The organism is Mycobacterium shigaense, from assembly GCF_002356315.1.
GTDB classification, from domain to species: domain Bacteria; phylum Actinomycetota; class Actinomycetes; order Mycobacteriales; family Mycobacteriaceae; genus Mycobacterium; species Mycobacterium shigaense.
In genome coordinates, this window is sequence record NZ_AP018164.1 from 3,504,198 (window position 1) to 3,965,570 (window position 461,373).

A 461,373-nucleotide genomic window follows, 5' to 3' on the forward strand; every position below is an offset into this window, starting at 1 on the left:
ATCACGACCGAGAACGGTGAACCGGTCAACCACGGCGTGCATTGCGTCCTGGTGCCGATCCGCGACGCCGACGGCAACGACCTGCCCGGGGTGACGACGTCGGACTGCCACTACAAGGGCGGTCTGCCCGGCGTCGACAACGGCCGCATAATGTTCGACCACGTCCGCGTTCCGCGGGTCAATCTGCTGAACAAGTACGGCGACGTCGACGTCGACGGCACCTACAGCTCGCCGGTCGAGAACCCCAACCGCCGGTTCTTCACGATGATCGGCACGCTGATCCGCGGCCGGATCACCGTCGGCGGCAGCGCCGGTAACGCCGCTCGCGTCGCACTCGACATCGCCACTCGATATGCGTTGCAGCGCAGGCAATTCACCGCACCCGACGACGATGGCGAAGTCCTGATCATGGACTACCTGGTGCATCAACGGCGCCTATTTCCCTTGATAGCAAGGTCATACGCGTTGCAGTTCGCCCAGAACGAACTGGTGTCCAAGTGTCACGATCTGCAGACGTCGGACTTCCCGGACGCCGAGGAACAACGCGAACTGGAATCGCGTGCCGCCGGGTTGAAGGCGGCCAACACCTGGCACGCCAGCCGCGCGATTCAGGAGGCGCGCGAGGCGTGTGGCGGCGCGGGCTACATGGCCGAGAACCGGCTGATTGCGCTGCGGGCCGACACCGACGTGTTCACCACCTTCGAGGGCGACAACCACGTGCTGACCCAGCTGGTCGCCAAGGAGCTGCTGACCGCCTACGCCGACGACATCAAGAGCATGAGCCCGGTTGACTGGGTTCGGTTCGCCGCCAACACCGTTGGCGAGCGGGTGATGAAACGCACCGCAGCCGAGCAGATCATGCAAACGATCGTCGACGCCCGCCAGGACAGCGAAGAGGAGGGCAGCCTGTTCAACCGGGGCACGCAGGTGAACATGTTCGAGGAGCGCGAGGAGTATCTGCTGTCGTCGGTGGCACGACGACTGCAGGGCAAGTCCAAGGAGATGTCGGCGTTCGACGCGTTTAACGCCGTGCAGGATCACGTGTTGCACGCGGCCAGCGCGCACATCGACCGGATCGTGCTGGAAGCCTTCGTCGCCGGCATCGACTCCTGTGACAACGCCGAAGCGCGTGAGCTCTTGGAGATCGTCTGCGATCTGTATGCGTTGTCGGTGATCGAAGAGGACAAGGCCTGGTATATCGAGCACGGCTACCTGTCCACGGGCCGCGCCAAGGCGGTCACCCGGGGGATCAACGATCGGTGCCGCGCGTTGCGCCCGCACGCCCGAACGCTGGTCGACGGATTCGGCATCCCGGAACCGCTCCGTTACGCCGAGATGCTGCACCCGGAGAATTTGCCGGGCTGACTCGCGCGGTTGCCGTGCTCAGCCGGCGGTGACCGAGGCCGCGCCGGACGGGGCGCCGAGCGGCCTGCGCACGTAGCGGACCCAGGTCAGCCCGGCGGCGAACACGTAGAAGGCCAGGAAGACCCAGAAGGCCGATGTCATCGTCCCCGTGGCAACGAAGGATTCGCGCAACGCCAGGTTGATCCCCACGCCGCCCAGCGTGCCGACGCCCGCGACGAAGCCGATGACGATGCCTGAGATCACCCGCGCCCAGTCCGAGCGCTCGGCTTCGTCCACGTCCAGGCGGTGGCTGCTGGCGGCGAACACCGTCGGGATCATCTTGTAGACCGATCCGTTGCCCAACCCGGCGAGAGTGAACAGCGCGATGAAGCAGGCCACGTAGCCGGCCATAGACCCGCCGCTGACCGGCCCCGCGTGCGGGTCCTCGACCGTGGCCACGCCGATCAGCATTCCGGCCGTGAGCACCATCGCGACGAAAACGGCGCACGTGACGCGACCGCCCCCGACGCGGTCAGCCAGCCGGCCGCCGTAGATGCGCGCCACCGCGGCCAGCAACGGCCCGATGAAGGCCAGTTCGGCGGCGTGCAGCGCGGCCGCCGAGACGCTTTGGCCGCCTGCGACAAAGGCGGTCTGCAGTATCTGGCCGAACGCGAACGCGAAGCCGATGAAGGAGCCGAAGCTGCCGAGATACAGCAGGGAGAGCAGCCAGGTGTCGCGGGTGGAGACCACCGCGGACAGGATCGAGCGCAGCCGCCCCGACTCCAGCCGGTGCTGGGCGACATTGTTCATGAACAGCGTGGCTCCCAGGCCGGCGATCGTCAGCAGCAGCAGGTAGAAGCCGCACACCCAGTACGGCTGCCGGTCGCCCGCCACGGCGATGACGACCAGCCCGACGATCTGGATCATCGGCACCCCGAGATTGCCGAGGCCGCCGGAAAGCCCCAGCGCCATTCCCTTGAGCCGGTGCGGATAGAAGGCGTTGGCGTTGCTCGCCGAGGCCGCGAAATTGCCGCCGCCCATTCCCGTCAGCGCCGCACACACCACGTAAGGCCACAGCGGCAGGCCAGGGTGCGCCAACAGCACCAGCGCCCCGAGCGTCGGCACCAGCAGCACGAACGCCGAGAACATGGCCAGGGTGCGCCCGCCGAAGACTGCGGTGGCCACTGCGTACGTCGGCCGCAGCAGCGCCCCGGCCAGCGTGGCTGTGATGCCGAGCAGCAGCTTGTCGCCCGCCGAAAAACCGTACACATCCCTGGGCATGAACAGCGCCATGACCGGCCACAGCGACCAGATCGAGTAACCCAGGTGCACGTTCACGACCGACCAGATCAGGTTGCGCCGCGCGATGGTCTTGCCGCCGGCTTCCCAGGCCACCAGATCCTCTGCATCCCAATGAGAAAGGTGACGCGAACTCACCGGAATGGATTCCTCTCGCTGCGCTGGCCGAACGTCTCAAAATACCGGAACATCGTGCGCCTATTGGTGCGGAATCGTGCCGAGCGCCTGCAACTTGCCGTCCGCACCGATCTGAAACTTCACGGTGCCGCTGCCCTTGGGGCAACAGGGTTCGTCGTTGCCGACCTGCCACCGATACTGGACCGTGACGGTGTCCTCGTTGGCAGGCAGCACGACGATGTACGCCTTCGGGTTCGGTGTCGCTGGTCCCAGCGGCCGGTCGTGGTCGAAGAACAGCAACTGCTGCGGCGTCGCCTCACCGGCGATGGTGGGGATGATCTGCACCCAGTGCAGCCGGCAATTCTTCGTGTGCCCCCGGGCGATCTCGACCCAACTCGATCCGGCCACCTCCACCGGAACGGAGGCGATGGCCTGTCGCACCGTGTCGGCCGTGGGCCCGTCGGACGCCTTGCACGAGTCGGGCTTCGACGCCTGCGGTGGCGCGGGCTTCGAGCCGCAAGCCGAGGCCAACAAAACCACCAAAATCACAAAGTGACGAAGCACTTTGTGAGCTTAGCGAATACTGTGAATGTCCCATTTGTTTCGTCCGAACCTTAGTTCTGATGGAGAATTCAATGCCGCCGCCGGGTAATCTGGCCCTAGTCGCGGATCGGTGTTGACCTGCGATTATTCGGGCCGATATCCGGCTCTGCTCACACTTCACAAATCGGTTTGGTGCGTGTGAGAGAAACCCGTAAAACGGCGGAAACACCGGATACCTAGTGCCGAAACATCCTTGTCGCACCATTTGACGCGTAGGCCCGTGCACGCTCGGAGGGAGGAAGCCAGGCGTGGCTCGCCAGTCTCATGACGATCGAAAAGCCGTCGTGAACAGCATGTGCGCCTATTGCGGCGTTGGTTGCGGCATGGTGTTGCAGGTCATAACCGACCCGGAGAGCGGTCGCCGTCACGTTGCGAAATCTGTTGGAAACAAAAGCCACCCGACCAACTTCGGTCGGCTCTGCACCAAGGGCACGACCACCGCGGACATGCTCACCGCACCCGGCCGGATGGATTCGGCCTACCTGCGGCCCGCACGCGGTGAATCCCTGGAACCGATCGACATGGATGCGGCGCTTGCCCAGACCGGCAGGCGGCTGCGCGCGATCGTCGACCAGCACGGTCCGGATGCCGTCGCCCTTTACGTATCCGGGCAGCTGTCGCTGGAAGCGCAGTATCTGGCGAACAAGCTGACCAAGGGATTCATCGGCACCAACCAGATCGAGTCCAACTCGCGGCTGTGCATGGCCAGCGCCGGCTCGGGTTACAAGCAGTCACTCGGCGCCGACGGCCCACCCGGCTCCTACCAAGACTTCGAACAGGCCGACGTCTTCTTCGTCATCGGCTCCAACATAGCGGATTGCCACCCGATTCTGTTCCTGAGGATGATGGATCGCGTCAAGGCGGGCGCCAAGCTGATCGTCGTGGACCCGCGCCGCACCGCCACCGCGGAGAAGGCCGACCTCTTCCTGCAGGTCTCCCCCGGCGCCGACCTCGCGTTGCTCAACGGGCTGCTGCACCTGATCATCGAAAACGGCCACACCGACGAAGAATTTATCGCCGAGTTCACCGAGGGCTGGGAGGTGATGCCGAGCTTCCTGCGACACTTCACCCCCGCCCGGGTCAGCAAGATGACCGGCATCGCCGTCGAGGACCTGCAGACCGCGGCCCGCTGGATCGGCGAAGCCGAGAACTTCATGAGCTGCTGGACAATGGGACTCAACCAGAGCACGCACGGCACCTGGAACACCAACGCGATCTGCAACCTGCACCTGGCCACCGGCGCGATCTGCAAGCCGGGCAGCGGTCCGTTCTCCCTCACCGGGCAGCCCAACGCGATGGGCGGCCGCGAAATGGGTTACATGGGGCCGGGTTTGCCGGGTCAACGCTCGGTGCTGTCGGCGGACGACCGCGAGTTCGTCGAGGAGCGGTGGGGCATCCCGCCCGGCTCGCTGCGCACCGATGTCGGGTCCGGCACCATCGACATGTTCTCCCGCATGGCCAACGGCGACATTAAGGCGTGCTGGATAATCTGCACCAATCCCGTTGCCAGCGTTGCGAATCGGAAGACCGTGCTGGCCGGCCTGGAGCGCGCCGAGCTGGTGATCGCCCAGGATGCGTTCCGCGAGACCGAGACCAACGAGTACGCCGACGTGTTGCTGCCGGCGGCCCTGTGGACGGAGTCCGAAGGGGTGATGATCAATTCCGAGCGCAACCTGACGCTGTTCCAGCCCGCGCTGCCGGTGCCGGGTCAGGCGATGCCGGACTGGCAGATCATCGCCCGGATCGCCTGCGAGATGGGATTTTCCGAGTCGTTCAGCTACGACTCCGCCGAGGACGTGTTCGAAGAGATCAAGCGCTTCGCCAACCCGAAGACCGGATACGACCTGCGCGGGGTCAGCTACGAGCGGCTGCGTCAGACACCGGTGCAGTGGCCCTGCCCGCCCGAGGGCGCCCACGACCGCAACCCGATCCGCTACCTCAACGACGGCGTCAGCCAGGATCGGTTGGTGCGCGACGACGGCAGCGTCCCGCGACTGGCGTTCCCCACCGCAACCGGGCGGGCGATGTTCTTCGCCCGGCCGCACCTGCTGCCCGACGAAATGCCGGACGACGACTACCCGTTCCTGCTCAACACCGGTCGCCTGCCGCACCAGTGGCACACGATGACCAAGACCGGCAAGGTGTCCAAGCTCAACAAGCTCAACCCCGGGCCGTTCGTCGAGATCCACCCCGACGACGCGGCCCGGCTGCAGATTTGCGAGGGCGACCCGGTCGAAATCGCTTCCCGCCGCGGGCGTGCCGTGCTGCCCGCGGTCATCAGCGACCGGGTTCGGCCCGGCGACTGCTTTGCGCCTTTCCACTGGAACGACGCCTTCGGCGAATACCTGTCGATCAATGCCGTGACCAACGACGCCGTCGACCCGATATCGCATCAACCCGAATTCAAGGCCTGCGCCGTCACGCTAACCAAAGTCATTGTCTCCCAGCATGACCCGGCCGCCGAGCCCGAGCGACCGGTCGCCGGCGACACGCCAGAGCCCGCGCCCACGGAGATTGCCCAAATCAGCGCGCCCCAAGTCGACCTCCTCGCCGAGATCCTCGGCGTGGCAAACGAACCGACCCCTCAGCTCGGCCCACTCGGCCGCAGCTATCTTGCCGGGGTGCTTGCCGGTCTGCGTTCGGACACCGGCCGTCGCACCGCGGGGGTGCCCTCCCTGCCGCTCAATGCCCCGCTCGACATCAACACCCGGCTCTGGGTGGACGGCCTGCTCGCGGGGATGTTCTCGCGCACCGAGGCGCCGGCGTCATTGCCGGTGGGCGCGCCCGCCGCAGCGGCCGTCGAGGCGCCGGTCACCCCACCCGGCGCGCCCGCGGCTGACGTGGCCACCGAGCGAGCGCCGGTGGTGGTGTTGTGGGCCTCGCAGACAGGCAACGCTGAGGAGTTGGCCGCCGACGTCGCCGCGCAACTCGCCGAGGCCGGGCTGCCCGTCGCCCTGCACGGGATGGACGACTTCTCGGTGGCCGAATTGTCCACCACGCATGAGCTTTTGGTGATCACCAGCACCACCGGCGACGGCGAGGCCCCGGACAACGGCGCCGGCCTGTGGCGGGCGCTGAGCGGGGAGGGCGCACCGCGGCTCACCGACACCCGCTATGCGGTACTCGCGCTGGGCGACTCCAACTACGACGACTTCTGCGGTTTCGGCCGCAAGCTCGACGAGCGGCTGGCCGAGCTGGGCGCGACCCGGCTCGCCGACCGGGTCGACTGCGAGCCCGAGTACGACGACCACGCCGCCGGATGGGTGAGCGACGTCAGCAAGGCGTTGACCCGGTCCCCCGAGCCCGTCAGCCCGGCCGGCGCCACGGCGACGCCGGCAGCGTCCGCCGTGGTCGCGGCACCGTCGCGCCCGAGCCGGGCCGCGTCGAGCACTTACAGCAAAAAGCACCCGCTCATCACCGGCATGATCCGCAACACCATGCTGAGCGGACCCAACTCCGCAAAAGACGTGCGGCAGATCGTGTTTGACCTTTCCGACGAGGCGGTCAGTTACGAGGCCGGCGACGCGCTGGGAGTGTGGCCGCGCAACAGCGACCAGCTGGTCGACGAATGGCTGTCGGTGACCGGGCTGGACGCGCACACCACGGTCGAGGTCGGCGAGCACGGCTTGATGTCGTTGCGCTCCGCGCTCACCGAGCGCATCGAGATCGCTCACATCAGCCGCGACCTGGTGCGGTTCGTGCAGGAGCGCACCGGCGACCAGAAACTCGCATCGCTGCTGAGGCCGGAAAACAAGGCTGAACTGAGCAATTGGACATGGGGTCGGCAGGCCGTCGACCTGCTCGCGCGGCTGCCTGTCTCCGCGTCGGCCCACGAGTGGCTGCGGGTCCTCAAACGCCTGCAGCCGCGGCTGTACTCGATCTCGTCGAGCCCCAAGGAGTGCCCGGCGGAAGTTCACCTCACGGTCTCGCCCGTGCGCTACAACTTCCAGGGCGTTCCGCGTCGTGGCGTGTGCTCCACCTACCTGGCCGACCGCTCCCCCGGCGATCGAGTCGCCGTCTACCTGCAGCCGTCGAGCAACTTCCGGCCGCCCAGCGACCCGGACACGCCGATGATCATGATCGGCCCGGGCACCGGGATCGCGCCATTCCGCGGATTCCTGCAGGAACGGCGCGCGCTGGGCCACAAGGGGCCCAACTGGCTGTTCTTCGGTGAGCAGCACGCCGCCACCGACTACTACTACCGCGACGAGTTCGAGCAGATGCGCGACGAGGGCTTCCTCACCGAGCTCGACCTCGCGTTCTCGCGAGACCAGCAGCAGAAGGTCTACGTGCAGCACCTGATGCGCAACCGCGGGGCGCAGCTGTGGAGCTGGTTGCAGGATGGCGCCCAGCTGTACGTCTGTGGCAACGCCGACCCCATGGCCAAGGACGTCGACCGGGTGCTCTGCGAGATCGCCGCCGAACACGGCAACCTCGACCAGGACGCGGCAAAGGGCTACGTCCAGTCGCTGAGCGCGGACAAGCGCTACCACCGCGACGTCTACTAGAGGCCGGGCGCCGCACCGGGAACTCGTAATTTGGCAGAAACATCGCCCACTCGCCGCTGAAACATGCCTGTCGCACCATTTCACGTAGTAAAGGGTGCATTCGAGGACGGACGTACGGTGGCGCAGGCGTTTGAGTGGACCGACGACGACGGCATTCAGGCCAGTTGCCCGGTGCACGGCGGACCGTTCGGCGAACAGCCGCTCGCAGACGACCGCGTCGACTGGGCGGGATTGCCGATCAACCTCGATTTCGCCTTCTCGCGTACCCATCGCGACAGGGTCTACATGCAGCACCTGCTGCGCAAGCGGCTGTCGCCATGGTCGCGGGGCGACGGCCAGCGGTGCAGCTGCGGCATCGCCGCCAACTACGACATATAAGAACGTATAAGCCGCGCACCCGGGACGCACACCTCCGGCGCGATTGTCAATAGCCCGTCTCACCGTCGCCCGCCCTCCCGTCCAGGTCGGTTGTCCGACAAGTAGATTCCAGACAACGACCTGCGTGGATGGGACACAGAGTGGTAGACGTTTCGATCATCGAAACATCGGGGCTGGGCGATCGCAGCTATCTGGTGAGCGACGGCGAGGTCGCGGTCGCCATCGACCCGCAGCGCGACATCGATCGGGTGCTGGAGCTTGCCGCCGACTTACGGATCACTCACGTGCTCGAGACCCACGTGCACAACGACTACGTCACAGGCGGCCTGGCGCTCGCTGACGCCGTCGGCGCCGAATATCTGTTACCCGCTGGCGAACACGTCGAATTCGCGCACCGTGCCGTCGGCGACGGCGAACGCATCGAGACCGGCCAGATAAACCTGGAGGTGCTGCTGACGCCGGGACACACGCGCCATCACGTCAGCTACGTGCTCCGCGACCGGTCGGGCGAGACGCTCGGGGTGTTCACCGGGGGATCGCTGCTGCACGGCAGCACCGGACGGACCGACTTGCTGGGCAAAGAGCACACCGAGGAACTGTCTCGGCTGCAATATCACTCCGTCCGCCGCCTCGCCGACGAGCTGCCCGCGTCGACTCCGATCTATCCCACGCACGGTTTCGGCAGCTTCTGCTCCGCGGCGCCCACCGACGGCGACAGCTCGACCATCGCGGATCAACGCCGGACCAACCCCGCGCTCACCCAGGACGAACAGCACTATGTCGAGGAGCTTCTCGCCGGCCTGGCCGCCTACCCCGCCTACTACGCGCATATGGGGGTGCTCAACAGAAAAGGCCCGGCGGCACCGAACCTCTCGCCGCCCGCACCGGTCGACGCGGGTGAGCTGCGCAGGCGGATCGACGCCGGGGAATGGGTCGTCGACTTGCGCAATCGCAAAGCCTTTGCGGCCGGGCATCTTTCGGGCAGTTACGGGTTCGAATTGTCGGACTCCTTCGTCAACTACCTCGGTTGGCTGTACACCTGGGGCGCTCCGCTGACCTTGATCGGTGACGATGCCGCGCAAATCGCCGACGCGCAGCGGGAGCTGTGCCGCATCGGCGTCGAGCACCTCACCGGCACCGCCAGCGGAGACATCCGCGACCTCGCCGACGGATCGGAGCTGCGCAGCTACCGTGTCGCCGAATTCGGCGAGCTTGCCGATGCGCTCGCCGGGGGCGGCGTCGTGGTCCTGGATGTCCGCCAACGCGGCGAATTCGACGACGGCCATGTGCGGGGCGCGCTCCACGTCGCGTTGCACGAATTGCCCGAGCGCATCGACGGCATTCCGGCCGATCGTGAGCTGTGGGTGCACTGCGCCAGCGGCTACCGCGCGTCGGTCGCCGCAGCGCTGCTCGATCGCCACGATCGTCGCGTCGTCCTCATCGACGACGGTTACGACAGCGCCGAAAAGCTCGGGATCACCACGTCGAAAAATTCTGACTGAACATAAACCGCTCGCCTCGCGCCGACCCGGGTAGGAACACACCATGAGCGCACCAACTGCTGACAGCATCACTTCGCCGGAACTTCGCACGCTGCTGGAGTCGCCGACGGCTCCGCGCGTACTCGACGTGCGCACCCCGGCGGAGTTCGAAACCGCACACATCGCGGGGTCCTACAACGTACCGCTCGACGTCGTCGACCGGCACAGCCCCGAGATCGTGGAACGCCTCGACCGGGACGACGAGGTGGTGCTGGTGTGCCGCTCGGGTCAGCGCGCCACCAAGGCCCAATCGGCGCTGCGAAACGCGGGCCTGACTCACGGGCGCGTGCTGGAAAAAGGGATCACCGATTGGGAGGGCCGGGGCTTCGCGGTCGACCGTGGCGCGCAGCGCTGGGACCTCGAACGTCAGGTGCGCCTGGTGGCCGGATCGATCGTGCTGTCCTCCGTGGCGGGCAGCGTCGTCATTCCCCGGCTCAAGTGGGTGGCCGCCGGCATCGGGGCGGGCCTGACCTATGCGGCCCTGTCCAACACCTGCGCAATGGCAACCGCGTTGTCCAAGCTGCCCTACAACCGCGGCGCGACGTCGGACACCGGCACCATCCTGTCCCAGCTCGGCCGTTCGCCCCGCGAGTAATCGTCCGTCAGGCGGTCTTCGACGCGCGTTCACCGCGATCAGCGTTACCGTGACGGGGTGCGCCACGCCGTCGGACGGAGATTGTGATGGGCGAAAGCCACACGCCCCGGATCCCACTGGCGATGTCCTCGCCGAGTCTGAATCGCGGCGTCGGCTTCACCCACGCGCAGCGCAAGGAGCTGGGCCTGACCGGCCGGTTGCCGTCGGCGGTGCTTACCCTGGACGAACAGGCCGATCGCGTGTGGCGCCAATTGCAGAGCATGGCAACTGATCTGGGCCGGAACCTGCTGTTGGAGCAGCTGCACTACCGGCACGAAATCTTGTACTACAAGGTGCTGACCGATCATCTGTCGGAACTGATGCCGGTGGTCTACACCCCCACGGTCGGGGAGGCCATCCAACGATTCTCCGACGAATACCGCGGCCAGCGCGGCCTGTTCCTCAGCATCGATGAGCCCGACGAGATCAAAGCGGCCTTCGAGACGTTCGGGCTCGGGCCCGACGACGTCGACCTGATCGTGTGCACCGACGCCGAGGCGATCCTGGGAATCGGCGACTGGGGCGTGGGCGGCATCCAGATCGCCGTCGGCAAGCTGGCGCTTTACACCGCCGGCGGCGGGATCAACCCCTGCCGCTGCATCGCGGTGTCGCTGGACGTCGGCACCGACAACGAACAGCTGCTGCAGGATCCGTTTTATCTGGGCAACCGGCATGCCCGGCGTCGCGGCGCCGAATACGACGCGTTCATCCGGCGCTACGTCGAGACCGCGCATGCGCTGTTTCCGCACGCGATCCTGCATTTCGAGGACTTCGGCCCGCTCAACGCACGCAAAATCCTGCGCACCTACGGTGAGGACTATTGCGTCTTCAACGACGACATCCAGGGCACCGGCGCGGTCGTCGTCGCCGCGCTGAACGGGGGGCTGCGCATCACCGGCGCCCGGCTGCGCGATCAGAGGACGATCGTCTTCGGGGCGGGGACCGCCGGGATGGGCGTGGCCGATCAGATCCGCGACGCCATGGTCGACGACGGAGCCACCATCGAGCAGGCCACGGCACAGATCTGGGCCATCGACAGGCAGGGCTTGCTGTTCGACGACATGGACGACCTGCGCGACTTTCAGGTTCCCTACGCGAAGAGCCGCCGGGAGTTGGGCCTGGCAGCCAGGGGGGTGGCCGGCGAGCGGGTCGAGCTGATCGACGCGATCAAGCTGGCCTCGCCCACCGTGCTGCTGGGCTGCTCGGCGGTGTCCGGCGCGTTCACCCGCGAAGTCGTCGAGGCGATGACCGCCTCGTGTGAGCATCCGATGATCTTTCCGCTGTCCAACCCGACCTCGCGGATGGAGGCCGTGCCCGCCGACCTGCTGGAGTGGTCGCGCGGCAAGGCGCTGATCGCCACCGGCACCCCGACGGCGCCGGTCAACTACGACGGGGCCACCTACACCATCGGTCAGGCCAACAACGTGCTGGTGTTTCCCGGGCTCGGGCTGGGAATCATCGTGGCCGGCGCCAACCGGTTGACCCCGGGCATGTTGCACGCGGCCGCCAAGAGTGTTGCGCGGCAAGCTAATCCGACGAACGCTGGCGACCCGTTGCTGCCCGATGTGGAAAACCTGTACGCGGTCTCCAAAGCGGTCGCCGAGGCCGTGTATCACGCCGCCGTGGCGGACGGGGTCGCCACCGAGCACCACGACGACGTCGGCCGGGCCGTCGCCGCCGCGAAATGGGCTCCGCCGTACGACTAGCCAGCCGTCAGCGGCCGGGCGGGACGGGCTGCCCGTACACCGCCACGACGACGGTGCGGTCGACGCTGTTGTCCGACCAGACCCCGATGGCGGTATTGGCGCAGTCGCGGATGATCGCCATGTCGTCGGGGTTGTAGTACCACTGGTTGACCAGTTCCAGGCTGCTGATCGCGATGGCCGGATTGATCGCGACGGTTTCGGCGGCCCGGCCGCGGAAACCGGCGGCGTTGGCCCGATCCTGTGGGCTCGATCCGTCGGAGCCGGTGTCGTCGTTGATATTCCGGTTGTTCATCATGTCTTCGGCGTGCCATTCGGCGGCCAGCGTCAGCGCGTTGTTGCGGATGACGTCGTTCGTGCAGCCCGCCTGGTGTTGCAGCGTGTACACGGCCGACACGACGGCGCTGTTGAGCCGCTTGTTGTCGGCGTACGCGGCGGGAGCCGCCAATGTCCCCGCGGCCGAAACGATCACGCCGACGCCCAGCAGGCGGGCGCCTATCGTGTGACGGTCCGCCATCACACCGGGTCGAAGTGCGAGACCAGCCATCGGCCGTTGACCTTGTCCAGCGTTGCCCGGATGACGGGTTGGGTGTCGGTGGGGACGCCGTCGCCGATCGTCACGGACTGGTTGACGTACAACAAGACCGCCGCGTGCTCGGTGGTCGCCGAAATCGGCGCTGCTGCACTCACTTTGGCTGCCGCGGAGATGTGCTTCTCCTTGGCGCCCGGAATCACCACTTCGCGGATCAGCGAGGTGTAAGCGTCCTTGAATTCGCCGGTGAGCCGGTCCCTGGCGGCGTTGAGTTCCTTGTCCACCGAGTCCGCCTTGTACGACAACAGGGCGGTCACGTCCTCGCTGGCGACCCGGACCGACTCGGTGCGCGCCGCGGCCAGATCCTTGGCCGAGTCGGTCACCCACTTGAAGTAGCCCGCCGCTAGGGCCAGCACCAAAGCCAATCCGGGCAAGATACCGCGGGCGAAGACACGCGACCACACGACGGGGCGCCGTTCCCGCGTGGTGTCGGTATCTTCGGTCTCCCCGGCGGCGTCGACGGCCTCCTCGTCGATGTCCGGCGCCTCGGTGGTGTCGAGGGTCTCGTTGAGCGTCGTCACGGCACGAACACCACGTTCGACACCTTGGCGTCGTCGCCGACGGCCTGGACCTCGATGCGCATGCGCCATTCCCGCGGCGACTCTTCGCCCCCGGCCGTCCGGGATTTCACCGCCACGGCCACCAGTACCTGGGCGGAGTCACCGCGCTGCGATTCCAACCCGGCGTCGGTAACCGTGCCTTCCGATTTCGACTGCGCCGCCTTGACGACCTCGATGAACGGCTTGGACCGGTGCTGGAAGTCGTCGCGGAACGCTCCGGTGGCCAGGTCGACGATCCGCTGCACGTCGGTGTCGACCTCGGTGTAGTTGATCGTGGTCAGGTTCACCGCGCCCTGGCGAGCCACCTGGATGAACAGGTTGCGCTGCGCCTGGGCCTGATGTGTCTGGTAGGCGCGGTAACCGAGCCAACCGGTCAATCCGGCGAGCAGTGCGACAATGGCGACGCTGGCGACCAGGGCCGACCGGGCTCGGGAAAGCCTTCTGAACCGGGGCCGGCGCCTGGCGGGCTCAACCTCGTCGGTCACATCGACGTCGTCCGTGCCGGCCGTGTCGTCGGCGTGGACCGCCTGGTCGACTTCGAGGACCTCGTCGGCCTCCGATATCGTTGCCGCACTGGGCTTTTCGTTGGTTTCAGGCTCGTCGGCCATATTTCTCCCTCGAACTCTCACGACGGTGGGACAAGTAGTGACTGCCAGTTCTTGGCGCGCGGATGCGCCAAGTCAGCCTCGGTGTAGCGACGCCCGTCCGGTCCGATGTAGTCACCGGTGGCGGGGTCGTAGGTCGACACGGCAAGCGGCGGCGCCGACGGCGCCGGCGCCGTCCCCCGCGGCGGTGGCAGTCGCGGATCTTGACCCGGGGGATACTGCGGTACGCCCTGGCCGCTGGTGGTGGCGTTGGGGTCGCCCTTCCAGTTGTAGCCCTCGTTGAGCGGCACGTAGTCCTCGTCGCTTTCGCACAGCTCGATGGTGGGGGCCCGTTTCCACGGCTTGGTCTCGCAAGGGATGTTGCGCGCTCCCCGGACATTCATGTCGGAATCCTGCGGAATCCGGCAATAAAGGTCAGCCGCTGGTCTGTCCGGCGCGTCCACGCTGGCCGGTGAACGACGTTGCTTAGGCGGCAGAAACCCGGTATCGCAGGGGGGCGGGTAATTCAGGTTGAGGTTGAAGTCCAGAAAAAAGCCCTTGTATTCCTGCTTGGTGTTCAGGTTCGGCACCAAGGCGGCAGCCATGACCGCTATGCCTTGCGGAAACAGCACCAGCAGTTGTTCGATGTCGTGGCGGTAGACCACGGCGATGTCACCCAGGCTGACGAGATTGGCGAACAGCACCGGCAGGGTGGGCGTCACGCGGTCGAACAGGGCACGCCCCTCCTCGAGCCCGGACGTGCCCTGCGTCAGCAGATCGCGAAGGGCGGCGTCCTGCGCCTTGAACTGCGCCATGACGGCCGAGGTCCGATTGGCCCACGTGCCAATCGCATCCGCCGTCTGCACCTGGGAGTTGAGTACCGCGGGTGACTGGTCGATCAGCGCGGCCAGTGGATCGACGGTCTTACCCCCGGCGATGGCCAGTGCCGTGGACCCGTCGACGATCCGGGACAGTTCGGGACCAAGACCACCGACCCCCCGGTTGCTCTCGTCGATGACCGTGCGCAGGTTGTCCCGCGGAATGGCTTGCAGCGCTTTATTTGTCAGGTCGAGCAGGTGCCCGATGTCGACCGGAACGTCGACGCGGCCGGCGGGGATGACATCGCCGGCCTGCAGGGCCCGGGAATGCTCTCCGTCCTTCCCCGGCTGCGGGGTCAATTCGATGTACTGCTCGCCGACCGCCGAGCGGCTGTGCACCGACGCCTGGACATCCGAGGGCACCTTGACCCCGGACCGCAACGCGAGCAGGGCACGCACCCCGGTGGCCGTGACCTCGATCGACTTGACCTGGCCCACGTCGGTGCCCCGGTAGGTGACGACCGAGGTCTGGTAGAGACCACCGGATTGGGGCAGGTCGACCGTGACGTTGTACTCGCCGATGCCGAACAGTGTCGCGGGCAGCTTCATAAAGTTGAATGCCATTGAGCCGCAAGAAACTACGGTCACCAGGGTCAGAATCGCCAACTGTATCCACGTCCTGCGATTTAGGCGCAGCATTCAGTATCCCCCGGCGTGGTACGGAAAGGTCAATGGGTTGCCTCCAGTGGAGGGGCTCGGCTGCATTCCGATGGTGCGGCCCCACAGGAGTTCGAGCTGGGTGAGGTTGCCCTCCCAACGCGATCCGGTGAAGATCCCGGTGTCTATGCGGCTCAACGTCAAATCGACGATCATGGTGAGGTTGGCGTAGTCGCCGCGAAACCAGTTGGTCACCGTTGATGTCGGCCAGGGATAGGTCGCGAGTCCGTCCAGGCCCTTGGTCAGTGCCGGTCCGGCATCGGCGAGTGATCGCAGCACCGGCGCGATATTGCGCAGGTTATTCACCAGGGATTGCTTGCTCTGGTGGATGGTGTCGGCCGCGATGGCGCTGAACTTGCCGAGCTGATCGATCGCATCGGCGATCTTGGTGCGATCTTCGGCCAGCACGGCCAATGCCTTGGGCACGGTCGTCAGTGCCTTGTCGACGACCTGATCCTTGGCGGCGAACTGGCCCGCCAAGGAGTTGAGATTCTCGGCGGCGGAGATGATGTCGTCGGTCTGGTCGTTGGTCTTTGCGATGAACACGTCCAGCTGGTTGAGCAGACTTCGCATGTCGTGCTCGCGGCCGGCGAAGGCCTTGGCGACAGCCTGATTGATCTCTTGCAGCTGCCCGATTCCGCCGCCGTTGAGCAGGATCGAGACCGAGGCCAGGGTCTGCTCGGTGGTCGGATACATGCTCGCGCGCGACAGCGGGATCACCGAGCCGTTCTTGAGTTCGCCGACCGGCGGCTCATCCTTGGGCGCGGCGAGTTCGATGTGCTGCGAACCCAGCAGGCTGGTCTGCCCGAGCTTGGCCGTCGAGTTCGCCGGCAGGTGGATATCGCCGTTGATGCGCATGGTGACCAGCGCGTGCCAGTCCTGCAGCTCGATCTTGGTGACGTTGCCGATGTTGACGTCGTCGACCCGAACCCGGGTGTTCTCCTGGATGGTCGTCACGTCGGGCATTTGCGCCTGGATCGTGTAGGCGCCCGGCCCCCCGCCGGCGGTACCGGGCATGGTGAACGAATTGAGGCCCTTCCAGCCGCAGGAAGTCAGCGCGGCAATGCCTGCCGCGCAGAGCATTACACCCAGCGCGCGCCTCATGGCTCCTCCACCGGGAGCAACAGGTTCCGCAGCACCTGCGTGGAGTCGATCAGCGAGTTGGGCGGCGGAGGCGGCGGCTGGGCCGGTGGCTGCCCCTCGACGGGTGACGGCGCGGGCGGCGGGGCGTCCGCCGGCGGGGGCGCATCCGGAGGTGGTGGCGGCGTATAACCGGGGCGCAGCCAGTCCTCGCTGTAGGTGATCTCGTTCGGCCGTGCCTGGGTGCCGACAAATGGGTTGATCCCCGCAGGTATGTAGTTGTAGATGCGGTTCTTGATGATCGGGTTGATGTACTGCAGGCACAACTTCGATACCCGGGCCAGCCGTGCTCGGGAGGCGGCCTCGATTGAGTTGCAAATGAACTGGGGAATGTCGGCGAAGTTGCTCAGCGCAATGATCCCGGACATCGCACCCTGAGCCGGCTGGTAGATGTTCAAGAAGTTCTGGAACACGGTGGGCGTGGTGTGCAGAATCTGTTTGATGTCGGCACGGCTGTCGTTCAGCGCGGTCGTGATGGACGCGAACCGATCGACCGTGACGCCCATGGCCTCACGGTTGTCGGACAGTAGGTCGCGGACGTCGTTGAGCGCCTGGTCCAAAGTCTTGACCGACGTGCCGATTTCGTTGGGCGTATTGGTCAGGATTTTCGTCACGCTGGCCAGGTTCTGATTGAATTCGGCCAACAGATCGCTGCTGGAGTACAGCGCCGACACCAGCAGCTGCAGATTGCGCACCGTACTGAAGATGTCGTCGGCGTGATCACCGAGTGCCGAAATCGCTTCGGAGAGTTTGAGGATGGAATCCCGAGCGGTGTCCCCGTTGCCGCGCAGGTTGTCGGCGGCCGAGTTGACGAATTCGCCGACCGAGTTCACCCCGCCCGGGCTGGTGGGCTGCAGCGCTTCGGTCAGCTTTTCCAGCTGCTTACGGAAGTCGTCCCATTCCACCGGCACCGCCGTGCGGTTCAACGGAATTGAGGCGCCCGGGCTCAATCTGGGCCCGCCCGAGTACGCGGGCACTAGTTGGATCGCCCGGGATGTCACCAGCGACGGCGACAGGATGGCCGCGCGCGCATCGGCCGGGACCGGCACATCCTTGTCGACCGAGAAGGTAACCTTGGAGCTGGTGGGTTGTGGTTCGATCTTGTCCACGACGCCGACCGCGACACCGAGCACTCGGATCTCGTCGCCGATGAACAAGCCGTTGGCCTCCGTGAAATAGGCCGAGTACGTGTTGCGTTCGACCCTGGCGAGCATCTTGTTGCCGATCAGCACCGACGAGATCGTCAGCGTGGCGGTCAGGCTGATGGTGACCAGGGTTTGCAGGGTGCGCCGGCTGATTGTCATTGCCCGTCCAATGTGTGCGGGAAGGGCGGTGGGACGGTCCGGATCGGCGGGGTCGAAGGAGGTGGCGACGGCGGCTGCGACCACAGCGGGACGGGCGCCTGTTCCGGCGGGACGGGCGGGCTTCCGGTCGGCGGGTCCACCACCTCCGAGGGCAACTTCTGGTTGGGGTCCAGGAACCGGTCGTACATATCCGCGTCGATGACCGGCCCGCCGATCTGGCCGGGAATCAGGTTGGCCACATAGGCCTTGAAGAACGGCCCCGAGCCCAATACCTCGCCAAACGACATTGCATATCGTTTGAACTTGGGCAGGGTCTTCTGGATGTCTTCCTTGCGGTTGTCGAGAATCTCGAGCACCCCGTTGAGCTTGTCGAGCGCAGGCTTCAGGGTCTTGCGGTTGTCGTCGACGAGTCCGGACACCTGCCGCGACACCGCGGTGATGTCGTTCATCAACGCGTCGATCGAGTCCCGCTCGTCGAGCAGCGCCGCGAGCAGCGCGTTGGAGTTCGCCACCAGGCCGGCGATCTGTTGACTGCGGTGGCCGAGCACCGCGGAGACCTTGTTGGCATTTCCCAGCAGGCTGCGCAGCTGCGCGTCCCGGCCGTTGAGGGTGTCCGAGAACCGGGCCACACCCTCCAGCGCCGGCTTGAGATTTGGCGGCGTCTCCTTGATGGTGTCGGCCAATGTGCTTAGTGCCGACGACAATTGGGTGGTATCCAGCCCACTGATCGTAGTCGTCAGATCTCCCAGCGCGTCCGGAAGCTCATAGGGCGACGTGGTGCGTTCCAGCGGAATGGTGCCGCTGAGTTTCCCGTCGCCGCGCGAGGTGAGCTCCAGCATCTTGCTGCCCAGGATGGTTTCCGTCTTGATCGCCGCTTCCGTGCGGTCGCCGAGCTGGATGCCCGTGCGGACCGTGAATCCCACCCGGACTTTGGTGCCCTCCAGACGGATGTCGGAGACCCTTCCGACGCCCATGCCGGAAACCCGAACGGTGCTGCCGACTTTGATGCCCCCCGCCTCGGCGAAATAGGCCGAGTAGTCCCTGGTGTTCTTGATGAACGGCAGCTTGTCGTACTGGAATGCGGCCAGCACGATGCACGTCACGATGACGGTGCCGACCACTCCCACCAAGACCGGGTTCTGTCGATTGAGCGCTTTGATGCTGATTCCCTTCATCGCGGGGTGCACCGTCCGCTCGGTTGGCCCAGCAGTTTGACGAAGATCGGGTTGCCCCCCTTGCCGTTCAACTTGAGCAGCACCTCGCAGAAGTAGAAGCCGAAGTAGTCGCCGGTCAAGCCTTGCCGGGCCAGGACCTGATAAACGTCGGGCAGCGTCTTGAGCAGGTTGTCGACATAGTCGCGATCGGAGAGCACCTGCGCGGACATCCGGTCTGCTTCGTGCACGACGTCTTTGATCGGGGGGCGCGCCTGGACGAGCAGGTCGGCGACCGAGCCGGTGGCGGCGTTGATGTAGGCCAGTCCGGTGGAGATGTCATTGCGGCGCTGCGCCAGGCCATCCACGAGTTGAGCCAATTTGTCCAGTCCGTCGGAAAATTCGTGATCCCGGGCGGCGAAGGTGTGCAACACGGTGTTCAGGTTGGTGATGAGCTCGCCGATCAACTCGCTGTGTCCGGCCAGGGTCGAGGTCAGCATCGACGTCTGGGACAGCACTGAGGCCAGGGTCCCGCCCTGGCCCTGGAAGATCTTCAGCAGTTGGCCGGACAGGGCATTGACCTGATCTGGATCCAATGCGCGGAACAGCGGGCGGAAACCCCCGATCAGTGCGTCGATGTCCAGTGCGGGCGATGTCCTGGCCAACGGGATCGTCGAGCCGGGAGGCAGCCGGCCCGGGGGGGCCGGGAGAGTCCTCGAGCGCGAGATAGCGGTCACCGATGAGGTTTTCGTAGCGCACGGCGGCCCGGGTCCCCTGGCTGAGGCGAACCCCCTTGTCCACCGCAAAGCCGACGGTCACGGTGCCGTCACGATGCAGGCTGAGGTCCCCTACCTTGCCGACCTCTACCCCCGCGATGCGGACGAAGTTGCCGGACTTCAGCCCGGAGATGTTCGTGAAGACCGCTTGATAGCCGGTCCGGTCCTCGAAGCGCAGTTGGCCGAATACGGCGATGAGGGTGAACGTGAATACCAGGCAGACCGCGGTGAACAGCGCAACGCGAACGACAGTGGGCCGGGAGCCGGGCCTTTTTCCATTGCTCATGACGGCGGCACTCCGCCGCGCCAGTTGTACCGCGGGGCTTCGGGCGGGTTCTTGGTGGTCGGGAAGTAGTTGGCCCACCAGGGATTACCGACCCACGGAGTGGTCCGGATCTCGTCGGGCGCCGCACCCCAACCGGTATCGGTCACCAGCGAACGCACCGGATAGTTCGCGCTCGGATCGGGCAGCGAGCCACAGCTGGGCCTCCCGCCGGGGCCGCCGGTCGCGTTGACCTTGGGCAGATGCTTCGGATACCGGTACGGGTCGTCTCCGAATAGCAGGGCAGCGTCCATGATGAACGAATAGCCGTTGCCGCCCAGCATGTCTCGGCCGCCGTGGTCCACGTACCACTGCGCGCCCTGGAACAAGCAGGTGAACGTCGGCGAATACTTGTTCAGCAATGCGGTGGTCGGGTCCAGTAGGTTGAACGAACGCACGATGTTGGATTCGTTTCTGCCGATGAGGTTGATGCCGGTCTGGCTGAAGCCCACGGTCGACAGCAACAGTGAATCGAGTGACCGCTGATCGTCGGTGAGGGTCTTGCTCGTCGTCGCCGCCGAGTCGAGGATCGACAAGATGTATTGTGCCGCAACGGAATAGATGGCGGTCGTCTTGCCGAACAGCCGCCAGTTCTTGTCGATCGTATCCTGGCGGGGGTTGACGGTCAGCAGGACATTGTTCGCGTCGGTGATCGCCTGCCCGATCCGCTCACCCTTGCCACGAACGGACTGCGCGAACGCCGATAGGATCGCGTTCAGCTTCGCGGGATCGATGGCGGCGACCACCGATTGCAGGTTCTCGAAGACCGTGTTGACCTCCACGGTGACGTTGCGCGAGTGCAGCACCGCCCCGGGTTTGAGTGCCGTCGCGCTGGGATGCTCGGGCACGATCAGATCGACGTACTTGGAGCCGAATGCCGTGGTGGACTTGATTTCGGCCTCGAGGTTCGCCGGCAGGTATTTGAACGGACCCGGATCCATCTTCAACCGCAGCTGAGCCGCCTTGGTGTCGGTGCCGATCGATGCGACCTGGCCGATCTGCACGCCCCGCAGCTTGACCTTGGCCCCCGGCTCCATCACCAGTCCAGCGCGATCGGACACCAGCGTCAGCGGGATGAACGGGGTGAAGCTGCCGGAGAACGAACCGGCGGTGAGTGCGATCACGGCCGCGACCAGGATGAACAGTGTCGGCGCCCACCAGATCGGGTCGATCTTGCTCCCGCGGGTTCGATTTCGCCGAAGCGGCCCGCTGTCTCGGTGATTGCTCATCCGATCAACCCGACAGGTTGAAGTTGCCGGACTGCCCGTAGACGGACAGCGAAATCATCAGGGCCGTGAAGGCCGTGACGATCATCGATGACCGCACCGAGCGTCCGACTGCTTCGCCCACACCCGCCGGGCCACCTGTCGCGGTGAAGCCGTAGTAGGTGTGCACCACCATCACGCCCGTCGCCATCACCAGCACCGCCAAAAACGACCACAACAAATCCGTGGGACGCAAAAAAGTGGAGAAGTAGTGTTCGTACACCCCGCGGGACTGGCCGTAGATGTACAACGTGCCGAACTTCGACGCGAAAAACGACATCAGCACGGCGACGGCATAAAGCGGGATGACGACCAGAACGCCGGCGATGATCCGGGTCGACGCGAGGTAGGTGATCGACCGGATTCCCATGACCTCGAGCGCATCTATCTCCTCGTTGATGCGCATGGCGCCCAATTGCGCTGTCGCGCCCGCACCGATCGTGGCGGCCAGTGCCACCCCTGCCGTGCAGGGCGCGATCATCCGGACGTTGAAGAACGCCGAAAGAAATCCGGTCAGCGCCTCGACCCCGACGTTGGACAACGTGTCGTAGCCCTGGACCGCGACGAGCGCGCCGGTCGTCAGGGTCAAAAAGCCGATGATGCCGACGGTGCCGCCGATGACCGCCAGCGCTCCCGTGCCCATCCCCATCTCGGCGATCAGCCGCAGCAGCTCGCCCGGATAGCGGCGAACCGCATCCCCTGTGGCGGCCAGCGACCGCCCGTAGAACGCGGTCTGCTCGCCCAGCTTCCGGGTGGCGTCCACCAGCCGCGGGCCTGCGGTGACCAACCAGCCGGGATCGCTTGCCGCATCAGTCATTTGGCGGTCACCTTCACTCCGAGCGCGGTGATCACGATGTTGATGAAGAACAAGGCCATGAAGGAGAACACCACGGTCTCGTTCACGGCATTTCCGACACCGGTGGGTCCGCCCCCCACCGACAGACCCTTGTAGCAGGCGATCAGGCCGGCGGACAGCCCGAACAGCGTTGCCTTGATGAGTGAGATGACGACCTGGGGCAGCCCGGTGAGCAGCGTCATCCCGGCGATGAAGGCGCCGGGTGTGACGTGCTGGACGAAGACCACGAAGATGTAGCTGCCGACCAGCCCGGTCACCGCGACCACCGAGTAAAGCAGCAACGCGACGAAGGTGGCGGCGATGATGCGCGGAACCACAAGGGCCTGAATCGGATTGACGCCGATCACCTTCATCGCGTCGATTTCCTCGCGGATGGTGCGGGCGCCCAGGTCGGCGCACATGGCGGTCGAACCGGCGCCGGCTACCGCCATCGCCGTGACGACGGGTCCCACTTGAGTCACCGAGGCCAGTGCCGCACCGGCACCGGAGAGATCGCCGGCCCCGATCTCGACCAGCAAGATGTTGAGCACGAACACGATCAGCACGGTGTAGGGAATCGACAGCATGATCGTCGGGAAGATAGAGACCCGTGCAACAAACCAGATCTGCTCGAGCACCTCGCGCCACGCCCACGGCCCCCGCACCGTGGCGATCAAGGCTTCGACGCTAAGCAGAAAGAACTCGCCCAGCGCATTCATGGGCTTTGCGATGGCGGTGCCGTTCATCGGGTCAGGCCTGACCGCAATCGGTTCATTCGACTCAAGCGGTCCCCCAATTTCGTCACACTTTTCAGTCATTCGTCCGTCGCCGACCGATATAGGTCAGCTTCGTATACCTGCCGACCGCGCCGCCTGCTTGCACACATAGAACATCGCAGCAATTTACGGCCAAACGTATGCCCGGCATCAGGGTTGCGATCACCCAGAAGAAATGTGGCCAGAAGCCTAGAATTGACGAGAAGTCAGCCGACGCGCACGCGAATCCGGCGGCTCTGGCCCCCGTTGACCTGCACGGATTTACACGTCGACCCTGACGCGGAGGCGCCGAAGGCCGCCGCATTCAGACCGAGGAAGATTCGGCCGGTGGTGCGCGAAGACGCCGGGGCCACGCTTCCGGCAAATTCCCATAAGGCTCATAAGTCACAAGTGTCACAAGGCGGCGGCACGCGAAACTGACCAATTCGCAGCTGCTGTGAATTACGCGCACGGCGCAGCAGAAATAGCACCCAGCTGAGTTTCTTTGCGCGCCCACGCCACCGTTCCGTTCGGCCATTGCCGTCGGACGTCACAGTTCGCCAGAAGCCTCGCCCAAAGCAAGCGTTGCGCTCAGGGCGAGCGTAAGCACCTCGCCGGAGAAGTGGTCTCCGGGCAGCCGTCAGCCGACGTTGGCGCCGCCCTCGGCGATCCGACGCACCGCCCGCAAGAACACGTCGATCTCATCGAACGTGTTGTAGAAGGCGAACGAGGGACGCACGGTCGCCTCCAGGCCGTAGCGGCGCAAGATCGGCTGCGCGCAATGGTGTCCGGCGCGCACCGCAATGCCTTCGGCGTTGAGGGCCTTACCGACCTCGAGTGGCTCGTGGCCGGCCAGCACGAAGGACAGCACGCTGGCCTTCTCATCCGCGGTACCGACCAGGCGGACACCCGGGATGTCGGCGAGGCGCGGAGTGGCGTAGTCGAGCAGCGCGTGCTCGTAGGCCGCAATGCGTTCGATGCCCACGCGTTCGACGTAGCGCAGCGCCTCCCCCAGCCCGACGGCGTCGGCGATGTTGCCGGTGCCGGCCTCGAACTTGTTGGGCAGCCCCTGATACAGCGACCGTTCCAGCGTGACATCGGCGATCATGTTGCCGCCGCCCTGCCACGGTGGCGTCTCGGCGAGCGCCTCCTCCGACCCGTACAGCACCCCGATTCCGGTGGGGCCGTAGATCTTGTGGCCGGAGAACACGAAAAAGTCGACGCCCAGTTCGGCGACGTCGATCGGCAGGTGCGGAATCGACTGTGCACCATCGATCAACACCCGCGCGCCGTACCGGTGGCCGAGCTGGACGATCTTCTCCACCGGCGTCACCGTGCCCAGTGCATTCGACACCTGCGTCGCCGCAACCAGTTTCGTCTTCGGGCCCAAGAGGTCCTCGAACTCCGAGAGCAACAGGTTGCCCGCCTCGTCAACCGGCGCGACCTTCAGAACAGCGCCGGTCCGTTGCGAAAGCAGTTGCCACGGAACGATATTGGCGTGATGCTCCAGGTGCGTGATGACGATCTCGTCGCCCGGGCCCAGGTGCTTGCCGCCCCACGCGTAGGCCACCAGGTTGATGGCCTCGGTGGTGCCGCGCACGAAGATGTTCTGCTCCGCCTTCTCGGCACCGATGAACCGCCGCACGGTCTCGCGGGCCTCTTCGTAGGCATCCGTGGCCCGCGCGGCCAGCTCGTGTGCCGCCCGGTGGATGTTGGAGTTCTCGTGTGCGTAGAAGTACGAGATGCGGTCGATCACCGACTGCGGCTTCTGGGTGGTCGCCGCGTTGTCGAACCAGATCAGCGGCTTTCCGTTGATCGTCTCCTTGAGGATCGGGAAGTCCTCGCGCACCGCGTTGACGTCGAACACCTCGTGGTCGTCGGTCAATTGCGGAACGGGGTCCGACGCCGTCAGGAAGTGGTAGGTGTAGTCCTCACCGGCCAGACCGTTGAGCGCCTCGGGACCTGCGGGTGGGGCGTCGGACCAGTTGAGGTCGACAACCGGCGGCGCCTCGGGCGACCAGCCGAGCCCGGAATACGGCGCCGAACCACGTGGCGCCGCCGGTGCCGTCGGCTTGGCCGGACTCGAGGCCCCGGCCAGCACGCCAGGCGTCGTCGAAACGATGCCCTGGGTGGGTACCGCGAACGCGCTGAGGTCGGCGATGCCCGGCGGTAGGTAGGGGTCGCCGATGCCGGCGGCCGCCTCCGCCGCCGACGGCCCGGACGTCGTGTCGGGCACGCTGCCCCGGGGAGCGACCGGCACCGCGTGGGGTGGCGGTTCCGGTTCCGGAGATGTCGGAGCGGGGACGTATATGTCGGTGACACCGAGCAACGGGACGGGCGCCGAATACAGATCGGCGCTGCCCACAGCGGTCTGCCCAGCCGAGGTGGCAGCCGTCGCGTCCGGCACGCCGCCGCGCGGCGCAACGGGTGCCGTCTGTGGCGGGCTATCCGGACCCGGCCGGATGCTGGCCGCATACAGCTGGCTGGCCAGCGCCGCGATTTCCGCGGCGTTCAAGGGCAGGTCGCTTTCGGCGTCTACCGACCGGTACTCACTTGTACTCATGGAACTGGTCCACAGCGACGTCGTCGAGCACGGCGAGAGCGTCGTCAGTGAGGACAGCCAAGGAGGTGTACAGAGTCACCAGGTACCGGGCGATCGCCTGCTGGTTGATGCCGGTAAACCGCACCGACAGACCCGGCGCCTGCTCGCCTACGAGGCCCGGCTGGAACAGGCCGACGACGCCCTGACGCTCCTCACCGGTGCGCACCAGGATGATTTTGGTCTTGCCGTCCTCGAGGGGCACCTTGTCTGATGGAATCAGCGGAATACCGCGCCAGGTGATGAACTGCGCGCCGAACAGGCTGACCACGACCGGCGGCACGCCGCGGTACGTGGCCTCGCGGCCGAAGGCGGCGATGCCCTGCGGGTGGGTCAGGAAAAAGCTCGGCGTCTTCCAGACCCGGGTGATCAGCGCATCCAGGTCGTCTGGCGTCGGGGCGCCGCCGAGAGTCTGGATCGTCTGCTCCGGGGTCACCTGCGCCAGCAACCCGTACTCCGGGCTGTTGATCAGCTCGAATTCCTGGCGCTCCTTGATGGTCTCGATGGTCAGGCGCAGCTGCTGGGTGACCTGGTCGTGCGGGCTGGAGTACAGGTCGGAGACCCGGGTGCTGACATCGAGCAGCGTGGAGATGTTTCGCAGCGTGTACTCGCGGGGGCTGGTCTCGTAGTCGACGAACGTCTCCGAGAGCGGCGTGTCGCGAGCGGCGCCTTCCTGAGCCGTGACGGCGACCTGCTCGGGGTTGACCACCCGGTTCACCCGGTAGATACCGGCCTCCACCGGCACGAAGCTGAGCAGATGCAGTAGCCACCGCGGGGTGATGGTCGACAGCTGCGGAACCGTCTTGGTCGCATTCGCTAGCTGCCTTGCACCGAGGTCGCCCAGTGCCTGAGACTCGTTCTGAGCCGAGGTCATGTTGATCCTTCCGTCGTCGAATATCTAGCGAGGGGCGTCGAACCGAAAGAGACAGGCCGATCGAGAGCACCGCGCTGGGCCGAGGCAAGTGTAAAACTCATCGTGAATTTTTCAACCACCGGGTCGTTGTTACTGGTCCGAGCGGTCCGGTCGGAATCATGCCCTATAGTGGGCGGCATGCACCACGCCGCACAGCCGCGCTTCGTTCCTTCGCGCTGCCTTGCCGTGGACTGTTGTCGCTGTTGTTGAATTCCTGACGCCCCAATTCTGACGTTGTAATCGTCGCGCTTTTTTTGCGCTGGCGGGCGGACAAGCCCGCGCGAACATTGGCGCGCCCCAGTCATTCCAGGAAGACAGCTATTTATGACCGTGTTATCCGTATCCAACCGTGCATTGGTACCGGTGACGACGCGTCGGCGCGTCGAGGCCCGTCCCGCGACCGATCTACCGACGATGACGCGGTACCGCGGCGGCACCTACTCGCACACCATCGACAAGATCGTGTTCGCCGACGGGAGCACCGCGCGGACCGATTTGATCAGGTTGCACCCCAACGTGGATGCCTACTCCCTGGACTTCGGCGGCATTGCCCCACACATTCCGTCGCGCTACCGGCCAGGCACCTGGTCCGCGCTGCCCCACCTGCGCGACCGGGACTACGAGGTCGAGGTGGACTGGATCCTTCGGCACTCGTTCCCATTGGTGACCACCGCCGAGCTGAGTCAAAGGTTGCGCGAGGCCGGCTATCCGCTCGGGCCGGCGAACATCAGCGACCACGAGGCAATAGCCGCCACCCAGGCCGCGATCTGGTATCTGACCAACGGCCTCGCCCTGGACACCCAGCCGCTGAATGTGCCTGTGGCAGAACACCGTAGCGCCGGAGGAGTGATCACCTTCGAGTTCGACGGCGAACCGCAACTCGGCGGCTACGCGGTGTGGACCGCCTCGGACAGCCCCACCACGTTGCGACTGCAAAAGTCCGCGGATGGGGTTGACTGGCGCGACGTGTCCGGTTCACAACTGACCACAGTCGCGGCCAGGGGTCGCTACCAGCGATCGCTCGGGGTGGGCAGCACCCTGTCGGCCAGCAGTCACGGGCACCACGGACGCGGCTATCGCCACTACCGGCTCATCGCGGAGGCCGAGGGCGGCACACCCCGAATCGGCCGCGTGCAGTTCTGGCTCACCGGCACCCGGCAGTACCGCAACACCGCCCGAGTCGTCCATCTGTACAACTACCTGCTGGCCGGCGCCCTCGAAGCCCACGTCGAAACCGAAGACTTCGGCCTCGACGACAGCCAGGCCACCGCCGCGGACGAACTCGTCGGACCATTCCGAGTGCATAGCCCACTGACGCTCGAGGTCACCGACGGTCACGCGCTGGTTGATGCCGACGGCTTCGCCATCGACGGGGTCCTCGAGCCGGGAGTTGATTTCTATCTCCGCCCCGCTCCGAGTACGACGTCGACAACGGTGACCGGGCGACCCCTGCACAGCTTCTCCGGCCGGGTCCTGACCGGTGTGGCGCCCGGCGCCCCCGACCAATTCACTCCCGTCGCCCTCGCGTTACCTTCTGACATTGCAATCCACTTCGAGATTCGCTGGAATGGCGACTGTGACCATTGCTGAAAACATCACCCAACTGATCGGCAACACCCCCCTGGTTCGGCTGAACCGGGTCACCGACGGAGCAGGCGCGGATGTCGTTGCCAAGCTGGAGTCGTTCAACCCCGCCAACAGCGTCAAAGACCGCCTGGGCGTGGCCTTGATCGACGCCGCCGAGGACGCGGGTCTGATTAGGCCGGACACCATCATTCTGGAGCCCACGAGCGGGAACACCGGCATCGCGCTGGCGGTGGTGGCCGCCGCGCGCGGGTACAAGCTGGTGCTGACCATGCCCGAGACGATGAGCGTCGAGCGGCGCAAGCTGTTGCGGGCCCTCGGCGCCGAACTCATCTTGACCCCCGGCGCGGAAGGCATGCCGGGCGCCATCGCCAAGGCCGAAGAGCTGGCCAAGACCGACCAGCGGTATTTCGTGCCGCAGCAATTCGAGAACCCAGCCAACCCGGCCATCCACCGCAGGACCACCGCCGAAGAGGTGTGGCGCGACACGGACGGCAAGATCGATTTCTTCGTCGCGGGCGTCGGCACCGGTGGGACCATTACCGGTGTCGCGCAGGTCATCAAGGAACGCAAGCCTTCGGTGCGGTTCGTCGCCGTGGAGCCGGCGGCATCGCCGGTGCTGTCCGGCGGGGAGAAGGGCCCGCACCCCATCCAGGGCATCGGCGCCGGGTTCGTCCCCCCGGTGCTTGACCTCGATCTGGTCGACGAAATCATCCCCGTCGGCAACGAAGATGCCATCAACTACTCCCGGCGGCTGGCCCGCGAAGAGGGGCTGCTGGCGGGCATCTCGTCGGGCGCGGCCGTTGTTGCCGCCCTGCAGGTGGCGCGCCGCCCGGAAAACGCCGGAAAGCTCATCGTGGTCGTGCTCCCCGACTTCGGCGAGCGGTACCTGAGCACGCCGCTGTTCGCGGACGTGGCCGACTAGCCATGCTGGCGGCGATACGGCAGGACATCCAGGCGGTCAAGGACAGTGATCCAGCCCGGCCGTCCACACTGCAGGTCATCGTCGCCTACCCCGGCGTGCACGCCATTTGGGGACATCGCATCAGCCACTGGCTGTGGAGCCGCGGCGCCAAGGTCGCCGCGCGCGGCCTGGCGGAACTCACCCGCATTCTGACCGGGGTGGAAATCCACCCCGGGGCAACCCTCGGCACCGGTTTGTTCATCGACCACGCCACCGGCGTGGTGATCGGCGAAACCGCGGAGGTGGGCGACGACGTCACGATCTTTCACGGGGTGACTCTCGGCGGCACCAGCTCCGATCCCGGAAAACGCCACCCCACCATCGGCGATCGCGTGATCATCGGCGCCGGCGCAAAGATATTGGGGCCCATCAAAATTGGCGACGACAGCCGGATCGGCGCCAACTCCGTCGTGGTCAAGGAAGTGCCGTCCGGCGCCGTCGTCGTCGGGGTGCCGGGGCAGATCATCAGCCGGGCCAAACCCGGCAGTCCGGACGACTCGCTGATGCCCGACCTCGTCGGTGTCAGCCTGCAGCAGCTGCTTACCCGGGTGGCCACACTCGAAGCGCAGTCCACCAACCACCAACAGAGCGGCCGCAACATCCGCCCGCCAGAGGCCGGGGTGTGGCACGGCGAGGACTTCTCGATCTGAGGATCGGGCCGGTAGACAAAGCGACGGCGGGGATCGCGGTTTAAATCACTTGTACCCCAAACCTTTTGCTACGCCCGTATGCACCTAGACTGAGCTGATGCAACAGTTCTCGCGGCGCCTGGTCGCTCGGCGCTGCCGCGCGGCGCACTGTTGCCATTGAGGTCCCGGCGCCCGTTCGGTGCGTCGTCCAATCTGCTTGCCTCTCATGCTCTTCAATGAGCTACCACTTATAGGCGTCGAAACGCCTACCGGAAACCATATTTCGAATCAGGAGATCGACATGACTGAAACCCTCGCGAGTCAGCCACACCTCAGCCCAGGACGCAAACCGGACATCCGGGCCCTGGACACCGCAATCGGCATCCTCGTCGGCTGGCGCCGGTACAGCGCGCACGCCGCCTTTCGGGAACTGATCTCGGTCAGCGAGCGGCACCGTGTCCCCGTCTTTGCCCTGGCCGGCGCCCTGGTCAGCCTCGCCAGCCGGGAGGACGACGTCCAGGGCGACATCGCCGCCCAACTCGCCGCCGAACGTGAGTGGGGCCTGACCTACCTGCTGTGAAGCTCGACCTGTGCAAACGAGTCGATCCAACGATGCGGTGGTCGCGGGGAATTGGGCTCTCCGGCCCGGGCCACCCCCAGCACCGACCAGCCGGCCGCGACCGCGGCGTCGAGTTCGTCGGGGTCGTCGGACAGGAACAGGATGTCCTTGGCGGGTAGGCCAATCGCGTGCGCGATCCTCAGGTAGGACGCGCTCTCCCGCTTGGCCCCTACCAAGGCCAGATCGAACCAGCCGCTGATCACGGAGGCAAGTTCTCCGCCGCGGGCATGGGCAAACCAATCCTGTTGGTTGCGCACCGAACCCGACGAGAAGACATGCAGCCCACGGCCGGCCATGTGCCAGGACAGCAACGCGGGCCGGACGTCGTCGAAGAATTCACCTTGCAGCGCTCCGTTGCGGAAACCTTCGGCACAGACCAAGCCCTGGGCCAACTTGAGCGGTTCTGCCTTGACATCGGAAGTCAGCCATTCGCAGAGGATTTCGGTGACCTCGGCGGCGTCGGCATCGGGTCGTTTCGCAAGTTTGCGAGTGTCGCTGATGACCGAATCGGCTGCACCGCCGCGGTTCTCGGCGAGCCACCGCGGAAGGTGCTGCCGGGTGTAGCCATACAGGCCATCGCGCACCGAACTCGTCGGGCTGGTGGTGCCCTCGATGTCGATGACGACGGCGGCGATCACGCTGTCAGCTGGTCAAGCGTCGGGAAATGTTCGCCGATCGGATCGCCGGTGAAATCGCCGATCCAACCGTCCTGCTCTTCGAAGAAGCGGATCGCGACGAAATCGGGTCGCGCCCCCATGTCGAACCAATGCCGGGTGCCCGCCGGGACCGAGAGCAGGTCGCCCCCATTGCACAGCACCGCAACGACTTCCGGCTCCAGGTGCAGATAGAAACAACCTCGCCCGGCGACGAAGAATCGCACTTCGTCCTCGGCATGCCGATGCTCGGAGCGAAATTTCTCGCGGGCGGCCCTCGCAGTGTCGAGCCATTCCGGATCGCCGGGAGCGGGCTGCAGCCGCGCGATGTCGATGTGTTGGTAGCGGCCCGTAAGATTGAGTTCCGCAACGTGGTCGCGATAGTGTGCCATGATCTCGGCCGTCGAGGTTTGCGCCCCGACGCCGGGGAGGGTAGGCCAGCGGTCGAACACGATACCGCGCTTGGCCAATTCCACCGCGATCAGCCCCGCGTCGTCGGTGCGTACTCGTATGTCGGCGGCGTCACTGTCGGCCATGACCTGGACCAGCGTCATGCTGATTCCAAAGCGTTTGTGTGAGAGTCGATTTCGCGACGGCCCGTCAGCGTCGCCAACTCGCAGAGGGCCTCCAGACACTCGGCGCGATCACGGGCTTGCGCGAGGTCGGCGCCCCAGGCGGTGATGCCGTGGCCGGCGATTAACAACACCGGCGCTGCGTCCGGATGGCCGGCCAGGTATTGCTGGACCTCGGCACCGATGCGGGCCGCGTCGGCGTGATTGATGAAGACCGGAATCTCGATGGTGTGGCTGGTCCCCAGGCCTTTGATGAGCTCATATCCGCTGAATCTCAATGCATCCGGCGCACCGACCGACTGAGCGGTCGCATGCGGCGGATGGACATGCACCACCGCCTGCGCGCCGGTGGCGCGATAGATGGCGGTGTGGATAGCGGTCTCTGCCGAGGGCCGGCAGGTTCCCGAGACCGATTGGGCATCGGCGATCGTTACCGTGACCACGTCGTCCGCGCTGAGCTCTCCCTTGGACAACCCGCTGCCGGTGATCACCGCGGTGTCACCGGTGCGCACCGAGATGTTGCCGGCTGTTCCCGGCATCCAGCCGCGGGTGTACAACCGGCGGGCGACATCGGCAATACGTTGCCCGACCGGGGTCTTCGCCGACGAGGGCGCCTGCGGACCGACGACGCCATTCTCGGTGACGACCGCGGTGACCAAATCGGGCGGGGTGACGTCGAAGGCTGGGTTGAAGACGGCGACGCCCTCGGGGGCGGTCGCGACACCACCGACATGCGTGACCTCCCCCGGCACGCGCTCTTCGACGACGATGTCGCGCCCGGTCCGCGTCGCCGGATCGCGCGTCGACTCGGGTGCGACCACGATGAAAGGAATAGCGTGCCTACGCGCCGCCACCGCCAGGCCGTAGGTGCCGATCTTGTTGGCCACGGAACCGTCGGCGGCGATGCGGTCCGCGCCGACGATCACACAGTCGACCTGACCCGTCGCCATGGCCCACGCCGCGGCCGAATCGATGGTCAGCCGATGCGGGATGCCGGCCTCGGCCAGTTCCCATGCCGTAAGCCTGGCCCCTTGCAACAGGGGACGGGTCTCGCCGACCACGACGTCGTCGATCAGCCCGCGTTCGTGCAGCACGCGCAGGGCGCCGATGGCGGTGCCGAATGCGGTGGTGGCCAATCTGCCGGTGTTGCAATGGGTGAGAATGCGCAGTGGCCGGTCAGGTCCCAGTCGCTGGATCAGGTCCGCGGCATGAGTGGCGGCGGCCCGGTTGACTCGCCCGTCGTCGTCCAACAACTGCCGGGCCTCCGTCAGCACCGCCTGCGTTCCCTCGGGCAGCCGCGACAGCGCGCGCCGTACACCCCAGGCGAGATTCACCGCGGTGGGGCGGGCCGCGGCGATTCGCTCGGCCTCGACCTGAACCTTTTCGGTGTCACCCGGATGGGCCAGCGCGGCGAGCACCACCGCGAATGCACCGGACACCCCGATCGCCGGGGCCCCGCGAATGGCCAGGGTCTGGATCGCCTCGATGACGTCGTCGACCGTGCTGAGCCGCAGCCGACGCAACTCGTGGGGCAACGCGCGCTGGTCGATCACGACCAGCGCGTCATCGTCCCAGGTGATCGAACTCTCCGCGAAGCGCTCCGACCGCAAGCCAACTGCAGCCACGGGCCATATCGTGGCCCGGCACCCGGTGTGAAAACTAGATTTTGGCTCGGCCAGACCGAATGAAGGGGGCTCGACTCGGGTGGCTCCGCCGGGTGGACTCGAACCACCGACGCGCATATTCGGAATGATTCGGCGTGCAGCACACACCATATCGGCGTACGCTTCCCGCGCGGAACGGTGGAAAGCTCGTTAAGGGGCACACGCTGAAATGACAACACTGGCCGACTTGCGCCAGTTGGTGCGGGAATCCGAACCGGCCGACTGGCATAAAATCGACGAAGGCGACAATCAGAAAAGCCGATTCGACCACACCACACTCGTGTACAAACCGGACATCGACTTGACCATCTGCTACGGGCTGCGCTTTGGCTCCCCGTCCCGGTCTGGCACCGAATTCGGATGGTCCGCAGTCTTTCCCGATAACTCGGTGCTCATCGCCAGCGCCGACGTTTTCTGGCGCGGATCACTAGTCGACCGCGTCGACTACGCCAACGTCGACGGCTGCCGCGCAATCCTGCCGATCGGCACTGGTGTCGACGGCCTCGACATCACGAGCTGGGACCGCGACGCCGCGCGGGTTCTCCACTGCCAAAAAAATGACGCTTTCGGCGCCTTCAGCGACTTCTACGATCAAGTGCCGTTCCGCGTCATTTGACAAGCGGCCTTTGTGGCAAACGCGTGATCGTGGCGGTCACTGTAATCCGGATGCTGGCACGCGCTCGGCGCGATTCGGAGAGCGGGATGAATCGCGCCATTGCCCGGCTCCCCCGGGTGGACTCGAACCACCAACCCTTCGGTTAACAGCCGAATGCTCTGCCAATTGAGCTACAGGGGATTAACCTGGTCCGACGCTCGTAGCGCGGATCGCTGGACGACTCTAGCGTACCGACGCCCCCGGACCCAACTTGCGGGCCAGCGCCGGCGAGATCGATCGGGGGCGCACGCACCCTGCCGAGTGAGGCAGGATGGAGCCATAGATCCCCGGGAGGAACGCTTTGATCCGATATGTCGTTGTGCTCGGACTGGGCTACGTGCTGGGCTCCAAGGCAGGACGTCGCCGCTACGAGCAGCTCGTCGGCACCTACCGCGCGCTGACCAGCAGCCCGGTGGCCAAGGCGATGATCGAGGGGGGACGGCGCAAGGTCGCCAATCGCATCTCGCCGGACGCGGGATTCGTGACGGTGGCCGAGATCGACGAGCAGACGGCCGTCGTCGAGCGTCCCGCCGATGTGACCCTCATACCGTCAGATCGTCGCCGCTAGCCTGCTCCAGCAGGCTGCGCCGGTAGGCCTCCATGGCGACCAGATCGCCGAACAGGGCGTGATACTCGTCCCCGTGGTCGATGGGTGACATGCGCTGCAGTTTGGACTTGACCTCGGCGATCTGGCGGCCCATCCACACCTCTTGCAGGCGGGCCATTACCCCGGCGATGTAGCGGGGCAGCCGCTCCTCGTCGACGGCGATGGCCTCGACGCCCAACTCGCTGATCAGGCTGCCCGTGAGCGCCGAGGTGGTCTGCTGGCGCACCGCCTCCAGCCACTGTGCGCCGCTGGAGCCGGCCCCGGTGCCACCCGCCGCATCGAGGGCCGCGCGCACGGCCGCGTACCCGGGATGGGTGAAGCTCTCCACGGTCAGCGAGTCGAACACCGGGCCCGCGAACGCCGGGTACTGCAGCGCCGCCTTGAGCGCCTCGCGCTGCGGCCACAGGGTGGGGTCACGCGGATCCGGGCGGGCGGCGGCGGGCTCGGCCTTCGCGGCGGGCGGCCGCGCGGCCCGGCGGGACGCGGTGGCCGCGACGGCGCCGCGAGCGGGAGCCTTCGGATTCTTCGCCGAGCTGCGCACCCGGTCGATGACCTGCGCGACATCGTCCCAGCCGACCCACCCGGCCAGCTGCCGTGCGTACTCGTCGCGCAGCGTCGGGTCTTTGATCTGGCTCACCATGGGCACACAGCGCCGAAGCGCGGCGACCCGGCCCTCGGCGCTGTCCAGGTCCATCTCGCCCAGCGCCGTGCGAATCGCGAACTCGAACAACGGGGTTCGGCGGGCAACCAGATCGCGCAGCGCACCGTCGCCGGATTTCAGCCGCAGATCGCAGGGATCCATGCCGTCGGGGGCCACCGCGACGAAGGACTGGCCCGCGAGATTCTGCTCGCCGTCGAAGGCCTTGAGCGCGGCGGCACGGCCGGCCTGATCGCCGTCGAACACATAGATCAGTTCGCCGCGAAAGAAGCTGTCGTCCATCATCAGCCGGCGCAGCATCGCCAGGTGCTCGTCGCCGAAGGCGGTGCCGCAGGACGCGACGGCGGTGGTGACCCCGGCCAGGTGCATCGCCATCACGTCGGTGTAGCCCTCGACGACGACCGCCTGATGACCCTTGGCGATATCCCGCTTGGCCAGGTCGATACCGAACATCACCGACGATTTCTTGTACAGCACCGTCTCGGGCGTGTTGATGTATTTGGCTTCCATCGGGTCGTCGTCGAACAACCGCCGGGCCCCGAACCCGATCACCTCGCCCGCCGACGTGCGGATGGGCCACAGCAGGCGCCGGTGGAAGCGGTCCATCGGTCCTCGTCGTCCTTCCCGGGACAAGCCCGCGGCCTCCAGCTCCTTGAACTCGAAACCCTTGCGCAGCAAGTGTTTTGTCAACGTCTCCCAGCCGGACGGCGCGAAGCCGCAGCCGAACCGCCGCGCGGCCTCGGCGTCGAAATTCCGCTCGGTCAGATACTGTCGCGCCGGCGCCGCCTCGTCGGAGTCCAGCGCCTGCGCGTAAAACTCCGCGGCGGCCGCGTTGGCCGCCACGAGCCGACTGCGGCTCCCCCGGTCGCGCTGGACGTTGGTGGCGGCGGCGCCGGTGTAGGTGATCGTGTGGCCGATGCGGTCGGCGAGCATCTCGACCGCCTCAACAAAGCTGACGTGTTCTATCTTCTGCACGAACGCGTACACGTCACCGCCTTCACCGCAGCCGAAGCAGTGGAAGTGGCCGTGGTTGGGTCGCACATGAAACGACGGGGACTTCTCGTTGTGGAAGGGACACAGGCCCTTCAGCGAGTCCGCGCCGGCGCGGCGCAGCTGCACGTAGTCGCCCACCACGTCCTCGATGCGGGCGCGTTCACGGATGGCGGCAACATCACGATCGGAGATGCGGCCAGCCATCGGGTCAGTCTAGGACGCCGGCGCCGGGCGCTCAGTCAAACCCGGGCCGAGCTGCTCAGCCGGCCGGGCCGATCACGCCGCAGGCCACCCGGTCCATCGCCATGTCGCTGTCCTGCGGGCCGTGCAGCATGAACGCCGTCCGGTTTCCCGCCAGCAGGTCGTCCCGGGTGAACGCGTCGGTGGTGGTCACCAGATAGGCGGATCCGTCCTTGCGGACATCGAGCGACGACAGATCGCCGCTCTCGGGCTTTCCGGTGTGCCCGGGCACCTGGTAATGCCCGCCCGCCGACAGGAAGTTGCCGGGTGCGCCGCCGGTCGGGGCGACCGAATTCGGTTCACACTTGCCGATCTCGTGTACGTGCATGCCGTGCAGGCCCGGCGCCAGGATGCCGGGCGTGTCCGTCTTGACGGTGACGGTCACGTACCCGTCGGTGAAGTCGAAGGTGGCCGTGGCCACTTGCCGGCCGTCCGGCGCCTTGAGGACGGCGGAGAGGGCTTGACCACTTGGCACCGGGCCCGCCGTCGTCGAGGGTGCGGCCGAGCCGCTGAGAACCGGCGGGGTGGTACCCGGCTGGGTGCTGGCGTGCTGCGGCGAGCTGCAGGCGGCCACGGCCAGGAGGGGCAACGACAACAACAAGGCGGCGCTTCTGGTCATGTCGGCAGCGTAACCCCGCAATGCGGCCACGAATACACCTACCGTCCCGCCGGGGAGTCGATTCGTTCCAGCCGGCCCTCGGTGTAGGAGGCGATCTGATCGACGACGACGCGGAGCCGGGCACCGTCGTCGGCGGCGGTGACGAACGCCGCGGCGAAGACGGGATCGAGGGTCTCGGGCGCCCCCGCAAGCAACCAGTGCGCGACCCGGTGGATGCGTTCACGCTGCCGGGCTTGCGTCTCGAGATGCCGCGGGTCGGACATGATGAACTGCAGCGCAAGGATTTTCAGCAGGGCAACCTCGGCGCGCACCAAGTCCGGCACTTGCAGGTCGGCTTGGTAGCGCACCAGCGGACCGGAGCCGGCGGCCGCGCGGGTGGTCGCGATCGCGGCCGTCGCGAACCGCCCGACCAGTTCACTGGTCAGCCGCTTGAGCGCGACCGACGCGGCGAGCGTGGCGTCGTACTTGCCGACGGCGGCCACCACCGGCAGCCCCGAAAGCCGGCGCGCGGCGGCCAGGAAATCGTCGGCGCGCACCCGGGAGAACTCGCTCTCCCCCAGTTTGGCCAGCGCGGCCGCCTCATCCTCGTCGGCCAGCACGCGCAGGTCGATGCGCTGCGAGACGACGCCGTCCTCGACGTCGTGCACCGAGTAGGCGATGTCGTCCGCCCAGTCCATCACCTGAGCCTCCAGGCACATCCGGTCTTCCGGTGCCCCGTCCCGGACCCACGCCGCAGGCTCGCGGTCTTCCTGGTAGAACCCGAACTTACGTCGCCCCTCGACGCGTGTCCACGGATATTTGGTGACCGCGTCCAGCGAGGCGCGAGTCAGGTTCAGCCCGGCGCTATTTCCCTGTGGGTCAATGACTTTCGGCTCGAGGCTGGTGAGGATCCGAAAATTCTGGGCGTTGCCCTCGAAACCGCCGTGCTCGTCGGCGAGTTCGTTGAGGGCACGCTCGCCGTTGTGACCGTAGGGCGGATGCCCGATGTCGTGTGCCAGCCCGGCCAACTCCACGAGGTCGAGGTCGCAGCCGAGCCCGACCGCCATGCCCCGCCCGATCTGCGCCACTTCCAGCGAATGCGTCAGCCGAGTGCGGGGGGTGTCCCCTTCCCGGGGCCCCACCACCTGCGTCTTGTCCGCCAGCCGGCGCAACGCGGCGCTGTGCAGCACACGCGCCCGGTCCCGGGCGAAGTCGCTGCGATGCTGACCATCCGCGCCCGGCAGACCCGCGGTCTTCGGCGGCTCCTGCACCCGCCGTTGACGGTCGAAGTCGTCGTAGGGGTCTTGCTGGTTCGTGGCCGCCTCCTTAGTCACCGCAGCACAGTCTGCCAGGCAACGCGAACAAGGGAGGTGGGTGTCCGCGGAGCTAGATTGACCTATGCGCATTGCCCGGCTGCTCGGCGTAATCCTGACGATGCTCACCGTTACCCTGCTGCCGGCACCGCCGGCCGGCGCCCAGCCACCGTTTCGGCTGCCCGATCAGATCACCGACAAGGCGGGCGCGCTGTCGACGTCCGGTCACGACGACGTGGCGTCGGCAATCGACAAGCTCTACAACGACCGCCACATCCGGCTGTGGGTGGTCTACGTCGACGACTTCTCCGGCCTGAGCGCGCTGAACTGGGCGCAGCAGACCATTCGCTCCAGCGATTTCGGTGATTACGACGCGCTGCTGGCGATCAGCACCACCGGGCACGCCTATGCCTTCTTGGTGCCGAACGGCATCAAGGGCGTCACCGAAACCCAGGTGGACAACCTGCGCCACAACCAGATTGAGCCCGACCTGCGCGACGGCGACTGGAGCGGCGCGGCGGTGGCCGCAGCCAACGGACTCAACTCGGCACCCAGCCCGCTCGGGCGGGTGTGGATGCTCGTCATGCTCGCCGTCGTCGTCATCGCGGTGGTGGTTTTGGTGCTGTTCGTGCGCTACCGCCGGCAACGACGGCGCGCTGCCGCGCTGGCCGCCGCTCGGCAAGTCGACCCGACCGACGCCACCGCGCTAGCCGCGGTGCCGCTGGAGGCCCTCGACGACCTGTCCCGCGCGCTGGTGGTGGAGGTGGACAACGCGGTGCGCACCAGCTCCAACGAGCTCACCCTGGCGATCGACGAATTCGGCGACCAACGCACCGTGCCGTTCACCCAGGCCGTGAACAACGCGAAAGCCGCGCTGTCTCAAGCCTTTACCGTGCGCCAGCAGCTCGATGACGCGATACCCGAGACGCCGGTGCAGCGCCGGGAGTTGCTCACCCAGGTGATCGTGTCGGCGGCGCGCGCCGACCGGGAACTGGAATCACAAGCCGAGGCGTTCGAGCAGCTACGGGAATTGGTGATCAACGCCCCGGAACACCTGCAGACGCTGACCCAGCAGGTCGTCGAGCTGACCGCCCGCATCGCGCCGGCCGAACGGCGGTTGGTCGAGCTGCACAACGAATTCGATCCCGCCGCACTGACTTCGGTATCCGGCAACATCACAGCGGCCAAAGAGCGATTGGCGTTCGCCGACCGCAACATCGACACGGCCCGCGCCCTAACCGACCAGGCGGTGAGCGGGCAGCAGACCCGTCTGGTCGATGCTGTCCGCGCGACCGAATCGGCACTCGGCCAGGCTCGGGCCCTGCTCGACGCAATCGACGGCGCGGCCGACGACATTCGCCATGCCATCGACGCCCTGCCGGCTGTCGCGGCCGACACTCAGGCGGGGATTCAGTGGGCCAATCAACAGTTGCAGAACACCACGTCGACGCACCGCAGCGAACTGGTTGCCGTGCGCCACGCGGCGACCGCCGCCCTTAATGCCTCCGGCGGCGCGGGTGCCGCCGACCCGCTGGACTCCTTTGCCCGGCTGACGAAGGCCGATGCCGAACTCCATCGAATCTCGGCCGCCCTGGACAGCGAGCGGGCGGACGCCGAGCGGCTGCAGCGGGCTTTGGAGGAGGCGTTGTTCACGGCCGAGGCGCGGGTGCACGGGGTCTCGGAGTACATCGACACCCGGCGGGGCGGCATCGGCCCAGAGGCGCGGACGCGGCTCGCCGAAGCCAGACGGCACCTGCAAGCTGCCCAGGAGCAGAAGACGTCCGACCCGGCCGAGGCCATCACCCACGCCAACGCGGCCTCGACGCTGGCCGCCAAGGCTCAGTCGTTGGCGAATGCCGATGTCGAATCGGCTCGGCGAGCCTACACGCGACGAAGCGGCAGCGACACCGGCGCGATGCTCGGGGGCATTATCTTCGGCGATCTGCTCAGCGCGGGAATGCGAGGCGGGTCCGGCGGCTGGACACCGGCGTCGTTCGGCGGCCGCTCCAGCGCGTCCGGCGGCGGCTACCTCGGTGGCGGCGGACGGTTCTAGGGGTTGCTCAGCCGGCCGCCGGAGAGTGCGGTACGACACCGCGCCGCGGCAACTTGGTGAATTGTCCCCACTCTTCCGAACTCAGCTCGCTGCCCGCTGCTTCCTGGGCCTCGTCGCCGTCTTGCGGCTTCGGCGCCCAGTGGTCGTAGTCGTCCGGCGGAACAGCCACGCCCCAAACGAGCGGAACTGACAAGGCACCAAGCAGGCCTGATTCACCCCGAACGGCTAACACAGCATCGTCTGGCAACGGCGAACCGAGAGGCAATAACATGACGCCCCCTTCCACGCCCGATCTCTGTATAGCCGAACTCGGCGGCGCAGAAATCACCGCCAAGCCCTCGGTGATCGTAAATCAGCGCTGAGGAAAAATTGTGGGGATTTCCTATTTTTCTTGTGTTCAATATCGTCGGTCGCCCGACGCCGTTAGTGAAGCGCTTCCACCCGCGCACGCCGCCAGTACGCGATTGAGCGATGTATGGTACTTTTGGTATCGTATTCGCGCCTTTTCCCAGCGAAAGTCTTTGCTGGGCAAGGTGTTCCGCGACTTAACGCTATCGGGAGAGCGTTACCGCCGGATCGCAGAATCTCTGGGGAAATCGCCTGCGTGGATGCCGTCGATGTGTTCAACACGTGTGTTCAATCGAGATTTACGATGCCGCGCGGCTCGGAATTCGACGCCGAGCGAAAAGGAAATTGGTCATTAGGCGGACGCGGCTCGCGATCCAACCGAAATAGAAAATCGGCGACGTCCGGTCAGGGCCCAGGCCGGTTGCGGGGCCGCCGCCACCCGGGGCAGCCGGATCGCCTTGCGGTGGAGCGCTATTCGGCGCCCACGGGGGCGCCCCGCGCTATCCGGCTTCGGTCCGCGGCACCACACGGGGCCGCGTTTGCACCACATGCTTCGCGTGCGGCCCGCCGCGGCCCGACACCGCTCCCGGTACGCCGGGTCTGGCGCCGGCGCCACGTGCCGACCCTGACATCACGGGCACACCCGCGGGCCCGGACGAGCCGGCCGGAACCGGAACACCCGGTGTCGCGCTCTCCAACCCGGTCATCGCGGCGGTCACGATCCGGGCCGGGATCGAACCCTGCCATGCCGGTGGCACCGAAATGGCCCCCACGAACCGCGCCGAGCCCAGCCCGGCCGAGATCGGGGAACCGAATCCCCCGCTGCCGCCGAGCGCCGACATCGCCGGGGCGGTCGACCCGACGAACGCCGGAGCAGCGGTCAGCACCCCCTCGGCTCCGGCCAGCGCCGTCGCGGGCGCGGCGCCGTGCGCCAGCGCCATCATCGGCGGTAAGACCCCACTCGCCGGATACACGCCGATCTGGGCCACGGACACCAGGGACGACACCGGAACCGACGAGACCAACGATCCCACCTCGGCGACCGCGGACTGCGCCATCGACACCAGCGACGAAAAGCTCGGGCCCAGCGCTGAGCCGACCGACGACAAGAAATTCGACAGCGGCGCCGTGAACAAACCCGCCAGGCTCGACGGTGCCGCGGTGATCGTCGGGAAGGCGGCGGCCACCGACGATGCCCCCGCGTGATAGCCGAACATTGCGGCGACGTCCTGCAGCCACATTTCGATGTACTCGAGCTCAGTGGCGAAGATGGCTGCGGTGTTCTGACCCAAGATGTTCGTCGCGATCAGCGTCATCAGCGTCGTCCGATTCGCCGCCACCGCGGCCGGATGCACCGTGGCCGCCAACGCCGTCTCGAATGCCGAGGCGGCCACCTGCGCCTGCATTGCCGCGCCCTCGGCGTGGCTGACCGCGGCGGCCAGCCACTGCAGGTAGGGCACGGCCGCCTGGGCCATCGCCTCTGCCGAGGGACCCGTCCAGTTACCGCTGGTCAAGCCGGAGATGACGTCGCTGAACGACGACGCCGAGGACGACAGATTCGACGCCAAGTCGGCCCAGGCCGCCGCGGCCGCAAACAGCGACCCGGCCCCGGCACCGCCAAACATCAGGCCGGAATTGATCTCCGGGGGTAAAAACATGAACTCCGGAACCATCACAAACCTCAGTACACCCAGCTCAGCAAACGAATCCGGTAACCACGAGCCCACCCCGACAGTCGCCCGCGGCGACCGGAACCGCCTAGATTACCTCGATCTTAAGGCGTAGGCGCCCCAAAATCCGCGCATTCGCGCAAATGCCCGCCGCGTCCGCCCCGCGGCGCTAGCTGCCCTTGAGCCGCACCGCCAGGTAGTCGGCGACGGCGTCGATCGCCACACGTTCCTGAGTCATGGCGTCGCGTTCGCGCACGGTGACGGCGTGGTCCTCGAGGGAGTCGAAGTCGACGGTCACGCAGTACGGCGTGCCGATCTCGTCCTGGCGCCGGTAGCGCCGCCCGATGGCGCCGGCATCGTCGAACTCGATGTTCCACGATTGCCGCAATTCGGCAGCCAGGTCGCGGGCCTTGGGGCTCAGGTCGGCGTGCCGCGACAACGGCAGGACGGCGGCCTTGACGGGCGCCAGCCGCGGGTCGAGCCGCAGCACCGTGCGCTTGTCCATGCCGCCCTTGGCGTTCGGCGCTTCGTCCTCGGTGTAGGCGTCGATCAAAAACGCCATGAACGACCGGGTCAGGCCCGCTGCCGGTTCGATGACGTACGGCGTGTACCGGGTGTCGGTCACCTGGTCGTAGAATGACAGATCGACACCGGAATGCTTTGCGTGCGTTGATAAGTCGAAGTCGGTCCGGTTGGCGACGCCCTCCAGCTCGCCCCACGGGTTGCCCTGGAAGCCGAACTTGTACTCGACGTCGACGGTGCGGTCGGAGTAGTGCGACAACTTCTCCTTGGCGTGCTCGTAGAGCCGCAGGTTCTCCGGGTTGATGCCCAGGTCGATGTACCACTGCCGCCGGGTGTCGATCCAATATTGGTGCCACTCTTTGGCGGTCGACGGCTCGACGAAGAACTCCATCTCCATCTGTTCGAACTCGCGGGTGCGGAAGATGAAGTTGCCCGGCGTGATCTCGTTGCGAAAGCTCTTGCCGATCTGGGCGATACCGAACGGCGGTTTGCGGCGTGCCGTGGTCACCACGTTCGCGAAGTTGATGAAGATACCCTGCGCCGTCTCGGGGCGCAGATAGTGCAGCCCCTCCTCGGTCTCGATCGGCCCGAGATAGGTCTTGAGCATCATGTTGAATTCGCGCGGTTCGGTCCACTGGCCAGGCTCGCCGGTGTCGGGGTCGCGGATATCGGCCAGGCCGTTGGGTGGCGGATGCCCGTGCTTGGCCTCGTATGCCTCGATGAGGTGGTCGGCGCGGTAGCGCTTGTGGGTGATCAGCGATTCGACCAGCGGGTCGTGGAACACCTCGACGTGGCCGGAGGCCACCCACACCTGCCGCGGCAGGATGATCGACGAATCGAGCCCGACGACGTCGTCGCGGCCGGTGACCACCGAGCGCCACCACTGCCGCTTGATGTTCTCCTTGAGCTCCACACCCAGCGGGCCGTAGTCCCAGGCCGACTTGGTGCCGCCGTAGATCTCGCCGGAGGGAAAGACGAAGCCCCGCCGTTTGGCCAGGTTGACGACGGTGTCGATGACGGACGCCACGGGGTGGTCCACTCCCTTTCCGATCGAGCTTTGCGATTGAGCTTTCCGATTGAGGCAGATGCGTGCGGCGGCGAAGTGCCGCACGAAAAACCTCAGTCATGGTATCGGCCCGCGACGGCCGTCTTTGACATGCATCATCATGCATGTGACAGTGGAGAAAGCTGATCGCTGTTGGTGACGGCGGCGCCACTACTAACCGGCACTTTCTCGAGGTGATGACTCTCGCATGGTGATGTCCTCCTCAACGCCGACCGTGGGCCATGGACACGGGGGGGCAGGTGCCGGGGGCCATGCCCGGTTCGTCGAATACCCGGAGCCACCGCAGCGGGAAATTCTCGACGCCGCCGGCGAACTGCTGCGGGCCCTGGCCGCACCCGTGCGCATCGCCATCGTGCTGCAGCTGCGCGAATCCCATCGCTGCGTCCACGAACTGGTGGACGCCCTGGGGGTACCGCAGCCGCTGGTCAGCCAGCATCTGAAGATCCTCAAGGCGGCCGGGGTGGTCACCGGGGAGCGCTCCGGCCGCGAGGTGCTCTACCGGCTCGCCGATCATCACCTTGCCCACATCGTCGTCGACGCCGTGGCCCACGCCGGTGAGGACGCGCAGTGACCCGCGCCGGCGACGACGCAAAGCCCAGCGATGCTGAGGAGCGGCGCGAATGACCGGTGCCGGCGACGACGCAAAGCCCAGCGATGCTGAGGAGCGGCGCGAATGACCGGTGCGACCGTCCGGTCCACTCGACAGCGGGCCGCGATTGCCAAGCTGTTGGAGACCCTGCAGGAGTTCCGCTCGGCCCAGGAGCTGCACGACGAGCTGCGCCGGCGCGGCGAGAACATCGGGCTGACCACCGTCTACCGGACGCTGCAGTCGATGGCGACGGCGGGACAGGTCGACACGCTGCGCACCGACACCGGCGAGTCGGTGTACCGCAGCTGCTCGGAGCACCACCACCACCATCTGGTGTGCCGCAGCTGTGGCTCGACGATCGAGGTGGGCGGCCATGAGGTCGAAGAGTGGGCCGAGCAAGTGGCCGCCCAGCACGGGTTCACCGACGTCAGTCACACCATCGAGATCTTCGGCACCTGCTCGGAGTGCCGGTCCTGAGCCGGCTCAGCCGACCAGCGCGCAGCGCAGCTGAGCGCCGGAATCGAGCACCAGCAGGATCAGCGTGCGCAGGGCGTCATCGGACAGGCCGGCCCCGGGAAAGTTGTATCGCTGCATGACATCTGCGGTCTTGGACGAGTTCTTACCCGGATTTCGTTGCGCCGCTCTATCGCTGACCTTCTCCACCAGCGTCACGTTGCCGAAGTTGCTGTCGCGGGCCTGTTTGGCCACCTGATCGCTGATCTTCTTGGTCAACGGCAGGTCCCACGCCACTATCTGGGTGAGTGACACCAGGTCCAGGCCCTCGGCGATGTTCACCACCCGCAACGAGGCGAAGGTGCCCTCGTGATGGACCGTTATCGCGCCGTCGGATTCGTGTTCGACGGGCAGAACATCACCAAAGATCGAGTCCAGCCGCTCCTGCAGTGATGACACTATGCGCTCCCGAACCTTCGGTTGCGGTCCGCATACTCAACGCAGGCCGCCCACAGATCGCGACGGTCATAGTCGGGCCACAGCTTGTCCTGAAAGATGTATTCGGCGTAGGCCGCCTGCCACAGCATGAAATTGCTGGTGCGCTGCTCCCCCGAGCTGCGCAGAAAGAGATCCACGTCCGGGATGTCGGGTCGCTGCAGGTGCTGTGCCACCGTCGCCTCGGTGATGCGCTCCGGGTTGAGCCGTCCGGCGGCGGCAAGACGGGCGATTTCCCTTGTGGCGTCGGCGATTTCGGCACGTCCGCCGTAGTTGACACAGTAGTTGACGGTGATGACGTCGTTGTGCTTGGTCATCTCCTCGGCGATCGCCAACTCGTTGATCACGCTGCGCCACAGGCGGGGCCGCGAACCGACCCAGCGGATGTTGACCCCGATCGTGTTGAGGTTCACCCGGCGCATCCGCACCACGTCGCGGTTGAAGCCCATCAGGAATCGGACCTCCTCGGGGGACCGCTTCCAGTTCTCGGTCGAGAAGGCATAGAGACTGAGCCACCTGATTCCGATTTCGATTGCACCACAGACGACGTCGATGACAACCGCCTCGCCGGCCTTGTGCCCGTCGGTGCGAGTCAGTCCCTGCCGGGTGGCCCAGCGGCCGTTGCCGTCCATCACGATGGCCACATGGTTGGGCAACCGATCCGCCGGGATCCGCGGCGCGGACGCCTTCGAAATGTGTTGCGGTGGACGGCTCGGACCGCCGCCGGGCGCGGGCGGCAGGTCGGGGAACGGCACCGGCCACGTCGACTTGTCGGGAAAGGTCGGGTAGTCGTCGGGCGCGGGTGGCAATTGCGGGAAGTCACGGTTTGTCACGTCGGCCCCACCGGCTTCGGTGCAGACGACTCTGCGGCCGAGGTGATCGGATCCGCCATCCCGTTAGCCACAGGCCTCATCCTGCCCGATCAGCGCGGCGCGCCGATCGGCGATGGTGCGATCGATCCGATAGTTGCGCTCCACCAGCGGTAAGGTTTTGAGCTGTCGTTCCAAATGCCATTGCAGGTGCGCGGCCACCAATCCGCTGACGTGGCTGCGGTGGGATTGCGGCGCCGCTTCGGCGGCCTCCCAATCGCCGTCGTGCAGCGCGGACATCAACTCCAGCACGCCCAGCGGCGGCGTCGTCGAACCGGCCGGGCGGCAATGCGGGCAGACACTGCCGCCGGCGGCGATGTGAAACGCGCGGTGCGGGCCGGGCGTGGCGCAGCGGGCGCATTCGATCAACGCCGGCGCCCACCCGGCGATGCCCATGGCACGCAGCAGATAGGCGTCCAGCAGCAGGTCGCGGGAACGGCGACCGTCGGCAACCGCCCGCAGCGCACCCACCGTGAGCCGATGCAGGGCCGGGGCGGGCGCCCGTTCTTCCCCGGCGAGGCGTTCCGCGGTTTCCAGCATCGCGCACCCGCAGGTGTAACGGCCGTAGTCGTTGACGATGTCGGTGGCGAACGCGTCGATGGAAACGACCTGCGTGACGATGTCGAGATTGCGGCCGGGGTGCAGCTGCACGTCGATGTGCGCGAACGGCTCCAGCCGGGCGCCGAATTTGCTGCGGGTGCGACGCACGCCCTTGGCGACCGCGCGAACCAGCCCGTGGTCACGGGTCAACAGGGTCACGATTCGGTCGGCTTCGCCGAGCTTGTGCTGGCGCAGCACAACCGCTCGGTCTCGATATAGCCGCATCTGAATAGTTTTGCACCCCGCCGCGACATCTCGGGGATCCGCGCCGATAGTCTCGTACCCCGTGATTGGCGCTTCCGGGTCTACTTTCGGGTCTCCTGCAGGGTCCCGTGGCCAGCGCCTGCCCACGCTCACTGACCTGCTCTATCAGCTGGCCACCCGCAGCGTGACGTCGGACACGCTGGTGCGGAATTCGCTGCGGGCGATCGACGAAAGCCAGCCGAATCTGAACGCGTTCCGGGTGGTGCTCACCGAGTCCGCCTTAGCCGATGCCGCGCGCGCCGACCGGCGGCGCGCCGCCGGGGACACCGCGCCGTTGCTGGGCATACCGATCGCCGTCAAAGACGACGTCGACATCGCCGGGGTGCCCACCGCGTTCGGCACCGACGGCCACATCCGCCCCGCGACCCAGGACGCCGAGGTGGTTCGCCGCCTGAAAGCCGCCGGCGCGGTGATCGTCGGCAAGACCAACACCTGCGAGCTCGGGCAATGGCCGTTCACCAGCGGGCCCGGATTCGGGCACACCCGCAACCCGTGGTCACGGCGCCACACGCCGGGCGGATCGTCGGGCGGCAGTGCGGCCGCGGTGGCGGCGGGCCTGGTCACGGCCGCGATCGGTTCGGACGGAGCCGGCAGCGTCCGCATCCCCGCGGCGTGGACCCACCTGGTGGGCATCAAGCCGCAGCGCGGCCGGATTTCCACCTGGCCGTTGCCGGAGGCGTTCAACGGCATCACGGTCAACGGCGTGCTGGCCCGCACGGTGGCCGATGCGGCGCTGGTGCTCGACGCCGCGTCCGGCAACGTCGAGGGTGACCGGCACAAGCCGCCCCCGATCACGGCGTTCGACTTCGTCGGGAAGGCGCCCGGCCCCCTGAACGTCGCGCTGTCGACGCGCTTTCCGTACACGTTCTTCCGGGCCAAGCTGCATCCCGAGATCCTGACCGCGCTGCGTGCCGTCGGGAAACAACTCGAACTGCTCGGCCACACGGTCGTGTCCGGCAACCCGGACTACGGCGTGCGGTTGGCGTGGGACTTTCTGGCCCGGTCCACCGCGGGTTTGCGGGACTGGAAGGAGCGGCTCGGCGACGACGTGGTCCTCGACCCGCGCACCGTGGGCAATCTGCGGATGGGCCATTTCCTGGGGGAGGCGATTCTGCGCAACACGCGGCTGCACGAGCCCACGCTGCAGCGCCGGGTGGGGTCGATCTTCGACATCGTCGACGTGGTGCTGGCGCCGACGACCGCTCAGCCGCCGCCGCTGGCCCGGTACTTCGACCGGTTCGGCAGCTTCGGCACCGACCGCGCGATGATCCGGACCTGCCCGGTGACGTGGCCGTGGAACGTGCTGGGCTGGCCGTCGATCAATGTGCCGGCCGGGTTCACCTCCGACGGGCTGCCGATCGGTGTCCAGCTGATGGGTCCGGCCAACAGCGAGGGCATGCTGATCTCGCTGGCCGCCGAGCTGGAAGCGGTCAGCGGCTGGGCGACCAAGCAGCCGAAGGTGTGGTGGGATCGCGACCACATCCGCCCGCACGACTAGGGACGTATTGCTTACCAATGGGTTTCGCGCCCCCGCCGGGCGGCACTAGCCGCGGGGTCGCCAAAGTAGCTTTTTGCCAATGGGTTTGGCGGTGTGGGACAGCACGTGGCTCACCGTCCCGATGTCGGCGCCTGCGTCAGGTATGTCGGCTACCCGTGGGCGCCTCGGCGAAACGTTCGTTTGCCGCCGAACGCCTCGGGTACCCGGCCCAGCAACCCCGACCAGCCCAAGCCCGAGGAGGCGCCAATGTTCACCCACCACAAGGATCTTCAGTTCGAGGTACGGGTCACCGAGCCCGACCCGCGCTTCGCGTCGCTGCTCATGGAGCAGTTCGGCGGAGCCAACGGCGAACTCACCGCGGCGCTACAGTATTTCACCCAGGCCTTCGTGCTGCGCCAGAAGAACCCAAAGATGTACGACCTGTTCATGGACATCGCGACCGAGGAGCTCAGCCATCTCGAAATGGTCGGATCGATGATCACCATGTTGCTCGACGGGCTCAACGACAACCTCAAGATTGCCAACCAGATGTGCGACTGGATGCCGGCCGTCGCCAGCACCGACGGGCGCGACAGCATCGTCCACCAGGTCGCCATCAACCCGATGTTCCTGGTCCTCAGCGGCGGCGGACCCGATGTCAAAGACTCCGCCGGAAACAACTGGACCGGCGCATTCATCGATGCCAACGGTGACCCGACCGTCGACCTGCGCAACAACGTCGCAGCCGAGTCCCGGGCGAAGGTTGTCTACGAATACCTCAAGCAATTCACCGACGACCCCGGCGTGCAAGACACGTTGACCTTCTTGATGACTCGCGAGGTGGCGCACTACCAACAGTTCACTGCCGCGCTCAACGAGCTTCCGGTCAACTTCCCGCCGGGGCAGCTGCCCGGCGACCCCCGCTTCCAGAACGTCGCGTTCAACATGTCCAATGGCGGCGAATCCGTCCGCGGCCCCTGGAACGAAGGCCAGGGACCGTGGCCGAAGGGCATGGAATGGGAGTACGTCGAAAAGCCCGAACAGCAATGGCTGGGCGGCGACACCCGCCAGAACAAGGGCGCCGAACAGAACCCCGGCGGCTCACCGGCCGTCGAGGCTGAAAAGCCGTTCACCCACGAACAGCATGTCCCCAAGGGCTGAGCGAAAAGACAAGGGAGGGCCGGCATTGCATGTCTGCAATGCCGGCCCTCGCCATGTTCTGGTCAGCTCGCCATGTTCTGGTCAGTGCGCCTGAGGATCCGGCGGGTTATCCGCGGCGCGACCAGTGACGGCATCGCGCAGATGGTCGATCGCCGCGACACCCATTCCCACAGTCTTGAGCACCGCGGGATTGGGCGGGGTGTCCGGATGCGGCCGGGTCGGCGCGATTTTCTTTGCCACTTCGAGCTTTTCGCCGATCTTCTCCAACTCCTCACGCCTGATTGCCGCCTCCACCTGTGGCCATACCACGTCCTGCTCGTAGGCGATGTGCGCACGCCCGGCCGCGATGAATTCCTGCAGCGCCTCGTGGTAGTCCGGATCGCCGGGCTTGCCGTCCTGCAGCCGTTGCAGCAGCCTTTTGCCGGCCTGCTCTTGGTCGATCGCCTTGTCGGCCAGCGCGTCCCCGTCGTCGAGCGCCTGCCGCACCGCCGGCCAGAAGAATTGCTCTTCGACTGCCTCGTGCTGCGATTCGGCGATGATGAGGTTGTTCACCGCGGTCTCCAAACCGCTGGCCACTGCTCCCGATCCCGACGGCGCCCCGTCGAGCGACTCGAACAAACCGAGCACACTTTTGTGATCCTGACGAAGAAACGTGATCGCGTCCATGTCTTTCCTTCCGATGGGCTGTTTCGGTTACCCATTGCCTACCCGCTGAGGGAAGGGGAAAACGGCGGCGCGCTAAAAGCCAAGTCGGCCAAGCTGTTTTGGGTCACTTTGCCAGTTTTTGGCGACCTTGACTCGCAGGTCGAGATAGACCTTGGTGCCCAGCAACTTCTCGATCTGGACGCGGGCGGCCGTACCCACCTCGCGCAGCCGGGCCCCGCCCTTGCCGATGATGATCCCCTTCTGGCTGTCTCGCTCGACGTAGAGCAAGGCGTGCACGTCGATCAGGTCGTCACGATCCTCGCGCGGGTTGACTTCGTCGATGACCACCGCCAGGGAATGCGGCAGCTCATCGCGCACGCCCTCGAGTGCGGCCTCGCGGATGAGCTCGGCCATCAGCACTTCCTCGGGTTCGTCGGTCAGCTCGCCGTCGGGGTAATAGGCCGGTCCGGACGGCAACGCCGCCGCCAGCACGTCGACCAGCACATCGATCTGTGCGCCGGTTGTCGCTGACACCGGGACGATCTCGGCGGCGTAGTCGACCAGTTCGGCCACCGCGACCAACTGCGCGGCCACCCGATCTTTGGGAACTTTGTCGATCTTGGTGACGATCGCGACGAGCGTGGTCTTGGGGGCGACCGACCGGATCTGCTCCACAATCCAGCGGTCCCCCGGTCCGATCGCCTCGTCTGCCGGGATGCACAGCCCGATGACGTCGACTTCGGTGTAGGTGTCGCGCACCAGGTCGTTCAGCCGCTTGCCCAGCAGGGTACGCGGCCGGTGCAACCCGGGAGTGTCCACCAGGATGATCTGGAAGTTCTCCCGATGCACGATCCCGCGAATCGTGTGCCGGGTGGTCTGAGGCCGCATCGAGGTGATCGCCACCTTCGTGCCGACCAGAGCGTTCGTCAGCGTCGACTTTCCGGTATTCGGCCGGCCGACCAAACACACGAAGCCCGAACGGAATTCAGTCATGTCGCCGAACGTGCACAGAGTGCGGCTTTTGGGTCGATTTTTGGCGGTGAGTACACGTTCGGCGTCATGACAGCTCATCACCGCTCTGTTCGGACCCATTGGTATCGGCCGGACTCAGCAACACGGTGCCGATCCGCACCCGCCCGCGATGGTCGGGGCCGCCCTCGGCTTGCAGCCGCAGACCGTGCGAGACCACCTCGGCACCCGGCAGCGGGACCCGGCCCAACTCCAAGGCCAGCAGGCCGCCGACGGTGTCGACGTCGAGGTCGTCGTCGAACTCCAGGCCGTACAGCTCGCCGACGTCTTCGATCGGCAGCCGCGCCGACACTCGGAAACGCTTGTCGCCCAGGTCTTCTATCGGGGCCTTCTCCGCGGCATCGTACTCATCGGCGATCTCGCCGACGATCTCTTCCAGCACATCTTCGATGCTGACCAGGCCGGCGATCGCGCCGTACTCGTCGACGAGCAGCGCCATGTGGTTGCGGTCGCGCTGCATTTCCCGCAGCAGCGCATCCAGTGGCTTAGAGTCGGGCACGAACACCGCGGGACGCATCACCTGGGCCACGGTCGTCTCCCGGCCGCCGCCGTCCGCCAGGAATGTCTGCTGGACAAGATCTTTCAGATACACGACGCCGACGATGTCGTCGACGTTCTCGCCGATCACCGGGATGCGGGAATGCCCGCTGCGCACGGCCAGCGTGGTGGCCTGACTGGCGAGCTTGTCGCTTTCGATCCAGATCATCTCGGTGCGCGGCACCATCACCTCGCGGGCCGGGGTGTCGCCGAGTTCGAAGACCGACTGGATCATCTTGCGCTCGTCGGCGGCGACGACGCCGCGCTGCTGGGCCAGGTCGACGACTTCGCGCAACTCGATCTCGGAGGCGAACGGCCCGTTCCGCAGGCCGCGGCCCGGGGTGATCGCGTTACCCAAGACCACCAGCAGCCGGCTGAGCGGCATCAGCAGCCACGAAATCGCTTGCAGGGGAATGGCGGTCACCAGCGCGATGGAATACGCGTGCTGGCGGCCGAGGGTGCGCGGACCCACCCCGATGACGACGAAGCTGATCACCACCATGATGGCCGCGGCGCCGAACAGCCCCCATTTCAGCCCGAAGTTGTCGTAGAGGAACACCACCAGCAACACCGTCGCGGTGATCTCACACGTGTTGCGCAACAGCACGCACAAGTTGATGTAGCGCGGGCGGTCGACCATCACCTTGGCCAGCGCGTGGGCGCCGGGCCGCTCGTCGCGCAGCAGTTCCTGCACGCGGGCCAGCGACACGGTACTGATGGCGGCGTCGATCGCCGCGAACAGCCCGCCCAAACCGATCAGCGCGATCGCACCGAACAGCTGACTCAGTCCGGTCAAAGGTCGAAATACCTTGACTTGTCGAGCAACCGGCGGTCCTTTTCGTCCTGACGGTCAAGTCGATAGGCCTCGACCTGGTCGGCGACCCATTCCTCGAGCAACCGGTTCTGCAGGGCGAACATCTCCTTTTCCTCGTCCTGCTCGGCGTGGTCGTAGCCGAGCAGATGAAGCACCCCGTGGATGGTCAGCAGCGCGAGCTCGTGCCCGAGGCTGTGGCCCGCCGCGGCGGCCTGCCCGGCGGCGAATTCCGGGCACAGCGCGATGTCACCCAACATCGACGGACCGGGATCGGGCGCGTCGGGGCGCCCACCGGGCTCGAGCTCGTCCATCGGGAAGCTCATTACGTCGGTCGGTCCGGGCAGGTCCATCCAGCGCATGTGCAGGTCCGCCATCGCCGCGGTGTCCAGCAGCACCATCGACAGCTCGGCGCCCGGGTTGACGTCCATCTTGGTGATGACGAAGCGCGCGACGCTGACCAGTTCGGCTTCCGAGACGTCGATCCCGGATTCGTTGGATACCTCGATGCTCACGAGACGCTCACCGCACGATCATCGGCGACTGCGAGTGCCCGACGCTCGCCGGGCCGCCCGGTTCATACCCGAGCCCGGCTCCTCGTGTCGTTCGTAGGCGTCGACGATCTCCGAGACCAGCCGGTGGCGCACCACGTCCACACTGGTCAGCTCCGCAATGTGGATGTCTTCGACGTTGTCGAGGATGTCCATCGCCGAACGCAGGCCCGAGCGCGCACCGCCGGGCAGGTCGATCTGGGTGATGTCGCCCGTCACCACGATCTTGGAGCCGAAGCCCAGCCGGGTGAGGAACATCTTCATCTGCTCGGCGGTGGTGTTCTGCGCCTCGTCGAGAATGATGAAGGCGTTGTTCAGGGTCCGGCCCCGCATGAACGCCAGCGGCGCGACCTCGATGACGCCGGCGGACATCAACTTCGGAATCAGTTCGGGATCCATCATGTCGTACAGCGCGTCGTACAGCGGGCGCAGGTACGGGTCGATCTTCTCGTTCAGCGTGCCCGGCAGAAAGCCAAGGCGCTCACCGGCTTCCACCGCCGGACGGGTCAGGATGATGCGGCTTACCTGCTTTCGCTGCAGGGCGTTGACCGCCTTAGCCATAGCCAGATACGTCTTGCCGGTGCCGGCCGGTCCGACGCCGAACACGACGGTGTTGGCGTCGATGGCGTCGACGTAGCGCTTCTGGTTGAGCGTCTTGGGCCGGATCGTCTTGCCGCGGCGGGCCAGGATGTCCAGGGTGAGCACCTCGGCCGGCGACTCGTCGCCGGTGCCGACGAGCATGGCGACGCTGTGGCGCACCACTTCCGGCGTCAACGGCTGCCGCGCGGCGACGATCGCGATCAGCTCCGAGATCGCCCGCTCGGCCAGCGCGACGTCGGCCGGTTCGCCCGACAGGGTGACGGTGTTGCCGCGCACGTGCAGATCGGCGTTGAGCGTTCGTTCCAGCGCGCGCAGGTTTTCGTCGGCCGAACCCAGCAGGCCCACGACGAGATCGGGCGGAACGTCGATGCTGCTGCGAACCTGAACGGCGGCCTGCAGGGCCCCAGATGCGTCAGCAGCGCTGGTCTCGCGTGGCGTCACGTGCTTTTCGATGCCTGCCTTCTCGGGCTCGTCAGGGTATATGCGGCTGTTTCAGTCTACGCCGGGGGCTGTGGTTGGTCAGCTAGCAGCGGCGCTGCCGGACCGACTTCGCCGAGCTGATCCCAGCGCGGCGTGAGCACCCCGAGCGCGCCCAACGCCACCGCGGCCGCGGTACTCGTGCGCAGCACCTGCGGGCCCAGCCGGACCGCTACGGCCCCGGCTGCGGTGAACGCGTCGATCTCCTCCGGCGCGATGCCGCCCTCGGGGCCGACCAGCAGGACCAGCGAGTCCGCGGGCGCGACCGCGGCGTCCGCCAGCCGGGTGGTCGCCGACTCGTGCAGTGCCAGGACCACGGCACCGGCGGCGACTTCGTCGCGGATCCGCTGCGCCAGCGCGGAACTGGACAGCACGCCGTCGACCGGCGGGATGTAGGCGCGCCGGGATTGCCGGGCCGCCGACCGGACCACGGCCCGCCACCGGCGCAGCCCCTTGTCCACGCGGGCGCCCTGCCAGGTCGCCACGCAGCGGGCCGCCTGCCAGGCCAGGAACGCGTCGGCGCCGGCCTCGGTGGCCAATTCGATCGCCAACTCCGAACGCTCGGATTTGGGCAGCGCTTGCACGACCGTCACCGGCGGTCGCGGCCGCGCGACGCTCCAGCGCCGCAACACGCGGGCCGACAGCCCGTCGCGCCCCGCCGCTTCGACCTCGCAATGGGCCAAGCCGCCGGCGCCGTCGCCGAGCACCAGCTGCTCGCCCGGACGGATCCGGCGCACCGTGGCGGCATGGAATCCCTCGTCGCCGCCGACGACGGCCACATCGCCGACCTCCGGCAGTGCGTCGAGGTAGAACAGCGTCGCCACCATTGGCGGGGGCTAGCGCCCGGTGAACGTCTCACGCAGCCGGCTGAACAACCCACTGCCGGTGCCGTTGTGCGTCGAGCGGACCTCGGCCACGTCGCGGCTGCGGCGATTCTTCAGCTCGCGCAGCAGCTCGGCGTCCTGATGGTCGAGCCGGGACGGCACCACGACCTCGACGTGCGCGTGCAGATTGCCCCGCACGGTGGACCGCAGTTGCGGCATGCCGTGGCCCCGCAGCGTAATGATCGCGCCCGGCTGCGTGCCGGGCGGGACGACGATTTCGCTGACGCCGTCCAGGATGGCGTCGACGGTGACCGTGACGCCCAGCGCCGCGTCGACCATCGGCACCGAGATCGTGCAGTGCAGGTCGTCGCCGTCGCGCACGAAGATGTCGTGGGCCTGCTCGTGGACCTCGACGTACAGGTCGCCGGCCGGTCCTCCCCCGGGCCCGACCTCGCCCTGGGCGGCCAGCCGCACCCGCATGCCGTCGCCGACGCCGGCGGGAATCTTCACGCTGATCTCGCGGCGGGACCGCACCCGGCCGTCGCCCATGCACTGGTGGCACGGGTCCGGGATGACCACGCCGACGCCGCGGCAGGTGGGGCACGGCCGCGCCGTCATCACCTGGCCCAGCAGCGAGCGCTGCACGGTCTGCACCTCGCCGCGACCGCCGCAGGTGTCGCACGGGATCGGGGCGGAATCGCCGTTGGTGCCCTTGCCCTGGCAGCGGTCGCACAACACGGCGGTGTCGACGCTGACCTGCTTGGTCACGCCGGTCGCGCACTCCTCGAGATCCAGCCGCATCCGCAGCAGCGAGTCCGAGCCCGGCCGCACCCGGCCGATCGGGCCGCGCGAGGTGCCGCCCCCGCTGAAACCGCCGCCGAAGAACGCCTCGAACACGTCGCCCAGCCCGCCGAAGCCGCCGAATCCGCCGGCCCCCGCAGCCGCGGCGTTTTCCAGCGGATCGCCGCCCAGATCGACGATGCGGCGCTTCTCCGGGTCGCTGAGCACCTCGTAGGCGGCGCTGATCTCCTTGAATTTCGCCTGCGCGGCCTCGTCGGGGTTGACGTCGGGATGCAGCTCACGCGCCAACTTCCGGTACGCGCGCTTGATCTCCGAATCGCTGGCGTCTCTGCTCACGCCGAGCAGCCCGTAATAGTCGCGTGCCACGCCTGACTCTCCTATAAGGGGGTTGGTGCCGCGCCCACTATTTCGGGGCGGCCGTCCACAAGCTTCGCAGGTGCGCGGTCATCGAGCACCCAAGACCTCGCCAATATAAAGAGCAACTGCCGCGACGCTGGCGATAGTTCCCGGATAGTCCATCCGGGTAGGTCCCAACACACCCATGCCGCCGAAGACGGTGTCGGCGTTGCCGTAGGCGGTGGACACCATCGAGGTGCCCAACATCTGCTCGACGGCCGTCTCATGACCGATGCGCACGGTCACCTTGCCAGCCTCCTGCTGGGCGGCAAGCAGCTTGAGCACCACCACCTGCTCCTCGAGCGCCTCGAGGATGGACCGCAGCGAACCGCCGAAATCCGCGGCGTTGCGGGTCAGGTTCGCGGTGCCGCCCATCACCAGGCGTTCCTCGGTGTGTTCGACCAGCGATTCCAGCAGTACGGTCGCCGACCGGCCCACCGCGTCGCCCAAGCCGCCGGCGCCGTCGAGCTGCCCGGCCAGGTCGGCCACGGCGACCGACGCGGCCGACAGCTTCTTGCCGACCAGCGCCTGCCCCAGCATCTCCCGCAGCTGGGAGAGCTGGTGGTCGTCGATAACGTCGCCGAGTTCGACGACGCGCTGATCGACGCGGCCGGAGTCGGTGATGACCACCATCAGCAACCGGGCCGGGGTCAGTGCGATGACCTCCAGGTGGCGGACCGTGGAGGTCGACAACGTCGGGTACTGGACCACCGCGACCTGACGGGTCAGCTGGGCCAGCAGCCGCACCGCGCGGCGCAGCACGTCGTCGAGGTCGACGCCGGATTCGAGGAAACCCTGGATCGCGCGTCGCTCGGCCGACGATAGCGGTTTGACGTCGTCGAGCCGGTCGACGAACTCGCGGTACCCCTTCTCGGTGGGCACCCGCCCGGAGCTGGTGTGCGGCTGGGTGATGTAGCCCTCGGCCTCAAGGACGGCCATGTCGTTGCGGACGGTCGCGCTGGACACCCCGAGGTTGTGCCGCTCGACGAGCGACTTGGAACCGATGGGCTCCTTGGTGGCGACGAAGTCCGCGACGATGGCGTGCAGCACCTGGAAGCGACGGTCGTCGGCACTTGCCATGGCCCCTACCTCCTTGATCGTGTCCATTTTACGGTCTCGGGCGATATTGACCGCTGAGCACCGACGGGAGTCCACGCCGTTGGCAACTTCTCCGACTAGCCTATCCAGCATGTATCCGTCGGGCCGAGGCGTTGCGACCGTGGGGATCTGCCGATGATCTTCAAGGGTGTGCGGGATGGCAAGCCGTACCCGGAACACGGGCTGTCGTACCGCGATTGGTCTCAGATACCGCCACAGCAAATCCGACTGGACGAATTGGTCACCACGACAACGGTGCTCGCGCTGGATCGCCTGCTGTCGGAGGACTCCACCTTCTACGGCGACCTTTTCCCGCACGCGGTCCGCTGGAAGGGCGTCACCTATCTGGAGGACGGCCTGCACCGCGCGGTGCGTGCCGCGCTGCGGAATCGCACCGTGCTGCATGCCCGGGTGTACGACATGGATGTCCCGCTGAGCCAGCAGACGCAGGGATCGGGTTCGACCTTCGGGCACTGAGGCGGTCACGTTCGGCGGCCGCCGGATCGCGTTCTTCTTCACCAAACGCAAACTCGCGCAGATGACCGGTCTCGAGACGGCCGGGATGCTCGAGCCGCTGCGGATGTACGCGCACATCCCGCGGCTGCTCAACGCGTACGCCAGACTGGAGCAGGCGGAGTCCAAGCTCGACATCGGATCGTCGGGCTGCTCCGGCGGCCGGGTGTGCGCCCTGGCCGACCGCGACGCCGCGTGACCACCGAGGCGGCACTGGCGGCGCGGTGGCCAAGCTGGCCCGCGGCTACGCGGGCCCCGAGCGCGAAGTGCGCGTGGCGACCATCAACGGCGCCGCCGGGGCGGTCATTTTCGTCGCCGACCGACCCGCCGCGATCATGGCGTTCGCGGTGCGCGACGGCCGGGTGGCCGGCATCGACGTCCTGGCCGATCCGACGCGAATCGCGCGAATCGACGTAAGTGCCGTAGCCGGCTAGTTGTTTGTCTCGGAGGCGGCTTGGATCAGGGCGATCGCGGCGTCGTGCTGCAGCACCCAGTTGCCGTTCTGGTTGACGAACACCAGCTGCTTGGTGACCGGTCCGGCGAACTTCGGCCCGGCGATGGCCACCTTGGCACTGGCCAGATTCGGGCCGGCCGGCGCGATGTTCGTCACGGTGAACGTCTCCGGGAAGTTCCCGTTCCGGTAGGCCTTGCGCAGGTCATGGTCCGCCACATGGCCCTCATCCGGGGTGATCCCGTTTTCGACCAGGTTGTTCTTGGTCGAGTAGCCGACACCCGGGTCGGTGGCCTGGTTGCAGAGGCTGGCCAATTGCTCCGGCGACGGCAGTTGCCCCGGGACGGCCGGCGCCGGGGGCGGCGGCGGTGGCGGCGGATCCTGCGGCAGCGGTGCGCCGAGCGCGGCCAGTTCCACCCGGCCCGGTCCGCCCGCTGCGGCGACGGCGGTGATGCCTGCGGCTGCGCCGCCGATGACGGCCAGCGCGGCCATGCTGGTAACGACGGATTTCATGGTTCCCCCTTCAACGCCTTTGTGAACGTACCTGATCCGGGTCAGTGCCCCGCGGCTTGGAGGAGTTCCATCGCCGACGCGCGCGACAGCATCCAGCTGCCCTGGTTGACGAAGGTGACATTTTGGGTCACCGGGCTCGGGATCTTCGGGCCCGACACCGCGACATCCGCGGTCGCCGACCCCGCGGCGCCGGGCTGGATGTTGGTGATGTTGAACGTCAGCGGCAGGTCGCCCTTCTCGGCCGCTTTCTGCAGCTTGTGATCGGCGATGTGCGCCTCGGTCCCGCCGATGCCGCCCTCGACCAGATTGCTCTTGCTGGCGAACGGAACGCTGGGGTCGGCGAGCGTGTTGAGCAGCCCGGTCAGCTGGTCCGCGGTGGGCACGTTGGCGGCGGAAGCCGGGGCGGGCGGCGGCGGGTCCTGCGGCAGCGGCGCGCCGACCGCGGCAAGCCGGACCTGCGTCGCGCCGGCGGCCGGCAGCGACGCAATCGAGGTCACGCCCACGGCCGCGCCGCCGATGGCACCCACGGCCGCCACGCCGGTGGCGATGGCTTTCAGAGACTTCATGGTTCCCCCTTCGCTGACCATGGATGCGCCCATCGGCCATCGCATGGTGTAGATGGTGCAATTGTGCACCTTGAGACAGATGCTACGGGAGATTTGCTTGGTTGATCTGTGCGCAGGCTGTGTGGCAGCCCAGAATTTTCGGCTTCGCTACTGCGCCGATCGGCGGGCCTCCACCGCGTCACGCAGGCTCTTCGGGCGGATGTCGGGCCAGTTCTGTTCGATGAAATCCAGGCACTCCGCCCGCGCAGCCTCGCCGTACACCACGCGCCAGCCGTCGGGCACGTCGCTGAACGTGGGCCACAAACTGTGCTGCTCCTCGTCGTTGACCAGGACGAAGAACGTGCCGTTTTCGTCATCGAAGGGATTGACGCTCATCACATCTCCTCATCGTGGGGTGATTGCCCGGGGTGGTCGTACTACCGAGTACCCGATCTGACAGCAGCCCGAGACAGCTTAGGTTGGGAAATCCCGGCCCCTGCGTCAGTCCGGACAGGTTCGGCAGGAACAGCTTCGGCGCGACGTCGATGACGGCCAAGTCGTAGCCTATTGCTTCGTGCAGGCGATCTGAGGTCAGGGGTCCGCCCAACCCGAGTTCGAGCAGGTCGAGCGCGTCCTGACGGAAAAGTGAGGTAAACCACAGCGGGTCGGCACCCGAACCGTCGATGACGAGATCGAAGCCGTGCACCGTCTCCAGGTTCTCACTTCCCCGATTGGTGGACAGCGTCAACCGGATCTGCCCGTCGCGGCCGACCGCGTGGGCCACCCGGCCGCGCAGGTGGTGGATGCGGTCGTCGGCGAGCAGCGCCTCCTGGACGTTCGCCGAGAACACCCCGCGGTCGGTGCGGGCCAGCGCGTCGCGGCGTTCTTGCAGCGTCAAGGCGGTCCAGTCGGTGGGGTCGGAGAACAGCGAATTCTCGAAGAACCCCTCGCCCCGGGTGAACAGCGTGACCTGCGGCGAAATCACGGTGATGGTCGAAACCCGGTGCCGGAACAGCTCATTGAGCATCGACGCGGCCGTCTCGCCGCCGCCGATGACCGCCACCCGCTCGGCCGTGATGCGGTCGTGCCCGGCGGCGCGATCCCAGAACTGCGCGATCGACAGCACGCGTGGATTGCCGGGCAGCAAAGACTTTTCGGCCTGGCCCGGTCCGGTGATCATCAGGGCGTCCGCGCGCACCGTGGTCTCGTGGGTGTGCAGCGCCCATTGGTCCCCGGTCACCGACAGGCCGTCGACCTCGCCGTGCACGACCTCGAGTCCGACGTGGTCGGCCACCCAGGACAGGTACTGACTCCACCGGTGATGCGGGGGCGCCGGCCTGCCCCGGTCGACCCATTGGGCGAACAGGGAGTTCGCGATGAGATACGACTGCCAGCTGTACCGGGTCATCCGCTCATCGAGTTCGGCGTTGCGGCGCGGCACCAGCGACGAGCGGTAGGGAAACCCGACGTCCTTTTCCGGGCTGGTGCCCAGCCGGTGCGCCCCGTCGGTCCAGCCGCCGCTCGCCTGCCAGTTCGCCCCGACCCCGGTGCGTTCGACGGCGATCACCTCGGGGGCGTCGACGCCCATGTCGCGCAGCACCGACGCCTTGGCGGCCACCGCCACCGCTTTGGCGCCCGCGCCCAGGACCGCAAGTGTGCTCATGTCACCATCTCCTGCAGAGAATCAATCCAAAGTTGTTGCAACGCAGTGATATCCGCGTCATCAAGGATGTCGGGCAAAGCCCGCCACTGTGCCGCCAGGACGCGCTGGCCGTCGAAGGTCAGCATCGCGGCCACGATGGTCAGCTCGTGGCGCACCGCGGCCCCCGGTTCCGGCTGCGGCGACACCCCGGCCAGCAGTTCGCGTTCCGGCGTCAGCACGGTCCCGCCCCCGGTGTGAGCCGCGCCCAGATAGTTCAGCAGCAGCTGCGGGCCGGGCAGCGCGGCAAGGCGCTCGGCGGTGTCGGCCCGCAGATAGCGCAGCAAGCCGTAGTCGAGTCCATCGCCCGGGATCACCGCGAGCCGCTCGGCGACGCGACGCGGATCGGCGGAGTCCACGCGGACCGGATAGATGGAGCTGAGCAGCCCGACCGTGTCGTCGGTGTCGACGGTGTGGGCGTCCGGAGAGTCCACCAAATTGTCCGCGCGGCCGTGGGTTTCGAGCGCCAGCAGCGGCGGCGGGGTGGGCTGGTTGCGGGCCTGCCGCCACCGCGTCACCATCGCCGCGGTGGCCGTGACCAACAGGACGGGCAGCGCCACGCCGGACTCCTGCAGCCGGCGGGTGGTGTCCGCGTCGGCGGCGACCATGCGCACGCTCAGGTCGCCGGCCCGGTCGCGGCCCGGATCGACCCGCCGGGTGCCGAGGGTGGGATCGTCGCCCGCGAGCTGCGCGGCCCAGAACGGCGCGGTGTCCAGCCGGTGGGCGCGTTCGGTCAGGGCGGCGGCCCAGCGGCGGTAGCTGGTGTGCTCCCGGATCGGCGCGGGCGCGCGGCCGGCGGCGAGTGCCTGCAGCGCGGCGTCCAATTCGCCGATCACCACTCGCCACGACGCCGGATCCATCGCCAGCACGTGCGCGGCCAACAGCAGGACGCTGCGCCCGGCCGGCGGACGAAGCCACACCGCGGCCAGCAACGCTCCCCGCTCGGGGTCGAGGCGGTCGACCGCCCGGGCGACCTGGGCGGGAACCTCCGCCTGCAGGTCGCCGGTCGCCTGCGCCTCGGTGAGCAGGTCGGCGCTTTCCGAGGGCGATGCCGGGACCAGGGTCTTCGTGGTGCGGTCCAGGCGGGTGCGCAGCACCTGATGCCCGGCGACGACGCTTGCCAGCGCGGCGTCCAGCTGCTCGCGAGTGACGTCCTCGGGCAATCGGATCGCCTCGGTCTGCGCCAGCCGGCGCGGCTCGCCGTATTCGTAGAGCCAGCGGCCGTTGGGCAGCAACGGCATCGGCTCGGTGCTTTCCTCGTCCACGCGGGCGGCGGCTCGGGCCTCAGCGGCCTCGGCGGCCTCGGAATCGATGGCCTCGGCCAGCTCGCGGACGTTGGCGCAGTCGAGAACGAGCCGGGCGCGCAGCGCGATACCCCGGGCCCGCGCCGCCTGCACCACCGACAGCGCTGTGATGCTGTCCACGCCCAGCTGCAGGAAGTCGGCGGCGACGTCGACGCTGGGCTGTTGCAGCAGTTCCGAAAGCAGTTGGGCCAGAGCGGTTTCCGTGGCGGTCTCGGGTTCGGTCCCGACGCCGGCCGCGGCGACGTCCAACGCGCTCAGCGCGGCCTCGTCCAGCTTGCCGTTGGCGGTCAGCGGGATTTCGTCGACCGTAACGATGCGATGCGGAATCATGTAGCGCGGCAGCCGGGCGCTCAGCGCGGCCCGCAGTTGCGCGGCCGACGGGGTGTGCATCGCCGCGTCGGCCACCACGTACGCGGTCAGGCGGGCGCCGCCCTGCCGCTGCCGCACCAGCACGCCCGCGTGCCGGACCGTGGGGTGGGATTCGAGCGCGGCGACGATCTCGCCGGGCTCCACGCGGTAGCCGCGGATCTTGACCTGCGCGTCGGCGCGGCCCACGTACTGCAGCGCGCCGTCGGCCGCTCGGCGCACCAAATCGCCGGTGCGGTACATGCGTTCGCCCGTCGTAAACGGGTCGGCGACAAAACGCCGACCGGTCTCAGCCGCACGCCCGAGGTATCCGCGGGCCAGCTGCGCGCCGGCCAGATACAGCTCGCCGGTCGCGCCGCACGGCACCGGCCGCAGCGCGGAATCCAGCACGTACCCCCGAGTGTGTCGCGTCGGGCACCCGATCGACGGCACCTGGTAATCCGCGATGGCTCCCACGACCGCCTCCACAGTGGTCTCGGTGGGGCCGTAGCAGTTGTGCGCCGTCATGCCCGTGCGCGCGCACTCGGACCGGATCAGCTCCCACGCCGACCTGCCGACCGCCTCGCCGCCCAGTGCCAGCACCGCCAGCGGGACGGTGGTCAGCAGACCGCACGCGCTGAGTTGGGCGAACATCGACGGCGTCGTATCGATCATGTCGACCCCGTGCTCGGCGATCGCCTTGACCAATGCCTCCGCGTCGGTCTGCGTGGCCTCGTCGACGACGTGCACGCCGTGCCCGTCGAGCAGCCCGACCAGCGGCTGCCAGGCCGCGTCGAACGCGAACGACCAACCGTGCGCGATACGCAGCGGCCGGCCCAACCGGGCCGCCGCGGGCCGCAGCACCGCGTCCAGATGATCGTCGGCGTAGGCGCCCAGGGCCGCGTGAGTTCCGATGACGCCCTTGGGTTCTCCCGTCGTTCCCGAGGTGAACACGACATAGGCGGCCTGCCCGGGTGACACGTCGACCGGGCGGAATTCGTCGTGCCCGCCGGCGCTGACCAACTCCTCGTCCACCATGATCGACGCGCCGGTCTGCCGCAAAATCGAGTCCACCCGTTCGGGGGGCATGCCCGGTTCCATCGGCACACACATGCCACCGGCCTTGAGTACGGCCAGCATCGCGACGACGTAGTGCGGTCCTCGCGAAAGCCGAATGGCCACCGGCGTTTCGGCGGCCACCCCGCGGGCGGCAAGCCGGGCGGCCAGCGCGTTGGCGGCGGAGTCCAGCTCGCGATAGCTCAGGGTGCCGCCCACCCAGCTGATCGCAGTGTGGTCCGGTGTCGCCGCCGCGACATCGGCGAACCGCGCGTGGATGCCGCGCGTCCCCGTCGGGGTCAACGCGCTCGCGCCGCGCGGCGGAATCGTCTCGTCCTCGAACAGGACGCTGACCTCGCGCAGCGGTCGTTCCCAGTCCTGCAACAGTCGCTCGGCGGTGGCCAACACCCGTCGACCGAGGGCGACGGCGGGTGTGGCGCCCAGCGCCCCGTCGATCACTTCGATCAACACCACCAGCTCGCCGTCGGCGAGGTGCGCGGCGATCGCGACCGGAAAGTGTGACAGGCTCTGCAGCGCGTGCGGACGGAATGTCGCACCGCCGGCGCGCAATTCACCGCCGGCGGCCAACCCATCCAGTGGAAAGTTCTCGTAGACCAGCAGGGTGTCGAACATCTCCCCGACCCCGCCGAGGGCCCGCAACTGGGCGTGCCCGAGGTAGCTGTGCTCCCGCAGCAGTGCGGCGTCGCGCTGCACCGCGCGGCACTGCTCGCCGACAGCGGCGGCCGGGTTGAGCCGCACCCGCAGCGGCACCGTGTTGATGAACAGGCCGATCATGGTTTCTACGCCGGCCAGCTCGGCCGGCCGCCCCGACACGGTCACGCCGAATACCACGTCAAGGGTGTCGGTCAGCCGGGACAACACCAGGGCCCAGGCCATTTGCAGCAGCGTGCTGACGGTGACACCGCGCGACCGGGCACCGTCGATCAACGCCCCGGTCGCCTCGGCGGTCAGCCGTAGTTCGGTCGTGCGCGGCAACGCCGCCTGCTGTCCGCCGGCCGCCTCGACCGAGCCCAGCGCAGCCGCGAGCAGGGTGGGGCCGGCCAACCCGGCGAGGTGCCGACGCCAAACCTGTTCGCTGGCAGCCTGATCCCGGCCGGCCAGCCAGCCGATGTAATCGCGGTACGGCCGCGGAGCCACGGGCAGCGCCGACAGGTCGCCCCCGGCCTGGTAGAGGATCATCATCTCGTTGACGAACACCGGCAACGACCAACCGTCGATCACGATGTGGTGCGCGGTGAGCACTAACCGCCAACGGGTGCCGGGCAATTCAATGAGCAGAAACCGGATCGCGGGGCCGCGTTCCAGGTCGAACGGCCGCCGGCGCTCGCCGGTCTGCAGCGCGGGCACCTCCTCGGGCGCGGCGGCGACGGTCCGCCAGGGCAGCTCGAACCGGGACGGGACGATCTGGACCGGACGTGCGATCCCGCGGCTGAAGAAGCTGGCTCGCAGGTTGGGGTGCCGGGTCAACATCTTCCTCGCGCACTCGCGCAGCAGGTCGACGTCGAGCACGCCGGAGATGTCCGCGGCGATCCCGATCAGGTACGGGTCGTCGGCAGGCTGGCCCTCGGCGAATTCGGCCAGCGTGGTCAGCGAGTACAGGCCCTCCTGCAGGGGGCTCAGCGCCATCACGTCCTCGATGCCGGACGCCGTGTCGGTGCGGGCGGCGGTCATGACGTGCCGTCGCGCGACGAGGACCAAAGTTCGGTCACCGCAGCCAGATCCGAGGGTGACAGGCCCGAGGTGCTCATCGGCTCGAATCGCGTGTCGGCGTGCCCGTTGGTGTGTTCGAGTTCGGCGTGCGTGCCGTCCGACGCATCCAGCGCGGCGGCCAGCTCCGCCACGGTCGGGTTCTCGAATACCATTCGCGGGCTAACCGCCAGGCCGGCGGCGCGGGCCCGCGCCGCCAACTGGACCGACAAGATGCTGTCCCCGCCGAGCGCGAAGAAGTCGTCGGAGCGCCCGACTTCGGCGGTGGACAGCAGTTCGGCGAACACCGTGGCCAGGGCGCGCTCGGTGGCGGTCCGGGTCGGCTCGATCCGGCCGCTGGTGACGACCGCCGGCCGCGGCAGGCCCGGCCGGTTCAGCTTGCCCGACTCGGTCTTCGGCAGCGCGTCGAGCACCGTCAGCGACGAGGGCAGCATGTACCCGGGCAGCGTCCGGGCGATAGCGCTGCGCACCGAGCCGGCGAACGCCGCTCGCTCGGCGTCGTCGGTGATCGGCCGTTGTGGCACAACGTATCCGGCCAGCGAGGCGGCCCCGTGCAGGTCCCAGGTGCGGGCGGCGGCCGCGGCAACGCCGTCGACCGCGGCCAGTGCGGCCTCGACCTCGGCGAGCTCGACGCGGAAACCGCGCACCTGCACCTGGTGGTCGGCGCGCCCGACGAATTCCAGCTGACCGTCCTCGGTCCACCGGGCCAGGTCGCCGCTACGATACAGCCGCGAACCGGGCTGGGCGCCATAGGGATTGGCAACGAAACGGGTCGCGGTGAGCCCGGATCGCTTCCAGTAGCCCCGGGCCAGCTGGTCGCCGGCGTAGTACAGCTCGCCCACCACGCCGACGGGCACCGGGCGCAGCCCGTCGTCGAGCAGATAGGCGTCGCAACCCGGAAGCGGTTTGCCGACAAGCGGATTTGGCGGGTACAACGGGCCGCGGCTCACCGCGCCGGAGGTTTCGGTGGAGCCGATGTTGTTCAGCAGTTCGGTCCCGCCGTCGGCACACACCGCGACCAGCCGCGCCAGCAGCGATATGCTCACCGGCTCGCCGCCGCACACCAGCCGCGCCAGGGAGCGCACCGCGTCGGGCTGGGCGTCGATCAGGGCCGAGACCAGGCTGGGCACCGCGGTGACCTGGGCGACCGAATGCCGGTTCATCAGCGCACCAAGGGCTTCGGCATCGCGCAGCTCGGTGTCGTCGGCGAGGATCATGGTGGCGCCCGCGGCCAGGCCGGCCAGCATTTCCATGCCGCCCTCGAGGAACGTGATCGAAGCCTGGGCCAATCGGACGTCGCGGGTGCGCGGCGGGTAGTGACGCAGCTGCCAGTCCAGCCGGGCCGACATGGACCGGTGGGTGCCGACCGCGCCCTTGGGCTTTCCGGTGGACCCGGACGTGAACACCAGGTACATCGGGTCGTCGGGGTGCGGCGCCGGGAAGCCGTCCACCGGCGCGGCGTCGTTGTCGACCGCCGCGCGCACCCACGGGTCGTCCAGCAAGAGCAATGTGACGCCGGTGATATCGGGCATGGTGTCCAGCGCCTCGACCGTCGCCAGCACGACCGGCGGCCTGACGTCGTCGAGCATGAGTTCCTTGCGTGCCGGCGGATAGGCCGGGTCGATCGGGAAGTAACCGGCGCCGGCCTTCATGATGGCCACCAGCGCCACCACCAGTTCGATGCTGCGCCGCATGGACAACCCGACCAGCGACCCGGGCCCAACACCGTGCTCGACGAGCAGCGCCGCCAGGTTATCCGAACGACGATGCAGCGCAGGATAATCGATTTCCTGGTCGGCACAGCGCACCGCGATCCGGTCGGTCCCCAAGTTCCGGCTGGGCCGCAACAGGTCACCGATGGTGCGCGGCCGGTCCTGCGGCGCCGGCTCACCGCGGCTCCAGTCCGCCACGACGCGGTGTTGCTCGTCGTCGTCGACCAACCGGACGTCGCGCAGCGTCTGGTCGACGTCGTCGGCGAACTCGGTGACGACGCGGGCCAGCCAACCGGCCAGCCGCTCGATGGTGGCCCGGCGGTACAGCTCGGTGCGGAAGATGACCGCGCAGTTGTAGCCGATGTCCCCCGCGCCGTCGGTGCCGAAGAAGTTGACGGACAGGTCAGCGTGCGCCATGTCGAAGGTCGGGTCCAGCGAGGTGCACACCGTGTCCTCGCCGCCGGCCTCCAGTGCCGCCTCGATCACCCGGGTGGCGGCCAGGTGATCGCGCACGTGCACCACCACCTGGAACAGCGGATTGCGCGACAGCGAGCGAACCGGGCTGACGCTGTCGACCACGCGGTCGAAGGGCAGGTCCTGGTGGGCGTAGGCGGCCAGCGCCGTCTCCCTGGCCCGGGTCAGCGCCTCGCGCAGCGTCGGGTTGCCCGTTAAGTCGTTGCGCAGCACCAGGATATTGACGAAAAAGCCAATCAACTGCTCCAGCTCGGTCTCGGTGCGGCCGGCCACGGGGGTGCCGAGGGGAATGTCCACTCCCCCGCCCGCCTTGTGCAGCACTACCGCGACCGCCGTCTGCAGCAGCATGAATTCGGTGATGCCCAGCTCGCGGCAGAGTTCGGACAGCTTGGTGCGGGTGGCCGTGTCGATGCTGAACTCGACGGATTCGCCCGCCCCGCTGGGCACGGGCTGCCGCGGAAAGTCCGGCCGCAGCCCGGCATCCTCGGCGAGCCCGACGAGCTGCGATGTCCAGTACTCGCGCTGCTCGGCGGCGACGGCGGACTCCTGACCGCTGGAGTCGCCCAAAAACGCGCCCTGCCAAGCCGCGTAGTCGGCATACTGCACCCGCAGCGGCGCCCAGGCCGGGGCTTCCCCGCCGCGCCGGGCCCGATAGGCGGCGATGAGATCGGCGAACAGCACGCCCGCCGACCAGTGGTCGGAGGCGATGTGGTGGACCACGAGCGACAAGACGTGCTCGCCCGCGCCGGTGTCGAACACCGCCACCCGGATCGGCCATTCGGCGTCCAGCTCGAAGCAATACCGGCGCTCGGTGTCCAGCCGCTCCGTGAGCCACGATTCGCTGTCGCCTTGGGCGCTCCAGGCCTCGCGGTGGACCGTCAAGCCACTGGCCGGATTGACGACTTGGTATGGCACGCCATCTATTTCGACGTAGCTGGTGCGCAGGATCTCGTGCCGGGCGACGACGTCGCCGGTGGCGGCGATCAACGCGTCGATGTCCCACGGGCCGCTCAGCTTCGCGGCGAACGGGATGTTGTTGACCCAACTGGGCCCGTCGACGCGGTAGGCGAACCAGCTGCGCAGCTGCGAAGAGGACAACGGCTGCGGCTCGTCGTGGGCCGTGGCAACCAGTCTGGGCCGCGACTGCCCGGGTTCCCCGGAACCGAGCCGGTCGATCCGTTCGGCCAGCAACGCCACCGTGCCCAGCTCGAAGACGTCGCGGATGCCGATCTCGACGCCGCAGTCCGAGCGGATCGCGGTGACCAGCTTGGTGGCCACCAGCGAGTGCCCGCCCAGGTCGAAGAACGAGTCGTCGACCCCGACCCGGCCGTGGCCGAGCAGCCCGGAAAACAGTGCGGCGACGCGGCGTTCGGTCGGCGTGGTCGGCTCGCGGTATTCGGCCCCGGGTGCGATCTGCGGCTCGGGTAGCGCGGCGCGGTCGATCTTGCCGTGCGCGGTGATCGGGATCTCGTCGAGCACGACGTAGCCGGCCGGGGTCATGTAGTCGGGCAGCGCCGCGGCCACGCGGGCCCGGATGCGTTCGACCTCAACGGTTTCCGTGCCCGCGCCTGCGGCCGGGGTCAGGTAGCCGACCAGGCTCTTGCCCAGGCCGGGCAGGTCGGCGACGACCACGACGGCCTGGCCGACGCTGGGGTCGACCGAGATGGCCGCGGCAATCTCGCCGAGCTCGATGCGGAAGCCGCGGATCTTCACCTGCTCGTCGGCTCTGCCGACGAACTCGATGTCGCCGTCGGCGTTGCGGCGGGCCAAGTCTCCCGACCGGTACAGCCGCGCGCCAGGGGCGAACGGGTCGGCGACGAATCGCTCGGCCGTCAATCCGGGCCGGCGGTGATATCCGTGCGCGACATGTGTTCCACCGATGTAGATCTCGCCGATCACACCCACGGGTACCGGCTGCAGCGCGTCGTCGAGCAGATAGACCTGCGTGTTGATCTTGGGCCGGCCGATAGGCACCACCCGGGCTCCCTGGGCGCCCTGCACCGGGTAGCTGGTGCAGTTGACCACGGTCTCGGTCGGTCCGTAGAAGTTGTACAGCAGCGCGTCGAAGGTGGCGTGGAACTTGTCGGCGATCTCGCCGGGCAGCGCCTCGCCGCCGATGGGCACGCGGCGCAGGGTGCGCCATTGCTTGACGCCCGGCAACGACAGGAACAGCCCCAGCAGCGACGGTACGAAATGCATCGAGGTGATGCCCTCGCGGCGCAGCAGTTCGGTCAGGTAGCCGATGTCTCGCAACCCGTCGGGCCGGGGAATCACCAGCCCGGCGCCCATGATCAGCGTGCCGAAGATCTCGCCCATGGACACGTCGAAGCTGGGCGACGCGACCTGCAGCAGCCGTTCGGTCTCGTCGACGCGGTACTCGTCGCCGAACCAGACGAAGTACTCGGCGATCGGCGCGTGCGGAACGGGCACGCCCTTGGGCAGCCCCGTCGATCCCGAGGTGTAGATCAGGTATGCGGTGTTCCGCGGGTCCAGCGGACGAAGCAGCTCGGGTTCGGTGACCGGGTAGCTCTCCAGGCCGGTGATCGGTTCGCGCAGAATCAGTTTGGCGTCGGCATCGCCGAGGATGAAGGCCAGCCGATCCCGCGGGTAGGTGGGGTCCACCGGCAGGTAGACCGCGCCCGATTTCAGGATGCCCAGCGCGGTGATGACCAGCTCGGGCGACTTGTCCAGCAGCACCGCGACCCGGTCCTCGGTCCCGATGCCCTGCTCGATGAGCCAGTGCGCCACCCGGTTCGACTCGTCGTCGATCTCGCGGTAGCTGTACTGGCGGCCCTCGTAAACCACGGCGACGGCATCGGGCGACCGGGCCGCGCGCCGGGTCACCAACGCGGGCAGGGTGGCGGCCGGGGTGCGGAACTGCGCACCGGTCGACACTTGGCGCAGCCAGTGCGCGTCGTCGTCGCTCATCAGCCGGCACGCCGACAGCCGGGCGTCGGGGTCGGTCAGCGCGCTGTCCAGCAGCACCACGTAGTGCCGCAGGAGTTGCTCGACGAGTTCGCGGTCGAGCACCTCGACCAGGTATTCGGCCTCGACCAGTCCGGCGCCGTCTTGCGCCAGTTCGACCATGAAACTGAGTGGCAGCTGGTTGAAGTGGCCGCGCAGCTCGGCGCGCTCGCAGCGCACCCCGGCCGGCGCGAAGCCCGGCCCGTCCGCGTCGCGCTGCCCGAAGCTCACCCGGGTCATCCGGTCCGCACCGTGCCGGCGGTCCGGATTGGATTCGCGCACCAGCCAATCCAGATCGGCTCGCGAATGCGCGAACGCGCCCACCGCGTTGTCCCGCGTTTCAGCCAGCAGGTCGCGGAAGGTCTGGCGCGACTGCGGCCGCAACCGGATCACCACGGTGTTGCCGTAATAGCCGATCGCGTCGTCGGTTGCGACCCCGCGGTTCAGCACCGGGGCCGCGATCAGAAAGTCGGTCGATCCGGTGTAACGGTGCACCAATGCGGCGAAGGCCGCCATCAAGACCATGTACGGGGTGGCGCCGGTTTCGCGCGCCAGCGCCGCCGCCCGCTCGATGGTGGCCGCCGACAGCTGCGCGGTCGCGCGCTGCGCGCGCAGCGTGCTGGGCACCACCGAGCCGTTGGGACCCGGAAGCTCGAGCGGCTCAGGAAGATCCGTGATCAACGGCCGCCAGTAGGCCAGGTCCGCTTCGCGACACGCGTCCCCGTCAGAAGCCGCGACCGGCGCGGGAACCACGGGTTCGGCGGCATACCCGTCCGGGTTGGCATAGGCACGGGTCAGGTCGGCGAAAAACGGCGCCCAGGAGCCGTCGTCCCAGGCGATGTGGTGGACGGTGATCAGCATCATCAACTCGTCGGCGGACAACCGCGCGACGGTGACCCGCAGCGGCGAATCCTTGCTCAGGTCGAACGCCCGGCCGAAGTCCCGCTGCGCCAGCACATCCAGCCGCAACCGCCGCGCCTGATCGGTCAAGCCGGACACGTCGTGGTCGGCCCACTGCGGCCGCAGGTCGTCACGGACCACCGGGCGGGGATCGCCCTCGGGCGTCGTCTCGAACGTCGTGTGCAGGACGGCGTGGCGGGCCGCGACGGCGTCGACCGCGTCGTGCAACCGCGCGACATCGACGGCGCCGCTGAGGCGATAGGACACGCAGATGTTGAGCAGCGCGCTGTCGGGGTCGACCGACTGCACGAACCACATCCGGTGCTGGCCCGCCGAGACGGCCGGCTCGTCGTCGGTCGCCACGGCCGCGCCGCCCTCGGGCCTGGCCAGCCCGCGTTCAGCGATCTTGCGACGCAACAGTTCCAGGCGCTGTTCGTCGAGCCGGGTGGTTTCAGTCACGCTAGGACTCCAACCTTTCTCGCATCGCGAGCTTGGGGTGAACCGGCGCGCACGGCGTCGATCAGTTCGTGCACGGTGATGCCGCCGAGCATGTGCGCCACCGGGACCGCGTTGCCCACGGTCCGGCGCAGCCGCTTGCGCAGATCGAGCGCGAGCAGGGAATCGACCCCGAGGTCGATCAGCGAGGCGCTCGGGTCGATCGACGCCGGATCGCCGAGGTGCAGGGTCGCGGCGAGCTCGGCACGCACGACCTCGGCCAGTTGCTGCGGCACCCCGTCGCCACCGCCGGCTGCATCGCCGTCGTGCGTCGCGCTGAATGGCGTTGGCATGCCCTGGCTTTCAAAGAACACCGCGAGGCGGTCGAAGTCGGCATCGAAGATCAGCGGGTCGGCGTCGTAGCGATACAGGCCGGCCTCGATGGCCAGCCCCGGGTCCATCGCGACCAGTCCGGAGCGTTCGGTGCGAGTGATCTCGTTGCCCGCCACGACTCCGGCGCTTTGCCACAATCCCCAGCGGATCGCGATGCAGTCCCGCCCGCCGCGCCGCAATTGCGCGGCCAGCACATCGAGCAGCCGATTCGACGCCGCATAGGCCGCGTGACTGTAACCGCCCCAGACCCCGAAGACCGAGGAGCAGGCCAGCATCCGGCAGTCCGGCCGCAGCGGCCACAGGTCGGCCAGCCGCGCCAGCCCGACGACCTTCGCGGCGCACACCTCGGCCACGTCCGCGCCGGTGAGATCGGCACGCCGGCGCGCCCGGGCGATGCCGGCGGTGTGGATCACCAATGACGCCCCCGCGCCGGCATATTCGGCCGCGACGGCGGACAGCGCGGCCGCGTCGGTGATGTCGCACCGCGGCGCCTGCACCACCACGTCGTAGTTCTCGGCGAGCCGGGCCAGGGCGGGCGCGTCGACTCCGTTGCGGCTCAACAGGGTAACCGTGCGCGCCCCGTGTTCGACGCAGTAGCGGGCGTACTGCAGCCCGATGGCCCCGTTGCCTCCGGTGATCACCACGTGGTCCAGTGCGGCGGCGTCCAGCGGTCGGGCGGTCGCCGATTCCCGGCAGTCGCGGAAGGTTCGAACATACCGTCGCGGCGACTCGGCGCCGCGCAGCGCGACCTCGGCCGCCTCGCCGAGCAGCGCGTCGACGACGGCGCGCGCCGTGCCGGCGTCGACGTCGCGGTGCGGCAGGTCGAGGTGCCCGAATGCCTGATCCGGGAATTCGAACCCGACGCTGCGATGCATTGCGGCCAGCGCCGCCTGCGCGCCGGAGACATTCGCCGCGTCGGCGCCGAACTGTTCGGCGCCGGCAGTCAGCAGCCAGACCGCCCGGCAGCCGGGGCCGACGATCGCGGCGTAATCGGGAAGGCCCGCGTCAGGCCGGCCGGCGATCTGTTCGATCGCGGTGGTGACGTCGTGACGATCGAGTTCCGGCGCGATGATCGCGACGATCTCCGCCTGCTGCGGCGCCACCGCAACGCAGCCCGGGGACGCCGCGACCGCGTCGATCAGCTGCTGCGTCCAGGCGCCGGGCTCGCCGACAACCGCGATCCCGCGGGCCGTCGCGCCGCCGGCGGGCGCCGGGGCCGCCGGCTGCCAGTCCTCGACGGCGACGGTCAACGTGGCAACCGGGGTGACGTCGGACAGCGGTTCCGGCGTCGCCCAGAGTTGCAACGCCCGCATCGGCGCGTTGGGGAAATTGCGCAGTGGTGGGCGCACACCTCCCGGGATGGCGTCGGCCCACCGGCAGCGGGGGTGGGCCGTTGCGACGGTCGCGATGTTCGCCGACAGCGAGTCGGTGATCGACTCGTCTCGATGACCGGAGCCGACTATCAGCGCGTCGTCGACGATGTCGGCCAACGGATACAGCAGCGCCGGGTGCGCGGACAACTCGATGAACGCGTCGGCCCCGCACTTCTGGGCGAACTGCACGGCCCGATCGAACCGTACTGTGCCGCAGAGATTTTCATACCAGTACTCGGGGAAGTCGGTATCGCTGCCGACCTGGCCGCCCACCGTGGATCCGATGAATGTCACCGGCCCGTCGCGGAATGTCGAGTCGGGTATGCGCTCGATCAGGTCGGTGCGCAGCTGCCGTAGCGCGCTGGTGTGCCCCGGGTAGTCGACGGCCAGGTGATGGGTGAAGATGCCCCGCTGCCCCGCCAGCCGCACCGCGGCGGCCACCGCATCGTGGTCACCGGAGACCACGGTTGACGACGGCCCGTTGACCGCCGATACCTCCAGCCACCCCGCGGTGTCGGCCAACACGGACTCAGCCCCGTCGACGCCGACACCGAGCACCGCCATCGCGTAGCGGCCGGTCAGTCCATCGACGACGGTGGCTCGTGCTGCCACCAGGGCGACGGCGTCCGGCAGCGATATCGCCTCGGCCACATAGGCCGCCGCGACCTCGCCGAGGCTGTGCCCCACGGTCAGATCGGGACGGACCCCGAAACACTGCCACGCCGCGGCCAAGCTGACCGCGTGGGTGAACTGGGCCGCCTGGATCTCGGTCCGCGCCCAGTCCCGATCCAGCTCGCCCACCAGATAGGCCAGCGGAGAAGGGAATCCACCCGCGACGAACGCATCCGCGCAGCTGTCCGCCGTCTCCCGGTAGTCCGCCAGCCGGCCGTAGGCGTCGGCTCCCATCCCCCGCCATTGATTGCCCTGACCCGGAAAGACGAACGCGACACGGGGCGTCGCGATCCCGGCGGCGCCGACGACCAGGTCGTGTTCGTCGCCGCGGGCGATCGCCGACAACCCCTCGATCAACTCGGCGCGGTTCGCGGCGCGGACGACGGCGCGGTGCCTGCGGACCCGCCGCAGCCGCAGCAGCGTCGATGCGACCGACGAGGTCACGTCCGCGCAGTCGCCCGCGCTGCGGTCGAGGTAGGTCAGAATCGCCGCCGCCTCCTGGCGGATCAGCTCGGCGTCGTGCGCGGAGAGCAGTACCGGGACACGGCCGTCGGGCAGCACATGATCGAGCACTAGGCGACCTCGGGGACGGACACGATCAGATGCGCGTTGGTGCCGGCAATGCCGAAGGCCGACGCCGCCGCGGTCCGCAGCCCGCCGACCGCCGGCCATGGCGTCAGGGTCTGTGCGAGGCGCAAACCCTGGCTTTCCCAGTCGATTTCCGGGCTGGCCTGAGCGGCGTGCAGGGTCGGCGGCACGGCGCCGTGTTCGGCGGAGACCAACACCTTGGCCAACCCGAGCGCGCCGGCCGCGGCCAGCGCGTGGCCGACGTTGGATTTCACCGAGCCCAGCAGCGCCCCGGTGCCTGGCGCCGTGTCGCCGTACGTCTGTGCGAGCGAACGTAATTCGGTGCGATCACCGAGCCGGGTGCCGGTGCCGTGGCCCTCGATCATCCCCACCTCCCCAGGTTTGATCTCCGCCCGCTCGATGGCCCGCCGGAACAGCCGAATCTGCGCTTGTTCGCTGGGCGCGCTGAGCCCGGCGCTGCGGCCGTCCTGGTTAACGGCGGTGGCGCGAACCTCGGCCACGATCGGTCGCCCGTCCCGCACCGCGGCCGACTTGCGTTGCAGCACAAACATGGCCGCCCCCTCGGCCCACACCGTCCCGCTGGCCCGCGCGCTGTAGGGGCGGCACACACCGTCATCGGACAGGGCGTGCTGTTTGGAGAACTCGACGAAGAAGCCGGGCGAGCCCAGCACGTTCACGCCGCCGGCCAGCGCCAGATCGCAATCGCCGTCCTGCAACGAGCGCACGGCGACGTGAAACGCCACGAGCGCGGACGCGCAGGAGGAGTCCAGGGTGAGCGCCGGACCGGACAGGCCGAGGGTGTAGGCGATTCGCCCCGAGATTACGCTCAGCGCCGTCCCGGCGAGCAGATGACCGCTGTGGCCGGAGAACTCGGCCATCGGGGGTCCGTAGCCGGTGGCCGACGCGCCGACGAAGCAGCCCACGTCCTGGCCGGCCAGGTCGTCGGGGTTGATGCCACTGTTTTCCAGGGCACGCCAGGAGACCCGGAGCACGACCCGCTGCTGGGGATCCATCGCGACGGCCTCGCGGGGCGAGATGCCGAAAAACTCCGGATCGAATGTGGCTGCCCCGCTGAGGAATCCGCCGCTGTTGTGAATTTCTTTGAATCCGCCGCGGCGCGATCCGGCGAGCAGGTCGGCGACCGCCCACCCGCGATCGGTGGGGAACGGACCCAGCGCCTCGCGGCCGTGCGCCAACAGCTCCCACAGTCCGTCGGCGGTGTCGATACCGCCGGGCGCCTCGATTCCCATGCCGACGATCACGACGGGGTCGGTGTCAGGCATCGGCGTTCACCAGCGCGGCGATCGCCTCGACGTGGTCGTAGAGGTAGAAATGCCCGCCGTCGTACAGCGACAACTCGAACGCTCCGGTGGTGTGCCGTGCCCACAGCCGCAGCACCTCGACAGCGATGCGGTGGTCGTCGCGCCCGCCGAGGACGTGGATGTCGGCGTCTACCCGGATGTCGGGGCTGGGCTCGTAACGGTTGAACGCCTGGTAGTCGGCGCGCATCGCGGTGGCCAGCAGCTCCGAGAACTCGTCGTCGGCGAGAAGTTCGGGATCGGTGCCACCCAGATCGGCGAGCTCGGCGAGTACCTCGTCGTTGCTGGTCGGCAGCTCCGGCATGTCGGCAACCACGCACGGCGGCGGCCCCGCCGATGCCCACAGCTTCCGCACGCGCACGCCGTGCTCCTCGGCGACACGGGCGAATTCGAACGCGACGACCGCACCCATGCTGTGCCCGAACAGTTGCAGTGGCGCGAGGCTGCCCCACGGGCCGGCCTCGAAGAGGTCGAGGGCGAGTTCGTGCACGGTTTCGTGCGCCGGTTCGGTGATGCGGTCGGCGCGCTGCGGGTACTGAACGATGTAGATGTCCGCGCCGGCGGCCAGGGCGCCGGCCAGCACCCGGTAGCTCGCCGCGGCCGCCCCGGCATGGGGGAAGACCACGATCGCGCCTGCCGAACCGGCGCTGCGGCCCGGTATCCGCTTGATCCAGGATGGGAATGTGGAGGACATGCTCACCAGCTCTTGGAATCTCATTGCGCCGTTTCACATTTCGCGGGTTGTCCAGAGGCCGCCAGAACGGAGTCGGCGTCCATGCCGATGACCTCCAGATACAACTGTGCGACCTGCTCGAGCCGGCCGGGGTAACGCTCGGCGCGGGCGAGCAACCCGGCGAGCGACGAGACGGTGCGGTTGGCGAAGATATCGGCGACCATGACGTCGGGGGTGTCCAGCCAGGAGCGGATGCGCGCGACAGCCTGGGTGGCCGAAACCGAATCCCCGCCGAGCGCGAAGAAGTCGTCGTCGATGCCGACCCGTTCAAGACCGAGCAGGTCCGCGACAATCGCGGACAGAGCCGATTCCAGCGCCGTCGACGGCGCGCGGTAGCCGGGCCCGTCCGTGTCGGAGGTCGAGACCGCGGCGCCGAGCAGCGCCGCGACGGCACGCCGGTCGATCTTGCCGGCGTCGGTGAACGGGATGGTGTCCACCGGCACGATGTGGCGCGGAATCATATGCGCGGGAACCAGATCGGCCAGGGTTGCGCGGATGAGCTCGGGCGTCGCACCGTTCGCCGAGTCTGCGCGCACTGCCGCGGCCAGCACCTCGGCCCCTCCGGGAAGCGCGGCGGCGACGGCTATTTGGACGCCGGGTATCCGCCTCAGCGCGGCCTCGATCTCGCCGAGCTCGATGCGGTAACCGCTGATCTTGACGCGGTGATCGGCGCGGCCGACGAATTCCAGGGTGCCGTCCGGCCAGTAGCGGACCAGATCGCCGGTGCGGTACCACCGCCGCCCGTCGTGCTCGACGAACCGCTCCGCGGTCAGGTCGGGACGTCCGCGGTAGCCGCGCGCGATGCCACGGCCGGACACCCAGAACTCGCCGGTGACCCAGTCGGGGCAGTCGTCGCCGGTGCCGCTGACGACGCGGCAGACGTTGTTGGGCAGCGGAACCCCGAACGGCAGGGCGGCCCAGTCGTCGGGTATCGCGTCGGTGACCTCGAAAATAGTGTTGTGCGTTGGGGTTTCGGTCGCGCCGCCTAGCCCGGCGAAGCGCAAGCCGGGCGCCTCGGCGCGCAGCCGGCGTACCAGCTCGGGCCGCACCCAGTCGCCGCCGGTGGGTATCACCCGCACCGAGGACAGCCGGCCGCGGGCGACTTCGATCAGCATCTCCAGCCAACCCGGCATGAAGTGCAGCACCGTAACGCCGTGCGCCTCGATGAGCTGGGCCCACGCGTCGGGGTCGCGGCGCTGGTCCTCGTCGACCACCACGATCGACCCGCCGGTGCGCAAGGTGACGAACAGGTCCATCACCGAGATGTCGCCCTCCAGTGTGGACAGGGCCAGGCAACGGTCCCCCGGCCCGATGTCGAAGTGTCGGCCGATGAATTCGACGGTGTTCATCGCGGCGTCGTGGGTGACCTCGACGCCCTTGGGCTCACCCGTGGACCCCGAGGTGAACAACACGTAGGCGAGATCGGCCGGATCGACTCGTGCGCAATCGATTTCAGAACTAAACGCCGCGTCGGCCAGCACGTCGGCCAGCATGAGCGCGGGCACCGGCAGCGACAGCCGCTCCCCGCCACACACCAGCGCCAGGCGCACCCCGCCGGTTTCGAGGATGCGGTGCGCGCGATCGCATGGCTGATCGGCGCCGATCGGCAGATAGGCCGCGCCGGCGGCCAGGATGCCCAACACGGCGGGCACCTGCTCGGCCGTCTTCGGGCCCACGACGGCGACGGTGTCGCCGGCCCCGACGCCGGCCGCCCGGACCGCCGCGACGACCGCCAACACCTGGGCGCGCAGCTGTGCATAACTGAGGTCGCCGGAACTGGCGAACACCGCCGGCGCCTCGGGCCGCCGTTCAGCCTGACGAAAGAAGCCGTCGTGCAAGGCTTCTCCGCTGGGTGGCGCGGTGCGGCCGTTGACCGTGTCGCGCACCGCCCGCTGGGCGGCCGGCAACGCCGGGGGATCCGGCGCGTCCCACCCGTCGTCGCCGGAGGCCAATCGGCGCAACTCGTCGATCTGATGGGCGAACATCGCGTCGATGACGCCTGGCGCGAAGACGCCGTCGCGCACATCCCAGTTCACCAGGACCCCGCCGTCGAACTCGGTCACCTGCGCGTCCAACAACACCTGGGGGCCCTGCGAAATGATCCACACGGGTGAGCCGAATTGTTCGGTGACGTCGGTGCTGAACAGCTCCCCGAGCCCCAGCGCGCTGGTGAAGACCACCGGCGCCAGCACCTGGGTGCCGCGATGGCGGCTGAGGTCGCGCAGCACGGACAGCCCCGAGTACGCGGAGTGCGCTGCCGCCGTACGCATCGACTCCTGCACGGCAAGCGCCCGTTGCGCCGCGGTGGCCGCGTCGGTCAGGTCGACGTCGAGCAGCAGCGAGGAGGTGAAGTCGCCGACCAGGTTCTCGACGTCGGGGTGTATCCCCTGGCGGCCGAACAGCGGGACATTGAGCAAGAACCGCGACGTCGACCAGCGTGCCACGGCGTTGGCGAACGTCGCGGCCAGCGCCATCGCCGGGGTGATGCCCCGCCCGCGGGCGCGCTCGAACAGCGCGTCGCGCGTCGCCGGGTCCAGCCAGTGCCAGCGGCGGGTGCTGCGGCGCGAGTCCCGGCTACCAGCGGTGGGCAGCATCGGCGGGTCGGGCAGCTGCGGGATGCGCCGCGCCCACCAGTCGCGGTCGGCGCCGCGGACCGGCTGCGGCTGCTCCTCCGCGCGGGTCATGGCCTGGCGGTATTCGCGGTAGCTGAACCCGAGCTCGGGCAGGTCGCGGCCGAGGTACAGGGCGGCCAGGTCCGACATCAGGGTGCGGTAGCTCATCGCGTCGGCGGCCTGCATGTCGAGGTCGACGTGCAGGCGCGAACACTTGCCGGGCAGCAGGGTCAGCGCGAGTTCGAATACCGCGCCGTCGAGCTCCTGGTGCGACTTGGCATCGCGGATCGCAGCGAGCCGCCGATCGACGTCGTCCGCATCCAGGTCGCGCAGATCCGCCACCGCGACCGGGAAATCGCCGCATCCGCCAGCCGGGGCGATGTGCTGCGTGCCGTCGGGCGAGAATCGCACCCGCAGCATGGGGTGCCGCAGCGCCAGGCGGGTCGCCGCCACCCGCAGCCGCTCGGGGTCGGTGGCACCCCCGTCGAACTCGACATACAGGTGCCCGGCCACCCCGCCGAACTGCTGATTAGCGGCGCGGCCCACCCACATCGCGTGCTGCATGGGAGCCAGCGGAAAGGGCTCGTCGGCGGCTTCGGCATCCCGGGCCGTCTCGCCGGCCGGCGGCTCAACGCCCCGCGAGCGCGCCGCCACCAGCTCGGACCAGGCCTCGATGGTCGGACTGGCGGACAGCGCGGCGAAATCGACGTCGATGCCCTGCCTGCGCCACCGGCCGGCCAGCGACATCATCCGGATCGAGTCCAGGCCCTGGCCGATCAGATTGTCACCGGGGTGCACCGCGTCGACGCCGACGCCGAGGAGCTCCGCCACTTCCGCACGGATGTCCTCCGAGTACGCCGGGGAACGCACCACGATCCTCCTGAATTAGCACAGGCTGCCCTAATTTTCGCAAGTTAGCCTATCCTCTGTCCCGGCACAGCTACCAAGCCCCCCCCTAAGGAACCCAGGTGATCCCGAACACAGCACCGCCTCTGAAGGGCTTCGTGCCGTTCCCCGCCGACAGGGCCGCCGCCTACCGGGCCGCGGGGTACTGGACGGGGCGCCGCCTGGACTCCCTGCTGGCCGACGCGGCGCGGCGGTGGCCGGACAAGATCGCGGTGTGCGACGCCGGGGCGGACCGGGGCACCGGCCTGACCTTCGCCGGTCTGGACGCGGCGGCAAACCGCGCGGCCGCGGGGTTGCGCGGCCTGGGCATCGCCCCGGGCGAGCGGGTGCTGCTGCAGCTGCCGAACGGCACACAGTTTGCGGTGGCGCTGTTCGGCCTGCTGCGGGCGGGGGCGATACCGGTGCTGTGCCTGCCCGGCCACCGCGCCGCGGAGCTGGCGCATTTCGCCAGGGTCGGCGACGCCGTGGGCCTGCTGATCGCCGATACCGCAAACGGTTTCGACTATCGGGCGATGGCGCGTGGCCTGATCGCCGACCACCCCGGACTGAGGCACGTCATCGTCGACGGCGACCCCGCGGAGTTCGTCTCGTGGCGGCGGCTGCGTGACTCGGCGGCAGCCGCCGAAGCGATCGCTCCGCCCGACCCCGGATCGCCTGCTCTGCTGCTGGTTTCGGGCGGCACCACCGGTCTGCCCAAACTCATCCCGCGCACGCACGACGACTACGTGTTCAACGCGACCGCGAGCGCCGAACTCTGCCGCCTGGGCAACGACGACATCTATCTGGTGGTGCTCTCGGCGGGCCACAATTTCCCGCTGGCCTGCCCCGGTCTGCTCGGCGCCATCAGCGTCGGCGCCACCACGGTGTTCGGCACCGATCCCAGCCCCGAGGCCGCGTTCGACGCGATCGCGCGCCACGGCGTCACGGTGACCGCCCTGGTGCCAGCGCTGGCCAAGCTGTGGGCCCAAGCCTGCGACTGGGAGCCGGTGACGCCGAAAACGCTGCGGCTGTTGCAGGTTGGCGGGGCCAAGCTGGAGCCGGACGACGCGCGGCGGGTACGCGAAACGCTGACCCCCAGTCTGCAGCAGGTGTTCGGGATGGCCGAGGGGCTGCTGAACTACACACGACTGGACGACCCGGCTGACGTGGTGGACGACACCCAGGGCCGGCCGCTGTGCGGGGCCGACGAGCTGCGCATCGTCGACGGTGCGGGCGAGCCGGTGGCGCCCGGCGACGAGGGCGAACTGCTGGTGCGCGGCCCGTACACGCTCAACGGCTACTTCCGCGCCGAGCGGGACAACGAACGCAGTTTCGATCCGGACGGGTTCTACCGCAGCGGCGACCTGGTCCGCCGCCGCGGCGACGGCAACCTGGTGGTGACGGGCCGGATCAAGGACGTCATCACCCGCGCCGGCGAAACCATCGCCGCCCAGGACCTCGAGGAGCGAATGCTGACCCACCCGGCGATCTTCTCGGCGGCCGTCGTCGCGCTGCCAGATGCGTACCTCGGCGAAAAGATCTGTGCTGCGGTCGTTTTCACCGGCGATGCGATCGAGCTGGCCGAGCTGAACACCTACCTCGACGAGCGAGGGGTGGCCGCGCATGCCCGGCCGGACATGCTGGTCGCACTGCCGGCGTTGCCCACCACGCCGATCGGGAAGATCGACAAGAAGGCCATCATCCGCCAGATCGGAATGTGACTCGATGGATTTGCCCGTCGTCTTTGACTCCCCCGCCGGGGAGCTCTCCAGCAGAAACAATGCCATTGACGAATGTCACCATTTGCGATTGACTGCATGGCATGGCGGACATCGTCGTCCTGGCTCGGGGGTCATTGCGATCCCGCGGCGCGACAGCGGTAAGTGCCTATACGCTGCGGCCGATCACCGGCCTGATCCCGCCCGAACGGGCGTGGGGGCTGTGGCTGTCGCGCCAGCTCGTCGCCCGAATCATGGACACGTTCGGGCCGTCGCTGGCGGGCACCCGTGTCGAACAGGTCGACACCAGGCTGCCGGACGGGCGACGCCTCGAGGGTGAGTGGGTGTGCGGCCCACGCACGCCTACGGGCGCAACTCCCTATCTCGAAACGAGTTCGGGCGAAATCTATTACGTGCATGGCAGCGGCTATGCCGGGTGTTCGCCGAGAACGCACCGCCCAATCGTCCAGCGGCACATCGCCGATAGCCGCACCGCCGGCTCCGACGCCGACGTTGTTGATGACCAGCGTGGGTGCCGCGCCGGTCACCACCGCGGCCGCGCCACGGCTGGTTTTCGGCCTGCCGCGCAGGCTGTCCAGTGCACCGATCATGGTCAGCCCGCGTCCTCGGCACGTGCCCACGCGGCCGCCTACAACGCCCACGACCGCGGCGAGCTCTACTGCATGCCACAGCTCGACGCCAGGATCGGCTGGAACATCAAACGCATTGCCCCGCAAACCTACACCCGCGCGGCTGGCTTGCTATCCCGCGCAAACATCCACTGATAACTCCGAGGGGAAGGAGCCGCTGATGGCCATCGACATGGAAGCCATGCTCGCCAAGATCAAGGACCGCCAGTGGGCGCTCGCCGACATCGACTGGGACGCGCCGGGCGCCGAGACCATCAAGCCCGAGTTCCGGCCCAAGCTGCAGGCTTTCATGGCCGATCTGTGCTGGATCGAGAACATCGGTGCCCGGGGTTTCGCAGCGCTGGCCAAAAAGGCGCCGACCCCGACGATCGCCGAAATCTACCGGTATTTCCACGCCGAGGAACAGCGTCACGCCAACGCCGAGTTGGCACTGATGAAGCGCTGGGGCATGCTCGACGACGGCGTGATTCCCAAACCCAACGTCAACATCCGGCTGGCGATAGAGTGGCTGGATACGTTTGCCGACGACATGCCGCTGTCGGTGCTAGGCACCGTGATCCCGATGCTCGAGGTCGCGCTCGACGGCGCCCTGCTGAAATTCCTGCTGGAATCGGTGGAAGATCCCGTCTGCCATCAGGTGTTCGAGAAGATCAACAATGACGAATCGCGGCATATCACGGTCGATTTCGAGGTGCTGGAGATGATCGGCAGCGCCAGCGCACGCCGGCTGGCCATCGAGTTCGTCGGACGCTTCGCCTCGCCCGGCCTGATCATCGGCATGCTGATGTATGTGCCCCTGCTCAATCGGGTCCGCAACGAGATGGCGGGCATGGGCATGGATGCCGAGCGATTGTTCAACGCGGTCAACCGATTCAAGCAGCTCGGCGACCGGGGCGAACGTACCCGCCGGGTGCCCACCTACCAGTTGCTCAAGCGGCACGGCAGGTGGGTGGTTAATCCTAAACACCCTTACCAGCTGCTGGCCAATTCCATGGTGTGGCTGTCCGACTTCTACCCCAAGCCGCTGCTGAGACCCGCGCCGAGCTGGTCGAAGGAACTCACCCACGACCCCGCAGCGTGAACATGAGCAACGACCACACCTACGCGACGCTGATCGTCGGAGCCGGTTTCACCGGGCTGGGTGCCGCGATTCGGTTGGCCGAGGCCGGGATCACCGACATCGTCATCTTGGAGCGCGCCGACCGGGTCGGCGGGACCTGGCGCGACACCACCTATCCGGGCGCGAGTTGCGACGTGCCGTCGCTGCTGTACTCGTACTCGTTCGTGAAGAACCCGACGTGGTCGCGGACGTACGCGCCCGCCCCGGAGATCTACCGCCACCTCGAAGACATGGCGACCAGGTTCGGCATCCGCCGGCACATCCGGTTCAAGCACGAAGTGAACGCCCTGGCCTTCGACGAAGACGAAGGACTATGGACCGCTAAGACCAAAAACCGCAAACGCTTTCGGGCCCGCACCGTCGTGCTGGCGTCGGGTCCGCTGTCGGACATCAGCGTCCCCGACATTCGCGGCCTGGACACCTTCCGGGGCCACAAGATCCACAGCGCCCGATGGGACCACGACTACGACTTCACCGACAAGCGGGTCGCCGTCATCGGTACCGGCGCCAGCGCCATCCAGATCGTTCCCGAACTGGTCAAGCAGGCCGGGTTCGTCAAGGTCTTCCAGCGCACGCCCGGCTGGGTACTGCCGCGTCTGGACATGGCGACGCCGCCGGCGCTACAGGCCGTGCTCGCCAAAGTTCCAACGATCCAACACCTTGCCCGCCAGGCGCTGTTCTGGGGCCACGAAGCCAGCGCCACAGCCCTGGTGTGGGATACCCCGCTGACCTCCCTGGTGGCGCGGCTCGGCCGGGCGCATCTGCGTGCCACGGTCAAAGACCCGTGGCTGCGCCGCCAGCTGACCCCGGACTTCGCCCCCGGATGCAAGCGCATGCTGGTCTCCAGCGACTACTACCCCGCGCTGCAGCGCGACAACTGCAAGCTGATCTACTGGCCCGTCGCGACGCTGAGCCCGGCGGGCATCCGCACCAGCGACGGCATCGAACACCACCTGGACTGCATCGTGTTCGCCACCGGCTACGACGTCCACCTCACCGGCCCGCCGTTCACCGTCACCGGTCTCGGTGGCCGCTCGCTGGCCGACGAATGGGCCGGCGGCGCGCAGGCTTACAAGAGCATCAACGCGCACGGCTATCCCAACCTGTTCCTCATGACGGGCCCCAACTCCGGGCCTGGCCACAATTCGCTGCTCGTCTACATCGAGGGGCAACTCGGCTACGCGGTGCGCGGTATCCGCACCATCCTCGACGAGGATCTGCGCTATCTCGACGTGCGCGCGGACGTCCAGCTGCGCCACAACGAGGACATCCAGCGCCGGCTCACCAAGACGACCTGGATGTCGGGCTGCCGTAGTTGGTATCTCACCAAGGACGGGTTCAACGGCTCGATGTACCCGGGCTTCGCGACACAGTATCTTCGCCAGATGAGCGATTTCCGCTACGCGGACTACCAGGCGGTGACGCGGCGGGCCACGGCGCGCGTCACCTCCAGCGCCTGAGGCGGCGATGGCACAGAAACCCGAGCCCGGCACTATCGCCAGCGTCCTGTACAACCTGCGGCGGGCGCCCAAACGCGTTCGCCGCCAATCGCGGGACTTCATCGAGACCGCGGTGTCTCAGCTTTTCGACGCGGCCGCGCGCCAGCCGCAAGGGGTCGCGGCATCCGGCGAGTACCGAATCGACGACCTCGCCCGCCTGGCCGGCACCACCACCCGCAACATCCGGGTGTACCGCGACCGAGGACTGCTGCCCCCGCCACTGCGGGTCGGCCGCATCGCCCTGTTCAACGACACCCACCTGACCCGGCTGCGGCTGATCACCTCGATGCTCGATCGGGGCTACAACATCGCGCACGTGCGGGAGATGCTCAGCGCGTGGGAAGAGGGCAAGAACCTAGGCGACGTACTGGGCCTGGAGACGGCCATCGTCGGCAGCTGGACCACCGAGAAACCGGAAGTCATGGCGCTCGCCGACGCCCAACGCCTTGTCGACGACGCGGCCGCGTTCGAGCGGCTGGTCGGGCTGCAGGTCATCCGGGTGGACGGCGAGCGGGCCACCGTCGTCCGGCCCAAGCTGATCGAGGCGTTCAACGAGATCCGCGGTTACGGAGTCGAATTGGGGAAGCTCGTCGACCTGCATGAGCAGATCGTGCCCGAGATCGACAAGATCAGCGACCTGCTGGTGCGCGCCGGCGCCGAACACGTCGTCGACACGATCAAGCCCGGCCAGGCCCTGCCCGCGGACGCCGAGGTCGCGGAGCTGATCACCATGCTGGTCCGGTTCCGCACTCAGGCGGTATCGACCGTCACGGCAACACTCGCGTCCTCGATCGAATCGAACATCGAGTCGTTGGCCGCCCGGATCCTCGCCGACTACCTAGAACAGTCGCCCGATGCCGTCCCCGACGAGCTCGCCGCCCGCCGCCGAAAGGCGAACTGAAACTACTGGCACGCAACCAGATACGGCGCGAGCGTGGACAGCTTCTCGCAAGTCTCCTCGAACTCGCGCTCCGGATCTGACTCCTCGATGATGCCGGCACCGGCCCGCAGCCAGGTCTTGCCGCCGGATTCGTAGGCGGCGCGCAGGGTCAGTGCGGCATCAAGCCCGCCGTCCGACGAAATCAGCACCACCGCACCGGAATACAGCCCACGGGGTCCCTCGTCAAGCCGCAGGATGGCCTCGACACCGGCGGTTTTGGGGATACCCGACGCGGTGACCGCCGGAAAGAGCGCCTCCAGCGCATCCATCCGGTCGCTCGACGAATTCAGTCGCGCGCTGATCGTGGAGCCGAGGTGCTGCACGCTGCCGCGCTCTCGCACTGTCATGAAATCGGTGACGACCGCGGTGCCCGGCTCGGCGACCTCGCTGATTTCCTGCAGCGAACTTCGCACCGAAATAGCATGCTCGACAATCTCTTTGGAATTCGATTCCAGGTCGTCGCGGGCCTCTCGGTCATGGGTCGCGCCGCGGCCGAAGGCGCGGGTGCCGGCCAGTGGCTCAGTCACCACTTCGCCGTCGCGGACCGCGGTAACGAGCTCGGGGCTGTAACCCATCGCGCGGATTCCGCCCAGCCGCAGCAGAAACGACCGCACCGGCGTGTTGTGCCGACGGCCCCGGCGGTAGGTCGCAGGGAAATCCAGTGCGAAAGGCACTTCCAGGCTGCGGGACAAGATCACCTTGTGATAGCTGCCGGCGGCGATCTCGGATACCGCCGTCGCCACGCGCTCGCGATAGCCGGACGCGTCGGTGCTGACCTCGATTCCGCAGGCGTCGGGCACGGCGGGCAGGCCTCGACGTAGCAATCCGAGCACGGCCTCGCGGTGGCCGGCGGCGTCGCCGAAGAACGACACGTCCTCGTGCGTCACCACAATGCGGGCGCGGGGCGAGAACACCCGGGCCAGGGGGGTCGCCGGCGCCAACCGGGGCTGCAACCCGTAGCGGTACACGCCGAACTCGAAGGCGATCCAGCCGAAGACCTGCTCGGTTTCCAGCAACAACCGGTCGACGGCCTCGCCGAGCACCGGCCCGGGTCGCCCGGTCCACGGTCGGCACTGGACCATGCCGTCGCTGATGACCCGCAATTCTTCGCTGTCCAGCTCCACCACGGCTTGCACTCCGCTGGCCAACACCCATTGACCGCCATGCTCGTAGAGCAGATATTCGTCGCCGTCTCGCTCGGGCAGCGCAGCGGCGAGTTCGGCCGCCAGATCGGCCGGATCGATATGTGCGGGGAGGGGAATCGGCGGAGACACCATGCCGGGGGAGGTTGTCTCGACGCTGACGTCAGTCACGGTTAGTAAATGTAGCCTAACCTATGAAAGTACGCGCCCCCGCCCCCGTCGATGTCGCCAAACTCTCGCGCCCACCTCGCCCGCCGGACATGGCCGCGGCACAAAATATCGGCCGGACGCGAAACCTCACCGACGCGACCGCACCGGCGCAGCCGACGTCATCCGCGCCGGGCAGGCGCCAATCGCGCGCCCGGCCGCCAGGAATACCGGAAACGTTCCCCGCTCGTCCGCTTTCGGCCGCCGCGCGGACCGGTTACCGTAACCTGAGCCCTCCGGTCATTCCGAACCCGTCGGCGTTGCTGGTGGGCTCGCACGGGGGTTGGCAGGCGCAGCGCCCGAACGGGCTCGGGGGCTCCGACACGCCATGAAAGAAACTCTTAACAGAACGTTAATGCGTCCCGTGTGAACTGCCCAGCTAACACTTGGCCGCCCATCAACAACCCTAGGGTTCGAGAGGAACACCATGTTCGTAATCCGACTCGCGAACGGTGAAGAAGTTCAGGGATCCGATGGTGATGAACTGGAAATCAACCAAGAGACCGGCGTTCTTTCCGTTTCCCGAGTCGACGGGTTCGAGGAAATAACTACGCATTATTCGCCGTCGGCATGGGCGTCTGTGACGCATCGAAAGAGGGGCACCGAGGTGCGGCCCTCGCTAATTTCGTCCGGGCCCTAATTCCACAGTAAACCCACAGGACACTCACACCGCACTCCCGCTTACCGGGCTCTGATCGGGCCGTTCGAGCTCCTGTGAGCTGTGCTTTTTCGGCGCCCAGTCATTCCTGTGAGCCTGCTGTCGGCCTGGCTTTTTCGCGTTTTTACTGAGTGGCGGTCCAGCACCGGCGGGGCTAAATTTTGCTCGGTCGTCGGGACGGTTCGTGGTTGCCCGCTTGCAGACAGTGCTTCCCAGGACGACCGCAGGAATCCAAACCGGAGGCGACAATGCTGCAGGAGTTCTGGCACAACTTCACGCACAACCTGTTCAAGCCGTTGTTGCTGTTCTTCTACTTCGGATTCCTTATTCCGATCTTCCGGGTGCGGTTTGAGTTTCCCTATGTGATCTATCAGGGCCTGACCATGTACCTGCTGCTGGCTATCGGCTGGCACGGCGGCGAGGAACTCGCCAAGGTCAGACCCGACGAGATAGACAATATTGCCGGCTTCGTGGTCCTGGGCTTCGTGCTGAATTTCTTGATCGGCGGGTTGGCCTATCTGCTGTTGTCGTTTATGAGTTCGATGCGGCGAATCGACAAGGCAACTGTCGGCGGCTATTACGGGTCGGACTCGGCGGGAACCTTCGCCACCTGCGTTGCGTTTCTGGCGGGCGTGAACATCGCCTTCAACGCCTACATGCCGGTGATGCTCGCGGTAATGGAGATTCCAGGCTGCCTGGTGGCGCTGTACCTGGTGGCCCGACTGCGGCACCGGGGTCTGAACGAGGCGGGGTACATGCCCGACGAGCCCGGATACGTCCCGCCGGTCAAGGTCGGGGTCGGTCCCGGCACCGCCGCCCGGCCCTCACAGGGACAGAGCCTCGACGATCAGGAAGCACGCGGCGTCGAGCAGGAGCTAGAACTCTCGATGGAGAAGCTCGAGCATCCGAACTGGGAGCCCGACCACACGCCGGCTCGGGGTAAGCCCAAGCGGATGAGCATTTTCTCCCGCGAGCTTCTCCAAGAGGTGTTCCTCAACCCGGGGCTGGTCCTGCTGATCGGTGGCATCGTCATCGGCCTCATCAGCGGGCTACAGGGACAAAAGGTCGTTGCGGATGACGACAAGTTCTTCGTCATGGCGTTCCAGGGCGTGCTGTGCCTGTTCCTTCTGGAAATGGGTATGACGGCATCGCGAAAGCTGAAAGACCTGCGAGCAGCGGGCCCAGGTTTCATCGTCTTCGGCCTGCTGGCACCGAATCTCTTTGCGCCGCTAGGGATCATCGTCGCTCACCTCTACGCCACCCTCACGCAGACCGATTTCAAGCCCGGAACCTACGTGCTGTTCGCGGTGCTCTGTGGCGCGGCGTCCTACATCGCGGTACCGGCGGTCCAGCGGCTGGCGATCCCCGAAGCCAGCCCCACCCTGCCACTGGCCGCATCACTCGGTTTGACGTTCTCTTACAACGTGACCATCGGAATCCCGCTCTACATCGAGATCAACCGCCTGATCGGACACTGGTTCACCTAGAGGCGACCGGGGCGGCTGAACACCCCAGCAAACCACTGATTAGCGAGGCCCGGACGGCGGAAGTGCCTTACGCAGGGTGTTAATAGTTTGTAAAGGCGAATTGACCTGGATACGCGCCGTTCTCGAACCTCTAGGGTTGTTGGCTGACGCCAACGTGGGTTGTTGCTCCCTCCAACAACCATGAACGCACGGATCAGCGGGAGGCGCTAATGCTTCACGAGTTCTGGGACAACTTCACGCACAATCTATTCAAGCCGCTATTGCTGTTCTTCTACTTCGGATTCCTGATCCCGATCTTGAAGGTGCGGTTCGAGTTTCCCTATGTGATCTATCAGGGCCTGACCATGTACCTGTTGATCGCCATCGGTTGGCAGGGCGGCGAAGAGCTGGCCAAGATCAAGCCCGAGGACATCGACAACATCGCCGGCTTCACCCTCCTGGGCTTTGTCCTGAATTTCGTCATCGGCATCGGCGCGTACTTCCTGTTGAAGTACATGACCAAGATGCGTCAGGTTGATAGAGCGACCGTCGCGGGTTATTACGGCTCCGATTCGGCGGGAACCTACGCCACCTGCGTGGCATTTCTGGTCGGTGTGCACATCGCCTTCAACGCCTACATGCCAGTCCTGTTGGCGTTCATGGAAATTCCCGGGTGCCTGGTGGCGCTGTACCTGGTCGCAAGACTACGGCACCGAGGCCTCAGCGAAGCCGGCTACATGCCGGACGAGCCTGGCTACGTCCCGGCCAAGGCCGGCGTCGGTCCCGGCACCGCCGCCCGCCCCCGCCACGGCCGGAGCCTCGAGGCCACCGACGAGCACGGTGTCGAGCAGGAATTAGAACTCTCGATGGAAAAGCTCGAGCACCCGAACTGGGAGCCCGACCAAAGCCCGGCGCTTGGGAAGGCCCGGAGGATGCCGTTCTTCTCCCGTGCTCTGCTGCAGGAAGTGTTTCTCAATCCCGGGCTGGTCCTCCTCGTGGGCGGCATAGTCGTCGGCTTCATCAGCGCATTGCAGGGACAGAAAGTCGTCCACGACCAGAACAGTTTGTTTGTTTCGGCGTTCCAGGGTGTGCTCTGCCTCTTCCTGCTCGAGATGGGGATGACGGCGTCGCGCAAGTTGCGGGATCTCAGGACCGCCGGGCGCGGTTTCATCCTATTCGGCCTGCTGGCTCCGAACGTCTTTGCAGTGCTGGGTATTCTGCTCGCTCACGCCTATTCCAACCTCAGCGATACGCACTTCGAGCCGGGCACCTACGTGCTGTTCGCGATGCTGTGCGCCTCCGCGTCGTACATCACCGTTCCGGCCGTGCAACGACTGGCGATTCCGGAGGCGAGCCCGACGTTGCCATTGGCCGCAGCGCTGGGCCTGACGTTCTCCTACACCGTCACCATCGGAATCCCGCTGTATATCGAGATCGCCCGCCTGATCGAGCATTGGTACCCGGGCTTCTGACGACTACCCCAGGATGGTCCGCACCACCGCGTCGGCCAACAACCGCCCGCGCAGGGTAAGGACCAGTCGGTCGCCGTCGGGCACCAACAAGCCATCGGAGACGACGGTTTCGGCGCGCTCCCGCTCGGCGCTGTCCAAGCAGGACAGCGAAAGCCCTTCGCGCAGACGGATTTTCAGCAGCACCTCTTCGGTGTGCAGGGTGTCGACATCGAGCTGCTCGAAGTCGGCCACCGGCAGCGTGAACTCGGCCAGCTTCTGCGCATAGGCGTTGGGGTGCTTGATGTTCCACCATCGCGTGCTGCCGACATACCCGTGGGCGCCCGGGCCCGCGCCCCACCACTGACCACCGGACCAGTAGCCGAGGTTATGCCGGCATGCACCGCCCGGCCGCGACCAGTTGGACACCTCGTACCACCTCAGCTGCGCGTCGGACAGCCGGGCGTCCAGCAGTTCGTAGCGGTGCGCCAGCACGTCATCGTCGGGAGGGCTCAGTTCGCCTTGGCGGACCCGGCGCGCCAGCGCGGTGCCCTCCTCGACCACGAGGGCGTAGGCGGACAGGTGGTCGACACCGCTTTCCACCGCCGCGTCGACCGAGCGCAGCAGATCGTCGTCGGTCTCGCCCGGGGTGCCATAGATGAGGTCGAGGCTGACGTGTTCGAAGCCCGCGGCAATCGCCTCGCGCGCCGCGGCCGCCGACCGACCCGGCGAATGCACGCGATCCAGCGTGGCCAGCACCCGCGGCGCCACCGACTGCATGCCGAGCGAGACCCGGGTGTAGCCGGCGCCCCGGATGGCGTCGAAGAATTCCGGCCAGGTCGATTCGGGGTTCGCCTCGGTGGTGATCTCGGCGTCAGTCGCCAGCGCGAAGTGCTCGCGCACCGTATTCAGCAGCGTCGCCAGGCGCTCGCCGCCGAGCAGCGACGGCGTGCCCCCGCCGAGGAAGACGGTATCCACCGTGGGCCCATCCAGCCGCGCCGCCGCCAGCTCCAGCTCGGTACCCAACGCCTGCAGCCACGCGTCCGGATTGACACCCCCCAGCTCGGCCGGGGTGTAGGTGTTGAAATCGCAGTATCCGCAGCGTGTTACGCAAAACGGGACGTGGACGTAGAGGCCGAACGGGTGCCCAGGATTCGGTTCAATGCCGGGCAGATGCACCGGCGCCTCGCGAACGGCCATGCCACATAGTCCCACGGTCGATGGTGCCGGCCTCTACCGAATCCGGGGTTTGTGTGTCTAACATGCCAGGTTTATAGGGTATTTTAGATCATCGTGAGAAGAAGTTTCACCTGGTTGCGTCGCCGCTCACGATCCATGGCACAATGGAGCCGTGACCGTCGCCAGCCCGCACCTGCGTATCGCCTTGGTGGCGCGACGGCACATCGATCTCAAGCGTGTCTGCAGCTGTAGCTGTCTGCCTTGATGTCGTAGACCTGCCCACCTACACGTCCAGGATGGCGCCGGATCTGCGCCCACCGAATTAGTCGGTGAGCTGCGCCGCCACGCCTGCAAAGAGTTTGCGAAGGAGATCGCGTTAATGACCACAGCCCGTCCCGCGAAGACCCGCAACGAGGGTCAGTGGGCGCTGGGAAATCGTGAGCCGCTGAACCCCAATGAGGCGTTCAAACAGGCCGGCCCCCCGCTCGAAGTGCGGGAACGAATCGAAAGCATCTACGCCAAAGAGGGCTTCGACAGCATCGAAAAAGACGACCTACGGGGCCGGATGCGATGGTGGGGCCTGTATACCCAGCGTGAGCAGGGCTTCGACGGCAGCTGGACCGGCGACGAGAACTTGGACAAACTCGAGGCCCGGTACTTCATGATGCGCGTGCGCTGCGACGGCGGCGCCCTGTCGGCAGCCGCCCTGCGCACGCTCGGCGAGATCTCGATCGAGTACGCCCGCGACACCGCCGACATCTCCGACCGCGAGAACGTGCAGTACCACTGGATCGAGGTCGAGAAGGTTCCCGAGATCTGGCGGCGCTTGGACGCAGTCGGCCTGCAGACCGCGGAGGCTTGCGGCGACTGCCCGCGGGTGATCTTGGGCTCCCCACTGGCAGGCGAATCGCTGGACGAGGTCTTGGATCCGACGTGGGCGATCGACGAGATCGTCAAGCGCTATGTCGGCAAACCCGACTTCGCCGACCTGCCGCGCAAGTTCAAGACCGCGATATCGGGACTGCAGGACGTCGTCCACGAGGTCAACGACATCGCGTTCATCGGCGTCAACCACCCCGAGCACGGGCCCGGCCTCGACCTTTGGGTCGGTGGCGGCCTGTCGACCAACCCGATGCTGGGCCAACGGGTCGGCGCCTGGGTGCCACTCGAGGAGGTCCCCGAGGTCTGGGCCGCGGTCACCTCGGTGTTCCGCGACTACGGCTACCGCCGGCTGCGGGCCAAGGCGCGGCTGAAGTTCCTGATCAAGGACTGGGGCATCGAAAAATTCCGTGAAGTTCTCGAACGGGAGTACCTCAAGCGTCCGCTGATCGACGGCCCGGCGCCCGAGCCTGTCAAGCACCCGATCGACCACGTCGGCGTGCAGCGGCTCAAGAACGGGCTCAACGCCGTCGGCGTCGCGCCGATCGCGGGCCGGGTGTCCGGCACCATCCTGGCCGCAGTGGCCGACCTGGCCGAGCGGGCCGGGTCCGACCGCATCCGGTTCACCCCCTACCAGAAGCTGGTCATCCTCGACATTCCCGACGACAAGCTGGACGACTTCGTCGCCGGGCTCGAGGCGCTGGGGCTGCAATCGCGGCCGTCGCACTGGCGCCGAAACCTGATGGCGTGCACGGGTATTGAGTTCTGCAAGTTGTCGTTCGCCGAGACCCGGGTCAGGGCGCAGTCGTTGGTGCCGGAATTGGAGCGCCGACTCGAGGACATCAACTCCCGGCTGGACGTACCGATCACGGTCAACATCAACGGCTGCCCGAATTCGTGTGCGCGAATTCAGGTGGCCGACATCGGTTTCAAGGGCCAGATGGTCGACGACGGCGACGGCAACTCGGTCGAGGGCTTCCAGGTGCACTTAGGCGGCAGCCTCGGTCTCGACAGCGGCTTCGGCCGAAAACTGCGCCAGCACAAGGTCACCAGCGACGAGTTGGGCGACTACATCGATCGGGTGGTCCGCAACTTCGCCAAACACCGCACCGCCGGTGAACGGTTCGCTCAGTGGGCGATTCGCGCCGACGAAGGGGACCTCCGATGAGTGAGGCGACCAAGCCGGACGAGGACCAACTGCGCGAGATCGCCGCGCGCGGTGCCGTCGAGCTCGAGGGTGCCAGTGCCGACGAGCTGTTGCGCTGGACCGACCGGAACTTCGGCGGCGTCAACGGACCGCGCGGGTGGGCGACCTGCCAGTACGTCGTGGCCTCCAACATGCAGGACGCCGTGCTGGTGGATTTGGCGTCGAAGGTGCGCCCGGGCGTGCCGGTGCTGTTCTTGGACACCGGTTATCACTTCGTCGAAACCATCGGCACCCGTGATGCCGTCGAATCCGTCTACGACGTGCGGGTGCTCAACCTGACCGCCGAGCAGACCGTGGCCGAGCAGGACGAGCTGCTCGGCAAGGACCTGTTCGCGCGGGACCCCGGCGAATGCTGCCGGCGACGCAAGGTGCTACCGCTGGGCAAGACGCTGCGTGGTTACTCCGCCTGGGTGACCGGGATACGCCGGGTCGAGGCGCCGACCCGGGCCAACGCGCCGCTGGTCAGCTTCGACGAGGCGTTCAAACTGGTGAAGATCAACCCGTTGGCGGCCTGGACCGACGAGGAAATGCAGAACTACATCGACGAGCACGATGTGTTGGTCAATCCCCTTGTCTACGAAGGCTATCCATCAATCGGATGCGCCCCGTGCACGGCCAAGCCCGTCGAGGGAGCCGACCCGCGCAGCGGGCGCTGGCAGGGGCTGTCCAAGACCGAATGCGGGCTGCACGCGTCGTGACCGCCACCCTCGTGCTGACCGCACACGGAAGCAGGGATCCGCGGTCGGCGGCCAACGCGCGGGCCGTCGCCGCGGCGGTGTCGCGGCTGCGGCCGGGTCTCGATGTGCGACTGGCGTTTCTGGACCACAGTTCACCGACCCTGATCGACGTGCTGACGTCCCTGGACGGCCCAGCGGTGGTGACCCCTCTGCTGCTGGCCAACGCCTACCACGCTCGCGTCGACATTCCCCGCCAGATCGCGAGTTGTGCCGTCGCGCAACATGTTTGGCAGGCGCCCGTGCTCGGCGAGGACGACCGGTTGGTGTCGGTGCTGCGCCGGCGCGTGACGGAGCTGGGCGTGTCGCAGCTCGACGAAAGCCTGGGCGTGCTGGTGGTGGCGATCGGCACCTCAGATTTGGCGGTGAATGCGCGCACGGGCCGGGTCGCACCAAAGCTGTTGTCCGGCACCTCCTGGGCGGGCGCGAGCACCGCGTTCGCCTCCCATTCCGAACGCTCGCTGGCCGACGCCCTGGGCCGGTTGCGCCGCCAGGGCGCGCGGCGGGCGGTCATCGCGCCCTGGTTCCTGGCGCCGGGGCTGCTGCCCGACCGCGTCCGCGCCTATGCGCAACAGGCCGGCATCCCGATGGCGCGGCCGTTGGGATCCCACGAACTGGTGGCCGCGACGGTGCTGGATCGTTTCGATCAGGCGTCGGCGGAGCGACTCGCCGCCTGAATCACGCCGAGGTCAGCGTGCTGTGACCCTCGCCCGCGACGGCCTCGCCGTTGGCGATCGGCGGAACACGGGTCGCCCGCACATACACGGTGTCGCCATCGCACAGCGCCAGGGCCTCCGCGTCGCCCCGGGTGATCTGGGCGGTGAACGCGCCGCCGGTGGCCGCGTTGGTCAACTCCACGCGCACCTCGAAGCCGAGCGCCACCACCCGCTGGACGGTGGCGCGCACGACGCCGACGGATTCCGCAGTGCCGTCCCCGCCGGCGACCGCCATGTCCGGGTTGCGGCCGACCCGGATGTCGTGCGGGCGAACCAGGGCACCGTTCAGCGTCGACACCGCCCCAAGGAACGACATCACAAACGGGTTGGTCGGGGCGTCGTACACCTCGGTCGGTGACCCGACCTGTTCGATGCGGCCCTTGTTGAGTACGGCGATGCGGTCGGCCACATCCAGCGCCTCGGATTGGTCGTGCGTCACCAGCACGGTAGTCACGTGCACCTCGTCGTGCAGGCGCCGCAGCCAGGTCCGCAGATCTTCGCGCACCTTGGCGTCCAGCGCGCCGAACGGCTCGTCGAGCAGCAACACCTGGGGGTCGACCGCCAGCGCCCGGGCCAGCGCCATGCGCTGACGCTGACCGCCCGAGAGCTGATTGGGATAGCGGGACTGAAAGCCGCTGAGCCCCACCACCTCCAGCAGCTGGTTGACCTTCTCGTTGATTTCGGCCTTGGGCCGCTTGCGGATCTTGAGCCCGTAGGCGATGTTGTCGCGCACCGTCAGATGCTTGAACGCGGCGTAATGCTGGAACACGAATCCGATGCCGCGGCGCTGCGGCGGCACCCGGGTCACATCCACACCGCCGATCGTCACCGTCCCGGTGTCCGGGTGGTCGAGGCCGGCGATGGTGCGCAGCAGCGTTGACTTCCCCGAGCCGCTGGGCCCCAGCAATGCCGTCAGCGAACCGGTGGGCACGACGAAGTCCACGTGGTCCAGCGCGACGAAATCGCCGTAGCGCTTGTTGGCGTCACGCACGACGATGGCGTGGTCGGTATCGGTGGCCGTCATGTCTGTGTCTCCTTGTCAAGCAACCTTGTTCGCCCGTGCACGGCGAACATCGAGAATCACCTGGACGATCAGAACCGCCACGGCGACTCCCATCAGCAACGTAGACAGCGCGTAGGCGCCGTACTCGGCCCCGCGGTTGTATCGGTCCGAGACCAGCAGCGTCAGGGTCTGCGACTTGCCCGGCAGGTTGGACGACACGATGATGACCGCCCCGTATTCGCCGAGCGTGCGGGCGACGGTCAGCACGATGCCGTAGGTCAGGCCCCAGCGGATGGACGGCAGCGTGATCCGCCAAAACGTCTGCCACCAACCGGAACCCAAGGTGGCCGCCGCCTGCTCCTGGTCGGTGCCCACCTCGTGCAACACCGGTTCGACTTCCCGCACCACGAAGGGCAGCGTCACGAAGATACTGGCGAGGACGATGCCCGGCAGGCCGAAGATGACCTTGATCCCAAGGTCGCGCTCGACGAACCCCAGCGCGCCCGCCGATCCCCACAACAGGATCAGCGCGACGCCGACGATCACCGGCGAAACGGCGAACGGCAGGTCGATCACCGCCTGCAACACTCCCTTGCCGCGGAATTTGGTGCGCGCCAGAACCAATGCCGTGGGAATGCCGAAGACGACGTTGAGCGGCACCACGATGGCCACCACCAGCAGCGACAGGTTCAGCGCGGAGATCGCGGCTGGCGTGCTGACCCAGTCGTAGAACTGACCGAACCCAGGTTCAAAGGTCCGCCAGAGGATCACCGCCACCGGAACGATCAGCAACACGAGGATGTAGCTCAGTCCGACGAACCGGGTGAGGTAGCGAACCCACGGCGACGACGTCACGAGTCCCGCTCCTCGCGTCGGGCGGCGCGCGCACCAACGATGCGCAGGACGAATAGCAGGGCGAACGAAATCAGCAGCAACACAATCGATATCGCGGCGGCACCGGTGCGGTCGTCATTCTCGATCAGAGTCCGGATCCACTGCGACGAGACCTCGGTCTTGCCCGGCACCGCCCCGCCGATCAGCACCACCGAACCGAATTCGCCGATGGCCCGCGAAAATGCCAGGCCCGCGCCGGACAACAGCGACGGCAACAGCGACGGCAGGATGACGGAGGTGAAGATCTTGGGGCCGCTGGCGCCCAATGACGCGGCCGCCTCCTCGGTTTCCCGGTCGATCTCGATCAGCACCGGCTGCACGGCGCGCACCACGAACGGCAGCGTGACGAACGCCAGCGCTACCGCCACGCCCCACGCGGTGTGCTGCAAGTGCAGCCCGATCGGGCTGTTGTTGCCATAGAGGGCCAGCATCACCAGGCTGGCGACGATCGTCGGCAGCGCGAAGGGCAGGTCGATGACCGTGTCGACCAGCCGCTTGCCGATGAAGTCGTCGCGCACCAGGATCCAGGCGATCACCAGGCCGAACACGAGGTTGACCAGAGTGACCCCGACGCTGATGGTCAGCGTCACCCGGAACGATTCCAGCGCCGCGTTGGACGTGACCGCCAGCCAGAAGGCGTGCCAGCCGCCACCGGCGGCCTGCCACGCGATCGCGGCCAGCGGCAGCAGCACGATGACCGACAGCCACAGCGTCGCCACACCGACTCGCAGTGACGTGGTGCCCGGCGGTACGAAGCCGCGTGCGGACCGCCGGCGTGCACCGTCACCCGTCGGCTCGTCGAGTTCGGGGCGGATCGCCTCGGGATCAGGCGTGATGGCCGTCGTCATCCGGTGGCCTTCGTGTAGATCTTCGTGATGCTGCCGTTGTTCTTGTCGAACAGCTGCGGGTCGACCGTGGCCCAGCCGCCCAGATCGGCGATCGTCCACAGCTTGGCCGGCGCCGGGAACTCATTGCGAAACTCGGCGGCGACCGCCGGGTCGACCGGCCGAAAACCGGCCTGCGCCCACACCTTCTGCGCGTCGGCGGTGTACTGGAAGTTCTTGAACGCGGTGGCGGCGCCGAGGTTCGGGCTGGTGGTGACGACCGCTACCGGGTTTTCAATCTTGAAGGTTTGCCGCGGGATGACGTGCTCGACCGGCTTGCCTGCCCGCTCGGCGACGATGGCTTCGTTTTCGTAGCTGATCAACACGTCACCACTGCCCTGGACGAAGACCTCGGTGGCTTCCCGCCCGGAACCGGGACGAAGCTTGACATGCTCGCGCACCAGCTTGCCGATAAAGTCAATCCCCGCTTGGTTATTGCTGCCGCCGTCGCTCTTTGCGGCGTACGGGGCCAGTAGATTCCATTTCGCCGAGCCCGAACTCAGCGGGCTGGGGGTGATGACCTCGACCCCGGGCCGCAACAGATCGTCCCAGTCTTTGATGTTCTTCGGATTGCCCTTGCGCACCACCAACGACACCACTGAACCGAACGGAATGCCCTTGGTGGCATCGGTATTCCAGTCCTTGGACACCTTGCCCGCCTTAACCAGCCGGGCGATGTCGGGTTCCACCGAGAAGTTGACCACGTCGGCCGGCTTGCCGTCGACGACGCCGCGCGACTGATCGCCCGAAGCCCCGTACGAGGTGATCACCTGAATGCTCTTGCCCTCCTCAGAGGCGTTGAATGCGGGAATCACCTTGCTCCACCCGGGTTCTGGGACGGAGTAGGCGACCAGGGTGATGGTGGTGTGCGCGTTGGATGGTCCGCCCCCACCGACGACGTCGCTGGGGCCGCCCTGGCACGCGGCGACGACACCGGCAGTCAGTGTCAGCGTCCAGACATGTCGGAAGGGCCGCCAACTCCGTGCGCTGCCGATGTAGTGAGGCATTCGCGACCTTCCAGTGCGGGACTTCAGGGAACTCGTTCCCGTTACTGCGGAAGGGCATTCAGAGCTGCAGGAGAATTCGCCTATTCCCTACCAGACCGCGCAACGGGTTGGTAATCAGCGACAACAGTGAACGCAGATACGACAGTCCAAGTCCAGGGAACCGGATGCCAGGTGCATGGCGCGAAGCCTAACAGGAATTCGCTGGCCCGCCACCGGGCCACCCCGCGTGCCGATCGCGGCGGCGCGTGTCAGTGGGTCATCAGCCAGGCGACGATCACCAACACCACCAACGCGACGAGCACCAAGGTCACATGTGACCGCGGCATAGGGCTTACCCGGGCGTCCCGTCGGCGTGACGGGCGCGGCGCATCAATCCGATACCCCGGCCGAGCACGGTGTCCAGCAAAGCCGCGGTGCCGTAGGCCACCACCAGGACGACGGGCATCACCACCATGGCCTGCAGCACGAAAGCCAGGCCGGAAAGCCACAGCTCGTTGCCGTCCCACCAATTGAGGAACCCGTTCACCCGCCCCACACTATCTATTCGCCTCGGCGGTGAAAACCAGTGTGTCAAGATCGGCGAGTGGCCGCCCCATCCCCTGCACCCGAGGCGACGACCTGTCTGGTCGCCGGCGGCGGTCCGGCCGGCGTGGTGCTCGGCCTGCTGCTCGCGCGGGCCGGCGTAAGAGTCACCGTGATGGAAAAACACGCCGATTTCCTGCGCGACTTCCGGGGCGACACCGTGCACGCGAGCACGTTGGGGCTGCTCGACGAGCTGGGTTTGGGGCCGCGGTTCGCCGAGCTCCCACATCGCCTCATCGACACCATTCACCTGGAGATGCAGGGCCAGCCGGTGAACCTCGATCTGTCCCACCTGCCGGGCGCGCATCAGCACATCGCGCTGGTGCCGCAGTGGGACTTCCTCGAGATGGTGGCCGGCGCCGCCGAGGCCGAACCCACCTTCCAATTGTTGCGGAGCACCGAGGTGACCGGCCTGATCCGGGATGGCGACCGCGTCGTGGGCGTCAGCTACCGCGACCCGAGCGGCGAAACCAAGCAGATGCGCGCCGTGCTCACCGTGGCCTGCGACGGCCGCGGGTCGACGGTGCGCGCGGCGATGGGCGTCACCCCGCGCAGCTTCGGCGCCCCGATGGACGTGTGGTGGTTCCGGTTGCCACGCCACCCCGAAGACCCCGGCGGACTCGCCGGCACCTTCCGGTCCGGCCACGGGGTCATCCTGATCGACCGCGGCGACTACTACCAGATCGCCTACCTCATCCCCAAGGGAGCCGATGCCGCGATCCGCGCCGAGGGCATCGAGGCGCTGCACCGGGTGCTGGTGGACATGGCACCCTGGCTGGCCGGCCGGGTCGACACATTGAGTTCATTCGACGACGTGAAACTGCTTGACGTGCAACTGAATCGACTTTCCCGCTGGTACGCCGACGGAGTGCTGTGCATCGGCGACGCGGCACACGCGATGTCGCCGGTGGGTGGTGTCGGGATCAACCTGGCGGTCGCCGATGCCGTGGCCGCCGCGCGCATCCTGGCCGGCCCGCTGCGGGCCGGGCGGGTCAACACCCGCGAGCTGGCCCGGGTGCAGGTGCGCCGCTGGATACCGACAGCGATCATCCAGACCGTGCAACGGATGATCCACGCCCAGGTGGTCGCCGGCGTCGTGGCGGGAAGCACTGCGAACGCGCCGGGCGCCATCCGCGTGGTCAGCCGGTCGCCGACGCTGCGGCGATTCGTGGCCTATCTGGTCGCCATCGGCCCGCTGCCCGAGCACGCGCCCAAATCCGCCCGGCGTCCGTAACCGCGTCGGCTCGGCGAAACCGTGGACGCGGGCCCGGTGACAGATGATGATTGCTGAATGGTCCTGCGCGCTCAGCCTGCCGATCAGCCCGGCGGCCAACCTGGTGCGGACGGCCCGAACGGGGCCTTTGAAACGCTTCCGCCGACGGTCGGTGAACCCGCCCTGGCCTCGCCGCTCGATTTCAGCGGCCCCGCCGCCTTCGCCTCCAGCGGTGCCCTGCGCAACCCGTTCCCGCCGATTGCCGATTACGCCTTCCTGTCCGACTGGGAGACCACCTGCCTGATCTCGCCGGCCGGCTCGGTGGAGTGGCTGTGCGTGCCGCGACCCGACTCCCCCAGCGTGTTCGGCGCGATCCTGGACCGCAGCGCCGGGCATTTCCGGCTGGGGCCCTACGGCGTCTCGGTGCCGTCGGCGCGACGTTACCTGCCGGGCAGCCTGATCATGGAGACCACCTGGCAAACCCACACCGGCTGGTTGATCGTGCGCGACGCCCTGGTGATGGGACCGTGGCATGACATCGAGCGGCGATCCAAGACACACCGCCGCACGCCGATGGATTGGGACGCCGAGCACATCCTGCTGCGCACGGTGCGCTGCGTCAGCGGCACCGTCGAGCTGATGATGAGCTGCGAGCCGGCGTTCGACTACCACGGCGACAGCGCGGTCTGGGAGTACTCGGGCAACGCCTACAGCGAGGCCACCGCCCGGGCCGGCAAGGCGCCCGACGCGCATCCGGCACTGCAGCTGACCACGAACCTGCGGATCGGGCTGGAGGGGCGCGAGGCGCGGGCCCGCACCCGAATGAAGGAGGGCGACGACGTCTTCGTCGCCCTGAGCTGGACCAAGCACCCGGCACCGCAGACCTATGCCGAGGCCGCCGACAAGATGTGGCAAACCACCGAATGCTGGCGGCAGTGGATCAACATCGGCAACTTCCCCGACCACCCGTGGCGGGAATATCTGCAGCGCAGCGCGCTGACGCTGAAAGGCCTGACGTATTCGCCGACCGGCGCCCTGCTGGCGGCCAGCACCACCTCGCTGCCGGAAACCCCGCAGGGCGAACGCAATTGGGACTACCGCTACGCTTGGGTGCGCGACTCGACGTTCGCCTTGTGGGGCCTGTATACGTTAGGGCTGGACCGCGAGGCCGACGACTTCTTCGCCTTCATCGCCGACGTCTCCGGCGCCAACAGCAACGAACGCCACCCGCTGCAGGTGATGTACGGCGTGGGCGGCGAACGCAGCCTCGTCGAAGAGGAGCTGCATCACCTGTCCGGCTACGACCACGCGCGTCCGGTGCGCATCGGCAACGGCGCGTACGACCAAGTGCAGCATGATATTTGGGGATCGATCCTGGACTCGTTCTATCTGCACGCCAAGTCGCGCGAGCAGGTCCCGGAGACCTTGTGGCCGGTGCTGAAGAAACAGGTGGAAGAGGCGATCGCGCATTGGCGTGAGCCCGACCGCGGGATCTGGGAGGTGCGCGGGGAGCCGCAGCACTTCACGTCATCGAAGGTGATGTGTTGGGTCGCGCTCGATCGCGGCTCCAAACTCGCTGAGCGACAGGGCGAGAAGAGCTACGCACAGCAGTGGCGGGCCATCGCCGAGGAGATCAAGGCCGACATCCTCAAGCACGGCGTCGACTCCCGCGGGGTGTTCACGCAGCGCTACGGCAGCGACGCGCTGGACGCCTCACTGCTGTTGGTGGTGTTGACGCGATTCCTGCCGCCGGACGACCCGCGGGTGCGCGACACGGTGCTGGCCATCGCCAACGAGCTCACCGAGGAAGGCCTGGTGCTGCGCTACCGCGTCGAGCAGACCGACGACGGCCTGTCCGGCGAAGAGGGCACCTTCACCATCTGCTCGTTCTGGTTGGTGTCGGCGCTGGTCGAGATCGGCGAGGTGGCCCGCGCCAAGCGGCTGTGCGAGCGGCTGCTGGCCTACGCCAGCCCGCTGTATCTCTACGCCGAGGAGATCGAGCCGCGCACCGGCCGGCACCTGGGCAACTTCCCGCAGGCGTTCACCCACCTGGCGCTGATCAATGCCGTGGTGCACGTGATCCGCGCCGAAGAGGAGCTTGACGGCTCGGGCATGTTCCAGCCCGCCAACGCCCCAATGTAGCGTCCGACACGCTAGCTGGTGCTCGCGACATTCTGCAGCATCACCCTGGCGAGATCGACTGCCCGCGTCGCGGCCTGGGCGCCGGGCCCGACGGAAACCCGCACGTCGACAACGACGTCGGAACCCATCCCCACAGCGCGCTCGTCGGGAGTAGGCGGGGTGTGGTGGTTATCCCAGCTGACGACCGTCGCCGAGAGCAACGGTCCGTCGACCTTGACGTCCTCGACCCGCAAATACAGCTCGGTGTTCTCCGAGTCGTGCGTGCGCAGTGTGACCGTGCTCCCCGCGCACTTTTGCCACTGCCGGACGAACGACACGAAGAGTCGCTGCGCGTCCGTCGATGACGACAGCCGGACGGCGCCCGCGCGCACGCTGAACACCGCCACGCTGAGGTCGGAATTCCAATAGTTCTGGGCAGCCACGGCGCGAACCAGTGCCTCTTCGTACACGACGCGCAGCAGCGCGGAGGTCACCCCGATGCACTCGACGGGCGTCGCGTCGTTGTCATCGCGAATCCCGTTCGGCAGCACCGCGATACCGCCCACTTCGGGTGGGCCCTCCGGCATCAGTTTGTTGCCCACCGCCGCGTTGACCTCGTCGCCGCTCGGCAGGATCTGCTCGAGCGGCACCACCCGCACAGCGCCGCCCGCGCCGGTCGGCCTCCCGGCCACGGTGTCAACGCAGCCGGCGCTCAGCAGGCAGACGGCCAGCAGGCCAACTGCTCGCGTCCCGCCGCGAAAGCCCATGGCTACTTCTTGCCCTTGTCCCCCGCTGAATCGGTGGACAGCGCCGCGACGAACGCCTCCTGCGGAACGTCGACGCGCCCGATGGTCTTCATCCGCTTCTTGCCTTCCTTCTGTTTTTCCAGAAGTTTGCGTTTACGGGTGATGTCACCGCCGTAACACTTCGACAAGACGTCCTTGCGGATCGCCCGAATATTCTCGCGCGCAATGATTTTCGACCCGATGGCCGCCTGCACCGGCACTTCGAACTGCTGGCGTGGGATCAGCTCCTTGAGCTTGGTGGTCATCTTGTTGCCGTAGGCCGAAGCGGCGTCCTTGTGCACGATCGCGCTGAACGCGTCGACGGCCTCGCCCTGCAGCAGGATGTCGACCTTGACCAGGTCGGCCTCCTGCTCGCCGGCCTCCTCGTAGTCGAGGCTGGCGTAGCCGCGGGTCCGCGACTTCAGCGAGTCGAAGAAGTCGAAGATGATCTCCCCCAGCGGCATCGTGTAGCGCAGCTCCACCCGTTCGGGCGACAGATAGTCCATGCCGCCCAACTCGCCGCGGCGCGACTGGCACAGCTCCATGATCGTGCCGACGAACTCGCTCGGCGCGATGACCGTCGTCTTCACCACCGGCTCGAACACCGAACGGATCTTGCCTTCGGGCCAGTCCGACGGGTTGGTCACCACGATCTCGCTGCCGTCCTCTTTGATCACCCGGTACACAACGTTCGGCGACGTCGAGATCAGGTCCAGGTCGAACTCGCGCTCGAGGCGCTCGCGGGTGATCTCCATGTGCAGCAGGCCCAGGAACCCGCACCGGAACCCGAACCCCAGCGCCACCGATGTCTCCGGCTCGTAGGTCAGCGCGGCGTCGTTGAGTTGCAGCTTGTCCAGCGCGTCGCGCAGGTCCGGGTAGTCCGATCCGTCGACGGGATACAGGCCCGAATAGACCATCGGCTTCGGCTCGCGGTAGCCCGTCAACGCTTCCTTGGCGCCGTGGCGGGCCGTGGTCACGGTGTCCCCGACCTTGGACTGGCGGACGTCCTTCACGCCGGTGATCAGGTAGCCGACCTCCCCGACTCCCAGGCCCGCGCTGGGCTTCGGCTCGGGCGAGACGATGCCGACCTCGAGCAGTTCGTGGGTGGCACCGGTGGACATCATCAAGATGCGCTCACGCGGGACGATCTTGCCGTCCACCACGCGGACATAGGTCACCACACCCCGGTAGATGTCGTAGACCGAGTCGAAGATCATCGCGCGGGTCGGGGCGTCGGCGTCGCCCTGCGGCGGGGGCACCTCACGCACCAGGTGATCGAGCAGGTCGGCCACGCCCTCCCCGGTCTTGCCGGACACCCGCAGCACATCACCGGGTTCGCAGCCGATGATGTGCGCGATCTCGCCCGCGTAGCGGTCCGGATCGGCGGCGGGCAGGTCGATCTTGTTGAGCACCGGGATGATGTGCAGGTCGCGGTCCAGCGCCAGGTAGAGGTTCGCCAGCGTCTGCGCCTCGATGCCCTGGGCCGCGTCGACCAGCAGCACCGCACCCTCGCAGGCTTCCAGCGCGCGGGACACCTCGTAGGTGAAGTCGACGTGGCCCGGCGTGTCGATCAGATGCAGCACGAACTGTTCGTCGCCGACTTTCCAGGGCAGCCGCACGTTCTGGGCCTTGATGGTGATGCCGCGCTCGCGCTCGATGTCCATCCGGTCCAGGTACTGCGCGCGCATCGACCGCTCGTCGACGACGCCGGTGAGCTGAAGCATCCGGTCCGCCAGCGTCGACTTGCCGTGGTCGATGTGGGCAATGATGCAGAAATTCCGAATCTGCGCCGGCGCGGTGAAGGTCTGGTCGGCGAAACTGCTGATGGGAATCTCCTGGTCGGCTGTGCATCACTACTGCGTCAAGCGGCGGTTTGCGCGCACGTCCAGGGTATCTATGACCCGCCGCACAGACACATTCGGACACAGTCGCTCACCGCTGGTCGCGTCTATGCTGCGAATATGGCGTCGACCGGGAAATCGGGATGGAAGACGTTCCAGCGCATTGCCGAAAATCTGGTCGTCAACACGGCTCCGCGGCTGGCCCGGCACGTGCAGACCTCGCAGGTCGTGTTGCGGGAGCTGCAGCACGCCGTGAAGATCACCGCGAACGTCATAGCCGCGGCCACCCCGCCGCCGCCCGCCGCGATCGCGGAGGGCCGCCCGGTGACCAGCGCCAGCTTTCCCACCGCGCAACGGGCCCGCAAGGTGGTGTACGCCCCCAACCTCGACGGCCGGGCAGACCCCGGCGAGATCGTGTGGACGTGGGTGGTCTACGAGGACGATCCGACCCGCGGCAAGGACCGCCCAGTGCTGGTCGTCGGCCGGGACCGCAGCATCCTGTTGGGCCTGATGCTGTCCAGCCAGGAACGGCACAAGTCCGATCGGGACTGGGTCGGGATCGGCGCCGGGGACTGGGATTACGAAGGCAGGCCCAGCTGGGTCCGGCTGGACCGAGTACTCGACGTTCCCGAAGAGGGCATTCGCCGCGAGGGCGCGATCCTGGAACGCAAAATTTTCGATGTGGTGGCCGCGCGGTTACGCGCCGACTATTCGTGGGGCTAGTCCACGCCTAGCCCTGGGTGATGTAGGAGTGCAGCTGCTCCTGCTCGGCCTCGAGCTGTTCCATCCGGGTCTTGACCACGTCGCCGATGCTGACGATGCCGATGAGCTTCTTACCGTCGAGCACCGGCACGTGACGCACCCGGTTGGTGGTCATCAGCACACTGATGGCGTCGACCGTGTCGGTCTTGCCGCAGGTGGCCACCATGGTGGTCATGATCTTCGAGACCGGCCGGGACAGCACACTGGCGCCGTGAGTGTGCAGCTGACGCACAACGTCGCGCTCCGAGACGATCCCGACGACACCCTCGTCGCCCACCACCACCATGGCGCCGATGTTCTGTTCGGCCAGACCGGCGAGCAGCTCGGCGACCGTGGCCTCAGCGTTGATCGTCGTCACCGCCGCACCCTTGTTTCGCAAGACGTCCGCGATCCGCATCAAGCCCTCCAGCACGTTGTGATCTGCTTCACACAGGCTACGGCCAACTCGCGCGGCGGGAAAGATAACGCCCGAAACCGCAACCAAAAAGGCCCCATACCATGACGTTCGCGGTCGAGATTCGCCCCCGGTGGGGTGAGTTCGTCGCCCTCGGCGGCGTGTCCCATCAGCCGAATCGACCGCCACGCGGCCCGCGGCTTGCAAGGATTGTGAGCATGATCGAGATCACCCTGCTTGGTACCGGCAGCCCGATACCCGACCCCAACCGCGCCGGCCCCTCGACCCTGGTGCGGGCCGGTGGACAGGTCTTCCTGGTGGACTGCGGCCGGGGTGTGCTGCAGCGGTCCGCGGCGGTGGGCGTCGGCGCCGCCGGCCTGTCGGCGCTACTGCTCACCCACCTGCACAGCGACCACATCGCCGAACTCGGCGACCTGCTGATCACGCGGTGGATCAGCACCTTCGACCCCGACCCGGCGCCGCTGCCGATCATCGGCCCGCCGGGCACCGCGGAGACCGTCGACGCGATGCTCAACGCGTTCAGCCGCGACATCGGATACCGGCTCGCCCATCACGCCGATCTGAACGCGCCGCCGGCCATCGAGGTCCACGAATACACCGACGGCCCGGTGTGGGACCGCGACGGCGTGTCGATCCGGGTAGCCCCGACCGATCACCGCCCGGTGGCACCCACCATCGGGTTCCGGATCGAATCCGGCGGTGCCTCAGTGGTATTGGCCGGGGACACGGTGCCCTGCGCCACCCTGGACGAACTGGCCTCCGGCGCAGATGCGCTGGTGCACACAGTGATTCGCAAGGACATCGTTTTGAGCATCCCGCAGCAACGGTTGCAGGACATCTGCGATTACCACTCATCGGTCGAGCAAGCCGCCGCAACCGCGGCCCGCGCAGGGGTGGGCACGCTGGTCATGACGCACTACGTGCCGCCACTGGCGCCGGGCCAGGAAGAGCAGTGGCGGGCGCTGGCCGCTTCGGAGTTCGGGGGCCGCATCGAACTCGGCAACGACCTGCACCGCGTCGAGGTCTCGGCTCCCACGGCGAGCTAGGGCTAGGCCAGCCGCGTGATCTCCACTACGACGTCGAGGTCGGTGGCGCCTTCGCCCGAGTAGATGCCCTTCAGCGGTGACACATCGGTGTAGTCGCGACCGACGCCCACGCTGACGTAGCGCTCGTTGATCTCGCTCTCGTTGGTGGGGTCGTAATTCCACCAGGAGCCGATCCAGGCCTGCAGCCAGGCGTGGCTGCGCCCGTCCACGGTATCGCCGACGACGGCGTCCGCTTTGGGGTGCAGGTACCCGGACACGTAACGTGCGGGAATTCCCATGCCGCGCAACAGCATCAGCGACAGATGCACGAAGTCTTTGCAGGCACCCCGACCCGCGTGCAGCGCGTCAAGGCCCGAGGTATGCACACCCGTGGCGCCCGGCAGGTAGTCAAGCTCCTCGCGCACGAACTTGGCCACGGCCACAACCGCTTCGGCGGGCTCGGCCCGCTTGGCGAGCCTCTTGGAGATGGGCCTCAGTCGCTTGCTGTCCGGGGTGCGCTCGGTGGGGGTCAGAAATTCGTCGAACCGATCGATCACGGCCTCGGATTCCAGGTCGTCCCAGCCAACGTCGGTCTCGGGTGGCTCTGGCATCTCGGTTTCCACGACCGACGAGGAAGTGACCGTGAGATCGGTGTGCGGAGCGTGCAGGTCGAATGCCGTGACGGCGGTTCCCCAGTAATCGGTGAAGCGGTACGACCGGGTCGCCGGGATGGTTTCCACCCGGTTCAGGATGACGTTTTGCCGGGTGTCAGACTGCGGCGTCAGCCGGGCCTCGTTGTAGGACGCAGTCACCGGGGATTGGTAGGCAAATCCGGTGGTGTGCACCACGCGCAGCCGCCACATCAGATGTCTCCGTTGCGGGCGACCAGTTCCGCACTGCGACCGGCATCCGACCAGGCGACCCACGGCGTGACGTGAAAGTACTGCAGCGCCAACGCCTCTCCGACGTCATAGCAAGTCTTCTGCAACGCCGCCAGGCGCGTTTCGAGCGTCTCAAGCAATACTCCCGGCGGCAGGAATTCCAGTTCGCTGCGGGCTTGTCCGAGCAGTCGCTGGGCTTCGACGGTGGCCCCCACCCGGCTCTGCGGGTTGCGCACCAACTCTTCGATGCTGTGTTCGGCCAGCTTCAGCGAGTAGAACACCGACCGGGGGAACAATCGGTCGAGCAGCATGAACTCGACCACTCGGCCGGCGTCCAGCGCGCCGCGGTAGGTACGCAGATAGGTGTCGTGCGCGCCCGCCGAGCGCAGCAACGTCACCCAGGCCGGTGAGGACGCACTGTCGCCCACTCGAGACAGCAACAGCCGCACGGTCATGTCCACGCGCTCGATCGCGCGGCCCAACACCATGAACCGGTATCCGTCATCGCGGGACAGCGTGGAGTCGGCCAGGCCCGCGAACATTGCCGCCCGGCCCTCGACAAACGACAAGAATTCGTGCGGCCCAAGGCGTTTGGCGGCACGCTGGCGTTCGGGCAAGGCGTTGTAGGTGGTGTTGAGGCACTCCCAGATCTCGATGGAGGTCACCTCGCGCGCCGACTTCGCATTCTCGCGCGCCGCCGTGATCGCCTCGACGATCGACGTACCACCCCGGTCGTCGGTGTTGTAGGCCACCAGATCGGTCAGCGACCAGACATCCAATTCGTCATCAGGCGGCTCGATACCGAGCACCCGCAACAACACCCGTGATGCGTGGTCGGGGTCGACGCTGGAATCTTCCAGCAATTGATGCAGCGCGACGTCCAGGATCCGGGCGGTGTCGTCGGCCCGCTCGACGTAGCGACCGATCCAATAAAGCGATTCGGCGTTGCGGGCCAACATCAGTGCACCACCCCTCGCTGCTGGTGTTGCTCTTGCTGCTGCTTTTGCTTCTTCTTGTGCGGCGCAGCATCGCGCGGCTGGTCGCCGTTGGACTGTTGCTGGGTCGCGCCGTCCGCCGTGTCCGTCTTGGATTTCGGCAACGAACGCACCACCTCGGCGGCGCCCAGCTCGCGGTCGGCGGCCGCTGCGCGCGACGACGCCAGCACCCAGGTGTCCTTCGAGCCGCCCCCTTGGCTCGAGTTGACCACCCGCGAGCCCTCCTCGAGCGCCACCCGGGTCAGCCCGCCCGGCAGTACCCAGACGTCGTCACCGTCGTTGACCGCGAAGGGCCGCAGGTCGACGTAGCGGGGGGCCAACGCGCTGTCGATCTGCGTCGGCACGGTCGACAACTCCATCATCGGTTGCGCGATCCAGCTGCGCGGATCGTCGCGGATCTTCTTGCCGACGGCAGCCAGTTCCTTCTCGGAAGCGTCGGGCCCGAACACGATGCCGTACCCGCCGGACCCTTCGACCGGCTTGATGACCAACTCGTCGAGCCGGTCCAGCACCTCTTGGCGTTCGTCGGCCAACCAACAGCGGAAGGTCTCCACGTTGGCCAGCAACGGCTTTTCGCCCAGGTAGTACTCGATCATGGTCGGCACGTAGGTGTAGACGAGTTTGTCGTCCCCGACACCGTTGCCGATCGCGCTGGAGATGACGACATTGCCGGCACGGGCGGCGTTGACCAGGCCGGCGACACCGAGTACCGAGTCGGCCCGGAACTGCAGCGGGTCCAGGAAGATATCGTCGATACGCCGGTAGATGACGTCGACCTGGGTCTCGCCCTCGGTGGTGCGCATGTACACCTGGTTGTCACGGCAGAACAGGTCGCGGCCCTCGACGAGTTCGACGCCCATCTGCCGGGCCAACAGCGAATGCTCGAAATAGGCCGAGTTGTAGACGCCGGGGGTCAGCACCACGACGGTCGGGTCGGCCTCGTTGGTGGCCGCGGAGTTGCGCAGGGCACGCAGCAGATGCGCGGCGTAGTCGTCGACCGCGCGCACCCGGTGACTGGCGAACAGGTTCGGGAAGACGCGCGCCATCGTGCGCCGGTTCTCCATCACGTAGGACACCCCCGACGGCGAGCGCAGGTTGTCCTCGAGCACACGCCAGGTGCCCTTCTCGTCCTTGATCAAGTCGATGCCGGCGACGTGGATGCGTACCCCGTTGGGCGGGACGATGCCGAACGCCTGCCGGTGAAAGTGCTCGCAGGACGTGATCAGCCGGCGCGGGATGACGCCGTCGTTCAGGATCTCCTGATCGCCGTAGATGTCGTCGAGGTACATCTCGAGGGCTTTGACCCGCTGGATGATGCCGCGCTCCAGCCGGGTCCATTCGGCGGCCGAGATCACCCGCGGCACCAGGTCGAGCGGGAACGGCCGCTCCTGCCCGGACAGGGAGAACGTGATGCCCTGGTCGATGAAGGCACGGGCCAGCGCTTCGGAGCGGGCTTCGAGGTCGGAGGCGTCCGACGGCGCGAGCTCGGCATAGATGCCCTTGTACGGGCCGCGCACATTGCCGTGGGCGTCGAACATCTCGTCGAAGGCCGACGCGTAGGCGTCCGACGTCAGGTTGTAGCCGCCAAAGATCCGTTCGAAACGCGCCGGGGGTTGCTTAGCAGCGCGGGATCCACGCCTGGTTTTCTCCAGTTGAAGACTCACGTGTCAGATGCTGCCTCAAATTGACGTTCTGGCAGGCCACGGGTTCCCGTTTTGGGAGAAATCGTAACCGACTGCTAACCTGGGCAGTCGCAATCGGGTGTGGGGCGCCCCGAAACCAAGACTGCAAAATCGGCGAAACAACTGAAGGAATTTTCCGTGGCCAACATCAAGTCGCAGCAGAAGCGCATCAAGACCAACGAGCGCGCTCGGCTGCGCAACAAGTCGGTGAAGTCCTCGCTGCGTACCGCCGTGCGCGCGTTCCGCGAGGCCGCCGACGGTGGCGACAAAGACAAGGCCGCGGAGCTGCTGGTCGCGACCAACCGCAAGCTGGACAAGGCGGCCAGCAAGGGCGTCATTCACAAGAACCAGGCGGCCAACAAGAAGTCCGCACTGGCCCGCGCGCTCAACAAGATCTGAGACCGCCTCACCGGCCGCCGTCGGCCACCAATTCGGCAACCTGCCTGACCGCTGATTCCAGCGCATAGTCGGCGTCCGCAGCGGCACCCTTGACGTCGGCGTTCAGCGCCGCCACCACCTTCATGGCCTCGGCCACCGAATCGCGCGACCAGCGCCGCGCCTGTTTCTGCGCCTTCTGCACCCGCCACGGCGGCATCCCCAGCTGACCGGCCAGGCGGTAGGGGTCGCCGGACAGCGGACCGACCCGCCCGATGGTGTGCACGGCCTCGGCGAGGGCATCCGCCAGCACCACGAGGGGCTCGCCGCGCATCATCGCCCACCGCAGCGCCTCCGCGGCTCCCGCGACATCGCCCGCGACGGCCTTGTCCGCGATGTCAAAGCCCTTCACCTCGGCCTTGCCGCTGTGATAGCGGCGCACCGCGGCGGCGTTCACCTCGCCGCCGGTGTCGGCGACCAACTGCGAACACGCCGCGGCGAGCTCACGCACATCGGAGCCGACGGCGTCGATCAGGGCCGTCACCGTCTGCTCGTCGGCCTTGACCCGCAGCGCACGGAACTCCTTGCGGATGAAGTCGACGCGTTCGCCGAGCTTGGTGATGCGCGCACACCGATGTACGACCGCGCCCAGCGATTGCAGCTCGGCGGCCAGCGCCTTGGCCCGTCCGCCACCGGAGTGCACGACGACCAGCTCGGTGCCCGGCGGGATGTCGGCGCAGGCCGCCGCGATCATCGCCGCGGCTTCCTTGCCCGCCTCGCCGGCCGCCTCGAGCACGACGATGCGTTCGTCGGCGAACAGCGACGGGCTGAGCAGCTCGGCGAGCTCATAGGTGCTGACATCGCCGGCCCGCACGCGGTTCACCGGGATCGTGTCCGCGTCGGCGCCCGCCCGCTCGCGCGCCGACCGCAGCACCGCGGCCACCGCCCGCTCGACCAACAGCTCTTCGTCTCCCAGGACCAGGTGCAACGACGGAACCTCGCTCACCCCTCGATGGTGTCACGCGGCGCCGACGAGTCCGGACAGCGACCACGCCAGCACGCACATCGCGGTCGCGGCGACGCCGACGCGGAGCGGCCGCCATCGCCGGCACCCGATCACGAGCACGGTGATGCCGCCGACCACCAACACGCCGGGCACGCCCGACGGAACCGGCGCGGTTGCCGCTGGCACCGCGGCCGTCCACTTCGCGACGTTGAGCACCCACCACAGTTCGGGGCCGGTGAAACGGATCAGCAGCTGCGCGCCGGCCGGCCACGACACGCACAGGACGGCGGCCGCGCTGCCCAGCACGGTGATCGGCGCGATGACCGCGGCCACCGCGAGGTTGGCGATCGGCGCTACCAGGCTGAACCGCCCCGAAATCCCGGCGACCAGCGGCGCGGTCACCATATGCGCGGCGGCGGCCACGGCGAGCGCATCGGCGAGCGGCTTGGGGCAGCCCCGGGCCGCCAGGCGCCGCGACCATGCCGGGGCGATGACGACCAGCGCGGCAGTCGCCACCACCGACAGCGCGAAGCCGACGTCGACGGCCAGCTGCGGGGCAACGGTCAGCAAGATCAACACCGTGGCCGACAGGGCCGGAACCGCTTGCCGCCGGCGCGACGACAGCATCCCCAGCAGCGCGATGGCGCCCATCACGGCCGCGCGCAGCACGCTCGCCGTCGGCTGAACGACGATGACGAACGCGGCGAGCGCCGCGGCCGTGGTGAGCACGGCGGCTCGCCGGCCGATCAGCCGCGCGCAGAACAGCACCGCCGCGCACACGATCGTGACGTTGGCGCCCGACACCGCCGTCAGGTGGGTCAGTCCGGCCGCGCGAAAATCGCGGCTGGTGTCGGTGGTGAGCGCCGAGGTGTCGCCGAGGACCAGCGCGGGCAGCGCCGCGGCCTGATCGGCCGGCAACACCTCGCGCACGGTCGCGGCGAACCGGCTGCGCACCGCATGGGCCGCCTCCTGGACGGCACCGGCCCGGCCCACGGCCGGCCGGCCGGCGGCATTGAGCACCGCGACCGTCAGGTCGTGCCGAGTCGGGCGGGCGATGCGAGCGGAGAAGCCCACCGGCCGGCCCACCATCACCTCGCCGAAGTCCGCTGCCCGCGCGAACACGACGACGCGGCCGGAGATCTCGTCGCCGTGCAGGCGCAGCAGGCTGGCCCGAAACATCAACCGGCCCCGGCCCAGCGATTGCGCGCTTTCGGTCGGGGTGACCGTCACGGGCGCGGTGGTGCCGAATGCCGCGGTGATCGGGTGGTGATCGACCGCCTCGGCGCGCAGCCCGACCGCCACCCCGAAGCCCGCGCCCACGACGCCGCAGGCGGCCAAACCGGCGGCAATCCGCCGCGGCGGCGAGCCCGCGCGCGTGACGCAGTACAACACGGCCGCCGCCGCACCCATCGCGACCCCGCACAGCGCCAGCGCGCGGCCGACCGGCCACACGATCCCGGCAGCGCTGACGATCCAGCCGGTGAGCGCCGCCGGGACCAGGCGGACGTCGAGGCGTGCCGGCGCCGCGTCGCCGGAGCCGAGGTGGCGCACCGCGGTCAGACACGGACCAGCGCACGCAACTTGTCCAGCCGCGCCGGGCCAATGCCGTCGACGTCGGCGAGCTGGTCGACGCTGGAGAACTTGCCATTGGCCTGCCGCCACGCCACGATCGCGGCGGCCGTGATGGGCCCGACGCCGGGCAGCGCGTCCAGCTGCTCGACGGTCGCGGTGTTGAGGTCCACCACCCCGCCAGCCTTCGGCTTGCCCGGGCCCGTGCCCGGGCCGGGGGCCGGCGGTTTCGATGCCGGCGGCGACCCCGACGTCACGGCGCTGCCCAACGCCGCGGGCTGCCCGGATGCCGGGGCGAGGCCGACGACGATCTGCTCGCCGTCGCCCAGCGGGCGGGCCATGTTCAGCCCGATGGTGTCCGCGCCGGTCAGGGCTCCGCCGGCGGCCTGCAGCGCATCGGCGATGCGGGCACCGGGAGCCAGGGTGACCAACCCGGGGGTGTGCACCAGACCCACCACACTCACCACGACCGGGTGATCCGCGGCGGCGGTGGGGCTCACCGAGGACCGGGGCGTCGCGGTCGAGGTCTTCTCGACCGGCGGCAGCTTCGCCGACATCACCGGCGCCGGCCGATCGCGCACCACGGTGAAAATCGTGATCAGCACGGCCAGCACCGCCACCACCGCTAATCCGATCGCGCCGGCGCGCCCGGGGTCGGCACGCATCCGGGTCAGCCAGCCATCGCCCGCGGCGGCGTCGGGCAACCAGCGCGGCAGCAGGGAGTTCTGATCCTCATCGGGCGCGTCCTGGTCGGGTTGCACGTCCGGATCGCCGCCGTGCGGCTCGGTAGCCGGGTCGGCGCCGAGCCGACGCTGCAGTCGGTCGGCGGGAAGTTCTGCTCGCATGTGCCGACGGTAGGTGCGCGGGCCGCCGCAATCGCCGCGACCGAGACGTCGCCGCGGTGTTCTGTGGACTAACTGGAGGCTGTGCACAGGCACAACGGCCGATAGGTCAAGATGGGGGTTGGAACGCGACGTTCATCACACGACGCAGCGCCGCGTTCACCCCCACGCAAAGGAGGCCGCCATGCAACTGGCGCTCACACCGGAAGAAGCCGCGTTTCGCGACGAACTTCGCAATATCTTCACGACCAAGATCCCGCAGGAGATGCGCGACCGAGTCCGCCAAGGCGCCGCCGAAGCCTACCGTGACGACATCGTCGCGAGCCACAAGATCCTGCACGAGCACGGCCTGGCGGTCCCCAGTTGGCCGGTCGAATGGGGCGGCAAGAACTGGACGCCCACCCAGCACCAGATCTGGTCCGACGAGCTGCAATTGGCGTGCGTGCCCGAGCCGCTGAACTTCAACACCAAGATGGTGGGCCCGGTCATCGCCGAATTCGGCTCACCGGAGGTCAAAGAGCGCTTCCTGCCACCGACGGCCAGCCTGGACATCTGGTGGTGCCAGGGATTCTCCGAGCCCGAGGCCGGGTCGGATCTGGCGTCGCTGCGCACGACCGCGGTCCGCGACGGCGACAGCTACGTCGTCAACGGCCAGAAGACGTGGACGACGCTGGGCCAGTACGCGGACTGGATCTTCTGCCTGGTGCGCACCGACCCGCAGGCGCCCAAACGCCAGGCCGGCATCTCGTTTCTGCTCTTCGACATGAAGACGCCGGGCATCACCCTGCGGCCCATCAAGACGATCGACGGCGGCCACGAGGTCAACGAGTTGTTCTTCGAAGACGTTCGCGTGCCCGCCAATCAGCTTGTCGGAGAAGAGAACAAGGGCTGGACCTACGCGAAGTTCCTGCTCGGCAACGAGCGCACCGGCATCGCGGGGGTGGGACGCACCAAGGTGCGACTCGCCGAAGTGAAGAGATTCGCCACCGAGACCGGGATCATCTCCGATCCGCTGTTCGCCGCCCGCTTGGCCGAGGCCGAAAACGACCTGCTGGCACTGGAACTCACGCAGGCGCGGGTGGTCACCGACTCCGCGGACGGCCAGCCCAACCCGGCGTCGTCGGTGCTCAAGCTGCGCGGCAGCCAGTTGCAACAGATCGCCACCGAACTGCTGGTGGAGGTGGCCGGGCCGGATGCGTTGCCGGCCAACGGGGAAGACATTTCGTCGCCTTCGTGGGCGCAACACAGTGCGCCGCACTACCTCAACTACCGCAAGACGTCGATCTACGGCGGCAGCAGCGAGGTGCAGCGCAACATCATCGCGTCCACCATTCTGGGATTGTGAGGCAGCCATGGACTTCCAATTGAGCGATGAGCAGGCCCTGCTCCGCGACACCACGCGCGACCTGCTCTCGCGCACCTACGACCCCGAGAGCCGCAACAAGATCATCGGATCGGATCTCGGCTGGAGCCGCGAGGTGTGGAGCCAGCTCGCCGACACCGGAATCCTGGGCCTCGGCTTCGATCCGGACGAGTCGGGCCAGATCGAGATCGCCGTCGTCCTCACCGAGGTCGGGCGCCGACTGGCCCCCGAACCCATCCTGCACGCGGCGCTGGGGCCCGGCGCACTGATCGCCGAACTGGGCACCGGCGAGCAGAAGCAGCTGCTCGACGAGGTCGCCGCCGGGCAGCGGCTGCTGGCATTCGCCCACCTCGAACCCACGCAGCGCGACCTGACCAAGGCGATCGCGACCAAGGCTGCGCAGCAAGGCGATTCGTGGGTGCTGAGCGGCCGGAAGAACCCGGTGCTCGCCGGCGACTCCGCCGACACGCTGGTGGTCAGCGCCGCGTTGCCGAACGGCGGCACCGGCCTGTTCCTGGTCGACGCGGCGGCCGCGACCCGGCACCCGTACCCGACGTTCGACGGGCAGCGCGGCGCCCAGATCGACCTCGACTCCACCCCGGCACAGCCGCTCGGCGAGGCGGCGGATGCCACCCGGGCCGTCCGCGAGAACATCATCCGCACCCAGTCGGCGTTGTGCAGCGAGGCCGTCGGGGCGATGGAGGAGGCGCTGCGCCTCACCACCGATTACCTGAAGACGCGCAAACAGTTCGGCGTCACGCTCAACAAGTTCCAGGCGCTCACCCAGCGCGCCGCCGACATGTACGTCTCGCTGGAACTGGCCCGCAGCATGGCCTTGTATGCGTCGATGTCGATCGCCGACGGCAACCTCGACCCGGTGATCGCCTCGCGGGCCAAGCTGCAGATCGGCCGCTCGGGCCGGCACATCGCCCAGGAGTCGATCCAGATGCACGGCGGCATCGGCGTGACCGCGGAATACCCGGTCAGCCATTACGCGGCCCGGCTCACCGCGATCGAAAACACCCTGGGCACTTCGGGCGAACACCTGCACAAGCTGATCGACGGGATCGGCGACTACGACCTGGTCCGCCTCTAACTAGAACTCCATCCCGGACGCGGCCGGAACATCGGTTGCAAAAGCGGTATCGAGACAACGCAACAGACGAGAGTCCTTGGTGCGCAACCGGTTCGCCGCGGCAAGCGTTGACGCACGATGCGCCCCCAGATACAGACTGCCCAGGACATCAATACCCATCTCGACGTCAGCGGTCTCGTCGGTCGGAGTGCAGCGAGCGTGGCCGTCACGGATCTGCAATGCGAACCGACCACTCCCCGAAACCTCAAGCACTGCAGAAAGATCCGCGCCATAGGTGCGCGCCTCGAGCACTGCGGCGACGTCGATGATGCGCAGCCATACCGCATCCTGACGGCCGGTCGTCCGCGCGACGCGGTGATCGGTCAGCAGATACGGCAACGCGTCGTCTGGATGCGTGGTGATGACCACCTTCTCTTTCTTGTCGAGGCCCAGCAGTACCCGCCACAAGGCGACGTGCGCGTCGGTGGTCAGCGCCCTGAACTCGACGACCCGCACCACCCGGGCATCGGCATCGTCCATCTGGTAGAGCGCATAGCCGTCGGGATGCAGCAGGCCAAAGGCTTTCGGCTCGGCCAGTAGCAGATCCCACAGCACCGGTGGACGAGCCAATCCACCCGGCACCCGTTGGCACCAACGGTCGTGGATCGCCACCAACTCGCCACGGCGCTCCGCGGGCCGGACCAGCCGGACCCCGCCGATATGGGGTACGTCAGCGTGGAATTCGGCGAAACGTCGCTCAACAGTAAATTCGTGCGCGATGGTGGCGGGCCCGTAGCCGAACCGGCCGTAGATGCCGCCCTCGCTGGCATACAGACCGGCTAGCGGATAACCGGAAACCGCTATACGCCGGTGCAATTCGGCACACATTGCGCGAAGTAATCCGCGCCGGCGGTGGGTCGGTGCGACCGCGACGAAGCTGAGACCGGCCATCGGAAGCACCGCTGAGCCCGGCACCGTCACACGCAGATCCAAACACAGCGCCATGCCGACAACCTGAGAGCCATCACAGATCACCACCGCGCCGTCGGCGGGGATCAGGGCGCGCCACGCAGCCACTTCGGCGGCGATGAAGTTGCTGAAGCTGGCGGCACCCAACAGGTACATCGCCGACCAGTCGTCGTCGGTTGGACTGCGAACGGTCAGCCCCGCCGGTAGTTGATCGGGATTCACGGAATGCGACTGTGGCATACCGTGCGCCCGCGCGCAGCCGAATATTCCCGATAGCTGGTACGGGGGTAACGACGCGCAACCGCGGTTCGCATAATGAGTGAACCCGCACCGGCAAAGGAGCCATGATGACCACAATCAGCACCGACCGTCCGTTGCGCGTGATTCAGTGGACGACCGGCAACATCGGCCGGCGGTCGCTGCACGCCATCATCGGCCGCGACGACATGGAGCTGGTGGGCGTCTATGCCCACGGCGCCGACAAGGTCGGTGTCGACGCCGCCGAGCTGGCCGGCTGGCCGGATCCGACCGGGGTGACGGCCACCAACGACATCGACGCGCTGATCGCGCTGGGCGCCGACGCCTGTTGCTATAACCCGTTGTGGCCCAGCGTCGACGAGCTGGTCCGGCTGCTGGAGTCCGGGGTCAATGTATGCTCCAGCGCGGCCTGGATCACCGGTGGCAAGCAGACGCCGCAGGACCGCAAGCGCATCGAGGACGCCTGCCACAAGGGCAACACCACCATCTTCGGCAGCGGCGCTCACCCCGGGATAACGAACATGGTCGGCATGGTGCTGTCGGCTTCGTGCGAGCGCGTCGACGAAATCCGGATCACCGAGTCGGTGGACTGCTCGACTTACGAGTCCGCGGAAACCCAGACCGCCATGGGCTTCTCGCAAGACCCCGAGACCCCCGGTCTCGCGGAGAACGTGCGCCGGGAAAGCGAGGTCTTCGCCGAGTCGGCGGCAATGATGGCCGACGCGATCGGGGCGAAGCTGGACAGGATGACCTTCGACGTCACGTTCACCGCCGCCACCGGTGACTCCGACCTGGGCTTCATGAAGATCCCCGCGGGAACTGTCGGCGGAGTCTACGGCTACCACCGCGGCTGGCAGGGCGACCGCAACGTCGTCAGCGTCGGCTTCAACTGGACCATGGGCAGTCACGTAAAGCCGCCCAAGCCACTCGAGCACGGCCACGTCATCCAGGTTTTCGGGCTGCCCAACATGCGCACGGTCCTGCACTGCCTGCCGCCGAAAGACTGGACAGAACCCGGATTCATGGGGTTGGGAATGATTTACACGGCCATGCCGGTTACCAATGCCGTCCCGGCGGTGGTGGCCGCCGCACCCGGGATAATGACGCTTGCCGATTTGCCGCCGGTAACCGGTCGCGTCGCACCCTGACGCTATGGCGTTTGCCACACGGAGTGTACCCGGAGGAACGGTTCCGTGCCTTAAGGTCTAGAGTACTTAGCCGAGCAAATTGTCGGTCGACAACCAGTGTTGCCAAGGGCGGTGGTCCGCAGCGGCGAGCGGAAGGCGGTCAAGATGGGTGCCATATCCCGGGCGCTCAGGAGAGCGTGGATACCCCTGTTGTTGGTGGTGGTACTTGCCACGTCGACCCTGGTGGTATCGCGCCTGCACAGAATTTTCGGGTCCGAGGACCTCAACGCGAATGCGGGCAAGGGGATCGAGATCGTGCAATTCAATCCGAAGGTCGTCGTCTACGACATCTCCGGCCCACCGGGATCCACCGCGAACATCAATTACTGGGACGAGAACGCCAACACCCACCAGATCAACGATGCCCCACTGCCCTGGTCGACGACCATCTCGACGACGTTGCCATCGGTGAGCGCCAACATCATGGCGCAAAGCGACGGCCGCACGATCAGCTGCAAGATCACGGTGGACGGCGTGGTCCGCGATAGCCAAAACTCCGACGGCCACAACGCCCAGACCTTCTGCCTGGTGAAGTCCGCATGACCGACATCGACAAGGCCGAGCGCGACGCCAGCGCGGCGGATACCGGCCCGATCAAGACCGCCAAGAGCCCCAGCATGGCCGACCGCGGCCACCGCCCCTACCTCCCCCACGCGGTCCGGATCTTCGCGATACCGATCATCCTGATCTGGGTTTTCGTCACGGTCCTGGTGAACGTCATCGTTCCCACCCTGGAGGTCGTGGGCGAGGCGCACTCGGCGCCGATGACCCCGCTGGACGCGCCGTCGATGAAGGCGATGATGCGGATGGGCCATAACTTCCGCGAATTCGATTCCAACAGCACGGTGATGATCGTGCTGGAGGGCCAGCAACCCCTGGGCCCCGACGCACACAAGTACTACGACAAGCTGATTCGCGATCTGCGCGCGGATCCCAAGCACATTCAGCACATTCAGGACTTCTGGGGTGACCGGCTGACGGCGGCCGGCGCGCAGAGCGCCGACGGCAAGGCCGCCTATGTGCAGATCAACCTCGCCGGTAACCAGGGCACCACGCTGGCCAACGAGTCGGTGGATGCCGTCCGCAAGGCCATCGAGGAGAACAAGGCGCCGCCCGGCGTGAAGGCCTACGTCACCGGTCCCGCCGCGTTGTCCGACGACATGCACATCATCGGTAACGCCAGCCTGGCGACGATCACGCTGTTCACCCTGGGCGCGATCGCGATCATGCTCCTGCTGGTCTACCGGTCCATCGTCACCACGTTGGTCCAGCTGTTCATGACCTTTGTCGCGTTGGCGTGTGCGCGGGGTGTCGTCGCGGTTCTGGCGTATCACAACGCATTTGGGCTCACGACGTTCGCGGCGAACATCCTCACCATGCTGGCGATCGCCGCGGGAACGGACTACGGCATCTTCCTGGTCGGCCGCTATCAAGAGGCCTTGTCGGCGGGCGAGGATCGAGAAGACGCGTACTACACCACCTTCAAGGGCGTGACCCCGGTCATCTTGGGCTCGGGCCTGACGATCGCCGGCGCGACCTATTGCCTGAGCTTTTCGCGGTTGCCGTGGTTCAACACTATGGGCGCGCCCGTGGCGATCGGCATGCTGGTCGTGGTGCTGGCCGGAATCACGCTGGGCCCCGCGGTGGTTTTCATCGGCAGCCGCTTCCACCTCTTCGAGAGGCAGGCCAAGCGCGGCCGGCTGTGGCGCCGGGTGGGTACCGCCGTAGTACGTTGGCCCGCACCGATTTTGGCCGTCAGCGCCGCCGTCGTGCTGGTCGGCATGATCGCCCTGCCGAGCTTTCACACCAGCTACAACGACCGGCATTATCTGCCGCTGTCGGCCCCGTCCAACCAGGGGCAGGAAGCCGCGAACCGGCACTTCTCCGAGGCGCGGATGAACCCCGACCTGTTGATGGTCGAGTCCGACCACGACATGCGCAACCCGGCCGACATGCTGGTGCTCGACCGGGTCGCCAAGAACGAGATGCGCACGCTGGGCATCGCGATGGTCCAGGACATCACCCGGCCGCTGGGCATTCCGATTCAGCACAGCTCGATACCGTTCCAGAACAGCATCCAGAGCCAGACCACGATGCAGAACATGGGCTTCCTCAAGGAGCGCATCGCCGACATCCTCAAGATGGCCGACGACCTGCAGACGCAGATCGACACCTCCCAGCGCCAGTACGAGGTGTCACTGGATCTGGCCAACGCAGCCGACGACAGCGCGAAGACCACGGCGGTGACGTCGCAGATCACCGACAGCCTGCGAGATCACATCGCGGATTTCGACGACACGTTCCGGCCGGTCCGCACGTACTTCTACTGGGAGAAGCACTGCTACGACATCCCGATCTGCATCGGGTTGCGGTCCCTGTTCGACACCTTCGACGGTTTCGACCAACTCGCCGAACAGTTCCACTACCTCACGACCGACATCCAGCACACCGCCAAGGCCTCACGCGACCTGACGGCGCTGTTCCCCACTTTGATCACAACGCTGAAGACGACCCGGGGCATCACGTTGACGCTTTACCAGACGTTCAAGGCGATGATCGATCAGATGGAGGCGATGAGCAACACCGCCATCGTGATGGGGCAGAGCTTCGACAACTCCAAGAACGACGATTTCTTCTATCTGCCGCCGGAAGCCTTCGACAACCCCGATTTCCAGACGGGTCTGCGCATGTTCCTGTCGCCGGACGGTAAGTCGGCACGGTTCTTCATCACCCATCAGGGCGATCCGATGTCGCCGGAGGGCATCGCCCGGGTCGACGCCGAACGCACCGCCGCGCAGGAGGGGCTGAAGCAGTCGTCGCTGTCGGATGCCCGGGTGTATCTCGGCGGAACCGCCGCGACGTTCAAGGACATGGCCGACGGCGAGAAATACGACCTGATGATCGCGGTGGTGTCGGCGCTGACGCTGATCTTCATGATCATGCTGCTGCTCACCCGAAGCGTGGTGGCCGCGTTGGTGATCGTGGGCACCGCGGCCAGCTCGATCGCGGCGTCATTCGGTCTTTCCGTGCTGATTTGGCAGGATCTGTTCGGCATCCGCATCCACTGGATCGTGATGGCGCTGTCGGTCATCATCCTGTTGGCCGTCGGATCCGACTACAACCTGCTGCTGGTCTCCCGATTCAAAGAGGAGATCCATCACGGGCTCAAGACGGGGATCATCCGATCGATGGCCGGCACGGGTGGAGTGGTGACGGCGGCCGGGCTGGTGTTCGCTTTCACGATGGCGGCGATGCTGGGCAGCGAACTGCGGGTGTTGGGGCAATTCGGGTCCACGGTCTGCATCGGCCTGTTGCTCGACACCCTGATCGTGCGAACGCTGCTGATGCCGTCGATCGCCACGCTGCTCGGACGCTGGTTCTGGTGGCCGCTGGTCGTGCACCCGCGCGGCGACTACGGTCGTCGGCCCGTGCCCGCTGCCGCTCCCGTGGCGCCGGCCGCGTCAGGCGCCCGGAGCTAGGTCCAGGCACACCGCGACGGCGCCGGGGCCCACATGCACCCCGAGCACCGGTCCCAACGAGGTGACGATCGCCGGCTGGCATGCCGGGAGCTGCCGCGCCAGCGCGGCCGCCACCTCGTCGGCCCCGTCCGGGTTGACGACGTGGTGCACCGCCAGCGCCGCGACGCCGTCGCCGACGACCTCGCAGACCCGGTCGAGCATCGCAGTGGTCGCTTTGCTCACCGTCCGGACCCGTTGCGCCAGAACCAGTTTGCCGTCCTCGATGCACAGCAGTGGCTTGAGCGAGAGCGCGGTGCCCAGCCACGCCTTGGCGCCGCCGATCCGCCCGCTGCGCCGCAAGTTGTCCAATCCGTGCACCACGATGAACGCGCGGCCGCGGACGACGGCCGAATTCGCCGCGTCAGCAACGGAATCCAGGTCGCCGCCCGCGGCCGCGGCACGCGCGGCGGCCAGCGCGACAAATCCGGTGCCCATTGCCGCCGATTTCGAGTCGACGACCCGCACCGCCGGCCCGATCTCGGCCGCGGCCCGCACGGCCACCCCATACGTGCCCGACAGTGCCGACGAAATGTGCACCGCCACCACGCCGTCGCCGTCGCTGTCGGCCAGGGCCTGGCGGTAGGCGGCTTCGAGCTCGGCGGGAGTGGCCGCCGCGGTCGTTGCTTGGTGTTCGTAGATTTCGTCGGGAATCTCGTCCACACCGTCGCGCAGGTCAGCGCCGTCGAGCAAAACATGCAGCGGGACAACGCGGATCGCCCACCTGCTCAGCAGATCGGCTGGCAGACGCGCTGACGCATCCGTCACCACCACGACGGGCATGGTCAGCCGCGCGGTTTCTCGGTCGCCACGCCGGCCTGATCGCGCGGCTCCTCCTCATCGCGCTGCGCGCTCTGCATCGTCACCACGCCGGCCTGATCGCGCGGCTCCTCCTCATCGCGCTGCGCGCTCTGCATCGTCACCACGCCGGCCTCGGCCAGCGCCTTGAGCATCAGCTCCGCGACCGCCCGGTGGGCCTCGAAATTCCAGTGGATGCCATCGGGATTACCCCGCCCGGTCATCACTTGTTCGGCCACCGCGGCCTTGAGGTCCACCAAGGGCACGTCGTGTTGCTGGGCCCATTCGGTGATCGCGGCTACCGTGCCGGTGCGGCCGTGATGAGCCTTGCCGTACGTCTCGGCGATATGCACCGACGGCAGCGATGCCACAACCGGAATGCCGGGGCGGTTGAAATCGATTGCGGCCCTGGTCTGTTCGAGATACTCTGCGGTCAGGTGCGGCGGCAGCGCCGGCCGAGCCAGCGGCGAAAACCTCGGCTGCAACCAGCCGTAGCCGTCGCGGACCCAGCGCCGCAGCCACGGTGGGCGCACATAGCGGATCAGCTCCCGTAACGCGGTCGGCAACACAGACGGCAACGAGTCCATCCCGCTGGTCGCGAAAATCACCGCGCCCGCCCGCGGCAACGCCGCCCACGCCCGCGGATCCTGGGTCGCCGCCCACCAGACGTCGCGGCAGGTCCAGCCGATGCGCCCGATCAATTCCATGTCCCAATCGAGTTGCGAGGCAACAAGGTTCGGCCAGATGCGCGGGTCGTCGGCGGGCAGCCCGCCGGTCGGGCCATAGTAGGACAGGGAGTCGGCAAAGATCAGCAGCGTGGGCCGTACGTCAGAGCACATCGTTGGATACCTGCGCAGAGGCGTTCCACACATCGAGACGCCAACGGATGCCGTCCAGGTCGGCGACGCCGTCGTCGGAATGACCCGACAGCTGTACCCAACTGGCATTGCCCATACCGCCCAGGACCGGCCAGTTGGCGACCGGAAGCCTCAGCAGCGCGGCCACCAAGGCCGCGATCAGGCCGCCGTGGGCCACCAGCACCACCGGCCGGTCCGGTTCGGCGAGTTCGCCCCATTCCGGTTCGCCGGACACCAACTCCGCGACCAGCGGCACGCTGCGCGCCGCGACGTCGACCCGGCTTTCCCCGCCGTGGGGCGCCCACGTCGCATCGTCGCGCCACGCCAGCCGTGCGCCGGGCGCCAGCGCGTCAACTTCGTTGTGCGACAAGCCCTGCCAGTCGCCGAGGTGAGTCTCGCGCAGCCGCCGGTCCACCCGGACCCGCAGCCCGGTCCGCTCCCCCAACTTGAGCGCGGTGTCGTAGGCGCGATGCAGATCCGACGACACGATCAGCAACGGTTGCAGCTTGCCCAGCACCTCTGCCGCGGCGACGGCTTGGGCGCGGCCCAGCTCGGTGAGCGCGGAGTCCAGCTGCCCCTGCATGCGGCTATCGGCATTGAAGTCGGTTTGGCCGTGTCGCAACATCACCAGACGACGGATGGTCATGGCGCGCTCGCCGAATCCTGCGAGTCTCCCGGATCGTCGGTCAACTTGACGGGCACCGCGGGGCAATCGCTCCACAACCGGTCCAGGGCGTAGAAGTCGCGGTCGTCCTGATGCTGAATGTGCACGACGATGTCGCGGTAATCCAGCAACGTCCAGCGCCCCTCTCGAGTGCCTTCGCGGCGGGCCGGCTTGTAGCCGGCTTCGCGCATCTTCTCCTCGACCTCGTCGACGATGGCGTTGACCTGTCGCTCGTTGGACGCCGAGGCGATTACGAAGCAGTCGGTGATCACCAGCTGTCCCGAGACGTCGATGACGACGACGTCGTCGGCCAGCTTGGCCGCCGCCGCGTTCGCCGCCACCGTCGCCATGTCGACGGCTTCCCGGGTCGCGCTCACGCCGGTCCCTCGTCACCCGGCTTGGTGTAAAGCCGGCGCTTGGAGACGTATTGCACGACACCGTCGGGCATCAGATACCACAGCGGCCGGCGCTCCAGGGCGCGCTGGCGGCAGTCGGTCGACGAGATCGCCAGGGCGGGGATCTCGACCAGGGTCAACGCGTCCTTGGCCAGCTCGCCGACGGCCTCGGTGATGTGCTCGTGGTGCAGCTCGTAGCCAGGGCGGCTGACCCCGACGAACCGCGCCAACTCGAACAGCACCTCCCAGCCCTGCCAGGACAGGATCGACGACAGCGCGTCGGCGCCGGTGATGAAGAACAGCTCCGAATCCGGGTTGACGACCCGCAGGTCCTGCAGGGTGTCCTTGGTGTAGGTGGGGCCATCGCGGTCGATGTCGACACGGCTCACCGAGAACCGCGGATTGGAAGCCGTGGCGATCACCGTCATCAGGTAGCGGTCCTCGGCGGCCGAGACCCGCCGCGTCTTCTGCCACGGCTGACCGCTGGGCACGAACACCACTTCGTCGAGGTCGAACAGGTCGGCCACCTCGCTGGCGGCGACCAAGTGGCCGTAATGGATGGGATCGAACGTCCCACCCATAACTCCCAGCCTGCGACGGCGCTTTTGCACGATGTGCCAGCTTACCGGGCTGTCCGGATGGCCCGGTGCCGCGGCGGTGTCACCTGGAGCCTCATCAGCCGCTGCGCCGGCAGGAATGCGTGGTGCCCGTCCCTCCGAGCGCCGGCCTCACACCGGCAGCAGCTGGTCGATGACGGAGGCCAGCTGCTTGGCGGAGCGGCATTCGTGCATGGTGATCACGTTTTGATACCGCGGCACCGCGGAATCGCCGCTGCCCCACAGGTGTCTGGGCTCGGGGTTGAGCCAGTGCGCGTGACGGCTGGCGGTGACCATGTCTTCCAGGATGCCGAGCGCCGGGTCGCGGTAGTTGGTGCGGCCGTCACCAAGGATCAACAGCGAGCTGCGCGGCGACAACACATTCGGGTTGGCCTGCACGAACGACTCGAACGCGTTGCCGTAGTCGGAGTGGCCGTCGCGACTGTACACGCCCGCCTCGCGGGTGATCCGCTGGATCGCCACGGCCAGGTCGCACTCCGGGCCGAACATGTGCGTCACCTCGTCGGTGGTGTCGATGAAGGCGAACACCCGCACGCGCGAAAACTGTTGCCGCAGTGCATGCACCAGCAGCAGAGTGAAGTGGCTGAAGCCGGCGACCGAACCCGACACGTCGCACAGCACCACCAGCTCCGGGCGCGCCGGGCGCGGTTTTGCCAGCACGACGTCGATCGGCACACCGCCAGTCGACATGGACTTGCGCAGCGTCTTGCGCAGGTCGATCGCGCCGGCGCGGCTGCGGCGCCGGCGGGCCGCCAGCCGGGTCGCCAGCGTGCGGGCCAACGGCGCCACCACCCGCTGCATCTGGCGCAGCTGGTCGCCGGAGGCGCGCAGGAACTCGACGTTCTCCGAGAGCTGCGGAATGCCGTACATCTGGACGTGGTCGCGGCCCAATTGTTCGGCGGTGCGACGCTTGGTTTCGGCGTCGACCAACTTTCGAAGCTGCGATATGCGCTGTGCGGCAAGCGCTTTGGCGATCTGCTCCTGTGTCGGCGTGGGCTCGTCGCCGTACGGGGCGAGCAGTCCCGCCAGCAGCTTGCCCTCCAATTCGTCCAGGGCCATCGCTTTGAGCGCCTGGTAGGACGAGAACGACGGGCCGCGGCTGGAGCTGTATTTGCCGTAGGCCTCGACGATTCGCGCGATCATGGCGACCAGGCGCTCGTCCATGTCGGCGAGCTCGGGGTTGTCGGCAAGCAGATTCACCAGCATCTCGCGCATCGCCTCGACGTCGTCGTCGGGCAGCGCGCCGTCACCGGAGGCCGCGCCCGACTCGTCGTCGGCGACGACCGTCCGCTCGCCCAGCGCCGCGGGGAACCACAGGTCGAACATCGCGTCGTAGGTCTCGCGGTGGTCGGGCCGGCGCAACACCGCGCAGGCCAGGCCCTCGCGGAGCACGTTGCGATCGCCCAGGCCGAGCGTGGCCATCACCCGTCCGGCGTCCACCGTCTCCGACGGCCCCACCGAAATCCCGCTGGCGCGAAGCGCTTCCACAAACCCCACCAAGTGGCCCGGCAGCCCGTGCGGGGCCAGCGGGCGGGAGGGACGGACTCGGCGGATGGCCATTTGTGTTGAGCCTCTTCCCTAATTGAGCCGGAGCTCCCCGGACGCGCGCTGCTGATCCGACTGGTGTTTGAGGACCACGCCCAGCGTCTGGGCGACGACCGCGTCGTCAATGGTGTCCAGACCCAGCGCGAGCAAGGTGCGGCCCCAGTCGATGGTCTCGGCGATCGACGGCACCTTCTTGAGCTGCATTCCGCGCAGCACTCCGATGATGCGCACCAACTCCTCGGCCAGGTGCGCGGGCAGCTCGGGCACGCGGGACAACAAGATGCGACGCTCCAGGTCGGGGCTGGGGAAGTCGATGTGCAGGAACAGGCAGCGACGCTTGAGCGCCTCGGACAGCTCGCGGGTCGCGTTGGACGTCAGCAGCACGAACGGTGTCCGGCTGGCGGTGATGGTCCCGAGTTCGGGGACCGTCACCGCGAAATCGGAGAGCACCTCCAGCAGCAGGCCCTCGATTTCGATGTCGGCCTTGTCGGTCTCGTCGATCAGCAGCACCGTCGGGTCGGTGCGCCGGATGGCGGTCAGCAGCGGACGCTGCAGCAGGAACTCCTCGCTGAACACGTCGTCTTTGGTGGCCTGCCAGTCGCCGGAGCCGGCCTGGATGCGCAGGATCTGCTTGGCGTGGTTCCACTCGTAGAGCGCGCGCGCCTCGTCGACACCCTCGTAGCACTGCAGCCGAACCAGGCCCGCGCCGGTGGCCTGCGCGACGGCACGGGCCAACTCGGTCTTGCCCACTCCGGCCGGGCCCTCCACCAGCAACGGCTTGCCCAGCCGATCGGCCAGGAAAACCGCCGTCGCGGTGGCGGTGTCCGGCAGGTAGCCGGTCTCAGCCAGCCGTCGGGCGACGTCGTCGATGTCGGCGAAAAGCGGCGCGGGTCGGGCGGGCACACTCACGATTCAATTCTCCTAAAGCCTTCTCGGCGCGGGGTTTTCAGGCCGGACGGATCTGGCCGTCGCCCCACGCAATCCATTTGGTCGAAGTCAGTTCCGGCAGCCCCATCGGGCCCCGCGCGTGCAGCTTCTGGGTCGAGATGCCGATCTCGGCACCGAAACCAAACTGCTCACCGTCGGTAAACCCCGTCGAAGCGTTCACCATCACCGCCGCCGAATCGACCCCATCCGTAAACCGTTGCGCCGCAGCCATGTTGCTGGTGACGATGGCTTCGGTGTGGCCGGTGCCGTACTCGTTGATGTGGGCGATCGCCTCGTCCACCCCGTCGACGACCGCCACCGCGATCTCCATCGCCAGGTATTCCCGGCGCAGGTGGTCCTCTCCCGCGTCCAGGTGCACGGTGACGCCCGCATCCTGCAGGGCAGCCACCAGCCGGGGCACCGCCTGCTCGGCAATCGCGGTGTCCACCAGCAGGGTCTCGGCGGCGTTGCACACGCTGGGCCGCCGGGTTTTGGAGTTCAGCAGGATTCGTTCCGCCACATCCAGATCGGCGCCCTCGTGCACATACACGTGACAATTGCCCACACCGGTCTCGATGGTGGGTACCTGCGCGTCGCGGACCACCGCGTCGATCAGGCTCGCTCCCCCGCGCGGAATGACCACGTCGACGAGTCCGCGGGCCTGAATCAGATGCGTGACGGTCGAGCGATCGTCGGCCGAAAGCAGCTGGACCGCGTCGGCGGGCAGGTCCTCGCTGACCAGCGACGTGCGCAAGACGTCGACGAGTGCCTGATTGGACCTCGCTGCCGACGAGCTGCCCCGCAGCAGCACCGCGTTCCCGGACTTCAGTGCCAGGCCGAAGGCATCGACGGTGACGTTGGGCCGGCCCTCATAGATCATCCCGATCACGCCAAGCGGAACCCGCTGCTGACGCAGCTGCAGGCCGTTGGGCAGCGTGTAGCCGCGCAGCACCTCCCCGACCGGGTCGGGCAGCCCGGCCACCTGACGCAGCCCGGCGGCTATCCCCTCCACCCGGGCGGGGTCCAGGGCCAACCGGTCCAGCATCGCCGTCGAGGTGCCCGCGTCGCGCGCCGTCTTCAGATCCTCGGCGTTGGCCGAAAGAATCCGCTCGGTGTTCGCCACGATCGCTTGGGCTGCGGATTTCAGGGCCTGATCCTTGGCAACCGTCGGCAACAACGCCAGCACACGCGACGCCACCCGGGCACGCCGCGCCGCATTGTGCACCTCCTGGCGCAAGTCAGGACGCGACGGTGCTTGCAGACTCATTTATCCAGCGTAACGGGCTTTAGCGGGTCACGTTAAGCGGGCCGCTGTTGACGGACCGCTTCTCCACCAGCTCACCGCGCCCCACCTCACGCACCTTGCTCTGCCGTTCGTCGAGGATGTGACCAAAGTCCTGCAGCAGCAACGGTTCACGCATCACCATGGCCTCCAGGTGTTCGCGGTCGATCACCAACGCGGTCACCTCCTCGAGCGCATACGCGCTGGCGAGGTTGGGCTGCCGCGTCAGCGCGGTCAATCCGAGAAACTCGCCCTCCTCGAGAGTGCTGATCTCCACGACCGACCCGTCCTCGGCCGTGGCGGACAACCGAACCCGGCCGCTGACCAGGAACGTCATCCCCGACGGCACCTCGCCGGCGTACTCCACGGTCTCGTCGGCCCCATAACGCACCATCCGCGCACTGGACTGCAGCGACTGCTGATCGGCCACGCTCAGCCGCAGTACCGGCGCGACCACGGTGCGCAGCGCGAATTCGATGCGCTCGCGGGTCGAGAAGTCGTCATCGGCACCGTCGAGATGCAGCTCCTCGCGGCGCGCGGCGTACCAGATCCAGCGCAGGAACGTGGCGCGCGCACCGCCCTCGTCGGCGGGCGAATTCAGCCCGATGCTGGTCGAATACTCGCCGCCTCCGGCCGGCACCGAGCGGGGCTCGCTGCCGGCCTTGAGCTGCGGCAACCCGCCGGCGACCCGTGACAGCATCGCGCATACCTGGTCGGGCGCATCGGCGGTCGAAAACGTGGTCTTGATGGTCAACTTGTGCTTGCCCGGCGGGCGGCTCAGGTTGGTGAACGGCGTGCTGGCCAGCACCGAGTTCGGGGTGATCCGCGTCCCGCCGCCCGTATCGATGTGGACGGCGCGCCAGTTCACCTCGACGATGCGTCCGCGTGCCGTGGACGTATCGAGCCAGTCGTTGATGCGGAAGGGCTGCTCGAACAGCATGAACAGGCCCGACACGATCTGGCCGACCGAGTTCTGCAGCATCAGGCCGATGACCACCGAGGTCACGCCCAGCGCGGTGAACAGCCCGCCCACCCGGACGCCCCAGACGTAGGACAGGATCAGCGTCAGCCCGACACCGATCAACGCGAACCGGGCGACGTCGATGAAAATGGTGGGCAGTCGTTTGCGCCAGCTGTTTTCGGGCGCGCCCTCGAACACGGTGGCGTTGAGCCCCGACAACAGCAGCACCAACACCAGGAACCCGAATGCGGTGCTCAGGATTCGCACCAGGCCGTCGCCGGACGGCATCTGCGCCGCGTTGACGAGCAACAACAGCAGGGCACCAAGCGGCCACAGGAAGTTCCGCACCAGGCCCACCTGGCGGGCCAGGCGGCTGCGACGCCGGATGAGGGCATGATGCAGTTCGGTCAGCAGGATGATTCCGACCGGTAATCCGAGCGCGACCCCGACCGCCCAGTGGAACCACGAGCTGTGAAATGCGTTCATTACCGCTCCAATAGCCGGTAGATCGGCTGATCGGTGCCGCCGACCGAGATGGTGCCGGCCGGTGCGAATTGCCGGACATCCTCCAGTACCTGATGCACCTGCGAGCTGACGTAGATACCGGGTTGCGGCGCGCCACTGTTCATTTGGTGTGCCAGGTTCACCGCACCGCCCCACATGTCGTAGACCAGGCTGGACCGGCCCACCAGCCCGCTCACGACGTTGCCGGTGTTGATGCCGACCCGCAGCCTCAGTTCGTGACCGGTTTGACTGTTGAACCGATCGATGATCTGGCGCATTTCGAGGGCGAACTCGACACTGCGGTGGATGCTGTCCAGGCGTGGCGTGACGACTCCGCAGCTGGCCAGATAGCCGTTGTGGAAGGTTCGGATCCGTTCGACCCCGCGGGCTTCGGCCGCCGCGTCGAATTGCCGGAACAGATCGTCGACGATCCCGACGAGCTCGTCACCCGACATGGTGTTGGACATCTCGTCGAGCCCCACGATGTCGGCGAAGATGATGGTGACGTCCTGGTGTTGTTGGGCGATGGTCTGCTGACCCTCCCGATACCGTTGCACCATCGACTCGGGCATCAGCGCCAGCAGGAGCCGGTCGTTCTCCTTGCGCTGCTCGGCGAGCAACTCTTCCTTGAGCGCCAGATTGCGACTCATTTCGTTGAAAGCCGCAGTGAGGTCACCGATTTCGTCACGCGAGACCACCGGGATGTTGACCTCGTAGTCGCCGGAGCTGATCTTCTGCGTTCCCGCCTGCAGCCGCCGCACCGGCCGCAGCAGTAATTGCGCGAGCACCATCGAGGCCACGCACACGACGAAAATCATCACCGAGACGGCGATCACCAGCGATTTACTGAATCTGGCCAGCCGCGCAAAGGCATCGGAGTCGTCCCGCGTCGCCAGGATCGACCAGTGCAGATCGGAGTCCGGCACACTCACCGGCGCATAGGCTTCCAGTTCCCGATTGCCCGTGTAGTCCGTGCCGTCGACGGTTCCCTCCCGTCCCGCCTGCGCCGCGCGCAGACCAGCGCTCGGGACCGGCTGCACGAGCGTGGTGCCACCCAACCGGATCGCCTTGTCCACCACGCTGGCCGGCGTCCCGGCGCCCATCACTTCACGTCGATATTCCTGCGGATCCTCTAGGAAAAGCCTTGAATCAGAGCGCATTAGATTGTCGGGTCCGGCCAGGTATGTCTCGGTCGACGGACCCATGCCCGCGTTGTCCCACTGCTTGTCGGCGGTCATGATCCGGTTGATCTTGGAGACGGGCAGCGGCAGCGCCATCACACCCACCGTCCTGCCGTTCTGGCCGACCGGCGACACCGCCCACGCGGTGGGGACATCAAGCTGCGGCTGATACTGCTGAAAGTCGGTGATCCAAGTGAAGTCCACGTCGTTGGATCGCACGGCGTCTTGATACGCATCGCGCAGATTGGACCCGCGGTAGGGGCCGGTGAGGATGTTCGTGCCTAGGTCGGGCCCCTTTTTCACCGAATAGATGACGTTGCCCTGCAAGTCGAGCAGCAACGCGTCCGGATATTCGAAGAGAGAGACGATGTCGCGAAAGAAGTAGTCGTAGCGCGCATTCGCGGCCGACCATGCGCTGCCGTCACCCGCGTCTCTGGCTGGCATCGCATCGGGGCCGGAGCGCGGCGGCGCGGTGTAATAGGCTTGCAGGTACTTCTGCGCGTTGGACGTCGGGAATATCGAGTTGAGGTCGAGCTCGTTTCCGGTGAGCTGTTTGATGGGTTCGATCATCTTGGTGGTGTAATAGTCGACCAGCGCCTGTTCCTGGGCGGGGCTGATGGTCGCGTTGCCCAGTTGCCCGAAGGCGGCGGTGAACGCCCCGGTCGCCTCGTTGGCGCTGAACGAATCGCTGAACACGATGAGCGCGTCCTTCAATTCCTTGAACAACGCCTCCACCTGCCGTCGCTGTGACTCGCGCAATTCGACCAGCCGCTCGCCTTCGACTTCTCGCAACGCGGAGCGGCCGGACGTAGCCCCGATGAACCCGATGACCGCGATCGAAAAGATGCTGCAGACCAACAGCATCAGCAGGAGTTTGGACTGGACACCGATGCGGAGAGAATGCCGGCGGCGCAGCTTCAGCGTCTTGTGGAGATCACTTCCTGGCGCCGACGGTTCCTCGGTCGCGGCGGCTGCACCGTCCTTGCTGGAGGCGGGTTTGGCGTCTGCCAACTGGCTCGATGTCACCGCAGCCCACTTTCCTCGGGGGAATCCAACATCGCTAACGCAGCAGACTAGCGCGCAGGGGCGAAGATATTGGCGATTGCGCGCCGCAATTACCGCCGAGGTGCAGGGCAGACGCGACTAACGTTGGCGAGATGGCGCGGGTTTGCGTGGTGGGCAGCGTCAACCTGGACCTGACCGTCGACGTCGATGCCCTGCCCCGCCCAGGCGAGACGGTGCTGGCGTCGTCGTTGACCTACACCCCTGGCGGCAAAGGCGGGAATCAGGCCGTGGCCGCGGCGCGCGCGGGTGCCCGGGTGCAGTTCGTCGGCGCCGTCGGGGATGACCCCGCCGCCGAAAATTTACGAGCGCATCTGCTGTCCAATGGCGTCGGGCTGGACGGAACCATTACCGTGCCGGGGCCGAGTGGCGCGGCGATCGTGGTCGTCGATGCCCGCGCCGAGAACACCATCGTGGTGGCGCCCGGCGCCAACGGGCAGCTGCGCCTGGATACCGCGGACCTCCCCGCCGTCATCGCCGACTGCGATGTGTTGTTGACGCAGTTGGAGATTCCGGTGGCCGCGGCGGTGGCGGCGGCAGGCCGGGCCCGCTCGGGCGGGGCGGTCGTCATGCTCAACGCGTCACCGGCCGGCCGGGACCGGAGTTCGCTGGCGGAGTTGGCCGCGATCGCGGACCTGGTGATCGTCAACGAGGCCGAAGCGCAAGACTGGCCCTGGCGGCCGACTCACCTGGTGACCACACTCGGTGCCCGCGGCGCCCGCTGCGTGAGCGCCGACGACGAGTTCTGGGTGCCGGCGCCTGAGGTCGATCCGGTGGACACCTCCGGTGCCGGTGATGTCTTCGCCGGGGTGCTGGCGGCGAACTGGCCGGGCAACCCGGGCACCCGGGCCCAGCGACTGGCCGCGGTGCAGCGGGCCTGCGCCGCCGCGGCGCTCTCCACCCTGATGCCCGGCGCCGGTGACTGCGCACCGTGCGCGGCGGCTATCGACGCGGCGTTGGCCAAGGACACCTGACGGGCGCGGCAATCCCGTTGCGAGTCAACAGCATCGCTAGCGTGCGCCCCGATCCACATCGTGGGCGATCGTCAGACCGTCGGCGAACTGGAGCTCGTCGGCCGTCTGGTTGAGCAGCACCCGACTGCGGCTCGGCGACAACAACGCCGACAGGTGATGGTGCGGCGCCCCGGCCGCGAACACCAACCGATTGACGCGCAGCAACGCCGCTCCGATCGCGGTGTCGAGGAGCTGGGCGTTCCGCGGGCCGGCGATCTCGGCGGTGATTTCGTGTCGCACCCGATCGATCACCACCCCAGCATCCGAGAGCAATTCGTAGAGCGGCGAGCGACACAGCGCGGCATCGGTCAACGTGCCGGCGAGCGCGGCCGGCAGCCAAACGTCGGTGACCATCAGCGGCTCGCCGGTGCGACGCTGCCGGCGCACCCGCACGATGTGCAGCAGTTCCGCGGACATCTCGAGCGCCTCGGCGATGGCCCGGGGTGGGCGGCGCACTTCGAGCTCGACTACGTCGACCTCGGTTTCGAACTGGGTCTGGCGCAGCCCCTCCAGGTAGGAGCGCCCCGGCGACGATTCGTCCGCCGGACCATGTTGGCGCACAAAGGAACCGACGCCGTGGCGACGCTCGATGTAACCGTGTTCGGCGAGGTCGGCCAGCGCGCGGCGCACCGTGATGCGCGAAACCCCGAACTGGTCGCACAGCGTCTGCTCGGTGGGCAACGCCTTGCCGGGCGCCAGGACGCCGCGGTCGATCTCGTCGTGCAGCACCAAGTACAGCTGGCGGTGCAACGGCACGCCCGCGGCGGTGGATACCGCGCCGGCCTTTTCGCTGGTCTCGCGCACGTCGGTCATGTTTCCACATCGATTCCCTTGCGCCCGATAACGAGTTGTTATATGTATATAACAACTCGTTGCGTTCCCAGGGAGGGCGATGACCGCGGTGCAGCAGCACAACGCCACCGATCCGGCGGGCCCGACCGGGCAATTGGTCGGCTGGGTCGCCGATCTCCGGCTCGACGACGTGCCCGCACCGGTGCTCGAGCGGGCCAAATACCTGCTACTCGACGGCCTGGGTTGCGCACTGGTCGGCGCCCAGCTGCCGTGGTCACGGGTGGCCACCGACGCTGTCCTCGGCCTGGAGGGCCCCGGCGACACCGTCATCATCGGCACCGGCCGTACCGCCGGCGCCCCCGCCGCTGCGGTGCTAAACGGCACCTTCATCCAAGGATTCGAACTCGATGACTTCCACCCGCTGGCCCCCCTGCACAGTTGCTCGCTGCTCCTCCCCGCCCTGCTCTCGACGGCGTCGGTGCGGGGGCAGCCGACGACGGGCGCGGAGTTTCTGCTCGCGGCCATCGCCGGCTTCGAAGTCGGACCGCGCGTCGGCCACACCCTGCACGGAGTGCAGATGCTCGACCGCGGCTGGCACTCGGGTTCGGTCTTCGGCACACATTCGGCGGCCACGGCGTCGGGCAAGCTGCGCGGGCTGAAACCGGAGCAGCTGGAGGACGCACTCGGCCTGGCCGCTACGCAGTCGGCGGGACTGATGGCCGCGCAGTACGAGGCGATGAGCAAACGCATGCATCACGGCCTGGCCGCACGCAACGGGTTTTACGCCGCTGGCCTTGCCGCGGCCGGCTACACGGGCATCAAGCGGGTGTTCGAGCGCGAATACGGCGGTTTTCTCAGTGTTTTCGGTGAGGGCCACGATCCCGATGCGTCGCTGCTGACCGACCAGCTCGGCCGGCGATGGGAGACCACGGTCATCATGGTCAAGTCGTACGCCGCGATGGGCGGCCTGCACGGCGCCATCGACGCAGCCAGGCAGCTGCGTCAAAATATTGACCCACAAAATATTTCGAAGATCGACATCACCGTTGGCGAGACCATCTACAAGCACGGCTGGTGGCCACCGGAACGGCCGCTCACCCCGATCGGTGCGCAGATGAACCTCGGCTATGCCACCGCCGCGGCCCTGCTGGACGGCAACGTGTTACCGGAGCAGTTCACCGCGGCCCGGCTGGACGCCGAAGACATCTGGTCGTTGATCTCGGCCACGTCGGTCCATCTGGACGAGTCGCTGGCGCGGGGCGCCATCACCGAGCGCTACCGCACCGACTTCTCGGTGACCACCCGCGACGGGCAGCTGCACCACGCTCGCATCGTGGCGCCGCACGGCGCACCCGGCGACCCCGTCACCAACGACGAACTCGTCGAGAAGTTTCACGCGCTGGCCGACCGGGTCACCAACCGAGCGCGTGCCGGGGCGATCGAGCACGCGGTGATCGGACTCGAGAACCTCGACGACATCGGTGACCTCATCGACTCGCTCGCCGCGCCCGTCGCCGGCGCACTGGACTGAAAGGACGGATATGCCCACCACACCGGCGCGTCAGCGACTGCGCGAGCTGTTGGATGCGCGCGAATTGATCATTGCGCCAGGCGTTTTCGACGGCATCTCAGCACAGCTGACCAAGCGGACCGGGCACGCCGCGGCGTACATGACCGGCGCCGGCGTCGCCGCCTCCGGGTTCGGGTTGCCCGATATCGGGCTGGTCACCGCGAGCGAGATGGCCGACCGGGCCCGGATCATCAGCGGCGCGCTGGGCGACGTCCCGTTGATCGCCGATGCCGACACCGGCTACGGCGCTCCGATGAACGTGGTGCGCACCGTCCGCTCCTACGACGTGGCGGGCGTGGCCGCAATTCAGTTGGAGGATCAGGTGTTTCCCAAGCGGTGCGGGCATCTGCCGGACAAGAAGGTAGTCGACGCCGCGGTCTTCGAACAGACGCTGGCGGCTGCCCTCGATGCCCGGTCGGACGACAGCCTGCTCATCGTGGCCCGCACCGACGCGCGCGCCCCGCTGGGACTCGACGAAGCGATCGAACGGGCCAACCGCTACGCGCAAGCCGGAGCCGACGTCATCTTCATCGAGGCGCCGCAAAGCGTGGACGAAATCGAGCGCATAAGCCGCGAGGTGGAGGCTCCCTTGCTGATCAACCTGGTGCTGGGAGGCTTGACGCCGCTGGAGTCGGCGCCGCGGCTGCAGGAGCTCGGTTACGCGATCGCCATCCATCCGGGCAATCTGCTGATGCACGCGACCTTCGCCATGCTGCAAGACCTTTGCGAACTCAACGGAGGCTCAACAGAACAGGCTGCAGCCCTCCTGCCGACCAGCCCCGCTGACTTTTTCAACCTTGTCGGTATGGCCGAGTGGCTGGAACTCGACACCACCTACGCAGGCAAGGGCCCGTCATGGGTATGACCATCATCGAAAAGATCCTCGCGCGCAAAGCCGGTCGGCGGTCGTTGGCGCCCGGCGACACCGTCGTGGTGGAGGTCGACATGACCGTGCTCATCGACTTGCAGTTCGCCACGATGTGGGTCCAGCCCAACCGGATTCACGATCCCGACAAGCTGGCGATCGTGATGGATCACGCTGTACCGGCACCCACGATCAAGGACGCCGCCGGCGGTCCGCAGGCTCGCAAGTTCGCCGCCGAATTCGGCATCGAACGCTTTTATGACGTCGGCCGGCACGGCATCTGCCACCAGGTGATCGCCGAGAACGGCCTGGCGCGGCCCGGAGAGGTATTGGCCTGCACGGATTCTCATACGTGCGCCGCGGGCGCCTACAACACCGCAGCCCGCGGGCTGGGGCCGGCCGAGATCTATTCGATCATGTGTACCGGCGCCACCTGGTTCCAGGTCGCACCCACGGTCCGGTACGAACTGGGCGGCGCCAAGCCGGATGCGGTGAGCGGCAAGGACATTTTCTTGCACATTGCCAACGAGTACGGCGAGGCAACCAACATGAACCTCGAATTCGGCGGGGCCGGACTTGCCGGCATCCCGATGCACGACCGACGGACCATCGCGACCCAGGGCGCCGAGATATCGGCGGACTTCAGCACCTTCGAAGCCGACGACGTGTTGGCCGGTTTCCTGGACGACGCCGGCGCCACGGGGTACACCGCGGCGGCACCGGATCCCGACGCCACCTACCACGATGTCCGGCACATCGACCTCGCCGCACTGCAGCCCTACGTCGCCCGCCCGGGCACCATCAGCCGCAACGGGCTGCCGGTGTCGCGGCTGGGCCGCCAACGAATCGACCAGGCCTTCATCGGGTCGTGCGCCAACGGGCAGCTCGAGGACCTCGAGATCGCCGCGCAGGTGTTGCGCGGCAACACCGTAGCCGCCGGGGTGCGCCTGCTCGTCACGCCCGCCTCCCAGGAGGTCTACCGCCAGGCCATGCGACTGGGCTACCTGCAGGACATCGCCGACGCCGGAGGTGTCGTCACCAATTCGACCTGCGGCGCCTGCTTCGGCTATCACATGGGTGTCGTCGGGCCCGGCGAGGTGTGCATCACGTCCAGCACCCGCAACTTCACCGGCCGCATGGGCAGCACCGAGGCAGAGATCTTCATGGCTTCGCCGGCGACCGTCGCCGCATCGGCGATCACCGGATACATCACCGACCCGAGGAGCGTGGGGACATGACGCTGACCTTCAGCGGGAAGGTGTGGGTGTTCGGCGACAACCTCAACACCGACGCGATGTATCCGGCGTTCGCAATGAAGATGGATCCGCCCGAGGCGGCCAAACACATCTTCTACGAGGTGCGCCCAGGCTGGACCGACGAGGTCTCGCCGGGTGATATAGTGCTGGCCGGCAAGAACTTCGGGCTCGGCTCGTCGCGCCCGGTCGCCTCCCTGTTCACCGAGCTGGGCGTCGCCGGGCTCGTCGCCGAGGAGTTCAACTCGTTGTTTTTCCGCAATGCCGTCAACGCCGGCCTGCCGGCCATGACCCTGCCCCAGGCCACCGCCGTGTTCAGCGAGGGTGACACCGGCACCTTCGATCTGCGCGAGGGTAGTTGGCGCAACGACACCACCGGGGAGTCCGGCACGGTGAGCACGCTGCCCAACCTGGTGCTCGACATCATCGAAAGTGGTGGCGTCATGCCCCGATTGGCAGCCCAGGGTTATCTTCCCCCCGAACTTGGCGAGCTGCTGCGCTCGAGCACGGTCGCGATGCGCGGCGCGGGAAGCGGTGCGTGATGGCGATACCGGGCCGGTTACTGCGGCACGTCCGGTCCAACGCGACGCGCAGTCCGTTGTCGCGCAGCGCCTTTGCCGCGCCACGATCCATCGCGGTCACCAGTGCGACCTTCGCCGACGGCGGCTCGCTGCCCAGATCGAGTGCCGGTAAGGGCGTCGGCGACAATACGTCGCCTCAGCTGCGCTGGGAAGGCGTGCCACCCGAGACCCGACAGTTGGTGCTGATCATCGACGACCTGGATGTGCCGCTGCCCCGACCGCTGTTGCATACCGTCGCAGTGATCGAGCCGACCGTGCCCGGTGTCGAAGCGGGGGCTCTGTCGCCGGGCACGTCCGGGATGCGCTTCATCCGAGCGGGTCTGGGCAATCGCGGTTATGCCGGTCCGCGGCCCATCCCCGGCCACGGCCCGCACCATTACCGGTTCCTCGTGTTCGCGATCGACCGGCCTATCGCGGACGGCGTCGACAAGCCCAAAGCCCTGCTGGCCGCGATGGCCGGACACGTGCTGGCCTGGGGCGTGCTGACCGGCACCTACCAACGCTAGTACTCGGGAACCTCGCGGTCGATCTCGTCGAGCCAGATGCGCGCCGACATGTCGGAGGGGGCGCGCCAATCGCCGCGCGGCGACAACGCACCCCCGTGCGAAACCTTGGGCCCGTTGGGCAGCGCCGAGCGCTTGAACTGACTGAACGAGTAGAACCGCTGGACGAAGATCCGAAGCCAGTGCCGAATCTCTTTGAGCGAGTAGGACGGCCGCTTGTCTTCGGGGAACCCGGCCGGCCAGTTGCCGTACTCGGGGTCGCTCCAAGCATGCCAGGCCAAAAAGGCGATCTTCGATGGCCGGAACCCGAAGCGCAGCACATGAAACAGCGAAAAATCCTGCAGCGCGAACGGGCCGACCTTCGCCTCGCTGCTTTGCAGCTCTTCCTCCTCCCCACTGGGCACCAGCTCCGGGGTGATCTCGGTGTCGAGCACCGACCGCAGCACCCTGCCCACCTCGGAGTCGAACTGGTGCGACGCGATGATCCAGCGGATCAGATGCTGGATCAGCGTCTTGGGTACCCCGGCGTTGACGTTGTAGTGCGACATCTGATCGCCGACACCGTATGTCGACCATCCCAGTCCGAGTTCGGAGAGGTCGCCGGTGCCCAGCACGATGCCGCCCCGCTGATTTGCCAGCCGGAAAAGGTAGTCGGTGCGCAAACCCGCCTGGACATTTTCGAAGGTGACGTCGTAGACCTTTTCGCCGCGGGAGAACGGATGATCCATCTGCTTGAGCATCAGCTCGGCGGTCTCGCGGATGTCGATCTCGGCAAACGTCACGCCCAGCGCTCGGCACAGGTCGACCGCATTGCGTTTGGTGTGATCCCCGGTCGCGAAGCCGGGCAGCGTGAACGCGAGAATGTCGCTGCGCGGGCGGTTTTCGCGGTCCATTGCGCGGGCTGCGACGATCAGCGCATGCGTCGAGTCCAGGCCGCCGGAGATTCCGATGACGATCTTCGGAAAGTTCAGCGCGCGCAGCCGCTGTTCGAGGCCGGACACTTGGATGTTGTAGGCCTCGTAGCAATCCTGTTGCAGCCGGCGGGGATCGGCGGGTACGAACGGGAAGCGTTCGACCTGGCGGTACAGCCCGATGTCGCCGCCGGGGGGGTCGAGCCGGAACTCGATGCGGCGGAAAGACTCCGACGAGGCACGGTGGTGGCGGCGGTTGTCGTCGAAGGTACCCATCCGGAGGCGCTCGGCGCGAAGCAGTTCGGTGTCGACGTCGGCGACCGACCGTTGCCCGCCCTTGGGGAAGCGCTCTGACTCGGCGAGCAGCACCCCGTTCTCGTAGATCATGGTCTGGCCGTCCCACGCCAGGTCGGTCGTCGATTCCCCTTCCCCCGCGGCGGCATAGACGTAGGCGGCCAGGCATCGCGACGACGCCGAGCGGGCCAGCAGGCTGCGGTCCTCGGCGCGGCCGATCGTGATCGGGCTGCCCGACAGGTTCGCCAGCACCGTTGCACCCGCCAACGCGGCCTGCGCGCTCGGCGGAATGGGCACGAACATGTCCTCGCAGATTTCCACGTGCAGCACGAAATCGGGAAGATCGGACGCGGCGAACAGCAGATCCGGTCCAAACGGGGTGTCGATGTCGCCGATGCGGATGATGCCGCGTTCGCCGTCGCCGGGCGCGATCTGGCGGTGCTCGTAGAACTCCCGGTAGGTGGGCAGGTACGACTTCGGCGCTACTCCGAGCACCGCGCCGCGGTGAATGACCACGGCGGTGTTGTAGATGCGCTGGCGGTAGCGCAGCGGGGCGCCTACCACCAGGACCGGCAGCAGCTCGGCGGCTGCGGCGACCAGCTCGAGCAGGGCGGTCTCGACGTCGTCGAGCAACAGGTCCTGCAGGACAATGTCCTCGATCGAGTACCCGGACAGCGTCAGCTCGGGGAAGATCGCCAGGCCGACACCGTCGTCGTGGCATTCGCGGGCCAACCGCAGCACCGAAGCCGCATTGGCCGTCGGATCACCGATCGTGGTCCGGTGTGTGCATGCCGCAACGCGGACAAAGCCCTGGCTGTAACTGTTGTAGAAGTCCATCGCCCTTCCATTGTCGCTCGGCCAGTGTCAACAAGTATTCGCCGGGTATCACCCAAGCATGAGCGATACAGCAGTGTTGGTGGTCGACATGATGAACAGTTATCAGCATCCCGACGCTGAAGCACTGATACCCAACGTCGGCAAAACCGTCGATCCGCTGCCCGATCTGATTCGCCGGGCGCGCGAATCAGACGACGTAGACCTGATTTATGTCAACGACAACTACGGCGACTTCACCGCCCAATTCGCCGACATCGTCGAATCAGCATGCAACGGTGAACGTCCCGACCTGGTGGACCCCATCGTGCCGGCCGAAGGCAGCAGGCTGCTGACCAAGGTGCGCCACAGTGCGTATTATGCGACTCCCCTGGCGTATCTGCTCTGCGTGGCCCACATCGACGATGAACTCGGCGAGGCCGCGCTGAAGATGATGGAGCGCAACATGTCAGCCGAGCTGACGACCGCGGCCCACTGCCTGGGTTAGTGCATCGCAGCGGGGCCGACGCCCGGAATGGACGGCAGGCCGGGCGCCTGCAGCGGGAACGGCATGTTGCCGTTGGCGAGCGAGGTCATGAAGCCGGGGCATTCCATCTGAATCGCCATGCTGGTGACCAGCCCGGCCATGTTCGGCGAAAGCCCGTTATTTCCAGACACTTTCGAAACGATCGAGGCGAGCGTTGCGCCCGGCTTGACCAGCGATGGGCAGATCGATCTGCCGATTCCGGCAATGGCGTTGCTCACCGAACCGTTGTTGGCAACTCCTGCTCCGGTCAGGGCGGAGCTGATCGGGTCGTTGGGCGTGTCCGCGTGCGCGAGGGCAGGCAGCGTTGCCCCGGCGGCGGCGACGCCCGCCGCAACGGCCAGTGGGCGAAGCGCCGCTGAAGCCGCATTGATGACGTCTGCCCAGGTCGTGGAAAATCGGTACGTCATCAGTGCAGGCATGCATTGCTCCTCGGGGCTCGCGAAAGTGCACGACCGTGCACCCCTCTCACTTCGGCGCCGGTGATCGATTCGTTACGCGGGGGATCGGCGAGCCTCATGGTCAAAAATGCGTAACGTTTGGGTGCCGAATGCAGAACAGTATGGTGTGGCAAGAGGCAACTTGACGTGAAAAGTCCAGGTCATCGCGGTCTGTGCCGCGCTCATCACGACTCTCGACGCCGGTGCCGGTCCGACGGCGCGCGCCGACGACCTGGGCACCGCGATGTACAACGGCGTCACCGCGCTTCGCCCGGCATGCGGCGCGATTGGCGACGACCCACGGTTGGCAGCGGCGGCGCAGCGGCACGCCAACGACATGCTGCGCAACGGCCTAAACGGCCACGTCGGCTCGGACGGCTCCTCGCCGCGGGCGCGGATCACCGAAGCGGGCTACCGAGCCCACGCGAACGGGGAGATCGTCTTCTGGAGCACCGGATCCGCCGCGACCGCGAATTCGATACTCGACATGTGGATGGGCAGTCCGCCACACCGGGCCATCATCCTCAACTGCGCGTTCAACTCGGTCGGTTTCGCCACCGCTTCGGATGGCGTCAGAATGACTGCCGTCGGCGACTTCGCGAGCTGAACCCAAGCCAGGTCAACGTCACTCGGCCCCAGTAATTCGGCTTGCGGTCAAATCGTTTGTGCCCGATAGGTATTGAACGTTCACCACTCATCACGGACGGAACCCAGCTTTCGGCCAGACCGTGAATATCGCGGCGCGGGTACAAAAGCCTGTCTACATCGCAGGAGATACACATCACCGGTCCCGTGATCAGTGCACCCGGCGTCGCCGCCATTCTTCAGAAGGAAGCGAGCCGGCCGATCCGGAAGGAGGCGGCGCTGCGCGGCATCGCCGACAATATGGTGGTGTACGAGATTCCATAAGTCGCACGCCGCTGATTTTTGCTCTGCCACAAATATTTCGGGGCTACTTGACGGCGACTGTCGTCTCAAGTCGTTCCCGTCGAGTCTCTGCTTTCGGATGATGCCGGTGACGCTGTCGCGGTCCATGCCGTCGGTGCATGGAAGTCCACGGTGTCTGCTGAATGGTGTGAAGACGTCGCGGTGGTGCGGCCGTCGTGAGCGGGCGGGATGGAACCGTTTCCGGCGCGTTGTCGTTCGACGATGTCGATCAGGGCACCCAAACCGTTGTATTCGCGCATCTCGTCGGCGATGCGGCGGCTGGCCTGCCGGTAGCAGGATTCGCGAAGGACGGTGAGGATGGCCCGCCGCAGGGCTTTGGGGGTTGGTCGTTCGGTCCGCAGGCGCAGACCACTTCCGGACCACGCGACCCGCGCGCCCACTTCGGGTTTGTCCTCCTTGCCGCCGGTGGCGACGATCGGGACTCCGTAGCGCAGGGCGTAATGAACTCCGCCGTATCCGCCGTTGGTGACGAAAACGTCGGTGCGGGCTAGTAATTCGTCGTAGGGCAGGTATTCCGCGGCGCGCGCGTTGGCGGGCAACGGTGGCAGGGTGTCCAGCGGGCGCCCGCCTGTCGTCACCGCGATCCGCACATCGTCGTCCGCGAGCGCCTCGAGAGCCGGCTTGATCACTTGCTCGTAGTTTTTGTTTGCGACCGTTCCTTGCGTGACGTGGATGACCGGGCGCGAGCCGTCGAGGTCGCCCCACCAATCCGGCAGCGGCGCCTGCGAGCCGGTGGCGCCCAGCGGGCCGACGAAATGTAGCGAGGCCGGCGCGTCTGACCGAGGATATTCGAACGACGGTACCGTGAATTGAGCGATCGCATCGGCCCAGCTGTACCAGTTGAGGACGTGGCCCGGCATGGGTTGACCGTGCACGGCACGGTGGAGCCGATCCAGGGCGTCATCTGCGCGGGCCCAGACCCGGCGGTTCAATGCCGCCAAGACGGCATTGCGTGGACGGTTGAACAGCCGTGCCGGCGGAAAACCCATCCCGAACGGTGCGGTGTCGGCGCTGGGCATCCCGAGCGGGATGACGCCGCACATGACGACAAGCGGGCGGGTCGGACGGCGATGTGCGAGCAAGAACATCGCGCCGAAGAACGCCGGTTCGGCCAGTACAACGTCTGCCGGTTGCGCCGAGTGGGCAGCCATGAGCGCCTCGTACTGCGGCCTCGCCGGGTTCGCGCCGATGTGCTCCACATCGAAGGCGACCGCCCGCAAGCCCTTCAACCGGGCACGTTCGGGGAACGTCGCCTCCAGATCGTCGACGTCGAAGTCGGCGTCCGGCGGCAACGCGATGTGTGTTGCGCCGGTCGCCCGGACTCGATCGGCGAAGGCCGCTCCGGTGATGAACCGCACGTCATCGCCGCGCTCGACGAATCCCTTCGCCACGGTGAGCAGCGGCGTGACATGACCGTGGACGGGACTCGAGGCGATGATGATCGACAACATCGCTCGAGGGTGCCGCCGCCCGGGTTGCTGACCATCGGTCAAACGACGTAGATCACGCATGTCCGGGTCGTACGTCGCGGCGCAATCTACGACTAAGTGCTGATGTTTCTGGGCCGGTGGGGGGTCGAAGCTGGCTAGCATGAGCGAAATTGATCCGCCGAACTGGAGCGATCTGGGTGTGAGTGAGCTGTTGCCGACGGGCACGGTGACGCTGCTGCTCGCTGACGTCGAGGGCTCGACCCGGCTGTGGCAGATCGCACCCGACGAGATGACCGCTGCTATCGCGAAACTCGATCGCACGCTGGCTGAGCTGGTCGCCACCCATCACGGGGTGCGCCCGGTCGAGCAGGGCGAAGGTGACAGCTTCGTGGTGGCGTTCGCCAGGGCATCTGATGCAGTCGCGTTCGCGTTGGCGCTGCAGTTGGCGCCGCTGGCCCCGCTGCGGCTGCGCGTCGGGCTGCACACCGGGGAGGTGCAACTGCGAGATGAGGGCAACTATGTGGGCCCGGCCATCAACCGGACCGGGCGGCTGCGGAGCCTGGCCCACGGCGGGCAAACGGTACTGTCGGCCATCACCGGCGATTTGGTGGTCGATCAGCTTCCCGCCGACGCGTGGCTGGCCGACCTGGGCAGCCACCGCGTTCGTGACCTGCCTCGCCCCGAACACGTCATGCAGCTGTGTCATCCTGACCTGCCGTCCGAATTCCCGGAGTTACGAAGCACCGAAGCCGTTGCGGTGCAGCATCTCCCGGTTCAGCTGACGAGCTTCGTCGGGCGCGCAGGGCAGCTGGCCGAAGTGCGAGGGTTGCTCGGCGCGGATCGGCTCGTGACCCTGACGGGGGCGGGCGGCATCGGTAAGACTCGGCTGGCCCTGCAGGTGGCGGGCGAGGCGGCAGCGGAGTTCGACGGCGCGTGGTGTGTCGAGCTGGCGCCGGTCACCGATGCAGCAGTCGTGGCGGTCACCGCCGCACGTGCCCTGGGTCTGCCCGACCAGCCTGGTCGGTCGGCCACGGATTCCGTGGTGCGTTTAATCAGCGACCGACGCGTGCTGATCGTGCTGGATAACTGTGAGCACGTTCTCGACGCGGCAGCGGAGCTGACCGCGACGCTGCTGCGCGCGTGCACGGCCATGACGGTGCTGGCGACCAGCCGAGAACCGCTCGGGATCCCCGGTGAAGTGACCTGGCGGGTGCCGCCGCTGTCACTGGCCGATGAGGCCATCGACCTGTTCACCGAACGGGCCCGACGGGTGGTTCCCGACTTCACCATCACCGGTGACACCGCTGACACAGTCGCCGAGATCTGCCAGCGACTTGACGGCATGCCATTGGCGCTGGAGTTGGCCGCCGCGCGCGTTCGGGCCCTGTCGCCGGCCGACATCCTCGATAGCCTGCACGACCGGTTCCGGCTGTTGACCGGTGGTGCGCGCACCGCGGTGCGCCGCCAGCAGACGTTGCGCGCATCCGTCGACTGGTCACACGCGCTGCTCACCGAACCCGAACGCGTGGTGTTTCATCGGTTGGCGGTCTTCCTGGGCGGTTTCGACCTGGACGCCGCCCGCGCCGTCGCCGGCGACGCACCGGTGCAACGCCATCAGGTGTTGGACCTGCTGACGCTGCTGATCGACAAGTCCCTGGTTGTGGCCGAAAACGCCGGCGGCCGAACGCGATACCGACTGATGGAAACGGTGCGTCAGTATGCGCTGGAAAAGCTCGGCGAGTCCGGCGAGGCCGATCACGTCCGTGATCGCCACCGCGACCATTACACGGGGCTGGTGGCCGACCTGGACGAGCCGGATCCATCGGCCCACGGGGGGATTCGACCCGAGCAGGTCGAGGCCGAGTTCGACAATCTGCGGGCCGCGTTCGGGTGGAGCCGTGACCACAACGACGTCGAGCGCGCGGCGCGGCTGGCGTCGTCGCTGCAACCGCTGTGGCTGTCGGGCGGGCGCATCGTCGAGGGGCTGTCCTGGTTTGGCGCCCTCATCGCCCAGTTGCAGGGCGATGCCGCGACGGTAACGCCGGAGGTGCAGGCGCGCGCGCTCGCCGACATCGCACTGCTGACCGCGGTACTCGACAGCCCGGATTCATTCGAGCAGGCGAGGCAATCGCTGGCCATCGCACGAGAACTGGGCGAGCCGGCGTTGATTGCTCGGTCCCTGTTGGCGTGCGGCGCCGCTGCCGTCTACTACGCGGACACGGCGCGCGGCTACCTCACCGAAGCGATCGATCTGGCCCGGGAGGCCGGCGACAAGAGGCGATTGAGCCAATGCCTGTGGTTTCTGGCCAAAACCGCAGCCGCCGCCGGTGAACCACGCGCAGGGTTCGCGGCCGGTATCGAAGGACACCAGGTCGCCGAGGAGATCGGCGACCGAATCGTCTCTTTCATGTGCCGCTTCTGGGGCGTCGGCACCCCCTTGTGGCACCAGGGAAAGTTCGTCGAGGCTGTCGACCAGTTCCGTGCCCTGGCCAGCGAGGCCGAGGCCGCCCACGATCCCTACGGACAACTCGCGGCGCTGTCCCACCTGTCCTACACCTTGGCATACATGGGTGACACGCACGCCGCGCGCGAAGCCGCGACGGCTGCCGCCACGTTGGGCGCCGAGTTCGGCGGCTTCGTCGAAGGCATCGGATACGCGCCCTTGGCGAGGGCGGCGCTTGCCGCGGGCGACGTCGCCGCGGCCACGGACGCCAGCTAGATAGCGCGCCAGCGTTTCCTCGAACAGCCCGTGCCGGCCGCCGGCGTCAACCCGCTCGCCGAAGTCGCCCTCACCCACGGCGATCTGGCGATGGCCCGACGGTATGCCGACGAGGCCGTGCCCTTGTTGGGAGGCGTCGGTCGGGCGGTGGCGCTGGTCGCACGGGCCCGGGTGACCATCGCACAGGACGACTCCGAGCAAGCCGAACGCGACGCGCACGAGGCGCTGGCCGTGGCCGTCGCCGTCGACGCCCACATCGCAACGCCGGATGCCCTGGAATGCCTTGCCGCGGTGGCAAATGCCGCTACCAGCCACCGGCAAGCGGCCCGATTGCTCGGCGCCGCCGGCGCGCTACGACAGTCTATGAGAATCGTACGGTTCAAGGTGTACGACGCAAGCCATCAAATGATGATTACATCTCTCCGAGACGGCTTGGGCGACAGCGAGTTTGAGACCGCCTGGGCCGAGGGCGCGGGGTTGACTCTCGAGGCGGCGATCGCCTACGCACGGCGCGGGCGAGGGGAACGCAAACGGCCGGCCACCGGGTGGGGATCGTTGACGCCGGCTGAACTTGACGTCACGGAACTCGTCCGGCAGGGCCTTCCCAACAAAGACATCGCCACACGACTGTTCATCTCGCCGCGCACCGTGGCGACCCATCTCACCCACGTCTACACCAAACTGGGTCTCACCTCCCGGGTGCAGCTCGCCCAAGAAGCGGCCCGCCGCGGCTGACCCACGGCCACGGCCCTTGGCCCGAATCGACGGGGGACGTCGCCCCGACATATGTTCGCGGCGAACCGTTTCGGCTACACCCGTACTTGTCGAACAAGTAACCCGAATCGCCGGAGCTGATGACGCATGACGCCGCCGGTTTCCGAGCGCTGGCCAGCCGCCGGATCTATCGTGTCTTGGACCGTGGACGCCGGGAGGCTGAAAATGGATGGGACGCCCCTACGACGAGAAACTGAAGTATGAACGCACCGGCGACTAGTACCGCGGGACTCTGTCGGTGAGACCCGTACGCTTGAATAGGTGACCACTCGCTGCGCCGAATTGCCGGAGCTGCTCGCGCTGCTGGCCGATCGCCGGATCGCGGTGCTGACCGGCGCCGGAATGTCGACCGATTCCGGCATCCCCGACTACCGCGGCCCGGACTCGCCGCCCAGCAACCCGATGACCATCCGGCAGTTCACCTCGGATCCGGTATTCCGGCAACGATATTGGGCGCGCAACCATGTCGGCTGGCGGCACATGGACGACACCCTGCCGAATGCCGGCCATCGCGCGCTGGCCGCCCTCGAGGATGCCGGCGTAGTGATCGGCGTGATCACCCAGAACGTCGACCTGCTGCATACCAAGGCCGGCAGCCGAAACGTCATCAACCTGCACGGCACCTACGCACAGGTGGCCTGCCTGGGCTGCGGGCACACCATGAGCCGCGCCGCGCTGGCGGAGCAACTCGAGGCGCTCAACCCGGGATTCATCGAGTGCGCCGAGGCGATCGGCGGCCTTGCGGTGGCTCCCGACGCCGACGCCGTCGTCGCCGACACCGCGTCCTTCCGATACCTCGACTGCCCGCGCTGCGCCGGCACGCTCAAGCCCGACATCGTCTACTTCGGCGAAAGCGTCCCCAAAGCGACTGTGGCCGAGGCCTATTCATTGGTCGATGACGCCCAGGCGCTTTTGGTCGCGGGGTCGTCGCTGACGGTGTTCTCCGGCTATCGGTTCGTGCGCCACGCCGCAGCACTCGGCATCCCGGTCGCGATCGTCAACCGCGGACGCACCCGCGGCGACGAGTTGGCCACGGTGAAGGTCGACGGCGGCTGCTCGGAGCTGCTGACGCTGCTTGCCACCGAACTGACGGCGCCCGCGTTGCGCTAGAACGTGGAGGGCATGGCGCCAACGGCGTGCACGAAATTGCCCGCTACATACGCCGGTTCGCCGGCCCGAATGTCAGGCAGCTGGCGCAGCAGCTCCCCGAAGATCGCGCGCAGCTGTGCGCGCGCCACGTGCGCGCCGAGGCAGAAATGCAGTCCCCCGCCGCCGAACCCGACATGCGGATTGGGGCTGCGACTCAGGTCGAATCGCTCCGGGTGGTCGAACGCCTCGGTGTCCCAATTGCCGGATGCGTAGAACATCACCACCTTGTCTCCCGCGGTGATGGTCTGGCCACCCAGCTCGTAATCCCTTGTCGCGGTGCGGCGGAACGTCATCACCGGCGTGGCCCAGCGAATGAACTCCTCGACGGCGGTGCCGATGCGATTGTCGAAATCCTCTAGTAGCCATGCTCTTTGATCGGGGAAGTCGGTGAGCGCCTTCATCGCGTGACTGATCGTCTGGCGCGTGGTGTCGTTGCCCGCCACCGACAGCAGCACGAAGAACGCCGCGACCTCAGCATCGGTCAGGCGGTCGCCGTCCACCTCGGCGTGCACCAGGCGGCTGATCAAATCGTCCCCGGGCTGCTCGCGACGTTCCGCGGCAAGCGTGCCGACGACCTGGTGCAGGTAGATCTGTTGCTCGAAGATGACATCCAGCGCGGGCCGCCCCTGTAGGAAATCCGGATCCGCCCATGACACGAGGGCGTCGGTGGCGTGCGCCATGCGCTCCCGCTCGGAATCGGGGATGCCCACCATGTCCGAGAGTGTGCGGATCGGCAGCTCCTTGGCGCAGAGGTCGACGAAATCCGCACCGCTGCCGGCCGCACGGAGCTCGTCGACGATCGCCCTGGAGTTAGCCCGGATCGACTCCTCGATGCGACGTACCTGCCTGGGACTGAGCGCGGCATGGGCGAGCTTGCGCAGCTTGGTATGCCGCGGCGGGTCCATCGCCAGAAACGACTGCGAGGCCTCGAGCAGCTCCACCGGAATGCTCTCGAACATCACGCCCTGCCCGGAGATGAATGTCTCGTTGTCGCGGCTGACCGTGACGATGTCGTCGCGCCGGGTGACCGCCCAATAGCCCGGATCGCTGGGATCCGGCATCAGCGACTCTTCGACCGGCGGGTGCCAGCTCACCGGCCGTTCAGCGCGCAACTCGGTGAATGAGCGTTCCCGGTCGGCCGCCGTCGTGGACCAGAACGCCCGGGAGGACAGGTCGATCGGGTCGTACGCGCGGTGCCTGCCCGAGGTTTCGGTCGTCGTCATCGTTGGCCCTTCGTCACCCTTGACCGCCAGTCAAAACTGTGACCGACAGTATGCCTAGACAGTATGTCTAGTCAATATGTCAAAAGTTCGGTTATGCTCGGACGATGCCGTCCGTCACCCGCAAGCCGCTGGCCAAGCGGGAGAACGCGCGGCAGCAGCGGCGCGAGCAAATGGAGCGCCGGTTGCTCGACGCCACCGAGCGGCTGATGCGCGACGGCGCCAGTTTCACCGAGCTCAGCGTGGACCGGCTGTCGACCGAGGCCGGGATTTCGCGGGCCAGCTTCTACATCTACTTCGAGGACAAGGGTCATCTGCTGCGCCGGCTTGCCGGCCAGGTGTTCGCCGACCTGGCCGACAGCGCGGATCGCTGGTGGAAGGTGGCGGGGCGCCGCGATCCCGACGACGTCCGCGCGGCGATGACGAGTCTGGTCGCCAACTATCGGCGCCACCAACCGGTGCTCGTCGCGCTCAACGAGATGGCCGCCTACGACCCGGTCGTCGGCGCGACCTACCGCAACCTGTTGACGGCGATCACCGGCCGGTTGACCCGCGTCATCGAGGACGGCCAGGCCGACGGCTCCGTCCGCGCCGAACTCGCCGCAGCCACCACCGCCAGCGCGTTGACCTGGATGGTGGAACGAACCTGCCAGCAGAACCTGCCCGCCGAGCCGGTCTCCTACGATGCCGAGCTGGCCGCGACCCTGGCCGAAATCATCTGGAACACACTGTATCTGAAGACCGCGTCCTAGACGGCGACTAAGTCGTCGGCATGCACCGCGGGCCGGCGCAACTCATCCGGCAATTCGGAGGTGGACCGGCCCATGACGGCGGCGAGCTCCGTCGCATCGTAGGCCACCACGCCGCGGGCGACGACGACGGCGTCCGGCCCGCGCAGTTCCACCACATCGCCCCCATGGAACTGCCCCGAAACCGCGGTGATACCCGCGGCCAGCAGCGAACGGCGTTGCTGCACAACGGCACGCACGGCACCGTCGTCGAGGGTCAGCGACCCGGCCGAATCGGCGGCATGGCGCAGCCAGAATCGCCGGGCCGACATCCGTTGCGGCCGAGCGGCAAACACCGTCCCCACCGAGGCCTCGGCCAGTGCCGTCGCAGCATCGGCGGCGGCGGCCAGCAGCACCGGCACCCCGGCATCGGCGGCCAGCAGCGCCGACGACATCTTGGATGCCATTCCGCCGGTCCCCAGCGCGCTGCCGGGCCCGGCGACGACACCGGCCAGATCCGACGTCCCCGTCACCTCGGGAATGAAACGCGCCCCCTTGGCTTTTCGCGGGTCGGCGTCGTACAGCCCGTCGATGTCGGAGAGCAGCACCAACGCCTCGGCTCCTACCAGGTGGGCCACCAGCGCCGATAGGCGATCGTTGTCGCCGAACCGTATTTCGTTGGTGGCCACCGTGTCGTTCTCGTTGACGATTGCCACCGCATGCAGCGCGCGCAACCGGTCCAGCGTGCGCTGGGCGTTGGTGTGCTGGGCCCGCATCGAAATGTCCTGGGCGCTCAGCAGCACCTGACCGACGGTGCGGCCGTAACGGGAGAAGGCTGCGCTCCACGCATTGACCAGCGCGACCTGCCCGACGCTTGCCGCCGCCTGCTTGGTCGCCAAATCCTTTGGGCGACGGTTCAACCCGAGTGGTTCGATGCCGGCGGCGATCGCACCCGACGACACGATCACGACGTCGGTGCCAGCCTTCATCCGCGACTCGATCGCGTCGGCCAGCCCGGCCAGCCGCCCGGCGTCGAATACCCCGGCCGCCGTGGTCAGTGCGTTGGTTCCGACCTTGACGACCAGGCTGCGAGCGGTGCGGATTGCAGCACGATGGGTGCTCACGGCTCGCCACCGTGCTCGCGGCGCCGACGCCGGGCCTGCTTGCGCTCGGCCGCGCCGACGCGATCGGTCTGCTCCAGCCGGACATCGGTGCCCCGGCCCGTCAGCGTGACCTGCTGTCCCGCAGGCGTTTGCGGCTCCCAGTCGAAGGTCATCTCGCCGATGGTCACGGCGCACCCGGGCTGCGCACCCAGCCGCAGCAGTTCCTCCTCGACACCGAGACGCGCCAGCCGGTCGGCGAGATACCCGACCGCCTCGTCGTTGTCGAAGTTGGTCTGCCCGATCCAGCGCTCGGGGCGCGCGCCTTTGACCAGAAAACCGCCCTGTCCGTCGGGTTCGACGGTGAATCCGCTCTCGTCCACCGGCACCGGACGAATCACGGGCCGTCGCGCCACCACGGGTGGGCGCGCGGCGTTGTAGGAATCGATCATCTGCCACAGGCCAAAAATGAACGGCTGCAATCCTTCCCGGGTCACGGTCGACACCAGGAACACCGGCCAGCCGCGTTCGGCGATCTCGCCACGGACGAATTCGGCCAGCTCACGAGCCTCGGGTACGTCGATTTTGTTGAGCACCACCGCGCGGGGCCGCTCGGCCAGATCGCCTAGCGTCGCATCGCCCTGCAACGTCGGCGTGTACGCGGCGAGTTCGGCTTCCAGCGCGTCGATGTCGGAGATCGGGTCACGGCTCGGGTCCATGGTTGCGCAGTCGACCACGTGCACCAACACCGCGCACCGCTCGATATGCCGCAGGAAGTCGAGGCCCAGCCCGCGACCCGCCGATGCACCGGGGATCAGGCCGGGCACGTCGGCCACGGTGAAGGTGTGCTCGCCGGCCGAGACCACACCGAGGTTGGGCACCAGGGTGGTGAAGGGATAGTCGGCGACCTTCGGTTTGGCCGCCGATATCACCGACACCAGTGAGGACTTGCCGGCGGAGGGAAACCCCACCAGGCCGGCGTCGGCGACGGTCTTGAGCTCGAGGGTCAGGTCGCGGGCCTGCCCGGGCTCGCCGAGCAGCGCGAAGCCGGGCGCCTTACGGGCCCGCGAGGCGAGCGCGGCGTTGCCCAGTCCGCCACGGCCGCCGGCGGCGGCTTCGAACCGGGTGCCCGCGCCGACCAGGTCGGCCAGCAGCCGGCCGTTGTCGTCCAGCACGACCGTGCCGTCGGGAACCTTGACCTCCAGGTCCGCCCCGGCGGCGCCGTCGCGGTTGCTGCCCATCCCCTGCTTGCCGTTCGGCGCGGTGACGTGGGGTCGGAAATGAAAGTCCAACAGGGTGTGCACGGCGGGGTCGACGACGAAGACGATGCTGCCGCCGCGGCCGCCATTACCGCCGTCGGGGCCGCCGAGCGGCTTGAATTTCTCGCGATGGACCGACGCACAGCCGTTGCCGCCGGAGCCCGCCTGTGCGTGGATGACGACGCGATCGACAAACCGAGGCATCCGGGGTCCTCTCAGCTACCCGCATGCACGGGGCGCAGCGACCTCAGTCGGTGGTTTGACCGGCCGCGACGATGCTGATGGTCTTGCGGCCGCGCTTGACGCCGAACTCGACGGCGCCCGTCTCCTTCGCAAACAGCGTGTCGTCGCCGCCGCGCCCGACGTTGGCGCCGGGGTGGAACTTGGTGCCGCGCTGCCGGACCAGGATCTCGCCGGCCTTGACGACCTGGCCGCCGAACCGCTTGACCCCCAGCCGCTGAGCCGCCGAATCGCGCCCGTTGCGCGAGCTGGAAGCGCCCTTCTTGTGTGCCATTGTGTCGCCTCCGCTACTTGATCCCGGTGACCTTCAGGACCGTCAGCTGCTGACGATGTCCCTGACGCTTGTGGTAGCCGGTCTTGTTCTTGAACTTGTGGATACGGATCTTGGGTCCCTTGGTGTGTTCGAGAACCTCGCCGGTCACGGCCACCTTGGCCAGGGCCTTGGCGTCGGTGGTCACGTTGGCGCCGTCGACGACCAGTGCGACCGGCAGCGACACCTTGGCACCCGGTTCCGAGTCGAGCTTCTCGACCTTGACCACGTCCCCGACGGCGACCTTGTACTGCTTGCCGCCCGTCTTGACGATTGCGTAGGTCGCCATCGCTGCTCCTGCTCTTTCTCACGTCTTCCACGCGCATGCCAGTCGCGATGCGTGTGGTGGGTCTGGGGTGCGGGCCTGCGCCGGTTCCCCGGGAGTCCCGCTGTCGCCGGCCACAGTCTGGTTGCTCGGCGTGACGACAACTGTCCAAGGGTACGTGACCAGCGGCTAGAGGGTCAAACCGGCGTGTTGACTCCTACGACATCGGTGCCGCCGCACGTCACGGGCACCCGGCCAGCTGGTCAGTCGGCGTGGATCGGGGGCCCGGCCGGCCGGCCGGCGGCGCGGCGCCGACGTGGACGCCCGAACCCGCCGTTGACCGCGCCGTCGTCGGAGTCTTCGACGGAGTCGGAATCCTCGACGTCCAGATCCTCGTCCTCGATGTCGAGATCCTCGTCGTCATCGTCGAGGTCCTCGTCGTCATCGTCGAGGTCCTCGTCGTCCAGGTCGTCGTCCTCGTCGTCCTCGTCGCCATCATCGTCGTCGTCGCCATCATCGTCGTCGTCCGAGTGGTCTTCGTCGACGTCCTCGGGGCCGACGTCGGTGTCCTCGACGTCGGTATCCTCCACGTCGGCCGGACCCCGTGCCTCGGCCCGCTCGTCATCGGCTTCCGCCTCGGATTCACCGTCGGCGATCTCGGTCACCGTGGCCGAACCCGCAGCCATCGCCTTGAACATCGGATGCTCGCCGGGAGCGTGCGTCGGCACCTTGGCCACCGGCGGCTCCTCGCCCCGGCTCTTCTTGGACCGCTTGCCGCGCCGACCGCCGGATTCGGACTTGCCACGCCCACTGGCCGGCGCCGAATCGACAGGGTCGGCATGCAGCAGGATGCCGCGACCGGCGCAGTGCGGGCACGACGTCGAGAACGCCTCGATGAGTCCGGTACCCAGCCGCTTGCGGGTCAGCTGCACCAGGCCCAGCGATGTCACCTCCGATACCTGATGGCGGGTGCGGTCACGGGCCAACGCCTCGGTCAGTCTGCGCAGCACCAGATCCCGGTTGGACTCGAGCACCATGTCGATGAAGTCGATGACCACGATGCCGCCGATGTCACGCAGCCGCAGTTGCCGGACGATCTCCTCGGCGGCCTCCAGGTTGTTCTTGGTGACCGTCTGCTCCAAGTTGCCGCCCGACCCGGTGAATTTGCCGGTGTTGACGTCGACCACCGTCATCGCTTCGGTCCGGTCGATCACCAGCGTCCCGCCCGACGGCAGCCACACCTTGCGCTCCATCGCCTTGGCCAGTTGCTCGTCGATGCGGTGCACCGCGAATACATCAGGCCCCGGCTGATCGTCCGGCCCGGTCGCGGGCTCATACTTGGTGAGTTTCGAAACAAGTTCGGGCGCAACCGAATTCACGTACTCGTTGATGGTGTTCCAGGCTTCGTCGCCCGATACGACGAGTCCGGCGAAGTCCTCGTTGAACAGGTCGCGAATCACCTTGACCAACACGTCGGGCTCTTCGTACAACGCGACTGCGGCGCCGGCGGCCTTGCCCTTGACATCGGCGGCCTTAGCCTCGATCTGTTCCCAGCGCTCCTGCAGGCGGGTGACGTCGTGGCGGATGTCGTCTTCCTTGACACCCTCGGACGCGGTGCGGATGATCACGCCGGCATTCGACGGCACCACATCGCGCAGGATCTCCTTGAGCCGCTGACGCTCGGTGTCGGGCAGCTTGCGGCTGATCCCGGTCGACGAGGCGCCCGGCACGTAGACCAGATAGCGCCCCGCCAAGGACACCTGGGTGGTCAGCCGCGCGCCCTTGTGCCCGACCGGGTCCTTGCTGACCTGGACGACGACGTAGTCGCCGGGCTTGAGGGCCTTTTCGATCTTGCGCTCGGAGCCGCCCAATCCGGCGGCGTCCCAGTTGACCTCGCCGGCGTACAGCACACCGTTGCGGCCGCGACCGATGTCGACGAACGCCGCCTCCATCGAGGGCAGCACGTTCTGCACGATCCCGAGGTAGATGTTGCCCACCAGGGACGCCGAGCCGGCCGACGTGACGAAGTGTTCGACGACGATGCCGTCCTCGAGGACCGCGATCTGCGTGTACCGCGCGCCCGGGTGCGGCGGTTCGGTGCGGACCCGGTCGCGGACGACCATCATCCGCTCGACGGCTTCCCGGCGCGCCAGGAACTCCGCCTCGGTCAATACGGGCGGGCGGCGCCTTCCGGCGTCGCGCCCGTCGCGGCGTCGCTGCCGCTTGGCCTCCAGCCGCGTCGAGCCGTCGATGCCCTTGATCTCGGCGTTGCTCGAGCCGTTGGAGCCCTTGTCATCCGACCCGGACTTACCGCGGGGCGCCCGCTCGTGCACGACGGTGTTCGGCGGGTCATCCGGCGACGGCGACTCGTCGTTGTCGTCTGCCGAGCCCGACTTCCGGCGCCGCCGCCTGCGGCGGCGGCGGTTGCCCCCGTCCGCCGAGCCGTTGTCGTCGTCGCTGTCGCCGTCGTCGGAGTCGTCCGAATCCTCGTCATCGGCGTCTTCGGCATCCGCGGCGCCGCGCCGGTCCGAATCGCTGTCGTCGTCGCCCTGCCCGTCGGATCCGCCCTGCTCACCGCGACCGCGGCCGCGCCCCCGCCGGCCCCGGCGCCGCCGCCGGCTTGCGGGCCGGTCGACCTGGTCGTCCTCCTCGTCGTCGTCGGAGTCGCCGCCCGAAGCGTCGAAATCGACCCCGCTCGCCTCTGCCGCCTCCACCGGTTGCGGCGCGACGAACAACGGCATGTAGTGCGGCCGCTCGGCCGAAGCGTCCGACGTGCCCCCGACCTCGTTGCCGGCCGCCACGTTCACGGCGTTGACCAGGTCCTCGGGCGGTCGGGCCGAGAGCAGGTCGCGCACCCTGATGGCTTCTTCGTAGTCCACCCCGGAATGCGCGCTTCGAATGCGCCCGTCGAGCGCGGCGAGCGCGTCGACCACGCGCTTGCTGGTAGTTCCCAGCGCCCGCGCCAGCGAGTGGACTCTCAGCCGATCCGGCAGGTCATCCTGCTGGACAGGTTCTTGTGATGATTCTGAAGTTGGGCCACCGTCTATCACGTATTCTCCTCAAGCCCCCGGGCGCGTCATTGCGACGCGGCCACGCGAGGGCTTCGCTATGTGCTCGGGTCACTATCTCCCGGGCTTGTGATGGTCTCGCCCCGAATGGCTCATCTGGAGCTCACTCGGCGCCGTGCTGAATGTCGGCCTGACATGCCGCGCAACATCGAGAGCTGGCGATGGTCGCGCTTGTCTAAGTCTTCATTCGGGTGTCTGAAGCCGGTCCGGCGACGTTCACCCGCAGTCAGTATCCCACATCACTACGGCGGTCTACGCGAACCTGAACCAGAATCCGCCAATCGCGGGGCTCGGCCCGGCTAGACGCCGGGAAACCACAGCGCGATTTCGCGCTTGGCCGAGTCGGTCGAGTCCGAGCCGTGCACGAGGTTGAACTGCGTCTCCAACCCGAAATCACCGCGGATGGTGCCGGGTGTGGCCTTCTCTACCGGGTCGGTGCCGCCGGCGAGCTGCCGAAACGCCGCGACCGCTCGCGGGCCCTCCACGATTGCTGCCACCACCGGCCCAGAGGTGATGAACTCGATCAACGCCTCGAAAAACGGTTTGCCGTCGTGCTCGGCGTAGTGCTGGGCGGCCAGCTCGCGGCTCACGCCGCGCAGCTCCAACGCGGCAATGGTGAGGCCCTTGCGCTCGATGCGGCTGATGACCTCGCCCACCAGCCGGCGCGCGACGCCGTCGGGCTTGACCAATACCAGCGTCCGTTCCGTCACGGCGCACAGCGTACTTCAACCGCACGCCGATCAGCTGGGTGGTGCGGGCCCGTCGTCCTCTCGCCGCCGCACCTCGGCACGGAAATAGGCGATCAGGGCCCACAACCCGGTGAACAGCACACCGATGAATCCCACGCCCGGATACAGGGCAAAGCCTGCCAACAGGATCACCTGCACGCCCAGGTTGACCCAGATCGCCCAGGGCCGTCCCTGCAGTCCCGCCAGTGAAACCAGCAGCACCGCCAGCCCGATCAGGTAGCCCAGCGACACCGGGTTCAGGCCGCCACCGACCGCGCCCACCACCGGTATCGCCAGCAGCACCACGATCGCCTCCAACAGCAGCGTCGCGGCCATCACGCCTCGAAAGCTCCGCCACGGATCCGGGCGGGCGACGTTGTCCGGGCTGTCGGGTCGCTCGGTCATTGCGGGTCCCGACCGAACAGGGTGCGGGCCGCGCCGGCGGTGACGACCGAGCCGGTGACCACGATCCCGGTGCCGGAGAACGACTCGGCTTCGCCCGCCACCGTCGCCTCGTCCACCAGCGCCGTCGCGACGTCGATGGCGTCGCGCAGGTTCTCCGCCGTCGCCACCCGGTCGGGCCCGAAGCGCTGCTGAGCCGCCAGCGCCAGGGACTCGACGTCCAGCGCCCGCGGCGACCCGTTGTGGGTGACCACGACCGAGCTGAAGGCCGGCTCCAGCGCGGCCAGTATGCCGTCCACGTCCTTGTCCGCCATCACGCCGATCACCCCGACCAGGAATCGGAAGTCGAACTCGTCGGTCAGCGTCTGGGCCAAGGCGGCCGCGCCCGCGGGATTGTGCGCCGCATCGATGAACACCGTTGGGGCACTGCGCATTCGTTCCAATCGGCCGGGGCTGGCGACACCGGCGAAACCGGCGCGGACGGCATCGACGTCGAGTTGACGCTGCGCACCGGCGCCGAAGAACGCCTCCACGGCGGCCAGTGCCACCACCGCGTTGTGCGCCTGATGTTCACCGTGCAGCGGTAAGAAGATGTCGGAGTACACCCCGCCGAGGCCCTGTAGCTGCAGCACCTGGCCGCCGATGGCGACCTGCCTGCCCAGCACCGCGAACTCCGAGTCCTCCCTGGCCACCGCGGCGTCAGCCCGAACCGATTGGGCCAGCAGGACTTCCATGGCCTCGGGGACCTGCTTGGCGATCACGGCGACGGTGTCGGGTGCACCGTCGGGGGCCTTGGTGATGATTCCCGCCTTTTCGCCGGCGATCCCGGCGATGTCGTCGCCGAGATATTCGACGTGATCGATCCCGATTGGGGTGATCACCGCGACCGGCGCGTTGACGACGTTGGTGGCATCCCAGCTTCCGCCCATGCCGACCTCGACCACCGCGACTTCGACGGGCGCATCGGCGAACGCCGCGAAGGCCATCGCGGTGAGCACCTCGAACTTACTCAGCGCCGGGCCGCCGGTGGCCTGCGACTGGGCGTCGATCATCTGCACGAACGGTTCGATCTCGCGGTAGGTGTCGACGTATTGCGCTGGGCTGATTGGCTTTCCGTCGATCGCGATGCGTTCGGTGGCCGATTGTAGATGCGGGCTGGTGGTGCGGCCGGTGCGCCGGTGCAGCGCGGTCAGCAGCGCATCGATCATCCGCGCCACCGAGGTCTTGCCGTTGGTGCCCGCCACGTGGATCGACGGATAGCCGAGTTGCGGCGAGCCGAGCAGGTCCAGCAACGCGCTGATGCGGGTCAGGCTCGGCTCGATCTTGGTCTCCGGCCAGCGCTGGTCGAGCAGGTGCTCGACCTGCCACAGCGACGCGATTTCGTCCGGCGTGGGAACCGTGCTGGTGTCCGATTCCCAGTCGGGCGGCTCGAAAGTCATTGCAGCCCGGCCAGCCTGGCGGTGATCCGGTCGGTCTCCTCCTGCGCCACCCGCTGGCGGTCCCGGATCTTGGTGACCACCTGATCCGGCGCCTTGGCCAGGAAGTCCGCGTTGGACAGCTTGGCTGCGGTGGACGCCAACTCCTTTTGCGCCGCCGCCAGGTCCTTTTCGAGGCGGCGGCGCTCGGCGGCGACGTCGATGGTGCCCGAGGTATCAAGCTCGACGACGAGGGTGCGGTCCATGTTGGGGCCCAGCCGGACCTCGACCGACGCCGACGCGCGGAAATCCGGGCCGGGCGCGGTCAGCCACGCCAGCGACGTGACCGCGGCCACCTGAGTGTTCAGATCGGCGTCCTCGACACCGGCCAGGCGGGCGGGCACCTTCTGCCGATCGGCCAGACCCTGATCGCTGCGGAACCGGCGCACCTCGGTGACCAGCCTCTGCATATCGGTAATCCGTTGGGTGGCAACCGGATCCGGGGTTATTCCGGACGGCCTGGGCCAGTCGGCGATCACCAGCGATTCCTCGTCGGTCAGCGCCTGCCACAACGCCTCGGTGATGAACGGGATCACCGGGTGCAGGAGCCGCAGCAGGGTATCCAGGGCGGCGGCCAACACGGCGGTGGTGTGGGTGAGCCCGTCGGCCAGCTGCGTCTTGGCCAACTCGACATACCAGTCGCAGAATTCGTCCCAGGCGAAGTGATAGAGCGACTCGCAGGCCCGGCTGAACTCATAGCTGTCGAAAGCCGAATCGACTTCGGCGCGAACCTGTTCCAGTCGTCCCAGAATCCAGCGGTCGGCGTCGGTCAACTCGGTAGGCGAGGGCAACGGAGCCGGCCGCGCACCGTTGAGCAACGCGAATCGGGTGGCGTTGAACAGCTTGGTACCGAAGTTCCGGGATGCGCGGACGTGATCCTCACCGACGGACAGGTCGCCGCCGGGGCTGGCGCCGCGGGCAAGCGTGAACCGCAGGGCGTCGGCCCCGAAGTTCTCCACCCAGTCCAGCGGGTCGATGCCGTTGCCCTTGGATTTGCTCATCTTGCGGCCGAACTCATCACGAATCAGCCCATGCAAGAAGACGTCTGTGAACGGCACCTGGGGTCCGCGACGACCGTCGAGCGTGATGGCTTCGTCGCCGGCGACGAATGTGCCGAACATCATCATCCGCGCCACCCAGAAGAACAGGATGTCGTATCCAGTCACCAAAACGCTTATCGGATAGAACTTTTCCAGTTCAGGTGTCCGCGACGGCCAGCCCAGCGTGGAGAATGGCCACAACCCGGACGAAAACCAGGTGTCCAGCACGTCGGTGTCCTGCACCCAGCCCTCCGGCGGCGTCTCGTCCGGGCCGACGCAGACCTGTTCGCCGTTGGGCCCGTACCAGATCGGGATGCGGTGGCCCCACCAAAGCTGCCGCGAGATGCACCAGTCGTGCATGTCGTCGACCCAGGCGAACCAGCGCGGCTCCAGGGTGGCGGGATGAATCACTGTGTCGCCGTTACGGACTGCGTCACCGGCGGCCTTGGCCAGCGACTCCACCCGGACCCACCACTGCAGCGACAGTCTGGGCTCGATCGGTTCGCCGCTGCGCTCCGAGTGCCCGACGCTGTGCAGATAGGGGCGTTTCTCGGCGACGAGCCGGCCCTGCGCGGCCAGCGCCTCACGCACCGCGACCCGCGCCTCGAATCGGTCCATGCCGTCGAACTGTGTTCCGGTGTCCACGATCCGGCCCCTGGTATCGAGGATCGAGATCATCGGCAGGTTGTGCCGCAGCCCGATCTCGAAGTCGTTCGGATCGTGGGCGGGCGTGACTTTGACTGCCCCGGTGCCGAACTCGGGATCCACGTGCTGGTCGGCGACGATGACGAGTCGGCGGTCGAGAAACGGGTGCGGCAGCGTCGTGCCGACCAGGTCGCGGTAGCGCTCGTCATCGGGATGGACGGCGATCGCCGTGTCGCCCAGCATGGTTTCGACCCGGGTGGTGGCGACCACGATGTGGGGTTGCGAATCGTCCATCGAGCCGTACCGGAACGAGATCAGTTCGCCTTCGACCTCGTCGTAGATCACCTCGATGTCGGACAGTGCGGTCTGAAGCTTGGGCGACCAGTTGACCAGCCGCTCGGCCCGATAGATCAGTCCGGCATCGTAGAGCCGTTTGAAGATCGTGCGCACCGCGCGCGACAGGCCCTCGTCCATGGTGAACCGGTCACGACTCCAGTCGACCCCGTCACCGAGCCGCCGCATCTGGCTGCCGATGGTGCCGCCGGACTCACGTTTCCAATCCCAGACCTTGCCGATGAACAGGTCCCGGCCGAGATCTTCTTTGGTCTTGCCGTCGACCGCGAGCTGCCGTTCCACCACGCTCTGGGTCGCGATGCCCGCATGATCGGTACCCGGCTGCCAAAGCACCTCGTAGCCCTGCATGCGCTTGCGCCGGGTCAAGGCGTCCATCATGGTGTGCTCCAGCGCGTGACCCATGTGCAGACTTCCGGTGACGTTCGGCGGCGGCAACACGATCGAGTACCCGGGCTTGGTGCTGGTCGGGTCCGCAGTGAAGTAGCCGGCGTCCACCCACTTCTGATAGATGGCGCTCTCTACCGCGGCCGGATCCCACGACTTGGGCAGGTCGGCGGCGGGGGTACGGCTGGCGGTCACCGGTCAATTCTAGGGAGCGCAATTTACCCGCGTGTAAGCACCCAAATTCGCAGGTAAAGCCCTACCCGGGGAGCCGCTCGGTCCGCAACGACACCCCGGCGGCGCCGAATCGTGCCAACAAAACGTCGCCCATCGCGGCCGCGGGGGTGAGCACTCCGCGCAGTTCGGACAGCTTGTCCCGGTCCAGCGCGAGGGCAAGGCCGCACTCCCCCAACAGCACCGAGGTGGCCTGGTAGCCCGGGTCGCCCTGCTGTTCCATGCGGGCGACGTACCGCGCGCCGTTGGACGTCGTGGTGTAGGTCTCGATGCGGTAGTAGCCGCGCTCCCGCGCGGCCGCGCTGGGACCCGTGCCGGGTTTGGGCAGCATGCGATCCAGCACGCGGCGGGGCAGCAGCCGGAAGTAGCGGCCGCCCAGCGCCATCGTCGCGGTGCCGACGCCGGCCATGGCGGCCGACGCCACCGGCGCGACGGCCGAAGACCCCAGGCTCATGTATTCGCTGTAGCGGAACCGGCGACCATAGGCCCAGTCCTGTAATGCGTTGCTGCGCCGCACTATTCGCGTGTCGATCGACCCCATGAGATATCCGGCGGTCCACAGACCGCTCAGTTCCGGTGCGATCCGACTGCCCCGCCCCCAGGGCTGGTCCGTCTGACGGCCGAGTTCGGGCTCGGCGCCGCGGTCAGGGCTCAGCGTGTAGGGGTCGGCTAGCACGCGGCGTACCTGGGCATCCCTCGACGAGGCGTCCAGCACGTCGAGCACCGAGGCGATGGTGCCGCCGGAGAACCCGCCGGACAGCGCGCGCAGCACGAAACTGGTGTCGGTCAACTCGCCCGCCCCGTCGGCGTGGGCCGCGCGGTAGAGCGCATACACCGTCATATCGGAGGGCACCGAATCGAACCCGCAGCAGTGCACGATGCGGGCGCCGGTGTCGGCGGCCTGCTTGTGATAGAGGTCGATGGCGTCGCGGATGAACATCGCCTCGCCGGTGAGGTCGGCGTAGTCGGTGCCGGCCGCGGCGCAGGCAGCCACTAGCGGCAATCCGTAGCGGTTGTAGGGCCCCACCGTCGTCACGACTACCTGGGTGCGGGCCGCCATCTCCCGCAGGGTCGACGGCTGAGCCGCGTCGGCGGCGATCACCGGCCAGGACTGTGCGCTCTCACCGAGAGTATTGCGGACGGCCAGGAGCCGCTCGGTCGAGCGGCCGGCCAGCGCAATCCGCGAGCCGCCGCCGGCTTGGGCCAGGTAGTCGGCGGTCAGCTTGCCCACGAAGCCGGTGGCCCCGTACAAGACGATGTCGAATTCACGCGGCGTTGCGGTCACCGCCCCGACGCTACCTGCCTGAGCACACAAAGAATGCCGGGCCCGAAGACCCGGCATTCTTTGTCAGATGCTGTCCGTCAGCCGCGACGGCCGCACACCGGCCAGGCGCCGATGCCCTGGGAGCGCAGCACGTTCTCGGCAACCCGGATCTGCTCTTCACGGCTGGCACCGGCCGGCGATCCCGACCCGCCGTTGGCGCGCCAGGTGCTCGGGGTGAACTGCAGCCCGCCGGAGAAGCCGTTACCGGTGCTGATCGCCCAGTTTCCGCCCGACTCGCACTGAGCGATGGCGTCCCAGTTCACGCTGTATGCCTTGACCGGCGGCGGAGCGTCCGGGGCCGGGGCACCCGGCGGCGGAGGCAGGTTCGGGTCGAAGCCCACCGGGGCGGGCGGCGGGGCGGGCGGCGCAGGCGGGGGCGGAGGAGGAGGAAGGTTCGGGTCGAAACCGGCTGGCGCGGCGCCGGGAGCCGGCGGAGCGGGGGGCGGGGGCGCGTCCGGTGCGGGCGCCGCGGGGGCAACGTTCGGGTCAATGCCCATCGGTTCCGCGCTTGCGGTTGCGGACGGCACGCTCAGCAGCGTTCCCGTGATCGCGGTCAGGACGAGCGTCTTACGGACGTTATTCAAAATGCTCCTCTCGCACTCGCGCGCGCCAAAGACAACCCACCGGGGGGTGGATTGGGGTGGTGACGATGTGGAATAGCTGCTTGGACCGTGCCGTCTCGTTCGGGCACGACAGCGGCGGGCAAGATCTACCCGGTCGGCCAACAGCCGATGGCCGCTCGCGGCAATCGCCGCCCGCAGCCCCGCTCACACGCGGATTCGTGGATTCAATTGTTTTATAAGCCTTTCGGGCTAAAAGGCACCGTACGAGACCCGATTCCATTCGTCATATCCGACACGCCGATATCTCGGTTCTATAACGAGCCGATTACGGCGCAGGGCAGAAATTATTCATGCAGGTCAGCCACGCGTTTTTCGCAGGCATCCAGCCATCGCCAGATCTAGACATTTGTGACCCAAATCACAACCTATCTGTGAGTTGTCCCACCATTTGCCACGGCCCGGAACCGATATTTGGTTCACCTTCTGGAGCTCGCCCCGGTTCGGGCCACAACCGCCCATCGTGAGCTGGCACACAGCGTGCTGTTGACGTGGCGTTGGCCGTTAAATGATGGATAACCGCAGCTCAAACCCGGTTCACCACAACACTATTCGTGGCGGTGGGTACGCGTCCCCGCCTGAGAATCGCTGCGAGAACACGTGTTAGCGACTTGTAACCGATGTCGGATACCCGATGCTTTCGACTTGCGCTCTACCACAGGGGTTTTGATGTCGGGCCCCTATCGGTCGACGCACCCCGGCGCGCTTGGGGCGGACCCGGCGGCGCTGCCCCCACTCCAGGAGGGCAGACGCACCCGATTTGCGTTACGCAATTTGCTGAGGAGAAATTCGCGCGACCGGCTGAGCGCGAATTGACCAGCGCGCAGGCGAATTCCAGGACGAGATGCGCCCGGGCCCGGCATCCGAAATCCCTTCTCCCCCAACGCTATACGGCTTTGCCATGCCGTCCGAACGCGGAGTTGGTCAAGCGCCGCCTCGAGGCGTCTCGGTGAATATGGACCGCCAATAACGTTTTCGAATGCACCAACGGCCGACAGCGCAATCGTCAAGACAGAAAAAATGTAGAAGTATTGCGATTAGCAATTAGTTCAAGCTCGAGAAAACGCTGAGAGTCGCTCAGGCTCCGGGGTGCACGAGCGCGCGGAAGTCCGCCTCGGTGTTCACGTTGGTCACCGACCGTGAATCCGGCAGCACGATCTGCTGCACGTCCGAGGCATCGATCAGGGCGCTCATCTTGCGCTCCCCCGCCGCGACCAGTGCGTCGATCCGGTCGGCCAGATCGGTCCGGTACAACGAAGCTAGGTAGTGGCTGCGCCCGTCCCACGGCATCACGACTTCGGCGCCGGTCTCGGCCGCGAGGTGCACCAGATCGTCGATGAAATCCGTTGTCAGCAACGGCATGTCGACAGCGCATACAAAGGCGTACCGGGCACCCGCATCCGCGGCGGCGCGCAGCCCCCGTCCGGTTGCGGGCAAGGGGCCCATCCCTTGGATCTCGTCACGCAGCACGCGCGCGTGCACGGCGGGCACCGGCTGCCCGGTGGCGGCGACGACGAAGACCGGGTCGCAACGCTGAGCGACGACGCCGACCACATACTCGGTCAGCGTGCCGACGCCGCCGGGGCCCGGCAGGGTGGCCTTGTCGCGACCCATCCGCCGCGACTCGCCGCCGACGAGCACTACTCCTGCAAGTGACAGTGTGTCGGGCACCCGCGCAGCTCCCTAGTCGACGGTCCAGGTGTCGCGGCCGCGCAGCAGCGATTGCAGCGCGACGGCGTCGAACGGGGTTGACGTCCGGGCGGCCTCGACCTGAGAGCGCGCCGCATCGTCGTAAGTCGGTCGGCTCACGCTCCGGAAAATGCCCAGGACCGTGTGGTCGAGGTTCTGATCGGACAAGCGCGACAACGCGAACGCGTAGGCGGAATCATCGACGTGGGCGTCGTGCACGACGATCTCGCTGGCCGCCACGTCGGCGGTCTTGGCCACCTCAAGACCGAAGCCGGACTTCACCACGCAGTATTCGCCGTTGGCGCCGAACACAATTGGCGCGCCGTGCCGGATGTTGATCACCCGGTCTTCGGCGCCCTCCTTGCGCAGCGCGTCGAACGATCCGTCGTTGAAGATCGGGCAGTCCTGCATGATCTCAACCACGGCGGCGCCACGATGTTCGGCGGCACCGCGCAACACCTCGGTCAGGCCGGCACGGTCGGAGTCCAGCGCACGCCCGACAAAGGTCGCCTCGGCGCCCAGCGCCAACGAGGTCGGGTTGAACGGGTGGTCCAGCGAGCCCATCGGCGTCGACTTGGTGATCTTGCCGACCTCGGAGGTCGGCGAGTACTGACCCTTGGTCAGCCCGTAGATGCGGTTGTTGAACAGCAGGATCGTGATGTTGACATTGCGGCGCAGCGCGTGGATCAGGTGGTTTCCGCCGATCGACAGGGCGTCGCCGTCACCGGTGACCACCCACACCGACAGGTCCTCACGGGCCAGCGCCAGGCCGGTCGCGATGGCCGGCGCGCGGCCGTGGATCGAGTGGAAGCCGTAGGTCTCCAGGTAGTACGGGAACCGGCTGGAGCAGCCGATACCGCTGATGAACACGATGTTCTCGCGGCGCAGCCCCAGGTCGGACAGGAAGTTGCGGATGGTGTTGAGGATGACGTAGTCACCGCAGCCCGGGCACCAGCGGACCTCTTGGTCACTGGTGAAGTCCTTCCCCTTCTGCGGCTGATCCGTGGTTGGCACCCCGAAGTTCTTCGTCAACTTCGGCGTCAACCCGAGGTCGGTCCCCGCCAGTTCGCTGCCGATCACGTCAGTCATGAGCGCCGCCCCCCCTCATTGCTTCGCTCTGCATCGTCACTGCGCGCGTCATGCGTTAGCTCCCGCTCCCACCGTCGCTGCCGCCATTCTGGCGACCATGGTCTTGTCTTGTTCAATTTCCGCCAAAGTTCCGGCCAGGGCGGCGCGGATGACCCGGCCCACCTCGTCAGCCAGGAAGGCAAGCCCCTGAACCTTGGTAACCGACTGCACGTCCACCAGGTATTTTCCGCGCAGCAGCAGCGCCAGCTGGCCCAGGTTCATCTCCGGGCACACCACCTTGGGGTAGCGGCGCAGCACATCGCCCAGGTTGGCGGGGAACGGGCTCAGGTGTCGAAGGTGGGCGTGTGCGACCTTGACGCCCTTTCGCCGGGCGCGCCGGCAGGCCTCTCCGATGGGCCCGTACGAGCTGCCCCATCCGATCAGCAGCAACTCCGCGTCGCCGGTCGGGTCGTCGACTTCCAGGTCGGGAACCTCGATGCCGTCTATCTTGGCCTGGCGCAACCGGACCATCAGGTCGTGGTTGACCGGCTCGTAGGAGATGGCTCCCGAACCGTTCGCGGCCTCCAGGCCGCCGATGCGGTGCTCCAGGCCGGGTGTGCCCGGGATGGCGAATTGGCGCGCCAGCGTTTCCGGGTCGCGAGCATACGGCTGGAAAGGCTCGTCGGGCCTGGCGAAGGTGTGCTTGATGGGCTGCAGGGAACCGACATCCGGAATGCGCCACGGCTCAGAGCCGTTGGCGATCGCGCCGTCGGACAGCAGGATCACCGGCGTGTGGTACGACACCGCGATGCGCACCGCCTCCATGGCGGTCTCGAAGCAGTCGGACGGCGACCGCGGCGCCAGCACCGCCACCGGCGACTCCCCGTTGCGGCCGAACAGCGCCTGCAGTAGGTCGGCCTGCTCAGTTTTGGTGGGCAGACCGGTCGACGGGCCGCCTCGCTGCACATCGACGATCAGCAGCGGCAGTTCGGTCATCACGCCGAGCCCGATCGCTTCGGACTTCAGCGAGATACCCGGCCCGGACGTCGTAGTGACACCCAGCGCGCCGCCGTACGAGGCGCCCAGCGCGGCGCAAATGCCGCCGATCTCGTCCTCGGCCTGGAAGGTGATGACGTTGAAGTTCTTGTGCTTGGACAGCTCGTGCAAGATGTCCGACGCCGGCGTGATCGGGTAACTGCCGAGCACGACCTGCAGATCGGCGAGCTGACCGGCCGCGACGATCCCGTAGGCCAGGGCGGTGTTGCCGGAGATCTGACGGTATTCACCGGCCGGCAGGGTCGCCCGGGTGACCTCGTAGGTGGTGCCGAACGCTTCGGTCGTCTCGCCGTAGTTCCAGCCCGCCTTGAGCGCGAGAACGTTGGCCTCGGCGACATCGGGCTTGCGGAGGAACTTCTCGCGAATGAAGTTCTCGCTGGTTTGAATGGGGCGCCCGTACATCCAGGACAACAGGCCCAGCGCAAACATGTTCTTGGCGCGCTGACCGTCTTTCTTGGTTGCACCGATCGATTCGACGGCCCCGAGGGTCAGCGTGGTCATCGCGACGGAGTGCACGACGTACTCGGCCAGCTCGTCGGTCTCCAGCGGGTTGGTGACGTAGCCGACCTTCGTCAGGTTGCGTTTGGTGAATTCGTCGGAATTCGCGATCACCATTCCGCCGCGGGGCAAGTCGTCGATGTTTGCCTTCAGCGCGGCGGGGTTCATGGCGACCAGCACGTCGGGCCGGTCGCCGGCAGTCAGGATGTCGTAGTCGGCGATCTGAATCTGGAAGGACGAGACGCCGGGCAGGGTTCCTGCCGGGGCGCGAATCTCGGCGGGATAGTTCGGTTGCGTCGCCAGGTCGTTGCCGAAAAGCGCTGCCTCCGAGGTGAACCGGTCACCGGTCAACTGCATGCCATCGCCGGAGTCTCCGGCGAATCGGATGACGACTTGTTCCAGGCGTTGACGGTTCGACGAACCGATCGTATGAGAATCCGACCCGGCTCCACTGCCGTTCGATTCCACGTCTCCGCCTTCCATTTGTTAACCTGACAGCGCTCTGCGAGGCTTCAGGTTACGCGCCGCCAAAGGGATTCCCGCGCTCACACGAGTGCATGAAACTGGTAGTACCAATTATGGCACTGGTTTTCGGGTCGGACGGACGTTTCTGGTTGCTTACGCTTACCAATATCTTAGGCAAAATCCATAGTCAGCGAGCTCCTACTGGCGAGTACGTGACAAAACTGTGGTTTTGATCACGTAGTCGTCGGCGGCTCTCGCGCCGCTCTGTCCGCCACCCTCCGATGTCCTGTTTTTCCGGGTGCCGTTTCGGGCATCCCGAGCAAATACAGCACGAAGCCGGCCACGGCCAGGACGCCCAGTGCCAGGAACGCCGCGTTGTAGCCCGCCGCGACGACGATCGCGCCGGCGACGTAGTTCGACACCGCGGCGCCGGTACCCGTGGCGGCGGTGACCGCTCCCAGGCTGACGTTGAATCGGCCGGTCCCGTGCGTGACGTCCTGCACGACGAGGGGAAACAGCGCGCCGAAAATACCCGCCCCCACCCCGTCCAGCAACTGGACGCCGACGAGCCAATACGGGTTGCCGGAGAGCGTGTACAGCAGGCCGCGGGCGGCCAGGACCGCGAAGCCGAACAAAAAGATCGGCTTTCGTCCCCAGGAATCGGCCTTGGCTCCGGCGAGGTAGGCCACCGGCACCATCACCAGTTGCGCGGCGACGATGCACACGGCCATCAGGGCGGTCCCCACATCCTTGTTGTGCAGCGCCAGCAGTTGGCCGACCAGCGGCAGCATCGCGGCGTTGGCAAAGTGAAACGCGACGACCGCCGCGGCGAAGATCATCAACCTGCGGTTGTGCCACAGCACGCTCAGCCGCGACGGCGCGAGGTGGGGTTCGCCGGCGGCGTGGTCCATCCCGCGGGCCACGTCGTGGTCAATGGCGTCGCCCGGGATGCGCAGGGTCGCAACCACACTGGCGGCCGCCATCACCGCCAGCACCCAGAACACCACCACGGGCCCGAAGAAGTAAGCCAGCCCACCGGTGATTGCAGCCGCCGAGGCGTTTCCCGCGTGGTTGAACGACTCGTTGCGCCCAATCCGTCGTGAGAAGCGCTTGGCCCCGACGATGCCCAGGGTGATCGCGGCCAGTGCGGGCGCGAAGACCGAGCCCGCGATTCCGGTTAGGGCTTGCAACACCGAGATCGACAGGAATCCGGGGAACACCGGCATGGCCAGCGACCCGGCGGTGATGGTCAACGCGCCGGCGATGATCAGGGCCCGCTTCGCCGTTGTCCGGTCGACGAGGGCCCCCACCGGCGCCTGGGCCATGATCGCGCCGACCCCGCCGAGGGCCATGACGAAACCGATCGACTCTTGATCCCAGCGGTGTGCCAGCAGCAGATAGATCGACAGGTACGGGCCCAGCCCGTCGCGCACGTCGGCAAGCAGGAAGTTCAGTAGATCCAGGCCGCGCGCCAAGCGCGCAGGGACGGCATCGATGCTGTCAGTGCGCGTGCTCGACTGCCCGGGTCGCTAGGGGATTAGGCGCTCTTGTCGCGACGCTCGGTGCGCGACGGCTTGCGCGGCACGATCGTCGGCAACACGTTGTCCTGCACGGTCTCCTTGGTCACGACCACCTTGGCGACATCGTCGCGGCTCGGGATGTCGTACATCACCGGCAGCAGGACCTCTTCCATGATGGCGCGCAGACCGCGGGCGCCGGTGCCCCGGTGGATGGCCTGATCGGCGATCGCTTCCAGGGCGTCGTCGGTGAACTCCAACTCCACGCCGTCCATTTCGAACAGCCGGGTGTACTGCTTCACCAGCGCGTTCTTCGGCTCGGACAAGATCTTGACCAACGACTCCATGTCGAGGTTGGTGACGGAGGCGACAACCGGCAAACGACCGATGAACTCGGGGATCAGACCGAACTTGATCAGGTCCTCGGGCATGACTTCGGCGAAGTGGTCGGTGGTGTCGATCTCGGCCTTGGAGCGGACTTCCGCGCCGAAGCCCAGCCCGCGCTTGCCAACGCGCTCGTAGATGATCTTCTCCAGGCCGGCGAACGCCCCCGCCACGATGAACAACACGTTGGTGGTATCGATCTGGATGAACTCCTGGTGCGGGTGCTTGCGGCCGCCCTGCGGGGGCACCGATGCCTGGGTGCCCTCGAGGATCTTCAGCAGGGCCTGCTGCACGCCCTCGCCTGAGACGTCGCGTGTTATCGACGGGTTCTCGCTCTTGCGGGCGATCTTGTCGACCTCGTCGATGTAGATGATGCCGGTCTCGGCGCGCTTGACGTCGTAGTCGGCGGCCTGGATCAGCTTGAGCAGGATGTTCTCGACGTCCTCACCGACGTAACCGGCCTCGGTCAATGCGGTGGCGTCGGCGATGGCGAACGGCACGTTGAGCATCTTGGCCAGCGTCTGGGCCAGGTAGGTCTTGCCGCAACCGGTGGGGCCGAGCATCAGAATGTTGGACTTGGTCAGCTCGACCGGCTCGCACCGGGAGTCGCGCCCCTTCTCGCCGGCCTGAATCCGCTTGTAGTGGTTGTAGACGGCGACGGCCAGCGTCCGCTTGGCGCTGTCCTGCCCGATCACATACCCCTCGAGGAACTCCCGGATCTCAGCGGGCTTGGGCAGTTCGTCGAGCTTGACGTCGTCGGCGTCGGCGAGCTCCTCTTCGATGATCTCGTTGCAGAGGTCGATGCACTCATCGCAGATGTAGACACCCGGGCCCGCAATAAGTTTCTTGACTTGCTTTTGGCTCTTCCCGCAGAACGAGCACTTCAGCAGATCACCGCCGTCTCCTATGCGCGCCATGGTGCCTCAGTGCCTACTTCCCTGTCCGCCGTACGCCTTTACGTGTCGCATGTATTCCACCGACGCTACCCGCTGGATCGTTCCCGCCGCGACCGTTAGGGCCGAATCGCGTCGGTGGTATTCATGCCTGTCCGAAAACATATCGCCCGACAACCCCCCGCAGCGGCTGAGACGCGCTTTCCGTGTCTTTGGCGTGTCGCGCCTGTAACCTCACCGAGCTACCCACGCCGTGCGGCACGGTTGCCAAGCCACCACCCTACAGTGGCTTGGGCGGGATCGGCCGCAGGAATTTCCTGGACCGATCGGCGAGTTTGCTGACGAATGCCTCGGCGGCCGCGGGCCCGCGAGCGTAGCCGTGCTGCGATTTTCGGCCCGGATTTCCGCGGTGTGCTTACGCTCGCGGCAAACGGCTAAGCGGTCTGCGCGGACAGCTTCCGGTACTCGAGGACGGTGTCGATGATCCCGTAGTCCTTGGCCTCTTCGGCGGTCAGGATCTTGTCGCGGTCCGTGTCCTTGCGAATGACCGCGGCGTCTTTGTTGGTGTGCCGGGCCAGCGTGGTCTCCATCAAAGTGCGCATCCGCTCGATCTCGGCGGCCTGGATCTCCAGGTCGGAGAATTGGCCCTGGATCACACCCTGCAGCGACGGCTGGTGGATCAGCACCCGCGCGTTCGGCAGCGCCATCCGCTTACCCGGCGTCCCGGCAGCGAGCAGCACGGCCGCCGCCGAGGCGGCCTGGCCCAGGCACACGGTCTGGATGTCGGCCCGCACGTATTGCATGGTGTCGTAGATTGCCATCAACGAGGTGAATCCGCCGCCGGGCGAGTTGATGTACATGGTGATGTCGCGGTCCGGGTCCAGCGACTCGAGCACCAGCAGCTGAGCCATGATGTCGTTCGCCGAGGCGTCGTCGACCTGCACGCCGAGGAAGATGATGCGCTCCTCGAACAGCTTGTTGTACGGGTTGGACTCCTTGACGCCGAAGCTGGAGTGTTCGATGAACGACGGGAGGATGTAGCGCGCCTGAGGTTGGGTTTCGGGGTTCATCGTGCTTCTCCATTGGTGATGTGGGCGGCGCGGGTGATGATGTGGTCGACGAAGCCGTACTCCAGGGCCTCCTGGGCGGTGAACCAGCGGTCGCGGTCCGAGTCGGCTTCGATGCGCTCGATCGACTGGCCGGTGAACTCCGCGTTGAGCCGGAACATCTCCTTCTTGATGACGTGGAACTGCTCGGCCTGGATGGCGATGTCGGCCGCGCTGCCCGTCACCCCGCCCAACGGCTGGTGCATGAGGATCCGGGCATGCGGCAGCGCGTAGCGCTTGCCCTTGGTGCCCGCCGCCAGCAGGAACTCGCCCATCGAGGCGGCCATGCCCATCGCGTAGGTGGCGATGTCGCACGGTGCCAGCACCATCGTGTCGTAGATCGCCATCCCGGCGCTGATCGATCCGCCCGGGGAGTTGATGTAGAGGTTGATGTCCTTGTCGCCGTCCTCGGCGGCGAGCAGCAGAATCTGCGCGCACAACCGGTTGGCGACCTCGTCATTCACCTCCGAACCCAGGAAGATGATGCGCTCGGAGAGCAAGCGCTCATAGACCGAGTCCGTGAGGTTCAGCCCCACCGAGTTCGAACGCATGTCAGTCACGACCGGGTTACCTGCTTTCTCAAATCTGTTTGAACCGACACTAACCAACCGGGCCCGCCGTTTCGCGCCCACGCACCCCCGAAACGGGCACGTTCGCTCACAGCGTCAAGTTCCCCGTCACTTCTCGGCGTCGGCGTCGGCGGATTGGACATCGGACTCGCCGTCGTCCGCGGCGCCTTCGTCGTCGGTCTCCGCCTCGTCGGCTTTGCCGCGCTGCGGGAAGAATTCGGTGGTGTCGATGACGTTTCCGGCGGTGTCCTTGACGGTCGCCGCCGCGACCACCGCGCCGATGGCCAGCCCGCGGCGCACGTCGGCGAACATGGCCGGCAACTGGTTGTTCTCCTGCAGATAGCCGAACAGCTGCTGCGGCTCGAGACCGTACTGCTGCGAGGTCGCGACCAGCCGCTCGGTCAGGTCCTCCTGGCCGACCTGGACCTCGAGGTCGTCGGCCAGCGCGTCCAGCAGCAGTTGCCGACGGACGTCACCCTCCGCGGCGGCTCGGGTCTCGGCCTCGAAGTCCTCGCGCGACTTGCCTTGGCCGGCAAGCACTTCTTCCAGCTTGGCGTCGTCATGGTTGAGGCCGTGCAGCGCGCCGTGCAGGGCGCTGTCGTACTGTGCCTGGACGATGGCCTCCGGGACCGGCACCTCGACCTGTTCGAGCAACGCCTCCAGCGCGGCTTCGCGGATCTGCTCAGCCTGCTGGGCCCGCTTGAACTGGCCGACCCGCTCGCGCAGGTCGCTGCGCAACTCGTCAATGGTGTCGAATTCGCTTGCCAATTGCGCGAATTCGTCATCGGGCTCGGGAAGTTCGCGGTGCTTGATCGACTTGACGGTGACCGTCGCCTGCGCGTCCTTGCCCGCGTGCTCGCCGGCGGCCAGCTTCGCGGTGAACTCCTTGGATTCGTCCACGGACAGCCCGACGAGCGCGTCATCCAGACCGTCGATCAGCCGGCCCGACCCGACCTCGTGCGACAGGCCTTCGGCGGAGGCGTTGGGCACCGGCTCGCCGTCGACGGTGGCGGACAGGTCGATCGAGACGAAGTCGCCCTCGGCCACTGGGCGGTCCACGTCGCTCAGGCTGCCGAACCGGGAGCGCAGCGCCTGCAGCTCGGACTCGACGTCCTCGTCGGTGACCTCGACCGGCTCCACCGACACCTGCAGCGCGCTCAGGTCGGGAAGGTCGATCTTGGGACGGACGTCGACCTCGGCGGTGAACGCCAATTCCTCGCCGTACTCCTTCTTGGTCACCTCGATCTCGGGTCGGCCAATCGGCTGGACCGCGGACTCGGCGACGGCCTGGCCGTACCGGGCGGGCAGTGCCTCGTTGACGACCTGGTCGAGCAGCGCTTCGCGGCCGAACCGGGCCTCCAGCAACTTCACCGGCGCCTTACCGGGCCGGAAGCCGGGCAGCCGGACCTGCTGGGCCAGCTCCTTGTAGGCCCGCTGAAAATCAGGTTCGAGTTCGGTGAACGGCACCTCCACGTTGATGCGCACCCGGGTGGGGCTCAACTGCTCGACGCTGCTCTTCACGGGTGTACTCCTTGGTGGTCGTTCTTGACGATCTGCGGCCAGGTGCCGGCCGGGTTGCGGCGCTGGTCGGGGTGACAGGATTTGAACCTGCGGCCTTCCGCTCCCAAAGCGGATGCGCTACCAAGCTGCGCTACACCCCGCACTGACCTCGCGATCCTACGGCTTTTGCTCACCTGGTCGGCCACCGGCTTGGCTGGAACCTCGCCGGACCGCACAGACCTCACGATGCGGCAACAGATTCGTGTCGATTAGATTTGATCTTCGTCGCCAGATACAGTCTCGCTCGACTAATACATGCGGGCGTAGCTCAATGGTAGAGCCCTAGTCTTCCAAACTAGCTACGCGGGTTCGATTCCCGTCGCCCGCTCGGGCTGAGTAGTGCTCGAAGAGAGGCGCCATGAGCGATCCGAAAGCGGACGTGGCGATCCATGGCTCGTGCACGCCGGGGTTTGCCGGGGTGCGCGACGCATTCGAGCGCAATTTCACCCGCGGGCTGGAGTGCGGCGCGGCCGTCGCGGCCTGGGTGAACGGCGACCTGGTCGTTAACCTCTGGGGCGGCTGGGCCGACGAGGCACACACCCGGCCCTGGCGGCAGGACACCCTGACCACGGTGTTGTCCGGCACCAAGGGCCTGTCGGCCACCTGCATGCACCAGCTGGCCGATCGCGGTGCAGTGGACCTGCAGGCGCCGGTGCGCCACTACTGGCCCGAATTCGGCAACGCGGGCAAACACGACATCACATTGGCGATGGTGATGGGTCACCGTTCCGGCGTCATCGGGCCGCGTACCCCGATGAGCTGGCAGCAGGTCACCGATTGGGACTTCGTCTGCGACCAACTGGTCGCCGCGGAACCGTGGTGGGAGCCCGGCACCGCGCAGGGCTATCACATGACGACCTTCGGCTTCATCCTCGGCGAGGTCTTTCGCCGTGTCACCGGGCGGACGATCGGCCACTACCTGCGGACCGAGATCGCCGAACCCCTCGGCGCCGATGTGCATATTGGCCTGTCCGCCGCCGATCAGCTCCGTTGCGCCCAGCGGGTGAACAAGCCGCACATGCGCGACCTGCTGATCCACATCCCCAGCGAGCCGACCAGCCTTTCCGACCATCCGAAGGCCGGCCTGGCGGTCTCCATGGGATTCGCCCCGGACGACGAGGTCAGCTCCTACGACCTGGACCTGTGGCGCCGGCTCGAGTTCCCCGGCACCAACGGGCAGGTGTCCGCGCTGGGATTGGCCACCTTCTACAACGCGCTCGCTCAGGAGAAGCTGCTCAGCCCCAAACACATGGACCTGGTCCGGGAATGCCAGGGCGGCCTGGAAACCGACCTGGTGCTCGGGCCCCGGGTGGCCGACCACGGCTGGGGCCTGGGATACATGCTCAACCAGCGTCGAGTCAACGGACCCAACCCGCGGATCTTCGGTCACGGCGGCCTCGGCGGGTCCTTCGGCTTCGTCGACCTGGAACACCGGATCGGCTACGCCTACGTGTCGAACCACTTCGATGCCACCAAGGCCAACGCCGACCCGCGCAGCCTGGCACTCAGCAACGAGATCTACGCCGCGCTGGGTGTCGCCGTCGACTAGCGCCGGTTTCGGCGAAAACGCGCCGGCGCGCTGTTCTGCAGCGGCGTGATGGAATCAGTGCGGTACGACGATGGGTGGCGGGGGTGGCGGCGGCTGCTCCCAAGGTCGGGGCGCCTCGGGATCGCCCATACGCAGGTCATGGCAGCTGGCCCAGTCCCAGTTGCTGCCCCAGGACGGGTCCCAATACTCGCCCGGGCACCAAAGCGGGAAGGGTCCGGATAGCGCTCGAGCGTCCGAGGCGACACCAACGCCGGCCACACCCAACAAGGCGGATCCGGCGAGAATCGTTGCAGCAAGGCCTGGAATAGCTTTCACGAGCCACTTCCTCATCCATCCGACCGGGAAACTATAAGCGTCCAGACGCCGAAATGCGCCCCGCATTCGCGAGGCGCCTTTCGGTCGATCGGTTCAATGGATCAGGGGTGCCACCCGGGAGGCGGCGGCGGCCCCCAGCCGGGAGGCGGCGGTCCGCCATGGCCCCAGCCCGGAGGCGGCGGCGGTCCGCCACGCCAGTCGTGGCAGCTGTTCCAGTCCCAGTTGTTCCCCCAGCCCGGGTCCCAGAGCTCCCCCGGGCACCACTGCGGGAAAGGTCCCGGCTGCGCTTGGACGTCGGCTGCGACGCCCACCCCCGCCAGGCCCAACAGCGCGGCCCCGGCGAAAAACGTTGCGGCAAAACGCGGAATGTCGTTCACGAGCCGGTTCTTACCCGGGGCGGCAGAAAGGTAAACTGTAGACGCCAGCGTTTCTTGCTGTCAGTTTCCTGTCAATCCGGGCGGGCGGTTCAGCTCTGACAAGTTGGGCACCAGAACACATTTCGGCCCTCCAGCACGGCCGTTCGGATCGGTCCCCCGTTCACCCGGCAGGGCTCGCCGGCGCGCCGGTACACGTAGGTGCGGGGCCGTTCGGCCGCATACGACGGCGCCCCGTGGTCGTGCTCGGGCCGCACCACGTAGATCTTGCCGCGACGCAACCCGACCTTCATCAACGCCACCAGATCGGCCCACGCCTCGTCGAAATCCGACCGGCTGACGTCTCGTCCGGAACGAAACGGATCGATGCCGTGGCGGAACAACAACTCGCTGCGGTAGACGTTGCCCACCCCGGCCATGACAGTCTGGTCCATCAGCAGTGCTCCAATTGGCCTGCGGGACTTAGCAATTCGATTCCAGGCCCAAGACGGATCGGCATCGCTGCGCAGCGGGTCGGGGCCCAGCCTGGCCACCACTTCGCTCACCCGAGCCTCGTCGATCACCTCGCACACCGTCGGGCCGCGCAGGTCGGTGCCGTATTCGGCACCGAGCATGCGCATGCGCACCTGCCCGACCGCCTCGGGCAGCACCACCACGCCGGCGGCGGCGGACGGAACTTGCCATTCGGTGAAAGTGCCGTAGAGGCCGAGATGCACGTGCACGATCGGGCCCCCAGCGTCCGGGCCGTAGTGGTGAAACAGGTGCTTGCCCCAAACGCTGGTGCGCTTGAGCACCTGGCCGTCGACCACCGCGGCCTCGCTCGCGAAGCGGCCCTGCGGGCTGGACACCGCGACGGGGGCGCCGCCGAACCGGCGCTGGTGCAGCCGGGCCAGCCGGTGCAGGGTATGGCCTTCGGGCAACGCAGCCCTAGGCCTGGGCGCCGGGCACCGGCGGCGCCTGGTGGGTGCGTTCGTACTCGGCGAGAATGTCGATACGCCGTTGGTGGCGCTCGGCTTTCGACCACGGCGTGCTGAGGAACGCGTCGACGAACGAGAGCGCCTCGTCCACGGTGTGCATGCGGCCACCGATGCCGATCAGCTGTGCGTTGTTGTGCTGACGGGCCAGCGACGCGGTCTCGACGCTCCATGCCAGCGCGCACCGGGCACCGGGCACCTTGTTCGCCGCGATCTGCTCACCGTTGCCCGACCCGCCCAGCACGATGCCCAGGCTCTCGGGGTCGGCCACCGTGCGGGTCGCGGCATCGATGCAAAACGCCGGGTAGTCGTCCTCGGCGTCGTAGGTGAAGGCACCGCAGTCGATCGGTTCGTGCCCGGTCTTCTCGAGGTGCTCGATGATCTGTTGTTTGAGCTCGAATCCAGCGTGGTCAGAACCGAGGTAGACGCGCATGCCCGACATACTCCCCCGCCGGATCCGGCTCGCGCAACGCGGGACCGACTAGTCGAATTCGGGCTTCTCGTGACGGGTTCGCTTGAGCTCGAAGAAATGCGGATAGGCGGCGAAGGTCACCGAGGCGTCCCAGAGCTTGCCGGCCTCCTCGCCCCGCGGAATCCGCGACAGCACCGGGCCGAAGAACGCCACGCCGTTGACGTGAATGGTCGGCGTACCGACATCGTCACCGACCGCGTCCATGCCGGCGTGATGGCTCTTGCGCAACGCCTCGTCGTAGGCGTCACTGGTTGCGGCGTCGGCCAGCTCGGCGGGCAGACCGACCTCGTCGAGCGCCAGCTTGATGACGTCTTCGAGCTCCTTGTTGCCCTGGTTGTGAATCAGGGTGCCCATCGCCGTGTACAGCGGTGCCAGCACCTCGGCCCCGTGCGCCTGCTCGGCGGCGATCGCCACGCGCACCGGCCCCCAGGCCCGCTTCAGGTTCTCGCGGTACTGCTCGGGCAGGTCTTCACGGTTCTCGTTGAGCACCGCCAGGCTCATCACGTGGAAGTTCACGTCGATGTCGCGAACCTTCTCCACCTCGAGGATCCAGCGGGACGTGATCCATGCCCAGGGGCACAGCGGGTCGAACCAGAAATCGGCTTGGTCTTTCGCGGGGGCCTGCTCGGGCATGGCGAAATCCTCTCCTTCGAGGGGTGACGGACGGTCAAAAGCACCGCCTTGCACAACCGTAATCGTCGGCCCGCTGTTCCCGTTCTGCAGGCCCAGCAGCCGACGCTTTAAGTTGGACGGGTGGCCCTCCCTAACCTCACCCGAGACCAGGCCGTCGAACGCGCGGCCCTGATCACCGTCGACAGCTACCAAATCAGCCTCGATCTGACCGACGGCGTCTCCGGCGGGCCCGGCGAGCGAACCTTCCGCTCCACCACCACCGTGGTGTTCGACGCGCTGGCCGGCGCCGACAGTGTGATCGACCTCGCCGCCGCAACGGTGCACACCGCCACCCTCAACGGCCGCGAGCTCGACGTGTCCGGATACGACGAATCGATCGGCATCGCCCTGCCCGGACTGGCCGACCGCAACGTGCTCGTCGTCGACGCCGACTGCCGCTACTCCAACACCGGCGAGGGACTGCACCGCTTCCTCGACCCGGTGGACGACGAGGTGTACCTGTATTCGCAATTCGAAACCGCCGACGCCAAGCGCATGTTCGCCTGCTTCGACCAGCCGGACCTGAAGGCCACATTCGGCCTGCGGGTGATCGCTCCCGCGCACTGGAAGGTGATCTCCAACGGCGCCGCGGTGGCGGTCTCGCAGCAGGACGGGGTGGGCGTGCACACCTTCGCCGTCACGCCGCGGATGAGCACCTATTTGGTGGCCCTGATCGCCGGCCCCTACGCCCACTGGGAGGACAGCTACACCGACGAACACGGCGAGATACCGCTGGGCATCTACTGCCGGTCCTCGCTGGCGCAACACATGGACGCCGAGCGGTTGTTCACGCAGACCAAGCAGGGCTTCGGCTTCTACCACAAGAATTTTGGCCTGCCCTACGCGTTCGGCAAGTACGACCAACTGTTCGTTCCCGAATTCAACGCGGGCGCAATGGAAAACGCCGGGGCGGTGACGTTCCTCGAGGACTATGTGTTCCGCAGCAAGGTCACCCGGGCGTCCTACGAGCGACGGGCCGAGACGGTGCTGCACGAGATGGCGCACATGTGGTTCGGCGACCTGGTCACCATGACGTGGTGGGACGACTTGTGGCTGAACGAGTCGTTCGCGACGTTCGCCTCGGTGCTATGCCAAAGCGAGGCAACCGAATTCACCGAGGCATGGACGACGTTCGCCACCGTAGAGAAGTCATGGGCCTACCGCCAGGACCAGTTGCCGTCGACGCATCCCATCGCCGCCGACATCCCCGACCTGGCCGCGGTCGAGGTGAACTTCGACGGGATCACCTACGCCAAGGGCGCCTCGGTGCTCAAGCAGCTGGTGGCCTACGTCGGCCTCGAGCACTTCCTGGCCGGCCTGCGCGATTACTTCCGCACGCACGCCTACGGCAACGCCACCTTCGACGATCTGCTGGCCGCGCTGGAGACGGCGTCGGGGCGCGACCTGTCGGATTGGGGCCGGCAATGGCTGAAAACCACGGGGCTCAACGGGCTGCGGCCCGATTTCGACGTCGACGACGAGGGCAGGTTCACCCGCTTCGTCGTGCAGCAGAGCGGCGCCGAGCCCGGCGCAGGCGAGACACGGGTGCACCGGCTGGCGATCGGGATCTACGACGACGACCCGTCCGGATCCGGCAAGCTGGTGCGGGTCCACCGCACCGAACTCGACGTCGATGGCCCGGCCACCGAAGTGCCTGCGCTGGTTGGGGTTTCGCGCGGCAAGCTGATCCTGGTCAACGATGATGACCTCACCTATTGTTCGCTGCGGCTGGACCCCGAGTCGCTGCAGACCGCGCTGGCGCGCATCGCCGACATCACCGAACCGCTGCCGCGCACCCTGGTGTGGTCGGCGGCGTGGGAGATGACCCGCGACGCCGAACTGCGGGCCCGCGACTTCGTGGCACTGGTGGCGGGCGGCGGGCACGCCGAAACCGAAGTCGCGGTGCTGCAGCGGCTGCTGCTGCAGGCCCAGACGGCGGTGGGCTCCTACGCCGAACCGGTCTGGGCCCGCGAAGAAGGCTGGCCGCAATTCGCCGACCGGCTGCTGGAGCTGGCGCGCGACGCGGAGCCCGGATCGGATCATCAGCTGGCCTTCGTCAACGCGCTGTGCTCGTCGGTGCTGTCCGCCCGGCACGTCGCCACACTGGCCGACCTGCTCGACCGCGACCCCGCTGACGTCGGTCTGCCGGGCCTGGACGTCGACACCGATCTGCGCTGGCGCATCGTGACAGCGCTGGCCACCGCCGGCGACATCGACGCCGACGGGCCCGAGACACCCTTCATCGACGCCGAGGTGCGGCGCGACCCGACTGCGGCCGGTAAGCGCCACGGCGCGCAGGCCGCCGCGGCGCGGCCGCAGCTGGAGGTCAAAAAGGAGGCGTGGAAGACCGTCGTCGAGGACGACACGCTGCCCAACATCGTCGGGCGCTCGCTCATCGCGGGCATCGCCGCGCCCGGGCAGGGCGAGCTGCTGGCGCCGTTGGCGGCGCGCTACTTCGAGGCCATCGCCGGGGTTTGGGAGCGGCGTTCCAGCGAGGTCGCCCAGACGGTGGTGATCGGGCTTTATCCGCACTGGGACATCAGCGACGAGGGCGTCGCCGCCGCCGACCGGTTCCTGGCCGACCCCGAGGTGCCGCCGGCGCTGCGTCGACTGGTGCTGGAAGGCCAAGCGGGAGTCAAGCGTTCGCTGCGGGCGCGCCGGTTCGACGCGGGTCAGCAGTAGCCGCGGCGTTACTGGACGGTTTCTGAGGTCACCGTCATCTCGAAGTCGTCGGCGCTCCAGGCCGACATGAATTGCGGGATGGGCACCTGCAAGTCGCGGCCGTTTTCGACGCCGCTGTCATTGAGATGCGCGACCCTGTTGGTGGCGTCTATTCCGGTCACCACGATCTCGTGGTCGTCCTTGCCCGGCGGCGAACCGTCCCGCAGCGTCTTGGCATGAACGCCGACCATTACGGCGTGTCCCGAGCCGAGGATGCCCTCCAGCTTGGTGAGCGCGGCGTCGTTCTGGGCGTCGCTGGAGATCGTGGAGTGGATGCCGTAGTGCAGCAGCAGCGGCGGCAGATCGCGGGTGATGACGCCACGGCCGTTTTCGTCTTCGTAGACCGTGCGCCCGTCACCACGGACGCTGGGTGTGTTCTTCGCGAGGTCGATGACCTCTTGCTCGCTAGGCATGTGGCCGGTGACCTGGCCGACCACACTGGCCACCGACACCAGCGCACAGTTGTTGTCGTATGACTGGTACTCCCAGTACAGGGCGGCCTTGGCCGGGTCCCCGTACATCCCGGGGTCGGCCAGCGCTGGCGCCGCGCCGACGAGCGCGACCAGGAGCACGAAACCCAGGATCGCCAAGACACGGCCCGCGTGTGCGAGCCGTGTCCGTACGCCGTTCATCTAGGCCGGCGAGATGCCGTCACTGAGCACGTTGATCGCGTTGACCAGGCCCTCGACCAGTTGCCCTTGCTCGAATGCGGCCGCCGCGGCGGCCACCCCTTGCGGTGCCGCCGCCTCGGCGCCGCGGCCGCGGACCTGCGCACCGTAGACCACCTCGATGACGCTCTGGTCGGGCGAAACGGCGAGCAGCACGGCGTTATTCGGCGTAGGCACCTTGGCCAGGATCTCGCGGGCACGCGCCGCGGTGTCGCCACCCAGATCGCCGAGGTACACCGCGAACCGGGTCATCGACTTGCGCGAGCCGTACTTCAGCGCGTCGTCGATCGCGACGAGGTCGTTGTTCGAGAACGGGTAGTGCACCGACAGCTCGCCGGGCTCGGTGACCCCGGACACCCGCCCGCTGGTGGTGATCACGAAACCCCTGGGCAGGTCGACAGGCTCGACCGTCGCTACCTCACCATGTGCCACTAGCGCCACCTCCGACTGAGAACTCCGTGCTGTGATGGCCATGGGGCCGGTCGACCACCTCGTCGGTGGCGGCCCACAGGATCGGTGGGTGTGTCCACGGCTCGGACAACTTGTAGCTCGCCGGGTGCGGTCCCTTGCGCGCGTAGATCGGCACCGCCAGCACGATGACCAGCAACACCGGGATGCCGACCGTCAAGAGGTGAATCTGAATCTCGTTCACGACGCAAACCGTATCCCACCGGGGTGGTCACTGGCGCGCCCGGACACGAGATTGGCGATCAGGCCGCGCCTTCGCCGAGATAGCGCACCCAGGCCGGATCCATTTCCTTGACCGTGGACAGCAGTCGCCAGTGCTGCCCGGTCGGCGGAACGGGTGCGCGCCGCAGCGCCCAGCCGAGTTCGGAGAGCAGTTTGTCGCCCTTGCGGTGGTTGCACGTCGAACAGCACGCCACGCAGTTTTCCCAGGAGTGGTCCCCACCGCGGCTGCGCGGCACGACGTGGTCGACGGTGTCGGCCTTGGCCCCACAGTAGGCGCAGGAGAACCGGTCGCGGTGCATCAGGGCGGCGCGGGTCATCGGAACCCGGGCGCGGTACGGAACGCGGACGTAGGACCGCAGCTGGATCACCGACGGCACGGTGATCGACGTGGTCGCCGCGTGGATGATCGGCCCGCCCGGGTCGGCGTGCACCACGTCGGCCTTACCGCAGATCACCATCACGATCGCCCGCCGCATCGGCAGCGCGGTCAGTGGCTCGTAGGTGGAGTTCAGCAGCAGCACTCGGCGGCGGCTCCAGATCGAGGCGCTGTCGTGCCGGTTGGGTGGATGAGTTTCGACGCCCGGGGCGGGGCGGTGGGAAGCACTGTGCAGGCATGACACGGTTGGGGGCCCGGTTAACCCTGCCGCGACCACAGAACTGCGGTGGCTGCGGCGTCTCTTGCCCTGCGCCATAGATCCTCCGCGGATAGTCCACCATGATTCGCCGCTAATCGCACGCCTATTGCCGGCGCGTGCCGTGTCCATTGCCGGTGCGTGCCGTGTCCAGTGGGTGAACAGCGGGGGCGATCGGGGCCTGGTGGAAGTTGCTGCGCAACGCATGCACCACAATGGAGGGCGATGGATTCTGAGCAACAATCGTTCTACGACGCTGTCGGTGGTGCCGAGACTTTCCACGCGATCGTGTCCCGGTTTTATGAACAGGTCCCCGAGGACGAGATCCTGCGCGAGCTGTATCCCCTCGACGACCTGGCGGGCGCCGAGGACCGGCTGCGCATGTTCCTCGAGCAGTACTGGGGCGGTCCGCGCACCTACTCTGACCAGCGCGGTCACCCCCGGCTGCGGATGCGCCACGCGCCCTTCCGGATCACCCCGATCGAGCGCGACGCGTGGCTGCGATGCATGCACACCGCGGTCGCGTCCATCGACTCACGGACACTCGACGATGAGCACCGCCGCGAGTTGCTCAACTATCTGGAAATGGCGGCGCACTCCCTGGTCAATTCGTCCCTGTGAGAGCCGAGCAAACCGAACGGAGCAGCATGAGCCCCGCAGCATGGTGGTCGAACGCGGTCTTCTACCAGATTTATCCGCGATCGTTCGCGGACAGTAACGGCGACGGCGTCGGCGACATCGACGGGATCGTCGCCCACCTGGACCACCTGGTACGGCTGGGCATCGATGCGATCTGGCTCAGCCCGGTCACCGTCTCGCCGATGGCCGACCACGGTTACGACGTCGCCGACCCCCGGGACATCGACCCGCTGTTCGGCGGGATGGCCGCGATCGAGCGGCTGATCACCGCGGCGCACGAGCGGGACATCAAGATCACCATGGACGTGGTGCCCAACCACACCAGCTCGGCGCACCCGTGGTTCCAGACCGCGCTCGCGGCCGGCCCGGGTACCGACGCCAGGGAGCGCTACCACTTCCGCGACGGCAAGGGGCCCAACGGCGAGCTGCCGCCGAACAACTGGACATCGGTCTTCGGCGGATCGGCCTGGACGCGGGTGGTCGAGCCCGACGGCAATCCGGGCCAGTACTACTTGCACCTCTTCGACGCCGAGCAACCGGACCTGAACTGGGACAACCCCGAGGTCTTCGATGACTTCGAGACGTCGCTGCGGTTCTGGCTGGACCGCGGCGTGGACGGCTTCCGCATCGACGTCGCGCACGGCATGGCCAAGCCGCCCGGCCTGCCCGACGCGAAGGAAATCGTCAAGGTGTTGTCGCACACCGACGACGACCCGCGGTTCAACAATCCCGCCGTGCACGACATCCATCGCAAAGTCCGCAAGATCGTCGACGAGTATTCCGGCGCGGTGACCATCGGCGAGGTGTGGGTGATGGACAACCTGCTGTGGGCGGAGTACCTGCGGCCCGACGAACTGCACCTCGGCTTCAATTTCCGGTTGACCAAGGTCGGCTTCGACGCCGCCCAGGTCCACGACGCCGTCGAGAATTCGCTTGCGGCCACCGCGATCTATGACGCCGTTCCGACCTGGACGCTGTCCAACCACGACATTGACCGCGAGGTGACCCGCTACGGCGGCGGCGAGATCGGGCTGCGCCGGGCGCGGGCGATGGTGATGGCGATGCTCGCCCTGCCGGGCACGGTGTTCATCTACAACGGCGAGGAGCTCGGGCTGCCCGACGTGCTGGACCTGCCCGAGGAGGTGTTGCAGGACCCGACCTGGGAACGGTCCGGACGCACCGAGCGGGGCCGCGACAAGGTCCGGGTGCCGCTGCCGTGGTCGGGCGACGCTCCCCCGTTCGGCTTCTCCAGTTCGGCCGACACCTGGTTGCCGATGCCGGCCGATTGGGCGCCGCTGACGGTGGAGAAGCAGGAGGCCGATCCCTCCTCGACGCTGGCCTACTTCCGCGATGTCATCCGATTGCGCAGGGAGCGAGCCGAATTCGACGGCGCCGCGCTCACGTGGCTGACCGTGTCGCCCGACGTGGTGGTGTTCCGGCGACCCGGCGGCCTGGTGTGCGCGCTCAACTCCGGCACGGGTCCGGTCACGTTGCCGGCCGGCAACGTGATCTTCACCAGCGCACCGCTGGTAGACGGTCAGCTGGCGCCGGACAGCGCGGCCTGGCTGGTGTAGCCGGCGGTCGCCGGCTACGCACTTTCGAGGTTCGTGCTCTATACCTAATGCATGCCGACTTACGCGTGGACAGTTATCGGGGCCGGGCCCGCCGGAATTGCCGCGGTGGGACGGCTGCTCGATCACGGGATCTCGCCGGCGAAGATCGCATGGATCGACCCCGCGTTCGCGGTGGGCGACCTCGGCGGGAAATGGCGGCCGATTTCAAGTAACACCATCGCCGCGACATTCCTGAGTTTCCTCAACGCCTCCTCGGCGTTCCGCTTCTCCGAGGCGCCGCCCACGCCGCTGCAAGAGGTCGATCCCCGGGAAACGTGTGCGCTGGCCCTGGTCGCCGAGCCGTTGGTCTGGGTCACCGAACAACTGCGCGAACAGGTGCACATTTTTCAGACGACGGCGACGTCGCTGTCGCTACGGCAGCGGCGGTGGACGATCGAAACGGCGCTCGATGACGTCCGCTCCGAAAATGTCGTCCTCGCCGTGGGCGCCGTCCCCAAGAGACTTCACCATCCCCATCTCAAAGAGATCCCCGTCGAAGTGGCGCTGGATCCCGAGAAACTGGCCGCGGAGCGACTCGACGGCGCGACGGTCGCGGTCTTCGGCTCGTCGCACTCGTCGATGATCGCGTTGCCGCACCTGCTGCGACACCCCGTCGAGAAAGTGGTCAACTTTTATCGCAGCCCGCTCAGGTACGCCGTGTATCTAGACGACTGGATCCTGTTCGACGACACCGGCCTCAAGGGGCGAGCGGCCGAATGGGCCCGGGAGAATATTGATGGTCAGTATCCGGAGAAACTCGACAGATACTGGGTGTCCGGGCCCGAATTCGAACAAAAACTCGCCGCCTGCGATCACGTTGTTTACACGGTCGGATTCGAACGGCGAAAATTGCCGGAGACACCGCAGTGGGGACAACTGGACTACAACCAGCAAAACGGGATCATCGCCCCCGGCCTGTTCGGTCTGGGCATCGCCTTTCCCGAACATGCGAAAGATCCGTACGGGTTTGGCCAATACCGGGTGGGCCTGAAGAAGTTCATGGACTACCTGGATTCGATTCTGCCGCTGTGGTTGCGCTACGGCCCGTGAGCGGGTGCGCGCAGCCCCGATAAACTCGCCCTGGCCTAAAGGCGGTCAGCGCAACACCAGCGCGGGATCGCCGCGGCGGCGGTACACCGAGCCGAACCGGGCATCCAGGCGCAGCCACGTGGGCATGATCCGGACCCGGATGATTTCGTCCTCGCCGACCGCTTGCGGTGACTGCGGCAGGAAACCCATTGCGGTCAAAGCGAACACACACCGCATCGGAAGCCCCACGCTGGTGTCGGCCGAGCTGACCTGGATGACCTCCTGATCGAGCAGCGACGCCGGCGGGCCGTGAGAGCTGCTGTGCTCCTTGGCAAGTCGCGCGCCGCGCTGCGCCAGGTCCAGCATCACGTGGGCCGGCACATCGTCGAGATGGGTGAAGCCGGATTCCGGCGGCAACGCACTGCGCCATGCCGAGTCCATCGCGAAGCCGGGATCGACATAGCCCGAGTCGTCCATCGCGGCAAGGCCCTGAGCCAATCCGTCGGCGCTCACCGTGATGTCGCCCGGCCGCACCTTGCCCACCACTACCCTGCTGGCGAGCACATCGAAACCCGTTGCCATCCAGGCGGTCAACATCCCGGACGAGCGGGTCCGCAGCCGGATGACGGCAACCTCGTCGAGCCGCTTGGCGCGGTCGACGAACGCGGCCAGGTCGCCACGATGGGCGTCCAGCGATGCCGGGCCCAGCCACAAGCCGCGGTCTGCCGCTATTCCCGAAGCCACCGCTGCAAGTATTCCCGGTGATGTGGCGTCAACCGCACCAGCCGTTGCTCGTGGATGTGCACCGCGGCCAGCTGTGACTCGGCGGTGACGGCCGGCTTGGACTGCGGATCGGCACCGACCGAACGCACCTCGTAGCCGAGCGTGAAGTCCACCGTCCGCAGCTGCTTGGTCCACACCGTCACCTGCAGTGGCGAATCGACCAACTTCAGTTGCGCCTTGTAGGTGACCCGGACGTCGGCGATCAGCAGCCCGATCTCCAGGATGTCGATCTCGAAGGCGGGCTTGAGGAACGGGACCCGCGCCTCTTCCAGGATCGTGACCATGGTGGCGTGGTTGACATGCTGGTACATGTCGATGTCCGACCAGCGCACCGGCACCGGGGCGACGAAACCGACGGTCACCCGGACGACCCACGTCCGCTAGTGCGGGTCATGCGCCGGATCTGCCGCGCGGCCACCGACAGCGTCGCGAGGTCCTTGGCGCCGCTGGCGTAGATCTCGTCGAGGGTGCGGCGAGCGCGGTCCACCCGGGAGGCGCTGATGTGTTCCCATTCGGCGATCTTTTCTTCCCCACTTTCGTCAGGCTCCCCGACCGCCAGCACGTCGAAACACAATGAGCGCAGCGAGGAGTAGATGTCGTCGCGAATGGCCAAGCGCGCCAGCGAATGCCAGCGGTCGTAGCGAGGCAGCTCGGATATCGAGGTCAGCAGGCCGTCGGTACCCAGCCGATCCATCAGCGCGAAATATGTGTCGGCGACGTCGGCGGTCTCGACCTCGGTGATGTCGGCGATCTCGATGATGTCGAGCAGGCTGAAACGGTACAGCCCGGCCGCCACCAGGTAGGCCAGGTCCGTCGGCGCGCCCGCCGCGGCGAATTCTGCGGCCTCCTGCTCGACGATCGCCTTGTCGTCGCCACGCAGCCATTCCGACATCCGCGGGGTCAGTGCTTTGACTTTGGCGGCGAACCGGTTGATTTCGGCCCCGACCGCCAGTGGCTGCGGGCGGTAGTTGAGTAGCCACCGTCCGGCGCGGTCGATCAGCCGCCGGGTGTCCAGGGTCATCCGGTCGGACAGTTCCACCGGGATGTCCGCGGCCCGGATCCGGCGCCAAATCTCGCCGACGCCGAAGATGGCGTCGGTAGCGACGTAGGTGCGGACCGCGTCGAGCGGCCCGACTCCGACGTCCTCGGTGATCCGGAAGGCATAGCTGATCCCGCCGGTGTCCACCAGATCGTTGATCAGCATCGTCGCGACGATCTCGCGGCGCAGCTGGTGCGTGCGGATCTCCGGGGTGAACCGCTCGCGCAGCGGCGTCGGGAAATACTGCGGCAGCCGGGACGCGAACACGTCCTGCTCGGCCATTTCGGTGGTCAGCATCTCCTCTTTGAGGGTCAGCTTCACATGCGCCATCAACGTCGAAAGCTCCGGCGAGGTGAGCCCGATCCCGATCTCGGTCCGCCGCTGAATTTCCTTCTCGGACGGCAGCGCCTCCAGTTCGCGGTTGAGCCCGCGTCCCTCCAGGTACTTGATCTGCAACGCGTGCACCGGGAGCAGGCTGGCCGCGTTGGCCCGGCTGGTGCCGATCAGATCGTTCTGATCCTGGTTGTCGGTCAGCACCAAGCGCGCGACCTCGGCGGTCATCGACTCGAGCAGCGCAGTGCGCTCCTCGGGCTTGACCTTGCCCGCGGTAACCAGCCTGTCGATCAGGATCTTGATGTTGACCTCGTGGTCCGAGCAGTCCACACCGGCGGAGTTGTCCATCGCGTCGGTGTTGATCCGCCCGCCCGACAGATCGAACTCGACGCGGCCCAGCGCCGTGACCCCGAGATTGCCACCTTCGCCGATCACCTTGGCGCGCAACTGGTTTGCGTTGACTCGCACCGGGTCGTTGGCGCGGTCGCCGACGTTGGCGTCGGATTCCGTTTCCGCCTTGATGTAGGTGCCGATGCCGCCGTTGAACAACAGGTCCACCGGCGCCAGCAGGATCGCCTTGATCAGGTTGGGCGGCGCCATCTCGTCGACGTCTTCGTCGATGCCCAGTGCCCGGCGCACCTGCGGGCTGATCGGGATGGCCTTCTGCTCGCGGCTGTACACCCCGCCGCCCTCGCTGATCAGCGACTTGTCGTAGTCGTCCCAGCTGGAGCGCGGCAGGTCGAACATCCGTTGACGTTCCACCCAGGACGACGCGGCGTCGGGCTCGGGGTCGAGGAAGACGTGCCGGTGATCGAACGCGGCGATCAACCGGATGTGTTTGCTCAGCAGCATGGCGTTGCCGAACACGTCACCGCTCATGTCGCCGATGCCGACGACGGTGAAGTCCTCGCTCTGGGTGTCCACGCCCATCTCCCGGAAGTGCCGCTTGACGGCCTCCCACGCGCCCTTGGCGGTGATGCCCATGGCCTTGTGGTCGTAGCCGACCGACCCGCCGGAGGCGAACGCGTCGCCCAGCCAGAAGCCGTAGGACTTGGCGACGTCGTTGGCGATGTCGGAGAAGGTCGCGGTGCCCTTGTCGGCGGCTACCACCAGATACGCGTCGTCTCCGTCGCGGCGGATGACTTCCGTTGGCGCACTGACCTTTCCGGTTGCGTGGTCGACGTTGTCGGTGACGTCCAGCAGGCCGGAGATGAAGAGCTGGTAGCAGGCGACGCCCTCGGCCCGGTTGGCGTCGCGGTCGACGGCGGGGTCTCCGGTGGGCAACGGCGGGCGCTTGAGGACGAAGCCGCCCTTGGCGCCGACCGGCACGATGACGGCGTTCTTCACCGCCTGCGCCTTGACCAGGCCCAGGATCTCGGTGCGGAAGTCGTCGCGACGGTCCGACCACCGCAGACCGCCACGCGCCACCGGCCCGAACCTCAGGTGCACGCCCTCGACACGCGGGGAGTACACGAAGATCTCGTATTTCGGTCGCGGCAGCGGCAGTTCGTCGACCAGCTGCGCGTCCAGCTTGATCGACAACACATTGCGGACCCGGGCCGAGCCTTCGCGTGTCACAAAGTAATTGGTCCGCAGCGTGGCCTGCACCAGGGACGCGAAGGCCCGCAGAATCCGGTCGGTGTCCAGGCCTACCAGCGCGTCGATGTCCGCGGCGACCGCGGCCGCGGCGGATTGCGCGTCGCGGCTCGTCGGCGATCCCGAGGCACGCGGGTCGAAAAGCGCCTCGAACAGCAGCACCAGCGACCGTGCGGTGGACGCGTGTTCGTTGAGCACCGATTCGATGTAGGACTGGCTGTACGGAAAGTTGGCCTGCCGCAAGTACTTTGCGTAGGCGCGCAGCAGCACGACCTGATGCCAGGTGAGCCCCGCGCGCATCACCAGCTCGTTGAACCGGTCGACCTCGACGCGGCCCTGCCAGATCGCGGTGACCGCGTCGGCGAACCGCTCAGCCATCTCGTCGCGTTCGGCCTGCGTGGCAGCCAGCTTGATGGTCGGGTGCGGTTGAATCTTGAATTGATAGATCCACACCGGCAATTCGTCGGGCCGGGTGACGGTGAAAGGTCGCTCCTCGAGCACCACCACGCCCATGCTCTGCAGCATCGGCAGCAGCTGACTCAGCGAGGCGGTGCGCCCACCCAAAAACCACGTCAGCTGGGCGGATTCCTGCTCACCGCGGTCGGAGAACACCAGCTTCACCGAATCGTCGGCCAGCCGCTCGATGATCGCGATGTGCTCGAGGGCGTCGGACGGGGTGATCGCGGATTTGTACGCCTCGGAGAACGCCGCGGCGTAATGCTCGGCGACGGCCTGCGGGACCGAGCGCGTGATAGCCGCGCCGATGAGGCGGTCCGACCAAGTGCGCGCGGCCTCGCTGAGCAAGCTCTGGATCCGGATGCGGTTGGATTCCGAGATGTCGACCTGGGGCGCATCTTCGGGCAGCCGGACCATGAAATGCATCAGCGCCCAGGGCGATTCACTGACGCGGGCGGTGAATTCCAGTCGCGTACCGCCAAATTCGCGAACCAGGATGTCCTCGATCTGTAAGCGCACCGCCGTGGTGTACCGGTCGCGGGGCACGTAGACCAGGCAGGAGACGAAGTACTGCAGCCGGTCGGTGCGCAGGAACAGCAACGCCTGGCGGCGCGAGCCCAGGTCCACCACGGCCTTGGCCATCGTGAAAAGCCGTTCGGCGCTGAGCGTGAAAAGCTCGGGGCGCGGGACGGTTTGGATGACGTCGAGCAGCAGCTGACCCGGGTGGGCGGCGTCGTTGTCGGCCATCGCGAGCGCCTCGCGGACCCGCCGCGAGATCGTCGGGATCTCCAGGACGTCCTCGTTCATCGCGGCGACGGTGAAGAGCCCGACGAAGCGGTGCTCGATGACGCCGGTGTCGCCGTCGTCGGCGTATTCCCGGACCGCGATGGCGTACGGATAGGCCCCGTAACGCAGGTAGCTGCCGACGGCGGCCTGGGCGAGCACCAGCAGCTTGGTGTCGTCGGTCAGCCGGGGGCGCGAGCCCGGCCGGTTGCGCAGGACACCGAGCCCGGGCGACCCGTCGCTGACGACGTGGCCGTCGTCCACCTTGCACCGCTGGTAACCCAGTAACAGGAAGTTGCCTTGATCCAACCAGCGCAGCAGGGCCGCGACATCCTCGCGGTCGGGCGCCGCAAAGTGGTCGTCGACGTTAGCCTCGACCGCCGCGGCCAGATTGCTCAGGGCGGCGATGATGGTCGCGGCGTCGGTGGCGACCTGCCGGACATCGGTCAGCACCTTGGGCAGCAGCTCAGCGACCTCGGCCAGGGCGTGGCTGTCGACGGACGGCAACAGCTGGACGTGGATCCACGCCTCGCCTTCGTACTGCGAGGTGCCGGGTGCTTTCGGTTCGACGCTGAGCAATTCTCCGGCCGGGTTGCGGCGCACCGCGAACACCGGGTTCATGATGCCCGCGTAGCCGACCCCCAGCCGGTGCAGCAACACCATGACGGAGTCCATCAGCATGCCGCCGTGATCGGTGACGACCTGCAGCGCCGGCCCGAAACCGGCGGGATCGTCGGCCGGGTGGACGCACACGCAGTTGGAGCCCTGCGGCCGGCACTCCCCGAGCCGATAGTGCGCACTCAGCATGGCCGGCGTCACCATCATGGCGGGGATGGTCAGGTTGATGGTGCCGGTTTCGCCACCGCCCGGTTCGTCGCCGCGCGGACCTCGATAGCTTTCGACGTAGGCGTTGGTGATCCAGTCGGGGATGTCGGAGCTTCTGGTGAAGGAGGTCCACGGCGTGGTGTCCTGATTCGCTCTGGAATCGATCGTCATGCCGATAGCTCCCACTTCACGACTAAGCGCCTGCGCTGGCTGGACCTGACCTTAGCCCCGCGTGAGCTTGCGGTGGGTGACCCGGTGCGGCCTGGCGGCCTCGGCTCCGAGCCGTTCCACCTTGTTTTCCTCGTAGGCGCCGAAGTTGCCCTCGAACCAGAACCATTTGGCCTCGTTGTCGTCGTCGCCCTCCCAGGCCAGGATGTGCGTGCACGTCCGGTCGAGGAACCAGCGGTCGTGGGAGATCACCACGGCGCAGCCCGGGAACTTCTCCAGGGCGTTTTCCAGCGAACCCAGCGTTTCGACGTCGAGGTCGTTGGTCGGCTCGTCGAGCAGGATCAGGTTGCCGCCCTCTTTCAGCGTGAGCGCCAGGTTCAGCCGGTTGCGCTCGCCACCGGACAGCACGCCGGCCGGCTTCTGCTGGTCCGGCCCCTTGAACCCGAACGCCGAGACGTAGGCGCGCGACGGGATCTCGTTCTGGCCCACCTCGATGTAATCGAGGCCATCGGAGACGACTTCCCACACCGTCTTCTTGGGGTCGATACCGGCGCGGGACTGGTCCACGTAGCTGAGCTTGACGGTTTCGCCGACCTTGACCGTCCCGCTGTCCGGCTGTTCCAGCCCGACGATCGTCTTGAACAGCGTCGTCTTGCCGACACCGTTGGGACCGATGACGCCGACGATGCCGTTGCGGGGCAGGGTGAACGACAGGTCCTTAATCAGGGTGCGCCCGTCGTAGCCCTTGTCGAGGTGCTCGACCTCGACGACCACGCTGCCCAGACGGGGCCCGACGGGGATCTGGATCTCCTCGAAGTCGAGCTTGCGCGTTTTCTCGGCTTCGGCGACCATCTCCTCGTAGCGCTGCAGCCGGGCCTTGTTCTTCGCTTGCCGCGCCTTGGCCCCCTGCCGCACCCAGGCCAGCTCCTCGGTCAACCGCTTCTGCAGCTTGGCGTCCTTGCGGCCCTGCACCGACAGCCGCTCGGCTTTCTTCTCCAGGTAGGTCGAGTAGTTGCCCTCGTAGGGATAAGCGCGGCCCCGGTCGAGTTCCAGGATCCATTCGGCGACGTTGTCCAGGAAGTAGCGGTCGTGCGTCACCGCCAGCACCGCGCCCGGGTAGCTGGCCAGATGCTGTTCGAGCCACTGCACGCTCTCGGCGTCGAGGTGGTTGGTCGGCTCGTCCAGCAGCAGCAGGTCGGGTTTGCTCAGCAGCAGCTTGCACAGCGCCACGCGGCGCCGCTCACCACCGGAGAGGTTTGTCACCGGTTCGTCGGGGGGCGGGCAGCGCAGCGCATCCATCGCCTGCTCGAGCTGGGAGTCCAGGTCCCACGCGTCGGCGTGATCCAGCTCCTCCTGCAGCCGGCCCATCTCCTCCATCAGTTCGTCGGAGTAGTCGGTGGCCATCAGCTCGGCGACCTCGTTGAAGCGGTCGAGCTTGACCTTGATCTCGCCGAGGCCCTCCTCCACGTTGCCGCGAACGGTCTTCTCCTCGTTCAACGGAGGCTCCTGCTGCAGGATGCCTACGGTGGCGCCGGTGGCCAGGAAGGCCTCGCCGTTGTTCGGCTTGTCCAAACCGGCCATGATCCGCAAGACGCTCGACTTACCGGCGCCGTTGGGGCCCACGACACCGATCTTGGCGCCCGGATAGAAGCTCAGGGTGACGTCGTCCAGGATCACCTTGTCGCCGTGCGCCTTGCGGACCTTCTTCATCGTGTAGATGAACTCAGCCATGCCGCGGTATTGCCTTTCTGGTCTTCGAGAATGATCTCGCCGACCATCCTAGGCACCGCCGCAGGGTCGAGGCCCGACGACCAACCCGTCGGCTAGGCCGACAGGGGCAGCGGGTCGCGGCGTTCGGAGCCGTCGCCGGCTGCCACGGCCTCGTCGCCGTCGGTACTGTCCTCGGCGGTCTTGTCGGCATCGGCGGCCGGCGCGGCGTTCGCGTCGGGGCCGGTGTAGCCGGGCTTCTCGATCCGCACGATGGCCCGCGACACGTCGGGGCCGACCGAGGTCGCGCGCATCTCCAGCGACGAACGGCGATTGCCGTCCCGGTCCTCGTACTCGCTGGTGTACACGTGGCCCACCGCGATGACCGGGGCACCCTTGCCCAGCGCGGCACCCACCCCGGTGACCAACTTTCCCCAGCAGTTGACGGTGATGAACAGGGAGTTCCCCGCCTCCCAGCCGCCGTCCGCGGTCCGGCGGCGCGAATTGCTGGCCACCCGGAACTTGATGACCTCCTGGTTGCCGACCTGCCGACGCTCGGGGTTGTTGACGATGTGACCGACAACGGTCAGTGGGGTTTCGAACATTGCCTCAGTTTCCTTTCCTAGCTATCCGCAGATAGCGCTCTCGTGTGGTGCCCATTCAGCGGCACGGCACCGTCACGCCAGATGCGAACGGCGCGCCGGCCGCTTCCACTGTTGAGATACCTGGGACTGTGGATAGCTTTCTTGCTGCGGACGCGCGTTTCAGGCCGAGTTATGAGAGGTAGTCAGCCGGGTCGTTGGCTTCAACCTGGACCAACGCGCCAATGACCAAACGGGTTGTCCCCATGGGCGATTGATGGCATTGGTACCGGTGCGGATTTGGTGGCCAAATGTTGTCGGACTGTTCTGCTTTGATGGCGTTATGTCGTTCCCTGCAGCGCCTCCGTTGGTCGAAAATGTTGCGCGGCGTGTGGATGTGTTGTTCGAGGAGTTGGCGGAGTTGGCGGGTCAGCGCAATGCGATTGATGAGCGCATTGTGGAGATTGCCGCTGAGATTGATCGCGACGGGCTCTGGGGCGTGACGGATGCGCGGTCGGTGGCGGCATTGATGGCCTGGAAGCTGGGGGTGTCGTCGGGCAACGCCCAGACGATCACCACGGTGGCGGGCCGGCTCGAGGAATTTCCGCGCTGCGTCCAGGGCATGGCCGCGGGGCGGTTGTCGTTGGATCAGGTCGGGGTGATCGCGGCGCGCGCCGCCGAGGGCTCTGACGATCATTATGTGCAGCGGGCGCAGGTGGCCACGGTCAATCGGCTGCGTACCGCGGTCGCGCTGGAACCGCGCCCGGACCCCGAACCTCGGCCGCAACCGGGGCCGTCGATCACCAAGACCACCGATGAGGCGTTCGCGTGTTGGCGCATCCGGCTTCCGCACGCCCAGGCGGCAACGTTTGAGGCGGCGTTGGCGTCGCATCGGGAGGCGTTGGTCGCCGAATGGAAGCGCGACCGCGGCCAAGGTGAGCGCGCGTCAGAGACGGCGCCGCCGTTGTCGGGCACCCTGGAGGCGTTTCTGCGTCTGGTCGAGACGGGCTGGGATGTCGAGGCGGTGCGCCGACCCCACGGGCAACGCACCACGGTGGTGGTGCACGTCGACGCCACCACGGGTGCTGCGGCGTTGCATCTGGGTCCGCTGCTGTCCGACGCCGAGCATGGCTACCTGACCTGTGAGACCACCGGTGAAGTCTGGTTCGAGCGCAATGGAGAGGTCATTGGTGTCGGCCGGAGCACGCGGTTGATCAGCCGGCGGCTGCGCAGCGCGCTCGAGCACCGCGACCGGGCGTGTGGGGTGCCCGGGTGTGGGGCTACCCCCGGCCTGCACGCCCACCATCTGCGGCATTGGCAGGACGGCGGGCCCACCGAATTGGGCAACCTGGTGCTGGTGTGCCCGTATCACCACCGGCAACACCACCAGGGCGCCATCACCCTGACCGGGCCCGCCGCCGAACTCGTCGTCACCGACAGCGACCGACACCGGCTAGACCCAGGATCGCTGGCGCGCCCGCAGACCCAGGCCCGGCCCGACGTTCCACCGTGCCCTGGCCCCACTGGCGAACGCGCCAATGGTGGTGGTACACACCCTTCCAACCCCCACCACCCCTACCCAACTAGCGTGAAATCGAAGCTGGAACACGTTGACATATAACGGCTTTCGCATGCGCCATGCACGTGTCACCGAGGCCGCGGGTCAGCCCGGTCCCTGGGGTGGACGCCGGGCCATCTCGGCCAGCATCGCGTTGTAGGCGGTCAACTCGGCGTCATTGTCGCGGTCGGCCGCCCGGTCCAGCCGCCGAGCGGTCCGCTCGTCACTGCGCGCCCACTGCACCAGCAGCGCGAGCATCACGATCACCAGTGGCACCTCGCCCGCCGCCCAGGCGATTCCACCACCGAGCCGCTGATCGCCAAGCAGATCGGTATGCCAGCTCAGGCCCAACGACCGGTAGTAGACGGCGCCGAGCACCCGTTGCGTGCTCATCAGCTCGACCCCGAAGAACGCATGCAGCGGCAGCGAGGCGAACACCACGCCCACCTTGGCCAACGGCGGGATCGGCCGCGGCGTCGGGTCGACGCCGATCACCACCCAATAGAAGAGGTAACCGCTGAGCAGAAAGTGCACATTCATCGCCAGATGCCCGGCATGACTGCTCACTGCGTCGTCAAAGATGCTGCCGAAGTACAGCCCGTAGAAGCCCGCGACGAACAAGATCGTGGCCACTATCGGATTGGTCAGCAACCGCGACACCCTGCTGTGCAGGGCGGCCAACAGCCATTCACGCATCCCGGGTGGATCGTCGCGGCCGGCGGCGGGCAACGCCCGCAGCGCCAGACTCACCGGCGCACCCAGCACCAGCAGGATCGGCGTCAACATCGACAGCCCCATGTGCGCAACCATGTGCATGCTGAACATCGCGGGCATGTAGCGACCGACGCCCGAGGAGGTGACAAACAGCAACGTCAGGCAGCCCAATAGCCAGGCAACCACCCGGCCGGGCGGCCAGAGATCGCCACGGCGACGCAACCGCACCACCGCCGCCACATACAGCGCCGCGAAAACAATTGCGGCCGAACCGAAGATCAGATCGAAGCGCCAGTCGAACAGAATCCGGGCCACCGTGGGCGGGCCGGCGAAGTCGTAACCGATCTCGGCTTCGGGGATCGACGGCAGCCGGGCCGGGGGCGGCGGTGGCGGGGTGCGGCCCAGCCCGACGGCGATACCGAACGTCACGCCGAACAGGGCCGCCTCGATCAGCGCCAACCGGGTCAGCACCCGCTTGGATCCCGGATTCGCTTGCACCGCAACGACTCCGGATCGTCGCTGCCGCCAGCCCAGGACACCGAGCAGACCGAGCGCGACGAACTTGGCTACCACCAACCGCCCGTATGCGGTGCCCAGCAGATCGGGCGGCGACACCCGCACCAGCGCGTTGGCACTCCCGCTGAGTCCCATCGCAACCCAGCACCACAGGGCGATCGCGGAGAAACGGCGGGCCGCCAGGTCGAGGTGAGCACCGCCGCGCAGCGCGTGGGCCAGCAGCGCCAGCAGACCGCCTGCCCACACGCTGGCGGCGGCGAGGTGAATCAGCAGGCCGTTGGTGGCCAGGTCGTGCGCGCCGCCGGCCGACGAGTGGCCGGTCAGGCCGAGCGGGATCAGGGTGATCAGCGATCCGGCCAGCAGCGGCGGCGTCCACGACCAGCGCAGCACGGCCAGGCTCGCCAACGTGACCAGCGCGGCCAGCACCGCGGTCCAGCGCCAGGCGGAGGCCGTGTTGATCAGGTCGGCCAGCGTCCAGATCGTCGCCGGATTGAGGTGATCGCTCAGCGGGTGACCGGATACATCGGAAATCGTCAGCGGGATCAGCAGGGCCGCGCACACCGCCCACACCCCCGACGCCGCCGTGCCCAGTCGCAGCGCCCGGTATCCGGCCGCGTCGAGCACCCCGGTCTTTTGCGGTGACACCAGGAACGCCGCGAACAGAAACGACCCGACGGCCAGCACCGCCGCGATCTCGCCCACCGCCCGGACGAACGGCAGGCCCAGCGTGGTGGCCGGCCCGGGATCGGGCAAGCCGGTGGCCGTCAGCGCATCGGCCAGCGACAGGGCCCCGATCCCGGCGGCCGTGCAGCCGGCCAGCGCCGCGACTGCGGCGAGCAGCGGCCACACCAGCGCATGCCCCCTGCCGGTGGACTGGTCGACCGTCATGTGTCCAGGGTATGAGCGCGCCCCGGGGCGGCCCGCACTACCCGGCGTGCCCGTCCGGACGAGCCCGGCGGGCTCGGGACTCGCGGGCGACGAACTGATTGCGGGAGATGCGCTCGACGTAGTCGAAATCGCGCAGAATGGCTCGCAATTCCCGCCGGAACGCGACCCGGCGTTCGTCGAGATCGTCGGCTGAACCGATCAGACCCTGGTCGACGACGACCTGGCGGGCGGTGGCAAACAGTAGCGTCGACACCGATTCGCTGCTGCGGACCCGGGTTTGCGCCACGTACTGCTGGCCGATCCCGAGGGCCAGGTTGGTCAGCTCCTTTTCGCCGACGTCCGCCGGGGTGTCGCGCAGGACGTCGGCGAAAAGCTCGTAGGCCTCGAAGAACACGCGCAACATCGCGTCCGACATCAACGGCCGCTTGCCGAACAGCAGGGCGTCGATCTCCTCGCCCCCGGCGACGACGTGCGCTTCCCAGTCATCGTGCCATGCCATCTCTTCGGCGACGTTGTTCCGGAAAGCCGCCGAGTCGGCGAAATAGAAATCGAATTTCAGCAGATCGCGCAGCCGCAGCGCCTGCGCCCAGAACGCGGCCATGCGATCGCCCTGAGCGTCCGGGGCGTTACGTGCATGCGCGAGGGCGAGTTCGACGATCGAAGTCTCGAGGAACGCGTGGATCACCGAGTTCCGATAGAACGCCGCGGCATGCTCGTCGTCGGGCGCGATGAGCCACACGGGCTCGCGCCCGCTGTCGACCCGGCTGATCGGGTGCCCGTTCGACAAGGCGTCGACTGCCGATCGAACGCCGTCGCGGGTGCGCAGCCGCAGCGCGCTGGTCGACACCGGAGCTTGTTTGCGGTCAAGGTAATCCAGCGAATCCTGCAGGGTGTGGTGCAACTGATCCAGGGTCAGCGCCGCACCGCGCGTGGTCAGCAGCAGCGCGCACACGAGACCGGTCGCGGTCACGGGGGTCGCCCGCAGGATCCGCCACGCAACCTCGAACGACATCTTCTGCAGTGCAAGCCTTTTCGCGTCCTTGTCGTGGGTGAGCGGGCCATGCGGCGGCCCGAGATGCTGCCGCATCGACACCGCCTCGGGGAAGCGGACGTAGATCTTGCCGTAATTGCGCTCGCCCTGGGCTTTGATGAAGTTGTACAGCCAGCCGACACCCTCGGGTGTCTTCTCCCCGCCGCGGGCGTAGGCGGCGTACTCGGCCGTCTCGTGCAACTGATCGAAGCTGATCGAAACCGGTTGCAGCAGAATGTCTTCGCTGCGGCCGTCCAGGTACGCGTCAGCCACGTAACTCGTCAGGCCGAGCTTGGGCGGCAGCATCTTGCCGGTGCGCGACCGGGTGCCCTCGATCGACCAGCTGAGGTTGAATCGCTTTTCGACGATGTAGCCGACGTACTCGCGCAACACATATTTGTAGAGTGGGTTCTCACCGATGTTGCGCCGGATAAAGATGACACCGGACCGTCGCAGTAGCGGGCCCAGCAACCCGAACGACAGGTTGATGCCGGCGAACACGTGGACCGGCGGCAGCCGGTTCTCCTGCATCGCCACCGGCACCACCGCGCCGTCGATGTAGGAACGGTGCGAAAACAGCAGCACCGCCGGATGGACCTCCAGCCCGGCGCGCACCGCCGCGACTTGATATTCGTCGTAGTCGATCTCCGGTTCGAACCCGCGGCTGATCATTCGGCCCAACACGCCGACGAGGTCGACGGACGCGCGGCTCCACCCGGTGGACAGTTCGTCGAGCATCTCGCCGGCCTCGTCCACGGTCGCGCCGGGGATCTTGGCCAGCCCCGCGCGAAAGCGGGCGGACGCCAGGATCTCTGGCTTCATCAGCCGCGGGGACTTGTACTGGGGCCCCAGAATCCGGTATTCGGCGCGTTCCAGCGCCAAGACCGCGCGGCGCGCGACGAACTCGGCGAAATCGCGGTCGTCCTCGCCGACGGTGGTCTCGCTCCATTGCTGACGCAGCTCGGACACCTTCGCCGCCTCGCCGGTGACCACCCGGGCTCGGCGCGGGTCGTCGCGCACGATGAGACGCTGCTGACGTTCGTTGGGGTGGTAGGGATCTCGGCTCGGCAGCAGCCCGGCAAGCTTGGCGATTCGGCCGCGGTCGGGAGGCGGCAGCCAGAACACCCGCACCGGCACGATCGACCGGTCTCCCCCAGCTTCGAGGCCGCACCGGAGCTGTTCGACCAGCGGCTGCAGCGCTGTCGGCGCTCCGTCGACGGACGGCAGCTTCAGCACGTCGAACTGCACGCCCGGACTGCGGGCCCGCTGATGATCCAGCCAATCCATCACCAGCTGTGTTTCCACGGCGGACTCCATGGACGCTAATACCAGCGAGTCTCGCGCGGTCAGGATCGCGCTGGTATCTGCGGCCGGTTGGCTCACGTGTGTCCTTCGGACTGCCCGATCGTCGACTCGGCGCCGCCCACCTGGTCCGGCGCAGGTGCCTCGCCGTCGGTGCGGGCCGCCTCGGCGGCATTCGAATTCGTTTGCGGCGGACTATTTTTGGCTGGAGCCTTGTTGGCCCTAGCGGGAGCCTTCTTCGCCGCGGCCTTCTTGACAGGAGCCTTCTTCGCCGCGGCCTTCTTGGCAGGAGCCTTCTTCGCCGCGGCCTTCTTGGCAGGAGCCTTCTTCGCCGGAGCCTTCTGGGCGGCCGGCTTGGCTCGCAACCGTGGCGCCGCCTCCGGCTCGGCGGACACATCGACCGCGGGCACCTCGTCGACGGGCCAGTCGGCCAAGGTGTCCAGATACAGCTGGCGCACCTCGGCAATGTGCTCCGGCAGCGTCTCAAGGGTCCAGTCCTGGACCGAAATCGGCGGCAATACCGCGACGTCCACCGTGCCGGGATTGATCGTGCTGGAGTTTCGGGCTGCGACGAGTTCCGCATTGCGAATCACGATGGGCACGATCGGAATTCCCACCGCCATCGCGATGCGGAACGGCCCCTTCTTGAACGGCCCGACCTCCGTGGTGTCCAACCGGGTCCCTTCGGGGGCCATGACGATCGAGAGTCCCTTTCGGGCCCGGTCCTCGACCGTATGCAGCGTTTCCAGCGCCCCGACCGGGTCGTCCCGGTCGATGAACACGCCGTCCAGCGCCCAGCCGAGGGTACGCATGATCGGATTTTTCTCTAGTTCCTTTTTCGCCACGGCAATCCAATTGTCGCGCACCAGCGCACCAGCGATGATCGGGTCGACCTGGTTGCGATGGTTGTAGATGAACATCGCCGGGCGCTGCGCCGTCAGGTTTTCCTGTCCGATGACGTTGAGCCGCACACCGGTGGTCGCGAGCACGGTCTGAGGAAAAGTCGACGTGAAGAAATTGGCGCCCCGCCGCCGGCTATTGGTCAGCAGGCCAAGCCACACCGCACCGGCTCCCACCGGGAACAGCGAACTCAAGCCGGCGATGGTCCGCACCTGCCGCCGAAGGCCCACGGGGCCTCGGCTGTCGAACTCCAGAATCGGCCAGCCGCGGCGCCTTGCCACCGCGGCCATCTTCCCTTCGGGATTGGTAGGCCGCGGATTGCCGACCAGGTACATCAGGGCGACGTCCTCGTCGCCGTCGGCGTAGAAGTAACTGTCTTTGAGGTCGATGCCATTGTCGGCGGCAAAGCGTTGTACCGCAGCCGCCTTCCCCGGCCCCCACAGGATGGGCTTGACGACATCGCCGGTCAGGAACCCGTCGTCGTTGGTCTCGAACGCGTTGGTGAGCGTGTTCACGATCCCGAGGAAGCGCGCGACCGGGTTGACCTGGATGGTCAGGGCCGACGAGCTGAGCACGACGGTGTGGCCGCGGGCCACGTGAGCCCGCACCAGCTCGCGCATCTCCGGGTAGATCCGGGACTCGATCCGCTGGACGAACAGCCGCTCGCCGATCTCCTCCAAGTCATCGATCAGCCGGCCGGCCAGCGCCGCCGAGGCCTTGACGATCAGGTCTTCGAATTCGAGTCGCCCGAGGCGGTGGTTCAGGCCGGCCTGAACCATATTGAGCAGCTCGCCCACCCCCATGTCGCGTCGGCGCAGGCGCTCCTGAGTGAGGATGATCGCGGTGAAGCCTGCGACCAGGGTTCCGTCCAAATCGAAAAACGCACCGACATGGGGACCCGGTGGGCTGGAGAGGATCTCGGCGACCGAGCCGGGCAGCCGTAAATCTGCTGGCGCAGTAGCTGTCTCACGGTCCTTGGCGGCGCTCACGAGCTCGCCACTGTTCGTGCCGACGTCGCCGGCTCGGCGAACGAAGCGGGCACCGCGCGCGGCGGCGGGTCATCGGCCAGCGCCAGGATCTCGTCGAAGCCCTCCAGCAGGCACTGGGCGAACAATGCCTCGTTGCGCACCGCCGCCCTGTCGTAGCGCGCGGTGATGGTGCACCACCCGCCGCGCGAAATCAGCACCACCATCATCGCCACACCTGGTAGCGGGCCAATGCCGTACTGCCGCAACACTTTTGCACCGGCGATGTAGGTGTCGCCCGGGTAGACCGGGACATTGCTGGCCTGCACGTCGGAGCCGACCACCGATCCGGTGATGCCCTCCAGCACGGTGGTCGGCAGCACGCTCAACACCGGCGCCAGCGAACCGATGATGTTCATCGCCGGCTCGTCGCGGCGTTGCGTCAGCTGCGCCCGGATTTTCTTCATCCGCGAGACCGGGTCGACGGTGCCGATCGGCGCGGCGAGGTTGACGCCGGTGAATCGGTTGCCGCCGGCTGTGTCGGCGTCGGCCCGCAGACTGACCGGCACGGCCATCGGCAGCGTGGCGATCGGCACACCGAGGGCCTCGTGGTACCGGCGCAAGGCGCCGCACAGGCCGGCGAGATATGCGTCGTTGATCGATCCTCCACCGGCTTTCGCCGCCTTGTGCAGATCCGAGAGCGGGATGTCGATGGCCTCGGAGCGGGTGGCCAGGCTGCGCCGGCGCAGCAGCGGCGACGGTTCGGCGGCCCGGTTGATCTCCCGCACGCCCGAGGCCGCGTAACCCAGAAGTCCCGACACCGTCGACACCGGTTCCAGTAGCGCTCGCCCGGCCACCGACACCGCCCCCGACAGTGCACTCAGCGTGCCGCCGATGAGCGACACGGGCAGGCGACCGAAGCCCTGGCGCATCAAATCCTTGGGTGACAGATCCTGCGGAACCGGCAGCGGTGGCGTCGGTCGCGCCGGCGGATCACGCTCGAGGTCGTAGATCTCGGCGAACATCTCGACACCGCCGACGCCGTCGGTGACCGCGTGGCTGACATGCAGCAGCGTCGCCGCCTTGCCGTCGGGCAGGCCCTCGACAAGCGTGGCTGTCCACAGCGGCCGCGAGATGTCCAGCGGCGATTGCAGGATCAGCTCGGCCAGGTCGAATACTTCGCGCAGGGTGCCCGGTGGCGACACGTGTACCCGGCGGACGTGGAAGTCGAGGTTGAAATCGGGGTCGACGACCCAGCGCGGGGACGCCGTCGGCAGGGTCGGCACGACCACCTTCTGCCGTAACCGCAACACCTTGCGGGAGGCGTTCTCGAACCGGGTGCGGAATCGCTCCCAGCTGGGCGTGGTGTCCAGAAGCTCCAGCGCCATGATGCCCGAGCGGGTGCGGGGATTGGCCTCGCCGCGGTGCAGCAGATAGTCAACGGGCCCCAGCTCGTCGGGCAGCGCCGCGCGCACGGCGGGCTCAGCCATGATCATCAACTTGATGCGCCAACGCAGTCACCGCAGCTCAAGCCTCCTGCCTCGACCTCACCAACCCCATTGCCACACCAACGCTAGTCGGGTTGACGCGCCGGTGAAAGGCACGATTCGGTCCCTGAAACGGTGCTAGTGACAGGCGATTCAGCCGGCCGACGTAGCCGAGAGCGGCCACGAATCGATCAGCGAACTTTGGCGCTGCCCGTAGACGATCCCCAGGAAGTCGGCCACGGCGGCGGCAGCCAGCTTCGACCGGACGGTGGACAGGATGTCGAATGCGTGGTGCGCATTGGCAAGTTCGGCGTAGGCCACCACGGGGGCCCCCGCATCGCGCATCGCCGCGCAGAAGGTCCGGGCCTGGCCGCACGGAACCAGTTCGTCCTTTTCGCCGTGCAGCACGAAGAACGGTGGAGCCTGGTGGTGCGCGTAGGAGATCGGTGAGGCCGCCTCGAACCGTTCCGGCGTATCGGCGTACCGCGCACGCATCACGAACTGCTCCAGGAACGGCAGCATCAGCTCGTGCATGGCCTCGGGGTTGGTGAAGTCGTAGACGCCGTAATACGGGACGGCGGCCTGAACGGTCGTGTCGGCGGTTTCGAACCCGGGCTGGAACTTGGGGTCGTTGGAGGTGAGCGCGGCCAGGGAGGCCAGGTGTCCGCCCGCCGACCCGCCGGTGATCGCGATGAAGTCCGGGTCGCCACCGTAATCGGCGATGTTCTCGCGGACCCAGGCGATGGCCCGTTTGACGTCGATGAGGTGCGCCGGAAAGGTGCTGCGCGGACTCTTCCGGTAGTCGATCGACACGACGATCCAGCCGAGTTCGGCCATCCGGCTCATCAGCGTGTACGCCTGGCCGCGTTTGCCGTTGACCGCCCACGCCCCACCGGGGACCTGGATCAGCACCGGCGCGCGGCGGCCCGGCGCCATGTCGTGTCGACGCCAGATGTCGAGAAGATTGTCCCGACCACCGGGGCCGTAGGAGATGTCCGAGGTTTGCGCCGCGTACCGGCGGTGCGGCCCGGGGCGCTGCAGCCAACCGCCGCGAGGGGCGCACTCGGTCGCCTCGCAGTTCGGGTGGCAGACCAGGTCGGCGTAATCGGCGCCGAACGACTCCACGAGGGCGGCGGTCAGCGCCTGGTCGGCCTTTTGCGCGGCCCAGGATTTGCCGACACGTCCGATGGACGGGCGTGGCACCCGGGACAGCGCGTGCCCGGTCACCACATGCGGGGGAAATTCCGTGGACAGCCAGCCGGCGAACCAGCCCAGCGCGGACGGGGAGCCGCGCACCAGCAGCACGCCGGCCTGGTAGGCGCCGCGGGCATCGGCGGTCAGCCGCCACGCCTGGACGCCCGCCCGTGCGTACCGCGACGTCATGCTCATGACCATGCTCATTGCTACGCCACCCCTCGACGCCTATGCACACGCCTCGTTGCGGTTAACGGCCGTTTACCGGCCGGTGATGTACGTGTGTCGAGGGGCCAACGATAACCGATAAATGGCGTGCGCGAAGGTTTTTCGCACGCGTGGCGGCGGCGGATCGGACACTCGGTCCCCGTTCGATAGACTGACCTGCGCATTGCCTCCGTAGCTCAGGTGGATAGAGCAAGGGCCTTCTAATCCCTAGGTCGCACGTTCGAGTCGTGCCGGGGGCGCCAAAACGGTGTATGACCTCGGTTGATGCTTGACATTTTGTCTTCGGGTGATGCCTGACAGTGTTTCGGCTGATGGTTGACAGTTACATCGGTTGATCCTTGACACTCCTTCGATGAGGGAGTTATCCGTGGCCGAGCAGAGGTATCAGGCCGTGTTAGCGGTGATCAGCGATGGGTTGTCGATCTCGCAGGTCGCCGAGAAGGTTGGGGTGTCGCGCCAGACGCTGCACTCCTGGTTGGCCCGCTATGAGGCCCAGGGTCTTGAGGGCCTGGTGGATCGGTCGCATCGGCCGGTGAGGTGTCCGCATCAAATGCCCGCGCAGGTCGAGGCGGTGCTGTTGGAGTTGCGCCGCTCGCGCCCGTATTGGGGGCCGCGGCGGTTGGTGTTCGAGCTTGCTAAACGCCAGGTGTCGCCGCTGCCTTCGGAGTCAGCGGCCTACCGGGCCTTGGTGCGGGCGAACATGATCGATCCGAGTCTGCGGGATCGGCGCTCGCGCAAGTGAAAACGCTGGGAGCGCGGGGCGCCGATGGAGTTGTGGCAGATGGACATTGTGGGCGGATTCCCCCTGGCCGATGGCACCAGCGCCAAAGCCCTGACCGGAATCGATGATCACTCGCGGATGTGTGTCTGTGCGCGGCTGATGGCCCGGGAGCGCACCCGGGCGGTCTGCGACGGGCTACGCGCAGCACTACATACCTACGGGGCACCCGAACAGATCTTGACCGATAACGGCAAGGTGTTCACCGGGCGGTTCAATCACCCCGTGGTCGAGGTGCTCTTTGATCGGATCTGCCGCGAACACGGCATCGAGCATCTGTTGACCCAGCCACGCAGCCCCACCACGACCGGCAAAATCGAGCGGTTCCACCGCAGCATGCGCGCGGAATTCCTCAGCAGCACACCACCGTTCGCGAACCTCAAGGCAGCCCAGCAGGCCCTCGATGAATGGGTGGCCTACTACAACAGCGCCCGCCCGCATCAGTCGCTGGACATGGCCACCCCTGCACAGCGGTTCACCCCGGCGGCTCCACCCCCGCCGATGCTGGCGTTACCTGCGGCTGATCGCACCGGTGATGAGTGGGTCAGCCGCCGGGTGTGTTCCAACGGCATCGTGTGTGTCGTGGCAGCAAGTCTGCATCGGACGCCACCACGCCGGCGCCCGCTGTGATGTCCACGTCGACGGGGAACTGCTGCGGTTTTTCATCGGCGACGAACTCGTCAAAACCGCCGCACGTAAAAGTAGCGACGAGAAACAAACGGGCCCTGCGCACCAACACAGGGACCTAAAACACAACACGAGTGTCAAGGATCAACCGACACAGAAACGTCAACCATCAACCGACACTGAACAGGGGCGCCAAAACGATTGGATGACCTCGGTTGATGCTTGACATTTTGTCTTCGGGTGATGCCTGACAGTGTTTCGGGTTATGCGCGACAGTGTTTCGGCTGATGCGTGACAGCCAGTTCGTCGGCAACGCCTCGAGCACCGCGGCCACGATCCAATATTGCCCGCAAAGCCCGGATTCCCAGAGTCTTAAATGCCGGTTGGTCGCGCATCGACCCAGCGTGCCTGCTCCTGTTGCGAGGATTGCGACGATCTTGCCTGCGGTTCCAGAACATCGCGCGGTGCAAGAATTGTCACACTATCGGCTCGTGCACTGTGCGGTGGGACCAGAGCCGAGAAGATAACTCGTGGGGTGAACACATCTACTCCGTGGGGTGAACACTTCTACCCCGCTGCCTGCCGAAGGCCTTATGAGCGACGAAACACATGCGTAATGCACACGGCACGCGGTCCCGCGTGACCCTCACCATCCACCGGTTTGCCGTGCCCATCATCTTGGCATGGCTTGCGCTCACCGCCATTCTGACCGTCTGCGTGCCCTCGCTCGAGCGGATCGAAAAATCGAACGCTGTATCGCTCAGCTTGAGCGACGCGTCGTCGTTCGAGGCGACCACTCGTATTCATAAAGACTTCAACGAGTCCGACTCCAACAGCTTGGCGATGATCGTTCTAGAAGGTCAGCAACCCCTAGGCGAGACTGCGCACAGGTACTACGACGGTTTGATTCGTCAGTTGGAAAGCGATCCGAGCCATGTGTCCCAAGTCCAGAATTTCTGGGGCAACCCGCTGACGTCGAGCGCCGCCCAAAGTGCTGACGGTAAAGCCGTTTACGTGCAGTTGAGCCTTGCCGGTAATCCGGGGGCGGCCTCGGGCGAAGAATCCGTGGCGGCGGTCCGCAACCTGGTGGATCTCACAAAGCCCCCGCCAGGGATTCATGCCTATGTCACCGGCCCCGCGTCGATCGTCTCGGATATGAGCCAAAGCGGCGACCGAACGCTTATCACGGTCACGGCGGTGAGCATCGGGGTGATCTTCATCATGATGATGCTGGTCTATCGCTCGATCGCCATTGTCATCATTTTATTGGCGACGGTCGGGATAGAACTACAAATGGCCCGGGGAATTGTGGCATATCTCGGCTATCACCAGCTTGTCGGCCTGACGACTTATACCGTCAATCTGTTGGTGTCCGCCTGCATCGCGGCCGGGACCGACTATGGGATTTTCTTTATTGGCCGCTATCAAGAGGCTCGCCAAAGCGGCGAGGATCGGGTAACCGCCCTTGACACCACCTATCGCGGAACTGCGCAGGTTGTGATGGCCTCTGGCGTGACGATAGCCGGATCGGTATATTGCCTGAGTTTTACTCGGCTGCCCTACTTTCGGCCCCTGGGCATCCCCTGCGCGGTAGGCATCCTCGTAGCGGTCGCAGTAGCCCTTACCTTGGTTCCGGCGGTCCTTGCTGTTGGGGGCCGTTTCGGCTTGTTCGAGCCCAAAAGCAATGTCAAGGCCCGTGGATGGCGGCGAATAGGCACCGCGATCGTCCGATGGCCCGGACCTATTCTCGTGGCGACACTGGCCATCGCGCTCGTCGGATTACTGACATTGCCGGGATACAAACCCGGCTACAACGACCAAGCCTATATCCCCTCTAATATTCCGGCTAATATCGGGTTGGCGGCAGCCCAGAGACATTTTCCCCAGTCTCGCATGATGATGCCCGAGATCCTGTTGGTCGAAGCCGATCATGATCTGCGCAATTCGGCTGATTTCCTGACATTGAACCAGCTAGCCAAAGGCGTTCTCGCGGTTCCAGGAATTTCCATGGTACAAGCGATAACACGGCCCCAGGGAACACCGATAGAGCACGCGACAATACCGTATCTGCTCAGCTTGCAAAATAACTTGCAGCAAGAAGCATTGAAATTTCAAGAAGCTCGCATGAATGACATGTTGAAGCAAGCTGCTGAGATGGCACAGATGATCGCGATCATGAAACATATGTATTTCTTGATGCAACAACTCAACGACATCACACATGCGATGACGGCTACCACGCATCAAGTAGAAGAGAAGACGAACGAAGTGCGCGATCATCTTGCGGATTTCGAAGATTTCTTGCGGCCGATTCGCAGTTACTTCTACTGGGAAAAGCACTGCTATGATATTCCTGTCTGTTTTGCGGTCAGATCTGTATTCGATACCGTCGACGGGGTCGACGAAATTAGCGAGAAGCTGCACAAGCTGGTCGCCGACCTCGATGTGATCGACGTGCTCATGCCGCAGCTGCTGGCACAGCTCCCCCCGCAGATCGCCCTCATGCAGTCGATGCGGATCATGCTGCTGACCATGCACAGCAGCATGGCCGGGGTCTTCGGCTTGATGGACAACATGAATGGCGATGCCAAAGGCATGGGCCAGGCGTTCGATTCGGCTAAAAATGACGACTCTTTCTACCTGCCGCCGGGCGTTCTCAAGGATCCCGGCTTCAGGCGGCTTATGAAGGTCTTCGTGTCGGCGAACGGGAAGGCCGCCCGGATGCTCATTTCACAACGGGGTGACCCGGCGACATCGGACGGTATCTCGCGCGTCGACGAGATAAAGACTGCAGCTGAAGAATCGCTTAAGGGCACGCCGCTAGAGAATGCCAAGATCTATCTCACCGGTACTGCGGCAATGACAAAAGATCTGGTCGACGGGTCTAAATACGATCTATTGATCGCAGCAATTTCTTCGCTCTGCTTCATTTTCGTCGTCATGCTGCTCATCACGCGAAGCTTTATCGCCGCCCTAGTAATTGTGGGCACAGTTCTGCTTTCGCTCGGCGCGTCTTTCGGACTGTCCGTGCTGGTCTGGCAGTATCTTCTGGGCATTGAACTTCACAAGATCGTGCCGGTGATGTCGGTGATCATCCTTTTGGCAGTGGGTTCGGACTACAATTTATTGCTGGTAGCCCGGATGAAAGAGGAAATAGCCGCAGGCATCAATACGGGCATCGTTCGTGCGATGGCCAGCACCGGCAGGGTCGTGACGAACGCGGGCCTGGTGTTCGCGTTCACCATGGCCTCCATGGTGGTCAGCGATCTGCGCAGCTTGGGTCAGGTAGGCACCACAATCGGGCTTGGTCTGCTGTTCGACACGTTGGTAGTGCGGGCGTTCATGACACCGTCCATCGCCGCGCTGCTGGGTCGCTGGTTCTGGTGGCCCCAGCAAGTGCGGCCTCGACCCGCCTCCGCGCTGCTCCGGCCCGCTGGAGCCCGGTGGCTGGTACGTTCGCTTCTGCTGCGTGACAGCCCCACGTTCTGACCACCAGCAGGATGGCGAGTCCGCGCCGTTGCGACGAGCCTGTCCGAGATTCGCGGTGATCGGCACAGTGTCGGCCCGAGCCGACGGGACCACCAGACCGGTTGCGGCTCAACAGAACACAAGCGAGTCAGGCCGGCCACACCGGGACCGGCCAATCGGAGCCCAGGAAGCCTCGTGCTTCATTGCGCGTGTGCAGATGCGTTGTCAAAGGGCGGCGGCGGCTTCGGCGACGGCCTGGTCCTCTTTGCCGCTCCCGCCGCTGACACCGACGGCGCCTACTATCTGGCCGGCATGCCGCAGTGGGATTCCTCCCGCGAAAATCATGACCCTGCCCAGGCTTTGGCCCTGCCCGCGGCAACCACTCGCTTTGCGTCATCGAGAGAAACCGACGCCTGATTTAGGGTCATTTCGCATCCAATTCGTCAATCAGGTTGTCCCGGAACGTGTTCAACACTGGGTTGGCGACAAGGGCTCTCCGATCCGCCGCGCAATGCCCGTCAAGTGAAACCGTGACGCACTGTCCGAGTCAGCACGAAGCTTGTTTGCCGCTGAGCGCCGCAGCCATGAACGTGAGGTAGGGGCGACCGGACAAAGCTGCCGCCAACCAGCGGTGCGCCCGGGGCGGTCGCCGAGCAGCGCAATGGCAAATTACGGCAAACGCAATGTTGGACATTAGGTTGCCGCGACCGACGAGCCGCGCGGTCTCGAAAGATCCAGTGATCAAGCCATTTTCACGTACCCAAGCTAATTCGTCGTAAAATCTGCGGGTCAAGCATGCAGCTACCAACCTGCACGGGTACTCTGCAGCTGAAAATCGGCCATAAACCCCTCGAACGAAAAGACATGGTGGATTTCGCGTTGTTACCGCCGGAGGTGAACTCCGGGCTGATGTACGCCGGACCGGGTCCCGGACCGTTGCTGGCTGCCGCGGCAGCCTGGCAGGCATTGGCCTCCGAGCTGGAGTCCAGCGCGATCGGGTATTCCGCCGTGATCGCGGAGCTGACCGGCCTGTCGTGGTTCGGGCCGTCGTCGCTGGCGATGTCGGGCACGGCCGCCCGCTACGCGGCGTGGCTGCAGGCCGCTGCGGCCCAGGCCGGGCAAACCGCCGCCCAGGCCTACACCGCAGTCGCGGCCTACGAGGCCGCGTTTGCGCTGACGGTTCCCCCGCCGGTGATCGCGGCCAACCGCGCGCAGCTGCTGGCGTTGGTCGCCACCAACTTCTTCGGGCAAAACACCGCGGCGATCGCGGCCACCGAAGCGCAATACCTGCAGATGTGGGTCCAAGACGCCACTGCCATGTACGGCTATGCGGTCGACGCCTCGGCGGCGAGCACCTTGACGTCGTTCGACGAGCCGCCGCAGACCACCAGCGACACGGCGCAAACCGACCAAACGAAGGCGCTGTCGCAGACGGTCTCCAATACCGGTGCGCGCATGCAGAGCTTGATGCAGGCGGTTGACCCCAAACCCACCACCACCACCACCATCGACCCGGGCTCCGTCTACGACGCCGGTTCCTCCGGCGCCGGCCTCTTCGTCGACCAGGGCGGCGTCACCGTCGGCGTGGGCTCCACCTTCGAGTTCCCGGCTGGCTCCACCGTCCAAGCGGGCGCCAACGGCGCCGTCATAACCATCCCCAGTGTGTCCGACTTCCCCGGCCTCACCCTTGGGCCCGGCGCCCTCGTCCCCCAGGCTTACAGCGGTTACACGTTCAGCGTCACGTCCGGCTCCGTGACCGTAAGTTCCGGCGGCACCGTTACGGTCGGTCCCGGCGGCACAGTCACCGGCGGCGTACAAGGCGCCACCGTCAGCGTCACCTCCGGCACCCTGACCCCCGCCGCGGTGACCCCGGCATCGACGACGCCCGCGTCGGCGGCCCCGGCGGCGACTACGACGACCGCAACAACAACGGCAACTACTTCGACGACGTCGACGACGTCGACAACTTCGGCAACATCGTCGACCTCGACGACATCCACGACATCCACGACATCCACGACATCCGGGACGACGTCGGCCGGGACATCGGCGCCCGCGGGGCAACCTTCGGTTCCGGCGGCGCAGCCGCAGTCGGTTGCGGGGGCGCCGCAGGCTGCACCGGCGGCACCGCAGGCCGCTCCGGGTCTGGCCCCGCCGTCGCTCGCGGCACCCGGGGGTGTACCAGCAGCGGTCGTCGGGGGGCCGGCTTCCGTCGGGGGGCCGGCGGCGCTCGGAGATCCGTCGCAGTGGGCTCCCGGGGTGCAGCAGCCTCCATCTTCTGCGCCGAACGTGGCGCTCGGGAAACACGCGAGCGCACAACCGTTCATCTTGGCCCATCCAGGTCAGGCGGCCACAGTCACTTCGGGCGCGACACTGCTGGGTGCCGGCGGTGGCAGCCTTACCACATTCTTTTCCACCAAGCCCTTTTTCAATGGCGGGGAAACCGTGCAAACCAAATTGCAGCATGAAGCATTAGTGCGCGACGCATCGCTTCAATTCGTGACGATCTTGGATAGGTTACAGGGTGAGATCAGTTTGTCGTCGAAGTTCGAATTATCGGCGAGACTTGACGAACTCGTGTCATCCAATCAAGCCGTCAAAAATCTTTTCGAGCAGGTACAGGCCGGCGCGGATGCCGCAACAGCCGATCAGGCGCTTGGGCTCCTTTCGGGTGCCGCGGAACCAACTCCCACACTTGATCAAATTGTAGCCGCCACGTTCGGCTCGACGCTTGGCGAGACACCTCAAATGGCAGAATTCAGCAGCCTTATGACTGAGATCAAATTCATAATGCCCAGCGATGTCTTGTTAAAAGCCCAGTACGCCGCGATCGCCACACTTTTTGCGGCCCATATCTCCGAGGCCGACGCACCGGCGAGCCAATGGAGCCAAGTCTCGAGTGCGGCCATCGGTGACCTGATAGGCGCAGTACGAAGCGATTTCGGTTTGGACCCAATAACGCTGACCTAAGGATGGCAAGCACATGCACGTGGATCAGGCTGTACTCACTTCGCTCGCGACGTTGCTGGGTGCCGGAGTTGGCGGCTTTACCACATATATGTCCTCCCGAGCCGCATTTCATCGGGGTGAAACCCTTGAAACCAGGAGGCGGCACGACGCATTGATGCGCGACGTATCGGTTCGCTTCGTCAAAAGTCTCGATATAGTGCAGGGGGAGATCAGTTCGTCAAAGTTCAACCAATTATCTGCGGGTTTCGATGAACTGGTGTCGTCCAACCAAGAGGTGAAGAAGCTCTTCGAGCGAGTAAAAGTCGGCGCGTCCGTGGAAACAGATGGCCAAGCGGTCGACACGGCTCCGCGCGCAACGGAACCGACGCCTCTTGCACTTGAGCAAATTGCGGCTGTCACATTTCGAGCGGCGCTTCGCGCGTCACCGCACATGGTTGAACTCAACAGCATTATTGCGGAAATGAAGCTGATCATGCCGAACCACATCCTGCAGAAGGCTCAGTACGCCGCGATCGTCACGCTTTTTGCGGCCCACATCTCCGAGGCGGGCACACCGAACAGCTACTGGAACCAGGCCTCGAGTGCGGCCGTCAGTGACTTTGTCGAGGCGGTACGAACCAATTTCGGTCTGAACCCAACTGAATTGACTTAAGATCGCACGGTTCGCGGTGGCTGGAGTCCAGCCGTCGGTGACAGGCTGTGCTGTAGGCGTTTTGGAGATTTGCTGCAGGACGGCAATTCACAGGAGGCAGGATGGCCGACCTCGCGCGCGATACGGAAGAGTTCGGCGGGGTCATCAACCCGTTGCTGGCCGATTCCGCCCCGGTCACGCCGTCAATCAGCCACCCGCCCTCCGGCGCACCGAACGTCGTCGTCGTGCTGCTCGATGACGTCGGCTTCGGCGCGGCGTCCACATTCGGTGGACCGGTCCCGACGTCGGCGTTGGATCGTGTCGCCGCTACCGGACTGCGCTACAACCAATTTCACACGACCGCGCTATGTTCGCCGACTCGTGCCGCGCTGTTGACCGGTCGCAACCACCACAGTGCGCACATGGGCACCATTTGCGAGGTCGCGTACGGATTCCCGGGCTACGACAGCATGATTCCACAGAGCACGGCCACAGTCGCACAGCTGCTGCTACTGAATGGTTACAGCACGGCGCTCTTCGGCAAGGCCCACATCACCCCGACGTGGGAGATCGGCCCCGCCGGCCCGTTCGAGCGCTGGCCGACCGGCCTCGGATTCGAACGGTTCTACGGTTTCCTGGGCGGCGATACTTCGCAATACGAACCGGCGCTCTATGACCAGACCACTCCGATCGAGCCGTACCTCGACCGCGACGACTACCACCTCAGCGAGGATCTTGCCGACAAGACAATCGAGTGGATCCGGCTGCAAAGGACCTCGGCGCCCGATAAGCCGTTCTTCATTTACCTCGCACCTGGCGCGACACACAGCCCCCACCAGGTATGGCCGGAATGGTCGGACCGATTCGCCGGCCAGTTCGACGACGGCTGGGATGCGTTGCGCGAACAGACATATGCCCGCCAGATCGCGATGGGTATCATTCCCGACGGCGCCCGCCTGACCCCCCGTCCCGAGCAGATACCCGCGTGGGCCGACTACGACGATCGGTACAAGCCGGTGGCGCGGCGGCTGATGGAGGTCTACGCGGGCTTCTTAGCCCACACCGACGCGCAAATCGGGCGGGTCATCGACGCTATCGACGAACTCGGGCAATGGGACGACACGTTGTTCATCTACGTGTGCGGCGACAACGGCGCCTCGGCGGAAGGAACCCTGCACGGCGCGTGGAGTTCGCCGGCATTTCAAAACGGGCTGCCCGAGGACCCCGAGTGGTTGCTGGCCCACATCGATGACTTCGGCACGGCACGCGCCGAAAACCACTACAACGTCGGCTGGGCATGGGCGCTGGACACACCGTTTCAGTGGATGAAGCAGATCGCCTCGCACTTCGGTGGGACCCGCAACGGGCTGGCCATCTCATGGCCGCGGCAGATCAAAAGCGCGGGGCAACAGCGCAGTCAGTTCCACCACGTCATCGACATCGCACCGACAATTCTCGAAGCCGCCGGAATCGACGCGCCCACCCACGTCAAGGGTGTCAAGCAAAAGCCAATCGAGGGCATCAGCATGGGGTACTCATTCGACGACGGCGGCGCCGAAAGCTGCCGCACCACACAGTATTTCGAGATCTTTGGCAATCGGGCGATCTATCACGACGGCTGGATCGCGTCGTGCTTTCACGGTCGGCTGCCCTGGCAGCGTACCCAACAGAGCAAACCGTTCGGCGATGGCGAGCGCTGGGAGCTTTATCACCTGGTCGACGACTTCACGCAGGGTGTCGATCTCGCCGAGCAGCACCCCGACAGATTGGCCGAATTGAAGGCCGTCTTCGATGCCGAAGCGCGTAAATACGATGTGTACCCCCTCAGCGACGCCACGGTGCTTCGCGCGCTGCCCACCAATCGTCCCAGCCATCTTGCCGGCCGCACCTCGGTGACCTACTACCCCGGGCAGGTACGCATTCCCGAACCCGTGACGTTGGGCTACACCAGCGCGTCCTTCCGGCTACGGGCACACGTGCACATACCGTCGGGCGGTGCGCAGGGGGTGATCATCTGCATCGGCGGATCGATGTCCGGGTGGTCGCTCTATGTGCAGGACGGCGTTGCCCGCTTCACCTACAACTATCTGGGTCATCAGCTCACTACGGTGGCGGCGGCTGATCCGCTACCGGAAGGGCCTGTAGTGCTTGGCCTTTCGTTCGACTACGACGGCGGCGGGCTGGGCAAGGGCGCCACGGTGACACTGCGCGTCAACAACGTAGCCGTAGCAAGCGACCGGGTCGAGCGGACCGTGCCGTTCCGATTCTCGATGAGCGGCGAAACCTTGGATGTCGGCACCGACACCGGCTCGCCCGTCGCGCCCTACGGTCACAATTTCGAATTCACGGGCCGTATCGACCGCGTCGACGCCACCGTTGATCCGCGACCGGCCGACCTAGCCGCCGGGCTCGCCCAGGCGGAGCTGCGCGCCGCAGTCTCCGCCCAATAATCACGAAGGCGGGTCGACCGGTGTTGGACATGTGGAGCAGCCTGGTCCCGCTGATCCTGGGCTGCGCCCTGGAGCCGATCAAGCTCGTGATCACCATCATGCTGCTGGGAACGCCCTCGCGCCTGCGCGCCGCCGGCGCCTGGGTCGGGGGGCATGTCACCACGCGGCTGCTTCATGGCCTCATTTTCGGCAGCATTCTGCACTGGGGGGCACGCAGCGCCGACAGGGCTCACGCGCACTACTGGATCGTGTCGACCGTGCTTCTGGTGACGGCTCTACTGTTTCTGGTCACCGCGGCGCGGGAGCTGCTGAGCGGCGACGACCCCAACGCCCCACCGCCGACGCGGATGGCCGGCCGGCGGGAATCTGCTCATCATCGGCATCGCAGCCTTCTTCCCGCAACGGTCGCGATCCACTCTGGACCGCGCGCTGCGCTGGCTACGGGAAACAATCGACCCGTCGTGATCGTCGTGGGTCTCGCATTCGGGATCTGGTTCGGGATCAAGGCCTTACGCGGCTTCGGGATTCTGTAGCCGCTCAGGTGCGCAGCCCTCAGCTCGGCAGATGCCGGCTGATCACCTCAACGAGGTGGCGGCCGACGTCATCGAGCGCATCGGTCGACTGGGCGGCGAGCGCCATGATGACAGCGCCTTCGATCGCCGCGATGGTCAACGTCGCCAGCGAACGCGCTTCCTCGCGGTCTGCCCCAGATCTCAACAGGCGGTCGGCGAGAATCGACTGCCAGTCGTGCATCGCCTCGGCGGCCGCTTGTGCGGCGCCCGGCGCATCGGTACGCCCGAGGATGGCGGCGACAATGGGGCAGCCCGCCTGCAATTCGCTCTGCCGAAGGGTGGTCTTCCACTGGTCGACGAAGGCTTGGACGGCGTGGGCGGGATCGCCGTCGGTCGACCCGATGACCGCGGTCAACGCTTCCCCGGCCACGCGAACGGCTTCGGTGACGAGTTCTTCTTTTCCGCCCGGAAAATTGAGGTAGACGGTGCGTCGAGCGACCCCACTGTCTTCCAGCAACGCGTTGAGGCCGGTTCCGGCCACACCCCTGCGTTGAATCAGCCCCGTCACACTCGCAATGAGTGCTTCGCGTGCGGTCATGGGTTGTACTATACCAATCGGTCTACTACTATACCAATTGGTCTACTGCCGCCTATGCGGGCGGAAGGGCCGCGGGCCGAACGGGTTTCGAGTACGGAGACAACGATGACGAGGACGAGCGAGGACAAGACGCTGCGGAAATTTCGCAGGGAACGTGCGGTGGGCCGGTATTTGTTCAACCCGACGGTCAAAGCGCTGAACCGACTGGGCGTGCGTACCGCGCTGGCCACCGAACTGGAGACCATCGGCCGCAGGACCGGCCAGGCGCGCCGCGTTCCCGTGTCGGTGCAATTCGAAGACAATGGGGCATGGGTGATCTGTCAGCATGGCGCCCGCTCCGGCTGGGGCAGCAATATCGCCGGGAATCCGAACGTGCGTGTGCGCCAAGGGAATAACTGGCGTACCGGAGTCGCCGCGTTCCGGCCGGATGACGATGTGGTCGCGCGCGGACGCCAGTTCGGGCGGCTGGCCGCCAGGATGGTCAAGGCGCTCGAAACGACACCTGTATCCGTGCGGATCGACTTCACCGACTAGCTGTGATGTCCAGGGAGGTTGTTTCTCCCGTTATCGGTGAGTCTGTGTGACAGGGAAGGCCTCCGGTTGTGAAGTGGAGCTGTCTAGGAACCGCTTCATCAACCAGGAGGCCTTCGTGTCCCACGCTAACGCTGCACTGACCCCGCGCGCTCGATTGAGGCTCGCCAGACTCGTCGTCGAGTCCGGTTGGACCTACGCGGCGGCGGCGAAGATGTTCATGGTCGCCCCGCGAACCGCCAAGAAGTGGGCCGATCGGTTCCGCGCCGAGGGGCCCGCCGGGATGGCCGACCGCAGCTCACGTCCGCACGTCAGCCCCACCAGGACCGCACCGGCGCTGATGCGCCGGATCGTGGATCTGCGATGGCGCAAGCGGCTCGGGCCGGTGCAGATCGGCGGGCGCTTGGGGGTGCCGGCCTCCACTGTGCACGCGGTACTGACCCGGTGCCGCATCAACCGGCTATCCCACATCGACCGCGTCACCGGCGAACCGCTGCGCCGCTACGAACATCCCCATCCCGGCGCGTTGATCCACGTCGACGTCACCAAGTTCGCCAACATCCCCGACGGTGGCGGTCACAGATTCCTGAGTCGAGAACAAAGCAAACGCAACGCCATCGCCACCGGCCACCGCACCGGGGAACGCGGTGGCATCTCGACGAATTACCGCCCGAAGATCGGAATCGCGTTCGTACACACCGTGATCGACGATCACTCTCGGATGGCTTACGCCGAGATCTGTACCGATGAGAAGGCCGCGACGGCCGTCGCCGTGCTGCAGCGCGCAGTCGCGTGGTTCGCCGAGTGCGGGGTCGTCGTCGAACGAGTGCTCTTAGACAACGGATCGGCCTACCGATCCTTCGCGTGGCGTGACGCCTGTGCCGAGTTGCGCGTCACTCCGAAGCGGACCCGCCCGTACCGGCCGCAAACCAACGGAAAGATCGAGAGATTCCATCGCACCATGGCCGACGGTTGGGCCTACGCCCGTCACTACCAGTCCACTAAAGAACGCGACACCGCTTTAGCGGGCTGGCTGCACTTCTACAATTTCCATCGAGCCCACTCCGCCATCGCAGGCAAGCCACCAGTCACCAGACTGACCAACCTCCCTGGACATCACAACTAGCCGTCGGATGTCGAGCTTCATCTCGGCTGTTCTTGACCTACAGCCCCTGCGGGAATACGTCCACTGACCGCCTGACCAGGCATCTTCCCGATCACACAGCCGATGAGGCACAATCGCGCTGGTGACGAATCCGCAAGGACCTCCAGGCGGCGACCCGTCGGAAGGGGCCCGCCCGCCCGCACCCGGCGGCCCACCCAACCTGCCTGCTCCCCCGCGGCCCGCGCAACCGTCCGAGTACGAGACTCGCCAAATCCGGCACCCCGGCCCGCCGCCGCGGCGACCGCCGCAACCGCCGGGGCCTCCGCAGGGCTTCCCGCCGAACCCGCAGTCCGCTGCTCGGCCACGGCCGTACGAGGAATCGCCCACTACCCAGCTGGCGGCGCCGGCGCAGCCTCAGGACGCACCGACGACGCGGAAGCGCGGTTTCTTCCGCAAGAAGCGGTCGATCGCTTTGATCCTCGGCATCGTGGTCGCCGTTGTGGTCGCGGCCCCGGTCGGCGTCGAGCTGTACGTCCGCAACCAGGCGAGCGGCAAGGTCGGCGACGCGGTGCAGTGCGAGGTGCAGGACAGCGCGACCGTCTCGTTCGCCACGGCTCCGCCAGTCGCCTGGCAATACCTGACCGGGCACTATCCCGACATTTCGGTCCAGACCGCGGGTAACCAGATCCGCCAGGCCAAGGGCATGAAGATCGGCATCGACATTCGGGACATCCGGCTGAACCAGAGCACCAACTCGGCGGGCACCATCGCGTCGCTCAACGGCACCATCACCTGGTCATCGGACGGCATCAAGCAGTCGATCCAGAGCGCGATCCCGACGATCGGCAGCCTGGTGGCCAGCAGCGTGACCACCAACCCGAGCGATGGCACCGTCTCCTTGAAGGGCCTGCTGGACAGCGCCACCCTCAAGCCGGTGATCGCCAACAACGGGGTGTCGCTGCAAGTGGCCAACTTGACCGCGCTGGGATCCACGATGTCGACGGAGAGCGTGCAGAAAAGCCTCGATGACTACACGGCGAAGGCGACGCAGAACTACCCGCTGGGCATCCACGCCGACGGCATCAAGGTCACCGACAGCGGCATCGAGGCGACCTTCTCGAGCACCAACGCGACGATCCCGGCCGGCGGCAGCCAGGACAGCTGCTTCGCCAACGTCTGACGGATTCACAGCCGCGTACGCCCGGCCCGTGGCGTCACGCCCAAATCCCTTGCTGGTAACCGCAATTCCACACCTCGGTGATCCTGCCGTCCACGACTCGGAAGATTTCGATGCTGCCGACGGTGGTCTCGGTGCCGTCTTTCAGCCGCATCGGCGACTGGTACACGATGGCCACATGCTCGCCATCGTCGCCGGCCACGACCAGGTTGAGGTCGAAGCGGATGGTTTCGAACATGGCCCAGTGATCGATGATTCGATTCACCGCGTCCTCATGCGCGAGGACTTTCGCCCCGCCCACCTCGTGCCTGGTCACCGTCTGGCCCATCAGCTCGTCGGCGAGCGCGAAGTCGCGCTGATTCCACACGACGAGGTTGTACAGCTCCACCACTTCTCGCGCAGTCCGCGTCATGCAAACACCTCCAGGGCACCAGGTCGCCGGCATCGCGCAGCTCGCCGACTACGGCCCGCGGCACCGAGTTCTGCCGGAACGTTACGCCGCGTTCCAATTGGGTAACACTGAACGCTCTTTCGGCGCGGCAAACGCCGAACGGAATGGCCGTCAGGTAATTTGAATTCAATTCGCCCAACGTTGGACGTATCCCCCATTTCGCTGGATGGAGAATGCCAATGTACAAACGTGAAACTGAACGATGCCGAAAATGTCAGGGTTTAGCAGATGCCCTCGTCTGGTATCAGTACACATCGGAAGGCAACCCGGTCGGACGAATCATTCACCGGATCCGCTGCAGGCACGGCTGCCGGGGCCTGGTCGTGGACGGACCCGGCGCACGCTGCTAGCCAATTCGCTGCGGGTCAACGCCGAGTTTTAATGCTCAGCGCTATTATTCTTGCGCACTGAATTGTCATCGCCAGCTAGCGGGCAAGTCGACCAGATGGTTCGGGCAAATGTCTTGCACCGCCACGGACATGATGTCCCGCGCCGCCTGAGCTGACATCTTGGCGCGCAGCATCATAAAGGCGTATTCGGCCGGGGCGTATCCCGCCTGCGGTCCCGCCGGGTCGTCCATCAGCTGGCACGCCTCCTGCTCCCGGGCAGTGTCCGCATGGGCCACGCCGGTACCACTCAGCGAAAAAAGGCCCGCCACGCCGCCGACGATGAGCGTCGCAATAACCTTCACTGGCGATCCTCCCCGGCCGACGAGCCAACGACCAGGATAGGGCGCCGCCGACGGCCGCGCCCCGGCCGCAGCGGCGCGCGTCGGTCATCGTTTCGGTAACGCGATTCTCGACTCTGCGAGAGCCTAGGCGTCACCGCCCACGCTTTAGGGGCGCGCAAGCGGTTGGTTCGCGGCTTCTGAACTGGAATAACCGGGACTGAACGGGAGTTTTGCGGCGTTACAGTTGAGATTGGTAATGTCATTACCCCTACAGTGTCCATGAGACTTCCAGGAGACGCCTGATGCCATCACGCGAGCTGTCCTACCCGGTGTTCGATGCCGACAACCACTTCTACGAGCCGAAGGAAGCCCTGACCCAGTTTTTGCCGGATCACCGCAAGGGCATTATCGACTACATCGACGTCCATGGGCGGACCAAGATCGTCGTCCGCAACACCATCAGCGACTACATCCCCAACCCGACGTTCGAGGTGGTCGCGAGGCCAGGCGCGCAGGAGGAGTATTTCCGCCACGGTAGCGGCGGCAAGAGCTACCGCGAGGTGATGGGCAAGCCGATGAAGGCCATCCCCGCCTTCCGCGATCCCGCGGCCCGGCTCGAGGTGCTCGACGGACTCGGCCTGGACTACACACTGATGTTTCCCACGCTGGCCAGCCTGGTCGAGGAGCGACTCAAGGACGACCCAGACGCCATCCTGGACATCATCCACGGGCTGAACCAATGGATGTACGAGACTTGGCGATTCGACTACGAGGGCCGCATCTTCTCCACGCCGGTCATCAACCTCGCCAGGATCGACCGTGCCATCGAGGAACTCGAATGGTGTGTGGAGCGTGGCGCCAAGACCGTGCTGGTTCGTCCGGCGCCGGTGCCGGGCTATCGCGGCACCCGCTCCTTCGGCCTGCCGGAGTTCGACCCGTTCTGGGACGCCTGCGTGAAGGCCGGCATCCCGGTTTCGATGCACGCCTCGGACAGCGGTTACGCCGCCTACCTCAACGACTGGGAGCCCGGCGACGAGTTCAAGCCGTTCAAGCCCACTTCGTTCCGGATGGTCGCAATGGGCAAGCGGCCCATCGAGGACACCATGGCGGCACTGGTGTGCCACGGCGCCTTCAACCGCAATCCCGACCTGCGCATCCTGTCGGTCGAGAACGGCGCGTCGTGGGTGCCCTACCTCTTCTACCAGTTCAGGGACGTCTACTCGAAGATGCCGCAGGAGTTCCCCGAGGACCCGATCGAGGCATTCAAACGTTGCGTGTACGTCGCGCCCTTCTGGGAGGACAACTTCAAGCAGATGGCCGACCTGTGCGGCATCGACCGGGTCATCTTCGGCTCGGACTGGCCGCACCCCGAGGGCCTGGCCGACCCGATCAACCTCGTCGGTGATCTCGAAGCGCATGGGCTCGACGATGACGGCGTCCGAAAGGTCATGGGCGGCAACATGGTTGACCTGTTCAAGGTCGAGAACAAGAAGGTCTACAAGCCCGACGTTCCGGCCCTTGTCCTGGCCTGATCGAGCAGATGATGCAAGCGTCGCCGGGCTCGAGGAAGTTCTCAGGTCTGCACTGAAGTTCTGAGCTGCTCGCCGTACATGGTCAGCGCCGCAGCGGTGAGCATGTCGTTGTGAGCACAGTCGACGGCGTATTCGGTGATGTCGCCGGTGACATAAGGTTGCCAACCCTCTAGCTGGGATAGGTCGCTGCGCTGTCCATCTCGCGCAGCGGAGAAGATGAACACGTCGCCGTCGAACACATCGGGTGCGTGGTGTCGGAAATAGACCTGATTGTCCGTGGCATTTTGCACCATGAACTCGAAGAGCTCGCGCGATGGAAGAGTGACCTCGGTTGCTTGCTTCGATACGTCACCTGTCTGAGCTGACTCGGTGAAGTACTTCAAAATGTGACTCTCGACTTGACTTTCGTCCAGCGCCTGGTTGCTCAGTGAGTTGTCGGGACTGCGCGGCGGATCCAGCAGGATCAGGCGTTCGACTACGCAACCGCGGCTAAGTAGTTCAATGGCGAGCTGGTGGACGACGATCGCCCCGAACGACCAGCCGAGGAGCTTGTAAGGCCCAGTGGGATAAGCCTTTTGGAGCCTATCGGCGTAGTTGGCGGCCATACTTCGAATGGATCGCGGCTTGGCGTCATCAGTTGGCGGGGTCTGATTGATGCCGATGACCGGGCAGTCCACATAGTCGCCGAGGGTTCGATACGGCCAGCTGAGCCCGGATCCTTCGTGAATGCAGACCAGCGGAGCGCCCGAACCTTCTTTGAAGAACTCAACAGGAACCACTTCCACCGAGCTGGCCCACTCGCCGACCTGCCTGCTGAGGCTGCTGACGGACGGCGCTTCGAACAGCACGCGCACGGCGAAGGTGGTGCCGAGGGCCTTGTTGATCGTGGCGATCAAGCGGACCGCGGCTAGCGAATCTCCACCGAGGTCGAAAAACGAGTCGTCCACACCGACGCGCGGCACGCCCAGCACCCGAGCGTAGATCCCGGCGATGATCTCTTCGGTCGGACCACTGGGCGCACGGTAACGCTGGACCTGCTGATAATCCGGGACCGGCAAAGCGCGAGTGTCCAACTTGCCATTGACCGTCAACGGCAACGCCTGCACCACCACAACCGCAGCCGGCACCATATACGCCGGCAACCGCTGCCCGAGCTGCACCCGAGCGGTCTCCGCATCGACCGAACCCGTGACATAACCGACCAGACGCTTGTCACCGGGGCGGTCCTCACGCACCACCACCGCCGCCTGCTCCACCCCACCCACACCAAGCAACGCCGCTTGTATTTCACCAAGCTCGACCCGGTAACCACGGATCTTGACCTGCTCATCGGCCCGACCCAAATACTGCAACTGCCCATCAGCGCCCCACCGCACCACATCCCCGGTGCGATACATACGCTGCCCCGGCCCCCCGAACGAGCACGCCACAAACCGCGACGCCGTCAACCCCGCACGGCCCACATACCCCACACCCACACCCCGACCCGCCACATACAACTCCCCGGCTACGCCGACCGGCACCGGCGCCAGCCACGGGTCAAGTACGAAAACCGCTGCGCCCGCAATAGGTGTGCCGATCGGTACCACCGGCGAGCCTGCGGTCAGCGGCGCACTCATCGCCGCATACACCGTCGCCTCGGTCGGCCCGTACGCATTGATCGCGACCCGCCCGGGCGCGGCCCAGCGGTCGACCACCTCGGCCGGACACGCCTCACCGCCGAGCAACAACGCTGTCGACTCCAGGCCCTCCGGCTCGAGCATCGCCACCGCAGACGGCGTCTGCGTCAACACACTGACGCCTTCGGCCACCAATAACTCGTGGAAATCCCGCGGCGAGGCGGCCACCGCTTCGGGCACCACCAGCAATCGCCGGCCTGTGCACAGCGCCCCCCAGATCTCCCACACCGAGAAGTCGAACGCTGACGAATGGCATTGCGTCCAGACTTGCCCGGGCGGCAGGCCCGCATCGAGCGACTCGACGAGCCAGCTAGCGTTGCGGTGCTCGATGGCAACACCTTTGGGACTTCCGGTGGTGCCCGAGGTGTAGATGATGTAGGCGATGTTCTGCGCGGCCGGCGCCGGTAACGCGGTGTCGGGATAAACCAGTAGAGCGGCATCAGCGACATCGACCACCGGCACCTCGTAATCGCGCAGCCGGTCGGCAAACGCCTCCGTCGTGATGATCGCGCTTGTCGTGGTATCAGCGAGCATGAATCGGATACGGGTGTCGGGCAACTCTGGGTCGATCGGCAGGTAGGCTGCGCCGGTCTTGAGCACCGCCAGCATCGACACGATGGCCTCGGCGCACCGGGGATACAGCAGGGCCACGCAGTGGCCCGGTCCGATGCCTCTTGCGACGAGCAAGTGTGCCAACCGGTTAGCGGCCCGATCCAGCTCGTGATAGGTCAGTGTGCGATCCCGGTAAGTCACCGCTGCGGCCTGGGGTGCGGCGGCCACCCGGGCGGCGAACAGTGCCGGAATCGACACTGTGGCACTGACCGGTGAGGTAAGCGCGGCCCGGTTGCTGAGGTCGTCGAGGCGGATATGTTCGAGTTCGTCGAGCACATCCAACGACGACAGCCGCCGACTGGGGTCGGCCGTCATCGCCACCAGCAGCCGCCGCCAACGCCCGATCAACGTCTCGATGGTGTGCGCATCAAACACATCGGTGCGAAATTCGACCGTCCCGCCGATCCCGGCCAGCGCCCCGGTATCGGTGAAACTCTCCGCTAGCGAGAACGCCAAATCCATACGCGCAGTAGCGGTGTCGACCGACAACGGGGTGACACTGAGATCACCTAACGCCTGCTTGCCCGGACTGTTGTTCTGCCAGGCCAGCAACACCTGAACCAGGGGGTGGTGCGCCAACGACCTGGTCGGGTTGAGCCGATCAACGACCGCCTCGAACGGCACATCCTGATGCTCGTAGGCGGCCAGGCTGCGCTGACGTACCTGGGTCACCAGTTCGGCCACGGTGGGTTCGCCGTCGGCCTGCACCCGCAACACCAGAGTGTTGACGAAAAATCCCACCGCGTCTTCCAGGACCGGATCACCGCGCCCCGCGATCGGGAAGGCCACCGCCACATCAGAACCCGCACCGAGTTTGACCAACAGCACCGCCAGCGCGGCCTGGACCACCATAAAGCTGGTCGCATTCTGCGCCGCGGCCAGCCCACGCACCTGCTGCTGCAACTCGGCCGGCCAGTCGATGGACACCGTGGCGCCGCGCTGATCGGCCACCAAGGGGTAAGGCCGATCGGTGGGAAGCGCCACCCGCTCGGGCATCCCGGCCAACGCCTCTTCCCAGTACGCCAACTGCGTGCTGACACGGCTGTGCGGATCTTGCAGCTCGCCCCACTGCGCGCGCTGCCACAAGGTGTAATCGGCGTACTGCACAGCCAGCGGGGCCCAGCCCGGGGCCTGCCCCGCACACCGACTGGCATAGGCCACCCCGAGGTCACGCGCCAGTGGCCCCAGCGACCCACCGTCGGCCGCGATATGATGCACCACCGCGGCCAACACGTGCTCTTCCGGCCCGATACGGAAAAGCCTTGCCCGCGAAGGGACATCGACAGCCAAATCGAACGAATGCCGGGCCACCTCGGTCACGGCCTCGTCCAATTGACTTGCCGGCCAACCGCAGGCATCGATGACCTGCCACCCGAAATCGGCCCGCTCGGCAGGCACAACCACCTGCTGAGGAATTCCGTCCGGCGCGACGATGACAGTACGCAGGCTCTCATGACGACCCACCACGTCGGCAAGCGCGGCACCGAGCGCCTCGACATCCAGCTCGCCACCCAGCCGCACCGCGATCGCCACGTTGTAAGCCGGTGAAGGACCCTGCAATTGATCAACGAACCACAAACGGCGCTGCGCGAACGACAACGGAATAACCGCCGGCCGCGCACCGGCCACCAGCGGTTCAAACCCGCCACCCGCATCGCCTTGCCCAGCCAAAACCGCCAACTGGCCCGCAGTGGATGCCTCGAACAAGGTACGCACCCCGAGGCTGATATCCAAAGCAGCATTGATCGTGGCAACCAGCCGCATCGCCGACAGCGAATCTCCACCGAGGTCGAAAAACGAGTCGTCCACACCGACGCGCGGCACGCCCAGCACCCGAGCGTAGATCCCGGCGATGATCTCTTCGGTCGGACCACTGGGCGCACGGTAACGCTGGACCTGCTGATAATCCGGGACCGGCAAAGCGCGAGTGTCCAACTTGCCATTGACCGTCAACGGCAACGCCTGCACCACCACAACCGCAGCCGGCACCATATACGCCGGCAACCGCTGCCCGAGCTGCACCCGAGCGGTCTCCGCATCGACCGAACCCGTGACATAACCGACCAGACGCTTGTCACCGGGGCGGTCCTCACGCACCACCACCGCCGCCTGCTCCACCCCACCCACACCAAGCAACGCCGCTTGTATTTCACCAAGCTCGACCCGGTAACCACGGATCTTGACCTGCTCATCGGCCCGACCCAAATACTGCAACTGCCCATCAGCGCCCCACCGCACCACATCCCCGGTGCGATACATACGCTGCCCCGGCCCCCCGAACGAGCACGCCACAAACCGCGACGCCGTCAACCCCGCACGGCCCACATACCCCACACCCACACCCCGACCCGCCACATACAACTCCCCGGCTACGCCGACCGGCACCCTGCGCAGGCTGGCATCCAACACGAACAGACCCGCACCGGGCACGGGCACACCGATCGGCACCACCGGCGAGCCTGCGGTCAGCGGCGCACTCATCGCCGCATACACCGTCGCCTCGGTCGGCCCGTACGCATTGATCGCGACCCGCCCGGGCGCGGCCCAGCGGTCGACCACCTCGGCCGGACACGCCTCACCGCCGAGCAACAACGCTGTCGACTCCAGGCCCTCCGGCTCGAGCATCGCCACCGCAGACGGCGTCTGCGTCAACACACTGACACCTTCGGCCACCAACAACTCGTGGAAATCCCGCGGCGAGGCGGCCACCGCTTCGGGCACCACCAGCAACCGCCCACCACTGCACAGCGCCCCCCAGATCTCCCACACCGAGACGTCGAACGCGTAGGAGTGCCATTGCGACCACACCTGCCCGGGACTCTGGGGTAACGGTCCGGCCTGCAGTAACTGCAGCAGTGAGGTGACGTTGTCATGCGTGATGGCAACACCTTTGGGACTTCCGGTGGTGCCCGAGGTGTAGATGATGTAGGCGATGTTCTGCGCGGCCGGCGCCGGTAACGCGGTGTCGGGATAAACCAGTAGAGCGGCATCAGCGACATCGACCACCGGCACCTCGTAATCGCGCAGCCGCTCCCGCAAGCCCGCAGTGGTGATCACCGCACTCGGTGCCGCATCCGACAGAATCGCGTTTACCCGGGCGTCGGGTTGCGCCGAGTCGATCGGCACATACGCCGCACCAGTTTTCAGAACTCCCAATATCGCCACGATTGCCTGTGCGGAACGCTCTAAGAGCAGCACGACTCGCTGCCCGGGGACCACCCCACGGTCAATCAACAAGTGCGCCAACCGGTTAGCAGCCTGATCCAGTTCACGGTAGGTCAGCGAACGGTCGCCGTGGGTCACCGCCGTCGCCCCCGGCGCGGCAACGACCCTTGCCTCGAACAATTCCGGAAGCGATGCCAATCTTGACCCCGGCCGGGTCAGCTCGCTCCGGTTGCCGAGTTCGTCGAGGCGGATATGTTCGAGTTCGTCGAGCACATCCAACGACGACAGCCGCCGACTGGGGTCGGCCGTCATCGCCACCAGCAGCCGCCGCCAACGCCCGATCAACGTCTCGATGGTGTGCGCATCAAACACATCGGTGTCGTATTCGACGCGGAGCCCTAGTTCGGTACCCGGAATGGCTTGCAACGACAGCGGATAATGGTTGAATTCGCGGGTGCTGAACCCGCTGATCGCCAAATCCCCGACGGCGCCCAACGCCGCGGCATCGACCGGATAGTTCTCGTAAACGAAAAGGGTGTCGAACAATTGCTCATGACCGCTGAGGCGATGAATATCGCTGAGCGCCAGATGCTGGTGCTCAAGTGTGTAGTTGTGCGCAGTGCGCAGCTGGTCCAGCAGGTCTGCGGTGGTAGTCGTCGAGACGATATTGGCCCGCACCGGCACGGTGTTGATCAACAGGCCCAGCATCGTTTCAGCGCCTGCTATTTCGGTTGGGCGCCCGGAGACTGCGGTGCCGAAGACGACATCGTGCTGGCCGGTAAGCCCACCCAGCAGCTGCGCCCAGGCGCCCTGCAGCACGGTGTTGACGGTGGTATGCGAGGAGCGGGCCAGCTCACCGACAGCCCGCGTGAGGTGCTCGGGCACGCGGAAAACCGCAAGGCCGCGCCGGCCCCGCCGCGACCGGGCCGACGGCGCCACCAGGGTGGGTGTGTCGAAACCGGCCAGGACTTCACGCCAAACCGCCTCGGCCGCAGCATGATCCCGATCGGCCAACCAGCTGACATATCTGCGATAGGGCACCGCGGTGCTCAGCCGCTGCCGGTAGTAGCCGGCGAATATCTCCTGGAGCAGGATGGGCAGGGACCAACCATCGAGCACGATGTGATGATTGGTCAACACCAGCCGATGACGGTCGTCGGCGATACGGATCAGCGCCACCCGGAAGGCCGGTTGATCGGCCAGCTCATGTACCGCGGCACGCTCACTTGCGCAGAGGTTTCCGATCGCATCGTCGATGTCGACGTCGTTGTCCAACTCGACATACCGCCAGGGCAACACCGGCGCGAGCGGGACGACCTGTACCGGCTCGTCGAACCGTTGGCAGAATCGCGCGGCCAAGTGCGGGTGCCGACCGAGCACGGTGTGCACGGCCTCGTGCAGTCGGTGCTGGTCGAGTCGGCCGGCCAGGGCGATGTCCAGCTGGACCGCGTAGATGTCGTCGTCGTCGCGTTGCGCGGAGTGGAAGAGCAGTCCTTGCTGCAGCGGGGTCAGCGGCAACACATCGGCGATCGGATAGTGCTGCAGCTCGTCGAGTTGGGGTTGGGTCAGCCGGGCCGGAGCGATATCCGAAGGCGTCAACCCGCCTCCGCCACAGCGCACGTGCGCGCAGATCCCGGCCAAGGCCTCGAACCACAACCGATTGAGTTGGTGGATCTGTGCGTGGTCGATGGCCGACGGCGCCCACGTCCAGTGGGCGTGCAGCTGCGGCCCGGTCTCGGTCTCGACGGTGGCGGCGTTGAGTTCCACCGTGTGCAGCAACGGGATGGGTAGCGCGCCGGTGACGGCAGCGACCGCTGCGCCGTCCTGCGAGATCCGCCACAACTCGCCGGAAAGATCCGCGGCGCCGCCGCTCGGCCGGCCCAAGTAGTTGAACCCGATCACCGGGTCCGACCCACCGAGATCCACCTCGGGGTTCAGGTAACGCAACAGTCCGTATGACCACGAGTCGGGCAGGGCGCGAAGTTGTTCCTTGGCGTTTTTGACCAGCGCGCCCAGTTCGTGGCCGCCGGCGGCCACGGTGGCCCCGTCCAGTCCACCCACCGACAATGCCACTGGATATTTGTTGGTGAACCAGCCTACCGTGCGCGACAACTCCACTCCGGCGGCCAAATCCTCGTGGCGCCCATGGCTTTCCACATCGATGCCGATCGGCAGCACCCGATCGGCGCCGCCGAATTGGGCCCAGGCCAGACCGAAGGCGATCAACAGAATGTCCTGCACGCCGGCATGAAACGCCGAGGGCACCGCACCGAGCAGCATCCGGGTGGTCTCGGTGTCCAAGGCCGCCGAGAGGGTTCCGGCATTGGCATAGGTGTCGATCTCCGGTCGCACCGCAGGTAGAGCCGCCGGTACCGCTGTGACGTGCCGCCACGCCCGTGCCCGGGCCACCACCTCCGGGTGGTGGGCGTGCTCCGCCAACAGCGCCGACCACCGGGCGAACGAAGTCCCGCCACTGGGCAACGTCACTCCCTGACCCGCGCGGTGTTGCGCCCAGGCGATGTTGAGGTCTTCCACCAGCACCCGCCACGACACCGCGTCGACGGCCAGATGATGTGCGATCAAGACCAACTGGCGGGTGGACGTCACCCACAAAGCGCTCAGCACAGACCCAGCGGCGGGGTCCAACCATGAGCGGGCGTCAATGAGCGCTTCGTCGCTCAATGCATCCACGGCGTGCAGGCAATCGGTCGCCCGCACCGCGCCCGCTTCGGACACCGCCGCTGACCAGTCGCCGGTGCCGCCAGAGCCGAAGCCGTCGACCCGCAGCCGTAACATGGCGTGCCGATCCAGTAGTGCCTGAACCAGCACAGCCACATCGGATTCGCGCACCCCTACGGGGGCCTGAACCACCACGGTTTGGTTGAACTGATCGATCGGACCGTCTACCTCGCGCAGCCAGCGCATGATCGGGGTGGGCACCACCGCGCCGTTTCCCGCGTCGGCCACTTCGGCGGCATCCGCGGTGACCACCGCCACCCGGGCCAACTGCGCTACCGTCTGCTCGACGAACACATCTCGCGTTCGGAAGGCGACGCCGGCCGCCCGCGCCTGCGCCACCAACCGCATCGCGGACAGCGAATCCCCGCCCAGGTCGAAGAATGACTCGTCGACGCCCACCCGTTCCAGCCCGAGCACCTGGGCGTAGATCCCGGCCAGTACCTCCTCGACGGCAGTGGCCGGCAGGCGCGAAACAGCAGTCGTGTCATGGAAGCTCGGTGCTGGCAATGCACGTTTGTCGAGCTTGCCGTTGACGGTGAGCGGGAGGGCGGCCAGCGCCACCACAGCGGAGGGCACCAGGTATGGCGGCAGCCGCTCGGCCAGCAGGGTGCGCACCTCATAAGGATCTGCCGTTCCGGTGATGTAGCCCACCAGAGTCTTGTCACCGGGCCGGTCCTCACGGGCGATCACCGCCGCGGATTGGACTCCGGCCAACCCGGCGAGCGCCGCCTGCACCTCACCAAGCTCGATGCGATACCCGCGGATCTTGACTTGTGCGTCAGCACGCCCCAAATACCGCAACTGGCCGTCCGGACTCCACCGCACCATGTCCCCGGTGCGATACATCCGGGTTCCGGGCACTTGCGCACCGCCGGACGGACATGCCACAAACCGCGTCGCGGTCAAACCGGCCCGGCCCAGATACCCCGTCCCCAAACCGGCACCGGCCACGTACAACTCACCGACCACGCCCGACGGCACGGGCCGCAACCATTCGTCGAGCACAAAGAAGCCGAGATGGTCCAACGGCACCCCGATGGGGCTGGCAATGCTGTCGGTGTCGGCGCGCACGATCTCCCGCAACGAGGCATGCACCGTCGTTTCGGTGGTGCCGTACAGGTTGACTAATCGCGGCGGCCCTGGATGTTTGTGCAGCCATGCCTGAAGACGTTGTGGTTCAAGGGCTTCGCCCGCGAACACCACGGTTGCCAGCTTGAGCTGGTCGCCCAATTCGGGCTGCAGTCTGTCAGCGGTTTGCAACGCATAGAAAGCCGAGGGGGTTTGGCTCAACACGGTGACTTGTTCGGCCACCAGCAACGAGTGAAAGTCTTCGGGTGATCGTGCCACCGATTCGGGCACCAGCACCAGACGCCCACCGCGCAGCAGGGCCCCGAAGATCTCACAGACCGAGACATCGAAGGCCAGAGAATGCCACTGCGACCACACTTGGCCCGGACCCAGCTCCAGCTCGGCGTCCAGTGACTCAAGTAGCTGAATGACGTTGTGATGTTTGATGGCAACACCTTTGGGTGTGCCGGTGGTGCCCGAGGTGTAGATGACGTAGGCAAGATCCTCAGCAGCCGGTGGGGGCAACGTGGTGGCGGGCCGAGTCTCGATCGCCGGGTCGTCGACGTGGATAACCGTCAGGCCGTAGCCCGTCAGCCGGTCGGCCAGGTCCGCCGTCGTGAGCGCGGCGATCGGCGCGGCATCGGCAACCGTGAACGCGATCCGGGCGGCGGGAACCACCGGGTCGATCGGAAGATAGGCCGCACCGGCCTTGAGTACCGCCAGGATCGAGACGATCGCGTCAGCCGACCGCGAATACAGCAGCGCCACGAGCTCACCCGGACCCACACCGTAGTCGGTCAGCAGGCGGGCAATCGGTTGGCGGCCTGCTCGACCTCGCGGTAGGTCCACGAACGTTGCCCATCGCTGATCGCCACGGCTTCCGGCGCCCGCGCCACCTGCGCCGCCCACACCTGCGGGATCGATACGCCGGTCACCCGCTGGGCCAGCGCGGCCCGGTTGCTCCAGCCGTCGAGTGCGGCCCGCTCACCGAGACGCAGTAGATCCACCGACGAAAGCCGTTGCGCCGGAGCGTCAGCGAACAGTGTCAACACCCGTTCCAACCGACCCGCCAAATCAGACACGTCGAAATTCGAAAAGGGCTCGCCGACGCCGGCGGTGCTCAAAAACAGCTGATCGCCCGCACTGAGGAAGAGCAACCCAAAACCGCCCACGTGGCCGGAATTGGTGTACGACGCCGTCGCCCGCCCCACACCGAAGGGGAAGGTGAATCCCGACGGCTCGAAATTGACCACCACCCGCTCGGCCGACGATCGGACATCGCGAATTTTGCGTTGCAGCGTATGCACCGGGAATCGCTGGTGCCGCAGCGCTTCTCCTATCCGGGTGTCCACGTGCCGGCAGAACTCGGCAACCGTGGACTCGGGCGACACCTGCAACACCAGCGGCACCACCCCGGCCATGGTCGCCGGCAGGGTCTTCGATTCCGGGCGAACCCGCCTATTGACCGGAAAGTCGAGCACCACCTCCGGCCCGTCGGCGCACCAACCTCGCACCAACAGTGCGCACGCGGCAGTGATGACCGAAGTCCTTGGCAAATCCCATATCTGGCACAGTACGTCGATTCGCCAGAGGACTTCGGGATCCAGTCGAACGGGCTCGGACGGCCACGGATCGCGCTCGACGGGAACGTCGGGCAACCAGTGTCGCCCAGCGATCTCTGCCGGTTGATTCAGCGTCCAATACGCCTTGTCATCTGCGTAATCGGGGGAGGCTTCATATGCCAGCTCGCAATCCACCAAGTCCTGTAGAGAACCGAAAAGAGTGCGCGAAATGGATGCACCGGAGACGATAGCCGAATAGACGGCCGCGATCCGGTGACCCACCAAGCCGACACCGGTTCCGTCGATGACGATGTGGTGGCCGCAGGCGAATAGGTAAAACTCGTCAGGTCGCGTCTGAAATATCGCGAATTTAACCAGCGGCCCGGTCAACGGCATTGGGATGCGCTGCAACGACAACGCGATGCTGCGAGCTTCGGCGACCGCATCGGCGGAGCCGCTCACGTCGTAGAACGGCACCTCGACATGCAATTCGTCGATTGGCTTTTGGAAGACGTTGCCGTCCACCTCGAAGAAAGAGGCCCGCAGTGGTTCGGCCTCTTGCACGACGCGCCGGATGGCCCACTCCAGGGCACGACGTTGCACCGTGCCCTCGATTTTCACGAAAAGGCCGAGCTGCCAGTCGGTGCCGGTATGACCCGTCTCCTGCGCCAGCCATATGTCCAGCTGCCCGCGCGTTAGGGGAAACGCCCGGCCGTCAAGATCCATCCACTTCCCAACTCACCTAGACCCCTGGCCCGCTCCAGGGATCTAGACCGATGATGTTGGCCCGCATCACGGTTAGCAACAGTTTTACTCATGTTGACTACGTGGTCAGACGCGATGAGATCGAGCCATTCAGCAGTGAAAAGGGCTGGTTACCGGTCTGGCGACCTACGTTCAGGAGCCGGCGCGACAGGGCTACCACTCACGAGGATTTCAATGCCGTTCGACGACCGGACGAGCCGAAAAAGAGCCGTGAGTGCCGGTCGCCATAGTGCGGAAAACGCGAGAAGTACGCTTGCCCGATGGCACAATCCGACCCCGTCCTGTACCGCGTGAGCAACCACGTGGCACTGCTCACCGTGAACGACCCGGATCGGCGCAATGCGGTGACAGGCGAGATCTCGGCACTGCTGCGCGGCGCCGTCGAGCAAGCCGAAGCCGATACCGACGTGCATGCCGTCGTCGTGACCGGCGCGGGCAAAGCGTTTTGCGCCGGCGCCGACCTGAGCGTGCTGGGCGCCACGGGCGGCGGTGCGGCGGAGTCCGGCCTGCAGCAGCTCTACGACGGATTCATGGCGGTGGGCAGCTGCACGCTGCCCACCATCGCGGCGGTCAACGGCGCCGCAGTCGGCGCCGGACTGAACTTGGCGTTGGCCGCCGACGTGCGGATAGCCGGCCCCGGGGCACTGTTCGACGCGCGATTTCAGAAGCTGGGGCTGCACCCCGGCGGGGGCGCGACCTGGATGTTGCAGCGAGCGGTGGGCCCGCAAGTCGCCCGGGCGGCCCTGTTGTTCGGCCTGCGCTTCGACGCCGAGTCGGCCGTCCGGCACGGTCTGGCGCTCACGATGGCCGACGACCCCGTCGCCGCGGCACTCGAGCTGGCAGCTGGGCCCGCCTCCGCGCCACGGGAAGTGGTGTTGATGACCAAGGCCACGATGCGCGCCACCGCGAGCCTGGGTTCGCTGGACGACGATCAACATCGGTTGGCCATGCGCACTGAGCTTGGGCCGCAGGCACATTCGATTCAGTCGCCGGCATTCGCCGATCGCCTGGCCGCCGCGAAACGCAAATAGCGAGCGCTTAGGCAGGTTGTTCGTTCACCGCGGCATCGGTGCGCGGAACATGGCGGAAGGCCGGGTCGAACCGTCGGATGGCAGCGATGAACGCCAAGGCGAGCAGTGGTGCCACCGCGCCGTAAACAGCGGGCGGGGTCGCCATTTCGGCATTGTTCAGCAATTGTGGACTCAGGGCTATGCCGATCGCCAGCATGGCGTTGTGCAAGCCGATCTCCAAGCTGACCGCAATGGCCTGGCGCGGACCAAGATGCATCCAGCGCGGCACCAGATAGCCGACCGTCAGACTGACCGCGCAGAAGGTGAGGACGGCTCCGATCAGCACGCCGAAGTTGTTGTACAGCGAAGTCTGGCCGCCGGCGATGGCCGCGACGACTGCGAACACCATCAGCACGATCGCCAGCACTCTGACGGGCCGCTGCAGCCGCTGAGCCAGCGTGGGAAACCGATTGCGTATCGCGATGCCGATCGAGGTCGGGATGAGCACGAGGCCGAACACCGCCAGAAATTTGTCGACCTGTAGCGGGATCAGGCGCCCCTCTCCAAGGAACCAGGTCATCGACACCGCCAAGATCGCCGGCAGCGCGAAAATCGACAACACGGCATTGACCGCGGTCAACGTCAGATTAAGTGCCAAATCCCCGTTCACCAGGTGACTGAGGACGTTCGCCATCGTCCCGCCCGGTGCCGCCGACATCAGCATCAGCCCGATGGCCAGGTTCGGGTCGAGATGAAAGGCCTCGGCGATGAGCAGACACAAGGTGGGCAGTACCAACGCCTGACAGAGCAGCGCGACCAACAACGGTCGACGCAACGTCGCGGCCCGCTTGAAGTCGTCAACGGTCAGCGTCATCCCGAGCGCGAGCATGACCACCACGACGACCAACGGAAAGTACCTGTTATCCATTACGCTCCACGATCTCAGTGCGCAGCCACCATTGGTCGCGAATCCGCAGCAGGCGGCGGCGCTTTGACGCAACAGGTAGTTAGCTTGCCTTACCCCTGAACAAGACGCAGTGGCGCATGCGACTTGCCACGGCACTCCATGCCCTGCCCGCGAGTCGTTGCCGGCGCTGCCGTGCGATCACCGCGGCGGCTGGCGTCATCGCCAAGTTTTCGATGTGGTTGCGGCGGCCGACCGTCGGAAACGTACTCCCCTGCGGTGTCGAGCATTCCGAGAGTTGCGCCGGTGGATACCCAGGCGGCCCCGGCTCACGAAGCCCCGACCGTAGCCGATCTGCACCGTGCGGTCGTTCTTCAGTAGGTGCGGTCTCGAATCATCGTGAGCAAATTCCGGCCAGCAACTAGGCCGCGCCGGCGCGCCGCAATATCATCGCCGCGTGCTTGAGCACCGGGGAGTCGACCATCTGGCCTTCGAAGGCGAACACGCCGCGCTGGGTGCGTGCCGCCGCCAAAACTCTTCGCGCCCAATCCAGCTTCTCCTGGCTGGGGCGAAAGGCCTCGCGCACGACGGGAACCTGGCTTGGATGGATGCACACCGTCCCGTTGAAGCCCAGCGCCGCGCCATCTTCGGCCTCGGCGCGCAGGCCGTCGAGGTCGCGGATGTCCAGATGCACCGCGTCGAGCGCGACCCGGCCGAACGCGGACGCGGTGAGCAGGGCCGTCGACCGCACGTGGCGGGCCACGTCGCGATAGGTGCCGTCGGCGAAGCGACTGGAGCTACCGCCGAGCGTGGCGACCAGGTCCTCGGCGCCCCACATAAGTGCCACCGTGTTCTCCGCGGCCGCGATCTCGCGGGCGAACACCGCGCCGCGCGGCGTCTCCAGCAACGCGATCACCTCGCGGGGGGCCAGGGCCGTCACCTGTGTGGCCGACTCGGTCTTGGACAGCATCACCGTCGTGTAAGAGGTACCGGCCAGGGCGTCCAGGTCGTGCGCGTATTCCCCGGTGTCGGCACCGTTGATCCGCACCACGGTGCGCTCCGGGTCCAGCGGCGTGGCCTGCAACGCCTTGCGTGCGGCGGGCTTGTCCGCCTCGGCCACCCCGTCCTCGAGGTCGAGAATCACCACGTCGGCTGCGGCGGCGGCCTTTTCGAAACGCTCGGGGCGATCGGCGGGACAGAACAGCCAGCCCGGTCCGGCGGCGCGCACGTCCATCAGGACTCCCTTTCGGACGGCCGCTTTTGCACCAAGGTCTTGCGAACCGCGCGCGCAACGACGTCGCCGTGCTGATTGCGTCCGATGTGCTCGAGGCTCACGATGCCCTCGCCCGGGCGGCTCTTCGACTCACGCTTGTCGGTACACACGGTCTCCGCATACAGGGTGTCGCCGTGGAAGAGCGGCTTGGGAAATGACACCTCGGAGAAGCCGAGGTTGGCCACGATGGTCCCCAGGGTCAGTTGGGTCACCGACAACCCGACCAGCGTCGACAGCGTGAACATCGAGTTCACCAGGCGCTCGCCCCGAAAACCCGGCTGCCCGGCCGCCCAGGCGGCATCGAGGTGCAACGGCTGGGTGTTCATCGTCAGCGTCGTGAACAACACGTTGTCGGCCTCGGTAACGGTGCGACCCGGCCGGTGCAGATAGGTCGTACCGATCTCGTACTCCTCAAACCACAAGCCGCGCTGCACAATTGATTTACCATCGCTCATGAGAGCCCCAGCGATCGCGCGATCAGCATCAGCTGCACCTCGGTGGTGCCCTCACCGACTTCGAGGATCTTGCTGTCGCGGTAGTGGCGCGCCACCGGATACTCGTTCATGAAGCCGTATCCGCCGTGAATCTGGGTGGCGTCGCGGGCGTTGTCCATCGCCGCCTCCGACGCGATCATTTTCGCGATCGCTGCCTCCTTTTTAAAAGGCTTGCCAGCCAACATCTTTGCGGCCGCATCGTAGTAGGCCGTACGGGCGACGTGTGCACGCGCCTCCATCCGAGCGATCTTGAAGCTGATCGCCTGATAGGCACCGATCGGCTGGCCGAACGCCTGGCGCTCCTTGGCGTACTTTACGCTCTCGTCGACGCAGCCCTGGGCCGCCCCGGTAGACAGGGCGGCGATCGCGATGCGGCCCTCGTCCAGGATGGACAGGAAATTCGCGTAGCCCCTGCCGCGCTCGCCCAGCAGGTTCTCCTGCGGGACACGAGCATCGGCGAACGTCAGCGGATGCGTGTCCGAGGCGTTCCAGCCGACCTTGTTGTAGACCGGTTCGACGATGAATCCCGTTGTGCCGCTGGGCACAATGATCGTCGAGATCTCCTTCTTGGCGTCGCTGATGTTTCCGGTGACCGCGGTGACGGTGACCAGCGAGGTGATGTCGGTGCCCGAGTTGGTGATGAATTGCTTGTTGCCGTTGATGACCCACTCGCCGTTGTCGAGTTTCGCGGTGGTGCGGGTGCCGCCGGCGTCCGAGCCCGCGCCCGGTTCGGTAAGCCCGAACCCGGCCAGCGCCCGGCCGGCGATCAGATCCGGCAGCCACTTCTGCTTCTGCTCTTCGGTGCCGAACCGATAGATGGGCATCGCACCCAGGCCTACCCCGGCCTCCAGTGTGATCGCCACCGACTGGTCGACCTTGCCGAGTTCCTCGAGTGCGAGCGACAGCGCGAAGTAGTCGCCGCCCATGCCGCCGTACTCCTCCGGGAACGGCAAGCCGAACAGTCCCATCTCGCCCATCTTGGCGATGACCTGATACGGGAAGCTGTGCTCCTCATCGTGTTTGGCCGACACCGGCGCGACCACGCTCCGCGCGAAATCGGCCACCGTGGCGCGCAGGTCTTCGTACTCCTTGGATAGCGTCATGATTCCTGATCCCTCGCAGTTGAAATAGGGACAAGCCGTGCGAGCACCTGATCGACTTTCACCTGATCCCCGACGGCGACCAGCACCTGCACTCGTCCCGAAGCCGGGGCGGCTAACGAGTGTTCCATCTTCATCGCCTCGACGACGACCACCACGTCGCCCTCGGCGACCTCAGCACCCGACTCCGCCGGCACGGCAATCACATTGCCCGGCATCGGACTGAGAACTTCGGCCTGCCGCTCGCCGGCCCCGCGGTGGATCTTCTGCTCCTCGGCTTCGCGAAGGTGCCAGGTCCCGCGGTCGTCGGCGATCCACAGTTGCCAGCCGGCCTCGGCCCACCGGTAATCGCGGCGCAGGCCGTTCAGCGTCACGTTCATCGCATCCGGCCCGACGTGCGCACTCGCCGAAGCGATCTCGCCGTCGCCGACCTGAACGGTCGCAGCCTCGGGCAGCCCCCACACCGATACCGTCTCGGTGCGCAGCCGATTGCCCAGCGCGGTGCGCACCGGTGCCACCACGCCGCCGACGCGCCATCCCGTCGGCGCCGCCCACAGAGCGCCCTTCGCGTCCCGGGCCAGGGCCCACTGCCGGTACAGGCCGCCCGCAGCGAGCACGTCGTCGGGCACCGGCAAGGGTGCGAAGTCCGCAACCCGCTCGTCCAGCAGCGCGGTGTCCAGGTCGCCGGCGCGCACACGTTCGTCGGCGAGCAGAAAGCGGAGGAACTCGACGTTGGTCTGCACGCCGAGCACCGCGGTGTGCGCCAACGCCCGATCCAGCCGCGCGAGTGCCTCGTCGCGATCGGTCCCGTGGGCGATCACCTTGCTCAACATCGGGTCGTAGTCGCTGCCCACCGCCGTGCCCGCCAGCAGCGAGGAGTCCACCCGCACGCCGGCCGCCTCCGGTTCGACGACACCCAGCACCTGCCCGCCGGTGGGCAGAAAGCCGCGCGCGGGATCCTCGGCGTACACCCGCGCCTCGATCGCGTGGCCGCGCAGTTCGATGTCGTCCTGGGCCAGCGTCAGCTTCTCGCCGACCGCGACCCGCAGCTGCCACTCGACCAGGTCCAGCCCGGTGATCGCCTCGGTGACCGGATGTTCCACTTGCAGACGGGTGTTCATTTCCATGAAGAAGAATTCGTCGGGACGATCGGCCGAGACGATGAACTCCACGGTGCCGGCGCCCAGGTAGTCCACGCTGCGAGCGGTGTTGCACGCGGCGGCCCCGATGCGCGCCCGGGTCTGCGGGTCGAGCAGCGGCGACGGTGCCTCCTCGATCACCTTCTGATGGCGCCGCTGCAGACTGCACTCGCGCTCGCCGAGATGGATGACGTTGCCGTGGCGGTCGGCGAGGACCTGGACCTCGATATGTCTGGGCCGCAACACGAACCGCTCCAGGAACAGCGTGTCGTCGCCGAACGACGCGGCGGCTTCGCGGCGAGCGGTCACCAGCGCGTCGCGCAGCCGGGCCGGCTCGGTCACCAGATGCATGCCCTTGCCGCCGCCGCCCGCGGACGGCTTGATGAGCACCGGGTAGCCGATGTCGTCGGCCGCCGCCACCAGGTCGTCGTCGGTCAGTCCTGGCTTGGCGATGCCGGGCACCACCGGCACGTCGAAAGCCGCGACCGCGTTCTTGGCGGTGATCTTGTCGCCCATCACCTCGATCGCACGCGCCGACGGACCCAGGAAGACCACCCCGGCGCGTTCGCATGCCGCCGCGAAACGGGTGTTCTCCGAGAGGAATCCGTAGCCCGGGTGAATCGCCTCCGCGCCAGTCCGCGCGGCGGCGTCGAGCACGTGAGCGATGTCGAGATAGCTCTCCCGTGCCGCGGCCGGGCCCAGCCGCACGGCCCTGTCGGCGTCCAGGACGTGGCGCGCATTCGCGTCCGCGTCGCTGTAGACGGCGACCGAACGAATACCCAGCCGGCGCAGCGTGCGGATCACCCGGACCGCGATCTCGCCGCGGTTGGCTACCAAGACGGTCTCGAACACTGCGCTCACATCCGGAATACGCCGTAGGAAACGTGCTCCAGCGGCGCCTGCGCGCACACCGAAAGGGCGAGGCCGACATGCGTTCTGGTGTCCGCCGGATCGATGATGCCGTCATCCCACAAGCGCGCCGTCGAATAATACGGATTGCCCTGGTCTTCGTACTGCGCGCGGATGGGCGACTTGAACGCCTCCTCCTCGTCCGCAGACCATGGTTTGCCCGCCGCCGTCAGCTGCTCGCCACGCACGGTGCCAAGCACCGACGCCGCCTGTTCGCCGCCCATCACCGAGATCCGCGCGTTGGGCCACATCCACAGGAAGCGCGGCGAGTAAGCCCGGCCGCACATCGAATAGTTGCCCGCGCCATAGGATCCGCCGATGACAACGGTCAGCTTCGGGACGCGGGCGCAGGCCACCGCGGTCACCATCTTGGCGCCGTGCTTGGCGATGCCGCCGGCCTCGTAGTCGCGGCCCACCATGAAGCCGGCGATGTTCTGCAGGAACAGCAGCGGGATGTTGCGCTTGTCGCACAGCTCGACGAAATGCGCGCCCTTCAAGGCGGATTCGCTGAACAGCACGCCGTTGTTCGCGACGATGCCGACCGGGTGGCCGTGGATGTGCGCGAACGCGGTCACCAGGGTCTTGCCGTACTTCTCCTTGAACTCGCTGAATTCGCCGCCATCGACCAGACGCACGAGGACCTCGTGGACGTCGTAGGGCACCCGCGGATCGGGCGGCACGACGTCGTACAGCTCGGCCTGGTCGTGCGTGGGCGCGACGGGTGCGCGCACTTCCCAGGGGCTGGGCTCGCGCGGGCCGAACGTGGCCGCAATCGACCGCACGATGCGCAGCGCGTGCTCGTCGTCGTCGGCGAGATGGTCGGTGACGCCGGAGACCCGCGAATGCAAGTCGCCGCCGCCGAGGTCCTCGGCCGAAACGATCTCTCCGGTGGCGGCTTTCACCAGTGGCGGGCCGCCGAGAAAGATTGTGCCCTGCTCGCGGACAATAACCGCCTCGTCGCTCATCGCGGGCACGTACGCGCCACCGGCGGTACATGAGCCGAGGACCGCCGCCACTTGCGGAATGCCCTTGGCGCTCATGGTGGCCTGGTTGTAGAAGATTCGCCCGAAATGATCGCGGTCGGGAAACACCTCGTCTTGGCGCGGCAGGAACGCGCCGCCCGAGTCGACTAGGTAGATGCACGGCAGCCGGTTCTGCAGCGCGACTTCCTGCGCGCGCAGGTGCTTCTTGACCGTCATCGGGTAATAGGTGCCGCCCTTGACCGTCGCGTCGTTGGCGACGATCACGCACTCGCGCCCCGACACCCGACCGATTCCGGTGATGATCCCGGCACCCGGCGACTCGTCGTCATACATGCCGTCGGCGGCCAGCGGCGACAGCTCGAGAAACGGACTGCCCGGATCGAGCAGCCGGTCCACTCGCTCGCGGGGCAGCAGCTTGCCGCGGCTGACGTGGCGTTCCCGCGCACGCTCGTTGCCGCCCAGGGCCGCGGCCGCCAGCTTCGCGTTCAGCTCACCCACCAATCGGCGGTGCTCCTCGGCGAACGACGGCGCAACCGTTACGGAGGTACTCACAACGGGCCTCCTTGCCGGCATTCAGTTAATGGTCATTAACTGGCGCTGAGAATACCACCGGCCGCGCCGCCACGTCCAGGGACATCATCCGGGGCCTGCCCGTCGCCGGCATCACCGGCGTGTCCCTCTTCCCGCGGAAGTCGAGTTAATCTGCAATAACTCGTGTTAGGTTAGTGGCGATTAACTCAAGGGCGGAGGGTCCGTCATGCCAGCAGCCCCAAATCGTCGCAGCCAGTTGAAATCTGACCGCCGCCTGCAACTTTTGTCCGCGGCCGAAAGGCTTTTCGCCGAACGCGGTTTTCTCGCGGTCCGCCTGGAAGACATCGGCGCGGCCGCCGGCGTCAGCGGCCCGGCCATTTATCGGCACTTCCCCAACAAGGAGTCGATGCTCGTCGAGCTGCTGGTCGGCATCAGCGCCCGGCTGCTGGCCGGGGCGCGCGACGTCACCGACCGGAGCCCCGACGCGGCCACCGCACTGGACGGCCTGATCGATTTCCACCTCGACTTCGTGCTCGGCGAGCCCGACCTGATCCGCATCCAGGACCGCGACCTGGCCTACCTGCCGACCGCCGCCGAGCGGCAGGTTCGCCGGGCACAGCGCCAATATGTAGAGGTCTGGGTGGGCGTGCTGCGCGAGCTGAACCCCGACCTGGCCGAAGCCGAAGCCCGGCTGACGGCACACTCGGTTTTCGGCCTGCTCAACTCGACGCCACACAGCATGAAGTCGCCGGAGCGGCCGGTCCGCGCGGCGCGCTCGCGGGCCGTCCTGCGGGCGATGACGGTCGCCGCCCTGGGCGCCGGGGGGCAGCTGCACTGAATCGCGCATCGGCCGATGAACCCGCACCCACCCCGTCGGCCCAGGTACCCTGCAAACCATGAGGTGGACATGAACGATCCGCGGCCGACCGAGCGGTTTAGTCCTCCTCTACCGCGTTCGGGACCGACCGGGCCGCAGGGGCCGCCCTATGCGCCTCCCGCTGACCCCGCCTATGCCGATCAGGCACCGTGGGCGCCCACATACGGCGGCTACGCCCCGCAGTGGGCGCCGGGTCCGAACGAGACGAACCCGACCAAGCAGCTGCCGGCCCATTGGCAGCAGGACCAGCCGCCGCCGGGCGGGGCCCTGCCGCCGGAGGACCTTTCTCCCCCGCCGCCGGAGGGCCCACGATCGCCGCGTTGGCTGTGGGTCGCCGCCGGGGCGGCGGTGCTGCTGGTCGTCGCGTTGCTGATCGCACTGGTGCTCACGAACGGCGCGGTCAAGGACCAGACCGCCGTCCCGCCATTGCCCGCTATGCCCGGGTCGAGTTCGGAAAGCCCGACGCCCCCGCCGTCGACGCGCCCACGCACCCGGTTGCCGGTGCCGCCGCCCAGCGCTACCAACCCGACCGGGACGGCCACCCCCGGCGCGCAGCAGAACGTCGTCTACAACGTCGACGGCGACGGACGCGCCATCAGCATCACCTACTGGGACACCGGCGACGTCATCCAGACCGAATTCAACGTCGCCTTGCCGTGGAGCAAGCAGGTCAGCCTGTCGCAGTCGGCCGCTCATCCCGCGAGCGTGACGATCATCAACATCGGCCACAACGTGACCTGCACGGTCACCGTCGACGGCGTTCCGATGCGCCAGCGCACCGGGGCCGGCATCACCATCTGCGACGCCGGGCGCTAGGACGGCTCCAGCACCACGACGCTGTGCCGCGGCGGGACCCGAACCACCAGCATCGCCAGCAGACCCGCGATGAGCACCAGTGCGATGCCACCCAGGCCCGCGCGCACGGCGCCGAAAACATCGACGAAGACGGAGAACAGCCACGGCGCGACGAACGCGACCGCGCGGCCCGTCATCGTGTAGAGGCCGAACGCCACGCCCTCCCGGCCATCCTTGGCCATCTGCAACAGCAGGGCCCGCGCCGACGACTGCGACGGCCCGATGAACAAACACAGCAGCAGCCCGCAGACCCAGAACGCCACCGGACCCGATAGGACCATCAGCGTGATGGCCATCGCGACGATCGCGATCAGGGAGGCGACGATGACGGGCTTCGAGCCGATTCGATGATCGACGAAGCCGCCCAGCACCGCGCCGACCGCGGCCACCACGCTGGCCGCCACACCGAAGATCAGCACGTTGGCCTGGGAGATGCCGTAGCCGTTGACGCCCAGCACGGCACCGAAGGCGAATATCGCCGAAAGCCCGTCCCGGAAAAGGGCACTCGCGCCCAGGAAGTAGACCAGGTTGCGGTCCCGGCGCCATTCCGCGGACACCTCGGTCCACAACCTGCGATAGCCACCCAGCATCGACGTCGGCTGGTGCACCTCGACCGCGTCGGGCAGCCGGTGCGCGATCAGCAGCAACGGCAGCCCGAGCAGCGCCAGCCAGGCCGCGGCCGCCAGCATCGCCTCGCGGACATAGAGCCCGTCGTGCACCGGTACCCGCAGCAACCCGCGCACCGCGTCCGGGCCCGACCCGGAGCCGGCGATGAAGCCCGCGTAGATCAGCAGCAGCAACAGCACGCTGCCCAGGTAGCCCGACGCCCAGCCCAGGCCGGAGATCCGGCCGGCGGTCGCCGGCGTCGAGAGCTGCCGCAGCATCGCGTTGTACGGGACGCTGGCCAGATCCCCGCAAGCCGCGGTCGCACCCAGCAGCGCCAGGCCCACCCACAGGTAGCTCGGCTCATCACGGACCAGATACATCGCGCAGGTCAGCGCGACCGCCACCGCGGTCAGCACGCTCAGCACCACCCTCCTGCGATGGGGAGACTCCACCCACACGCCGACCAGCGGCGCCAACACGGCGACCGTCAGCCCGGCCAGCGCCCCCGCCCGGCCCAGCCAGCTGGCCGGGGTGGTGGCACCGGCGACGCCCACCCCCACGCTGCTGGTCAGGTAGACGGCGAACACGAACGTCGCCACGATCGCGTTCAGACCCGTGGAGCCGCAATCCCACAGCGCCCACGCCGCGACCTGGGAGCGCACCACCCTCCCCGAGGCCGATTCCGGCTCACCCATGCCCGGCACTCTATGTGCCCGGCGGCCGCCCTGCCGCGACCGGTTGTGCCGCCTCGCGGTGCGCGCGGGCCGGCGTCCCCGGCCTGTCTACGATTGGCTCATGCCGATACCAAACCCCAGTCCCGACGCTCGCGCCGTTGTCACGGGGGCATCGCAGAACATCGGCGCAGCGCTGGCCACCGAGCTGGCCGCACGGGGGCACAGCCTGATCATCACCGCGCGACGCGAGGATTTACTCAACGACTTGGCCGCACGGCTGACCGACAAGCACGGCGTCGTCGTCGAAGTTCGGGCGGCCGACCTCGCCGATCCGGCCGAACGCGCCAAGCTCTGCGACGAACTCGCCACGCGCAACATCTCCATCCTGTGCGCGAACGCGGGCACCGCAACCTTCGGCCCGATCGCCGGACTCGATCCGGCCGGCGAAAAGGCTCAGGTGCAGCTGAATGCCATTGCAGTACATGATCTTACGCTGGCGGTGTTGCCGGGGATGATCGAGCGCAAGGCCGGGGGCATTCTGATTTCCGGTTCGGCGGCCGGGAATTCGCCGATCCCCTACAACGCCACATATGCGGCCACCAAGGCGTTCGCCAACACCTTCAGCGAATCGCTGCGCGGCGAACTGCGCGGCACGGGGGTGCACGTCACGCTGCTGGCGCCGGGCCCGGTGCGCACCGATCTGCCCGAAGATGCCGAGCGCTCGCTGGTGGAGAAGCTGGTGCCCGACTTTCTGTGGATCTCGACGGAACACACCGCCCAGCTTTCGCTGGATGCGTTGGCGCGCAACAAGATGCGCGTGGTGCCCGGTTTGACGTCCAAGGCCATGTCGGTGGGCAGCGGATACGCCCCGCGCGCCATCGTCGCGCCGATCGTGGGCAGCTTCTACAAGAAGCTCGGCGGGGGTTAGGCCTGCTTGCGGCCGCTACTTGCGGCCGCCCCGGCCGCCGCCGAAGAGGTTGCGGACCACTTCGCGTATCACCGTGTTGATGCCGCTTTTCACCGTCGGGTTCTTCAGGACTTCCTCCAACACGGACGGCCCCTTCGGTTCGAAGGGTGCGGGCATCGGTGGAATGTCGAAATCCGTTGGCCGCGAAGGATAGCCCGACCCGGCGGGCGGCCGCTGCGACGGCGCCGCGGGGGCCGACGGCGGCGCCGGCCTCGAAGGGCGTTCGATCGTCCGGCCGTACTTGGCCTGCAGCGGACTCTTCTTGGCCGCGTCGGCGACGGCATCGTTGCCGATCGAGGCCATCAGCGACCGGGGCACCCGCATGCGCGTCCACGCGACCGGTGTGGGAGCGCCTTTTTCGGACAGCACCGTGACGACGGCCTCGCCGATACCCAGCGACGTCAGCGCCGACTCCAGATCGTAGGCATCGGTTTTCGGGTAGGTGCGCACGGTTTTGGACAGCGCCTTCTGGTCATCGGGCGTGAATGCCCGCAGCGCATGCTGAATCCGCGCCCCCAGCTGGGAGAGCACGTCGTTGGGCAGGTCGGTGGGCAGCTGGGTGCAGAAGAACACCCCGACGCCCTTGGAGCGAATCAGCTTGACGGTCTGCTCGACCTGCTCGAGGAAGGCCTTGGACGCATCAGTGAACAGCAGGTGCGCCTCGTCGAAGAAGAACACCAGGTTCGGTCTGTCCACGTCGCCGACCTCGGGCAGCGACGCGAACAGCTCCGCCAGCAGCCACATCAGGAACGTGGAGAAGATGACCGGCCGCAGCGACTGACCGCTGAACTCGAGCAGCGAAATGACGCCCTGGCCTTGGTCATCGGTGCGTTGCAGATCCTTCGGTTCGAACCTCGGCTCCCCGAAAAAGGTGTCACCGCCCTCGCCGCCGAGGTTGACCAGTGCCCGCAGGATCACGCCCGCTGTCGTCGGCGACACCCCGCCGAGGGTCTTCAGGTCTTCCTTGCCCTCATCGGTGGTTAGGTAACTGATGACATCGCGCAGATCGCCCAGTGTCACCAGCTCGCGGTTGCTCTCCTTGGCCCAGTGGAAGATCAGCCCCAGAGTCGACTCCTGGGTGGCATTGAGCCCCAACACCTTCGACAGCAGAACCGGGCCGAATCCGTCGACCGTCGCGCGCACCGGCACTCCGAGCCCGCCGGTGCCCAGCGACAGGAACTCCACCGGGAACCCCGTCGGCTGCCAGGCATCGCCGGTGTCCCTGGCGCGCGCGGCGGTCTTGTCGTTGGCCTCTCCCGGCGTGGACAGTCCGGACAGGTCGCCCTTCACATCGGCCATCAACACGGCCACCCCGGCGGCGGACAGCTGCTCGGCGATCAGCTGCAGGGTCTTGGTCTTTCCCGTGCCGGTGGCCCCGGCCACCAACCCGTGCCGGTTGATGGTGGCCAGCGGGATGCGCACCTGCGCAGTCGGATCGACGGCACCGTCGACGACGACGGTGCCCAACTCCAACGCCCGGCCGTCGACAGCGTAGCCGCTCGCGATACGCTGCGCGGCCCCGCCGGCAACCGATTCGCTACTCATCGTGGCGTGTCCCTTTTCTGCAATCGCGCACCCAGTTCGGCACCGCTCACCATACTTGCCAGGGGGCCACAGCCCCAACGCTCACATGGGCTTACGCTGAGCGCTGTGCGCGACGAATTGGTGTGGATCGACTGCGAGATGACCGGGCTCGATCTGGGCTCGGACAAGCTGATCGAGATCGCGGCGCTGGTCACCGACGCCGAGCTGAACATCCTGGGCGACGGGGTCGACGTGGTCATCCACGCCGACAATGCCGCGCTGTCGTCGATGATCGACGTCGTCACCGAGATGCACACCCGCTCGGGACTGATCAACGAGGTGAAGGCGTCCACCGTCGACCTCGCGACAGCCGAGGAGATGGTGCTCGACTACATCCGCGAACACGTCAAGCAACCCAAGACCGCGCCGCTGGCCGGCAATTCGATTGCCACTGACCGCTCGTTCATCGTGCGCGACATGCCCGGCCTGGACTCGTATCTGCACTACCGGATGATCGATGTCAGCTCGATCAAGGAACTCTGCCGACGCTGGTATCCCCGCATCTACTACGGCCAGCCCGCCAAGGGTCTGGCCCACCGGGCCCTGGCCGACATCCGGGAGTCCATCCGTGAGCTGCAGTTCTATCGGCGGACCGCCTTCGTGCCCCTGCCGGGGCCGTCTACCAGCGAAATCGCGCAGGTCGCCGCGGAGCTGGACGGCACGCCGGAGCCGCCAGACGAAAACGATTCGGCGACCGAGCCGCCGAGCCGCTAGTATCGACAGTCGCTGCTCGTGCCGGTCTGCCCGGCGCACAGCCATGGTGGGTGTAGTTCAGCTGGTAGAGCGTCAGGTTGTGATCCTGAATGTCGCGGGTTCGAGTCCCGTCACTCACCCCACAGGTCAGAGGTGGTATTAGCCCCTCTGACCTTTTTATTGCCCCGCCTGTGCGCCGCGGGTTTCCCGGAATTCCGCGCAAATCCCGAACAAGACGCCACGACCCTCACAGCCATTCAGACAACGGATCCGCTCGATGCTCGGCGTGAGCCACGCGCCCGCGGCGGTGCATTCCTGTTTCAGGTAGAGCACGACGGGGCCGTCGCATATCTCGCAGGTGTCTTCCTCGGTGTAGTACTTCGACGGCATCGGTGCTCCGTTGATCCTCATGAATCACCCCCCTGGGTGAAACTGCTGCGTAAAGCGTCCTCCATGGGACGGCCGCGCGTGGCAGCGCCACGCCGAATAGCGTGCCCGATGTTGACTGCCGCCCGTCATTCCCGGGGTGACGACAGCACTCGGTCGAGACAAGATCCCTTGCCTCACAAGAGGTCGGGGCGACGACTGCAACGGCTAGCCCCGGAGCGTCACTTGCCCGGGCGGATCGGCCTTTTCAACGTGCAGACAATGCTCCATTCGAAACGCAACTCCCCGCCCTTGTCATAATCGCTGAAGTGGTGGGCGACCTGGGTGCGTTGCACCGGCGACGCCACGACCTCCCACCCTTGTTCGCCGTAGGCGTTCAGCTGAGCGGTTGCCTCTGCTATCAGGGCGTCCAGCGACTCATTGGTGTAATAGACGAATTTGGTCTCCCAGCGCTGGGGATACCACTCACCGTCGGACGCCAACCACCAGCCCGGCCCGGGCGACGAAGTACTCATAATCTCGGCACCCTACTGGGTTCACATCGTCTGATCAGTGGTTCACATCGTCTGACAAGTGAATGCGACATGACGGAACGGTGCCGTGGCGGGTCAGGTGTTGGCGTTGCCCGCTTTCCACTGTGCCCAGGGCATGTTCCAGTCGCCGAGGCCCTCGGTGGCCGGCAGCGTCGGCCCCACGGTATTGATGACCTCGACGATATCCCCGCTCTTGCTGTGGTCGTAGAACCACTCGGCGTTGCTCGGACTGACGTTCAGGCAGCCGTGGCTGGTGTTGGTATGCCCTTGGGCACCGACCGACCACGGCGCCGAGTGCACGAAGACACCGCTATAGGACATCTGCGTGGCCCAGTCGACCTCGGTGCGATACCCGTTGGGCGAGTTGACCGGAACGCCGTAGGTCGAGGAGTCCATGATGATGTGCTTGTAGCGGCTGCCAATGATGTAGTCGCCGTTAGCCGTTGGGGTGCTGTCTTTACCCATCGACGTCGGCATGGTCTTCACGACCTCACCGTTGACGCGAACGGTCACCATCTTGGTGCTGTCGTCGGCGGTCGAGATGACCTCGTCGCCGATGGTGAAATGCGTCTTGACGTTGTCCTCACCGAACATCCCGTCGCCCAGGTCGACGCCATAGGTGTTGACCGCCACATCGATGGCCGTTCCCGACTTCCAGAAATGCTCTGGGCGCCAACGAACTTCGCGATTGTTCAGCCAGTAGAAGGCACCCTCGACGGGCGGGTTGGTGGTGATCTTGATGGCCTTTTGGGCCGCGGCGCGGTCCGCGATGTTCTCGTCGAACCGGATCGCCACCGGCTCGCCGACGCCGACGACCTCGCCGTCGCCCGGAGCGACGTAGGGCATCGTCAGGTGCGCAGGCGAGCTGGTCGAGAACGCCATCTGCCGGCTCGCCGCGCCACCCAGCCCGAGCGCCTTCACGGTGAGCGTGTAGTGCCGGTTGTAGCCGAGTTGCTCGGTGGTGGACCAATGCAGCCCGTCGGGGCTGAGCTGGCCGTTGATCGTCCGGCCGTTGTCGTTGACCATCGTGACCGACCCGAGCACCCCGTAGGCGACGCTTACCGTCACGGGGGCGTCGACCGTGACGCCGACAGCGCCGTCGGTCACCGAGGAGGTGAGCTTGGGGACCAGCAGATCGGCGAACGGCGTGCCCTTGTCGAAGATGACCTTCGCCGGCGCGGCGGTGTGGTTGCCGCCGCACGAAACGGCAACCACAGCAAACACGACCATCGAGGCAGCCAGCCAAAATCGGCTCCTGCGCAAAGGGGTCATCCAGCGACCTTCCGACTCGATCCAGGTATCTTGGTCACCGCTGACCAGCAATAGTGCAAATATTCTAATGGTTGGTCGCCGCCCTCAATGCCGACTTTTCGACGGTCGCGGTTCGGTGTCGCGATCGCCGGTGGCTACGCCGGCTGACCGACCGGCTCATGCGGGTCCTCGACCCGGTTGCCGGTCCCGACGGCCTCGATGCGCGTGAAATTGACGACGGCCGCGGCGATCACCGTGGCCGCCGCGGCCAGATCGGCGATTTCGCCCTGCGTTAGAATGTTTGTTATTGTCGCGGACGCGGTTCCGGCCGCCCACGCGCCGTTAGCTCAGTTGGTAGAGCAGCTGACTCTTAATCAGCGGGTCCGGGGTTCGAAACCCTGACGGCGCACCATGTGAACGTCACCGACGTGCCGACTCTGTCGTCCGTCGTAGATTCTGTCCCACCCTGTGGTTGCCGGTAGTAGTTTTTTCTCGGTGCCTGGCTGACGATGGGCACCCCTGGTGGAATTGCTGCGCCGAAGGAGCCGCGATGGGGTTCATCCAGCCCAACCTGCCCGTCGTCGACATGGCCGAGTGGGGCAACCTGCCCCGCGCCCAGCGCATCGTGCCGATGGTGCGTCACATCGCCGAGAACGGCTTCGGCACCCCGCTGATCATGCACGTGATGTACGGCATCAAGATCATGCTGTACATCCTCGGCGCCTGGACATTCGCCTGGACCACCGCGGGCATGGACGTTAAAGGCGGCTTCACCGACGTCGCCTCCTGGTGGACCGAACCCATCGTGTTCGAAAAGGCCGTGCTCTACACGATGCTGTTCGAGGTCGTCGGCCTGGGCTGCTGCTTCGGACCGCTGGCCGGACGCTACTTCCCGCCGATGGGATCGATCCTGTACTGGCTGCGGCCCGGCACCATCCGGCTTCCCCCGTGGCCCGGCCGGATACCGCTCACCAGCGGCACCAACAGGACCCCGGTCGACGCGCTGCTCTACGGCGCCCTGCTGGTATTGCTGGCCACCGCCCTGCTGTCGAACGGCACGGGCCCAATTCCCGCTCTGGGCACGACAATCGGCGTGCTGCCATGGTGGCACTCCGTCGCGATCCTGGCCGTCCTGGCCGTCCTCGGCCTGCGCGACAAGGTGATCTTCCTGGCCGCGCGCGGCGAGGTGTACGCGCCGCTGGCGCTGGTGTTCCTGTTCGGCGGGACGAACATCGTCGTCGGGGCCAAGGTGATCTTCATGGTGATCTGGCTGGGCGCGGCGACCTCGAAGCTGAACCGGCATTTCCCGTTCGTGATCTCCACGATGCTGGCGAACAATCCGTTCATTCCGTCGGGGGCGCTCAAGCGGTCGATGTTCAAGCACTATCCGGATGACCTGCGGCCCAGCGGTTTAGCGGGCTTCATCGCGCACTTCTCCACCGCCGTCGAAGGATTGGTACCGCTGGCGTTGTTCTTCTCGCACGGCGGCTGGCCCACCGCCATCGCCGCCTTCGTCATGATCGTGTTCCACCTGAACATCCTGCTGGCCTTCCCGATGGGCGTGCCGCTGGAGTGGAACGTGTTCATGATCTTCGGCGTGCTGTGGCTGTTCGTCGGGCATGCCGGCCTGGGGCTCGCCGATCTGACCAACCCGCTGCCGGTCGCCGTTCTGTTCGCGGTCAGCGCGGGAACCGTCGTCGTCGGAAACCTCTACCCGCGCAAGGTGTCGTTCCTGCCCGGCATGCGCTACTACGCCGGCAACTGGGACACCACCGTGTGGTGCGTCAAGCCGTCGGTCGACGACAAATTCCGCACCGGCTCGCGCGCGCTCGGCCCGCTGCAACACCTACAGCTCGAACGGCTCTACAAATCGAAAGAGGACACCGCCGTCCCGCTGCACCTCGCCCTCGCGTTCCGCGGCATGAACACGCACGGGCGCGCGCTGCTCACCCTGGTACATCGGGCGCTGGCGGGCTACGACGAGGACGACTACACCCTGTGCGAGGGCGAGACGCTCTGCGCGACCGTCCTGGGCTGGAACTTCGGCGACGGGCACCTGCACAACGAATACCTGATCGAGGCGCTGCAGCAGCGCTGCGGGTTCGAGCCCGGCGACGTGCGGGTGGTCATCCTCGACGCGCAGCCCATCCATATCCAACGGCAGGAGTACCGGCTGGTGGACGCGGCGACCGGCGAATTCGAACGCGGCTACGTCGACGTCCACGACATGGTGACCACGCAGCCGTGGGCCGATGACCTGCCCGTGCACGTGCAACCCCGCACCGGCGCCGACACCGCTCAGCGTGCCGACGAAAGCAGCCGCCGGGCGCCCAGGTCCAGCACGTAACCGATGAGGCCGATCACGACGATCAGGGCGACGACCTGACCGTAGGCCAGCTGGTCGCGCGCGTTGAGGATCTGATAGCCCAAACCCGAACGCACGCCCAGCATTTCGGCCGGTACCAGGACCACCCACGCAATGCCCAGCGCGACGCGCAGGCCGGTCTGCAGATGGCCGCGAATGGCGGGCAGCACCACCACCGTCAGCAGCTCGGTTCGGGTTGCCCCGAACGACTTGGCCACCAGCAGGTAGCCGGGATCAACGGCGTGCACGCCGGCCGCGGTGTTGATCAGGATGGGCCACACCGCCGCCGCGGCGATCAGGAAGATGACGGGCTGGTTGCCAATTCCGAACAGCGCCACCGATATCGGGGCCCACGACAGCGGCGAGATCATCCGCAGAAACTGCACGACGGGACGGGTGGCGCGATCGGCTAGGTCGTTCAGCCCGATCAGCAGCCCGGCGGGGACCCCGATGACGCCGGCCACGAGCAAGCCGACCAGCAACCGCCACAGGCTGACCTCGGTGTCGGACAGCAGCACCCCCCGGTCGTAGAGTGCGACGAGCGACCTGGCTACCCGACTGGGCGTGGTCTGGCGCAACAGCGACTGCGGCGCGGCGAGCACCGCGGTGGCCAGCCACCAAACCCCAACCGCCACAACGATTGCTAGCACGGGTGGCCACCAGCGTCGCAGCAACGACCACCTGGGCGTCGTCGCCGGTGCCACCACCGGGGTGTCGACGGAGCGGATTTCTTCGGTGGTCATAGCGGCTGCACCTGTTCGACTCGGGTCAGATCGGTTGGTAGGTCGAAGCTTCCGGCCCCGCCGTGCGCGGCCAGCGCAGTACGCACGAAGCTGTCGTCGACCAGCTGGGCGTGTGCGGTGGTCGGGTCGAGCCGGTTCAGGAATTGCCGGTCGCCGTCGACGACGGTCTCGTGCATGGCCTCGACCAGCCGCCGGGTGAAGCTCGGGAACGGGAACGGCTGGAAACCCAGCCGTTGGGGCTGCCAATCCGGATGCGCGAAGCGGTAATCATGCGCGCGGTAGGTCAACGCCGTCTTGATGGCCGGCACCGGCTGAGGCAGGTAGGCCCCGGCCGACAAGGTCGTCGCCGCCGCGGGCCGGTCGCTGTTGATGCGTTGCTGCGCAAGGACAATCGAGTTGACCAGGGACGCGGCGGCCTGCGGCCGATTGTCGATGAGGTCCTGGTGTGCCAGCACCACGCAGCAGGCGTGGTCGCGCCACACGTCGCCCAGGAAGGTGTGGATGCGCCCGATCCTGCGCAGCTGAGCCATCGCGTTGAACGGGTCCGCCACCACGTAGCCGCCGATCGATCCGTTGGCCAGCGCGGGCACCATGTCCGACGGGCTCATCACGATCAGCTCGACGGTCCGGGCGCCGCGGGAGGCGCTGCGGCGTACCACCGGCACCAGGTCGTGGGCGCGCAGCAGCTCCTGCAGGATGATGTTGTGAATCGACCACCAGAACGGAATGGCGACCTGTGTTCCCGCCAGCTGCGCCAGATCGGTGATGTGCGGCGCGACGGTCAAGGCCGAGCCGTTGGTATGGTTCCAGCTCAGCACCCGAACCGGGCTGCCCAACAGGAACCGCAGCTGGATGGCCGTCGGCATCAGCATGTGCACGGCGTCGACCTGGCGGGTGACGAACGCCTCAGCCAGCGACGCCCAACTGCGGAACAGCACCGGCTTGGCCGAACTCACCGCGCCCGGCTGATACAAGCCGGCGGCGTGGGCGATCAGCAGCGGCGCGGCGTCGGTGATCGGCAGGTAGCCGATGCGCAACTGTCCGCTGGTGTTGGTCCGGTCGACGCTCGCGGCGTGCGCGAGGTCGGCCAGACCGGCCAATCCCCCGGCCGCCGCCAGGCCGACCGTGCCGGCCAGCAGCGACCGTCGGGACAGCGGGCGGATGCTCATCGGGCGGCCACGCGGTAGTGGCCCAGGATCTCCTGTCGGAGTTCGTCGCCGCCCTCGCTCGGTCGCCATTCCTGGCGAATCCGCCCGTCGGCCCCGAGCAGCACGATGCGGCTGGCCAGCCGCATCGCCTCGTCGACGTCGTGGGCGACAACGACGACGGTGATGCCGAGTTCGGCGGCGAGGTCGGCCAGCCAGGCCTGCAGGTCGCCGCGGATCGCGGGGTCCAGTGCGCTGAACGGCTCGTCGAGCAGCAGCAGGCGGGGCCGGGTGGCGACGGCCCGGATGATCGAGACGCGTTGGGCCTGGCCGCCGGAGAGCTGATCGGGGAACTGGCCAGCCACCTTTTCGAGATCGAAGCGCCGCAGCAGTTCCTGCGCGTACCCGGCCTGGAAAGACTGCCGGTTGGCGGCGAATCGCCCGGCGAATACGACGTTTTCACCCGCGGTCAGCCACGGCATGAGCAGCGGCTGCTGAAAGACGACGCCGGTGTGCGGGCGGGCTGAGCCACTGCCGCCGTTGGCGGCCTGAGCCCATTCGACGGTTCCCGACGTGAGGCTTTCCAGTCCGGCGATCACCCGGAGCAGGGTGGATTTGCCGCTTCCGCTGCGCCCCAGGATCGCGAGGAAATCCCCATCATCGATGGTCAGGTCGATGCCGGCGAGCGCGTGACTATCAGTACCAAAACGCTTGTGGCCGTCAACTATTCGGACCGTGCCCGTTGCCACCGCAGTTGTCCTTTCGCCGGAGCCTGACACCGGCAACAGCCCGACGGTGTCACAGACAGACCGCTCTGTCTATTCGAGAGGGCGGAGGGTGTGGCCCGTCGGTCGGGCACCCTCCGCGGTGTCATCGTCGTCGCCGTGTCGACGATGCTGCGAAATGGTCTGCGATACAACCGCTTAGGGTCAATCGCGCGACCTACCGGGGGACCCACGCCACGCTGCGGCGACCACCATCCCTTACTTCGCGGAATCGGATCGCGCTGATCTGAATCAGCCGCAGGCGCGGACGATGCATTCGGCGGCCAGGCGACGGCCGAGGCGGATGGGTTCGACGGATTGGTCCAGCTTGGAGCCGGCCAGCGCGCCGTCGTAGAGCAGCTGAAGCTGCCGCGCCGTTTCGTCCGGACGCTCGGCGCCTGCCGACGTCATCAGCTCGGTCAGTCGCGAACGCACCCACTCGCGGTGCGCATCGATCGGTTCGAACCGTTCGCCGGGAAACTCCGTCGCCACATTGGCGTACAGGCAGCCCGGGAAGTCGCGGCGCAGCCCGTTGGCGATCGCCAGGTCGAAGAAGGCCAGCGCCTTGTCGGCCGGATCGGTCAGCTCCGCGGCGGCGGCTTCCCACTTGTCGCGGTCGGCACTGTCGAGCTGGGCGAGATAGGCGAGCACCAGCGCCGCCTTGGAGCCGTAGAAGTCGTACAGGCTGGCTTTGGCGCAACCGGATTCACGCAGGATTCGCTCGATGCCGATGGCGCGAATCCCGTGCGCCGCGAAGAGCTTTGTGGCGACCGCGAGCAGGCGATCGGCCGGGGGCGTCGACCGTCGCCTGGTCGGCGTCGCGGCCTGCCGGTCGAGGATCTCCATGACCTCCGACGCTAGCAGGCCGTAGACAGAGCTGTCTGTCTGTTAACGGTCCCTGATCCGCCGGATCACCACGAACACCGCCACAGAGCCGATCCCGGCCAGCGCGATGGCTACCGGCGGCCTCGTGACGAACGCGATGACCTTGATCTTGACGTGGTCGGCGAGGCGGCGGGGATTGGCGCGCTCGGCAAGCGAATCGACCGTCGCCGCGAGCTGGTCGCGGGCGAGGTCGATCTCCTGCTTGATGGCCTCGGGATCGCGGTCCGCCACGTGTCTGTCCTCCGTAGTCCCTGGTGCACCTGAGGAACTACCCTAGTGCCGACGCCAGGACGAACAGAAAGGACCCACGTTGACCGAGACCACACGGCTCGCGCCGGGCGACAAGGCTCCCGCCTTCGCCCTGCCCGACGCCGACGGCAAGAAGGTATCGCTGGCCGACTTCAAGGGCCGCCGCGTCGTTGTGTACTTCTACCCCGCCGCCTCCACGCCGGGCTGCACCAAGCAGGCCTGCGACTTCCGGGACAGCCTGGCCGAACTCAACGAGGCCGGCCTCGACGTCATCGGCATCTCCCCCGACAAGCCCGAGAAGCTGGCCAAGTTCCGCGACGCGCAGGGGCTGACCTTTCCGTTGCTGTCCGATCCCGACCGCAAGGTGTTGACGGCCTACGGCGCCTACGGCGAGAAGCAGATGTACGGCAAGACCGTCAACGGCGTGATCCGCTCGACGTTCGTCATCGACGAGAAGGGCAAGATTGCACTCGCGCAATACAACGTCAAGGCTGCACATACGTCAACATTCATTCAGAAGAAGATCTTGAGCTCTTAGGGTGTCGGGATGACCTCGGAATTTCGTGTCGAGCGCGTGACGTCCGCTGCGCCGGAACTGATTTACAGCATTCTCGCCGAGGCAGCCGCGTGGAAAGAATGGGCTCCGCTGGTGAGCTATTCCGAGCTAGTCAGGCAGGGAACACCCGACCCGTTGGGTGCGGGTGCCGTCCGCCGGATCGGCGGCCTGGGGTTTTTGAGGGTCGATGAGGAAATCCTCGAATCACGGCCACCTCACTACCACCGCTACACGGCCGTGCGCGGCATCCCGGTATCGAACTACCTCGGCGAAGTTCACCTCGACCCGGCCGAGGGCGGCACTCGGCTGGTCTGGACCGGCAGCTTCGAGCCGCGCGTACCGGGTTCCGGTCGGCTGTTGGCGACCTCTCTCGGTCTCGTGATCGGCGCTATCGCCAACCGCGCCATCGCCCTTGCCGAACGAGACGCAAGCACTCGCTAGGCGCGAAGGTCTGCGTGTCCGGTCTCGCGCAATACAACGTAAAGGCCACCGGCCACGTCGCCAAACTGCGGCGCGACCTGTCGGTCTAACCGATGGCGGCGGCCTCGTGGTACTCGGTGATCGGCCGCGCGACTCCCGGTTTGTCGCAGGTGAATCGCTCGCGGTACTCCGGGGTGTGGCGATCGAAGTGGTAACGGGCTCGAGTTGGGATCGGTAGGCGCCGGCGAGCGTCAGTATTTCGGCAATGGATCGCCGTGCGGTACGGCGCCACCGACAACGAAAGTCTTCCGATGCAAACACCTCGCACTGTGGGTCGCCTCGTCGCGGGCGCGCTGATCTCCGGCGGCATCGCCGCGGCCACCCTCGGCGTGGCCGCACCGGCCCATGCTGGGCCGTCGTACTGGCACTACTGCCCCGGCCAGAAGTGGGGCTATACCGTTCCGATCCCCCCGGGATTCGACCTAGGCGTCTGCCACTGGTTCGCCGTCACCGTGACCAACGGCCCCGGCGGCCCGGCGTATCACTTCGCGGAGGCCAATCCGGCAGACGTACCGGCGCCGTCGCCCGGCTTCCCCTGGCCGTAACGGGCGCCACTGCGCGGTGTGCGCTCGGCAATACTGATCCCCATGGACTCCCTTGCCCAGAAAGCGCTCAACGGATTCATCCGGTTCCACGACACCGTGTATCGGCGAACCCACGGGTGGATCGGGCACCGGATGATGTGGATCCCCAGCCTGTTGCTGCACACGGTCGGCGCCAAGACCGGCGAGCCGCGGACAGCGGCGCTGGCCTACGGTCGCGACGGTGCGGACTATCTGGTGACCGCGTCCAATGGCGGCGCTGCACGCTCGCCGGGCTGGTACCACAACCTGAAGGCTCGCCCGGACGTGGAAGTCAATGTCGGCCGCAGGCGTTTTCCTGCGACGGCACGGCCCGTCCTGCCGGACGACCCTGACTACGACCGGCTCTGGAAGATCGTCAACAAGGTCAACAGGGGCCAGTACGCCAGGTACCAGGAGCAGACTTCGCGCCCGATTCCCATCGTGGCGCTGATGCCCAGCGCTGAAGGAACCACGTTGTTGGCGGCGGACTAAAATTTGCCGATCCGTGCAAGGAGGGTGTAGGTGGTTGATGACGCAGAGCCACAGCACCAGGGCGGCGATCGAGGCCATCACCCCTTGGTCGGTCAGCCGCACGGCGACGACGAGGGACCGATCGCCGACGCCGAGCGGCAAGCGGCGCAATTGCGTTCCCGCGACCACAAACTTGGTCAGCGCGGTGAGCGATTCGACCGCCGTTCCCCGTTCGTCGTCGGATTGACCGCATCGGCCGGCGTGGCCGTGACCTACGGCGCGGTCTGCGTGCTCGGCGCGATGTCGTCGGTGTTGGTGTTGATCGGCGTCGCAATGTTTTTCGCGCTTGGACTCGAGACGGCCGTGTCGTGGCTGGTCAACCGGAAGTTGCCGCGCTGGGCGGCGGTGACCGTCGTGGTGACCCTGGTGTTCGCCCTTATTGGCGGGACCTTGGCCGCAACCATTCCCCCGCTCGTGCAAGAGGCACGCCAGCTCGCCGAGCAACTGCCGCATTACCTGCAGCACGCCCACGACCGCTCGTCGCTGATAGGCCGGATCGATGAACGCGTCCACCTTCAGCAGCGAATCACCGAGCTGGCCAACGGGTCCGGTCGCTTCACCGTCGCGGGGATCGTGCGCACAGGGTCGCAGGTGTTCGGGGTCGTGTCCCACGTCGGCATCGTGTCCATGCTCACCGTGTACTTCCTCGCGGACATGCGTCGCATCCGCGCCGGCTTCTACCGACTCATGCCCAACTCGCGGCGCCCGCGCGCGGTCCTGATCGGTGACGCGGTAGTGGCCAAGTTCGGCGCATACCTCTTCGGGAATGTGCTGACTTCGATCATCGCGGGGCTCGCAACGTCCGTGTGGTGTCTGCTGCTCGATGTGCCCTATGCGGTCCTGCTGGGCGTGGTCGTGGCCATCTTGGACCTCTTCCCCTACGGCTCAACCGTCGGCGGATTCATCGTCGCCGCCGTTGCGCTCAGCGTCTCGATCCCAGTCGCCATCGCGACCGTCGCCTTCTACATGGGCTTCCGGCTGGGCGAGGATTACCTGTTGACGCCCAGGATCATTGGCCGCGCTGTGCGCGTGCCAGCCGGCGTCACGGTGGTCGCGGTGCTCCTCGGCGCCGCGTGGCTGGGCGTGGTCGGAGCGCTGGTGGCGATCCCGCTCGCGGCGGCCCTGCAGCTGCTCGCGCAGGAGCTGCTGTTCCCGGCGCTGGACGAGGCGTAACAGCCCCAACCGGTTCGGCGCGAACCGCTCTAAGCCCGCGCCGCCTCGGGGTCGCCGGTGAGGTCGAGGGCGATGTCGACCAGCATGTCCTCCTGGCCACCCACCATGCCGCGACGTCCGGCCTCGACGAGCAACGTGCGCGCATCGACGCCGAATCGTTCGGCCGCCGCCTCCGCATGGCGCAGGAAGCTGGAGTACACGCCGGCGTAGCCGAGCGTCAGCGTCTCACGATCGACACGCACCGGACGCTCCTGCAGCGGGCGCACGAGGTCGTCGGCGGCGTCCTCGAGGAGGTTGAGGTCGCAACCGTGTCGCCACCCCATCCGGGTCGCGGCGGCGATGAAGACCTCCAGCGGGGCGTTGCCGGCACCGGCGCCCATGCCAGCCAGGGACGCGTCAATGCGCCGACAACCGTGCTCGACTGCGACCATCGAGTTGGCAACGCCCAATGCGAGGTTATGGTGGGCGTGGATGCCGACTTCGGTCTCAGCGCATAGCTTTTGGCGCATCGCATCGACACGCTCGGCGACATCGCGCATGGTCATGGCGCCGCCGGAGTCGACGACGTACACACAGCCGGCGCCGAAATCTTCCATCAACGCGGCCTGCTCGGCCAGCGCCTGCGGAGTGGTCATGTGGCTCATCATCAAGAAGCCCACGGTGTCCATGCCCATGTCGCGGGCGGCCGAGATGTGGTGTGCGGAAAGGTCGGCCTCGGTGCAGTGGGTGGCAACCCGCACCACGCCGGCACCCGCGCGGTGTGCAGCCGCGAGGTCGCGGATGGTGCTGGCTCCGGACCGAACTTGAAGTGGCGCCCGGTGATGTCGGTCGGACCCGCTCGATCATTGCCGCGATGGACGCATCGATGGCGGCATGGTCGCAGTCGCCCTCGACGAGGCAGTACACCGTGTTGCGCATGAGGACCGGTGGATCGGCCGGGTTGAGAACGATCACCGCCTTGCCCCGCTGCGCGCCGCCGACGACTTTCAGTGCGGTGGCTGTGGTCTCGGTGAACTCATCGATGTTGGCTCGGGTGCCCGGGCCCGCGGACTTCGACGAGATCGACGACACGATCTCGGCATAGGCCACCGGCGCCGACCGGCTCACCGCCGCCACGATCGGGACGGTGGCCTGACCCCCGCACGTCACCATGTTGAGGTTCGGCGCGTCGATGTGGTCCTCGAGATTGACCACCGGGACGCAGAACGGGCCAACGGCAGCCGGGGTGAGGTCGAGCACGCATATGCCCTTGTGACGCAACGTGTCCCAGTGCTTCAGGTGGGCCTCTGCGGATGTGGCGTCGAACACCAACCGGATCTGGTCGAAGCCCGGCATCGCCAGTAGCCCGTCGACTCCCTTCGAGGACGTCTGCACGCCAAGGTGTTTCGCACGCGCCAGCCCATCGGAAACGGGGTCGATACCGATCATCGCCGTCAACGTCAGCGGTCCGCCGCCGCGCAGGATCTTGAGCATCAGGTCCGTGCCGATATTGCCGGAGCCGATGATGGCCACGGGGAATGCCGGACTGGCCATGGGTTTCCTTTCGGTCTACGCGAAACTGAGGGCGACAGTGCCCAGGCCGGTGATCGTGGCCGATGCCCGGTCGCCGGCCTCGACAAACGCCGCGGTGGTGTAGGAGCCGGACATCACGAATTGCCCTGCCTCGATTGCGGTTCCGTACTCGGACAGGGCGTTGGTCAGCCACGCGACGGCCGCCGCCGGATCGCCCATCACGGCGGTGCCCTGCCCGGTCTCGACGAGGGCATCGTTGACCCGCAGCGCCGCGGTGGTGCCGGGCAGCGGCGGGGCGTCCGAGATGGGCACCCACTCGCCCACCACCACCGCGCCGGAGCTGGCGTTGTCGGCGACAGTGTCTGCCAGCGTGATCCGCCAATCGGCGATGGGGCTGTCCACGATTTCCAACGCCGCAGCCATTGCTTCGGTGGCCGCCATCACCTGGGTGACCGTCACCCCCGGCCCGCACAGCGGTGCACGCAGCAGGAACGCCACTTCGGGTTCCACCCGAGGCGTGCAGAATGCCCGCCTCGGCACCGCCGCCCCGTCGGCAAGCAGCATCGTGTCAAGGACGTAGCCGAAGTCGGGCTCATTGACGCCCAGCAGAGCCTGCATGGGTGCGGAGGTCAGCCCGATCTTGTGACCCAGCAGCCGCGCCCCCGCGCCGAGGTGTCTGGCGAGATTGCGTCGCTGCACCGAATAGGCTTGGGCCACAACGAGGTCCGCGTAGGTTTCGGTCAGCGGGGGGATCGGGCTGCTGGTCTCCCGCGCGGCGTACAGCCGCCGCGCGGCCTCGTCCAGTTGGCACTCCCGGGTGGTCAGCTCGGTCATCTGAACTCTCCCGACTCCAGGAGTTGGGCCGCCGACTGAAAGACCAGGCGGGCGTGCAGGTCGAACAGCTTGATCAGGTCCACCGAGTCACCACCGACTTCCTTGGCGATAAACAGCCCGTCGGCCCCGGCGATCGCGTAGGTGGTCAGCAGGCGCACGCCCTCCTCGTCGAGCCCGGGCGCGACGCCGCGCACGACCGCCTCGAAACGGTGAAAGGCCGCGTCACGAACCTGGAGGAACATCTCCCTGGCCCGCGGCTCGACCGGGCGGCGTTCCAGCGCCAGCATCAGCCCGAGGCGGATGAAGTCGGGCGCATCCAGCAGCGCCTTGGCGACCTGCGTCCCCAGCTCGGCCACCCGCTCCTGCACCAGGGCGCCGCCGGGCAGGTCCAGCGCCGTCAGCCACCGGCCGAAACTGCGTTCGATCACCGCCGCGATCAGGTCGTCCTTGTCGGCGAAGTGCCAGTAGATCGACGTCGGCGGCAGCCCGCTCTTCTTGCTGACCAGGGAGATCGTGGTGCCTTCGTAGCCGCGTTCGGTGGCGACCTCCGTCGCCGCATCGAGGATCCGCTCGCGCGACTGCTCCCCGTTTGCCCGGGTGCGTCGGCCGGCGCGGGATCCGGTGGAACCGGCGCTGCCGGTGCCTGCGGTCACGGTGCCTCCTTTTGGGTGTTGACGGTCACATTACGACAGCTTAATGTATGGAACATTACATTAATAGTCCCGCGAAGGGGTCGAGATGACTGACCAATACACCTATGACGTGGCGATCATCGGCTACGGCCCGGTCGGCTGCACGGCGGCGAACCTGCTTGGCCAGCTCGGCCTGAATGTCGTTGTGGTGGAACGTGATCCCAACATCTATGCGCGGGCGCGGGCGATCTCCACCGACGAGGAAGTCGTTCGCATCTGGCAGCAGGTGGGCCTGGCGGGCCGGCTCAACGCCGACATGCAGCCCGGCTGCGGGGCGAACTTCGTCGACGCGAACGGGCTGTCTTTCGTGAAACTGCTGCCCGTGTCCAGGGGTAACGGGCACCCGCCGCAGCAGTTCATCTACCAGCCGGCGCTGGAGACGGTGCTGCGCGAGGGGGTAGACCGCTTCCCCAACGTGTCCGTCCTGCTCAATCACGAATGCCTGCGGTTGGTCCCGCAAGGCGACAGCGTAGAGCTGATGCTCATTGATCTGACCGCCGACAAGTTTCGCCGGATCCGGGCCTCCTATGTGATCGCCGCCGACGGGGGCTCCAGCGCGACCCGCGCCCAGCTGGGTGTCGGTTTCGGTGGCCGCACGTACGCCGAGCGTTGGATCGTCATCGACACCAAGGTGCTCAAGGAGTGGCCGGGGCATGACCGGCTTCGGTTCCACTGCAACCCCGAACGACCCACGGTCGACTGCCCCACCCCGCTGGGCCACCACCGCTGGGAATTCCCGGTGCGCGACGAGGAGGACGAGAAGGACCTGCTGCACGAGGACGCGATCTGGAAGGTGCTGCGCGGCCAGGGTATATCGCCGGAGAACGTGCAGATCCTCGGCTTCGCCTGTTACAGCCATCACGTCCGCTTCGCCGACCGGTGGCGGGTGGGCCGCATCTTCCTGGCCGGCGACGCCGCCCACGCGATGCCCCCGTGGATCGGACAGGGCATGTGCGCTGGGATACGGGATGTGGCGAACTTGTGCTGGAAGCTCGGGGCCGTCCTGAACGGGTCGCTGCCGGAATCCGTGCTCGACACCTATCAGACCGAGCGGCTGCCGCACGTGCAGGAGGTGACCAACCGAGCGGTCAAGACCGGCAAGATCATCATTCAGCGCAACCGCTTCCGGGCGGCGGCCCGCAATCACATCTTCCGCACGGCGAGCAAGCTGCCCTACTTCCTGACCTGGCTGCGCGAGCACCGGTGGATACCCGACGCGCACTACCGGGAGGGTCTGCTGGCCCGCAACGGAAACCGGGCCGTGGGATGGCTCATCCCGCAGCCCCGGGTCCTCGACGAAAAGGGCGACAGCGTGCGCCTCGACGACGTGGTCGGCGGCCGCTGGACCGTGCTGCACGCCGGGCGTACATCCCATTGGCCGGACTGGCAAGCCGCCGGGGTTCACGCCCTGGAAGTTATTCCCCCCCAAAGCATTCCGCGCGCCGATTGCATCGTCGACAGCGACGGATCGCTGACCGCCTGGCTGGACAAGAAGGGCGCCTCGGCGGTGGCCGTGCGGCCGGACGGGTTCGTCTACGCCGGCGCCGCCCACGGTCAACCCCTCCCGCCGCCGCCGACCGGCTTCAAGGCGTAGGAGGGCCATGAACACGAACACGAACACGAACACCGAACGCATCGTCAGCGTCAGCGTCAAAGGAAAGGACATCTTCGTCGCCGAGACCGGTGCCGGACCGGCCGTCGTACTGCTGCACGGCGGCGGGCCGGGCGCGTCGGGTGCCTCGAACTACTCCCGCAACATCCAACCGCTCGCCGAGAACTTTCGTGTCCTCGTTCCGGACATGCCCGGCTACGGCCGTTCCGCCAAAGGCGTCGACCGGCGGGATCCGTTCGGATACCTCGCCGATCACATCCGGGGGATGCTCGACGAACTCGGCATCGACAGCGCGCACCTGGTCGGCAACTCCTACGGCGGATCGTGTGCGCTGCGGCTGGCTTTGGACACCCCGCACCGGGTGAACAAGCTGGTGCTGATGGGTCCCGGTGGCGTCGGGACTACCCGCGGGCTGCCCACCGAGGGCCTCCGGAGCCTGCTGGCCTACTACGGCGGCGACGGGCCGAGCCTGGAGAAGCTGCGCACGTTCATCCGCTCCTACCTCGTGTACGACGGCGACGCCGTGCCGGACTCGCTGATCGAGTCGCGCTACCAAGCGTCGATCGACCCGGAGGTGATCGCCAATCCGCCGCTCCAACGGCCGTCCGGCATGCGGACTCTGTGGCGGATGGACTTCACCCGCGACCACCGGCTGGTCGACCTTGCGACGCCGACGCTCGTAATCTGGGGCCGCGACGACAAGGTGAACAAGCCCAGCGGCGCGGCGATGCTGGCCGCCAACACCGGCCACTGGGTCCAGTGGGAGCGCGCTGAATTGTTCAACGCGGTCACCGCTGCGTTCCTGAAAACCTAACCACCGCAACGGATCAGGGATCATAATGTCCACCACTCAACACCCTTCGGTGTTCGGCAACGCGCATCTGGGTTACGTCGTAATCGAAACCAGCAAGATCAACGACTGGAAGCGGTTCGGCCGTGACGCGATCGGCATGCACCTCGACGAGATGGCGCCCGACACCGTCCGGTTCCGCCTCGACGACAACGAATGTCGCGTGCTGCTGCGCCGGGGCCCGGCGGAGGACGTCGTCGCGCTGGGTTGGCAGCTGGACGGCCATGCGACGTTCGACGAGATCGGTCGACGCGTCGCCGACCACGGGGTGCCCAGCGTCGAGGGCAACGATGAAGAGGCGAAGCTGCGCGGAGTCGAGCGCTTCCTGCAGTTCCCCGGACCCAACGGGCTCGGCCAGGAGATCTACACCGTCGCCCGTATCGCGCCGCTGTCCCTGGACATACCGGGCAGCGGATTCGTCACCGGAGCAGGCGGAATGGGCCACGTCGCCCTCACCACCAAGAGGCCACACGAAGTACGCGGCTACTACAGTCACGTCTTCGACGCCCGGCTCTCGGACTACATCGACGAAACCATCAGCGGGATGAGGTTCAAAATCCGGTTTCTGCGGGTCAACGAGCGACACCACTCGATTGCGATTGCGTCGGTGAATGCGTTGCCGATCAACCCGATCCGCACTCGCGTCCAACACGTCAACGTTCAGGTCGCCACGCTCGACGACATGGTGGCCTCCTACCAGCGGGTGAAGGAACTGGGGTTCGGCATGGCCCTTTCGGTCGGCCAGCACACCAACGACAAGGAGCTGTCCTACTACGCGTCGACGCCGTCGGGGTTCGAATGGGAGGTGGGATGGAACCCGATCGTCGTCGACGAAGCCACCTGGAGCCCCACCACGCACAGGGGAATCAGCATCTGGGGGCATGCGCCGGAAGGGCAAACCGTGATCGCCAAGCTCGACCAGTTTGCAACGGCCGCGCGCTCCTTACTGCAGCGGGAGGATACGGTCGGGGCGCTTAGCGCACCCGGAATCTCCGATGACTAGCAGTGGCTTCGACCCGTCCTCAGGCCAGGTTGGCCAGCAGCAGTGCCTCGGCGATCGCGGCGCGTTCCAGCACACCGAGATGCAGGCTCTCGTTGATGCTGTGCGCCTGGCTGGCCGGGTCTTCGACGCCGGTCACCAGAATCTTGGCCTGCGGGAACGCCTCGGCGAACTCGGCGATGAACGGGATCGAACCGCCCATGCCCATGTCGATCGGGTCGACGCCCCACGCCTGGCGAAACGCCGCGCGCGCCGCGTCGTAGACCGGCCCGGTGGCGTCGATGGCGTAGGGCTCGCCGACGTCGCCGGGGATGACGTCGACGTGCGCGCCCCACGGCGTGTGCTGCCGCAAATGGGTGGTCAGCGCGCCCAAGTGCGCCGCGGCGTCCCCGCCAGGCGCCACCCGCATGCTGATCTTGGCGCGGGCCCGCGCGATCAGCGTGTTCGACGCCTTTTCGATGGGCGTGGTGTCGATGCCGATCACCGTGATGGCCGGTTTGGCCCACAGCCGCTGCGGCGCCGAACCCGAGCCGATCTCGGACACCCCGTCCAGCAGCCCCGAGTCGGCGCGCACCCGCTCGGGCGGGTAATCGACTTCGGCCGCCGTGCTCTCGTGCAGCCCGGCCACCGCCACATTGCCGTCGGCGTCGTGCAGGCTGGCCAGCAGCCGCACCAGCACGCTGAGCGCGTCGGGAACCACACCGCCCCAGATGCCCGAGTGCAGCCCGTGGTCGAGCGTGGCGACCTCGACCACGCAGTCGACCAGGCCGCGCAGCGTGACCGTCAGCGCCGGAATCTCGGTGCTCCAGTTGTCGGAGTCGGCGATGACGATGACGTCGGCGGCCAGCACGTCGCGGTGCGCGGCGAGCAGGCGTCCCAACGACGGCGAGCCGGATTCCTCTTCGCCCTCGACGAATACGGTCACCCCGACCGGCGGTTGGCCGCCGTGCGCCCGGAACGCCGCCAAATGCGTCGCGATACCGGCCTTGTCGTCGGCACTGCCCCGGCCGTAGAGCCGGCCGTCGCGCTCGACCGGCTCGAAGGGTGCTGAGAGCCATTGGCTGCGGTCGCCTTCGGGCTGCACGTCGTGGTGCGCGTACAGCAGCACGGTCGGCGCGCCGGGCGGCACCGGGTGGTGGGCGATGACCGCGGGCGCCCCGCCCTCGCTGACGATGCGGACGTCACCAAAACCCGCCTGGGACAACAGGTCCGCGACCGCCTGCGCGCTGCGGCGCACCTCGTCGCGCCGGCCGGGATCGGCCCACACCGACTCGATGCGCACCAGATCCTCGAGATCTCGCCGGACCGACGGCAACACGTCGCGCACGCGCTCAACCAGATCGCTCATGGGCTCGAGGCTAGTCGAGTGATTCAGCCCTCGGTCGTCTCGAGGATGGCCACCGCGGCCGCGGTGTCCCCCTCGTGCGTCAGCGACACGTGGATCGTCACGTCGGCCAGATGCTTGGCGATGTCGCCGGTCAGCCGCACCCGGGGCCGTCCCCACATGTCGGTGACGACCTCGATGTCGCGGTGGATGTCCTCGCGCAACACGGGCCGCTGCGAGAACCGCGACCCGGACCACGCCTTGATCACGGCTTCCTTCGCCGCCCAGCGCGCTGCCAGGTGACGCGCCGCCGACGAGCTCTTGTCCGACGCGTCACGGCGCTCACCAGGGGTGAAGGTCTCGGAGAACGCGGTGCCCGGTTGGTCGACCTGCTCGGCGAAATCCGGGATGGAGACGAGGTCGATCCCCACTCCGACGATGCCCATGGCGAGCCAGGCTAACTTATCGACGGAGTCATTCGGCAGCGACCCCATAGGCCTCGTCTTCACCGAGCCGGGCGTCCGCGCTCAGCAGCATCGCGGCCTCCTGGCGCTTCTCCGGCAGGTCGTGATCGAAGCGGCGGTCCGGCGGGCGCTGGTACAGCGGCTCGCCGCCGGCGATCGCCGACACCAGGCGGCGCTGCCCGGCCAGAAGGCGGGCGTCAGCACGCCGCTGATAGTCCTCGCGCTGCTCGGGGTCGAGCGCGGCGATGAACGCCTGCGGGTGCACCAGCGCGACAAGACCGGACACGTGGCCGAACCCTAGGCTGGTCAGCATGCCCGCCTTCAGCGGGAAGTTCCCGCCGAGGCGCAGCGTGTCGCGCACCCAGACAAAGTGCGCCGAACCGGCCAGTTCGTCGTCGACGCAATCCAGGCTGCGGTTGGGCGGGATCACGCCGTCGCGCAGTATCTGGCACAGCCCCATCATCTGGAAGACCGCCGCGCCGCCCTTGGCGTGGCCGGTGAGGCTCTTTTGCGACACGATGAATAGCGGGGCGCCCTCGGAGCGGCCCAGCGAGTCGGCGAGGCGCTCGTGCAGCTCGGTTTCGTTGGGGTCGTTGGCCAGCGTCGAGGTGTCGTGCTTGGAGATCACCGCGATGTCGTCGGCGCCGACGCCCAGCCGGGCGAGCTCGCGTGCCAGCGGCGATTCCTTGCCGCCCCGGCCCGCGCCGAGCGCGCCCAATCCCGGGGCCGGGATCGAGGTGTGCACGCCGTCGCCGTAGGACTGTGCGAAGGCCACCACCGCCAGCACCGGCAAGCCCATCTTGAGCGCCAGGTCGCCACGCGCCAGCAGGATGGTGCCACCGCCCTGGGCCTCGACGAAGCCCAGGCGGCGCCGGTCGTTGGCGCGGGAGAACTTCGAGTCGTGGATGCCGCGGTTGCGCATCATCTGGGTGTCGGCGGTGGCCGACATGTCACCGAAGCCGATGATGCCTTCCAGTGTCAGATCGTCGATGCCGCCAGCCACCACCAGCTCGGCCTTGCCGAGCTTGATCTTGTCGACGCCCTCTTCGACCGACACCGCGGCCGTCGCGCACGCGGCCACCGGGTGAATCATCGACCCGTAGCTACCGATGTAGGACTGAACCACGTGCGCGGCAACGATATTCGGCAGCACTTCCTGGAAGATGTCGTTGGGCTTGTTACGGCCCAGCAGGTTTCCGTGGTACATCGTCTGCATCGAGCTGCCGCCACCCATGCCGGTACCCATGGTGTTGGCCACCAGGCTCGGGTGCACGTAGCGCATCACCTCGGCGGGGCTGAAGCCCGCGGTCAGGAACGCGTCGACGGTGGCGACGATGTTCCACACCGCCAGCCGGTCGATAGAGCTGAGCATGTCCTGGCTGATGCCCCACACGGTGGGGTCGAAGCCGGTCGGGACCTGCCCGCCGACCACGCGCGACAGCTTGTTCTTGCGCGGTACGCGAATCTCGGTGCCGGCCTTGCGGATGACCTGCCAGTCACTGGAGTCGGGCACCGGCCGGATCACGGTGTGCTCGGGGTCGAATTCGGCGAATGCACGGGCGTCGGCCTCCGAGGACACGACGAACGCGAAGTCCTTGTCGAGGAACACCGACACCAGCAGCGGCGACGCGTGGTCGGGATCGATCGAGCCGTCGTCGACGAACTCCCGAATACCGCAACGCTCCACGATGGTGTCGTGGTAGCGCTCGACCAGCTCGGCCTCGTCGACCAGATCACCGGAAGCCGTGTCGTACCAACCCGGTTGGGGGTCGTCTTCCCAGCGGATCAGACCGGTGGTCCAGGCCAGCTCGAGCACGCCGGCCGCCGACAGCTCGTTGTCGACCTCCATCTCGAAGCGGGTGCGCGAGGAGCCGTAGGGACCGAGTTCGGCGCCGCCGACGATCACCACCAGATCGGCCGGGTCGACGTCGAGGTCGTCCCATTCCGGAGGCGGCGCCGGGGTGAAGCCGCGCGGCGGGGACGGCAGCGCGGCGATGGTGCCCTCGGCAGTGGTGTCCTCGGCGGCTTCTTCACCGGGGGTGGCCTGCTCGCGCGCCTTGGCCGCCAGCTCGGCCATGTCGAGGTTGGCCTCGCCGAGCCCGCCGGTCAGGTCCGCCTCGATCGGCTTGCCTGCCGCGGCCACCTTTGATTCCACGTCGCACAGGCCCAGCAGCATCGCGGCCATCTCGTCGGTCGAGTAGGTTGTGACGCCGGCCTCCTCGACCGCGTCGACGATCGCGTCGTTGTGGCCCATCAGCCCGGTGCCGCGGGTCCAGCCGATCAGCGCGTGCGCCAGGCTGACCCGGGCCGCCCACGAGGCCTCGGCGTGCCAGCGGCTCACCAGGGCGTCCAGCGCGGATTTGGCCTCGCCGTAGGCGCCGTCGCCGCCGAACATGCCGCGGTTGGGCGAGCCGGGCAGCACGACATGCAACCGCGACGCGATGTCGCGCTCGGCGCCGATCTTCGACAGGCCGCCGACCAGTCGCTGCACGGCCCACAGCAGGACCTTCATCTCCATCTCCGAGCGCGAGCCGGCCTCGGAGAGGTCACCGGCCACCCGCGGTGCCGCGAACGGGAACAACAGCGTGGGGGTCTGCGCGTCCTTGATGTGAATCGACTGCGGCCCAAGGCTTTCGGACTGCTCGGTGCCGACCCACTCGATGAGCGCGTCGATGTCGGAGTAGGACGCCATGTTGGCGGGCACCACCCACAGCGCGGCACCGTAGCGGGCGTGGTCGCGGTACAGCGCCCGGTAGAACGCCAGCCGCTCATCGTCGAGCTTGGAGGTCGTGGCGATCACGGTCGCACCGCCGTCCAGCAGCCGCGCCACCACCGAGGCCGCGATCGAACCCTTGGAAGCGCCTGTCACCACGGCGACTTCGCTGCTGTAGTGACCCGGGTCCGGGTTCTCGGCACCCGCGGCGATGCGGCCGTACAGCGACGCGTGGATCTGGCGACCCGCGGCCAGCGACTTACCCTGCCACCAAGTGGCCTGGGTGGCGACGACGTGCCCGGCGCCCTCAAACCGCTCCGAGAGCCGCAGCCAGTCGGCGTCGATGTCACCCTCTTCGGTCAGCCACAGCTTGACCAGGTCCTCGCGGGCGCTGGCCCAGCGGTCGTCGAACACGACCGCCTTGCGGGCGTCGAACACCGGCGACACCAGACGCGGCCAGTCCGCGCCCAGTTCGGCGGTGACCAAGTCGATGAGCTCGGCGTCGGTGGATGCCGCTGACGCGCTGACCGGGTCGTCGTGGCCCAGCTGGCCCAGGATCAGGCGGGCGGCCGAGGCGAGCACGCCGTCGCGACCGGTGATCTGGTCGGTGAATTCGCTCAGCGCGGCCGCGTCGACGGTCGCACCGCCACCGCCGCCCGCCGAGGGCAGCGCCACCGAGATCCCGCGGCGTGCGGCGACCGCGGCGACCGCGGCGTCGATGACCTTGTCGACAGAAGCGGCGTCGGCCAGCGCACCCTCGTGCAGGTGGCCCATCGCGCCGCCGCGCACGCTGGTGCCCTCGCGGGTGCCGAGCGCGACCTCGATGGTGACGTGCTTGGCCCATCCCTCGCCAAGCTCCCAGGTCTTGGTGACCCGCTCGGTGATGGCGGCCGGCCGCTTGCCGGACGGCCCGAAGACCGTGCGCAGCTGGTCATTGATCGCATCGGAAAGCACTGGGCCGTAAGGCTTGTAGGTGCGCGCCAGCTTGGTCACCTGCGAGCGCAGCCCGGCCAGGTCGGCCTCGGCCGCACCGTCGATGGCACCGAGGTTCAACTCCGAACCCAGGTCGACCAGCAGCTGGTTGCGGCGCGACGACGCGCCGTCGGTGATGGACTCGATCGAGTCGAGTTCTTCGATCTGGTCGATGCGCATCTTGGCCGACAGCGCGATCAGCGCCAAAGTCGCGTCGGCGGCGTCGAATCCGATGTCCTCGGGGCGTGGAGCACCTGACGGAGCTCCGGCGGGAACCGGAGCGACGGCTGGGGCGACATCAGACACGGGCGCGCTGTCCGTTGCCGCCGGCGCGTCATCGACCTCGGGCTCCGGCTCGGGGTCGGTATCGGTGGCGAACAGCACCGCGGCGTCGCGCTCGGCGTTGAGCACTTCCACTGTGCTGTGCGCGTATTCGGGCAGCTTGAGGGTGTTGGTGGCCAGCCCGGCGACGGTCGGCGACGTCTTGACGCCGATCTCGACCAGCCGCTCCACACCGAGGCCACCCGCGGCCTCCTCGATGAACAGCAGGTCCTGGGTTTCGATCCAGCGCACCGGGCTGGCGAACTGCCATGCCAGCAGCTCGATGAAGACCGTGCGCGCCATCTCGTTGCGCCGGTCACGAAGCCAGGTGTCGTAGTCGGCGAGGATCGGGTCGAGCGGCTCGGCGGGCACCAGATCCCGGATCTCCTGGATGAAGTCGCGGTCCAAGGTGAACGGCCGCGGCACCAGGTTCGGGATGTAGCGCCCGATGATCAAACCGGGGTCCGCGTCGCGCGGCATGACCCGCTCCAACGACCGGCGGAAGTCGGCCACGCCTACCCGCAACACGCGGGAATGGAACGGCACGTCGATGCCGGGCACCAGGATGAACGAGCGCTTGCCGCCGGAGATCTCGCGACGCCGCTCCACCTCGGCTTCCAACTCTTCCAGGCCGCGCACCGTGCCGGCAATCGCGTACTGCGAGCCGCGCAGGTTGAAGTTCACGATCTCCAGGAATTCACCAGTGCGCTCGGCGATTTCGGCGACGAAGTCGGTGACTTCGTCGTCGGGCAGGTCGATCTGCGACGGGCGGATAGCCGCCAACCGGTAGTTGGACCGGCCCAGCTCGTCGCGCGGCACGATGTCGTGCATCTTCGAGCCGCGGTGAAACACCATCTCCAGCAAGGCTTCCAGCTTGTAGATGCCCGTCACGCAGGCCAGCGCGGTGTACTCACCGACGGAGTGGCCGCAGGCGATGGCGTCTTCGACGAAGGCGCCCTGCTCGCGCATCTCGGCGACCTGGGCCGCGGCTACCGTCGCCATCGCGACCTGGGTGAACTGCGTCAGGTAGAGGACGCCCTCGGGGTGGTGGTAGTGCACGCCGCTGGCGATGATGCTGGTCGGGTTGTCGCGCACCACGTGCAGCACCGAGAAACCCAGCGTGTCGCGGGTGAACTTGTCGGCGGTGTCCCACACCTTGCGGGCGGCCTTGGACCGGGCCCGCACCTCCATGCCCATGCCTTTGTGCTGGATGCCTTGACCGGGGAACGCGTAGACCGTCCTGGGCGCGGCCAGTCGCGCGGTGGCCGACATCACCAGGTCGGTTCCGATCTTGGCGGTGATCTCCAAAACCTCTGCACCCTGGTCGATTCCGACGCGGTCGACCCGGAAGTCGACCTGATCGTCGGGGCGGACCATGCCCAGGAACCGCGCGGTCCAGCCGACCAGCCGCGCCGGCGGCCGGGCCTGGCCGTCGGTGGCGGTCACCGCGTGCTGCGCGGCCGCCGACAGCCACATGCCGTGCACGATCGGCGTTTCCAGACCGGCCAGCAGCGCGGCGGCCTTGTCCGTGTGGATCGGGTTGTGGTCACCGGACACCACCGCGAACGGGCGCATGTCGACCGGCGCGGTGAGCGTGACGTCGCGCCGGCGCCGGCGCGGGGTGTCGGTCGCGTTCTCCGACATCGCGCCGCCGGCCCGGACCGGGTCGGCGAGTTCGGCGGTACCGGTGCGGCCGAGGATCGCGAACCGTTCGGCGAGGGCGGCGATCGCGACACCGTCGGGGCCCGTCACCGTGACCGAGACCGGGACGACCCGGCCCAGGTCGGTGTCGATGGCCGCCGCAGCCGTTGCGGTGACGGTCAATTGGGCAGGTTCTGCCGGCAGCGTGCCGACCAGGTGGGCGGCGTGGTCCAGGTGTACCAGGCTCAGCAGGCCCTCGACCACCGGGACGCCGGCCTCGGTGACCGCCGCTCCGATGGTCGCGAAGACCGCCGGCCAGCAATGGCCGACCAGCGCGTCGGGCACGGTGGTCAGGCTGGGCGCCAGGCGCTCGCCGAAGGTCGCCGTCACCCCGGTGTGGTCGGCGACGCGCTCGGGGTCCCAATCCACCGTCACGGTCGTGGTCCCGTCGGTGACCGTCGGGAGGAATTCCGGCCCGTCTACGCCGGCGGCGATCGCCAGCACCGCACGCATGGCGGCGGTGGCGTCGTCGGTGGAGACAACCGGGATGCCGCCGTCAACGGTGTTGGCGTGCAACGTGAACGGAATGTCGATCCAGACACCCGAGATCGGCACGGACAAAACGACCTGCTCATTGCCGGACTCGCCGGGCTGGACCTGCAGCCGCGCGCCGGTGGAAGAGTGTGTGGCGCGCAGACTTTCGGATCCTTCAGAGCCTTCGTGCACCAGCCAGTCGCCCGGCTCGGCGATGCGGTGCACCGGGTTGGTGGTGGTGCGCCCGGCCCACAGCACATCCGGGGCGTCGAGCACCACGGCCAGCGGCCCCGTCACGTCGGGGCGGCCCAGGCGGCGCGACCGGACGGGCTTCGGCTCGGCACCGGATCCCAGCACCTCGTCGATGGCGGCTTGCTCGAAGCGATCGAGCAGTTCACCGACAGGCTCGTCGATCCGGGTGATGCCGGCGACCGCGGCGGTACCCGGGATGATGCAGACCTGGTCGGCGTCGTAGCGCGCGTCGTGCGCCTGCCACAGCGAGTCGCTGCGCCACCAGCGCCGCACATCCTTGTCGATGACGGGAACGAAATTGACGGGCTTACCCAGCGTCTTGCACAACGTGACGAAGAACGGCACGTCCGCGGGGTGCAGCACGACGGTCTCGGCATCCGGGTAGGCAGCGAGCAGCGCGGTGATGGCCGCCTCCGGGTTCTCCAGCAGGGCCTCGTCGGCGAACAGCGTGTCGATGGGGCCATGGTCCTGCGCGTGCAGCCGCGCCTCGGCGCGCTGCAGCATCTGCTGGAACCGGTCGCGCCAGGTGTCAGCCAGCCACGGGCTGCCCGGAGACGCAGTGTCGGCGGTCGAGTCGCCCTCCCCGATGGCCAGCTCGACGTAGCGGCGCAGCCACTGCAGGTAGGTCATCTCCTTGACGTCACCGAAGTAGGGCTTGGCGGTGTTGGCCATCGCCGCAATGATCTCGTCGCGGCGCTCGGCGACGGCGTCGGCGTCACCGGCGACCTCGTCGAGCAGCCGGCCGCAGCGCGAGGCCGAGTTGTCGATCTCGTGGATGTCCGCGCCGAGCTGGCTGCGGCTGGAAGCCATGCCGCCCTGCGCTTTTCCGGCGCCGATCCACTGATCGGTGCCGGTGGTCTCGACCAGCATCCGCTTGACCGACGGCGACGTGGTCGCCTCGAGGGTGGCCATCGCCGCGGTGCCCACCAGGATGCCGTCGATCGGCATCGACGGGAAGCCGTAGGCCTGCGACCAGCGCCCGGACAGGTATTCAGCCGCCCGCTCGGGGGTGCCGATGCCGCCGCCGACACAGACGGTGATGTTCGGCCGCGACCGCAGCTCCGAGTACGTCGCCAGCAGCAGGTCGTCGAGGTCTTCCCAGGAGTGGTGACCACCGGCGCGCCCGCCCTCGATGTGCACGATCACCGGCTTGGTGGGCGCCTCGGTGGCGATCCGGATGACCGCGCGGATCTGCTCGATGGTGCCGGGCTTGAACACGACGTGGCTGATGCCGACGTCGTTGAGCTCGTCGATCAGCTCGACGGCTTCCTCGAGGTCCGGGATGCCCGCGCTGATCACCAGCCCGTCGATGGCCGCGCCGGACTGGCGGGCCTTTTGCACCAGGCGCTTGCCGCCGACCTGCAGCTTCCACAGGTACGGGTCCAGGAACAACGTGTTGAACTGGTAGGTGCGGCCGAGCTCGAGCAGACCGGACAGCTGCTCGATGCGGTCGGCGAAGATTTCCTCGGTCACCTGGCCGCCGCCGGCCAGCTCCGCCCAGTGCCCGGCGTTGGCCGCGGCGGCGACGATCTTGGCGTCGACGGTGGTGGGCGTCATCCCGGCGAGCAGGATCGGCGACCGCCCGGTCAGCCGGGTGAACTTGGTGGACAGCTTGATCCGGCCATCGGGCAGGCGCACCACGGTCGGGGCGTAGCTCGACCAGGCCCGGGCCACCTCAGGCGTGGCGCCGACGGTGAACAGGTTGCGCTGCCCGCCGCGGGTCGCGGCCGGCACGATGCCGACGCCCAGACCGCGGATGACCGGCGCAGTCAACCGGGTGAGGATGTCGCCGGGACCCAGGTCCAGGATCCAGCGCGCGCCGGCGTCGTGCACCCGGGTGATCTCTTCGACCCAGTCGACGCCGCTGACCAGGATGGCGTCGGTCAGTTGCCGCGCCAATTCGACGTCGAGGCCGACCTTCTCGGCCCAGTTACCGACGATGTCGATGCCGTCGGCCAGCCGCGGCGTGTGGAAGCCCACCTCCACCCGAACGGGGTCGAACACCGGCGCGAAGACGTCGCCGCCGCGCAGCTTGTTCTTGCGGTCGGCCTCTTCTTTCTCGGAGATCTGCTGGCAGTACAGCTCGAAGCGGGACAGCTGCTCGGGCGTTCCGGTGATGACGACCGAGCGCCGGCCGTTGCGGATGGACAGCACCGGCGGCAGCACGGTCCGCACGTCCTGGGCGAACTCGTCGAGCAGGTGGCGGATGCGCTCGGGGTCGGCGTTGGTGACCGACACCATCGGCGAGCGGTCGCCCAGGACGGAGATGCCGCGGCGACGGGCCACCAGCGTTCCGGCGGCGCCGATCAGCTGCGCCATCGCCAGCAGTTCGACGTCGCGGGCACCGGCGGCGTTCAACGCCTCCACGGCCAGCACGCCCTGGGAGTGCCCGGCCACCGCCACCGGCGGCGTCTCGACGAGGTCCAGGCCCTGGCGGCTCAGCGCCCGGATCGCCGCGATCTGGGTGAGCAGCACCCCGGGCACCGACACCGCCGCGGAGGTCAGGTGCTTGTCCGACGGAACCGGGTCCTCGGCGGCCAGCGCACGCACCCACCGCAGCGGGTCGAAACCGATCGGACGCACCACGACCAGTTCCTTGGCCACCGGCTCCAGCAGCAGCTCGACCTCGCCGACCACCGTCGCCAGGTCGGTCTCGATGCCGGCCGAGGAGACCAGCTCTTCCAGCGTCTCCAGCCAGGCACTGCCCTGGCCGCCGAATGCGACTGCGTACGGTTCGCCGGCCGTCAGACGGTCGACCAGAGCGTGGGTGCTGTGCGGACCACTTCCGTCGCGGTCAGCGGACACCCGGCCATGCTCATAGATCGTCACGTTCTGTATCTCCCTGTATGCGTCTTTTCGTCTCGGTTCGGATTCCGCAGTGAATCGCAGCCACAAAGCCGGTGACCGGTGAGTCGTCGGTGGGCCACTTAGGTAAGCCGTGCGGCGCGGCCGACTCGATCGGCTGCACTAAGAGTGTCATAAGGATTCGTGAGCTTTTGGCGTGCTGATCGGTTACTGGTGAGTTCTACGCGCGGGTAACCGTGTCGTGGGTAACACCGGGATTAACCGCGCCCGCGGGCGTCCCGAACAAACGTCCTGCATGCAGGTGGTTACGGTCGAGTAGCTATAACTTCGCTGATCAAGGCGGCATTGTTATCAAATCGTTACGTGAAAATTTTCCACATCGCGCCGCGCGAGACGCAACGTCTACGACGCGCTCGCGGGGGAGCCGGCGTCCGCGGCGCGCGGCGGACGGCGAACGAGTGTTTGCTGGAGCGCGGGCCGGGGCGGCGCGAGCCCGGCCGGCCGTCGCGAAGGTCTATAGGCCTGACTGCAGCTCAGGTCCACTGCCCGAACTGGGGCTTGAGGATCTCGTTGATGTCCACACCGACCCCGCCGACGCTGCGCTTATCGATCTCGACCTGGTGCAGATGCGCGGCCGGGTGGGCGTATCCCTTGGGCGATCCCCAGTTGTGCTGCCAGAAGTAGGAGCCCAGGCCGTCGTGCAGCGCCCAGTCGATGGTCTTCGAGTTGGCGTAAACACCCGTCCGCTGGTGTCCGATCACCGATTCCCACGCCCGCAGGTAGGGCGCGACCTGGTTTTTGTACTGCTCGTAGGTCGGGTCGTCGTCGATCGAGGCGTAAATCGGGGCGGTGGCGGGGCCGCCGGCCGCGGCGTGCAGCTGTTCGCCGCGCTGCGCGTGCTGCTGACCGGCGCTGGCGCCGCCCAGCCAGTCCGACGTGCTGCCCTTGCCGTACTGGTAGCAGGACACGATTTTCAGGCCGTTGCTGTTGAGATCGCGCGCCTCGGAGACCCCGATGGGCTTGCCCAGCATCCAATTGCCGCCCGGCCGGCGATCGGAGACGTACCGGATCGACCCGACGGCACCGGCGGCCCGGATCTGGCTGGCGGGGATCACCCCGGCCGCGTAGTCCAACAGGGTGCCGAGCGACGCCGAGGCGGGTGCGGCGCGCAGCGACGACGCCGCGACGCCCAGCCCGACCAGGGCCGGGGTCGCGGCGGCGAATCTCAGCACGTCACGGCGGCTAAACGACACATGCGAAAGGGTACGGCAGAAACCCCATTAGACACATCAGCAACAGTGGTTACATCTGCATCACACTTTGTTTAGCGCCAACCAGACGGCGCGCGGCTGGGTCATTATTGTTAACTTTATAAAGTTAGCGTCCGGAGGGATCAACCATTCGACCGCAGGGGGCCGCCGATGGATCGTGACCAGCTTGTCGACCTGACCCGGCGCGCCTTGAAGCTGGCGCGCGACAAGACCACGGACCTGGCGCCCGGGCAGCACCGGGTCGAAGCGCGGGACTACGCCTCCGTCGAGCGCCACCACCTCGACCGGGCGCTGATGCTGGCCAGCCCGCAGCTGGTCGGCTACGTCTCCGAGCTCGCCGGTCCCGGCGCGTACTGCACCAAGACGGTGATGGGCCGGTCCATCCTGCTGACCCGAACGACCGACGGCTCGGTCCGGGCATTCGACAACGTCTGTCTGCACCGGCAATCGCAACTGGTGACGGGGTGCGGCACCGCCAAGCGATTCACCTGTCCTTATCACGCCTGGACCTACGACAACAGCGGCACGCTGGTCGGCCTGCCCGGCCGGGAGGGCTTCCCGGATATGACCGTCAAGTCCGCCGGGCTGAACGAGCTGGCGGCCGCCGAGTTCGCCGGGTTCCTCTGGGTGGCCTTGGCGCCGGGTGCGACGCTGGACGTCGCCGCGCATCTGGGACCGCTCGCCGAAGAGCTCGACTCGTGGGGCATCGGGCGCTGGTCCCCGTTGGGCGAGAAGGTGCTCGACTCCCCGATCAATTGGAAACTGGCCGTCGACACCTTCGCCGAGAACTACCACTTCGCCACCGTGCACCGCGACACCTTCGCCACCATCGCCCGCAGCAACTGCACGGTGTTCGACGCCTTCGGACCGCACCACCGACTGATCTTTCCGCTGAAGGCGATTCTCGACCTACAGGACGTGCCCGAAGAGCAATGGGATCCGTTCCACAATATGGTCGTGATCTACGCGCTGTTTCCCAACATCGTGCTGTCGGTGACGATCGCCAACGGCGAGCTGTTCCGCATTTACCCCGGCGACGAACCGGGACGGTCGATCACCGTGCACCAGAACTCGACGCCGCTGGACCTCTCCGACGAATCGGTGGCCGCCGGTGCGCAGGCCGTCTTCGAATACGCGCACGCGACCGTGCGCGACGAGGACTACCGGCTGGTCGAGGGTCTACAGGCCAACCTCGAGTCGGGTGCTCGCGATCATCTGGTGTTCGGGCGCAACGAACCGGGACTACAGCACCGCCACCTGACGTGGGCCAGGGCGCTGGGCGGCTAAGCCCGCCATCAGCCTTCGGACAGCACCGCGATCAGATCACCGAAAAGCGTTGCCAGCGTGTCATTTTGCACGGGCATCGCACCGGTCAGCAGCGTCACAGCTTCACCGCGGCGGCCGCCGGCGACCAGCGGCGCCAGCTGATCGACCACCGATTGCAAGCCGGAATCGACGTCGGCCACGGTGGTGGCCAGCACCTCGACCAGCTCCCAGTCCCGGTACAGCGCCAGCGAGCGCTCGTTGAACGCGAAACCGGTCACCGGCTTGCCCCACAGCGTCCCGCTGTAGCGGTACGGGCCCTCCATGTATTCGATGGGCAGGCCGTGCGCGGGGGCGGCCACCAACGGCTCCCCGATCAAGTCGAGTTGCATTGCGGCGCAGGTGATCCGGTGCCGATCCGGCAGGTAGCGGGCCGGGGCAGGAGGACGCAGCAGTGGCCGCACGCTCTCCGGCCAGCGCACGTAGCTGCTGACCGTGACCTCGACGTCCTCGGCGCATTGCGGCGCCATGTCCGGGTCCGGGTAACTCATGGTCACTCCGGTAAACGGTTGCAGCGCATTGCCGTTCACGCGGTCGAACTGCCGCCAGATGCTCACATCGACACCATTGTCGAAATTGATGGTGCGCCACTCGTGCGACCGGGCCCGCGGGTCTCCCCCGGATCCCCCGCCGCCGGCATACTTGGGAAACCACTGCCGGTCCACGTGCCCGGAGTCGCCGCTGACCTGCTCGACCACGTCACCCCACCGCAGGGTGCCCGTCATCGCCATGCCGGTCTGGAAGTAGGAGTAGGTATCGGGTTGGCCGAAGCAGGCGATCTTGCCGTTGTAGGTCGACGCGCCCAGCGGAGTCGGCGGCCGGGTGGGGGTGACGACGAGGTCCAGCCGCATCGAGCGCCCCTGCTGGTCCCGGCCCACCAGGCTGATCCGATAGGTGTAGGGCAGTAGTTGCCCGTCGCCGTCCAGGCAGGTGGTCCACGACGCGGTGCCGGCGCTGCTCCGGTAGCTGATGTCGAGATGGCCTGCGGCCATGGACATCTTGCGCTGCGTTCCCGGCTCCATGTTCTTCGGCGGGATGTCGTAATCGGTGTAGGTGCCGTAATCGCCGGTGTCGAGGTCGAACAACGCCATCGTGTAGAAATCGGCGACGAACGTCCCGCCGGGTTGGTTCTTGTTGAAGATGGTCAGAAAGGCAAACGACCGGTCGCTCTCGGCGGCCCGCAGCTGCCCGGCGATGAACCAGGTGTCGGACTCCTGGTCTGGATGCTCACCCTCGGCGGCCGGAAAGTCCAGCTGGGGATCGCCGGGCACCAATTGAAACGGGTAACGGCGCCAATCGTTTGTCATGCCAACCTCGTCTCGCCGAACTGAGTGACAGCCTGGGTCTTTTTTCGCTATGTTAGCGTCAATAGCGAATTTACGGTCATGCTCCACCCTTCCGTAGGAAGTGCTCCGATGACAGACAATTCCGGCCACCGTTCCTATGACGAGTTGTTCGTGGGAGGGCAATGGCGCAAGCCCGCCAATCCGCAGCAGCTGGCCGTCATCTCGCCCCACTCCGAAGAGCCGATCGGGCACGTCCAAGTGGCCGGCCCCGAGGACGTCGAAGCCGCCGTGGCGACCGCGCGCCGCGCTTTCGACCACGGCCCCTGGCCGCGGTTGACGCACGCCGAGCGGATGGCCAAAGTCGAAGAGCTGGCCGCCATTTACGCCGGACACGTCGACGAGATGGCCGACCTGATCACCGACGAGATGGGGTCGCCGCGCAGCTTCAGCCGGATGGGTCAGGGGGCGGCCGCGGCGGCGATGATTCACCTCACGCTTGCCGCGGCCCGGGAATTCCCCTGGGCCGAGCGCCGCCAGGGTGTGCTCGGCGAGGTGCACCTGCACCGGGCCCCGGTCGGGGTGGTCGGGGCGATCGTGCCGTGGAATGTGCCGCAATTCCTGATCATGCCCAAGCTGATCCCGGCGCTGATCGCGGGCTGCACGGTCATCATCAAGCCCGCCCCCGAAACGCCCTTGGACGCTTTGTGGCTCGCCGAGATGATCGAACAGCTCGACCTCCCGGACGGGGTGGTGTCGGTGCTGCCCGGCGGCACCGATGTGGGCGAGGCACTGGTGCGCCACGCGGGTGTCGACAAGATCGCGTTCACCGGCTCCAGCGCCGTCGGGCGCCGCATCGCCGCCCTGTGTGGCGAACAGCTCAAACGGGTGAGCCTGGAACTCGGCGGCAAGTCGGCGGCAATCGTCCTCGACGACGCGGACTTCGGCAAGACGGTGGCCGGACTGAAGTCGGCCAGCCTGATGAACAACGGGCAAGCCTGCGTCGCGCAGACCCGAATCCTGGTCAGCGAGCAGCGCCATGACGAGTTCGTCGACGCGTTGGCCGGCATGATGTCGGGGCTGAACGTCGGAGACCCCACCGACGAGACCACCGACATCGGCCCCCTTTTCGCCCAGCGGCATCAACGCCAGGTCCAGGAGTACATCCGGTCCGGGCAGAGCGAGGGCGCCCGCATCGTGCTCGGCGGCCTGAACACCGGCGAAGAGCGCGGCTGGTACGTGCGCCCGACGCTGTTCGTCGATGCCACCAACGACATGCGCATCGCCCGCGAGGAGATTTTCGGCCCGGTGTTGACCGTGCTGCGCTACCGCGACGAAGAGGACGCGCTGCGCATCGCCAACGAAAGCGACTACGGGCTGGCCGGTTCGGTGTGGACCGCGGACATCGCCCACGGCCTCGAGATCGCCGCCCGAGTGCGGGCCGGCACTTACGGCATCAACATGTACACGCTCGACATCGGCAGCCCGTTCGGCGGTTTCAAGCACTCGGGCATCGGACGCGAGTTCGGGCCCGAAGGCCTCGACGAATACGTGGAGCTGCAGACCGTGATCGCCGGCGGAAAGATGCCCCCGCTGAACGACTGAGCGTCAAGGGTTTTCGGGCACCTGCAGGGTGAGTTCGACCGGGCAGCACAGCGCGCCGTACTGGTTGGTGATTTCGAGTTGAATGTCGACCAGGCAGCGCGGCGGATCCACCGAGTCGTCGCGGCGCTTGGCCACCGCGCGGCCGCGGCCGATCATCGTGTCACCGGCATACACCGACGCGGCCAGCCGCAGGGATCGGCGCACCACGCGGCTGCGCGGGCCCGCCCAGTCGGTCGCGACGCGGTCGGCAAAGCCGGCCAGGTGCATGGTGTTGAGGTAAATCGTTGGATTGCCCTGGCTTTGGGCGTAATTCGGGTCGAAATGTCCGGGGAAGTAATCCCAGGTGGCCCCGGCGTTCTCGACCACTCGCTGATAGCTGATGTGGTCGACTACCTCGGGCAGCTCGACGGGAACGGTGATCTCGTCCCAGTTGAGGTCCGCACCGCTCACCCCGGCGTCCCGGGGGTGAAGCGCAACAAGGTGTTGCGGCAGGTGGCGACGACGGCTCCGTCCTGACGGCGATAGGTCTCCAGCGTCTCGACGAAATGGCCTACGCCCAGCCGGGTTTGCTTCTCCGGCGACACCGACACCAGCTCCTCGACGGCGGTGAGCAGATCGCCCTCGACGATGGGATGCACGAACTCGACCTCGTTGGCCGCGTTGATGAAGGTAGTGCCGGGCAATGGCACGCGCAGGACGATCGACACCGTCGGCGGCCGGCCACCCGGCTGCCAGGGCGGAGATATCAGCCATCCCATCAACAGGGCCGGCGGGGCCGCCAGGCCGCCCCAGGTCCGCCGCGCGAATTCGGGATCCCAATACGAGCGATTGCCGTCGCGGACCATGGCGGCGAATAGCTGGATGCGCGCCGCGCTGACCGGTGTCGCCGCGGTGCGCGGCGGGGTTGCCTGCCCCACCATCCGCAGCGCGTCCTCGTAGCTGCCAAAGGCCATTTGGTAGCTGCGGTCGGAATCCACGTAGCGCGCCCGCTTACATGACGAGCGGGTGCCGGCTGGGCACCACATCCCACGCGAGATTGCGGGACGTGAAATACCAGCCGCCACGCTCGTAGATCAGTTCGTCGTGGAACGCCCCGGTGGCCCGCAGGGTGGTGTCGCCGTAGGCGGCGGCGAAAAGCACAGCGACGCAACGCTGGGTGGCGTTGACCCCGTCGACGTGGATCTCGTGATCGACGGTGACCAGTCTTGCTCCGTCGCCGCCCTCGAAGGCGTGCCGCAGGTCGGAAAACCGCTCGCCGTCGCGCACAAAGGTGGCGCCGGAGTGGCGGAAGGTGGCGATCCAGCGGTCGCGGTCGCCGTCGGAGTAGGCTCGATTGTGCCGCGCGTTGAGGTTGAGAATTCCGTCCCGCCCCGTCGCTGCCTGCAGGAATTGATCTTGCTGATATGTCAACGTCATCGTGGCTCCCCGGCCTCTCTACGAAATGACAAAGAAAAACTCATGTAACCCCAACTTAACTTACATCAGCGGCTCACGATATAGCCGTAACTTTCCCGATCCCAGACGCCGGAATTCAATCCCCGAGCGCGCAACAAATCTTTACGTATACGCCCGATGACGTTCTTGGGAAGTTCACCGACCGTCTCCACGTAGCGCGGCACGCAGAAGTAGGGCATGCGGGCGGCACAGAAGTCGAGCAGCTCGGCGCAGTCCAGCTCGACACCGGGCGTCAGCACGACGATCAGCAGGATGTCGTCTTCGCCCAGATCGCTGGGCACCCCGATCACCGCGGCTTCGGCGACGGCCGGGTGGCCCATTACCACCGCCTCCACCTCGACCGAGGAAACATTCTCGCCGCGGCGGCGCAGCGAATCTTTGATGCGGTCCACATAAGTCAGGTTCTGATCCGCGTCGAGCCGGCCGAGATCGCCGGTGCGAAACCATTCCGGGTGCGGGTCCACTCGCGACCCCTCACCCACATAGCCTTCGCTCATCACGTACGGATACCGCGGCCGGCAGGTGATCTCGCCGACGACCCCGGGGGGCAACCCAGTGCCGTCCGGGTCGACGATGCGCACGTCGAAGTTCGGGTTGGACCGGCCCGACGCACCCGGAACCCCTTCGTCGGCAACGCCTTTGACGGCGATCGGAAAGGCCTCGGTCATCCCGTACATGGTGACGATGCGACAGCCGTAACGCTTCTCGATCGCGCGGTAGGAGTCGGCGGCGATCGGCGCGGCCGAGATGAACCGCAGCGGCAGTCGGGCGTCGCACGAATCGGCGGGCAGATTCTGCAACATCGACACCATCGCGCCGGCGCCGACGAACCCGACCGCACCCCGGGCGCGCACGTCGTCCCAGACCTCGCCGGGGCGAAAGGCCTGCGCCAGCACCGTCGTTCCGCCGACCAACATCGGGGCCAGCACGCTGGGTGCCGCGCTCAGATGAAACAGCGGCATCGCAGTCCACAGCGCCTCGCCCGCGCCGAACTCCCACGCCGAAGCCGCGGTCGCGGCGACGGTGAACAGGTAATCCCAGGTGGTGGCAACCGCTTTCGACGGCCCGGTGGTGCCCGAGGTGTAGAACAGCGCTCCCACCTCCCCCGCCGCGGCCGGGCTGTCCGCGCAGCGGACAACCCCGGCGTTCAGGGTTGCACGCAGCGAATCATCCTGCACCACAACGCCTGTCATGGTGTGCAACGCAGCGGCGACGTCGTCGACACGGGCACAACGTTCGGGATCGGTGAGGATGACCTTGGCCCGCGCCAGGCGCAGGGTATGCAACAGGAACTCGCCCTTGTTGGCCGCGTTGATCGCCGCGCTGACCGCCCCGATGCGCGCCGCGCCCAGCCAGAAATAGACCCATTCCGGGCAGGTGCCGGTGAACAACGCGATGCCGTCACCCCGGCCGACACCCAGCCCGGTCAGCAGGGTTGCCGCCGCGACCGAGCGCTGCCGCATCTGTTCGAAGGTGATGTCGGTGCCGGCGATCGACATCATCACCCGGTCGGGATGCTGCTCGGCCCGGCGATCCAGCACCGCCGGCACGGTGAACCGGTCGACGCCGAAGTCGGAGGGCCGTGGCGGTCCACTCCGCTCAGCGCACATCAGGCCTGCGCGGCCGCCGGGTCCGGTTCCCCCGCGGCGGTGTAGCCGAAATCGGTGGACGAGGGCTCGGAGCCCGGGTAGAAGCGATGCGCCCAGCGGCGCAGGGCGGCGTAGTCGTGTGCCTCTTCGGGGGCCAGGTTCGGCTTCTCCAGGTATTTCATGTTCTCCCAGGTGAAGAAGTCCTGCTTGATGACCTCCTGCTGCAGCGCCAGGAATTTCGCGGCGCGTCCAGTGGGCGCATCGCCGCCGTCGCCGGGTTCTCGGATGGAAGCCTGGGTGTAGAAGTAGTCGGTGTAGTCCTCGTCGACCGGCGTTTGCCCGGTGACCTGGACGGTGGCGACCAGCTCGCTGGGGAAGCGGACCACACCCAGGCCGAGCGAGTAGTTGTCGTAGATGATCTTCGCGTCGACCGGGCCGTTCGGGGTCAGCCAGGTGGATGCGCGGCCGCCGCCGAAATGGGCGTTGACGTTGGCGTGCAGGTGATAGCCCGACACCTCGAACGACGCGGTGGTGGCCGGGTTGGCGGCCTTGTGTACGTATTGGACGTGGTAAGGATCCGCGGCGTTCTCGATGATCATCTGCGGGTGCACCTTGACCCGGTTGACCATCTGCGTGTGCGGGTGCAGCGGGTAGTACTCGCCCGTTTCCAGTTCGGGCAGCACGGGCGGTTGCCAGTACGGCGCCCGGCCGTGGCGCTCGTGCCAGACGAGGATGAAGCCGTACCACTCCACGGCCGGGTACGTGCGGATGCGGACGTTGTTCTTGCAACCGATCTTGCTGTAGGGGATCAGCGCGTTGGTCCCGTCGCCGCGCCACTGCCAACCATGCCAGGGGCACACGATGTTCTCGTCTTCGACGGTGCCGCCGACCCCGAGGTTGGCGCCCAGGTGCTGGCAGTACGCGTCGAGCACGTTGACCTTGCCCGACGCGGTGCGGAACAGCACCAGCTCTTCGCCGAAGTAGTGCAGACGCTTGACGACGCCGGGCGCCACGTCGTCGGCGAAGGCGACGATAAACCACCCCGTCGGGAATCGGTAGGTGGACAACGCAATGCCGGACGAACCGAACTCGCGTTCCGACGGGTCCGGCTCTGAAAACGTATCGGTCACGACTGCTCCGTATCCCACGCGGCGACGCACCGCGGTTCGACGACAAGGTCTATTTTTACTATTTTAGGCATTGAACGTCAACGCGGGCGCCGCCAGGTGTCCCCGAAGCACCGAGCGAGCGAGGTTGAAAATGACTGCTGCTGCGGTGGACCTATCCGATTTCGCCTTGTGGCGGAACGGTTTTCCCGACGATCTATTCGCCGACCTGCGCCGTGACAACCCGCTGTTCCGCCACGATCTGACGCCGGGTGTCGCCGACACCGTTCGGCGCCAGTTCTGGGTCGCCACCAAACACCGGCACGCGGTCCGGCTGCACCGCGACACCGAGTCGTTCACCGCCGCCGACGGCCCACTGATCCAGCCGGTCGCCATGTTCTCGTCGTCCCCGACGATCATCACGCTGGACCCACCCGAGCTGAACAAGCGCCGCAAACTCATCTCGAACGCGTTCAACCCGCGAGCCATCGCGAAGCTGGAGGCCGGCATTCGGGCACGGGCCGCCACGATGATCGACGGCCTGCTTGCCAAGAGCGGCGGGGACTGGATCGACGACGTCGCCGACGCGCTGCCGATGACGGTGATCGGCGACATCATCGGCATCCCGGACGAAGACCGGCCGCGGATCTTCGACGTCTTCGACCGCATCCTCAAGGCGCTTGCGCCCGAGACCCGCCCGAGCGGGCACGTCGAACTCGAGCTCTTCGCCGAGGTGTTCACCTACGCCATGGAGCTCACCGCCGAAAAACGCCGCAATCCCACCGACGACATCTGGAGCACGCTGGCGACCGCGGTGATCACCGGCGACGACGGCGAGCAATTCCGGCTGCCCGAAAACGAACTCGAGTTCTTCTTCTTCGTGCTGGCGTTCGCCGGCAGTGACACCACCAAGAACGCACTCGCCATCGGGCTGCAGGCCTTGGTCGCCAACCCCGAGCAGATCGAACGCTACCGCGACGACGAGACCGTGCGGTCGAGCGCCGTCGAGGAGGTGCTGCGCTGGGCCTCGCCCGTGGCGTACTGGACGCGCACCGCGAAGGTCGACGTCCAGATGGACGGCCAGCGCATTCCCGCGGGCGACCGCGTGGTGTCGATGTTGCGCTCGGCCAACCGCGACGAGGACGTCTTCCCCTCCCCCTTCACCTTTGACATCGGCCGGCAACCCAACCCCCATGTCGCTTTCGGCGGTGGCGGGGCGCACCACTGCCTGGGCGCGATGCTGGCGCGCGCCGAACTGCGTGCGGTGCTCGACGAGCTGTTGCTGCGCTGCGGCGACATCGCGATCGGGCCCGCCAAGGTCGCGTATCCGAACCTGACGACCAACATGTCGATCTACGACGAAATGGCGATCTCGCTGACCGAGCGCTGAGTCAGTACGGCGCCGGTGTATTGCCGAACGCGGCCATCACCGCCAACGGATCCAGATAGTCGCGCCAGTGCGCGATCTTGCGGTCCTTGATCGTGATCACCGAGATGAACCGATTTACATAGGGCCTGCCTGTGCTCAGCACCGTGCCATGCATGGTGTATTCGAGGATTACCGCGGACTTTGTGGGGTCGTAGTAGCGATACACCTCGCTGCTGCCGCTTTGCACGATCGAATCACCGTAGCCGGAGTACAGCTCGGCCAGCGCCTCGCGCCCGATGATTCGCCTGGGGTAAGTCGGAACGGTGATGACGTACTCGACCACCACGTCCTCGGCATGGATATCGAAAAAGTCGGTCCCATCGACCAATCCGTCGAGTGAACCGATGACCAGTTCGAAGTAGGGCCGCATCGCCGCGTACTTCGCCATGTCTCGCGACGACATCAACGCCTCCTTTTCGCTGGTGCTGAGTCACTCCTGGATGCGCAGCGCGGCCTTGGGACATTGCTCCACCGCGGCGCGGACGTCGATCTCGCGGTCGGGCGCCACCGGGCCCTCCGCGATCTGCACCACGTCCTGGTCGCCCAGCTCGAATACGTCGGGGGCGAGCGATTCGCAGAAGCCCTGGGCCTCACATAGATTCGGGTCGACGGTCACGCGCATCGGTTGCCTCACTCTCATAAACCCTTGGGTCGGGTCCCTATCACCTCGGTGGTCGCGAGGTTGGCGAGTTCCTCGTCCGTCAGCCCGCAGCGATCGCGCAATACCTCCCCATTGTGCTCGCCCAGTTTCGGCGGCGGGCGCCGCAGCCACCTGTCCTGGCCGGCGAGCAGCGCGAACGGCGGGCAGGGGTAGCGCGCCGAGCCGATGCTGGAGTGGTTCAGCGTCTCGAAGAATCCCCGCGCGCGCAGCTGCGGATTCTCCGTGACCAGCGACGGCGACAATGCGGGCGCCGCCGGAATGCCCACGGCGGCCAGCCGCTCTACGGTGGCCGCCAGCGGCTGCCCGGCAAACCATTGCTGCAGCCGCAGATCGATGTCGTCGGCGCGCTCTCGTCGCGCGCCGACCGTGGCCAGACCCTGCGCAGACCAGGCCGGCCGGCCCATCAGTTCGACCAGCGCCGCCCACTGTTGATCGTCGCGGATGGTGACCGCGATCCAGTCGTCGTCGCCGGCGCAACGGTAGAGGTTCTGGATCGCCTCGCCGAAACCGCGATTGCCGCGGCGGCTAAGCGTGATCCCGAAGACCTCGGACTCGATCGCCTGAATCGCGGTGGCGTTCAACACCGTTTCGAGCATCGGCAGCTCGACGAGCTGACCGGTGCCGGTACGTTCGGCAAAGTTGAGCGCGGCCAGCACGGCGAAGGCGGCGTGCACCCCGGCCAGTGGATCGCACGCGCCGCGCGGCGTCACCGGCGGGCCGTCGGGCAGGCCGGTCACCCAGGCCAGCCCGGCAATCTGCTCCATGGTCGGCGCGAACCCGACGCGCTCGCGCCACGGACCGTCCAACCCGAACGCGGGCATGCGCGCGACGACGAGCTCGGGATTGGCCTGCAGCAGCACGTCCGCGGTGAGCCCGAATTGATCCATCACCCGCGGCGAGAAGTTCTCGATCACCACGTCGGCGTCGGCCGCCAGCCGGAGGAACAGGGCGCGGCCCCGCTCGGAGCCCAGATCCAAGGTGACCGACCGCTTGTTGGTGTTCATCGCGTGGAACACCCAGCCGTACTCCCACCAGTCGTCCACGTCCTTGCGCATCCCGCCCGAATACCGGATGCCGTCGGGACGCTGGATCGATTCGACCTTGATCACGTCGGCCCCGAACGCCCCCAGCAGGTGCGTCGCGGCCGGGCCGGCCCAAAAGGCGGTGAGATCGACGATGCGTACGCCCTCCAGCGGCCGGCTCGGTGAGTTCGGTTCGGTTGCGAGTTCGCGCTGCGGCCAAGGAAATTCGTGGTCATCCGCGCCGCCTTCCGCCGTCGCGCGCACCGGTGCGGGCGAGCACTCCGACATCAGCCACGGCGGGCGGGGCTGAGAAAATCCGGCCGGGTTGTCGACGAACACCCGGCGCTGTCGCACGTATTCCGAATCCCGGATGGTGGACCCGTTGCCCAGCGCCGCGATCGGCAGGCGGAACAATTGCCCGAGTTCGACGATCTCCTCGACGGTCCGTGCGGCGAGCCACGGGCCGATCTGTTCGCGGATCAGGTCGCGGAAGCCCCAGCGACCGATCTGAAAGCGCAGTTGCTCAATCTCTTCGAGCTGCGGGCACTCGACCATCGCCAGGAAGTCCAGCCACTGTTGACCGGTGACCATGGTGATGCCGACGTAACCGTCCTTGGCAGGCTCGATCGACGGCACCTCGGTGGTGCGGCTGATCGGCGGCACCCGCAGCAGCTGGGAGTGCAGCCATTCGCTGCTTTGCATCAGCGTCATCGCCTCGAGCATCGACAGATCGAGATGCCCGCCGGGCCCGCCGTGTTCGACGCGCCGGCGCACGGCCAGCGCGCCGAAGGCGGCGAACACTCCACCCATGTACTCGCCCAGGTCACCGCCGATCGAGATCGGCGGCCCGGCGGGATCGCCGCGGAACCCGGGCGAGCCCGCCCAGGCCTGCAGGGTGAACTCACTGGCCGCCCGGTCGGCATACGGCCCCGTCCAGCCGAAATCGGAGATGGTGACGATGACCGCGCGCGGCGCGTCGTTCAGCAACCGCTGCGGATCGATGCCCAGCGTCGCGGCCTGCGACCGGCCGGCCGTAACAACGATCACGTCGGCCCCGGCCAGTTCGGCGCTCAGCCGCTCCGGATCTACGGCGATGGTAATGCTCTGCTTGCCGGCGTTGAGGTAGCTGTAGAACGGCGATCCGGGCCCCTCGCCGACCGGCGCGCCGGTCGCGGTGTATCGCCGCAGCCAATCCCCTTGCGGCGGCTCGATTTTGCGCACCTGCGCCCCGGCATCGACGAGCAGCTTGCCGCAGTAGCTGCCGGAAATCCGGTCACTGATCTCGACGACGCGCAAATCGTGCAGCGGCGTCGGCCGGCTGCCGGATCCCTCGCTCACTCGCGCCCGCCCTTCCGACCGGCAATCGTCAGAACGCGCTATTTATACCATTACTGCTAAAATAGCTAAGCCAGACGAGTACCGACGCGAGGATTGGACTACCGCCCTGGGAATTGGTCCCGATGCCCGGCGCCGCCTTTCGGCCCCACGCATCGCTGAAATCGTAGCCGACGAGTTGCGCCGTCAGATCATCGACGGCGAGCTCGCCGACGGCGACCTGCTGCCCCGGCAGGAGGTGCTCGTCGAACAATTCAACGTGAGCCTGGTCTCGCTGCGGGAAGCCTTGCGAATCCTGGAAACCGAGGGCCTGGTCTCCGTGCGGCGCGGCAACCGCGGCGGCGCGGTGGTGCACGCACCGGCCAAGACCAGCGCGGCCTACATGCTGGGCCTGCTGCTGCAGAGCGAATCCGTCGAGATCGGCGATCTGGGCATGGCGCTGCAGGAACTCGAGCCGGCCTGCGCCGCCCTGGCGGCCCAACGGCCCGACCGCGCGAACACCCTGGTGCCCGAACTCAAGCAAATCAACGACTCCATGGCCGAAAACCTGGAAGACGGGCGGCTTTTCACCGAAATCGGCCGTGAATTCCACGATCTGATCGTCCGGGGTTGCGGCAACCACACCATCATCGCGGTGGTCGGCAGCCTGGAGACGCTGTGGACCAGCCACGAACGCCAATGGGCGGACGAGAGCGCCGCGCGCGGCACCTACCCCTCGCTGACCCAGCGCCGTGCGGTGCTGAACACCCATATCAAGCTCGCTGAGATGATTGCCGAGGGCGACGTCGACCGAGCCCGGCGCATCGCCGGGCGTCATCTCGCCGACACACAGACCTACGTGCTGTCCGGCGGGCCCACGCAACGGATCTATGCGCTTTCGCCGCAGGCCCTTTCCCGATCGGGCCGGCGACCGCCCGGCATCCGGCGCTAGGAGTTCGTCACGTCCAGGCGAACCGCATTGGTCACCGGCGGCAGCGGTGGGATCGGAAAAGGATGCGCCGCCAAGCTGTCCGAACTGGGCTACGACGTGGTGCTGGCAGCGCGCCGCGAAGCGCCGCTGCGCGCGGCCGCCGAGCAGATCGGGGCTCGCTACCTCGTGGCCGACGCATCGGATCCAGACGAATTCGGCTCCGCGATAGCCGGTTTGGAGAGCATCGACCTGGTCGTGCACGCCGCGGGCACCCTGGGCGGGACATATGCGCGCAAACAGACATTCCAGCAGTGGCAGACGATCATCTCGGCCAACCTGGACTCGTGCTTCGTGGTGACCGCCGCGGTGCTGCCGCGGATGCGCGCCGGATCGCGGTTCGTGTTCATCTCGTCGTCGGCCGCCCACGAGCCGATGATGGCCCGCACCGCCTACTCCGCGTCGAAGGCCGGCATGAACGCCTTCGCCCGCGCGTTGGCGCTCGAAGTCGACCGGGACGGCATCGCCGTGCATATCGTCACCCCGGGTCCGGTGGAAACCGAGATGCTGCAAGATGTTCCCTTCGAGATGTACGCCATTCAGATCTCCGACGTCGCCCACGCGGTCGCCTGGCTGGACACCGTGGACCCGTCGGTCGATCTGCCGGAGATCCGGCTGTCCGCGGTGCGGCGCGGCCCGTATGCCCGGCCGCCCGTCGTCCCTACCGAGGTCCGGCGCCGCCGGCAGGGAACGGCTTGATCACCGACTCCCCGAACTCGTGCAGCGACTCCGGGGCGGCGAAATCGGCGAACCACACGTAGAAGCGCTCGACCCCGTGGGCGGCCAGGCCGGCGAAGTGCGCGATCAACCCGTCGGCGTCGCCGCAGACCAGCCCGGGGCCCAGGTTGCCGAACCGCCGCGTGCTCACCTCGCGCACCGTGTCCGGATCGTCGCCCGACCGCGCGAAGCCGATCATCTGCTGAACCGACACCCGGGCGTTACCCGCCTCCGGGGCCAGCTTCGGCAACCGATCGAGGTGGTTCGCCTGCAGATTCCACCAATCCGCATGATTGCGAACCAGTTCCATCATGCGGCGCCCGCTGCCACCCAGAACCAGCGGTATCGGATGATTTCGTTTGGGTAGCTGAATCGCCGCGCCCTCCGCGGCGTCGTCGCCCCAGTACTGCCGCAACAACGAGAGGTGCCGGCCCAGCTGCTGCACGCGCACTACCGGATCAAGCTGGCCGACTTCGAATCTGGTGAATTCCGCGGGCCAGGACCCCGACCCCAGGCCGAGATCGAATCGGCCTTCCGACGCGTCCGACAAGGTGACGGCCTGCTTGGCGAGCACGGCGGGATGTCGGAAGGCGTCACACAACACCAGGTGGCCGATGCGCAAGCTCTCCGTCTTGGCCGCCACCCAGGTGGCGATAGCCATTGCCTCCCAGATGCTTTCGCTCGGCAGCCCGGGCGCTTCGAGGTGATCGATGAACGCGATCCCGGTGAAGCCGCTGGCCTCGGCGCGCCGCGCCCGCTCGGTGATGTCAGCTGCGGCCAACCGCACCTGCGGCAGAAACAGATACCACTCGACCATGCGCCCGCCTATGCGTGAGGTGACGTTGCTCTCCAGCGCGATTGCGCCCGGATCGCTAGTTTACTATCTTTGCTATGTTAGGGCTCTTATGGATGTCGGATTAACTTCGGAGCAGCTGTCGCTGCGGGACACCGCGCGCGACGTTCTGCGCACCGAATGTCCGCCCGACGCCGCCCACCAAGCGATCAGCGATCCCGAGCGCTGGCGCGCACTGTGGAAGACGGTTGTCGACCTGGGCTGGACGGAGCTCGCGGCGCCTGACGCCGACGGCGAGTTCGGCCCCGTGGAGTTGACGCTGGTGCTCGAGGAGTGCGGCGCCGCGCTGGCGCCCATCCCATTGCTCAGCAGCGTCGGATTGGCCGCGGGGGTGTTGCGGGCCGCCGGACCGGCCGCCGAACCCGTGCTCGCCGACATCGCCGCCGGGATGGTCGCCACCCTGGCCGCGCACGGCCCGGGCTCCCGGTTACCCGGTGCGACGACGACGCTGCGGGACGGCCGGCTACGTGGACGCGCGGTCGCGGTGCCCCACCTCACGCGAGCCGAACTGCTCGTCACGCTCGCCATCACGGAGGACGGGCCGGCGGCCGCGGTGCTGCGCTGCGGCGACGGAGTAACCGTCTCACCGCGTGAGTCGACCGATCCGGCCCAACCGACCGCCGATGCCGAAATCGACGCCGAGCCATTGGTCGTCGTGCCAGTCGACATCGACGCGGCGTTGACGGCTCCGCTGGTGGCCGCGGCCGCCGAGCTGGTCGGCACGGCCACCGCCGCCCTGCACCGCTCGGTCGAGCACGCGAAATCGCGACGGCAGTTCGGCTCGCCGATCGGCGCGTTTCAGGGGATCAAGCACGCGCTGGCCGACAACTACGTCGGCATCGAGCGCGCCCGGAGCCTGACCTACGCGGCCACCGCGCGGCTCGGCGCAGCCGACGGGTGGACCGCCGCCGCGCTGGCCAAGGCCGCGGCCGGGGATGCCGCCACCAACTGCGCGCGCACCGCGGTCCAGGTGCACGGCGCGCTCGGCCAGACTTGGGAGCACGACGCCCACCTCTACGTCCGGCACGCGTGGCAGGGCGCAACCCTGCTGGGCGACAGTCGCGCCCTCTACCACGAGGTGGGCCATCGCTTCGCGGCCGGCTTCACCGGAGGGGCCGCATGACGACCACCGCCACGACGCCCGAGGTCGTCGCCGAGTACGCGGCCTGGCTGGCCCACTTCCTGCCGAACGACTACTACGACAACTACCACCGATACCGCTGGGACATCGCGCTGCGCCGCGACCACCAGCGCGCCGCCTTCGAGGCCGGCTGGCTCCAGCCCACCTGGCCCCGCGAGCACGGCGGGCGCTCGCTCGGCCTGCGCGACGCGCTGGAAATCCGGATCGAGGGTGCGCTGCGGTCGGCGCCCAAGCTGCCCAATGTCCAGGGCCCCGGGGTGGCCGCCCCCGGCATCCGCCAGTTCGGCACTCCCTCCCAGATCGAGCGGCTGCTGGTGCCAGTGCTGCGCGGCGACGAATGGTGGGCGCTGGGCATGTCCGAACCGGAAGCCGGATCGGACTTCGCCGGCCTGCGCACCCGGGCCGAGCGCGACGGAGACGTGTTTCGCGTCAACGGCCACAAGATCTGGACCACCCAGGCACACGAATCCCGTTGGTGCACTTTGTATGCGCGCACCGATCCCGACGCGCCCAAGCATCGCGGCATCTCCTGCCTGATCCTGGATCTGACCGCTCCCGGCGTGCGCATCGAACCGATTCGCATGTCCTCGATCTCCGACGAGACGTTCTGCGAAGTCTTCCTCGACGACGTCGCGGTGCCCGCGGACAATCTGCTGGGACCGCTCAACGGCGGGTGGAACGTCGCGCTGACCTCATTGCACCATGAACGCCAGATGATCTGGGTGATGAACTGGGTCGAGATCAAACGCGGGCTCGATGCGGTGCGCAGCGCCGGCCAAACCGGCAACACAGATCTACACACCGAGCTGGGGTCGTTGCTCGCCGACGCCGAAGCCCTGCGGGCCACCGGGTACCGCTCGCTGGACAATGAACTGTCCGGCCGGCCCAGCCCGGAGGGCGACATTCTGAAGCTACTGGGATCGATTACGCTGCAACGGGTTTGGGAGATCGCCGCGGCCGCCCAGGGACCGCACTCGACCAACGACCCGGATCTGCTGTTCGAGCGCCAGGACGCGCTGGCCGCGACCATCTACGGCGGGACGTCGGAGGTCCAGCGCAACATCATCGCCGAGCGGCTGCTCGGGCTGCCGAAGGGATGACGATGGACTACGACCTCGGCGAGGATGCCGTCGAACTGCGACACCGCCTGCGGGAGTTGATATCCCAGCATGTACCCGCCGACTTCCTGGGTGCCTGCACCGAGGACCCGCAAGACCTCGCCACCACCGAGACGTTCTGCAAGCTGCTCGCCACCGAGGGCCTGTTGGCCCTGGCCTGGCCGAAAGAGCATGGGGGCGGCGGTGGTTCGGTCTGGCAGCAGACCGTGCTGCGCGAGGAGATGTGGGCGCAACACGAGCCGCGCGGCCCGCAGTACATGGGCATCAACTGGGTCGGGCCCGCCCTGATGCGGTACGGGACCGACGAGCAGAAGGCCAAGCACCTCGGCGCGATCGCCTCCGGCGACGTGATCTGGTGCCAGGGCTTCTCCGAGCCGGAGGCCGGAACAGACCTGGTCTCGTTGCGCACCCGCGCGGTACCTGACGGCTCGGGTGGTCAGGGGTGGCGGATCACCGGTCAGAAGGTGTGGACCTCGTACGCTCAGATGGCGTCCTGGTGCGTGCTCGCGGCCTGCACCGACCCCAACGCCCCGAAACATCAGCGGCTCACGCTGTTTCTGCTCCCGATGGACCGGGCCGGTTTCACGGTGCGACAGATCCCGTCGATGCTGGGGCCGCATCACCTCAACGAGATGTTCCTCGACGATGTGGAGGCGTTGCCCGGCGACGTGCTCGGCGAACCGGGCGACGGCTGGCGGGTGATGCGGGAGGCACTGGCGTTCGAGCGGGTCGGCATCGCGCGGTACGCGCGTTGCGAATCGCTACTGGACCGGATGCAAAAGCAGCTCGGCGACGACTGGGACCGACTGCCCGAAACCATCCGCGCCCGTTGGGTGCGCGCGCTCGTCGACCTGCGGGTGGCTCGCCTGCTGGCGTATCGCGCCGTGTCGCTGCAGGACGACCCGGCCGCTGGGGCGGCCGCCAGCGCCGCGCGCATCGCCACCACCACCTGCGATCAGCAGGTGGCCGAGCTGCTGTTCGACGTGCTAGGGCCGACCGCGCTGGACAGCGGGGCCGCCGCGGCGCTGCACGGCGCGATCGAAGACCATTGGCGCTACGCGCAGGCGGCGACCGTGGCGTCGGGCACCATCGAAGTCCAGCGCATGCTGGTGGCGCGCGACGCGTTGGGAGAACATCGATGAAACCGACTCTGCCACAGGACATCACCGACTTCGCGGCGGCCGCCGCCAAGCGACTGGGCCGGCTGGGCGGGCCGCAGGCCGCGCTGCGTGCCGAGGCCGACGACAGCATCCGGGACGCCGCACGCTCGGCGCTGAACGAGCTGGGCGCGTTCGAGCTCGACGTCCGCTCCGGGCTCGACGACCTGCTGGCCGCCGCCGTGCTGTGTCAGACCGCCGGCGCGAACGTGCTGCCCTACCCCCTCGTGGAGGAGCTGCTGGCGATCGATGGCGCCCGGTTGACGTTGGTCGATCCCGACGCGCCCCGCATCGATCACGGTGACCTGCCCGGTGAGTGGGTCGCCGCCGATCTCGACGGCACCCGCTACCACCCGCAGCCGGGGTCGCGCACCGCGGCCAAACTGGGGCCGTTCCTGGTTCCGGCCACCCTGAGCGGACCCGATGGAACCGTACCGGCGGCCGACGTTAATCTTCATCTTGTGCTGGGATCATGGCGGATTCTGGGAGCGATGCAGCAGTCGCTGCGGATCGTCACCGCACACGTGCAATCCCGGATCCAATTCGGCAAGCCGCTGGCCGACTTCCAGTCCGTCAGGTTCGCCGTCGCGGACGCCGCCGTGGCGGTGCGCGGGCTGTACGAACTCGCGAAGTACACCATCTGCCGGCCGGAATCCCTGCCCGTCCAGGTGCATTCGGCCGATGCGCTAGTACTGCGGTTCAAGGCCACCGACACCGCACGACAGGTGCTGCGCACGTCGCACCAACTGCTCGGGGCCCTCGGGTTCTGCGACGAGTCCGATGTCAGCGTGCTCGATCGGCACACCCAGCCCCTGATCCGGTTGCCGCTGGGCGCCGAAGCGCTGGGCCTGCGGCTGATCTCCGATGTGCGCGACGGCCACCTGGAGACGCTGTTCACCGAGCCGGTATCAGCGTGACCACTCAGTCCGTCGGGGCCGAGGTGACGCCCGACCCGTTCGAAGACGGAATCCCGTTCGGGCGCAAGCTTCAAGAGCTCGCCGCGGAGCTGCCCGACACGGCGGCGGTCACCGTCGTCGCGCTCGACGGCACGGCGCAGACCCTGACCTTCGGCGAGCTCGAGGCCCGCGCCAACCAATGGGGGCGGGCGCTGGCCGCCGCCGGCGCCGAGACGGGTTCGCTGGTGGCGCTTGCTATCCCGAACTCCCACCACCTGGTGCTGGCCACGCTCGGGTGCTGGAAGATCGGCGCGGTCCCGATTCCCATGCACTGGGATCTGCCTGAATGGGAGCGGGAGCGGGTGCGCGGGGTGATCAATCCCGCCGTCGTCGTCGACGAGGACAGCCGTTGGGAACTCGACGCGCGCGCGGCAGCCGAGTCGCAGGATCCACTGCCGGAGGCCGTGTCCCCGACCGCGAACGGGATCTGCAGCAGCGGTTCCACTGGTGTGCCCAAGGTGATCCTCAATCTGGCTCCCTCGCTGTGGATCCCCCAGCACGGCGAACCGTTTCTGGCCAACTGGACACCCGTGGCCAAACCGCAGATCATTCTGGTGCCCGCGCCGATGTATCACACCAACGGATTCGCGACGTTGCTGATGCTGCTCAGCGGCGACCATCTGGTGATCCTGGAAAAGTTCGATGCGGCAGTGTTCGTCGACTCCATCGAGCGCTACCGGATCACCAACTTCACGGCCACGCCCACGATGCTGGCGCGCATCGCGGCCCTGCCCGACATCCGGCAGCGCGATTTCTCCAGCGTCGTGTTCATCCTGCAGGGCGCCGCGGTGATGCCGCCGTCGCTGCTGCACACGTGGTTCGAATTGCTCAGCCCCGAGCAGATCGTGACGGCTTACGGCATGACGGAGAATCTGGGGCTCACCGCACTGCGCGGCGACGAGTGGCTGTCGCATCCCGGCAGCGTCGGGCGCGGCTTCCGGGACACCGAGATCCTGATCCTGGACGCCGACAAGAACCCCGTCGGTCCCGGCGTACACGGGGAGATCTACCTGCGCTCGATGATGAGCGCTGGCTATCGCTACCTGGGCGGGGCGTCGCCGTTGCCGTCGACCGAGGACGGCTTTCGCTCCGCCGGCGACATCGGCCACCTCGACGAGGACGGCTTCCTCTACATCGTCGACCGCCGGGTCGACATGATCGTCAGTGGCGGCGCCAATGTCTTTCCCGCCGAAGTGGAGTCGGCGCTTGCCGGTCACCCCGACATCGCCGACGTCGTCGTCATCGGACTCGCGGACGAGCGGTGGGGACGCCGGGCGCATGCGGTGGTGCAGCGCGCCGAGGGGGCATCGCTGGCCGAGCATCACGTGATCGAGTACGCCAAGAACCGGCTTGCGCCGTACAAGGCGCCCAAGACGGTCGAGTTCGTCGACGCCATCCCCCGCACGGCGGCGACCAAGGTCAATCGATCGGCGATGATCCAGGCCCGAGGCGGCTGAGCGTCGGCAATTCCGAGAGTTGTCGGACCCGCGCCCTAGTATCGAACATATCCGTTTTAGACGTGGTGGCCGAAGACGTCTTCCATGACTTCGCCGACCGCCGCCAGGGAACGGCTGGAGTGCTGCTTGACCAGCACATGTCCGCCCAGCACGACGAGGGCAATCGGCAGCTCGACGGCTCCGACCACCAGCAGTGCCGCCAGGCCCGCGACATAGACGACATCGTGCTTGTCGGGCCGGTGAAACTTCCCGATCAGCGGCAGTTCGATCGCGCGGTCTTCCAACTCCCGCAACGTCTGCAGGGTGCGGGCGCGCTTGGAGTTCGGGTGCGCCTCGGCATACGCGGCCCATCGTTGGGCGAAAGTCGGCCCAGCGGCAAGTTCTTCCTGCAGTTCTTCGTGGAGCTCGTCGTGCAACTCGTCATGCAACTCGTCATGCAACTCGTCATGCAGCTCCTCGTGGAGCTCGTCGCGCAGCTTGTCCGAGCCTTCGTTCACCATGGTCATATCCGTCTCTCTCTGTTGTGGTCGGTTCAGCCGGCAGGGGTGAGTTCGAGTTGAGGCGCCCGGTTCCGGTCGGCATCTTCGCCGTCGGCCACGCCGGGGAGTTCCTGCGCCCAGGCGTGAACCGCCTCGACCGCATTGGCCAACGCGCGGTCGGCGTTCGCCCCGTATTTCGTCACGCGCTTGCCGATCACCGACGCCATCCGCAACAAGAAGTCGGGCTTGGCGGCGGTGAGCACGGTCAGACCGACGGCCGGGGCGACGCCTTCGATCCACCCCAACGGACCCAATGGCACGCAGCCGACGAGTTGGCTGAGGCCCGGAGTCGTGATCAAGGCACCCATTGCGAGGAAAGTCCCAGCGACGGTGCTGATGACGAGCGGATCCCGCGATTCCAGCAGCGTTTGGCCGAGCTGCGTGGTAACGAGGCCCACCAGACCGACCGTCGCCGCGCGCTGCGGATTGGCCCGGGTGAAGGTGGCCATGCTCCACGAGGCGCTGGCACCAATGGTCGTCGCCGCCCCGCGGATGGCAACCGTGTGTGAGAGGTCGTTCATGTTGATCCCGCGCTCTGACGGAGGTCGCATGTTGCGAACGGCGCTCACCGCCACGGCCGTCGTGGGGAAGACGTCGGTCAGGATGTTCACCAGCAGGATCTGCCGGGCGGTCAGCGGCGCCACACCTCGCACCATCGTTCCGTACATGTTGAAGGCGATTTCGCCGGCATTACCGCCCAGCAACATAGCGACCGCGGCCTGCGCCTGCTGCCACAGCCGGTGCCCCTCCTCGATCGCCTCCAGCAGACTTCCGACTCGCCCTTCGGTCAGCACCACGTCGGCGGCGCCGCGGGCCGGGTCGCTGCCGTGCGAGGACACGCCGACCCCGACCGCCGCGGCGCGGATCGCGGCGGCATCGTTGGCGCCGTCGCCGACCATTGCGGTGACGACGCCGGAATTGCTGATCTGCTGGACGATCTGGACCTTCTGCTCGGGGCTCATCCGCGCATAGATGACGTTGGTCTTGACGACCTCGGCGCGTTCGGCGATCGACAACCGCTCCCAGCGGGCTCCCGTGATGATGGAGTCTTCGGAGACGTCGAGGCCGATCTGACGGGCGATCGCACGGGCGGTGGCCGGATGGTCACCCGTGATGACCCGAACGCCGATGTCGCGCTTGGCCAGCCCGAGTAGCAATTCTCTGGCATCCGGCCGCGGTGTGTCGGTGATGCCGAGGAAGCCAAGCAGGCGTAATCCTTTGCCGCACAGCGGTTCCAGGCCCTTGTCCTGAGCGATCGCGAGCTCGTCTTCGGTCACCTTGCGTTCGGCGACCGCGATCACCCGAAGGCCGCGGGTGGCCATGTCGTGCACGTGAGCCAGCAGCGTCTCGCGAGTGGCGTCGTCCTCACCCTCCACACACGCCGACAGGACAATCTCGGGTCCACCCTTCACGGCGAGCGTGTCGCCGTCCAGCCCGGCCGCGTACGCCCGGCCCGCGCGGAACGGCAGCTCGCGGTCCCGCTTAGGCTGGTTGCCGGCCTTGTTGACGACGGCGGCGTCGGTGGCCTGCAGCGGAGCGTGCTCGCTGACCGCCACCGGCGTCGCCAGCGCCGCGCGCTCGAGGATCAGTTCTTCGTCGAAGCCCGGCTGCGGGGAGATGTCGGTGACCACTAGCCGGTTCTCGCTCAGCGTCCCGGTCTTGTCGAAGCAGACGACCTCGACGCGGCCGAGCGTCTCGACCGAGCGTGGCGCCCGCACAAGAACATTGCGCTCTGTCAGTCGCCGTGCCGCTTCGCGCTGGGCCAGGGTCGCCACCAGCGGCAGGCCCTCGGGTACCGCGGCGACCGCGCAGTAGACACCGCTGGTGACGGCCTCCTTGATGCCCGAGCCCCGCAGCAATGCGGTCAGTACCACGCCCGCGCCGCCGGTCATGGTCCAAGGCAGCACCTTCGCGGTCACCCCCGCCAGCTGGGCGTGCAGGCCCACCTCGTCGCGCCGCTTGGGTGCCAGCGCCATGGCCCGCCCGCCGGCCGTCGCGTCACCGACCGCGACAACGATCGCGCGGCATACACCGCTGAGCACGGTCGAGCCCTCGTAGATCATGCAGGACCGTTCGGCCAGCGCGCGCCCCGGTGTCGGGTCGGGGTGCTTGGTCACCGGCAGTGATTCGCCGGTGAGCGACGATTCGTCGACCTCGACGGCGACCGCGCTCAACACACGTGCGTCGGCGGGGATGACCTCGCCGGCCCGCACTTCGATGATGGCGCCCACCGTCAACTGCTCGATTTCCGCCATCTCGAACTGATCGGGACCGGTGCTGACCCGCGCCAGCGGCGTCTGGGCGCTGAGCATCTTGTTCAGCTGGCGGTCCGAGCTGAGTCGCTGCCCCGCGGCAATGCCGGCGCTGCCCAGGAGAACAATCCCGACGAGAATTCCGTCCATCGGCGAACCGACGAGCGCGCTCGCCATGGCCCCGGTGGCCAGGATCGGGGTGAGCGGGTCCTGCATCTCGTGCCACATCGCCCCGACGATGTCTTTGCTGTTGTCCGCGAAGGCTCTCGCCAACGCCCGCGTCCGCGACTGCGGCAACTGGGGCGCCACAACGGCTGGGCTGCTGGCGAGATCCGGCCTAAGCAGCCGGAGGTGCTCCTGCGCCTGATCGACGTCCAGCGCATGCCACTCGGTGTCCGCGGCGGCAGCCGGATCGGCTTGCATGGTCACGCCGCGCGCGATCACATAGCCGGGGATCAGCGCCAGCGCGGCCGCCGCGATACTCGGTCGCACACCTGCGGCCCGGACGCCCGGCAGCAGCGTCAGCGCCCCGAGAACGGTTCCGGCGGCGGCCAATTCGACGCCGCGCCGGGCCGCCGACTTCGCCGCGGGTATGGCGTCGACGATGCGGCAGGCCACCTTCAGATTCGGCATCAGGACGTCCGCCGACCACGCGGGCGCTTTGTCGTTCGACCAGACGGCCATCGCCAGATCCGCGGCCGCGAACGCCTGCGGCAGGTCGCGACCCACGACGGCGACGATCCGGCCGTCCGACTGCAAGCGCCGCACCGCGTCGGTGACCGCGAGATCGACGTCGTCGCCGACGGGGACGAGTTCGTCGAACGTCCCGCGCAGGTGGCCGGGGTCGGCCCGATCCACCGAGACGAGTCGCAGCTCAGCGGAGCGGGCCGCGGCGATCAGCGGTTCGGCGAAGGGGTCGGCGCTGCGCGCCACCACGACCTCCAGGTCACGCAGCTCGGGCAGCTGGTGCGCCGGGGACAGCGAGCACCCGCTGTGGACTCCGGGCTCGAGCAGCCCGGCGTTGACATCGGTTTGGGCGCACTGCCACACCTTGGTGCGCAGTTCCCCGTCGACGCCGCTGATCTCGGCGACACGCAGGGTTTCGCCGATCAGCACCGCGGGGTCGATGATCAGCACATCGACCCCGTCGAGCCGGCGCAGCGCGTCCGGCCGCAGCACCAGGGTGTGATGGTGCCGGTTCAACCCGGCGCAGAACGTGGTGGCGAACGACTCGCGGGCGTAGTTCAACGCCCGTGGCGCGGCGACGATGACCGCCTCACTCGCCAGTGCGGCGCCGCCGCTCACAGTGAGCGCGATGGCACCGGCAAGGCCCGCCGCGGTCGCCGCTCGCGCGTAGTTCTCCGACGACGTGTCTGGCACCGCCCGCGGACGCGTGGCTTGCGGCTGCGGCTTGCATTTAGCGCTGACCGCGAGCCGGGGTTCGTGCTCGTTCCAGGCGTCCACCGCCGCGAGCGCTTCGATGAGACGCAGGCTGCGCAGCAACATGTCGGCGGCGATGACCGACGGTGTGTGGCCCAGCGACTGCGTGACGGCCGTTCCCAACGCAAGCACGGCGTCGGCACGCGCCCGACCGAGCGCCCGCTCGAAGACCCGGCGCACATCGGGCTGCGCCTCGGCGAACGTGGTCGCGGCCGCGAATGCCCGCGGCAACCGGGGTGCCCGCATCACCTGCAGCACGGTCGTCACGCCCAGCGACGCGGCCTTGGCCGCCAGCAGGCTCAGCCGGTTGACGACCTCTTCGCCGTCCCCGGGGATATCGATCGTGGACAAGCGGGCCGGCTTGGGCGGCTCGGAGTCACCGAATACCTCGACTTCATCGGCCGGCTCGAGGTAGATCCGCTCGATCACCTCGACCCTGCGGACCAACTCCCCGACGGACGGCCCGTTTTCGTCGATGTCGACGACCAATCGCGACAGCGGCCAATTCACTTGAGCGCGTGTGATACCCGCGGTACTGATAAAGGCGTTTTCCAACACGGCCGCGAACTCGGGCGTGCGCGACGCATCGGGTACACGCAGCTCAATCCACCCACGGCCATTGCCGGACCACCGGCGGCGGGGACGCTCCCCGCCTAGCAGCTCGGCTGCCGCGGCTGCGCCGCCTGCGACCACCATACGAAGCCCCGAGACAATCGGCTCGATGACCATATTTGTGCTTTACCGCCCTCTCGCGATGATTGGCCTTGACAAAGGAGACTTACGCAGCACACTCAGTCGAGGTGTGCACGTGACGTACACCGTATGTAGCGAGAGGATCTAGGAAGCTTAGTTAAACAATCTGAAAAGCTAACGTACGGCGAACATTTGGCTAAAGCGCAGATAACAATTAGAACCCGGGAAGATCATGACGCTGATAGAACGCACCACCAAGTCCGCCAATTCGCTTGCCGATCAAGCGGTTTCGACAGTAAGCCAGGTAGGAACCGCGATCGCCGAGGGCATTGTCGTCACGGCCGAAGACCTCCGGGCCGGTCTCAAGGATGGCAAGATCCGACCCCGGACTGTGCTCGCCGCGGCCGCGATCGGCCTGGTCGCCGTCGTCGAGTGGCCGGTCCTCCTCGTCGTCGGCGGCGGCGCCTTCGTCGCCAGCAAATTCAGGAAGCCGACGACTGACGGCGCCGATTCGGCCGAATCGACGCTCGGCGAAGACACCCCCGCGCCGGAATCCGCCGAGCCGCAGGACTAGCCGGCGCCCCCATGCCGAACCGCCCGGCGCCGGGCGGTTCGGGGCGGCGCGGTTCGAGACGGGCAATATCACGGTAACCTCGTTCTCACTGCGCAGACGGTGCGCGGCGGGAAGGGGACACAGCGCTCATGACCGACGTCAGTGAGGACGCCGAGGTAACGCGCGGCGACCGCTTCATCAAGACCGCGGTGGCCATCTTGGGCGAAACCGGGCGCACCGACTTCACCGTGCAGGAGGTCGTGGCGCGCTCCAAGACCTCGTTGCGGGCTTTCTACCAACACTTCGGCAGCAAGGACGAATTGCTGCTCGACCTGCTGGACCGCACGATGGTGCAATCGGCCCAGGCCTGGCGCGCCGAGATCGCCGGCCTGGACAGCACGTCGGCGCTGAAGCTGGTCATCGATCGCGTCTGTCAGCAGCCCGAATCCTCCACCCAGGACAGCCTGAACCGGGCGCTGACCCTGTACAACCAGCACCTCGCCGAGACCCGTCCCCGCGAATACGCGCGGGTCCTTTCCCCGCTGCATCAACTGATCCGCGACGTCGTGGGGCAGGGCATCACCGAGGGGGTGTTCAACCCCGCACTCGACGTCGGGGCGAGCGCCGCGATCATCCTGCAGACCGTGGTCAACGCGCAGCGATTGCATTGGCTGGGAAGCGAATTGAACGGGACACCAATCAACGCCGGCCAGCTCTACGAGTTCGCCGCGCGTGCCCTCGGCATCCGCGACGAGCGGGACAAGTCGACCACGCCCTCGCTCGGCGAGCTGTTCGCCCAGATTGGCTTGCGAGCGGCCACCCGCGACGGCGAATTCGCGATGACCATGCCGGTCAGCCCTAACGTGGTGAACACCTCCGGCGCGCTGCAGGGCGGCCTGATCGCCACGCTGGTCGACGTGGCCGGCGGGCAATACGGGCTGGACTTCCTGGAGCCCGGCACTACGATGACGACGGCCGACCTCTTCGTCCGCTACCTGCGGCCGATCCGGCAGGGCTCGGCGCTCGCCGTGCCGCGCATGCTGCGCTCCGGGCGCCGGGCGATGGTCATGCAAATCGACATCTACGGCGACGGTGACGAGCTCGCCGCGACGGCGACCGTGAATTTCGCGATCATCAACGGCGCGACACCCAAAGGTCTGCGGTCAGACACCTAGCTCTGTGAATGTCGTTGCCCGAGAGGTAACGTCATTACCATTCGCCGAGAATTGAGTCCTCGAAGGAGATCGCCATGCCGTCTCGCGAGCTGCCCTTTCCCGTCTTCGACGCCGACAACCATATGTACGAGCCGCAGGAGGCGCTGACCAAGTTCCTCCCCGACAACCGCAAGAACGTCATCGACTACGTGCAGGTGCGCGGTCGCACCAAGATCGTGGTGCGCGGCCACATCAGCGAGTACATCCCCAACCCGACGTTCGAGAAGGTCGCCAAGCCGGGCGCCCAGGAGGACTACTTCCGCAACGGCGCGCAGGGCAAGACCTACCGCGAGATCCTGGGCGAGCCGATGAAGGCCATTCCCGCATTCCGCGAACCCGGCCCGAGGCTCGAGGTCATGGACGAGTTGGGCATCGACTACGCGCTGATGTTTCCCACTCTGGCCAGCCTGGTCGAGGAGCGCATGAAGGACGACCCGGAGATGACCCACGACGTCATCCACGCGCTCAACCAGTGGATGCACGAGCAATGGACGTTTAACTATCAGGACCGCATCTTCGCCACCCCGGTCATCACGCTGCCCATCGTCGACCGAGCGCTCGAGGAACTGCAGTGGTGTCTCAAGCGCGGTGCCCGCACCGTCCTGGTCCGCCCGGCGCCGGTGCCCGGCTTCAAGGGCAGCCGGTCGTTCGGCCTCGAGGAGTTCGATCCGTTCTGGCAGGCCTGCATCCAGGCCGAGATCCCGGTGTCGATGCACGCCTCGGACAGCGGTTACTCCGAGTTCGCGAACGTGTGGGAGCCGGGCGACGAGTTCCTGCCGTTCAAGCCGACCCCATTCCGCAGCTTCGCGATGGGTCACCGGCCAATCCTGGACGCCATGGGCGCGCTGGTCTGCCACGGCGCACTCTCGCGCAACCCCGAGCTGCGGATCCTGTCCATCGAGAACGGCGCCGACTGGGTGCCGGACCTGTTCAAGGGCCTCAAGGGCGTCTACAAGAAGATGCCGCAGTCGTTCAGCGAGGACCCGATCCAGGCATTCAAGCGCTGCGTCTACATCACACCGTTCTGGGAGGATCGGTTCACCGAGATCGTCAACATGGTCGGTACCGACCGGGTGATGTTCGGCTCCGACTGGCCGCACCCCGAGGGCCTCAAGGATCCCATTTCGTTTGTCGACGAACTCACCGACTTCTCGGAGGAGGACGTCGCCAAGATTATGGGCGGCAACCTGATGCAGCTGATGAAGGTTTCCACGCCGGCGAAGAAGCCGGTTTCCGCCTGATCGGTTTATGCCTGGTGAGCTGCGACTCTTCAATTGGCAGGTGGGTCAAAGCCGGCATCGATCGGCACGTTAGGCAGCCGTTGCCGAATTGATGCCATGGGGTCCGGATAGCCGTTGCTACCCTAGTTACTTGCGCGTGAACAATAAGCCCGCGCATGGCTCATAGTTGCAACTCGGTCCATAGCCAAGGGTCCGCAGGAAGGCTCTGTAGGAGGGACGGCCAGATGGTGGCCGAAAAGGACTGGGACAAGACGGTTGGTGTGGGCGACGACGTGCGCCGCATCTTCGAGGACGTCCCGACGATGCTCATCGGGCTGGAAGGGCCCGAGCATCGCTTCGTCGCGGCCAATGCAGCCTACCGCGCCTTGGGGTTCAGTCCGGTCGGGATGCTGGCGCGCGAGGTCTATCCCGAACTGGAGAGCCAGCAGATCTTCCAGATGCTGGACCGGGTGTACGAGACCGGCGAGGGGCAGGGCGGGGCGGAGTGGCGGCTGCAGGCCGACTTCAGCGGCGCCGGAATCGAGGAGAGGTACTTCGACTTTCTGGTCACGCCGCGCCGCCGCGACGACGGATCGATCGAGGGCGTGCAGATCATCTTCGCCGACGTCACCAACCGCGTGCACGCGCGGCAAGCCGCCGAGGCGCGCATGGAGGAGCTTTCCGAGCGGTATCGCAACGTCCGCGATTCGGCGATCGTCATGCAGCAGGCGCTGCTCGCCGCCTCGGTGCCCGTCGTTCCCGGCGCCGACATCACCGCCGAGTACCTCGTCGCCGCGGAGGACACCGCGGCCGGCGGCGACTGGTTCGAGGCGATCGCGCTCGGGGATCGGCTGGTCCTCGTCGTCGGCGACGTCGTCGGCCACGGCGTCGAGGCCGCCGCCGTGATGTCGCAGTTGCGCACCGCGCTGCGTATGCAGATCGTCGCGGGCCACAGCGTCACCGAAGCGCTCGAAGCGGTAGACCGCTTTCACGTTCACGTGCCGGGTTCGAAGTCGGCCACCCTGTGCGTCGGCTCGCTCGACTACGCGACGGGCGAGTTCCAGTACTGCACCGCCGGGCACCCCCCGCCGTTGTTGGTCAGCGCCGACGCCACCGCGCGCTACCTGGAGCCCTCGGGCGCGGGCCCGCTGGGCAGCGAGACGAGCTTTCCCGTGCGCAGCGAGATCCTGGGCATCGGCGACTCGGTGCTGTTGTACTCCGATGGCCTGATCGAACGCCCCGGCCGCCCGCTGGTTGCCAGTACCGCCGAGTTCGCGGAGCTGGCCGCGAACATCGTCCGCGGGGTCGGCGGCTTCGTGATAGACGCACCGACCCGGTCCATCGACCGGATCTGTTCGGAGACGCTCGAACTGCTGCTGCGCGAGACCGGTTACAGCGATGACATCACGCTGCTCGCGGCGCAACGGCGTACCCCGCCGGCGCCGCTGCACATGACGCTGGATGCGACCATCCACGCCGCGCGCGCCGTGCGTTTCCGGCTTCGGGAGTGGCTGACCGAAATCGGTGCCCACGCCGACGACATCTCCGACGTCGTGCATGCGGTCTCGGAGTTCGTCGAGAACTCGGTCGAGCACGGCTACAGCACCGAGGTTGCCGACGGGGTTGTCGTCGACGCATCGCTGGCCGGCGACGGCAATCTGCGCGTCGCGGTGGCCGACCGCGGCCGGTGGAAGGATCATCGCACCGGCGAGCAGGGGCGCGGGCGCGGCCTGGCGATGGCCGAGGCGTTGGTATCCCACGCGCACGTCGAGCGCGGCAAACGCGGGACGACGGCCAGTGTCACACACCGCCTCACCCGCCCGGCGAACTTCGTCTCCGACCCTATGGTCAGCCGGGCGCCGCATCCGCGGCCGACCAAGTCTGAATTCACCTTAGTGATCAGCGAGCCCGGTCACCTCGTGGTCACCGGCGATGTCGACTCCACAAGCGCATCGACTCTGGATCGTCAAATCGCCGTCGAAAGCCGTTCGGGTATAGCGTCTTTGACGATCGATCTCACCGCTGTCACCCACCTGGGGTCGGCGGGCGTCAGCGCCCTTGCCGCCGCACGCAACCGGGCGCGCCGGCAGGGCGGCGACTGCGTGTTGATCGCCCCGCCCGGCAGCCCCGCGCACCATATTCTTTCGATGGTCCAGATACCGGTCGCCAGCGGCGACAACGAAAACGTCTTGATCGATGAATAGCCGGGCCAATCAGCCCCGCGATCACCGTGTCTGGCCGTGCCGAACCTGGTTGAACGGCACCCCGCGGTCGGCGGCATATTCCCGCGGGAAACCTAGCACCCGCTCACCGATGACGTTGCGCGCCATCTCGGTGGTGCCCCCGCCGATCGCGACAGTCTGCCGGGACAGGTAGCGCAGTCCGGTCTCCAGGCCGTCGCCGTCCTGTCCCACAGCTCCGGCGGCTCCCGAAATGGCTAGGGCGGTGTCCACATCCAAAGCCACCGTCTCGGAATGGAAAAGCCTGATGAGGGTGCCGGCGGTCGGGGGCAACACACCGTCGCGCACGCTGCGGTATACGTGGCCGATCAGGTGCTCGGCGACCGCGCGGTGCACCAGCACCCGGCCGGCCATCTCCTGCACGCGTTCGCTGTCGGCCTGACCCGTCTTCTCCGCGAGGGCGACGTAATCAACAGGATTCGCGTTGCCGCCCTCGCTGCCGCTGCCGCTGGCGAACTCCGAGCCCTGGCCGACCGCGCGACGTTCGTGGTAGAGCTGGCGCGAGGCCACCGCCCAGCCGCCGTCGACCTCGCCCACGACTGCGTCGTCGCCGACGTCGACCCCGTCGAGGAACTCCTCGCAGAATTCGGTGGAACCGCTCAGCATCGTGATGTGCCGCAACGTGATTCCGGGGTGCTTGATCGGCACCAGGAACATGGTCAGGCCCTCGTGCTTGGGCACCTCCCAATTGGTGCGTGCCAGGCACAACCCGTAATCCGCGGCGAACGCGCTGGTGCTCCAGGTCTTGGCGCCGTTGATGATCCAGCGATCGCCGCGGCGCTCGGCCCGGGTGATGACACCGGCCAGGTCCGACCCGCCGCTCGGTTCGCTCAACAGCTGCACCAGCACCTCTTCGCCGCGCAGCGCCGCGGCGATGTGCTGCCTCTTCTGGTCCTCGGTCCCGGTGTCGAGCAGCGTGGCGCAGCAGATGGTGAACGTCGGGGTGTTGAGGATCAACGGCAACTCGTAGTTCAGTGATACCTCGTCGAATGCCTTCTGGTATTCGTAATCCAGCCCCAGGCCGCCGCACTCCCGCGGAAAGCAGATACCCGCGAATCCGCCTTCATAGAGCCGCTTTTGCAGTTCGCGTGCCCGGTTCCAGGCGGTCTCGTCATCGCGCGGCGCGGGTGGCGGCGAAGTGGGGTCGATGGCGGGCATGTGGTCCGCCAACCACGCTTGGGCCCGGGCGGCGAACTCCGGGACGGATTCGGTCGAGGTCAAGTGGTCAGTCGTCATCGCGCCGAGCGGGCCGTTCGCTCCGCCTCGTACACCCGCAGGTTGTGTTCCTCCGGCGTGCCAAACATGGATCGGTACAACGTAACCCGCCTCAGATACAAATGGAGGTCGTGCTCCCACGTGACGCCGATGCCGCCGTGCATCTGAACGCATGCCTGCACCAGCCGGCCGGCCATCTCGCCGACGTAGGACTTCGCGATGCTCGCCGACAGGCCCGCCGTGCCCGAGCGCTCGGCGACGGCCGCGACCGCCGCAGCCGTGGTGGCGCGGCAGGCTTCCAGCCAGAGCTTCATGTCGGCGAAGCCGTGCTTGAGCGCCTGATACGACGCGAGGGGGCGGCCGAACGTGTGCCGGTCCATCGCCCATCGGGCGGTGAAGTCGAACACCGTTTGCAGGATGCCGACCACCTCGGCGCACTGCAGGACCTGGGCGATCTGGCTCTGCCGGTCGATCAGTGCGGGGGTTTGCGCCGCGCTGCCGACCACCGCGGACGGCTCGACGACCACGCCGTCAAAGTGCACCCGCGCATATTGCTTGACCAGGTCCACCGACTTTTGCGGCGTCACTCGGACACCCGGCGCGTCCGCCTGCACCAGCAGTTGCCGAATCTCGTCACCGCAGCGCGCTACCACCAGGAACAGCCCGCTGTCGGCGCCGGCCTCGACACGATCCTTGCTGCCGTCGATCCGATAGCCGGTGTCGGTCCGGCTGGCGGTGACCGCCGGATTCAGCGGCGCCCAGCCCGTGCCGGGCTCGTAGACCGCCCAGGACGCCACGGTTTCACCCGCGATCAGTGACTCGATGACGCCCGCATGTGCCTGGGCGTCGACGCTGTCGGCGAGCGCGGCCAGCACCGCGCTAACCGGGTACAGCGGCCCGGGCGCCACGGTCTTACCCAGCTGCTCGGCAACCATCGCCAGATCCGAGACGCCGCTGCCCGACACACTGCCGCCGCCCAGCTCCTCGGGAACCAGCAGCGCCGTCCATCCGAGTTCAGCGGCCCGCCGCCACCACGCGGGTTCGAAGGACACGCCCGCGGCATGCAGTTCGCGGACGCGGCGCAGCGGGGCTTCCTTCTGCAGGAACGACTGCGTCGTCGAGGCGAAGAGCGCCTTTTCGGGGGAGTCGAGGACGGTCATGATGTCTCGATGTTAGCAATGAGCGGTACCGTAAGAGATACCGGAGTCCAGTCGGTAGTGGTGCCGACGGATGCCCGCCGGCGAGCTGTCAGATGGCGAAGACCCGGCGCACCGACTGGGCGTGCAACGCCCGGTTCTCCTGAGACACAACCCAATCCGGCACCACTGAGTCGAAGCCGTTGAATGTCGCTGCGATGACGTGCAATTCGGTGTGCACGAAGGCATGCAGCAGCCGGTTGGCATAATCGATCGCTTCGTCGCGGCAGGGGTCGATCTCGCTGCAGCTGATGAAGGTGGGCGGCAGCCCCTCCAGGTTCGCCCGATGCGCCGGGACGTGCTGGCCGCTGGCGCTATCGGAGCCGAGGTAGTGGCCCCATGCGCGGCTCACCGCGGGGCCGTTGAGTCCCGGGGTGCGCTGAAACTCGCGCCGCGACGGCGTGGCGTCGCTGTCCAGCATCGGCTGGTGCAGGATCTGCATGCGGATCTGCGGACCCTCGTTGTCGAACATGCGCTGGGCCAGGCCCGCGACCAGGGCCGCACCCGCGTCGCGGCCCATCACCGCCAGGCGGCTCGGGTCCACCTCCAGTTCCGCGCAGTTGCGGACGGCGTAGTAGAAACCCGCCTCGACGTCGTCGAGCGCTGCCGGACATGGATTTTCCGGAGCCAGCCGGTAGTCGACGGAGACCACCAGGCAGCCGCCCGCACGGGCTAGTTCCACGCACTGCGCGTGATCGGTGTCCAGGTTGCCGGTCACGAAGGCACCGCCGTGGGCGTACAGCAGCAACGGAGCGCCCGACGAGCCCTCGACGCGGCCGCGGTAGAGCCGCAGGTTCAGCTGCCGGCCGCCCGGACCGGGGATGGAGCGCGATTCGACGGTCACGCCGTCGGTGTCGGCCGCCGCCGCGCGCTCCGCGGCCAATCGGTTGACATGCTCACGCTCGGCGGCCAGTGTCTCGGCCCGGAATTCGACGACACCCAGTTCGCTCGCGGCCTCCCGCAGCACCGGGTCGATGCGGTTGATACCTTGCGGGCGGCTCACATCCGTTTGTGTCATACCTTCTCAACTTCCGGACTCAAGGCGCAGGCTCGGCGTCGGGGCCCGGCGGGTCGCCTGATCCGAAGCCATCTACAAGGTAGACCTGGGATTCCAGGTGGTAAACGACGAGGTACCGGTTGCTGCGCGACTTCGGCAGCGGCTCACCCTTCCGGGGCGTCGGGCCGCTCACCGGGGAGCGCTCTGACCGTCGACGGCAGCCCGTACAGCGCCATCGCGTTGCCGCGCATGATCCGCTCGCGTTGGGCGGCGGGGAACCGGTTGATCGCGTAGGCCGGCGCGTCGTAGCTCCAGTGCGGATAGTCCGTCGAGAACATCAGGTTGTCGCCGAGGTCCATCATCTCCAGGTACTCGCGGAACTCGACGGTGTCGACGTCCTCGAGTGGCTGTGTGGTGAACCTGACGTGTTCGCGCACATAGTCCGACGGGCGACGCCGCACCTGGGGCAGGTCGCCGCGACGGGCTTCCCAGATCCGGTCCATTCGGGACATCACCGGCATCGCCCACGTGAAGCCGCCCTCGATGAAGACCACCCGCAGGTCAGGATGCCGATCGAACGCACCGTCGAACACCAGGCTCATCAGGTGCGAGACATACAGCAGCGGCCAGGACGCGAAGAAGTCATGCCAATGCGCGGGGTTGCCGACCGGGTAGATCGGGATCAATTCGAAGGGCGTTTGGCCCATCAGGTGCGTGGAGATCGGCAGGCCGTGGCGCGAGGCGGCGTCGTAGAGGGGATCGAAATGCGGGCTCCCGAACGGGATTCCGCGCGTCTGCGGCGTCATCAGCACTTGGGCCAGGTAGGGATGTCCCGCCCAGCGTTCGACTTCGCGCGCCGCCAGCGCCGGTGTCTGCGCGCTGACGCTGATCGACCCGCGCCAGCGACCGTGCGTGTTGTGCTTGTCCAGCCATACGTCGGCCAGCCAGTCGTTGTAGGTCGACTTGAGCACGTGCTCGGCCTGCGGCAGCTGCGCGTCGCACATCGGCTCCAGCGACGCGATGCTGACGCCGGCGTCGACCAGCAATTGCTGCGCCGCGAAATCCGGGTCACTGCCCGCGACCCCGCCGTCCGGCGGCCACGAGTCCATGCGCAGCGACGACGTCTTGTACGAATCGGGTGTGTCGTAGAAGTGCGGTATCGGCGCGACGCCGTTGCCGGTCGGCCAGATCTTGTCCACCCACTCCGGCGGCGCATAGGACTTGAGCACCTCGGCCGAGACGGGCAGCGGGTGCACGTCGGTGTCGACGATGGTGACCGCGATCTCGTCGTGTTGCTCCGTGGTCGATTCGAACCGTTCGATGGTCGTCATCAGACGCGCTCCTTGAGTCCGTACAGCTCACTTGCATTCCGCCACAACAGCTTTTCGCGTTGCTCGGCATCGAGACCCGCGGCCGCCACTGGTGGCTCCGACGTGGACCAGTGCGGGTAGCCGGATCCATACATCAGCAGATCGGCTTTCTCGGTGAAGTTCATCCAGCGCTGGGTGTGGGCCGGCTCCAGCGGGCCGTCGAACGCCGACGAGCAGAACCGGACGTGGCCGGGCAGGTATTCGCTGGGATAGCGGTCGACCCATGGCGTCTGGTCCCGCATCGAGAGCCAGAAGGTGTCCAGCCGCCACATCAGCGGGGTCAGGATGTCGTAGCCGCCGTCGGTGAAGACGAACTTCAGGCCGGGCAGCCGGCCGAAGACGCCCTCGACGATGAGCGTGGCCAGATGCACAAAGTAGTTCAGCGGCATGAACGCCGCATAGCCGGGATAGGTGTGGGCGTGCCCGGCGAAGGTGGGTGCGTAGTCGACGCCATTGCCGCCGTTGATGTGCACGGCGACCGGCAGCCCGTGGGCCGCAGCCGCCTCCCAGATGGGTTCGAACATCGGCTTGCCGTACGGCTCGCGCGACTGCATCGGAATACCGACCTGCGCGAGTTTCGGGTGAGCGGCGAGGCGTTCGATCTCCGCGACCGCCCCCCTGGGGTCTTCGGGGTTGACTCGAATGGTGCCGAGAAACCGGTTCGTGGTGTCGGGCTCCAGCCACCGTTCCACCAGCCAGTCGTTGACCGCCGCGCAGATCCTGCTGTTGAGCAGGTAGTCGGCGATGTTGCCGCGGGTCAGCGGATTCAAGACGGCGTAGTCGACTCCCGCGTCCTCGAACAGATGCCGGCCGACGGTCTCAGGGTCCGATCCCGGGTAGTGCTCGCCGTAGAGTTCCTGGCGGTAGTCGCCACCCGGGGCCTGGTACCACTGCCGCTCGACGTCGGGGATCGCGCGGAGTCGGTGGGGTTCGGACAGGTAGCGCCGGATCTCGGCGTTGTAACGAAAGTGCGGTTGCACGCAGGTGTCTATAACCATGTGGCTCATGCCGTCAGGAACACCTTTCCGTCGCTGACATCGACCTGATAGGTGCGGACGCGGCGCCGCGGGTCGGCGACGTTGCGGCCCGTGGTGACATCGAATTCCCAATTGTGCCAAGGGCATCGGACGATTTGCCCGTCCCGCACCCGGCGGACCCGATCAGGTGATTCGGGCGCCGGTTCGTTGGTGCCGCCGATCAGGCCCAGGCACAGCGGGGCGCCCTCGTGTGAGCAGTAGTTGACGATCGCGTACAGCGCGCCGCGCACGTTGTATACGCCGACGCCGAACTTGCCGACGTCGACGAGCTTCATCCCGCCGGGCGGCAGCTCGTCGAGGGAGCACACGAATCGTCGCTGGGGCACTGGTGAATCACCGCCTCTTGACTTGCTGACGTCCATCCTGTGCCTATTACGGTAACCAGGACAAGCAGTTGGGCTTCGTTGCTATCTATACTATGATAGCGACATTCCCTCGGCACCTAACCGCCCATCCCGGCTGCTCAGAAGGAGCGCTGATGACGCTCGGCACCGACCCCGTCACTCTCGACACCAGCGGTGAAACCAGCCCCTACCCCTACTTCGAATACATGCGGCGCACCGATCCGGTATGGCACGGCACGTTCATGGACTCCTCGCAGCTGCCCGAGGAGCTGCGGCCCCGCGACGAGTGGGTCTTGTTCGGCTACGACGGGGTGTTCCAGGCCTTTCGGGACGACCGGACGTTCACCTCGGCCAATTACGACAAGACCATCGGGCTGGTCATGGGCCACACCATTCTGGCGATGGGCGGCAAGGAACACCACGACCATCGCAGCCTGGTGGCCAAGGCCTTTCGGGCCACGGCGCTGGAACGCTGGGAGCCCTCGGTCATCGGGCCCGTCTGCAATCAGCTGATCGACGAGATCAAATACCAGGGTCACGCCGATCTGGTGAAGGCGTTGACGTTCGAATTCCCCACCCGGATCATCTCGGTGCTGCTCGGGCTGCCGCCGGAGGATCTCGACATGTTCCGGCGGCTCTCGCTGGATCTGATCTCCATCCCCACCGACATCGTGGCGGGCCTCAATGCCGCGGCGGAGTTGCACGGTTACTTCCTCAACCAGGTCGAGCAGCGCCGCCGCAAACGTACCGACGACATCATCGGCGATTTGGTGGCCGCCGAGATCGACGGGGAGAAGCTCACCGACGATGCCATCATCGCGTTCCTGCGCCTGCTCCTGCCCGCCGGGCTGGAGACGACCTACCGCTCGTCGGGCAACCTGCTGTACTTGCTGCTGACCCACCCCGAGCAGCTGGCCTTGGTGGACCGGGACCGGTCGCTGATCCCGATGGCGATCGAGGAGGGCCTGCGGGTCGAAACCCCGCTCACCATGGTCATGCGCACCACCACCGAGGAAGTCGAGATCGGCGGCAAGACCGTACCGGCCGACACGCAGGTCGACCTGTGCATGGGCTCGGCCAACCGGGACGAAAGCCGATGGACCGACCCGAACACATTCGACATCCGGCGACCGCGCCAGGCCCACATCGCGTTCGCCGGCGGGATCCACATGTGCCTCGGAATGCACTTGGCGCGCTTGGAAACTCAGGTAATGCTGAACAGCCTGCTCGACCGCATCACGGATGTGACATTCGTTCCCGACGACGGAACCGGTGAGGAGGCCAAGATCGTCGGTCTCACCTTCCGCTCGCCCAACAAGCTGCCGGTGACCTTCACCCCCGTCGCATGAGAAGCCGCGCGGCGATCCTGCATGACGTCGGCGGACCCTGGTCCGTCGAGGAATTCGAGCTCGACGCGCCCCGGGCGGGGGAAGTTCTGGTCGAGATGGCCGCGGCCGGCCTGTGCCATTCGGACGACCACATCCTCAAAGGCGATATGGCGGCGCCCAACGAGACGCTGCGGAAACTTGGGCTGCCCACCATGTTCCCCACCATCGGCGGTCACGAGGGCTCGGGCATCGTGCGCGACGTCGGGGACGGCGTCACCGAATTCGAACCTGGCGACCACGTCGTGATGTCGTTCGTCGCGGTGTGCGGGCAATGCCGCTGGTGCGCCAGCGGCATGGAGTACATCTGCGACATGGGGGCAAGCGTCATGACGCCCGGCATGCCGACCGACGGCACCTTCCGCCACCACACCGCCGAGGGTAAGCCGTTGGGCCACATCGCCAAGGTGGGCGCATTCGCCGAACATACTGTCGTGTCGACGAATTCGCTGGTGAAGATCGAGCCGCACCTGCCGCTGGCGCCGAGCGCGCTGTTGTCCTGCGCGATCCCGACCGGGTTCGGTTCGGTCGCCAATCGTTCCAACATGCGGGTGGGCGATACCGTCGTCGTGATCGGCGTCGGCGGTATCGGCACGGGCGCGGTGCAGGGCGCCCGCGTTGGCGGTGCCGCGCAGATCGTCGCGGTGGACCCCGTAGACTTCAAGCAGAACTCGGCCCTGCAGTTCGGCGCCACCCACACCGCGGCGACGGCGCAAGAGGCACTGGACCTGGTGCGCGACTTGACCTACGGCGTGATGGCCGATGCGGTCGTGGTGTCCCCGTCGCTGATCACGCCCGCCGATGTGCGCGACGCGGTGAAGCTGACCCGCAAGGGTGGGACCTGTGTGCTCACCGGCATGACCTCGCAGTTGACCGCGTCAGTCAAGATCGATCTGCAGGACTTCATCCTGATGAACAAGACGCTGGCCGGCACCGTGTTCGGTTCCTGCAACCCCAGGGCCGACGTCTTCCGGCTGGCTCGGCTCTACCAGACCGGGCAGCTCCAGCTCGACGAGATGATCACCCGGCGTTACCGCCTCGACGACATCAATGATGCCTACGACGATCTCCGGAACGGCAAGATCGTCAGGGGCATCGTCGATTACGGGATCGAGTGACTCCGCGCCCAGTGCGTTCCTTTCCATTGCAGGGTCGCTACATCTTGATCGCTGGGATCAGCCTGCTGAGATTCCAGACGCGGTCTCGCCGCGCGGACAGCGATGAGATCGCCAGCGCCACAGCCGTTATCGCGACAAGCACGATGACCGCCTGCCAGAGCCGCGCGTCGATGCCACCGAGGATGAGCTGACGTAAGCCGTTGACGCCGTAGGTCATCGGGTCAAAGCGATGCAGGATCTGGAACGGTCGCGACGTGGTTTCCACCGGGTACAGCCCACCGGCACTGACGAGCTGCAGCATGAGCAAGGCCATGATCAGCACGCGCCCGACCGCCGGGCCCACGAGCGCGTTGATCGCCTGCGTCGCGGCCACGAACGCGGCGGAGATGAGGATCATGAACCCCAGCATCGCCACGGGGTGCACCGCGTGCACGCCGAGGGCGAACCGGACCACGCTGTAGAGAATGATCGCCTGGAACAACGCGATCGCGGCGGCCGGCAGGTAGCTGGCAAGCACCACGCGGATCTCGAGCACCTCCGCGGCGATCGCGCGACTCTGCAAGGGCCGCAGCACCATCCACAGCACCAACGCGCCGAAGAACAGGGCCAGCGTCAGGAAGAACGGGGCCATCCCGGTGCCGAAGTTGGGCGCGGCGTTCTCGTGCGAGGCTTTGAGTTGCACCGGGCCGCCGATGGTATCGGCGACCGCATCCTTCTGCTGAGTCGTCCAGTTGGGCAGCTGCTTGGCCCCGTCGGCCAGTTTCGTCGCCAGCTCGCCCGATCCCTGCTTGAGCTGGTGTGCACCGTCGTCGAGTTTAGCTATCCCGCTTGCCAATTCGGCATTACCCGAAGCCAGCTGCTGGGCTCCGTTGCGCAGTTGGGTGAGCTTGTTCGTCAGCTCCTGGCCCTTGTTGCCGACCTGGTCGAGCGCCGATCCCAGCGGGCTGCCGGGTGTGCGCAGCGCGGAGGTCATCGCGATCGCGGCGTTCTGCGCATCGGTGAGGTGCTGGCGGATCTGCGGCGTGAACTGGTGGCCCCGCAGCTGGTCCTGGACGCCGCGCAGGTTGTTGGCCAACGGATCCCCGCGCGCGGCGAGCTGATCGATCACCGGCGACAGCGAGTCCGCGGCGCCGTCCTGTGCCGTGGCGATGGCGCCGATCTGGTCGTTGGCCTGCTGCAGCGCGGCCGCGCCCTGTTGCAGCTGCTGGGTGTTCCCACCGATCCGCGACAGCGCCCCGGTTACCGCGAGCAGCGGGTCGGTGGCCTGGTTGATTCCGTCCGATAGTTGCTGGGCGCCGGCAGCAAGCCGCGCCGAGCCGGATCGAGCCGTGTCGAGGCCGGACACCAGCTGGCCGGCGCCGTCATCGAGTCGAGCGGCGCCGTCGGCGGCCTGCTTGATCCCCGCGCCTGACGAGATCACCACCGACAGTAGGTGATTGACCGCCTGCCCGGAGATCCGGCTGGACACGGCGTTGAGCACCTGGCTGATGGCACTGCGACCGATGCTCGTGGAAATATAGTTGTTGGCGTCGTTGTAGACGGCAATCAGGTTGGCCTTCTTCGGCTGCCCGGTCACCGGTGACGCGATCGCCGCACTGAAGTCCGGCGGCAACTCGACCATGAAGTAGTACTTGCCGTGGTCGACTCCGTTTCGTGCCTCCGCCGAGTCCACGACGTGCCAGTCCAAGCCGCCGTCCGCGGTGAGGCTGTTGGCGATCTCGTCACCGGCGTTGAATTGCTCCCCGGAAACGACGGCGCCGCGGTCGGAATTGACCAGCGCCACCGGCATCTTGTTGGTGTGGCCAAAGGGATCCCAATACGCCCACAGATACAGCGCCCCGTACACCAGCGGCAGCAGCATCAGCACGACGATCGCCACGCGCGTCAATCGGCTGCGACCGAACCGTTTGATCTCCGAGCCGAATGCGAGTCCAGCCAACATCGTCAATCCCCTCCGGTCAGGACGCGGCGATCGTGAAGTCCGTGCTCGGGCGCGTCGGTCCCGAGCGGGTTGGTGACGCCGACCACGACGGTGCGCTGCTGCGCGATCACGCCCAGCCGCTCAACCGCGATCGCTCGCCGGGCGTTGTCGCGCACTTGCTCGAGGTCGCCGACCACCAGGATCGGGCGATCCGATAGCAGCGCCAGCGTGATGCGCAGTAAAAACAGTTCCAGGTCTGACAATTCGACGATGTAGGTGTCCGGGGACGGCGGAGGTACGCCGCCGAAAACCTCCGTCAGCTCGGTCTGACCGGCCTGCAGCGGCACCAGCGAATACCACGGCGCCAGCCACCGGCGCTGTTCGGCGAGCACCGTCGCCACGGTCACCGACTCCTCCAGGTCGTCGATGTCGTCGAAGGCCGCGATCGCGCAGTGCCGGCGGATCGCGCGCGGTGTCGTTTCGCCGAGCACGCTCAGCGAGCCGTGCGTGGCTATGAAGCGGCCGGCGAGCGTCAGCAGCAGCGTGGTCTGTCCCGGTCCCCCTGGCATCTGGATCGCCTGGAAACCCGGCGCCAGGGCGAGGTCGACGCCCGAGAAGATGGGCCCGTGCTCGCCATCGACCCCCAGCCCGCTGGCGGTGATCACCGGCGCGCTGGTGTCCGGCTCGTCTTTGGTGTCCATGTATGTATCTCCCTAATCGCCCGAGACCGAAATCGATTCCAGCAGTGCGGTGATCAGTTGCGCGAGCAGGTCGGGGTTGATGCTTCCGGGGCGCAGCACCTCTTCCATCGCGACGCCCAGGTTGAGCGTGACGACGAGCTGGGCAATGTCGGCAAGCCGCCGATCCGACGGCACGGTGTCGGTCGATTCGACGATGTGCAGCGCCTGGTCGGCGGCCGCGCGGCGGCGCCCGATCAACCGCTCGCGCAGCTGCGGATCACGCTGGGCCCGCAGCCAGTACTCGACGAGCAGCACGTAGTAGTCGGAATGATCGCGAACCGAGTCGAGCACCGAGCGACTCACCTCGCGTGCGGCCGCGGCCGTGTCGCCGCCACTGCTGTCCAGCGCGATCGCGATCTGCTCGCCGCGAAGCTCGAACTCGCGGTCGACCAACGCCAGGAACAATTCGTCCTTCGACTCGAAGTTCGAGTAGACGGCGCCCTTGGTAAAGCCGGCGGCCTGACCGATGGCGTCGATGGTGGCGCCGGCAAACCCCTCGGCAGCGAATACCTTCGAGGCCGCATCCAAAATCCGGTCGCGAACCTCGCCCCGGGTGGGGCGGGTGCGATGGGGTTTCACCGGCGACATGCCCAGCAGCATACTCTACAGTATCGGTTAGATACTATTGGGTATCGAAGCTCACTGCCGTCGGGGCCGTCAGCGCAGCCTGTCCCAATGTGAGCACATCGATCGTGAGCATCGCTGCACCGCTTGGTATTTCGAGCACGGCTGGAACGAGAAGTTCAGAGTGCATTAATCAAGTGTTCAGCGCCACAAAGTGCGAGATGCTGGCTTTCTTTGTAATCTTTGCCAGATATTTCAAAACCCGGGGAATGGGGGCCTTAAGGAGAGACATGGATTTTGGGTTGCTGCCGCCTGAAGTCAACTCGGCGCGAATCTACGCGGGGCCGGGATCGGCACCTCTGCTGGCGGCCGCAGCCGGCTGGGACGCCGTCGCGGCCCAGCTGGAGTCCGCCGCCACCGGCAGCTCCTCGGAAATCTCAGGGCTGACCAGTCGGTGGTTCGGCCCCTCCTCCATGCGAATGGCGGCCGCAGCCGCCCGCCACCTGGCGTGGCTACAAAGCACCGCGGCCCAAGCCGCCCAAACCGCCGCCCAGGCCTACTCCGCCGCGGCCGCCTACGACGCGGCGTTCGCGATGACGGTGCCCCCACCGGTGATCGCGGCCAACCGAGCGCTACTGATGTCATTGATCGCGACCAATTTCTTTGGCCAGAACACCCACGCGATCGCCGCCACCGAGGCCCAGTACATGGCGATGTGGGTGCAAGACGCCGCCACCATGTACACCTATGCCGTCGACTCCGCTGCCGCGAGCACGCTGCAACCTTTCGATGAGCCCCAACAGACGACCAATGAGTCTGGGCAAACGGACCAAGCCAACGCCGTCGCCCGCGCCACCGCCCAAAACGGCAGCGGCCGTGCGCAATCGGTGATTCAACAACTCAGCTCGAACACCCAGCAGCTGACCTCAGCCCCTGACGGCGCCGACCCGCCGCTACCTTCCGGTAGCAGCGCCAACGTCGCACCCGGCGGCGCCACTATCCAGAATGACGTGACCGTCACCGTCGCCAACGGTGCCGTCGTCGACATCACAACGCCCCAGACCGGGCCGGAAATCCTGGCTGACACCAACCTCACCTACGTGGCCGGCGGCACGACCTACACCATCCCTCAAGGCCAAATAGTGTTGTTGGGCGAAGTTGGCGGTGTCGGCACTCCCGGCCAAATAACCAGCGGCACCTTCACGGTTGTGGCGCAGGTCCCGGGAGACGTCCTCACCATTCCCAGCGGCTCCATCACCGGTGCCACCGGCGGCGCTATGGTCACCGAAAACGCGGCCGGACTTGTGACCGCCATTAACAGCGGCTCCATCACTGCTGGCCCGGCCGTCGCCCCAGTTGCCCCCGCCTCCTCGTCGGGCGCGGTTGCCGCAGCACCGGCAGCGGCCGCACCGGGCCTGGCGGGGACTGCGGGAATTCAACCCCAGCTCGACGCGCCAGCGCTACTGGAATGGGCTCAGGGCCTGTCCGGCGCAGACGTCGCCGCGGCCGACCTGGCGGGAGCGGTGAGCTAACAACCCGACTCAGACCAGCGAGTAACGCACCGGCAGGTGCTTGAGGCCGCCCACGAACGTCGTCGCCATCAGTTCCGGATCACCGGTCAGCTCAATAGATCTGAGCCTCGGCAGCAGCTGGGAGAAGAAGCTGTTGACCTCCATGCGGGCCAGGGCCGCGCCCATGCAGAAGTGCACGCCGTAGCCGAAGGCCAGGTGCTTGTTCGGGTCGCGCCCGACGTCGAAGCGAAACGGGTCGGTGAAGACGTCCTCGTCGCGGTTGCCCGACACGTAGGACAGCAGCACCGAATCACCCGCGGCGATCGGCACGCCGCGCACGGTGGTGTCCTCGTTGGCGGTGCGCATGAATTCCTTGACAGGGGTGACCCAGCGAATCATCTCCTCGGTGGCCAACGGCATCAGGTCGAGGTTGTCACGCAAACGCCTCTGCTGGTCGGGGTTCTCGATAAGCACCTGCAGACCACCGGAGATCGTCGCACTGGTGGTGTCGTGCCCGGCGGTGGCCACGATCAGGTAGTAGGACACGGTGTCGATGTCCGACAGCGGTTCGCCGTCGACGCGGGCGTTGGCGATCGCCGACGCGAGGTCCTCGGTCGGGCGCTCGCGGCGCGCGGCGGTCACGTTGTTGAAGTAAGCGAACATGTCGAGCAGCGCCGGGATCTGATCCTCGTTCGAGCTACCCCGCTTGAATTCGGAGTCGTCGCTGCCGAACAGCTCCTGGGTGAGCTTGAGCATCAGGGGGAAGTCCGCCTCCGGGATGCCCAGCAGGGACATGATCACGTAGAGCGGGTAATTGACGGCCACCTGCTGGACGAAGTCACATTCCGGCCCAACGGCCAGCATCTTGTCCACATAGATCTTGGCCAGCTCGTCGACACGCATCTTCAACGCGCGCATAGCCTTTGGCCGGAACCAGTCGGAGCCGATCGCGCGCACCACCCGGTGTTGCGGGTCGTCCAGGTGGATCAGCGTGCGCACACCGATGTTGGCCGCCATCGCGTCGCCCTCCGCGGTCGCCAGGACCGGGCGCGGCCAGTTGGTGAACAACGCGTTGTCGCGCTCGATATCCATGATGTCGGCATGCTTGGTGATCGCCCAGAACGGGTTGTAGTTCGGCACCTCGACCCAGGAGACCGGCGCGCTGGCGCGCAGCTGAGTCAGCGCCGCATGCAGCCGCGTTTCGTCGGTGTACGCCAGCGGATCCGCCAGTACCCGGCCAGCATCGTCCATCGTCGTCGTGCTCACTGGCGAAACTCCTTCATTGCGGCGGTGATACAGGATTGCGAAGCGGTCATGAAGATCGGCAGGACGCGGTCGACCACACCCTCGCAGCGCTGCCGAAGCGCGCCGCCGACCTCGCCGGCCGGGCCGACGACCGCGAAGGTCGTGAGCATCTCGTCGTCGATGAGCGAGGCCATCGCGTCCCACTCCCCTTGCTTGGACAACCGGTTCAGCTCGTCGTGCAGATCGCCCCAGCCGTGCAGCTCGAGAACCTTGCGATAGGCGGGCGTCGACCCGTAGAAGGCGATCTGCTTGCGCACCGCGGCGATCGCGGTCTGCATCTCGGCGTCGCTGTGGCCGGTGGCCACCAGCACCTCGGCAGAGACCTCGACTTCGCCGCGCTGCCGGCCCGCGCGCTGCAGCCCGCGCAGCAGCGCCGGCGTGGTGACGTCGGTGATGTACCGCTTGGACACCATCGGGTGACCCAGGTGGCCGTCGGCGACCTCGCCGCACACCTCGGTCATCACCTCGCCGACCGCCGCGACGAACACCTTCGGCTTCGGGTAGGGCTGCGCTTCGGGCGTGAACATCGGCGTCATGATCTTGTGGGTGTAGAACTCGCCCTCGAAGCGAAGCTTGCTGCCGTCGCTCCACGCGTCCCAGATCGCGTGCAGCGCCGCGACGAACTCCCGCATCCGGCGTGCGGGATGACTCCACGGCATGCTGAACCGCTTCTCGATATGCGGCTGGATCTGGGTGCCCAGGCCGAGAATGAAGCGGCCCTTCGCGTACGCCTGCAGGTCCCAGGCGATGTTCGCGACGATCATCGGGTTGCGGGCGAACGCCACCGCGATGTTGGTGCCGACCTCGAGGCGCGTGGTGTGTTCGGCGGCCAGCAGCAGCGGCAGGAATGGGTCGTGACTGGTTTCGGGCGTCCAACCCCCGTCGTACCCCTGCTGTTCCAGCGCACCGGCCGCCGCAGCGGCGCGGGCCAGTTGATTGGGGATGCCCCCGTCGACCTTGAGGCGAGGGCCGTCAGCCATGCGGGTAACTTTACAGTAAGCAATCCAGTATGTGACCCTGCAGGTCTGGTGGTGATCGCAAGCGCGGCGCAGCCGGGCGCAGCGGGTCGCCACCATCGGACAGGGCGCGCCACTCAAACCCCGCGAAGGTAGGAATTAGGCATGACAAAACCCCCGGATTGGGAGCAGACGCTCGACGATCTCGACCGTCGACGTCGGCACGCGTGGGGAATGGGCGGTCCCGAGCGGCTCGACAAGCACCGCGGCAAGGGCAAGCTCGACGCCCGCGCCCGGATCGAGCAGCTCCTCGACCCGGGGACCTTCCGCGAAATCGGCACGCTCGTCGGCGGTGAGGTCGCCGCCGACGCGCTCATCGTCGGTTCCGGCCTGATCAACGGATCGCCGATAATGCTGGGCGCCGAGGACTTCACCACCATGGCCGGCAGCATCGGACCCGGCGGCAACTCCAAGCGCTACCGCATCGCCGAACTGGCGCTGCGCGACAAGGTTCCGTTGGTGATGCTGCTGGAAGGCGCCGGCTTTCGTCCCGGCGGCGGGCACTACGGCCGCTCCCCCACCGACCTGCTCGCCCAGGCCCAGTGCTCGGGCCGGGTGCCGACCGTGGCCGCGGTGCTCGGGCCGTCGGCCGGACACGGCGCGCTGGTGGCACCGGTGTGCGACTTCCGGATCATGAGCCAGCAGAGCGCGATCTTCACCGCCGGGCCGCCGGTCGTCAAAGAGTCCACCGGAGAAGACATTTCGAAGGAGGATCTCGGCGGACCCGGCACCGCGTTGCCCAGCGGGGTGATCCACAACGTCGCCGAGGACGACGCAGCGGTGATCGCCGACATCCGCCGCTACCTGTCCTACTTCCCGCCCAGCGCGTGGTCGTACCCGGCGTCGCTGCCCGCGGACGAGGACAGCGAACCGCGGCCGACACCGGAGCTGCTCGACATCGTCTCGCGCGACAATCGCCGCGTCTACGACATGCGCGCGGTGCTCGACGTGGTGTTCGACCGGCCGGACTGGTTCGAGGTCCAGCCGCAATACGGCAAGGCGATCATCTGCGCGCTGGCGCATCTCGGTGGCCACCCCGTCGCAGTCGTGGCGAATCAGCCCAACGTGCTGGCCGGCTCCATCGACGCCGACGCCGCGGACAAGGCGGCACACTTCATCCTGGTGGCCGACTCGTTCCATCTGCCGCTGATCTTCTTCGCCGACAATCCCGGCATGCTGCCCGGCAGCCGCTCCGAGCGCAGCGGGGTGCTGCGCGCCGGAGCGCGGATGTTCGCCGCGCAGACCGCGGCAACCACGGTCAAGCTGCACGTCACGCTGCGCAAGGCATACGGATTCGGCTCGATGGTCATGTCGCTGTTGGGTTTTGATCACCAGAGCGCGACCTTCGCCTACCCGGGCGCGACGATGGGCGCGATGAGCGCAGCGGCGTTGGGCCGGGCGACGCATGCCGGCGAGGACGTGACGGCGAAGTTGCGTGACGCCGAGCTGCAGGCGTCCTATCGGTCGGCCGAGCACCTGGGATTCGACGAACTCATCGACCCCCGTGAGACCCGCGACGCCCTGCTGGCCTCGCTGCTTCGTGGGCTGTCGGTGCGGCAGGCCGCCGCCGAGCCCGTGAGCCGGACCGTGATCCTGCCCTAGGGTGTTGCCCGCTACGCCGAGGCGCGGTACGCCGCGACCACGGGTTCGAGCTCGTCGGGCGTCGCGCCGTGCATGATCACCGCGTCGGCGCCATAGTCGAACTCCTTGCGGATCCGCTCGACGCAGTCCCGCGACGATCCGGTGGCCGACGGCTCCAGCCACTCGTCGGGGATCAGCGTCGCGATGTGTTCGATCTGCTCGGGCGTGGCCTTGTGGTCGATACCGCCGGCGATCGACGTAACGACCGCATCGTCGCGGAACCGTTGCAGCACAGCGGGATCCCAGTTGTTGGTCTGCACCATCAGGTCGCCGTACCCCTGCAGATAGGTGGCCAGGCGCGCGACGGTCTTCTTCAGCCGCAACTGCTCGGGCAGATGGTCGCCGACGGTGGCGAAACAGGACCACACCCGCACGCTGTCGGGGTCGCGGCCCGCCTTCTCCGCGGCGGACTTCACGGTTTTGACGCAGCGCTGCAACGTCTCCGGCGTGAAGTAGGTGTGCAGGATGACGTCGTCGAAGGCGCGACCCCCGAGCTCCAAGGTGTTGGACCCGAATGCCACCAGCGCCAGCCGGATGTCCTCGTCGAAGTCCGGGTCGAGGAACAAGATGGGGTATTTTCCCATCGGGCCGTCGTGATTGAAGATCAGCTCACCGTGGAAGAGCCGCCGCATCACCTGGGCCCAATCCTCCATCTGCGCGGTGGTGACCGCCGGGATGCCGAACGCCCCGTATATCGCCGCGATGCCGCGCCCGATGCCCAGCGTGAAGCGACCTCGCGACAACCGGTGCATGGTGGTCGCCCACGATCCGGTGATCAACGGGTGCCGGGTGTTGTGGTTGGTTGCGGCGGTGGCGATTTGCATGCGGTTGGTCACCGCGCACGCGGCGCCGACGAGGGAGGAGGCCTCCTTGACGTTCCAGCGCTCGGAGATGAACGCGGTGCCCAAACCCAGCTCCTCGCCGCGGCGGGCCTCGTCCATCAGCGCGGCCGGTCCCTCCCCGCCGGCCCCGGCCAGCAGGTAGTAACCCAATTCGTCGAGGACACGATCAGTCAATTCCGAACCCCTTGCTGCTGGTGGCCGCCGCCGAGCCCAGGAAGCGCTCGGTCACCCGTTGCACGCGGCGCGAGAAGATGTGGCCGACGTGGCTGCCGTCGTACCAGTACAGCTGGCAACCCCACCGCTCCTGCAGCGCATTCGCGGGTTCGCGCATAGCCATTCGGTCGTGCCACGCCCCGACGATGAGACGGCGCTCCGGCGGCGGTGCGGGGTCGACCGCCAGCGGATCGATCACCGACGTCAGCTGCGCGACCACCGGCGACTCCAGCAGCACGCGGAACCCTTCGCGGGCGGAGCCCCAGCGCGACAGGTGCCGCGCGATCATGCCGTTGAGTCCCAGGATCGGGGTGTACAGCCCTACCGCGTCGACCTGACGCTCCAGATGCGAAACTAGCGCTGCCACCGGGGTTCCCATCGAAATCCCCGACACCACAACCGCGGTGGCCTGCGGCTGAATCCACCGCACCACGGCGCGCACCTCCGACACCGAGCGCATCATGCCCGCGACGTTGCCCAGCGGATCCATGTCCGGATAGGCCGGCCATTCGCGACGACGGACGCCGTGGCCCGGCTGCACCGGCATCGCGACATTGAACCCCAGCTTGTGGTGGATACGGCCGATCCGCGACAGCACCAGGTCCTCGGTCCCGCCCTGCCCCGCGCCGTGCACCCAGACCAGCCACGGCCGGGGGCGGTCGGTGTGCCGGCACACGTGCACCACCGCCCGGGCTGGGCCACCGAGGCCCTCGGCCGCGAGCGTCTCGGGCAGCGCCGGGTCGTGCTCGAACGTCATCCGCTCGAACGCAAGCCCGCCGACCCGCCGCCGCTGGAGCGCGCTCGCCCGCAGCGGGACGGGGTCGGCATGGGCGCCGTCGATGCCCAGCCGCGACAGCTCCTCGGCCGCCGGCTCGCACTCACTGGGCGGGCGCAGATGGTCGCTCAGGTTGCCGCCCAGCAGCGAAAAGCCGCTCAGGGCAAGCTCGTCCAGCATGACCTCGCCGAACTGGCGCACCCCGCGCAACGACGCCGGGACCCAGCCGGTCGATTCGTTGAGGCCGGCCACCGTGCGCGGGACCACCATGCCCAGTTCGCGGGTGATGTCCAAGGACCGCCTCGCCAGCGAGATTCCCGCCATGCCGCTCACCTTAATCTCTCCGGGAACCAGCTACGCCAGCTTGAATCCGGCGTATCCGCCGGCCGCGATCTCGTCGCAGCGCCGGCGATATTCGGGAATGCCACCGGTATAGCCCATGTACATCCGCTTCTTGCCGGGCACGTTGCCGCCGTTGTACCACGAGTTGCAGGACGGGTGCACCAGCACCGTCGGCGCCACCAGCGAGGTGGCGTGGTCGATCCACTCCTGCTGTGCGGTGGCCAGTGCCTCGATTGTCCGAATCCCGTTGTCGCGCAGGTGCGCTATGCAGTCGCTGATCCACTCGACGTGTTGTTCGAGGGCGGCGACGAAGTTCGTCGCGGCGCTCGGGCTGCCCGGGCCCTGGATGGTGAACAGGTTCGGGAACCCCGCGACCGCCAGTCCCAGGTACGAGAAGGGGCCCTCGCCGGACCAGAACTCACCCAGCGATAGCCCGTCGCGGCCGCGAATATCGATGCGGGACAGCGCGCCAGTCATCGCGTCGAACCCGGTGGCGTAGACGATGACGTCCAGCTCGTAGGAACCGCCGTCGGTGCGGATGCCGGTCGGCGTCACCTCGCGGATCGGTGTCTTGCGCAGGTCGACGAGCGTGACGTTGTCGCGGTTGAACGTCTCGAAGTACCCCTGGTCGATGATCGGGCGCTTGCAGCCGAAAGGATGCACGGGCACCAAGGATGCCGCGGTGTCGGGGTCCTTAACGATGCGGGCCACCGCCTCGCCGTAGAGCTTGGCGGCCAGCTGATTGGCCTCGATGTCGAATAAGATGTCGCCCCAGTTGAGCGCGCCCAACACGCCGTGCTCGGAGATGGCGCGCAGCTGCTCTTCGCGCGTCGCCGACTTCAGCGGCGGCTTGGTGAGCATCTCGAGCAGCACCGAGAACGCGCTGAGGCGCGCCGCCCCGATGGGGTGCTCTCGCTGCGCGGCCCGGATTTCGTCGTAGCGGGCCTTCATCTGGTCCAGCTCACCGGCCTCGAACCGGTGCACCCGCCACGGCAGGGTGTAGGCCGGTGAGCGCTGAAACACGCAGAGCTGCAGGACTTCCCGGGCAACGATGGGGATCAGCTGGATGCCGGTCGATCCGGTTCCGATGACGCCGACCCGTTGCCCGGTGAGGTCGAAACCCTCCTTCGGCCAGCGGCTGGTGTACAGCGAGGTGCCCGTGAAGGTGTCCATCCCGGCGATGTCGGGTTCCAGCGGCGCCGACAGGATGCCGGTCGCGGCGACGACGAACGGCGCCACATACGACTCGCCGGATTCGGTACGCACCACCCACACGGCGGCTTCCTCGTCGAAGCTCATCGCGACGACCTTGGTGTCGAACGCGATGTCGCGGCGCAGGTCCAGCCGGTCGGCCACGAAATTCAGGTAGGCCTCAATCTCGGGCTGGGCGGGCATCGACTCCGTCCACACCCAGTCCTGCTGAATCTCTTCGGAGAAACTGTAGGAATACTCGATGCTCTCGATGTCGCATCGTGCTCCCGGGTAGCGATTGAACAACCATGTGCCGCCCACATTTTCGGCCGCCTCCAGCACCCGGACCTGGATGCCGAGCTGTCGCAGCCGGTGCAGCATGTAGAGACCGGAGAACCCGGCGCCGATCACCACCGCGTCGTAACGCGTGGCCTCGCCGTCAACCGTCACGCGCCACCACTCATCCGCAGCACCGTTCGGGTCAGGTGCAGGGTCTTGATCCGCCAGGAACCGTCCTGCTTTTCGTAGCTCTCGTGGTAGTGGCCGGCGCCGTGCAGCTGGCCACCGTCCACGAAGAAGAGCATGTCCTCCATCGCCCAGATCCCGGTCGCGGTGGTGGGAGAGGTGAGCGTCAGTTCCGGGGTGTGGCAGTGGTGCACCGTGGCCACGCCCTGCAGCCCGCCGAGCACCGTCGGCGCGAAGTTGTCGACGCCCTCGATCGGTGGGGCCGTCTGGGGGTCAGCGCCCCCGACCCCCACCGCCATGTCCAACGTGACCACCACGTCGGGGGTGAACACGTCGCGCCAGGCAGCGAGGTCTTTGGTGTCCAGAAAGCGGCAATAACGCGCCTTCAGCTGCCGAAGCGCCTCCAGCTCATCAGCCTGCGAGGCGACCTGACTCATATGGCTCCTTGCCGTGCGTGCGAAGACTCCGCTGAAATCTATACTGTAACGGGCTTAGTATCAGCCAAACTACTACGGAGGGCTGTTCGGCATGGTGGTGTCCACCTCGGGCATCCGCCCGACCCGCACCGCCTACCTGCACGTGGACTACCGCAAGATCACCCCGATCGAGGAGCCGCTGACGGCGCAGGGCCACATCTCCAGTGTCGACGGCCGGAAAGTTTTCATTGACGCTACTATGACAACTGCCGATGGAAGCGTGCTCAGCGAGGCCAACGGCCTGATGGTTCATTTGCTACCGCACCAGCCGTGAGAGGGACCTGATAAAGACATGCCAAAGACCGCAACGCAATTCACGGTCCCCGCCGTCACGAGGGCCGTCGCGGCCGCCGTCGGCGACCGTGACCTCCTGATCCAGGGCGACCGGCGCTTGAGCTATGCGCAGGCGCTCGAGCGTTCGAGCGCGCTGGCCGCGTATCTGCACTCCCGCGGGCTGGGCTGCCACACCGAGCGCGCCGGCCTCGCCGGCCACGAGGCGGGCCAGGACCTGCTCGGCCTGTATGCCTACAACGGCAACGAATTCGTCGAGGCGCTGCTCGGCGCCTTCCAGGCGCGGGTCGCCCCGTTCAACGTCAACTTCCGCTACATCAAGGCCGAGCTCGCCTACCTGCTCAAGGATTCGGGCGCGACCGCACTGCTCTACCACGCCGCGTTCGCCCCCCGGGTGGCCGAAGTGCTGCCCGAGCTGCCGCAGCTGCGTGTCCTGATTCAGATCGCCGATGATTCTGGCAACGAACTGCTTTATGGTGCAATAGATTACGAGGATGCAATCGCGCAAGGCGCACGGCTGGCCGCGCCGCAGGTGCAGCATTCACCCGACGACTTATACGTCCTGTACACAGGTGGCACCACGGGCATGCCCAAGGGCGTGTTGTGGCGCCAGCACGACATCTTCATGACGTCCTTCGGTGGCCGTAATTTGATGACCGGCGAGCCCTTCGGCTCGGTCGAGGAGATCGTGGCGGGGCTAGCGCCGGGGCCCGGCACCAAGTTGATGATCTTGCCGCCGCTGATCCACGGTGCGGCCCAGTGGAGCGTCATGACGGCGATCACCACGGGGCAATCCGTCGTCTTCCCCTCGGTCGTAGACCATTTGGATGCCGAGGACGTCGTGCGCACCATCGAACGCGAGAGGGTCTCGGTGGTGACTGTGGTGGGCGACGCAATGGCCCGGCCGCTGGTCACCGCCATCGAGAAGGGCCTCAAAAACGGGACAGCCGACGTGTCATCCTTGGCCGTGGTGGCCAACGGCGGCGCCTTGCTCACCCCGTTCGTCAAGCAACGCCTGATCGAGGTGCTGCCGAACGCCATCGTCGTCGATGGCGTCGGGTCGTCAGAGACCGGCGCGCAAATGCATCACATGTCGACGTCGGGCGCGGTGTCGACGGGCACCTTCAACGCCGGGCCCGACACGTTCGTGGTGTCGGAGGATTTGACCACGCTGCTGCCGCCGGGCCACGAAGGCATCGGCTGGCTGGCGCAGCGGGGTTATGTTCCGTTGGGCTACAAGGGCGACGCGGCCAAGACGGCCAAGACTTTCCCCGTCATCGACGGAGTGCGTTATGCGGTGCCCGGCGACCGGGCGCGCCACCATGAAGGCGGCCACATCGAATTGCTGGGCCGCGATTCGGTGACTATCAACTCCGGCGGGGAGAAGATCTTCGCCGAGGAGGTCGAGACCGCGATCGCGTCGCATCCGGCGGTGGCCGACGTGGTGGTCACGGGCCGGCCGAGCGAGCGCTGGGGCCAGGAAGTCGTCGCCGTGGTCGCGCTGGCACAGGGGGCCAACGCCGAGGCCGGCGAGCTGGTCGCGCACGCCGCGAACTCGTTGGCCCGCTACAAACTTCCCAAGGCGGTGGTGTTCCGTCCCGTCATCGAGCGCAGCCCGTCGGGCAAGGCCGATTACCGATGGGCGCGCGAGCAGGCGGTGAATGGCTGACTCCTGAAGGGCCGGCACATTGGCCGATCGCGCCGAAGCCCTGCCGATATTGCCTACTGTAAGAATTACAGTAGGATCTTACGCAGAGGACTCCCGCTCGGGCTGACATCGACATCCTGGAGATCAGGTGACGACCCACGTTCACGAGGCCGCCGGCACCGGCAACCAAACGGTCGACCAGCGCGACCCTTATCCCTACTTCGCGCGCAAACGCCACGAGTCGTCCGGCGTCTTCTGCGGCACGGTCATGGACTATTCCCAGACTCCCGAGTCGATGATGCCCAAGCGCGAATACTCCGCGGTGTCGTTCGACGCGGTCAACACGGTGTTGCGCGACGGCCGGGTCTACAGTTCCGCGCCCTACGACAAGACCATCGGCCTGTTCATGGGTCCGACCATCCTGGCGATGGAGGGCAAGAAGCACCGCGAACACCGCAACCTGGTGTCGGCGGCGTTCAGGTCCAAGGCGCTGGCCCGGTGGGAACCGAAGATCGTGCAGCCGATCTGCAATGAGCTGATCGACGAATTCATCGATACGGGCGAAACCGACCTGGTCCGCAACTTCACCTTCGAATTCCCCACCCGTGTCATCGCCCGGCTGCTGGGACTGCCGGACGAAGACGTCCCGATGTTCCGCAAGCGCGCCGTGCAATTGATCAGCTACCACGTCGACTACGGGCGGGCCTTCGAGGCGTCGGCGGCGCTCAAGGACTATTTCCAGGACCAGATCGACAGGCGCAAGTCCAAGCCCACCGAGGACATCATCGGTGACCTGGTCACCGCCGAGATCGACGGTGAAAAGCTCACCGACGAAGCGATCTACTCCTTCCTGCGCCTGTTGCTGCCCGCCGGACTGGAGACCACCTACCGATCCTCGGGAAACCTGCCGTATCTGTTGCTGACCCATCCCGAGCAGTTCGCCGCCGTGCAGGCAGATCCCGGCCTGATTCCCCAGGCCATCGAGGAAGGCTTGCGCTTCGAGACACCGCTAACCACCGTGCAGCGGTTCACCACGGAAGACGTTGAGCTGGAAAGGCTTACGATCCCGGCGCGCGCCGTGATCGGGGTGTGCATCGGCTCGGCGAACCGGGACGAAAAGCGCTGGGAGCGTCCCGAAGAGTTCGACATCTTCCGCAAGGCCATACCGCACATCTCCTTCGCCGCGGGCGAGCACACCTGCTTGGGTCTGCACCTGTCCCGGCTGGAGACGCGCGTCGCGATCGGCTGCCTGCTCGGCCGGTTGACCAACTTCGACCTGCGCACCGACGACGATCCGCACATCCACGGGCAGCCGTTCCGTTCGCCGACCGTTCTTCCGGTCACCTTCGACGCCAAGTAGGGTCCGGAAAATGGTCAAGGTAATGGCGGGCTTTCGGGTCCTCGAGGTTGCGCAGTTCACGTTCGTCCCGGCCGCGGGAGCCATCCTCGCCGACTGGGGCGCCGACGTGATCAAGGTCGAACACCCGCTGCGCGGCGACACCCAGCGCGGATTCCTCAACATGGGCGGCATCCAGGTCGACCCCGAGCGGCATCCGCTCATGGAGCATCCCAATCGGGGCAAACGCAGCGTCGGCATCGACATCACCACGCCGGGCGGCCAGGAGGTGATCTACGAACTGGCCAAGAACTCCGACGTGTTCCTCACCAATTACCTGCCGTCGGTTCGGCAGAAGAACAAAATCGATGTCGAGCACATTCGCGCGGTGAATCCCGACATCGTCTTTGCGCGCGGCAGCGCCTACGGCGACAAGGGCGCCGAGCGCGACATCGGCGGTTACGACGGCACGGCGTTCTGGACCCGCAGCGGCATCGGGTACGCGCTGACCCCGGAGGAGCTGGGTGGTGCACTAGGACAAGGCATTCCGGCTTTCGGAGACTCCGTCGGCGGCATGTTCATCGCCGGCGGCATCTCGGCCGCATTGCTGCATCGCGAACGCACCGGCGAGGCCGTCGAGCTCGATGTGTCGTTGCTCAGCACCGCGTGGTGGGCCGCGGGCGCGAGCATGACCCAAGGCATGGAGACGGGCGAAGTGATGCGCGCGTTCATGCCCGGCTCCGCCGCCGCGATGTCGGTGAACCCCTTCATGGGCAACTACCTGACCTCCGACGGCGGCACGATCAACCTGTGCATCATCAGCCCGACGGGCCTGATCCGCGACACCTTCGAGCACCTCGGCATCCCGGAGACCGCCGATGATCCCCGCTTCTCAGAGGTACTCCCGCTGATACAGAATGCGAGCGAGGCCGCCGAGCTGATCGCAAAGGCGTTCGCCGCCAAGCCTTTTGAGTACTGGCGCCGGCATTTGAAGACCATGAAGGGTCAGTGGGCGCCTTTCCAGAGCCTGATCGACCTGGCCTCCGACGAGCAGGCCATCGCGAACGACATGATAGCCGAGGTCGAACTCGCCAGCGGCGGTGCGCCTTTCAAGGTCGTGCGCGGGCCAGTCCAATTCAACCACGAGCCGCTGCACACCACCCGTGCGCCGCAGGCCTCCGAACACACCGAGCTTGTCCTGATGGAGAACGGGATGGACTGGGACCGCATCGAGGAGCTCAAAAACGCCGGGGCCATCGCTTGACCGACGCTTACGAAGGGAACCGCGGATGACGAACGAGGTCGCCATCATCGGGGTGGGCTTGCACCCGTTCGGCCGTTTCGAGGGCAAGTCGGCGATGCAGATGGGCGTCGACGCCATCCTCGCCGCGGTCGCCGACGCCGGAGTGGCATGGCAGGACGTCGAGTTCGCCTCCGGCGGCAGCTGGACGGTGGCCAATCCGGACGCGATCGTCGGCATCGTTGGCCTTACCGGCATCCCGTTCACCAACGTGTTCAACGCGTGCGCGACGGCGGCTAGCGCCATCAAGGCGTGCGCCGACGGGATCCGGCTGGGCGACTACGACATCGGCATCGTCATCGGGCTGGACAAGCATCCGCGCGGGGGCACCGCCGCGGCCACCGTGCTGACACCTAGCCGGACGTCGGGCCGGTCAGGGCGCGGTTGGCACGGGCGCTGTCGGCGAACTCGCAGAACGCGTCATACGCACGAGCGCCATAGATCGTGGCCGGCCCACCGTGCATGACGATGCTTACCCCGATGGCCTCGGCGGCCTCCTCCTTGGACGCGCCCGCCCGCACCGCTCCTTGGGCGTGGGATGCGATGCAGCCGTCGCATCCGGCGACGACGCCGATCGCCATCGCGATGAGCTCCTTGACCTTTTTGTCCAACGCGCCCGAGTTCAGCGCGCCGTTGCTCATCTCCGCGAAGCCCCGATACACATCCGGGATCATTTTGCGCAGTGCCCGATGCTGCGGGCCTAGATCGTCGAGTACCTGGTGGTAGTGGTTGCCTTCACTCATAACCGGTATGATACCCATACGGGTATGGGTATCATGTTGAGGGCATACGCACCGGCGTGCACACCATCTCAGAAGGGAGACAGCCATGACCATTGGGCTGACCGCCAAGCTGGACACCACATTCGAGGATGCGGTGGAACGGGCCACCCAGGCGTTAGCGGATCAGGGATTTGGCGTCCTCACCAGGATCGATGTCAAGGCCACCCTGAAGCAAAAGCTCGGCGAGGACATAGAGGACTACCTGATCCTGGGCGCGTGCAATCCGACGCTGGCGCACAGAGCACTCGATGCGGACCGCCAGATCGGTCAGTTGTTGCCCTGCAACGTCGTGGTGCGCGCCGATCCGAGCGGGCATGGCGGGGCTGTGCTGGTCGAGGCGATGGATCCGCAGATCATGAGCAAAGTCATTGACCAGCCGCGGCTTCGGCCGGTCGCCGACGAAGCGGCGGCCAAACTGCGGGCCGCGATGCAAGCATTGGCCGACACTCAGGGTGCGTGATCCATCGGGCCCATCGGACCCATGTCGCCGGGTCGCATCATGCCGTTGCTCATCATGGGGCAGGTAGCCGCCCTGCCGCCGCCGGGCCAGTCCGACCCGCCGCCGTGTCGCCATCCGAAGCCGTCCGAGGACCGGCCCAAGATGACGCCGGAAAAGAAGATCACCGCGACCACGAACACGACTCCGGCGACGATACCGACCCAGGCCGCCGCTTGACCGAGCCGACTTGTCTCGGGTTCTGATACGTCAGACATGTCTGCACGATGCAGCACCCAGACAGCCCGGCGGTAGAGTCCATCGGCCCTAGAGCACAACGCAGAGCGATCGCCGGTTTCGCCAAGGTGACCTACGCATCAGCTTTTTCGAACACCCTGCGCTACCACCGGTAGCAGATACCATACGGGGTATAGCATTTAGTCGCTTGACTACGTCGACGCACGGAAGCGGGGCGTTACGCCAGCGCGAGAAAGAGCTTCTCCAGTTCCTCTTCGGTCAGGGGCTTCTTTCCCTTGGCCCCCTTTCCGGTCGAACATTCGCGCATGCCGGTGGCGACAATCTTGAATCCGGCGCGATCGAGTGCGCGCGAGACGGCGGCAAGCTGGGTTACCACGTCCTTGCAGTCGCGGCCCTGCTCGATCATCGAGATCACGCCGGCCAGCTGCCCCTGCGCGCGCCTCAGTCGATTCAGCACTGCGGCGATGCTGTCCTCGTCACCAACCATCGAAATCCCCTTGCTCGTTGCGCACCATAATAGCCGCTATTCCCCCGGGGGTATCCGGATGCCGCCCGAGTGTGCACTCAACGCCGGTTCAGGAGATCTTCGCCGCCGGCGGCGCGTACGCGGGCTTGCCCAAGCCGAGCACGTGCTGGGCGATCATATTGCGGAAGACCTCTAGGGTGCCGCCATAGATTCCGACCAGCGGGGCAAAGCGGTAGACGTACTCGGCGCTGCCGTCGTCGGCCGCGCCCTCGGCCCCGAACGGCAACGCGGCCGCCGCCCCGTGCAGGTCCATCAAGTCCGGGGAGACATCCCGCATGGTTTGGGCAATGGCGACGCGCCCGAAGATGCTCGACGCGCTCAACGCGGCTTCGATCCGCGCGAAGCTGCGCCCCAGGCGATACGCCACCGACGCGTCGTCGATCAGCCGGTGCCCGCCTCCGTCCGGTTGGGTCAGCCGCACGACCACCTTGTCGACCGCCGTGGCCATGAAGCCGGCCTGGTGCATCATGATCGAGTTGTCCTGCAGCCCGTCGGGTGCGGCCGCCACGGCGCCGTGCTCGACGTTGAGCGGCTCGCGCAACACCGTCCAGCCGCCATTGACGTCACCGAGCCGATACTTGTCGTCGACTCGGACGTCGCTGTAGTAGACGATGTTGGTGCGGTCGCCGTCGATGGTGCGAATACCCTGGATCTCGACGCCAGGCGAATCCAGCGGAACCAGGAACATGGTGAGGCTCTTGTGTTTTCGCGCCTCTGGGTCGGTGTTGGTGATCAGGAAGACGTATTGGCAGTTGTGCGCGCCGGTGGTGAACATCTTCGAGCCGTTGATCACCCAGCCGTCGCCGTCGCGCACCGCGCGCGTCTTGCAGGTGGCGATGTCGGATCCGCCCTCGGGTTCGGTGTAGCCCAGGCACAATCGCACGTGGCCACTGAAGACCTTCGGCAGCACCTCCGCGACCAGCTCGGGCTTGCCGAACTTTTCCACCGATCGCGCCACCATCGCAGTGGTGCCCCAGGTCACCCATGGCACATGCGCGCGGCGCTTTTCCAGCTCCCAGATGCGGCGCTGCACGCGGCTAAACCCGCCGTCGGAGGCCGGCTTCCATTCCTTTTCCAGATAGCCGGCGGCGCCGAGGGCCAGATGCACGCCCTCGTCGAAGTTGTCGCCGGTCTCGCGGTCCCGGCGGATAACCTCGTCGGTGACGTGCGCGGCCAGAAAGCTCCGCGCCTCGTCGAGAAAGGCCCTTTCCTCGTCGGCAAGCTCGACGTGAGAAAAATCCATCGGTTGGCTCCTGTCGCTGAGGTGTCTAGGCTCGAACGGCGGCGCTCTCGCGGGCGGTGACGATTTCGGCGACCCGGGTCGCGGTGGCGCCGGGATCGCCGGCGGCCAGCGGCCAGCCCCGGGCGCGCACCAGGTATGCGGTGGCCGCCGCTTCCGACGAAACACCAAGCCCGCCTTGGATGTGGACGGCCATCGTGGCGGCCTTCGCGGCCTCTTCGGCCATGAACACGAACGCCGACGGCGCCAGCTCCGCGCGTTCGTCGGGCTCGTTGTCCAGGAACCATGCGGCGCGGCGCGCCAGGTTACGCCCCCCGGCAACGGTGATGGCCATGTTCGCCAGCGGGTGCGAGATGCCCTGCAACGTCGAAATCGGCACCCCCAGCGTGTAGCGGGACTTGGCGAACTCGGCCGCGATCGTCATGGTCTCCTCGACCAGGCCGACCAGAGCCGCGGCGGTCAGCAATCGCCATTCATCAAGCGCGCGTTGATATCTCGTCAGTGCGTCGGCCCCGCTGGCTACCACCGTCCGGGTATCGGCGGCACCCGGGTCGACCCACGCCATCGGCAGCCGACCGATGTTGTCGACCTTGGCTGGACGGGTGCCAAACGTCAGCCGAACGATGTCGTTCCCGTCGCGAACGATGATGTGGTCGGCGATCGATCCGGTGGGAATCAGCCGGGCGCCCGCCACGCTGTCGATCCGCGCATCCAGGGCGGCGAGCTGGTCCCCGTTGACGATGCCCGCGGTGTCGTCGTCCAGCGCGCCCAGACCGGCCAGCAGCCGGGCCGCGCAGACGTGGTCGATCCACGGAACCGGGGCCAACGACCGGCCGATCTCCTCGGCCACCAAAGTGAGGTCGACCAGCGTCGCGCCGTCGCCGCCGCACGACTCCGGTGCCGCCATGGTCGTGGCGCCCATCGCGCACAGCCGCTCCCACAGGTCCTTGTCGAAGCCCGAAGCCTCTGCGGCACGGACGGTTTCGATTAGGCAGTGGGTTTTGAAGAACTGCTTGTAGACAGTCTGCAAGTCCCCGTGGTGTTCGGACAGGCTGTAATCGATCCGGCGCAGTTCGTAGCGGTCCATCGTCAGTGCTCCTCGTGGAGGGTTTTCAGGAGTCCTAGGTCAGGCTGGCCGAAGAAGAATGCCTCTGCATTGTTATAGAGGTAGTTGTCCAACACCTCGGCGGGAAGGTCGAGTGCGCGGGCTTCTGGGAGCACGCGGCGCATCCGCAGGACCGGCCAGTCCGAGGCGTAGATCACCTTGTCGGAGCCCCGGGTCCGCATATAGTGCAGCAGGCTTTCGGGCAGCCGCTTGGGCGACCACGCCGAGGTCATCAGGCGCAGGTTTTCGTACTTCAGCAGCAGCCGGATCGCGACGTCCCACCACGGCTCGGCGCCGTGGATCATGCACAGTTTCAGTTCGGGAAAGCGCACGCAGACCCGGTCCAGGTGGATCGGGTTTTGCACCTCCCCGGGGATCGGTGGTCCCGGGAGGCCGGTGTTGATGCACAGCGGCAGGCCCAGTTCCGCGCATTTGGCATAGAGCGGGTAGTACACTGCATCGCTCGGCGGATATTGACCGTCGCCCCAGAAGCTGGGTCCCACTACGGCATAGGCCACCGGCAACTCGGCCTGGACGGCGGACAATTCGCGCAGCGGCCGCACCGGGCGCAGCAGGTCGATCCCGCCCATCGCCAGGGCGAACCGATCGGGCTTGGCGTCGACGAATTTTCGCGCGGTCGTCGATGGGGTGGTCAGGTTGTCCATCAGGATTGCCTTGTGTACCCCTTGGGAGTCCATCTCGTCGAGCAACTCCGACAGCTCCACCGGCTCGAACATCGATTTCGGGCCCTTGAAGTAGTCGTCGCGGACCTTGATCATCCAGGTCGGCTGGGAGCCGGTCTCGCCGAAGTGCACATTGATCAGGCAATCGATCGCTTTGTCGCTCATACCGGAATCTCCTGCAGCGCGGCCTGTTTGGCCCAGCGGTAATTCGGCTTGCCGTTGCCGAGGCGCCGCACCTGATCGACGAACAAGATGACCTTGGGCGCCTTAAAGTGGGCCAGCTCGGCTTTGCACAGTGCGAGCAGCTCGGCTTCCTCGACGCCACCGGCGCCCGGCTGCAGTGCGACCAACGCGACGACTTCCTGGCCCCATCGGTCACTGGGCCGGCCCACCACCAACGCGTCGGCGACGCCGGGGTGCGTGCGCAACACCTCTTCGACCTCTTCGACGAAAACCTTTTCACCGCCGGTGTTCACCACCAGAGAATCGCGCCCGTAGAGGCGCAGGGTGCCGTCTTCGTCGATGCTTGCCCGGTCGCCGGGGATCACGATCCGCAAGCCGTCGACTTCCGGGAAGGTGATCAGCGTGGCATCGGCATCACCGAAGTAGCCCAACGGGATTCGGCCGCTGCGGGCCACCCAGCCGATCTCGGGATCACCGGGTGCCAAGAACCTGCTGCGGTCCTCCGAGACCACCGCTCCGCCCTCGCGGAGCTGGAACGTCTGGCTCTGTGCGCCGCCCCGGCTGTGCCCGAAGCCCATGTTCCCGGATTCCGACGACCCGTACCCGTCGATGATCGTCACGTGCGGCAGCTTTTCCATCAGCGCGCGCTTGAATTTGGGATTCGTTGCGGCCCCGCCGGTTCCGATTGCGTTGAGCGACGACAGGTCGTAGCGGCTTCGTTGCAGCTCGGCGGCCAACGGGCCGGCGTAGGCGTCGCCCACCATGGTCATCATGCCGACTCTTTCGCGCTCGGCGGTCTGCCACACCGAACGCACATCGAGTTTGCCCCGGCCGTCGTAGAGCACCGCCGTGAATCCGTTCATGATCGCCGAGAAGGCGGTCCACATGCCGGCGGCATGCATCAGCGGCGAGACCGCGAACCAGGATTGCCCGCCGCCACGTACCTTGGCGTGGATCTCGCCGACGCTGGCGTGGTCGGCGCCGACCATCGACGCCACGTACATGTCGCTTTGCCGCCACAACACGCCCTTGGGGCGCCCGGTGGTGCCGCCGGTGCAAATCATGATCAGGTCGTCGGGTGAACCGGGCGCCGGGTTGCCCGAACCTCCCTGCCCCAGCGCATCATCCAGCGATATCGCGCCCGGCAGCTCTGCGGCGCCGCTGCCGTCGTCGATCGAGATCAGCAGCTCGGCGCGCAGCACCTCGGTGAACCTCGCGCCGAGCGAGCGGTGATAGATGATGCCCCGGGGCCGCACGTAGGAAAGCAGATCGGCGATCTCTCGGGGCGAGTAGCTGTAGTTCACGTTGACCGGCACGGTCCGCGCCTTGAGACAGCCGATCACCGCGTCCGGGTACAGGTCGTTGTACATGATCAACGCGACCCGGTCCTGACCGCACTCCCAGCGGTTCAGCGCCTCCCGCTCGCGGTGTGCCCCGAAGCCATTGGCGTTCAAAAAGTTCGCCAACCGGCTGGTCCGGTCCGCCGACTCGGCGAAGGTGCTGCGGCGGGGTCCGCAGACGGTCATCTCGCGGTCGCCGATGACGTCGGCGATGGCGTCCAAAACCGACCCGACGGTCCATTCGCTCACGCGCGGCTGCCTACGCCGCCACGGTGGCTTTGACGCCGAGCAGATCCAGCGCGTTGTCGCGCATGATCTTTCGGACGTCGGACTCGCTGAACGCCGCGAGTTCCTCGGCGAACGACAGCGGCGACTCGAGGCCTTCGCCGTGCGGCCAGTCGGAGCCGAACAGGATCTTGTCGACGCCGATAACCTCGACGAGTTCCGACAGGTCATCCTCGTAGTAGGGGGCGATCCACACGTTGTTGCGCAGCTGCTCCACCGGGTCCTCGGGGAAATCGCGCGGTTGGGTGTTGGCCGCCTTCTTCAGGCGCTTGATCAGCCGGTGCACGAAGTACGAACCATTTTCGATGCTGACGGCCTTCAGTTTCGGGTGGCGGGTGAACACGCCATGCACGATCATCGAGGCCATCGTGTCGTGGATCGCGCGGTCGTCGAGCAGGACGTTGTCCAGCGGGTCCTTGGCGCCGAACCCCTCGAACGTCGACTTGCCGCCCCAAGCCGCCGCGATGTGCAGGTACCCGCTGTCGGACAGGTGAAAGCCCACAGGCACCCCCGCTTCGGCGAGACTGGCCCAGACCAGGTCGTGGCTGCGATCGCCCAGCGAGCGCGGCTTCACCGCACCCGGGACCGGAGCCGGCCGCACCAAGACCAGCTTGGCGCCGCGGGCCAGCACGAAATCCACCTCGGCGAGAGCCTTGGCCGGATCGGCCAGCGAGATGATCGGGGCGGAGATGATCCGGTGGTCCGGGCGGTCGAAGCCCCAGTCCTCGTCGAGCCACTGATTGAACGCGTGCACCGATGCCATCGTCGCGTCGATGTCGTGCTTGAGCGCCTCCTCGACACCGCACCCGAACGTCGGCAGCATGAACACCGTCTCGATGTCCTGGGTGTCCAGCACCGCAACGCGGGCATCGCGGTTCTGGTATTCCGGATGCTCGGCCAGCCGCTCGACCTTCATCAGCGACGCCGGGTCGACGCCCTCGGGAATCTGGCCGCGGAACAACAGGTCCAGGCAGCCCGGCACGATGATCGGGTCGAAGGTGGGATTGGGAACGAAGTGATTGACCCGGCCCCCGATCACGGCCAGGGTGCGCTTGCCCTGCGTGACCATCTGCACGCCGCGGCTCTTGAACTCCTTGTCCAGGTGGCGGGTGAAGGCGTCCAAGGGTTCGTAATAGTGGTTGTCGACGTCAATCGCCATGTAGCTCAGGCCATTCATGATGTTCCTTCCCTGGTAACTAAGCGTCTGTCGGGCGCAGCGAGGGAAACTGCGGGGGCCGCTTCTGAAGAAAGCTGGTGATCCCTTCGATCACGTCGGGTCGTGACATCGCTTCGTGCACCAGGACTTCGGAGAGGTCGTTGGCCTCGGCGACCTCGCGGTTGTCGTCGCCGTAGATCTGTCGTTTGATCACCGCCATCGAGGCGGGCGAGCAGTTCGCGGCCATGTCCTCGGCGTATTCGAGTGCGCGTTTCATCAGGTCGTCGGCCGCCACGACCTCTTTGACCAGGCCCAGCTCGGCGGCCTCCGCCGCGAGGAACGTGCGGCCGCTGAGCAACAGGTCGAGGGCGGCGGCCATCCCGGTCAGGCGCGGCAGGATCCAGGAGATCCCGAATTCGGCGATCAAGCCGCGGCGGGCGAACACCGCACCGAACTTGGCTCCGGCGGCGGCGAACCGGACATCGCACATCAGCGCTTGGGTGAAGCCGATGCCGACGCACGCGCCGTTGATGGCAGCGATGACGGGCTTGCGCAGCGTCGTCACGAAGTGGGGCGGCCGCTCGCCGACCAATTCCGCCAGGTTCGTCTGCCCCGCCTTCTCCATCGATTCGCCGACCCCGGCCGCCCCGCCCGGCGCGCCCAGGTAGGCGCCGGCGCAAAAACCCCTGCCCCGACCGGTCAGCACGATCACCCGGATTGCCGGATCCTGTTCGGCGCGGTCGATGGCGGCATAGAAGCCGGCGGCGATGTCCGGGCCCCAGGCGTTGAGGCGGTCCGGTCGATTGAACGTCAGGATTGCCACTCCGCTGTCCGTGGCCTCGTAGAGCACCGTTGCATCGGAAGCACCGTCGCTGCTGGACATCTCCCGCGGCACCTCCTCGTGCGTGAACTATCGGATTCGCCGTCGCTTTGCACCCATACTGTATACCTATCGGTAGCGCATTCCACAACTGCAGCCGGGGCCCCGCGGACCGCGACTCGACAGTGAATTCCGTGGCTCGCGCGGCGCGGCGGAAGGGCCACGGGCCGAACGGGATTGGCGAGCCCTAGCGGGACACGCGGCCCCCGCGGATGAGCTTGACGATCGCCAGCAGGATGACCGCCCCCAGCAGACACGTCAGGAACGAGAACAGCAGGCCGCCGCCGGCCACGTCCACACCGAACCCCCGCAGCAGGAACCCGCCGATCAGGCCGCCGATGACGCCGACCACGATGTTGAGCACCAACCCCATCTGGGCGTCGGTGCCCATGATCTTGCTGCCGACCCAGCCGGCCAGGCCGCCGATGATGAACCAGCCAATAACGCCAAGAGTGAGCATGACTCTCACCGTATGCCCCGCGGACCGTCTTGGTAAGCGGGGTTTGGAACGCCCGTCGCCGGGTTACCGACACTTGGTGAATTCGACGACCACGAAAATCGTGCATCGCCTGCGTCAGGCGCGGGTGGTGATACTGCGCGCCCAGCTGGCGGTAACGGGCGCGCAGCTGCTGTTCTGGGTGGCGCTGATCGGCGTTCTCGTCGGCCTCGGGACACGGGTGCTGGGCCGCAGAAGGCACGCCCGCGCGAACGCCGTGGCGAGCACCACGCCGGTGACCGGCTTTCCCGCATCGACCGACCAGGAGGGAGCCGTTGAGCCCACCGACCTAGGCAAGGCCGCTCCCAGTCGCTAGCAGAGTCCCTGTGCCGCGGCGACTTTCGGCTACACGGCGACCAGGCCCAGACGGCGGTAGGCGCTTTCGATCTGCGCCTTGGCCTCCGGCGGCAGCTCCGCCTGCGGCGGCCGGGAATGCGGGTAGTCGCCGATCGGAAGACCCAGCAGCGAGGCGGCATATTTGAACGCGCCGCCCCAGTGGGTGAAGTAGTCCGCCCGTCCCGGATAGCACGTCCACCACGAGCCGATGTCCAGGTCGAACTGGTCCATCCCGGATTCCCGGCCGTAGTCCATCGCCTCGAGCAGCTTGTCGTTGTACACCAGTTCCCAATACTCCGAGAACAGCCGCCGCCGCGGTGTCTCGAACAGGTAGCCGGCCGTACCCAATTGCGCGGGACAGACGATGCCCGCCCGCAACCACCCGGCGCGGTACACGGTCCGGTCGCATTCCCAGACGGCCAGGCCGGGCGCCAACTCGTGCAGCCGCCGGCTCGCCTCGGGCCGGAAGGCGCCTTCCTTGGTCGCGCACACCGCGGGAACCTCGTCGTAGATGCGCGCGCTCTCGGCGGGGGTCAGGACATAGCCGGAGGACGGGGAATTGAACATGCCCAGCGCGATATCGGTACGCGCCGCAATGTATTTGAAGAATCGAAGCACACCCTCGCCGCCGTGGGCCTCCATCATCGGCGTTTGGATGTAAGCGATGTCGGCGCCCACCTGTTGGGCATGCCGGGTCAATTCCAGACAGTCCTTCGCCGACGTCGCCGCAGTGCAAGCCTGCACGACGACGTCCGGGTTCAGGCCGCGCGCCTCCTCGATCGCCACCTCTAACAGGCGTTTACGCTCGTCGATGGTCAGGGACCAGAATTCGGCGATGCCGCTGGTGCACCACAACATCGGGTGCCCGAGGTCGCCGACGCAATACCGTACCAGCGCCCGATAGGCGTCCCAGTCGATGTCGTCGCCGTCGGTGCCGCAGAACGGCGTATACAACGAATCCCCGATCCCGCGCAGCGCACTGCGTGCCCACGCACGCGCCTGGCTAGCCGTCGCCACTGTTCACTCCTTCTGTCGAACAACAGATTTCACATCAGGTGAAATCCGAACCGCCGTCGACGTTGATGTTCGCCCCGGTCATGTACGAGTTGCGCCGCGACGCCAGGAAGGCCGCGACCGGACCGATCTCCTCCGGCAGTCCGGCGCGGGGCATGTGTGCGGGATGCCCGAAATGCTGGTCGATGGCCTGCATCAACGCATAGGGATCGCCGCCGTCGACGCCGACCGACTGCGCCCAGCTGACCAGCGACCCGGAAGCGATGCTGCCCGGCGACACGACATTGACCAGGATCTCGTCGGGGGCCAGCAACAGCGACAGGTTCTTCGAGACGCTGGTGAGCATCGACTTGGCCGCGGTGTAGGCCGGCAGCATGACGCTCTGCCGTTGTGTCGAATGCGCCGAGAAGCTGACGATCCGCGCCCATTCCGCGTTGCGCAGCAGCGGAAGTGCCGTACGCACGCAGCGCACCATGCCCAGCACGCCGTCCTCGACGGATTGCAGCCACTGCTCGTCGGTGAGCTGTTCGAAGTTGCCCGCGGCCCCCGGCCCGACCGTGTTGACGAGGACGTTGAGTTCACCGCCGAATCGCTCCCCGAGTTCGGCGAACGCCTTCGTCACCTGCTGCGCGTCACCGATGTCGACGACCAGACCCACCGCATCCGGGCTGCCGCGTTCCGAAAGCTCAGCGACGGCGCTGTCCAGGACGGCCTGTGTGCGGCCGATCACAGCCACCCGGGCGCCGTCGTCGGCGAGGCAACGGGCCGTGGCCAGACCCATACCGCGACTGCCGCCGACCACGACGGTCGCGGCATTCGTCAACCCGAGATCCATGGCTTCAGCCCGGTCATCGTCGTCCGCCCAGCTGTATTACCAAAAACCCTACGATAGGTATTACAGTAGCAGAGGGAAAAGTGCAGGAAAGCCGGGTTGACGGTCACCGCCGAGCGGCGACACGGGCTAGGTATGTGCAGGTGAGCGCATCGGTGGCCGCTGTACAGGATACATTTCGACGGAGGTGCCGGGAGTGGCAAAGCAGGCTAACGCCGACAGGCGTCAGCGACGCGAACGGGGTTCGATCAATCCCGACGACATCATCAGCGGCGCATTCGAACTCGCGGAGCAGGTGTCGATCGACAACTTGAGCATGCCACTGCTCGGCAAACATCTCGGCGTCGGTGTGACGAGCATCTACTGGTACTTCCGCAAAAAGGACGACCTGCTCAACGCGATGACCGACCGCGCCCTGAGTAAATACGTATTCGCCACCCCGTACGTCGAGGCCAGCGACTGGCGCGAGACGTTGCGCAATCACGCGCGTCTGATGCGTAAAACGTTCATGGGCAACCCGATTCTGTGCGACCTGATTCTGATCCGGGCCGCGCTCAGCCCGAAAGCGGCGCGGATGGGCGCCCAGGAAATGGAGAAGGCGGTCTCGAATCTGGTCGAGGCCGGCCTCTCACCCGAGGACGCCTTCGACACCTACTCCGCGATCTCGGTACATGTCCGGGGATCGGTCGTGCTGCAGCGGCTCTACGAAAAGAACCAGTCGTCGGACGCCGGGCCCCGCGCCATCGAGGATGCCGTGACCATCGACCCCGAGAGCACTCCGTTGCTGTCGCAGATCACCCGGATCGGTCACCGGATCGGGGCGCCGGACGAGACCAATTTCGAGTACGGACTCAACTGTATCCTCGACCACGCCGGCCGACTGATCGACGAAGGGCCGAAGGGCGCCAAGTCGGCGCCGTCACGGGCGCGCAAGGCGGCCAAGTCACCGGGGCAGCGCGGCAGGCCGAAGGCGGCGGCGGGCCGCTAGGCCACGCGAATTCGGTTGTCACGCTTCGGGCTCGGGCACATGGAAGTGTTCGTCGCGCAGCCGGAACGCTTCCTTGGTGCCGTGCTGGGCCCGGGTCTTGACGAAGTTGAACTCGTCGGGCCCGAATTGCAGGTTGGTGCCGTGGGCGCGCGGTGACGGCGCCGGGATCGCTTGTGTCGGTGAAGATTCCGAGATGTTCTAGCTCGCCCGCCTCGATGACGTCACCGGTCAACAGCAGGCGGCGGGCCAGCACCGGCCCCAACCGGTGGAAGAACATGTGCAGGCTGGCTTAAGGGACCCGCGTCCACGGCTCGCAGTTCTGCGACTCGAAGGCCTTGATCGTCGTGTTGATATTCGCGTACATCGGACCGACGGACATATTCGTCTGAACCACATGGTCCTTGTTCGCATCGGGCGTGCTGTAGGTGAACCACGCGCACATCGACTCCTGGGTCGGCACGTTGTTGATCCAGACTCCGAACGTCGACGCCGTGCCGGCGGTGTGGTAGAGGCCCGGGGCAATGTCACGCCCGACGACGAAGACTCCATTGCCCGGAATCGGGTCGAGCAAATCGGCGTGCGCTGGAGCCGCGAACGCCACGGCTGCAACGACGAGGACCGATCCGCGAAGTAGTGGGAACATTTCTTCTTCCCTCTCCAAACCGTCGCCCACCCTGCTGGCAGCGTATGCGCAGCGTCGTCGCGCGACAACCCGCCTCAGTCGGATTCCACCACCACCCCGCGCGCAACGAGGTGATCGATCAGCGGAACCGCGCCGGCCGCAAGGTGTTCCGACATCGCCGAGCGGGCGAGCGCCTCGTCGTGCAGTTCAAGCGCGTCCAGGATCTGCCGGTGGTCCTGTATCGACTGACCGGGCCATCCCTCGATCGCCGGAAACACCGATTCGGGCGCGTAGCGGGTGATCTGCGACATCAGCTGGGCAAGCTTCGGGGAGGCCGCGGCGACATTGATGGCCCGGTGGAACTCGTGATTGAGCCGCACGGTCCGCTCCTGGTCATCGCCAGCGTAGGCCTTTTCCAGTTGAGCCTGAATCTGCTTGAGCTCGAGCAATTGTTCGGCGGTGATGTTGACCGCGGCCCGGGCGGCCAGCTCGCCGCCGACGTGGGCCTGCACGTTCGCCACGTCCGTGACATCGCGGCCTGTGACGGGCAGCACCGCGAATCCGCGGTGCGGCTGCTGGGCGATCAGGCCCTCGGCGCGCAGCGCGAACAACGCCTCGCGCACCGGTGTGACGCTGATCCCCAATTCCGCGGCCAGCTGGTCCAGCCGGACATAAGTGCCCGCGGCGTAGCTGCCGTCGAAGATCCGGCTGCGGATCAGGCGCGCGACATCATCAGAAAGGTGTGGCCGCGCAGCGAAATCCGGGTTGCTCATGGGTTCACACCTGGTACTCGGCGAGTAACCGCTTGCTGATGATGTTCTTCTGGATCTCGCTGGTCCCCTCGCCGATGAGCAGGAACGGGGCGTCGCGCATCAGCCGCTCGATCTCGTACTCCTTGGAGTAGCCGTAACCGCCGTGAATCCGGAAGCTCTGCTGGGTGACCTCGGCGCAGTATTCGCTGCACAGGTACTTAGCCATCCCGGCGGCGACGTCGTTGCGCTCCCCGGAGTCCTTGAGCCGCGCCGCGTTGACCATCATCAGGTGTGCGGCTTCGACTTTGGTTGCCATTTCCGCGATTTGGAAGGCGATGGCCTGATGCTCGGCGATCGGCCTGCCAAAGGTGTGCCGCTGCTGGGCGTAACGCACCGCGAGTTCGAAGGCGCGGATCCCGACGCCACAGGCGCGCGCCGACACGTTGACCCGACCGACCTCGATGCCGTCCATCATCTGGAAGAAGCCCTGGCCCGTGCTGCCGCCGAGAACATCATCGGCATCGGCCGCATAGCCGTCGAAGATCAGCTCCGTGGTTTCGATGCCCTTGTAGCCCAGCTTGTCGATCCTGCCGGGAATCACCAGCCCCGGCACGACTTCGCCGAAACCCGTTGGCTTCTCGACCAGGAAGGCGGTGAGGTTGCGGTGCGGTTTGTCCGAGCCTTCGTCGGTACGCACCAGGACCGCGACCAGCGTCGAGGTGGCACCGTTGGTCAGCCACATCTTCTGGCCGTTGATGGTGTAGTTGCCATCGGCATTGCGCGTCGCCCGCGTCCGGATGGCGGCGACGTCGGAACCGAGCTCGGGCTCCGACATCGAAAAGGCGCCGCGGGTTTCGCCGGCCGCCATTCGCGGCAGGAAGCGTTGCTTCTGCCCCTCGGTGCCGTGCTGGCGCAGCATGTAGGCCACGATGAAATGCGTGTTGAGGACCCCGGATACGCTCATCCAGCCGCGTGCCAACTCTTCGACGCACAGCGCATACGTCAACAGGGACTCGCCCAGCCCGCCGTATTCCTGGGGGATCATCAGGCCGAACAGACCCATCTCACGCATCTGGTCGACGATGTGCTGGGGATAGATGTCGCCCCGCTCGAGCTCGGCCGCGTTCGGAATGACTTCCTTGTCGACGAATTGCCGCACGGTCGCGATGATCTCGGTCTGAAACTCGGTCAGGCCGAGGGTCTGGGCAAGTTTGGTCATTGCGCTGTGGTTCCCTTCCGCCTGCTCAGCAGGCGATCGTTCTGGCGTCCGCCAAACGCGCGATGTCTGCGGCGGTCAAACCCAGCTTCTCGGTGAGGATGTCAGCGGTGTCCTGGCCCAGCGCGGGGGCGGCGTCGCTAGCGGCGTGGACGCCGTCGAATGCGGCCGGCAGGCCGGCGGCCAGATAGTCGCCGACGCCCGGCTGGTGCAACCGGGAAAATAGCGGGTTCTCAGTCACTTTCGGGTCTTCGACAACCTCCGCGAAAGTGCGGTATCGCTCGAACAACACAGTGGTGCCCGACAGGGCCGCGGTGATCTCCTCAGCGGTATGCTCGGCGAACCAGGTGCCGAACAGGCCGGACACCACGTCGCGATAGCGGTAGCGGTCGCCCTCGGTTTCGAAGTCCACACCCAGCGCATCGGCGAGGGCCGACACCGGGTGCCCGGTGCCAGTCACCTCGACCAGGTCACGGAAGTGCCTGCGGGTCAGGGTCACCAGCATGAACCTGACGCCGTCGGAACTGACGAAGTCTTGTCCGTACTGGCCGTAGATCGCGTTGCCCAGCCGCTCCCGCTGGGTTCCGGTCACCTGCGGTTCGGTCAGCAGCCCCAGGTTTCCCGCGGTGGCCAGTGCCACATCCTCCAGTGCAAGGCTGACCCGCGCGCCCGTCCCGGAACGCTCACGTCGGTATACCGCCGACACAACGGCGAGCGCCGCGTAGAGACCACAGGACACATCCCAAGCCGGCAGCACGTGGTTGACGGGACCGGCGTGGTCGGCAGGACCGGTGACCAGGGGGTAGCCGATGGCCGCGTTCACCGTATAGTCCACGCCGGTGGAACCGTCGCCGCGGCCGAGCAGCTGTACGTGGATGACGTCGGAACGCTTGGCGGCCAACGACTCATGGCTCAGCCAGGGCAGCACCGCATTGGTCACGACGATCCCGTCGCCCTCGGCGACCAGGCGCCGGACCAGTTCGCGCCCCTCGGTGGAGCGCAGGTCGATGGTCGCCGACCGCTTGCCCTTGTTCAGCCCGGTCCAGTAGATCGACGTGCCATCTTCGGTCAGCGGCCAGCGCTTGACATCCGAGGCGCCCCCAATCGGGTCGATGCGGATCACTTGCGCACCAAGCTGGTTCAGCGTGACGCCGCACAGCGGCGCGGCGACGAAGCTGGACACCTCGACGACCGTGAGACCGGTCAGCGGGCCACTCATGCCGGCATGACGCGTTCGAACACCGCGGCCAGCCCCTGGCCGCCGCCGATGCACATGGTCTCCAAGCCGTAGCGCGCCTGGCGGCGATCGAGCTCACGGGCCAGCGTCGCGAGCATCCGCCCGCCCGTCGCACCGACGGGGTGCCCCAGCGAGATCCCCGAGCCGTGCACGTTGGTCCGGTCGAAGTCGGCCGCCCCGAAGTTCCAGGCCCGCATCACCGCGAGTGCTTGTGCGGCAAAGGCTTCGTTGAGTTCGATGAGGTCGATATCGGACAGGCGCAGGCCCGCCTTGGCAAGCGCGACCTCGGTCGCGGGCACCGGGCCGATGCCCATGATGTTGGGCGCCACGCCCGCCGATCCCCACGACACCAGGCGGACGAGCGGCCTCAGGCCGTAGTCGGCCGCCTTCTCCGGTGTAGTCACCACGCACATGGATGCCGCGTCGTTCTGACCGCTGGCGTTCCCGGCGGTGACCGTCGCCTCCGGATCCTCTTTGCCCAGAATGGGTTTCAGCTTGCTCAGCGACTCCACCGACGTGTCGGCGCGGGGATGCTCGTCGGTGTCGATCCGTTCCTCGGCGCCGCGCGTGCGCACGGTGACCGGAATGATCTCCTCGGACAAGACACCGTCCTTCTGCGCGGCCACGGCACGCTGATGCGACCGCGCGGCGAGTTCGTCCTGCTCCCTGCGCGAGATGCCGTACTGCCGGCGCAGGTTCTCGGCCGTCTCCAGCATCCCGCCGGGAACCGGGTAGTGGCGGCCACCCGCGGTGGTGCGGCCTCGGGCCAGCCCGTCGTGCACCTGCACTCCGTTGCGCGCACCCCAACGCATATCGGTGGAGTAGAAGGCGACGTTGCTCATGCTCTCGCAGCCGCCTGCGACGACGAGATTGCTGTCCCCGGCGCCCACCTGCAGACACGCCTGGATCACCGACTGCAGCCCCGACCCGCAGCGGCGGTCGACCTGCATGCCGGGAACGGTCACGGGCAGGCCGGCATCCAGGGCCACCACGCGCCCGATCGCCGGCGCCTCGCTGTTGGGGTAACAGTGCCCGAGGATCACGTCCTGCAAGGCGTCGGGCGCCAGCCCGGTGCGCTCGAGCAGCCCCTTGAGGGCGGTGACGCCGAGGTCGACGGCGGTAAGCGAGCTGAATACGCCACCGTAGCGGCCGATCGGCGTCCGGACCGGTTCACAGATCACGGTTTCGCGCATGTCAGACCTCTCTACAGATGCCGGCCGCCGGTGATTTCCATGACGGTGCCGGTCATGTACGAAGACAGGTCGGAAGCCAAAAACAGCGCCACGCTGGCGACCTCGCGGGGTTCGCCGGCCCGGCCCAACGGCACCTCGGCGACCTTCGAATCCCAAATGCGTTGCGGCATGGCCTCGGTCATGGCCGATCGGATCAGGCCGGGGGCAATCGCGTTCACCCGAACCCCAAGGTAGGCAAGCTCTTTGGCGGCGGCCTTGGTCATGCCGACGATTCCGGCCTTGGCCGCCGAGTAGTTGGTCTGGCCGATCATGCCGACCTTGCCCGACACCGAGGACATGTTGATGATGCTGCCGCGCTTGTTTTCCCGCATGATCGCCGCCGCCAGCCGGATGCCGTTCCAGGTGCCCTTCAGGTGCACATTGATCACCTGATCGAACTGTTCCTCGGTCATCTTGCGCATCGTCGCGTCACGGGTGATCCCGGCATTGTTGACCATGATGTCCAGGCCGCCGAAACGTTCGATCGCGGTCTGGATCAGTTGTTCGACGTCGGATGCCTGCGTCACATCGCAGCGGACCGCCACGGCGATGTCGTCCCCGCCCAGCTGTTTGGCCACGGCCGCGGTCGCCTCGAGGTTGACGTCGCCGAGCACCACCCGCGCACCCTCGGCCACAAAGCGTTCCGCGATCGCCAGACCAAGTCCCTGCGCTCCACCGGTGATCACCGCGGTCTGTCCGCTCAGCAACGTCACTCGTTCACCCATCCTCACCCGCTATTGCCGCAGCCCCGGGGGCCGGCGATCCAATATCATATTTCATATAGGATCGCCTCCGAACACCAGGAGGGAGCGTCATCGATGACCACTGCCGACATTCCCGAAGTGTCTGACGAGGATTTCCGGGACATCCTCGCGCAGACTCGTGATTTCGTCCGCACCGCCGTGGTTCCCCGCGAGCAGGAGATCCTCGACGAGGACCGGGTGCCCGACGACCTGCGCGACCAGGCCAAGAAGATGGGACTGTTCGGCTACGCGATCCCCCAACAGTGGGGCGGCCTCGGCCTGAATCTGCGGCAAGACGTCGAGCTCGCAATGGAATTGGGCTACACGTCGCTGGCGCTGCGGTCGATGTTCGGCACCAACAACGGCATCGCCGGGCAGGTCCTGGTCGGGTTCGGCACCGACGACCAGAAGGCCCGCTGGCTGGAGCCGATCGCCACGGGTGAGGTTGTCGCCTCCTTTGCGCTGACCGAGCCGGGCGCCGGCTCGAACCCTGCCGGCCTGCGTACGAAAGCCGTTCACGACCAAGATGATTGGGTGGTCACCGGCCAGAAGCGCTTCATCACCAACGCGCCCGTCGCGGACCTGTTCGTGGTGTTCGCCCGCACCCGTCCGGCCGACGAGCAGGGCCCCGGGATCGCGGTCTTCCTGGTTCCCGCGGACATCGCGGGCGTCGAGGTGGGCGCCAAGGACGCCAAGATGGGCCAGGAGGGCGCGTGGACGGCCGACGTGAGCTTCGACGAGGTCCGGGTCGGCGCCGAGGCGCTCGTCGGCGGCAGCGAGGATGTCGGCTACCGGGCCGCGATGACCTCGCTGGCGCGGGGCCGGGTCCACATCGCCGCGCTCGCGGTCGGCGCGGCGGCGCGCGCGCTCGACGAGTCCGTCGAATATGCGGCCACCGCGACACAGGGCGGCGAGCCGATCGGCAACTTCCAACTGGTGCAGGCGATGCTCGCCGACCAGCAGGCCGAGGTGATGGCCGGCCGCGCGTTGGTCCGCGAGGCCGCGCAACTGTGGGTCAGCGGCGAGGACCGGCGCATCGCGCCATCGGCGGCCAAGCTCTTCTGCACCGAAATGGCCGGCCGGGTAGCGGATCTCGCGGTGCAGATTCACGGCGGCAGCGGCTATATGCGTGGCGTAGCCGTGGAACGCATCTACCGCGACGTGCGGCTGCTGCGCCTCTACGAGGGCACCAGCGAAATCCAGCGCCTGATCATCGGATCGAACCTCGTCAAGGCGGCCCAGCGGGCCACCCCCACAAAGGAGCAGCAATGACCAGAAGGCTCGAGGGCCGCGTCGCTTTCATCACGGGGGCGGCACGCGGCCAGGGTCGCGCACATGCGGTGCGGATGGCCCGGGAGGGCGCCGACATCATCGCCGTCGACATCGCCGGCAAGCTCCCAGCGTGCGTTCCCTACGACCCGGCCACCGAGGAGGACCTCGCCGAAACCGTTCGCCTCGTCGAAGAGACGAACCGCCGGATCCTCGCCACGGTCGCGGACACCCGCGATCTGGCGGCGCTGCGCGAGGCCGTCGACGCCGGGGTCGCCGAACTGGGCCGTCTCGACATCATCGTGGCCAACGCCGGCGTCGCGGCGCCCCAGCCGTGGCACGAGATCACACCCGACGACTTCGCCGACGTCCTGGACATCAACGTCACCGGCACCTGGAACACCGTGATGGCCGGCGCGGAGAAGATCATCGAAGGCGGCCGCGGCGGCTCCATCATCCTGATCAGTTCGGCGGCGGGCGCGAAGATGCAGCCGTTCATGGTGCACTACACCGCCAGCAAGCACGCCGTCACCGGGCTGACCCGCGCCTTCGCCGCCGAGTTAGGCAAGCATTCGATCCGGGTCAACAGCGTCCACCCCGGCCCGGTGAACACCCCGATGGGCTCCGGCCGGATGGTCGAGGAGGTCGGCCGCGCGATGGAGACCAACCCGCAGCTCGCACACGTCGTGACGCCGTTCCTGCCCGACTGGATCGCCGAGCCGGAAGAGATCGCCGACGCCGTGTGCTGGCTGGCCAGTGACGAATCGCGCAAGGTCACCGCGGCCCAGATCCGCGTCGACCAGGGGTCCACCCAGTACTGACCGCCGCCCCGAGGCATACTGCAGGCGTCCGAGCCCGTGGTCGTAACCAGTCAGCGATAAAGTGATCTATATCACATTGTTATGAAAAAGTGATGGGCGTCACGCTCACTGGTCGGCGAAGAAAATTTATTCCTCTCTTATTCTTTGTTCATGAGTCGGAATCCCCCGCCGACGACTGTCGTTCAGCCGGACCTGGCTGACCTCAACGATTACGTCCAGGCCGACGGCAGCATCGTCATCCCCGATGGCATCACGCTGACCTCGTTCTTCGATCGAAATCGTCGGGTGCTCGGGGACTCCCCGTCGTATCGGTTCGTCGACTACGCGAAGGACCACGACGGCCGCACGGTCGACATGAGCTGGAACCAGTTGTGGACGCGGGTGCGCGCGATCGGCGCGCGGTTGCAACAGGTCACCCGCCCCGGAGATCGAGTGGCGATCGTGGCGCCCCAGGGCGTCGAGTATGTGGCCGCGTTCTTCGCGGCCGTCCATGCCGGCAACGTCTCGGTGCCCCTGTTCGCGCCGACCCTGTCCGGGCACGCGGAACGGCTGACGGCCGTGTTGACCGACGCCCGACCCACGGTGGTGCTGACGACCACCGCGGCGGCGGAGTCGGTGCGCGAATTCCTGCGGACGCACCCGGTGGCCGGGCGGCCCCGGATGATCGCCGTCGACGCCATCCCCGACACCCTTGCTTCGATGTTTACCGAACCGGCGGTGAGCACCGACGATCTCGCCTACTTGCAGTACACCTCCGGCTCCACGCGCATCCCCGCCGGAGTCGAGATCACTCACCGCGCCGTGTGCACCAACGTCGTGCAGATGATTCTGGGCGCCGGGCTCGATCGCGGAATCCGCAGCGTCAGTTGGCTTCCGCTGTACCACGACATGGGCCTGTTGATGCTGATGTTCCCCGCGCTGGGCGGCGGGTACCTGGTGATGCTGGACCCCATGGCGTTCGTCCGCCGCCCGTACCGATGGCTCAAGCAGCTCAGCGCGGAGGCCGCGTACGGTCGGACGTTTGCCGCGGCCCCGAACTTCGCCTACGAGTTGGCGGCCGAGCGCGGGCTGCCGCCCGCCGGCCAGACCATCGACCTCACCAACGTCGTCGGCCTGCTCAACGGGTCTGAGCCGGTGACGATTGCGGCCATCGAGAAATTCACCAAGGCCTTCGAGCCCTACGGCCTGCCCCGCAACGCGGTCAAGCCGTCGTACGGGATGGCCGAGGCGACGCTGGGGGTGACCACGCTCGCCCCGTCCGATACGGCGAGCGCGGTCTACTTCGACCGGGCCGAACTCGCCGAGGGGCGCGCCGTCGTCGTCGCGCCGGACAACCCGGGCGCGGTCGCTCACGTCTCGCCCGGGCCCGTGTTGCCGGACCTATGGGCGGTCATCACCACCACGGAGGGCGCGGAGGCCGCCGACGGCCAGGTCGGGGAAATCTGGTTGCACGGCAACAACATCGGCCGCGGCTACTTTCGCCGCGAAGCGGAGACCCAACGCACCTTCGGCAACAAGCTACAGTCCCGGCTCGAAGTGGGCAGTCATGCCGAGGGCGCCCCTGACAACGGCTGCTGGCTCGCCACCGGCGATCTCGGCGTCTACGTCGACGGCAAGCTGTACCTGACGGGTCGCGCAAAGGACCTCATCATCGTCGACGGCCGCAATCACTACCCGCACGACATCGAGACGACGGTCAGTCAGTCCTCGAAGGCGATCCGCGCCGGCTACGTGGCCGCCTTCTCGGTCCCCGCCGACGCGCTGGACAGTCCGGACGGAAGCGCCGCCGAGCAACTCGTCGTCGTCGCGGAACGTGCTGCGGGCGTGGGGCGAACCGATCCGTCCGAGGTCGAGGCGGCCGTGCGGGCGGCGGTGTCGCGCGAGCATCATCTCCGGCTCGCAGATCTGCGGCTCGTCGCCGCCGGCAGCATCCCGCGCACCACCAGCGGCAAGCTCGCCCGCAACGCGTGCCGCAACGAGTACCTGGCGGGGCGGTTCAGCCGCTAACCGATCAGTTCCAGCGTGTCCAGGTCGCGGATCGCTCGGCAGCCGCGCGTCAGCATGGTCAGCACCATGTCGTCGCCGCGCTCGGTGGAGACCGCGAACGCGAAGCCGAGGGCGGAGATCAGCAGCGCCTGGACGACGCCCAGCCGGTAGTCGCGCCAGCAGGTTTCCCGCTCGTAGCCGGTGACCCCGTAACCCAGCAGCGCCCGGTGATAGTCGTCGACGAGGTCGTTTTCGATCCGGGAACGCAGCGTCGAATCCAGGCTGGTGGCCGTGAAATAGGCCAGGTCCCTGGCCGGCAGACCCACGCCCAGGGTCTGCCAGTCGACCACGCTCACCCAGGCGCGACCCGGATCGAACAACAGGTTGTCGAGCCGGTAGTCACCATGCAGCAGCGCGAACCGGTCCCATTCGGTCATGAGCCACGGCGCCACCAAACCCATTGCGGTACCGAAGGTCTCGCGATCCTCGGCGGCCATCCTGTCCCCTAGCTTTTCCAGGGTGATGTCGGCGCTCATCTTGGCGACCTCACCCATGCCCGAGGCGGTCGCCGCGTCCGGACGGGCGAACGCAATACCGGGAAGATCCAGCCAGAACGGGTCACACCAGCTGGGTCCGTGCAGTCCGGCCAGGGCCACGACCGCCAGCCGCGCTTCCTGCTCGCCGCAGCCGGCGATCTGGTCGCCTTGGACCGCGGGAGCCTGGTCGGCCAGTAACAGCGCGTAGTCCATCGCGTCGTCGGTGATCTCGCAGTAGAAGCACTGCGGCGTCGGCACCCGCACCCGGTCGGCCACCGTGGCGTAGAACGCGCACTCGCTGCGATAGCCGATCACCACACGATCCCGCACGGCGTCGTCCTGCGCCGGCAGCTTGATCACGAAAGTCCGCGGCAACCCACCCGGGTCGGTGGCGTAGCTGGCCGCAACGCGATAGGTCGCGCCCGTCTGCCCGGTGCCGATGGCGACGACGTCGACGGCGGACACCTCGACGGAGGCACCCCGCCCGCTCAGGGCCGTGGAGAGCCATTCGGCGGTCACGTCGGCCGGATGGCGCGGAATCGACACCACAGCACTCATGTACAAAGACCTCCAGTACTCCCCGGTCCGACTGTCCCATGAACTGTAAGGCATACCGCAAGAGCGGCGGGCCGTGCCCGGAATTTAGTCGGCGAGGATGTGCCAGTCGGCCGCCTCGTGTTGCTGGCGCCAGAACTCGGCGAAACGCCCACCCGCGGCGAGCAATTCGTCGACCGCGCCGTCCTCGGCGATTTTGCCGTTGTCCACGAACAGAACGCGGTCGGCGTGGCGGATGCTGGCCAGCCGGTGCGCGACGATCACCCGGGTGCGCGCCCGCGGATCGGCGGTGAGCGCATCGACGACCGCCGCCTCGTTCTCGGTGTCCAATGCGCTCGTAGCCTCGTCGACCAACAGCAGCGGGGCGGGCTTCAGTAAGGCACGCGCGATGCTGACCCGTTGCCGCTCGCCGCCGGACAACGCCGACCCGGCTTCGCCGACAACCGTTTCCGCGCCGTCGGGCAGCCGGCCGATCAGCTCGTCGACGCGGGCCAAGCGCATCGCCCCGGCCACTTCGTCGTCGCCCGCGCCGGGGTTTCCGGCGAGCACGTTCGCGCGGATCGTCCCGCCGAAGAGATAGGGATGCTGGAAGACGACGCTGCTGGTCGCGCGCCGCTCCTCGGCGTCCAGCGCGGCGGCATCGGCGCCGTCGAGCAGGACTCGCCCGCGGGTCGGCTGGTGCAGCCCGGCGATCAGCGCCAGGATCGTGCTCTTGCCCGAGCCCGACGGCCCGACGATCGCCGTCGTGGTGCCCGGCCGCAGGGCGAAGTTGACCCCGTCCAGCACCGGCATGCCAGCGCCGTCGTAACCGAAGGCGACGTCGTCGAATTCGACGCCCGCTGCCTTGAATCCATCTCGAGCTCCCTCTCGGACGCCCTCTCCCAGCCGGCCCACCCCGGCCGCGATCACCGGCGCCGCCAGCACGCCCCGGATGCGGTCGAGGGTCGCGCGGGTGCTCTCCAGCGCCGGCGCGAGTTCGCTGACGGTGGTGAACGGCTCCAGGTAGCGGGCGATCACGACGATCAGGGCGATCGCCTCGGCGACGGTGAGCGTGCCGTTTACGGTCAGGGCCGTGGTGGCACCGGCCAGCAGGATCAGGGCCAGCTGGCTGGCGATGCTGAACAACAGCTGGCCGGGAATCTGCAAGCCCAGCAAACGCATCGTCGCGCGGTGCTGCGCGGCCAGCGCGGTGCCCACCAAGCTGCGAGCCGGTTCGGCCCGACGCGCCGCCCGCAGCGCCTGCTGGGTGCGGGCGAATTCGATGATCCGCTCGGTGAGCGCGGTGTTCGCGTCGCCGGCGGCCGCGTCGGCGCGTCGCGTCGATCGCGCCGAGGCCCACAGCGCCCCCAGCATCAGGGGTACGCCGGCCAGCGCGGCGGCGCCCAGCTGCCAGGAGATGGGCAGCAGGGCCAGCGCGATGACCGCGGGCAGCAGCACCGCCGTGGTCAGCGGGGTGAGCAGGTTGACCACCAACCCGACGAGTTCCGGACCGGTCGCGGCGATCGCCTGCCGGGACATCGCGGTGTTGTCGGCGGTGAACCAGTCCAGCCGAACCTGCGGCAGCCGGTCGGCCACGTCGTGCTGGGTGTGGTCGAGGACCGCGAAGCCCAGATCGAAACCGATCCGCGCGGTCATGTTGTCGATCACCCACCCGGTGACGGTCGCTGCGGTCAGCCAGCCCAGCCAGGCCAGCGCGCTGCGCGGCGTCTGGCTGAACAGCGCCCCCACCAACGGAACGAGCAGGACGGCGCCCACCGCGCGCACGACCACCGAGACGACAGCGAGGACGGCGTAGCGAATCAGCTCGCCGCGCCGCTCGGCGGGAACCAGGTTCATCCAGGTGCGGATCATCGGGCGGCCTTATGAGCCGCGCCGGTCACGGCCACGGGGCTGCCCTGACCCGTTTCCCAGAGCCGGCTGTAGCGTCCGTCGGCGGCCAGCAGCTCCGCGTGGGTGCCGCGTTCGACAATTCGTCCGTGATCGAGCACGACGATCTGGTCGGCGTGGGTGAGGGTGTGCAGCCGATGGGCGATGACCAACACGGTGCGGTTGCGCGTCAGTCGGTTAAGTGCCTGTTGGACAAGGTATTCCGACTCCGGGTCGGCGAATGCCGTGGCCTCGTCGAGGATCAGCACCGGGGTGTCGGCCAAGATGGCGCGGGCGATGGTGAGACGTTGCCGCTCACCGCCCGACAGCGCGGAACTCGCGCCCAGCATGGTGTCGTAGCCTTCGGGCAGCCGTAGCACCCGGTCGTGGATCTGCGCTTCGCGGGCGGCGGCCTGGATTTGTTCGCCGGTGGCGTCGGGGACGGCCAGCGCGATGTTCTCGGCGACCGTCCCGTGCACCAGCTGGGTTTCCTGCAGCACGAAACCGACGCGCGTGTAGAGCTCGTCGGCGCTCAGTGAGCGGATGTCTTGGCCCCCAACGCGTATCGCGCCGTGCTCGACATCGTGGAATCGAGCCAACAGCGCGGCCAGCGTCGACTTCCCGGAGCCGGACGGTCCGACGAGCGCGCTCACCGTGCCCGGCCGCAGTTGGAGTGAGACGTCGTCGATCACCGGCACGCCGGGGCGGTAGCTGAAGCCGACGCGATCGAACTGCACCAGTCCCGCTTGGCTTTCCGGCGTTGCGCCGTGTCCTTCGTGCACCGTGAGGTCCGGCTCGTCGAGCGCGATCTGCAGGCGACGCGCCGCCAGCATGCCGGCGCGGATACCGCCCAGGCCGTATGCGATGCCGAGCAGCCGGACACCAAACGTGGTGCCCAACAACAGGAACGGCAGCAGGCTCACCGGATCCATCCGGTGCGTGACGACCAGCACGGTGCCCGCGGTCGCGATGAGCCACAGGAACGTCGAGGGCCGGGTGGTGAGGTCCATGGCGGTTTTCTTGCCGGCCATCGGCCGCTGCCAGGCGACCAGGAACCCGATGTACTCGTCCAGGCGGCGCCGGAAGCTCGACGCGGCCGCACCACCGAAGACCCGGATCACGGGTTGGCCCTCGAGGTACGCGCCGGCCTCGCCGTTCATCCGCTCGGCCCACCGCTGGGCCTGGAAGATCCGCGGACCCGACTGGATGGTCAGCGACGACGTCATCACCCCGTACACCAGCACCGGCCCGAAGAGCACCAGCGCCACTCGCCAGTCGATGACGAAGAGATAGAGCAGCACCGCCACCGGCGCGACGACCGCGTTGACCGCGTCCGGGATGGCGTGGGTGACCAGATAATGCAGCGACAGCGTGTCATCGGACACCAGTTGCTTGATCGAGCCCGATCCGCGCGCCGTGAACCAGCCCAGCGGCAGGCGAGACATCTTGCTCAGCAGCCGCGAGCGCAGATCGCTGGCGAATCGCGCATCGATCACGTGCAGCCAGAGCGTGAGCGCGGCGCCGAGCACCGTGCCCAGGCCCAGCACCGCAACGGCCGCGATGCCGACGTTCCACAGCCGCGACTCGTCGGCGCCCGTCGCCAGCAATCGGGCCAGCTCCACGAGCAAGACGAACGGCGCCAGCTGTACCAGCGTGATCACTGCCTGCAGCACGCCGGACAGGATCAGCGCGGACCGCAGCGGCGCGAGCAACCGGCCGGCGGCCTGGGCGCGCCAACTTCCCGGCGACTCGGGTTGCGCCACCGCGCTTTCCGGCTCGGGGGTCACCGGGGCGTCGGTGTCGGCGGCGGGGATCTCGGGACCACGAGTGGTACCCATCTGGCGGCCGGCACTCCAGTACGCCTGCGCGTGCACCTCGGACCTGGGAAACCCGAACGCGTCCCGCAGCCGCTTGCGGACGCTCTTCAGCGCGGTGGCCTCGGGGGTGGCCCACGCATACCAATTCGACCAGTCCCGGGTCTCGATCGCGTTGGCCAGCGAGTGTTCGTCGCGGCGGGGAACCCAGTGGACCCGCAGCCGGGGGTGCTGCGCAACCGGGATAAGCGTGTCGCGCTCGTCGTGCTGCTCGAGATACATCTCGACGGGGACGTCGGCGGGAACCGTCCCGATGATCCCGTTCATGCCCGGGATCGACGCCGAGTCGCCGATCAACAGGTAGCCGGCGGGCTGCTCCTCGGGCGCGGCGAAGCGCGATGAGCCCATCAGCGACATCACCGCGATCGTCGCGCCCGGCTCGACGGTGCGCGCCCACTTCGACGCCGGACCGGCCGGCTCGTGCAGCACCACGTCGACCGCGAAGCGGCCGGCCGCGGCGTCGGCCTCCGAGAGCGTGTAGGCGCGCTGGAACTCGGTGTCGGACCCGTCCGGGTCGGGGAACCAGAAGCGCAGCCAAGCCGCGGGCTCGGCCTCCGCATCCTCGAACAGCGTCGGCGACACCATCCGTATTCGCACGAAATGGGGTGCGATCGGCACGGTTTCGAGCACCGTCGCCGTGTGATCGCGCGCGCCGAAGCCGCGCAATATCGCACCCTGGAAGCCGCGTGCCATCGACGGTCCTCTCCCGCGGCGACGAATCCCGCCACCACGACTGCCCACAAACTAAGGGTTGCCTTACCATAGGTCAAGCCGGCCGTCAGTCGAGCAGCGGGTGCGCCGTTCGGGTCGCATCCGCCGCGTCAGGCGGTCCGGCGGCGGTCCGCCTGAAGTTCGCGCAGGGCGGTGCGCAGACCCCGCCGTTTGCCGGTCGCGGGGTCGACAAAGCTCTCCCGCAGCCCCTCGCGCACGTGGAACTTCAACTCGGAACGGGTCTCCGGCGCACCGTCGGACGTCGCGGTGGGCAGGCGCCACTCAGTGGCGTGGATCTCGGGATCGTTCATCCAATCCCACTGTGTCGTCCAATGATTGTCCAATGATTGGGAGTCGCGTGCATCGGCCGAGAACACGGTTCTCAATCGGCTTCCCCACCGCCGCATTCAATCAACACTTGTTCGCTGAGTGTCACGCTGGCGCCACGGTGGCGGCAACGCGCGGTCGCGGGCCGATCTGACCGACAGCTGCCCAGCCGACCCAAGAGTGCGCAAGGGGGGACTCGAACCCCCACGTCCGAAGGACACTGGAACCTAAATCCAGCGCGTCTACCAATTCCGCCACTCGCGCGTGGGCGCCACACAGATTACCGTGCCGGTTACGCCCGAGCCGGGTGAATCCGCAGCAACACCGGCCCGCGACTCACTATGGTATGCCTACCCTAACTAGTGCCGCGCATCCTCCGGTAGGCTCTGCGGTCGATGACCGAAGCAGCTGCGAACACCCACGCCGACGACACGACCTACGCCCTTCCGCGGGAGCGCACGGATCTGCCGGAAGAGGTTGCGCGACTTGGCCGGCCGCCGGTCCCCGCGCTGGAGTCGCCCCACGGATTTCGGGTCGCCGAACGCGCCGACGCAGAGATGGTGGCCGAGTGGATGAACCGCCCCCACCTCGCGCAGACCTGGGAGTACGACTGGCCGACCTGGCGCTGGCAACGGCACATCGGCGCGCAGCTCGACGGCACCTACTCGCTGCCGTTGATCGCGGCCCTGCGCGGCGTTGAGTGCGCATACCTGGAGATCTATTGGGCGGCAAAGGATTTGATCTCGCGCCACTACGACGCCCAGCCCTGCGACCTGGGGTTGCACGCGGCCATCGCGGATCTGGCGTTGGTCAACCGCGGCCTCGGGCCCCGGCTGCTGCCGCGAATCGTCGCCAGCGTGTTCGCTTTGGAACCGCGCTGCGGCCGGATCATGTTCGACCCCGACCACCGCAACACGGTCGTCCGCCGGCTGTGCGAGTACGTGGGATGCCGATCACTGGGCGAGCACGACATGCCCACCCGTCGCATAGTGCTCTACGCGTTGGAGCGTCCCATCCAGTCCTCGTAGCCGGACATGGCGACGGACCCGCACCGGGCCACGTAAGGCAAGCTAGCCTTTCTCTGGGCGGTGAGAGCTACGCCACTCCGCGTACCGGGCAACCCTGGGTGCCGTCGGCGCTCCGGCCCGGGGGTACCGTCGAGGGGTGTCCGCGCAGGCTAATGGGAGGCGTCACCGCAGGCCGGCACTGATCGCGTTGGTGATCGTCGCCGCCTGCGTCTGCCTGGCGTTGGCCTGGTGGCAGTGGACCCGTTTCGAATCGGTTTCGGGCACGGTGCAAAACCTCGGCTACGCGCTGCAGTGGCCGATGTTCGCCTGGTTTTGTGTGTACGCGTACCGCAAGTTCGTTCGCTACGAACAGACGCCACCGGAGCCGCACCGCCCCGGCGCCGTGACCGAGATACCCGCCGGGTTGCTGCCCGAACGGCCGGCGCCCGCGCAATCACCGCCCGACGACCCCGCGCTGCGGGATTACAACGCCTATTTGGCCGAGCTCGCCAAGAACGACACCGAGAAGCAGAACAGGACGACCGCATGACCACACCCGAAAACCCCGGGGCGCCAGCAGTTCCCGCTAACCAAGTCCGCACCGCGCTGCTCGGCTACCGGATCATGGCGTGGACGACGGGCCTGTGGCTGATCGCGCTGACCTACGAGATCATCTCGCACCTCGTCTTCCAGCACGAGATCCGGTGGATCGGCGTAGTGCACGGCTGGGTGTACTTCGTCTACGTGCTGACCGCGTTCAATCTCGCGATCAAGGTCCGCTGGCCCATCGGCAAGACCATCGGAGTGCTGTTGGCCGGAACCATTCCGCTGGCGGGCATCATCGTCGAGCACTTCCAGACCAAGGACATCAAGGCACGCTTCGCGCTGTAGGTAAAAGCGCTTGCGGCCCAGCGTGATTCAGGCTAGGGCCCGCAGTGCCGGCAAGAGCAGGGCCAGCGCGCGACCGCGGTGCGACGCCGCGTCCTTCTCGGCTGGGCTGAGTTGCGCCGCGGTGCGCTCGGTTCCGTCGGGAACGAAAACCGGGTCGTAGCCGAACCCGCCGTCGCCGCGTGGTGCGCGGGCGATCGCCCCCGGCCACTCCCCGCGCACGACGACCTCGCCGCCGGCCGACACCAGCGCGCAGGCCGACACGAACGCCGCGCCGCGCCGCCCGTCAGGCACGTCGCGCAGCTGCGCCAGCAGCAGCGCGGTGTTCGCGGCGTCGTCGCCGTGGTTGCCCGCCCAGCGCGCCGACAGCACGCCTGGCATGCCATTCAACGCGGCCACCGCCAGACCGGAATCGTCGGCCACACTCGCCAGACCCGTGGCGGCGAACGCGTCGCGCGCCTTCGCCAACGCGTTCTGTTCGAACGTCGCACCGGTTTCCGGCGCCTCATCGAACGGCTCAACGTCGTTGAGCGACAACAGCGTCAGGCCGGACAGTCCGGCTCCGTCGAGCACCCGGCGCAACTCGGCCAGCTTCTTGGGATTGCGGCTGGCGACCAGGAGCTGAGTCACAAGCGCCGCTCCTCCTCATCGCTTGCGGTCTGCATCGTCGCCAGCGCGGTCAGGTTCCAAAGCCCTTCGGCGGCGGCGGCCCTTCGGGCAGCACGCCCGGGTACGGCAACGCCAATGCCTCGCGCTGCTTGGCGAACAACGTGTCGCATGCGCCGAGTGCCATGTCGAGCAGCTTGTCGAGCGTCGAGCGCGGGAACGTCGCACCCTCACCGGTCCCCTGAATCTCCACCAGCGTCCCGGTGTCGGTGGCGACGACGTTCATGTCGACCTCGGCGCGCGAATCCTCCTCGTACGGCAGATCGACACGGACCCGGCCGTCGACCACGCCGACGCTCACCGCCGCGATGGCACACGACAGCGGACGCGGGTCCGACAGCTTGCCCGCCGCCGACAGGTAGGTCACCGCGTCGGCCAGGGCCACGTAGGCGCCGGTGATGGCCGCCGTCCGGGTTCCGCCATCGGCCTGCAGCACATCGCAGTCGACGGCAATCGTGTTTTCCCCCAACGCCGCCAGGCTGATGCACGCGCGCAGCGACCGGCCGATGAGGCGGCTGATCTCCTGGGTACGGCCCGACGGGCGGCCCTTCAGCGATTCCCGGTCGGAGCGAGTGTGGGTGGCAGACGGCAACATCGCGTACTCCGCGGTCAACCATCCCAGTCCCGAGCCCTTGCGCCACCGCGGCACACCGTCGGTGACGCTGGCCGTGCACAGGACCTTGGTTTGGCCGAATTCGATCAGCACCGAGCCCGCGGGGTGTTCGGTGAAACCCCGCGTGATCGTCAGCGGGCGAAGCTCGTCGTCGAGGCGACCGTCTTCTCGTTTGGACACGACGCCAACCCTAGCCCGCAGTCCCCAACGGGTGCCGTGCGGAGCGGGCGGGTGGGGTCAGACTCGCTCGGAGTGCCGGACGTCGAACGTCTCACCGCACACCACCGCGTGCACGGGTCCGTCGAATTCGGCCTTGGCCTCGCTGATCACGTCCTCGCGCGAGGTCCACGGCGGGATGTGGGTGAGCAACAGCTCGCGGACACCGGCCGCGGCGGCGGCCCGGCCGGCGTCGGTGCCCGACAGGTGCAGGGCGGGCGGCCGGTCCGGCGCATGGGTCCAGGAGGCCTCGCACAGGAAGACGTCGGCATCGCGCGCCAACTCGACGAGCTGGTCGCAGGTCCCAGTGTCACCGCTGTAGACGAACGAGGCCCCGCTGGGATCGGTGATCCGCAGGCCGTAGGACTCCGTCGGGTGGGCGACCACGCGCGGGGTCACCGTGAGCGCGCCGATCGTCACCGGTTCGCCGTCGACCCAGTGCCGCACGTCGAAGATGTCCGAACAGTCGTCGATTTCCCCGCCGTAGGGCGACGACGCCGCGCCCAGCCGCGACCACGTGTCACTCGGGCCGTAGAGCAACGCCTTCCCGAGCGGCTTCGTGGGATGGTAACGGCGCCACACGAACAGCCCCGGCATGTCCAGGCAGTGATCGGCATGCAGATGCGACAACAGCACATGAACCGAGCCCGGGTCGGCGTAGCGCTGCAGCGCGCCGAGCACGCCCCCGCCGAAGTCGAGGACCAGCGGCGGAGTGTCCGGGGCCCGAAGCAGATAACCGGATGCAGGCGAATCCGGACCCACCACGCTGCCCGAGCAGCCCAGGACGGTAATTCGCACGGACACTACTGTGCCATGCCCAGTCGCACCATGAGAAAAACATCGAGGTATTGATGTGATGAGAATCTCTGTGCGCTAGTCGATGCGGGAATGCTGCACCGGCCTGACACCGGTCACGGCCGGCCCCAAGAATCGCGCCGCCAGTGTGGTGAACGCCTCCGGATCGCCCGTGGCTTCGAAGATCCGGGTGGCCGGTGGCGCGTCATGCGGACGGAGCAGATCTCGTTCCGTGAGCACCCGAAGCACTTCCTTGGCGGTCTCTTCGGCGCTGGAAACCAGCGTCACGTTCTCGCCCATCGCCAGTTGGATCAGCCCGGACAGCAGCGGGTAGTGCGTGCAGCCCAGCACCAGCGTGTCGACCTGGGCGCGCTGCAGCGGCTCGAGGTAACCCTCGGCCAGCCCGAGGACCTGTCGCCCGCTGGTCACCCCGCGCTCGACGAAGTCGACGAAACGCGGGCAGGCCACCGCGGTGACCTCGGTGTCGCGGGCGGCGGCGAACGCGTCCTGGTAGGCGTGCGACGTGATGGTGGCCTGCGTCCCGATGACACCGATGCGGCCGTTGCGGGTGGTGGCCGCGGCGCGCCGCACCGCCGGCAGGATCACCTCGACGACCGGCACGTCGTAGCGTTCGCGGGCATCCCGCAGGCAGGCGGCCGACGCCGTGTTGCACGCGATCACCAGGACCTTGACCCCGCGACTCACCAAGTCGTCGCCGATGGCCAGCGCGTGCGCCCGGACCTCGGGGATGGTGAGCGGGCCATAAGGACCATTGGCGGTGTCGCCCACGTAGACGATGTCCTCGTCGGGCAGCTGGTCGATGATCGCGCGGGCGACGGTCAACCCGCCGACGCCGGAGTCGAAGACCCCGACGGGCGCCAGTGGCGAGGTCATGTTTTCAGCCGTGTCACGGCAGCGCGGGCCTGTCGTTGAGCCCGCGCCCGGCGTTCGGGGGCCGACAGCAGGTACGCCGCCACGACCCCGGCGACGGCCCCGCACAGGTGGCCCTGCCACGACACGCCGCCGCACTGACCCAGCACGGGCATGGCACCCAGCAGGACGCCGCCGTAGGCGAACAACACGACCAGCCCGACGGCGATGTCTACGAATCTGCGCACGAAGATGCCGAACACCAGCAGGAAGGCCAGCCAGCCGAAGATCAGCCCCGAGGCGCCGATGTGATCGGTGGGACCGCAGCTGCTGCCGATGTCGCCGATGAACCAGGTGCCGAACCCGCCGAGAATCCACACGATCGCGGTGGCCCACACGAACCGGGACAGGCCGGCCAGCGTCATCAGGAATCCCAGGACCAGCAACGGCAGGGTGTTGGCCATCAGGTGCGCCCAGTTGGCGTGCAGCACCGGGGCGAAGATGATCCCCCACAGCCCGTCGGCCTCGAGCGGCCTGATGCCGTTGGCGTCCAGGGAGTGCCGGGTCAGCTGGTCGATCAGCTCGACGAGGTAGAGCAGCGCCACGAAGGTGAGGATCGTGGCCCCGCCCACCGCCCAGTGGGGCCGCTTTTTCGGCGGCGTGGCCATTGTCTGCTGATGTCCCGGGCTCATGCCCATAACTGCCCTTCTGGAGCGCCTTGGCATCGTCCAGGGTACCGGTGCCGGGGCCGGTCACCGCCCCGCTTCGCTCAGGGCGCGAATGCGCCGGGCAACAGATCGCGGTAAGTCGGTATCCCGGCGACCGACTCGGCGGCCAGCACGCCGACCAGCACCGCGCGCGCCAGGCAGTCGGCCGCGGCGGCGCCGACCTCGGTCACCAGCCGCGTCTCGGGAGACATCGCGGCCGGCGCCTCGGCCGGGGGCGGCACCTCGACGGCCCCGGTGGCCAGGGCGAACACCGTGTCGCCATCTAGCGGCGTGTGCGCCGGCCGGATGCTGCGGGCCAGACCGTCCTGCGCGGCGACCGCCATCCGCCGGCATCCCGCCGGGCTGAGCGCCGCGTCCGTCGCGACCACCGCGATCGTGGTGTTCAGCGGCTCGAGCTTGGACGGCAGCGCGGCGAGCGCCTCGATCTGCTCGGCCGGCGGCGGCCGCAGCGCGAACTCGCCGATCGCGGCCGCCATCCAGGGCAGGCCCGTGCTGCGGTCGACGACCTCACCCACGGAGTTCACCACGGCCAGCGCACCGACGGTCACGCCAGACGGCAGGGCGGTGGACGCCGTCCCGACCCCGCCCTTGAGAACGCCGGCGCGTGCCCCCACGCCGGCACCGACCGTCCCGATGGCCGTCCCCGCACCGGCGGCCGCAGACGCGGCTTCGCAAGCCAAGAAGCCGAACTCCGCGGTCGGCCGGCGGTCCCAGCCGCCGACCGGCAGATCGAAGATCACCGCGCCCGGGACGATGGGCACCACGCCGCCGTCCATCGCGACGCCGCGGCCGTGCTCCTCGAGCCAGCGCATGACACCGTCGGCGGCCGCCAGGCCGTAGGCGCTGCCGCCGGCGAGCAGCACCGCGTCCACGTACCGCATCGTGTTGGCCGGATCGAGCAGGTCGGTCTCCCGGGTGCCGGGCGCGCCGCCGCGACAGTCGACCGCGCCGACCGTCCCGGGGGGTGTCAGGACCACGGTCACCCCGCGGGCCCATCCCGCGCCCATCGACGCGTCGGGCTCCAGTCGCTGGTGGTGGCCGACACGGACACCGCCGACGTCCGTGATCGAGTCCATCAGGCGGACTTGCCCATCAGCACCAGGACCAGACATTCCTGCAGCACGGTGAGCCACTGATACACGTCGAAATGGGTGGCCAGCGGATGGTCCTCGGGCAACCGGTCCGGGCCGTGCGGCCCGATGTCGAGCATCACCCCGAGCGTCAGCCGGATGTCGTTGACCGACGAGATCCACGCGTTCGCGTCATCCTCGGTCAGCTCGAACCGGCCGCCATTCTCCGGGATCGTATCCAACAATCGCTGTGCCGCAACACGTTTGGCCTCGATGATCCGCGGTTCGTGCAGATTTCGCAGCGCGGCATTGAGGCTTTCGGTGCTGGCGGCCAGCGGATCGTCGTGGTCGGACTTGTAAAAGTCGGGCAGCAGCCGTCGCAGCGTCGGATCGTCCGGGGGCTGCGAGCTTCCGATCTTGATGCCGGTGATCGCCTCGAGTTCGTCTGAGGGCGACGAGGATTCGCGCTCGTCGAGCAAACCGATCAGCGCCGTGCCGAGATTCCTGAGCAGGGCGGCCTCATGCGCCGCCAGGGCGGACCGAAAACGGGGACCGTCGGCGGTCTCGACGCGCTTCCATTTGCGCACAGGCAGCCCGGATGCCCTGGATTCTCAGCGGTCCTGCTGCAGGGTCGCCCATAACCCGGCGGCATGCAGTTTGGACACGTCGACTTCCATGGACTCTCGGCTACCCGCCGACACCACGGCCCTGCCCTCGTTGTGCACCTGCAGCATCAGCTTGGTGGCCTGCGACTCGCTGTAGCCGAACAACTTCTGGAACACATACGTCACGTACGTCATCAGATTGACCGGGTCGTCCCACACGATGGTGACCCACGGACTGGCCGTGACGTCGACCGGAGCAGCCCCGCGCTGCCCGCTGGTGTCCGGCTTGGTAGGCGCTGACGCAACAACCATGGCCTCCAGGATACCGAGACAACCTCGCCGCGCAGCCAGCCGTTACCGTTGGGAGGATGAACGAGCCCCTCTTAGCTGGGCTGCTGACCGACAAGTACGAGTTCACCATGCTGGCAGCCGCGCTGCGGGACGGCTCCGCGGATCGCCGAACCACCTTCGAATTATTCGCCCGCCGGCTGCCCGCGGGGCGCCGCTACGGCGTGGTCGCCGGGACCGGCCGGCTACTGGAAGCGTTGCCGCAGTTCAGGTTCGACGATGAGGCGTGCCGCCTGGTGGCGCAATTCCTCGACCCTGACACGGTGCGCTACCTCCGGGATTTCCGGTTCGGCGGCGACATCGACGGATACGCCGAAGGTGAGCTGTATTTTCCCGGCTCCCCGCTGTTGACGGTGCGGGGCAGCTTCGCTGAATGCGTGGTGCTCGAGACGCTCGCGCTGTCCATTTTCAACCACGACACCGCGATCGCTTCGGCCGCGGCGCGAATGATCAGTGCGGCGGCCGGACGTCCGCTCATCGAGATGGGTTCGCGACGCACCCACGAACGCTCAGCCGTCGCGGCGGCCCGCGCCGCCTACCTCGCCGGGTTCGCGGCGTCGTCGAACCTCGAGGCGCAGCGCCGGTACGGCATACCCACCGAAGGCACTGCCGCCCACGCCTTCACGATGCTGCACACCCGCGGCGATGCATCGCTGGAAGCCGCCGAACTGGCCGCCTTTCGGGCACAAGTCGACGCGCTGGGAGCGGGAACCACCCTGCTGGTGGACACCTACGACGTGACGACCGGGGTGGCCAACGCCGTCGCCGCCGCCGGGCCGACGCTCGGCGCGGTGCGCATCGACTCCGGCGAGCTGGGTGTGCTGGCCCGCCAGGTGCGCGAGCAACTCGACGAGCTGGGCGCCGGCACGACGAGCATCGTGGTCTCCGGCGATCTCGACGAGTTCGCCATCGCGGCGCTGCGCGCCGAGCCGGTGGACAGTTACGGCGTCGGCACCGCGCTGGTCACCGGCTCGGGAGCGCCGACGGCGGGCATGGTCTACAAACTGGTCGACGTCGACGGTATGCCGGTGCAGAAGCGAAGCAGCCACAAGGAATCCCGGGGCGGCCACAAGGAGGCGCTGCGGCGCTGCAGGGCGACCGGCACCGTCACCGAGGAGGTCGTCTACCCGGCGGGCCGTCCGCCCGTCGCCGCCGAGGCCTGCCGGGTGCTGACCACCCCGCTGGTCCGCGGCGGAGAGCCGGTGGCCGACACCGGCCCCGCGGCGTTGGCCGCCGCCCGGGATCGGGTGGCGTCGGGGCTGCACAGTTTGCCGTGGGAGGGCCTGAAACTGGCGCCCGGCGAACCGGCGATCCCGACGACGCATATCCCGGCCTGAGCTGCACTACGGTCGACGACGTGTCGGAGTCCGTTTCCGGGTCCGTGCCCGAGCTGCTGGCCGTCGCGGTGGCCGGGCTCGGCGGCAGCGAACGCAGCGGCCAGCTGCAGATGGCCACCGCGGTGGCCGCGGCCTTCGAATCCGGTGAGCACCTCGTCGTGCAGGCGGGCACCGGCACCGGAAAGTCGCTGGCGTACCTGGTTCCCGCGATCATCCGCGCGATCGACGACGAGGAGCCGGTCGTGGTCTCGACGGCGACCATCGCCTTGCAACGCCAGCTCGTCGACCGCGACCTGCCCCGACTGGCCGACTCGCTAGCCGCCGCGCTGCCGCGAGCGCCGCAGTTCGCCCTGCTGAAGGGCCGACGAAACTACCTGTGCCTGAACAAGATTCACGGAGGCGGGATGACCGAGGAGGGTGAGTCCGGCGCGGACGCGGAACAGCCGCAAGAGGAACTCTTCAACCCGATGGCGGCCAGCGCGCTGGGCCGCGACGTGCAGCGGCTGACCGCCTGGGCCGCGGCGACCGACACCGGCGACCGCGACGACCTCAAGCCCGGCGTGCCGGACCGATCCTGGTCGCAGGTCAGCGTCTCCGCGCGGGAATGCATCGGCGCGGCCCGCTGCCCCTTTGGCGCGGAGTGCTTCTCCGAACGGGCCCGTGGACGGGCCGGTGCGGCCGACATCGTCGTCACCAACCACGCCTTGCTGGCCATCGACGCGGTGTCCGAATCGGCGGTGCTGCCCGAGCACGCGCTGCTGGTGGTCGACGAAGCGCACGAGCTGGTCGACCGGGTGACGTCGGTGGCCACCGCGGAACTCACGTCAGCCACGCTGGGGGTGGCCGCGCGGCGGGTCGCCCGGCTGATCGGCCCGGAGCTGGTGGACCGGCTGGACGCGGCGTCGGCCATCCTGACCTCCGCGATCCACGACGCGACTCCCGGGCGCATCGACCACCTGGACGACGAGCTGGCGACCTACCTGACCGCGCTGCGCGACGCCGCCGGCGCGGCCCGGTCGGCGATCGAGAGCACCGGACAGACAATCCCAGCCGGGGCCGCCGCCACGCGCGCCGAAGCCGCGGCGGCCCTGAACGAGATATCCGATACCGCATCGCGCATCCTCACCTCGTTCGTCCCCGCGATCCCCGACCGCACCGACGTCGTCTGGCTCGAGCATGAGGACAATCGCGGGTCCCCCCGGCCGGTGCTGCGGGTGGCCCCGCTGTCGGTAGCGGGCTTGCTGCGCAGCCGGGTGTTCTCGCGTTCGACGACGGTGCTCACCTCCGCGACGCTGACCCTGGGCGGGTCATTCGACGCGATGGCCGCGGCGTGGGGACTCACCGGGGCCGAGGCCGGGCCCGCCGACACCGTCGAGCAGCAACCGTGGCGCGGCCTCGACGTCGGATCGCCGTTCCAGCACGCCAAGGCCGGCATCCTCTATATTGCGGCCCACCTGCCGGCACCCGGGCGCGACGGCACCGGCTCGGCCGAGCAGCTCGCCGAGATCACCGAGCTCATCACCGCCGCCGGCGGGCGGACCCTGGGACTGTTCTCGTCGATGCGGGCCGCCAAGGCCGCCGCGGAGGCCATGCGCGAACGCCTGTCCACACCCGTGTTGTGCCAGGGCGACGACAGCACCTCAGCGTTGGTCGAGCAGTTCAGCGCGGACCCGGAAACCTCGCTGTTCGGCACGTTGTCGCTCTGGCAGGGCGTCGACGTGCCGGGTCCGTCGCTGTCGCTGGTGCTGATCGACCGCATCCCCTTCCCGCGCCCAGACGATCCATTGCTGGGCGCGCGCCAGCGCGCGGTGGCGGCCCGCGGCGGCAACGGTTTCATGGCCGTCGCCGCCGCGCATGCCGCTCTGCTGCTGGCGCAGGGTTCCGGGCGGCTGTTGCGCCGGGTCACCGACCGCGGGGTGGTCGCGGTCCTCGACTCGCGGATGGTCACCGCCGGCTACGGCGGCTATCTGCGGGCGTCGCTGCCGCCGTTCTGGCAGACGACCAACGCCGAGCAGGTGCGCGGCGCGCTGCGGCGGCTGCGTGCCGCAGCGGCTACCCCGCCAGGGTGACCAGTCTCAGCTCCGCGCTGGACAACAGCATCGGGTGCGCGGGCAGCACCCGCACGGTGTATCCGACCGCTCCGGCCACCGGCAACGGGGTCGTCGTGGAGAACACCTGATTGCCGCCCTCGGTGGTGCCGGTGTAGGTCATCTCGACGGTGACCGGATCCTGCAGCACATCGCCGGAGTCGACGCGGCCGACGACGGCCTGCACGGTGACCTCGTCGGGCGCCAACCCGGCCAGCCGCACGGTGGCGGTCAGAGTGAGTTTCGAGCCCAGCAGCGGCGTGTCCGGAAGCCCGGTGCTGTCGACGTCGGTGATCTCGATCTTCGGCCACGCTTCTTCGGCGCGGCGGCGGTAGGCGGCCAACTCGCGGGCAGCGCCGAATTCGCGTGTTTCTATTGTGTTTTCGGGACCATCTTCGGCGGGCGCGAGGGTTCGGCGCAGCGACTCCGCCGCCGGCGTGTAGTACTGCTCGACGTAGTCCCGAACCATCCGGGAGGCAAGCACTTTCGGCCCCAGCGTCTGCACGGTGTGCCGTACCATCTCGATCCAGCGCTGCGGCACCCCGTGTTCGTTGCGCTCGTAGAACTTTGGGGTCACCGCCTCTTCCAGCAGGCTGTACAGGGCGCTGGACTCCAGCTCGTCGCGACGCGCCTCGTCGGCCAATCCATCGGCAGACGGTATCTCCCAACCGTTTTCGCCGTCATACCACTCGTCCCACCAGCCGTCCCGGATCGACAGGTTCAGCCCGCCGTTGAGCGCGCTCTTCATTCCTGAAGTGCCGCAAGCCTCCAGAGGCCGCAGCGGGTTGTTCAGCCACACGTCACACCCCCAGTACAACAGCCGGGCCATCGACATGTCGTAGTCGGGCAGAAAGGCGATGCGGTGCCGCACCTCGGGCCGATCGGCGAAACGCACCACCTGCTGGATCAGCGCCTTGCCCCCGTCGTCGGCCGGGTGGGATTTCCCGGCGACGATCAGCTGGATCGGCCGCTTTTCGTCGAGCAGCAACTGCTCCAGCCGGTCCGGATCGCTGAGCATCAGCGTCAGGCGCTTGTACGTGGGCACCCGGCGGGCAAACCCGACGGTGAGCACGCCTGGATCGAATGCCGTACTTATCCAACCCAATTCGGCGTCCGTAGCGCCGCGCTCCAGCCAGGAGTTGCGCAGCCGGCGCCGCACGTCGTCGACCAGCAGCGAGCGCAGTTGCGAGCGAATCCACCACAGGTGTCCCTCGTCGACCTCACGCAGCCGCAGCCAGACGCCTGGGTCGCTGAACGCCGCGTCGTCCGGCCCGGCCAGCTCGCGGCCCAGCTGCAGCCACTGGGGCGCCGCCCAGGTGCGCGCGTGCACGCCGTTGGTGATCGAACCAATCGGCACCTCGCCCCGGTCGAAGCCCGGCCACAGCTCGTTGAACATCGCCCGGCTGACCCGTCCGTGCAGCTGCGAAACACCGTTGGCGCGCTGCGCAAGCCGCAGACCCATGTGCGCCATGTTGAACTTTTCCGGATCGTCTTCGGCGCCGAGCGCGAGCACCCGCGCCGTGGGAACGCCCGGCAACAACTCCGGCGTGCGATCGTCGGCGTCGTCATCGAGATGATCGTCGAAGTACTGCCGCACCATCTCGAGCGGGAAGCGATCGATACCGGCGGGCACCGGCGTATGGGTGGTGAAAACGGTGCTGGCCCGCACGACCGTGAGGGCGGTGTCGAAGTCCAGTCCCGCATCGGTCATCAGCTCGCGGATGCGCTCGACGCCGAGGAACCCGGCGTGCCCTTCGTTCATGTGGAACACCTCGGGCGCGGGCCGCCCCTCGACGGCGGTGAACGCGCGGATCGCCCGCACGCCGCCGACGCCCGCCAGGATCTCCTGTTTCATCCGGTGTTCCTGGTCGCCGCCGTAGAGCCGGTCGGTGACGCCGCGCAAGTCGTGTTCGTTCTCGGGCACGTCGGAGTCCAGCAGCAGTAGCGGAACGCGACCTACCTGCGCCACCCAGATCCGGGCGTTCAGCTGCGCCGAGTCCGGCAGCGACAGCTGCACCAGAACGGGATCCCCGGCCGCGTCGGTGAGCAGGCGCAGCGGCAGCCCTTGCGGATCCAGCGACGGGTAGGTCTCGTTCTGCCAGCCCTCGGCGGTCAGCGACTGCCGGAAGTAGCCGGAGCGGTAGTACAGGCCCACCGCGATCAGCGGTACTCCCAGGTCGGACGCGGACTTCAGATGGTCACCGGCGAGGATTCCCAAGCCACCCGAGTAATTGGGCAGCACCTCGGCGACGCCGAACTCCATCGAGAAATACGCAATCCCGGTGGGCACCGCCACGCCGGCCTGCTGCTGTTGCTGATACCACAGCGGACGGCTCAGGTAGTCGTCCAGCTCGCCCGCGAGCTCGTCGAGCCAGCGCAGAAAGTCTTCGTCGAGCGCCAGTTCGTCTAGGCGCGCGGGGCTTACGGCGCCGAGCAGCTCCACCGGATCGCTGCCGCAGCTGGCCCATAGCGCCGGATCGATCGCCGCGAAAAGATCCTGCGTCGCTTTGTCCCAGGACCACCGCAGGTTCGTCGACAACTGTTCCAGCGCGGCGAGGCGTTCGGGCAGATGAGCGCGGACGGTAAAGCGGCGGAGGGCTTTCACACGTCACTACCTTACTAAGGATCGGACGCACCGCAGGACGCCGGAGGCGACCGATTGCCCTGCAGAGTGTGGCCAGACACTAGGGTGGGTACCGGGTACTTATCGGGGCCGCAATGACGCCTCCCCAGCTAGAGGAAGTTCCCCACGAGAGGAAGTTTCCCGAGACGACAGGCTTTCCGCGAAGCAGCACACCGCGGTCTGGCCCCAAAACAAATCGGACGAAACGGAGTGGTGGTGCCCGGTCGTGTCGAGATCGATAACGTCCAGCCGGTCGTTTCCTGCGGCGCATATCCTGCCAAGGCGGTCGTCGGCGAGGTAGTGCCGGTCAGCGCCGCGGTGTGGCGAGAGGGCCACGATGCCGTAGCGGCGACCCTGGTGGTGCGTTACCTGGGCCCGCGTTATCCGCAGGTCACCGAGACCCGCCGAGTCAAGGCGGTGCAGGCGCCCGAGCGGGTAGACTCGGTGCCCCAGACGGGCGCGGCCGAGCGTGTCAAACCGCTGGCGCTACCCATGACGATGGGGCAGGAACCCTACGTTTTCCACGGCCAGTTCACGCCCGACCGGGTCGGGCTGTGGACGTTTCGCGTCGACGGGTGGGGCGACCCCGTCGAGACGTGGCGGCACGGCCTGGTCGCCAAACTGGATGCCGGACAGGGCGAGACCGAACTGAGCAACGACCTGTTGGTCGGCGCGGCTCTGTTCGAGCGCGCCGCGACCGGCGTGCCGCGCGCGGGCCGCGGGCCGCTGCTGGCGGCCGCCGCCGCGCTGCGGGCCCCCGGCGACCCGGTGACGCGGACCGCGCCGGCGTTGGCGCCCGAGACCGAGGAGCTGCTGAACGCCTATCCGTTGCGCGACATCGTCACTCGCGGCCAGCAGTACGGCGTCTGGGTGGACCGGCCGCTGGCGAGATTCGGCTCCTGGTACGAGATGTTCCCGCGGTCGACCGGTGGCTGGGACGGCGACAGCAAGCCCGTGCACGGCACCTTCGCGACGGCGGCTGCAGACCTGCCCCGCATCGCCGACATGGGTTTCGACGTCGTGTACCTGCCGCCGATCCACCCGATCGGCAAGGTACATCGCAAGGGCCGCAACAACTCTCCCACCGCCGAGCCCGGCGACGTCGGATCGCCGTGGGCAATCGGCAGCGACGAGGGCGGCCACGATGCCGTTCATCCGAACCTGGGCACCATCGATGATTTCGACGATTTCGTAGCCGCGGCAAGCGATCTGGGCATGGAGGTCGCCCTGGACCTGGCGCTGCAGTGCGCGCCGGATCATCCGTGGGCGCGCGATCATCGGCGGTGGTTCACCGAGCTGCCGGACGGCACCATCGCCTACGCGGAGAACCCGCCGAAGAAATACCAGGACATCTACCCGCTCAACTTCGACAACGATCCCGCCGGCCTCTACGACGAGGTGCTGCGCGTGGTCCGGCACTGGGTTGACCACGGCGTCAAGTTCTTTCGGGTCGACAATCCGCACACCAAGCCGCCGGACTTCTGGGCGTGGCTGATCGGTCAGGTCAAAGACACCGATCCTGACGTGCTCTTCCTCTCGGAGGCGTTCACCCCGCCGGCCCGCCAGTACGGCCTAGCCAAACTCGGCTTCACGCAGTCCTACAGCTACTTCACCTGGCGCACCGCCAAGTGGGAGCTCACCGAGTTCGGCAACGACATCGCCGCCCTCGCCGACTTCCGCCGGCCCAACCTCTTTGTCAACACGCCCGACATCCTGCACGCAATACTGCAGCACAACGGTCCGGGTATGTTCGCCATCCGCGCGGCGCTGGCGGCGACCATGAGCCCGGCCTGGGGCGTGTATTCCGGCTACGAGCTGTTCGAGCACCGCGCCGTGCGCGAAGGCAGCGAAGAATACCTCGACTCGGAAAAGTACGAGCTGCGTCCCCGCGACTACGCGCGTGCCCTTGCCGAAGGCCGATCGCTCGAGCCGTTCATCAAGCAGCTCAACACGATTCGCCGGACACATCCGGCGCTGCAGCAGCTGCGCAACATCCACTTCCACGACGTGGACAACGATGCCCTGCTCGCCTACAGCAAGTTCGATCCGGCCACCGGCGACTGCGTGCTGGTAGTGGTGACGCTCAACGCACTCGGGCCCGAAGAAGCAACGGTGTGGTTAGACATGGCGGCATTGGGTATGGAGCCATATGAGCGCTTTTGGGTGCGCGATGAGATCACCGGCCAGGAATATCAGTGGGGGCAAGCAAATTACGTCCGCATCGACCCAGGATATGCGGTCGCCCACATCATCAACATGCCGCTCATCCCGCAAGAATCCCGAACCACGCTGCTGCGCAGGAGGTAACAGCGCCCGAAAGGGGAAGATCCATGAGTCGAACCGAGAGCCGAACCGACCAACTCGCCCGGGCCCAGCTGGCGCCGGACCCGGTCGATCTGGCCCGGTTGGTCGCCGGCACGCATCACAATCCGCACGGCGTCCTGGGCGCCCACGAATACGGCGACCACACTGTCATCCGCGCGTTTCGGCCGCACGCGACCGAGGTCGTCGCGATCGTCGGTGACGACCGGTTCCCGATGCAGCACGTCGACAACGGTCTGTTCGCGGTGGCGCTGCCGTTCACCGATCTCATCGACTACCGCCTGCAGATCGACTACGGGTCGGGCGCCTACACCACGGCCGATGCCTACCGCTTCCTGCCCACGCTGGGCGAAGTCGACCTCCATCTGTTCGCCGAGGGCCGCCACGAGCGACTCTGGGAAGTCCTCGGTGCCCATCCCCGTTCGTTCACCACCGCCGACGGCGAAGTCCACGGCGTGTCGTTCGCCGTCTGGGCGCCGAACGCCAAGGGCGTCAGCCTGATCGGCGAGTTCAACGGCTGGACCGGTAGCGAGGCCCAGATGCGGGTGCTGGGTTCCACCGGCGTGTGGGAGCTGTTCTGGCCCGGGTTTGCGACGGACGGCCTGTACAAATTCCGCGTGCACGGCGCCGACGGGGTGGTGACCGAGCGCGCCGACCCCATGGCGTTCGCGACGGAAGTGCCGCCGCACACGGCGTCGCGGGTGACGCACAGCGAATACGTGTGGGCCGACGACGACTGGATGACCCGGCGCGCGCAGCGCAACCCGGTGTTCGAGCCGATGAGCACCCTGGAGGTCCATCTCGGTTCGTGGCGACCCGGACTGAGCTACCGACAACTCGCCCACGAGCTGACGGATTACGTGGTGGAAAACGGTTTCACCCACGTCGAGCTGCTGCCGGTGGCAGAGCACCCGTTCGCCGGGTCGTGGGGGTATCAGGTCACGTCTTATTACGCGCCGACTTCGCGGTTCGGCACGCCCGACGATTTCCGCATCCTGGTCGACGCCCTGCACCGAGCCGGGATCGGCGTCATCGTGGACTGGGTGCCGGCGCACTTCCCCAAGGACGCCTGGGCCCTCGGCCGGTTCGACGGCACCCCGCTCTACGAGCACTCCGATCCACGGCGTGGCGAGCAATTGGATTGGGGCACATATGTGTTCGACTTCGGCCGTCCGGAAGTCCGCAACTTCCTGGTGGCCAACGCGTTGTATTGGCTCGAGCAGTACCACATCGACGGCCTGCGGGTGGACGCCGTCGCGTCGATGCTGTATCTGGACTACTCGCGGCCCGAGGGCGGCTGGACGCCCAACATCTATGGCGGACGGGAAAACCTGGAAGCCGTGCAATTCCTGCAGGAGATGAACGCAACGGCGCACAAGGCCGCGCCGGGCATCGTGACCATCGCCGAGGAGTCGACGTCGTGGCCGGGTGTGACGCGGCCGACGAGCCTTGGTGGCCTGGGCTTTTCGATGAAGTGGAACATGGGCTGGATGCACGACACGCTGGACTACATCAGCCGCGACCCGATCCACCGCAGCTATCACCACCACGAGATCACCTTCTCCATGCTGTACGCGTTCAGCGAGAATTTCGTGCTACCGCTGAGCCATGACGAGGTGGTGCACGGCAAAGGCACGCTGTGGGGCCGGATGCCGGGCAACAACCACGTCAAGGCGGCTGGCGTGCGCAGCCTGCTCGCCTACCAGTGGGCGCATCCGGGTAAGCAATTGTTGTTCATGGGCCAGGAATTCGGGCAGCGCGCCGAGTGGTCGGAAGAGCGCGGCCTGGATTGGTGGCAGCTCGACGAGCAGGGGTTCTCCAACGGGGTGCTGCGTCTGGTCCGCGACATCAACGGCATCTACCAGAGCCACCCGGCGCTGTGGAGTCAGGACACCACCCCCGAAGGCTACTCCTGGATCGACGCCAACGACTCGGGTAACAACGTGCTGAGCTTCCTGCGTTACGGCAGCGACGGTTCAGTCCTGGCCTGCATCTTCAACTTTGCCGGATCGGAGCACGGCGGCTACCGGGTAGGGCTGCCCGTCGCCGGCCGCTGGCGCGAGGTACTCAACACCGACGCCACCGTCTACAACGGCTCGGGCATCGGCAATATGGGCGGAGTCGACGCCACCGCCGACCCGTGGCACGGCCGCCCGGCGTCGGCGGTGTTGGTGCTGCCGCCCAACTCGGCGCTGTGGCTGGAACCCGAATAGGTCAGTAAAGCGCGTTGGCGAGATTGCGGCGGCCGGCCACAACCTCGGGATCGGCGGGGTCGAAAAGCTCGAAGAGCTCGACCAGCCGGGTGCGCACCGCGGTGCGCTCGTCACCGGAAGCGCTGCGCACCAACGCGATCAGACGATCGAATGCCGCACTCACGTCCTGGTTGAGGATCTGCACGTCGGCAGCCGCGAATGCGGCATCGATGTCCGCGGGCGCAGCGTCCGCAACGGCCACGGCGTCCGGGCGCTGCGCGGTGGCACGGGTGAGGAAGTCGATCTGGCGGATGGCGCCTTTGGCCTCGACGCTGCCCGGGTTGGCGTCCAGTATCGCCTGATACGACTGCTTTGCCGCGGCGAAGTCACCGGACTCGAGAAGTTGGCGCGCCTGCTCCAGTTCCGGGTCGACCTCGGCTGCGTCCTCGGAACCCGCCGGTCCCCTTAACTTTCCGGCCGTCGCCGACAGCAGGGAGTCCACCCAGCGGCGCAACTGGTCGGCGGGCTGCGGACCCTGGAAGCTCGAAATCGGCTGTCCCGCAGCCAAAGCCACGACCGTGGGGACCGCCTCAACGCCGAATATCTGGGCCACCCTGGGCGCGACGTCGACATTGACTGTGCCCAGCGACCACTTGCCGTTGTCCTCGGCGGCCAGGGCGGACAGCGTGTCCACCAGCTCCACGCACACCTCGCTGCGCGGCGACCACAACGCCACCACGACCGGCACCTCGTCGGAGCGCACCAACACTTCGCTCTCGAAGTTGGCCTCGGTGATCTCGGTGCCTGTCGCGGTGCCCGACGGGGGGGTCGCCCGGCCCGCGGGAGCACCCGCTGGCGTGCTCTGTTGGGCTCGCTGCTTGAGGCCGGAAAGGTCGACCGCACCGCTCAGTGCGGGCCCGATGGAAGGTCGCGGACGCGTCACGCCGTCAAGTCTGTCATGCGCGCCGGCTATCGCTACACCCGGTGGCGCTCGCGCCCCGGCGGACCACCCAGGCACCGGAGATCATCGCTCTACTGACCGGTAACCAGGGCTTATGACCAAAGTCACAACAGCACACAGGCATCGTATTTCAGCACCGCCGGCCGCGCCTGCCGGCCCAGCTAACTCGCGCGCAGGATAAGGGCGTCGCCCTGGCCGCCCGCCCCGCACAGCGCGGCGACACCGTAGCCGCCGCCGCGGCGGGCCAGCTCCAGCGCTACGTGCAGCGTGATGCGGGCTCCGGACATGCCGATCGGGTGCCCAACGGCGATGGCGCCGCCGTTGACATTGACGATCGCGGGGTCGATGCCGAGTTCGCGCGTCGAGGCCAGTGCCACCGCGGCGAACGCCTCGTTGATCTCCGCCACATCGAGCTGGTCAACCCCGATGCCCTCGCGGCCAAGCGCCTTGCGGATTGCGTTGGCCGGCTGCGATTGCAGCGTCGAATCCGGGCCGGCCACCACGCCGTGCGCGCCGATCTCGGCCAGCCAGGTCACACCGAGCTCGGCGGCCTTGTCCTTGTTCATCACCACGACCGCGGCGGCGCCGTCGGAGATCTGCGAGGCCGAGCCGGCGGTGATGGTGCCGTCTTTGCGGAAGGCGGGCTTGAGGCCGCCCAGCGAATCGGCCGTGGTGTTTGCGCGAATGCCCTCGTCCTGGGTGAACGGCAGCGGATCACCTTTGCGCTGCGGGATGTTGACCGGCGCCACTTCGTCGGTGAAGACACCGTCCTTCCACGCGGCGGCGGCCTTCTGGTGCGACCGCGCGGCGAACTCGTCCTGCTCGGCGCGGGTGAACTTGTCCACGTCATTGCGCTGCTCGGTGAGCGCGCCCATCGGCTGGTCGGTGAACACGTCGTGCAAACCGTCGTAGGCCAGGTGGTCCAAGACGGTGACATTGCCGTACTTGTAGCCCGCTCGGCTGTCCATCAGCAGATGCGGCGCCTTGGACATGGACTCCTGACCGCCGGCCACCACCACGTCGAACTCGCCGGCTCGAATGAGCTGGTCAGCCAATGCGATGGCGTCGATACCCGACAGGCACATCTTGTTGATCGTCAGCGCCGGGACGTCCCAACCGATGCCCGCGGCCACAGCGGCCTGCCGCGCCGGCATCTGCCCGGCGCCGGCCGTCAGCACCTGTCCCATGATCACGTACTCGACCAAAGAGGCCGGAACCCGCGCCTTCTCCAGCGCCCCGGCGATCGCGATACCACCCAGATCGCTACCCGAAAAATCCTTCAGCGAACCCATCAACTTCCCGATCGGGGTCCGCGCCCCAGCAACGATCACCGACGTCGTCATAACTACCTCCTAGGCGGGGGCGGGCGGCCGATTCGGCCTCCCCGAGAAGCGCAACCTTTGCCGCCAGGTTACCTTTATGAGATGACGACCGATCAAGTTGACGCCCGTCACCTCCTGGCCACCTCTCTGGTGACCGGCCTCGATCACGTCGGCATTGCGGTCGCCGATCTCGACGCCGCCATCGCCTGGTATCACGACCATCTCGGCATGATCCTGGTGCACGAGGAAGTCAACGACGATCAGGGCATTCGCGAGGCGATGCTGGCCGTGCCCGGCACCAGCGCGCAGCTGCAGCTGATGGCCCCGCTCAACGACACGTCGACGATCGCGAAATTCATGGAGAAGCGCGGACCGGGCATCCAGCAGATGGCGGTTCGGGTCAGCGATCTGGACACCATCTGCGACCAGCTGCGGGAACAGAACGTGCGACTGGTCTACGAGGCGGCTCGTCGCGGTACTGCCAACTCGCGGGTCAACTTCATCCACCCCAAGGACGCCGGCGGCGTGCTCATCGAGCTGGTCGAGCCGGCCTCTTAGGGCGATTCGATCACGACCACTTTCGGGTGGGGCCTCGTCGCGCCCGACTAGCCCAGCACGGCGTGTGCCAGTGCCGCCGCTCGTCGACACCGGCCTGTGGCGAGTCAGTCGGCCACACCACCAAATGGGCGGTGCCGGAACGGATTTCATGATCGCAGCCCGGGCAACGGTAGATCTTGAGCGCACGTGCCGCGACGACGGTACGCACCTCGTAGGCGTAGCCGCCGGGCCCCGTTTCCACCCGGCGCAATACCGACGACAGCTTGGGCGGCTGCTGTCGGCGTGGCGGGGTGCGGCGCCGGGCCATGGCAACAAGTCTAGTCCGGCAAGTCAGAACAACCGGTACTCGTCGCTGTCCATTCCCCGCATCTTGTCGTAATCCAGTGTGAGACAACGTATCCCGCGGTCTGTAGCTAAAGTTCGCGCCTGTGGTTTAATCTGCTGGGCGGCGAACACTCCCTGTACCGGAGCGAGAACGGTGTCGCGATTGAGCAATTCAAGATAGCGGGTCAGCTGCTCGACACCGTCGATCTCGCCGCGCCGCTTGATCTCCACCGCGACCGAGCCGCCGTCGGCGTCGCGACACAGCAGATCGACGGGCCCGATCGCGGTCATGTACTCGCGGCGGACCAGCGTGTAACCCTCCCCCAGCAGCTGCACATGCTCGGCGAGCAACGCCTGAAGATGGGCCTCCACGCCGTCCTTGACCAACCCGGGATCGACACCCAGGTCGTGGCTGGAGTCGTGCTCGATCTCCTCGACGGTGATGCGCAGCTGTTCGCCCGTCTTGTTCTCGACCACCCACAGCGGCGTCTCGCCGGTGACCTCCTCGGTCAGCCAGCACGGCGGACTCATCCAATTCAACGGCTTGTAGGCTCGGTCGTCGGCGTGCACACTGACCGATCCGTCGGCTTTGAAGAGCAACAACCTGCGCGCCGAGGGCAGATGCGCGGTAAGCCGGCCCACGTAGTCGACCGTGCACTGGGCGATCACTAGACGCACCCGACTCACCTTAGAGCGTCGTCAACGAATTAGGCTGACGCCACCATGTCGGCGAACACGAGCCTGGCACAACGCCTGGGGCGGCTGCTGGAAAGGGTGACCCGCCAGAGCGGCCGCCTGCAGGAGACGCCCGCCTACGGTTCGCTGCTTCTCGGCCGGGTCAGCGAGAGCCAGGCCCGCCGACGGGTACGTATTCAACTCATCCTGACCATCTTCATCCTCGGCGCCAATCTGATCGGGATCGGCGTCTCGCTGTTACTGCTGGCCGTCGCATTCCCGTCGCCCAGCATCTTCACCGACGCGCCCGGATGGCTCACCTGGGCCGTGGCGCCCGGGTATGTCGTGGTCGCGCTTGCCCTGGGGGCATTCTGGATCACCTGGCAGACGGTGGCTGCGCTGCGCTGGGCGATCGAAGGGCGCACACCCACGCTCGATGACGAGCGCAAGACTTTCCTGGCCCCGTTCTACCTGGCGCTCGGGGTGCTGGTGCTGTGGGGAATCGGGGCGGCGTTGCTGACCACGCTCTACGGGCTGACCGACAAGCTGTTCATCCCGATCGTGGGTTTCTCGGTGAGCTTCTGCGGCATCCTGGTGGCCACCGCCTGCTACCTGTTCACCGAGTTCGCGTTGCGGCCGGTAGCCGCCCAGGCGCTGGAGGCCGGACGGGCACCGAAGCGGTTGGCGCCGGGCATCATGGGCCGGACCCTGACCGTGTGGCTGTTGGGCTCCGGCGTCCCGGTGCTCGGCATCATCGTCACCGCGCTGCTGGGCGGCGTGGTGCTCGACAATCTCAGCAAGACCCAATTGGCGGTTGCCATCTTGGTGATATCGGCGGCCGCGTTGATCTTCGGCTTCGTGCTGATGTGGATCCTGTCCTGGCTGACCGCAACGCCGGTCCGGGTCGTCCGCGCTGCGCTCAGGCGAGTGGAGCAGGGTGATTTGCGGGGCGACCTGGTGGTATTCGACGGCACCGAGCTCGGCGAGCTGCAGCGCGGGTTCAACGCGATGGTCGACGGTTTGCGGGAGCGGGAGCGGGTGCGCGACCTTTTCGGCCGGCACGTCGGCCGTGAGGTCGCCCTGGCCGCCGAACGCGAGCGCCCGAAACTGGGTGGCGAAGAACGGCACGTCGCCGTGGTCTTCATCGACATCGTCGGCTCCACCCAATTGGTGACCAGCCAGCGCCCGACCGACGTCGTCGCGGTGCTCAACCGGTTCTTCGCGGTCGTCGTCGAAGAAGTCGATCGCCATTGCGGTCTGGTTAACAAGTTCGAGGGCGACGCGTCGCTGGCGATTTTCGGGGCGCCAAATCATCTTGACTGTCCCGAAGATGCGGCATTGGCCGCCGCGCGGACCATCTGCGAACGTCTGTCCGACGAGATATCCGAACTCACCGCCGGCATCGGCGTGGCGGCCGGGCAGGTCGTTGCCGGCAATATCGGCGCCAAGGAACGATTTGAATACACCGTGATCGGAGAGCCGGTCAACGAGGCGGCGCGCCTGTGCGAGTTGGCCAAATCGCACGTGGGCCGTTTGCTGGCGACCGCCGACACCGTGCAGGCGGCAAGCGAAAGCGAGCGCGTCCGTTGGTCTTTGGGTGACACCGTGACGCTTCGCGGGCATGACCACCCCACCCGGCTGGCTTGGCTCCCCTGACTTGCGGACGCGTCACACGCCGCGATTTCTTCCGGTCAGCAACAGATCGCGCCCGTAATATCTGGTCGATATCTGGTCGATATCTGGTCGCCCGGAATCACGCTCCATCAGGAGGTTCGAGGCTGGCAAAAGTAATGCGGCCTGCGGTTGTCTTGACGATGCGCTCCAACGAGCGGGGACAACGGAAGCCCGCTAGTGTTTCTGGCAGATTTCTGTGGTTTGGGGGAATTTTCGACTTACCGCACGAACAGTTCATACGCAATTTAGGCTGTGAGGCAGTGGTACTGATGTCCCACAAACCACGGTGAGCCTAAAGGTTCCGTAGGAACCTGCACGACAGGACTTCCCTCGGCGCTCAAAGTCATTTAGCGACTAGAGAGCGGTGACGTTAAGGTCTTCGGACCGGCGTCGCTAGTGGACAAATGGAAGGTGGCGCATGTTTTTGGGGACGGTTGACGACTGGACAGCCGAGGGCACCGTCGTGTCCTGGTATCCCACGGCGAGGACTCACGCGTCCGCAGCCGAAGCGCAGCCACATCCGGCCCCGGTGAGCCACCAGCAGTCTCAGCATCTCCGCTATTACCGCCGCCAGGTCGGCCGTGGCCGCGACATCCCGCGCCTGTGTATTGGCGCCTGGGAGATCGACGGCATCTGCGATATCTCCGCAATGACGGACGCCCTGAATGCGCACCTACGGCGACACGACACCTATCACGACCGATTCGACTTCGGCGACGACGACGAAATCCTTCGCTATGTGATTGCCGAGCCGGAGAAGATCACCGTCTCGCCAAAAGATCTGGGCAGAATGACCCCCGCCCAGATTCGCAAACTGATTCTTGATACGCCCGACCCACTGCAATGGGACTGCTTTACCTTCGGAGTCATTCAGGGGGACGACCGCTTCACCATCTATATCGCCATCGACCATCTACGCGCCGACGGTATGTCGGCCGGGGTGATCTTCCTCGATATCCAGACGATGTACTTCACGGCGCTGCAAAATGGAAACGAAATCCTGCCGCCGGCGCCCAGCCACCGCGAATACAGCGCAAATCAGCGTGCCTACATCCAAAGCCTGGACGAGGACTCACCCGAGATCCGTTCATGGCGGGCCTTTCTCGCGGCGAACAACGGATCGCTGCCGAGATTTCCGCTGGAACTGGGCGAGGCGAACGCCGATACGCCCGGGGCCATCGACGTGTTCGATCTGATCGATGACGAGCAGGCCCGGCGGTTCGAAGCGGCGTGCCGCGCCGCAGGAGCGCGCTTCAGCGGTGGCGTGTTCGCCTGCGCCGCGCTGGCCGAGCATCGATTGACAGGCGCTGCAACGTATTTCGGTCTCACCCCGTTCGACAACCGTCGAGATCTCGCCCACGCCACCGCGGTCGGCTGGCTGGCCAGCTTCATCCCGTTGACGATTCCGACCGCGGGCGCCACATTCGACGAGGCCGTGAGTGCCGCCCAGACATCCTTCGATGCCAACACCGCCCTCGGCGCCGTGCCGTACTACCACCTGCTCGAGTCACCGAGCCAGGAGCCATTCCCGATCGAGGTGCCGGATCATCCGGTTCCCATGCTGTCCTACATCGACATTCGCAAGCTGCCGTTCGGGCAGAGCTTCGACGGTCTGCGTGCCGGTGTCTGGGGCGACAACCGGCTGTCGGAGACGGTGTGCATGTGGGTCAACCGCATGCATGACCGGACGCACCTGGTGGTCGCCTACCCTGGCACGGACACCGCCCGCCGGTCCGTGCTGCGCTACGTCGAGGCGATTCGTGCCGAGTTCCAAAGGGTGTCCGACGGCGCCGAGCTGCGCATCGATGGCTAATGCCGTCCCCCAGCGCCGCCACCGGTAGTCCTGGGGGGCGCGCGCTGGCGGCACTGACCTGGCGCACGATTGCGGGTGCCCGGCGTGACGCCGACCTGCTCTTCGCGGCCTTGGCGCCGGTGGGTTGCTTTCTGGGGTTCACCTTGGTGCTGGGCGGCCTCATCAACACCGGCCGGACGACCTACCCGCAATACGTCCTTCCGGTGGTTATTGTGCAGGCGATCCTGTTCGGCGCGATGACCACGGCCGATCGCGCAGCGCGAGACCGGTTGTCCGGCTTTGGCTTTCGCCTGCGCGCTCTGCCGATACCGGCAGCAGTGCCGCTGGGCGCACGGATGCTCTACTGCTTGATCCGCTCGGCGATCGCGCTGATCGCCGGCATCGCGGTCGGATCGTCGTTCGGCTTCCGGATGGCCGGTGGTGCCGGCGACGCAGCCCTCTTCGTCATCATCGTCATGGCGTTCGCGATGGCGGTGTGCCTGGGCGCCGACGCCCTCGGCTCCCGGGCCGGCTCGGTCGAATCGTCCAGCCAATTATTGCTGCTGCCCCAACTGCTGCTGGTCCTGCTGTCTACCGGCATCGCTCCTGCGGATGCGTTTCCGCAATGGCTGGGCGCTTTCGTTCGCTACCAGCCGGTCTCGCAGGTCACCGAAACGTTGCGGGGTCTCGCCGACGGTCGCGTCACGGGTGCGGGCCTGACGATGACGGGGGTGTGGTGCCTCGCGTTGCTGATCCTGTTCGGCGGCCTGGCGGTGCGGATGCAGCGACGCTACGGCGCAGGGCTTTCGGGCTCCGCGCCGCCCGGCGATCCGGCACCCCCCGCCGCCGACGCATGCGCGGGCCCGCGGGTGACGGCGAATCTACCGCCCCACCCAGAAATTCCGAGCCAAACATCGCTGCGGGCATTTGTCACCCACAGCGGATTGGAGGCGGGACGCCTACTGCGCCGTTGGCGGCGCGACCCGGTCGTCGCCGTGCAGGCGCTGCTGTTTCCCACCCTGCTGCTCGTCGTCTACAAGCTGCTGATCGGCAAGGCCGTGCTCGCCGTCACCGGGCACGACAGCCTCTACGGCCTGGTGCCGATGTGCGCGGTCGTCGGTGCGATCTTCGGTACCCTCGGCGCCGGACTTGCCTTGCCGGCAGAGCGGGAGTCCGGCCTGCTGGCAAAGTTGTGGGTGCTGCCCGTCCATCGTGCGAGCGCGCTGGCGGGTCGGCTCATCGCCGAGGCCACCCGCGCCACGGCGTCGGCGATCGTGCTCACGGTATTGGGGATCGCGCTGGGCTTGCGATTCACCTACGGCTGGATCGGACTGCCGGCCTTTGTGTTGCTGCCCGTGGTGATTTCGGCGGGGATGGCGACGGTGGTCATCGCGATCGCCACCCGCGCGGACGGCAAGGCGATGGTGACGTGGCTGGGCGCGGGGTGCATCGTCTTGCTGTTCCTCAACACCGGTGTGGCGCCCGCCGAGGTGTTCCCGGGCTGGCTGCAACCGGTAGTGCGCTTTCAGCCCATCTCTCCGACGATCGAGGCGATGCGCGCGCTGGCGGCGGGCGGTCCGGTGCTGCGGCCGCTCTGGCAGGTGGCCCTGTGGACCGGCGCTCTGGTCGCGGTGTTCGCGCCGGTGGCGGTGCGCGGGTATCGCGCGGCGGCCGAAGTGGGCAGTCAGTGACGCGGCTGGCGCTGCTGGACCAGGCCGCTTTCCTCCGGCTGCGGGCCACCGGGCAAGGCAGCACGGTGCAATGTACGTGGGTCTATGACCGCGACGTCGACATCGACCAATTACGGGCCTTCAACGCGAGTCTGGGCGCGGGCCTGCTCGGGCGGCGCATCGAGCGCTCGCCGCTGCCGTTCGGGCGCCATCGCTGGGTACTCGACCGCCGCTCGCCCGACATCGCGGTGGAACCGCGGCAGCCGCGGCGCGAGATCGGCGCGTGGATCGACCGGCGCGCCCAGGTGGGCGTCGACCCCGAGCACGGCCCGACCTTTCACCTCGGCATGCTGCCGCTGGACGATGGCGGTGCCGCGGTGACCTTGGTGGCATCACACTGCGTCACCGACGGACTTGCGCTGACCGTGGCCATTTCCGACGCGGCCGCCGGCCGCGACCGCGATCTTGGCTATCCACAAGCCAATTCACGCGGTCGGTGGCGCGCGATCCGCGAGGACCTGCTCGATGCCGTTCTCGCCCTGCCGGCGGCGCTGAAGGCACTGATCGCCACTCTCGTGATAGTGCTCAAGGCCACGTCGGACCGGCAGCCGCGGCGGCCGTTCGCCCCGGACCCGATTCACAACGGACAGGACGCATTCCAGGCGGTGACGGTCCAAACCGACTCCGTGGCATGGGAAGCGCGGGCGCGCAGGCTCAACGGAAGCAGCAACACGCTCTTCGTCGCGTTTGCGGCCCGGCTGGCCCACCGGATGGGCCGAGTGGCGCCCGACGGCCACTCCGTGACTATCGTGCTGCCGGTCAGTGACCGCACCACCGACGACGACCGCGCCAACGCGCTGACCTCGATCACGCTGACCGTCGATGGCCGGACCATCGCCGGCGACTTGAGCGGCGCGCGTACGGAGATCAAGAAACTGCTCACGTCGCTGGAACAACAACCCAACGAATTGCTCGCCGGGCTGCCACTCATCCCGTTCACGCCACAATGGCTGGTCCGGCGCGCCGAAGGCATCGCCATGGCGACCGCAGCACTGCCGGTCGGGTGCTCCAACCTCGGCAGTCTCGATCCCGCCATCGGCCGCATCGACGGCGCCGACGCGACCGAGGTCTCCCTGCGGCTGGCTGAGCAGGGCATCACGCGGTCCCGCATCGAGCGGGCGTACGGCCAATTGTTCTGTGGCACGGGATCGATCAATGACAGCCGGTTTCTGACGATCGTTGCCTACCAGGGCGGCGCAGCAGTATCGGTGCGCGAGCTCGCGTGTAGCGCGCTGGCCGACCTGCAGCTGTCCGGCACCAGCGGCTACGACGACCAGACCTGATGGTGGCCCTGGACGGCAAGGCGAACGGTCACGCGGCCCGACTGCGTTACATCGGCGTTGGCGGCGCGATCGCGGCGTGGGCCGTCGCCGTGCTGTGGTTCGCGATCAAAATCATCCCGCTCGACGCCTACTGGATCTCGTACTACACCGCCGACTACACGCACGGCTTCGTCCGTCGCGGGCTCGCCGGTGAGCTGGTCGGCTTGGTCCCGGGACACTGCTTCGGGGTTGCGCTCGGTCTGCGATGGCTCACCACGATCGTCTACCTGGGCGCCCTGGCAACGGTCACTAGCGTGGTCCTCTTCAGTGGGCACGGGTCGCAACGCAGAGTCATGGTCGCGCTGCTGATTCCGTTGCTGCCGTTCGGTGTCCCGTTCGCGGTCTTCTCCGCTCGGTCGGACCTGTTCGGCGCGACGGCCCTGGCGCTGTTCAGCTCGGCACTGGTCGTCACGCGGTCCCGTGCGGTCGCGGTCGGATGGTGCGCGACCTTCGGCGCCGCGATCGCGGCGTTGACCCTCGTGCACGAGGCGGTAGGGCTGCAGTTCGCGTTGGGCGCCGTGCTGGCGATCCTCGTCATGGGTGGCGTGCCGGAAGGCGTACGGCGGCTCGGCATCCTGCTGGCCGTGCTGCCGGGGGCTGTCACCACGGCCGTCGTCGCGGCCTTCGGTCGCCGTGACGTCGCCGCTCAACTCTGTGCGGCGGTGCCTCATCATCCGGTGCCCAATCCGTTGGCCACGGTGACCTCGCTGCCGGCGCTGGCGCACCTGGTGATCGAGGACCACCCCAGCCAGACCGACTATCACGACTGGGTATGCCGCAACGTGACGCCCGGCTACGACTACGGAATCGCCGATGCCATCCGCACCGTCGGTCACGTCGGAATACCGGGGCTGGCCGCTTCTTTGGCCTTCGGCGTCGTTGCCGTCGCGGTGACGATGTATGGACTCGGCGCGGTTTCGGGCGTGCCGTTGCGCGCTCTTGCCGAGCCGCTGCGGGGCCGACTGGCCTGGGTCACGGCGAGCCTGCTGTTGATCATCCCCGTTTTCCTCACCGGGTTCGACTGGACCCGGTGGCTGACGATCACCGGGTTCGACATCGCGATCGTGTTCGTCCTCTTCGCGGCGCGCAGAGCAGAGATCGAGCGGCCGCCCTCGCCACGCACGTTTCGGCTATTCGTCCTTCTCGCCATTGTTTTCGCGTTGATCCCGGTGGGTGCCGTTCCGGGCTTCGGCGGACCGCGGCTGGTGTAACCCGCCGGTGGGCCACCGAGCTCGTCGTGTTCCCTGTGACCGCATCTAGTCGAGCCGCACGGTGACCTTCACTCGACCCTTCGGGCTGCGAGAGGCGATCGCGTGCCCGGCGCGGTCGGCCCCGCGGAAATTCAGGAGCGTGAGTTCGGAGCCGTTGCCCAGGAAATTGCGCCACCAGGTCTTGCCGTTCGGAGCGGCCACGTTGATCGTGATCACATCGCCGCGTCCGCGATAGCCGACCGGTATCTCGATGGTCCGGCCCGAGCGTCGCCCCGTGTAGCGCACCACGACAAGACCCTGCCGCACCAGACGCCCCAGCAGGGGCGCATTGCTCAGGCGGACCGCGAACGCGTTGATGGCCCCGGCCAAGCGGTTGTCGTCGGATCCCGCGGGCATGCGGGCCACGCTACTCGGGCGGCTTTCCGTCCGCCTGATCACAACAGGTTTCCGCAGGTCAAGTTCGCCAGGCGAAGAATCGCCGGGCCGCGACGGCCGGAACTATGTATACGCTCGACTACGCGCGTGACTGCAGAGGAGACATGATGAGTGGCGATTTTCGTGTGGTGCAGCTGGGTGAGAACATCGGTGCGCGGATCGACGGCGTGCGCCTCGGCGAACTCGACGCCGAGACCGCGGCGGCCGTCAATCACGCACTTGTGACCCACAAGGTGGTGTTCTTCCGCGGGCAACATCATCTGGATGACGACACCCAGTACGCCTTCGCGGAGAGTCTGGGCGTGCCGACCACCCCGCATCCGACGCTTAAGTTCGCGGGAAGCCGGGTCATGCGACTGGAGTCCATCGGGGGCGGCGGCGCCAACCAGTGGCACACCGACGTGACCTTCGTCGACCGGCCACCGAAGGCCTCGATCCTGCGCGCCGTCGAGTTGCCCTCCTATGGCGGCACCACCACCTGGGCTTCCACTGTCGCCGCCTATCGCCAACTTCCCCAACCGCTGCAGGACCTGGCGGAGGCCGTGTGGGCCGTGCACAGCAACGCGTTCGATTACGGCCAGGTCGACCCGGCCAAACTAGCTGCGGTGCAAGCCAATCCCGAAGCGCTGGTGAAGTACGCGGCCGAATTCCAATCCATTTATTTCGAAACGCATCACCCGGTGGTACGAGTGCATCCGGAAACGGGCGAGAAGGCGCTGCTGCTCGGTTCCTTCACCAAGTCCATCCTCGGGTTCAACGGGGCCGAATCACAGGCGCTGTATCGGATCTTCCAGGATCGCATCACGTGGCTGGAGAACACGATTCGGTGGAATTGGGAACTCGGCGACGTCGCCGTGTGGGACAACCGCGCCACCCAGCACTACGCGGTATCCGACTTCGGCGATCAGCCCCGGCGCATGCATCGGATCACGCTGGCGGGCGAAATCCCGGTAAGCGTCCACGGCGAGCAAAGCCGGGCGATCCAGGGCGACGCCAGCGAATACTCCATCGTCGACACGCCGAAACCGCTTGTGGCCTAAGGGCCGTTAGCCCGACCGGCCGAAGTAGAGCTCCTGCGTCGCGATGCATACGAGTGCGCCGGTGTGGTTGTACATCGTCGATGTGGTCAGCCCGCGGCCGGCAACACCGCTGGACGATAGCTGATCCGACAGCACCCAGTCCGTCAGGTCGACCGGCCGGTGAAACCACAGCGCATGGTCGATGAGCGCGTTGAAGGTGCTGACGGGCGTGGCGCGCCGCATGACCAGCGCCGGCTCGACCATCGTGGTTCCGGACAAATACATCAGCAGGCAGTCGTGTAGCACCTCGTCGGGCGGTACGGACCCGTTGGGGCGCCACCACATCCGTAACCGCGGCGACGGCTCGGCCAGGTCGGCCGCGAGCCGCGGCGGCGGGTCGACGTAGCGTAGGTCGAAGGGCCGGGGCTGCACCCAATGTCCGCCCAGTTCGTCCGCATACGCCGCCAACTGCTCCTGCACCGGCGGCAGTGCGTCGGGATCGGCGACGTCGGGCCTGGGCTGGTGGTAGTCGAGCGAGGCGAATGGCTCGTTGAACGACGAGAGCGCTTCCAAGAGGATCTGGCCGTCCTGGCGGGCGGTGATCTTGCGGGTGGACAGCGCGCCGCCATCGCGGGCCCCGTCGACGTGGAGGTCGACCGGCTTGCGGGCATCCCCGGCGCGCAAGTAGTACACGTGCACGCTGTGCGGCCTGCGGCCGGGCACCGTGCGGCTGGCCGCCATCAGGGCCTGGGCGGCGATGTGCCCGCCGGCGATGTGATGGCCCGAATTGTCCAGCTGCGTGGCGCGGAAGTGGTAATCGTCGACGCGGCGCACGTCGAGTGTGGCGATGACGTCGGCCAGCGTCGGCCAGCGAAAACTCACTCGGCAATCCTTTCGTTGCCGGCAAGCGGCAGCACGAAGTGTATCGGCATGCATCGCCGCAGTGGCGGCGCGTTACTGTGGTCCGATCGGCCCCAGTAAACAGGCCGGTAGAAAAGTTGAGCAATTTATGACGGCAGCACCAGAAGCCCCGGCGCTTGAATCGCGGGTCGGCCACTACTACCAGATGGACGACACCTACATCGTCGGACGCGAGAAGGTGCGCGAGTACGCCCGTGCCGTGCAGGACTACCACCCCGCGCACTGGGACGTGGCCGCCGCCGCCGAGCTCGGCTACTCCGGACTGGTCGCGCCGCTGACTTTCACCTCCGTCCCCGGCATGACCTGCAATCGCCGGATGTTCGAATCCGTGGTCGTCGGCTACGACACCTACCTGCAGACCGAAGAGGTCTTCGAGCAGCACCGTCCGATCGTCGCGGGCGACGAACTGCTGATCGATGTCGAGTTGACCTCGGTGCGCAGGACCGCCGGCAGAGATTTCATCACCGTCACCAACACCTTCACCGACACCAACGGCGAGCGAGTGCACACCCTGCACACGACCGTCGTCGGGGTCACCGCCGAGGACGTCGATCCGGCGATCAAGTCGGCCGTGCCGAACATCATGATGCACGACGTGGACATCCTCGCCGTCGGCGAATCGGAGACCGGGTATGTGAAGACGGAGCGCCCCGGGGCCGACGTGCGGATCGCCGACGGCGGCGCCACCCGGACACCGGGGACCCCGGTCTTCGAGGATGTACAGGTCGGCGACGAGTTACCGGCGCGCCATGTCCGGCTGTCCCGCGGCGACCTGGTGAATTATGCCGGCGTGGCCGGCGACGCCAACCCGATCCACTGGGACGAGGGCATCGCCAAGCTGGCCGGGCTTCCCGACGTGATCGCCCACGGGATGCTCACGATGGGCCTGGGTGCCGGATTCGCCTCCGCGTGGTCGGGTGACCCCGGGGCGGTGACCCGCTACACGATTCGGCTGTCCCAGCCCGCGATCGTCTCGGCCGCCGAGGGCGCCGACATCGAGTACAGCGGCCGGATCAAGTCGCTGGACCCGGAAACCCGCAGCGGGGTCATGCTGGTCGCCGCCAAGTCCGCCGGCCGCAAGATCTTCGGCATGGCGACCCTGAACGTCCGCTTCCGCTGAGCCGCCGCGCGCCGCCCCGCGGCAACGCGGCCCGACTGTCGTGTCGTTTTTCCGCCAGTCTTGTCGGTGTGCGGGTGTAACTGTGGAAGCGTGCATGACGATTTCGAGCGCTGTTACCGAGCCGTGCAGTCCAAGGACGCCCGGTTCGACGGCTGGTTCGTCACCGCGGTGCTGACGACGCGGATCTACTGCCGGCCCAGCTGCCCCGTGCGGCCGCCTTTCGCACGCAACGTGCGGTTTTACCCGACGGCAGCGGCCGCGCAACGGGCAGGATTTCGGGCATGCAAGCGGTGCCGTCCAGACGCGACGCCGGGGTCGCCGGAGTGGAATGTGCGCGGTGACGTCGTTGCACGCACGATGCGGCTGATCGCCGACGGCACCGTCGACCGCGAGGGCGTCGGCGGTCTGTCGGCCCATCTCGGATACACCACGCGTCAACTGGAGCGGCTGTTGCAGGCCGAGGTCGGCGCCGGACCGGCCGCGCTGGCTCGCGCGCAACGGGCTCAGACCGCCCGCGTGCTGATCGAGACCACCGACCTACCCTTTGGCGATATCGCCTTCGCCGCCGGCTTTTCCAGCATCCGGCAGTTCAACGAGACCGTGCGCCTGGTATTCGAGTCGACGCCGTCGTCGTTGCGCACCCGCGCGGCGGCCCGCGCCGAATCCGATGCCGCACCGCCGGGAACGGTGTGCCTGCGGCTGCCGGTTCGCCTGCCCTTTGCCCCGGAAGGGGTCTTCGGCCATCTTGCCGCCGGCGCCGTCCCGGGTTGCGAGGAGGTCCGCGACGGCGCCTACCGACGCACCCTGCGGCTCCCTTTCGGTCACGCGATCGTCGCGTTGACCCCCGCGGTCGACCACGTCCGATGCGTGTTGATGCTCAACGACTTTCGCGACCTCACCACCGCGATCGCCCGCTGCCGGCGGCTGCTGGACCTCGACGCCGACCCCGAGGCGATCGTGGACGCGCTGAGCCGCGACCCCGACCTCGCGCCGATTGTCGCCAAGGCGCCGGGACAACGCATTCCCCGCACGGTCGACGAGGCCGAGCTCGCGGTGCGCGCAGTGCTGGGTCAGCAGGTGTCTACCAAAGCCGCGCGAACCCATGCCGGCAGGCTGGTTACGGCCTACGGGCAGCGGGTGCACGACCCCGACGGCGCGTTGACCCACACCTTCCCGTCCGTCGGCGAGCTCGCCGAGATCGACCCTGCCCACCTGGCGGTCCCCAAAGCCCGGCGACGGACGCTAACTGCGCTGGTCTCCGGACTCGCCGGTGAGAGCGTGGTTCTGGACGCCGGCAGCGACTGGGGATCCGCGCGTGCACAATTGTTGGCCCTGCCGGGCATCGGACCGTGGACGGCGGAGGTGATCGCGATGCGCGGACTCGGCGACCCGGATGCCTTCCCCGCGAGCGACCTTGGTCTCCAGCTCGCCGCCAAACAGCTGGGCCTGCCGACCCGGCAACGGAATCTGGTGGAGCGCAGCGCACGCTGGCGACCCTGGCGCTCGTACGCCACCCAACACTTGTGGACGACGCTCGAGCATCCGGTCAACCATTGGCCCCCAGGGGAGGTCGCATGATTTCCTACCGCACCATCGACAGCCCGATCGGATTGTTGACCCTCGCCGGCCGCGGCTCGGTGCTGACCAACCTCCGCATGGTCGACCAGACCTACGAACCCAGCCGCGCCGACTGGTCACCCGATCAGGAAGCTTTTGGCAAGGCCGTCGTACAACTCGACGCGTATTTCGCCGGCGAACTCACCGATTTCGATCTTGACCTGGATCTGCGGGGCACCCAGTTTCAGCGAAGAGTCTGGGAAGCGCTGCGGACCATCCCCTACGGCGAGACCCGGTCCTATGGCGAAATCGCCGAGCAGATCGGCGCGCCCGGCTCCGCACGCGCAGTCGGATTGGCCAACGGGCATAACCCGATTGCCATTGTCGTGCCGTGTCATCGGGTTATCGGCGCCAATGGCGGCCTCACCGGCTTCGGCGGGGGGCTGGATCGTAAGCGAACCCTGCTCGATTTGGAGAAGCAGCGAACAAACTTGACGCTGTTCGACTAAATGAAATACAGACATACACATACAAAAACACCCCCTTTGCAGGGGGTGTTTTTGTGTATGTTCGGCGGTGTCCGACTTTTCCACCCGAGTGGGCAGTATCATTGGCGCTGACAGGCTTAGCTTCCGGGTTCGGGATGGGACCGGGCGTTTCCCTGTCGCTGTGGCCGCCGTAACTCTATTACGGAATCACTATTTTGTTAGTTGTTCTGGTGGGGGGTGTGGTGCCCAAGGAGCTACATCGTAGCTCTTGAACATCAGTGGTTGCGAGTTGTGTTGGTAAGTTTTCGGCCGGTTAGTGCCAGTTCCCTACACCCATTACTGGGCTTCCAGGTCTGGCCTATCAATCCCGTGGTCTGCGGGGGGCCTTATCCCTCTAAAAGGGTGAGAAACCTGATCTTGGAGAAGGTTTCCCGCTTAGATGCTTTCAGCGGTTATCCTGTCCGAACGTGGCTATCCAGCCGTGCCCCTGGTGGGACAACTGGTATACCAGAGGTTCGTCCGTCCCGGTCCTCTCGTACTAGGGACAGGTTTCCTCAAGTTTCTGACGCGCGCGGCGGATAGAGACCGAACTGTCTCACGACGTTCTAAACCCAGCTCGCGTGCCGCTTTAATGGGCGAACAGCCCAACCCTTGGGACCTGCTCCAGCCCCAGGATGCGACGAGCCGACATCGAGGTGCCAAACCATCCCGTCGATATGGACTCTTGGGGAAGATCAGCCTGTTATCCCCGGGGTACCTTTTATCCGTTGAGCGACACCCCTTCCACTCGGGGGTGCCGGATCACTAATCCCGACTTTCGTCCCTGCTTGACTTGTAAGTCTCGCAGTCAAGCTCCCTTGTGCATTTACACTCAACACCTGATTGCCGTCCAGGTTGAGGGAACCTTTGGGCGCCTCCGTTACATTTTAGGAGGCAACCGCCCCAGTTAAACTACCCACCAGGCACTGTCCGTGAACCGGATATACGGTTCGACGTTAGGTGTCCAATACGATCAGAGTGGTATTTCAACAACGACTCCGCTCCAACTGGCGTTGGAGTTTCACAGTCTCCCACCTATCCTACACAAACCGTACCGAACAACAATACCAAGCTATAGTGAAGGTCCCGGGGTCTTTTCGTCCTGCCGCGCGTAACGAGCATCTTTACTCGTAGTGCAATTTCGCCGAGTCTATGGTTGAGACAGTTGAGAAGTCGTTACGCCATTCGTGCAGGTCGGAACTTACCCGACAAGGAATTTCGCTACCTTAGGATGGTTATAGTTACCACCGCCGTTTACTGGGGCTTAAATTCTCCGCTTCACCCTTACGAGTTAACGGGTCCTCTTAACCTTCCAGCACCGGGCAGGCGTCAGTCCGTATACATCGTCTTGCGACTTCGCACGGACCTGTGTTTTTAGTAAACAGTCGCTTCTCACTGGTTTCTGCGACCGGTTTCCGCTCCCAGCGCAAGGCTGTTCACGGCGTACCGGCCCCCCTTCTCCCGAAGTTACGGGGGTATTTTGCCGAGTTCCTTAACCATAGTTATCTCGTACGCCTTGGTATTCTCTACCTGACCACCTGTGTTGGTTTGGGGTACGGGCCGTGTGTGAACTCGCTAGAGGCTTTTCTTGGCAGCAGAGGATCACCGAATTCGCCTCAAACGGCTATGCATCACCTCTCAGGAACATGAACGACGGATTTGCCTATCGCTCTCCCTACAGGCTTGCCCCAGTATTACCACTGACTGGTACGGCTACCTTCCTGCGTCACCCCATTGCTTGACTACTACCAACCCGGGTCCCACGCAGCCGGCGGTCCTCGCACCCCGAAGGGATTGATAGACCACCATTTGGGTAGTTAGCAGAATTGATTCATCACGGGCGCTCATACACGGGTACGGGAATATCAACCCGTTGTCCATCGACTACGCCTGTCGGCCTCGCCTTAGGTCCCGACTCACCCTGGGCGGACTGGCCTGGCCCAGGAACCCTTGGTCTTTCGGCGGGCAAGGTTCTCACTTGCCTAATCGCTACTCATGCCTGCATTCTCACTCCCCCACACTCCACCACCGGTTACCCGACAGCTTCGCTGCGTGAGGGACGCTCCCCTACCCAACCTTGCGGTTGCCGCGACTTCGGCGGTGTGCTTGAGCCCCGCTACATTATCGGCGCACAATCACTTGACCAGTGAGCTATTACGCACTCTTTCAAGGGTGGCTGCTTCTAAGCCAACCTCCTGGTTGTCTCTGCGACTGCACATCCTTTTCCACTTAGCACACGCTTAGGGGCCTTAGTCGGCGATCTGGGCTGTTTCCCTTTCGACGTACGGAGCTTATCCCCCGCCGTCTCACTGCCACGCTATACACCACGGCATTCGGAGTTTGGCTGACGTCAGTAACCTAGTAGGGCCCATCGGCCATCCAGTAGCTCTACCTCCGTGGTGAAACACGTAACGCTGCACCTAAATGCATTTCGGGGAGAACCAGCTATCACGGAGTTTGATTGGCCTTTCACCCCTACCCACAGCTCATCCCCTCAGTCTTCAACCTAAGTGGGTTCGGGCCTCCACGCGGTCTTACCCGCGCTTCACCCTGGCCATGGGTAGATCACTCCGCTTCGGGTCCAGAACATGCCACTCAAGCGCCCTATTCAGACTCGCTTTCGCTGCGGCTACCCCACACGGGTTAACCTTGCGACATGTCCCTGACTCGCAGGCTCATTCTTCAAAAGGCACGCCATCACCCCACAAGGAGGCTCTGACGGATTGTAGGCACACGGTTTCAGGTACTATTTCACTCCCCTCCCGGGGTACTTTTCACCATTCCCTCACGGTACTAATCCGCTATCGGTCATCGAGAAGTATTTAGGCTTACCGAGTGGTCTCGGCGGATTCACAGCAGATTTCACGGGCCCGCTGCTACTCGGGAGTTGATACTAGGCAGGTGCCGGGTTTTCGCGTACCGGGCTCTCACCGTCTATGGCAGGCCGTCCCAGGCCACTTCCGCTAACTACGACACTTTATGACTGCCTCCCAGCCAGGTAGAGCTGAGACATATCAATCCCACAACACCGCACACACAACCCCTACCCGGTTATACATGCGCGCGGTTTAGCCTGTTCCGCTTTCGCTCGCCACTACTAACGGAATCACAATTGTTTTCTTCTCCTACGGGTACTGAGATGTTTCACTTCCCCGCGTTACCTCCCGCACCCTATATATTCAGGTGCGGGTAACACGACATCACTCGTGCTGGGTTTCCCCATTCGGAAATCCTCGGATCAACGCTCGGTTGACAGCTCCCCGAGGCATATCGCAGCCTCCCACGTCCTTCATCGGCTCTCGATGCCAAGGCATCCACCATGTGCCCTTAAACACTTACTAACACAAGAATTAAAAAAATTACACAAACGAATACGTCACCGCGCGGGCAACGCATTCATTAGATGCTCGCAACCACTATCCAATACTCAAACACCACACCCCACCACCAAGATGGAGGGACAGCACTCGGAAGAACTGAGTGTTGCCTCAGGGCCCAATAGTGTGTCTGGCGATTTGCCTGCTGTTGTGCACCCGGCCCTCGTCCACTACAGACGAGAACCCCTCACGGCTCACACCCCACCAATTGGGATGTTTCTCGTGGTGCTCCTTAGAAAGGAGGTGATCCAGCCGCACCTTCCGGTACGGCTACCTTGTTACGACTTCGTCCCAATCGCCGATCCCACCTTCGACAGCTCCCTCCAAAAGGTTAGGCCACTGGCTTCGGGTGTTACCGACTTTCATGACGTGACGGGCGGTGTGTACAAGGCCCGGGAACGTATTCACCGCAGCGTTGCTGATCTGCGATTACTAGCGACTCCGACTTCACGGGGTCGAGTTGCAGACCCCGATCCGAACTGAGACCGGCTTTAAAAGGATTCGCTTAACCTTGCGGCATCGCAGCCCTTTGTACCGGCCATTGTAGCATGTGTGAAGCCCTGGACATAAGGGGCATGATGACTTGACGTCATCCCCACCTTCCTCCGAGTTGACCCCGGCAGTCTCTCACGAGTCCCCGCCATTACGCGCTGGCAACATGAGACAAGGGTTGCGCTCGTTGCGGGACTTAACCCAACATCTCACGACACGAGCTGACGACAGCCATGCACCACCTGCACACAGGCCACAAGGGAACCGACATCTCTGCCGGCGTCCTGTGCATGTCAAACCCAGGTAAGGTTCTTCGCGTTGCATCGAATTAATCCACATGCTCCGCCGCTTGTGCGGGCCCCCGTCAATTCCTTTGAGTTTTAGCCTTGCGGCCGTACTCCCCAGGCGGGGTACTTAATGCGTTAGCTACGGCACGGATTCCAAGGAAGGAAACCCACACCTAGTACCCACCGTTTACGGCGTGGACTACCAGGGTATCTAATCCTGTTCGCTCCCCACGCTTTCGCTCCTCAGCGTCAGTTACTGCCCAGAGACCCGCCTTCGCCACCGGTGTTCCTCCTGATATCTGCGCATTCCACCGCTACACCAGGAATTCCAGTCTCCCCTGCAGTACTCCAGTCTGCCCGTATCGCCCGCACGCCGAGGGTTAAGCCCCCGGTTTTCACGAACAACGCGACAAACCACCTACGAGCTCTTTACGCCCAGTAATTCCGGACAACGCTCGCACCCTACGTATTACCGCGGCTGCTGGCACGTAGTTGGCCGGTGCTTCTTCTGCAGGTACCGTCACTTGCGCTTCGTCCCTGCTGAAAGAGGTTTACAACCCGAAGGCCGTCATCCCCCACGCGGCGTCGCTGCATCAGGCTTGCGCCCATTGTGCAATATTCCCCACTGCTGCCTCCCGTAGGAGTCTGGGCCGTATCTCAGTCCCAGTGTGGCCGGACACCCTCTCAGGCCGGCTACCCGTCGTCGCCTTGGTAGGCCGTCACCCCACCAACAAGCTGATAGGCCGCGGGCCCATCCCACACCGCAAAAGCTTTCCACCACAAAGCATGCGCTAAGTGGTCCTATCCGGTATTAGACCCAGTTTCCCAGGCTTATCCCGAAGTGCAGGGCAGATTACCCACGTGTTACTCACCCGTTCGCCACTCGAGTACCCCCGAAGGGGCCTTTCCGTTCGACTTGCATGTGTTAAGCACGCCGCCAGCGTTCGTCCTGAGCCAGGATCAAACTCTCCAAACAAAAACCCCTCGTTAGACGAGGTGAATTCACAATCAGAGAAAATCTGACCTAACAAAAAGACGCCAATGTTACTGGCATCAAAAAACGACCATACTCACACACGGGGAGTGTTAAAAGTATGGTCAAAAAAACAACAACAAACAAAAACACCAAACACACTATTGAGTTCTCAAACAACACTCTTGCTTGTTTCGCCCGCTTCGGGGCAACCCTGCCAGCTTAATACGAATCCGGCAGAGGAGTCAACCCCCAATTTTTGGCGATCTTGGCGATCGCTGCGGGAGTTGCCGTGCCAGGTTAGTACCAGTCCGGCGAGGGAGTCAAGGCCCCGGTCTCGGTCTCCTTGGAGGGCGACCGCGCCTGTGGGGCACTGACTTTGGCTACTGTACCCGCTCGATCTCCGCTCCCAAAATCGCCAGGTTTTCCACGAACAACGGGTAGCCGCGATCGATGTGGAAGACGTCGTGGACCTCGGTGTCGCCGTCGGCGACCAGCCCGGCGAGTACCAGGCCGGCGCCCGCCCGGATGTCCGAACACCACACCGGAGCGCTTGACAACTGCGGGAGTCCGCGGACCACGGCGTGGTGCCCGTCGGTGCGGGCGTCGGCGCCTAGCCTGATCATTTCCTCGACGAAGCGAAAGCGCGCCTCGAACACGTTTTCCGTGATCATCGACGTGCCGTCGGCTATCGATGCCAACGCGATCGCCATCGGCTGCAGGTCGGTCGGGAATCCGGGAAAGGGCAAGGTCGCGACGTTGACGGCCTTCGGCCGCTCGTACTGAGTTATCCGAAAGCTGTTGTCGGTCTGGGTGACCGTGGCCCCCGCGTCGTGCAGCTTGTGCAACACCACCTGCAAGTGAGCCGGATCGACGCCGGTAATCGAGATGTCACCGCGAGTGATGGCGGCCGCGATACCCCAGGTGGCGGCGACGATGCGGTCCCCGATCACGCGGTGCTCGGTGGGATACAGCCGCGGAACGCCGGTGACCGTCATCGTCGGTGAACCCGCGCCTTCGACCTGGGCACCCATCTGGTTCAGCATCGTGCACAAATCAACGACGTCCGGTTCGCGCGCGGCGTTGTGGATCGTGGTGACGCCCTCGGCCACGACTGCGGCCATCAGAATGTTCTCGGTGGCCCCGACGGAGGGAAACTCGAGCTGAATCTCCGCGCCCCGCAGGGTGTCTGCCTGCGCCACGACACAACCGTGCTCGATATTGCACTGCGCGCCCAGCTGCCGCAGACCGGCCTGATGCATGTCCAGCGGGCGTGATCCGATGGCATCGCCCCCGGGCAGGGCGACCTTGGCGCGTTTACACCGGCCGACCAACGGGCCCAGCACACAGACCGAGGCGCGGAACTGGCGTACCGCCGCGAAGTCCGCGTCGTATTTCGGTTCGTCCGGCGAGGTGATGCGGGCCACGTCACCGTCCAACTCGACGGTGGCGCCCAGGCCGCGCAGCACTTCGGCCATCAGGGGCACGTCGAGGATGTCGGGACAGTTGGTGATCGTGCTGGTGCCTTCGGCCAGCAAAGTGGCAGCCATAAGCTTGAGCACGCTGTTCTTGGCGCCCCCTACAGCGACGTCGCCCGACAACCGGTTGCCCCCGGTCACCACGAATCGCTCTGCCACCCGCGTCAGTCTAGTGAAGCGGTTTCGGCTTGTCAGTCAGCATCGGCGCTCTGCCGAGTACGGTTTTCTCATGGCGATACACCTGACCCGCATATATACGCGGACCGGCGATGACGGAACGACGGGGTTGAGCGATTTCTCACGGGTCTCGAAAAACGACGCCCGGCTGGTGGCCTACGCCGATTGCGACGAGGCCAACTCGGCGATCGGGGCCGCGATCGCGCTGGGGCAACCCGAGGCGAAGATCGCCGCTGTGCTGCGGCAAATCCAGCACGACCTGTTCGACGCCGGTGCGGATCTGTCAACGCCGGTGGTCGCCGATCCCAAACATCCGCCGCTAAGGGTCCCCCAGGCCTACATCGACCGGCTCGAAGCCTGGTGCGACAGCTTCAACGAGGCCTTGCCGGCGCTGAACTCCTTTGTGCTGCCGGGCGGCTCGCCGCTGTCGGCGCTGTTACACGTGGCGCGTACGGTCGTGCGCCGCGCCGAGCGATCGGCGTGGGCCGCCGTCGACGCCCACCATGACGGGGTCAGCGTGCTGCCGGCGAAATACCTGAACCGGCTTTCGGATCTGCTGTTCATCCTGTCGCGGGTGGCCAATCCCGACGGGGATGTGCTCTGGCAGCCGGGCGGACAAAAGCCGTAGTCCCGAAGGGTTTCGCGGTCAGACGCTGCGCTTACGCGCGCGTGGTGAGGGGCGCGACTCCAGCCAGGACAAGAATGCGGTCAGCGCGCCCTGGTCGAGTGCCAACTCGTAGCCCGACCCGCGGTCCTGTGTCGTGTCGCGCAGTTCCAGCACGACGATCTCGTCGGTCATGATGTCGAACTCGTCGCCGCGTGGCGCGCGCCGGGCGACAATTTCCACGCCGCGCCGGCCCAGCCGACGATCCGGCCACAGGCGCAGGCTCGACAGGCGGTAAAACGCGGCCTCACCACCGCGGTAGCGAATCACCCCGTGCCGCCAGCCATGACCGCCGACCGCGGGGATATCCCGCATGATCCCGGCCGTTCCGCCCTGCCGGAGCTTCCACAGCCGGTAGCTCAGGGCGAGAACCGCCGCACCCAATACGACCACGAGCACGACCATGCCGACCATGGGCGCGCTCATCGGCAGTTAGTCAATCGCGCCGACGGCGCGCAATCTCGCACGTCCCCTGGCGGCAGTGCGGGGATCGTCGGATTCAGAGTCCGCCTTGGCGGCGCTCTCGTCGATCTCGGACTCGAATTCCGCGGACTCAGCCAACACGGTCACGCTCTCCTCGGTCACCGACAAGAACCCGCCGTCCACCGCAATCCGCAGATCGTCCTGACCTTCCCGCTCGACGCGCACCATGGCGTCGTCGACCAACTGAGCCACCAGCGGGATGTGCCGTGGCAGGATGCCGATCTCGCCGACGGTGGTGCGAGTGAACAAGAACGTTGCTTCACCCGACCAGATCTTGCGGTCGACAGCGACGATCTCGACGTTCAATTCGGCCATTTCACACCACCTTTCGGCTCGACGCGGGCGTTAGAGCTTGGCGCCAAGGCTCTCGGCCTTCTTGGCCAGGTCGTCGAGCCCACCGATCAGGAAGAAGGCCTGCTCGGGCACGTGGTCGAACTCGCCCTTGGTCAGGCGGTCGAACGACTCGATGGTCTCCTTCAGCGGCACGGTCGAACCCGGCTGACCGGTGAACTGCTCGGCCGCCATCATGTTCTGCGACAAGAATCGCTCGATGCGCCGGGCACGCTGCACGAGCTGCTTGTCTTCTTCCGACAGCTCATCGATACCGAGAATTGCGATGATGTCCTGAAGGTCCTTGTAGCGCTGCAAGATTCGGATGACTTCCTGCGCCACCCGGTAGTGCTCGTCACCGACGACGCTCGGGTCGAGGATGGTCGAGCTGGAGGCCAGCGGATCGACCGCGGGGAAGATGCCCTTGGAGAACACCGAACGCGACAGCTCGGTGGTGGCGTCCAGGTGCGCGAACGTCGTTGCCGGCGCCGGGTCGGTGTAGTCGTCGGCGGGCACGTAGACCGCCTGCATCGAGGTGATCGAGCGGCCACGCGTCGAGGTGATGCGCTCCTGCAGCTCGCCCATCTCGTCGGCCAGCGTGGGCTGGTAACCCACCGCCGACGGCATGCGGCCAAGCAGCGTCGACACCTCCGAACCCGCCTGGGTGAACCGGAAGATGTTGTCGATGAACAGCAGCACGTCCTGACCGGCCTCGTCGCGGAACCACTCCGCCATGGTCAGCGCGGACAGCGCCACCCGCATACGGGTGCCGGGCGGCTCGTCCATCTGACCGAACACCAGCGCGGTGTCCTTGAGCACGTTGGCTTCCTTGAGCTCGACCCACAGGTCGTTGCCCTCGCGGGTGCGCTCCCCCACCCCTGCGAAAACCGAAGTACCACCGAAGTTTCGGGCAATACGATTGATCATCTCCTGGATGAGCACCGTCTTACCCACGCCGGCACCGCCGAACAGGGCGATCTTGCCGCCGCGCACATACGGGGTCAGCAGGTCGACGACCTTGAGACCGGTCTCGAGCATCTCGGTGCGCGGTTCCAGGTCCTCGAAAGCCGGCGGCTTGCGGTGAATCGACCAGTGCTCGAAGTCTTCTCCGTATCCCGGTTCGTCCATGCAGCGCCCCAGCGCGTCGAAGACGTGACCCTTGACTTCCTGACCGACCGGCACCGAGATCGAGGCGCCGGTGTCGATGACCTCGACGCCACGCACCAAGCCGTCGGTGGGTTGCAGCGAGATCGTGCGGACCAGGTTGTCACCCAAGTGCTGCGCGACCTCCAGCGTCAGCGTCTTCTTGAGTTCCTCGAACGTGATCTCGGCGTGCAGCGCGTTGAACAGCTCCGGGACGGAGCCGCGCGGGAACTCGATATCGACGACCGGGCCGGTGATACGTACCACGCGGCCGCTGGTGTCGTTCTTGGTCGCCTTCTTTTCGGCAGTAGCAGTCATGTCTCTTCTTCCTCGTGGGGCTACCTGGCGCGGGCGTCAGCGAGCGCGTTTGCGCCACCGACGATTTCGCTAATCTCCTGGGTGATCTGGGCCTGCCGCTCGCGGTTCGCCATCAGCGTCAGGGCCTTGATGAGATCGTCGGCGTTGTCGGTGGCCGACTTCATCGCGCGCTGCCGCGACGCCAGCTCGGAGGCCGCGGACTCCAGCAGTGCGGCGAACACGCGGGTGGTCACGTACCGCGGGAGCAGCGCGTCGAAAAGTGTCGTTGCATCCGGCTCGAACGAGTACAGGGTGTGCAGCGGTTCGGGCTCCTCGGAATATTCGACGACCATGGGCGCCATCCGGTGGGCCGCCGTCGACTGCGACAGCATCGACTTGAATTCGGTGTAGACGATGTGCAATTCGTCAACACCCTCGGCTCCCTCGGCGCCGCCGTCGCTGCCGGGAATGAACGCTTCCACCAGGGTGGAGGCGACCTCGGCGGCATTCTCGTAGCTCGGCTGCTCGGAGAAGCCCGTCCACGACTCGGTGATGTCCCAGTTGCGGAAGCTGTAGTAGTTCAGCGCTTTCCGGCCGATCGTGTACAGCACCGGCTGCTTGCCTTCTTGTCGCAGCAGCGCGAACAGCTCCTCGGCGCGCCGGAACGCACCCGAGTTGTAGGCGCCGCACAGGCCACGGTCGGAGGACACCACCAACACGGCGGCCCGCTTCGGATCGGCCCGCTCGACGAGCAGCGGATGATCCAGCGCAGCCTCGGTGGACAGCGTGGTCAGCATCCGGATGATGTCTTCGGAGTACGGACGGGCCGCCTGCAGCCGGGTCTGCGCCTTGCCGATACGCGACGTCGCGATCAGCTCCTGCGCCTTGGTGATCTTCTTGATCGCGCCGGCGGAACGGATCCGTCCGCGCAACTCGCGAAGTGTGGCAGCCATGCGCTACTTCTTCTTCTCTTCCGGCGCCGGCTTGTTGACCTTCACCGACTCCTTGGCCAGATCCTCTTCGTCCAGCGCCTCGACGCGCTCGTCGGGAACCACCGACCCGCCGCCCGTGGCGGCGAAGCCCTTCTTGAAGTTGTTGATGATCTTCTCGAGCTCTTCGGCCGCCTCGTCGGAAAGCTTTCCGCTGTCCCGGATTCCGGTCAAGATCTGCTCTTCGGACGCCCGCACGTGATCCAGCAGCTCGGTTTCGAATCGCCGGACGTCCTCGACGGGCACCGAGTCCAGGTGACCGCCGGTGCCCAGGAAGATCGAGACCACCTGCTCCTCGACGGGCAGGGGCTGGTACTGCGGCTGCTTGAGCAGTTCGACCAGCCGCGCACCGCGGTCCAGCTGCGCTTTGGAGGTGGCGTCCAGGTCCGAGGCGAATGCGGCGAACGCTTCCAGCTCGCGGAACTGCGACAGGTCGAGACGGAGACTTCCTGCCACCTCTTTCATTGCCTTGATCTGCGCGGCACCGCCGACTCGGGACACCGAAACACCGACGTTGATGGCCGGTCGCACACCCTGGTTGAACAGGTCCGACTCCAGGAAGCACTGGCCGTCGGTGATCGAGATGACGTTGGTGGGGATGTAGGCCGAGATGTCGTTGGCCTTGGTCTCAATGATCGGCAGACCGGTCAGGGAGCCGCCGCCGAGTTCATCGGATAGCTTGGCGCAACGCTCCAACAGGCGCGAGTGCAGGTAGAAGACGTCACCCGGGTATGCCTCGCGGCCCGGCGGGCGACGCAGCAGCAGCGAGATCGCGCGGTACGCCTCGGCCTGCTTGCTCAGGTCGTCGAAGACGATCAGCACGTGTTTGCCGTCGTACATCCAGTGCTGAGCGATCGCCGAACCGGTGTAGGGCGCAAGCCATTTGAATCCGGCAGAGTCAGATGCCGGCGCGGCGACAATGGTCGTGTACTCCATCGCACCGCCCTCGTCCAGCGCGCGGCGCACGGAAGCGATCGTGGTGCCCTTCTGCCCGATGGCCACGTAGACGCAGCGCACTTGCTTCTTGGGATCGCCGGTCTCCCAGTTCTTGCGCTGGTTGAGGATCGTGTCGACGCAGACGGCGGTCTTGCCGGTCTTGCGGTCGCCGATGATCAGCTGACGCTGGCCGCGCCCAATCGGGGTCATGGCGTCGATGGCCTTGATACCGGTCTGCAGCGGCTCGCTCACGCTTTGGCGCTGCACCACCGACGGAGCCTGGATCTCCAACGCGCGCCGGGTGTCGGTCTCGATGTCGCCCTGGCCGTCGATGGGGTGACCCAGCGGGTTGACCACGCGACCGAGGAAGGCGTCGCCGACGGGCACCGACAGCACCTCGCCGGTGCGCTTGACCTGCTGGCCTTGCTCAATCTTCTCGAAGTCACCCAGGATCACCGCGCCGACGCTGTGCTCGTCGAGGTTGAGGGCCACGCCGAGCACGCCGCCGGCGAACTCGAGCAGCTCCTGGGTCATGACCGACGGCAGACCTTCGACGTGGGCGATGCCGTCTCCGGCGTCGACGACGGTACCGACCTCTTCGCGGGAGGTGTCGGAGGTGAAGGAACCTACGTACTCTTCGATCGCGCTCTGGATGTCATCAGCGGAGATTGTCAACTCGGCCATGGCTTTTCGTCTTCCTACTTGATTTCCGGCGTTCGCGGGGTTGGGGTGGCTGGTTCGGGTTAGTCGGGCAGCTCGGCCTCGGCCGCGGCCAGCCGCGATGAGAGCGATCCGTCGATCACCTCGTCGGCGACTGCGATGAGAAGCCCGCCCAACAGCTCGGCGTCGATCTCGAGTTGCACCGAGACCGGATGCCCGTAGATACGGCTGAGCACCTCGGTGAGGCGCGTGCGCTGGGCGTCGCTGAGCTCGGCCGCCGCGGTGACGGCGGCGACGACCTCGCCGCGACGGGCCACCGCAACTTCCGCCAGGAACTGCACGGCCTCCTCGGCCTGCTGACCCCGCAGCAGCTCCACGGTCTGCGACAGCAACGCGAGCACGATCGGATTGACCTTGCCGCTGCTGGCGTCGAGCACCTTGCGCAGCAACTCCACCCGCTTGTCGGCGGGAGTGGCGTAGTCGCCCAACAGAATCCCGAGCCGCGGCTGGGCGTCGAGAACCCGGGAGAAGCGGAACAGCTGGTCTTCGACCTCGTCGATCTTGCCGTCCCGTTCGGCGGACTCCAGAAGCGCCTGGCGCGACACGTGCTCGATCGCGTCGACCAGATCGGAGTTCGCCGACCACCGCTCCGAGACGGCAGCGCGCAGCACCTCGAGTGTGGGGTCGCCGACCTTGTCGGACACCAGCCCCTCGATCAGCCGAACTCGCGGCCCCGCGTCCTCGGCGGGCACGGTGAGGTACCGGGTGACGACGAGCTCCTGGTCCAGCAATTGCCCCACCGCCACCAACTCGCTGGACAGCGTCGAAAGCCCCTTGCTGTCAAGGTTTTTGGCGATGGTGGTGAACCGATCGGACAGGCTGCGCAGCGCCTCGCGACTCGACGAGCGCATCTTGGTCATCAGCGGGTAGGAAACCTCGGCCGACGCCGGCGCCATGGCGTCGAGTTCGTCCAGGAACCGATCCACGGTGGACGACTGCTGATCGGCGTCGGCGACGTAGTTACGCACCAATTCCTCTGCCTGACGCACAGATTCGTGGCCGAGCTCGAGACGGAGCTGACGGGTCAGCTGGGCCCGGAGCAACTCCACCTGACGGCCGCCCTGGTCCGTGATGCGTTCCGCCTCGACATCGGCTTGGGCGCGCAACTGCTCGGTGATGCGCTCGGCGTCGGACTTGGCCTCTTCGACGACCTGCTCTGCCTCTGACTTCGCTGCCTCGACAGCCTTGCTGTGGGCGGTGGTCGATTCCCGGAGCCGGTCGGCGGCCTTGGCCGAATCCTCCAGCTGCTGGCGCACCGCGTTCTGCCGCGCGGTCATCAAATTGCGCACCGGCGGAACGACATAGCGCACCACCAGGAACACGATGGCGGCGAACCCGATCAGCTGCCCGATAAACGTCGACATTGATAATTACCTTGTCGCGGCAGAGGTTGTGACTTCGACGCCGAGGATGCGGCTGGCGAGCGTCGCGGACATGGTGGCCACGTTGGCACGCAGATCCAACTCCACGGCATCGCGTTCCCGCTTCAATTGCTCGGATGCCGTCTGCACCGTCGACATCACCTGCTGCTCGGCTCGGGCGCGCGCCTCCTCGACGACCTTGCGGCCCTCGGCGCGGGCGTCGTCGCGCAACGACGACGCCCGGACGCGCGCTTCCCGCATGGATTTCTCGTAATCCGCTTGGGCGGCTTCGAACTGCTCGTTCGCCTTCTTCGTGTCGGTAGCCGTCTTCGCGACCATCGCGTCGCGTTCGCGCAGCACCTTCATGACCGGCGGCACGACGAACGTACCGATGACGGTCAGCACGATCAGAAAGATCGCCAGCACGAAGAAGAACGTGCCGTTGGGGACAAGGAAGTTATTGCCCCCCTCTGCTGCCAACTGGCTGGACGCCAGAACGCTGCGGCTCGCGTCACCCATCACAGCGAACTAGCCGACGGGGGTGGCGAAGACGAACAGCGCCATGAAGGCCAGGTTGATGAAGTACGCCGCCTCAACCAGACCGACGGTGATGAAGAATGGCGTGAACAACCTGCCTTGCGCTTCGGGCTGCCGGGCGATGCCTGCGACCAGCGCGTTACCGGCAATACCGTCACCGATACCGGCACCGATCGCACCGCCGCCCATGATGATTCCACCGCCGATGAGTGCAGCGGCAGCGACTTGGGGGTCCAGGGCCATTCTTATCCTCCTTGATATCTGGTAGGGGTCTACCAGGTCTCTGTAATGGTGCGTGGGACAAAACAATTCATGGTCGTCTTAGTCATGGTGGTCCTCGATCTCCATGGCTTGACTGAAGTACAAGATGGTCAGGATCGAGAAGATGAAGGCCTGGATCGCACCGACGAACAAGTCGAATGCTTTCCAGATCGCATTGGGCGCCCACATGATGTAGGGCGGAAAGAGCGCAATCAGGGCGACCAGGATGCCGCCGGCGAAGATGTTGCCGAAAAGTCGGAGCGACAACGAGATTGGCTTGGCGAGCTCCTCGACGAGGTTGATCGGGGCCAGGAACGCGACGTGGCCCTTGAGCACCGCCAGCGGGTGGCCGACGATGCCGCGCCGCCAGATGCCGGCTATGTGGTAGCAGACGAAGACGAACAGGGCTAGGGCGAGTACGTAATTGATGTCCGCCGCGGCCGAGCTGAGCAACTCGGTGGTGCGCCCGGATTTGTCGGTGTACTGCAGCGGCAGCACCGACAGCCAGTTGGAGATGAGGATGAACACGAAGATGGTGACCGCCAGCGGCAAGACGAACGGCGCGATCCGCATGCCGACTGCGGCCTCGATCTGATCGCGCATCTGGACGGTGATCGCTTCCCAGAACAGCTGAACGCCGCTGGGAACGCCGGTTGAGGTGATCTTCGCACGCAGGAAGAAGGCCAGCGCGAGGACGATGACCGCCGCGATCGCAGTCGACAGGATCGTGTCGGTGTTGACCGTCATCCCGAGCCAGGTGGCGTGGGTGTGCTCGCCGACCTCGATTGCGGATTCGGCCAGCAACGTCGTCTCAGTCATCGCTGGTGTTCCCTCTTTCCGTTCCTTGCACTTCGGCCTCGGCCCAGTCGCCGCTGCGCAGCTTCTTCCACACCGGCAGCGCGGTGGACAGCACCAACACCACCTGGAACAGGGCCAAGCCGAACACGACGCCGAGTCCGGCGGGCCGGAAGATATAAGCGATGATCAACCCGATCACGGTGATGATCGCCAGCCGGGTCGCCGAGTTCAGCGCCATCGTGCTTTTCATCGGGTGCTCTTTGGCGGTGATCGAGGCTACCGACCGGCGGACCAGCAGGGCGTTGAGCAAACCGAGCAGCAATCCGACGCCGAAGAAAACCCCGACCATCAGGTGACCGCTGAATCCGGCGACAGCCACCGCCACGGCAGTGATCGCGGCACTTGTCAGCAACAGCCGGACGGGATTGAAAGCAACAGAGGGAAACACCAACGGCGCGTCCTGCGCTGGTGTCGTCACTGCAGCACCTCACTCCGGGTATCTCAAGCGGAAACCTTCCGACCGACCGATCGGTGGCTCGCCGAGCGTATCGCACGTCACAGTGGGTCCGTGCAAGGGGTCGCTCCCCTTGTCGGTCGTGATTCGGCACGTCGATTTCTCCATCCGACGAGCCGAATTGGCCGGCCACCCGCGAGGTTGTTTTCGGGGTTCTACCTGCACCGTATCACAGATTCGATGCCGCTACTACTGCCCGTCGTAGTCCTCGTCCTCGTAGTCGCGGCGACGCAGCAGCGGGACCGCCGTCGCGATGCCAGCAACCACGATCGCGCCCAGCATCACCGCGCCGGTGTCGCGCGGTTTGAAAAAGATCGTGCTCGCGGCGCCGAACGCGACGATGCCCACCCACAGATAGATGAGCAACACCACCCGGCGATGGGAATGACCGATCTGCAGCAACCGGTGGTGCAGGTGCATCTTGTCGGGGCTGAACGCGCTGCGGCCCGCGCGGGTACGGCGCACGATCGCCAGGAGCAGGTCGAGCATCGGCACGAAGATCACTGCGGCCACCAGGAGAAACGGCGAGAGCAAGGCGAAGACGTCGCGGGCGCCGTAGGCATTCTGCGAGATCGGGCCCGCCGCCGTCGTGGAGGCGGCGGCGAGCATCAGGCCGATCAGCATCGAGCCGGAATCGCCCATGAAGATCTTGGCTTTGTGGAAATTGTGCGGCAGGAAGCCCAGGCAGGCCCCCGCCAGCACCACCGAGATCACCGCGGGCGGATAGAACAGCACATCGCCGCCGTGGTCGCGGAGCAGGCCGACCGAGAACATGCAGATCGCCAGGGCGGTGATGAGACCGAGGCCGGCCGCCAACCCGTCGAGTCCGTCGACGAAGTTCATCGCGTTGACGACCGAGACGGTCAGCGCCAGCGTGAGCAGGATCGAGGAGGCCTGGTCCAAGACGATGGTGCCGACTCCCCCGAACGGGATGTAGAGCACGCTCCAGGCAACGCCCATGGTGACCAGGACGCTCGCCGCCGTGATCTGGCCCGCGAATTTCGTCAACGCGTCCAAGCCCCAACGGTCGTCGATGAGGCCGATACCCATGATCACCGCGCCCGCCACCAGCACCGCGGGCATGCCGGTCGAGTAGACGAAGCCGCGGGTGAGCGCGGGCAGCTGGGACGCCAGGAAAACGGCGGAGATCACACCGACGAACATCGCCAGCCCGCCCATCCGCGGGGTCGGCGTCACGTGCACGTCGCGTTCCCGCGGGTAGGCGACCGCCCCCAGCCGGGTGGCCAGCACACGCACCGGTCCGGTCGCGAAGTAGGTGATGATCGCCGCGGTCAGTCCGACGAGCGCGAGCTCACGCAGGGGGACGCCGGCGCCGCGATCGGCCAGGGCGTGCAGACCACCCATCAGGTTGCCCATCAGGCTGGCCGGGTCGCTGGACACCACGAGACCGTACGCCCCCTTCCTGAGACTTCAATGCTCGTGCCCGCCACGGGTTCGCGGGTCAGGCGATCAACGTTGCGGGCTCCACCCCGAGCACTTCCGCGATCCGCTCCACACTTACCGGACCGGCCCGCAAGACGCGCGGCGCGACTCCGGTCAGGTCGACGATCGTCGAGGCGGCGCCCTGCAGGGCGGGCCCAGCGTCGAGATAGACGTCGACGAGATCGCCCAACTGGCCGCGCGCTTCGTCGGCGTCGACGGCGGGCGGTTGACCGGAGACGTTGGCACTCGATACCGCCATCGGCCCCACCTCGCGCAGCAATTCGATCGCGACCGGGTGCAGCGGCATCCGGAGCATGACGGTGCCGCGGGCGTTGCCGAGGTCCCACTGCAGCGAGGGCGCCTGGGCCACGACGAGGCTCAGCGCGCCCGGCCAAAAGGCGCGGATCAGTTCCCGCGCCCCGTCGGGCATGGTGTATACCAGGCCCTCGATCGTGTGCCAGGAGCCGACCAGCACGCCGACGGGCATGTCGCGCCCGCGCCCCTTCGCCGCGAGCAGCGCCGCCACCGCGGTGCTGTCGAACGCGTCGGCGGCGATCCCGTACACCGTGTCGGTCGGCATCACGACCAGGCGGCCGCCCTTGAGTGCTCCCACGGCCGAGGCGATTCCCAGCGATCGCCGGTCCGGGTCGTCGCAGTCGAAGATTTCAGTCACCGGCGCCGCTCTCTCCCACGAGGGGCCGCTGCCCCCGGCGGGCCGTCACGAATCGCGGCCGGCCCACCAGGTCCCGCCTGGCCTGGATGTCGCCGAAAAGTCCTGTGCTGCAGATCAGTTCGAAGGTGCGTGCCGCGGTAGTGTCGTCGTGCTCGACCGCCAATAGGCCGCCGGGCCGCAGCCAGCGCCCGGCAAGGCTCACCACCGCGGGGATAACCGCCATCCCGTCGGGGCCGCCGAACACCGCGTGCGCTGGATCATGTTGGGCCACTTCGGGTTCCACCAGCATGCCGTCGGGAACGTAGGGCGGGTTCGACACCACCAGGTCCACCTGCCCGTGCAGCTCGGCGAGCAGGCCGGGGTCGGTGGCGTCGGCGCGCACCAATTCGACCGGACTGCCCGCGATGTTGCGGCGCGCGTAATCCAGGGCGGCATCGGAATCGTCGATGCCGATGATGCGCGCGCCGGGCCAGTGCTTGGCCAAGGCGACGGCCAACGCGCCGGATCCGGTGCACACGTCGACAATGACGGGCCGGCCCCCGAGTTGCTGTGCGGTGGCCCAGGCCAGCAGCGCCTCGGTCTCCGGGCGGGGGGTGAATACCCCGGGTCCGACGTGCAGGTCGACGGGGCCGAAGGCCGCGGTCCCGGTGAGGTGCTGCAGCGGCACCCGCCGCGAGCGGGCGGCGACGACGACGACATAGCGCCGGAAGAAGTCGTCGTCGAGCGATTCGATCAGGGCCAGCCGGCCGCGCTCGGTGCCCGCCAGATGCGCCGCCAGCTGCTCGGCATCGTGACGCGCCGAATCGATTCCCGCTTCGGCGAGTTGCGCCGCGGCCGAGTCGATCGCGCGCCGCAGCGGGGACTTGGCGCCGCTGCTCGGCATCGCTTCGCTCTGCATCGTCGCCGACGCGATCATGCCTGTTGCAGCCGGGACTGCTTGTCGGCGGCGCTGAGGGCATCGAACATCGCGTCCAGATCCCCGTCCAGGACCTGGTCGAGATTGTGCGCCTTGAAACCGATTCGGTGATCGGTGATCCGGTTCTCCGGGAAGTTGTAGGTGCGGATCCGCTCGCTGCGGTCCACGGTGCGGATCTGGCTCGCGCGATCCGCCGACGCGTCGGCCGACGCCTGCTCTTCGGCGAGCGCCTGCAGGCGGGCCGCCAGGACCTGCATCGCCCGAATCTTGTTCTGCAGCTGCGATCGTTCGTTCTGGCAGGTGACGACGATGCCGGTGGGCAGGTGGGTGATCCGCACCGCCGAGTCCGTCGTGTTGACGCCCTGCCCGCCCTTCCCGGACGAGCGGTAGACGTCGATACGCAGATCCGACTCGTCGATCTGCACTTCGCCGACTTCCTCGGGTTCCGGGTAGACCAGCACGCCCGCGGCCGAAGTATGCACGCGCCCTTGAGATTCCGTCACCGGAACGCGTTGCACCCGGTGCACACCGCCCTCGAACTTCATCCGCGACCACACTCCGTCGGCCGAGTCGCCCTTGCTGGCGATGGCCAGCGTCGCGTCCTTGTAGCCGCCCAGGTCCGAGGTGGTTTCGTCGAGCACCGTCACCGTCCAGCCATGCCGCTCGGCGTAGCGGATGTACATCCTGGCCAGATCCGCGGCGAACAACGCCGATTCCTCGCCGCCCTCACCGGATTTCACCTCGAGGACGATGTCGTCGGCGTCGTGCGGGTCGCGCGGGGCCAGCATGTCGGTGAGCTGGGTGTCCAACTCGGCCACCCGCGATTCCAGTTCGGTGACCTCGTCGGCGAACGACGCGTCGTCGGCGGCCAGTTCACGCGCCGTCTCGAGGTCGCCCCGGGCCGCCTCCAGCTTGCGGTGGGTCGCGACGATGGGTGCCAACCGGGCGAATCGGCGGCCGGCCTTGCGGGCCTCGTCGGGGTTGCTGTGCAATTCGGGATCGGCCAGCCGGTGCTCGAGTGCAGCGTGTTCGGCGAGCAGCACATCGATCGTTTGAACGGGCTGCGTCATCTCACACCTCCTGCCGCCGCTGTGGCCATTACCGCAAACGCGAACCGACGCCCGGCCTGTGCAAGTTCGCGCACAGTTCGGGCGTCGGCGATCCAGCTATTTGTCAGCGTTCTCCGCGGCAGCGCCCTTGCGCTTGCCGTAGCGCTTCTCGAACCGCGCCACCCGGCCACCACTGTCGAGAATCTTCTGCTTGCCGGTGTAGAAGGGGTGGCACTGCGAGCAGACCTCGACGACGATGTTGCCGCCGGGCTTGGTGCTGCGGGTCTGGAAGGTGTTCCCGCACCCGCAGTGCACCGTGGTCTCCCCGTAGGCGGGGTGAATGTCAGTCTTCATGGTGTCCTCTTCGATCGTGTGCCGCCCTGGCGCGCCGTGAACTCCGGCGGTCGGGCGTGAACTCAGAACCTGAAACGGTTCCGGGCAGTCGGGGTTCGATTATGCCAGGTCAACCACCTACTGCCCAAACACCGAGATGCGCCCGCACATTCCCGACCGCGCGAGGGCTCCCCGTGTCCGCCGGTCAGGCCGGTGTGCAGGGCCTGCTCCCGGCGTGCACGAAGCAACTGCGCCGCAGCGTGCGCCGCTAGTCGTTGTCCATCGACCCCGGTGTCGTCTTCGAGACCTGGACCAGGAATTCGTAGTTGGTCTTTGTCTTGCGCAGCTGCGACATCAGCAGGTCGATGGCCTGATGAGAGTCCAGACCCGACAGGACGCGGCGCAGCTTGTGCACGATGCCGAATTCGTCGGGCGAGAGCAGCAGCTCGTCCTTGCGGGTGCCCGAGGGGTTGACGTCGACGGCCGGGAAAACCCGGCGCTCCGAGATCTTGCGGTCCAGCTTGAGCTCGGCGTTACCGGTTCCCTTGAACTCCTCGAAGATGACCGTGTCACCGGTGGACCCCGTCTCGACCATCGCCGTGGCGATGATGGTCAGCGACCCGCCTTCCTCGATGTTGCGAGCAGCGCCGAGGAAACGCTTCGGCGGATAGAGCGCGGTCGAGTCGACACCACCGGACAGGATGCGGCCCGAAGCGGGCGACGCGTTGTTGTAGGCGCGGCCCAGGCGGGTGATCGAGTCGAGCAGCACCACGACGTCTTTGCCCTGCTCGACCAGGCGCTTGGCACGCTCGATGGCCAGCTCGGCGACCGCCGTGTGGTCCGTGGGCGGCCGGTCGAACGTCGAGGCGATGACCTCGCCCTTCACCGAACGCGTCATGTCGGTGACCTCCTCCGGCCGCTCGTCGACGAGCACGACCATGAGGTGGCATTCCGGGTTGTTCTTGGTGATCGCGTTGGCGATGTCCTGCAAGATCGTTGTCTTACCCGCCTTGGGCGGCGACACGATCAGCGCACGCTGGCCCTTACCGATCGGCATGATCAGGTCGATGACCCGGGTGGTCAGCCGGTCGGGGGTGGTCTCCAGGCGCAACCGCTGGTTGGGGTACAACGGCGTCAGCTTGCTGAAGTCGGGACGCTTCTTGGCGTCTTCGATCGATCCACCGTTGATGGTGTCCAGGCGCACCAGCGGGTTGAACTTCTGCCGCTGGTTGGGCTGCTCGCCCTCGCGCGGTACCCGAACGGCGCCGGTCACCGCGTCACCGCGGCGCAGGCCGTTCTTGCGCACCATGTTCATGGACACGTAGACGTCGTGCGGCCCGGCCAGGTAGCCGGAGGTGCGGACGAACGCGTAATTGTCGAGGACGTCAAGAATGCCGGCTACCGGCTGGACGACGTCGTCTTCCCGCAGTTCGGTGTCGCCGCCACCACCGCCGTCACCGGAGCGTTCGCCGCGGCGCCTGCGGTCACGGAACCGGCGTCCCCGCCGGCCCTGCCGTCCATCGCCTTCGTCGTCCTGCTGGTTGGAGCCGCCGCGGTTCTGCTGGCCGCCCGAATTCTGTTGGTCGCCGCCCTGGTCGTTGTCCGAACCGCGGTCGTCGGATTTGTTGTCCTGGCGCCTGGCCGGGCGATCGTCGCCCTCGCCACGCGGAGTCCCGTTGCGGCCGCGCCCGTCGCCGCCGTGGCGGGCGTCCGAGGACTCCGCCTCGTCGCCACCGCGGCCGGCCGACCCCGCCTCGCGGGACGCGCCGCGCCGCTCCCGCCGCGGCGCCTCGGTGGCCGAATCGTCCTGTTTCCCTTGCGCGGTAGACGTTTCGGCGCCGGCCGCCTCGGTCTTGGTGTCGTCCCCGGCGTTCGGAGTGGCTGGACGGTCACTTACCGAAGTGCCGTTGGCCTGTCCCCTGATTTCCTTGATCGCGGCGATGAGCTCGTTCTTGCGCATCCCCGATGTCCCTTTGACGCCGGCTTGGCTGGCCAGGGCGCGCAATTCGGGCAGCACCAGGGTGGACAGGGAGCCCTTCGACGCGCTTTTTACGTCGGGAGTGTCTGTGGTCACGGCTTTCGACAGCTGGTCGCCGTCGGTGCTTTCGCCCACCGTGAAGAGGTCCGTATCAGTCACGGATTTCCTTTCTTCCCTCGCTGATCACTTCATACGAGGGTTCGTTGCATTCAGCCAAATTGCCGAGTGCGCCCAATCTCTCTGCAACGGTGATCGCCTAATCGGCGAAGGGAAGCGGCGAACCTCGTTCACGAGAAGAATTGGTGGTTGTCCTAGCTGCAATGCAGTTAATGCAGATGCAGATGCAGATGCTGCGATTGCGGGACGGGTCCGAGGATAACCTGCATCCGAGCGGGAAGCAAGCAAACCCTCCGGCCGAGCCGCGGATCAACCGGCGACTTTGATTCCCGGGCTCCAGCGAACTCCTTCGCCCGGTGCCATCGCGGTGACGGTGAATCCATGCGCGACCCCGTAGTCCACTGCTTCCGCAGGCAGTTGCGGTTGGGTGCTGAGTGCGATCAGCGATGGACCCGCTCCCGAAAGCGTCGCCGACACGTTGAGACGCCGCAGCAGCCGCAAATATTCCGCCGAGGCCGGCATCGCCGCGGCACGCTGCGGTTGATGCAGCAGGTCCTCGGTGGCTGCCATCAGCAGATCGGGGCGTTCGGTCAGCGCCACCACCAGCAGCGCGGCGCGGCTGACGTTGAACGTGGCGTCGTCGTGGCTGACGTGGGTGGGCAGCAGTCCCCGCGTCTCGGCGGTCAACGAGCGTTCCTCGGGAATCGCGCAGAACAACTGGATATCGGGATGCAGGCGCAGCGCCACAGCCGAGTACCGGGGCGCGCTGCCGCCGCGGTCCACCCAGGACACCACGGCACCGCCCAATACGGCGGCGGCGGCGTTGTCGGGATGACCCTCGAATTCCGAGGACAGCTGGATCAGCTGAGCTTCGGTCAGCTGCGCCGAATCCGTCTGTGCGATAAGGCCATTGGCCGCTGCCAGGCCGCTGACCACCGCGGCCGCCGACGAGCCGAGACCACGGGAATGCGGGATGGCATTGCGGCAGCGCACCACCATGCCCGGCGCGCCGACGCCGGCGGCCCGCAGGCCGTGCTCGATGGCGCGCACCACCAGATGTTCCGGACCGAGCGGAACCTGGTTGGCCCCCTCGCCCTCGACGATCACTTCGAGGCCGGAATCTGTTGTCTCCACGACGATCTCGTCGTGCAGACTCAGTGCCAGGCCGACGCTGTCGAAACCGGGGCCGAGGTTGGCGCTGGACGCCGAGACGACGGCGCTTGCCACCAGCCCGGCGGGCAGCATCTGTGTCACGGCTAGGCCAGCCCGAGCTTCTCGACGACCAGGGCGGGGTCCACCGGCAGCGGGGAGACACTCGGCATGTCCTTCAGCGCTGTATCGGGGTCCTTGAGACCATTGCCGGTCACCGTGCAGACCACGGTCGAGCCGCGGGTGACCCAGCCGTCCTCAACGGCCTTGAGCAGGCCCGCGATGCTGGCCGCCGACGCCGGCTCGACGAACACCCCCTCGGACTGGGCGACCAGGTGGTAGGCGGCCAGGATCTCCTCGTCGGTGGCGGCCAGGAAGCGCCCGTCGGACTGCTCCTGCGCCGCGACCGCGGCCGTCCACGACGCCGGCGAACCGATCCGGATCGCGGTCGCGATGGTCTCGGGGTTAGGCACCGGCTTGCCGTGCACCAGCGGCGCCGCGCCGGCGGCCTGGGTGCCCAGCATGCGGGGCAGCTTCTCGAACACGCCCTCCTGGTGGTATTCGGTGTAGCCCTTCCAGTACGCGGTGATGTTGCCGGCGTTGCCGACCGGAAGCGAATGGATGTCCGGGGCGGTGCCCAGCGCGTCGACGATTTCGAACGCCGCCGTCTTCTGGCCCTCGATGCGCACCGGGTTGACCGAGTTGACCAACGAGATCGTCGGGAAGTCGGCGGCCATCTTGCGGGCCAGCTCTAGACAGTCGTCGAAGTTGCCGTCGATCTGGATGATCTTGGCGCCGTGCATGACCGCCTGCGCCAGCTTGCCCATCGCGATCTTGCCCTGCGGGATGAGGACCGCGCAGGTGATGCCGGCGCGCGCGGCATACGCCGCCGCCGAGGCGGAGGTGTTTCCGGTCGACGCGCACAACACGGCCTGCTGCCCGCGCGCCACGGCGTCGGTGACGGCCATCGTCATGCCGCGGTCCTTGAACGAACCGGTCGGATTGAGGCCCTCGACCTTGAGATGGACGGTGCAGCCGGTCTTTTCGGAGAGCCGGGTCGCCGGAATCAGCGGGGTGCCCCCCTCGAGCAGCGTGATCGGCGTCCAGTCATCGCCGACCGGCAGCCGGTCGCGGTAGGCGGCGATCAGGCCCGGCCAGGGCTGATGGGTGGCCGTGCGCGGGGCGCTCATAGACCGGTTCCTTCCAGTCGCAACACGCTGGCCACACCCAGCACGGATTCCAGATCGGCCAGTGCAGCGACGGTTTCGGAGAGCGCGGCATCGGTGGCGCTGTGCGTCACCACGACCACGCGGGCGCCCACGCGCCGGCCGCCCTCGTCCTCCACGCCCTCCTGGCGCACCTCGGCGATACTGACCTCGCGCTTGGCGAATTCGGCCGCCACCGAGGACAACACGCCGGGCCGGTCGGCGACGTTCATGCTGACGTAGTAGCGAGTTTGGATGAATCCCATTGGTGCAATCGGCAATTGGGCGTATTTGGATTCCTTGGGCCCGCGGCTGCCGAGCACCCGGTTGCGGGCCGCCATCACCAGGTCGCCGGTGACCGCCGACGCGGTGGGCGCGCCGCCGGCGCCCTGGCCGTAGAACATCAACCGCCCCGCGGCCGCAGCCTCGACGACGACGGCGTTGAACGCCCCGCTGACGGTCGCCAGCGGGTGCGACAACGGCACCAGCGCCGGGTAGACGCGCGCGGAGACCCGCTCCTGGCCTTCGTCGTCGGTGATGCGCTCGCAGATGGACAGCAGCTTGATGGTGCAGCCCAACGCATGCGCGGACTCGAAGTCGGCCGGGGCGATCTTGGTGATGCCTTCGCGATAGACGTCGTCGATGGTGACCCGGGTGTGGAAGGCGATGGACGCCAGGATCGCGGCCTTGGCCGCCGCGTCGTAGCCCTCGACGTCCGCGGTGGGGTCCGCCTCGGCGTAGCCCAGGGCGCTGGCGTCGGCCAGGGCGCTGTCGTAGGTGGCGCCGGTGCTGTCCATCGCGGACAGGATGTAGTTGGTGGTGCCGTTGACGATGCCGGCCACCCGCACCACCGTGTCGCCGGCCAGCGACTGGGTCAGCGGTCGGATGACGGGGATGGCTCCGGCCACCGCGGCTTCGAAATACAGGTCGACATGGGCGTTTTCGGCCGCCTGCGCCAGTTCCCCGGTCGAGGTGGACAGCAGCGCCTTGTTCGCGGTGACGACCGATTTGCCGCGTTCGAGCGCGGCCAGGATCGCCTTGCGGGACGGCTCCACCGGGCCCATCAGCTCGACGACGATATCGACGTCGTCGCGCGAGACGAGCCCGTCGATATCGTCGGTGAGCAACTCGACCGGGACACCGCGATCGGCGGCGACGCGACGGACTCCGATGCCGCGCAACGCCAGCGGCGCCCCGATCCGGGCCGCCAGGTCGTCGGCGCTGTCCTCGATGATGCGGACCACCTCGCTGCCCACGTTGCCGAACCCTAGTACGGCGACGCCCACCGGCTTGACATCATCGGACACAGTTCACCTCACTTCCAGACTAAGTAGATCGTCGACCGTCTCCCGGCGCAGGATCAGCCGCGCCTTTCCATCGCGAACCGCAACCACAGCGGGACGACAGATCATGTTGTAGCGACTCGACAGCGAATAGCAATAGGCGCCGGTCGCGGCCACCCCCAGCAGGTCACCGGGCTGCAGGTCGCCGGGCACCCAGGTGTCGCGGACGACGATATCGCCGCTCTCGCAGTGCTTTCCGACGATGCGGGCCAGGGTTGCCGGTGCGTCGCTGACCCGCGACACCAACCGCGCGTCGTACTGGGCGTCATACAGTGCGGTGCGGATGTTGTCGCTCATGCCGCCGTCCACGCTGACGTAGCGGCGGTGTGCGGTGCTGCTGATGTCGACGTCCTTGACGGTGCCGACCTCGTAGAGCGTGATGGTGCCCGGCCCGGCGATGGCGCGCCCGGGCTCGACCACCAGCCGCGGGGTGGGCAACCCGACGGCGGCCGACTCATCGCGCACGATGGCGCTCAGCTTGGCGGCCAGCTCGGCCATCGGGGGCGGGTCGTCGGGCGCCAAGTACGAAATGCCCAGGCCCCCACCGAGATCCACGGTCGAGATCTGAGCCGTCTTCTCGACGCCGAACTCCTGGACGACGTCGTGCAGTAGACCGATGACGCGGCGGGCGGCGAGCTCGAAGCCGGCGACGTCGAAGATCTGCGAGCCGATGTGGCTGTGCAGGCCGACCAGGCGCAGGTGATCGGTGGCGAAGACGCGGCGCACCGCGGCCGCTGCCGCGCCGCTGGCCACCGACAGCCCGAACTTCTGGTCTTCGTGTGCGGTGGAGATGAATTCGTGGGTGTGCGCCTCGACGCCGACGGTGAGGCGCACGAAGACGTCCTGGACGACGCCGGCCTCGCCGGCGATGGTCTCCAGTCGCTCGATCTCGGTGGTCGAGTCCAACACGATGTGGCTCACCCCGGCTTTGACCGCAGCGGTCAACTCCGCGACGGATTTGTTGTTGCCGTGGAAGGTGATTCGCTCGGGCGGGAAGTCGGCGTGCAGCGCGACGGCCAGCTCGCCGCCGGTGCAGACGTCGAGCGACAGGCCCTCCTCGTCGATCCAGCGGGCCACCTCGCTGCACAGGAAGGCCTTGGCGGCGTAGTGCACGTTGCGACCCCCGCCGAACGCGGTGGCGATCTCCCGGCAGCGGAACCGGAAGTCCTCCTCGTCCACGACGAACAGCGGGGTGCCGTAATCCCGGGCGAGATCGGTGACGGATACCCCGGCGATGCTCGTCACCCCGGCGTCATCGCGAGAAACGTTGCGTGGCCACACGTTCGGCGCCAGCAGCAGCAGTTCCTCGGGCGACTGCGGGCGTGGCGGGCTTTGCGCCGGACGAGACTCTTCGGCGTGCCGGGGGCCGGCGGGATGGACGTTCACATGCGCTCCGGGGCGGTCACGCCAAGGATCGCCAGGCCGTTGGCGATGACCTGGCGGGTGGCCTGGCACAGCGCCAGCCGCGCGGCGTGCAGGTCGCCGGGTTCCTCATCGCCCTGCGGCAGCACCCGGCAGGAGTCGTAGAACCGGTGGTAGTCGCCCGCCAGGTCTTCCAGGTACCGGCACACCCGGTGCGGCTCCCGCAGCGACGCAGCGGTTTTCAGCACCCGCGGGAATTCGCCGAGGGTGCGCAGCAGCGTGCCCTCCTTGTCATGGCTGAGCAGCTCGAGGTGATCGGTGTCGGCGATCAGGCCGAGCTCGGCGGCGTTGCGGGCCAGTGCCGACAGTCGTGCATGCGCGTATTGCACGTAGTAGACCGGGTTTTCGTTGGACGCCGAGGACCACAAGGCCAGGTCGATGTCGATCGGGGTGTCCACCGACGAGCGAATCATGCTGTAGCGGGCGGCGTCCACGCCGATCGCTTCCACCAGGTCGTCCAGGGTGATCACCGTTCCGGCGCGCTTACTCATCCGGACCGGCTGGCCGTCGCGGACGAGGTTGACGAGCTGGCCGATCAGCACCTCGACGGTGGCCGGGTCGTCGCCGAAGGCGGCGGCGACGGCCTTGAGTCGCGCGATGTAGCCGTGGTGGTCGGCGCCGAGCATGTAGATGCACAGGTCGAAGCCGCGCTGCCGCTTGTCGAGGTAGTAGGCGATGTCACCGGCGATGTAGGCGGGCTTACCGTCGCTCTTGATCACGACGCGGTCCTTGTCGTCGCCAAAAGAGCTGGTGCGCAGCCAGGTTGCGCCGTCTTTCTCGAAGATGTTGCCAGTCTCGCGCAGCTTGGCCAGGGCCTGGTCGACGAGGCCGCTGGTGTGCATCGAGTCTTCGTGCGTGTACACGTCGAAGTCCGTGCCGAATTCGTGCAACGTCTCTTTGATGTGGGTGAACATCAAGTCGACGCCGATCTCCCGGAAGGTCTCGTGCATGTCGGCGTCGGGCAGGCTCAGCGCGTCGGGCGCCTTCTGCAGCACCTGCCCGGCGATGTCGCTGATGTATTCGCCCGCGTACCCGTCTTCCGGCGTCGGCTCGGCCTTGGCGGCGGCGATCAGCGAGCTGGCGAACCGGTCGATCTGGGCGCCGTGGTCGTTGAAGTAGTACTCGCGCGTCACGGCGGCGCCCTGCGTGGTGAGCAGCCGGCCCAGCGCGTCGCCGACGGCGGCCCAGCGGGTGCCGCCGATGTGGATCGGCCCGGTCGGGTTGGCCGAGACGAACTCGAGGTTGATGTTGACTCCGGCGAGATCGCCGGAGTGCCCGTAGCTCTGGCCGGCATCGAGGACGTTGTTGACGACGACGGCCTGCGCCGAGGCCTCCAGGCGCAAGTTGATGAACCCGGGGCCGGCCACCTCCGCGGCGGCGATGCCGTCTTTCGAGGCCAGCGCCTCTGCCAGCCATCCGGCCAGCTCACGCGGGTTCGCGCCGACCTTTTTGCCGAGCTGCAATGCCAGGTTGCTGGCGTAATCGCCGTGCTCGGGGTTGCGTGGCCGTTCGACGGTGACCGCCGCCGGCAGCGCCGACGCGTCCAGGCCATGCTCGGCCAACACCGCGGCAGCGGTGGTTTTGAGCAGCTCAGCCAGGTCAGCGGGGGTCACGAGCGTCCATCCTATTGGCTGGGGTGCCCGCGCCCCGAATCCATTGCGATGCGGGTGCAGTCAACTGGATGCGTTAGGCTGGCGGGGCCCATTGGCGCATCATGGTCTCGCATGCGCCCCCGTAGCTCAGGGGATAGAGCGTCTGCCTCCGGAGCAGAAGGCCGCAGGTTCGAATCCTGCCGGGGGCACCACGTCTGAACTGCACAAACAAGATACAACGCGGTGTTCTACCTATCCCCTACCTATGCGATCTGCGCTAGCGCTGCCCTGATTCGTTAGCTGACTCACAGCCACCTGTCATCACCTGGTGCAACCTCACGACGACCCCCACCCGCCTTGGCGGCATCGTGAGTAGCGAATGACACGGTTGTGATTATCCGGTACATTCGGCTCCAGAACACGCACCGTGGGCGACACGGCATAAAACGCGCTCCCTATTAAACCGACATAAAGCCAGACTCTTTAGCCTGATCCAAAGGGTAGCGCGCACCGTGTCTATTTCTGATTCCAAATCAAAGCCCACTCAATTGATTTCGACGACCGAAGCTGCCAAAAGGCTTGATGTTGCACCGATTACGATTCGTCGCTTCTGTGCGTCATGCTGACGGGCGTGGAGATCACCCGTCGCCGTCTGCTCATGGCAGCCAGTGCCGCCGTGGCTGCCTTAAGTGCCTATGACCGGCCGCACCGCCAGGATCCGGTTCGACTCGTCGATTCCGAAGCACCGTTGGCGAGTGATGAACAGCTGGCCACGCTCGAGGACCGCTACAACGCGAAGGTCGGCTTCCACGGACTCAACCTGCACACCGGACGGATGCTGGACTATCGGGCCGACGACCTGTTCGCCACCTGTTCGGCGTTCAAGGCCTACGTCGCCGGCGCCATCCTTGCCAAAGACCAGCGCGGGGAACTGTCCCTCAACGACCCGGTCTTCATCGACCCCGCCGTCCTCGTGCCCGTCGCCTCCACGATCACCGAACCCCACGTCGGCGGATACCTTCCACTCTCGGCGCTGTGCGCAGCCTCAGTGCGCCAAAGTGACAACACCGCCACCAACCTCATGGTCGCCATGCTGGGCGGGCCCGGTGCGGTCACCGAATTCGCCCGCTCCACCGGGGATGACCGGATCTGGATGGTGCGCTGGGAGCTGGAACTGAACTCCGCCTACCCCGGCGACCCGCGCGACACCAGCACCCCGCGCTCGATGGGCGCCGGATTTTCAAACATGCTCACCGGCGACGTCTTCGACGACGCGCACCGGGCCCAGCTGTGGGAGTGGATGAGCACCATCACCACCGGCAACAACCGCATCCGCGCCGGACTGCCGCCCGAGTGGGGCGTCGCCGACAAGACCGGCGCCGGTGACTACGCCTCCACCAACGACATCGGTGTCGCGTTCGGCCCCAGCGGCGAACGCCTCATCCTGTCGATCATGACCCGGACCCGCTCCGAGGACCCCAAGACACCCGCGCTCAACGCACTGATCGCCGACATCACCCGCCTAGCAGTACCGGCACTGCTCGTCTAGCCGCCGGGTCTCGCTGCGCTCGGCGACCATGAAAGCCGAGAACAGTTTCAACGGACCGATCCGGCCACCAACCGGACCAACACAAGCAACCACACTGCAGGTTTCTCGTCGGAACGGCCAGTCGAGCCGTCGGAGTCGAGGCTGCAGCCTGACCGACACGCCGTCCGTGCTCGAATTCAGGGGGTCGACATTCAGAAGTTGATCCGGGGTCAAAGTTCGGAAGTTATTGACAGGGCGAGCGATCCGAGCCGCGACGGGCCCATTCAGCGGTTGGCCGGCCCTGGCCGAGACCTACGCTCTGTGGGCTCGTTGACCCAGTTTCGATAGAGCTTGTGCACGCCGCCCGTCTCAGCGAGGCGTTGTTTCCAGTCGCCACAGGCGGGCCGCGCACCGAGTTCGATGCAACCTTCGATCACGTCTTCCAACGCGATGCGAGAACTGGGAAGATGCGCCCTGAGGTTGAACGACGGTTGGATATGCGGCCGGTGTCCGGGGCTGTTCCTATCAGGGTGCCAGTGCCAGCGAAACTCAGGTCCGGCTTCAAGTTTCTACCCGGTAGATGTATTCGCGCGTGGTCACGCGGTAACGCTCACTGGGTGCATACTCGCGATGCTCCCCGTGCCGGTGCGATCGGTGCGCGATACGGGTCGTCACCGGCCGGCGTTCGCCGGCACGCAACTGGAGTCTTTAGTCCCTATTGGCCAGCCCGGCGCCGGTGCGACGATGGGCGCCTGGGAGCCAGGTAGCAGGCAACCAGATGGGCCCGCGCCGGGCATGGATTCAGCACCCTTCCGGCGCGGGCCCGCTCACCGCATCAGCGAAAGCCATCGCTTAAGTGCCACGGTGGCCCGACGGTTGGGATCGACAACATGAACTGGCTTGTGAACATCTACGCGGATATCCCGCACCAGGGCCCCGCAAGACCGTTTGTCGAGCAATCTCCGATGTTCACTGACTGGGAGTCCGTCGGCGGCACGCAGCGCAGAATCACGCTGACGGTGCCGCACACCGCCGCCGGCGACGCCGATTCGGCGTGCGAGGTCGCCAGGAGGGAACTTGAAGACCGCCTGACCATGTTGCGGGGCATCAGCGAGTGCCACGCAACCCCTCTGGACTAGTCGGTGAAGGGACCGCACCGCCTCGCCACGGCGGCATGGCTTCGCGGGCTCGCGACGGCTGGTGCCGTGGTGATCGCTTCGGCGGCGGTCACGGCCACGGCGCAAGCCGCCGGACCGCCGATGCCCGGCATCGAAGTGGATGATGAAAGTGGGAGGTGCACAGCGGGTTTCGCGACGCAGGGCAGCGACGACAGTTACTACCTGTTGACCAGTGGACACTGCGACGCGCACGACGGTTCGGTATGGACCTACGAGCAGGACGTCCCGCTCGGAAGAATCACCGCCAGCGAGAACGAGGGCGACAACAAGGACGCCGCGATCATCCGCCTTGACCCCGGCGTCGGCGCACCGGTAGGAGATGTCGGCGGCAAGTACCCAGTCCGCGATGTGCTGAGCGCCAACCAAATTCAGGTCGGCATACCGTTCTGCAAGCTCGGCGCGGTGAGCGGTGAGACCTGTGGAGCGATCAAAGGCGTGGAGAACGGGGTGGTCGAAGCCAGCGTGTACAGCTTGAAGGGCGACAGCGGCAGTCCCGGCTTCGTGAAGAACGCGGACGGAAGCGTCAGTGCGGTCGGCATCTTGATGTCTTCGCCGGAGGGCGACGACCACACGACGTACTTCACGCTAGTGCATCCGCTGCTCGACAAGTGGGGCTTGCGCGTTCTCCCCTGAGGTCGGCTCAACTCCTGACCAGAACGAACGCCTCGATATGGCGGTCGCCGGCCGTCTTCTCGTACTTGCGCCAGCCGGGATAGATGGCGACGCCCTTCGCCCAGATCTCGTCACGCTCGCCGGGAGGTGCGATTCGGGCTACGGCATCCCAGGTTTCGCCCGCCACGGACACCGTGGCATGCGGATCGGCCTTCAGGTTGTGGTACCAGGCCGGGTGTTTGAGGCCGCCGAAGTTCGACGCGATGACGGCCACGCCGTCGGGGTGCGGGATGGGAAACACCGCGACGGTGCGGGGCTCCCCCGACTTCGCCCCCGTCGTGGTGAGCATGACGGCGGGAACACCGGTCACGATCGCCGAAGCACTACTCCGATTTCCGGTGAGCCTGCTGGTGATCCGGTCGAGGTGGTGTGCTGTCGGCCGAAAGATCGCCACCCCCAGCTTCGTGGCGATGAACGTGCGCATGAAGCGATGAAATGCGTTGGCTTCACTGAAGGATCGGCTCGACACGGTCACACCGCCTTCGCGCGGTCGACCTGGTCCCGGTCGTATTCGATGACGGGTACCGAGTCGCCGTACACGTCGAGGGTGTGGATGAACCGGTGCAGCCCCATCGCCCCGGCGCAGGTGAATCCGAGCTCGATGATCTGCGCGGCGGTGAAATGCCCGCCCAGCCGCTGGTAGAACTCGTCGTCCATGGCGTGATGATCGGCGGAGAGCAGGTCGAGGAACTCGACGGCCAGCTGCTCCTGCGGCGTCAGCGCGCCGTGGCCGGGCGCGAGCAGGCACGCGACATCCTCGTCGGTGATCGAATCATGCTTACGCGATTGACTGCACGGTTCGCACTTGCCCAGTTGCGCGCTGCGGATGCGCAGCAATTCCAGGATCCGGCCGCCGAGCAGGGTGCCGGCGCCCAGGTGCGTCCTGGCCAGGTTGACCTGCTCGAGCTGGGCGCTGCGATACGCGAAGATCTGCGAGGGCACCGGACTCGCGTAGAGCCCGGCGGCCACGCCGGCATCGACGATTTCGCGGGAATGTGGACTGAGCTCTTCTATCGGTATTGGTGCAATGCGCAGCATTAATTCAGGCTATCTTTTTTATGCGGCACTGAGAAGGAGAAATCGATGTCCAGACTCGCCGGAAAAGTCGCGATAGTGACGGGAGGTGCCGGCGGGATTGGTGCGGCGACGGCACACGAATTGGCCGGGGGACCGGCGCCCGCGCCATCGCGCTCGGCGATGATCTCGCCACCGAAGACGTGGCACGGGCCTGGGCCGCGCCACGTTGACGCCGTATGTCGGGCAGCCGAAAGACGTCGCGGAACTCGTCACCTTTCTGGCTGCGCAACAGTCCCGCTACATCAGCGGAGGAATGATTTCCATCGACGGCGGAATGTCGGCGCATGTCGCTATGAATACGGGTAATTAATTAGAGCCATTATCGGCGCAAGCGCGCCATTTTGCGCATGCGAATTCATGAAAGCTGTATCAGGTTGGCGGCCCGAGCGCGTACGCGCCGGTCTCCGGGTGGTGATACCAGCCACCGGCGGCGTGGGTGCCGCCGTCGACGTGGATCGTCTGTCCGGTGATGTAGCTGGACATCTCCGAGGCGAGAAAGACTGCCGCCCCGGCCATTTCGTCGACGTGCCCCGCGCACCCCAGCGGAACCGTGAATCCCATCCGCTGCCGGGATCCCGGCGGTGCCATCTGCTCGAGGCCTTCGGTCCAGGTAATGTCGGGGGCCAGCGCGTTGACCCGGATGCCGTGCGGCGCCAGTTCGAGCGCCGCGGTCTTGGTGTAGTTGATGACGCCCGCCTTGGCCGCCGCGTACGTCGCGTAGCCGGGGGCGGCGCGGACCCCCTCTATCGACGTGACGCTGATGATGCTGCCGGGCAGGTGCTCCTCGACGAGCGTGCGGGCCACCCGCTGCGTGCACAGGTACACGTGGCGCAGATTCGATTTGTACAGGGCGTCCCACCCGTTCTCGCTGGTGTCCAGGATGCCCGACCAGAAGACGCCGCCGGCGTTGTTGACCAAGATCGTCACCGGGCCGAGCTCTGCTGCGGTCTGCGCGAGCGCTTCGTCCACGGCGGCGCTGTCCCGCACGTCGGTCGGGATACCGAGAGCGCCGATCTCCTCGGCGGCGGACGCGCAGGTGTCGGGGTTGCGTTCCCAGATCGCGACCCGCGCGCCGAATGCCGTCAGCCCAGCCGCGATGCCGCGGCCGATGCCGGAGCCGCCGCCGGTGACGACCGCGACGCGGTCGGTCAGGAGCGCGCTTGAGGGATCGAGTGCCACGCAGCCGACTATATGACAATCCCACTTCACGGTTTACAGTTCTCACTAAATCTGTTCGATATGTAAAGCGGAGTCAGCCGAGGGAGCCCACCATGGCCAGCACGATCTTCGTCACCGGCGCGACCGGCCAGACCGGCGGCAACGTCTGCAGGCAGCTGATCGAACGCGGCGACCACGTCCGCGCCCTGGTGCGCGATCCCGGCACGGCCACGGCCCTGGCCGACATCGGCATCGGCATCGAGGTGATCCAGGGCGACATCAGCGACGCCGACGACGTGCGCACCGCGGCCAAGGGCGCCGACGCCGCGATCCACTGCGCGGCCCTGCTGGGCGGCGCGAGCCAGGACCTCGAGGACTTCAAGGCCGTCAACATGGTCGGTACGACGAACGTCCTCGACGCCGCGACGGCGCACGGCATGCGCCGGGTCGTCGCGCTGAGCACCGCCACCTTCCTCGATTTGGGCACCGGCCTGGACTTCGAAGAGGCGCCCGTGTTGCAGAACCCACCGCAAGACCCCTACACCGTCACCAAACTGGCCGCGTTCCAGGAAGCCCACCGGCGCGCGGCCGCGGGCGACGACGTCCTGACGTGTCACCCCGGCGCAATCTTCGGTCCTGCTCCCGTCGTGGAGCGCGCGTTGCACCGCACCAGCTTCAACCGGGTGCTGTTGGCCGGAATGAGAGGAAAGATTAAGCGCTACTTGGCTTTTCCGGTGACCTGGGTCGCCGGGGCCGACGTCGCGAAGGGCTCGATCGCGGCGCTGGACAACGGGGTGACCGGCGAGCGCTACCTGTTGGTCGGCCGTCCCGAAGACACCTTCAGCACCGCCGGCGGCATCAACCGCGCGTGCGCAGTCGCCGGAATCGACCACCGCGTCGAGGACCTCGACTACCGCACCGATGCCGAGGCGCTGACCGCCGAGTTCGGCCCGACCCTGATGGCCATCGCGAAGGCCGCCGCCAACAGCGAGCGCAAGCCCAGAAGCAAAGACAACTTGACCACCCGGCGACTCGGGTATGCGCCCATGTCCCTCGATGACGGCGTGCGGCTGCTGATCTCGTGGCTGCGCGGCCTGGGCAAGCTCTAGGGGCTGCCCCAGTGTCGATCGCCGAGTCACGCGGCGCGGATCATCGAGATCTGGCCGATCGAATCCTGGACGCGGCCCAGCGCCTGGTTTTTCGCACCGGGGCCCGCCGGACGTCGCTGTCGGACGTGGCGGCGCTGGCGGGGGTGTCTCGGCCCACGATCTACCGCTATTTCGCGTCCAAGGAAGACCTGATCGACGCGCTGGGAAAGCGCGAACGGCGCCGCTTCAGCACGGCAATGGACGAGGCCATGTCGGGAGTCACCGGCGTCGCACGATTGGAGGCCGCCGTCGACGTCGTCGCGACATTCGTCGAGATTCAGCCACCGGGGCGGCTGCTCGACCTCGAGCCCACCTTCGCACACGACCAAATGGCCGCGGCGCTACCCATGCTCGTCGAGGGACTGGTGGTCATCCTGCAGCGCTGCGCCGGCGAAGGCGCCCTGGCCTCGGGTGCCAACCCGCGCGACCTGTCCGGCGCCATCGCACGAACGGCGTTGAGCCACTACATATTTCCCGACCGCGACCCCGCCGCGGCGCGCCGCGAAATCCGCGCCGCTGCCGGCCTTTCCGGCCGGGCGTGAGGATCGGCGCGGCCCGGCGCTTCGATTCACGGCCAACGGGTATCCGAAGCACTGGCGGCTGAGGTGCCGATAGGCGAAAATGATGCTGAAATCCTGTGGTGCGCGCGGGTGAGGGCAGAACGGCGGTCGATTCAACTCCGGGGGGAGGCGGGCTGAGCATGCAGCCCAAGACGCAATCCGCCAAGGTCGTGTCGACGAGAGTTCAACCGCCGGCCTACGAGGGCAAGCGCGTCACGCGCGACCGGTTGATCGACGTTCTGCGTGCCGGGCGGGCGAAGCGGCTGGCGTTGGTCCACGGGCCGGCAGGCTTCGGCAAGAGCACCCTCGCCCTGCAATGGCAGCGGGTGTTAGCGGCTGACGAGGTACCGGTTGCCTGGGTGAGCCTCGACCGCGGCCACAATGACGTTGTCGCCTTTCTCGGTGATCTGATCGCGGCGGTTGGGCGCGTCGAACCCACGCTGGTCGCGGACCTCGGCGACCTACTGGAAGAGCAGTCGGCCGACGCGCAACGATATGTGCAGGCCGAGCTCGTCAACCGGTGCGCGGGACGCGAGCGACCGCTGGCGATCGTGCTGGACGACTGGCACCTGATCGAGAGCCCCGACACCGCCGCGGCGCTGGACTTTCTCCTGACCGCCGGCCCCGACAACCTGCACCTCGTCGTCACCAGCAGAACCCGAGCACCCGGCATCGGCAGGCTCAAGGTCAGCAACCAGGTCGTCGAAATCGACGCCGCACAGTTGCGCTTCGACCAGCAGGAATCCGCGGCCTTCCTGCTCGACCTCAACGAGCTGGATCTCGACGGCAATGATGTGCACAGCCTGTGGTCGAGCACCGACGGCTGGGTGTCCGCCCTCCAGCTGGCCACCCTGTCGCTGCGGACCACCAGAGACGCGCCGGCGTTGATCAGGGGCTTTTCCGGCCGTCACCATTCCATCGGCGACTACCTCGCCGAGAACGTGCTCGACGCGCTGCCGGACGAGCTGCTCGACTTCCTGCTGACCACCTCGATCTGCGATCGCCTCTGCGGCGATCTGGCCGCCGCCGTCAGCGGCCAGCCGCGCGGGCAGGCCTTCCTCGAGGAGCTGGAACGCCGCGACATGTTCCTGCAGCCGCTGGACGACGATCGCGAATGGTTCCGGTACCACCACCTGTTCGGCGGCTACTTACGGCAACGGCTGGAACGCGACCATGCCGACCAAATCGTGAGCCTGCACCGCAGGGCCTCGGCGTGGTTTGCCGATCAAGGACTGCTCACCGACGCCGTCAGTCACGCGCTGGCCGCGGGCGATGACGTCGGGGCAGTCGATCTGGTGGAACGGCAGGCCATGTACCTCGTCGAACACAGCCGCATGGCCGGCCTGCTCGGGCTGGTCAACAAATTGCCGAAGGTCCTCGTCCTGAACCGACCGATGTTGCAGACCGCGATCGCTTGGGCCAACTGCCTGCTGCAGCGACCGGAGGATGTCCAGATCGCACTCAGCCATGTTCGAGCCGCCCTGGCGTCGGCGACCGATGCGAGCGCCGCCGAAATTCTCGGCGAAGCCGACGTCGTGCAGGCGTGCACCGACGTCTACGGCGACCGTATCGACCGCGCCGCATCCTTGGTGGCGCCCTACATCGTCGAAAGCCCGAGGTGCAGGCCATTTCTGGCGGCGGTGTCGGCCAACATCCGCACCTTTGTCGACATCCACACCTTCGCTTACGACACGGCGCTGGCACGCCAACAGTGGGCCAACGCTTTTCACGAGACCGCCGCAGGTCCCTTCGCCGGGGTCTACGGCCGGTGCTTTGCCGGCCTCGCGGCATTCGCCCAACTCGATCTGCGCACCGCCGAGATCCGCTACGCCCAGGCTCGCGCGTTGGCACACAGCGCGGCCGGTCCGCGTTCGCACGCGACTCGCCTGGCCGGGGCGCTGCTCGGCAGGCTCCGCTACGAACGCGGCGACATCGATACGGCCGAAGCGCTCTTGGAAGAATGTCACGAACTCGGCGTCGAATGTGGCGTGGCCGACTTCATGATCGCGGCCTACAGCACGCTCGCGCACATCAAAGTCCTGCGCGGTGACATCGACGATGCGATTTCTCTGCTGAACGAGGGAGCCATTGCAGCGCAACATCTTTCGCTGCCGCGGTTATCGGCCGCCCTCGATTACGAATGCCTGCGCCTGCACCTCGCCGTGGACGACATCGACCGGGCACGCCAGGTTCTGGCACGCCAGCCCGAAGTCGGCGACTCGGCGAGTGACGGTATCGCGATGGCCACGCGTCACTACCAACTAAGCATGCAAGCGCGAATCTTGTGCGCTTCCGACGACTACGACGCGGCAACGAAACTCGTGACGTCAATTCGTGACGAATGCGGCGCTGTCGGATGTCGTTATGCCGAGACGATCAGCACTATCGAGCTCGCCAGGGTGGTCTATTTGACCGGTGACAGCGACGCTGCCGCCAAAATACTTGTGCCCGCGCTGATTGCGGGCGCACGCTCCGGGCTGCTACGCACGGTGGTCGACGCCGGCCCGGAGATACTGAAAATAATCGTCGAACTTCGCGAGGCGCGCCGAACCCATCGGTGGGCGGCCGGGCTCCCCCAGGTTGCCACCGACTACCTGTCCGCGCTGCTCACCACCGCCCACACCGACGCGCGGAAGGCTGCGATCCCCGTGATCGCCGGCGCCGCCGAACGCACCTTGCCCGAACAACAGCTCAACGCCCGAGAGATCGAAGTCCTTCGCCTGCTGGACCGCGGGTTGTCGAACAAGCAGATCGCCAGAAGCCTTGGCGTCACCATTAATACCGTCAAGTGGTATCTCAAGAGCATTTACGTCAAGCTCGGCGTCGCGAGGCGCGGCGAATCAATCGCAGAGGCGCGCCGGCGTCGTCTACTGCCTTGAGCTCGTCCGCCGGGCTCAGATCAAGCGAGCGAGTAGCCGTTGCGCCGCCATGGTGACGAATTCGCGGTCGAAGGTGACTGCCATGTCGAAGCGCCGGTCGGCATCACTGGCGGAAATGCCCTTGACGCCTAGCCGCTCACGCGCTATCAGCGCGGCCGCGGTGTCGGGACCCAGCACCACGATGGTCGACTCGCGCGACATCGGATCACTCGAATCGAGCCTGACTTCCCTGACCCGTGGCCCGATTCCGAGTGGCCAGCTTTGACTGAAAAGCGCTAACAGCGGGCACCTTTCGGCGATGGCAAGGTATTTGAGCTTCGTGACCATGCGTGAGTCCGTGTCTTCGTGCAGTGTCGTGAGCACGATCGGGGGATTCTCGGCGGTCATGGCGATGCGTTCCACGTGTTTGGACAGCTCCGACAGCGTTTTGTGCCGGACCGGCCGGGTGGGCAGCACCCCCGATGCCAGCTCGAAGGTCGTTCCGGTCGCGCCGCTGGGCGGGTAGCTTTCCCTGCCCGGCCACCGGAACCCCTTTGGGACGCCGGTGAGTTCGCCGGGAACGCCGAAGAGATTGCCCTGACCGAACGCCGCACCGTACGCCAATGCCTGCTCGAGCTGGTCGTCGGTTTCGATCCCCTCGGCGCAGATGACGGCGCCGCTTCGCTCCTGGTGGGCCATGACCGCGGCGATGATGCGCGCCTGCACCCGATCTGGCTGGTGCTGGATCGAACACATGTCGAGCTTGACCATGTCGGGCGAGACGACGTCGAGCAGCGCCAGGGAATCGGGGTCCGACCCGACATCGTCAAGTGCTATCGCGAGCCCCGAAGAACGCAGCGCCGCGACTTTCCGGAGAAGCGCGCGGGGATTACTGAGCAATCCGCGCTCGGTGATTTCGAATGTCAGATTGAAGCAATCGGCGGCCCGCATGATATTGCTGTCGCGGGACGGGTCGATACGACTCGTGGCGGGTTCGGTGTTGACCAGTAATAACATCCCGGGCGCAAAAGTTGCCTGCAGCGCTCCCTTAACTGCCGCGCGAATGCAGACGCGATCCAGAAGGTCCAATTTGCCCGTCTCTTCGGCGTAGGCGAAAACCTCGGTGGGCGCTGGATTATTCAGCGCGGGCCAGCGCGCGAGCGCCTCGTAGCCGACGACCGTCCGGCTCGGCAAAGCCACGACGCGCTGAAACGCCGTGACGAGACCCTTGCCCGCGATCGCATTGTCAAGAATATTTGTCATCAAAGCCGTCGGGATAATCATGGGTCTGGACGTACTGCTCGAACTCACACGTTCGACGCTAACGGCGCATAACGGAATTTGACCGCCCGGCTACCCGCATTCACGGCGTTGACTACCCGAAAGTGTGGTGGGGTAGGCAGGACCAACCGAACACTTCACCCGCGATTCATTACCACCGACTCGAAAAAACCGGCTCGAATTTGATTATCACCTTATTAGACGCACGTCTATTTGCTAAAGCCCGTGATTTCAATTCCCGCCACCTCCGCGCCCTGCGGTCTTGTCGACCCGCACGACTTCTTCAGCCTGACGCGAACCGGCTAGCCGCGGGCTCGATCACACTTTGGAGCTGAGCCCGGCGATCAGATTGATCGTGACCGCGAGGACGACCGCGCCCAGCAGGTACGACAGCAGCGCGTGCCGCAGCACCGTCGCCCTGATCGACGTCAACCCGATCTCGGTGTCGGAGACCTGATAGGTCATGCCGACGGTGAAGGCGAGGTAAGCGAAGTCGCGGAAGCGCGGCGGCTCGGGGTCGTGGAAATCGATCCCGCCCGGCTCGTCGGAGTAGTAGAGCCGCGCATAGTGCGCGGTGAACAACGTGTGCACGGCGACCCAGGACGCCGCGACGGTCGCAATGCCGAGAAGTGCGGCCGCGACGGCCCGGGCCCCGGAATGCGATCCGGCGGCAACCACGTAACCCACCCCGAGCAGGCTCGCGACGCTGGCCGACACGATGACCACATCGGCGATCCAGCGGGTGGGATCCTCTCTGGTCGCGTATCGCCGGGTCTCCTCGGCGTCCATTCCGCCGATGATGAGCCACGTCCAGCACACGTAGACCGCGGCGCTGGCGATCCAGCCGACGAGCGCGAACCGCCAGCCGACCGTGTGTCCCACGGCGAACGCAACGGCAACTCCGAAGACCACGGCAACCGCAATCCGCAGCACGGCGGTCTCCCGGGAAACCTGAAACCTCACGATCTCGACCTAAGCACCAACTGCCGCCTGCCGTTGACGCAGGTGGCAGAGTCGGCGGAACACAACGTTGCCAGCGGAGGCTTCACCACTCTCAGCTGGAGTTTGCCATATCTGCTCATTTCGCCGCGCGAGCCGACCATCCGAAGCCCATAATATTAAGGTCAAACCCTAATATCCCAGAACGGAGGCGATCCCATGTCTGTTCGCGGACTACGCCTGATGTGTATCCCCGTTGTCGTTGCTGCGGCCCTCACCGTGGGTAGCGGTGTCGCCGTCGCCGACGATGACTCGTACATCGCGCAACTTACCAAGCTGGGCTTCAGCGGCGACCGGGACAGCCTGATCGCGCTCGGACACGCGATCTGCTCCGACCGCAGCACCGGCTACACCCCCGACCAGCTGGCCCAGGTCGTCCAGACCAAGTTCACCAACGCGACCTACGCGGACGCGACGTCCGTTATCAGCGCCGCCGAATCGGCCTACTGGCCATAATCTTTGGGTCAGCCGGCCGCGAATGCCGCCACCGGCATCTCCACGCTTCCCCGGCAGGGGCCGCTGTTGATGTCGGTGTGCCAGGTTCCGCGCAGCGATCCGTCGGACTGGGGGGCATAGAACGCCCACGACCTCGCCGGTGCCCATACTTTCGGAACGCCTTCTCCCATATAGCAATCCCACTGAAAGTCGAAGTGCTCGACCCACCTGGCGCCGTCCCAGGCGTAGTGCGACGGCTGCGGCAGCGTCGGGTTCTTGGGGGTGGGTCCGTTGGTGGCCGTGGCGATGCACGTGCCCGCCGAACACGACGTCGTGAATATGTAGTCGGCACTGAACGTCGGTTCCGGCTGGCGGGCCGCAATGCTGCTGCCCGTCTTGTCGACGGCGTAACGCACGAGCGAGTACTTGCCGCTCCACGACGGCATCTCCGCGGGCACCGCACCGGCGGGCGTCGCAAGCAGAGCGAGCGCGATGGCGCCGACTACCGCGGTCCGCCACGAATTCACGGTTCGCGCAACAGAAATAGGCCGTAGGCGGCGATCGACTGCGCGTCGACGATCACTCCCGCGCGGATCATCTGCTCGACGTCGGCCCGGGAGAACCAGGCGCTGCGCATGTCCTGCTCCTCGTGCTCCGGGGCGGCTTCGCCCTCGGTGATCCCGGTCGCCACAAAGACCCAGCCGAGCTGACTGGTCATCCCGGGAGCGACATCCACCTTGCCGAGAATTTCGAACGAGGACGCGCGCAGCCCGGTTTCCTCGCGGAGTTCGCGCGCGGCCAGCTCGAACGGTTCGAGGTGCGCATGGTCCGGTGCGGCACCCTGCGGGAACTCCCAGCGCCGCGCGCCCACCGGATACCGGAACTGTTCCACCAACCGGAATCGCCGGCCGTCGTAGGGCACCACGAGCGCATAGTGCGGCTTGTCCACCACGGAGTAGATGCCGGGACTGCCATCCGGACGGCGGATATCGTCCTCGCGGAGCACCAGCCACGGATTGCGATAGATCTCGCGGGTCGCGACGCGTTCGATGAAGGGCACATCGCCAGTATTGCGGGTGGCACGATCTGGGACAGTGCCCGATAGTCGTAGGCACCACGGGCCCAACGTCGGCAGAGCGGAGTGGGTATGCAGCAGGGCGTGCACCGCCACATCATCGTCAGCGGCGACGATGCGCTGGCGACGACAATCGCCGCGGAGTTGCAGACTGCCGGCGCGACGATCGTGAAACTCGTCGATGACACCGTCGCCGACACGAAGGACGACCTCGCCGAGGCCGGGATCGCGCGGGCGGCGGCCGTGGTCTGCGCGGGCAGTGATGACGCGATCAATCTCGAAATCGCCTTGTTGGCAAGAAAAGCTAACCCGAGTGTGCGGGTGGTGGCGCGACTGGCCAACGACGTGCTGCGCGAGGCGGTCGCCGACGACAACGGACCCGGCGCGGTCCTCGACGTCGCCGAGCTGGCTGCGCCGTCGGTCGTCGAGGCGGCTCTGGCGCGCACCGCGCACCCGTTCGAGGCGGCCGGCATCGAGTTTCTGGTGACCGGCGCCGAGGTCCCGTACGACGCGACACTGCGCGAGATCTACGCGGACCTGGCGCCGGTGGCGGTGATCCACGGCAAGAAGTCGCTCACACCGGGATTGCTGGAGACCTGCCCGGGCCGCGACCTGCCGGTGCGCGCCGGCGACTGGACGGCGATGATCGGCACCGCCGACGAGTTGGCGAGCCGCGGCATCAGGCCGCCGCGGCCCCACCCGACCCGCGTGCGCAAGCGCCGGCTGCGGCGAGCCGTCGGCGTCGCGCGCGGCCTGCGCAACGACGTCAACCCGATGTTCATGCGCGCGATAGTCGCGGTGCTGGCGGTGCTGATCGGCTCGACGGTGCTGTTGCGGTTCTGCTTTCAGCCGCACGCGACAATGACCTGGGTTGACGCGCTGTACTTCAGCACCGAAACAATCGCGACCGTCGGCTACGGCGACTTCAGTTTCCTCTCCCAGCCCACCTGGCTGCGCCTGTTCAGCATCATGCTGATGTTCGCCGGCCTGACCACCACCGCGGTCATGGTGGCGTTCATCGCCGACGTGTTGATCTCGCGCCGCTTCGCGTCCACGGCCGGCCGCCGACGGGCCCGCCACCTGCGCAATCACGTCATCGTCGTCGGGCTCGGCTCGTTCGGCAGCCGCGTCATCGCCGACCTGAACGCCGCCGGATACGAGGTGGTCGCGATCGAGCTCGACGAGAACAACCGCTACCTGTCGACCGCCGCCGAACTCGAGGTCCCGGTGGTCTTCGGGGACGCGACGCTGCGCCAGACGCTGGCAGCGGCCCGCGTCGACCAGGCGCGCGCGGTGGCGGTACTGACCCACGACGACATGGTCAACATCGAGATCGGGATCGTGCTGCGCGAGATGCTGGGCCCGCGGGTAATGCCGAAGGTCACGCGGCCCGACGTTCCGATCGTGCTGCGCATCTTCGACCGGACACTGGGCGGCGCGGTGGCCGAGCGGTTCGGTTTCGACACCGTGCGCTCGACGGTCGAGCTGGCCGCGCCGTGGTTCATCGGCGCCGCGATGGGCCTGCAGGTGCTGGGCACGTTTTCGGTAGGTCAGCGCTATTTCATGGTCGGCGGCATGCACGTGGCGGCCGGCAGCGAGCTCGACGGACTGCGGATGTTCGAGATGTCGACCCAGACGCGCGTCATCGCGATCACCCGGGACGACTCGGCCGTCCAGCTGCACCCGCGCCGCGATGCCCGGCTGCGCGCCGGCGACACCGTCTATCTCGTCGGGCCCTACCGCGAGCTGGTCGCGACACTGCAGAAGGGGCAGCCTCCGCTGGAACCCGACGTCGGGCGCGACCGGCTGCCGGCCTAGCTAGAGCCGGGCGGCCACGTCGGCGGCGCGCCGGACCTGGTCCAGGTCGGAACTCGTCGGGATGAGCTGTACCTCGTCGGCGCCGATATCGGCGAACCGGTGCAGCACCGCCAGCAGCTCCGCCTCGCTGCCAGCCCACCCGGTCGTCGGGGCCATCGCGTCGACGTATTCGGCCGGGATCCAGTTCATGTAGCGCAGCAGGTGGCGATGCACCTGGGCGCGCGCCTCGTCCGGCTCACCGAAGGCGAACCAGAACGACGTCGTCAGGTGGGGCGCCGGCTTGCCAGCCTGCGCCCACGCCTCCCGGGCGACCTCGAAGAGCTCGTTCTGCTTGGCGACGTCCAGGTCGAGCGTGGTGCCGGCCAGCCCGTCGGCCCAGGCGGCCGCGTTGCGTAGCGTCTTGGGCCCGATCGTCCCGACAAACAGCGGCGGACCGCCGGTCTGGACCGGGCCCGGCCCGGTCGGCAGCACGGATTCGGTGATCTTCTCGCCGGCCCACACTCGTTTCATCACCGCGACCTGGTCGGCCATCCCCCGGATCGTCTGCGTCGACGGGTCCGCTCCCACGGCGCGATAGTCCTCCAGCCGGCCCCCCACCCCGACGCCCACCGTCAGCCGGCCGCCGCTGATCAGGTCGCCGGTCGCCAGCCCCTTGGCCAGCATCACCGGGTCGTGCAGCTGAGGCACGATCACCGTCGTCAGCAGTCGCACCCGGGTGGTCCAGGCCGCCAGCGCACCCAGCAGCGTCAGGCTGTCCGGGTTGGAGAAGGTGATGCGCTCGCCCCAGCACAGCGACGAGAACGGCCCCTCGTCGACGGCCCGCGCCCAACTCTCCAACACCGTGGCATCCAAGTCCGGTTCCATCACCGGCATCGTCATCGCTATCCGCACGACGGCGATTGTGGCACGCCCTCTACATGCGGTTCCTCCAGTGGCACCATGGGATGGATGGCCGTCAGGAGTTCTTCCATCGCCCACGTCCGACTCACCGTCACCGACATAGAACGATCGCGGCAGTTCTACGAGAGCGTGTTCGATTGGCCGGTGCTGCTGGAAGTTCCGGAGAACGCCGATGAGGCCAGCCGTAACCAGTTCGGCTTCCTGTTCGGGGGCGTCATCTATGACCTGGGCGGCACGCTGCTCGGGCTGCGGCCGGTCGCCAACGACCGCTTCCACGAGGATCGCTGCGGCTTGGACCACATCGCCTTCCGGCTCGGCAGCAAGGACGAATTAGACACCGCCGCAGCATATCTCGACGATATCGGAGTGCAGCACGAGACGGTCAAGGACATCGGGCCGTCCTATATTCTCGAGTTCCGCGACCCCGACAACATCGCCCTGGAACTGACGGCGCCGAAGTAGCGTCGAAGCATGGAGATCCGCACGCGACCGTACGATTCGGCAGGCTGAGTCCTAGTCGCCGACGCCGCGCCGGGCGCCGTGCCGGTTGTGTTCCTGATCCCGGTAGTCGTCGGCGAATTTCGCGACATGCTTGGGCAGGTCACCGGAGGCGACGTCGGCCAGGGTGGTCTCCTCCAGCACCGACCGCATGCTCGCCCGCAACGCACGCCAGACGTCGGTCAGCGCCGCCGTCGGGCCCGAGTAGGGCAGGTCGCCCAGCCCGATGTCGCGGACGCTGGCCAACGGCCCGTCGATGCAACGCAACACGTCGGCGATGCTGATCTCGCTGCCCGGGCGCGCCAGCTCGTAACCCCCGTCGCGCCCGCGATGACTGCGCACCAGCCGATCGGTGCGCAGGTTGGTCAGGATGTCGACCAGAAACTGCGGCGGGATGCCCTGCGCCGCGGCCAGGTCATCGGTCTTGACCAGCACGCCATTGTCGACGGTGGCGAGCTGGACCATCGCCCGCACCGCGTACTCCGCCTTGGCTGACATGCGCACGCTGAGGATTGTGCCACCCGTCCGCACCCCGAGGTGCTGTGGCGGCGTGTTAGGGACTCAACTCCAGCAGGTCGATGACGCTTTGCGCCATTTCGTCGAGGGTGTGCTCCGGGATGAGCCGCAGGTCCGGGTTCTTAGGCCGTTGATACGGGCTGTCGACCCCGGTGAAGTGCGTGATCTCGCCCGCGCGCGCCTTGGCGTACAGGCCCTTCGGATCGCGACGTTCGCATTCCTCGATCGGGGTGTCGCAGAACACCTCGAAGAAGGGGAAGCCGGCATCGGCGTGGACCTGGCGGGCCATATCGCGGTGCTCGGTCAGCGGGCTGATTGCCGGCACCAGCACGACCTGGCCGGAATCGGCGAGCAGCGTCGCGACGTGCGCCAGCCGGCGCAGGTTCTCGGCCCGGTCGGCCATGGAAAAGCCAAGATCGGCGTTGAGGCCGTGACGCAGGTTGTCACCGTCCAGAACGTAAGCGGGAAAACCCTTTTCGAGTAGCTTCTTTTCGACCAGCACGGCCACCGACGACTTGCCGGCGCCCGACAGGCCGGTGAGCCACACCGTCTTACCCCGGCCCGCGCGGTCTTCGGCCGTCACCAGGGACTTATGCCGAACGGTGTTCGGGCTGGCCGCCTGGGCCGAGACGTCGCGCAGCACCATGCCCGCCGCCACCGTGCCGTTGGTGTGCGGGTCGATGAGAATGAACGAGCCGGTGCTCGCATTGCGGGTGTATTCGTCGAGCAGCAGCGGCACCTGGGTGCGCAGCGAAATACGGCCCAGCTCATTGAGTTTCAGCGCCGATGCCGTCTTGTCGCGGTGCAACGTGTTGACGTCGAGCCGATAGTCCAGCGCCGTCACCTTGGCCCGGGTGGTTCGAGTGGTGTGCTTGATGACGTAGTCGCGGCCCGGTTCCAGGGACGCGCCATCGGCCATCCAACACACGGTCGCGTCGAACTCCTGGGCGACCCTGGGCTGGTTGTTGGTGCGCGCGATCAGGTCGCCGCGCGAGATGTCGATCTCGTCGGCCAGCCGTATCGCGACGGCCATCGGCGGAAATGCTTCCGACACCGACCCATTCGGTCCGTCGATCGCGGTGATCGTGGTCGTCTTGCCGATCGGCAGCACCACCACTTCGTCGCCGGGACGCAGCACGCCGCTGGCCACGGTGCCGGCGTAGCTGCGGTGGTCCTGGTGCTCGTGGGTATGCGGCCTGATCACGTACTGAACGGGGAACCGGACGTCGACCAGGTTACGGTCACCGGCGATGTACACCTCTTCGAGATGCGAGAGCAGCGCCGGCCCCTCGTACCACGGCGCCCGGTCGGATTTGGTCACCACGTTGTCGCCGTGCAGCGCCGACATCGGGATGGTGGCGACGTCCTGCACATCCAGCCGCGCGGCGAAGGCGTGGAACTCGTCGCGGATCTCCTCGAATTTGGTCCTGTCCCAATCGATCAGGTCCATCTTGTTGACCGCCAGCACGATGTGCTGGATGCCCAGCAGCGAGGCCAGGAAGGCGTGCCGGCGCGACTGCTCGAGCAGGCCGTGGCGCGCATCGACCAACACGATCACCAGTTGCGCGGTCGACGCCCCGGTCACCATGTTGCGGGTGTACTGAATGTGCCCCGGGGTGTCGGCGATGATGAATTTTCGCTTGGGAGTGGCGAAGTAGCGGTACGCGACATCGATGGTGATGCCCTGTTCGCGTTCGGCCCGCAGGCCGTCGGTGACCAGCGCGAGGTCGGTGTAGTCGTGCCCGCGCTCCTCGGACGCCCGCTCCACCGACGCCCACTGGTCTTCCATGACGGCTTTGGAGTCATACAGCAGCCGACCGATCAGCGTGGACTTGCCGTCGTCGACGGACCCGGCAGTTGCCAGTCTCAATAGCGTCGTCATCAGAAGTAGCCCTGTCGCTTGCGGTCTTCCATCCCAGCCTCCGAGATGCGGTCGTCAGCCCTGGTCGCGCCCCGCTCGGTCAACCGTGACACCGCGGTCTCCGCGATGACCTCCGACACGCTGGCGGCCTCCGACTCCACACATCCGGTGCAGGTGACGTCGCCGACCGTGCGGAACCGGACCGTCTTCTCCACCACCTGCTCGCCCTGCCGTGGCTGCATGTGCTTGTGCACGGCCAGCAGCATGCCGTCGCGCTCGAACACCTTGCGCCGGTGCGCGTAATAGATCGACGGCAACTTGATCTTCTCGGCACCGATGTAGGACCAGATGTCGAACTCGGTCCAGTTGGACAGCGGGAAGACGCGGATGTGCTCGCCCTTGTGGTGCCGCCCGTTGTAGAGGTTCCATAGCTCCGGCCGCTGGGCCTTGGGGTCCCACTGCCCGAACTCGTCGCGGAAGCTGAACACCCGCTCCTTGGCGCGGGCCTTCTCCTCGTCGCGGCGCGCGCCGCCGAAAGCCGCGTCGAACTTGTTCTCCCGGATCGCACGCAGCAGCGTCACGGTCTGGATCGGGTTGCGCGACGGGATCGTCTCGACGACCCGGCCCGCGTCGATGTCCTCCTGCACCGACGCCACCACCAGGCGGACGCCCGACTCGGCGACGAGCTCGTCGCGCGTCGCGATCACCTCGTCGAAGTTGTGTCCGGTGTCGACGTGCATCACCGGGAACGGCAGCCGGCCCGGCGCGAACGCCTTGAGCGCCAGGTGCAGCATGACGATGGAATCCTTGCCGCCCGAGAACAGCAGGACGGGCCGCTCGAACTCGGCGGCGACCTCGCGGATGATATGGATCGCCTCGGCTTCCAGCGATCTCAGATGACTCAATTCGTACTGCCCGGCCGTGGGGCCAGCCTTCACGTCGCTGGTCATGGCGTCCTTATGGTCAACCGGAGTCGTAACCGGATAAAGTCGGTAGAGTTGACCATATTTATGGTCATAACCGTTTATGGAACCAGCCCGCGTCGGCGGTGTCAATGGGCGGGTCAGGCGCCGGCGATCGGCTGGCGGGCGTCGTATCGCGCCGAAGCTTCCCGGAACAAGCGGGTTTGCCCGTCTTCGAGCGACAACAGACCGCCCCGGACCGTCACGCAGCGAGACATGCTGGGTGACAAAGGCGCTGTTGTCGAGGCGACGAAGCGACTGCTGGATGCCCTCGGCGCCCTACAGGTCGTTGCCCGCGTACGACTGGTTGAAGCTCTTGTTGGCCAGCGGGAAGTCGGGAACGATGGTGTCGGCCATCGCCACGGGCAACGCGGGCCAGTTGAACCAGGACGGGTCAACAATTTTCGCGCGGGTGATGCAATTGGCCGCGTCGATTTCGACGCGGTGCACGATGGTGCCCCGCCAGCCCTCGACGATGCCGACACCGCTGCGGAGCCCTTCCGCCGATTCGGCTTCGTCGACGTATTCGATTGGGCCGGTGTGCGACTCGATGATGTGTTGGGCGAGGATGGCGGACGCCGCGAACTCGTCGCGCCGCACGGTGTAGCGGGCCAGGACGTCGCCTTCCGCCGCAACGACTTCGGTCACGGGCAACTCGACGGTCGGGTGCTCGACGCGGGCGTCGGTGCGCAGGCCGCTGGAGCGGGCGACGTAACCCAGACAGCCGAGGGCGGCGGCGTCCTCGCAGCGCAGGATGGCGGTGCCGGCGAACCGGTCGTAGACCACGGCGTTGGACAGCGTCAGCGCGGCGACCTCGGCAACGTCGGCAGCGATTCGTCGAAGATCGCCGGAGTCGGGAAGGGTCTGCAGCGCAACCCCGCCCGGACGGATCGCGCCGCGCAGCAGGCGGTGACCGGTGACGGCGGCGTTGAGGCGCAGCAGCGCCTCGCGGATCCGCTGAGCGTGCGTGTTGGCGATTCCGTAACCGACGTCGTTGGCCAGGGCGCCCAGATCGGCGGCGTGGTTGTAGAGCCGTTCTAGTTCCACGATCAGGGCGCGCAGCCGGTGCACCTCGTCGGGCAGTTCAATGCCGAGCGCGTCTTCCACGGCGAGGCTGTGAGCCAGGGCGTGCGCCGCCGAGGTATCGCCGCTGACGCGTTCGGCGAGATCGACAGCGCCGCCGGCGGGACGGCCGTGGAACAGCTTCTCGATGCCGCGGTGCACGAACCACAGCCGCGCCTTCAGCCGCACGACGGTCTCCCCCGCCACCGAGAAGCGAAAGTGGCCGGGTTCAATGAGGCCGGCGTGGACGGGGCCGACCGGGATCTCGTACACCCCGGGTCCTTCGACGATGACGAACGGGAACGCACCAGTATTCGCCAATTCGGTTGTGGGCCAATCATTATCGCGCATGGGATGCCAGTCGGGCCAGTGCGCATGTCGGACCAGGCGCCGCGGCTTGGGATGGCCGACGGGCCGGATCCCGTACAGGTCCGCCATTTCGCGTTCGAATCGGCCGGCCGGAAACGATACCTTCGCCAACGACCGAATGCTCGGATGATCAACCGGTAAAACGCATTCGATCTCCACGCGACGGTCAGGGCGACCGGCCAGAAACAGGTAGACCACCCGCAGAGCGTCTCCATCGTCGTGCGCGGCGACCAGGGCCAGCCGAAACGAATCCTCGAGCAGCTGCTTGGCCAGTTCGGCCAGCGAGTCCTGGGAAATCCGGTGCTGCGACACGATTCGGCTCAACGAGAGACTCCGATGTTGCTGCTGGCAGCGGTGAACAGGTTGGTGAGTGGGCCCGCCGTGACGCCGAGGGCCGTCGAGGCGACGACGCCGGCGATCAGGGCGGCCGCGGCGGTGGCCGGCACGGTGATCGACGGCGCGCCCGACGCGGGCGTCCCGAGCAGTACGCGTCCGGCATTGCGGACCAGGGCCGCGAAGGCAATCGCGATCAACAGCGTGACGACGGCCAGTACCCAGGCCAGCCGCACGCCGGCAAGCGAGCGCGCGATCGCCAGCTCGCTGGCGAACATCGCGAACGGCGGCAGGCCGAGCAGCACGATCAGACCGGTCGCAAACGACACCCCGACCAGCCGCGACCGATGCACGACACCGGTGATGTCGGCGATCGCGGTGGAGTTGTGCGCGGCCTGCAGTTGGCCACCCGCCAAGAAAAGCAGCGTCTTGGCGATCCCGTGGGCGAGCACATGCAGCAACAGCGCCGAGATCGCCAATGTGGTGCCGGCGGCCGCTGCGATCGCGATCAGGCCCATGTTCTCCATCGACGAATACGCCAGCATCCGCTTGATGTCGCCGGTCACGATCAACATCAGCGCCGCGATCAGCAGGGTCGCCAACCCGACGACCAGCAGGCCGCTGCGGAGAAAGGTGGGGCCGGTAGCCGCATCGATGATCGGCCGCAAGCGGATCACCACCGAGAAGGCGACCGACAGCAGCACCCCGCTCATCAGCGCGGAGACAGGCGCGGGGGCCTGGCTGTGCGCATCGGCCAGCCAGGTGTGGAAAGGAAACAGGCCGGCCTTGGCGCCGTAGCCGATGAGCAGCAGCCCGCCCGCCAGCCGCGCGACCCCGGGGTCGAGACCTCGTGCGTGTGCGGCGAGGACGTCGAAGTTCAGCGCCTGGGCGGCCGGCGCGCCGGCACAACGGGCGGCGAAGTACAGCAGCACGGTGCCCAGGAAAGCCACGGCGATACCGACCGAGCAGATCACGACGTACTTCCAGGTCGCTTCCAGTGCGGTGCGGGTGCGCCGATGCCCCACCAGGAACGCAGTGATCACCGTGGTGGCCTCGATCGCCACCCACACCACACCAATATTGTTGGCGCACAACGCAAGAACCATCGCCGCGAGAAATGCCGGCGTCAGGACACCGTACCGGCGGGCGCCGCGCGCGTCGGTGTGGGCACGGGCGAGCTCAGCATCGATGTACGAGATGCTCGCCCAAGTAGCCAGCGTGCCGACGATACCGATGACGATGAGCATCGTCACCGTCAGCGCGTCGACCCGCAACAGCCCGCCCAGCGCGAACTGCGCACCCGATTCGACGCGAAATCCCAAGGCGGCGGCGCAGCCCAGCACCGTGACCGCCGACAGTACGGTCAGCGTCGCGGTCGTACGACCCCATCCGGCGAGCAGGGTAATGGTCGACGCGACAAGGGGCGCAAGGATCGCGGTGAGCAACAGCACGGTCATCAGTCGCGCAGCTCCTGCAGCTTGTCCAGATAGGCATCGCCGAAGGTGCTTCGCAGCCGGCCGGTCAGCACGCCGATCACGACGACGGCCAACAGCACGTCCAATGAGGCGCCGAGTTCGACGATCAACGGAACGCCGGCGGTGAGGAGAAACGCGGTCGCGGCAATCCCATTGTCCAGCATCAGGAATCCGGCGGCTTGTGAGACCGCGTGCAGCCGGGTGGACAACACGAACAGTGCGATGAGCACGACCGCGAATGCGGCGGGTACCGCGTTGGTGCTCGGGCCTGGTTGCAGATCGACCACCGGTTGCGTGATCGCGAACGCGGCCACCGTCAGGCCGCCGGCAATCAGTAGCGAGCTGGTGGTGTTCACCAGCGGGGCGGCCTCCCGTCGAGCGGCGAACTCGGCGCTCACCACACGAGCCAGCAGCCACGGCAGCACCACCACGCGGAGCGCAAACACAGCGACTGCCACGCCGATCAACGCGACGTCGTGATCGTGGATGCCCCGCACCGCCGGGATCGCCGTCAGCGCGAGGCCCTGCCAGGCCAGCAGATGCACGATGGCCGGCAGGTCGCGGCGCCACACGATCAATACCGCGGCCAGCACGAGCCCCCCGGCGGCGAAGTCCACCGGAATCGAGAAATTGGCGTCGGTCATCGCTGGGCCCTCAGGTGCGGACCGTGAAGAAGTTGGCGGCGGTGACCGCGAGTAGGGCCAGCAGAAACGAACCGGCCAGCAGCTCGGGCACCCGGAACAACCGAAGTTTGGCGATGAACACCTCAAAACTGGCGAGCAGCGCAGCGAGCACTACGACCTTGGCCACCACCGCCACGACACCGGTCAGCAATTGAAGCGCGGTCGGCTGGGAGACCGCAATCCCCCACGGCAGGAACAGATTCGCCAGTAGGGCCAGCAGAACGGTGAGGCGCATCCCGGCCGCCCACTCCACCAGCGCCAGGCGGGGGCCGGCGTATTCGAGGACCATCGCCTCGTGCACCATGGTCAACTCCAGATGCGTCACCGGGTTGTCCACCGGCAGCCGCCCGGTCTCGGCGACGATGACGATGACCAGTGCGACGAAGGCGAGCACGGCGGTCAAGGACACGACGCGGTCCGGGTGGGCAATCGTATTCGTCACCAGCGCAGCCAGATTCGTCGATCCGGCCGGGATGGACAGCGCGAAGACAGCTAACAGGATCGTCGGCTCCACCAGAGCGGCGATGGTGATCTCGCGGCTTGCTCCCATCCCGCCGAACGAGGTGCCGGTATCGATGCCGGCAAGCGCGAGCGCAACGGTACCCAGGAAGAGCAGACCCACCACGGCGAACAGGTCGGCACTGGTGTCCAGCGGCGACCCGATCGCGACGATCGGCGCGATGGCAGCGATCAACAGCACGGTCCCGGCGATGATCGCAGGGGCGGCGGCGAACACGATCGTTGTTCCGGAAGGCGTGATCTGTTGTTTGCCAAGCTGTTTGACCAGATCGCGCCAAGGTTGCAGTACGCCGCCGCCGGCTCGGCCTTCCCAACGGGCCCGCACTTGACGGGTTACACCGACCACCACCGGCGCGCCGACGGTGACCACGCCGAGCTGAGCCGCCCCGGCGACATAGGACATCACGTTCACCTGGCGACCACCAGCACGATCAGCACGCCGAGTGCCCCGAACGCCAAGTAGCGGTGCACGCTGCCGGTGTGGGCGCGCCGCACCAACCCGGCCGCGGCGACTACGGCGGCGACCACCGGGGTATAGAGACGCCGTTCGATCGAGTCGGAAATGGCAGTGCGGTAGCTGATCCTGTCGGCGATGAACCGTGATTCGGCCGTATGGGTGACCTCGATGTCGGTGTCGGGGCGCAGCACGTCGTCGAACACCCGCTGCAGCGGCTCGGCGAACGACGTGGCCGTGTATTGCATGCGCTCGGTGAGACCGTCTGCGCCGCAGGCCCATAACGGCAGCACAACCGGTGCGGGCCGGCGACGGGAACGCGACCATGCCAGCCCCGTCGCCGCCAGCGCCGCGGCGATGACGCCGGCCGCGATCACGCCGGGCGCAATCGATCCGGGCAGCCCTGGCAGCCGTATCACGGTGCCCAGACCGGTGAACGGCACGGACCGCGCCAACGGAAAGGCGGCCACGGCCCGGCTGACCGTCGGAGCGACGAACGCCGGTACCACCGCCAGCACCACGCAGGCGGCTGCCGCGATCGCCATGCCGGCGCGCATGCTGGCCGGCGCCTCGCTCGCACCGGCGGCCTGACTGGTGCGGGGCCGGGCCAGAAACCCGATCCCGAAGGCTTTGACCATGGCCGCCACGCTCAGGCCGGTGGCAAGCGCGACCGCGCCGAGCGCCACCGGCGTCACCAACGCCACGACGGGATCGCGTCCGGGCGCGGCATGGATCAAGGATTGGACCAGCAACCACTCACTGACGAAGCCCGCGCCGAGCGGCAGCCCACACGCACCCAGTGCGGCCACTCCGAAAAACGCTGTGGTCAAAGGCATCCGGCGCGCCAGCCCGCCGAGCAGGTCGAGATCGCGCAGCCCGGTGGAGGCCAGCACCGACCCGGCCGCCAGGAATCCGAGACTCTTGAACGCCGCGTGCGCCATCAGATGCAGTACCGCTGCCGCCGCCGCGATCGTTGCCGGGCTTCGGGCGCCGGTGGCGGCGAAAAGTGTTGCCGCACCGAGCGCCAACGTGACCAGGCCCATGTTCTCCGTCGTCGAATAGGCCAGCAGCCGTTTGATATCGGTCGCCACCGACGCCTGCAGCACCCCGTACAGCGCGGATACGGCGCCGACGGCCAGCAGAGCGAACCCCCACCAGCTCGGGCCCGGACCCAGCAGCTGCAGATCGAAGCGAGCGATGCCGTAGATCCCCAGATTGACCATCGCCGCGCTCATCAGTGCCGACACCGGGCTGGGCGCTTCGGGATGGGCGCGCGGCAGCCAGGCGTGCAACGGCACCAGCCCAGCCTTCGACCCGAAGCCGACCAGCGTCAGGATGAACACGGCGGTGCGGGCGCCGCCGGAGACACCGGTGAGGTCGGCGAGCCGGTCGGCTCCACCGGCCGCCGATAACACCATGAGCCCGACCAGGATCGCGACGAACCCGAGCTGGGTCATCACCGCATAGGACAGGGCGGCCGAGCGGACTTCCGGGCGGCGGTCCTCGGCCAGCACCAACATCAGCGACGCGAGCGCCATCAACTCCCACGCCAGCAGAAACGTGGTCACCGATCCCGCGGCCGGCACCAGCACCATCGCCGCGACGAACACCGGCAACACCGCCGATGCGACCCCACCGCGGTGCTCGCGTCTTGCGTACCCGATCGCGTAACAACCGACCGGGACCGCGACCGCGCCGCTGAGTGCCATGAAGAACCCGCCCAGCGGGCCGAATTCGATCCGCACGCCGAACAAGGGGAACAGCCAACCGATGTCTACCGGGCGCACCGACCCGAACATGCCCCGCAGGCCCAGCCAAACCCCGGCGATACCCACTCCCGAGGTGGCAATGCCGGCGATGATCGGACCAAAAGCCGCTCG

The 461,373-nt window shown here is 66.9% G+C and carries 372 protein-coding genes, 9 tRNA genes, 3 rRNA genes and 19 pseudogenes (1 of these 403 cut by a window edge); 148 read left to right on the plus strand and 255 right to left on the minus strand.

Annotated elements, in window-relative coordinates:
• On the plus strand, positions 1-1,365 hold the 3' portion of the coding sequence (locus tag MSG_RS16470; RefSeq protein WP_096441216.1) for an acyl-CoA dehydrogenase family protein. The gene continues 576 nt to the left of window position 1, outside the view; 1,365 of the gene's 1,941 nt are visible here — the last part of the coding sequence; its start codon lies beyond the left edge, outside the window; its stop codon occupies positions 1,363-1,365.
• An 18-nt stretch (positions 1,366-1,383) separates the two neighbouring features.
• Here MSG_RS16470 and MSG_RS16475 read toward each other — a convergent pair whose 3' ends face one another.
• Together MSG_RS16475 and MSG_RS16480 are read right to left on the minus strand one after the other, a co-directional pair.
• On the minus strand, positions 1,384-2,781 hold the full coding sequence (locus MSG_RS16475) for an MFS transporter (RefSeq protein WP_232011060.1): 1,398 nt from the start codon (positions 2,779-2,781) through the stop codon (positions 1,384-1,386).
• Positions 2,782-2,841: 60 nt separating this feature from the next.
• Positions 2,842-3,309: an LppP/LprE family lipoprotein gene (locus tag MSG_RS16480; RefSeq protein WP_096441218.1), complete on the minus strand. Its 468-nt coding sequence runs from the start codon at positions 3,307-3,309 to the stop codon at positions 2,842-2,844.
• Positions 3,310-3,656: 347 nt separating this feature from the next.
• On the opposite strand from MSG_RS16480, the gene MSG_RS16485 reads away from it, so the two are divergent.
• The 5 genes from MSG_RS16485 (at position 3,657) to MSG_RS16505 (ending at position 12,130) form a co-directional block, all read left to right on the plus strand.
• Positions 3,657-7,871: a bifunctional nitrate reductase/sulfite reductase flavoprotein subunit alpha gene (locus MSG_RS16485; protein ID WP_096444608.1), complete on the plus strand. Its 4,215-nt coding sequence runs from the start codon at positions 3,657-3,659 to the stop codon at positions 7,869-7,871.
• Positions 7,872-7,988: 117 nt separating this feature from the next.
• Positions 7,989-8,249, plus strand: coding sequence for a hypothetical protein (locus MSG_RS16490; protein WP_232011061.1), 261 nt, complete (start codon positions 7,989-7,991; stop codon positions 8,247-8,249).
• A gap of 140 nt (positions 8,250-8,389) precedes the next feature.
• Entirely contained in the window at positions 8,390-9,751 is a 1,362-nt protein-coding gene (locus MSG_RS16495) for an MBL fold metallo-hydrolase (RefSeq protein WP_232011062.1), read from the plus strand.
• Positions 9,752-9,794: 43 nt separating this feature from the next.
• Positions 9,795-10,385 (plus strand): rhodanese-like domain-containing protein, encoded by a 591-nt coding sequence (locus tag MSG_RS16500; RefSeq protein WP_096441220.1) that lies wholly within the window; start codon positions 9,795-9,797, stop codon positions 10,383-10,385.
• Positions 10,386-10,471: 86 nt separating this feature from the next.
• Positions 10,472-12,130, plus strand: coding sequence for an NAD-dependent malic enzyme (locus MSG_RS16505; protein ID WP_096441221.1), 1,659 nt, complete (start codon positions 10,472-10,474; stop codon positions 12,128-12,130).
• A 7-nt stretch (positions 12,131-12,137) separates the two neighbouring features.
• On the opposite strand, the gene MSG_RS16510 is transcribed toward MSG_RS16505, so the two are convergent.
• From MSG_RS16510 to MSG_RS16570, 13 genes and pseudogenes are all read right to left on the minus strand, one after another.
• Complete coding sequence (locus MSG_RS16510) at positions 12,138-12,644, minus strand: CAP domain-containing protein (RefSeq protein WP_096441222.1); 507 nt, start codon at positions 12,642-12,644, stop codon at positions 12,138-12,140.
• Positions 12,644-13,240, minus strand: coding sequence for a hypothetical protein (locus MSG_RS16515; protein WP_162899247.1), 597 nt, complete (start codon positions 13,238-13,240; stop codon positions 12,644-12,646). The genes MSG_RS16510 and MSG_RS16515 overlap by 1 nt, the downstream gene beginning before the upstream one ends.
• Positions 13,237-13,887 (minus strand): tetratricopeptide repeat protein, encoded by a 651-nt coding sequence (locus MSG_RS16520; RefSeq protein ID WP_232011063.1) that lies wholly within the window; start codon positions 13,885-13,887, stop codon positions 13,237-13,239. Before MSG_RS16520 ends, MSG_RS16515 begins: the two co-directional genes overlap by 4 nt.
• A gap of 17 nt (positions 13,888-13,904) precedes the next feature.
• Positions 13,905-15,380 (minus strand): MCE family protein, encoded by a 1,476-nt coding sequence (locus tag MSG_RS16525; protein WP_096441223.1) that lies wholly within the window; start codon positions 15,378-15,380, stop codon positions 13,905-13,907.
• Positions 15,381-16,502: an MCE family protein gene (locus MSG_RS16530; RefSeq protein WP_096441224.1), complete on the minus strand. Its 1,122-nt coding sequence runs from the start codon at positions 16,500-16,502 to the stop codon at positions 15,381-15,383.
• Positions 16,499-17,842: an MCE family protein gene (locus MSG_RS16535; RefSeq protein WP_096441225.1), complete on the minus strand. Its 1,344-nt coding sequence runs from the start codon at positions 17,840-17,842 to the stop codon at positions 16,499-16,501. Before MSG_RS16535 ends, MSG_RS16530 begins: the two co-directional genes overlap by 4 nt.
• Positions 17,839-19,017, minus strand: coding sequence for an MCE family protein (locus MSG_RS16540; protein WP_118915924.1), 1,179 nt, complete (start codon positions 19,015-19,017; stop codon positions 17,839-17,841). Before MSG_RS16540 ends, MSG_RS16535 begins: the two co-directional genes overlap by 4 nt.
• Positions 19,014-20,055: pseudogene (locus tag MSG_RS16545) on the minus strand (MCE family protein). The gene MSG_RS16540 and the pseudogene MSG_RS16545 overlap by 4 nt, the downstream one beginning before the upstream one ends.
• Positions 20,052-21,320, minus strand: a complete 1,269-nt coding sequence (locus tag MSG_RS16550; protein WP_096441226.1) for an MCE family protein — start codon at positions 21,318-21,320, stop codon at positions 20,052-20,054. Before MSG_RS16550 ends, MSG_RS16545 begins: the two are co-directional and overlap by 4 nt.
• 4 nt (positions 21,321-21,324) lie before the next feature.
• The gene (locus tag MSG_RS16555; RefSeq protein WP_096441228.1) at positions 21,325-22,173 is read right to left on the minus strand and encodes an ABC transporter permease; all 849 of its coding nucleotides are present in this window, start codon (positions 22,171-22,173) and stop codon (positions 21,325-21,327) included.
• Positions 22,170-22,937 carry an MlaE family ABC transporter permease gene (locus tag MSG_RS16560; RefSeq protein ID WP_077088749.1) on the minus strand — a complete coding sequence of 256 codons (768 nt, stop codon included), beginning with the start codon at positions 22,935-22,937 and terminating at the stop codon, positions 22,170-22,172. Before MSG_RS16560 ends, MSG_RS16555 begins: the two co-directional genes overlap by 4 nt.
• 649 nt (positions 22,938-23,586) lie before the next feature.
• The gene (locus tag MSG_RS16565; RefSeq protein WP_096441230.1) at positions 23,587-25,509 is read right to left on the minus strand and encodes a family 2A encapsulin nanocompartment cargo protein cysteine desulfurase; all 1,923 of its coding nucleotides are present in this window, start codon (positions 25,507-25,509) and stop codon (positions 23,587-23,589) included.
• Entirely contained in the window at positions 25,496-26,419 is a 924-nt protein-coding gene (locus MSG_RS16570; protein WP_096441232.1) for a family 2A encapsulin nanocompartment shell protein, read from the minus strand. The genes MSG_RS16565 and MSG_RS16570 overlap by 14 nt, the downstream gene beginning before the upstream one ends.
• A 363-nt stretch (positions 26,420-26,782) precedes the next feature.
• Here MSG_RS16570 and MSG_RS16575 point away from each other — a divergent pair, with 363 nt between their 5' ends.
• From MSG_RS16575 to MSG_RS16590, 4 genes are all read left to right on the plus strand, one after another.
• A complete protein-coding gene (locus MSG_RS16575) occupies positions 26,783-28,048 on the plus strand; it encodes a TQXA domain-containing protein (protein WP_096441233.1) in 1,266 nt (421 codons plus the stop codon).
• A complete protein-coding gene (cysK, locus tag MSG_RS16580) occupies positions 28,035-28,967 on the plus strand; it encodes a cysteine synthase A (protein WP_096444612.1) in 933 nt (310 codons plus the stop codon). The genes MSG_RS16575 and cysK overlap by 14 nt, the downstream gene beginning before the upstream one ends.
• 2 nt (positions 28,968-28,969) lie before the next feature.
• Complete coding sequence (gene cysE / locus MSG_RS16585; protein WP_096441235.1) at positions 28,970-29,656, plus strand: serine O-acetyltransferase; 687 nt, start codon at positions 28,970-28,972, stop codon at positions 29,654-29,656.
• Positions 29,657-29,936: 280 nt separating this feature from the next.
• Positions 29,937-30,215 (plus strand): ANTAR domain-containing protein, encoded by a 279-nt coding sequence (locus MSG_RS16590; RefSeq protein WP_142404474.1) that lies wholly within the window; start codon positions 29,937-29,939, stop codon positions 30,213-30,215.
• Here MSG_RS16590 and mtnC read toward each other — a convergent pair.
• The 4 genes from mtnC to MSG_RS25220 form a co-directional block, all read right to left on the minus strand.
• Positions 30,203-30,892 carry an acireductone synthase gene (gene mtnC / locus MSG_RS16595; protein ID WP_096441239.1) on the minus strand — a complete coding sequence of 230 codons (690 nt, stop codon included), beginning with the start codon at positions 30,890-30,892 and terminating at the stop codon, positions 30,203-30,205. The two genes, MSG_RS16590 and mtnC, sit on opposite strands and share 13 nt — an antisense overlap.
• Complete coding sequence (locus MSG_RS16600) at positions 30,889-31,461, minus strand: 1,2-dihydroxy-3-keto-5-methylthiopentene dioxygenase (protein WP_096441241.1); 573 nt, start codon at positions 31,459-31,461, stop codon at positions 30,889-30,891. Before MSG_RS16600 ends, mtnC begins: the two co-directional genes overlap by 4 nt.
• Positions 31,458-33,104: an S-methyl-5-thioribose-1-phosphate isomerase gene (gene mtnA / locus MSG_RS16605; protein WP_232011064.1), complete on the minus strand. Its 1,647-nt coding sequence runs from the start codon at positions 33,102-33,104 to the stop codon at positions 31,458-31,460. The genes MSG_RS16600 and mtnA overlap by 4 nt, the downstream gene beginning before the upstream one ends.
• Before the next feature lie 80 nt (positions 33,105-33,184).
• A tRNA-Arg gene (locus tag MSG_RS25220) sits at positions 33,185-33,286 on the minus strand.
• A gap of 44 nt (positions 33,287-33,330) precedes the next feature.
• On the opposite strand from MSG_RS25220, the gene MSG_RS16610 reads away from it, so the two are divergent.
• On the plus strand, positions 33,331-33,759 hold the full coding sequence (locus tag MSG_RS16610) for a hypothetical protein (RefSeq protein ID WP_142404473.1): 429 nt from the start codon (positions 33,331-33,333) through the stop codon (positions 33,757-33,759).
• A gap of 107 nt (positions 33,760-33,866) precedes the next feature.
• Here MSG_RS16610 and MSG_RS16615 read toward each other — a convergent pair.
• A tRNA-Asn gene (locus MSG_RS16615) sits at positions 33,867-33,939 on the minus strand.
• A 160-nt stretch (positions 33,940-34,099) separates the two neighbouring features.
• On the opposite strand from MSG_RS16615, the gene MSG_RS16620 reads away from it, so the two are divergent.
• Positions 34,100-34,366: a hypothetical protein gene (locus MSG_RS16620; RefSeq protein WP_096441247.1), complete on the plus strand. Its 267-nt coding sequence runs from the start codon at positions 34,100-34,102 to the stop codon at positions 34,364-34,366.
• On the opposite strand, the gene dnaG is transcribed toward MSG_RS16620, so the two are convergent.
• Genes dnaG through MSG_RS16635 form a run of 3 tightly spaced genes read right to left on the minus strand, consistent with a single transcriptional unit; the run spans position 34,341 to position 38,228 of the window.
• Positions 34,341-36,260, minus strand: a complete 1,920-nt coding sequence (dnaG, locus tag MSG_RS16625) for a DNA primase (RefSeq protein WP_096441249.1) — start codon at positions 36,258-36,260, stop codon at positions 34,341-34,343. The genes MSG_RS16620 and dnaG overlap by 26 nt on opposite strands.
• 55 nt (positions 36,261-36,315) lie before the next feature.
• Positions 36,316-36,915: a superoxide dismutase[Cu-Zn] gene (gene sodC, locus MSG_RS16630; RefSeq protein ID WP_096444613.1), complete on the minus strand. Its 600-nt coding sequence runs from the start codon at positions 36,913-36,915 to the stop codon at positions 36,316-36,318.
• 38 nt (positions 36,916-36,953) lie between these two features.
• Positions 36,954-38,228 carry a deoxyguanosinetriphosphate triphosphohydrolase gene (locus MSG_RS16635; RefSeq protein WP_096441251.1) on the minus strand — a complete coding sequence of 425 codons (1,275 nt, stop codon included), beginning with the start codon at positions 38,226-38,228 and terminating at the stop codon, positions 36,954-36,956.
• A 64-nt stretch (positions 38,229-38,292) separates the two neighbouring features.
• Here MSG_RS16635 and MSG_RS16640 point away from each other — a divergent pair, with 64 nt between their 5' ends.
• Positions 38,293-40,260, plus strand: coding sequence for a TPM domain-containing protein (locus tag MSG_RS16640; protein ID WP_096441253.1), 1,968 nt, complete (start codon positions 38,293-38,295; stop codon positions 40,258-40,260).
• Positions 40,261-40,374: 114 nt separating this feature from the next.
• Here the strand turns inward: MSG_RS16640 and MSG_RS26220 are convergent.
• The 3 genes and pseudogenes from MSG_RS26220 to MSG_RS16655 form a co-directional block, all read right to left on the minus strand.
• A pseudogene (locus tag MSG_RS26220) lies at positions 40,375-40,531 on the minus strand (hypothetical protein); the annotation flags it as partial.
• Positions 40,532-41,108: 577 nt separating this feature from the next.
• Positions 41,109-42,281 (minus strand): PPE family protein, encoded by a 1,173-nt coding sequence (locus MSG_RS16650; RefSeq protein ID WP_096441255.1) that lies wholly within the window; start codon positions 42,279-42,281, stop codon positions 41,109-41,111.
• Positions 42,282-42,447: 166 nt separating this feature from the next.
• Positions 42,448-43,839 (minus strand): glycine--tRNA ligase, encoded by a 1,392-nt coding sequence (locus MSG_RS16655; RefSeq protein ID WP_096444615.1) that lies wholly within the window; start codon positions 43,837-43,839, stop codon positions 42,448-42,450.
• Positions 43,840-44,053: 214 nt separating this feature from the next.
• On the opposite strand from MSG_RS16655, the gene MSG_RS16660 reads away from it, so the two are divergent.
• Both MSG_RS16660 and MSG_RS16665 read left to right on the plus strand, forming a co-directional pair.
• Entirely contained in the window at positions 44,054-44,437 is a 384-nt protein-coding gene (locus MSG_RS16660) for an ArsR/SmtB family transcription factor (protein ID WP_096441257.1), read from the plus strand.
• 102 nt (positions 44,438-44,539) lie between these two features.
• Complete coding sequence (locus tag MSG_RS16665) at positions 44,540-44,932, plus strand: Fur family transcriptional regulator (protein ID WP_096441259.1); 393 nt, start codon at positions 44,540-44,542, stop codon at positions 44,930-44,932.
• A 6-nt stretch (positions 44,933-44,938) separates the two neighbouring features.
• Here the strand turns inward: MSG_RS16665 and MSG_RS16670 are convergent, their stop codons facing one another.
• The 3 genes from MSG_RS16670 to recO all read right to left on the minus strand — a co-directional run bounded on the left by MSG_RS16670 (position 44,939) and on the right by recO (position 47,097).
• The gene (locus MSG_RS16670) at positions 44,939-45,367 is read right to left on the minus strand and encodes a hypothetical protein (protein WP_096441261.1); all 429 of its coding nucleotides are present in this window, start codon (positions 45,365-45,367) and stop codon (positions 44,939-44,941) included.
• The gene (locus MSG_RS16675; RefSeq protein ID WP_096441263.1) at positions 45,367-46,236 is read right to left on the minus strand and encodes a decaprenyl diphosphate synthase; all 870 of its coding nucleotides are present in this window, start codon (positions 46,234-46,236) and stop codon (positions 45,367-45,369) included. Before MSG_RS16675 ends, MSG_RS16670 begins: the two co-directional genes overlap by 1 nt.
• Before the next feature lie 63 nt (positions 46,237-46,299).
• Positions 46,300-47,097 (minus strand): DNA repair protein RecO, encoded by a 798-nt coding sequence (gene recO / locus MSG_RS16680; RefSeq protein WP_096441265.1) that lies wholly within the window; start codon positions 47,095-47,097, stop codon positions 46,300-46,302.
• Positions 47,098-47,158: 61 nt separating this feature from the next.
• Between recO and MSG_RS16685 the strand changes: the two genes are divergently transcribed.
• Both MSG_RS16685 and MSG_RS16690 read left to right on the plus strand, forming a co-directional pair.
• Entirely contained in the window at positions 47,159-48,634 is a 1,476-nt protein-coding gene (locus tag MSG_RS16685) for an amidase (protein ID WP_096441267.1), read from the plus strand.
• Positions 48,635-48,880: 246 nt separating this feature from the next.
• A complete protein-coding gene (locus MSG_RS16690) occupies positions 48,881-49,774 on the plus strand; it encodes a manganese catalase family protein (protein WP_096444616.1) in 894 nt (297 codons plus the stop codon).
• 81 nt (positions 49,775-49,855) lie between these two features.
• On the opposite strand, the gene MSG_RS16695 is transcribed toward MSG_RS16690, so the two are convergent.
• From MSG_RS16695 to hrcA, 8 genes are all read right to left on the minus strand, one after another.
• On the minus strand, positions 49,856-50,440 hold the full coding sequence (locus MSG_RS16695; RefSeq protein WP_096441269.1) for a hemerythrin domain-containing protein: 585 nt from the start codon (positions 50,438-50,440) through the stop codon (positions 49,856-49,858).
• Positions 50,441-50,512: 72 nt separating this feature from the next.
• Positions 50,513-51,412: a GTPase Era gene (gene era / locus MSG_RS16700; protein ID WP_096441271.1), complete on the minus strand. Its 900-nt coding sequence runs from the start codon at positions 51,410-51,412 to the stop codon at positions 50,513-50,515.
• 64 nt (positions 51,413-51,476) lie between these two features.
• Positions 51,477-52,781, minus strand: a complete 1,305-nt coding sequence (locus MSG_RS16705) for a hemolysin family protein (protein ID WP_096441273.1) — start codon at positions 52,779-52,781, stop codon at positions 51,477-51,479.
• Positions 52,778-53,311: an rRNA maturation RNase YbeY gene (gene ybeY / locus MSG_RS16710; protein WP_096441275.1), complete on the minus strand. Its 534-nt coding sequence runs from the start codon at positions 53,309-53,311 to the stop codon at positions 52,778-52,780. Before ybeY ends, MSG_RS16705 begins: the two co-directional genes overlap by 4 nt.
• An 18-nt stretch (positions 53,312-53,329) precedes the next feature.
• Positions 53,330-54,388, minus strand: coding sequence for a PhoH family protein (locus tag MSG_RS16715; RefSeq protein ID WP_096441277.1), 1,059 nt, complete (start codon positions 54,386-54,388; stop codon positions 53,330-53,332).
• A gap of 56 nt (positions 54,389-54,444) precedes the next feature.
• Positions 54,445-55,251 carry a 16S rRNA (uracil(1498)-N(3))-methyltransferase gene (locus tag MSG_RS16720; RefSeq protein ID WP_096441279.1) on the minus strand — a complete coding sequence of 269 codons (807 nt, stop codon included), beginning with the start codon at positions 55,249-55,251 and terminating at the stop codon, positions 54,445-54,447.
• A gap of 9 nt (positions 55,252-55,260) precedes the next feature.
• Positions 55,261-56,415: a molecular chaperone DnaJ gene (gene dnaJ / locus MSG_RS16725; RefSeq protein WP_096441281.1), complete on the minus strand. Its 1,155-nt coding sequence runs from the start codon at positions 56,413-56,415 to the stop codon at positions 55,261-55,263.
• 78 nt (positions 56,416-56,493) lie between these two features.
• Positions 56,494-57,525, minus strand: coding sequence for a heat-inducible transcriptional repressor HrcA (hrcA, locus tag MSG_RS16730; protein WP_096444617.1), 1,032 nt, complete (start codon positions 57,523-57,525; stop codon positions 56,494-56,496).
• Positions 57,526-57,678: 153 nt separating this feature from the next.
• Here hrcA and MSG_RS16735 point away from each other — a divergent pair, with 153 nt between their 5' ends.
• The 3 genes and pseudogenes from MSG_RS16735 to MSG_RS16745 all read left to right on the plus strand — a co-directional run.
• On the plus strand, positions 57,679-58,020 hold the full coding sequence (locus MSG_RS16735; RefSeq protein WP_096441283.1) for a type II toxin-antitoxin system VapB family antitoxin: 342 nt from the start codon (positions 57,679-57,681) through the stop codon (positions 58,018-58,020).
• Between the two features lie 25 nt (positions 58,021-58,045).
• Positions 58,046-58,195 (plus strand): annotated as a pseudogene (locus tag MSG_RS16740) (carboxymuconolactone decarboxylase family protein); the annotation flags it as partial.
• A gap of 82 nt (positions 58,196-58,277) precedes the next feature.
• Positions 58,278-58,490 (plus strand): annotated as a pseudogene (locus MSG_RS16745) (RNA polymerase subunit sigma-70); the annotation flags it as partial.
• Here MSG_RS16745 and MSG_RS16750 read toward each other — a convergent pair.
• The 10 genes from MSG_RS16750 to MSG_RS16795 all read right to left on the minus strand — a co-directional run bounded on the left by MSG_RS16750 (position 58,487) and on the right by MSG_RS16795 (position 80,745).
• The gene (locus MSG_RS16750; protein ID WP_096441285.1) at positions 58,487-59,020 is read right to left on the minus strand and encodes a hypothetical protein; all 534 of its coding nucleotides are present in this window, start codon (positions 59,018-59,020) and stop codon (positions 58,487-58,489) included. The pseudogene MSG_RS16745 and the gene MSG_RS16750 overlap by 4 nt on opposite strands.
• 41 nt (positions 59,021-59,061) lie before the next feature.
• On the minus strand, positions 59,062-59,586 hold the full coding sequence (locus MSG_RS16755) for a hypothetical protein (protein ID WP_096444618.1): 525 nt from the start codon (positions 59,584-59,586) through the stop codon (positions 59,062-59,064).
• Positions 59,587-59,733: 147 nt separating this feature from the next.
• The gene (locus MSG_RS16760; RefSeq protein WP_096441287.1) at positions 59,734-59,961 is read right to left on the minus strand and encodes an MbtH family protein; all 228 of its coding nucleotides are present in this window, start codon (positions 59,959-59,961) and stop codon (positions 59,734-59,736) included.
• Positions 59,939-61,228 (minus strand): NADPH-dependent L-lysine N(6)-monooxygenase MbtG, encoded by a 1,290-nt coding sequence (mbtG, locus tag MSG_RS16765; protein WP_096441289.1) that lies wholly within the window; start codon positions 61,226-61,228, stop codon positions 59,939-59,941. Before mbtG ends, MSG_RS16760 begins: the two co-directional genes overlap by 23 nt.
• Positions 61,225-65,661 (minus strand): non-ribosomal peptide synthetase, encoded by a 4,437-nt coding sequence (locus MSG_RS16770; RefSeq protein WP_096441290.1) that lies wholly within the window; start codon positions 65,659-65,661, stop codon positions 61,225-61,227. Before MSG_RS16770 ends, mbtG begins: the two co-directional genes overlap by 4 nt.
• The gene (locus MSG_RS16775; RefSeq protein ID WP_096441292.1) at positions 65,658-72,206 is read right to left on the minus strand and encodes a non-ribosomal peptide synthetase; all 6,549 of its coding nucleotides are present in this window, start codon (positions 72,204-72,206) and stop codon (positions 65,658-65,660) included. The genes MSG_RS16770 and MSG_RS16775 overlap by 4 nt, the downstream gene beginning before the upstream one ends.
• Positions 72,203-75,193, minus strand: coding sequence for a mycobactin polyketide synthase MbtD (gene mbtD, locus MSG_RS16780; RefSeq protein WP_096441294.1), 2,991 nt, complete (start codon positions 75,191-75,193; stop codon positions 72,203-72,205). Before mbtD ends, MSG_RS16775 begins: the two co-directional genes overlap by 4 nt.
• Positions 75,193-76,491 (minus strand): beta-ketoacyl [acyl carrier protein] synthase domain-containing protein, encoded by a 1,299-nt coding sequence (locus MSG_RS16785; RefSeq protein WP_096441296.1) that lies wholly within the window; start codon positions 76,489-76,491, stop codon positions 75,193-75,195. Before MSG_RS16785 ends, mbtD begins: the two co-directional genes overlap by 1 nt.
• Entirely contained in the window at positions 76,484-77,221 is a 738-nt protein-coding gene (locus MSG_RS16790) for a thioesterase II family protein (RefSeq protein WP_096444619.1), read from the minus strand. Before MSG_RS16790 ends, MSG_RS16785 begins: the two co-directional genes overlap by 8 nt.
• Before the next feature lie 20 nt (positions 77,222-77,241).
• On the minus strand, positions 77,242-80,745 hold the full coding sequence (locus tag MSG_RS16795) for a non-ribosomal peptide synthetase (protein WP_096441298.1): 3,504 nt from the start codon (positions 80,743-80,745) through the stop codon (positions 77,242-77,244).
• Between the two features lie 95 nt (positions 80,746-80,840).
• Between MSG_RS16795 and MSG_RS16800 the strand changes: the two genes are divergently transcribed.
• Together MSG_RS16800 and MSG_RS16805 are read left to right on the plus strand one after the other, a co-directional pair.
• Positions 80,841-82,478, plus strand: a complete 1,638-nt coding sequence (locus MSG_RS16800) for a (2,3-dihydroxybenzoyl)adenylate synthase (RefSeq protein WP_096441300.1) — start codon at positions 80,841-80,843, stop codon at positions 82,476-82,478.
• Positions 82,479-82,579: 101 nt separating this feature from the next.
• Positions 82,580-82,933, plus strand: a pseudogene (locus MSG_RS16805) (acetyl hydrolase); the annotation flags it as partial.
• Here the strand turns inward: MSG_RS16805 and MSG_RS26225 are convergent.
• Positions 82,931-83,014 (minus strand): annotated as a pseudogene (locus MSG_RS26225) (SDR family NAD(P)-dependent oxidoreductase); the annotation flags it as partial. The pseudogenes MSG_RS16805 and MSG_RS26225 sit on opposite strands and share 3 nt — an antisense overlap.
• 114 nt (positions 83,015-83,128) lie before the next feature.
• Between MSG_RS26225 and MSG_RS16810 the strand changes: the two are divergent.
• The 4 genes and pseudogenes from MSG_RS16810 to MSG_RS16825 all read left to right on the plus strand — a co-directional run.
• Positions 83,129-83,260: pseudogene (locus MSG_RS16810) on the plus strand (SDR family NAD(P)-dependent oxidoreductase); the annotation flags it as partial.
• A 25-nt stretch (positions 83,261-83,285) separates the two neighbouring features.
• Positions 83,286-84,206: a reductase gene (locus tag MSG_RS16815; RefSeq protein WP_096441302.1), complete on the plus strand. Its 921-nt coding sequence runs from the start codon at positions 83,286-83,288 to the stop codon at positions 84,204-84,206.
• Positions 84,203-85,705: a flavin-containing monooxygenase gene (locus MSG_RS16820; protein ID WP_096441304.1), complete on the plus strand. Its 1,503-nt coding sequence runs from the start codon at positions 84,203-84,205 to the stop codon at positions 85,703-85,705. The genes MSG_RS16815 and MSG_RS16820 overlap by 4 nt, the downstream gene beginning before the upstream one ends.
• A 7-nt stretch (positions 85,706-85,712) precedes the next feature.
• Positions 85,713-86,645 carry a MerR family transcriptional regulator gene (locus MSG_RS16825; protein WP_096441306.1) on the plus strand — a complete coding sequence of 311 codons (933 nt, stop codon included), beginning with the start codon at positions 85,713-85,715 and terminating at the stop codon, positions 86,643-86,645.
• A 2-nt stretch (positions 86,646-86,647) separates the two neighbouring features.
• Here the strand turns inward: MSG_RS16825 and MSG_RS16830 are convergent, their stop codons facing one another.
• Complete coding sequence (locus MSG_RS16830) at positions 86,648-87,961, minus strand: salicylate synthase (RefSeq protein WP_373421146.1); 1,314 nt, start codon at positions 87,959-87,961, stop codon at positions 86,648-86,650.
• A 499-nt stretch (positions 87,962-88,460) separates the two neighbouring features.
• On the opposite strand from MSG_RS16830, the gene MSG_RS16835 reads away from it, so the two are divergent.
• The 3 genes from MSG_RS16835 to MSG_RS16845 all read left to right on the plus strand — a co-directional run bounded on the left by MSG_RS16835 (position 88,461) and on the right by MSG_RS16845 (position 91,629).
• Positions 88,461-88,673: a hypothetical protein gene (locus tag MSG_RS16835; RefSeq protein ID WP_096441310.1), complete on the plus strand. Its 213-nt coding sequence runs from the start codon at positions 88,461-88,463 to the stop codon at positions 88,671-88,673.
• A 266-nt stretch (positions 88,674-88,939) separates the two neighbouring features.
• Positions 88,940-90,178: a sodium-dependent bicarbonate transport family permease gene (locus MSG_RS16840; RefSeq protein WP_096441312.1), complete on the plus strand. Its 1,239-nt coding sequence runs from the start codon at positions 88,940-88,942 to the stop codon at positions 90,176-90,178.
• Positions 90,179-90,387: 209 nt separating this feature from the next.
• Complete coding sequence (locus MSG_RS16845) at positions 90,388-91,629, plus strand: sodium-dependent bicarbonate transport family permease (RefSeq protein WP_096441314.1); 1,242 nt, start codon at positions 90,388-90,390, stop codon at positions 91,627-91,629.
• 3 nt (positions 91,630-91,632) lie between these two features.
• Here MSG_RS16845 and hemW read toward each other — a convergent pair whose 3' ends face one another.
• Complete coding sequence (gene hemW / locus MSG_RS16850) at positions 91,633-92,805, minus strand: radical SAM family heme chaperone HemW (RefSeq protein ID WP_096441316.1); 1,173 nt, start codon at positions 92,803-92,805, stop codon at positions 91,633-91,635.
• Between the two features lie 187 nt (positions 92,806-92,992).
• Between hemW and MSG_RS26230 the strand changes: the two genes are divergently transcribed.
• The 4 genes from MSG_RS26230 to MSG_RS16870 all read left to right on the plus strand — a co-directional run bounded on the left by MSG_RS26230 (position 92,993) and on the right by MSG_RS16870 (position 96,281).
• Entirely contained in the window at positions 92,993-93,049 is a 57-nt protein-coding gene (locus tag MSG_RS26230; RefSeq protein ID WP_372506756.1) for an Ms4527A family Cys-rich leader peptide, read from the plus strand.
• A gap of 114 nt (positions 93,050-93,163) precedes the next feature.
• Complete coding sequence (locus tag MSG_RS16860; RefSeq protein ID WP_096441320.1) at positions 93,164-94,831, plus strand: nitrite/sulfite reductase; 1,668 nt, start codon at positions 93,164-93,166, stop codon at positions 94,829-94,831.
• Positions 94,828-95,568: a phosphoadenylyl-sulfate reductase gene (locus tag MSG_RS16865; protein ID WP_096441322.1), complete on the plus strand. Its 741-nt coding sequence runs from the start codon at positions 94,828-94,830 to the stop codon at positions 95,566-95,568. Before MSG_RS16860 ends, MSG_RS16865 begins: the two co-directional genes overlap by 4 nt.
• The gene (locus tag MSG_RS16870) at positions 95,547-96,281 is read left to right on the plus strand and encodes a sirohydrochlorin chelatase (RefSeq protein WP_408632013.1); all 735 of its coding nucleotides are present in this window, start codon (positions 95,547-95,549) and stop codon (positions 96,279-96,281) included. The genes MSG_RS16865 and MSG_RS16870 overlap by 22 nt, the downstream gene beginning before the upstream one ends.
• A gap of 1 nt (position 96,282) precedes the next feature.
• Here MSG_RS16870 and MSG_RS16875 read toward each other — a convergent pair whose 3' ends face one another.
• From MSG_RS16875 to MSG_RS16895, 5 genes are all read right to left on the minus strand, one after another.
• The gene (locus tag MSG_RS16875) at positions 96,283-97,344 is read right to left on the minus strand and encodes a sulfate/molybdate ABC transporter ATP-binding protein (RefSeq protein WP_096441326.1); all 1,062 of its coding nucleotides are present in this window, start codon (positions 97,342-97,344) and stop codon (positions 96,283-96,285) included.
• 15 nt (positions 97,345-97,359) lie between these two features.
• Positions 97,360-98,178, minus strand: coding sequence for a sulfate ABC transporter permease subunit CysW (gene cysW, locus MSG_RS16880; protein WP_096441328.1), 819 nt, complete (start codon positions 98,176-98,178; stop codon positions 97,360-97,362).
• The gene (gene cysT, locus MSG_RS16885; RefSeq protein WP_096441330.1) at positions 98,175-99,065 is read right to left on the minus strand and encodes a sulfate ABC transporter permease subunit CysT; all 891 of its coding nucleotides are present in this window, start codon (positions 99,063-99,065) and stop codon (positions 98,175-98,177) included. The genes cysW and cysT overlap by 4 nt, the downstream gene beginning before the upstream one ends.
• The gene (locus MSG_RS16890) at positions 99,062-100,108 is read right to left on the minus strand and encodes a sulfate ABC transporter substrate-binding protein (RefSeq protein WP_096441332.1); all 1,047 of its coding nucleotides are present in this window, start codon (positions 100,106-100,108) and stop codon (positions 99,062-99,064) included. Before MSG_RS16890 ends, cysT begins: the two co-directional genes overlap by 4 nt.
• A 331-nt stretch (positions 100,109-100,439) precedes the next feature.
• Entirely contained in the window at positions 100,440-100,643 is a 204-nt protein-coding gene (locus tag MSG_RS16895) for a hypothetical protein (protein WP_232011067.1), read from the minus strand.
• 48 nt (positions 100,644-100,691) lie between these two features.
• On the opposite strand from MSG_RS16895, the gene MSG_RS16900 reads away from it, so the two are divergent.
• Together MSG_RS16900 and MSG_RS16905 are read left to right on the plus strand one after the other, a co-directional pair.
• Positions 100,692-101,924 (plus strand): FAD-dependent oxidoreductase, encoded by a 1,233-nt coding sequence (locus MSG_RS16900; RefSeq protein ID WP_096441336.1) that lies wholly within the window; start codon positions 100,692-100,694, stop codon positions 101,922-101,924.
• A gap of 57 nt (positions 101,925-101,981) precedes the next feature.
• Positions 101,982-104,045 carry a glycoside hydrolase family 15 protein gene (locus MSG_RS16905; RefSeq protein ID WP_096441338.1) on the plus strand — a complete coding sequence of 688 codons (2,064 nt, stop codon included), beginning with the start codon at positions 101,982-101,984 and terminating at the stop codon, positions 104,043-104,045.
• Positions 104,046-104,056: 11 nt separating this feature from the next.
• Here MSG_RS16905 and MSG_RS16910 read toward each other — a convergent pair whose 3' ends face one another.
• Positions 104,057-104,791, minus strand: coding sequence for a sensor domain-containing protein (locus MSG_RS16910; protein WP_096441340.1), 735 nt, complete (start codon positions 104,789-104,791; stop codon positions 104,057-104,059).
• Positions 104,792-104,793: 2 nt separating this feature from the next.
• Entirely contained in the window at positions 104,794-106,641 is a 1,848-nt protein-coding gene (lepA, locus tag MSG_RS16915; protein ID WP_096441342.1) for a translation elongation factor 4, read from the minus strand.
• 129 nt (positions 106,642-106,770) lie between these two features.
• Here lepA and MSG_RS16920 point away from each other — a divergent pair, with 129 nt between their 5' ends.
• The gene (locus tag MSG_RS16920; RefSeq protein ID WP_096441344.1) at positions 106,771-107,373 is read left to right on the plus strand and encodes a type II toxin-antitoxin system PemK/MazF family toxin; all 603 of its coding nucleotides are present in this window, start codon (positions 106,771-106,773) and stop codon (positions 107,371-107,373) included.
• 7 nt (positions 107,374-107,380) lie between these two features.
• Here the strand turns inward: MSG_RS16920 and MSG_RS16925 are convergent, their stop codons facing one another.
• Positions 107,381-107,809 carry a CBS domain-containing protein gene (locus tag MSG_RS16925; protein ID WP_096444620.1) on the minus strand — a complete coding sequence of 143 codons (429 nt, stop codon included), beginning with the start codon at positions 107,807-107,809 and terminating at the stop codon, positions 107,381-107,383.
• 215 nt (positions 107,810-108,024) lie between these two features.
• On the opposite strand from MSG_RS16925, the gene MSG_RS16930 reads away from it, so the two are divergent.
• Positions 108,025-108,873, plus strand: coding sequence for a ribonuclease Z (locus MSG_RS16930; RefSeq protein WP_096444621.1), 849 nt, complete (start codon positions 108,025-108,027; stop codon positions 108,871-108,873).
• Positions 108,874-108,875: 2 nt separating this feature from the next.
• Here MSG_RS16930 and MSG_RS16935 read toward each other — a convergent pair whose 3' ends face one another.
• The 3 genes from MSG_RS16935 to MSG_RS16945 are packed head-to-tail and all read right to left on the minus strand — an operon-like array spanning position 108,876 to position 112,392.
• Positions 108,876-109,715 carry a transglutaminase family protein gene (locus MSG_RS16935; protein ID WP_096441346.1) on the minus strand — a complete coding sequence of 280 codons (840 nt, stop codon included), beginning with the start codon at positions 109,713-109,715 and terminating at the stop codon, positions 108,876-108,878.
• Positions 109,715-110,692 (minus strand): alpha-E domain-containing protein, encoded by a 978-nt coding sequence (locus MSG_RS16940; RefSeq protein WP_096441348.1) that lies wholly within the window; start codon positions 110,690-110,692, stop codon positions 109,715-109,717. Before MSG_RS16940 ends, MSG_RS16935 begins: the two co-directional genes overlap by 1 nt.
• On the minus strand, positions 110,692-112,392 hold the full coding sequence (locus MSG_RS16945; protein WP_096441350.1) for a circularly permuted type 2 ATP-grasp protein: 1,701 nt from the start codon (positions 112,390-112,392) through the stop codon (positions 110,692-110,694). The genes MSG_RS16940 and MSG_RS16945 overlap by 1 nt, the downstream gene beginning before the upstream one ends.
• A gap of 156 nt (positions 112,393-112,548) precedes the next feature.
• On the opposite strand from MSG_RS16945, the gene rpsT reads away from it, so the two are divergent.
• Complete coding sequence (gene rpsT, locus MSG_RS16950) at positions 112,549-112,809, plus strand: 30S ribosomal protein S20 (protein ID WP_096444622.1); 261 nt, start codon at positions 112,549-112,551, stop codon at positions 112,807-112,809.
• A 7-nt stretch (positions 112,810-112,816) separates the two neighbouring features.
• On the opposite strand, the gene holA is transcribed toward rpsT, so the two are convergent.
• Genes holA through MSG_RS16965 form a run of 3 tightly spaced genes read right to left on the minus strand, consistent with a single transcriptional unit; the run spans position 112,817 to position 116,205 of the window.
• A complete protein-coding gene (gene holA, locus MSG_RS16955; protein ID WP_096444623.1) occupies positions 112,817-113,773 on the minus strand; it encodes a DNA polymerase III subunit delta in 957 nt (318 codons plus the stop codon).
• A 30-nt stretch (positions 113,774-113,803) separates the two neighbouring features.
• Positions 113,804-115,342 carry a ComEC/Rec2 family competence protein gene (locus MSG_RS16960; RefSeq protein WP_096441352.1) on the minus strand — a complete coding sequence of 513 codons (1,539 nt, stop codon included), beginning with the start codon at positions 115,340-115,342 and terminating at the stop codon, positions 113,804-113,806.
• Positions 115,343-115,347: 5 nt separating this feature from the next.
• Positions 115,348-116,205 carry a ComEA family DNA-binding protein gene (locus MSG_RS16965; RefSeq protein ID WP_096441354.1) on the minus strand — a complete coding sequence of 286 codons (858 nt, stop codon included), beginning with the start codon at positions 116,203-116,205 and terminating at the stop codon, positions 115,348-115,350.
• A gap of 181 nt (positions 116,206-116,386) precedes the next feature.
• Between MSG_RS16965 and MSG_RS16970 the strand changes: the two genes are divergently transcribed.
• Together MSG_RS16970 and MSG_RS16975 are read left to right on the plus strand one after the other, a co-directional pair.
• The gene (locus tag MSG_RS16970; protein ID WP_096444624.1) at positions 116,387-117,547 is read left to right on the plus strand and encodes an acyl-CoA dehydrogenase family protein; all 1,161 of its coding nucleotides are present in this window, start codon (positions 116,387-116,389) and stop codon (positions 117,545-117,547) included.
• 7 nt (positions 117,548-117,554) lie between these two features.
• A complete protein-coding gene (locus tag MSG_RS16975) occupies positions 117,555-118,661 on the plus strand; it encodes an acyl-CoA dehydrogenase family protein (protein ID WP_096441356.1) in 1,107 nt (368 codons plus the stop codon).
• On the opposite strand, the gene MSG_RS16980 is transcribed toward MSG_RS16975, so the two are convergent.
• Positions 118,662-119,849 carry a GNAT family N-acetyltransferase gene (locus MSG_RS16980; protein ID WP_096441358.1) on the minus strand — a complete coding sequence of 396 codons (1,188 nt, stop codon included), beginning with the start codon at positions 119,847-119,849 and terminating at the stop codon, positions 118,662-118,664.
• 107 nt (positions 119,850-119,956) lie between these two features.
• On the opposite strand from MSG_RS16980, the gene MSG_RS16985 reads away from it, so the two are divergent.
• The 3 genes from MSG_RS16985 (at position 119,957) to MSG_RS16995 (ending at position 124,533) form a co-directional block, all read left to right on the plus strand.
• Entirely contained in the window at positions 119,957-121,015 is a 1,059-nt protein-coding gene (locus MSG_RS16985; RefSeq protein ID WP_096444625.1) for an NAD(P)H-dependent amine dehydrogenase family protein, read from the plus strand.
• 144 nt (positions 121,016-121,159) lie between these two features.
• On the plus strand, positions 121,160-121,597 hold the full coding sequence (locus MSG_RS16990) for an MmpS family transport accessory protein (protein ID WP_096444626.1): 438 nt from the start codon (positions 121,160-121,162) through the stop codon (positions 121,595-121,597).
• On the plus strand, positions 121,594-124,533 hold the full coding sequence (locus tag MSG_RS16995; protein ID WP_096441360.1) for an MMPL/RND family transporter: 2,940 nt from the start codon (positions 121,594-121,596) through the stop codon (positions 124,531-124,533). The genes MSG_RS16990 and MSG_RS16995 overlap by 4 nt, the downstream gene beginning before the upstream one ends.
• Here the strand turns inward: MSG_RS16995 and MSG_RS17000 are convergent.
• From MSG_RS17000 to MSG_RS17045, 10 genes are all read right to left on the minus strand, one after another.
• Positions 124,516-125,352, minus strand: a complete 837-nt coding sequence (locus MSG_RS17000; protein ID WP_096441362.1) for a DegV family protein — start codon at positions 125,350-125,352, stop codon at positions 124,516-124,518. The genes MSG_RS16995 and MSG_RS17000 overlap by 18 nt on opposite strands.
• 2 nt (positions 125,353-125,354) lie before the next feature.
• Positions 125,355-126,206, minus strand: a complete 852-nt coding sequence (gene octT / locus MSG_RS17005) for a diglucosylglycerate octanoyltransferase (RefSeq protein ID WP_096441364.1) — start codon at positions 126,204-126,206, stop codon at positions 125,355-125,357.
• Positions 126,196-126,870: a glucosyl-3-phosphoglycerate phosphatase gene (gene gpgP, locus MSG_RS17010; protein ID WP_096441366.1), complete on the minus strand. Its 675-nt coding sequence runs from the start codon at positions 126,868-126,870 to the stop codon at positions 126,196-126,198. The genes octT and gpgP overlap by 11 nt, the downstream gene beginning before the upstream one ends.
• Positions 126,867-127,265: a ribosome silencing factor gene (rsfS, locus tag MSG_RS17015; RefSeq protein WP_096441368.1), complete on the minus strand. Its 399-nt coding sequence runs from the start codon at positions 127,263-127,265 to the stop codon at positions 126,867-126,869. Before rsfS ends, gpgP begins: the two co-directional genes overlap by 4 nt.
• On the minus strand, positions 127,262-127,894 hold the full coding sequence (gene nadD, locus MSG_RS17020; RefSeq protein ID WP_096441370.1) for a nicotinate-nucleotide adenylyltransferase: 633 nt from the start codon (positions 127,892-127,894) through the stop codon (positions 127,262-127,264). Before nadD ends, rsfS begins: the two co-directional genes overlap by 4 nt.
• A 117-nt stretch (positions 127,895-128,011) precedes the next feature.
• Entirely contained in the window at positions 128,012-129,460 is a 1,449-nt protein-coding gene (locus MSG_RS17025; RefSeq protein ID WP_096441372.1) for a vWA domain-containing protein, read from the minus strand.
• A gap of 18 nt (positions 129,461-129,478) precedes the next feature.
• Positions 129,479-130,354 (minus strand): AAA family ATPase, encoded by an 876-nt coding sequence (locus MSG_RS17030; protein ID WP_096441374.1) that lies wholly within the window; start codon positions 130,352-130,354, stop codon positions 129,479-129,481.
• Positions 130,355-130,391: 37 nt separating this feature from the next.
• Entirely contained in the window at positions 130,392-131,639 is a 1,248-nt protein-coding gene (locus MSG_RS17035; protein ID WP_096441376.1) for a glutamate-5-semialdehyde dehydrogenase, read from the minus strand.
• A gap of 19 nt (positions 131,640-131,658) precedes the next feature.
• The gene (locus MSG_RS17040; RefSeq protein ID WP_096441378.1) at positions 131,659-133,101 is read right to left on the minus strand and encodes a mechanosensitive ion channel domain-containing protein; all 1,443 of its coding nucleotides are present in this window, start codon (positions 133,099-133,101) and stop codon (positions 131,659-131,661) included.
• Positions 133,101-135,164: an adenylate/guanylate cyclase domain-containing protein gene (locus MSG_RS17045; RefSeq protein ID WP_096444627.1), complete on the minus strand. Its 2,064-nt coding sequence runs from the start codon at positions 135,162-135,164 to the stop codon at positions 133,101-133,103. The genes MSG_RS17040 and MSG_RS17045 overlap by 1 nt, the downstream gene beginning before the upstream one ends.
• 293 nt (positions 135,165-135,457) lie before the next feature.
• Between MSG_RS17045 and MSG_RS17050 the strand changes: the two genes are divergently transcribed.
• On the plus strand, positions 135,458-136,336 hold the full coding sequence (locus MSG_RS17050) for a ribokinase (protein WP_096441380.1): 879 nt from the start codon (positions 135,458-135,460) through the stop codon (positions 136,334-136,336).
• 36 nt (positions 136,337-136,372) lie between these two features.
• Here MSG_RS17050 and MSG_RS17055 read toward each other — a convergent pair whose 3' ends face one another.
• Positions 136,373-137,188 carry a GntR family transcriptional regulator gene (locus tag MSG_RS17055; RefSeq protein ID WP_096441382.1) on the minus strand — a complete coding sequence of 272 codons (816 nt, stop codon included), beginning with the start codon at positions 137,186-137,188 and terminating at the stop codon, positions 136,373-136,375.
• A 79-nt stretch (positions 137,189-137,267) separates the two neighbouring features.
• Here MSG_RS17055 and MSG_RS17060 point away from each other — a divergent pair, with 79 nt between their 5' ends.
• The 5 genes from MSG_RS17060 to MSG_RS17080 are packed head-to-tail and all read left to right on the plus strand — an operon-like array spanning position 137,268 to position 141,942.
• Entirely contained in the window at positions 137,268-138,698 is a 1,431-nt protein-coding gene (locus tag MSG_RS17060) for an MmgE/PrpD family protein (protein ID WP_096441384.1), read from the plus strand.
• A gap of 10 nt (positions 138,699-138,708) precedes the next feature.
• On the plus strand, positions 138,709-139,602 hold the full coding sequence (locus tag MSG_RS17065; protein ID WP_096441386.1) for an isocitrate lyase/PEP mutase family protein: 894 nt from the start codon (positions 138,709-138,711) through the stop codon (positions 139,600-139,602).
• A complete protein-coding gene (locus MSG_RS17070) occupies positions 139,593-140,840 on the plus strand; it encodes a 3-isopropylmalate dehydratase large subunit (RefSeq protein WP_096441388.1) in 1,248 nt (415 codons plus the stop codon). Before MSG_RS17065 ends, MSG_RS17070 begins: the two co-directional genes overlap by 10 nt.
• On the plus strand, positions 140,837-141,397 hold the full coding sequence (locus MSG_RS17075) for a LeuD/DmdB family oxidoreductase small subunit (protein ID WP_096441390.1): 561 nt from the start codon (positions 140,837-140,839) through the stop codon (positions 141,395-141,397). Before MSG_RS17070 ends, MSG_RS17075 begins: the two co-directional genes overlap by 4 nt.
• Positions 141,397-141,942 (plus strand): YbhB/YbcL family Raf kinase inhibitor-like protein, encoded by a 546-nt coding sequence (locus tag MSG_RS17080; RefSeq protein WP_096441392.1) that lies wholly within the window; start codon positions 141,397-141,399, stop codon positions 141,940-141,942. Before MSG_RS17075 ends, MSG_RS17080 begins: the two co-directional genes overlap by 1 nt.
• On the opposite strand, the gene MSG_RS17085 is transcribed toward MSG_RS17080, so the two are convergent.
• Positions 141,939-143,981, minus strand: a complete 2,043-nt coding sequence (locus tag MSG_RS17085; RefSeq protein WP_096441394.1) for an NAD(+) synthase — start codon at positions 143,979-143,981, stop codon at positions 141,939-141,941. The genes MSG_RS17080 and MSG_RS17085 overlap by 4 nt on opposite strands.
• Before the next feature lie 58 nt (positions 143,982-144,039).
• Between MSG_RS17085 and MSG_RS17090 the strand changes: the two genes are divergently transcribed.
• Positions 144,040-144,465 (plus strand): isochorismatase family protein, encoded by a 426-nt coding sequence (locus tag MSG_RS17090; protein WP_096441396.1) that lies wholly within the window; start codon positions 144,040-144,042, stop codon positions 144,463-144,465.
• On the opposite strand, the gene MSG_RS17095 is transcribed toward MSG_RS17090, so the two are convergent.
• Positions 144,462-144,923: a DUF732 domain-containing protein gene (locus MSG_RS17095; protein WP_096441398.1), complete on the minus strand. Its 462-nt coding sequence runs from the start codon at positions 144,921-144,923 to the stop codon at positions 144,462-144,464. The genes MSG_RS17090 and MSG_RS17095 overlap by 4 nt on opposite strands.
• 181 nt (positions 144,924-145,104) lie before the next feature.
• Here MSG_RS17095 and MSG_RS17100 point away from each other — a divergent pair, with 181 nt between their 5' ends.
• Positions 145,105-145,548 (plus strand): CAP domain-containing protein, encoded by a 444-nt coding sequence (locus MSG_RS17100; protein ID WP_308737754.1) that lies wholly within the window; start codon positions 145,105-145,107, stop codon positions 145,546-145,548.
• A gap of 367 nt (positions 145,549-145,915) precedes the next feature.
• On the opposite strand, the gene MSG_RS17110 is transcribed toward MSG_RS17100, so the two are convergent.
• Positions 145,916-147,340, minus strand: coding sequence for a glycosyltransferase (locus tag MSG_RS17110; RefSeq protein WP_096441402.1), 1,425 nt, complete (start codon positions 147,338-147,340; stop codon positions 145,916-145,918).
• A 178-nt stretch (positions 147,341-147,518) separates the two neighbouring features.
• On the opposite strand from MSG_RS17110, the pseudogene MSG_RS17115 reads away from it, so the two are divergent.
• Both MSG_RS17115 and MSG_RS17120 read left to right on the plus strand, forming a co-directional pair.
• Positions 147,519-150,773 (plus strand): annotated as a pseudogene (locus MSG_RS17115) (LuxR C-terminal-related transcriptional regulator).
• Positions 150,774-151,073: 300 nt separating this feature from the next.
• On the plus strand, positions 151,074-151,922 hold the full coding sequence (locus tag MSG_RS17120) for an SIR2 family NAD-dependent protein deacylase (RefSeq protein WP_096441404.1): 849 nt from the start codon (positions 151,074-151,076) through the stop codon (positions 151,920-151,922).
• On the opposite strand, the gene MSG_RS17125 is transcribed toward MSG_RS17120, so the two are convergent.
• Entirely contained in the window at positions 151,919-153,184 is a 1,266-nt protein-coding gene (locus tag MSG_RS17125) for a cytochrome P450 (RefSeq protein ID WP_096441406.1), read from the minus strand. The genes MSG_RS17120 and MSG_RS17125 overlap by 4 nt on opposite strands.
• A 104-nt stretch (positions 153,185-153,288) precedes the next feature.
• Between MSG_RS17125 and MSG_RS17130 the strand changes: the two genes are divergently transcribed.
• Positions 153,289-153,933, plus strand: coding sequence for a TetR/AcrR family transcriptional regulator (locus tag MSG_RS17130; RefSeq protein ID WP_096441408.1), 645 nt, complete (start codon positions 153,289-153,291; stop codon positions 153,931-153,933).
• Here the strand turns inward: MSG_RS17130 and proB are convergent.
• From proB to MSG_RS17230, 20 genes are all read right to left on the minus strand, one after another.
• Entirely contained in the window at positions 153,930-155,033 is a 1,104-nt protein-coding gene (proB, locus tag MSG_RS17135; RefSeq protein ID WP_096441410.1) for a glutamate 5-kinase, read from the minus strand. The two genes, MSG_RS17130 and proB, sit on opposite strands and share 4 nt — an antisense overlap.
• On the minus strand, positions 155,030-156,472 hold the full coding sequence (gene obgE, locus MSG_RS17140; RefSeq protein ID WP_096441413.1) for a GTPase ObgE: 1,443 nt from the start codon (positions 156,470-156,472) through the stop codon (positions 155,030-155,032). Before obgE ends, proB begins: the two co-directional genes overlap by 4 nt.
• 43 nt (positions 156,473-156,515) lie before the next feature.
• On the minus strand, positions 156,516-156,782 hold the full coding sequence (gene rpmA / locus MSG_RS17145; protein ID WP_096441415.1) for a 50S ribosomal protein L27: 267 nt from the start codon (positions 156,780-156,782) through the stop codon (positions 156,516-156,518).
• A 13-nt stretch (positions 156,783-156,795) separates the two neighbouring features.
• Positions 156,796-157,107, minus strand: coding sequence for a 50S ribosomal protein L21 (gene rplU, locus MSG_RS17150; protein WP_096441417.1), 312 nt, complete (start codon positions 157,105-157,107; stop codon positions 156,796-156,798).
• Positions 157,108-157,346: 239 nt separating this feature from the next.
• The gene (locus MSG_RS17155) at positions 157,347-160,133 is read right to left on the minus strand and encodes an Rne/Rng family ribonuclease (protein ID WP_096441419.1); all 2,787 of its coding nucleotides are present in this window, start codon (positions 160,131-160,133) and stop codon (positions 157,347-157,349) included.
• A gap of 317 nt (positions 160,134-160,450) precedes the next feature.
• The gene (gene ndk / locus MSG_RS17160) at positions 160,451-160,861 is read right to left on the minus strand and encodes a nucleoside-diphosphate kinase (RefSeq protein WP_096441421.1); all 411 of its coding nucleotides are present in this window, start codon (positions 160,859-160,861) and stop codon (positions 160,451-160,453) included.
• A 30-nt stretch (positions 160,862-160,891) separates the two neighbouring features.
• Positions 160,892-161,284 carry a DUF4233 domain-containing protein gene (locus MSG_RS17165; protein ID WP_096441423.1) on the minus strand — a complete coding sequence of 131 codons (393 nt, stop codon included), beginning with the start codon at positions 161,282-161,284 and terminating at the stop codon, positions 160,892-160,894.
• Complete coding sequence (folC, locus tag MSG_RS17170) at positions 161,281-162,720, minus strand: bifunctional tetrahydrofolate synthase/dihydrofolate synthase (protein ID WP_096441425.1); 1,440 nt, start codon at positions 162,718-162,720, stop codon at positions 161,281-161,283. The genes MSG_RS17165 and folC overlap by 4 nt, the downstream gene beginning before the upstream one ends.
• Positions 162,717-165,374, minus strand: coding sequence for a valine--tRNA ligase (locus tag MSG_RS17175; RefSeq protein ID WP_096441427.1), 2,658 nt, complete (start codon positions 165,372-165,374; stop codon positions 162,717-162,719). The genes folC and MSG_RS17175 overlap by 4 nt, the downstream gene beginning before the upstream one ends.
• A gap of 61 nt (positions 165,375-165,435) precedes the next feature.
• Positions 165,436-166,695 carry a saccharopine dehydrogenase family protein gene (locus MSG_RS17180; RefSeq protein WP_096441429.1) on the minus strand — a complete coding sequence of 420 codons (1,260 nt, stop codon included), beginning with the start codon at positions 166,693-166,695 and terminating at the stop codon, positions 165,436-165,438.
• A 77-nt stretch (positions 166,696-166,772) separates the two neighbouring features.
• Positions 166,773-167,318: a transglycosylase family protein gene (locus tag MSG_RS17185; protein WP_096441431.1), complete on the minus strand. Its 546-nt coding sequence runs from the start codon at positions 167,316-167,318 to the stop codon at positions 166,773-166,775.
• Positions 167,319-168,431: 1,113 nt separating this feature from the next.
• Positions 168,432-169,025 (minus strand): molybdenum cofactor guanylyltransferase, encoded by a 594-nt coding sequence (mobA, locus tag MSG_RS17190; protein WP_096441433.1) that lies wholly within the window; start codon positions 169,023-169,025, stop codon positions 168,432-168,434.
• Positions 169,026-169,037: 12 nt separating this feature from the next.
• Positions 169,038-170,132 (minus strand): 2-oxoacid:ferredoxin oxidoreductase subunit beta, encoded by a 1,095-nt coding sequence (locus MSG_RS17195; protein ID WP_096441435.1) that lies wholly within the window; start codon positions 170,130-170,132, stop codon positions 169,038-169,040.
• 48 nt (positions 170,133-170,180) lie between these two features.
• Positions 170,181-172,133, minus strand: coding sequence for a 2-oxoacid:acceptor oxidoreductase subunit alpha (locus MSG_RS17200; RefSeq protein ID WP_096444628.1), 1,953 nt, complete (start codon positions 172,131-172,133; stop codon positions 170,181-170,183).
• Positions 172,134-172,363: 230 nt separating this feature from the next.
• Positions 172,364-173,626, minus strand: a complete 1,263-nt coding sequence (locus MSG_RS17205; RefSeq protein WP_096441437.1) for an MFS transporter — start codon at positions 173,624-173,626, stop codon at positions 172,364-172,366.
• Between the two features lie 41 nt (positions 173,627-173,667).
• Positions 173,668-174,948 carry an ATP-dependent Clp protease ATP-binding subunit ClpX gene (gene clpX, locus MSG_RS17210; protein WP_096441439.1) on the minus strand — a complete coding sequence of 427 codons (1,281 nt, stop codon included), beginning with the start codon at positions 174,946-174,948 and terminating at the stop codon, positions 173,668-173,670.
• Between the two features lie 410 nt (positions 174,949-175,358).
• Positions 175,359-175,994 carry an ATP-dependent CLP protease proteolytic subunit ClpP2 gene (gene clpP2, locus MSG_RS17215; RefSeq protein ID WP_096441441.1) on the minus strand — a complete coding sequence of 212 codons (636 nt, stop codon included), beginning with the start codon at positions 175,992-175,994 and terminating at the stop codon, positions 175,359-175,361.
• Positions 175,991-176,581, minus strand: coding sequence for an ATP-dependent Clp protease proteolytic subunit (locus MSG_RS17220; RefSeq protein WP_096441443.1), 591 nt, complete (start codon positions 176,579-176,581; stop codon positions 175,991-175,993). Before MSG_RS17220 ends, clpP2 begins: the two co-directional genes overlap by 4 nt.
• Positions 176,582-176,707: 126 nt before the next feature.
• Positions 176,708-178,120 carry a trigger factor gene (gene tig / locus MSG_RS17225; protein WP_096441445.1) on the minus strand — a complete coding sequence of 471 codons (1,413 nt, stop codon included), beginning with the start codon at positions 178,118-178,120 and terminating at the stop codon, positions 176,708-176,710.
• A gap of 63 nt (positions 178,121-178,183) precedes the next feature.
• Positions 178,184-178,260 (minus strand) — tRNA-Pro (locus tag MSG_RS17230).
• A gap of 156 nt (positions 178,261-178,416) precedes the next feature.
• Between MSG_RS17230 and MSG_RS17235 the strand changes: the two genes are divergently transcribed.
• Both MSG_RS17235 and MSG_RS17240 read left to right on the plus strand, forming a co-directional pair.
• Positions 178,417-178,487 (plus strand) — tRNA-Gly (locus tag MSG_RS17235).
• Between the two features lie 30 nt (positions 178,488-178,517).
• Positions 178,518-179,708, plus strand: a complete 1,191-nt coding sequence (locus MSG_RS17240; RefSeq protein ID WP_096441447.1) for a serine hydrolase domain-containing protein — start codon at positions 178,518-178,520, stop codon at positions 179,706-179,708.
• A 416-nt stretch (positions 179,709-180,124) separates the two neighbouring features.
• Here MSG_RS17240 and MSG_RS17245 read toward each other — a convergent pair whose 3' ends face one another.
• The 4 genes from MSG_RS17245 to MSG_RS17260 form a co-directional block, all read right to left on the minus strand.
• The gene (locus MSG_RS17245; RefSeq protein ID WP_170063167.1) at positions 180,125-180,400 is read right to left on the minus strand and encodes a hypothetical protein; all 276 of its coding nucleotides are present in this window, start codon (positions 180,398-180,400) and stop codon (positions 180,125-180,127) included.
• Positions 180,401-180,489: 89 nt separating this feature from the next.
• Positions 180,490-181,317: an Fpg/Nei family DNA glycosylase gene (locus MSG_RS17250; protein ID WP_096441449.1), complete on the minus strand. Its 828-nt coding sequence runs from the start codon at positions 181,315-181,317 to the stop codon at positions 180,490-180,492.
• Positions 181,318-181,324: 7 nt separating this feature from the next.
• Entirely contained in the window at positions 181,325-181,804 is a 480-nt protein-coding gene (locus tag MSG_RS17255) for a ribose-5-phosphate isomerase (RefSeq protein ID WP_181159165.1), read from the minus strand.
• A 48-nt stretch (positions 181,805-181,852) separates the two neighbouring features.
• Positions 181,853-182,476: a mycothiol-dependent nitroreductase Rv2466c family protein gene (locus tag MSG_RS17260; RefSeq protein WP_096441453.1), complete on the minus strand. Its 624-nt coding sequence runs from the start codon at positions 182,474-182,476 to the stop codon at positions 181,853-181,855.
• A 120-nt stretch (positions 182,477-182,596) separates the two neighbouring features.
• Here MSG_RS17260 and pepN point away from each other — a divergent pair, with 120 nt between their 5' ends.
• Positions 182,597-185,197, plus strand: a complete 2,601-nt coding sequence (pepN, locus tag MSG_RS17265) for an aminopeptidase N (protein ID WP_096441455.1) — start codon at positions 182,597-182,599, stop codon at positions 185,195-185,197.
• 8 nt (positions 185,198-185,205) lie between these two features.
• Here the strand turns inward: pepN and MSG_RS17270 are convergent, their stop codons facing one another.
• The 4 genes from MSG_RS17270 to MSG_RS17285 form a co-directional block, all read right to left on the minus strand.
• Positions 185,206-185,808 (minus strand): cysteine peptidase family C39 domain-containing protein, encoded by a 603-nt coding sequence (locus tag MSG_RS17270; protein ID WP_162899249.1) that lies wholly within the window; start codon positions 185,806-185,808, stop codon positions 185,206-185,208.
• A 60-nt stretch (positions 185,809-185,868) separates the two neighbouring features.
• The gene (locus MSG_RS17275; protein WP_096441459.1) at positions 185,869-186,336 is read right to left on the minus strand and encodes a DUF5130 family protein; all 468 of its coding nucleotides are present in this window, start codon (positions 186,334-186,336) and stop codon (positions 185,869-185,871) included.
• Positions 186,323-186,547: an aa3-type cytochrome oxidase subunit CtaJ gene (gene ctaJ, locus MSG_RS17280; protein WP_096444630.1), complete on the minus strand. Its 225-nt coding sequence runs from the start codon at positions 186,545-186,547 to the stop codon at positions 186,323-186,325. Before ctaJ ends, MSG_RS17275 begins: the two co-directional genes overlap by 14 nt.
• 67 nt (positions 186,548-186,614) lie before the next feature.
• Positions 186,615-187,286, minus strand: a complete 672-nt coding sequence (locus MSG_RS17285; protein ID WP_096441461.1) for an HNH endonuclease — start codon at positions 187,284-187,286, stop codon at positions 186,615-186,617.
• Positions 187,287-187,451: 165 nt separating this feature from the next.
• Here MSG_RS17285 and MSG_RS17290 point away from each other — a divergent pair, with 165 nt between their 5' ends.
• The 3 genes from MSG_RS17290 to MSG_RS17300 are packed head-to-tail and all read left to right on the plus strand — an operon-like array spanning position 187,452 to position 190,528.
• On the plus strand, positions 187,452-187,847 hold the full coding sequence (locus tag MSG_RS17290; protein WP_096441463.1) for a globin: 396 nt from the start codon (positions 187,452-187,454) through the stop codon (positions 187,845-187,847).
• A 26-nt stretch (positions 187,848-187,873) separates the two neighbouring features.
• Positions 187,874-189,439, plus strand: coding sequence for a glycoside hydrolase family 13 protein (locus MSG_RS17295; protein ID WP_096441465.1), 1,566 nt, complete (start codon positions 187,874-187,876; stop codon positions 189,437-189,439).
• Between the two features lie 51 nt (positions 189,440-189,490).
• Positions 189,491-190,528 carry an FAD/NAD(P)-binding protein gene (locus MSG_RS17300; RefSeq protein WP_096441467.1) on the plus strand — a complete coding sequence of 346 codons (1,038 nt, stop codon included), beginning with the start codon at positions 189,491-189,493 and terminating at the stop codon, positions 190,526-190,528.
• Between the two features lie 45 nt (positions 190,529-190,573).
• On the opposite strand, the gene MSG_RS17305 is transcribed toward MSG_RS17300, so the two are convergent.
• The 5 genes from MSG_RS17305 to MSG_RS17325 all read right to left on the minus strand — a co-directional run bounded on the left by MSG_RS17305 (position 190,574) and on the right by MSG_RS17325 (position 198,802).
• Positions 190,574-191,251: a hypothetical protein gene (locus tag MSG_RS17305; RefSeq protein ID WP_373421144.1), complete on the minus strand. Its 678-nt coding sequence runs from the start codon at positions 191,249-191,251 to the stop codon at positions 190,574-190,576.
• Entirely contained in the window at positions 191,236-191,652 is a 417-nt protein-coding gene (locus MSG_RS17310) for an acyl-CoA thioesterase (protein ID WP_096441469.1), read from the minus strand. The genes MSG_RS17305 and MSG_RS17310 overlap by 16 nt, the downstream gene beginning before the upstream one ends.
• Complete coding sequence (locus tag MSG_RS17315; protein ID WP_096441471.1) at positions 191,649-196,493, minus strand: NAD-glutamate dehydrogenase; 4,845 nt, start codon at positions 196,491-196,493, stop codon at positions 191,649-191,651. The genes MSG_RS17310 and MSG_RS17315 overlap by 4 nt, the downstream gene beginning before the upstream one ends.
• Before the next feature lie 51 nt (positions 196,494-196,544).
• Complete coding sequence (ettA, locus tag MSG_RS17320; RefSeq protein WP_096441473.1) at positions 196,545-198,221, minus strand: energy-dependent translational throttle protein EttA; 1,677 nt, start codon at positions 198,219-198,221, stop codon at positions 196,545-196,547.
• Positions 198,222-198,313: 92 nt separating this feature from the next.
• Positions 198,314-198,802, minus strand: a complete 489-nt coding sequence (locus tag MSG_RS17325) for a single-stranded DNA-binding protein (protein WP_096441475.1) — start codon at positions 198,800-198,802, stop codon at positions 198,314-198,316.
• 319 nt (positions 198,803-199,121) lie between these two features.
• Here MSG_RS17325 and MSG_RS17330 point away from each other — a divergent pair.
• Positions 199,122-200,365 (plus strand): annotated as a pseudogene (locus tag MSG_RS17330) (DUF222 domain-containing protein).
• A gap of 76 nt (positions 200,366-200,441) precedes the next feature.
• Here MSG_RS17330 and MSG_RS17335 read toward each other — a convergent pair.
• From MSG_RS17335 to lipQ, 5 genes are all read right to left on the minus strand, one after another.
• Complete coding sequence (locus MSG_RS17335; protein WP_096441477.1) at positions 200,442-202,454, minus strand: cytochrome c oxidase assembly protein; 2,013 nt, start codon at positions 202,452-202,454, stop codon at positions 200,442-200,444.
• 37 nt (positions 202,455-202,491) lie between these two features.
• Positions 202,492-204,867, minus strand: a complete 2,376-nt coding sequence (locus tag MSG_RS17340; protein WP_096441479.1) for a glycerol-3-phosphate 1-O-acyltransferase — start codon at positions 204,865-204,867, stop codon at positions 202,492-202,494.
• The gene (locus MSG_RS17345) at positions 204,864-206,675 is read right to left on the minus strand and encodes an HAD-IB family hydrolase/lysophospholipid acyltransferase family protein (RefSeq protein ID WP_096441481.1); all 1,812 of its coding nucleotides are present in this window, start codon (positions 206,673-206,675) and stop codon (positions 204,864-204,866) included. The genes MSG_RS17340 and MSG_RS17345 overlap by 4 nt, the downstream gene beginning before the upstream one ends.
• Positions 206,672-208,141 carry a WS/DGAT/MGAT family O-acyltransferase gene (locus tag MSG_RS17350; protein WP_096444632.1) on the minus strand — a complete coding sequence of 490 codons (1,470 nt, stop codon included), beginning with the start codon at positions 208,139-208,141 and terminating at the stop codon, positions 206,672-206,674. Before MSG_RS17350 ends, MSG_RS17345 begins: the two co-directional genes overlap by 4 nt.
• Before the next feature lie 150 nt (positions 208,142-208,291).
• Positions 208,292-209,539: an esterase LipQ gene (gene lipQ / locus MSG_RS17355; RefSeq protein ID WP_096441483.1), complete on the minus strand. Its 1,248-nt coding sequence runs from the start codon at positions 209,537-209,539 to the stop codon at positions 208,292-208,294.
• A 186-nt stretch (positions 209,540-209,725) separates the two neighbouring features.
• On the opposite strand from lipQ, the gene MSG_RS17360 reads away from it, so the two are divergent.
• The 3 genes and pseudogenes from MSG_RS17360 to MSG_RS17370 all read left to right on the plus strand — a co-directional run bounded on the left by MSG_RS17360 (position 209,726) and on the right by MSG_RS17370 (position 214,454).
• Positions 209,726-209,802: transfer RNA gene (locus tag MSG_RS17360), tRNA-Arg, on the plus strand.
• Positions 209,803-209,912: 110 nt separating this feature from the next.
• A pseudogene (locus MSG_RS17365) lies at positions 209,913-211,087 on the plus strand (IS481 family transposase).
• A gap of 487 nt (positions 211,088-211,574) precedes the next feature.
• Positions 211,575-214,454, plus strand: coding sequence for an MMPL/RND family transporter (locus MSG_RS17370; RefSeq protein ID WP_096441485.1), 2,880 nt, complete (start codon positions 211,575-211,577; stop codon positions 214,452-214,454).
• 204 nt (positions 214,455-214,658) lie between these two features.
• On the opposite strand, the pseudogene MSG_RS25365 reads toward MSG_RS17370, so the two are convergent.
• Positions 214,659-214,787, minus strand: a pseudogene (locus MSG_RS25365) (heme-binding protein); the annotation flags it as partial.
• A 510-nt stretch (positions 214,788-215,297) separates the two neighbouring features.
• Here MSG_RS25365 and MSG_RS25690 point away from each other — a divergent pair.
• From MSG_RS25690 to MSG_RS17395, 4 genes are all read left to right on the plus strand, one after another.
• Positions 215,298-217,403 (plus strand): PPE family protein, encoded by a 2,106-nt coding sequence (locus MSG_RS25690; RefSeq protein ID WP_232011069.1) that lies wholly within the window; start codon positions 215,298-215,300, stop codon positions 217,401-217,403.
• Between the two features lie 13 nt (positions 217,404-217,416).
• Entirely contained in the window at positions 217,417-218,055 is a 639-nt protein-coding gene (locus tag MSG_RS17385) for a hypothetical protein (protein ID WP_096441487.1), read from the plus strand.
• Positions 218,056-218,156: 101 nt separating this feature from the next.
• Complete coding sequence (locus tag MSG_RS17390) at positions 218,157-220,484, plus strand: arylsulfatase (RefSeq protein WP_096441489.1); 2,328 nt, start codon at positions 218,157-218,159, stop codon at positions 220,482-220,484.
• Positions 220,485-220,513: 29 nt separating this feature from the next.
• Positions 220,514-221,017 (plus strand): hypothetical protein, encoded by a 504-nt coding sequence (locus MSG_RS17395; protein WP_232011070.1) that lies wholly within the window; start codon positions 220,514-220,516, stop codon positions 221,015-221,017.
• A gap of 19 nt (positions 221,018-221,036) precedes the next feature.
• Here the strand turns inward: MSG_RS17395 and MSG_RS17400 are convergent, their stop codons facing one another.
• Entirely contained in the window at positions 221,037-221,594 is a 558-nt protein-coding gene (locus tag MSG_RS17400; RefSeq protein ID WP_096441491.1) for a TetR/AcrR family transcriptional regulator, read from the minus strand.
• A gap of 105 nt (positions 221,595-221,699) precedes the next feature.
• Between MSG_RS17400 and MSG_RS17405 the strand changes: the two genes are divergently transcribed.
• From MSG_RS17405 to MSG_RS25920, 3 genes are all read left to right on the plus strand, one after another.
• Positions 221,700-222,128, plus strand: a complete 429-nt coding sequence (locus tag MSG_RS17405; protein WP_096441493.1) for a nitroreductase family deazaflavin-dependent oxidoreductase — start codon at positions 221,700-221,702, stop codon at positions 222,126-222,128.
• A gap of 115 nt (positions 222,129-222,243) precedes the next feature.
• Positions 222,244-223,251, plus strand: a complete 1,008-nt coding sequence (locus tag MSG_RS17410) for an IS481 family transposase (RefSeq protein WP_118915833.1) — start codon at positions 222,244-222,246, stop codon at positions 223,249-223,251.
• Positions 223,252-223,372: 121 nt separating this feature from the next.
• Complete coding sequence (locus tag MSG_RS25920) at positions 223,373-224,410, plus strand: LmeA family phospholipid-binding protein (RefSeq protein ID WP_269458605.1); 1,038 nt, start codon at positions 223,373-223,375, stop codon at positions 224,408-224,410.
• Positions 224,411-224,444: 34 nt separating this feature from the next.
• Here MSG_RS25920 and MSG_RS17420 read toward each other — a convergent pair whose 3' ends face one another.
• Positions 224,445-224,819 carry a nuclear transport factor 2 family protein gene (locus MSG_RS17420; protein ID WP_096441495.1) on the minus strand — a complete coding sequence of 125 codons (375 nt, stop codon included), beginning with the start codon at positions 224,817-224,819 and terminating at the stop codon, positions 224,445-224,447.
• 454 nt (positions 224,820-225,273) lie between these two features.
• On the minus strand, positions 225,274-225,549 hold the full coding sequence (locus tag MSG_RS17425) for a hypothetical protein (protein ID WP_181159218.1): 276 nt from the start codon (positions 225,547-225,549) through the stop codon (positions 225,274-225,276).
• 281 nt (positions 225,550-225,830) lie between these two features.
• Between MSG_RS17425 and MSG_RS17430 the strand changes: the two genes are divergently transcribed.
• A complete protein-coding gene (locus MSG_RS17430; protein ID WP_096441497.1) occupies positions 225,831-227,060 on the plus strand; it encodes an amidohydrolase family protein in 1,230 nt (409 codons plus the stop codon).
• A gap of 41 nt (positions 227,061-227,101) precedes the next feature.
• Here MSG_RS17430 and MSG_RS17435 read toward each other — a convergent pair whose 3' ends face one another.
• Positions 227,102-237,172, minus strand: a complete 10,071-nt coding sequence (locus MSG_RS17435) for an amino acid adenylation domain-containing protein (protein WP_408632014.1) — start codon at positions 237,170-237,172, stop codon at positions 227,102-227,104.
• Positions 237,121-238,611: a condensation domain-containing protein gene (locus tag MSG_RS26235; protein WP_408632015.1), complete on the minus strand. Its 1,491-nt coding sequence runs from the start codon at positions 238,609-238,611 to the stop codon at positions 237,121-237,123. Before MSG_RS26235 ends, MSG_RS17435 begins: the two co-directional genes overlap by 52 nt.
• Positions 238,612-238,910: 299 nt before the next feature.
• Here MSG_RS26235 and MSG_RS17440 point away from each other — a divergent pair, with 299 nt between their 5' ends.
• Positions 238,911-239,681, plus strand: a complete 771-nt coding sequence (locus tag MSG_RS17440; protein ID WP_096441499.1) for an enoyl-CoA hydratase — start codon at positions 238,911-238,913, stop codon at positions 239,679-239,681.
• A 7-nt stretch (positions 239,682-239,688) separates the two neighbouring features.
• Here MSG_RS17440 and MSG_RS17445 read toward each other — a convergent pair whose 3' ends face one another.
• The 6 genes from MSG_RS17445 to MSG_RS17470 form a co-directional block, all read right to left on the minus strand.
• The gene (locus MSG_RS17445; protein WP_096441501.1) at positions 239,689-240,588 is read right to left on the minus strand and encodes a bile acid:sodium symporter family protein; all 900 of its coding nucleotides are present in this window, start codon (positions 240,586-240,588) and stop codon (positions 239,689-239,691) included.
• Positions 240,589-240,985: 397 nt separating this feature from the next.
• Positions 240,986-241,798 carry an HpcH/HpaI aldolase/citrate lyase family protein gene (locus tag MSG_RS17450; RefSeq protein WP_096441503.1) on the minus strand — a complete coding sequence of 271 codons (813 nt, stop codon included), beginning with the start codon at positions 241,796-241,798 and terminating at the stop codon, positions 240,986-240,988.
• A complete protein-coding gene (locus MSG_RS17455) occupies positions 241,798-242,292 on the minus strand; it encodes a MaoC family dehydratase (RefSeq protein WP_096441505.1) in 495 nt (164 codons plus the stop codon). The genes MSG_RS17450 and MSG_RS17455 overlap by 1 nt, the downstream gene beginning before the upstream one ends.
• Positions 242,289-243,434: an acyl-CoA dehydrogenase family protein gene (locus tag MSG_RS17460; RefSeq protein ID WP_096441507.1), complete on the minus strand. Its 1,146-nt coding sequence runs from the start codon at positions 243,432-243,434 to the stop codon at positions 242,289-242,291. The genes MSG_RS17455 and MSG_RS17460 overlap by 4 nt, the downstream gene beginning before the upstream one ends.
• Positions 243,431-245,422 carry an acetyl-CoA carboxylase biotin carboxylase subunit gene (locus MSG_RS17465; protein WP_096441509.1) on the minus strand — a complete coding sequence of 664 codons (1,992 nt, stop codon included), beginning with the start codon at positions 245,420-245,422 and terminating at the stop codon, positions 243,431-243,433. Before MSG_RS17465 ends, MSG_RS17460 begins: the two co-directional genes overlap by 4 nt.
• 5 nt (positions 245,423-245,427) lie before the next feature.
• On the minus strand, positions 245,428-247,014 hold the full coding sequence (locus tag MSG_RS17470) for a carboxyl transferase domain-containing protein (RefSeq protein ID WP_373421175.1): 1,587 nt from the start codon (positions 247,012-247,014) through the stop codon (positions 245,428-245,430).
• 205 nt (positions 247,015-247,219) lie between these two features.
• Between MSG_RS17470 and MSG_RS17475 the strand changes: the two genes are divergently transcribed.
• On the plus strand, positions 247,220-247,831 hold the full coding sequence (locus MSG_RS17475; RefSeq protein ID WP_096441513.1) for an SACE_7040 family transcriptional regulator: 612 nt from the start codon (positions 247,220-247,222) through the stop codon (positions 247,829-247,831).
• 69 nt (positions 247,832-247,900) lie between these two features.
• Positions 247,901-248,686, plus strand: a complete 786-nt coding sequence (locus tag MSG_RS17480; protein WP_096441515.1) for an MmpS family transport accessory protein — start codon at positions 247,901-247,903, stop codon at positions 248,684-248,686.
• Here MSG_RS17480 and MSG_RS17485 read toward each other — a convergent pair.
• Complete coding sequence (locus tag MSG_RS17485) at positions 248,683-250,026, minus strand: MFS transporter (RefSeq protein ID WP_096441517.1); 1,344 nt, start codon at positions 250,024-250,026, stop codon at positions 248,683-248,685. The two genes, MSG_RS17480 and MSG_RS17485, sit on opposite strands and share 4 nt — an antisense overlap.
• A 100-nt stretch (positions 250,027-250,126) precedes the next feature.
• Between MSG_RS17485 and cmrA the strand changes: the two genes are divergently transcribed.
• Positions 250,127-250,933: a mycolate reductase gene (gene cmrA, locus MSG_RS17490; protein ID WP_096441519.1), complete on the plus strand. Its 807-nt coding sequence runs from the start codon at positions 250,127-250,129 to the stop codon at positions 250,931-250,933.
• A gap of 15 nt (positions 250,934-250,948) precedes the next feature.
• Here the strand turns inward: cmrA and MSG_RS17495 are convergent, their stop codons facing one another.
• Positions 250,949-252,517: a helicase HerA-like domain-containing protein gene (locus MSG_RS17495; protein ID WP_096441521.1), complete on the minus strand. Its 1,569-nt coding sequence runs from the start codon at positions 252,515-252,517 to the stop codon at positions 250,949-250,951.
• Between the two features lie 105 nt (positions 252,518-252,622).
• Between MSG_RS17495 and orn the strand changes: the two genes are divergently transcribed.
• Complete coding sequence (gene orn, locus MSG_RS17500; protein WP_096441523.1) at positions 252,623-253,270, plus strand: oligoribonuclease; 648 nt, start codon at positions 252,623-252,625, stop codon at positions 253,268-253,270.
• 46 nt (positions 253,271-253,316) lie between these two features.
• Positions 253,317-253,392: transfer RNA gene (locus MSG_RS17505), tRNA-His, on the plus strand.
• 34 nt (positions 253,393-253,426) lie between these two features.
• Here MSG_RS17505 and MSG_RS17510 read toward each other — a convergent pair.
• From MSG_RS17510 to MSG_RS17520, 3 genes are all read right to left on the minus strand, one after another.
• Complete coding sequence (locus MSG_RS17510; protein WP_142404496.1) at positions 253,427-253,660, minus strand: hypothetical protein; 234 nt, start codon at positions 253,658-253,660, stop codon at positions 253,427-253,429.
• A gap of 197 nt (positions 253,661-253,857) precedes the next feature.
• Positions 253,858-254,151: a hypothetical protein gene (locus MSG_RS17515; RefSeq protein WP_118915494.1), complete on the minus strand. Its 294-nt coding sequence runs from the start codon at positions 254,149-254,151 to the stop codon at positions 253,858-253,860.
• Between the two features lie 93 nt (positions 254,152-254,244).
• On the minus strand, positions 254,245-255,441 hold the full coding sequence (locus MSG_RS17520; RefSeq protein WP_096444635.1) for a L,D-transpeptidase: 1,197 nt from the start codon (positions 255,439-255,441) through the stop codon (positions 254,245-254,247).
• Between the two features lie 71 nt (positions 255,442-255,512).
• On the opposite strand from MSG_RS17520, the gene MSG_RS25700 reads away from it, so the two are divergent.
• The 3 genes from MSG_RS25700 (at position 255,513) to MSG_RS17535 (ending at position 257,767) form a co-directional block, all read left to right on the plus strand.
• On the plus strand, positions 255,513-255,716 hold the full coding sequence (locus tag MSG_RS25700) for a hypothetical protein (protein WP_096441529.1): 204 nt from the start codon (positions 255,513-255,515) through the stop codon (positions 255,714-255,716).
• A 40-nt stretch (positions 255,717-255,756) separates the two neighbouring features.
• Positions 255,757-255,832, plus strand: a tRNA-Lys gene (locus MSG_RS17530).
• Positions 255,833-255,970: 138 nt separating this feature from the next.
• Positions 255,971-257,767, plus strand: a complete 1,797-nt coding sequence (locus MSG_RS17535) for a DUF3556 domain-containing protein (RefSeq protein ID WP_096441531.1) — start codon at positions 255,971-255,973, stop codon at positions 257,765-257,767.
• On the opposite strand, the gene MSG_RS17540 is transcribed toward MSG_RS17535, so the two are convergent.
• From MSG_RS17540 to MSG_RS17560, 5 genes are all read right to left on the minus strand, one after another.
• Positions 257,719-258,528 carry an ABC transporter permease gene (locus tag MSG_RS17540; RefSeq protein WP_096441533.1) on the minus strand — a complete coding sequence of 270 codons (810 nt, stop codon included), beginning with the start codon at positions 258,526-258,528 and terminating at the stop codon, positions 257,719-257,721. The genes MSG_RS17535 and MSG_RS17540 overlap by 49 nt on opposite strands.
• Positions 258,525-259,697: an ABC transporter substrate-binding protein gene (locus tag MSG_RS17545; RefSeq protein ID WP_096441535.1), complete on the minus strand. Its 1,173-nt coding sequence runs from the start codon at positions 259,695-259,697 to the stop codon at positions 258,525-258,527. Before MSG_RS17545 ends, MSG_RS17540 begins: the two co-directional genes overlap by 4 nt.
• Positions 259,694-260,422, minus strand: coding sequence for an ABC transporter ATP-binding protein (locus MSG_RS17550; protein ID WP_096441537.1), 729 nt, complete (start codon positions 260,420-260,422; stop codon positions 259,694-259,696). Before MSG_RS17550 ends, MSG_RS17545 begins: the two co-directional genes overlap by 4 nt.
• A 267-nt stretch (positions 260,423-260,689) precedes the next feature.
• Positions 260,690-261,283 carry a TetR/AcrR family transcriptional regulator gene (locus tag MSG_RS17555; RefSeq protein WP_096441539.1) on the minus strand — a complete coding sequence of 198 codons (594 nt, stop codon included), beginning with the start codon at positions 261,281-261,283 and terminating at the stop codon, positions 260,690-260,692.
• A gap of 42 nt (positions 261,284-261,325) precedes the next feature.
• Positions 261,326-261,553, minus strand: coding sequence for a DUF3618 domain-containing protein (locus tag MSG_RS17560; protein WP_096441541.1), 228 nt, complete (start codon positions 261,551-261,553; stop codon positions 261,326-261,328).
• A gap of 79 nt (positions 261,554-261,632) precedes the next feature.
• Here MSG_RS17560 and bcp point away from each other — a divergent pair, with 79 nt between their 5' ends.
• The 6 genes and pseudogenes from bcp to MSG_RS17585 all read left to right on the plus strand — a co-directional run bounded on the left by bcp (position 261,633) and on the right by MSG_RS17585 (position 264,874).
• Complete coding sequence (bcp, locus tag MSG_RS17565; protein WP_096441543.1) at positions 261,633-262,109, plus strand: thioredoxin-dependent thiol peroxidase; 477 nt, start codon at positions 261,633-261,635, stop codon at positions 262,107-262,109.
• A gap of 9 nt (positions 262,110-262,118) precedes the next feature.
• A complete protein-coding gene (locus MSG_RS17570) occupies positions 262,119-262,568 on the plus strand; it encodes an SRPBCC family protein (protein ID WP_096441545.1) in 450 nt (149 codons plus the stop codon).
• A 23-nt stretch (positions 262,569-262,591) separates the two neighbouring features.
• Positions 262,592-262,657 (plus strand): annotated as a pseudogene (locus MSG_RS24950) (peroxiredoxin); the annotation flags it as partial.
• Positions 262,658-262,876: 219 nt separating this feature from the next.
• Entirely contained in the window at positions 262,877-263,152 is a 276-nt protein-coding gene (locus MSG_RS17575; protein WP_142404497.1) for a hypothetical protein, read from the plus strand.
• 42 nt (positions 263,153-263,194) lie between these two features.
• A complete protein-coding gene (locus tag MSG_RS17580; RefSeq protein ID WP_096441549.1) occupies positions 263,195-263,662 on the plus strand; it encodes a nitroreductase family deazaflavin-dependent oxidoreductase in 468 nt (155 codons plus the stop codon).
• Positions 263,663-263,692: 30 nt separating this feature from the next.
• On the plus strand, positions 263,693-264,874 hold the full coding sequence (locus MSG_RS17585) for an AI-2E family transporter (protein ID WP_232011071.1): 1,182 nt from the start codon (positions 263,693-263,695) through the stop codon (positions 264,872-264,874).
• Between the two features lie 29 nt (positions 264,875-264,903).
• On the opposite strand, the pseudogene dmpG reads toward MSG_RS17585, so the two are convergent.
• From dmpG to MSG_RS17605, 4 genes and pseudogenes are all read right to left on the minus strand, one after another.
• A pseudogene (dmpG, locus tag MSG_RS17590) lies at positions 264,904-265,662 on the minus strand (4-hydroxy-2-oxovalerate aldolase); the annotation flags it as partial.
• A 25-nt stretch (positions 265,663-265,687) separates the two neighbouring features.
• Positions 265,688-266,386 (minus strand): annotated as a pseudogene (locus tag MSG_RS17595) (acetaldehyde dehydrogenase (acetylating)); the annotation flags it as partial.
• 36 nt (positions 266,387-266,422) lie between these two features.
• Entirely contained in the window at positions 266,423-267,211 is a 789-nt protein-coding gene (locus MSG_RS17600; protein ID WP_373421182.1) for a 2-keto-4-pentenoate hydratase, read from the minus strand.
• 5 nt (positions 267,212-267,216) lie between these two features.
• A complete protein-coding gene (locus MSG_RS17605; protein WP_096441555.1) occupies positions 267,217-267,873 on the minus strand; it encodes a TetR/AcrR family transcriptional regulator in 657 nt (218 codons plus the stop codon).
• A gap of 85 nt (positions 267,874-267,958) precedes the next feature.
• Between MSG_RS17605 and MSG_RS17610 the strand changes: the two genes are divergently transcribed.
• From MSG_RS17610 to MSG_RS17620, 3 genes are read left to right on the plus strand one after another with little or no spacing between them, the layout of a single operon-like run.
• Positions 267,959-269,506 (plus strand): bifunctional 3-(3-hydroxy-phenyl)propionate/3-hydroxycinnamic acid hydroxylase, encoded by a 1,548-nt coding sequence (locus tag MSG_RS17610; RefSeq protein ID WP_096441557.1) that lies wholly within the window; start codon positions 267,959-267,961, stop codon positions 269,504-269,506.
• 7 nt (positions 269,507-269,513) lie between these two features.
• On the plus strand, positions 269,514-270,338 hold the full coding sequence (locus MSG_RS17615) for an alpha/beta fold hydrolase (RefSeq protein ID WP_096441559.1): 825 nt from the start codon (positions 269,514-269,516) through the stop codon (positions 270,336-270,338).
• Between the two features lie 25 nt (positions 270,339-270,363).
• Positions 270,364-271,377, plus strand: coding sequence for a VOC family protein (locus tag MSG_RS17620; protein ID WP_096441562.1), 1,014 nt, complete (start codon positions 270,364-270,366; stop codon positions 271,375-271,377).
• A 19-nt stretch (positions 271,378-271,396) separates the two neighbouring features.
• Here MSG_RS17620 and MSG_RS17625 read toward each other — a convergent pair whose 3' ends face one another.
• The 4 genes from MSG_RS17625 to MSG_RS17645 all read right to left on the minus strand — a co-directional run bounded on the left by MSG_RS17625 (position 271,397) and on the right by MSG_RS17645 (position 283,653).
• Positions 271,397-272,722 (minus strand): dipeptidase, encoded by a 1,326-nt coding sequence (locus tag MSG_RS17625; RefSeq protein ID WP_096441564.1) that lies wholly within the window; start codon positions 272,720-272,722, stop codon positions 271,397-271,399.
• Between the two features lie 23 nt (positions 272,723-272,745).
• Positions 272,746-273,144, minus strand: coding sequence for a holo-ACP synthase AcpS (acpS, locus tag MSG_RS17630; RefSeq protein ID WP_096441566.1), 399 nt, complete (start codon positions 273,142-273,144; stop codon positions 272,746-272,748).
• Positions 273,145-273,172: 28 nt separating this feature from the next.
• Positions 273,173-282,424: a type I polyketide synthase gene (locus MSG_RS17635; RefSeq protein ID WP_096441568.1), complete on the minus strand. Its 9,252-nt coding sequence runs from the start codon at positions 282,422-282,424 to the stop codon at positions 273,173-273,175.
• Between the two features lie 509 nt (positions 282,425-282,933).
• Positions 282,934-283,653: a DUF1906 domain-containing protein gene (locus MSG_RS17645; protein ID WP_096441570.1), complete on the minus strand. Its 720-nt coding sequence runs from the start codon at positions 283,651-283,653 to the stop codon at positions 282,934-282,936.
• Positions 283,654-283,821: 168 nt separating this feature from the next.
• Between MSG_RS17645 and MSG_RS17650 the strand changes: the two genes are divergently transcribed.
• Positions 283,822-284,958, plus strand: coding sequence for an aromatic ring-hydroxylating oxygenase subunit alpha (locus tag MSG_RS17650; protein ID WP_096441572.1), 1,137 nt, complete (start codon positions 283,822-283,824; stop codon positions 284,956-284,958).
• Positions 284,959-284,966: 8 nt separating this feature from the next.
• Here MSG_RS17650 and MSG_RS17655 read toward each other — a convergent pair whose 3' ends face one another.
• The gene (locus tag MSG_RS17655) at positions 284,967-286,301 is read right to left on the minus strand and encodes a lipocalin-like domain-containing protein (protein ID WP_096441574.1); all 1,335 of its coding nucleotides are present in this window, start codon (positions 286,299-286,301) and stop codon (positions 284,967-284,969) included.
• Positions 286,302-286,409: 108 nt separating this feature from the next.
• Between MSG_RS17655 and MSG_RS17660 the strand changes: the two genes are divergently transcribed.
• Positions 286,410-287,882: an aldehyde dehydrogenase gene (locus MSG_RS17660; protein WP_096441576.1), complete on the plus strand. Its 1,473-nt coding sequence runs from the start codon at positions 286,410-286,412 to the stop codon at positions 287,880-287,882.
• A 3-nt stretch (positions 287,883-287,885) separates the two neighbouring features.
• Here the strand turns inward: MSG_RS17660 and MSG_RS17665 are convergent, their stop codons facing one another.
• The 5 genes from MSG_RS17665 to MSG_RS17685 form a co-directional block, all read right to left on the minus strand.
• A complete protein-coding gene (locus tag MSG_RS17665) occupies positions 287,886-288,332 on the minus strand; it encodes a MaoC/PaaZ C-terminal domain-containing protein (protein WP_096441578.1) in 447 nt (148 codons plus the stop codon).
• Positions 288,329-288,835: a MaoC family dehydratase gene (locus tag MSG_RS17670; RefSeq protein ID WP_232011306.1), complete on the minus strand. Its 507-nt coding sequence runs from the start codon at positions 288,833-288,835 to the stop codon at positions 288,329-288,331. Before MSG_RS17670 ends, MSG_RS17665 begins: the two co-directional genes overlap by 4 nt.
• Positions 288,836-288,872: 37 nt before the next feature.
• Positions 288,873-289,298, minus strand: coding sequence for a nuclear transport factor 2 family protein (locus MSG_RS17675; RefSeq protein WP_096441582.1), 426 nt, complete (start codon positions 289,296-289,298; stop codon positions 288,873-288,875).
• Between the two features lie 65 nt (positions 289,299-289,363).
• On the minus strand, positions 289,364-290,947 hold the full coding sequence (locus MSG_RS17680) for an AMP-binding protein (protein ID WP_096441584.1): 1,584 nt from the start codon (positions 290,945-290,947) through the stop codon (positions 289,364-289,366).
• Complete coding sequence (locus tag MSG_RS17685; protein ID WP_096441586.1) at positions 290,947-292,056, minus strand: Rieske 2Fe-2S domain-containing protein; 1,110 nt, start codon at positions 292,054-292,056, stop codon at positions 290,947-290,949. Before MSG_RS17685 ends, MSG_RS17680 begins: the two co-directional genes overlap by 1 nt.
• A gap of 70 nt (positions 292,057-292,126) precedes the next feature.
• On the opposite strand from MSG_RS17685, the gene MSG_RS17690 reads away from it, so the two are divergent.
• The gene (locus MSG_RS17690) at positions 292,127-293,422 is read left to right on the plus strand and encodes a cytochrome P450 (RefSeq protein ID WP_373421176.1); all 1,296 of its coding nucleotides are present in this window, start codon (positions 292,127-292,129) and stop codon (positions 293,420-293,422) included.
• 1 nt (position 293,423) lies between these two features.
• On the opposite strand, the gene MSG_RS17695 is transcribed toward MSG_RS17690, so the two are convergent.
• From MSG_RS17695 to MSG_RS17705, 3 genes are read right to left on the minus strand one after another with little or no spacing between them, the layout of a single operon-like run.
• The gene (locus MSG_RS17695; RefSeq protein ID WP_096441590.1) at positions 293,424-293,864 is read right to left on the minus strand and encodes a nuclear transport factor 2 family protein; all 441 of its coding nucleotides are present in this window, start codon (positions 293,862-293,864) and stop codon (positions 293,424-293,426) included.
• Positions 293,865-293,891: 27 nt separating this feature from the next.
• Positions 293,892-294,083: a ferredoxin gene (locus tag MSG_RS17700; protein ID WP_096444636.1), complete on the minus strand. Its 192-nt coding sequence runs from the start codon at positions 294,081-294,083 to the stop codon at positions 293,892-293,894.
• Positions 294,084-294,097: 14 nt separating this feature from the next.
• Positions 294,098-296,482, minus strand: a complete 2,385-nt coding sequence (locus MSG_RS17705) for a CaiB/BaiF CoA-transferase family protein (RefSeq protein WP_096441592.1) — start codon at positions 296,480-296,482, stop codon at positions 294,098-294,100.
• 61 nt (positions 296,483-296,543) lie between these two features.
• On the opposite strand from MSG_RS17705, the gene MSG_RS17710 reads away from it, so the two are divergent.
• Together MSG_RS17710 and MSG_RS17715 are read left to right on the plus strand one after the other, a co-directional pair.
• On the plus strand, positions 296,544-297,410 hold the full coding sequence (locus MSG_RS17710; protein ID WP_096441594.1) for a FadR/GntR family transcriptional regulator: 867 nt from the start codon (positions 296,544-296,546) through the stop codon (positions 297,408-297,410).
• Between the two features lie 27 nt (positions 297,411-297,437).
• A complete protein-coding gene (locus MSG_RS17715; RefSeq protein WP_096441596.1) occupies positions 297,438-298,145 on the plus strand; it encodes an SDR family oxidoreductase in 708 nt (235 codons plus the stop codon).
• Here MSG_RS17715 and MSG_RS17720 read toward each other — a convergent pair.
• Positions 298,108-298,980: an LLM class flavin-dependent oxidoreductase gene (locus MSG_RS17720; RefSeq protein ID WP_096441598.1), complete on the minus strand. Its 873-nt coding sequence runs from the start codon at positions 298,978-298,980 to the stop codon at positions 298,108-298,110. The two genes, MSG_RS17715 and MSG_RS17720, sit on opposite strands and share 38 nt — an antisense overlap.
• Before the next feature lie 88 nt (positions 298,981-299,068).
• Here MSG_RS17720 and MSG_RS17725 point away from each other — a divergent pair, with 88 nt between their 5' ends.
• From MSG_RS17725 to MSG_RS17745, 5 genes are read left to right on the plus strand one after another with little or no spacing between them, the layout of a single operon-like run.
• Positions 299,069-300,139 (plus strand): acyl-CoA dehydrogenase family protein, encoded by a 1,071-nt coding sequence (locus tag MSG_RS17725; RefSeq protein ID WP_096441600.1) that lies wholly within the window; start codon positions 299,069-299,071, stop codon positions 300,137-300,139.
• On the plus strand, positions 300,136-301,257 hold the full coding sequence (locus MSG_RS17730) for an acyl-CoA dehydrogenase family protein (protein WP_096441602.1): 1,122 nt from the start codon (positions 300,136-300,138) through the stop codon (positions 301,255-301,257). The genes MSG_RS17725 and MSG_RS17730 overlap by 4 nt, the downstream gene beginning before the upstream one ends.
• A 2-nt stretch (positions 301,258-301,259) precedes the next feature.
• Positions 301,260-302,417 (plus strand): acyl-CoA dehydrogenase family protein, encoded by a 1,158-nt coding sequence (locus MSG_RS17735; RefSeq protein ID WP_096441604.1) that lies wholly within the window; start codon positions 301,260-301,262, stop codon positions 302,415-302,417.
• On the plus strand, positions 302,414-303,349 hold the full coding sequence (locus tag MSG_RS17740; protein ID WP_096441606.1) for an acyl-CoA dehydrogenase family protein: 936 nt from the start codon (positions 302,414-302,416) through the stop codon (positions 303,347-303,349). Before MSG_RS17735 ends, MSG_RS17740 begins: the two co-directional genes overlap by 4 nt.
• Complete coding sequence (locus tag MSG_RS17745) at positions 303,346-304,845, plus strand: class I adenylate-forming enzyme family protein (RefSeq protein ID WP_096441608.1); 1,500 nt, start codon at positions 303,346-303,348, stop codon at positions 304,843-304,845. Before MSG_RS17740 ends, MSG_RS17745 begins: the two co-directional genes overlap by 4 nt.
• Positions 304,846-304,901: 56 nt before the next feature.
• Here MSG_RS17745 and MSG_RS17750 read toward each other — a convergent pair whose 3' ends face one another.
• Together MSG_RS17750 and MSG_RS17755 are read right to left on the minus strand one after the other, a co-directional pair.
• A complete protein-coding gene (locus MSG_RS17750; RefSeq protein WP_096441610.1) occupies positions 304,902-305,351 on the minus strand; it encodes a hypothetical protein in 450 nt (149 codons plus the stop codon).
• A gap of 26 nt (positions 305,352-305,377) precedes the next feature.
• Positions 305,378-309,586, minus strand: a complete 4,209-nt coding sequence (locus MSG_RS17755) for a cation-translocating P-type ATPase (protein ID WP_142404498.1) — start codon at positions 309,584-309,586, stop codon at positions 305,378-305,380.
• A gap of 415 nt (positions 309,587-310,001) precedes the next feature.
• Here MSG_RS17755 and MSG_RS17760 point away from each other — a divergent pair, with 415 nt between their 5' ends.
• The 4 genes from MSG_RS17760 to MSG_RS17775 all read left to right on the plus strand — a co-directional run bounded on the left by MSG_RS17760 (position 310,002) and on the right by MSG_RS17775 (position 314,960).
• Entirely contained in the window at positions 310,002-310,343 is a 342-nt protein-coding gene (locus MSG_RS17760; RefSeq protein WP_096441614.1) for a hypothetical protein, read from the plus strand.
• Positions 310,344-310,471: 128 nt separating this feature from the next.
• Positions 310,472-311,497: a hotdog fold thioesterase gene (locus tag MSG_RS17765; protein WP_096441616.1), complete on the plus strand. Its 1,026-nt coding sequence runs from the start codon at positions 310,472-310,474 to the stop codon at positions 311,495-311,497.
• Between the two features lie 74 nt (positions 311,498-311,571).
• A complete protein-coding gene (locus MSG_RS17770) occupies positions 311,572-312,777 on the plus strand; it encodes an amidohydrolase family protein (RefSeq protein WP_096441618.1) in 1,206 nt (401 codons plus the stop codon).
• Between the two features lie 224 nt (positions 312,778-313,001).
• Positions 313,002-314,960, plus strand: a complete 1,959-nt coding sequence (locus MSG_RS17775) for a SpoIIE family protein phosphatase (RefSeq protein ID WP_096441620.1) — start codon at positions 313,002-313,004, stop codon at positions 314,958-314,960.
• Positions 314,961-314,981: 21 nt separating this feature from the next.
• On the opposite strand, the gene MSG_RS17780 is transcribed toward MSG_RS17775, so the two are convergent.
• From MSG_RS17780 to MSG_RS17805, 6 genes are all read right to left on the minus strand, one after another.
• Positions 314,982-316,232 carry an acyl-CoA dehydrogenase family protein gene (locus MSG_RS17780; RefSeq protein ID WP_181159203.1) on the minus strand — a complete coding sequence of 417 codons (1,251 nt, stop codon included), beginning with the start codon at positions 316,230-316,232 and terminating at the stop codon, positions 314,982-314,984.
• A complete protein-coding gene (locus MSG_RS17785) occupies positions 316,229-317,371 on the minus strand; it encodes an acyl-CoA dehydrogenase family protein (RefSeq protein ID WP_096441622.1) in 1,143 nt (380 codons plus the stop codon). The genes MSG_RS17780 and MSG_RS17785 overlap by 4 nt, the downstream gene beginning before the upstream one ends.
• An 88-nt stretch (positions 317,372-317,459) precedes the next feature.
• On the minus strand, positions 317,460-318,425 hold the full coding sequence (locus MSG_RS17790) for an alpha/beta hydrolase (protein WP_096441624.1): 966 nt from the start codon (positions 318,423-318,425) through the stop codon (positions 317,460-317,462).
• Between the two features lie 143 nt (positions 318,426-318,568).
• Positions 318,569-319,735: an amidohydrolase family protein gene (locus MSG_RS17795; RefSeq protein ID WP_096441626.1), complete on the minus strand. Its 1,167-nt coding sequence runs from the start codon at positions 319,733-319,735 to the stop codon at positions 318,569-318,571.
• Positions 319,735-320,772 carry an amidohydrolase family protein gene (locus MSG_RS17800; protein WP_096444638.1) on the minus strand — a complete coding sequence of 346 codons (1,038 nt, stop codon included), beginning with the start codon at positions 320,770-320,772 and terminating at the stop codon, positions 319,735-319,737. The genes MSG_RS17795 and MSG_RS17800 overlap by 1 nt, the downstream gene beginning before the upstream one ends.
• Positions 320,773-320,777: 5 nt before the next feature.
• Positions 320,778-321,137: a Rieske (2Fe-2S) protein gene (locus MSG_RS17805; protein ID WP_232011072.1), complete on the minus strand. Its 360-nt coding sequence runs from the start codon at positions 321,135-321,137 to the stop codon at positions 320,778-320,780.
• Positions 321,138-321,289: 152 nt separating this feature from the next.
• On the opposite strand from MSG_RS17805, the gene MSG_RS17810 reads away from it, so the two are divergent.
• Positions 321,290-322,504: a cytochrome P450 gene (locus MSG_RS17810; RefSeq protein WP_096441630.1), complete on the plus strand. Its 1,215-nt coding sequence runs from the start codon at positions 321,290-321,292 to the stop codon at positions 322,502-322,504.
• The gene (locus MSG_RS17815) at positions 322,501-323,658 is read left to right on the plus strand and encodes a Zn-dependent alcohol dehydrogenase (protein ID WP_096441632.1); all 1,158 of its coding nucleotides are present in this window, start codon (positions 322,501-322,503) and stop codon (positions 323,656-323,658) included. Before MSG_RS17810 ends, MSG_RS17815 begins: the two co-directional genes overlap by 4 nt.
• 37 nt (positions 323,659-323,695) lie before the next feature.
• Here MSG_RS17815 and MSG_RS17820 read toward each other — a convergent pair whose 3' ends face one another.
• The 3 genes from MSG_RS17820 to MSG_RS17830 are packed head-to-tail and all read right to left on the minus strand — an operon-like array spanning position 323,696 to position 326,919.
• Entirely contained in the window at positions 323,696-325,600 is a 1,905-nt protein-coding gene (locus MSG_RS17820; protein ID WP_096441634.1) for a YhgE/Pip domain-containing protein, read from the minus strand.
• Positions 325,601-325,602: 2 nt separating this feature from the next.
• Positions 325,603-326,280 (minus strand): hypothetical protein, encoded by a 678-nt coding sequence (locus MSG_RS17825; protein WP_096441636.1) that lies wholly within the window; start codon positions 326,278-326,280, stop codon positions 325,603-325,605.
• 12 nt (positions 326,281-326,292) lie between these two features.
• Positions 326,293-326,919: a TetR/AcrR family transcriptional regulator gene (locus MSG_RS17830; RefSeq protein WP_096441638.1), complete on the minus strand. Its 627-nt coding sequence runs from the start codon at positions 326,917-326,919 to the stop codon at positions 326,293-326,295.
• Positions 326,920-327,173: 254 nt separating this feature from the next.
• Here MSG_RS17830 and MSG_RS25925 point away from each other — a divergent pair, with 254 nt between their 5' ends.
• Positions 327,174-328,415, plus strand: a complete 1,242-nt coding sequence (locus MSG_RS25925; RefSeq protein WP_096441640.1) for a PPE family protein — start codon at positions 327,174-327,176, stop codon at positions 328,413-328,415.
• A gap of 9 nt (positions 328,416-328,424) precedes the next feature.
• On the opposite strand, the gene MSG_RS17840 is transcribed toward MSG_RS25925, so the two are convergent.
• The gene (locus MSG_RS17840; protein ID WP_096444639.1) at positions 328,425-329,645 is read right to left on the minus strand and encodes a cytochrome P450; all 1,221 of its coding nucleotides are present in this window, start codon (positions 329,643-329,645) and stop codon (positions 328,425-328,427) included.
• Positions 329,646-329,656: 11 nt separating this feature from the next.
• Entirely contained in the window at positions 329,657-330,679 is a 1,023-nt protein-coding gene (locus tag MSG_RS17845; RefSeq protein ID WP_096441642.1) for an LLM class F420-dependent oxidoreductase, read from the minus strand.
• A gap of 141 nt (positions 330,680-330,820) precedes the next feature.
• Here MSG_RS17845 and MSG_RS17850 point away from each other — a divergent pair, with 141 nt between their 5' ends.
• Entirely contained in the window at positions 330,821-332,317 is a 1,497-nt protein-coding gene (locus tag MSG_RS17850; RefSeq protein WP_096441644.1) for an acyl-CoA carboxylase subunit beta, read from the plus strand.
• A gap of 11 nt (positions 332,318-332,328) precedes the next feature.
• Here the strand turns inward: MSG_RS17850 and MSG_RS17855 are convergent, their stop codons facing one another.
• The 4 genes from MSG_RS17855 to MSG_RS17870 are packed head-to-tail and all read right to left on the minus strand — an operon-like array spanning position 332,329 to position 336,621.
• On the minus strand, positions 332,329-333,372 hold the full coding sequence (locus tag MSG_RS17855) for a TIGR03857 family LLM class F420-dependent oxidoreductase (protein WP_096441646.1): 1,044 nt from the start codon (positions 333,370-333,372) through the stop codon (positions 332,329-332,331).
• Entirely contained in the window at positions 333,365-334,510 is a 1,146-nt protein-coding gene (locus MSG_RS17860) for a PHB depolymerase family esterase (protein WP_096441648.1), read from the minus strand. The genes MSG_RS17855 and MSG_RS17860 overlap by 8 nt, the downstream gene beginning before the upstream one ends.
• Positions 334,511-334,540: 30 nt before the next feature.
• Positions 334,541-336,169, minus strand: coding sequence for a flavin-containing monooxygenase (locus tag MSG_RS17865; protein ID WP_096441650.1), 1,629 nt, complete (start codon positions 336,167-336,169; stop codon positions 334,541-334,543).
• Complete coding sequence (locus tag MSG_RS17870; RefSeq protein WP_096441652.1) at positions 336,166-336,621, minus strand: nuclear transport factor 2 family protein; 456 nt, start codon at positions 336,619-336,621, stop codon at positions 336,166-336,168. The genes MSG_RS17865 and MSG_RS17870 overlap by 4 nt, the downstream gene beginning before the upstream one ends.
• 64 nt (positions 336,622-336,685) lie before the next feature.
• Between MSG_RS17870 and MSG_RS17875 the strand changes: the two are divergent.
• The 5 genes and pseudogenes from MSG_RS17875 to MSG_RS17895 form a co-directional block, all read left to right on the plus strand.
• A pseudogene (locus tag MSG_RS17875) lies at positions 336,686-336,934 on the plus strand (PaaI family thioesterase); the annotation flags it as partial.
• A gap of 18 nt (positions 336,935-336,952) precedes the next feature.
• Positions 336,953-338,620, plus strand: a complete 1,668-nt coding sequence (locus MSG_RS17880; RefSeq protein WP_096441654.1) for an acyl-CoA synthetase — start codon at positions 336,953-336,955, stop codon at positions 338,618-338,620.
• Positions 338,621-338,747: 127 nt separating this feature from the next.
• A complete protein-coding gene (locus tag MSG_RS17885; protein ID WP_096441656.1) occupies positions 338,748-339,959 on the plus strand; it encodes a cytochrome P450 in 1,212 nt (403 codons plus the stop codon).
• Positions 339,960-339,981: 22 nt separating this feature from the next.
• Positions 339,982-341,199 (plus strand): CaiB/BaiF CoA transferase family protein, encoded by a 1,218-nt coding sequence (locus MSG_RS17890; RefSeq protein ID WP_096441658.1) that lies wholly within the window; start codon positions 339,982-339,984, stop codon positions 341,197-341,199.
• Positions 341,200-341,224: 25 nt separating this feature from the next.
• Positions 341,225-341,560 (plus strand): annotated as a pseudogene (locus MSG_RS17895) (thiolase family protein); the annotation flags it as partial.
• Positions 341,561-341,588: 28 nt separating this feature from the next.
• Here the strand turns inward: MSG_RS17895 and MSG_RS17900 are convergent.
• The gene (locus MSG_RS17900; protein WP_096441660.1) at positions 341,589-341,978 is read right to left on the minus strand and encodes a carboxymuconolactone decarboxylase family protein; all 390 of its coding nucleotides are present in this window, start codon (positions 341,976-341,978) and stop codon (positions 341,589-341,591) included.
• Positions 341,979-342,063: 85 nt separating this feature from the next.
• On the opposite strand from MSG_RS17900, the gene MSG_RS17905 reads away from it, so the two are divergent.
• Positions 342,064-342,477 carry a DUF302 domain-containing protein gene (locus MSG_RS17905; RefSeq protein WP_096441662.1) on the plus strand — a complete coding sequence of 138 codons (414 nt, stop codon included), beginning with the start codon at positions 342,064-342,066 and terminating at the stop codon, positions 342,475-342,477.
• On the opposite strand, the gene MSG_RS17910 is transcribed toward MSG_RS17905, so the two are convergent.
• From MSG_RS17910 to MSG_RS17950, 9 genes are all read right to left on the minus strand, one after another.
• Positions 342,465-342,731 carry a hypothetical protein gene (locus tag MSG_RS17910; protein WP_142404499.1) on the minus strand — a complete coding sequence of 89 codons (267 nt, stop codon included), beginning with the start codon at positions 342,729-342,731 and terminating at the stop codon, positions 342,465-342,467. The genes MSG_RS17905 and MSG_RS17910 overlap by 13 nt on opposite strands.
• 197 nt (positions 342,732-342,928) lie before the next feature.
• Positions 342,929-343,198, minus strand: coding sequence for a metal-sensitive transcriptional regulator (locus MSG_RS17915; RefSeq protein ID WP_096441666.1), 270 nt, complete (start codon positions 343,196-343,198; stop codon positions 342,929-342,931).
• Positions 343,199-343,286: 88 nt separating this feature from the next.
• Positions 343,287-344,480, minus strand: coding sequence for an acyl-CoA dehydrogenase family protein (locus MSG_RS17920; protein WP_096441668.1), 1,194 nt, complete (start codon positions 344,478-344,480; stop codon positions 343,287-343,289).
• 25 nt (positions 344,481-344,505) lie between these two features.
• Positions 344,506-345,564 carry an acyl-CoA dehydrogenase family protein gene (locus tag MSG_RS17925; protein ID WP_096441670.1) on the minus strand — a complete coding sequence of 353 codons (1,059 nt, stop codon included), beginning with the start codon at positions 345,562-345,564 and terminating at the stop codon, positions 344,506-344,508.
• Between the two features lie 2 nt (positions 345,565-345,566).
• A complete protein-coding gene (locus MSG_RS17930; RefSeq protein WP_096441672.1) occupies positions 345,567-346,430 on the minus strand; it encodes an amidohydrolase family protein in 864 nt (287 codons plus the stop codon).
• Positions 346,427-348,037 (minus strand): acyl-CoA synthetase, encoded by a 1,611-nt coding sequence (locus MSG_RS17935; RefSeq protein ID WP_096441674.1) that lies wholly within the window; start codon positions 348,035-348,037, stop codon positions 346,427-346,429. The genes MSG_RS17930 and MSG_RS17935 overlap by 4 nt, the downstream gene beginning before the upstream one ends.
• 10 nt (positions 348,038-348,047) lie before the next feature.
• Positions 348,048-349,250, minus strand: a complete 1,203-nt coding sequence (locus MSG_RS17940) for an amidohydrolase family protein (protein ID WP_096441676.1) — start codon at positions 349,248-349,250, stop codon at positions 348,048-348,050.
• Positions 349,251-349,269: 19 nt separating this feature from the next.
• On the minus strand, positions 349,270-350,112 hold the full coding sequence (locus MSG_RS17945; protein ID WP_096441678.1) for an enoyl-CoA hydratase: 843 nt from the start codon (positions 350,110-350,112) through the stop codon (positions 349,270-349,272).
• Between the two features lie 184 nt (positions 350,113-350,296).
• A complete protein-coding gene (locus MSG_RS17950) occupies positions 350,297-350,569 on the minus strand; it encodes a GlsB/YeaQ/YmgE family stress response membrane protein (protein ID WP_096441680.1) in 273 nt (90 codons plus the stop codon).
• A gap of 76 nt (positions 350,570-350,645) precedes the next feature.
• On the opposite strand from MSG_RS17950, the gene MSG_RS17955 reads away from it, so the two are divergent.
• Entirely contained in the window at positions 350,646-350,921 is a 276-nt protein-coding gene (locus MSG_RS17955; protein ID WP_096441682.1) for a hypothetical protein, read from the plus strand.
• Positions 350,922-350,950: 29 nt separating this feature from the next.
• Here MSG_RS17955 and MSG_RS17960 read toward each other — a convergent pair whose 3' ends face one another.
• Complete coding sequence (locus MSG_RS17960) at positions 350,951-351,958, minus strand: dihydrodipicolinate synthase family protein (RefSeq protein ID WP_096441684.1); 1,008 nt, start codon at positions 351,956-351,958, stop codon at positions 350,951-350,953.
• A 34-nt stretch (positions 351,959-351,992) separates the two neighbouring features.
• Positions 351,993-352,790 (minus strand): SDR family NAD(P)-dependent oxidoreductase, encoded by a 798-nt coding sequence (locus MSG_RS17965; RefSeq protein WP_096441686.1) that lies wholly within the window; start codon positions 352,788-352,790, stop codon positions 351,993-351,995.
• 193 nt (positions 352,791-352,983) lie between these two features.
• On the opposite strand from MSG_RS17965, the gene MSG_RS17970 reads away from it, so the two are divergent.
• Entirely contained in the window at positions 352,984-353,775 is a 792-nt protein-coding gene (locus MSG_RS17970; RefSeq protein WP_096441688.1) for a TetR/AcrR family transcriptional regulator, read from the plus strand.
• A gap of 18 nt (positions 353,776-353,793) precedes the next feature.
• Here the strand turns inward: MSG_RS17970 and MSG_RS17975 are convergent.
• The 7 genes and pseudogenes from MSG_RS17975 to fabG form a co-directional block, all read right to left on the minus strand.
• A pseudogene (locus MSG_RS17975) lies at positions 353,794-354,061 on the minus strand (enoyl-CoA hydratase/isomerase family protein); the annotation flags it as partial.
• Positions 354,062-354,064: 3 nt separating this feature from the next.
• Entirely contained in the window at positions 354,065-354,418 is a 354-nt protein-coding gene (locus tag MSG_RS17980; protein ID WP_096444640.1) for a hypothetical protein, read from the minus strand.
• A 74-nt stretch (positions 354,419-354,492) separates the two neighbouring features.
• Positions 354,493-355,170, minus strand: a complete 678-nt coding sequence (locus tag MSG_RS17985) for a GntR family transcriptional regulator (protein WP_096441690.1) — start codon at positions 355,168-355,170, stop codon at positions 354,493-354,495.
• Positions 355,171-355,174: 4 nt separating this feature from the next.
• Positions 355,175-356,368 (minus strand): acyl-CoA dehydrogenase family protein, encoded by a 1,194-nt coding sequence (locus MSG_RS17990; RefSeq protein ID WP_096441693.1) that lies wholly within the window; start codon positions 356,366-356,368, stop codon positions 355,175-355,177.
• Between the two features lie 25 nt (positions 356,369-356,393).
• The gene (locus MSG_RS17995; protein ID WP_096441695.1) at positions 356,394-357,584 is read right to left on the minus strand and encodes a CoA transferase; all 1,191 of its coding nucleotides are present in this window, start codon (positions 357,582-357,584) and stop codon (positions 356,394-356,396) included.
• On the minus strand, positions 357,581-358,795 hold the full coding sequence (locus MSG_RS18000) for an acetyl-CoA C-acetyltransferase (RefSeq protein WP_096441697.1): 1,215 nt from the start codon (positions 358,793-358,795) through the stop codon (positions 357,581-357,583). Before MSG_RS18000 ends, MSG_RS17995 begins: the two co-directional genes overlap by 4 nt.
• An 11-nt stretch (positions 358,796-358,806) precedes the next feature.
• Positions 358,807-359,559 carry a 3-oxoacyl-ACP reductase FabG gene (gene fabG / locus MSG_RS18005; RefSeq protein WP_096441699.1) on the minus strand — a complete coding sequence of 251 codons (753 nt, stop codon included), beginning with the start codon at positions 359,557-359,559 and terminating at the stop codon, positions 358,807-358,809.
• A gap of 93 nt (positions 359,560-359,652) precedes the next feature.
• Between fabG and MSG_RS18010 the strand changes: the two genes are divergently transcribed.
• The 3 genes from MSG_RS18010 (at position 359,653) to MSG_RS18020 (ending at position 363,674) form a co-directional block, all read left to right on the plus strand.
• Entirely contained in the window at positions 359,653-360,849 is a 1,197-nt protein-coding gene (locus tag MSG_RS18010) for an acyl-CoA dehydrogenase family protein (RefSeq protein WP_096441701.1), read from the plus strand.
• A complete protein-coding gene (locus MSG_RS18015; RefSeq protein ID WP_096441703.1) occupies positions 360,846-361,667 on the plus strand; it encodes a mycofactocin-coupled SDR family oxidoreductase in 822 nt (273 codons plus the stop codon). Before MSG_RS18010 ends, MSG_RS18015 begins: the two co-directional genes overlap by 4 nt.
• A gap of 150 nt (positions 361,668-361,817) precedes the next feature.
• Entirely contained in the window at positions 361,818-363,674 is a 1,857-nt protein-coding gene (locus MSG_RS18020; RefSeq protein WP_096441705.1) for a fatty acyl-AMP ligase, read from the plus strand.
• On the opposite strand, the gene MSG_RS18025 is transcribed toward MSG_RS18020, so the two are convergent.
• From MSG_RS18025 to MSG_RS18045, 5 genes and pseudogenes are all read right to left on the minus strand, one after another.
• Entirely contained in the window at positions 363,671-364,747 is a 1,077-nt protein-coding gene (locus MSG_RS18025) for a phosphotransferase family protein (protein WP_096441707.1), read from the minus strand. The two genes, MSG_RS18020 and MSG_RS18025, sit on opposite strands and share 4 nt — an antisense overlap.
• A gap of 84 nt (positions 364,748-364,831) precedes the next feature.
• Positions 364,832-366,595 carry an ABC transporter ATP-binding protein gene (locus MSG_RS18030; RefSeq protein ID WP_096441709.1) on the minus strand — a complete coding sequence of 588 codons (1,764 nt, stop codon included), beginning with the start codon at positions 366,593-366,595 and terminating at the stop codon, positions 364,832-364,834.
• Positions 366,592-369,177 (minus strand): ABC transporter ATP-binding protein/permease, encoded by a 2,586-nt coding sequence (locus MSG_RS18035; protein ID WP_096441711.1) that lies wholly within the window; start codon positions 369,175-369,177, stop codon positions 366,592-366,594. The genes MSG_RS18030 and MSG_RS18035 overlap by 4 nt, the downstream gene beginning before the upstream one ends.
• A 128-nt stretch (positions 369,178-369,305) precedes the next feature.
• Positions 369,306-369,461 (minus strand): annotated as a pseudogene (locus tag MSG_RS18040) (acyl-CoA desaturase); the annotation flags it as partial.
• 242 nt (positions 369,462-369,703) lie between these two features.
• Positions 369,704-369,786: transfer RNA gene (locus MSG_RS18045), tRNA-Leu, on the minus strand.
• A gap of 131 nt (positions 369,787-369,917) precedes the next feature.
• Between MSG_RS18045 and MSG_RS18050 the strand changes: the two genes are divergently transcribed.
• The 3 genes from MSG_RS18050 (at position 369,918) to MSG_RS18060 (ending at position 371,420) form a co-directional block, all read left to right on the plus strand.
• Entirely contained in the window at positions 369,918-370,550 is a 633-nt protein-coding gene (locus tag MSG_RS18050) for a GNAT family N-acetyltransferase (protein WP_096441712.1), read from the plus strand.
• A 136-nt stretch (positions 370,551-370,686) separates the two neighbouring features.
• Positions 370,687-371,079, plus strand: a complete 393-nt coding sequence (locus tag MSG_RS18055) for a hypothetical protein (RefSeq protein WP_096441714.1) — start codon at positions 370,687-370,689, stop codon at positions 371,077-371,079.
• A complete protein-coding gene (locus tag MSG_RS18060; RefSeq protein WP_096441716.1) occupies positions 371,076-371,420 on the plus strand; it encodes a DUF3817 domain-containing protein in 345 nt (114 codons plus the stop codon). The genes MSG_RS18055 and MSG_RS18060 overlap by 4 nt, the downstream gene beginning before the upstream one ends.
• 27 nt (positions 371,421-371,447) lie before the next feature.
• Here the strand turns inward: MSG_RS18060 and rdgB are convergent, their stop codons facing one another.
• The 8 genes from rdgB to clpS form a co-directional block, all read right to left on the minus strand.
• The gene (gene rdgB, locus MSG_RS18065; protein WP_096441718.1) at positions 371,448-372,047 is read right to left on the minus strand and encodes an RdgB/HAM1 family non-canonical purine NTP pyrophosphatase; all 600 of its coding nucleotides are present in this window, start codon (positions 372,045-372,047) and stop codon (positions 371,448-371,450) included.
• 49 nt (positions 372,048-372,096) lie between these two features.
• On the minus strand, positions 372,097-372,876 hold the full coding sequence (gene rph, locus MSG_RS18070; RefSeq protein ID WP_096441720.1) for a ribonuclease PH: 780 nt from the start codon (positions 372,874-372,876) through the stop codon (positions 372,097-372,099).
• A gap of 57 nt (positions 372,877-372,933) precedes the next feature.
• On the minus strand, positions 372,934-373,716 hold the full coding sequence (locus MSG_RS18075) for a cyclic nucleotide-degrading phosphodiesterase (protein ID WP_096441722.1): 783 nt from the start codon (positions 373,714-373,716) through the stop codon (positions 372,934-372,936).
• A gap of 69 nt (positions 373,717-373,785) precedes the next feature.
• Positions 373,786-374,601 carry a glutamate racemase gene (gene murI, locus MSG_RS18080; protein WP_096441724.1) on the minus strand — a complete coding sequence of 272 codons (816 nt, stop codon included), beginning with the start codon at positions 374,599-374,601 and terminating at the stop codon, positions 373,786-373,788.
• Positions 374,598-375,302: a rhomboid family intramembrane serine protease gene (locus tag MSG_RS18085; RefSeq protein WP_373421177.1), complete on the minus strand. Its 705-nt coding sequence runs from the start codon at positions 375,300-375,302 to the stop codon at positions 374,598-374,600. Before MSG_RS18085 ends, murI begins: the two co-directional genes overlap by 4 nt.
• 44 nt (positions 375,303-375,346) lie before the next feature.
• Positions 375,347-376,381 carry a P1 family peptidase gene (locus tag MSG_RS18090; protein ID WP_096441726.1) on the minus strand — a complete coding sequence of 345 codons (1,035 nt, stop codon included), beginning with the start codon at positions 376,379-376,381 and terminating at the stop codon, positions 375,347-375,349.
• Positions 376,381-376,962, minus strand: a complete 582-nt coding sequence (gene aosR / locus MSG_RS18095; protein WP_096441728.1) for an oxidative stress transcriptional regulator AosR — start codon at positions 376,960-376,962, stop codon at positions 376,381-376,383. The genes MSG_RS18090 and aosR overlap by 1 nt, the downstream gene beginning before the upstream one ends.
• A gap of 24 nt (positions 376,963-376,986) precedes the next feature.
• On the minus strand, positions 376,987-377,292 hold the full coding sequence (gene clpS / locus MSG_RS18100; protein ID WP_096441730.1) for an ATP-dependent Clp protease adapter ClpS: 306 nt from the start codon (positions 377,290-377,292) through the stop codon (positions 376,987-376,989).
• A 56-nt stretch (positions 377,293-377,348) separates the two neighbouring features.
• Between clpS and MSG_RS18105 the strand changes: the two genes are divergently transcribed.
• Positions 377,349-378,665, plus strand: coding sequence for a nicotinate phosphoribosyltransferase (locus MSG_RS18105; RefSeq protein ID WP_096441732.1), 1,317 nt, complete (start codon positions 377,349-377,351; stop codon positions 378,663-378,665).
• Between the two features lie 20 nt (positions 378,666-378,685).
• The gene (locus MSG_RS18110) at positions 378,686-380,734 is read left to right on the plus strand and encodes an ATP-dependent DNA helicase (protein WP_096441734.1); all 2,049 of its coding nucleotides are present in this window, start codon (positions 378,686-378,688) and stop codon (positions 380,732-380,734) included.
• Here MSG_RS18110 and glgP read toward each other — a convergent pair.
• Positions 380,718-383,357: an alpha-glucan family phosphorylase gene (gene glgP / locus MSG_RS18115; RefSeq protein ID WP_096441736.1), complete on the minus strand. Its 2,640-nt coding sequence runs from the start codon at positions 383,355-383,357 to the stop codon at positions 380,718-380,720. The two genes, MSG_RS18110 and glgP, sit on opposite strands and share 17 nt — an antisense overlap.
• Positions 383,358-383,591: 234 nt before the next feature.
• On the opposite strand from glgP, the gene MSG_RS18120 reads away from it, so the two are divergent.
• Together MSG_RS18120 and glgB are read left to right on the plus strand one after the other, a co-directional pair.
• The gene (locus tag MSG_RS18120) at positions 383,592-385,682 is read left to right on the plus strand and encodes an alpha-1,4-glucan--maltose-1-phosphate maltosyltransferase (RefSeq protein WP_205529653.1); all 2,091 of its coding nucleotides are present in this window, start codon (positions 383,592-383,594) and stop codon (positions 385,680-385,682) included.
• Between the two features lie 23 nt (positions 385,683-385,705).
• Positions 385,706-387,910 carry a 1,4-alpha-glucan branching protein GlgB gene (gene glgB, locus MSG_RS18125; RefSeq protein WP_096441738.1) on the plus strand — a complete coding sequence of 735 codons (2,205 nt, stop codon included), beginning with the start codon at positions 385,706-385,708 and terminating at the stop codon, positions 387,908-387,910.
• A 1-nt stretch (position 387,911) separates the two neighbouring features.
• Here the strand turns inward: glgB and MSG_RS18130 are convergent, their stop codons facing one another.
• Positions 387,912-388,832 carry a tetratricopeptide repeat protein gene (locus MSG_RS18130; RefSeq protein ID WP_096441740.1) on the minus strand — a complete coding sequence of 307 codons (921 nt, stop codon included), beginning with the start codon at positions 388,830-388,832 and terminating at the stop codon, positions 387,912-387,914.
• A 179-nt stretch (positions 388,833-389,011) separates the two neighbouring features.
• Positions 389,012-390,193, minus strand: a complete 1,182-nt coding sequence (locus tag MSG_RS18135; protein WP_096441742.1) for an acetyl-CoA C-acetyltransferase — start codon at positions 390,191-390,193, stop codon at positions 389,012-389,014.
• 81 nt (positions 390,194-390,274) lie between these two features.
• Here MSG_RS18135 and mce point away from each other — a divergent pair, with 81 nt between their 5' ends.
• Positions 390,275-390,730, plus strand: coding sequence for a methylmalonyl-CoA epimerase (gene mce, locus MSG_RS18140; protein WP_096441744.1), 456 nt, complete (start codon positions 390,275-390,277; stop codon positions 390,728-390,730).
• A 10-nt stretch (positions 390,731-390,740) separates the two neighbouring features.
• Here the strand turns inward: mce and MSG_RS18145 are convergent, their stop codons facing one another.
• On the minus strand, positions 390,741-391,037 hold the full coding sequence (locus MSG_RS18145) for a hypothetical protein (protein WP_096441746.1): 297 nt from the start codon (positions 391,035-391,037) through the stop codon (positions 390,741-390,743).
• Between the two features lie 23 nt (positions 391,038-391,060).
• A complete protein-coding gene (nucS, locus tag MSG_RS18150; protein WP_096441748.1) occupies positions 391,061-391,732 on the minus strand; it encodes an endonuclease NucS in 672 nt (223 codons plus the stop codon).
• A gap of 45 nt (positions 391,733-391,777) precedes the next feature.
• Between nucS and MSG_RS18155 the strand changes: the two genes are divergently transcribed.
• The 5 genes from MSG_RS18155 to MSG_RS18175 all read left to right on the plus strand — a co-directional run bounded on the left by MSG_RS18155 (position 391,778) and on the right by MSG_RS18175 (position 399,458).
• Complete coding sequence (locus tag MSG_RS18155) at positions 391,778-393,385, plus strand: adenylate/guanylate cyclase domain-containing protein (protein ID WP_096441750.1); 1,608 nt, start codon at positions 391,778-391,780, stop codon at positions 393,383-393,385.
• Positions 393,386-393,821: 436 nt separating this feature from the next.
• Positions 393,822-395,216, plus strand: a complete 1,395-nt coding sequence (locus tag MSG_RS18160) for a condensation domain-containing protein (RefSeq protein ID WP_096441752.1) — start codon at positions 393,822-393,824, stop codon at positions 395,214-395,216.
• Positions 395,216-396,886, plus strand: coding sequence for an ABC transporter permease (locus MSG_RS18165; protein WP_096441754.1), 1,671 nt, complete (start codon positions 395,216-395,218; stop codon positions 396,884-396,886). Before MSG_RS18160 ends, MSG_RS18165 begins: the two co-directional genes overlap by 1 nt.
• Positions 396,883-398,208 carry a hypothetical protein gene (locus tag MSG_RS18170; RefSeq protein WP_096441756.1) on the plus strand — a complete coding sequence of 442 codons (1,326 nt, stop codon included), beginning with the start codon at positions 396,883-396,885 and terminating at the stop codon, positions 398,206-398,208. Before MSG_RS18165 ends, MSG_RS18170 begins: the two co-directional genes overlap by 4 nt.
• Positions 398,208-399,458, plus strand: a complete 1,251-nt coding sequence (locus MSG_RS18175) for a hypothetical protein (RefSeq protein ID WP_096441758.1) — start codon at positions 398,208-398,210, stop codon at positions 399,456-399,458. The genes MSG_RS18170 and MSG_RS18175 overlap by 1 nt, the downstream gene beginning before the upstream one ends.
• 45 nt (positions 399,459-399,503) lie before the next feature.
• Here the strand turns inward: MSG_RS18175 and MSG_RS18180 are convergent, their stop codons facing one another.
• Positions 399,504-399,854, minus strand: coding sequence for a hypothetical protein (locus MSG_RS18180; protein ID WP_096444642.1), 351 nt, complete (start codon positions 399,852-399,854; stop codon positions 399,504-399,506).
• A 146-nt stretch (positions 399,855-400,000) separates the two neighbouring features.
• On the opposite strand from MSG_RS18180, the gene MSG_RS18185 reads away from it, so the two are divergent.
• Positions 400,001-400,933, plus strand: coding sequence for a TauD/TfdA dioxygenase family protein (locus MSG_RS18185; RefSeq protein ID WP_096444643.1), 933 nt, complete (start codon positions 400,001-400,003; stop codon positions 400,931-400,933).
• Between the two features lie 6 nt (positions 400,934-400,939).
• Here MSG_RS18185 and MSG_RS18190 read toward each other — a convergent pair whose 3' ends face one another.
• Positions 400,940-401,794: an acyl-CoA thioesterase gene (locus MSG_RS18190; protein WP_232011073.1), complete on the minus strand. Its 855-nt coding sequence runs from the start codon at positions 401,792-401,794 to the stop codon at positions 400,940-400,942.
• Positions 401,795-401,921: 127 nt separating this feature from the next.
• On the opposite strand from MSG_RS18190, the gene MSG_RS18195 reads away from it, so the two are divergent.
• From MSG_RS18195 to MSG_RS18205, 3 genes are all read left to right on the plus strand, one after another.
• Entirely contained in the window at positions 401,922-402,953 is a 1,032-nt protein-coding gene (locus MSG_RS18195) for a fused (3R)-hydroxyacyl-ACP dehydratase subunits HadA/HadB (RefSeq protein WP_096441762.1), read from the plus strand.
• Positions 402,954-403,043: 90 nt separating this feature from the next.
• Complete coding sequence (locus MSG_RS18200; protein WP_096441764.1) at positions 403,044-404,531, plus strand: DNA-3-methyladenine glycosylase 2; 1,488 nt, start codon at positions 403,044-403,046, stop codon at positions 404,529-404,531.
• The gene (locus MSG_RS18205) at positions 404,528-405,019 is read left to right on the plus strand and encodes a methylated-DNA--[protein]-cysteine S-methyltransferase (protein ID WP_096441765.1); all 492 of its coding nucleotides are present in this window, start codon (positions 404,528-404,530) and stop codon (positions 405,017-405,019) included. The genes MSG_RS18200 and MSG_RS18205 overlap by 4 nt, the downstream gene beginning before the upstream one ends.
• A 59-nt stretch (positions 405,020-405,078) precedes the next feature.
• Here the strand turns inward: MSG_RS18205 and rrf are convergent.
• The 4 genes from rrf to murA form a co-directional block, all read right to left on the minus strand.
• Positions 405,079-405,191, minus strand: a 5S ribosomal RNA gene (rrf, locus tag MSG_RS18210).
• A 100-nt stretch (positions 405,192-405,291) separates the two neighbouring features.
• Positions 405,292-408,378 (minus strand): 23S ribosomal RNA (locus MSG_RS18215).
• Between the two features lie 272 nt (positions 408,379-408,650).
• Positions 408,651-410,169 (minus strand): 16S ribosomal RNA (locus tag MSG_RS18220).
• Together the 16S, 23S and 5S rRNA genes form the textbook arrangement of a ribosomal RNA operon.
• Before the next feature lie 380 nt (positions 410,170-410,549).
• The gene (murA, locus tag MSG_RS18225; RefSeq protein WP_096441767.1) at positions 410,550-411,803 is read right to left on the minus strand and encodes a UDP-N-acetylglucosamine 1-carboxyvinyltransferase; all 1,254 of its coding nucleotides are present in this window, start codon (positions 411,801-411,803) and stop codon (positions 410,550-410,552) included.
• 70 nt (positions 411,804-411,873) lie between these two features.
• On the opposite strand from murA, the gene MSG_RS18230 reads away from it, so the two are divergent.
• On the plus strand, positions 411,874-412,449 hold the full coding sequence (locus tag MSG_RS18230; RefSeq protein ID WP_096441769.1) for a cob(I)yrinic acid a,c-diamide adenosyltransferase: 576 nt from the start codon (positions 411,874-411,876) through the stop codon (positions 412,447-412,449).
• An 18-nt stretch (positions 412,450-412,467) separates the two neighbouring features.
• On the opposite strand, the gene MSG_RS18235 is transcribed toward MSG_RS18230, so the two are convergent.
• The 21 genes from MSG_RS18235 to argS form a co-directional block, all read right to left on the minus strand.
• Positions 412,468-412,911 (minus strand): DUF2550 domain-containing protein, encoded by a 444-nt coding sequence (locus MSG_RS18235; RefSeq protein WP_096441771.1) that lies wholly within the window; start codon positions 412,909-412,911, stop codon positions 412,468-412,470.
• A gap of 6 nt (positions 412,912-412,917) precedes the next feature.
• A complete protein-coding gene (locus MSG_RS18240) occupies positions 412,918-413,283 on the minus strand; it encodes a F0F1 ATP synthase subunit epsilon (protein WP_096441773.1) in 366 nt (121 codons plus the stop codon).
• Positions 413,284-413,313: 30 nt separating this feature from the next.
• The gene (atpD, locus tag MSG_RS18245; RefSeq protein ID WP_096441775.1) at positions 413,314-414,759 is read right to left on the minus strand and encodes a F0F1 ATP synthase subunit beta; all 1,446 of its coding nucleotides are present in this window, start codon (positions 414,757-414,759) and stop codon (positions 413,314-413,316) included.
• Between the two features lie 20 nt (positions 414,760-414,779).
• Positions 414,780-415,691, minus strand: a complete 912-nt coding sequence (locus MSG_RS18250; protein WP_096441777.1) for a F0F1 ATP synthase subunit gamma — start codon at positions 415,689-415,691, stop codon at positions 414,780-414,782.
• Positions 415,692-415,694: 3 nt separating this feature from the next.
• Positions 415,695-417,347: a F0F1 ATP synthase subunit alpha gene (gene atpA / locus MSG_RS18255; RefSeq protein WP_096441779.1), complete on the minus strand. Its 1,653-nt coding sequence runs from the start codon at positions 417,345-417,347 to the stop codon at positions 415,695-415,697.
• Positions 417,348-417,406: 59 nt separating this feature from the next.
• Positions 417,407-418,747: a F0F1 ATP synthase subunit B/delta gene (locus MSG_RS18260; RefSeq protein WP_096441780.1), complete on the minus strand. Its 1,341-nt coding sequence runs from the start codon at positions 418,745-418,747 to the stop codon at positions 417,407-417,409.
• Positions 418,748-418,753: 6 nt separating this feature from the next.
• Positions 418,754-419,263, minus strand: a complete 510-nt coding sequence (locus MSG_RS18265) for a F0F1 ATP synthase subunit B (protein ID WP_096441782.1) — start codon at positions 419,261-419,263, stop codon at positions 418,754-418,756.
• A 9-nt stretch (positions 419,264-419,272) separates the two neighbouring features.
• Positions 419,273-419,518 carry a F0F1 ATP synthase subunit C gene (locus tag MSG_RS18270; protein WP_090609504.1) on the minus strand — a complete coding sequence of 82 codons (246 nt, stop codon included), beginning with the start codon at positions 419,516-419,518 and terminating at the stop codon, positions 419,273-419,275.
• Between the two features lie 84 nt (positions 419,519-419,602).
• Positions 419,603-420,361: a F0F1 ATP synthase subunit A gene (atpB, locus tag MSG_RS18275; RefSeq protein ID WP_096441784.1), complete on the minus strand. Its 759-nt coding sequence runs from the start codon at positions 420,359-420,361 to the stop codon at positions 419,603-419,605.
• Complete coding sequence (locus tag MSG_RS18280) at positions 420,354-420,818, minus strand: ATP synthase subunit I (protein WP_096441786.1); 465 nt, start codon at positions 420,816-420,818, stop codon at positions 420,354-420,356. The genes atpB and MSG_RS18280 overlap by 8 nt, the downstream gene beginning before the upstream one ends.
• A gap of 225 nt (positions 420,819-421,043) precedes the next feature.
• Positions 421,044-422,231: a glycosyltransferase family 4 protein gene (locus tag MSG_RS18285; RefSeq protein ID WP_096444644.1), complete on the minus strand. Its 1,188-nt coding sequence runs from the start codon at positions 422,229-422,231 to the stop codon at positions 421,044-421,046.
• An 85-nt stretch (positions 422,232-422,316) separates the two neighbouring features.
• Entirely contained in the window at positions 422,317-422,970 is a 654-nt protein-coding gene (locus tag MSG_RS18290; RefSeq protein WP_096441788.1) for an L-threonylcarbamoyladenylate synthase, read from the minus strand.
• On the minus strand, positions 422,963-423,853 hold the full coding sequence (prmC, locus tag MSG_RS18295) for a peptide chain release factor N(5)-glutamine methyltransferase (RefSeq protein ID WP_348636476.1): 891 nt from the start codon (positions 423,851-423,853) through the stop codon (positions 422,963-422,965). The genes MSG_RS18290 and prmC overlap by 8 nt, the downstream gene beginning before the upstream one ends.
• 29 nt (positions 423,854-423,882) lie before the next feature.
• Entirely contained in the window at positions 423,883-424,956 is a 1,074-nt protein-coding gene (prfA, locus tag MSG_RS18300; RefSeq protein ID WP_096441792.1) for a peptide chain release factor 1, read from the minus strand.
• Between the two features lie 96 nt (positions 424,957-425,052).
• Positions 425,053-425,289 (minus strand): 50S ribosomal protein L31, encoded by a 237-nt coding sequence (rpmE, locus tag MSG_RS18305; protein WP_096441794.1) that lies wholly within the window; start codon positions 425,287-425,289, stop codon positions 425,053-425,055.
• Positions 425,290-425,536: 247 nt separating this feature from the next.
• Positions 425,537-427,405 carry a transcription termination factor Rho gene (gene rho / locus MSG_RS18310; protein WP_096441796.1) on the minus strand — a complete coding sequence of 623 codons (1,869 nt, stop codon included), beginning with the start codon at positions 427,403-427,405 and terminating at the stop codon, positions 425,537-425,539.
• A gap of 267 nt (positions 427,406-427,672) precedes the next feature.
• Complete coding sequence (gene thrB, locus MSG_RS18320; protein ID WP_096444645.1) at positions 427,673-428,608, minus strand: homoserine kinase; 936 nt, start codon at positions 428,606-428,608, stop codon at positions 427,673-427,675.
• Positions 428,609-428,619: 11 nt separating this feature from the next.
• The gene (thrC, locus tag MSG_RS18325) at positions 428,620-429,702 is read right to left on the minus strand and encodes a threonine synthase (protein ID WP_096441798.1); all 1,083 of its coding nucleotides are present in this window, start codon (positions 429,700-429,702) and stop codon (positions 428,620-428,622) included.
• Positions 429,699-431,024, minus strand: a complete 1,326-nt coding sequence (locus MSG_RS18330) for a homoserine dehydrogenase (RefSeq protein ID WP_096441800.1) — start codon at positions 431,022-431,024, stop codon at positions 429,699-429,701. Before MSG_RS18330 ends, thrC begins: the two co-directional genes overlap by 4 nt.
• Positions 431,025-431,027: 3 nt before the next feature.
• Positions 431,028-432,446: a diaminopimelate decarboxylase gene (lysA, locus tag MSG_RS18335; protein WP_096441802.1), complete on the minus strand. Its 1,419-nt coding sequence runs from the start codon at positions 432,444-432,446 to the stop codon at positions 431,028-431,030.
• The gene (gene argS / locus MSG_RS18340) at positions 432,443-434,095 is read right to left on the minus strand and encodes an arginine--tRNA ligase (protein WP_096441804.1); all 1,653 of its coding nucleotides are present in this window, start codon (positions 434,093-434,095) and stop codon (positions 432,443-432,445) included. Before argS ends, lysA begins: the two co-directional genes overlap by 4 nt.
• 115 nt (positions 434,096-434,210) lie before the next feature.
• On the opposite strand from argS, the gene MSG_RS18345 reads away from it, so the two are divergent.
• The 4 genes from MSG_RS18345 to MSG_RS18360 all read left to right on the plus strand — a co-directional run bounded on the left by MSG_RS18345 (position 434,211) and on the right by MSG_RS18360 (position 437,413).
• A tRNA-Arg gene (locus tag MSG_RS18345) sits at positions 434,211-434,286 on the plus strand.
• A gap of 446 nt (positions 434,287-434,732) precedes the next feature.
• Complete coding sequence (gene bla, locus MSG_RS18350) at positions 434,733-435,623, plus strand: class A beta-lactamase (RefSeq protein WP_232011308.1); 891 nt, start codon at positions 434,733-434,735, stop codon at positions 435,621-435,623.
• A gap of 869 nt (positions 435,624-436,492) precedes the next feature.
• Positions 436,493-436,741: a hypothetical protein gene (locus MSG_RS18355; RefSeq protein ID WP_096441808.1), complete on the plus strand. Its 249-nt coding sequence runs from the start codon at positions 436,493-436,495 to the stop codon at positions 436,739-436,741.
• A gap of 3 nt (positions 436,742-436,744) precedes the next feature.
• Entirely contained in the window at positions 436,745-437,413 is a 669-nt protein-coding gene (locus MSG_RS18360; RefSeq protein WP_096441810.1) for a S1 family peptidase, read from the plus strand.
• A gap of 7 nt (positions 437,414-437,420) precedes the next feature.
• Here MSG_RS18360 and MSG_RS18365 read toward each other — a convergent pair whose 3' ends face one another.
• The gene (locus tag MSG_RS18365; protein ID WP_096444646.1) at positions 437,421-437,921 is read right to left on the minus strand and encodes a nitroreductase family deazaflavin-dependent oxidoreductase; all 501 of its coding nucleotides are present in this window, start codon (positions 437,919-437,921) and stop codon (positions 437,421-437,423) included.
• 2 nt (positions 437,922-437,923) lie between these two features.
• Positions 437,924-438,490 (minus strand): carboxymuconolactone decarboxylase family protein, encoded by a 567-nt coding sequence (locus MSG_RS18370; protein WP_096441812.1) that lies wholly within the window; start codon positions 438,488-438,490, stop codon positions 437,924-437,926.
• A 205-nt stretch (positions 438,491-438,695) separates the two neighbouring features.
• Here MSG_RS18370 and MSG_RS26240 point away from each other — a divergent pair, with 205 nt between their 5' ends.
• Positions 438,696-438,839: an SDR family oxidoreductase gene (locus tag MSG_RS26240; RefSeq protein ID WP_162899250.1), complete on the plus strand. Its 144-nt coding sequence runs from the start codon at positions 438,696-438,698 to the stop codon at positions 438,837-438,839.
• Positions 438,840-438,898: 59 nt separating this feature from the next.
• On the opposite strand, the gene MSG_RS18380 is transcribed toward MSG_RS26240, so the two are convergent.
• The gene (locus MSG_RS18380) at positions 438,899-439,708 is read right to left on the minus strand and encodes an SDR family NAD(P)-dependent oxidoreductase (protein WP_096441816.1); all 810 of its coding nucleotides are present in this window, start codon (positions 439,706-439,708) and stop codon (positions 438,899-438,901) included.
• A gap of 92 nt (positions 439,709-439,800) precedes the next feature.
• Here MSG_RS18380 and MSG_RS18385 point away from each other — a divergent pair, with 92 nt between their 5' ends.
• From MSG_RS18385 to MSG_RS18395, 3 genes are all read left to right on the plus strand, one after another.
• Positions 439,801-440,796, plus strand: coding sequence for an NAD-dependent epimerase/dehydratase family protein (locus tag MSG_RS18385; protein WP_096441818.1), 996 nt, complete (start codon positions 439,801-439,803; stop codon positions 440,794-440,796).
• Between the two features lie 11 nt (positions 440,797-440,807).
• Positions 440,808-441,377, plus strand: a complete 570-nt coding sequence (locus MSG_RS18390; protein ID WP_096441820.1) for a TetR/AcrR family transcriptional regulator — start codon at positions 440,808-440,810, stop codon at positions 441,375-441,377.
• A 158-nt stretch (positions 441,378-441,535) separates the two neighbouring features.
• Positions 441,536-444,274, plus strand: coding sequence for a LuxR C-terminal-related transcriptional regulator (locus tag MSG_RS18395; protein WP_096441822.1), 2,739 nt, complete (start codon positions 441,536-441,538; stop codon positions 444,272-444,274).
• A 15-nt stretch (positions 444,275-444,289) separates the two neighbouring features.
• On the opposite strand, the gene MSG_RS18400 is transcribed toward MSG_RS18395, so the two are convergent.
• A complete protein-coding gene (locus tag MSG_RS18400) occupies positions 444,290-445,537 on the minus strand; it encodes an EAL domain-containing protein (RefSeq protein ID WP_232011074.1) in 1,248 nt (415 codons plus the stop codon).
• Between the two features lie 315 nt (positions 445,538-445,852).
• A complete protein-coding gene (locus tag MSG_RS18405; RefSeq protein ID WP_373421178.1) occupies positions 445,853-446,497 on the minus strand; it encodes a DUF1345 domain-containing protein in 645 nt (214 codons plus the stop codon).
• Positions 446,498-446,692: 195 nt separating this feature from the next.
• Here MSG_RS18405 and MSG_RS18410 point away from each other — a divergent pair, with 195 nt between their 5' ends.
• Positions 446,693-446,989 (plus strand): DUF732 domain-containing protein, encoded by a 297-nt coding sequence (locus tag MSG_RS18410; protein ID WP_232011075.1) that lies wholly within the window; start codon positions 446,693-446,695, stop codon positions 446,987-446,989.
• An 8-nt stretch (positions 446,990-446,997) separates the two neighbouring features.
• On the opposite strand, the gene MSG_RS18415 is transcribed toward MSG_RS18410, so the two are convergent.
• Together MSG_RS18415 and MSG_RS18420 are read right to left on the minus strand one after the other, a co-directional pair.
• Positions 446,998-447,495 (minus strand): Rv2253 family sensor-like surface protein, encoded by a 498-nt coding sequence (locus MSG_RS18415; RefSeq protein ID WP_456299069.1) that lies wholly within the window; start codon positions 447,493-447,495, stop codon positions 446,998-447,000.
• A complete protein-coding gene (locus MSG_RS18420) occupies positions 447,492-448,028 on the minus strand; it encodes an NUDIX domain-containing protein (protein ID WP_096441826.1) in 537 nt (178 codons plus the stop codon). The genes MSG_RS18415 and MSG_RS18420 overlap by 4 nt, the downstream gene beginning before the upstream one ends.
• Before the next feature lie 87 nt (positions 448,029-448,115).
• On the opposite strand from MSG_RS18420, the gene MSG_RS18425 reads away from it, so the two are divergent.
• Positions 448,116-449,861 carry a potassium channel protein gene (locus MSG_RS18425; RefSeq protein WP_096441828.1) on the plus strand — a complete coding sequence of 582 codons (1,746 nt, stop codon included), beginning with the start codon at positions 448,116-448,118 and terminating at the stop codon, positions 449,859-449,861.
• Here MSG_RS18425 and MSG_RS18430 read toward each other — a convergent pair whose 3' ends face one another.
• A complete protein-coding gene (locus MSG_RS18430) occupies positions 449,862-450,740 on the minus strand; it encodes an LLM class flavin-dependent oxidoreductase (protein WP_096441830.1) in 879 nt (292 codons plus the stop codon).
• 69 nt (positions 450,741-450,809) lie between these two features.
• Here MSG_RS18430 and MSG_RS18435 point away from each other — a divergent pair, with 69 nt between their 5' ends.
• Positions 450,810-451,223, plus strand: coding sequence for a VOC family protein (locus tag MSG_RS18435; RefSeq protein WP_096441832.1), 414 nt, complete (start codon positions 450,810-450,812; stop codon positions 451,221-451,223).
• A gap of 51 nt (positions 451,224-451,274) precedes the next feature.
• Here the strand turns inward: MSG_RS18435 and MSG_RS18440 are convergent, their stop codons facing one another.
• The 8 genes and pseudogenes from MSG_RS18440 to MSG_RS18475 form a co-directional block, all read right to left on the minus strand.
• Positions 451,275-451,763: an Rrf2 family transcriptional regulator gene (locus tag MSG_RS18440; protein WP_096444650.1), complete on the minus strand. Its 489-nt coding sequence runs from the start codon at positions 451,761-451,763 to the stop codon at positions 451,275-451,277.
• Between the two features lie 49 nt (positions 451,764-451,812).
• The gene (cysC, locus tag MSG_RS18445; protein WP_096441834.1) at positions 451,813-453,657 is read right to left on the minus strand and encodes an adenylyl-sulfate kinase; all 1,845 of its coding nucleotides are present in this window, start codon (positions 453,655-453,657) and stop codon (positions 451,813-451,815) included.
• Positions 453,657-454,654, minus strand: a pseudogene (gene cysD / locus MSG_RS18450) (sulfate adenylyltransferase subunit CysD). Before cysD ends, cysC begins: the two are co-directional and overlap by 1 nt.
• Before the next feature lie 223 nt (positions 454,655-454,877).
• Complete coding sequence (locus tag MSG_RS18455) at positions 454,878-456,353, minus strand: hydrogenase large subunit (protein ID WP_096441838.1); 1,476 nt, start codon at positions 456,351-456,353, stop codon at positions 454,878-454,880.
• Positions 456,350-457,819 carry a proton-conducting transporter transmembrane domain-containing protein gene (locus tag MSG_RS18460; protein WP_096441840.1) on the minus strand — a complete coding sequence of 490 codons (1,470 nt, stop codon included), beginning with the start codon at positions 457,817-457,819 and terminating at the stop codon, positions 456,350-456,352. Before MSG_RS18460 ends, MSG_RS18455 begins: the two co-directional genes overlap by 4 nt.
• Entirely contained in the window at positions 457,819-458,481 is a 663-nt protein-coding gene (locus tag MSG_RS18465; RefSeq protein ID WP_096441842.1) for a hypothetical protein, read from the minus strand. Before MSG_RS18465 ends, MSG_RS18460 begins: the two co-directional genes overlap by 1 nt.
• A 10-nt stretch (positions 458,482-458,491) precedes the next feature.
• The gene (locus MSG_RS18470; RefSeq protein ID WP_096444651.1) at positions 458,492-459,442 is read right to left on the minus strand and encodes a respiratory chain complex I subunit 1 family protein; all 951 of its coding nucleotides are present in this window, start codon (positions 459,440-459,442) and stop codon (positions 458,492-458,494) included.
• A 5-nt stretch (positions 459,443-459,447) separates the two neighbouring features.
• Positions 459,448-461,355: a proton-conducting transporter transmembrane domain-containing protein gene (locus MSG_RS18475; RefSeq protein ID WP_232011309.1), complete on the minus strand. Its 1,908-nt coding sequence runs from the start codon at positions 461,353-461,355 to the stop codon at positions 459,448-459,450.
• Between the last annotated feature and the right edge of the window lie 18 nt (positions 461,356-461,373).

Bases quoted from the DNA above. Each gene is read 5' to 3' on its own strand.
- MSG_RS16485 (WP_096444608.1), top strand. From the start codon at position 3,657: ATGTGCGCCTATTGCGGCGTTGGTTGCGGCATGGTGTTGCAGGTCATA.
- MSG_RS16500 (WP_096441220.1), top strand. From the start codon at position 9,795: ATGAGCGCACCAACTGCTGACAGCATCACTTCGCCGGAACTTCGCACG.
- MSG_RS16505 (WP_096441221.1), top strand. From the start codon at position 10,472: ATGGGCGAAAGCCACACGCCCCGGATCCCACTGGCGATGTCCTCGCCG.
- MSG_RS16510 (WP_096441222.1), bottom strand. From the start codon at position 12,644: ATGGCGGACCGTCACACGATAGGCGCCCGCCTGCTGGGCGTCGGCGTG.
- MSG_RS16520 (WP_232011063.1), bottom strand. From the start codon at position 13,887: ATGGCCGACGAGCCTGAAACCAACGAAAAGCCCAGTGCGGCAACGATA.
- MSG_RS16525 (WP_096441223.1), bottom strand. From the start codon at position 15,380: ATGCTGCGCCTAAATCGCAGGACGTGGATACAGTTGGCGATTCTGACC.
- MSG_RS16530 (WP_096441224.1), bottom strand. From the start codon at position 16,502: ATGAGGCGCGCGCTGGGTGTAATGCTCTGCGCGGCAGGCATTGCCGCG.
- MSG_RS16535 (WP_096441225.1), bottom strand. From the start codon at position 17,842: ATGACAATCAGCCGGCGCACCCTGCAAACCCTGGTCACCATCAGCCTG.
- MSG_RS16540 (WP_118915924.1), bottom strand. From the start codon at position 19,017: ATGAAGGGAATCAGCATCAAAGCGCTCAATCGACAGAACCCGGTCTTG.
- MSG_RS16550 (WP_096441226.1), bottom strand. From the start codon at position 21,320: ATGAGCAATCACCGAGACAGCGGGCCGCTTCGGCGAAATCGAACCCGC.
- MSG_RS16555 (WP_096441228.1), bottom strand. From the start codon at position 22,173: ATGACTGATGCGGCAAGCGATCCCGGCTGGTTGGTCACCGCAGGCCCG.
- MSG_RS16560 (WP_077088749.1), bottom strand. From the start codon at position 22,937: ATGAACGGCACCGCCATCGCAAAGCCCATGAATGCGCTGGGCGAGTTC.
- MSG_RS16565 (WP_096441230.1), bottom strand. From the start codon at position 25,509: ATGAGTACAAGTGAGTACCGGTCGGTAGACGCCGAAAGCGACCTGCCC.
- MSG_RS16570 (WP_096441232.1), bottom strand. From the start codon at position 26,419: ATGACCTCGGCTCAGAACGAGTCTCAGGCACTGGGCGACCTCGGTGCA.
- MSG_RS16575 (WP_096441233.1), top strand. From the start codon at position 26,783: ATGACCGTGTTATCCGTATCCAACCGTGCATTGGTACCGGTGACGACG.
- cysE (WP_096441235.1), top strand. From the start codon at position 28,970: ATGCTGGCGGCGATACGGCAGGACATCCAGGCGGTCAAGGACAGTGAT.
- MSG_RS16590 (WP_142404474.1), top strand. From the start codon at position 29,937: ATGACTGAAACCCTCGCGAGTCAGCCACACCTCAGCCCAGGACGCAAA.
- MSG_RS16600 (WP_096441241.1), bottom strand. From the start codon at position 31,461: ATGACGCTGGTCCAGGTCATGGCCGACAGTGACGCCGCCGACATACGA.
- dnaG (WP_096441249.1), bottom strand. From the start codon at position 36,260: ATGGCTGGCCGCATCTCCGATCGTGATGTTGCCGCCATCCGTGAACGC.
- sodC (WP_096444613.1), bottom strand. From the start codon at position 36,915: ATGACCAGAAGCGCCGCCTTGTTGTTGTCGTTGCCCCTCCTGGCCGTG.
- MSG_RS16640 (WP_096441253.1), top strand. From the start codon at position 38,293: ATGCGCATTGCCCGGCTGCTCGGCGTAATCCTGACGATGCTCACCGTT.
- MSG_RS16650 (WP_096441255.1), bottom strand. From the start codon at position 42,281: ATGGTTCCGGAGTTCATGTTTTTACCCCCGGAGATCAATTCCGGCCTG.
- MSG_RS16660 (WP_096441257.1), top strand. From the start codon at position 44,054: ATGGTGATGTCCTCCTCAACGCCGACCGTGGGCCATGGACACGGGGGG.
- MSG_RS16665 (WP_096441259.1), top strand. From the start codon at position 44,540: ATGACCGGTGCGACCGTCCGGTCCACTCGACAGCGGGCCGCGATTGCC.
- recO (WP_096441265.1), bottom strand. From the start codon at position 47,097: ATGCGGCTATATCGAGACCGAGCGGTTGTGCTGCGCCAGCACAAGCTC.
- MSG_RS16690 (WP_096444616.1), top strand. From the start codon at position 48,881: ATGTTCACCCACCACAAGGATCTTCAGTTCGAGGTACGGGTCACCGAG.
- MSG_RS16695 (WP_096441269.1), bottom strand. From the start codon at position 50,440: ATGGACGCGATCACGTTTCTTCGTCAGGATCACAAAAGTGTGCTCGGT.
- era (WP_096441271.1), bottom strand. From the start codon at position 51,412: ATGACTGAATTCCGTTCGGGCTTCGTGTGTTTGGTCGGCCGGCCGAAT.
- MSG_RS16720 (WP_096441279.1), bottom strand. From the start codon at position 55,251: ATGGTGGCGACGCTGTTCTACCTCGACGCACTGCCGGAGGTCGGCGAT.
- hrcA (WP_096444617.1), bottom strand. From the start codon at position 57,525: ATGGCAAGTGCCGACGACCGTCGCTTCCAGGTGCTGCACGCCATCGTC.
- MSG_RS16735 (WP_096441283.1), top strand. From the start codon at position 57,679: ATGATCTTCAAGGGTGTGCGGGATGGCAAGCCGTACCCGGAACACGGG.
- MSG_RS16750 (WP_096441285.1), bottom strand. From the start codon at position 59,020: ATGAAATCCGTCGTTACCAGCATGGCCGCGCTGGCCGTCATCGGCGGC.
- MSG_RS16755 (WP_096444618.1), bottom strand. From the start codon at position 59,586: ATGAAGTCTCTGAAAGCCATCGCCACCGGCGTGGCGGCCGTGGGTGCC.
- MSG_RS16760 (WP_096441287.1), bottom strand. From the start codon at position 59,961: ATGAGCGTCAATCCCTTCGATGACGAAAACGGCACGTTCTTCGTCCTG.
- mbtG (WP_096441289.1), bottom strand. From the start codon at position 61,228: ATGAGCACACTTGCGGTCCTGGGCGCGGGCGCCAAAGCGGTGGCGGTG.
- MSG_RS16770 (WP_096441290.1), bottom strand. From the start codon at position 65,661: ATGACCGCCGCCCGCACCGACACGGCGTCCGGCATCGAGGACGTGATG.
- MSG_RS16785 (WP_096441296.1), bottom strand. From the start codon at position 76,491: ATGCCTGACACCGACCCCGTCGTGATCGTCGGCATGGGAATCGAGGCG.
- MSG_RS16790 (WP_096444619.1), bottom strand. From the start codon at position 77,221: ATGTCCTCCACATTCCCATCCTGGATCAAGCGGATACCGGGCCGCAGC.
- MSG_RS16815 (WP_096441302.1), top strand. From the start codon at position 83,286: ATGGCCATCGACATGGAAGCCATGCTCGCCAAGATCAAGGACCGCCAG.
- MSG_RS16825 (WP_096441306.1), top strand. From the start codon at position 85,713: ATGGCACAGAAACCCGAGCCCGGCACTATCGCCAGCGTCCTGTACAAC.
- MSG_RS16830 (WP_373421146.1), bottom strand. From the start codon at position 87,961: ATGGTGTCTCCGCCGATTCCCCTCCCCGCACATATCGATCCGGCCGAT.
- MSG_RS16835 (WP_096441310.1), top strand. From the start codon at position 88,461: ATGTTCGTAATCCGACTCGCGAACGGTGAAGAAGTTCAGGGATCCGAT.
- MSG_RS16840 (WP_096441312.1), top strand. From the start codon at position 88,940: ATGCTGCAGGAGTTCTGGCACAACTTCACGCACAACCTGTTCAAGCCG.
- MSG_RS16845 (WP_096441314.1), top strand. From the start codon at position 90,388: ATGCTTCACGAGTTCTGGGACAACTTCACGCACAATCTATTCAAGCCG.
- hemW (WP_096441316.1), bottom strand. From the start codon at position 92,805: ATGGCCGTTCGCGAGGCGCCGGTGCATCTGCCCGGCATTGAACCGAAT.
- MSG_RS16860 (WP_096441320.1), top strand. From the start codon at position 93,164: ATGACCACAGCCCGTCCCGCGAAGACCCGCAACGAGGGTCAGTGGGCG.
- MSG_RS16865 (WP_096441322.1), top strand. From the start codon at position 94,828: ATGAGTGAGGCGACCAAGCCGGACGAGGACCAACTGCGCGAGATCGCC.
- MSG_RS16870 (WP_408632013.1), top strand. From the start codon at position 95,547: ATGCGGGCTGCACGCGTCGTGACCGCCACCCTCGTGCTGACCGCACAC.
- MSG_RS16875 (WP_096441326.1), bottom strand. From the start codon at position 97,344: ATGACGGCCACCGATACCGACCACGCCATCGTCGTGCGTGACGCCAAC.
- cysT (WP_096441330.1), bottom strand. From the start codon at position 99,065: ATGACGACGGCCATCACGCCTGATCCCGAGGCGATCCGCCCCGAACTC.
- MSG_RS16890 (WP_096441332.1), bottom strand. From the start codon at position 100,108: ATGCCTCACTACATCGGCAGCGCACGGAGTTGGCGGCCCTTCCGACAT.
- MSG_RS16905 (WP_096441338.1), top strand. From the start codon at position 101,982: ATGGTCCTGCGCGCTCAGCCTGCCGATCAGCCCGGCGGCCAACCTGGT.
- MSG_RS16910 (WP_096441340.1), bottom strand. From the start codon at position 104,791: ATGGGCTTTCGCGGCGGGACGCGAGCAGTTGGCCTGCTGGCCGTCTGC.
- MSG_RS16920 (WP_096441344.1), top strand. From the start codon at position 106,771: ATGGCGTCGACCGGGAAATCGGGATGGAAGACGTTCCAGCGCATTGCC.
- MSG_RS16925 (WP_096444620.1), bottom strand. From the start codon at position 107,809: ATGCGGATCGCGGACGTCTTGCGAAACAAGGGTGCGGCGGTGACGACG.
- MSG_RS16930 (WP_096444621.1), top strand. From the start codon at position 108,025: ATGATCGAGATCACCCTGCTTGGTACCGGCAGCCCGATACCCGACCCC.
- MSG_RS16935 (WP_096441346.1), bottom strand. From the start codon at position 109,715: ATGTGGCGGCTGCGCGTGGTGCACACCACCGGATTTGCCTACCAATCC.
- MSG_RS16940 (WP_096441348.1), bottom strand. From the start codon at position 110,692: ATGTTGGCCCGCAACGCCGAATCGCTTTATTGGATCGGTCGCTACGTC.
- MSG_RS16965 (WP_096441354.1), bottom strand. From the start codon at position 116,205: ATGCGAGCAGAACTTCCCGCCGACCGACTGCAGCGTCGGCTCGGCGCC.
- MSG_RS16970 (WP_096444624.1), top strand. From the start codon at position 116,387: ATGCAACTGGCGCTCACACCGGAAGAAGCCGCGTTTCGCGACGAACTT.
- MSG_RS16975 (WP_096441356.1), top strand. From the start codon at position 117,555: ATGGACTTCCAATTGAGCGATGAGCAGGCCCTGCTCCGCGACACCACG.
- MSG_RS16980 (WP_096441358.1), bottom strand. From the start codon at position 119,849: ATGCCACAGTCGCATTCCGTGAATCCCGATCAACTACCGGCGGGGCTG.
- MSG_RS16985 (WP_096444625.1), top strand. From the start codon at position 119,957: ATGACCACAATCAGCACCGACCGTCCGTTGCGCGTGATTCAGTGGACG.
- MSG_RS16990 (WP_096444626.1), top strand. From the start codon at position 121,160: ATGGGTGCCATATCCCGGGCGCTCAGGAGAGCGTGGATACCCCTGTTG.
- MSG_RS16995 (WP_096441360.1), top strand. From the start codon at position 121,594: ATGACCGACATCGACAAGGCCGAGCGCGACGCCAGCGCGGCGGATACC.
- MSG_RS17000 (WP_096441362.1), bottom strand. From the start codon at position 125,352: ATGCCCGTCGTGGTGGTGACGGATGCGTCAGCGCGTCTGCCAGCCGAT.
- octT (WP_096441364.1), bottom strand. From the start codon at position 126,206: ATGTGCTCTGACGTACGGCCCACGCTGCTGATCTTTGCCGACTCCCTG.
- gpgP (WP_096441366.1), bottom strand. From the start codon at position 126,870: ATGACCATCCGTCGTCTGGTGATGTTGCGACACGGCCAAACCGACTTC.
- MSG_RS17025 (WP_096441372.1), bottom strand. From the start codon at position 129,460: ATGGCCATCCGCCGAGTCCGTCCCTCCCGCCCGCTGGCCCCGCACGGG.
- MSG_RS17035 (WP_096441376.1), bottom strand. From the start codon at position 131,639: ATGAGTCTGCAAGCACCGTCGCGTCCTGACTTGCGCCAGGAGGTGCAC.
- MSG_RS17040 (WP_096441378.1), bottom strand. From the start codon at position 133,101: ATGAACGCATTTCACAGCTCGTGGTTCCACTGGGCGGTCGGGGTCGCG.
- MSG_RS17045 (WP_096444627.1), bottom strand. From the start codon at position 135,164: ATGCTGTTGGTCTGCAGCATCTTTTCGATCGCGGTCATCGGGTTCATC.
- MSG_RS17050 (WP_096441380.1), top strand. From the start codon at position 135,458: ATGGCGCGGGTTTGCGTGGTGGGCAGCGTCAACCTGGACCTGACCGTC.
- MSG_RS17055 (WP_096441382.1), bottom strand. From the start codon at position 137,188: ATGACCGACGTGCGCGAGACCAGCGAAAAGGCCGGCGCGGTATCCACC.
- MSG_RS17060 (WP_096441384.1), top strand. From the start codon at position 137,268: ATGACCGCGGTGCAGCAGCACAACGCCACCGATCCGGCGGGCCCGACC.
- MSG_RS17065 (WP_096441386.1), top strand. From the start codon at position 138,709: ATGCCCACCACACCGGCGCGTCAGCGACTGCGCGAGCTGTTGGATGCG.
- MSG_RS17070 (WP_096441388.1), top strand. From the start codon at position 139,593: ATGGGTATGACCATCATCGAAAAGATCCTCGCGCGCAAAGCCGGTCGG.
- MSG_RS17075 (WP_096441390.1), top strand. From the start codon at position 140,837: ATGACGCTGACCTTCAGCGGGAAGGTGTGGGTGTTCGGCGACAACCTC.
- MSG_RS17080 (WP_096441392.1), top strand. From the start codon at position 141,397: ATGGCGATACCGGGCCGGTTACTGCGGCACGTCCGGTCCAACGCGACG.
- MSG_RS17085 (WP_096441394.1), bottom strand. From the start codon at position 143,981: ATGGACTTCTACAACAGTTACAGCCAGGGCTTTGTCCGCGTTGCGGCA.
- MSG_RS17090 (WP_096441396.1), top strand. From the start codon at position 144,040: ATGAGCGATACAGCAGTGTTGGTGGTCGACATGATGAACAGTTATCAG.
- MSG_RS17095 (WP_096441398.1), bottom strand. From the start codon at position 144,923: ATGCCTGCACTGATGACGTACCGATTTTCCACGACCTGGGCAGACGTC.
- MSG_RS17110 (WP_096441402.1), bottom strand. From the start codon at position 147,340: ATGTTGTCGATCATCATCGCCTCGAGTCCCGTCCACGGTCATGTCACG.
- MSG_RS17125 (WP_096441406.1), bottom strand. From the start codon at position 153,184: ATGACGACGACCGAAACCTCGGGCAGGCACCGCGCGTACGACCCGATC.
- MSG_RS17130 (WP_096441408.1), top strand. From the start codon at position 153,289: ATGCCGTCCGTCACCCGCAAGCCGCTGGCCAAGCGGGAGAACGCGCGG.
- obgE (WP_096441413.1), bottom strand. From the start codon at position 156,472: ATGCCTCGGTTTGTCGATCGCGTCGTCATCCACGCACAGGCGGGCTCC.
- rpmA (WP_096441415.1), bottom strand. From the start codon at position 156,782: ATGGCACACAAGAAGGGCGCTTCCAGCTCGCGCAACGGGCGCGATTCG.
- rplU (WP_096441417.1), bottom strand. From the start codon at position 157,107: ATGGCGACCTACGCAATCGTCAAGACGGGCGGCAAGCAGTACAAGGTC.
- MSG_RS17165 (WP_096441423.1), bottom strand. From the start codon at position 161,284: ATGACCGAGCGACCCGACAGCCCGGACAACGTCGCCCGCCCGGATCCG.
- folC (WP_096441425.1), bottom strand. From the start codon at position 162,720: ATGACTTTCGAGCCGCCCGACTGGGAATCGGACACCAGCACGGTTCCC.
- MSG_RS17195 (WP_096441435.1), bottom strand. From the start codon at position 170,132: ATGACTGACGTGATCGGCAGCGAACTGGCGGGGACCGACCTCGGGTTG.
- clpX (WP_096441439.1), bottom strand. From the start codon at position 174,948: ATGGCGCGCATAGGAGACGGCGGTGATCTGCTGAAGTGCTCGTTCTGC.
- clpP2 (WP_096441441.1), bottom strand. From the start codon at position 175,994: ATGAACCCCGAAACCCAACCTCAGGCGCGCTACATCCTCCCGTCGTTC.
- MSG_RS17220 (WP_096441443.1), bottom strand. From the start codon at position 176,581: ATGCGTTCGAACTCGGTGGGGCTGAACCTCACGGACTCGGTCTATGAG.
- MSG_RS17240 (WP_096441447.1), top strand. From the start codon at position 178,518: ATGAGCGATCCGAAAGCGGACGTGGCGATCCATGGCTCGTGCACGCCG.
- MSG_RS17255 (WP_181159165.1), bottom strand. From the start codon at position 181,804: ATGCGCGTCTACCTCGGTTCTGACCACGCTGGATTCGAGCTCAAACAA.
- MSG_RS17260 (WP_096441453.1), bottom strand. From the start codon at position 182,476: ATGCCCGAGCAGGCCCCCGCGAAAGACCAAGCCGATTTCTGGTTCGAC.
- MSG_RS17285 (WP_096441461.1), bottom strand. From the start codon at position 187,286: ATGGCGCAGGGCAAGAGACGCCGCAGCCACCGCAGTTCTGTGGTCGCG.
- MSG_RS17290 (WP_096441463.1), top strand. From the start codon at position 187,452: ATGGATTCTGAGCAACAATCGTTCTACGACGCTGTCGGTGGTGCCGAG.
- MSG_RS17295 (WP_096441465.1), top strand. From the start codon at position 187,874: ATGAGCCCCGCAGCATGGTGGTCGAACGCGGTCTTCTACCAGATTTAT.
- MSG_RS17300 (WP_096441467.1), top strand. From the start codon at position 189,491: ATGCCGACTTACGCGTGGACAGTTATCGGGGCCGGGCCCGCCGGAATT.
- MSG_RS17315 (WP_096441471.1), bottom strand. From the start codon at position 196,493: ATGACGATCGATTCCAGAGCGAATCAGGACACCACGCCGTGGACCTCC.
- ettA (WP_096441473.1), bottom strand. From the start codon at position 198,221: ATGGCTGAGTTCATCTACACGATGAAGAAGGTCCGCAAGGCGCACGGC.
- MSG_RS17325 (WP_096441475.1), bottom strand. From the start codon at position 198,802: ATGTTCGAAACCCCACTGACCGTTGTCGGTCACATCGTCAACAACCCC.
- MSG_RS17335 (WP_096441477.1), bottom strand. From the start codon at position 202,454: ATGACGGTCGACCAGTCCACCGGCAGGGGGCATGCGCTGGTGTGGCCG.
- MSG_RS17350 (WP_096444632.1), bottom strand. From the start codon at position 208,141: ATGGCTGAGCCCGCCGTGCGCGCGGCGCTGCCCGACGAGCTGGGGCCC.
- lipQ (WP_096441483.1), bottom strand. From the start codon at position 209,539: ATGAGCATGGTCATGAGCATGACGTCGCGGTACGCACGGGCGGGCGTC.
- MSG_RS17370 (WP_096441485.1), top strand. From the start codon at position 211,575: ATGCGTAATGCACACGGCACGCGGTCCCGCGTGACCCTCACCATCCAC.
- MSG_RS25690 (WP_232011069.1), top strand. From the start codon at position 215,298: ATGGTGGATTTCGCGTTGTTACCGCCGGAGGTGAACTCCGGGCTGATG.
- MSG_RS17385 (WP_096441487.1), top strand. From the start codon at position 217,417: ATGCACGTGGATCAGGCTGTACTCACTTCGCTCGCGACGTTGCTGGGT.
- MSG_RS17390 (WP_096441489.1), top strand. From the start codon at position 218,157: ATGGCCGACCTCGCGCGCGATACGGAAGAGTTCGGCGGGGTCATCAAC.
- MSG_RS17395 (WP_232011070.1), top strand. From the start codon at position 220,514: ATGTGGAGCAGCCTGGTCCCGCTGATCCTGGGCTGCGCCCTGGAGCCG.
- MSG_RS17400 (WP_096441491.1), bottom strand. From the start codon at position 221,594: ATGACCGCACGCGAAGCACTCATTGCGAGTGTGACGGGGCTGATTCAA.
- MSG_RS17405 (WP_096441493.1), top strand. From the start codon at position 221,700: ATGACGAGGACGAGCGAGGACAAGACGCTGCGGAAATTTCGCAGGGAA.
- MSG_RS17420 (WP_096441495.1), bottom strand. From the start codon at position 224,819: ATGACGCGGACTGCGCGAGAAGTGGTGGAGCTGTACAACCTCGTCGTG.
- MSG_RS17430 (WP_096441497.1), top strand. From the start codon at position 225,831: ATGCCATCACGCGAGCTGTCCTACCCGGTGTTCGATGCCGACAACCAC.
- MSG_RS26235 (WP_408632015.1), bottom strand. From the start codon at position 238,611: ATGGATCTTGACGGCCGGGCGTTTCCCCTAACGCGCGGGCAGCTGGAC.
- MSG_RS17440 (WP_096441499.1), top strand. From the start codon at position 238,911: ATGGCACAATCCGACCCCGTCCTGTACCGCGTGAGCAACCACGTGGCA.
- MSG_RS17445 (WP_096441501.1), bottom strand. From the start codon at position 240,588: ATGGATAACAGGTACTTTCCGTTGGTCGTCGTGGTGGTCATGCTCGCG.
- MSG_RS17450 (WP_096441503.1), bottom strand. From the start codon at position 241,798: ATGGACGTGCGCGCCGCCGGACCGGGCTGGCTGTTCTGTCCCGCCGAT.
- MSG_RS17455 (WP_096441505.1), bottom strand. From the start codon at position 242,292: ATGAGCGATGGTAAATCAATTGTGCAGCGCGGCTTGTGGTTTGAGGAG.
- MSG_RS17460 (WP_096441507.1), bottom strand. From the start codon at position 243,434: ATGACGCTATCCAAGGAGTACGAAGACCTGCGCGCCACGGTGGCCGAT.
- MSG_RS17475 (WP_096441513.1), top strand. From the start codon at position 247,220: ATGCCAGCAGCCCCAAATCGTCGCAGCCAGTTGAAATCTGACCGCCGC.
- MSG_RS17480 (WP_096441515.1), top strand. From the start codon at position 247,901: ATGAACGATCCGCGGCCGACCGAGCGGTTTAGTCCTCCTCTACCGCGT.
- MSG_RS17485 (WP_096441517.1), bottom strand. From the start codon at position 250,026: ATGGGTGAGCCGGAATCGGCCTCGGGGAGGGTGGTGCGCTCCCAGGTC.
- cmrA (WP_096441519.1), top strand. From the start codon at position 250,127: ATGCCGATACCAAACCCCAGTCCCGACGCTCGCGCCGTTGTCACGGGG.
- MSG_RS17495 (WP_096441521.1), bottom strand. From the start codon at position 252,517: ATGAGTAGCGAATCGGTTGCCGGCGGGGCCGCGCAGCGTATCGCGAGC.
- MSG_RS17510 (WP_142404496.1), bottom strand. From the start codon at position 253,660: ATGAGGATCAACGGAGCACCGATGCCGTCGAAGTACTACACCGAGGAA.
- MSG_RS17515 (WP_118915494.1), bottom strand. From the start codon at position 254,151: ATGAGTACTTCGTCGCCCGGGCCGGGCTGGTGGTTGGCGTCCGACGGT.
- MSG_RS17520 (WP_096444635.1), bottom strand. From the start codon at position 255,441: ATGACCCCTTTGCGCAGGAGCCGATTTTGGCTGGCTGCCTCGATGGTC.
- MSG_RS17535 (WP_096441531.1), top strand. From the start codon at position 255,971: ATGGGGTTCATCCAGCCCAACCTGCCCGTCGTCGACATGGCCGAGTGG.
- MSG_RS17540 (WP_096441533.1), bottom strand. From the start codon at position 258,528: ATGACCACCGAAGAAATCCGCTCCGTCGACACCCCGGTGGTGGCACCG.
- MSG_RS17545 (WP_096441535.1), bottom strand. From the start codon at position 259,697: ATGAGCATCCGCCCGCTGTCCCGACGGTCGCTGCTGGCCGGCACGGTC.
- MSG_RS17555 (WP_096441539.1), bottom strand. From the start codon at position 261,283: ATGGAGATCCTCGACCGGCAGGCCGCGACGCCGACCAGGCGACGGTCG.
- MSG_RS17570 (WP_096441545.1), top strand. From the start codon at position 262,119: ATGACCTCGGAATTTCGTGTCGAGCGCGTGACGTCCGCTGCGCCGGAA.
- MSG_RS17580 (WP_096441549.1), top strand. From the start codon at position 263,195: ATGGACTCCCTTGCCCAGAAAGCGCTCAACGGATTCATCCGGTTCCAC.
- MSG_RS17610 (WP_096441557.1), top strand. From the start codon at position 267,959: ATGACTGACCAATACACCTATGACGTGGCGATCATCGGCTACGGCCCG.
- MSG_RS17615 (WP_096441559.1), top strand. From the start codon at position 269,514: ATGAACACGAACACGAACACGAACACCGAACGCATCGTCAGCGTCAGC.
- MSG_RS17620 (WP_096441562.1), top strand. From the start codon at position 270,364: ATGTCCACCACTCAACACCCTTCGGTGTTCGGCAACGCGCATCTGGGT.
- MSG_RS17625 (WP_096441564.1), bottom strand. From the start codon at position 272,722: ATGAGCGATCTGGTTGAGCGCGTGCGCGACGTGTTGCCGTCGGTCCGG.
- acpS (WP_096441566.1), bottom strand. From the start codon at position 273,144: ATGGGCATCGTCGGAGTGGGGATCGACCTCGTCTCCATCCCGGATTTC.
- MSG_RS17650 (WP_096441572.1), top strand. From the start codon at position 283,822: ATGGATCGTGACCAGCTTGTCGACCTGACCCGGCGCGCCTTGAAGCTG.
- MSG_RS17655 (WP_096441574.1), bottom strand. From the start codon at position 286,301: ATGACAAACGATTGGCGCCGTTACCCGTTTCAATTGGTGCCCGGCGAT.
- MSG_RS17660 (WP_096441576.1), top strand. From the start codon at position 286,410: ATGACAGACAATTCCGGCCACCGTTCCTATGACGAGTTGTTCGTGGGA.
- MSG_RS17670 (WP_232011306.1), bottom strand. From the start codon at position 288,835: ATGGCCTTTGGCAGCTACGAGGACGCGCTGCGGATGGTGGGGCAGGCA.
- MSG_RS17675 (WP_096441582.1), bottom strand. From the start codon at position 289,298: ATGACGTTGACATATCAGCAAGATCAATTCCTGCAGGCAGCGACGGGG.
- MSG_RS17680 (WP_096441584.1), bottom strand. From the start codon at position 290,947: ATGTGCGCTGAGCGGAGTGGACCGCCACGGCCCTCCGACTTCGGCGTC.
- MSG_RS17695 (WP_096441590.1), bottom strand. From the start codon at position 293,864: ATGTCGTCGCGAGACATGGCGAAGTACGCGGCGATGCGGCCCTACTTC.
- MSG_RS17700 (WP_096444636.1), bottom strand. From the start codon at position 294,083: ATGCGCGTGACCGTCGACCCGAATCTATGTGAGGCCCAGGGCTTCTGC.
- MSG_RS17720 (WP_096441598.1), bottom strand. From the start codon at position 298,980: ATGGTCGAGTGGTATCTGTTTCTGCCGCAGGTGCGGTTGGCCGCAGCT.
- MSG_RS17725 (WP_096441600.1), top strand. From the start codon at position 299,069: ATGGATGTCGGATTAACTTCGGAGCAGCTGTCGCTGCGGGACACCGCG.
- MSG_RS17730 (WP_096441602.1), top strand. From the start codon at position 300,136: ATGACGACCACCGCCACGACGCCCGAGGTCGTCGCCGAGTACGCGGCC.
- MSG_RS17735 (WP_096441604.1), top strand. From the start codon at position 301,260: ATGGACTACGACCTCGGCGAGGATGCCGTCGAACTGCGACACCGCCTG.
- MSG_RS17740 (WP_096441606.1), top strand. From the start codon at position 302,414: ATGAAACCGACTCTGCCACAGGACATCACCGACTTCGCGGCGGCCGCC.
- MSG_RS17750 (WP_096441610.1), bottom strand. From the start codon at position 305,351: ATGACCATGGTGAACGAAGGCTCGGACAAGCTGCGCGACGAGCTCCAC.
- MSG_RS17760 (WP_096441614.1), top strand. From the start codon at position 310,002: ATGACGCTGATAGAACGCACCACCAAGTCCGCCAATTCGCTTGCCGAT.
- MSG_RS17765 (WP_096441616.1), top strand. From the start codon at position 310,472: ATGACCGACGTCAGTGAGGACGCCGAGGTAACGCGCGGCGACCGCTTC.
- MSG_RS17770 (WP_096441618.1), top strand. From the start codon at position 311,572: ATGCCGTCTCGCGAGCTGCCCTTTCCCGTCTTCGACGCCGACAACCAT.
- MSG_RS17775 (WP_096441620.1), top strand. From the start codon at position 313,002: ATGGTGGCCGAAAAGGACTGGGACAAGACGGTTGGTGTGGGCGACGAC.
- MSG_RS17780 (WP_181159203.1), bottom strand. From the start codon at position 316,232: ATGACGACTGACCACTTGACCTCGACCGAATCCGTCCCGGAGTTCGCC.
- MSG_RS17785 (WP_096441622.1), bottom strand. From the start codon at position 317,371: ATGACCGTCCTCGACTCCCCCGAAAAGGCGCTCTTCGCCTCGACGACG.
- MSG_RS17790 (WP_096441624.1), bottom strand. From the start codon at position 318,425: ATGACACAAACGGATGTGAGCCGCCCGCAAGGTATCAACCGCATCGAC.
- MSG_RS17795 (WP_096441626.1), bottom strand. From the start codon at position 319,735: ATGACGACCATCGAACGGTTCGAATCGACCACGGAGCAACACGACGAG.
- MSG_RS17800 (WP_096444638.1), bottom strand. From the start codon at position 320,772: ATGGTTATAGACACCTGCGTGCAACCGCACTTTCGTTACAACGCCGAG.
- MSG_RS17810 (WP_096441630.1), top strand. From the start codon at position 321,290: ATGACGCTCGGCACCGACCCCGTCACTCTCGACACCAGCGGTGAAACC.
- MSG_RS17815 (WP_096441632.1), top strand. From the start codon at position 322,501: ATGAGAAGCCGCGCGGCGATCCTGCATGACGTCGGCGGACCCTGGTCC.
- MSG_RS17820 (WP_096441634.1), bottom strand. From the start codon at position 325,600: ATGTTGGCTGGACTCGCATTCGGCTCGGAGATCAAACGGTTCGGTCGC.
- MSG_RS17825 (WP_096441636.1), bottom strand. From the start codon at position 326,280: ATGGACACCAAAGACGAGCCGGACACCAGCGCGCCGGTGATCACCGCC.
- MSG_RS17830 (WP_096441638.1), bottom strand. From the start codon at position 326,919: ATGCTGCTGGGCATGTCGCCGGTGAAACCCCATCGCACCCGCCCCACC.
- MSG_RS25925 (WP_096441640.1), top strand. From the start codon at position 327,174: ATGGATTTTGGGTTGCTGCCGCCTGAAGTCAACTCGGCGCGAATCTAC.
- MSG_RS17840 (WP_096444639.1), bottom strand. From the start codon at position 329,645: ATGGACGATGCTGGCCGGGTACTGGCGGATCCGCTGGCGTACACCGAC.
- MSG_RS17845 (WP_096441642.1), bottom strand. From the start codon at position 330,679: ATGGCTGACGGCCCTCGCCTCAAGGTCGACGGGGGCATCCCCAATCAA.
- MSG_RS17850 (WP_096441644.1), top strand. From the start codon at position 330,821: ATGACAAAACCCCCGGATTGGGAGCAGACGCTCGACGATCTCGACCGT.
- MSG_RS17860 (WP_096441648.1), bottom strand. From the start codon at position 334,510: ATGGCGGGAATCTCGCTGGCGAGGCGGTCCTTGGACATCACCCGCGAA.
- MSG_RS17870 (WP_096441652.1), bottom strand. From the start codon at position 336,621: ATGAGTCAGGTCGCCTCGCAGGCTGATGAGCTGGAGGCGCTTCGGCAG.
- MSG_RS17880 (WP_096441654.1), top strand. From the start codon at position 336,953: ATGCCAAAGACCGCAACGCAATTCACGGTCCCCGCCGTCACGAGGGCC.
- MSG_RS17890 (WP_096441658.1), top strand. From the start codon at position 339,982: ATGGCGGGCTTTCGGGTCCTCGAGGTTGCGCAGTTCACGTTCGTCCCG.
- MSG_RS17900 (WP_096441660.1), bottom strand. From the start codon at position 341,978: ATGAGTGAAGGCAACCACTACCACCAGGTACTCGACGATCTAGGCCCG.
- MSG_RS17905 (WP_096441662.1), top strand. From the start codon at position 342,064: ATGACCATTGGGCTGACCGCCAAGCTGGACACCACATTCGAGGATGCG.
- MSG_RS17910 (WP_142404499.1), bottom strand. From the start codon at position 342,731: ATGTCTGACGTATCAGAACCCGAGACAAGTCGGCTCGGTCAAGCGGCG.
- MSG_RS17915 (WP_096441666.1), bottom strand. From the start codon at position 343,198: ATGGTTGGTGACGAGGACAGCATCGCCGCAGTGCTGAATCGACTGAGG.
- MSG_RS17920 (WP_096441668.1), bottom strand. From the start codon at position 344,480: ATGGATTTTTCTCACGTCGAGCTTGCCGACGAGGAAAGGGCCTTTCTC.
- MSG_RS17925 (WP_096441670.1), bottom strand. From the start codon at position 345,564: ATGGACCGCTACGAACTGCGCCGGATCGATTACAGCCTGTCCGAACAC.
- MSG_RS17930 (WP_096441672.1), bottom strand. From the start codon at position 346,430: ATGAGCGACAAAGCGATCGATTGCCTGATCAATGTGCACTTCGGCGAG.
- MSG_RS17940 (WP_096441676.1), bottom strand. From the start codon at position 349,250: ATGAATGGCCTGAGCTACATGGCGATTGACGTCGACAACCACTATTAC.
- MSG_RS17945 (WP_096441678.1), bottom strand. From the start codon at position 350,112: ATGTCCAGCAGCGACGGTGCTTCCGATGCAACGGTGCTCTACGAGGCC.
- MSG_RS17950 (WP_096441680.1), bottom strand. From the start codon at position 350,569: ATGCTCACTCTTGGCGTTATTGGCTGGTTCATCATCGGCGGCCTGGCC.
- MSG_RS17965 (WP_096441686.1), bottom strand. From the start codon at position 352,790: ATGGATCTCGGGTTGACGAATGCCGCGACCGTCGTGGTCGGCGGCAGT.
- MSG_RS17980 (WP_096444640.1), bottom strand. From the start codon at position 354,418: ATGTTCCCACTACTTCGCGGATCGGTCCTCGTCGTTGCAGCCGTGGCG.
- MSG_RS17985 (WP_096441690.1), bottom strand. From the start codon at position 355,170: ATGAGCAACCCGGATTTCGCTGCGCGGCCACACCTTTCTGATGATGTC.
- MSG_RS17990 (WP_096441693.1), bottom strand. From the start codon at position 356,368: ATGACCAAACTTGCCCAGACCCTCGGCCTGACCGAGTTTCAGACCGAG.
- MSG_RS17995 (WP_096441695.1), bottom strand. From the start codon at position 357,584: ATGAGTGGCCCGCTGACCGGTCTCACGGTCGTCGAGGTGTCCAGCTTC.
- MSG_RS18000 (WP_096441697.1), bottom strand. From the start codon at position 358,795: ATGCGCGAAACCGTGATCTGTGAACCGGTCCGGACGCCGATCGGCCGC.
- fabG (WP_096441699.1), bottom strand. From the start codon at position 359,559: ATGGGTGAACGAGTGACGTTGCTGAGCGGACAGACCGCGGTGATCACC.
- MSG_RS18010 (WP_096441701.1), top strand. From the start codon at position 359,653: ATGACCACTGCCGACATTCCCGAAGTGTCTGACGAGGATTTCCGGGAC.
- MSG_RS18015 (WP_096441703.1), top strand. From the start codon at position 360,846: ATGACCAGAAGGCTCGAGGGCCGCGTCGCTTTCATCACGGGGGCGGCA.
- MSG_RS18020 (WP_096441705.1), top strand. From the start codon at position 361,818: ATGAGTCGGAATCCCCCGCCGACGACTGTCGTTCAGCCGGACCTGGCT.
- MSG_RS18025 (WP_096441707.1), bottom strand. From the start codon at position 364,747: ATGAGTGCTGTGGTGTCGATTCCGCGCCATCCGGCCGACGTGACCGCC.
- MSG_RS18030 (WP_096441709.1), bottom strand. From the start codon at position 366,595: ATGATCCGCACCTGGATGAACCTGGTTCCCGCCGAGCGGCGCGGCGAG.
- MSG_RS18035 (WP_096441711.1), bottom strand. From the start codon at position 369,177: ATGGCACGCGGCTTCCAGGGTGCGATATTGCGCGGCTTCGGCGCGCGC.
- MSG_RS18050 (WP_096441712.1), top strand. From the start codon at position 369,918: ATGACCGAAGCAGCTGCGAACACCCACGCCGACGACACGACCTACGCC.
- MSG_RS18060 (WP_096441716.1), top strand. From the start codon at position 371,076: ATGACCACACCCGAAAACCCCGGGGCGCCAGCAGTTCCCGCTAACCAA.
- murI (WP_096441724.1), bottom strand. From the start codon at position 374,601: ATGACCTCGCCACTGGCGCCCGTCGGGGTCTTCGACTCCGGCGTCGGC.
- MSG_RS18085 (WP_373421177.1), bottom strand. From the start codon at position 375,302: ATGCCAAGGCGCTCCAGAAGGGCAGTTATGGGCATGAGCCCGGGACAT.
- MSG_RS18090 (WP_096441726.1), bottom strand. From the start codon at position 376,381: ATGGACTCGATCACGGACGTCGGCGGTGTCCGTGTCGGCCACCACCAG.
- clpS (WP_096441730.1), bottom strand. From the start codon at position 377,292: ATGGTTGTTGCGTCAGCGCCTACCAAGCCGGACACCAGCGGGCAGCGC.
- MSG_RS18105 (WP_096441732.1), top strand. From the start codon at position 377,349: ATGAACGAGCCCCTCTTAGCTGGGCTGCTGACCGACAAGTACGAGTTC.
- glgB (WP_096441738.1), top strand. From the start codon at position 385,706: ATGAGTCGAACCGAGAGCCGAACCGACCAACTCGCCCGGGCCCAGCTG.
- MSG_RS18135 (WP_096441742.1), bottom strand. From the start codon at position 390,193: ATGACGACGTCGGTGATCGTTGCTGGGGCGCGGACCCCGATCGGGAAG.
- mce (WP_096441744.1), top strand. From the start codon at position 390,275: ATGACGACCGATCAAGTTGACGCCCGTCACCTCCTGGCCACCTCTCTG.
- MSG_RS18145 (WP_096441746.1), bottom strand. From the start codon at position 391,037: ATGGCCCGGCGCCGCACCCCGCCACGCCGACAGCAGCCGCCCAAGCTG.
- MSG_RS18155 (WP_096441750.1), top strand. From the start codon at position 391,778: ATGTCGGCGAACACGAGCCTGGCACAACGCCTGGGGCGGCTGCTGGAA.
- MSG_RS18160 (WP_096441752.1), top strand. From the start codon at position 393,822: ATGTTTTTGGGGACGGTTGACGACTGGACAGCCGAGGGCACCGTCGTG.
- MSG_RS18165 (WP_096441754.1), top strand. From the start codon at position 395,216: ATGCCGTCCCCCAGCGCCGCCACCGGTAGTCCTGGGGGGCGCGCGCTG.
- MSG_RS18175 (WP_096441758.1), top strand. From the start codon at position 398,208: ATGGTGGCCCTGGACGGCAAGGCGAACGGTCACGCGGCCCGACTGCGT.
- MSG_RS18180 (WP_096444642.1), bottom strand. From the start codon at position 399,854: ATGCCCGCGGGATCCGACGACAACCGCTTGGCCGGGGCCATCAACGCG.
- MSG_RS18185 (WP_096444643.1), top strand. From the start codon at position 400,001: ATGAGTGGCGATTTTCGTGTGGTGCAGCTGGGTGAGAACATCGGTGCG.
- MSG_RS18195 (WP_096441762.1), top strand. From the start codon at position 401,922: ATGACGGCAGCACCAGAAGCCCCGGCGCTTGAATCGCGGGTCGGCCAC.
- MSG_RS18205 (WP_096441765.1), top strand. From the start codon at position 404,528: ATGATTTCCTACCGCACCATCGACAGCCCGATCGGATTGTTGACCCTC.
- MSG_RS18230 (WP_096441769.1), top strand. From the start codon at position 411,874: ATGGCGATACACCTGACCCGCATATATACGCGGACCGGCGATGACGGA.
- MSG_RS18235 (WP_096441771.1), bottom strand. From the start codon at position 412,911: ATGAGCGCGCCCATGGTCGGCATGGTCGTGCTCGTGGTCGTATTGGGT.
- MSG_RS18240 (WP_096441773.1), bottom strand. From the start codon at position 413,283: ATGGCCGAATTGAACGTCGAGATCGTCGCTGTCGACCGCAAGATCTGG.
- atpD (WP_096441775.1), bottom strand. From the start codon at position 414,759: ATGACTGCTACTGCCGAAAAGAAGGCGACCAAGAACGACACCAGCGGC.
- MSG_RS18250 (WP_096441777.1), bottom strand. From the start codon at position 415,691: ATGGCTGCCACACTTCGCGAGTTGCGCGGACGGATCCGTTCCGCCGGC.
- atpA (WP_096441779.1), bottom strand. From the start codon at position 417,347: ATGGCCGAGTTGACAATCTCCGCTGATGACATCCAGAGCGCGATCGAA.
- MSG_RS18260 (WP_096441780.1), bottom strand. From the start codon at position 418,747: ATGTCGACGTTTATCGGGCAGCTGATCGGGTTCGCCGCCATCGTGTTC.
- MSG_RS18265 (WP_096441782.1), bottom strand. From the start codon at position 419,263: ATGGGTGACGCGAGCCGCAGCGTTCTGGCGTCCAGCCAGTTGGCAGCA.
- atpB (WP_096441784.1), bottom strand. From the start codon at position 420,361: ATGACTGAGACGACGTTGCTGGCCGAATCCGCAATCGAGGTCGGCGAG.
- MSG_RS18285 (WP_096444644.1), bottom strand. From the start codon at position 422,231: ATGGGCAACCTGATGGGTGGTCTGCACGCCCTGGCCGATCGCGGCGCC.
- prmC (WP_348636476.1), bottom strand. From the start codon at position 423,853: ATGCCGAGCAGCGGCGCCAAGTCCCCGCTGCGGCGCGCGATCGACTCG.
- prfA (WP_096441792.1), bottom strand. From the start codon at position 424,956: ATGACGCAGCCCGTTCAAACGATCGATGTGCTGCTCGCCGAACACGCT.
- rpmE (WP_096441794.1), bottom strand. From the start codon at position 425,289: ATGAAGACTGACATTCACCCCGCCTACGGGGAGACCACGGTGCACTGC.
- thrB (WP_096444645.1), bottom strand. From the start codon at position 428,608: ATGCTGCCCGCCGGGCTGGTGGCAAGCGCCGTCGTCTCGGCGTCCAGC.
- thrC (WP_096441798.1), bottom strand. From the start codon at position 429,702: ATGAGCGCCCCGCGCACGGCCACCCATCAGCCCTGGCCGGGCCTGATC.
- bla (WP_232011308.1), top strand. From the start codon at position 434,733: ATGGCAGCCAGTGCCGCCGTGGCTGCCTTAAGTGCCTATGACCGGCCG.
- MSG_RS18355 (WP_096441808.1), top strand. From the start codon at position 436,493: ATGAACTGGCTTGTGAACATCTACGCGGATATCCCGCACCAGGGCCCC.
- MSG_RS18370 (WP_096441812.1), bottom strand. From the start codon at position 438,490: ATGCTGCGCATTGCACCAATACCGATAGAAGAGCTCAGTCCACATTCC.
- MSG_RS18385 (WP_096441818.1), top strand. From the start codon at position 439,801: ATGGCCAGCACGATCTTCGTCACCGGCGCGACCGGCCAGACCGGCGGC.
- MSG_RS18395 (WP_096441822.1), top strand. From the start codon at position 441,536: ATGCAGCCCAAGACGCAATCCGCCAAGGTCGTGTCGACGAGAGTTCAA.
- MSG_RS18400 (WP_232011074.1), bottom strand. From the start codon at position 445,537: ATGATTATCCCGACGGCTTTGATGACAAATATTCTTGACAATGCGATC.
- MSG_RS18410 (WP_232011075.1), top strand. From the start codon at position 446,693: ATGTCTGTTCGCGGACTACGCCTGATGTGTATCCCCGTTGTCGTTGCT.
- MSG_RS18425 (WP_096441828.1), top strand. From the start codon at position 448,116: ATGCAGCAGGGCGTGCACCGCCACATCATCGTCAGCGGCGACGATGCG.
- MSG_RS18430 (WP_096441830.1), bottom strand. From the start codon at position 450,740: ATGACGATGCCGGTGATGGAACCGGACTTGGATGCCACGGTGTTGGAG.
- MSG_RS18435 (WP_096441832.1), top strand. From the start codon at position 450,810: ATGGCCGTCAGGAGTTCTTCCATCGCCCACGTCCGACTCACCGTCACC.
- cysC (WP_096441834.1), bottom strand. From the start codon at position 453,657: ATGACGACGCTATTGAGACTGGCAACTGCCGGGTCCGTCGACGACGGC.
- MSG_RS18460 (WP_096441840.1), bottom strand. From the start codon at position 457,819: ATGACCGTGCTGTTGCTCACCGCGATCCTTGCGCCCCTTGTCGCGTCG.
- MSG_RS18465 (WP_096441842.1), bottom strand. From the start codon at position 458,481: ATGACCGACGCCAATTTCTCGATTCCGGTGGACTTCGCCGCCGGGGGG.
- MSG_RS18470 (WP_096444651.1), bottom strand. From the start codon at position 459,442: ATGTCCTATGTCGCCGGGGCGGCTCAGCTCGGCGTGGTCACCGTCGGC.